The sequence below is a fragment of the Euzebya tangerina genome (genome assembly GCF_003074135.1).
Classification (GTDB): domain Bacteria; phylum Actinomycetota; class Nitriliruptoria; order Euzebyales; family Euzebyaceae; genus Euzebya; species Euzebya tangerina.
Genome location: NZ_PPDK01000001.1, coordinates 2,868,616 through 3,329,988 on the forward strand (window position 1 = coordinate 2,868,616; position 461,373 = coordinate 3,329,988).

Genomic DNA, 461,373 nt, shown 5'->3' on the forward strand with positions numbered 1-461,373 from the left:
CGTGCACGCGGGTGGGCAGTACGAGTGGGACTCAGCCGCGCCGGTGGCCGTCGCCCGAGCGGCGGGACTGCACACCAGCCGGATCGACGGGACGTCGTTGCGATACAACCAGCCGGACCCCTACCTGCCGGACCTGCTGATCTGTCGCCCGGAGTTGGCCGCCACCGCGCTGGCGGCGATCCGCGAGGCTACGGCCTGACCGGGGCGCGGTGGTGTGTCGGCTGCGAGCGCGGGCCGCTCAGAGGTGACACACCCGTGAAGCCACCCCCGAGCAGCACACCCGTGAAGCCACCCCGAGCAGCACACGCGTGAAGCCACGCCCGAGCAGCACACCTCGGCCGAGTTAGGCGAACAGCGAGCGGTACGCCTCCAACGCCTCCGGGTTGGCCATCGCGTCCGCGTTGTCCACGGTGCCGCCATCGATGACCGTCTTGACGGCCTTCTCGACCTTCTTGCCCGAGATCGTGTACGGCACCGCAGGCACCTGCACGATGTGTGCCGGGACGTGCCGTGGGGTTGTCGTGGTCCGGATGTCGGTGCGGATCCGGGTCAGCAACGCCTCGTCCAGCTCCGCGCCCTCCACGAGCACCACGCACAGCACCACCTCGACGTCTCCCTCCACCTGTCGGCCCACGACGATGGAGTCCTCGATCTCGGGGATCTGCTCGATCGCTCGGTAGATCTCCGCAGTGCCAATCCGCACCCCGCCGGGGTTGAGCGTCGTGTCCGACCGTCCGTAGAAGATCACCCCTCCCTCGGGTCGGATCTCGATGTAGTCCCCGTGGGTCCAGACACCGGGGTGCTCCTCGAAGTACGCCGACCGGTACTTCTCATCGTCGGGGTCGTTCCAGAACGAGACCGGCATCGAGGGGAACGGCTGGACGCAGACCAGCTCTCCCTTGGTCCCCACAGGGACCTCCTCGCCGGCGGGATCGACGGCCCGCACGTCCATGCCGAGCGCACGTGCCTGCAGCTCTCCGCGCCGGACCGGCAGTATCGGGACGCCACCGGCGAAGCAGCCGATGAGGTCCGTCCCGCCGCTGACCGAGGCCACCTGGATGTCGGCGGCGACATTCCCGTAGATCCAGTCGAACTGCTCCGGGTTGAGGGGTGCGCCGGTCGACATGAGCGCACGCAGAATCGAGAGGTCGGCAGCCTCACGCGGTACCAGCTCCGCCTGGGCACAGGCGGCGAGGAACTTGGGGCTGGTCCCGAAGTGCGTGACGCCGAGCTCCTCCGCCACCGACCAGAGGCGGGCGAGGTCGGGATGGGAGGGGCTCCCGTCGTACAGCACGATCACCGACCGGCTGGCCAAGGCCGAGACCAGCCAGTTCCACATCATCCACCCGCAGGTGGTGAACCACATGATCACATCGCCCGGCCGCAGATCGCTGTTCAGCTGGTGCTCGACCAGGTGCTTGACCAGCGTGCCGCCGTGGCCGTGGACGATCGACTTGGGGGCCCCCGTGGTGCCGGAGGAGTACATGATGAACAGCGGATGGTCGAAGGGCACCTGCTGGAACGTCGGCTCTGCGGGGGTCCCGGTCAACAACGCCGCATAGGCGTGGACCGCCAGCGACCAGGAGGTTGAATCGAATGCCGCCACCCCGGACCCGACGAAGTCCACGACGATGAGGTGATCCAGGGTCGGGAGCGCGCGGACGATCCCGTCGACCTTGTCGGCCAGGTCGTGAACCCGGCCGTTGTAGCGGTACCCGTCGGCGACGAGCAGCACGGTGGGCTCGACCTGACCGAACCGGTCGACCACTCCAGCGGCGCCGAAGTCCGGAGAGGTGGACGACCAGGTCGCCCCCAAGCCGGTTGCGGCCAACATGACCACGAGCGTCTCGACGGTGTTGGGCATGAACGCGCACACGCGGTCACCAGCCTGGACGCCCATCCCGGAGAGGGCCTGCTGCAGCGCGCCGACCTGGGCTCGTACCTGGCCGCGCGTCAGCCGTCGAGGGTGTTGCCCCTCGCCGGTCGAGATGACGGCCACCTCGTCGGCTGGACCTGCAAGGAGGTTCTCGGCGTAGTTCAGCCGCGCGTCCGGGAAGAAGCGCCTCCCGGGCATGCCCGTCCCGCTGCTGATCCGCTCACCCCTGTGGCCGACGACGCCCAACTCGTCCCAGACGAGAGACCAGAAGCCGTCGATGTCGGCGACCGACCACGCGTGCAACTCGGCGTAGCTCGTCGGCGCACCGGGTGCGGCAGCCATGAAGGCCGCGAGGTTGGTCCGTTGGGCGGCGGTCGGGTCGGGCTCCCAGAGCACGGGGTTGGATGCCATGGCCGAACCCTAGAGGTCGACCACCCTCGTGGTCGACGCGATGGCGAGGCGGTCGGGCGGCTACGACCCCGACCGCATCACCTCGATTCGGACGGTTGCGACACCGTCGTCCTTCATCCGCAGTTCGTCCGCAGCAGCTGAGGAGACGTCCAGGACGCGATCGCCGGAGAAGGGCCCCCGGTCGTTGATCCGGAGGTTCACGACCTCCCCGTTGTCCAGGTTGGTGACCCGGATGAGGCTGTTGAACGGGAGCGTGCGATGTGCTGCGGTGAACTCGGCGGGGTCGAACGTCTCGCCGTTGGCCGTCGGCCGTCCCTCGAAGCCTGGTCCGTACCACGAGGCCACGCCGTGGATCACCTCCACGGGGGAACCGTCCCCGACGTCCGGCTGTGTCGGACCAGGCGGGCTGATCGGGTCCGGGGCGGGGGCGGAGGAGGGGGCCGGCTCCGGCTCCTCCGGCGGGCCAAGCGGCTCTGGGGGAGCGGAGAGCGGCCCGGGCTCGTTCTGCAGGGCCGAGTCGAGTTGGGCGACCACGAAGTCATCGGCAGCGACCGGCCCGCCGACGACCACACCGGAGCTGAGCACGTGGGCGTTGCTGCGCAGGAACGTCTCGCTCGTCGCCGGCAGCTGGTCGGTCGGGGGGACCAGCAGCAGCGGGGCGCCCAGGCTTGCGGCCAGCGATCCGGCCGACAGCGCATCGGGGAAGGCGCGGCCGGAGGCGAACACCGCAGGACGGGGACTGCCGTCGAACCGTCGCAGCGACTCCGCAGCCAGTGCCACCGACGTGTCGTACCGACTGCTCTCGACGATCCGCCGTGTCTGATACCCGAGCCCTCGCAGCTGGTCCTCCACCTGATCTGAGATCGTCTGGGCATTGCCGAGGATGATGACCTCGGATGCGCTGAGCTGGGCCAGGGCACCGACGGTTGCCGACGGTAGGGCGTCCGGCTGGGTGAGCAGGGTCGGGATCCGGTCAGGAGTGGCCGCGAGGGACCCGGAGGCAACGGCATCCGGCCACGCACGGTCGGGGTTTGGGTGTTCACCGAGCGCGAGCACCACCTCACCCGTCCGCGAGGGCCCGGCGGCGACGGCGATGGCCTGAGCGGTCTCGAAGCGACTCGCGCCGGCCAGTCTGTTGATGTCGTAGCCGAGCGTTCGCAGACGCTGCTCGACCGCGTCGGAGACGGCGTTCACGCCCCCGAGGATCCACACCCGATCAGCCTGGAGTCGTGCCAGTTCGGCCTCGACGGCGACCGGGAGGCTGTCGGTGGCGGTCAGCAGCAGAGGAGCGTGCAGCGCGTGCGTGAGCGCGCTGGCGGCCAACGCGTCGGGGAAGCTGAACGCGGTCGCCAGGACCACGTCGGAGGCTTGGGACCGGAACTGCTGGGACGCCTCGACGGCGGTCTGGATGCGATCGTTTCCGGCGGCACGGCTGACGACGGAGTCTGCTGAGGCCAGGGTTGGGCTCAGCGACACGACGAGTACGGCTACCAGGAGTGATGTGGCAGCGCGTTTGAGGGAGAGGGGCATGGAGCGGGGAGGGTGGAGGTCAGGACACCGCTGATCAGCGGGGCAGACTGTCTGGTGTGCGACCGTCTGCGGTGTGTCGAGCCTGGTCAGAGGGGGAATGGCCAGAAGATCGACGTCACCACGTTGCTAGGCAATCTGCCCAGAAGGACGTCTCAGTACAACGGACTGCCGATGTCCAGACGGACACCTATCCGATTTGACTAGTTACGCTCCGGCGCTTGCCTTGACGGCGAGGACTGGACAATCGGCGCCCAGAAGCACATCTTGAGCGTTGGACCCCAGTACGAACTTGCCGACGGGGGACCGACGTCGAACGCCGATGACGATCAGATCGATGTCCTGCTCGCGCGCGTAGGCCACCAGGTCCTTGCCCGGATCGGCTCCTCGGACCAGTGCGTGCACCTCCGACGACACGCCCTCGGTCGCCAGGTCCGAGCTGATCGCTTCCAGCTGCTCCTCGTACCCAGCGATCTGGTCCTCGTCCCGTCCCTCGCCATGGAAGGAGTGAACCAGGAACAGCGTCGCGTCACGCAGCTTGGCCTCAGCCGTTGCGGCGGCCACGGCCGCATGCCCCTCGGGTGTGTCGACGTAGCCGACGAGGATCTTCACAGGGTGCTCCTTGCAGTCGAGATGGGACCATCGAGACGGGCGTCAGCATACGTCGGTCAGGGGCAGCCCGGTGTGCAAGACTGCGGTAGACGCGTTCGATGCCGATGTCGGCGCGCCCCACGCAACAAGACCGCAGGCAACAAGGATGGTTGGATGCACAAGGACTTCACCCTCATTCCGGACGATCACCCTGGTGCGCTCGCCCGCCTCGGTGAGGCGTGCGGGAAGGCCGAGATCAACATCGAGGGGATCAGTGCCTTCACCGGGGGTGGCAAGGGGGTGGTCCACGTCTTGGTCCCCGATGCCGAGCACGCGCTCGAGGTCCTGACCGAGGCGGGGTTGGACGTCCGGGCCGCACGCGACGTGGTGGTCACCGACATCCCTGACCGCCCGGGTGCGATGGGCGAGGTCTGCCGTCAGGTGGCGGATGCCGGCATCAACATCGAGCAGGCGTATCTGGCCACCGGCGGGCGGATGGTGCTGGTGGTCGATGACGTCGAGCAGGCCCGGGCCTTGCTCGGACGCTGAGTAGCGCCGGGGCGGCACGAGCTCGCGTGGCGCGGTCGATCAGCTGAGCGGAGGCGGGAGAGCGATGCACGACGCACTGACGGATCTCGAGGACCACCTGGCCACACGTGTCAGCCCTGAGCGGCTGGACAACGCCACCGCGCTGGCCTGGTCGACCTATCGCCGCCTGGCAGACGACGAACTGGCCACGCTCGACCTCGATGCCGCCGCGGTCACGGTCGATCGTGCCCTGCAGCTGTTCGAGACCGGTCGTCCGGGAACGCCGACGATCCTGATCGAGGACTCGGGCGACTCGAGCATCCTGCTGGTCCACATCGCCGACGGGCCCTTCATGATGTCGACGATCCTCGAGGAGCTCCATCGTCTGGACCTCGAGCCCGTCGACCTGGCCCACCCCGCGGTCGGGGTTCGCCGCGACGCCGATGGTCGACTCGTGGAGATCACCGCCGCTCGCGGGGCATCCCATCGCGAGGCCTACATCTCCCTTGACTTGCAGACCCGCCTGTCGGACGAGCAGAAGCAGGTCGTCGTTGATCGGCTGCACGCCGTCCTGGCCGACGCGCTCAGGGTGGTCGAGGACTTCCGCCCGATGACAACGGCGCTCGAGGCTGTGGTGACAGCCATGGAGGCACACGGGGACAGCGAGGAAGCCGAGTTCCTGCAGTGGCTGCTGGACGATCACTTCGTGTTCCTCGGCTATCGCAGTGGCGCCGACGGTCTTGGCCTGCTGCGGGACGAGAGCAGCGTGTCGCTGGATGAGCTCGACGGCCACGACTGGGCCGACAGTCCGGTGCTCGACGTCACCCGCACCGCGGGCGTCTCGCCGGTGCACCGCCAGGTCCGGATGACCTCGATCGCCGTGCGCCCGCCCCACCGGGATGGCGATCGTGCCGACGAGCACCGGATCCTCGGTCTGTTGGCCCAGAAGGCCTTCGTCCAGCCGTCGTCGACGGTTCCGGTGTTGCGGCGGAAGCTCCGAGCCGTACTGGACGACGTGGACGTGGTCGACCACTCCCAGGATGAACGCGCCATCCGGACGCTGTTCGATGCGCTGCCCAAGCAGGAGCTGTTCGAGCTGACCCATGACGCGCTGCGGGACGCGCTGATCAACCTGGTCGACGTCAGCCGTCGGGGCGGCGTCCGGCTGACGGTCCGTCGCGAACGAAACGGTCGCTCGGTGTCGGTGCTGGTCACGCTGCCACGCGAGCGCTTCTCCGCGGCACTCCGTGAGGAGATCCAGCAGCTGCTGGCCGGGCGGTTGGGGGCCACATCGGTCGACTACCAGCTCTCCTTGACCGAGCGGGACCAACCCCTGCTGCACTTCACGCTGCAGTCGGACGATGGGCTGGACCCAGCCCCGATCGACCTGGATGCCCTGCAACGGGAGATCACCTCGCTGGCGCGGACCTACACCGATGCGTTGGCCGCTGCCCTGGTTCCGCACCGAGGGTCCGATGAGGCCCGGTCGGTCGCCAAGGCGTGGTGTGCCGGGCTGCCGCCCGCCTACACCGAGACGACGCCGATCGCGATGGCCACCATCGACATCGAGGAGCTCGAGCGCCTGGATGGGCCGGATGCGGTCCGGATGCGGCTGGTCGAGCCGGCCGGAACGGGCAGCACGGGTCGGCCGGGTCTGCTGCGCTTCCGGCTGTACAAGTCAGGCCCGGGTGTCGAGCTGTCCGACTTCCTGCCGCTGCTCGAATCGATGGGGCTGACGGTGGTCGAGGAGCAGCCGTACGCCCTGCTGGAGGCGCCCGTCTGGGACGAGGTGCACATCCACGACTACGGGGTCCGCAGCTCGGTGGGGGAGATCGATGTGGCCAGCGACGGCCCGCGGATCGCCGCAGCCGTCGCGTCGATGTGGTCGGGGAGGAGTGAGGTCGACTCGCTCAACCGGCTGGTCATCGCCGCCGACACGGGGATAGACCTGGTGACCGTCCTGCGGGCCTACCGCCGCTACGGACGACAGGTCGGCACCAGCTACACCGAGGCCACCATCAACGACGCGCTGCTCGAGCACCCTCGCGTGGCAGCCGCGCTGCTCGCCTACTTCGAGGCCCGGTTCGACCCGGCACGTCCGGACTCCGAGCGGCAGGCAGCCGAGGAGGCAGCACGAGCGGCCGTAACTGCCTCGCTGGAGGAGGTCGCCAGACTGGACCAGGATCGGATCCTGCGGACCTTCCTGGGACTGATCGACGCCACGCTGCGGACCAACGTGTGGCAGCGCCGCCCGTGGCTGTCGTTCAAGTTCGACAGCGGACGGGTCCCCGAGGTGCCCAAGCCGGTGCCCTACCGGGAGATCTTCGTCTACTCCGCAGCCATGGAGGGCGTTCACCTCCGCGGGGGGCCGATCGCCCGGGGCGGGCTGCGGTGGTCCGACCGGGTCGATGACTTCCGCACGGAAGTGCTCGGTCTGATGAAGGCCCAGATGAGCAAGAACGCGGTGATCGTGCCGACCGGCTCCAAGGGCGGGTTCGTGCTGAAGGCCCGACCGGACGACCGGGATGCCCTGGCTGAGGCGGTCCGTGCCCAGTACCGGGTCTTCATCAGCGGGCTGCTCGACCTCACCGACGACCTCGACGGGGAGACCGTGGTCCCGCCGAACGACGTCGTCCGGCACGACGATGCTGATCCCTACCTCGTCGTCGCGGCCGACAAGGGCACGGCGACCTTCTCGGACCTGGCCAACAGCATCAGCCAGGAGTATGGCTTCTGGCTGGACGATGCGTTCGCCTCCGGCGGATCCCAGGGCTACGACCACAAGGCGATGGGCATCACTGCGCGGGGTGCCTGGGTCGCGGTGCAGCGCCACTTCCGCGAGCTCGGCATCGACGTCCAGGAGGAGCCGATCGACGTCGTCGGCGTCGGTGACATGTCCGGGGATGTCTTCGGCAACGGACTGCTCCGCAGCAAGGCCGTTCGTCTCGTCGCGGCGTTCGACCATCGCGACATCTTCATCGATCCGGCACCGGATCCGGCCACCTCCTACGCCGAGCGACAGCGTCTCTACGAGCTTCCTCGCTCGACCTGGCAGGACTACGACCGGGCGCTCATCAGCTCCGGCGGCGGCGTGTGGTCACGGACCTCGAAGTCGGTTCCGCTCTCGCCAGAGGCCCGCGAACTCCTCCGCATCGATCAGGAGGAGATCAGCCCACCGGAGCTCATCTCCGTCCTCCTCCGCGCCCACGTCGACCTGCTGTGGTTCGGCGGCATCGGCACCTACGTCAAGTCGCCGGACGAGTCGCACACCGAGGTGGGCGACCGGGCCAACGATGCCATTCGGGTCAACGCCAACGAGGTCGGCGCTCGAGTTGTCGGCGAGGGTGGCAACCTGGCGATGACCCAGCGTGGGCGGATCGCCTACAGCCGTCGTGGCGGCCGTTGCAACACCGACGCCATCGACAACGTGGCCGGCGTCAACACCTCCGACCGTGAGGTCAACCTGAAGATCCTCCTGCGCCGCGCCATCGAGGCGGGCACCCTCGACCCGACGAAGCGGGACGACCTGCTCGCCTCCCTCACCGACGAGGTCGGGGACGCGGTGCTCCGGGACAGCTACAAGCAGACCTGGGCGATCAGTCAGGAGGTCAACGCCACACCGGGTGGGATGGGGAGCTACGAGGACCTGATGGCCCGGTTGGAGGAGCAGGGCCGCCTGGACCGCGATGTCGAGGTGCTGCCGGACACTGCGGAGATGATCCGGCGTCGGGCCGACGGTGCCATCCTCACCCGGCCCGAGCTCAGCGTCCTACTGGCCTACAGCAAGATCGACCTGACCGACCAGCTCCTGGCCTCCGACATCATCGACCAGCCGGTCGTGGCCGCGATGGCACGGGAGTACTTCCCCGACACCGTGTCGGAGCGATTCCCCGAGGCGATCGAGTCCCATCAGCTGCGCCGCGAGATCGTTGCCACGGTCGTGGCTGGCGACGTGTGCGATCGGATGGGCATCACCTGGGCCGGACGAGTTGCCGGCGATCTCGGGGTGGACATCCCGACCGTTGTCGGGGCCTACTGGATCGCGCGCGGTGTGATCCAGGCTGACCAGAGCTGGCGTCGTGTCGAGCGCCTCGACGGCCGTGCCGATCCGGTCCTGCAGTTCGAGCTCAAGGGCGCGATCGACTGGCTGGTGGATGCCTTCACCCGCTCCTACATCCGACAGGGGAGGACCAACGACATCGCGGCGGCCATCGATGTCGACCGGCCGGTGCTGGTCGAGTTGTGTGCCGCGGACGCTGCGGCGGATCGTTCGAGCGCGATGCGCCTGACCCGCCAGGCGGCGCAGCGGTGGGTCGACCTCGGCATCGATGAACAGGTCGCAGAGGACATCGCCCTGCTGCCATCACTCAGCCTGGTGCCGGGCATCTCCGCAACGGCGGCACGAAGTGGCCGTTCCGTAGCCGACTGCGGCGAGGTCTATGCGCTGCTGGCCGCTCGACTGCCGATCGAGGGCCTCTCACACCGGCTGCAGCGCTACGAGCCGCACGGTCGCTGGGAGCGCGGGCAACATCGCGGACTGATCGACGATCTGCGGCGGCTGCAGCACGGGCTGGCCCGTCTGGCCATCGACGAAGCCGGGCCCTCGGAGGACCCCGCCGCCATCGTCACCACTGCGCTCGCCCGTCGTTCCGACGCGCTGCAGGCTGCGGAGTCCATCGCCGCCGCGGTGTTGGCCCAACCGGACGTCGATCTCAACGCCGTTGCGGTTGCGGTCAGGTCGTTGGCGGCGCTGTGGACCGACTCAGGTCACTAGCCGATCAACCCCGGCTCTCGATCGGGACGTAGGTCCGCTCTGAGGAGCCTTGGTAGATCTGCCGTGGCCGGCCGATGCGGGTCTCCGGATCCGCCATCATCTCCTTCCACTGGGCGATCCAGCCCGGTAGACGACCGATGGCGAACATGACGGTGAACATCTCCTCGGGCAGCCCCATGGCCCGATAGATCAGGCCGGAGTAGAAGTCGACGTTCGGGTACAGCTTCTTCTCGATGAAGTAGTCGTCCTTGAGCGCGACCTCCTCGAGCTCCTGAGCGATCTCGAAGAGCGGGTCGTTGGGGATCAGCTTGCGCAGGACCCGGTCGGCGGTCTCCTTGATGATGGTCGCCCGCGGGTCGAAGTTCTTGTAAACGCGGTGGCCGAAGCCCATGAGGCGGAACGGGTCGTCCCGGTCCTTCGCCCGGGCGATGAAGGAGGCCGTGTCGCCGTCTGCGTCCCGGATCTCGGTCAGCATCTCCAGCACCGCCTGGTTGGCGCCGCCGTGCAGCGGCCCCCACAGGGCGTTGATACCGGACGCGATTGCGGCGAACATGTTGACCTGGGTCGAGCCGACCAGTCGGACGGCTGAGGCGCTGGCGTTCTGCTCGTGGTCGGCGTGCAGGATGTAGAGCAGGTCCAGCGCTTTCGCGACCTCGGGATCGACCTCGTACGGCTCGGCCTTCACCGCAAACATCATGTGCAGGAAGTTCTCGGGATAGGACAGCTTGTTCCACGGGTAGATGAAGCGCTGCCCGATGGACTTCTTGTACGACCAGGCGGCGATGGTGGGCAGCTTGGCCATGAGCCGGTAGATCGAGACCTCGACGTCGCGTTCGTCCAGGGGGTCGTAGTGGTCCTGGTAGAACGTGGAGAGGCCGGCCACGGCCGCTGACAGGATCGCCATCGGGTGGGCGCTCTTGGGGAAGGCGTCGAAGAACTGCCGCATGTCCTCGTGCAGCAACGTGTGGATCGTGATCTGGTGTTCGAAGTCGTCAAGGGTCGCCTGATCGGGCAGATCGCCGTAGATGAGCAGGTAGGCGGTCTCGAGGAACGAGGAGCTCTCCGCCAACTGCTCGATCGGGTACCCCCGATAGCGCAGGATGCCAGCCTCGCCGTTGAGATAGGTGATCTCGCTCTGACAGGAGGCCGTCGACGCAAAGCCCGGGTCATACGTGGTCAGGCCCGTCGCCCCGCGCAGCCCGGAGGAGTGGATGCCTCGCTCCCCTTCCGTGCCGGTCACGACCGGCGCGTCGAAGCTCTCCCCGTTCAGTGCAATGGTGGCGTGGTCAGTCATCGGGGCAGATCTCCGGTCTGTAGGTGGTCCTGGTGGTCTGGTGCGGTCGTGGCGGTGACGACGTGGGCTGCAGGTACCAACGCTAGCGGACGCACCCAGCGGCAGTATTCCCCGATCCACAAACGACACGCATCGGCAACACGTGGGTGGCACGCTACGCCTCGATGGACGCCGAGGTGTTCGAAGCCGCCGTCAGGGATCACGCTGTGGCCCTGTACGGCGCGGGGGACGCGGAGCGGTTGGTCCGGGGCCTGCAGGCCCTCGCCGACCAGGCCTGGATGTCGACCACGCCACGTGGACTGGACCACGCCGACGTCTGGTTGATCGCCTACGCCGATCACGTCCGGGACGCCGGGGACCCTCCAGCGGAGCGGACGCCCTTGCAGGTCATGGCAGCGCTGCTGGAGGAGGAGTTGGCCGATGTCGTCTCCGGGGTCCACCTGCTGCCCTTCTATCCCTGGACCTCCGACGACGGCTTCGCGGTCATCGACCATCTGGCCGTCGATCCTGGCGTCGGATCGTGGGCGGACCTCTCGGCGATCGGTGCCACCCACCGGCTGATGGTCGATGGTGTGGTCAACCACGTGTCGGCGTCGCACCCCTGGGTCGCGGCATGGCTGGCCGACGGGCGGGACGGGTGGATCCTCGAACCGGACGCCGAGATGGACACCTCGGCAGTCGTCCGGCCTCGCACCGCTCCGCTGCTGACCGCATTCGAGGACGCGGCCGGCCGGACCCGGCAGGCCTGGACCACCTTCGGGCCGGATCAGGTCGACCTGGACTACGGCAACCCCGACCTGCTGCTGGCGATGACAGAGATCCTGCTCACCTACGTGCGGCATGGCGCTTCGGTGATCAGGCTGGACGCCGTGGGGTTCCTGTGGAAGGCCTCGGGCACCACCTGCATCCACCTTCCCCAGACCCATGAGATCGTCCGCCTGTGGCGGACGGTCATGGACCACCTCGCACCCGGGACCATGCTGATCACCGAGACCAACGTGCCCCATGACGAGAACGTGAGCTACTTCGGCGTCGGGAGCGACGAGGCACACCTCGTCTACCAGTTCCCGCTGGCCCCGCTGGTCCTGGCCGCCTACGTGTGGGGCAATGCCCAGGATCTGTCACGCTGGGCCGCAGCCCTGGCTGACCCGCCCGTCGGGTGCACCTACTTCAACTTCCTGGCCTCACACGATGGCATCGGGCTGCGACCAGCCGAGGGACTGCTGTCCGCAACCCAGATCCGGGGGCTGTGCAACCTGGCGAGGTCGACCAGTGGCGGGGTCAGCTACCGCACCGACGTCGATGGCTCGGAGGACCCCTACGAGCTCAACACCACCTACGTCGATGCGCTGTTGGCCGTGGCAGACGATGGGCTGGGTGTGGCGCGGGTCATCGGGGCGCACGCGATCCTCCTGGCGCTGCAGGGCGTTCCTGGCATCTGGTTGGGATCCCTCTTCGGCCAGTCGGGAGATCCTTCGCTGGTGGAGCAGACGGGCCGTCTTCGATCGATCAACCGGGCGCGGCTGTCACTCGAGTCGCTCCGGGCCGCACTCGAGGATTCCCGGACGGTTGAGCAGGGCGTCTTCGAGGGGATCAGTCGTCTGGTCCGACTCCGACGAGCACACCCGGCGCTGGCCCCCGACAGCCCCCAGCACATCCTGCCGACCCCCGGCTGGCTGGTCGGCATCGTCCGCGGTCGCGCCGGTCACCGGGTCTTCGTCATCGTCAGCGTGTCGAACCGGGACCGCTCGGTGATCCCCTCCGACCTCGTCGGACGATCGACCTGGCGTGACGCGCTCGCCGCGCAGGACGGCCGCGACATCGAGGCGGGCGACGTCGTGGTGCTCCCCCCCTACGGCGTCATGTGGCTGGAGGAGATTGGATCCTGACGGCTCGAACACCCTCAGGTCCGTCCGCGGGTCCCTACGGTGTGACTGGTCGCTGTGGAGCGTTGGCCGTCGGTGGGACAATCGCCACCTGCGGTGAACTCGGCTACTGCTGAGACCAAACCCGTCGCGAAGAACCTGCGAGGAGCGCGTCATGAACGACGCAAGACACCAACAATTGATGTTCGCCACCTACGTCGCGTTCGGATTCATCGGAAGTCTGATCATCGCCTGGATCATGCTCGACAGCGCGTTGTCGGCGTTGGGCATTGCAGCAATCGTGGGACTCGGTTGCGGCGTCGGCTACGCGATAGGGCGGCTCGTCATCGACGGGCCGTCAAAGGGGGCCCGAGACGGTTAGGCCGGAGGCTCCAGACGGTTAGATCGGTCTCATGGGGCGGTGGCACGGTACTCAACCATCGGTGGTCGCTCGATGATCTCGATCTGGCCGGCTTCCAGCAGGTTGACGGTGTCGTCGGCGTCGCGCTGGAACTGCCGGTAGGCCGTCGGCAGATCCGGGAACGTTGCCCGACCCGCATCGGGCAGCCGACGGAGTGCGGCCTGGGCAACACCGAACGCCATGCGGGACAGCGCCGTGATGTCCTGGTTCCGATGGATGCGCTGGCCGATGTCCACCTGCGCGATCGCGTCGGCACCGCGGCGGCCCAACGTATCGATCAGCATGCCGATCTCCACGCCGTACCCCGTCGAGAACGGGATGGACTCGAGCAGCTCTCGGCGGCCGGCGTACTCGCCCGAGAGAGGCTGGACCAGCCCGGACAGCTCCGGCCAGAACAGGTTCAGCAGCGGTCGGGCCAGCAGCTCGGTGACCCGCCCGCCACCAGCCGGGTGCAGGGTGCCGTTCAGCTCGATGGGCCGGTCGTAGAAGGCCTTGACCAGCTCGATCTGCGGCGTGGTGATCAGGGGCGCGACCAGTCCGCTGACGAAGATCGGGGACGGGTTGCGGATGTCGGTGTCGACGAAGGTGATGATGTCGCCGCTGGTGACCGACAACGACCGCCACAGCGCATCGCCCTTGCCGAGTGCCGGGCCGAGGTCGGGGAAGGCCCCGATGTCGGTGTGGACGCGGGCGCCTCGGTCAGCCGCCACCTCCGGCGTCGCATCGGTGGACCCGCCGTCCAGCACGACCACCTCGTCCACCAGGACGCCGGCCAACGACATGACGGCATCGATGACGTCGCCGATGGTCGGGGCCTCGTTGTAGGCCGGCAAGACGACGCTGACCGAGAGGCCCTGATCGGCCTTGGCCCACGCAGCGGCCTCCAGGTCCAGGCTGCGGGACTCGAAGGTGCGACGTCGATACCACTCAGCGACGTCGAAGTCGGGGATCTGCATGGCTATCTCAGCGTCAGCAGTGCTCGGTCAGCTGAAGGTGATATCGCCCTCCATGCCGGCGGCGCGGTGACCGGCGATGGAGCAGAAGTAGGTGTAGGTCCCGGGGTCGATCGTGATGGTGGTCACGTCGATCCCGTTGGTGGCCTCGACCAGGACCGAGTCACCCTGGAAGCCCTCGATGACGACGTTGTGGACCTGCCCCGAGGAGTTGTCGATCGCGACGGTCACCTCGCCAGCCGGTGCTTCGGCCGGCGCTGAGGTGTAGACCAGCGAGCTGTCCGCCCCCCAGACCAGTGCCCCCTCCGGGATCTCGGTGACGGCAGCATCACCGCCCTCCTCGCCCTCACCACCGTGCTCCTCGATCTCGCGCACGCCCACGCTGGCAGCTACGCCGCCCGCACCGACCAGTCCGAGCATGGCGATGGTCAGGCCGACGGCCAGAGCTGGTGCGGAGATGTTGCGACTGCGCTCGACGACGAAGGCGACGACCAGTACGTAGGCAGCCGCGACGACGGCCACCAGGACGCTGATGGACTTCGGGACCGCCAGCAGGATGCGAGACAGCGACCACGCGAACAGCAGGATGCCGCCCAGGATCGTCACCGGCATCAGGATCGGCGTGAACACTCGCCGCCGAAAACTCTCGTTCATGGGGTCTTCTCGCCTCGTTGTTCGGTGAGTTCGGGAATCATGTCGGTCCCGGCGTAGTCCCGCCAGTACAGGAAGTCGGGTTCGCCGCGCTTCTCCTCCCGGGACCAGCGGAAGAACATCACGGCGATGATGCTCCACATGAACAGGCCACCGCCGATCTTCATGATCAGTCCGGCGATCTGGAGGTCAACAACCGGTGTGATGGCCTCCCAGATCCGTGGGGCCGACGCGTAGGAGGTGTAGATGGCCGCGGAGGAGAACGTCAGGAACGATGCCGGCACGGTCGGCACGATCGAGTGGCTGAACAGGTAGGCCATGCGGCCGAGGTAGCTGTAGTGCGGCAGCTCCGGCAATGGGGAGAAGACCGGCCACCACATCAGCAGGCCGACCAGCACCCACATGACGTGGGTGAAGAGGTGGAACAGGCCGTTGGTCACGCTCGTGTCCACCCACAGGGGCGTGTGGGCGATCGCCACGAAGGTGTTGACCAGCACGATCGCTGGCAGGGGTTTGGTGGCCGCGCGAACGATGCGCGTCAGACGTGGTGTCAGCAGCGCCCGGAACAGCCACGCCGGTGTCCCGAGCAGCAGCAGCGGCGCGGCGGCCAACTGGAACAGCAGGTGCTGCACCATGTGGACGCTGTAGAGGTAGTCCTCGCCCAGGCTGTGGATCGGCCAGCTGCCGCCGATGAGGAACAGCATGACGCCGCCGTAGAACATGGCCTTCTGCTGCCGCGTGGCAAAGCCGGTGCGGCGCAGATGGGCGGGGGCGTGCGTCGGCCCCAGGGTGCTCAGCAGGTAGGCGTAGCCACCTGCGAGCAGGACGACCAGCAGCAGGATGTCCGGGAAGAACTGGAACCTGACCGCGGTGGAGAACTCGACGGGAGGGGGCATCAGAACCCCTGGGGGTCCAGTCCGTTGCTGCCGAGGAACCAGTCAGCTGCGACGACCGCGAAGATGACGGCTGCCAATGCCAGGCCTCCCACGAACATGCGCCGCAGCGCTGGGTGATCGAAGCGCAGGTGCATGAACCAGGCACCCACCAGAACGAACTTACCGAGGGTGAGGATGATCAGCGAGGGCGTGGTCACGGCCCGGCCCAGTGACTCGCGGAAGACGTAGAGGAGGACCTCGACGGTCGTCATGACGGCCAGGATCCCGGCGATCTGCAGGTAGGCGCCGCGGGATGGGCCGTGGTGCTCCTGCTCGGTGTCGTCGGCGGTTTGTTGAGCCATGGGGTTTGGTCCTGTCCCGCCGCTAGCCGACGGGGATGAGGTAGATGACGGTGAAGATCACGATCCACACGATGTCGACGAAGTGCCAGTACAGGCCAACCAGTTCGACGGTCTCGAGGTGCTTGTCGGCGGTGATGCCGCCCCGCAGGGACAGTGCCCAGAGCGCCACCAGCATCACCACCCCGACGGTGACGTGAACGCCGTGGAAGCCGGTCAGCATGAAGAACGAGACGCTGAAGGGGCTCGTTTCGAGCTTGAAGCCCTCCTCCACGAAGAAGGCGAACTCATACATCTGGCCGGCCAGGAAGACCATGCCCATCAGCGCGGTGGCCAACGTCCAGGTCTGGAAGGCCCGCATGTCCCGGCGCTGCAGCGCGTCCAGCGCCAGCACCATGCCGAGCGAGGACATCAGCAGGATGAACGTCGAGGCCGAGGTGAACGGGATGTCGAAGACGTCGAACGCGGTGAGCCCGTCGTTCGTCCGATTCAGGTAGAGCAGGTAGGTCGCGATCATCGCGCCGAAGAACAGGCACTCCGACCCGATGAAGGTCCACATGCCCAACTTCTCGTTGGACATGCCGAGGTTGGTGGTGTGGCCGTGATCGGCCGCCGCGTGGTCGGCTGCGTCCACGGTGCTCATCAGTGGTGCTCCTCTGCGGAGGGCTCCAACGCCCAGCCGAGCATCGAGCCGAACGTGAGGATGCCACCGACCGCGAAGAAGGCGGTCATCGTCAGACGGTCCTCGAAGAAGACGCCGTAGGCCGCGATCGGCAGACCGAGCGAGAGTAGCAACGGGAACCACGACGGATCCGGCATGTGGATGCCGAGTTCCTTCGCGGTCTTGCCGCTCACCTTGTCGCCGTAGGGGCCACCGGGGTTCTCGTCGTCGGCCCCGCCGGCCGCGACCCGGACGGGTGTGCCGGAGTCGTCGGAGGCGTACTTGCGATACCACAACTCGTCGTTGTCGCTGATCTGGGGGATCTGGTCGAAGTTGTGGACTGGTGGTGGGGAGGAGGTCAGCCACTCCACGCTCCGTGCATCCCACGGGTCCGCGCCGGCGGGCGGGTTGTTGCGCGAGAGGAAGATGTTGGCCACGAAGATCAGGAAGGAAACCCCGATCACGAGGGCCCCGAGTCCGACGACCGCGTTCCACACGTTCCAGCCCATGCCGTCGGCGTAGGTGTAGTAGCGACGGGGCATGCCGTTCAGACCCAGGAAGTGCATCGGGCCGAAGGTCAGGTTGAAGCCGACCAGCATCGACCAGAAGTGGATCTTGCCGATCCGTTCGTTGAGCAGCTTGCCGAAGACCTTGGGGTACCAGAAGTAGATGCCACCGAAGAGTCCGAACAGTGCCCCACCGAAGAGGACGTAGTGGAAGTGGGCGACCACGTAATAGGTGTCGTGCTGCTGGGTGTCGTGGGGGACCAGGGAGTGCGTGACCCCGGAGAGGCCGCCGATGGTGAACATCGACACCAGCCCGATCGCGAACAGCATCGGGGTGGTGAACCGGATCTGCCCACCCCACATCGTGCCCAGCCAGTTGAAGATCTTGATGCCGGTCGGGACCGCGATGAGCATGGTGGCGATGCCGAAGGCGGAGTCAGCGACCGGGCCGAGGCCGGCGGTGAACATGTGGTGGGCCCACACACCCCAGCCGAGGAAGCCGATGGCGATCCCGCTGAACACGATCGCGGAGTAGCCGAACAGCGGCTTGCGGCTGAACACCGGGAGGATCTCGGAGACGATCCCGAACGCCGGCAGGATCATGATGTAGACCTCTGGATGCCCGAAGAGCCAGAACATGTGCTCCCACAGGACGGGGTCGCCACCGTTGAGCGGGTCGAAGAAGGGACCGGCGAAGCGGACCTGGAACATCATCTGCCACAGCGCGATCCCGATGATCGGCATGGCGAACAGCAGCAGGAACGCGACGACGAAGCTCATCCAGGTGAACACCGGCATGCGCATCATCGTCATGCCCGGTGCGCGCATGTTGAGCACCGTCACGATGAAGTTGACGGCACTGGCCAGCGATGCCACACCGGCGATCTGCAGGCCCATCGAGTAGAACAGCGTCCTCGACTGCTGGATCGCCACCGCGTCGGCCGCGAGGTTCCCGGCCGGGTCGGGACCGACCAGCGCCTGGGGGAAGTAGGAGACCCAGGAGCTGTTCGGCGCACCCTCGAACAGGAACGAGCTGTAGACGAAGAGGCCCGCAACGATCCAGATCCACAGACTCACCGCGTTGATCCGCGGGAACGCGACGTCACGCGCCCCGATCTGCAGCGGGAGCAGGTAGTTGATGAAGGCGGCGCCCAGCGGCATCACCACGAAGAAGACCATCGTCAGGCCGTGCATCGTGAAGATCTGGTTGTAGGCATCCGCCGACAGGACCTCACCGTTGGGTGTGGCCAGCTGCGCGCGGATCAGGAGCGCCTCCAGACCTCCGACGACGAAGAAGATCAGCGCCCCAACGCCGTACATGATGCCGATCCGCTTGTGATCGACCGTCGTCAACCACGAGACCACGCCCGTGGTCTTGGTCGGGCGCGGGAAGATGCCGCGACGACGTGGGCGGGTCGCGGTCTCCGGGTTCTCTGCGATGGCGGTCACGCGTTACTCCAAGGTTGCGAGGTAGGCGATGATGGCGTCGAGTTGCTCACCGTTGATCGGCTCGCCGTCGACCTGAGTGGCCGGCATGTGGGAGCCGGGTTTGATCCCCGATGAGTTGCGGATCCACGCACGCAGGTTCTCCATGGCCTCGTCCGGGTTCTCCACCTGGTCCCCGAACGGTGAGTCGAAGATGTAGCCGGCGAAGGCCTCACGGGCGGCGAAGTGCGTCAGGTCCGGCCCGACGCGCGAGGGGTTGTCGGGATCGACGTCAGGGTGCCCCGTGATGTTGTGACAGCCGATGCACGCGCCGGTGACGAACAGCTCCTGCCCCTGGGTGACCAACTCGTCCTCGGCCAGTGGTGCCGGCTCCTGCTGCGAGGCCACCCAGGCCTCGTAGTCCTCGGGAGCGTGCGCGATCACCGTGAAGCGCATGTTGGCGTGCGACAGGCCGCAGAACTCCGCGCAGTTCCCCGGATAGATCCCCGGTTCGTCGGCCTGGATGCGCATCTCGCGGATGGCACCCGGCACGTAGTCGCGCTTCCCGGCGAGCGAGGGCACCCAGAAGGAGTGCAGCACCGGTGCGTGGCCGTACACGTTGGTGTTGCCCGGCTCGGAGCCGTCCAGCCGGATGTAGATGTCGCGTCCGGTCGGGATGTGCAGCTCCGAGGCCGTCCAGATCCCGGCCTCCTCGTAGCGGAACTCCCACCAGTACTGCTTGCCGACCACATCGATCATCAGGGCGTCGGGGTCCGGCTCGCGGGCCAGGTCGAAGATGGTCCTGACGGTGGGCACGGCGATCACGACCAGGATGAGCGCAGGGATGATCGTCCAGACGATCTCCAGGCGGGTGTTGCCGTGCGTCTGGACCGGCAGCTCCTCCTGCCCCTTGTCCCGGAACCGGACGATGATGTAGGCCAGCCCGGCGAAGACGAACACGAACACGCCGATGGCGATCGGATACGCCAGGTCCCACAGGGCGTCCTGGTCGGCGGCGACGGGGCCCAGGGGTTGGAGCGCATCGGCCGGCAGTTCACGCCCGGGGTCTGGGCCCGGGATGTTCGCGGTGGGGCTCCCGTCGAAGTCACGGGAGCACCCGGCCAGCACGCCGGAGAGCAGCCCGACCGCCAGGAGCAGTCGTACCCGCGCGGACGACAGGTGTCCTCCGAGCCGGCTGAGCGAGGCAGGCCTCATGGTGTGGGACGTCTCCTAGAGGGGTTGGCGGGAGCTTTGCGTCGGCTTTGCGGGCCGACCATAGGGGATCTCGACGGTTGGTCAGCAGTTGACCGACGGCATCGAGGCAGATTGTGGCACACGGGCCTGGTCATCGCCCAACGGCACGGACAGCCGCCGTCGCCCAGGATTCCGTTGTGACCGGCGTATCCTCGACGCTGCGATGGACTCCTCCGTTGATGCAGCCCTGGGCAGGGTGGCGCTGGTCCTGCGATCGATCGGTGCCGTGTGGATGGTGCTCCTGGTCGCCGTGTACGGCTGGGCCGGGGATCTCGACGAGCCCGACATCGCGGTGTACGTCACCTCGCTCGGTGTGGCCTGGGCGATCCTGGCCTGGGTGACCGGGTGGATGCGCCATCCGCGCCGCGACCGGGACTGGCTGCTGCTCGCGACCGATCTCGGCGTTGCGGTGACGGTGGTGCTCATCTCCGCCGCCGTGCAGGAGGACGTCGGGTACGTCGGGGGCTACCCCTTCGCCTCACTGGTCGTCGGGCTCGCGGCCGCCGGACGGCGCGGGGTGGTGGCCGCCGCGGCGACACTCAGCGTGGCAACACTCGCTGCGCTGGGGATCGGCGGCGTGAACCTCGGCGCCTTCGTGGTGGGACAGATCCTGCTGTACGTCCTCGGGGCAGCCGCGCTGGTGATGGGGACGGAGGTGCTGCGGTCCAACGAACGACGGGCCCGGCAGGCTGAGGCGGCACTGGTGATCGCTGAGGAGCGAGCGGCGACGGCCGCCCACCTGCACGACTCGGTGCTGCAGACCCTGGCGCTGATGCAACGTCGGGCAGACGCCCCGGCCACCGTCCGGACGCTGGCACGCCGACAGGAGCGCGAGCTCCGGGAGTGGCTCTTCCCGGACGGCGACGTACCGGCCAGCACGCCGACCACCGCAACGCAGACCGCGGAGCCGGACACGGTGGAGCCGACCGAGGCGGCAGCGGAGGGATCCTCCGCTGGGTCGCCGCGGACCGGGGAAGCGGCCGTCAGCCTGCGCACGGCGCTCGAGCAGGCCGCGGAGGACGTCGAGGAGCGCTACGACGTGGCGATCCGAGTGGTCACCCTGGGACGGGTGGGCCACCTGACCGTGGCCACCGACCGTCGCTCGCCGGCCGGTTCGGTGGTGATGGCAGCGCGTGAGGCCATGGTCAACGCGGCCAAGCACGCCGGTATCGCCTCGGTCGACGTCTTCGCCGAGTCCGCCATCATGGCATCGTCGAACGGTTCGGCCCAGGCCGAGACCGCTGAGGAGCTGACCGTGTTCGTCAGAGACCGCGGTGTCGGCTTCGATCCCGAGGCGGTGCCCGAGCATCGGCACGGTGTCCGCGGGTCGATCGTCGATCGGATGAGCCGAGCCGGCGGGTCGGCGACCATCACCTCGGCACCGGGCACCGGCACCGAGGTGGTCCTCCGGCTACCGCTGCGAACCGCGAGCGAACAGGAACCCACGTGAAGGACCGCCTCAAGGTGTACGTCGTGGACGACCACACGATCTTCCGATCGGGGCTGCGGAGCGAGATCGCCTCGCAGGTGTGGATATCGGGCGACGCCGGAACCGTCGACGGGGCGATCGAGGGCATCCTCGCCGACGACCCAGCCGTGGTCCTGCTGGACGTCCACCTGCCCGATGGCGGCGGTGCAGCCGTGATCGAGGGTGTCAGGCGGGCCGGCAACGAGCGTGCGGAGTTCCTGGCCCTCTCGGCCTCGGACTCCGCCGAGGACGTCGTGGCCATCATCCGCGCCGGCGCTCGCGGATACGTCACCAAGACCGTTCCGCCGGATGAGCTGGTGACCGCGATCCGGCGGGTCTCCGGTGGTGACGCGTACTTCTCACCGCAGCTGGCGGGCTACGTGCTGGACGCCTTCGCCCAGATCCCGGTCGTCCAGATCGAAGAGGAACTCGGCCAGCTGACCAACCGTGAGCGCGAGGTCATGCAGCACCTCGCCCGTGGCTACACCTATGCCGAGATCGCCGAGACCCTGGTGATCTCCATCAAGACCGTCGAGACCCACGCCTCGAACGTCCTGCGCAAGCTGCAGCTATCGAACCGACACGAGCTGTCGAAGTGGGCGCACGACCGCAACATCACCTGACGATTCGGCGCGGGTGACCGGACCGACAGGCGGGGAGAGTTGCGGGCATGCCCGAAGGTCACACCATCCATCGCCACGCCCGACTGCAGCGCAAGGTCCTGCAGAGCCAGCGGGTTCACGCCTGGTCGCCGCAGGGACGCTTCGACGACGGCGCGGCCCGCATCGATGGCCAGACCTGCCTGGATATCCAGGCCCACGGGAAGCACCTGCTGTACCACTGGGGCGACGACGGGGGCGACGGAGCGGGGCAGCCCAGCGGCGACGTCCTGCACGTCCACCTCGGCCTCTTCGGCAGGTTCCGCACCTTCCACGACGAGCCACCGCCACCCACCGACGGCACCCGGCTGGCGTTGCGCGTCGATCAGGGTGATGGTCAGGGCTCAACGATCTACCTCGCTGGCGCCACGATCGTGGATCTGGTCACGCCGGAGGAGGTCCCCGACATCATCGACCGGCTCGGTCCGGACCCGCTCGACGCGGACGCCGACCCTACGCGGTTCTACCAGGCGCTCAGCCGCCGGACGGTCCCGATCTGCGAGGCCCTGCTCGACCAGAAGGCGATCGCCGGCATCGGCAACGTCTACCGCGCCGAACTGCTCTTCCGCGCCGCCATCGACCCGAACACGCCGGCCGGTGAGATCACCGAGGCGCAGGCCACGGACCTGTGGGAGGATGCCGTGCACCTCCTGCGGCTGGGCGAGAAGAGTGGTCGGATCGTCACCGTCGAGCCAGACGATGTCGGCAGACGTCGCCGGTCGGACCTGCGGCGCGGCGAGCGCCTGTACGTCTACAAGCGGCATGACCGGCCGTGCCATCGCTGTGGGACGCCGATCGTGCAGTGGGAGCCGCGAAGCCGGACCATCTGGGCCTGCCCGGTGTGCCAGCAGACCCACGGGGGATGACGGCGCGGGCAGCCCGACAGCCCTTGAGCCAGCGGTGCGGCCACATAGACTCCCCCGCGATCGACGACCGCTGTGACAGGACCAGGCGTGGAAGAGCCAGCTGAGCTACGCCGTGATCTGGGGTTCTGGGGAGCCCTGACGATCGGGGCGGGGACCATGATCGGCGCCGGGATCTTCCTCCTGGCCGGCTTGGCACTGGAGCAGGCCGGTCCGGCAGCCGTCCTCAGCTACCTCGTCGCAGGACTGGTCTGCCTGCTGACCGCTGCCAGCGCTGCCGAGCTCGCGACGGGCATGCCGACCTCCGGCGGTGACTACTACTTCGTCTCGCGATCGCTCGGACCGGCGTTCGGCGCGATCTCCGGCGTCGGCATCTGGCTCAGCCTGACCGTCGCGATCGCCTTCTACCTCGTGGGGACCGGTGAGTTCCTCACCCAGGTCTCGCCGCTCGATCCGACCGTCGGCGCCCTCATCGCCACCGCGCTGCTGCTGGTCCTGAACGTGGTGGGGGCGAAGGTGTCGGGCTCAGCACAGGTCGTGATCGTCCTGGCCCTGGTGGGCATCCTCGGAGTGTTCGTCGTCGGTGGGTTGACGGAGGTGGAGACCGCCAACCTGTCGCCCTTCGTGCCCGAGGGTGGCGGCGCCGTCCTCTCGACGACCGCCCTGGTGTTCGTGTCCTTCCTCGGCTTCGTCAAGATCGCCGCGGTCGCCGAGGAGATCAAGGACCCGGCCAAGAACCTGCCGCGGACCCTCATGGGATCCGTGGCGCTGGTGACGCTGCTCTACGTCCTGATCGTGCTGATCATCGCGGGCATCTTCACGCAGGAGACGATCCGGGAGGTGCCGGATCCCCTGACGCGTGCTGCCCGGCTCGTCTACGGCTCGGCGGGTGCGCAGGCGATCATCATCGCCGGCCTGTTCGCCACCCTCTCGAGTGCCAACGCCTCGATCCTGGCCGCGTCGCGGATCAACCTGGCCATGTCACGCGACCGCCTGTTCCCGCGGTCGTTGGCCACGATCAACCAGCGGACCGTCACGCCGGTCCGGGCCATCCTGCTCACGTCGTCCCTGGCGGCCCTGCTGATCGTGTTGCTGCCGAACGTCGAGGAGCTCGCCAAGATCGCGAGCTCGCTGCAGCTGTACTCCTACGCCGCCATCAACGTCGGCGCGGTCGCGCTCCGGGCGGCCGATCCGGAGTGGTACCGACCGACCTTCCGGGTGCCGCTCTCGCCGTACCTGCAGGTGATCGCAGCCCTGGGCTGCCTGTCGATCATCGGCTTCTCCGGGGTTGCGGCCCAGGCAGCCGTGGTCGGCCTGATCCTGCTCAGCCTGTTGTGGTATGCGCTCGTCCGGGCTGGTGGAGAGATCGACATCGAGCATGCGGTTCCGCAACTGCAGGCTCGCTGGGCACAGCTCGGCCTGCGTGCCCTCTTCGCCCCTCCGTCCGCTGCTGACGTCCCCGCCGACGACGCCACCAGCGTCGCACCCATCGAGCGCATCAGCGGTCCCGACGATCCCCGGCACGTCGTCGTGGCGCTCGGCAACCCCCGGACCGAGCGAGCCCTGCTGCGGGCTGGACGGTGGATCGCGACGGGGCGGGACGCCGGAGGAGAGGTCGACGGGGTGCACCTGGAGGTCGTGCCGCGCCAGACCCCGCTCGGGGCCTCGGACCTTCGAGCTGACGAGACCCGGCAGACCCTCCAGCGGCTCGACTCTGTCCTCGAGGAGTTGGACGCGTCGAGCGCCAACGGGAGGCCCGTATCGGACACCGCCCTGCGGACCTCGGTCGATCTGGTCCACGACGTGTCGACGTCGCTGGTCCGCGAGACCACCGGCCGCGGCGGCGACCTGCTGCTGCTGGGGTGGCAGGGCGGCTTCTCCCTCGGTCGAATCGCACGATCTCCCGTCCGGCACGTGATCGCGGAGCTGCCAGCCGACCTCGCCGTCCTCCGCAACCGCGGGCTGTCGGACATCCGACGGATCCTGGTGCCGTGGGGTGGCGGCCGACACGCTCGACTGGGGCTCGAGGTGGCCGTGCGCATCGCCGGCGCGACCGGCGCGCGCATCGATCTGCTGCGGATCGTCACCCCGGACGTCGACGCGGGTCGGGAGCGCGAAGCCGTGCTGCGGCAGGTGGACGACATCGTGGACGACACCGAGGTCGACGTGCTCGTGGAGACCGCAGATGATGTCATCGCCACCATCACCAGCGTCGTCGAGCGGGACGGCCACGAACTCGTGGTCATCGGCGCGAGTGGCGAGACCCGCATCCGGAGTGTGCTCTTCGGCACCATTCCGGATGTCGTCGCCGACAGCGTGGGGTGCTCGGTCATGCTGGTGCGCCGGTACCTGCCGAAGCACTGGGCCTACCGGGCCTCGGATCGCATGAAGCGGTTCAAGGAACGGCTGGGCGTCGGCTCCTCCCCGCCGTCGTCTGCCGACGGTGCCGCCCCGTCGTGAACCATCACAGTCCGGCCATCACGGTCCGGCCATCACGGTGCAGAAGCCCACGCGGTGGCAGCCGTCGCGAGGAAGGCGGTCACCGACAGGGCGGTCCTGACCCGATGCCACGACACCCAGCGGGTCTCGAAGGCGCTCCGAAGCCCAGCCGTCGCGGCGCCGGGCCGGCGACCGGATGTGGCCAGGGCCGTGTTGGCGGGCACGTGCAGCACCGCGGTGAGGGCCAGCTTTGCCAGGCTGGCCATCACGCCGCTCACCAGCAGGCCGGTGGCCGGGCCCCAGCCGCCGCGAAGGGCCAGCGCCACCCCCTGCGACATCGGCCCGCCGATGAAGATGGCGAAGAAGAGCGGATTCTGGATCTGCTCGTTGATGCCGACCATGACATCGACGAAGGCGTCATCGGTCGCACCGCGCAACCCCGGCATGACGGAGTTGGCGAACGCGAGCATGATCCCGGCATCGAGCCCCGTCAACAGCGTGGCAGCGACGAGCGACCCCTCCGACGGGCCGGTCATGCCGCCACCGTCCAGGCGTCAGCGGCGGCCGCCGAGCGCACGAAGTCGCCGAAGTCGCCGCCGTCCCGGCCCAGGACCTCGACGAGGCCCGGTGCGAGCTGGGCATTGCGGCCGTCCATGATCGCCGCGAACAGCTCGGCGTACTGACGTGCCAGCGAGGCGGGCATCCCCGCCTCCACCGCCCCGGCCACCCACGTGTCCATCGGCACCTGGACGGCCTGCAGCGATCGTCCCGTCGCCGTGGCGATCCGCTGGACCATCTCCTCGAGCGTCCACAGGTTCGGTCCCGTCAACTCGTGGGTCTGGCCGGTCAGACGGTCGTCGGTGAGGGACCGGACGATGGCATCCGCGACGTCGTCGGCGTCCACGACGGGCTCACCGACATCGGTTCGGATGGGAAGGGCCACGACGCCCTCAGCGATGGCGCCGGCGAGGAAGTCCTCGGTGAAGTTCTGGGCCAGCCACGCGGCACGGAGCACGGTGAGGCCGATGCCGGTGTTCCGGACCGCCTCCTCCGCCGCCCTGGCCTCGGGTTCGCCACGACCGGAGAGGAGCACCGCGCGGGAGACACCCCGCTCGACGGCCCGGGTGGCGAACGCGCCCACGGTCCCCGCCGCCCCGGGAAACCCCAGGTCGGGGGAGTAGCAGAGGTAGACGACATCGATGTCGGACAGGACGGCATCCCAGGTGTCGCGGTCGGTCCAGTCGAAGCGTGGAGTGGTGGAGCGGGAGACGCCGCGAACGGCGTGGTCGGGGTACCCGCTGCGAAGGCGACGGAGAACACGACGGCCGGTCTTGCCCGTCGCTCCGGTGATCAGGATCTGGTGTGGTGTGTGTGTCATGACCCCATTCAGCCAGCCGGTCACTGGACGTTCTATGGCTGAGCGTCCACATTCCATTCGAGTTCGTCTACAGTTGCCCCATGGACGCCGTCGAAGCGCTGCTGGCTGGCCCGCGGGCCAGAGGTGCCCACCTGCTGCGTGCTCTGATGGCCACACCGTGGGCGATCGGTGTCCGTGATCGGGCTCCGCTGACCGTCGTGGCACTGGTCACCGGAACGGCCTGCGTGCAGGCCGAGGACGGCACGACGTACCCCCTCACGTCGGGCGACGTCGCACTGGTCAGAGGTCCCGAGCCGTACGTCGTGGCGGACAAGCCCGGCCGACTGCCCACGGTGGTCGTGCACCCCGGCAATCGCTGCGAGTCCCTGGACGGGCGGCCGCTGGAGGAGTCGATGCGCCTGGGCGTGCGGACCTGGGGTCACGGGCTCGATGCCTCGACCGAGATGCTCATCGGCACCTACGTCGGTGAGGGTGCAGTCTCCCGGCGGCTGCTGGACTGGCTGCCTCCGGTTGTCGTGCAGACGGCTGACGCGCGCTCGGCAGGGCTTGTGCAGCTGCTCCGACGCGAAACATCCACCGAGGCCCCCGGCCAGGCGACAGTTCTGGACCGGCTGCTGGACGTGCTGGTCATGCAGACGGTCAGGTGGGCCCTGGACGTCGCCGGGCCGCGTGCGCCGGGGTGGTTCACGGGATCCCAGGATCCCGTGGTGGCCGCCGCCCTCCAGGCCATCCACGACCACCCGGAGCAGTCCTGGACCGTCGCCGCGCTGGCCGGTGAGGCAGGCGTGTCGCGCGCATCGCTGGCGAAGCGGTTCAGCGACACGGTCGGCGAGAGCCCGATCCAGTACCTGACCGGCTGGCGCATGGATCTTGCCGCCGATCTGCTGGCCGCTGATCCCGCACTCACGATCGAGGCGGTCGCCAGGCGCGTCGGATACGCCGGTGCCTTCGGGTTCAGCTCCGCGTTCACCCGCACTCGTGGCGTGAGCCCGTCGGCGCATCGGCGGCTCGCCACCGTCTGACCAGCGGATGGCCGTTGAGGGTCTCGGGTAGCATGGCCACGCGCGAGACATCGTGCGGGAGAGCGTCGCAAGCCAACAGGTCGGCGGCCGCCGAAGGAGCAACCGCCCCGGAATCTCTCAGGCACCCGGACCGCACGACCGGTGCGCACGCTGGAGAGCCCTGTCAGGCCAGGACGACAGGCGCCGAAGGAGCAAGTCGCGAGAGGTCGCGACGAATCTCTCAGGCCTCGGACAGCTGGGGTGTTCCATCCACCGACACCGCTCCCCCCGTGCGAGGCCTCGTGACCGCTCACCCCTTCACCACCCGCCACATCGGCATCACCGATGCAGACGCCGCAGCGATGCTCCAGGCGTTGGACCACGACACCGTCGATGCGCTGATCGACGCGACCGTCCCGGACGGCATCCGCCAGGAAGAGCCGCTGGCCCTCACCCGACTGGGCCGTGCGGACGCCGAGCAGGAGGTCCTCGCCGAACTCCGCCGTCTGGCCGACAGCAACGTCTCGGTCACCAGCCTGATCGGCCAGGGGTACTACGGCACCATCACGCCGCCGGTGATCATGCGGAACATGCTGGAGAACCCGGCCTGGTACACCGCGTACACGCCGTACCAGCCCGAGATCTCCCAAGGACGGCTGGAGGCGCTGCTGAACTTCCAGACCATGGTCGCCGACCTGACCGGCATGCCCCTGGCGAACGCGAGCCTGCTGGACGAGGGCACTGCCGCCGCCGAAGCGATGACGATGGCCTCGCGGGCCACCCGCCACGACAGCGACACCTTCCTGGTCGATGCCGACGTGCACCCGCAGACCCTCGCGGTCCTCCAGACGCGCGCCGAGCCGCTGGACATCAAGGTCCAGACCATCGACCCCTGGTCCGAGGTACTCCCGCCGGCCTTCGGGATCCTGCTGCAGTACCCGGGCACCTCAGGTGAGGTCCGAGATCTGCGGCCCGTCATCGACGCCATCCACGAGGACGGCGGACTGGCGGTCGTCGCCGCAGACCTGCTCGCCCTGACGATCCTGGCCGCGCCCGGAGATCTGGGCGCCGACATCGCGGTCGGGACCTCGCAGCGCTTCGGCATCCCGATGTGGTACGGCGGCCCCCACGCCGGCTACCTGGCCACCAGCGAGGCGTACAAGCGGACCCTGCCCGGACGGTTGGTCGGCGTCAGCGTCGATGCTCACGGGGACACCGCCTACCGCCTGGCACTGCAGACCCGGGAGCAGCACATCCGGCGTGAGAAGGCGACCTCGAACATCTGCACGGCCCAGGTGCTGCTGGCCAACGCAGCAAGCATGTACGCGGCCTATCACGGGCCGGATGGCCTGACCGAGATCGCGACCCGGGTGCGGGGCCTGACCGCCGGACTGTTCGACTCGCTGCGCGCCGGCGACGTGACGGTCGTCACGCGGGAGTTCTTCGACACCCTCACAGTCGCCGTCCCCGAGCGTGCCGAGGAGATCGCCCGGGCCGCCCGCCGCGTCGGCTACCTGATCCGGGTCATCGACGCCGATCACATCGGCCTCTCGCTCGATGAGACGTCCACGCCTGAGACGGTGGCCGAGATCTGCGCCGTGTTCGGCGTGGACTGCCTGATCGACTCCACACCGGCCAAGCCCTACCCGTCGATGCCAGCGCTGGCCGGTCATCAGGCCCGGGGCAGTGAGTTCCTGACCCACCCGGTGTTCAACATCCACCGGTCAGAGACCTCGATGATGCGGTACCTCCGCGCCCTGGCCGACAAGGACCTGGCACTCGACCGAACCATGATCCCGCTGGGCTCGTGCACCATGAAGCTGAACGCCGTGGCCGAGATGGAGGCCATCAGTTGGCCCGAGTTCGCCGACGTCCACCCGTTCGCACCGGAGGACACCACGATCGGCAGCCGGCAGCTGGTCACCGACCTCGAGCAGTGGCTGGCCGACATCACCGGCTACGACGCCGTCAGCCTGCAGCCCAACTCGGGCGCCCAGGGGGAGTTGGCCGGGCTGCTCGCGATCCGGGGGTACCACGCCTCGCGTGGGGAGTCCTACCGCGACGTCTGCCTGATCCCGAGTTCGGCACACGGCACCAACGCCGCCAGCGCCGTCATGGCCGGGATGCGCGTCGTGGTCGTGAGCTGCGATGAGGACGGCAACGTCGACGTGGAGGACCTGGGGGCCAAGGCGGACGAGCACAGCGAGGAGCTGGCGGCCCTCATGGTCACCTACCCCTCCACCCACGGGGTGTTCGAGACCGCGATCACCGAGATCTGTCGGATCGTGCACGACCACGGGGGTCAGGTGTACCTGGACGGAGCCAACCTGAACGCGCTGGTCGGGCTGGCCCAGCCGGGCAGGTTCGGCGCCGATGTCAGCCACCTGAACCTCCACAAGACCTTCTGCATCCCGCACGGCGGGGGAGGTCCCGGCGTGGGTCCGATCGGTGTGGGTGCCCACCTCGCGCCCTTCCTGCCCGGCACCGAGAAGGCGGGGCCGGTCACGTCGGCGCCGTACGGGTCAGCGGGCATCCTGGCCATTCCGTGGGCCTACCTCCGCCTCATGGGTGGGGCGGGTCTGACGAAGGCAACCCGTGCCGCGATCCTGTCGGCCAACTACATCGCCGCCCGACTGCGAGGAGCCTACGACGTGCTGTACACCGGCGAGGCGGGCGCGGTGGCACACGAGTGCATCATCGACATCCGGCCGATCACCAAGGCGACGGGTGTCACGGGTGAGGACATCGCCAAGCGGCTGATCGACTACGGCTTCCACGCCCCGACCATGTCCTTCCCGGTGGCGGGGACGCTGATGATCGAGCCGACCGAGTCCGAGCCGAAGGCCGAGTTGGACCGGTTCATCGACGCGATGCTCGCCATCCGGACCGAGATCGCCGAGATCGAGTCCGGCGATGTCCCCTACGAGGACAGCCTGCTCGCGCACGCGCCGTTCACCGCGCTTGCGGTGATGGGGGAGGGGTGGGACCGCCTGTACTCGCGGGAGCGGGCCGCGTTCCCGGCCGGGCGAGCCCAGGCCGCCAGCAAGTTCTGGCCCCCGGTCGGTCGCGTTGACAACGCCTACGGCGACAAGAACTTGATGTGCTCCTGCCCGCCGGTCGCGGAGTACGAGTAGAGCCCGAGACGAGTGAGCTGCGCAACGTCCCCATCGGGCGAGGACCGTTCGGCTCTGCACTGACCCACTCGACCTGTGGACAACGGGGCCGACGGAGCGCACGCTGGTCGCATCGTGCAGCCAATGTCCGTTGCCACCACCACCGACCCACAGACCAGTGTTCGGCCGCTCCGTCGCGAGACCTTCGAGGCGCTGGTCGAGCAGGGCCACTTCGCAGGTGAACGTGTGGAGCTGCTCGAAGGGGTCTTGGTCCAGATGCCGCCCATGTCCGACCGTCACGCCCGCGCGATCACACTGCTCACCAAGTGGCTCGTCCGCGGTCTGGGTGACGACGTGGAGGTCGGTCCGCAGGTGCCCCTCGCCGCATCGGCGTTCTCCGAGCCCGAGCCGGACATCAGCGTGACCCGTGTTCGCACGGTCGGTTCCGGCCATCCGCAGACCGCGGAGCTTGCCATCGAGGTGACCCCGTCGACGCACCCGACTGACCTGGAGATCAAGCCCGTGATCTACGCCGCGGCCGGAATCCCGCAGTACTGGGTGATCGACCTGGCGGCCGACCGCGCCGTGGTCCACTCCGATCCCGGCGACGACGGCTACGCCCAGATCGCGGCAGTCCACGCACCGGCGACCCTCATGTTTCGCGGCGTGTCGATCGACCTGGCTGAACTCCTTCGACGTTGAACCGCGGCAAGCCGCGCTCTGCGCCCCGTCAGCGGAGCAGTGATCGCACCTCGAGGGCGGACCTGGCGGCGCCGGACTCGGCCTCCAGCGCATCGGCCAACTCCGGGTAGGGATTGATGTTGGTCATCGAGCCCCAGTCGGGTGTGGACCAGATCTCGAAGTGCAGGTGGTCCTGTCCGCAGGAGGCGTTCCCCGACGAGCCGTTGTACCCGATCAGGTCGCCGGCCTCGACGCGTGCCCCCTCGAAGGTCCCGTTGAGCGCGTGGTGGCGCAGGAGCGCGGGAGCGTAGGCGTGGCGCAGCCCGCCAAGCCCGTCACAGCCCTGCGGACGACCAGGGGTGTCGTTGTTGAGGTGCACGTAGAAGTAGCCGCGACCGTCGTCGCCGGCGATCGCCAGCGTGTAGCTGCTGCAGGGGATCCCGTCCTGGCACTCCTCCCCGTGGGCCCGGATGACCTCGCCGCCCATGGCGGCTCGGATCGGCGTCATCTGCGGCGCCATGATGTCGGTGCCGACGTGACGTCGTCCACCGCTCCGGGGGAAGCCCCACGAGTCGATCATCTCGGTGATCGGCGTGTCGACCGGGAACAGGATCGGGGGACCGCCAGACTCGGCCGGCGAGTCGGACTGGACCTGCGGTGCGGCAGACACCGACGCGGGCACGACCAGGCAGACCGCCGTGGCGGCGACGATCAGGGCACGACGAAGCGAGAGATGGGTGGGGAAGCGCATGCCGACCACGGTGACGTGCGCCCACCACGCGCATGATCGGCCGGTGGGTCAGCGGTCGTCCGGCCGGTTGCAAACTTCTGCAAGCGCACTACGGCTTCGCCACGAGGAGGCGCAGAGCCAGCGGGGCTCACATCGGGACCGGGAGAACCTCCCCACCACCGGTCTTGTTCAGCATGACGACCTCGTCGGCCTCCTGGAGCTCCATGCCCTCCACGAAGAGGATCGTCTCACCCTCGCGAACGACGGCCAAGACCAGGGTGGACCCATCGCGGCGGTTCACATCGCTCGCTGACACGGTCACCGTGGTCGCCCGCTCATCCACCAGATGCTGGTCCCAGGCCTCGATGTCGGTGCCGTTGCCGAACAGGCGACCCGCGTCCAGGTTCTTCACGATCCTCGCCATCGCCGGACTGGCCGACGACGGCAGCAGCACCTTCGTCTCGGGCATCCCGAAGAGGTCCCGGGCCAGCTGGGCTGCCAGCACATTGACCTCGGCGTTCGGCGTCACGGCCACCAACTCGCGCACGTCTGCGGCACCCGCCAGCCGCAGGACCTCCTCGTCGAGTGCGTCGCCGTTGATGACGCGGAAGCCCTGTCGCTTGGCCCGCCTGCAGCGGTACTGGTTTCCGTCCAACAGCGTCACGGGACCCGGCAGCAGACCGGCGACGAGCCTCCCCGTCGGGCCGGCGCCGATGACGATCGCGCCGCGTCGTCGGCTCGACCCCTTCTCCAGCTCGCCATTGCGACGCAACCACTCCACGCCCCAGGTGAGGAACAGCGGCACGGTCGCCGTGGTCGTGATGGCCATGAAGACGAGGATCGAGAAGATCTCCGTGGTGATGATCCCGGCCTCGAGCCCGATGCCGGCCACGACGATCTCGACCGCGCCACGACCGTTCATGCCCGCCCCGACGGTGATCCCCTCACGCCAGCCCCGGCCACTCGGCAGGTAGAACAGCGCGGTGCCGAGGATCTTGCCGGCGAACGCGACGACCATGACGGTCAGCAACAGCGCCAGGTCGGTGCGGAAGACGTCGAAGGAGACCTCGAAGCCCGCCGTGACGAAGAAGATCGGTGCCAGCAGTCGGATCGAGATGTCCTGCAGCACGGTCTCGGTGTGCCGCATGGGACGCTGGCTGAACGTCGTGTCGGTGATGACCAGGCCCGCGATGAAGGCACCCAGGATGGCGTGGAGCCCCGCCAGTTCGGCCGCCTCGGCGAACACCAGGCCGATCGCCACGACCACCAGGAAGTGCAGCGACTTCGCATCGGCGGCGTAGCGACGGATCACGGTGCCCATCCACGGGATGACCTTCCAGCCGGCCACGGCCGCGAAGGCGAAGAAGATGGCAGCTTCGACGGCAACCAGCCCGATGCCACCAGCGTCGACGGTCCCCAACTCGACGTAGCCCAGGATCCCCGCGAAGATCAGCAGCGTCGCCGTGTCGCTGAGCAGCGCACCCGCCATCAGCACGTGCGCGATCCGGGTGTCCAGCAGGTCAAGGTCGACCAGAATCCGAGACTTGGTGGCCAGGGAGGTGACCCCGACGGCGATGCCGACGAAGAGGCCGGCGATCGGCTCCCCCCCGAACGCGATGACGGCCAGGTACCCCAGGACGAACGGCACGATGAAGCCGCCAGCCGCGGCCAGCAGCCCCGGTGTGGAGGCTCGCCGGAGGTCCGACAGGTCGATCTCAAGGCCGATGTAGAGCATCATCAGCAGCACACCGAGCTCGGCGAGCACGGTCAGCGACTCGTCCGGCTGCAGCAGCCCGAGGGCCGCCGGTCCGGCAACGATGCCGATCAAGAGCTCGCCGAGAATGGCCGGATAGCCCAGACGCGTTGCCACCGCGCCCGCGACCCAAGCGGCGGCAAGGACGGACAACAGGGGCAGCAGATGCAGCTCCATACGCCTCCCACTGTTCCATGGCGGGGGCGATCCCGCGGTGCAATCGGTCGAATCGACCCTAGCTCAGGCGCTGCTCCGCGACGGAACCACCAGCCCGTGCTACGGAACGACCAGCGCGGGCGTGCCTCTATCCGTCCCGGCCACACGAATCTGATCGCGACCACCCTGCTTGGCCTGGTACATCGCGGCGTCGGCTTGTGAGAGCAGCTCGTCGGGGTCATCGGTCAGCTCGGGCAGGAGTGACACGCCGACGGACGCGGTGACGGTGACCGGTTCGTCGATCGCCTGGATCGCTGCGTGGACGCGCGCCGCCAGGTGCAGGGCACCCTCCCGGCCGGTGTCGGGACCGAGGATCACGAACTCCTCACCGCCGATCCGGGCGACGACGTCGGACTCTCGGACCGTCGCACGAAGGGTCTCGCCGACCGCCATCAGCAACCGGTCGCCGACCGGGTGGCCGTGGGTGTCGTTGACCCGCTTGAAGTGGTCCAGGTCGATCAGCACGAGCGCCAACTCCGACCCGTTGCGGCGTGCGAGACTGGTCATGCGGCGCAGTTGCTCGTGGAAGCCACGATGGTTCGCGCACCCGGTCAGGCCGTCCTTGAGCGCGAGGAACTCGAGCTTGGCGGTCAAGGTCACGACGTCGGCGTAGGAGCGCCGGTGATTGGTGCTGACCAGGGCCGACATCGCAGCCACCATGGCCATCACCCCCGTGACGAAGATGATGGATCCCAGGTCATCACCTGATGCGATGCCGACGATGACGGGGGCGAGGATCGCGCCAGCCGAGACGAACAGGACCCCGGCGGGCGGATAGGCCATGGCAGCAAAGATCAGGGCCAGCACCGCCGTCGGCATCATCGGGCTGCGGACGCCGCCATCCAGCCAGGCCAGCCAGCCGAGCAGCGCCAGCACCGAGGCGCTCCAGGCGTAGAAGCCGGCCAACCACGCGCGTGTTGCGATCAGGCGGCGCCACGGGGTGAAGAACACCACGACGGTCAGTGCAGCGCCGAGACCGAGGCCGAGGAGCATCATCAGTCGGTTCGGCTCGTCGGGCGTGGTGGCCAGATAGGCCAGGCCGATGAGGATGACGCCGAGACTCAGCCAGGCCCCGACCCGAACGTGTCGGAGCCAGAACTCCTGGTCGTACTCGATCCGCTCGTTCCCCATCTCTCGGAGGATCATCGGCATCTTGGGATGCAAGTTGAGCCGGAATCAGCGTCCTGCCTGGTCGGCGTCCTCCACCCAGCCCGGATCGTCCAGCGGCACCTGCAGCCACGAGACGATCTGACGGAGTTGCTCGTAGGCCTCGAGGCGGCCCGCGGTGGTGTTGCGCTGCTCGGCCTCGGCCGTTATCGCGGCCATCCGTCGGATGAGCCTGGGGCCGGCGTGCAGGAGCGCCTCGGTGCCCTCACTGCCGTACTTGACCAGGGCGTATCGCATCAGCGCACCGACGGGGATGCCCGTGAGCCGCGAGAGGTTGACGAACATCGGCGTGGGATCCTGCGTGGTGTGCAGGGCGACCTCCTCCTTGAAGTTCGCGTGGGGATCATCGGCCGGCCACGTGTCGCGGTACGCGGGCAGTGTCGGTGGCGGGTCCGGCTGGACTGTCATAGCAGCGCCAGGGTCACCGTGGCGTTGACGGCAGGACGAGGGTCGCCGTCGGCCATCTGGACGACCTGGACGAACGCCATGGACCGGCCGAGGCGGAGCACGCGGGTTTCGGCGATGACGTCGGCATCGGAGACGGGTCGCATCATCTGGACGGAGATGTCGACCGTGGTGCACCGCCGCATCTCGCCGGCCACGGTCCACATCCCGAAGACCGAGGCGGTGTCGGCCAGGGCCATGAACGCCTGCCCGCAGATGATCCCGCCCTCGCGGCACAGGTCGGGGGAGAACGGCATCCGCATGGTCACGGTCGAAGGCGTGATCTCCTCGAACCCGAGGTCGAGCTGTCCGACCCAGGGGCTGAACCCGGTGGCGAGGACCGTCCTGGCCGTGGCGATGTCAAGTGGCATGGCCCGAGAGCGTACGCACATCGGTGAATGAACCATCGGTGGCCAGGAAATCTCGTTGACACACGTTTGAAACTCCGCAAACACTGCCTCCTACCTAGCCCCACACCACGAGGAGATGCCCCATCATGCGCATGCGCTTTGGAACGTTCATGGCCCCGTTCCATCACCCCGAGCACAACCCGACGCTGGCCCTGCAGGACGACCTGGACCTGATCCAGCACATGGACCGACTCGGGTTCGATGAGGCGTGGATCGGTGAGCATCACTCCGCAGGAAGCGAGATCATCGCCAGCCCGGAGATCTTCATCATGGCCGCCGCCGAGCGGACCCGGAACATCAAGCTCGGCACCGGCGTGGTGTCCTTGCCGTACCACAACCCGCTGTGGGTGGCCGAGCGGATCGTCCAGCTGGACCACATGACCAGGGGCCGGGTCATGTTGGGGGTCGGCCCCGGGGCACTGCCGACCGATGCCGCGATGTTGGGGCTGGAACCGCCGCAGATGCGGCCGCTCCTCGAGGAGTACCTGCCGATCGTCATGCACCTGCTCCAGTCGGAGGAGCCGATCAGCTACTCCAGTGACCGGCTGACCCTCAAGGACGCACGGCTGCACCTCCGGCCCTACTCCGACCCGCTGTTCGACACCGCCGTGGCTGCCGTCGCCTCACCCTCCGGTGCGAAGATGGCGGGGAAGCACGGCATGGGTGTGCTGTCCCTCGGCGCGACGGTCGCCGTCGGCATGGACGTCCTGGCCCACCACTGGACCATCCAGGAGGAGGTGGCCGCCGAGCACGGCAAGGTCGCTGACCGCGACAAGTGGCGGTTGGTCGGGCTGATGCATCTGGCGGAGACGGAGGAGCAGGCCCGCGAGGACGTCAAGTACGGCATCACGCAGTGGTTCCGCTACTTCCAGCACGTTGCCGCCTTCCCCCAGATGGCCGTCGAGGGCAACGACATCGACGAGATGATCGACTTCGTCAACAACGGCCTCGGCGTGATCGGGACACCGGAGATGGCGGTCACCCAGATCGAGGAGCTGTGGAAGCAGTCCAACGGCGGCTTCGGGGCCTACATGACGCTGGCGCACAACTGGGCGAACCTCGAGCGCACGAAGAAGAGCTACGAGCTCTTCGCCCGGCACGTCATGCCGCGCTTCCAGGGCCAGGTCCACGGCACCAAGGGTGCCGCCGAGCGGGCCGAGGCGGCCCGTGAGGGCCTGGCGGAGCAGCAGATGCGGGCCGTGGATGAGGCCACGGAGCGGTACGAGGCCGAGAAGGAGGCCAAGTCCACCAGCCTGTAGGAGCCAACTCGCCCGGCGTGTGCACGGCGTGGTCCGGGAGACCCGGATGGGCACACGCCCGGGTGAGGTGCGCCTGATCTAGAGGTACTTGCCCTGCCAGAAGACCAGCGGCTTGACCGGGCCCTCCGCCGACATGCCCAGCGCGTCCACGGCGCCCACAACGATCCAGTGATCGCCGGCCTCATGGACGTCGCTGATCGTGCAGTCGAGCCACGCCAGGGCTTCGGTCAGCACCGGAGCACCCGAGGCGGTGGTGGTCCAGGCGTGGTTGGTGTAGTGCTCTCCGGTCTTGGTGAACAAGTCATCGGCGACGGCGTCGTGGCCGGCCCCCAGCACGCTGACGCCGAAGTGGCCACCGGCCTCGATGTCCGGCCACGTGCTGGAGCCCTTGCCGGGCAGGAACATGACCAGCGGCGGATCGAGTGAGACCGATCCGAACGATCCGATCACCATCGCCGGGGCCTCCCCGTCGCTGTCCGGCACACCGGTCACGATCGTCACACCTGTCGGGTACTGCCCCAGGACCTGCCTGAATTCGTCGCTCATGGGCGTCATCCTGCCAGAGGGTGCGGCTGTTCCGCGGGGCCCTCCCCAAGCCTCGGGGACCGCCGAACCGGAAACGCCAGGTCCTGGCGCCCCGCAGTCAGGCGCCGAGGGCGACGCTGACCCGCCCGAGCACCACCTGTCGCCAGCCACGACGATCCGCAGGGCCGTGGACGGCGGCCTGGGCATAGCAGACCATCCGACCCGGTGGACCTTCGAGGTCGAGCACCAGGGTGTGGTCAGCGGTGGCAACGAGCACCGTGTGCGGCGCCTCGACCAGCAGCGCCGTCGCGGGCTGCTCGATGCCGGGGAGGGTCGCGGTGTCGCCCGTGACGAGGTCGGGCGAGAGTCCGACCGCCTCGAGGGCGACCGCGAATCCGGCCTGCGGGGTGCGATCGCCCAAGGGGACGTAGCGACCCGTCACCAGCCGGCTCGGCCGAGCGGCCTCCGCGGCGGCGAAGGCCAACGAGCGCAGGAACAGGCGCCAGCCACGTTCCAGGTCGCCGAGCCATCCGTCCCACGTGTCCAACCCCTCCGCGGCCGCGTCGTCGACCCCCGGCGTGAACGTCTGGATCAGCCGGACGTGGGTGACGCCGCCGCGCTGGCTGAGGAGGTACTCCTCGGCACCCAGCTCCACGCCGTCGGCCTCATAGGCGATCCGCAGGCGACGACCCTCCTCGACGGCTCGAACCGTTCCCTCGATCGCCTCGTCGGCCCCCCAGTCCACGTGGGAGGCACCACCAACCCGCAGATCGATCTGCGCCCGGGTGCCGAACCACGCCGCGCGGCCGTCCGCGGTCGAGATGAGCCGCCAGACGTCATCGAGGTCGGCGGCCACGGCTTCGTCGAAGACCAGACGGTGCTCACCGCTCACGCCGCCTCCTCTGCGCTGACGACCGGGAGCACCACCGTCGTGACGGACAGGCGCATCGCCCCCGGCGTGTCCGGGCGATCGTGCCGCTCCATCACCTCGCGGAGGTCGTCGGTGAAGGCCTGCAGGGCGACCGGGTTCGGCAGGCGGACGGTGGCATCCACGGTCACGGTGGCGACGCGCTCGCCGGACTTGGTTGCTGCCGCCCAGACGCGACGAACCGACCGCAGGATGCCGACGGCCGCCGCCACCGCAGCTCGCAGGCCCCGTTGATCGATTGCGGTGGCTGGCCCGCCCTCCACCACCATCGGATCGATCAGCACCTCGGGGTGGGCCCGCACGAAGAGCTGCTCGGTCAGGCCACGACGTTGCCGCTGGCCCACCCGTCGCACCATCCCGAGGTCCTCGAGGGCTCGGAGGTGGTAGTTCACCTTCTGCCTGGGCACGTCCAGCGTCCGGCCCAGACCCGAGGCGGAGTCCGGCGTTACCAGGAGCTGCAGCACCTGTCGCCGCAGGGGATGGAGCAGGGCAACCACCCGGTCGGGGTCAGCCTCCAACACGGGCTCGCCGGAGGCGGCCTTCGCCACGGTCGGAGGATCACTCACACGTGCTGGTCGATCAGGATCGGGTTGTTGTCCGGGTCGAGCAGCACGACGTGGGCGGGCCCGCTGGACTCGAGGTCCTCGACCTGCTCGGTCAACTCGAGGCCCGCATCGGTCAGGGTTCGTTGGATCTCCCTGACGTCGGTGAAGTCCTCCAGCTGCTCCATCCGGTTGGTGAACCCGGGATTGAAGGTGATGATGTTGTCCTCGAACATGCCGTGGAAGATGCCGATCATGCTCTCGCCGTTCTTCAGGATCAGATAGTTGTCCTCCAGGCTGCCGCCCGTCACCTCGAAGCCGAGGGTGGCGTAGAAGTCCCGCGAGGCTTCCAGGTCCGCGACGTTGAGGGAGATGGAGAAGGCACCCAGGTCGAGGGTGCCCGGAAGGTCGGATGTGTTCGTCGTGCCGCTCGTGGTCATGTACGGGAGTCTTGTATTGACAACCCAGTTTGTCAATACTGGGTGAGGTCGAGCGGCTCGGGCCGTCCGTACAGGAATACCTGTGCCCGCGTGCAGCCCAGATCCCGGAGCTGCGCAGCCTGGTCGGGTGTCTCCACGCCCTCGGCCACGATCTCGAGCCCCAACGCGTGGCCATGGCCATGACCGCACGGGTGATGCCCTGCCGCTTGGGGTCCATGGTCAGTCCGGCCACGAAGGTCCGGTCGACGGTGCTCCCACCGGACCAGGGCCTCGTGACCGATCACGCGCTCGTCGCGCAGGTCCGCGATCGGCTGGTGGAACAGCCGCAGTTGATCGTGTGCGACCGCCGCCAGCATCGGCGTCCGCAGGCCCAGCTTGAGCAAGAGCACCAAGGATTGCCGGCACGTCTGGCGCGCGCTCAGGTCAGCTGGGCCTCGACGAATGCAGCCAGGGTGGAGACGCCGAACCCGGTCCCGCCGGCCGGTTGATGGCCTCGGGCCCGTTCGCTGGACAGGAAGGCCGGGCCCGCGATGTCGAGGTGAGCCCAGGGTGTGTCGCCGACGAACCGCTGCAGGAACAACCCGGCGGTCAACGAACCGGCTTCGGGACCGGTGCCTCCAAGGTTGCGGACGTCGGCGACCTCGGACTCGAGCCAGCGGTCCAGGTCCGCGGGAAGCGGAAGGTGCCACAGGCTCTCTCCGGCCACCTGTGCCGCCTGGGTCAGGTCCCCGACGACCCGCTGGTCGTTGCCCATCAGCCCGGCCTGGTACGGCCCCAGTGCCACCACGACCGCGCCGGTCAACGTCGCGACGTCGACCATGACGTCGGGGTGCATGCTGGCCCCGTACCCCAACGCGTCAGCCAGGACCAGACGCCCCTCGGCGTCGGTGTGCATGACCTCCACCGTCGTACCGTCGAAGGTCGTCAGGACGTCGCTGGGACGTCCGGCATCGGCGCCGATGGCGTTCTCGGCGAAGGCCAGCAGGCCGGTCACCTTCACCCGTCCGCCCAGCGCACCGACGATCTGCAGCGCGCCCGCCACGGCCGCGGCGCCACCCATGTCCGACTTCATGTCCGGCATCCCGGTTGGTGGCTTGAGGTTGAGCCCCCCGGTGTCGAACGTGATGCCCTTCCCGGCCAGGACGACGTGGGCCACCGGACTCTCGGGTTCGTAGGTCAGCTCCACCAGGCAGGGGTCGCTGTCCGAGCCACGGCCCACCTGCAGCAGCCCACCACAGCCGCGCTCGACCAGCCAGTCCATGCCGTGGACCTGCACGTCGACCGTCGACGGCATCGCGTCGCGGGTCATGTCCGCCAAGGCCTGCGGCCCGGCAAGACCCGGTGGTGTGTTGACCATGTCGCGGGCCAGGGAAACTCCGGTGCAGACGATCCTGCTCCGACCGATGGCAGCGTCGGCTTCCGCCAGCAGGGACGACGGCACGAGCAACTGTGCGGCGGTCGGACCCGAGTCATCGGTCGCCGAGGTGAAGCGGGTGTCGCGATAGCCGCCCAGCACGAGTCCATCGGCCACGGCCTCGATGGAGGCGCGGGTCGGGTTCACCTGCGCCAGCGTGGTCGCAACACGCTGGACCGACGGCAGCGCCCGGAGGGCCTCGCCGGCAGCCAGGCGCAGCGCGGCCGGGCTGATCGCGTCCATGCGACCCAGTCCGACGAGCAGCAGCGACCCGAACGGCTGCCCCGGTGCCGCCAGGCGCAACGTCTGGCCCACGTCACCACGGAAGTCCGGCGTGACGGGGAAGTCGTCCAGATCCAGCGCCGCCAACGCCTCGCTGGCGCCGGGCCCCTCGATTCCGCCCTTGAACACGCCGACGACGAGGGCGTCGGTGTCGAGGTCGGTCAGGTCGGCGGTGGTTGTTGAGATGGTGATCACGGCGCCGCGGAGACTACCCTCGAATCGTGCCCCCCGGACTGCTCATCCTCGGACTTGTGGTGGGACTGGGTCTGCTGGTCTGGTGGGTGCTGTCGCTGCGGCGGCTGGCTCGGACCGCCAGCGCTCAGGCGGTCGAGTGGGACGCGGGTTCGGGGGCTGCGGAGATCTGGACGACCGCCGCGCGCTGTCCGGAGTGCCGAGGCCGCGGAGCAACGCTGCAGCGGACCCCGCAGGGGTTGCTGCACACCTGCATGGCCTGCGGACACCAGCACGAACGACGGACGCTGGGCTGAGCCGGGCTCGTCGCTGTCACCCGTGGTGCCGGGTCGGAACCGGCCCTCCGCATCCGGCCTACTGTGGCGGGTGTGGCCCGACGACTCCCGCTCCTGATCGGCCTGCTGTTCCTGGGCGCGTGTGCGGCACTCGGCGGGGGTGAGGGGGCGGATGCGGGTGCGGTCAATCCGACACTCGTTCCGGCTGCGTCGCCTGGCCAGCCCGAACCAGCCGATCCGACACCCGACCAGCCCGCACCCGACCAGCCCGCACCAGACCAGCCTGCGCCGCCGGCCGAGCCGACCCCTTCGTCAGGACTCACGAGCACCCCCCCGGCGGGACGCACCCCGACCCCGACGGCGGGTGACCCCTCGTCCGCCGACCTCGCGCTCCTCGAGATCGCACGACTTGACCAACCGATCGCGATGGCAGTCCGACCTGGCGACACCGAACGGGTCTACATCGCCGAACGAGCTGGCAGGGTTCGCCCCCTGGGCTTGGACGGCGCGGTGGGGGACCCGCTCGTGGACATCTCCGCGAGCACCACCACCCAGAGCGAACGCGGCCTGCTGGGGCTGGCCTGGTCGCCGAGCGGCGAGCAGCTGTACATCTCCTCGACCGACACCGACGGGGCCACGGTCATCGAGGTGTTCGACGTGGCGGACAACGTCCTCGACACCTCCAGCCGACGCGTGGTCCTGCGTGTGGAGCAGCCGGCCAGCAACCACAACGGCGGTGACATCTCCTTCGGCCCGGACGGGTTCCTCTGGATCGGGCTGGGTGACGGCGGCGCCTCAGACGACCGGTTCGGCAATGGCCAGCGACCTGACACCTTGCTCGGGGCCATGCTGCGGATCGACCCGCTGAGCGGTGAGCCCTACCAGATCCCTGCTGACAACCCGTTCGTGGCCGGAGGTGGGGCACCGGAGGTCTTCGCCTACGGGCTCCGCAACCCGTGGCGCTTCTCCTTCGATGCAGCGACCGGTGAGGTGTGGATCGCCGACGTCGGTCAGAACGCCGTCGAGGAGATCAATCGGGTACCAGCGGACCAGGCCGGGCTGAACTTCGGCTGGCCGCGGTTCGAGGGTGATCGTCCCTTCGACGGGCTGAGCGCCGACGGCCCGGTGGTGGACCCGGTCCACACCTACACCCACAGCCGCGGCTGCTCGATCACCGGTGGGGCCGTCTACCGCGGGACGATGATCCCGGAGCTGACGGGGGCCTACCTCTACTCCGACTTCTGCAACGGCCAGGTCTTCGCGCTGGCCGCCGACGGTGCCGACGTGGACACTGGCGTGGCAGCCGAAGCCGTTGTGTCCTTCGGGCAGGATGCAGCCGGCGAGATGTACGTGCTCTCGCTCGACGGCCCCGTCTACCGCATCGCACCCGCGTGAGCACTGAGCCAGGAGTCCCAATGCGAGCCCAACGCAGTCCCCACCCAACCCGTCGCGCCCTCATGCTGGCCGCCGCGGTGGTCCTGCTCTTCCCGCTGCTCCCGAACCCGATGGTGGCCGCCGGGGAGCCCCAGCGGATCGGAACCGACCAGGACCCCGTCGTCTCGGCCATCGAACTGAACCAAGCGCGGACAGCCGGTCCCGACGGGGAGCAGTTGACCAGCACCATCGTCCTCGGCCGGTCCGACGTGTTCGCCGACAACCTGGCCGCCACCGCCCTCGCTGGGCCCGACGGCGCCGTGCTGTTCACCGATGGGGGGCCCCAGGCGTCCTTGCGCGGAGAGGTCATCCAGGAGATCGAGCGCACGATGCCGCCGTTCGACTGTGCCGACGGCGGGGCAGGCACGATCTTCCTCGCCGGCGGCGTCAACGCGGTCAGTCAGGCCGTCGAGGACGAACTGCGGCAGTTCCCGTACTGCGTCGAGCGACTGGATGGCCCCAGCCGTGTGGAGACCGCGGTGGCGATCGCAGAGCGCATCTCCGATCCCTCGGACACCGTGCTGTTGGCACGATCGGACAACTTCGCCGACGCGGGGTCGATCGGCTCCTTCGCGGCAACGACGCGAAGTCGCATCCTCGTAACACCCACCGACCAGCTGCACCCTGCCGTGGCGGCCGCGCTGCAGGAGATGGCACCCGCGGAGATCGTCCTCCTCGGCGGCGATCAGGCCCTGTCCGACACGGTTCTGCAGCAGGCCGAGGAGTTCGCGCCCACCCGCCGCGTGTCCGGGCCGACGCGTGACACGACAGCGGTGGCCTTCGCACGAGAGCTGTGGGGCACCGACCTCGCTGAGCGCGGATCGGGCGTAGCACTGGCCGACGGGTTCGCCGACGATGACTGGACACGACTCTTCGCCGGAGCTGCCTACGCTGCGCAACGGGGCATGCCGATCCTGTACACCAACGAAGGCGAGATCACGCCCGGGACCGCCGAGTACCTGAGCGCCGAGCAGCCCGACCCCGTCGTCGTCTTCGGCGCCGCCCCCGCCAGCGATGTGGCGCTGAGCGACGTCCGGATCGGCCTCGAGACGGTGGTGTCCGTCAACCAGCCACTCATGGTCAAGCCCCGACCGGGGACCGACGAGCTGTGGATCATCGAGCGGCGTGGGTCCATCCAGGCGCTCGGTCCGGACGGGTTGCGAGAGGTGCTCGACATCTCGAGCACGGTGTCCGCGAACGGCGAACGCGGTCTGCTGGGACTGGCATTCAGCCCGGACGGCGACACGCTGTACACCTCCTCGACCGACAACGCTGGTGACTCGGTCCTGGACGAGTTCCAGATCACCGACGGCGTCGCCGACGTGTCGACCCGGCGCGAGATCATCGAGGTGGACCAGCCCGCCAGCAACCACAACGGCGGCGACCTCGTCTGGGGGCCCGACGACTACCTGTACTGGGCCCTGGGTGACGGGGGTGCCTCCGACGACCGCTTCGGCAACGGCCAGAACACCGGCACCCTCCTCGGGGGCATCGTCCGGCTCGACGTGACCGGTGCGCAGCCCTACACCGTCCCTCCCGACAACCCCTTCGTCGACGGGGGCGGCGCGCCGGAGTTGTGGGCCTACGGGCTCCGCAACCCGTGGCGCATCGCCTTCGACCCGGAGACCGACGACTTCTACATCGGTGACGTCGGACAGGACCGGATCGAGGAGATCGACTTCGTCCCGGCCGGGACCGGCGGCGGCCGCAACTACGGCTGGCCCGTCTTCGAGGGCTCCCGTCCGTTCGCCGGGTCGAGCCTGGCCGACCACACCCCCCCGATCCTCGAGGAGAGCCACGCGCAGGGGAACTGCTCGATCACCGGCGGCGTGGTGTACCGGGGGAACGACATCCCGGAACTCGACGGCGTCTACCTCTACAGCGACATCTGCCGCAGCTCGATCCGCGGCCTCATCGTCGGCGACGACGGCACCGTGATCGACCAGGCAGACCTCGACGTTCGGGTCAGCGGCGGCTCACCCGTGGGCTTCGGCGTCGACCACCGCGGGGAGGTCCTCGTCCTCAGCCTGAGCGGGGACATCGCCAAGATCGTCCCCGCCTGAGCTCACCACGGTCATGACATCCCACCTGCTCATCGACACCTCGAGCCTGATGTTCCGGGCGTTCTTCGCCTTGCCGACGTCCATCACGGACGCGGAGGGCCACGCGGTCAACGCCGTCCGCGGCTATCTGGACATGGTCTCCACCGTCGCCGCGGAGCTCCGGCCGGATCGGATCAGCCACTGCTGGGACGATGCCGAGGTGCCGGAGGGCCGGCTGGCCCACTACCCGCAGTACAAGGCGGAGCGCGCCGAGCCCCCGGATGAGATCATCTGGCAGTTCGGGCTGCTCCGCGGCCTGCTGCCGCTGCTCGGTGAGCAGATCGTCGAGGCGCCCGGCTGGGAGGCCGACGATGCCATCGGCACGCTGGCGGCAGCCGCCGGAGAGTCCGACCGGGTGGTCATCCTCACCGGGGATCGCGACCTTATCCAGCTGGTACGCGACCCGGTGGTCCAGGTGTGGTTCACCGTGTCCGGGGTGACGAAGATGACCCGGTACGACGAGTCGGGCGTCGTCGAGGCCTTCGGGATCCCCGCTGACCGCTACGTCGACTTCGCGATCCTGCGGGGCGACCCGTCCGACGGGCTGCCCGGCGTCAAGGGGGTCGGCGCGAAGACGGCGCAGAAGCTGATCGCGGCCTACCCGAACCTGGGTGCGCTGGTCGACGACGCCGAGGCGCAGACGCCGGCGCTGGCCCGGACGCTCGCGGAGACAGCCGAGTACATCGCCGCGATGCAGCACGTCGTCCCCGTCCAGACCGATGTCCCCCTGCGCACGGTCGGGCCCGACGCCGACGCGTCCGCCGTGGCGGAGGTGGCGGTCCGCCACGCCATCGAGAGCCCCGTCGAGCGCTGGGGCGAGCGCGTATGAGGACGATCTGGCTTGCCGCGGCGCTGGCCGTGCTGGTCGCCGGGTGCGGCGAGCCGCCGGTCGACGTGTCCATCCTGGATCGGTCGGGTTACGTCCAGGATCAGGCCGACGTCCTTGACCAATCCGCTCTTGAATCGCGGCTCGCCGACATCGGCGAGCGGGGACTCGACATCGTCGTGCTGACCTACGAGACCGAGCAGGCGAACTGCGGCGAGGCGTTCCGTGCCGGACTCGAGTTCGTCCAGGCGTGGGAGGCCGATGTCGCGCTCGTGGCCGTCGCCCGGCCGGGCGACTTCACGTCGACAGAAGAGGATCGGGAGCGCTGTCTGGGGGTGCGGCCCGTCGACGACTTCGCGGTCAGCGCCGGCCTTCGGGAGGAGATCGCCGAAGATCTCGTGCCGCCGATCGCGGCCGACAACAACTGGGACGAGGCATTCGAGGTCGCGATCGACCGCCTGGCCGAGGAGTTGCTGGACGAGGAGAGCTCGTGACCATCGATCAGCTCCGCATGCTGGTGGAGGAGGCGGCCAAGGATCTCGTGGCGCGAACCGAGCGGCCCCATCCGGTGACGGTGGTGCTGCCGCTGGAGGAATCCACCAAGGTGGTCGCACTCGAGGGCTTCCCGGATGAGGACGGCGCCCGGAAGGATGCGCTGAGCGTGTTGGCAGCCCGGCAGATGGTCCCGGCCAACGCCGCCTGCTTCGGGTTCCTGGCGGAAGCCGACGGACCGGACGGCCAGGATCTGCTGGTCGTGGTCTACGGGGCACGGCAGCGTGGGGCGTTCCTCACGGCCGCTGTCCTTGACGAGCCGGCCGGCCTGGGGGACTTCGCCGAACCGGAGGAGCTGGAACCCAGCGCGATGCCGTTCCTGCAGCCGCTGCAGCACGCTGCCGACACCGCCGCACCGCCGACCGACGCCGGCCCCGGCCTGCCCATCGTCTCCGGCTGAGTCCTGCTCGGTCAAGCGCCGCTGGCGACCACGGCCACGACGAGGGCCAGGAGGGCGGCGCCCACGGTCACGATCCGCAGGCCGATGCGCCAACTGGCCTCGGAGAAGGCCTCCCGGTGCCGGCGGCCGACCTCGCCATAGGCCTGCTCCCGGGCGGCCGCCTCCCGCAGCTGCTCGACCGTGACCGGTCGGAGGCCGCCAGGTCCCCAGGACGGCGCGTCGGTGCGGCGTGATCCGTTGCCGGCCTCGTGACTGGAGCTGACCTCGCGGCTCCGGGCGCGGTCGTAGGCTGCCCGACGACGCGGGTCCTTCAGCACGGCCCAGGCCTCGTTCACCATGGCAGCCCGGGCAGTCGTGCGCGGTCCGGCGCCGGCGACGTCGGGGTGGACCTGCCGCATCGCCGCTCGGTGGGCGGCCCGGATCTCCTCGAAGTCTGCACTCGGATCGACGCCCAGGGTGGTGTAGTGGTCTGCCATGCGGGGCTCAGAGTAGGTGCCCGGGACAGACCTCGACCGATTGGGTACAACCTCGACCATGGACCCTTCGTCTCCGCTCATCTGTGTTCTCGGCGCAACGGGGTACGTCGGCGGCCGGTTGGTCCCACGCCTGCTCAGCGCAGGGTTCGCCGTCCGCTGTCTGGTGCGCTCGCCGGGCAAGCTGGACCAGCAGCCGTGGAAGGACCAGGTCGAGGTCGTCCGCGGTGACGCGACGGTCCGGGCAGACCTCGATCGGGCGCTCGAGGGCTGTGAGGGCGTCTACCACCTCGTGCACCAGATGGGCTCGGCGAAGGACTTCGCGAGCGCCGACCGCCAGGCCGCGATGGGGGTGACATTCGCTGCCCATGCCGCCGGCGTGAAGCGGATTGTCTACCTCGGTGGACTGGGTGAGGTCGACGACGACAGCTCACGGCATCTGGCCTCACGAGGTGAGGTTGCCGACATCCTGGCCGCCGGGCCCGTCCCCGTCACCACCCTGCGGGCTGCGGTCATCATCGGGTCGGGGAGTGCATCCTTCGAGATGCTCCGACACCTGACGGAGAAGCTCCCGGTCATGACCTGCCCGCAGTGGATCGAGACGCGGGTCCAGCCGATCGCCATCCGGGACGTGCTGCGCTACCTCATCGCCGCCATGGACACCCGCGATGCCGAGGACCATGACATCGACATCGGTGGTCCCGAGGTCATGACGTACCGGCAGATGATGCAGCGCTACGCGGCCGTCGCCGGTCTTCGGCGTCGGATCATCGTCACCGTGCCGGTGCTGACCCCCTCGCTGTCCAGCCACTGGGTCAACCTCATGACCCCGGTCCCGTTCGGCCTGGCCCGGCCGCTGGTCGAGAGCCTCACGGTGGACGTGGTCGTCCGGGACGGACATGAGCAGGGGCGCGACCTCGATCCCACTCCCTGCCTGCCATACGACGAGGCCGTCCGGCTGGCACTCAAGCGCGTCGCCGATCACGAGGTCGAGACGTCCTGGCGCGAAGCCGACCTGGCCGGGCGCTCTCCGGCAGACCCGTTCCCGGGCGACCCGGACTGGGCCGGTGGAGTCCTGTTGAAGGACGTGCGCAGCGCCACGGCACGTGCCGGCGCAGAGGCGACGTTCCGCGCCGTCACCAGGATCGGCGGAGATCGCGGCTGGCCGACGCATCAGTGGGCGTGGACCCTGCGGGGGCTGCTCGACCTGGCGGTCGGCGGGGTCGGGCTGCGGCGCGGTCGGCGGGATCCCAACTCGCTGCGACCGGGTGACGCCCTCGACTTCTGGCGGGTGGAGAGCGTGGTTCCGAATCAACTGGTGCGGTTGCGTGCCGAGATGCGCCTGCCCGGAGATGCCTGGCTCGAGTTCCGCCTGAACCCGACCGAGTCGGGCACCGAGATCGTCCAGCGCGGCCTGCTGAGTCCACGTGGTCTGCTGGGGCGGGTCTACTGGTGGGTGCTGCTGCCCTTCCACGGGCCGATCTTCACCACGATGGTCAATACGCTCGCGGCGGATGCCGAGGCCATCCAGACCAGGCTGGATGACGGCACCGCCGTGATTACCAGTACCGGTGCTCCGACAGCGCCGCCCGAGGTCCCCGACGGGGCTTCGAGGACACCAATCCTCGACCCGCAGCCGATTCCAGAAGCCGGATGACCCGGCCGCGGTGCGGCTTGTACGGGGCCAGCAACTCGGCCATCGCCTCGTCGGTCTCCGTCCGCTCACCCAGCGCCCATCCCACCAGAGCCGGTATGTGGTAGTCGCCGAAGCTGATCGCATCGGCGTCGCCCAGGTACAGCCGCGTCTCCGCCGACGTCCACACCCCACAGCCCTTGACCCGGCGGAGGTGGGTGTTCATCGCGTGCCAGTCCCTGGCGTTCGCGAGCGCCTGGAAGCGGGCCTCATCCACCGTGAAGGCGTGCAACGCGCCCGCTGAGCGCAGTGAGATCCCGCAGCGCCGTAGCTCGTGGGCGGAGGTTGCCCCCAGCGACGACCGGGTGGGGTAGGCCCACACCCCGTGGCCGGTCGGTGTCCCGGTCATGGCGACCATCTGGGCGATCGAGCGGCCGGCTTCGAGGCCCTGGACGAGTTGACCGAGGACGGCACGGCCGAAGGACTCCGCGGCGCGCGGCATGACGCCGATGATGGGCTCGCCGATCTGGCTGGCCACCCGACGGAGGACCGGCGTCCCGGCGATGACGTCCGCGAACCCGCTGAGGTCATCATCGAACCCCGCCCAGGCCTTGCACGCCGCCAGGGCGCGCTCCGCCTCGCCCGTCGGGGTGGCCGCGGGTCCCCAGATCTGCAGGTCGATGTGATCGCCGCTCGGCCGCACCTCCAGCAGGATGGGGCCGACCGAGCCCTGCTCGGCCCGGCGATACCCGCGGTCGGGAAGCCGGGTGACGGTCCGTCCGGCACGACTCCCCATGCCCTGCCACATCGTCCCGGCCAGCCGGCGTCGCGGAAGACGGTCGCTGACCAGCAGGGACGTGGTCGTCGGCGGTCGGGCGGGCACGGGCCCACGCTACTCATGCGCGACCCGGGAACAGCGCCGCAGGGGAACAGCACCGCAGGGGAATAGCGCCTCAGGCGGCCCGCAACTCCTTCTGCAGCCGATTGAGGGCCTGGGTCTCGATCTTCCGGACGCTCTCGCGGGACAGGCCGAGTTCCTTGCCCAGGGCGTCCAGCGTCATCACGGTCCGACCGTCGAGGCCGTACCGGCGCATGATGACGTACCACGACCGGGGGTCCAAGCGGTTCTCGGCCAGCAGCAGCAGCGACCGGTTGAACTCGGCCTCCACGACTTCCTCGGCCGGTTGGTCGTCGGCGATCGCGACGAAGTCGCCCATCTCGCTGGCGTCGGAGTCGTGCCCCACCCGGCGGTCCAGTGACGTCACCGTCTTGTCGGCGTCAAGCGCGCGGCGAACCCGGTGTTCGGTCAGCCGCGTCGCCTCGGCCAGCTCCTCGATGGTGGGCTCCTCGCCGTTCAGGGCCTCCAGGCGCGCCCGGGCCGCACGGACCTTGACCAGCGCATCGTGGAGCGCCACGGGCAGACGGATGGTGCGTTCGCTGGCCGCCACACCCCGCTGGATGGCCTGGCGGATCCACCACGTCGCGTAGGTGGAGAACTTGAAGCCCTTGCGCCAGTCGAACTTCTCGACGGCGCGGATGAGCCCCAGGTTGCCCTCCTGGATCAGCTCGTCGAGGCCGAGCTTCGAGCGGCGGGAGAACTTGGACGCCACCGACACCACCAGCCGCAGGTTCGCGGCGACGAAGTGGTCGAACGCTGCCTCGCCCTCCGTCGCTGTCGCCGTCAGCGCGCGGCGCTCTGCATCCGTCAGGGGCTCGTCCCCGTCAAGACGCTCCTGTGCCTCGACGCCCGCCTCGATCGCCTTGGCCAGGCGGACCTCGTCAGCTGCCGTCAGCAGCGCGACCTTGCCCAACTCACCGAAGTACAGGTCCAGTAGGTCCTCGGGAACGGAGTTGCGGCGCGCGTTGCGCGACGAACGTCGTGATGGCTGGGATGGGAGGGTCACCTGGCGTCCTCTCGTGAATGGCTGACTGCCGTTGTCCCAGTAGACGGCTGAAGCGGCCCATGGGTTTCCACTTGCTGTGCAAACAGTTGGCAAAGGGCCACCTGTTGGATGGCTGGTCGATATCGGTTGCGTGTGACAGCACAACTGATTCGGAGCCGAAACGGGTCCCGGACGCACCAGCTGTAAGGGTTCCGTCACAGGGGAGAGATCGGCATGCCACGCTTGATACATGACAGCCTCCGGCGCGCGGCCGCCGCTCCCGACCAATCCCGTCCTCCAGGAGTTGGGCGGCTACCCGCTGGCAGCCTTCCAGGACATGGCGCGAGCCATGCGGGCGCAGCCGGAGGTGGTCTACGACTTCTCCATCGGTGACCCGGTCGAGCCGACCCCAGCGTTCATCCGCCAGGCGCTGATCGACGCCGTGCCGGCGGTGTCGCAGTACCCGACGGCGGCAGGCCTGCCCGAGCTTCGGGCCGCCATCGCGGGCTGGGTCCACCGTCGGTTCGGCGTGACCGTCGACCCCGACACCGAGGTGCTGCCGTCCGCCGGCTCGAAGGAGGCGATCTTCCACACGCCGCTGGCGTTGCTCGACGCGGCCGGGTCGCGCCGCCACGCGATCTGGGGATCTCCGGGCTACCAGCCCTACGAGCGCGGGGCGCTCTTCGCCGGAGGTGCCTCCGACCGGGTGGACCTGCGGGCTGAGACGGGCTGGCTCCTGGATCTCGCGGAGCTCGACATCGACCGGCTGGACCGTGCGTTCATCGCGTGGCTGAACTATCCGCACAACCCCACCGGAGCGACCGCGACGGCGTCGTATCTGGCCGACCAGGTGGCCGTCGCGCGACGACACGGCGTCGTCCTCGGATCCGACGAGTGCTACATCGACGTGTACCCGCCGCAGGGGCCGCAGCCGCCGTCGGTGTTGGACGTGGCGGACGGACGGCTGGACGGGCTGCTGGTCTACTTCAGCCTGTCCAAGCGCAGCGGGATGACGGGGTACCGGTGTGGGGCGGTGGTCGGCGACCCGACGCTGATCGCGCAGCAGCGCATCATGCGGCCCAACATCGGGACCGGCTCACCGGAGTTCGTCCAGCTGGCGGCCGCCGCGGCCTGGGCCGAGGACGGGCACGCCGCAGATCGTCGGCGGATCTTCCAGGCGAAGCGGGAGGTGATGCTGGACTTCTGTGCCTCCAGAGGCCTGGTGGTCAGCGGCTCCGAGGCCACGTTCTACCTCTGGGCCCAGGTTCCCGGTGGAGACGACCGTGCCTACGCCGAGACCCTGCTGGAGCACCGGATCATCGTCTCGCCCGGCTCGGCGTTCGGTCCGTCCGGCCGGGGCTGGATCCGGCTGGCGTTGGTGCCGGACCTGGAGGGGTGCCGCCGGGCTGCTGCGGTCTGGGGCGCGGCGATCGACGCGGGTGAGCTGCCGACCTGAGTCTGCGGCAGTTATCCTGCGCGGCCATGCAGACCATCGAGGACATCCACGCCGCCACCACGGAGCTGGAAGAGGCGATCCCCGGCTATGTGCGCCCCGCTGCCTGGGGCCTCGGCATGGCCACGGTGGGTCCCTCCGGCGCGGTGCTCGACGTCAGCTATCCAGTGGTCAACGACGGCTCTCCCTTCGCTGCCGCAACCCTGGCCACCGTCCTCGGTCTTGATGGGAGCTCCGCCACCGTCCAGGTGACGGGGGGCCAACTGGCCCGGCTGATCGAGGGGCTTGCGCGGGCCGAAGCGGTTGAGGTCCCGCACCCGAACCTGCAGGCCTGGCGCGTCCTGGCCGACCTGGTCGACCAGCCGGCTGCTGGGGGCACCCGCCGACTCGTGGCCGCCCTCATCGCGGACTACGACGACCCGCCGACCGACCCGATCGACGCCTACCTCCGTCTGCACCTGCTCAGCCACCGGCTGGTGCAGCCGCACGGCCTGAACGTCGCCGGCATCTTCGGCGTCCTGACCAACTGCGTCTGGACCAACCACGGCCCCTTCGAGGTGGACGGGTTCGAGGCCGCCCGGTTGGCAGCCAAGGCCCGAGGACTGAACGTCGAGGTCCGCCTGGTCGACAAGTTCCCGGCGATGCTCGACTACGTCGTCCCCTCCGGCGTCCGGATCGCCGACGGCAACCGGGTCCGACTGGGTGCCCACCTGGCGGCCGGGACCACCGTGATGCACGAGGGATTCTGCAACTTCAATGCCGGCACGCTCGGGGCCTCGATGGTCGAGGGTCGGATATCGGCCGGCGTCGTGGTCGGTGACGGCTCCGACGTGGGCGGCGGCGCCTCGATCATGGGGACCCTCTCCGGCGGCGGGCAGGAGACGATCCGGATCGGGCAGAACTGCCTGCTGGGGGCGAACTCGGGTCTGGGGATCTCCCTCGGGGATGACTGCATCGTCGAGGCGGGGCTCTACCTCACGGCCGGAACCCAGGTCACCATGCCCGACGACTCCGTCGTCAAGGCCCGCGACCTCTCCGGAGCCGACGGGTTGCTCTTCCGGCGCAACTCCGTCACCGGACAGGTCCAGGCCGTCGTCCGCAGCGGAGCCTCGTGGCAGGGGCTGAACGAGGCACTGCACGACAACTGAGTCGCCCGCCTCGGGGTCTCGACCGGCAGACTGGGCCGGTCGGCCATGTCCCGTCCGGACGATTGTGTATCAGGACGCCCATTCCTACCGTCTTGAACTGCATGGAGCCAATCAAGAACTTCCTCGAGCGCCGCAGCACGGGCGAGATGACCATGATCGGGATCCTGGCCGCGATCATCGTCTTCGTCCTGGGTGTCCAATTCGGGGGTGGCCTCGCCCTGATCGAGAGTCTCGCGACCGGCTGACCGGGTTGCTGGCTACGCTGCCGGCAATGAACGAACGCAACGACCTCGCCGAGTTGCTGCTCGAGTTGTGCAGCATGCCGTGTGTGACGGGTGAGGAGGGGCCGATCGCCGACTGGCTGGCCGATCGCTACGCCAGCCGTGGCGACGTGGTCATGCGAGTCGCCAACAGCGTGGTCGCCGCACCGCCGGAGCAGTCCGGTGACACCAGACCGACGGTCCTGCTGGTCAGCCACATCGACGTCGTCCCACCGACTGACCTGGATCGGGAGCCCCGCATCGAGGGTGACCGGGTCGTCGGCCGGGGGACCAGCGACATGAAGGCCGGCATGGCGGTGTCCATGGACGTCTTCGAGGACTCCGAACTGCGAGATGGACCCTACCGACTGGTGCTGATCGGCTACGCCGGCGAGGAGGGCCCGCACGATGGCAACGAGCTGCGGCAGGTGCTCGAGGCAGCCCCTGGCCTGACCGACGCGAGCCTCGCGGTCGTGCTCGAGCCGACCGATCTCGAGGTCCAGCTGGGGTGCATGGGCTCACTGCACGCCGAGGTGACCATCCAGGGCCAAGCCGCCCACAGTGCCCGGCCCTGGCACGGGGACAACGCCGTCACCAAGGCGGGGGAGTGGCTGACCGAGGTGCGGACCTGGGAGCCGGAGGACATCGTCGTCGACGACCTGACCTACCGGGAGGTCGCCGGGCCCACCGGCGCTTGGACGACCAACGCCCGAAACGTGATCCCCGGCGAGTTCACCGTCAGCCTCAACTACCGCTTCGCACCCGACAAGGACGCGCAGACCGCGACCGAGGCCATCCTGGCCCGGATCGGGGACGTCGGCCCCGTCGAGGTCCTCGACATCGCCCCGGCGTGTCCGCCGGAGCGGGAGTCGCCAGCGGTCAAGGCCTTTACTGCCGCGGCCGGCGCGGTCGTCGCGCCGAAGCAGGCGTGGACCGATGTCGCCCGGTTCGCCGAGGTCGGGGTGCCCGCCCTCAACTACGGCCCTGGGCTCACGGCTCAGGCGCACCAGGCGGGGGAGTACGTGCCGATCGCCAACCTGCAGCCGGCTCGCGACGCGCTGGCTCGATTCCTGGGTTGAGGGCGTGAGACGGCCCACGGGGCCGTAGCAAACCTGCTGGGATGTCGGAGGGCGATGTCATCATGGCCTGACCCATGACCGAGTACTCCGCGAAGTCCATCAGCGTCCTCGAAGGCCTCGAAGCCGTCCGCAAACGTCCAGGGATGTACATCGGCTCAACCGACGTCCGCGGCCTGCACCACCTGGTCTGGGAGGTCGTCGACAACGCCGTCGACGAGCACCTGGCCGGCGCCTGCAACCGGATCAGCGTCACGATCCTGCGGGATGGCGGCGTCGAGGTCACCGACGACGGACGTGGCATCCCGGTCGGCCAGCACGCCAAGGAGAAGATGCCCGCGGTCGAGGTCGTGATGACCAAGCTGCACGCGGGCGGCAAGTTCGACCAGCAGGCCTATGCCGTCTCCGGTGGTCTGCACGGGGTCGGCGTCTCGGTCGTCAACGCGCTGTCCATCCGCACCCAGGTCGAGATCAAGCGGGAAGGTCACGTCCACGCGATCCAGTTCAAGCAGGGGAAGCGCACCAAGAAGCTGGAGGTGATCGGCGACACGACCAAGACGGGCAGCCTGATCCGCTTCTGGCCGGACCCCGAGGTCTTCGACACCACCGAGTTCGACCCGGCCACGATCATGACCCGGCTGAAGGAGACGGCGCTGCTGAACCCCGGTCTGCGGATCGACTTCGCCGACCAACGCCCCAAGACCCAGGGCGGCGGCACCACAGAGACCTTCCGCTACGCCGACGGCCTGGCCGACTTCGTGCTGGACCTGCTGGACGGCAAGCCGCCGCTGCTGTCGGCGCCGATCATGGTGTCACGGGCGGAGGAGTTCGAGGGCCGGCCCATGGCCTGCGATGTCGCCGTCACCTGGCTAGAGCAGGGCCACAGCGAGCGGATCCGCTCCTACGTCAACATCATCCGCACGCCCGATGGCGGGGCCCATGAGGAGGGGTTCCGCAAGGCGCTCACCCGGACGCTGAACAGCTGGGGCAGTGATCAGTCCCGCCTGTTCGTCCAGAAGGGTCCGCAGTCCGTCACGGGCGACGACCTGAAGGAGGGCATGGTCGCCGTCGTCAGCGTCAAGATGCCCGACCCCCAGTTCGAGGGCCAGACCAAGGGACGGTTGGGCAGCGCCGTCATGCGGACGTTCGTCGAGCGCTGTGTGAACGATGCGCTGGGGGAGTGGCTGGAGCGCAACTCCGGTGACGGCCGGCGGATCATCACCAAGGCTCTGGTGGCCGCCAAGGCCCGGCAGGCCGCCAAGGCCGCCCGTGACCTGACGCGTCGCAAGGGGATCCTCGACTCCACCTCGGCCGGGTTGCCGGGGAAGTTGGCCGACTGCTCCAGCCGGAACCCCGAGGACTCCGAGCTCTACATCGTCGAGGGCGACTCGGCTGGCGGCTCGTCCAAGCAGGGTCGGGACCGAGACCGGCAGGCGATCCTGCCGCTGCGCGGCAAGGTCCTCAACGTCTACAAGGCCCAACTGCGCCGCATCCTGGCCAACGAGGAGATCACCAACCTCATCAAGGCCATCGGCACCGGTGTCGAGCCGGAGTTCGACATCTCGAACCTCCGGTACCACAAGATCATCCTGATGGCCGACGCCGACGTCGACGGGGGTCACATCACAACGCTCCTGCTGACGTTCTTCTACCGGCTGATGCCGGACCTGATCGACAAGGGCCACGTCTACCTGGCCCAGCCGCCGCTGTATCAACTGCGCTCGAAGAAGCAGGTCGAGTACGCCATGAGTGACCGAGAGCGCGACCAGTTGCTGCGCAAGGTGTTCAAGGTCGACCCGAAGAACGTCGGTGGCGGCGTCCACGTCGACCGCTTCAAGGGGCTCGGGGAGATGAACCCGGAGCACCTGTGGGAGACCACCATGGACCCTGCCCGTCGCACTCTGCTCCGCGTGACCATCGAGGATGCCGCGAACGCCGAGCGGATCTTCGGTCTGCTGATGGGGAACAGTGCGGCTGACCGGCGTGGCTGGATCGAGGAGAATGCCCAGTATGCGGAGAATCTGGATGTCTGAGCTGCGGCGCGTTCGTCGAAGGGCCAGCCATGCCGGGTGAGAGCGATCTGGGGCAGATCCTCACCTCGTTGCAGGTTCGCCGACGGGTTGGCCTGTACGTCTACGCGACCGTCCCGGTGGGCCAGCCGCTGCCGGACCTGCCGATCATGGCGATGGTCTCCGAGATCGAGGGCACCTCGATCGTGGTCAAGCACGAGGAAGCCGTGACGGCGGGCCTGGCGTACGAGTACGAGTCGGTGTGGCTCAGCCTGACGACGCACACCTCGCTGAACGCCGTCGGGGTGACGGCGACCATCGCGACGGCCTTCGCCATGAGCGACATCCCGTGCAACGTCATCGCGGGCTACCACCACGACCACATCCTGGTGCCCGCAGACCGGGTTGAGGATGCCCTGGGCGCGGTGGAGTTGGTCCGCGCGAACGCGGTGTCCTCCACGACCTGACGCTCGACCTGATGGCCGGAGCGGCCATGGCACCATCGGAGGTATGACTCCCCTGGTGCTCGATGGCGGGCGTCGGCAGGTCACCGCCGACCCGCCTGTGGTGCTCGCCCCCATGGCCGGTGTGACCAACGTGCCCTTTCGGACGTTGTGCCGCCGGTACGGCGGCGGCCTGTTCGTCAGCGAGATGGTCGGTGCCCGCGCGCTGATCGACGCTGAGGAGCAGGGTGCCATCGCCGCTGTTCAGGAGGAGGTGGCGGAGGGCAAGTACGACGACCAGCGACCCACAGGCCGCGAGAAGCGCCTCCTGCGCGCAGCGTTCGGTCCGGACGAGGTGCAGCGGTCCATCCAGCTGTACGCCACGGAGCCCGCCCACCTCCGTGAGGGTGTCGCGGTCCTCGACCGCCACGACCTGGTCGACCACATCGACCTCAACTTCGGCTGTCCCGCACCTAAGGTCACCCGGCACGGTGGGGGAGCGGCACTGCCGTGGCGCACCGGCCTGTTCTTCGAGCTGGTGGCAGCGGCGGTTGAAGCCGCTGGTGGTCGTCCGGTGACGGTGAAGGTCCGCAAGGGCATCGATGATGATCACCTGACGTATCGTGACGCCGGCCGCGCGGCTCGTGACGCGGGGGCCGTGGCGATCACCCTCCACGGGCGGACCGCGGAGGAGGCGTACGCCGGCCACGCCGACTGGGACTCGATCGCGACGCTCGTCGAGACGGTCGGCGACGACATGGCGGTCCTGGGCAACGGCGACATCTGGGCGGCTGAGGATGCGCTGCGCATGATCGACCACACCGGCTGTCACGGGGTGGTGGTCGGCCGTGGCTGTCTGGGTCGCCCATGGCTGTTCCGCGACCTGCAAGCGGCGTTGACCGGCCAGCCGGTGCCGCCACCACCCGGCTTGACCGAGGTCTGCGCGATGTTGGCCGAGCACGGTGAGCTCCTGGTCGCCCACATGGGTGAGCTCGCCGGCATGCGGGACATCCGCAAGCACGTCAACTGGTACCTCCAGGGCTTTGCGATCGGCAAGGCTGTCCGATTGCGGCTCCGGCAGGTGGAGCGCCTGGACGAACTCCGCTCGCTGCTCGCGGACCTGGACGAGCCGGCGCCCATGCCTGCGGGTGCCATGCAGATGCGGCGAGGCCACACCCACGGCCCGAAGCCGGTCAAGTTGCCACACGGATGGCTGGCTTCCCGCGACCATCGCGCCCCACTGGCCCGCGAGGCCGCAGCGGTGGTGAGTGGCGGATGAGCCGGCTGGTGCTGGCCTCCGCATCCCCCCGTCGCCGTGATCTGCTTCACGACCGACTGGGTCTGGAGGTGGTCGTGGTCCCAGCCGATGTGGACGAGTCCCCACGGCACGGCGAATCCCCCTCCGCCATGGTCCAACGCCTGGCGCGCCGGAAGGTCTCGGCCGTCGAGGTCGAGCCGGACGATCTGGTCGTGGCAGCCGACACCGTCGTCATCTCCGACGGGGAGGTGCTGGGCAAACCAGCCACGGACGAGCGGGCCACGATGATGCTGCGGGGCCTGTCCGGTCGGGAGCACTCCGTGCTGACCGGGGTCGCGGTCAAGTTGGGTCCGCAAGGGGCGTCTGGGGTCGAGCGGACCAAGGTCCGGTTCCGGCGTCTCAGCCCCTCGGAGATCGAGGGGTACGTCGCGACGGGCGACCCGCTGGACAAGGCCGGCGGCTACGGCATTCAAGGCATCGCGGGCGCGTTCGTCGAGCACATCGAGGGCACCGAGACCGGCGTGATCGGGCTACCGCTCGGCCGTTTGGCGGTCCTCGTCGCCAGCGTCGGGGCGAACCTGATGGACTACCGGCGAGACGCGATCAGCTGAGTTCCATTGCGTAGTATCCCAACCACGCAGTGTGCGATCCGGTACCCTCGTCCGGTATGCCGTCCTCGCTGACCGTCTGGGTTCTGGTCGGTATGTGTGCGGTCGTGTCACTGATTGCGGCGCCGCGGGACGCCCTGATCGGTGCCGCTGTTTCGTTGGCGCTCGGCTCCATCGGTGTCGCCATTGCGCTCTGGCGAGCCCGGACGATGGGCGGCGATGCGGCTCGACCCTGGATCTTCTTCGCACTCGGCGGCGTGTCCAGCATCGCCTACGACACCACCGCCACTGTCTTTCCCCGTTCACCCGATGTCTTGGGGGTCTCGCTGACCCACGTCCTCAGCGTGGCCATCGCCGCGTTCTTCCTGTCCGGGGTCATCTCACTCCTCACGCGTCGTCGCCAGGGCTATGCCGAGGATGTGCTCTTGGCCGCCAGCGTGGCTGCGGCCGTGCCCGTCGTGCTGCTCTGGGAGCTCGCGGGCGCCGCCGCAGTCGAGAACGGGGTTGCAGGTACGACCGTCGGCGTCGAACTGCTGCGGCTGTGGGTCAACGCCACCATGGTCCTCACCGTGGTCGCCCTGCTGCGTGGTCGCCGTCGCAGTGTGACGGTCATGCTCATCGGCGTTGCCGCCGTGTCGTTCACCACCGCCTCGATCCTGACAGCGCTCCACCTCCCTGGCGTGCTGGACCAGCTCCCAGGTGCGCTGATTCCTCCATCGGCCGAGGTGGTGTCGCTGATCGGAGGTGCCGCAGCCGTGGCGGCCGCACTGCATCCCTCCGCCACCGCTCTGGCTGAGCGGGTCAGTGCCGAGCTGCCGCTGGTCAAGCGACGCAACGTCGTACTGCTCTTCGCGGTACTCATGGCCATACCGGCCGGGGCGCTCCTCGGCCCGAAGACCCCATCCGACAGCACGGCGTATGCGATCTTCGGTGTCGCGATCTCGGTGGTCGTCGCCGTGAGAGCGACCGCGCTGCTCACGGATCGCAACGCCCTGCTCCGTCGGTTCGAGGCGATGACGGTGTCGCTCCGAGAGCAGGCGACCACCGACGCCCTCACCGGCCTACCGAACCGGCCCGCCATAACCGCCCACCTCGAGGAGGTGTTGGCCGAGCGACGAGCGGACCTTCGCTCCTGCGCGGCCATCTTCGTCGACCTCGACGACTTCAAGATCATCAACGACTCGCTGGGCCACGACGCCGGCGACGAGTTGCTGCGTCTCGTCGCCGAGCGTCTGCGCAGCACACTGCACGCTGACGAACGGGTCGGACGGTTCGGTGGTGATGAGTTCGTCGTCGTCATCCCGGTGGTCAAGGGCGTGGAGGACGCACGACGACGTGCGGTCACGGTGCTCGAGAGCCTGCACCTGGTCACCGTCGTCAGGGGGCACGAGGTCCAGGTGAAGCCAAGCCTCGGGTTGTGCGTCAGCCGTGGCATGGACGAGACACCGGAATCGATGCTGCGGGACGCCGACGCGGCCATGTACGCCGCGAAGCGGGGCTCCTCGCCGGTCGTGTTCGACGCCGGGTTGTACGACTCAGCGCTCGATCGCCTAGATCTGCAGCAGAGGCTGCGGCGGGCCCTGGATGGCGACGAGATCCACGCAGCGTTCCAGCCAAAGGTCAGGCTCGATCGCGGGACGATCGGCGGGGTGGAGGTGCTGGCCCGGTGGCGCCTCAGCAGCGGAACGATGGTCTCGCCGGACCGGTTCATCCCGATCGCTGAGCAGAGCGGGCTCATCCACCGGCTGGGACGTCGGATGATCGAGTTGGCCTGTCGGGAGATGCTGACGTGGCGGGCGGCCGGCGTGGAGGTTCCGGTGTCGATCAACGTCTCGGCGGCCGAACTGGTCAGGCCGGACTACCCCGCGACGATGCGTTTGATCCTTGCCCGCTTCGACGTCAACCCGACCATGATCACATTGGAGTTGACCGAGCGGGACCTCGGTGACGTCGCGGCCGTGACCACCGCCTTCGACCGACTCCGCGCCGACGGCATCCGCATCTCGATCGACGACTTCGGCACGGGCTTCTTCTCCCTCACCCATCTTCGCCGTCTGCCCGTGGACGAGGTGAAGATCGATCGTGGCTTCGTCGACGGGGTCGACCGGGACGACCGCGACCGGGCGATCGTGCGAGCGGTCATCGAGTTGGCGACCGGTCTGGATCTTGAGGTCGTGGCAGAGGGTGTTGAGACCCGTGAGCAGGCCGTGGTGCTTCGGGATCTGCGCTGTCCGGAGGCGCAGGGGTACCTGTGGGGGGCGCCGATGGACGCAGACGAGGTCGGCCGGAAGCTCATCGAGTTCCTCGCGCCCCACGCGGCAGCCAGGCCAGCGTCAGAGGTGTAGCACCACCTCCATGGCTGCGTCCCGCCGCCTTGTCACACTGGGTCCATGAACGCACAAGGATCCTTGCTCGAGGACGGAACGATCGAAGACGTCGACATCGCCGAGCGCATGGAGCAGTCGTTCCTCGACTACTCGATGTCCGTCATCGTCGGCCGGGCACTGCCTGACGTCCGGGACGGACTGAAGCCGGTGCAGCGGCGGATCCTGCACGCCATGAACGAGGCTGGCCTGCGGGCCGACGCCCAGTACCGCAAGTGCGCCTCGGTCATCGGCGACGTGATGAAGAAGTACCACCCGCACGGGGACTCCTCGATCTACGACGCGCTCGTGCGGATGGCGCAGGAGTTCGCGATCCGGGAACCGCTGGTGGACGGCCGCGGGAACTTCGGCAGCGTGGACGGGGACTCGGCAGCCGCGTTCCGCTACACCGAGTGCAAGCTCTCCCCGCTCGCGATGGAGATGCTCGCCGGGATCAACGAGGAGACCGTCGACTTCGCCCCGAACTACGACGGGTACGAGGTCGAGCCACAGGTCCTCCCCAGCCGGTTCCCGAACCTGCTCGTCAACGGGTCCACCGGCATCGCCGTCGGGATGGCCACCAACATCCCGCCGCACAACCTGGTCGAGACCATCGACGCGGCCCTGCTGCTGATGCGCCAGCCCAGCGCCTCATTGGACCAGATCATGGAGGTCCTGCCGGCCCCCGACTTCCCCACCGGTGCCCAGATCGTCGTCGGCGACGGCATCCGTGACGCCTACGAGACCGGGAAGGGTGCGGTCACCATGCAGGCCGTGGCCGCCACCGAGACCCGGTCGGGGGGCCTTCCTCGCATCGTCATCACCGAGATTCCCTATCAGGTCAACAAGGCCACCCTGCTCACCAAGATCGCCGACCTGGTCAAGGACAAGAAGGTCGACGGGATCCGGGACCTGCGCGACGAGTCGTCGCGTGACGGCATGCGGATCGTCATCGAGCTCAAGCGAGGCGAGAACCCGTCAACGACGCTGGAGCGCCTCTACGACCTGACCGACCTGCGGACGAACTTCAACGTCAACTTCGTGGCGCTGGACGGTGGCCGGCCGAAGACGATGGGCCTGCTGGAGGCCCTTCACGCCTACATCGCGCACCAGCGTGAGGTGTTGACCCGGCGCACCGGCTACCGGCTGCGCAAGGCCGAGGAGCGGTTGCACATCCTGCTCGGCTATCTGATCGCGCTGGACAACCTGGACGCGGTCATCGCGTTGATCCGCGCATCCGACTCCGCGTCCGAGGCCCGGGCCGGGCTGATGCGGGAGTTCGGGATGAGCGAGATCCAGGCGGGGGCTGTCCTCGACATGCAACTGCGCCGACTGGCCAAGCTGGAACGGCAGAAGATCCAGGACGAACACGATGAGCTCCAGACCCTGATCGGAACCCTGCGGGCGATCTTGGAGGATCCGGCCCAGCTCGACCGGCTGCTGGCGGCCGAGCTGAACGAGATCTCCGAAGCCCATGGCAACCCCCGACGCTCCCGCCTGGGTGAGGTGGCGGAGGGTGAGGACGCCGAGGAGGGCGTCCTGCTCGCGGCGCAGAACGTCACCACGTACGTGACGGCCGGTGGCTACCTCAAGCCCGTGGCACGCAAGCGGCTGACCAAGCCCCACAACGCCGCGCACGACCCGGTGGTCGCGGTCCTCAGGGGAGCCGCCGACGATGTGCTGCTGCTCGTCGGGGCAGACGGTGGCGGGTACCGCGTCGATGCCGATGAGCTGCAGGTCTCCTCGATGCGGCAGCGAGGCACCACGGTGGAGTCACTGCTCGACACCGGGCTCACGGCACCGATCGTGGGTGCCGTCGTCCTGGCGCAGGCCGACTTCGTCCTGACCGTGTCGGCACAGGGGATCGTCAAGCGCAGTGAGCGAGCGGAGTACGAGGGCCGCGTCCGCGCCACGGCTGCAGCCGGTGTGAAGTCCGGGGATGAGATCGTGGCGGTGCTGGCCGTGGCGGAATCCGACGAGGTCATGGTCGCGCACAGCGGCGGGCAGGCGATCCGCTTCGCCGTCGCGGACGTCAACGCCATGGGTCGACGCGCGAGTGGCGTGGCCGGTCTGAACGTCCCGAAGGGTGAGCGGGTGGTGGCGGCCTCGGTGGTCGAGGAGGCGGCCGACGTGATCGTGCTCGCGACGGACGGGTCGGCGAAGATCGTGGATGCCAGCGAGTTCCCGACCCAGGGCCGCGGTGGCAAGGGTGTCCTCACCGGTGCGGAGCCGCTGGCCTACGCCGGGGCCTGCCGAGCGCTGCACGTGCCGACCGGGGAGGGGTATGTGATCCTGCGGCCCGAGACGTTGACGCCGATGTCGCGGTCGCGCGGGCCAGCACCAGCGGTCGGGACGGTCACCGGGATCTGCGTCGGGGAGCGGGACGAAGAGGAGTAAAGGGGTGCGAGCTGCAGCTAGCACTTTTTCGTACTGAGGTCTCAATACTCTCTGTGCAACTGCCGAGACAATGGGTAATCGCAGTCAATCCCACGAACACCTCGGGAGCACCCATGATCTCAGCTCGACCCGTCAACCTTCGCAAGATGGCGGCAGCCGCCGCGTCGCTGGCGGCTGTGGCCGCGTTTGCCGTCCCAGCCGCGGCCGACGAGACCACACTGACCTTGACCTTGACCAACAACGGACTGCTCAGCATCAGCGCTCCCGAGTCGGCATCCGCCACCGGCGAGGTCGACCCGTTGGCCTCCTCCGCCGCGTTCGACATCAACGGCGTCGTCATCTCTGACCAGCGCACCCTGCCGGGCGTCTACACCGCGACCGCGCAGGCCACCAACCTGGTCGACGGCGACAACACCATCTCGAACGTCGGGATGATCTGGGCCACCGACTCGATCACCAACTCGCAGAACAACCCGGTCACCGGCCCGGCCGTCGGTGGTGGCGGCTCCCTCGCGGCCCCTGTCCCGATTGCCATTGGGTCCGGGCTGGGGACCCTTGGCGCTGACGCGTGGACCGTTGACGGCACCATCACCGTGGCCATCCCGGCAGGTCAGGCGCCCGGTACCTACACCAGCACGCTGACCACCTCGGTCAGCTAGTCACCGCCCGAGTACTTCGGTGCTGATCCCCGTCACGACTCAGGTCGCGGCGGGGATCTGCCGATAGGAGACAGCGTGACACGCACAGCAACTCCAAAATCCCGCACGACGAACGCTCTCGTCCGGGCACTGCTGGTCGCGTCCCTCGGTCTCCTGCTCCTCCCTGTGCCAGGGTCCGCGCAGGAAGGTAACCCACCTGGTGTCGGCATTCGGCTCCTCGAGGCGCCCGCTGAGCTGGCCGACGACCCACGCGCGCAGAACTACGTCATCGACCACGTTGAAGCCGGGACGACAATTGAGCGGGACTTCGAAATCGGCAACGGGGATCCGGAGGACTTCGAGGTCTCCCTCTACAGCGCCGGGGCGGAGATCACCGACAGCGCATTCATCGCTTTCGATGACGATCAGCAGAACGACCTCGCCTCCTGGATCTCCGTCGCGCCGGATTCGCTGCTGGTCCCTTCCGAGGGACGTGTGCGAAGCACGCTGCGGATCGACGTACCAGAGAACGCTGCTGACGGGGAGCGATACGCCGTCGTCTTCGCCGAGCGCAGCAGTGCTGACCAGGGCGGGTTACAGCTGGTGCAGCGCGTGGGAATCAGGGTCTACCTCTCCGTCGGCGACGGTCCGGCCCCAGTCTCCGACTTCGAGATCACGTCGTTCACAGCCATGCGGGACGAGAGCGGTGAGCCGGGCCTCGAGGCACGAATCGCCAACACGGGCGGCCGCGCACTCGACCTTCAAGGTGAGGTCATGCTGACCGACGGCCCCGGGGGCGTGAGCGCCGGTCCCTTCGACGTTGAGTTGGGCACGACCCTGGCACCCGGTGGCTCCACCGATGTCCAGTTGCTGTTGGACCCCGAGCTGCCAGATGGTCCCTGGCTGGCCACTCTGACGGTGAGCTCAGGGACCTTGGAGAAGCAGGCGCAGGCCACCATCACCTTCCCCCAGGCTGGCAACCTGCCGAACGTCATCGAGGTGGACGCGCCCTCGCGCAGCGGGCTGGACATCGGTGCCGGCGTCATCGGCGGTGGGGCGGTCGGGCTTCCGCTCTGGCTGTTGTGGCGTCGCCGCAAGAAGAAGAAGGACGAGGATGAGGCGTCCACGCCGGCCGACGAGTCAACGCCTGCAGACACGGCCACCTCGGCCGAACGTGAACCGGCCGCCAACCCCGATCCCGTTGCCCCGTCCGACGCCGAAATAGCGGTTCCCGCGACGGCCGAGCCCCGGCAGGGGAGCGAGCAGCCCGAAACTGCGGGGGCGCCACCTCGCCCCGAGGCAGTCGCGGTACCCCCTCCGGCGGGCCGGCCGGGCACTCCTCCGCCACCACCGGGCGCTCCGTCGCGCCGGGCGGTCTCAACGGTGCCCCCGCCGTCGTCCAGCTGAGAACCGGGCGGGGTCCCCTCCTCCTCGGCGCGGGTTGACCGCCGTACCAACTGACTCACCGCACAGATCGACCATCACGCGCGGCCAGCTCCCAACAACTCTGGGTGTGGTCGCAGGTCAGCGGCACAGCGCGGACGACCTGCGCACACATCGACCAGGGGTCCGAGGTCCCCGTCGCTCGAAATCGGTCGATCCGTGACATCCGACGGGACTGGCGGGCTCCGACCTGGCCCCCGGCTCAACCCGGCCGCCGCGCCCACCGGTCCGGGCAGGTGGTCGGTTCGTCACCGGCGGCTCGGGCGGACGGGACAGATCGACCGGATCGAGCCGGCAGAGCGAACCCTCTGCGTCGACTTGGTTGCAGGATCCGGCTCCGACTGTTGAACTCGGACTCCTCTCGACCATCACGCGAAGGAGACCCGATGAGCAGGAACGAGACACCCGCAGCCGGGAGTTCGACCCCCAGCGATTCGACGCTCAACCCCATGCTGACCGACACCGAGCGGTTGGCCGGGCTCGGAACGGATCAGCTGAAGCGCCTGGTCGGGCTGGTGGAGTACGACGTCGACGACGACCCCTTCCCGGTGACGGGGTGGGACGCAGTGGTGTTCGACGTCGGCAACGCCCTCCACACGACCCACTTCTTCGCCACTGCGTTGGGCATGACCGTGGAGGCCTACTCCGGCCCCGAGACCGGTAACCGCGACCACAAGGCCTACGTCCTGCGCAGCGGCGCGATCCGCTTCGTGGTCCGGGGCGCCGTGGAGCCCGACAGCCCGGTGGCTGACCACCATCGCCAGCACGGAGACGGCGTGACGGACATCGCGCTCGAGGTGCCGGACGTCGACACCTGCATCGACCATGCTCGCGCCATGGGCGCCAAGGTGCTGGTCGACCCCCACGACGTCGAGGACGACGACGGTGTCGTCCGTCTCGCAGCCATCGCCACCTACGGAGAGACCCGTCACACCCTGGTCGACCGCTCACGCTACGACGGCATCTACCTGCCGGGCTTCGTCCCTCGACAGTCCACCCTGGTCCGGCCCGAGGGTGCGCCCAAGCGCATCTTCCAGGCCCTCGACCACGTGGTCGGCAACGTCGAGTTGGGTGAGATGGACACCTGGGTGGAGTTCTACAACCGCATCATGGGCTTCACGAACATGGCGGAGTTCATCGGCGACGACATCGCAACCGACTACTCCGCCCTCATGAGCAAGGTCGTGGCCAGCGGCAACCACCGGGTGAAGTTCCCGCTCAACGAGCCCGCCGTGGCCAAGAAGCGCTCACAGATCGATGAGTACCTGGAGTTCTACGGCGGGCCCGGCGTCCAGCACCTGGCGCTTGCCACCGGCGACATCCTGGCGTCCGTCGACGCCATGCGAGCTCAGGGTGTGGAGTTCCTGGCCACCCCCGACTCATACTACACCGACCCCGAACTCCGGGCGCGGATCGGCGAGGTCCGAGTCCCGATCGAGGCGTTGCGGTCCCGCGGGATCCTGGTCGACCGCGACGAGGACGGCTACCTGCTGCAGATCTTCACCAAGCCGATCACCGATCGCCCGACCGTGTTCATCGAGCTGATCGAACGCCACGGGTCGCTCGGCTTCGGGAAGGGGAACTTCAAGGCGCTGTTCGAGGCCATCGAGCGTGAGCAGGAGAGCCGCGGCAACCTCTGACCGCTACAGCGCCTCGTCCACCGTCGCGACGGCCTCCTCGAAGCTCGCGATGAACTTCTCAACGCCCTCCGTCTCGAGCTCCTTCGTCACCTGATCCAGGTCGATGCCGGCGTCTGAGAGGGCGCTCAATGTCCGAACCGCCGCAGGCCCGGTTCCCGAGAGCCGGTCGGTCGGCTCGGCCCCGTGATCCCGCACCGCGTCCAAGGTTGCCTCGGGAACGGTGTTCACGGTGTTGGGCCCGACCAACTCGTCCACGTACAGCGTGTCGGGGTACGACGGGTCCTTGGTCGATGTGCTGGCCCACAGCGGCCGCTGCACGGCGGCGCCTGACGCGGACAGCTCCTTCCAACGCTCGCTCATGCACACCTCCATGAACGCGGTGAACGCAGCTTGGGCGTTGGCGATCGCGACCCGCCCACGGAGGTCGGAATCCTCGGGCAACATCGGATCGACCTTCGCATCGACACGGGACACGAAGAACGAGGCGACGCTGGCGATCGAGGCCAGGTTCCTTCCGGCGTCCCTGGCCTGGGCCAGCCCGTCCATGTAGGCCGACATCACCTGCTGGTAGCGATCGACGCTGAACAGCAGCGTCACGTTGACGTTGACGCCCTCGCCGATCAGCGCGGTGATGGCGGCAAGACCGGGCTCGGTCCCCGGCACCTTGACCATCAGGTTCGGCCGGTCGATCTTATTCCACAGGGCGCGGCCCTGCTCGATCGTGCCGTCGGTGTCGAACGCCTTGCTGGGGTCGACCTCGATCGAGACGTAGCCGTGCAGCCCGTCGGAGGACGCGTACAGGTCCGCGAACTGGTCACACGCGAAGGTGATGTCCGCCTTCATCACCTCCCACAGGATCGCGGCGGCGTCCTTGCCCTCCGCAGCCAACGACGCAACCTGCTCGTCGTACTCGTCCGACCCCGCGACGGCCGAGGCGAAGATGGAGGGGTTCGACGTCAGCCCGTAGATGTCGCCGTCGGAGATCAGCTGATCCAGGTAGTTGCCCTCACCGAGGTAGGACCGTTTGATCGAGTCAAGCCAGATGGCCTGTCCCTGCCGTTCGATCGCGGCCAGTCGTGATGTGCTCATGCCTCGTCGTCCTCCCAGTCGTTGTACAGGTCGCGGGCGGCGTCGGCCACCGATTCGGCGGTGAAGCCGAACTCCTCCATCAGCTCCGGTCCGGGGGCGGAGGCGCCGAAGTCGTCCATTGCGATGTGGTCGTCGGCCCACCGCTGCCACCCGAAGCTGACACCGGCTTCGACCGAGAGGACCGGTACCTCACCATTGCCCAGCAGGTCCTCGGCGTAGTCCTCCCCAGCCTCCTCCAGCAGCTCCATCGAGGGCATCGAGACGACCCGGACCACCAGGTCATCCTCGTCGGCCAGGATCGCCGCCGCCTCCACGCAGTGCTGGACCTCGGAGCCGGTGCCGACCAGGATCAGATCCGGGTCCTCGACGTCCTGCAGCGCGTATGCGCCCATGCCGACGGCGTCCGCATCGCTCCCGCTGAGGACCGGCAGGCCCTGACGGGAGAGCACCAGCGCCGTCGGCCCGTCCGTCCGCATCACCGCTTGGACCCAGGCCCCCACCGTCTCCCGCGCATCAGCCGGTCGGATGACCCGCAGGTTCGGCATGGCCCGCAGGGCCGCGAGGTGTTCCACGGACTGGTGGGTCGGACCGTCCTCACCCAAGCCGATCGAGTCGTGGGTGTACACGTAGATCACCCCCAGGCCGGTCAGGGCAGCCAGACGGACCGAGCCGCGCATGTAATCGCTGAAGGTGAGGAAGGTCCCGACGAACGGGCGGAGGCCGCCATGGAGGATCATGGCGTTGGCCATCCCTGCCATCGCGTGCTCGCGTACCCCGAAGTTGATGTTCCGCGCGGCGAACAGGTCGGCGGACACGGCGGCGGAGTTGTCGATCGTGGTCTTGGTCGAGCCCGCGAGATCCGCCGAGCCACCAACCAGCTCGGGGATCGCGGCGGCCAGCTTCTGGATCACGGCGCCGCTGGCCGCACGGGTGGCCTCGCTGTGGCCGTCCTCGAAGTCGGGGAGCTGGGAGTCCCAGTCCTCAGCCAGCTCACCGGCCATCGCCCGCTCCAGTTCCTCCGCCAGATCAGGGTGGTCGCTCGAGTAGGCGGCGTACAGCTCGTTCCAGGTCTCCTCGGCCGCGGAGCCACGATCGCCTTGACCGGCTGCGTCGTACACGCTGTCGGGGACCTCGAACGGCGCATTCTCCCAGCCGTAGGAGGCCTTGGCTGCCGCCGCCTCCTCCTCACCCAGCGGGGAGCCGTGGGACTTCGACGTCCCAGCCTTGGTCGGCGCGCCGTACCCGATCGTCGTTCGCACCCGGACGAAGGTCGGGCGACCGTCGGACGCCGCGGCTTGGGCGATGCCAGCGTCGACCGCCTCCAGATCGTTCCCGTCGGCGATCTCGAGAGTCCGCCACCCGTACGCCGCGTATCGGGCCACGACGTCCTCGTTGGAGAAGGACCACGACGCGGGCCCGTCCAGCGTGACCTCGTTGTCGTCCCAGAACATGATCAGCTTGCCCAGCTGCAGCTGGCCGGCGAGGGAACACGCCTCGGCGGCGACACCCTCCATCACATCGCCATCGCTGGCGATCACCCAGGTCCGGTGGTCGACGATGTCACCCTCCGGCTGGTTGAAGCGGGCGGCCAGCAGCCGTTCGGCCAGCGCGAACCCGACGCCGTTGGCCACACCCTGCCCCAGCGGTCCGGTGGTGGTCTCGACGCCTGGGGTGGCGAAGCTCTCCGGGTGACCGGGGGTGCGGGATTCGAACTGACGGAAGTCCTTGATGTCCTCGATGGCCAGGTCGTAACCGGTCAGGTGGAGCACCGAGTACAGCAGCATCGAGGCATGGCCGCACGACAGCACGAACCGGTCGCGGTCGATCCACCCCGGGTTGGTGGGGTTGTGCTTCAGGTGCCGCGTGAAGAGCGCGTAGGTCAGCGGCGCCAGGCCCATCGGCGCCCCCGGATGGCCTGAGTTGGCCCGCTCGACCGCGTCGATCGAGAGTGCGCGGATCGCGGCAACGGCCTGGTGGTCAGATTCGGTGTAGGGCTGAGCGGTCACGGCAGGCAGGCTACCGCCGATCACGGCCTCGTGAGCGAGCACGTCGGCCACGGCATGGTGAGAGGCATCTGTTGCCATCCGTCTTGGGTGGCAGGGGATCCGGCGCCTACTCTGGCCGTCATGTCCGACGTCATCTCGTCCGCCGACGCGCGGCCGGTCCGGGCCGGCTTCCGGCGCCTGGCCGTCGCCGCTGCCATCACCTCGCTGGTGGTGATCGCCGTGGGTGGTGCGACGCGCGCGACCGACTCGGGGCTGGCCTGCCCCACCTGGCCCGGGTGCTTCACCGGCGGAGACTTCCTGCCGCCCATCACGGGGGAGTTCGTCGACGGGCTGGGCCGCAACGTCACAGGCATCAACATCTGGCTGGAGCACTCCCACCGACTGGTGGCCGGGCTCCTCGCCGTGCAGGTGGCCGCCTTGCTGGTGTGGGTGCTGCGCCGCTACCGCCACGTCCCGGGCCTGCTGTGGCCGGTCGTCGTGGCTGCCGTGGCGGTCAACGTCCAGGCGCTGCTCGGCGCGCTGGTGGTGTGGAACCTGGTGCAGGCCGAGCTCGTCACGCTCCACCTGGGCCTCGGCACGGCCACGATGGTGCTCCTGATCTTCCTGGCGGCGCGGAGTCATGGAGCGGTCGCAACCGCGGGGTTGCGCCGACCGGCCGAGCCGAACCGGGCACGTCTGTGGCGCCTCTCGGTCATCACCACGGCGATGCTGTGGGGCCAGATCCTCATCGGTGGGCACCTGAGCGGCATCCACGGCGGCCTGGCCTTCAAGAGTCGACCGTTGCTGGGCATCTTCACCATCGGCCCGATCACCATCGAGGAGGAGGCGATCAACGTGGTCCACCGCTACCTCGCGTACGCCGTCGCGGCGCTGGTGATGGTGCTGGCCATCCGCATCAAGCGGTCCGTCGACGCCGCCGGGGGTCCGGCACAGCTGTGGGCCAGGGTGTCCGCAGGACTGGTGGGGCTGCAGATCGTCCTCGGCGTGACCAACCTCTACAGCGATCTGTCCTACGTCTCGGTCATCCCGCACCTCGCCGTCGCGTCGTGGATCCTGGCTGCCCTCACCATGACCACCATCCACCTGTGCGACCGCGATGACCTCGGTTCCGCTGCCAGGACGCCGGCACCGGACAGAATCGGCGCCGGAGTATGAGCCACCTCGAAGCTGCCGCAACCGCTCCGACCGATCCCCGGGGGTCGTCGGTCGGCGATGTGGTGCGGGCCTACGTGGCGGTCACCAAGCCGCGGATCGTCGAGCTGCTCCTGGTCACAACCCTCCCCGCCATGATCGTGGCTGAGCGGGGACTGCCGCCGGCCGGGCTGATCCTCGCGACGTTGCTCGGCGGCACTCTGGGGGCCGGCAGCGCCAACGCGTTCAACTCGATCATCGAGCGCGACAGCGACGCGCTGATGCAGCGCACCAGCCGTCGCCCGCTGCCGAACCACGCGATCTCGACCCGCGCTGCCGTGCTCTTCGCAAGCATCCTGGCCGTGGTCTCGTTCGTGGTGACCACGCTCTGGGTCAACCTGCTCACGGCCGCGCTGATCCTGGCTGCCAACGCGTTCTACGTGCTGGTCTACACGGCGTACCTGAAGCCCCGGACGGTGCAGAACATCGTCATCGGCGGTGCGGCCGGATGTGTCCCCGTCCTGGCCGGGTGGTCCGCCGTCACGGGGGAGCTCTCCCTCACGGCATGGTTGATGTTCGCCGTCGTGTTCCTGTGGACCCCACCACACTTCTGGGCACTGGCGATCCGCTATCGCGAGGACTACGCGGCGGCCTCGATCCCGATGCTGCCGGTGGTGGCGGGGACCCTGGAGACGACCCGCCAGATCATCGGTTACACGGTGCTGATGGTGGTGTTCACCCTGGCGCTCGGGTTGGTCGCGGAGGCGGGCGTCGTCTACCTGGTCGTCGCGCTGCTGCTCGGGGCCCGCTTCGTCCAGCTGGCGCTGCGTCTGCACCGCGCCGGGCTTGCCACGGATGACCCAGGTGATTCGGCACTGCACGCCGAGGCGATGGCCACCTTCCGCTACTCGATCGGTTACCTCGGGCTGGTCCTGTTCGCGTTGGCGGCCGGCGTGGTCTTCTAGGCCTACTACTCCCAGCGGAACAGTCGGGCCGCCACTGCGGGGGCGATGACGGCCCAGCCGAACAGCGAGACCACCGAGGTGGTTGGGATCACAGGCCCACCGAACGCAGCCCGCAACCAGTCCGCGAGTGGCGCCGCGGGGAGGATCCGGGCCGCAGCCTGCATGACCTCGGGTAGCCGGTCGAGGGGGAAGAGGATCCCGCTCGAGAGCAGGAGTACCACGAACACGGCATTGACCAGGGCCAGGGTCGCCAAGGCCCGAAGCCGCCCGGCCATGGCCATGCCGATGCCAGCGAACGCGGCCGTCCCGAGCAGCAGGGCGACCGGCAGCAGGGCCAGCGAGCCCACCGCCGGGCGCCAGCCGAGTGCAACGGCGACGCTGACCACCACGGCGACCTGGACGACCTCGATGGCGAGGATGGAGAGGACCTTCGCACCGATCAGCTCCCCGCGTCGCAGCGGTGTGGCACCGAGGCGCTTGAGCACCAGGTAGAAGCGCTCGAAGCCCGTCTGGATGCCGAGGGAGACCATGGCAGCCCCGATCACGGACAAGGCCAGGATCCCGGGGGCGAGGAACGACACAGCCGACTGCCCCTCCGGTACGGGTAGGACGGAGACGACCGAGAAGAACACGAGCAGTCCGACGGGGATGCCGAAGGTCACGGTCAGGTTCTCTGCGTTGCGCAGCAGCAGACGGAGTTCCATCCCCGTCTGGGCGGTCAGGCGACTCACCTGGTCGGCTCCAGCGGCGTGGCGTCGGGCAGGGCGGCCGGCTCCCCGAACGCCTGGCGGGTGATCTCGAGGTAGGCGGACTCGAGCCCCTGACCACCGGTCGTCACGCCGGAGAGGGTCAGTCCCTGTCGGGCAAACCACTCGGTGACACGGCTCATCATCGCTGCGGTCTCGCTCGGGTCGACATCGACGTGAACCACCCCGGCTCCGTCGGTCCGCACCGGCGCACCAACCGAGGCCGCCAGGACGTCCGGGTCGATCTCGTCGGGGGTGGACACGGTCACGCCTGCTGGCGCGTAGGTGTTGACCAACTCCGCGGTCGTTCCCTCCGCCAGGACCCGTCCCCGGGCCATGACCGCGACGCGGTCGGCGAGGGTCTCTGCCTCGGTCATGTTGTGGGTGGTGAGCAGCAGCGCGGTGCCCGTGTCACGACGCAGCTCGCCCAGCATCGCCCAGGTGGCGGCGCGCACCTCGGGATCCATCCCGGTCGACGGCTCGTCCAGGATCAGCAGCTCGGGCCGGCCGACCAGCGCGAGCGCCAGGTTGAGCCGCTGCTTCTCGCCGCCGCTCAGGGTCCGGACCTTGGCGGTGGCCACCCGGCCCAGGTCCAACCGCTCGATCAGGTCGTCGGGATTCACTGCGGAGGGGTAGAGGCGGGCGTACAGCCGAAGCACCTCCCGGGGCGAGGCCGCCTGCCAGACCCCACCCTCCTGCAGCATGACGCCGACCCGTGACGTCACGGCCGCCCGGTCCTTGGTCGGGTGGAGGCCGAAGATGCGGATCTGTCCGCCGTCCGGCTGACGGAAGCCCTCGATGCACTCCACCGTGGTGGTCTTCCCGGCACCGTTCGGACCCAGCAGTGCCACGGCTTGGCCGGCGTCCACCGTCAGGCTCACGCCGTCGACCACGGTCCGTCGCCCGTAGCGCTTGACGAGATCGGTCACCGCGATCGCTGCGGGTGTCGCTGGTGGTGAAGAGGAGGACATCGGCGACCCGCCAGTATGGGCCGACGCGCCGCGGTGTGCCGTGCAGAGCGGTTGCGTTTGCTCGGTGGGACGGTCAAGCCCCCCGCTGAGAGGGTCCGGCTCGCCGTCATGTGGCAGGGCAGGATCTACTGTTCCGGCGTGACCAACCACAGACCTGACGTGGCCATCACTGGCCTGGGGGCCGTCAGCCCCCACGGCATCGGCGTGCCCGCGCTGTGGGACGGCCTCCGGGCCGGCCGGCCCGCGGCAGCCCCCATCACGGCCTTCGACCCGGCGGAGCACGGCGTGCGGTTTGCCTGCGAGGCGCCGGCCGACCTGACGGCGCACCTGCCCCGACGCCTGCTCCGGCAGACCGACCGCTTCGCACAGATGAGTCTCATCGCCGCAGAGGAGGCACTCACCGCGGCCGGGCTCTTGGCCCCACCGCTCACGGGTGACCAGGTCACGTCCGATCGGCTCGTCGCCCCGCTGGACCCCGCGATCGACCCAACACGAGTCGCGGTGGTGATGGCGTCCGGCATCGGAGGCGTCGCCGAGATCGCCGACCAGCACACGCGGATGATCCAGCGCGGCCCGGATCGGGTCCGCCCCTACTTCACGATCGCGGCGCCGGTCAACATGGCTGGTGGTCAGATCGCGATCCGTCACGGCCTGCAGGGGCCGGTCACCGCAGTCGTGAGCGCCTGCGCGTCCGCTGCCGACGCCATCGGGTCCGGGCTCGACCTGATCCGCTCCGGCCGGGCCGACATCGTCCTCGCCGGTGGCTCCGAGGCCGCCATCACCCCGCTGATGATGGCCGGGTTCCACGCCGCCGGGGCGATGTCGACACGCAACGACGAGCCGGCGACCGCCTCCCGGCCGTTCGACATCGACCGCGACGGGTTCGTCGCAGGAGAGGGGGCGGCTGTCCTGGTGCTGGAACGCGCCGACCTGGCGCTGCGGCGGGATCGGGAGCCAAGCGTCCACCTCTCCGGCTATGGCGCCTCCAACGACGCCCACGATCCCACTCGCCCGGCACCGGAGGGTGCGGGGGCCGTCCGTGCGATACGCACCGCTATGGCCGATGCGGGACTCCGAGGCCAGGACATCGACCACGTCAACGTCCACGGAACCTCCACCCCGCTGAACGACGTTGCCGAGTCGATGGCCCTGAGCACGGTGTTCGGCGCAGGAGAGGTCCCGCCCGTCACCGCGTGCAAGAGCTCGGTCGGGCATCTGCTCGGCGCTGCCGGCGCCATCGAGGCCGTAGCCGCCGTCTTGACCCTCACCGACCAGCAGATCCCGCCAACCGTCAACCTCACCACCCAGGACCCCGCCTGCCCCATCGAGGTCGTCACGGACCTCCGGGAGCAATCCGTCTCCGCCGTCATCTCGAACTCCTTCGGGTTCGGTGGACACAACGCCGTCCTGGCCTTCACCTCCGCGCCCGCCGGCACAGCAACCACGTGACGCACCCCATGCCGCCAATCCTCGAACCCGCTTCCTACCTGGGCACCACCGTCCAGGTCTTTGCCGACCGCCCGGCCTCCCACGATGTGTTGCTGCGGCGCGCGGCCGCGGCCTGGCCCGACCACCCGGCCGTCGAGGCCCCCTCCGCCACACTCTCCTACGCCGAACTCGACGCGCTCGTCGACCGGGCCGCGGCCGCTCTCCACGAGGTGGCCGAGCCGGGCGACCGCATCGCCGTGGCCCTGTCCCACGACGTACCGCTGTTCACGGTGCCGTTCCTGGCCAGCCGCGCGGGCGTGACGGTCCTGCTGCTGAACGCCTCCCTGACGCCGGACCGGTGGGCCGAGCAGCTCGACACCGCCGAGCCGACGGTGGTCCTCACCGACGCAGCTCATCAGGCCTCCGTCGCTGCAGCGGTGCGCGAGAGCCACCGCGTCGTCCCCGCGTCGCAGATCTGGCAGGCCAACCAGGCCCCCGCCGCACCGCGGCCGACTGGCCGGCCCACCGGTGGGCCCGATCAGACCCTCGCGCTGATCGCCACCTCCGGCACCACGGGCGTTCCGAAGATGAGCCGGGTGACCACCGCTGGGCTCATCCACGCTGCGCTGGCCTACATCGACCTCCTCGGACTGGACAGCACCGACCGGGCGTACGTCTGCCTGCCGCTGTACTACATCGGGGCACTCTCCGCCCAGACCACGACCATGGCGCTGGTCGGGGGCACCTGTGTCATCCCCGACGACACGGCCCCGGCCACTGCGGCCAGCCGGATGGAGGCTGCGCGCGCGACCTACCTCGACGCCGTCCCGTCCTGGCTCGGTCTCATGGTCCGCGAGGGCACCGCCACCGTCCCCACCCTGCGGACGGTCATCTACGGCGGAGCACCGATGCCGGCAGAGGTGGCTCAGGCGCTGGCCCGACGCTTCGGCACGGTCGCCTTGTGGGACGTCTGGGGACTCTCCGAGACCCACGGTCCCGCAACCGCGCTGCGGTACGAACTCGATGCCCCGCCCCTGCCCGGAACGGTCGGGCGGCCCCTGGCCGGTGTGGAGGTGCGAGCCGACAGCGAGGACGGCGGTCCCGGTGAGCTCCTCGTCCGCGGCCAGAACGTCACACCGGGCTACGCCGACGACGAGGCACTGACCCGGAAGGTCATCGACCGGGGGTGGCTGCGGACCGGCGACATCGGCACGATCGGTCCGGACGGGACGGTCCGGCTGCTCGACCGGGCCAAGGACGTGATCATGCGAGGCGGCGCCAACGTCTTCAGCGTCGAGGTCGAGCAGGTGCTCGGCCAGCACCCCGATGTGGTCGAGGCCGCCGTCTACGGCGTACCCGACGGATTCGGCCAGGAAGCGGTCACCGCAACGGTGGTGCTGCGTGAGGGCGCAACGATTGATGTGATGGCACTCCGGGCACTGGTTGACTCCGGGATCGGACGGCATGCCGTGCCGCGACGCATCACCACCGCAGACAGCCTGCCCCGCAACCACACCGGCAAGATCGACAAGACGACGCTGCGAGCCCAGGGCGGTTCCCCCACGGGCCGGAGGAGCACGACGCGTGAGTGACCAGCCATCCACCAGCGATCGCATCGCGGCCGTCATCGATGACCTCTTCGGCGTGCCCGCCGATGCCCTGACGTCTGACGTCACCCTGCAGGACGGGCTGCAACTGGACTCGCTGTCCGTTGTCGAGTTGCAGGTCGCCGTCGAAGACGAGTTGGACATCCGCTTCGATGAGGCGTCGACGGCAGAGGTGGCGACGTTCGGCGACCTGGTGGCCGCTGCGCGTGCAATGCTGCAGCGTGCCGGAGCCGAACCAGAGCCGACCTCCGGTTCCGACCGCAAGGCGTCGTAAGTGAGGATTCCTACGTGAACATCGCGATCTGCTTCCCGGGGCAGGGAAGCCAACAACCTGGAATGGCCACGGCCTGGGCCGATGTCCCCGCCGCTTCCCGTTGGTCCGAGGCCGACGAGATCCTCGGCTGGGACGTCTCGCGCCTGGGAACCGACGCGCCGGCGGACGAGCTGACCGAGCCGCTCAACTGTCAGGTGGCGTTGTTCGTCCACCACGTGGTCCTGTTCGAGACCTGGCGGGCCGCCCACCCCGAAATCGACATCGCCATGACGGCCGGCCACTCGCTGGGGGAGTACAACGCCCTCCACGCCGCAGGGGCGATGTCGTTCGAGGACGGCCTCGGGCTGGTGGAGGTCCGGGCGAACGCCACGCAGGCGGCCGCTGATGACATGCCCGGCACGATGATCGCAGCGCTGGGCTTCGAGGTCGAGGAGGTCAGCGCCGCTTGTGCGCAGGCCGGTGCCCACGTGGCCAACGACAACGCCGTGGGGCAGATCACCGTCTCGGGCACGCCGGACCAACTCGCAGCGGTGAAGGACCTCCTGGCCGAGGGTCGGGGCAAGGTGCGGGACATCCCCGTTGGGGCTGCATATCACTCGCCGCACATGGCTGCCGCCGTGGCGCCACTGGGTGAGGCGCTCGACGCCACCGCCTTCGCCGACACCACCGTCCCCGTCATCGCCAACGTGGACGCCAGCCCGCACAGCGAGGGGGCGGTGTGGCCCGATCTGCTGCGCCGGCAGGTGACCAGCCCGGTCCGGTGGCGTGAGAGCGTCCTTGCGATGAAGGAGGCCGGCGTCGAGGAGATCGTGGAGTTGGGTGCCACGGCCGTCATCGGCCCCATGGTCAAGCGGATCGACCGCAGCATCGCACGGACCTCCATCACCGCGCCCGACCAGGTCTGAGCCCCTCAGGCCGGCCGAGCCAACGTTCCGGCGGCGCATCTGGCAGGGTTAGGAAGCCCGTCGACGGAGGAGACGATGTGACATGAGCAACGCGGACACCCGCTGGGCGCTGGTGACCGGCGCCTCGAAGGGCATCGGAGCCGCGACGGCCACGGCGCTGGCCGGCCAGGGCCTGAACGTCCTGGTGGGGTACGGGGGCGACCGTGCCGGTGCGGACGCCACCGCGCAGGCCTGCACCGACGCCGGTGTCAAGGCCCGGACCGTCACAGCCGACCTCGGCGCCGATCTCTCACCGCTGACCGACGCCGTTGATGACGTCGGCGATGTCGCCGTGCTGGTGAACAACGCCGGGATCACGGCCGACGGGCTGCTGATGAGCATGTCGGACGATGCGTTCACGAAGACCCTCCAGGTCAACCTGACCGCGTCGTTCGCGCTCACCCGCGCCGTGCTGCGGAAGATGCTGCGCGCCCGCTACGGCCGCATCGTCAACGTCTCCAGCGTCGTCGGGCTGCACGGCAACCCCGGCCAAGCCAACTACGCCGCGTCCAAGGCCGGGCTGGTCGGACTGACGAAGTCGTTGGCGCGGGAGGTCGGCAAGCGAGGGATCACGGTGAACGCGGTGGCCCCGGGCTTCATCACGACCTCCATGACGGAGGACGTCGAGACCGATGGCTACCTCGACCAGATCCCCGCGGGCCGCCTGGGCGATCCAGACGAGGTGGCGGCCGTCATCGCGTTCCTGTGCAGCGACGCCGCCTCCTACGTCAACGGCGCGGTCTTCCAGGTCGACGGCGGTCTCTTTGCCTGACCTGCCGTGACGACGAGCGGTCGCAACATGCTGCCGATGCGGGTGGCCCACCGGCTGGCGGGACCGCCGGTGCTGTCCTGGTTGCGGTGCGACGTCCGGGGTCGAGAGAACGTCCCGACGCACGGCGGTGTGATCCTGGCTCCGAACCACCGCTCCTTCCTGGATCACTTCACGCTGGCAGCCGCGTCCCCCCGACCGATGCGCTTCCTGGGGAAGGTCGAGCTCGAGTCCGGCCCGTTCGGCTGGTTCAACATGACGATGGGCATGATCCCGGTCCAGCGAGGGAGTGCGGACCTGGGCGCGCTGCAGGTGGTCATCGATGCCCTCACGGCGGGGGCGGTTGTCGGCATCTTCCCGGAGGGGACGCGGTCACCGACGGGAGAGCTCTTCAAGTTCCGGTCGGGGATGGGCCGTGTGGCGGCCGCCGCGGGTGTTCCGATCGTCCCGGTGGGGATGCAGGGGATGCAGTCGGTCTGGCCGAAGGGCCAGACGTTGCCCAGCCCGCGTCGCCCACCCCCGGGCCGGCTGAGCATCACCTTCGGGGCGCCGGTCGAGCTGGCTGATGACTCCTCCCGGAGCCGTCGACAGGCCACGAGTGAGGTGTACGACGAGGTTGCTCGCCTGTGCGGCCAGGACGAGGCCGAGGGCTTCGCCCCGATCAACCAGTAGCGAATCGAACGGGCGGAGGCACTCTGGCCCCATGACGGCTGACATCACCATCCCCGCTGACCTGCTCCCGGCCGACGGCCGATTCGGCTGCGGACCCACGAAGGTCCGCCAGGCCTCCGTCGACGCCCTGGCAGCATCCGGCGGGCGGTACCTCGGGACCTCCCACCGCAAGCCCGAGGTGAAGAGCCTGGTCGCCCGCATCCGCACGGGTCTGCGGGAGTACTTCCGACTCCCCGACGAGTACGAGGTCACCCTCTCCAACGGCGGCGCCACGTTCTTCTGGGATGCCGCCGGCTTCTCCCTCATCGAGCAGCGGTCGGCCCACGCCGTCTTCGGAGAGTTCTCCGCGAAGTTCGCGAAGTCGGCGGCGCTCATGCCGTTCCTGGACGATCCGGTCCTGATCGAGGCGCCCGTCGGCAGCCACCCCCAGGTCGAGCGAGTCGACGGCGTCGACGTCTACGCCCTGACCCACAACGAGACCTCCACGGGGGTGGCGATGCCCATCACCCGGCCGGCGGGCAACGGGCTGGTCCTGGTGGACGCCACCTCGGGCGCCGGGGCCATCGACGTCGACGTGACGGAGTCCGACGTCTACTACTTCAGCCCTCAGAAGGCCTTCGGAGCCGAGGGCGGCCTGTTCGTGGCGTTGCTGTCACCGAGCGCCCAGGCCCGCATCGGGGCAATTCGCGCCAGCGGCCGCCCGATCCCGCCGTCCCTCGACCTGTCCCTGGTCCTGGACAACTCGGCGAAGGACCAGACCTACAACACGCCGGCCGTGAGCTCCCTGTTCCTGCTGGCCGACAACGTGGAGTGGCTGCTCGAGCAGGGTGGGCTGACCGCCGTCGCCGAGGCCAGCACCGCCAAGGCCGGGCTGGTCTACGCGTGGGCTGATGCCAGCGCGTTCGCCACGCCCTTCGTGTCCGACCCGGCGAAGCGCTCACCGGTGGTCTGCACCATCGACATCGACGAGTCCATCGATGCCAGCGACGTCAGCGACGTGCTGCGGGCCAACGGGATCCTGGACACCGACGCCTACCGCAAGCTCGGCCGCAACCAGCTTCGCCTCGGCGTGTTCCCTGCCGTGGACACCGAGGACGTCCATGCGCTGCTCGGCTGCATCGACTACGTCGTCGAGGCCATGTAGCCGAGTCGCTGCGGGAGGGGAGTCGGGGGAGAGTCAGCGGCCGCTCGGCGGCAGCCCATCGGGAGAGCGCCGCGGTGGCTGAGGCGAATTGCCTCCAGCCGCGCCCATCCTGCCTCCGCCATCCTGCCGATAGGTCGGTGGGGTGGGGCGGTGTGGGGCGATCTGCCTCCACGCGATGCTGCATCGGGCCGGTCTGGAGGCAGAACGGTTCATCGGCCTGATCGCGACCGTCAGCTGGCCAACCCTCCCACTTCGTCCCACTCGAGCCCTCACAGCAGGTCCGAAACGCGTGAACGCGGGCCACCAACGGCGTCTGACCGGCCAAAAGACCATGTCATCGGCCTGCAGGCACACTGATTCGGGTCCTGGCGGGGCACTTCTCGAGTACCCGCAAACCCCCGGAAAGCTGGGCTCTGAGTCAACTGTTGTGGCTCGTGTTAAGAAGAAGTGGGTTAAGTTGTTGCCAGAGTGGGTCGATGTGGGGCATAGTGGGGGAACAGGACAACATCGTGGAAGACGGCATCGAACTGGACGACGAGTTCCTCGGCGAGTTCCACCACTCGGTGGACGCCAAGGGCCGACTGGTTCTGCCATCCGACCACCGCTCACTCATCGGGAAGGAGACGATTCACATGACGCTCGGCTTCGACAACATCATGACGATCCACCCTCCCGCCGACTGGGTGAAGATCCGGGCCTCCGTGGGGGAGATGCGACGCGGGGACCGCAGCCAGCGCCGCACCGCGCGTGCCCTGTTCAGCAACGCGAGCAAGCAGACCCTCGACAAGCAGGGCCGGATCACCATCCCGCCGAACCTGCGCGAGAAGTGCGGATTGACCAAGGAAGTCGTGGTCGTCGGCATGGGCGAGTTCATCGAGGTGTGGCCACAGGACCGCTGGGAGTCCGAGCAGGGCGAGGCCAACGACCTCTACGTCAACACCGACGAGACCACCGGGATGGGGAGCCTCTAGATGGCCGCATCGCTGACCGCAGCAGAGTGGCTACCCTCCAGGCCTGAGTGGAGCCGTAGCCGCCGGGGCAACCGCGCACGCATCCACCCCCGAGTCATGGCCACCGCACCCCACGACCCCGTCATGGCCGACCGAGTCGTCGAACTGCTCGCAGTCCGCGACGACAAGCCGGCCGTCATCGTCGACTGCACCCTCGGTGCAGGCGGCCACGCCGCACGCCTGCTCGCCGCCAGCGGCAGCCGGACTCACCTGGTCGGCTTCGACCGCGACGGCGACGCGCTCGAGTTGGCCCGCAACCGTCTGGCCGCCTACGCCGACCGGATCACCCTCATCCACGCCCCCTTCGACGAGTTCACCGAACACGTCGCACCGGTGGTCGACCGGATCGGCCCGCTCATGAGCGTGCTGTACGACCTCGGTGTGTCGTCCATGCAACTCGACACGCCCGGCCGTGGGTTCTCCTTCCGGGGATTCGGGCCGCTGGACATGCGGATGGACCCCGACCAGACGGTCACGGCAGCGGAGATCGTCAACACCGCCAGCGTGGCCGAGTTGGAGCGCTACCTGCGCGACTTCGGCGAGGAGCGCCACGCCGGCCGGATCGCTCGGGCGATCGTCGAGAACCGTCCCCACACGACCACGATCGGCTTGGCCGACCTGATCGCGCAGGCACTGCCGCGTGGTCAGCGTCGAGCAGATCGAGCCAAGGGCATCCACCCGGCGACCCGGGCCTTCCAGGGCATCCGGATCGCCGTCAACAGCGAGTTGGAACGCTTCAGTGCCTCGCTTCCCCAGGCACTGGATCTTGCCGCCGCTTCGGCCGTTCGTCCTGACGGCCGGAGCGGCAGGCTCGCGACCCTCGCGTATCACAGTTTGGAGGACCGCATTGCCAAGCGGTTCTTCTCCGACGCGGCCGACAGCTGCATCTGCCCGCCGGGTCTCCCGGTGTGCGGCTGCGGCCGCGTCCCCAACCTCACCCTGGTCACCAAGGGCGCCGAGACGCCCAGCCAGGATGAAGTCGACGCCAACCCCCGGGCCCGCTCGGCGCGGCTCCGGGTGGCTGAGCGCCTACCAGTGGTCGATCTGACGTGAGCGCGTTGCGTAGTTCAGGTGCCGCCCCAGCGCGAGTGGCACCCGGCCAGCCACGTCCACGCACCGGCGCGCGCCCGCATCTTCGAGCCGTTGATGCCACCGTCCGGCCGCGCCGCCGTCGTCGTCCGAGCGCGCTGGCGCGAGCGCGCTTTCGTGCCCGGCTGTACAGCATCGTGACCGTCGCCGTGATGGTCCTCGGGATCATCGGGGTCGTCGCCTTGAACGCGCTCGCCGCAGAGGCATCCTTCCAAGCCCGCGAGCTCGAGGCGGCGATCAGCGACCTGACACTCGAGCACGACGATCTGGTTGCCGAGGTGGCCAGCCTCGAAGCCCCCGATCGCGTGCGCCTCGTCGCAGGCGCCCAGCTCGGCCTGCTCGAGCCGGAGCAGCCGGGATTCCTCACCCTGCACCCCGAGCAACTCGCTCCCCCGGAGCCGAAGCCCATGGTGGTGCTCTCACCCGAGGGTCACATCCTGGGCATCGATCGGCCTGCCCCAGGGGGCGACGCCACGATCCTGGCGGCCCCGACCACCGCAGGCGACCCGGCCGACGACGCCGAAGCCGGGAACTAGTCGCGCGATGGCCGCCCCTCCGCTGGAACGTCGACGTCGCACGGGACGATCCCAGCGACCGACGCGGCAGCCACCCAAGGACCGACCCAGCCTGACGCGCCTGATCCTGCTCGCGCTGTGGGACTCCCTCTCGCGCGCGCAGCACCGGGCGAAGGCCAGCCGTCGCCTCTTCCTCATCACCGCGGGGTACCTGGTGCTGACGCTGATCATGGGCTGGCGCCTGGCCGCCGTGCAGCTGGTGGATGCAGAGGTCTACGCCGGCTGGGCCGCCCAGCAGACGCAGCGCGAGATCGACCTGCCGGCCAGCCGCGGCGCCGTCACCGATCGCAACGGCGACCCCCTGGCCATGAGCCTGTCCACGTCCACGATCTACGCCAACCCACCCGTGCTGGAGGAGGCGGAGGTCGATCCGTTCATCGTCGCTGGTGAGCTGGCGGAGGTCATCCCCGGCGTTGATGTGCAGTCCCTCGCCGAGTCGCTGTCGAGCGACCGGGCGTTCGTCTACCTGGGTCGACAGCTCCCGCGAGAGGTCGGTGAGTCCGTCACCGATCTGGGCCTGCCGGGCATCGGGGTGCTGGAGGAGCCCAAGCGCGTCTACCCCTCCGACCGTGTGGCCAGCCAGGTCGTGGGCTGGGCGGGGCTGGACAACAACGGTCTCGCCGGGCTCGAACTGCAGATGGACGAGGCGTTGGCGGGCACCGACGGGACGCTGCGGCTGGAGCGCGCCCCCGGAGGCATCGAGATCTCCTCCGCGCCCCGCGAGGTCGTGCCCGCGACCCCCGGCGTGGACGTGCGCCTCACCATCGACCGCGAGGTCCAGTTCAACACCGAACAGATCCTCATCGAGGCGGTGGAGGAGTACAGCGCCCTCGGCGGCTCCGCCGTCGTGATGGAGGTCGAGACGGGTGAGATCCTGGCCATGGCCAGCGTTCCCTCCGTCGCCCCGTCGAACTACGCCGCCTCGACGGAGTACGACCGGCGCAACCGTGCGATCACCGACGTGTTCGAGCCGGGCTCGGTGAACAAGGTCATCACCATCGCCGGGGCGCTCGAGGATGGGGTCGTCCAGCCGGACCAGTACCGCAACGTCCCCTCCGAGATCACGCTCGGACCCGAGACGTACAGCGACTCCGAGCCACACCCCGACGGGTGGTGGACGACCCGCGACATCATGACCCGGTCGTCCAACGTCGGGACGATCCAGATCGCGCGGGAACTGGGGGAGGAGCGCCTGTACGACTACGTCACCGACTTCGGGCTCGGCTCCCCGACGGGCTTGGACTTCCCCGGTGAGTCGCGCGGGCTGCTGGCCGAGGTGGATGACTGGAGCGGAGCCAGCCTGCCGACCATCGCGATCGGACAGGGCGTCGCCGCCACGCTGGTCCAGACCGCGCAGGTCTTCCGGGTGATCGCAAACGATGGCGTGTGGACGCAACCCCAGCTGGTCCAGGGGACGGTGGACCACGAAGGCACATTCCTCCCCACGGAGGCCGGCGAGCCCCGGCGCGTCGTGTCCTCCGCAACCGCGGCCACGGTCGCCGACATGCTGATCGAGGTCGTGGAGTCCCCGAACGGCACCGGCGGCCTGGCCGCGGTACCCGGCTACCGCGTGGGCGGCAAGACCGGAACCGCGCAGAAGCCGCTCGAGGGTGAGCTCGGGTACGCCGAGAACGCCTTCATCGCAACCTTCGCCGGCTTCGCCCCCGTGGAGAACCCGCGCTTCGTCGTGGCCGTCATGCTCGACGAGCCCACCCCGTTCTACGGCGGACTCTCGGCTGCACCGACGTTCTCCCAGATCATGCAGTTCGCCCTGCGGGACCAACGGGTGGCACCGGCCAACCCGCCCGTGCCGATGCCCGTCGGCCAGGACCTCGGTCACTCGATCGCCGCACAGCCGGAGTCTGCAGTGAGCATCCCCGACGGCGACGCTGCTGAGGATGACGCCGTCATCGCGGAACCGCTGGTCGACGAGCCTGGCGACGACCCGGCGCAGTGAGCGTCGTCGATCGCCACACGCATGGTGCTGCCCGAGCGGTCAGTGGTCGCCTGCACGTCCCGGTACCGCCGATCCGACGCCGCTCGCTCGTATCCTTGCGAGCATCTCGGACCCTGCCACCCCGGACACGGCCACCTCGGACATCGCGCCCGACCCTCCGTTCGACCACCGGCAGACGCTCCCAGCCAGCGACTCCACGCGACGTGACCACCACCTCAGTCCCCGACCGGCTTGCCCATGCCCTCTCCGGCACCTGGGTGGACTCGGCGACGCCTGACTCGGACGGATCCATCGGGATCATCCGCGACCTCACGCACGACAGTCGCGACGCCGGTCCGGGTGTCATGTTCGCCGCGCGTCCGGGTGCGCACGTCGATGGTCACGACTTCGCCGCCGCTGCCACTGCAGCCGGCACACCTGCCGTCCTCGTCGAGCGGCCGCTCGACCTCGCGGTCCCACAGCTGGTCGTGCCGTCCGTGGCCGCGGCCATGGGACCGGCGGCCGACCTGATCCACGGACGCCCGACCGATGCGATCACGGTCCTCGGCATCACCGGCACCAACGGCAAGACGACGACGGCGTACCTGCTCGACGCGATCCTGCGGGCCGACGGGAGGACGACCGGCCTGGTCGGCACGGTGGAGACCCGCATCGCCGGCGAGGGCGTGCCGGGGGTCCGGACGACGCCCGAAGCCACCGATCTCCACCGGCTGTTCGCCCGGATGCGCGACGAGGGTGTGTCGGCGGCCGCCATCGAGGTGTCGAGCCACGGCCTGGCCCTCGGCCGTCTGGGCGGCGTGCGCTTCGCGGCGACGCTGTTCACCAACCTCTCCCAGGATCACCTGGACTTCCACCCCGACATGGAGGCGTACTACCAGGCCAAGGCCAGCCTGTTCACGCCGTCCTACACCCCGCTGGGGATCGTGACGATCGACGACGATCACGGGCGTCGGCTGGCTGCGGAGGCCACCTGTTCGGTGTGGACGCTGTCGCTGGGAGGACCGGCGGACCTCACCGCGACGGAGGTGACACGTCGTGCCGACGGCTCCTCCTTCGTCGCCGACGTCCACGGCCGTCAGGTCCCCGTCACCATCAACCTGCCGGGGACGTACAACATCGCCAACGCGCTGGGTGCCATCGGCTTGGCGCACGCCGCCGGCGTCGATCTGGAGGTCGCGGCGCGCGGGCTGCGCAGCCTGCCCGGTGTGCCAGGTCGCATGGAACGTGTGGACGCCGGCCAGGACTTCGAGATCCTGGTGGACTACGCCCACACCCCGGACTCGGTCGCGGGGGTGCTGGCCGCCGCCCGTGCCGTCGCCTCGGGCCGCCTGGTGGTGGTCCTCGGCTGCGGTGGGAACCGCGATCAGGCCAAGCGCCCGATGATGGCTCGAGCCGCGCAGAACGGTGCTGACGTTGCCATCTTCACCAGTGACAACCCGCGGACCGAGGATCCGGAGGCGATCCTCGACGACATGGTTGCGGGACTGTCGACGTCGGACGGCGTGACACGGATCACCGATCGGCGGGCTGCCATCGCCCACGCCGTCGACCTCGCGGCGCCCGGCGACGTGATCGTCATCGCCGGCAAGGGACACGAGCCGTACCAGGAGCTGGCAGACGGCCGTATCGACTTCGACGACCGGCTCGTGGCCCGCGAGTCGCTGGCCGCCCGCTCCGGGGGTGCCACATGATCCCGCTGAGCCCCGAGGCCGTCGCTGACATCGTCGGTGGTGAGTTGATCGGAGCCGGAACCGGCGAGGTCACCGGCATCTCGATCGACTCCCGGACCACCAGGTCAGGCGACTTGTTCGTCCCCCTCGACGGCGAACACACCGACGGGCACCGCTTCATCAGCAGCGCACAGGCCGCTGGCGCCGTCGCCCACCTCTGCGCCGCCGCCCAGGCCCCGTCGGTGGCAGGTCCCGGGGCCATCGTCGTCGACGATCCCTTGGACGCCCTCACCGGTCTGGGTGCCTGGGTTCGCGATGCGGTGGATCCGCTGGTCATCGCCATCACCGGCTCGAACGGCAAGACCACGACCAAGGATCTGACCGCCGCCGCCATCGGCGCCGGCCGCCGGGTGGTCGCCAACCCCGGGTCGTTCAACAACGAGTTGGGGCTCCCGCTGACGCTCTGTCTGCTGCAGCCGGACACCGAGGTGCTGGTCTGTGAGATCGGCGCCCGAGGGATCGGCCACATCGCCCAGGTCATGCCGATGCTGCGCCCCGACGTGGCCATCGTCACGACCATCGCCGAAGCCCACATCGGCGAGTTCGGTTCGATCGAGGCGATCGTCCAGGCCAAGGGTGAATTGGTCGAGGGGTTGGACCCGGGCGGGGTCGCCATCCTCAACGCTGACGTCCCGGCCTGTGCCGGCCTGGCCCAACGCGCGCCAGGGCGGGTGATCACCGTCGGACGAAGCGGCTCCGCGGACCTCTCGCCTGATGCCGTCGAGGCCGACGACCATGCTGTTGTAACCATGACCGTCAAGGGCCAGCGGGTCCGGCTGCCGCTGCCAGGCCAGCACCAGGTCACCAACGGCCTGCTCGCTCTCGCAGCGGCCGAGATCGCTGAGGTGGACCTGGAGACTGCCGCGGAGGGCCTTGCGTCCGCGGCCGTGTCGCGTTGGCGGATGGAGATCAGCACCGTCGGCGGGGTGACGATCGTCAACGACGCCTACAACGCGAACCTCGACTCCATGCGCGCGGCGCTGGCGACGGCGGCCGGCATGCGGGTCGACGGCCGCCGGATCGCCGTCCTCGGCTTCATGGCGGAGCTCGGGGATCGCACGGAGTCGGCACACCGGACCGTGGGCGAGGTGGTGGCCGAGTCGGGCGTCGATCGCCTGATCGTGGTGGAGGAGCGTGCAGTCGCGATCGCCCAGGGCGCCCAGGACGGCGGCTTCGACGGGCCCTTGGACGTGGTGGCGGATGCGGCGGCCGCGGCGACGGCTGTCACCGGAAGCGTCACCGCCGGCGACCTGGTGCTCATCAAGGCAAGCCGGAGCGCCGGGCTCGAGGCCGTGGCGCAGCGCCTGACCGACCACCTGACCGACGGGGAGGCCGGCGCGTGAGGTTCATCCTGTTGGCGGCCGCCATCTCGCTGGCCCTGTCCCTGGTCGGGACACCGTTGGTCATCCGCTTCTTCCGCTCCCGCCAGATGGGCCAGTTGATCCGCGACGACGGCCCCCAGAGCCACCAGACCAAGCGAGGGACGCCCACGATGGGCGGCACCGCCATCATCATCGCGGGGCTCGTCGCCTACATCGTCTCTGCCGCGTTCGCCGGACGGCTGGACTCCGCGGGCGGCGCGCTGGCCATGTCGACGTTCGCCGGGATGGGGCTGGTCGGGTTCCTCGACGATTTCATCAAGCTGCGCCAGAAGCGGAACCTGGGCCTGTCCAAGACCGCGAAGTTCGGTGGCCAGGCGCTGGTGGCCATCGTGTTCGCCTTCGGCGCCCAGTACGTGGCGGAGACCTCCACGCAGCTGTCGTTCATCGGACCGCTGCCGCTGGACTTCGGACCGGTGCTGTTCCCCATCTTCTGCTTCATCATCCTGTCAGGCACGTCCAACGCCGTGAACCTGACCGACGGGCTGGACGGCCTGGCGGCCGGAGTCAGCGCCATGGTCTTCGGGGCCTACATGATCATCGCGTTCTGGATCTTCCGGCACGAGATGGACTACACCCGCGAGGCGTGGATCCATGCCGACACGTTGGCCATCGCCGCGGCCGCTGCCATGGGCGCCACGACCGGATTCCTGTGGTGGAACGCCCATCCCGCCAAGATCTTCATGGGCGACACCGGATCCTTGGCGATCGGCGGGATGCTCGCGTCGCTGGCCGTCCTGACCGAGACCGAGCTCCTGGTCATCATCCTCGGTGGCCTGTTCGTCGCGGAGACCGTCAGCGTGATCCTGCAGATCGCGGTCTTCCGCCTCGGGGGCGGCCGACGGCTGTTCCGCATGGCGCCGTTCCACCACCACTTCGAGCAGCTGGGCTGGCACGAGAACACCGTCATCGTCCGCTTCTGGATCATCGGGGGCCTCTGCACCGCCTTCGGCATCGGCCTGTTCTACGCCGAGTACCTGTCCCGGGCCGGCTCCGGATGAGGGTGCTCGTGGTCGGGATGGGTGCCAGCGGTCGAGCGATGGTCGATGCGCTGCTGGCGGCGGGTGAGACCGTCGTCGCAGTCGAGGAGCGCGAGGACGCCGACGTGTCCGGAATCACCGTCCCGGTGGCCCTCGGACCGCTTGGCGAGCATCTCCTCGACGGGATCGACGTCGTGGCGACCAGTCCCGGTGTTCCGCCGACCAAACCCGTGCTCGCCGCAGCCGAGCGTCGGGGCATCCCCGTCTGGTCCGAGCCGGAGCTTGCGTTCCGGCTGAACGCCGGTCGCACCCGCCTGGTCGGCGTCACCGGCACCAACGGCAAGACGACGACCACACAGATGATCGCGGCGTGCCTGGACGCGCCGGCGGCCGGGAACATCGGACCCACGCTGGTCACGGCACTCACCGTCGATCCGGCGCCGATCGTGGTTGCTGAGCTCTCCAGCTTCCAACTGCACTACGCCCACACGCTGCGCCCCGACGTCGCAGTGCTGCTCAACGTGGCTGACGATCATCTCGACTGGCACGGGGGAGCGGACGGCTATCGGGCCGACAAGGCCAGGATCTGGCGGAATCAGCGGACCCAGGACATCGCCGTTATCAACGCCGATGATCCCGGCGCTGCGAAGACGGCCGCAACGCATCCGCCTCCGGGCACGGTGATCCAGGCCAGCGCGACCCGCGACGGCATGGTCGATCCCGAGGCGATGACTGCTGCCGGCGCGCACAACGTCGCCAACGCCACGCTGGCGGCGCACGCCGCCGTGGCGCTCGGGGTTGACCGTGACCAGGTCCGTCGACGGCTGCACGCCTTCGACGTCGGCGATCACCGCCTGCAACGCGTGGCCACCATCGACGGCGTCGCCTACGTCAACGACTCCAAGGCCACGAACCCGCACGCGGCGCTGGCGTCCTTGCAGTCCTACGACGACATCGTGTGGATCGCCGGAGGGCTGAACAAGGGCCTGTCCTTCGACCTGCTCGGACCCGCAATCGCCGACCAGGTCCGCCATGTCGTGACGATCGGTGCGTGTGGGCCCGAGATCGCCGCGGCGGCGCGTCGGGTCGGCGTCGCAGTCACTGAAGCCGGCAGGCTGGACAAGGCCGTACCGACCGCTCACCGGATCGCCCAGGGATTGGACCGACGCGTGACCGTACTGCTCGCGCCGGCCGCCGCCAGCATGGACCAGTTCACCGACTACGCCGAGCGGGGCAAGACGTTCGCGGCGCTCGTGTCCGACCTGCAGAGGGCAACCGCATGACCGCCATCTCCAAGAGGGCACGACCCATCAGGCTGCCGGCGCGCCACACGCGCGAGTCGCTGTGGCTGATCGGGGTGTCCCTGCTGCTGCTGCTGCTCGGCCTGGTGATGACCTTCAGCGCCTCCTTCGTCCAGTCGACCGCACAGACCGGCGACGCCTTCGGCGTGTTCAACCGGCAGGCGTTCTGGTTTGCCATCGGCGTCCCCATCGCCGTGCTGGCCGCCGTGGTCGACTACCGACGCTGGCGACCTCTGGCCACCGTCGCGCTCATCGGAACGCTGGCCGCCATGGTCCTGGTCCTGTTCATCGGCGAGGAGATCAACGGTGCGCGCCGCTGGTTCTCCTTGGGACCGTTGAACCTGCAACCGTCGGAGATCATCAAGCTGACCCTGCCGATGTACGTGGCAGCGGTGCTGGCCAAGCGCTGGAACCGCGTGCGGCGTGGCGACCTGTTCGCCCTGCTCCTCCCGACCATGCCGGCCATCGCCGCCGCGGCCCTCCTCGTCGTGCTCAGCCCGGACCTTGAGTCGGCTGTCCTCGTGGCCGTGATCGGGTTGACGCCGCTGTTCATCGCCGGCCTCCCCATGCGGCTGCTGGCCGTGTCCGGTGCCGCGCTCGGCGCCGTGGCCTGGTTCGGGATCCAAGGAAGCGCCTACCGCATCGGCCGGATCAACGCCTGGTTGGATCCGACCAACGAGGCGTTCCGGGACGGCTACGGCTACCAGACGACGCAGGGCTTCATCGCGCTCGGCAACGGTGGCATCTGGGGCACCGGCCTGGGGCAGGGGCGCGGCAAGTGGCTCTACGTCCCCAACGCGCACACCGACTTCATCTACGCGATCATCGGTGAGGAGCTCGGCCTCGTCGGCGGCATCGGAGTCCTGATCGCCTTCCTCGTGCTGACGCTGCTCGGCTGTCGGATCGCATCCCGGGCCCCCGATGCCTTCGGCCGTATGCTGGCTGCCGCGATCACGGTCTGGCTGGCCCTGCAGGCGGCGATCAACATCTCCTCCGTCGTCGGCGTCCTGCCGGTGACGGGAGTGACGCTTCCGCTGGTGTCCTTCGGGGGCTCGTCGTTGGTGATCACCATGGCCGGCATCGGGGTCCTGGTCGCCATCGCGCGCCAGGCGGGTGACAACGCCGGTCTGGACGAGTCGCTGGAGCTGGACGGCGAACTCAACGACGCAGCCGCCTCCCCGGGCTCTCCATGAGTCGCACCGTCATGATCGCCGCGGGCGGGACCGGCGGCCACGTCTTCCCCGGTCTTGCGACCGCCGCTGCCCTGGTTGAGGCCCATCCGGACCTGACCATCGAGTTCGTCGGCACCGCAGACCGGTTGGAGGCGACCCTGGTCCCAGACGCGGGATACACCCTCCACACCGTCCCCGCCATGGCCCTCTCGCGGAAGCTGTCCTTGAGCACCTTCAAGCTCCCCGCCGTGCTGCTGCGGGCCGTGCGGCAGGTCAGCGGCATCCTGCGCGCCTCCGACGTGGTGGCCGCCATCGGGTTCGGTGGGTACACCTCCGTCCCCCTGGCGCTGGCCGCGCGTCGTGGCAAGGTGCCGCTGATCGTCCACGAGCAGAACGCGGTCCCGGGCGTGGCCAACAAGCTGGCGGCACGAGCGGCCAAGGCCGTCGCCGTCACCTTCGAGGAGGCGATGGGCGGGTTCGGCTCCACCCCGACCGTCCTGACGGGCAACCCCGTGCGGCCTGGCCTGATCCCGGACGGCGACATCTCGGACAGCGACATCTCGGACGGCGACATCTCGGACAGCGATGAGGACTCCGAGGACTTGCGGACGCGGCTGCGTGCCCTCCGCTCGACGGGACTGGAGCACTTCGGGTTGGAGCCCACCCGCAGCACCCTGCTGGTGTTCGGCGGCAGCCAGGGTGCACAGCGGATCAACCAGGCCCTGACCGGCAGCGTCGGAGGGTGGAACGCCCCCGGCGAACTGCAGATCCTGCACGCGGCGGGCAAGCGCACGATCGACCAGACCCGGCAGGACTGGCAGACCAGCGGCGTGGACCCGGACGGCAGTTGCGGTCCCGATGGTCTGAAGGTCCGCTGCGTCGAGTTCATCGAGCAGATGCACCTGGCCTACGCGGCGGCTGACCTCGTCGTGTGCCGCGCAGGGGCGTCCTCGATCGCCGAGCTGACCGCCCTCGGGCTGCCATCCCTGCTCGTGCCCTACCCCTACGCCACCGCTGATCACCAGACCGTGAACGCCCGCGCCGTGGCTCGTGCCGGTGGGGCCGTCATGATGGCCGACGCCGAGGTGACCTCGGCCAGGATGATCGCCGCCGTCGAGCCGCTGCTGGTCGATGACGACGCCCGTGCCCGGATGGCGCGGGCTGCCGCCGACTTCGGTCGTCCGGACGCCGCAGCCGACGTCGCGGACCTGGTTGCCCGGGCGGCGCAGCTGTCCCCACGGGAGCGGTGAGGGTGGTGGAGCGGTACGCCGACGCGAGCACCGTCCGGGTGTCACCGGAGTCGCGGGTGCACTTCATCGGCATCGGTGGCGCGGGGATGGCGCCGTTGGCGCAGATCTCGGCGGAGCGTGGCATGACCGTCAGCGGCAGCGACGTCCGGGCGGGCGGCGCGGCCGAGCGACTGCGGGATCTCGGTGCCGTCGTCCACGTCGGCCACGACCGGGGCAACATCGGCCCCGCCGACCTGGTCGTCGTCTCCAACGCCGTGCCGGCGGACAACCCCGAGTGGCAGGCGGCCGAGCAGGACGGCGTGCCGATCATCCTGCGGGCGGATTACCTCGAGTTGCTGATGGCGGGCCGGACCCGGGTGCTGATCAGCGGGACCCACGGCAAGACGACCACCACCTCGATGGTCACGGTGGCCTTGCAGGCCGCCGGTCTTGATCCCTCCTACGCCATCGGTGGTTCGTTGGGGGAGGGGCGCCCCGGCGCGCACCACGGCACCGGCGAGGTGTTCGTCGCGGAGGCCGACGAGGCGTTCAGGTCCTTTCTCCGTCTGACGCCCGACATCGCCATCATCACGAACCTGGAGATGGACCATCACGACGTCTACGACGATCTCGTGGCGTACCGGGACGCGTTCGTGGCCTTCCTCGACCGGCGACCGCCGGGAGCACCCGCACTGGTCTGCGCCGACGACCCTGGAACCCGAGATCTGCTGCGCGACGTGCAGGTCCCGGTGCACAGCTACGGGACCAGGGCGGACGCCGGCATCCCGATCCGCGACATCAGGCCCACGCCGGACGGCGGCTCCCGCTTCACCGTGACCGACATCGACGGCACCGTCGTGCCGATGGCCGTTGCCGTTCCCGGGCGGCACAACGTGCTGAACGCGGCCGCGGCCATGGTGGCCGGACGGCTGGCCGGCGGTGACGTGGGCGCCATGACCGACGGTCTGGCCTCCTTCACCGGGGCGCTCCGTCGCTATCAGCGGATCGGAGAGGCGGCTGGGATCAGCATCGTCGACGACTACGGGCACCACCCGACGGAGCTCGCCGCCACGCTCCAGGCCGGTCGACAGGCCAATCCGGACGGCCGCGTCGTCGCGGTCTTCCAGCCCCACCGGTACACCCGGACGCAGGCCATGGGCACGGAGTTGGGGACCGCGCTGGGGGCCGCTGACGTCGTGATCGTCACCGAGATCTACGCCGCCAGCGAGCCGCCGATCCCCGGGGTCGACGCCCACCTCGTGGCCGACGCGGTCCGCGCAGTGGGCACCGATGTGCGGTACGCCACGACCCTCGACCAGGCGCTCACACAGCTCGAGGAGGAGCTGGCGCCCGGGGATCTTCTACTGACCATGGGGGCCGGTGACATCACCACGCTGGGCCCACGCGTGCTGGCGTCGCTGTCAGCTCGTCCCGATGCAGGGCCCGACGCATGAGTGGTCGGCTGTGAGCACCTCCTCGACCGGGACGGACTGGATCGGCCTCCTCGAGACCGCCCTGAACGGGGAGACCACCCGCGCAGCGCCGCTGGCCGACCGGACCACGCTGAAGGTCGGCGGGTCCGCTGCGCTGCTGGCCCGAGCGGAGAGCGTAGATGACCTCCGAGCGATAGCCGACGTCTGCCGCGGCCATGCGGTGCCGTGGCTCATCATCGGCCGCGGTTCCAACATGCTGGTCGCCGACGAGGGCTGGCCCGGTGTGGCCATCGTGCTGGGTCGTGGCCTGCGCGGCGTGGAGGTCCTGACCCCGGGGGCCGCGCCCGACACCCCGGCGACCGTCCAGCTCGGCGGGGCCGAACCCATGCCGGTGCTCGCCGTCGCGCTGGAACGGCTGGGACTGGGCGGCATGGCCTTCGCCGTGGCCATTCCCGGCACGGTCGGCGGTGCAGTCCGGATGAACGCCGGGGCCCACGGCGGACAGATGGCCGATGTGCTGGTCTCCGCGACCGTCCTGTCGATGACGGACGGCACCACCCGCACGATCTCCGCGGAGGAGCTGGCGATGACGTATCGGCACACCGCGCTCCCCGACGACGTCATCGTGCTCGACAGCTTGGTCCGCCTGCCGCTGGTCGAGCCGGAGCCGCTGGCCGCCGACATGGCTGAGATGCGGCAGTGGCGTCGCGACCACCAGCCGATCAACCAGCCCTCCTGCGGCAGTGTGTTCCGCAACCCTCCCGGCGACTCGGCCGGCCGACTGATCGATGCGCTGGGCTTGAAGGGCCATCGGGTCGGCGGGGCCGTGATCAGTCACAAACACGCCAACTTCATCACGACCGAACCGGGTGCACGGGCCGCTGACGTGTACGCGATCATCCGACATGTGCAGCGGGAGGTCCGACGAGAATTCGACATCGTCCTCAACACTGAGGTCGTCCTGATCGGTGATTTCGACCCGGAGGTCTAACCGTGAGCGCTTCTTCCCCAGCGTTTCCTGCCCCCCTGAACCGCACGCTGCTGCTCAGAGCCCTGAGCTTCCTCGGGTTGGTAAACCCCCCAGCCCGCCGGCTCGAGCCGAGGATGCGGCCCCGGCCGGCCACTGCCAGATCGGCCACCACCCCCGTCATCCCCCCGGCGACCCGGCAGCGGTCGCTGCTGTCGATGCGGGCGCTGCGCGTCGCCGGGCTGGTCCAGACGCCGGTCGCCAGGACCGCTCATCCTAGAATCCGGGCACGGGCTGAGGCCGCAGCCCGCGTGCGCCGACGGCGGGAGATGCGCATCACGCTGCTCGTCCTCGGCGTGGCCGTTGCCGGCCTCGTCAGCTACGGCACGACTCGGTCGCCGCTGTTCGACATCCACACCGTCGCGCTGCGGGGTGTGGAGCCGACCCAGGCCGCCGCACTGGCCGGGGTCCTCGAGGGCACCCAGGGCACCAACGCGTTCGACCTCGACCTCGCGGCCGTCACGGCAGCGATCGACAGCCTGCCGTGGACGTCGGGTGTGGTCGTGCGTCGCCACCTGCCCGACACCCTGGAGGTCAGGGTGGCCGTGGCCACACCGGTCGTGTCGGCAGTGGTGGAGGACACCCGGTACCTGGTCGACGAGGCCGGAGTTGTCGTCGAGGCGGTGGCTCCGGACGGACGGCCCGCGTCGATGTCGACCGATGCTGCCGCGTTGCCCACCGTCACGATGGTGCAGGCGCCCGTGGTCGGCGACCAGGTCGCCATGCCGTCCGTCCGCAACGCCGCAGCCATCGCCGCGGCCATGCCGGTCGGGCTCCGGCAGTGGATCGTGTCCTACCACGCCGCAGCCGACACGGCGATGGGAGCGGCCACGCCCGGCCCTCGTGGAGAGGTGGACGTGCTGATGCGCATCCCGACCGCAGGCGGTGAGGCGCTGGAGTTCACGGCCCACCTCGGCCGTGCCACCGACATGGACCGCAAGGCGGCTGCGCTGGGCGCCCTCATCGACGAGGTGCGCGCCCGCGGTCTCACGCCGGCCGGACTTGACGTCCGCATCCCCGACCGTCCCGTCATCCAGACCTGATCTCGGCGCGGCCGGACGTCCTGTTCAGCAGGGCAAGTTGACGACCTCGTCACCGGTCAGTAAGGTCTGTCAAGTAACGAGGTTTACATAACTATAACCCTCTAGTTGAGGGTTAGGGTCTGAAACTAGGAGAAACGTCAGTGGCCGCACCCCAGAACTACCTGGCTGTCATCAAGGTGGTGGGCATCGGCGGTGGCGGTGTCAACGCCGTCAACCGGATGATCGAAGCTGGGCTCAAGGGCGTGGAGTTCATTGCGGTGAACACCGACGCCCAAGCCCTGCTCATGTCCGACGCCGACGTCAAGTTGGACGTCGGACGCGAGCTCACCCGCGGGCTCGGCGCCGGCTCGAACCCCGAGGTGGGGGAGAAGGCAGCAGAAGAGCACCGCGACGAGATCGAGGAGGTCCTCAAGGGCGCCGACATGGTCTTCGTGACCGCCGGGGAAGGGGGTGGGACCGGCACCGGAGGTGCGCCGATCGTGGCCGACATCGCCAAGGGTCTGGGTGCCCTCACCATCGGTGTGGTGACCCGGCCGTTCAGCTTCGAGGGCAAGCGGCGGGCGATGCAGGCCGAGCACGGCGTGGACCGTCTCGCGGCCGCCGTCGACACACTGATCGTCATCCCCAACGACCGTCTGCTCGAGGTCAGCGACACCGAGACCTCGATGCTGGAGGCCTTCCGACTTGCGGATGACGTCCTCCTCCACGGCGTCCAGGGCATCACCGACCTGATCACCACGCCGGGCCTGATCAACACCGACTTCGCCGACGTCTCGACCGTCATGCGTGACGCGGGCTCCGCGACGATGGGCGTCGGCAAGGCCCGTGGTGAGGGTCGTGCCCGTCAGGCGGCGGAGATGGCGATCTCCTCACCCCTCCTCGAAGCCTCGATGGACGGCGCCCGTGGTGTGCTGCTGACCATCGCTGGTGGTTCGGACCTGGGACTGCACGAGGTCAACCAGGCTGCAGCCGCCGTCCAGGATCACGCCGACCCCGAGGGCAACATCATCTTCGGGACCGTCATCGACGACTCGCTGGGTGACGAGGTCAAGGTCACCGTGATCGCGGCCGGCTTCAACGACAGCCCGACCGCGAAGCAGCAGCAGGCTCCCACGCAGATGTCCGGGCAGGCTGCCGCCAGCGTCAGTCACCTCCGCCCGGTGCGCGAGGCTCCCCGCCCCGACTTCGGTCGAACGGTCCGGGTCGAGTCGCCGCCACCGCTGCCGTCGATCCTGGAGGACGACGACGATGAGGACGACGTGTTCCGTGCGCCGGCACCGGCGGCGGAGCCGGCACGGCCAAGCCCGGAGCCGGCCGACGACGACCTCGACATCCCGTCCTTCCTCCGGCGGTAGGCAGCACCACTCCCCACAACCACCACGGCCCAGCCTCTTGGTCTCTTCCCCATGACCACCACACGATCACCGTCTTCCCCCGGTGACACGCTGCCAGCAGCTCCCCTGACCGGGGAGCTGCTGGACGCGGTGGCCTACGCCTTCTCCGACGCGACGACCGGCACCATGTCGGCGTCGGTCGGGGTTGGCGACCACACCGCCAGCCGCGCTCGGCTGGCGCAGGAGGTCGGAGTCGAGGCCCATCACATCGCCTGGATGCGGCAGGTCCACCAGGACACCGTGGTGGAGCCGGGGCCGGTCAGCACCGACCCGGTCGAGCCGCCCACCGCGGACGGGCTGGTCACGGCCCGGCCGGGACGGGCGCTCGGCGTCCTGGTGGCGGACTGCGTACCGGTGCTGCTCGCCTGCGAGGCCGGCGTGGCCGCGGCCCACTCGGGACGGGCGGGGACGGTTGCCGGCATCGCGGCCAGCGTGGTGGGACGGCTCCGCTCCCTGCCGAACGCAGGTACCGCACCCGTCACGGCGATCATCGGTCCCGCCATCGGCGGCTGCTGCTACGAGGTACCGGAATCGCTGGCCGAGGAAGTCGAGGCGGCGGTTCCCGGAACAGCGGGACTGACCACCTGGGGAACCCCGTCGTTGGACCTGGTCGAGGGGGTCACCCGGCAGCTCCGCGACACCGGCGTGACCGACATCCGGCGGGCGGGTGGCTGCACGCGCTGCGACGGCGGTGGCCGCTGGTTCTCCCATCGCGCCAGTGGTGAGGTGGAACGACGGCCGGCGGGCCGACAGGCCGGCGTCATCGTGCGCCGGATCGTGCACGACGCGGCAGGGCAGTCGTGATCACGGACGACATCACCGCCCGGCTGACCGACGTCCGGTCGCGGGTCGCCGCCGCCGCCGAGCGCGCCGGACGTTCCCCCAGCGGGATCACACTGGTGGCGGTCTCCAAGACCTTTCCCGATGACCACATCCGGGCGGCGAAGCAGGCCGGACAGCTGGACTTCGGCGAGAGCCGTCCGCAGGCACTCGACGCCAGACTCGAGGCCGATCCGCCTCTGGGTGTGCGCTGGCACTTCGTGGGTCGCTTGCAGCGCAACAAGGTCGACCTCGTGCGCGGCCGTGCCACCCTGATCCACTCCGTGGACCGCATGTCGCTGGCGACGGCCATCGCCGAACCGAGTGCCGCCGAGGGTCGGGTCCAACGGGTGCTGATCCAGGTCAACATCTCAGACGACCCGGCCAAGGGCGGGTTCAGCCCGGAGGAGACCCATCACGCCGTCGCCGCCGTCCGCGAGATGCCAGGCATCAGCGTGCAGGGCCTGATGACCATCCCCGCGCTGGACGCCGACCCGGATCAGGCCTTCAGTCGGATGCGGTCGCTGCGCGACGACCTCCGACGGAACTTCCCGGAGGTCCTCCACCTCTCCATGGGCATGTCAGCGGACTTCGAGTCCGCGATCCGTAACGGAGCCACGCTGATTCGTGTCGGGACGGCGCTGTTCGGTCCCCGGGAGGAGTAGGCGAGTAGGACATGACACCATTCCAATCCGCTCCAACTATGGTGGCGCGCACTGGTACACCGAAAGGGCAATCTGATGGCCAATGACCTGTTGAAGAAGACACTGCACTTCCTCGGCATCGTCGAGCAGTACGACGACGACTACGGGGATCTGCCTCCGTCGGCCACAGCTCCGCAGACACCCGCTGCGGCTGCCTCACGACCGGAGCCGTCCAACGTCCGCCGGATCCCCACCGCGGATGACGGTGGCGTGCCGGCAGGCCCGGCAGCCACGCCGCCGCCCGCCCAGCCGTCCGGAACCGTCAACGTCATCGGCGCGACGGGCTCGACCGCGGCGGACACACCACGCGAGCCGGAGCCGTCCGGCCCGAGCATCGTCGATCACGTCCACGTGACCAGCCCCACGGCGTTCAACGACGTCGAGGAGGTTGGCGAGCAGTTCCGCCACGGCGTGCCGGTGCTGATGAACCTCCAGGGCGCGAGCGAGGGGGTCGCCAAGCGGCTGCTCGACTTCGCCTCCGGCCTCATCTTCGGGCTTGACGGCGGCATCGAACGTGCTGGTGACCGCGTGTTCCTGCTGATCCCCGCCGACACCGACGTGGCGGTCACGGAGATGGACCGGCTGCGGGAACGCGGCCTGGTGCAGTAGTGCGCGACAGCTGCCGTGACGGGAGCGACCCGCCGTGGAATTGATCTCGGTGATCGTGTGTCCGCTGCTCACGATCTTCCTGATCCTGTTGATCGTCCGCGTGATCTTCAGCTGGATCCCCCGGCCACCGGAGCCTCTCATGCCGGTCGAGAAGTTCTCCCGGACCACCACCGAGTGGGCCGTCGAGCCCCTCAGAAAGGTAATTCCTCCCGTCCGAATGGGAGCGGTTGCATTGGATTTGAGCATTATTGTGTTGTTCTTGGGGGTGAACATCCTGCAGGGCCTCATCTGCAGGTGACACCACACCCAGGAGTACGCCCCCATGAGCCTGTCACCGGAGGATATCGAGCGACAGGAATTTGAGACCGAGTTCCGCGGCTACCACCGTGATGATGTGAACTCGTTCCTCGATCGTGTCGTGGACACCATCGAAGAGCTCAAGCGCGACAACGAGGCACTGCAGCGACGCTTGGAAGATGCGGACCGGCACGCCCGGGATGCCATAACACTCGCCGAGGACCGGGTTGCCGAGGCGCAGCAGCGAATGGCTGCCGCCGAAGCGCATGCATCGACGCGCATCTCACGGGTCGAGTCGGCGGCGGGTGAGGCCCTCGAAGCCGAGAAGCTGCTCAAGCGGACCCTGATCACAGCTCAGCGGACGGCCGACGCGACGGTGCAGGAGGCCAAGGCGGTCGCCGAGCGCGCCCTGGACGAGGCCCGCACGAAGGCCAGGGACATCGAGGCCACGGCCCGAGTCGAAGCCAGCGCCATCACCGACCCCGCGCGCGCGGACGCGCAGAAGTTGCGCACCGACGCACGCCGCGAGGCGACCGCGATGGTCGACAAGGCTCGGGAGGACGCGGAAGCAACCCGGAGCACGGCCGCCGCCACGGCCACCGAGACCGTCGACGCAGCCCGGCGCGAGGCAGAGCGACTGGTCCTGGCGGCGCGGGACGAGGCAGAGCGGACCGTCACGGCCGCGCAAGACGAAGCCGCGCGGACCATGGAGCAGGTCCGGCTGGACGCCGAGCGGTCCGCACGGGAGCAGCAGGACGAGCTGGACCAGCGTCGCCGGGCCGAGGAAGAGATCGCCGGCCAGATCGTCGCCGCCGCACAGACCGAGGCGGCCGACCTCGTCGCGGCCGCGCGTGCGGAGGTCGACCAGATCCGTCAGACCGCCGAGGCCGAGGCGGCGGCCATCGAGAACCACGCATCCGAGCAGGCTGCCGCGATGCTGGCCCGGGCGGGCGAAGAGGTGGACCACGAACGCCAGCTGGTCGCCCAGGAGATGACCAACCTCACCGAGAACGCGCGGGCGGAGGCGCAGCGCACCATCGATGACGCACGATCGGTCGCGGCACAGGCCGTCGAAGACGCCCGGCTTCAGGCGGAGTTCATGGTGGTCGACGCCGAGGAGCAGGTCCGGCGGGCCCGGGCCGAAGCCGACGACTACGTCACCACGGTCACGGTCGAGGCGGACCACTACGCGGCAGAGACCCGCTCGAACGCCGACTCCTATGCGGCCGAGATCACCGGCCCTGCCGACGCCTACGCCAGTGACACGCGCACGGGCGCAGACGAGTACGCCGATCGCGTCCGGACCGAAGCCGATGAGTATGCAACGGTGACCCGTGGCCAGGCTGATGACCACGCGGCGGCGCAGGTCATCGAGGCCGACGAGTACCGCCGGATCACCGAGTCGGCGGCCGACGACTACGCCGCCCGGGTGAGGGCCGAAGCGGAGACACACCGTGACGCGCTCGTCGCCGAAGTCGAGGACGAGACCACCCGGCTTCGCGTCGAGGCGCAGCAGATGTTGCAGGACGCCGCGCACGACGCCCGGCAACGGCTCGAGGTGGCGGACCAACACGCGACCGCGGCCGAGACACAGGCAACTGCGGCGCTCGACGAGGCGTTGGCGGCTGCCCGACAGCTGACCGAGCGGCGCGAGCGGTTCGCCACTGTGCTGCGGGATGCTCTCACTGAGCAGCTCTCCATCCTCAACGCGGCCGCCGCGACCTCCCACCCGCCAGCGGACCTGATGCAGTCGCTGGATTCGGCTGCGTCCATCCGGGCCGGCTTCAGCGGTCGGAACCTGTCCGTGGTCCCCAGTCCCGACGAGGCGGCCGGTTCGGGGACCGGCGATCGGGCTGCCGGCCCCGCATCGCGGGAGACGCCGGAAGACGACGACGAGCCTGCCGGTTCGCCGGCGAATGACATCGACCTGATCGAGCTCCGACACGGAGAGATGTAAGTCACTCCGGCTACGCTCTGGCCACCATGATCATCATCAGCTTGATCTGCGTCGTGGCAGCCGCAATTGCGCTTGGGGTGGGCTACGTCACCGAGGAGACCTCAGTCCTCTACGCCTCGATCGCGGCGGCGTTGCTCGGTGCGCTCTTCCTCATGATCGCGTGGGTGCAGGGACGACGTCGAGGGAAGCCACTGCGCTCCGCCACGGTCGCTGGGGACGAGCCCGGCTCCGCCGCGACCTGGAAGGGTGCTGCCTGGTCGGAGGGCCAAGGTCAGGCTGACGAGGTCCTGCGTCGCGACGACACCGTACCCGCGAGCCAGGCATCCCCGACCAGCACCCGTCCGGCAGAGAGCCCCGCTCCCGCGGCCTCCGCCCCCGCTGCTCAGTCCGCTCAGGAGCAGACGATCGACGAGGCCGTCTTCAAGCCGCCGGCGGCGCCTGCGAAGCCGTCCGAGCGACCGTCGGCGCCGACGCCACCCCCTGCGCCAGCAGCCCCGCCGCCCGCGCCGTCCACGGGGTGGGCACCCCCCGCACCCCCTGCAGCGCCGCCCAAGGCCAAGCCCGCACCAGGGCCACAGGGCGCACCGCCGCCCCCGCCGCCGCCACCGGCGGCCTGAGCCGTCTCACGCCGCGGGGGTCTGGCCCTCTCGTCGGGCGGCGCGCCCCGCGCGTCGGGCCGCTCGCTCCATCGGGTGCCTGGTGTAGCCGTATCGAGCCAGGAGGTAGTAGTACAGCGGCCCCATGAGCGGCCCGAACCGTTCTGCCTGCCGGGTGTGCGCAAGCTCGTGGGCCAGCAGGTGATCAGACGGCGCTGTCGACCGGGTCAACACCACATGGCCCAGGGTGGTGGCGGCGTAGCCACCACGCTTCAGACCGAAGCCGACAGCGCCGCGAACGCCGGCGAAGAGCAGGACGCCGTGCTCGACGCGTGGCCGCACGCCGGACAGCACGCCGAGGATCAGGCCACCGACGGTGGGGGGGAGGGCCCAGATGAGGGCCACGATCCGGCCCACCGGGGTCCGTGGTGGCTGGGGCACCCAACCCGCCAGGTCTCGGACCCAGCGGGGTTCACCGGCAGCCGACACCACATGGGCATCGGGCGAGGCACCGATCGTGCGTCGACGGGGGAGGAGCGGCGAACCACCGCCCGATGTGGAGCCAGGCATGGGCCGCAGCGTACTGTCGGCTGCCGGTATCCGGCATGGCAGACTCGGTGGTTCCACCATGGTTTCCGTCCCCCGAGATGCCCCCAGCCGCAGCTTGATCTACGCCACGACGATCGTGGTGTCGATCGTGTGGGTCGTGCTCGACCAGGCGACAAAGCTGCTGGCGGTCCGGGCCTACAGCGATGGCGCGCCGGACGACCTCGGACCCGTCGTCCTGCGGCTGGTCTACAACACCGGGGCGGCGTTCTCGTTGCCGATCCGGCTGCCGTGGCTGTTCGTGACCGTCACCGTGTTGGTCGTCACACTGGTGGCCCGAGCACTGCCGGACACGCCGTCGGTGCGGCTGGCCGGCGCCTACGGCCTGGTGGTCGGTGGTGCGATCGGCAACGCGCTCGACCGGATCTTTCGCGACGGTGCGGTCGTCGACATGATCGACCTCGACTTCCCGCCGCTGGAGAGCTTCCCGGTCTTCAACGTCGCCGACATCGGCATCACGGTGGGCGCCGGGTTGGTCCTGCTGTTCATGGTGTTGCTGGAGCGGCGAGAGGCGGCAATGCCTGATCCGGCGGTGCTGGCCGAAGGCGAGGAGGCCTTGGCTGAGTCCGACGGGGAAGCCGAGCGTGCGGCCGAGGATTCCGAGAGCAGCTCCACGCCGCTGCTGCCCTCCGACCAGTAGCGGCTGTGGCCGGCGACGAGCCTGTCGTGTGGACGGTCACGGCCGAGGAGGCGGGGGCACGGCTGGACGTCGTGCTCGCCGGTCAGACCGGGATGTCCCGATCGCGTATCCAGCGGCTGATCGCCGAGGGCCGGGTGCTGGTGGACGACGCGCCGGCCCAGAAGTCGCTGTCGGTCGTGGCGGGGAGCGAGGTCGTGCTCTCGCCGCCGGCCCCACCGCAACCGGCGCCTCAGCCGCCACCCAAAGTGGAGATCCGGTTCGCCGACCAGGACATCGCGGTGGTGGCCAAGCCGGCGGATCTGGTGGTGCACGACGGAGCCGGCGTCCGTGGTCCGACCTTGGTGGCTGCGCTCGAGGCTCAGGGGGTGCCGCTGGCCGATGACGGGTCGGGGCGGCCGGGCATCGTCCACCGGTTGGATCGTGGGACCAGTGGCCTGCTGGTGGTTGCCTCCTCGATGGATGCGCTCGAGCGGCTGCGGGAGGTGTTCAAGGCGCACGACGTCCACCGTGAGTACTGGACCCTGGTGGAGGGCTGGCCTGACCCGCCGGCCGCGACGATCGACGCGCCGATCGTTCGATCCACCTCCAACCGGACGGCCTTCACCACCGGCGACGGCGGCCGGGAGTCGCGGACGCACTACGACACCCTGGCGGTGCACCGCGCCACCGGAGGGGTCTCGTCGGACACCGCGGAGTTGCGGGTGACCCTGGACACCGGGCGGACCCATCAGGTGCGCGTCCACCTACGGGCCATCGGCCGACCCGTGGCCGGCGACCTCCTCTACAACGGGTCGCCGTCGCTGGCGGCCGACTTGGGGCTCGAGCGGCAGGCGCTGCACGCCCGACGGCTGGCCTTCGACCATCCGGTCACGGGTGCCCAGGTGGATCTGACCGAGCCGCTCCCACCGGATCTGGCGGCGGCACAGGCGCTGGTGTCCGCCGAGTCCTGAACGGACTCTCGGTCCGCTGAGCTGCTCCCCGGGTCGACAGCGGTCCCCAGTCAGGACGTCGGTGGCCGTGCGGGCGGCTGTGCCCGTCGGGCGGCGCGGAGCATGGCGGTCCGGTGGGCCGGGTTGGTGGTCGCCTCGCGCGCCCGCCGGTCGGCCTCGTCGGCTGCCTGTGCCTCCCCCGCCGTCCGCAACAGTCGGCCTGCGGCGGCGTGGAAGATCGCCATGTCCTCGACCTCCTCCTCCGTCGCCAGGTGCGCCAGCAGGCGGAGCCCGGCGTGCGGTCCGTCCGCCTCTCCCACCGCCACGGCGTGAGCAACCCGGGCGGCGGGGGAGGGAAGACGCGCCACGAGCGCGCCGTGCAGGGCCGCAAGTCGGACCCAGTTGGTCTCCTCCGGCGACGGTGCGGTGCAGTGCTCGGCGGCGATCAGCGCCTCGAGTCGGTAGGACCCGCCCGCCGACAGCGGTGGGACGCTGGCGAGCAGGTCCTGGCCTTCCGCAATGAGCTCGTGATCCCACCGGGTCCGATCCTGGTCCTGCAGCAGCACCGCCGACCCGTCTGCAGCCACCCGAGCTGGGGCGCGCGCAACTGTGAACAGGGTCAGCGCCAGCAGCGCGCGGGTCTCGTCATCGGCCGGGACCACGTGGTGCAGCTCCCGTGCCAGCCAGAGCGCCTCACGCAGCACGCCTAGATCAGTTGCCGTGTCTCCACGGCGAGCGGCGTGTCCGTGCGTCAGCAGCAGGTGGATGACGGACCTCGCGGTGGTCAGCCGCTCCGGGATCTCGGCGGGCTCGGGAACGGCGGGGCGGATGCCGGCCTGCCGTATCTTCCGCTTGGCCCGGACGATCTGCTGGGCCATCGCCGCGGTGGAGACGCCGAAGAGGTGGCCGATGGCCTCGGTGGGTACGTCCAGGACGCTCCGCAGCGTCAGGACGGTGCCGGCCTGGTGGGACAATGCCGGGTGGGCGCACGCCAGCACCAGGACCAGCAGGTCGTCCTCGGCCGAGGAGACATCGACGGTCTCGATGGTCTCCTGCGATCGGTCGATCCCAACTCGCTCCGCCCGTTGCCGGGCAGCGCCCTCGGCCCGCATCCGGTCGATTGCCTTGCGCCACGCCGTCGTGGTCAGCCACCCACGCGGGTCGTCCGGGACGCCGTCCCGACCCCAACTGCGCAGTGCGGCAGCGAAGGCCTCCTGAACGGCATCCTCGGCCAGTTGGAGGTCCCCGGTCCTGCGCAGCACGGCGCCGAGGACAGCCGCGCGGTCGGCGGCGAAGGCGTGTGCCAACTCGCTGCCGACCGCTGCGGTGCCCATCAGAACCCAACCTGGACCATCAGAGCGCAAGATTGCCCGACGCCGGGCTCTGCCGGACTGGACGGATCTCGACGGCGCCGTAGCGGATGTTGGGCATCCGCTCGGCCCACGCGACGGCAGCGTCGAGATCGTCGACGTCGATCAGGTAGTACCCGATCAGCATCTCGGTCGTCTCGGCGAACGGGCCGTCGGTCAGCAGGCGATCCGCGTCCTGACGTCTGACGGTTGTGGCGGTGTCCGATGCGTCCAGCGCATCACCGCCGAGGAGGACTCCCGCGTCGGCCAGCGCCTCAGTCATCTCCACCCAGTCGTCGATGACGTTGTCGGGTTCCACGACGGGCGGGTTGTCCCAGCGACTCGGATCGCCGGTCAGCAACAGCATGTAGTGCATGCCCCTCAGCCTCCCATACGTGGGGTGTCGGAGACCGTCAGCGTCTGGCTGGCCAGACCACGCGCAGCGTCGGAGAGCAGGAACGCCGCGGCGGCGGCCGTCTCCGCGGTGGTCGTCGGACGTCCGGAGGGGCCGGGGGGCATCTGGAACTCCTCCGGCGACAGGCCGAGCAGCCGGGCCTGTCCAGCTGCGGTCGCCTGGATCGTCGTCGTCTCGGGCATGGCATCGCCCCGAAGGCAGTTGATGCGCACGCCAGCTGGCCCGTACTCGCCGGACAGGGACCGCGTGAGCGCCTCGACGGCGCCGCAGACGGCGGAGATGTTGGCCATGAAGCCGAACGCCCCGCCGGAGAGGGTCGCCGAGAGGGTGACGACGGCGCCGCCCCCGTTCTGGGCCATCAGTGAGGCCGCCGTCCGGGACGTCAGGAAGGTCGAGCCGACGATGAGCTCCAGTGGCTTCATGAAGGTGGCCAGATCCGTCTCATGGGCGCGGGCGGGATAGCCGAGCTCGGCCGGCGCCGCCCCGACGGCATTGAACGTCCCATCGAGCCCGTGGTCGTGGGCCACCTCGTCGAAGGCCTGCTGGACCGACTTCTCGTCCGTCGCGTCCAGCACCATCGCGGTGACCTGGGCGTCGTCGGGGAGTTCCGAGAGCAGTCGGTCCAGCTTGTGCTGGTGCCGAGCCATGGCGACGACGTGGGCACCCTGGGCTGCCAGTTCGACCGTCGTCGCCGAGCCGATGGCGCCGGTTGCAGCGACGACGGCGATGGTCTTGCCACGCAGAAGCCCGCTCACGACGCATCCTCCCACAGCGTGAAGGTGACGCCCTGGTCGTCGGTGCACCGAGCGAACCGACCTGCTGGGATGGCGATGGGCTCAGCCGCGGTCCCACCGAGATGTGTGACGCGGGCACGGGCCGCGTCCATGTCCTCCACGGTGAAGAACAGCCGGGGGCTGGTTGAGGCGTCGGCGCCGGCCAAGCCAGCCTGGGTGCCACCGCCGTCGATCATGGCGTACCCGGGCGCGTTGCCGGGGGAGAACGTCCAGCCGAAGAGATCGGCGTAGAACGTCTTGGCCTGCTCGGCGTCGGCCGCGGGGATCTCGAAGTAGCTGATGGTGCCGTGCACCGCGGTGTCGTGTGTCATGGTCTGCTCCTGTCTCGTTGGGTGGTGACGCCCGGAGCGGGCGATCACCAACGAGGACGGAGCCGACGAAGGCCGATCGACAGCGTGCTGCCAGTATTGCTACACAGGCCCGTAGCTGTTGCCCTCCAGGGCTGGCCGCGTGCCGCTCACGGCCAGGCAGCCGGCGCACAGCTTGCCCATGTCCACGTTCTCGTGGTGGACCAGGCTGAGATGCCCGGATCGCCCGCAGTCCGTGGCTCCGTCTGCCCCAGCGCTCTGCATGCCCTCGACGCTGCCGGAGTCGGCGTGGTGTATCTCGGTTCGGTCGTCGTTCAGCCAGACTCGGATCTTGGTAGCCATACCCCGTTCGTACCCGGATTGCCCGACGGCTACTGCTCGACGGCTGCGCTCGCTAGGTCAGCTAGGCCTCCCACAGCAGCGTGTCGGGGTGGAACTGGCTCCAGGCGAACCAGAAGGCCTGGTGGGATGGGACGGCCTCGCCCTCGAACTCGGCGGTCAGGCCCGCCCCATCCGTGGCCAACGTGACCCCGCCCTCGCTCACAGCTTCGCCATCGTCCAGCGCGGTGCGCGCCGCCTCGGCCGGGAAGGCCACGGGAGTTCCGTCCGGCAGGATGATCCCGACCACCTGGTCCTGGACGCCGAGCCGATCGTCGGTCTCACCGATCGGGAAGATCGGACCGTCGTCGTCCCGCCCACGGAGCGGGTCCAGCGGGTAGGTCCGGCCGATCCCACCGTCGGAGGCGACGATGGTCGTGTCGGGGTGCGCCGCACGCCACTCGGCCCAGGTGCTGGTGACGACCGTGGCCTGCTCGAGGACCATCCCCTCGTCCAGGAGTGGTCCGCTGATCGCCTCGCCGGTGAAGGTGTCGAAGACGCTGTCGGTGGTGAGGTCGAACATCACCTTGTTGGAGCGCCGCAGCAGACCCGAGGTGCGCATCACGATGTCCCCGTTGCCGCCGCCCTCGGTGTCCGTGAAGAACACCTGCGCGGCTCCGCAGAGCGTGCAGTACGGCATCGCGATCCGACGTCCACCGATGGTGGCGTTCACCATCTCGTGGACCTCCATGATGTTCCTCGGGAAGGCCACGGTCTCATCGCCGATCTGCACGCCGAACACGATCCCGTCGTCGGGGTACCAGGAGCCTTCCTCCGCGGGGGTGAGCTCGGGTTCGTCGAGGGAGGGGATGCACCCCTCGGGGCAGCCCTGCGGTGACTCGCCGAGTGGTCGGTCATCGATCCGAACGCCGCCCCACGAGGTCAGACGCCAGTCGATGTTGGAATCGTCGTCATCGAAGAAGGGCTCCCATCCGTCCTCGAAGGAGGTGAAGATGGCCCGCTTCACCTCGACGTAGCCGGGGAAGTCAGGCAGGTCCCACGCGATCAGATGATCGGTGAGGGGGCCCCAGCTGAAGTCATCCAGTTCGTCGAGGTCCAGTCCGGACAGTTCCGTGGCGGCGTCGGTGGCGGCGCGGTAGTCGAACTCCTGGAAGGAGAACCGGATCAGGTCGGACAGGACCCACAGCACCCGCGGGTCCTCGCTGCGGCCCAGCGCGGCCACGGCGTCACGGTCGGGTGAGCCGGGGTTGTCCATGATCACCTCGAGCGCCGCCTGCGTGTCGGCGTCGACGGGACCCTCGGGTGTCGGGGGCGCGGGCGGGAAGCTGGTTGAACTGATCTCGGCAGATGGGTCTTCGGTCTGTCCGGTCTCGTCCGGTTCCGTCTCGGCTGGCTCGGTCTGGGCCTCGTCAGTGGCCTCATCCACGTCGCCGCCCTCGGCCTCCGCTGCCACGTCGTCGGCGCCGCCCGCTGCGTCGTCATCGGTGTCAGCAGGGGTGCAGGCCGCCGCGATGACGGCGAGGACGAGGAGCAGGAAGGACACGCGAACGGGCATGCGACCAGTGTGGACACGCCACCCCCGGGTGAGCGGTGAACGTCTGGGAACATCGGTCATCGTGCTCCGACAACGCCGGGGCGGTCCGACGGGTTCCGCCCGCCCTACCGTCGGTCGATCGTCTCCATGCCGGCGACCCCGCCGATCAGCTCCTGGTCGACCGTCGCGTCAGGGCCGTCGCTGTGGAGGACGGAGACATCGCCCGTCGCCTCGAGGATGACGTACCTGACCTGCTCCATGCGTAGGACGTTGGCCTCGCGCAGCTTGGCCATGACGTCTGCCTCGGTGACCCCGCTGCGGCGGAGGTTGTCGCGCAGCAACTCGCCCTCGACCATCAGCATCGTCGGGGTGTTGTCGAAGACCGCACCCGGGGGGCGGTGCCTGAGCTTGGCGATAATGCCCTGGGAGGCGTACACCACGGCGACCGCCAGTGCGCCGGCGGCCAGGCTGGCACTCCCGGTCGCGGTTGCGGCGAAGATCGACCCGATGGCCACCGTCGCCGCGAAGTCGAAGGAGGACATCTTCGCGAAGGACCGCAGGCCCAGCAGTCGGGTTGCGGCGATGATCGCGGCGAACACGCCCACCGTTGCGATGACGACGGCGGCCAGCTGCGACCAGGAGGAGCCGAGGAGTTCAGGGATGGTCATACGGCGCCCCTACCCGGCCCGGCGGTATGTGGACCGTGGATGGGCGGGACGGTTGGGTGGTAGTTTGTATGGCATGATCAAGACGACGGTGTACCTGCCAGATGAGCTGAAGCGTCAGCTCGCGCTGGTGGCTGACCTGGAGGGGCGATCGGAGGCAGAGGTCATCCGAGTCGCGATCAGCAACCACGTGAGCCGACCCCGACGCCGGCCGCCGACGCTGCCGCTGGTCAACGAGCCCCTCGGTGATCCGGACGCCGCCCGCCGTGTGGACGATCTCTTGGAGGAGGGCTTCGGTCGGTGATCCTCGTGGACACCAGCGGCCTGCTGGCCGCGATGTTCACGGATCAACGGGATCACGATGCGTGTCGAGCGGTGCTCGAGGCGGCGGAGCCACCCCTGCTGCTCTCGCCCTTCGTACTGGCCGAGCTGGACTACCTGGTGTCCCGACATGCCGGGGTCGACGCTGAGCTGGCGCTCCTGGAGGACGTGGCCGAAGGGGCATACGAGCTGACGGAGTTCGGAGCGCTTGATGTGGCGGCGGCCGCTGACGTGGCGGCCCAACACCGGGATCTGAACCTGGGCATCGCCGACGCCTCGATCGTGGTCCTGTCCCAGCGGTATCGAACCAACCAGGTGTTGACGCTGGACCAACGCCACTTCCGCACGGTCCCGGCGTTCGACAGCCTTCCGTTTCACATCCTGCCGGCTGATGGCTAGAACTGGAAGTAGATGAAGGGCGCCACGCCGACCGGGCCGAGCGTCTCCACCACGACCAGGAACCCCGCCAGCGCCACACCCTGGAACAGGGCACTGCGGCGGCTGAACAGGGCCATGAACCGCTCGCCGATGTCGCCGGGCGTCAGCTGGGCGATCAGCGGCACGACGATCGCGACCACCAGCCACCAGACCGGTACGCCAGGGTCCAGCGCCGGGGCCGACGTCCAGCCGGTGACCATCCGGCCGAGGAAGGTCCACGCCCGGCCGAACGACTCGGCACGGAAGAAGATCCAGGCGAAGCAGACGACGTGGAAGGTGATCAGCGCCCGGAGTACCCGATCTCGCCGTGTCGGTGGTGCGTAGCCGCCGAACAGCACGCCACGCCGCTCCAGGACCTGCCAGCCGCCGTGGACGGCGCCCCAGAACACGAAGTTCCACGCCGCACCGTGCCACAGGCCGCCCAGGAGCATCGTGATCATCAGGTTCCGCTCGGTCGCGAGCTTCGACCCGTGCGACCCGCCCAACGGGATGTAGAGGTAGTCCCGGAGCCACCGCGACAGCGTCATGTGCCAGCGGCGCCAGAACTCCTGCAGCGTCACGGCAGCGTACGGCCGGTCGAAGTTGTCGGGGAAGGTAAACCCCAGCAGCAGCGCGACGCCGATGGCGATGTCGGTGTAGCCCGAGAAGTCCGCGTAGATCTGGACGGCGTAGCCGTACATGGCCAGCCACAGCTCCACCGCATTGAACCGGTCGGGGTTGGCGAAGACACGGTCCACCAGCTCGGTGGCCAGGAGGTTTGCGATCACCACCTTCTTGAACATCCCGGCGGCGATCAGCCAGAACCCACGTCCGGCGTCGACGTTTCGAGGGTCCTGCGGTCTGCGGAGCTGCGGCACCAGCTCGCGGGCACGAACGATCGGTCCGGCCACCAGTTGGGGGAAGAAGGAGAGGTAGACGGCGGTGTCGAGCAGCGGGACCGCCCGGGTGTCGCCCCGGTGGACGTCCACGACGTAGCTGATGGCCTGGAAGGTGAAGAACGAGACGCCGACCGGCAACACGATCTGCAGGAGTGGCAGGGGTGGCTCGACCCCGATCGAGCGCAGGGCGTTGGTCAGGGAGGAGACGAAGAAGCCGTAGTACTTGAAGTAGGCCAGGATCGACAGGTCCGCGGTGATCGTGGCCGCCAGGACCAGTCGCCGACCGCGACCGGCCCGCATCCGTGAGATCGCCGTCGCCCCGAAGTGGTTGATCAGCGTGACGCCCACCAGGAGCAGGACGTACCGGGCGTTCCACCAGCCGTAGAAGACGTAGGAGGCGGTGAGCATGAACAGCTTCCACCGCAGTCGGCGAGGCATCAAGAACCATGACGTCGTCAGCACGACGACGAAGAAGATCGCGAACTCGATGGTGGGGAACAGCACCTGGAGGCAGGCTAGATCGGTGGTCGCTAGGATCACGCCAACGATGGCCGTCCGACCCCGCGCGCACGCCGATCGCCCCGATCCTGGTGACCCTCCCGGCGATGGGCTGCACCAGTGGATCGCCGCCCTGGACACCGCCTACCCCCCGGCCGACGCGGCTGGCTGGGACGCCGTCGGCCTCCACGTGGGGGAGGCGAGGCGTGACCGCGTCACCGGGGTCCTGGTGACCCTCGACGTGACCGATGCGGTACTGGATGAGGCCGCCCAGCTGGGCGCTGATCTGATCATCGCGCACCACCCGCTGCTCTTCGCTCCGCTGGAGCGGTTGACGGGTGCCACGGCTGCCGGTCGACTGGCCCTCCGAGCGGCGCGACAGGGCTGCGCGGTGCTCGCGGCGCACACCAACGTGGACAGTGCGGGAGATGGAACGTCCCATCCGGTCGCGCGGATCCTCGGCTTGGTCGACACCCGCCCCATCCAGCCACTGCCGGCCGCCGCCGCCGATGCGCCCATGAAGCTGGTCACCTTCGTCCCGGCGGCCGCAACCGATGCGGTGATCGACGCCATGAGCAGTGCCGGTGCCGGTCAGATCGGCGAGTACTCGGGCTGCGCGTTCGTCGCACCCGGCACCGGTCGATTCACACCAGGTGAGGGTGCCTCTCCCGCCATCGGCGAGGTCGGCGAGACCGAGGAGGTGGCCGAGAACCGCATCGAGATGGTCCTGCGAGCCGGCGAGGTCGACGTGGTCGTGCAGGAGCTCATCGATGCGCATCCCTACGAGGAGGTCGCCTACGACGTCGTCCCGCTGCGCACGACCGCCACCTCGTCGCAGGGTCGACTGGACGCCTTCGCTGATGGGGCGAAGGGCCTGGGACGCCGGGGTCGGCTGCCCGAACCGCGAACGTTGGCTGACATCGCCGAGACGTTGCGGACCCAGCTGCCATCGCCACACCTCCGGCTGGCCGCGGCCGACGCGACCACCTGGGTGAGCGAGGTCGCCATCTGCGGGGGCGCCGGAGACAGCATGATCCCCAGCCTGATCGACCCGGCGGGCACCCCAACCGTCGACCTCTTCATCACCGGAGACCTCAAGCACCACGTCACACTCGACGCCCGCACGATGGGGCTTGCGGTCATCGATGCCGGGCACTTCGCCACCGAGAACTCCACCATGGACGTGGTGCTCGAACGGCTTGAATCGATCCGTACGCTGTTGTCGTTGACCGCACCGCTGCATCGCTCGACCGTCAGCACCGACCCGTGGACCGATTGGAGCACCGACGCATGAACGCCTCACCCGAGGATCAGGCCCAACTCCTCGTCCTGGCCGACACCGACCAGCAGATCCGCCGCCTCGAGCACAAGCGCGCCAACCTCCCCGAACAGCAGACCCTCGACCTGCACGTCGAGACCCACAAGAACGTCGGCGTGGATCTGGTGGACGCCACGACCAAGCAGGACCGCCTGGCCAAGGAGGCCCGGAAGCACGAGCAGCGGATCGAGACGGCGAACGAGGCGAGGAAGCACTCCGAGAGCCAGATCTACTCGGGTCAGATCACCAGTGAGCGCGAGCTCCAGGCGCTCCGTGAGCAGATCGCCAGGGCCCACGACACCAAGAACGACATCGAGGACTCACTACTCGAGATCATGCAGCAGTCCGAGGACATCGCCGCCGTCGTCGAGGAGTTGACCGCCCGGAAGCAGGAGTTGGCCGACCAGATCGTCGACCTCACGGACAAGCGGGACGAAGCCTCGCGGGAGCTCGACGCCGAGCTCGCGGAGCTGCACGACCGACGGCAGGCGGAGGCAGACCTGCTGCGGCCCAAGCTGGTCGAGGCGTACGAGTCGCTGCGCACCAAGCGACAGGGACGCCGGGTGGTGGCCCGCCTCGAGAACCGCATGTGCACCGGCTGTCAATTGGACCTGACGGCGATCGAGTTGGAGGAGATCAAGGACACGGCCAAGACCTCCCTGGCGTACTGCCAGCAGTGCGGATCCATCATCGTGCCCGCATGACCGGCGCGCTGGTGCTGATGGGTTCGGGGGAGACGACCCCGACCATGGTGACGACCCACAAGCGGCTGCTCGCGGCCGTTGCCGAACGAACGGGACGAGCGCCGACCGCCCGCCTGCTGAACACGCCATACGGCTTCCAGGAGAACGCCGGGGAGATCACGGCCAAGGCCCAGCAGTACTTCTCCCACAACGTCGAGCAGGACGTCGAGCTCATCGACCTGGCCGATGTGGAGTCCTTGGGCGGCGCCGAGCGCGAGCGGCGCCTCGACGCGATCCGGCAATCGACCTGGCTGTTCGCTGGTCCGGGGAGTCCGACGTACGCGTTGCGCCAGTGGTCGGCGGCACCCGTGCGGGACGCCATGGTCGAGGTGTTCGAGGCTGGCGGCACCGTCGTCCTCGCCTCCGCGGCGGCGGTGACCGGCGGATCCCACGCCATCCCCGTCTACGAGGTGTACAAGGCCGGGCAGGATGCCCACTGGGTCGACGGGCTGGACCTGGTCAACGCGGCGGTGAGCTGGCCGTGTGTGGTCATCCCCCACTTCGACAACGCCGAAGGTGGAACCCACGACACGCGCTTCTGCTACCTCGGGGAGCGGCGACTGAGGATGCTGGAGGGGGAGTTGCCCGAGGGGACCTGGATCCTCGGCGTCGACGAGCACACCGCACTGATCATCGAGGGGGACACGGTGTCGGTCGAGGGGCGCGGTGCCGCCTACGTCCGGTACCGCGGCCAGATCATGCTGACCATCCCGGCCGGGACCTCCGTGCCGGCTGCGGACGTCGCCTCGGCCTGGATGGGCAGCGCACCCGACGACGCTGGCGCGGGCACCGGGGGTGCATCGACGTCCCAGGGTGGAGCGCCAGCCGCGTCACCGGAGCTTGCCGTCGGCGCAGCCTCCTCACCCATGGTGGAGCAGTTGGCGGATCTCCGAACTCGGTTCGACCGGGCGCTCGTGGATCGGGACGCCGACGAGGCGGTCGCGGCGACCCTGGACACCCAGGCGTTGATCCGGGACTGGTCGGGCGACTCGCTGGACTCCGACGAGATGGACCGTGCGGTGGCGCAACTGCGCGGCATGATCACCCGGCTCGGGGTCCTCGCCGCGGAGGGCATGCATGATCACCGCCAGCTGGTCAGCCCGCTGATCGAGACCTTGCTCCACGTCCGCGACGACGCACGGTCCAAGAAGGCCTACGAGGTGGCCGACCACATCCGCGACCACATGGACGCCGACGGGGTGAGCGTGAAGGACACGCGGGAGGGCACCGAGTGGGAGTGGGACGAGCCACCCCTGTGAGCGCTATCCCGGCGGGATCAACCGTGACGTGTAGATCCGTTGGCCGGACTCGAGGAGGATCTCGAGGACTTCGCCGGCGGTGCCCGGCGTGAACAGGGCGGCGGGGATGCGGTTGATGGCGACGTAGGGCTGCCACTGATCGACCTCGCCGATTCGAGAGGTGGCGGCCCGGCGGACCCGTCCGTCGGCAACCTCGTACACGGAGCCGGACTCCGTGCGGTAGATCTCGAGGGTTGCCGTGGCCATGGAATCAGTGTTACCCATGCGGCTGGGCTTGGTGTCACCGGAGGGTAAGAGTTTGTGATCCCTTGACCTGATCCTGGACCTCGGCCTGCGTCATCGCCCGCGGCAGGTTCGGCCCGTGGGTGGTCACGGAGGCGAGTCGGATCGCGTGTCCTGCGTCGTCCTGGAGGATCCCGGTGACCGCCCGGTACGCCGCCATGGGTCCGGCCTCCGTGGGAATCAGGACCGGCTGGTAGTTGCCGTTCTCACTCTGGTCCATCGTGATCTGCTGGCCCTGGGTGAGCCAAGCGATGAACACCTCCGATCGCGCGCCGGCCCAGCGCATCGGCGTTGCCGGCACCGCGCCGTAGCGCGTGAGGTGGCCGGCATAGACGATCACGTGGTTGCGGATCGTCACCGGAGTCAGGTAGACGAGGTCGCCGAGGCTCTTGCGCTGCAGTTGGGCCGGGCAGGCGTTGGAGCCGATCGCCAGCACCGGGGTGCGGCCCATCTTCTGCAGCGGGTCGAGGGGGCGTCGGAGCGGAACGACCTGATCGTGGGTGACCTCCACCGGCCCGCCGGGCCAGCGCCCCGGGTACACCGCCGGGGCGTCCAGCGGCGCAGGACCGAAGTCCGATGAGGTGTCGATCACCCTCGGAGTGTGCCGGACCTGGTGGGGTGTCCGACGACCAGTTGACCAGATCGGTCGGATCGTCCGGGTTGGACTGCGGACCCGCCCGGCGTACAGTGAGCGGTGCTGAGGGGAGTTGGTCGGACGACCGCGGCATCGCCAGACGGTGTCGAGGAAAGTCCGGACTCCTCAGGGTAGGACGCTGGGTAACACCCAGGCGCAGTGATGCGCGGCACGTGCAACAGAGAGCAGACCGCCAGCGGGCCGAAGTCCCTTCGGCAGCGGGTAAGGGTGAAAGGGTGCGGTAAGAGCGCACCGGCATCGGCGGCGACGTCGGTGGCCAGGTAAACCCCGTCCGGAGCAAGGCCGAGCAGATGCGCTTGCAGGTGACCCGCCGAGCATCGGGTAGGCCGCACGAGGCCACCGGCAACGGTGGTCCCAGACAGATGGTCGTCGATTACAGAATCCGGCTTACAGACCGACTCCCCTCAGTTATCCCATCTGACCTGCGGTTTTGTGTTTGGTAGGCCCGCTTGGCTCACACCTGGCTCACACGAGAACGGCCTCGGGGTCGGCTTGAGGACGTGTGGAAGCGGTCGTTGGCGTGCTGACGCGCTCGCCGCCGCAGGGGCGCTGCTGCCCGAGGCGGAACGTGCGAGGGTTGTGGCCCTTGCCGCAGATCAGCGTGCGGCTGGCAAGGTCGATGCCTTCTTGCGTGTCGGCCAGTAGGTCAGCGCCAGTTGATGCGTGGTTCCGCCGCTGCGGCGCCCAGTTCATACCCGATACTTGGCATCGTGGACACAGACCACCTAGCCGAGCGCTTTGTCGTCGTCGACGAGGGAAACCCACCGGTTCTGACACCCGACGGGTTCCTTCACCCATGGGCGCCGCGCGGTGACGGGGTTCTCCCGCTCGTAGACCTCGCGGAGGTTCCGGGTGTCGTCCTGCTCGGCGAGCCAGGGCTTGGCAAGACTGAGGCGCTCAAGATCCTGCGCGATGTCTCGACGCTCACGCGCGCGCACATTGACTTGACCTTCCAAGATCTTGAAGCCATCGATGGTCCTGCCGAGCGACTTCGCGCCGCGGTGAGTGCGGGCGAAGGCGAGGTTCTACTGACGCTCGACGGCCTCGACGGCCTGAGCACGCCTCTTGCGCCTGCCGCCAAGCGGCTAGTCCAGCGTCTTCGCGGTATGGAGGGACGCGTCCGGGTGATCGTGGCTTGCCGAACCGCCGAGTTCGTCCCGGCGTGGCGCGACGCGCTCACGGAGGTCGTCGGGTCCTGCACCGTGGCCCAGCTCCTCCCACTGCGCTACACAGACGCCCACGGAGTCGCTACGCGCGCGGGCTGTTCCGACGACGACGCGGATGCGCTGTTGGCCAGGGCCGGCGCGATCGCAGCCGTCCCGCAGACGCTTGTCATGGCGCTCAGCCGCGGACATAGCGAGGAAGATCTGGATCCGGTTGCTCTGTACTCCGACCACGTCGACCTGCTGCTAATAGAGCCGGACAACTACCGGCCCTTCCCGCTCATCGACTCGGCGCATCGTCGCACGCTTGCCGGGACAGTCGCCGCGGCGCTGACGCTAGGCGATGAAGGATCGCTATCGCTTCGCGACGGTGCTCCGGGCATCCAGTTGTCACAGATCGCAGCACCCGAGGGGCTGGATGCCCAGCAACTGAAGACCGTGACGCACCTTCCCCTTTTTCGCGTCAGCCCCGCTGGCATCGGTGCTTTCACCCATGCCACATACCGTGAACTCTTGACGGCCGAGTGGCTGGCCACCCGGTCCTCGGAGCGTGTGACGCACCTGATCACCAATGATGGAGCACTCGTTCCTCCCGGGTTGAGGGGGGTGTTGCGGTGGCTCGTTGCCTTGCAGCCCGACGTGTATGGCGCCGTGCTGGCGGCGAATCCTCGCGCGGCGGTCCACCAAGAGCTTCCCGTTCCAGCTGACGTCGCACCGAAGGTCGTCGACGGATTGCTCGCCGAGGCGAGCGAAGGGCGACTGCTCAACCTGCAGGATCTGCGCTTCGGCGGGCTGCAGCATCCCGGCCTAGCGGGCCAGCTTCGCCCGGTACTGCAGGACGCGGGCGCGCGCGCGGAGGCGCGTAGGCTCGCAATTCGGATCGCACGCCACTGCCTTGACACCGAGCTTGTCGATGATCTGATCGAGATCGCCGCCGACACCGCCTTGGACCCCGTCGAGAGGCAACAGGCTGCTTATGCGCTGCGGGACCATCCTGGTCCAACCGTTCGCCGGCTACTGCTGGTTCTCCTCGACGACCCGAACGACCCGGACGACGAACTGCGGGGAACCGCACTTAGCGCAACTTGGCCGGACATACTTGATCTACACGGCCTGATCGCCGTCTTACACGAACCGAGGACTCCGAACCTGTTCGGTGCCTACAAAGCGTTCTTGCTCCGCGACCTGCTGGCGGGCGCCCGTCCAGACCACCTACCCGACCTGGTTCGCTGGGCGGCAAACGCGGCCAACAGATGGAGCGACACCTATGACAGCGCGAAGATATTGTCAGATGTCCTGCACCACATTGCAGATCGGCAACCAACATCGGATGTGGTCGCAGCTGTCGCTGATGTCCTAGCGAACCTGCAAAGTGATGCTCGCTGGCAGCTTCACCAGAACGACGATGAACGACCGTTGTTCTGGACCGAGGGCAGCAGTCGACGGACCCTGCTCAGGGCGATCCTCGAGCGGACGGCTGCTGATGAGGACATCTCCGACCGCTTCTTCGGGACGGTGTTCCACTTGCCGGGCCTGCTCCACCCAGATGATCTTGAGTGGTGGTGCCAGGTCCTCCAGGCCGCGCCCGCCCACCAACGAAGCGATCTCGGCGCAGTCGTGCGAAGTGTCTTCGATCCTCGAATCCCCAGGCATCGCGCCGTGGCGCTCTCGTCGGACTACTCGGTAGCTACAGAGGACGTATTCGACTTCTTCCTAGGCTCCTGCAGCCTGGATGACCGTCCGAAGTACATGGCGTCTGAGGCCGCCCGCTCGCAGGAGATTGAGCGGCGCCGGCAGGGCCTCATGGCACGTGTGATCAACGAGGATGAGTCCTGGCCGAACCGGTTCGCAGCGATGCACCAACTCCACCGGGTTCTCCAGCCGTTCGGGACGTCCGTCTCCCCCGCGAAGTGGGGAGGGTGGAAGGACCTGGACCCATCAAGTCAAGGAGAGTTGCTGGATGCGGCGAAGCTGTATGCGTTGGATCCGACGTCACCCGGGACGGAGCTCTCGCACGGGAGTTGGTCGATTAAGAATATGGCGCTCTTCTCCGGCTTGGAAGTCGCCATGGCGGCCGGCGCCAACCTGGTGGAGGGCTTGCCCGACGAGCGACTCGCAGCGCTCTGCCCACTCGTGATCTCTCTTGCAGGCGACATGCACCGGGAGTTAATCGCACTACTCCATCGGCGCGTCCCCGCGGCCGTGCGCGACGCGATTAGGACAGCGATCCATGACCGCGACGGGTACATCGGCCGGACGGTCGCCCTGCTCGAACTTCTGCCTGGCCCGGAAGCCAGCGACACGGTCATCACCATTCTGCCGGAGGTGCGCAACGATCAGGCCTGGGAAGAACTCCTAGACGCCCTGTTCCGCATCGGCTCGCAACGTGCAGCAGACATCGGCGCCGCCGCGGTCGATGATCAGGCGGCAGGTCCGCGCCGATCCATGGCCGCGGCAGCGATGCTGCGCCACGAGACGGCTGCGACATGGCCGCGGCTGGCCCAGGTCTTGCAAGGTGAAAAGGAACTTGGTCGCCAGGTGCTGATCCAACTCGGGGAGCGCTGGCAGCCGCCCTTGACGCTCCCCTTTCCAGTCCTGCACGCGATGGCCCGCTGGGCATGTGCGACCGCGCCCGCCGGTGAGGACCGGTTCGAGAACGACGTGACGTGGAGCGGGCATGACCCCGGTGCGGTCCGACGCGCACTATTGAACCGGCTTCGCGATGAGGACGACCCGCGGGCCCCCGGCGCCCTCCGGGGCCTCGCTCGGGTCGACCCGTCCGGCGACTGGGGCTACCGGCACCTGGCGGAGGAGGCCGAACAGCGCCTGGCGGATACGAACCAGCCTGCGCGGCCATGGGCGAACGTAGTCGCAGCGCTGGCCGAGGACAGTGCGACGATCCTCTCGCAAGCACACCTTTACGAGCGCGTGCTGGAGACGCTGCGTGAGTTCCACCACACAGGACTGCGACGGCACAACCGGGCACGATCCCTGTGGAATGACACGCCGCGACGAACACCGAAGGACGAAGCCGCCCTCTCCGACCTCATCGCTTCATACCTTGAGGATTCTCTAGCCGCGTCAGGAGCGGTCGTTAGCCGTGAGGTCGAAGGACGCCGGCTCGGCAAGGCAGGCGGTGAGGAGATGGACATCCTCGTCAGCTTCAACTCCGACGGAGCCGCGACCTCGAGTCCTTGGGAAGTGGTTATCGAGGTGAAGGCCGTCTGGAATTCTGGGTTACTAACAGCGATGTACAGCCAACTGGGCCGTCGCTACCTCCTAGGCACGGGACGCTCTCACGGGATCTACGTCGTCGGCTGGTTCAATCCACTAGGCTGGGATCCCGGCGACTATCGACGGAGACACGCCAGCAGATGGGTTCCGGCCCGGCTTCAGGACGAACTGGACGATCAGGCCGCCGTCACGTCCAAGCTACTCGACGTCACCATCGACACCGTCGTACTGGACTGCTCGCCGGAAGGCACCGACGGGATCAACCTGGCACCTCCGTCGATCGCAGACCTACGGCACCAACGCTCCAAGATTCTGGACCTCGTCCGCAAACACCAGGGGGAGCGTGCCTGGGTGTTCGGTTCGCTGGCACGGGATGAGGCAGGACCCGCCAGCGACATTGACGTCGTGGTCGAGTTCCAAGAACAGGCCACGCTTTCAAACCAAGGGAGCCTCATGGAGGCGTTGAGCGATCTTCTCGGACGACCGGTGGACGTCGTCGGGCTCGGCGCTCTGGCCGACGACGACCGGATCCGCTCGGAGATGGTGGCTCTGTGACACGTTCCGGGGCTGACATCGCGGCAGATCTCCTGGACGCCATTGAGGTTGTGGAGCGTCTAGTTGCCGGGGGTCGTGATCGTTTCCTTACTGACAGAGTCTCGCAGTATGCGGCCGAGGCTGCCTTAGGCCGCATCGGAGACGCGGCACAGAAACTGATCCAGAAGTACCCCGATCAGCTGCCCGCCGGAGTGCCGTGGAAAGACATCATCGGTCAACGGATCATGGTCGATCACATCTACCACCGGCTCGATTACACCGTTGTCTGGAACACGCTCACCAAGGACGTCCCCGCACTCAAAGCTGCCCTCGACGACTGGGAGCCCCCTGAGGAGTGACGTGGCTCGCGCGTGCCTACCAGCGGGCGATGGGCTTGCTCGTGTCCCCGAGCATCGTCCGGTCTGCGACTGCACGCGAAGGCGCTCTCGAGGTTGTTGCCATCTGGGCCACGGAAGCCTCAATCATCAGGCTCAACGGCCCCGTCTGATGACCGACGGCCGCTACGCTCGGCCTGCATGACGACCCTCGGGCTGTCCGGTTCGTACTGGCGGTTGTGGAGTGCGTCGACGCTGGCCAACCTCGGCGATGGGGTGCGGGAGGCGGCAATGCCCCTCGTGGCTGCCGCGATCACCAGGGATCCGCTGATCGTGGCCGGCGTGATGGTGGCACAGCGGCTGCCGTGGCTGCTGGTCGGCATCCCCGCGGGTGCCCTCCTTGACAGCGCCGACCCACGGAAGGTGTCAGGGGTCGCCAATTGGGTGCGAGCGGGCGCGCTGGGTGCGCTCGCCATGGGTCTGCTGGTCGGGGTCGCGCCGGTGTGGTTGCTGTTGGCCGTGGTGTTCACCGTTGGTGCGGGAGAGATCGTTGCGGACAGCGTGGCCATCGTGGCGATCCCCGAGTTGGTGGACGACCGTCAGTTGCAGCGGGCCAATGGTCTGATGTCCTCGGGGCAGATCGTGACCAACGAGTTCCTGGGGCCGCCGCTGGGCGGGGCACTGTTCGTGGTCGGTGCCGCAGTCCCGGTCATCACTGACGCCGGTCTGCTGGCGATCGCAGGGGCACTGCTACTCACACTGCCGCGGACCCTACGCGGCAGCGAGGACGTCCGACCTGCCGGCGCTACGAGGGAATTGGTGGGCCGCCGGATCGGGGAGGGGATCCGGGTGGTGCGTGCCAACCGGTCGCTGCGTCGACTGGCGCTGGGCACCACGATCCTGGCGGCGGTGGACGCGGCGTGGTTTGCGCTGCTGGTGCTGTTCGTGGGGGATGAGCTGCGGCTCAACGATGCCGCCTTCGGACTGCTGCTCGCGGTGGGTGCGCTTGGCGGTCTTCTTGGCGCCCTGTTGGCGGATCGCCTCACCGACGCCCGGGTCGGGCGGCAGCTTGCGGGTGCGCTGATCGTCACCGCCGCGGCGCAGGTGGCGATCGGGCTCACCGCGTCGGTGATGATCGTGGCGGCGGCCTTGGCGGTGTCCAGCGGCGCGTTTGCGGTGTTCAACATCGCTGCGGTGACCGCACGCCAACGTCTTGCACCCAAGGGCACGCTTGGTCGGGTGACTACGACGATCCGGACCGTGGTGGAGAGCGGCGCGGCGCTGGGTGCACTCGGTGGCGGTCTGCTCGCAACCGCATTCGGGCTTCGAGCACCCATGCTCCTGACGGCACCACTCCTGCTCATCGCGGCTGCACTTGGCCTGCAGGTACGAGTGGCGGGAGGCCGGCCCGCAGCATGATGGGGATTCCCACCCTCACCCAGTACGCGTCTCCTGAGCTGATCGGGGAGATTCTCTACGGTGATCGAGAGAGGACTGAGGACCCCGAGTGGCGCACGACGGGCTGCCCGACGCTGGAGGAGTACGCCCCCTGGAGTGTGCGCTGGTGCGGCATGGCATGTCTCCGAATGGTCCTGCTGGCCCGGGACGGACAGGCGCCATCGCTCTATGACCTTGCGAAGGGTGCCGAGTCCTACGGCGCGTATCGGTCAGAGCCCGACCAGCCAGAAGGCCTGATCTACCGCCCCTTCGTCAGCTACGTCCGCGAACGCTTCGACCTTGACGCCGAGGTCGACACCGATCTTTCCATAGACCGCCTACAACAGGTGCTCGCTTCAGGGAGGCTGGTGATCGCCTCGGTTCACCCCGAGATCCGACGACCAAACAACGCAGCACCTTCTCACAGAGGCGGACACCTGGTGCTCGTCACCGCCGACGTGGACGGCCATGTGTCCTTCCATGACCCATCCGGACACACACCGGCGGCGCTAACGCCGACGATGCCGTGGAGCGTGTTCGAGCAGTACTCCGCTCAGCGGGGAATCTCGCTGCGGCTGTGATCGTGAAAGGCTCTGCTGGCTAGCGAAGTGGAGACCGGAATCCGAGCCCGGACTCGAGTCCTAGAGTGCAAGGCATGGATGCTCTGGCCTTCGACCTCCAGTTGCACTGGGTGAGGCCCTCCAAGCGGCGCTGGGATGACGCTGCGTGATGAGAGCCGCGGGGTCTTGCGCGATGTCGCCGGGGGACCGACGCCCCAGTCGCAACAGCGAGGCGAGGCTTCAGTCCTCGATCACGTCGAGGCCGCGTGCTCGGAGGTTCGCGATGCTGTCCAGCATCGCCTGTACGACCTCAGGGCTGTGCGGTTCCCAGCGCTCGACCTCCTCGATGACGCGCAGTGCGTGGCGGGTGCGGTAGGACTGCGTGGGATTGCCCGGGAACCGCTTGTTGGTCAGGTTCGGGTCGTCCTCGAACGGACCGGTCGGCTCCACCAGGTAGACGTGCGCATCGACCTGATCGTCACCGGCGAACGCGACTGCCAGTTCCGCACCCCAGACCGCAGGCTCGATCAGTGCCGCGAAGTACACGTTGTTTGACGTCCGACCCTGGTGGTAGTTCGACAGGTGCCCCGGGGTGAGCAGGTCTCCGGCGGCGAAGATGTGCCGCGTGCCGTGGAAGAACGGGCCGCGCACGTGGTCGCAGCGGTCATAGGTCACCGGTACAAACGGTGTCTCCTGGCCGCCCTCGATCGAAGATCCGGAGGAGGAGTCGTTCACCATGGTCCCTCACAGTCGCCACTTGCTGATGTGGAGGAATATACTCCGTTTCATGACGACGTCACCCAGGGAGTGGGACGGCCCCCGACGTGCGTGCTGACGCCCGCCGAAACCGGCAACGCCTCATCGTTGCGGCGACGCACCTGATCCTGGAGACCGGCGGTGAACCGCCGCGCGACGCGGTTGCGGCTCGGGCCGGTGTGGGCATCGCCACGCTCTACCGGAACTTCCCCGAGCGCCAGGACCTGCTCCGCGCTGTCGTGTTGGACGTGCTGGACCGGACCATCGCCGCTGGGCACACTGCCCTTGCGGAGGATGGTGATGCCGCGTTGAGTGGCTATCTCCACGCCGCCATCGACAACGGAATGGGGGTGGTGAACATCATCCGGCCTCTGCTGGACCAGACCGAGTGGCCCGAGCGAACCAGAGCGGCTGCGCAGGTCCTGGACCAGTTGCTCCATCGTGCCAAGCAGTCAGGCGCCATCAGTCAGCGCATCACCGGCGAAGACATCACCTACGCGGCCATCAGGTTCAGTCGGCCCCTGGCGATCGGGCTGGACCGACAGGATGAACAGGACATCGCCCACCGCCAACTCGACCACTACCTCGCCGGCCTTGCCGCAGACGTCTGATGCCGCACGCAGGTGATCGTCAGCGCCGCTCGACCCCGCCAGCCGGTACGGCGCCGGCCCTCTCCATCTTGGCTCGACGAGTCAGAGGCTTCTCCAAACGGGCTGACAACCGCTTCGGACGCCTCTGGGTATCCACGGGAATGGCCAACCTCGGGGATGGCCTGCTGCTGGCAGGCCTGCCGGTCGTGGCGTCGACGGTCACGACCTCTCCGGTCTTCATCTCGCTGGTGCACGTGTCGGTCTTCGGGCCGATGTTGCTCGCGGCACTTCCCTCCGGCGTCGCGGCTGATCGGAACGACCGCACCAAGCTGATGACGCGCTCGAACCTCGTCCGGGCGGCGGGACTGGCGGGACTTGCGCTGACCGTGGCCACGGGACAGTGGGTCTTGGCCGCTGTGTATCTGGCCGGGGTCCTGCTCGGCACGCTCGAGACGTTGTCGGACATCGCTGCGCAGTCCGCCGTTCCGATGATCGTTCCGGAAGCGGCGCTGGCCGCGGCCAACTCCCGCATGATCGGCACGCAGCAGGTTGCCAACTCCGCAGTCGGTGCTCCCGTCGGTGGAGCGCTGGCCACCCTTGGAACCGGATGGCTCCTCGGTGTCTCCGCCGTGCTCTACGCGGCGGCAGGTCTGGTGTCGCGAACGCTCGGGGCACTGACGCCGGGTGGCGGCAGGGAGCGGGGCGGGTCGGTTCGACGGGACGTCGGCGAGGGGTTCCGGTTCCTCTGGAGGCACCCTGCGCTCCGCCCGATCGGCCTGACCAACGGCGTGACGAACCTCGGCAACTCCGCCTTCTTCGGTGTGGGCGTCCTGTTCCTGATCGGCCCGTACGGGCTGCCCCGTGGCGCCTACGGTCTGGCCCTGGCCCTGCTCGCTGCAGGTGCCGTCATCGGAACGGTGATGAGTGCGTGGGCCGTCAGGCGCCTTGGACACCGCGCGGTCCTGCTGGTCGGCGTGACCACGAACGGGGCCACCTACGCCCTCGTCGGGCTGCTTCGGTCCCCGGTCATCGCGGGCATCTCCCTCGTGGTCTTGGGCGCGGCTGGGATGCTCTGGAACGTCACCAATCGTGTGCTGCGGCAGACGCTCACGCCTGCGGCGATGCTCGGGCGCGTCAGTTCCGTCATGCGCGTCCTGGCGCTCAGCGCCAGCCCACTGGGCGCGCTCTCGGGTGGTCTGGCAGCCGAGCGGTTCGGACTCTCGTCGGTGACGGCGATCACCACCCTGTGCGCGCTGGCGTCACTCGTCCTCGTTCTCCGCATCCCGGGCCCGATGTTGCGATACAACCTGGACCGAGACCACCTGGGGGAGGACCCATGACCCGAGACGACCCGCACTACGACGAGCGATCCATGCAACAGCCAGGAGCCGGGCTGACCGTGATGAGCCGCACGGCCACGCTGATACTCGGCGCCATCGCCGTCGCGGTCATACTCGGTCTGGTCCTGCTGTCGGCCTTGGATGGCGAGAGCAGCCCCGACCCGAGTCGAACGGAATCAGCATCAGGGCTCGGGGATCGGCCCGCCGCCATCCGGGATCCGGCGACCGGCATCGCGATGAGCCACCGCGGCGTGGAAGCCGTGGGTCTCGGCGAACTCCTTGAACCACCGACCCTCCGGTGAGTGCCGGGTGATCCCATCGAAGAGGGTGGCGATGACCTGGGTGGAGTGCAGCCCCATGTTCTCGTAGGCCTGGTTGATCATCAGCTTCTGCATCGCCAACTGGTTGATGGGGACGCCGGCCATTCGGTCTGCGAGTTCTTCAACGCGGCGCTCGAGGTCCTCGGCAGGAACGGCCTCCGCGACCAGTCCCCACTCTGCCGCCGTCACACCGTCGATGGTGTCGCCGGTGAGCAGCATCCGCTTGGCCTTCTCCGCCCCCAGACGGTAGACCCACATGGCCGTCGTGGGGCACCCCCAGACGCGAGCGGGCGGATAGCCGATCTTCGCGTCCTCGGCCATCACGACCAGGTCGCAGGACAGCGCGATATCGCTCCCGCCTGCGATGGCGTAGCCCTGCACCTGGCAGATCGTGGGCTTCAGCGACCGCCACAGCGAGAAGAAGTCGTCGGTGTTGCGCTTCATCTGCTGGTAGTCCTTGATCGGGTCCCAGACCGGACCCTGAGACCACCGTCCGGACTCGTCCTCGGCGTAGATCTTGAGGTCGTAGCCCGCGCAGAAGGCCCGGCCCTCCCCGCGGACCACGATCACGGTCACGTCCGGATCCTCGTTCGCCCGGTCGACGGCCGCGGCGATCTCGGCCGGCATCGAGTCGTCGATGGCGTTGAGCCGATCGGGTCGGTCGAGCGTTACGTACGCTCGACGGTCAGACACCTCATACCGAACACTGGTCATCGTCAGTCCCTTCTGCTCATGCCTGCTCCGGCATCATCGGCCTTCTGTGTCGAGGATGGCGAGGAGCCGCAACAACTGCGTGAGGTCCTCCTCGCCCAACACCGCGAATCGGGCCGTGATGAACGCTCGGTACTGGGGCATCAGGTGAGCGATGACGGCCCGGCCGTCGTCGGTGAGGTGGACGCGTCGGGTCGTCCCCTCGGCCTCGCGCCGAACGAGGTCGGCCGCTTCGAGCTTGGTGACCAGTTGGGAGATGTTGGCCGGCGTGGTGCCCAGTTCCGCGACAAGGCCGGACTGCGCCGCCGGCCCCGAACGCGAGATGTGGCTGAGGATCAGGAACTGGGCGGCGTTGACCGGACCGTCGAGTTCGGCCTCGCCTGCCCTGCTGATCCGCTGGACGACGGCGACGAGCTTGTGCCACACGGTCGTGGCGTCGACGACGGTGGGCGTCGATGGTCCGTCGCTGGCAGGCTCCACGGTCGCGGTCAGCCCACCTTGCTGGTCCGGCCGAGCAGGGTGTCAGCAAGCTGGTTGACGGCTCGCTGGTTGTCGGCATCGGTGACGAGCGGGTTGGGGTCGAACAGACCATCCCGGCTGGCGAAGCCAGTGAAGGGGAGTTCAGCGTCCAGCAACAGCCTGACGATGTCGGCAGCCGCCTCCTCCGGCGGCCGTGTGGACCAGTGGAAGAAGGGCGCCATCACGGCGCGGACGACTCGCGGCAGCTCGCGTCGTATGTCGGTGTCCACGGAGCCCGGACCATAGCCGATGGCCCTGGTGCCCGACGCAGCCAGGCCGGCGATCCAGATGTCGTTGGCCAGCTGCGCCTGCCCGTGCGCGGACATGCCACCGGTGATATCGGCGGGGTGGTTCGGAACGGTGGCGCGCCGCGGAGGGGGAGCCCCGGACTCACTGGCAGCGATGTTGACCAGTCGTCCCCCCTCGGTGAGCGGCGGCAGTGCCCTGGTGATCGCGACCCGTGCCAGCCAGGAGCTCGCGATGTTGGCGTCGATCCCCTCAGCCGTGACCGATGCGGAGGGCTTGAGCGTCCCGACGGCGTGGACGACCCCACCGATGCCCTCGGGGTGCTGCGCGGCAACCGTCCTCCCGAAGGCTGTGGCGTCGGACATCAGTGAGAGATCCGTGGTGGTCATCCGGACCTCGCCGGGGAGCGGATGGGCTTCGCGTTGCACCGCGGAGGCCTTCTCGCCGCTGCGGCCCACGCCGATGACGTCGATGCCACGACGAGCCAGTGCCATGGTCACGGCCCGGCCGATGCCGCCAGTCGCTCCGGTCACAACAACCGGTCCGTGTACCTCACGGGGTGGGTAGTCCTCCTGTCCCCACCGCCAGGTCGGCCGCGACGCAGCGTCCGCTGCGATGACCCCACCGACGAAGGTGAGCAGGTGGATCAGGTCCAGGACGAGCGGAGCGGCGATTCCTGCGCCCTCGAGGCCCAGGAAGGGGCTCGGGAGGCTCACCACCGTGACGGCCGCGGCCAGCCCGATGAACCAGCGACGACCCCGGCGCGGACCCAACAGCTGTGCCAGCAGCAGGCGTCCGAGAACGGCCGCGATGGCTGCTGCGGACGAGACGGCGATGATCAGAGCCCAGGTCAGCGGCTCGCCGTTCTGGCTCGCCACCACTCCGTCGAAGGCACCGGCGACGTGGCCTGCGGAGAACAGCGCCCCGTTGGCCAGAGCGGTCACCGCAATCACGGCAGCGGTCCGTGCGGTCCTTGACATGACTTCCTCCATTACTTAAGGACTTAAGTTCAGCACTTACATTATCACGCTGCGGTGCAGCTCGCGTCAGCTGCTCAACCCGCCGACAGGGCGTGCCGAGTCGCACGGTCACCGCCGTGATGGGGGGGGCGGCCCGGCCGCCTCAGGCGTGTACTCGCGACCGTGCGGGGAATCGTTGCTCCATGAGCACCGCCGCACCGCAGAGCCCCGCCCCGCCCGCCCGCCAGACCTCGGAACGATCCGCTGAACTCGACGCCCTCGGCGATCCGGTGGGCCCGAAGCGCTGGCCGATCCTTGCCGGCTTCGTTGCCCTCTGCGTGCTCGGCGGCGCGCTCATCGGCGTGGCCTTCGCCGGACAGACCGACGCCTACGAGACGTTCAACCTGCCCACGTGGGCGCCACCGTCGTGGCTGTTCGGTCCGGTCTGGACCGTGCTGTACACCGTCATGGCCATCGGCGCGTGGATGGTGGCGCGCGTGGATCTCCCCCTCCGGACACGTGCGACCGTGGCCTTCGCCGTGCAGCTTGCGGTCAACTTCGCCTGGACGCCGGTCTTCTTCGGGATGAGCGCGCCAGCTGCGGGGTTCGTCGTCATCGTCGCCGTGCTGCTGGCCGCCGGGTGGTGGGCCTTCGAGGCGTCCCGGGTGCGCAGGGTCGCCGGCTGGCTGCAGATCCCCTACCTGGCCTGGGTCTCCTTCGCGACGGTCCTCAACGGCGCGATCGCGTTCGGCTGAGCGCGTCGCTCAACGGCGCTGCGCCACACGGACCGGAAGCGGTTCGACGACTCCGGTCGACGCGGTCGCGATGCCCAGGGTGTGACCCAGTGCGCGGCTGAGCTGCTCGACCCGGTCCGGTTGCAGGGTGTACAGCACGAAGTAGCCGTCCCGACGGCCGTCGACGACGCCGGCTGACTGGAGGATCTTCAGGTGCCGGGACACCGCCGAGTCGGACAGGCGCAAGAGCTCGGCCAACTCCGTGGTCGAGCGGGGCTGCTCGGCCACCATCCGTGCGATCTGCAGTCGGGTCTCCTCACCCAGCGCGCGAAGCCCGTCCGCGACCTCGTGGTCACTCGCCCGAGGTACCTCCGGACGGCGCATGTCCTGCAAGGGCACGAAGATCGCCAGCGGCCACGGCCGACCGGTCTCGATCAAGACCCGAGGCCAGCCGAACGACGTGGGGACGATGGTCAGGCCGCCGCGCTCGCCGACATCGCTGTCGGTTTCCCAGGTCTTCTCCACCGTCATCGCGGAGGCCGCCGGATCCCATGCGGCCTCGGGCAGCAGCTCGGAGATCAGGGCCGGCACGCCGCCGGTCACCAGCGCCCGCGCTCCGGCAGTCACATCCCGCTCGATTCGCGGCAGGATCCGACTCCACTCCTCGGCGAAGGCCAACTCCCAGTAGTGCCGCAACATCGAGGCCAGTCGCTCGGTCACGGCAGCGGGATCCTCGAAGATCTGGCGACCGAGCAACGCTGCGTCCGGACCCGTGGCATCCGCGGAGGCCAACACCTCGGCGCGATAGGAACCGTCTTCGACCAAGTGGGGCCCGTGGTGGCCGTCCTTCGGCCCGCAGCCAAAGCCGCCGAGGCTGAGGGACATCTCGTATGCCACCAACGTGGGATCGACCCGCCGGAGTGCATCAAGCTCGGCCTCGAACGTCGGATCGTCGCCTGCCAGGCCTGCCTCGAAGAAGCCGGGGACGAACCCGTCGAACGTGCCGGCCAGCAGCCGGATCTCGTCCAGCAACTCCGCAGGCAACTCGCGGCAGCGGCGAGCCCACGGCAGGTGCATGGGTGTCCGCTTCGGATACACCACCGCCGGCAGCGAGAGGACGGCCTCGTGCATCGGTGACCAGCCGAAGCCGATGAGATCCACCGCACGATCCGCTGGTAATCGAAACCGAGCGACCATCTGTTCCTGCTTTCCTCGAATCAGTTGATTACAGGATCATAGCAGTCAGAGTGGGGTTCACCCCGACCCCGAGAGGAGCGACACGATGCACCCGATCCTGAGCGAGGCACGAGCCCGCACGATCATGGCCGAACGTCACGAGGAGGCACGTCGGTACCGCATCCCAGGCCGTCGTCCACGGCCGTCGATGACGCTCCGCGCGGGCGCCCTGATGATCACGCTGGGGACGCGACTCGAGCAGAGCGGCCGACGCGTCGTGCGGCGCGCCCAGTTCGGTCCCGCCGCTCGGCAGCCCTGCGGGCCGTGACGTTGGAGCGCTGCCCCCGGGAGGACATGGCCAGCCCGTAGGCTGTGCGGCGTGACGCTGGCGAGACGGGTTCTGAGCAACGACGCCGCCGCGCAGAGTGGGGCGGACGATGCCTTCCAGGCCGTTCGCGATGAGCTGGATGTGCCACGCACCTTCTCGCAGACGGTGATCGACGCGGCCACCAGCGCCGCAGGTGCGGGCCCCCGACTCGATCGCGAGGACCGCACTGACCTGGAACTGGTCACCATCGACCCGCCCGGGTCCCGGGACCTCGATCAGGCCGTCGTCGTCCTCGTCGGTCCGGGCCGGGGCCTGGTGGTCCACTACGCCATCGCGGATGTCGCTGCCTTCGTGGCCCCCGGCGACCCGATCGACGCCGAGGCGTGGGACCGTGGGGTTTCCCGCTACAGCCCCGACCGGGTCACACCCCTTCATCCCCCAGCGCTGAGCGAAGGCGCCGCCAGCTTGATCCCGGGGCAGGATCGGCCGGTGGTGCTGTGGTCCCTCACGCTCGACGCCTCCGGTGAGCTGATCGACACCCACGTCCGACGGGCCATGGTCAGGAGTCGTGCCCAGCTGACGTACGCCGACGCTCAGTCCGCCATCGACCACGGGACGGATCCGATGCTGGCGCGGCTGTCCCGGCTCGGGCGGCTGCGGGCCGAGCGTGAGTGGGTCCGCGGCGGAGTATCCCTGGAACTGCCGGATCAGGAGGTCCATCGCGGCGCGGACGGTCACTACCATCTGCGGTACCGGGCGCCGCTGCCCATCGAGGAGTGGAACGCCCAGGTCTCGCTACTGACGGGGATCGCCGCGGGTCAGCTGATGGTCGAGGCCGGCATCGGCATCCTCCGGACCCTGCCGATCCCCGACGAGCAGACGATTCAGGGTCTACGGGAACGGGCCTGGGCCCTCGGGTTGCCGTGGCCGCCCGAGGTGGCCTACGCCGACTTCGTCCGCACGCTCGATCCGCACGAGCCAGCCAACGCCGCCATGATCTCCGCCGCGGCTGTCGGCCTTCGCGGTGCCGGGTACGTCGCCTTAGACGCGCAGACGCCCCTTCCACGGCATCACCGTCACGAGGCCATTGCGTCGGTCTACGCCCACGTGACGGCGCCGCTTCGCCGGCTGGTCGACCGCTACGCCAGCGAGGTGGCGCTGGCCATCGTCTCCGGTGAGGAAGTGCCGACGTGGGTCACCGAACGGCTGCCGGACTTGCCTCGTGTCATGGCGCAGGCCCGCAGCCGCGCTGCCGCCCTCGACCGAGCCATGACCGATCTGGTCGAGGCGCAGGTGCTCGACCCCTTGGTCGGACAGACCTTCGCCGGGGTGGCGGTCCGCTCCACCAAGGCCGGCACCGACGTCCAGCTCCGGGACCCGGCCGTGATCACCCGGACCGAGGCCGAGGTTCTGCCCGGCACCGAGGTGCTGCTCCGCCTCGTCTCCGTCGACGTCACGGCTCGTCAAGCCGTGTTCGTCCCGGTCTGACAATCAGGCGATCCCAACCAGCTCGGCGGTGGCGATGATGTGGCCCTTGGCCACCTCGCGCAGCTCGTCCCGACTCGCGCCGGGCGTGAGCGACACCAACTCCGTGTCCATCGCGTGCAGCCGGAAGAAGAAGCGGTGGGGCAGCTCGTCCACGTCCTGCGGCCCGGTCCAGCCGGAGATGTCCCACTCGTTCAGTCCCTGGTACAGCTCGTAGCCCTCACCGGTCACCAGCGCCTGATCACCCAGGTCCTCTGGCAGCCCGTCCACCTCACCCGGGATGATCCCGTACACCACCCAGTGGGTGATCACGCCCTCCTCGGAGTCGCGATCCTCACAGATCAGGACCAGCTCCTCGGTCCCCTCCGGCACCCCCTCCCAGGCGAGCGGAGGAGAGACGTCGTCACCAGCCTGTGTGAAGCGGATGGGAAGGTCACCGTCGTCCTCGAAGGCCGTGCTGGTCAGGCGGAATCCTGCATATGTGTTGTGATCGCTACTGCTCACGGGTCCAGTGTTGCATGTTCGGCAACGGGGTGCGGTCGAACGGCCAGTCCGGCCCGCTCGAGTGCCGCACAGGCAGAGAGCACCATCGCGTCACCGCCGCGAGGCCCGATGACCTGCAATCCAACCGGCAATCCTCGGGGCCACGAGCCACTGCCCTGGGTCACGCCCACCGGGACACTGGCCGCCGGCAGGCCACACAGGTTCGCCGGGAAGGTGTAGGCCGTCATGGCGGCGATCAGGTCGGAGTCCAGCACACCTGCCGACAGCTCCTGGTCAGTCGGGCGGGCCGGAGCCGGCACCGCCACCGTGGGCACCACCAGCACGTCGACGTCCGCGAAGACGGCCGCGAAGGAGTCAGCGAGCGCCGCACGCACCTGCTGCGCCCGGACGTAGTCGGCGCCAGTGATGTTGGGTGCCTGGGCCATTGCGGTCACCACGTCGGGGGAGAGCGCGTCCGGCTGCTCGTCCAGCACCTCCCACATGCCGGCGACCAGCTCCGAGATGGCGGTGACGTACCCGGCGACCGGCGCCAGATCGACCCGGTCGAGGGCGACCTCGGTCGGCCGCAACTCGGCAGCCACGGCACGGCACGGCCCATCGACCGCCGGGTCTGGCGTGCCCCACCAGGACCAGTCCACGCCCCAGCGCAGCGGCGCATCACTCACCGGCAGCCGGGTGTCGGCCAGCACCTCCACCATCGTCACCAGATCGGCCGTCGACCGGGCCAGCGGTCCGACGTGGTCCAGGGAGAACCACCCCACGTGCATCGAGCCATCTGTGGGGACCAGGTCCCAGCTGGGTTTGTGGCCGAACACGCCGCAGGTGGCGGCCGGAATCCTGATCGAGCCGCCGCCGTCGCTGCCGACGCCAGCGGTGACCAGGCCTGCCGCCACCGCCGCGCCCGTCCCGCTCGAGGAGCCGCCGGGCAGCCGGGTCAGGTCGTGCGGATTGCGAGGCGTCGGCTGGGCGGTGTTCGTCCCGGTAGGGGACAGGCCCAGCTCGGTGGTGTGGGTCTTGCCCGCGATGATCGCGCCGGCCGCCCGGAGCCGGGTGACCAGTGTCGCCTCCGCCTCACCGTGGACCGACAGCGCCCGCGTCCCCCCGAAGGTCCGATAGCCCCTGACGGCGAAGAAGTCCTTGATCCCGACCAAGACACCATCCAACGGTCCGACCGGCGCCCCGTCCCCCCACCGGGTCGTCGAGGCGGCGGCCTGCGCCATCACGTCGTCGGCATCGACAGCCCGGAAGCTGGCCAGGGTCCCCACCACGGGATCGGCTGCCAGGAACCGTTCGGCCACAGCGGTGGGGGTGGTGACTCCGTCGCGGTAGGCCCGATGCAGATCCGCGACGGTGGTCATCGCCGGGGCGGAGTCGCGGGTGCGTCGAGGCTGCCCGGACCGCGCTCAGGACGTGGGGGGCCGAGATCTGGCTGGACCGGGCCGAGCCGCGCGTCCCGCAGCTCATCCAGGCCGAGCAGAGGACGGCCGACCGCCCGGACGCCAGCCGCCAGGACCGGGACTCCGGCTGCCTTGGCCGACAGCTGCAGCGCTCGGCCGGTCAGCCGCGTGGGTCGCATCAGTAGAGGCCGGCCCGCTTGACGTGTTGCAGGAACGGCTTGGCGGACGTCGGCAGCTTCAGGTAGTCCACCTCCGCCTCCCAGACGCGGAGGAGCTGCTGCCAGGTGACCTCACGAAGCTGGACGGTCTTGGCCGCTGGCTGGTGGGGGAGCTCGTCGGCCAGGTTGGCGCGGAGCTGCTCCATCCGCCTGCTGATCACGTCGGCCGCGGGAGAGCCGGCCCGGTACACCGTGGCCACCGCCAGCGTCTTGGAGAGGTTCCTGGCTTGTTCGAGGCCGGCGTCGACCAACTCGAGCAGCCGGTCACGGCCCTTGGCCCCACGATCAGCCCGGTCCATAGCGGTGTCGACCAGGCAGAGCACGTCGGGCGACTCGATGCGGATCGGCACCTCGATGGGGGCTCGGAACCCCGCGATGTCCTCCTCGCTGGCGCCGGCTGCGAGGGCCCGCTCGCGGACCGTGGCCAGGTACCCGCGGGAGGGTTGCAGCTTGGCTGCGTCGTGAGTCCCGGTCCACAACTGCAGGCGGACGGGCGCGGCGACCCCGGTGCCTCCGAACTGCTGCAGACGGTAGGCCAGCCAGTCCTGATCGAAGTGGGTCTCCAGCGACTGGAAGATGTTCCAGGTCAGCAGGTCCGGGTGGATCGGGTCCCGTCGGGCGGCAGCGAAGCGGTCCGCTCCCAACTGGGCGCGGGCCTGGTCCTCCCAGAACAGCGGCATCGGTTGTGTCGTGATCACCCGGGCATCGTACTGCCTGGTCCCGTCCGGGCCGCCACCTGCCGCTCGACGGGTTCGCTACGCCTCGGGGACGGCGGGGGGTTCCGGGAGGTCGATGTCCGGGTCGTCGGCGTCCGCCCGTTCGATCTCCTCACGGGTCAGGCCCAGCATGAACAGCACCGCGTCGAGGTAGGGGACATTGACCGCCACCTCGGCCTGCTCCTGCACGACCGGCTTGGCGTTGAAGGCGATGCCGAGCCCCGCAGCGGACAGCATGTCCAGATCGTTGGCCCCGTCGCCCACCGCAACGGTCTGGGACAGGGGAACCCCAGCCTCCACCGCGACCGACTCGAGCAGCTTGGCCTTGGCCCGGCGGTCCACGATCGGGCCGACCAGCCGGCCGGTGAGCCGGCCGTCCTCCACCTCCAGGGTGTTGGCGTAGGTGTAGTCCACACCGAGCTCCCGAGCCAACGGATCGGTGATGGCGTCGAACCCTCCAGAGACCATCGCGGTCACGTAGCCGAGCCGGGACAACGTCCGCAGGATCGTTCGGGCCCCGGGCATCAGGCGCAGGTCCCGTCGGACGTCGTCCAACGCCTCCGCCGGGCAGCCCTCCAGCAGGGCGACGCGGGTCCGCAGGGACTCCTCGAAGTCCAGCTCGCCGGCCATGGCTCGAGCGGTCACGGCCTGCACCTCGCCGGCACAGCCGGTGTGCTCCGCCAGCATCTCGATGACCTCGCCGTCCACCAGCGTGGAGTCGACGTCGAAGACGATCAGGCGCTTGGCACGTCGATACAGGCCGGCACGCTGGACCGCCACGTCGACCCGAGCGGCTGCGGCGACCGGTCCGATGACCCGATTGAGCTCCTGGGTGTCAGCGACCCCGCTGACCAGCAGCTCGAACGACAGCACCGGGTACCTGGACAGCCGCTCGATGCGGTCGATGTTGCCCCCCACTGCGGCGATCTGGGCGGTGATGTCAGCGATGGCCTGGGGGCGCAGCGGCTGGCCCAGGATGTTGACGTGGTGCATCTGCTGCGGGTCACGGTGCGATCGGCGATGCCGCGCCACCTGCTCCAGCTCGCAGGTCACGCCCTTCGCCGCACCGATGGCCGCGATCCGGGTGCGGAGCGGCTCGATGTCGGCCGGCGGAACCGCCAGGATGCCCAGGACCAGGCGGTCTTGGATGACGACCTGCTCCATGTCGAGGATCCGTGCCTCGGCGTCTGCGAGCGCCGCACAGAGTTCGGTGGTCAGGCCAGGGCGGTCACGGCCAGTTACGGTGATCAGCAGGGCTGCGGCATTGTCCACGGTCCTCTAGGGTGCCGGTCGGCCCATGGATCGCATCCCCAAACCGGCAGAACTCCTTGCGGCGCGGCCCGCGTGCGTGGAGCTGTTCGAGACCCTGCAGCGCTGGTTCGACGTGCCCGAGACGCTGCCACTCAGCCTGGCCGACATCGACAGCGGCAACCGCGAACTGGTCGACGTCCAGTACGTCATGGGACTGGCGATGCGCAAGCTGCAGGCGTTCCACCTGTTGACGTCCAGCCGCGTGGCGACGACCAGCGACGTGGTGCTGACGATCGCGCAGGACCTGGAACGCGCCCTGCAGCAGGCCCCTCGCGCCCGGCTCCGTCGCGAGGCTGCCAAGACCGACTGGGACGCCGAGCTTGCAGCCTTGGATGGTCTCGCGACCGCGGACGACGACGTGCCTGCGACAACCGGGCCCCTCGACGAGGAGGACGAGACGGGCTCCGTGGAGCTGCTCGACGCGGAGAGCCGGTCCTTCCGCGAGGCGCACAAGCTGATCCGGGCCGCCGCGCAGGCGGTCCTGCGCGCCTCAGACGGCCGGATCAAGCGGCTGGAGTAGCCTCCGCCCGCACCTGAGCCCGCCGCTCGGCGCTGACCAGAGGGACGGCTCACCTCGGTGTCGGAGGTGCGGCGACGTCTGTCAGCTCCCACTCGACACTCCCCTCCGCATCCACCTGTTGGACCTCAATCGTCCCGACTGACCCATCGGTTGCCCGGGCCCGGCAGACGAAGACCGTTCCGGCCTCCGGCTGGACTCCCCGGGGGCACTCCACCGCGCTGATGTCGATCCCCTCGGCCTGCGCCTCCAGACCGGCCTCGATCTCCGACTCGAGCTGCTCGGTGTCCAGCCCGCCGAACGACAGCGACACATCGCCGCAGCCGCCGAGCAGAACACCGACCGCGATGCACGCCAGCCCCCTCGCCAGACCGACCAGTCGTCCCATCGGTCCCCATCCTTCCACGGCGACATACTGGCCCGGAGTGAACATCATCGACCTCGTGCTCGGCGTGCTGCTGCTGGGTGCCGCGATCCGCGGGTGGCGGCAAGGAGCGCTCAGCCAGGTGTTCGCCTTCGGCGGGGCAGCCGTCGGCCTGGTCCTCGGCGGGATGGTCGCGCCGAGCGTCGCCGCCCAGTTCGTCGATCGGCCAGGCGTGGCGTTGTCGCTGGCGACCTTCGCCATCCTGATCGCGGCGATCCTCGCCGGGCAGGCGCTCGGCTTCTACCTGGGCTACCGGCTGCGGACGGCCGCCGAGTCGAAGGGGGTGGGCGTCGCGGACTCGTTGGCCGGGATCGTCGTGGGGCTCTCCACGCTGGTGGTGACCCTGTGGATCGCCGCGTCGGTCCTGGCCAACGGACCCTCGGCGCCGATCGCCCGGGTGATCCAGGGTTCGACGATCCTCGCCCAGATCGACGACACCCTCCCGCCACCGCCGGACATCTTCGGTCGCGTCGCCTCGTTCCTGGACACCCAGGGCTTCCCCCAGGTGTTCGCCGGTCTGGGGGGCTCGACCGCGCCGCCGGTCGACCCACCCGCGGGCGAGCTCGTCGGCGCAGCGGCGGCGGCCGGAACGCCAGCCACCGTGCAGATCGAGGCGCGAGGGTGCGGCGGTGTGTCGGCCGGCAGCGGCGTGGCGGTCCAGCCGGGCTTCATCGTCACCAACGCCCACGTCGTCGCCGGGACCGGTCAGGTGTCGGTCCGCGACGCCGGGGGAACCCACGATGCCATCGCGATCCACGTCGACCCGGCCTTGGACCTGGCGGTCATCAGCTCTCCCACTGCCACGGCCACGCCGTTGCCGTGGGCCACGGTCCCGGCGGACCGGGGGACCAGCGGGGCCAGTCTCGGCTTCCCCGGTGGTAGTCGTGACCTGAACGTGCTGCCGGCAGCGGTCCGGGGCCGAGAGGAGGCGATCGGGCGTGACATCTACGGCGGATCGCTCACCACCCGCGAGGTGTTGACGCTGGAGGCCCCCGTCCGGCCGGGCGACTCCGGAGGGCCGTTCGTCAACGCGGCGGGTGAGATCGCCGGGATCGTCTTCGCCGCCTCCACCACCGACCCAGGCGTCGGGTTCGCCCTGACTGCGGAGCGCGTCCGACCGGACGTGGACGCCGCCATCGCCCGCAACGCACCGGCGTCAACGGGAGCCTGCCGGTTCTAGCCGACCGGCCTACCCGCGCAACATCTCCGCGACCTGGAAGGCCAGCTCCAGCGACTGCTCGTTGTTCAGGCGGGGGTCGCAGGCCGTCTCGTACCGCTGGGGCAGGTCGAGGTCGGCGATGCGCTGGTCACCACCCAGGCACTCGGTCACGTTCTCGCCCGTCAGCTCCATGTGCACGCCACCGGGGACGGTGCCGGCCGCCTTGCTGGCCGCGAAGAAGCCGGAGATCTCGCCGAACACGTCCTCGACCCGACGGGTCTTGTACCCCGACTCCGACGTGATGGTGTTGCCGTGGCAGGGGTCGGTGATCCACACGACGTTGCGCTCGGCGTCCCGAGTCGCCTCCAGCAGCGGCGGCAGGACATCGGCCACCCGGTCGACGCCCATCCGGCTGATCAGGGTCAGCCGTCCCGGGATGTTGCCCGGGTTCAGCACCTCGCACAGCTGCAGCAGCTCGGACGGCGTCATGGTGGGGCCGACCTTGCACCCGATCGGGTTGTGGACACCGGAGAGGAAGTGGACGTGGGCGTGGTCCAGCTGCCGGGTCCGCTCGCCGATCCACAGCATGTGGGCGCTGCAGTCATACCAGTCACCGGTCAGGGAGTCCTGCCGGGTCATCGCCTGCTCGTAGTCCAGCAGCAGCGCCTCGTGGGAGGTGAAGAAGTCAACCGTGTTGAAGGTCGGGTCGGCATCGGTCCGAATGCCGATGGCCTCGAGGAACGCCAGGGCCCGCTCGATCTCCTCGGCCATCTGGTCGTAGCGCTTGCCCTCCGGGGACTCGGCCACGAACTCCTGGTTCCAGGCGTGCACCCGACGGAGGTCGGCGAAGCCCCCACGGGTGAACGCTCGGAGGAGGTTCAGGGTCGAGGCGGAGTGGTGGTACATCCGCTCCAGCCGGTCAGGGTCGGGGACCCGGTTCTCCGGCGTTGCCGCCAGCCCGTTGACGGCATCGCCCTTGTAGGAGGCCATCTCGACGCCGTCAACCGTCTCGGTCGGTTCCGACCGCGGCTTGGCCATCTGCCCGGCGATGCGCCCGACCTTGACGATCGGCATCGAGGCGCCGTAGGTCAGGACGATCGCCATCTGCAGCAGCACCTTCAGCTTGTCCCGCGTGATGTCGGCCCCACCCGCGTCGAACGTCTCCGCGCAGTCGCCGCCCTGGAGGAGGAAGGCCTCGCCGCGGGAGACGCGCGCCAACTGCTCGGTCAGGTCACGGGCCTCGCCGGCGAACACCAGCGGTGGCAGCCCCGAGATCCGGTTGAGCACCCGCTTCAGGTGGTCGGGGTCGGGATACGTCGGCAACTGCTTCGCCGGTAGGTCCTGCCAGGAGGACGGCGTCCAACGCGTGGTGAGGGTGCTCATGGTGGAGGCCATGGTCCCACCTGCCCTCGTGGGCTGCAAAGCAGCGGCGACACGCCCCTGTGTAGGGTGAGCGACATGCAGATCAGCGACGCCGTAGCCATCGTGACCGGAGGGGCTTCCGGTCTGGGCCGCGCGACCGCCCAGATGATCATCGACGCCGGTGGTCGGGTCGTGCTGCTGGACCTGTCCTCCTCCGAGGGCTCGTCCGTGGCAGCGCAGATGGGCGAGCGGGCCACCTTCGTCCCCACCGACGTGACGGACGCCGACGCGGTGGCCGAGGCGGTGGCCACCGCCACCTCGCTCGGACCCCTACGCATCGCCGTCAACTGCGCTGGGATCGGTGGGGCCGCGAAGGTGGTCGGCCGTGAAGGGGCGATGCCACTGGAGCACTTCACCCGCATCGTGACCGTGAACCTGATCGGCACGTTCAACGTGATCCGGCTGGCGGCCGAGGCCATGATCGCTGGCGACGTCGTCGGGGAGGAGCGCGGCGTCATCATCAACACCGCCTCGATCGCGGCCTACGACGGGCAGATCGGCCAGTCCGCCTACGCCGCCTCCAAGGGCGGGATCGTCGGCATGACCCTCCCGCTGGCCAGGGATCTCGCCCGCGAACTCGTGCGCGTGGTGACGATCGCGCCGGGGCTGTTCGAGACGCCCCTGCTGGCCGGGCTGCCAGAGCCCGCGCGGGAGGCCCTGGCCGAGACGATCCCGATGCCCGCCCGGCTGGGCCAACCGGAGGAGTTCGCCAACCTGGCCAGCCAGATCATCGCCAACACGATGCTGAACGGCGAAGTGATCCGCCTGGACGGGGCACTCAGGATGGCGCCGAAGTAGCCGATCAGCCCTGGTGGGGGTAGCGCCAGTCCGTCGGCGGCACGAAGCTCTCCTTGATCGAGCGGGAGCTGACCCAGCGCTGCAGGTTCTGGGGTGCCCCCGCCTTGTCGTTGGTGCCCGAGGCCCGAGCGCCGCCGAACGGCTGCTGCCCGACCACCGCGCCCGTCGGCTTGTCATTGAGGTAGAAGTTGCCGGCCGCATGCCGCAGGCCCGCCTGCGCCACGTCCAGTGCACGCCGGTCGGTGGCGAACACCGCGCCGGTCAGCGCGTAGGGGCTCGTGGTGTCGACCAGGTCGACCACCTCCGCCCAGGTGGTGTCGTCGAACGAGCTGTCGTCGTAGGGGAAGACGGTCAGCACCGGCCCGAACAGCTCGGTGACCATCGTATGGCTGCGCGGGTCGTCGGTCACCAGCACCGTCGGGTCCACGAACCAGCCCTGGGTGCGGTCCGAGTCGCCGCCGACCAGCACCTCAGCACCAGCGTCCCCAGCCTTGGCGATCGCGCCGCTGACCCGCTCGAACGCCACCTCATCGATCACGGCACCGCAGAAGGTCGAGAGGTCACCCACGTCCCCCACGGTGATCTCGCTGGCCATCCCCGCCAGGTCGTCACGGAGACTGGACCACAGCGACGCCGGCACGTAGGCCCGGCTGGCCGCTGAGCACTTCTGGCCCTGGTACTCAAACGCCCCCCGCCCGAGGCCCACCACAACCGCCGCCGGATCCGCGGACGGATGGACCAGCACGAAGTCCTTCCCGCCGGTCTCCCCGACGATCCGGGGGTAGGACCGATAGCTGTCGATCCGGTCGGCCGTCTTGCGCCACAGTTGACGGAACACGGCCGTCGATCCGGTGTAGTGCAGTCCGGCGAAGGCCGGATGGGCCATGGCGACGTCGCTGACCAACGCCCCATCGCCGTGCACCAGATTGATCACGCCGTCCGGCAGGCCAGCGGCCCGCAGCAGGTCCATCGTCATCTGGGCGGCGAACGCCTGCTTCTCCGATGGCTTCCAGATCACGACGTTGCCCATCATCGCCGGGGCCGTCGGCAGGTTCCCCGCGATCGCGGTGAAGTTGAAGGGCGTGAGCGCCAGTACGAACCCCTCGAGCGGGCGGTGGTCCGTCCGGTTCCACACCCCGGGGGAGGAGGTGGGCTGCTCGGCGTGGATCTGCTCGGCGAAGGCGCAGTTGAAGCGGAGGAAGTCGATGAGCTCACAGGCCGCGTCGATCTCGGCCTGGTGGACCGACTTGGATTGCCCCAGGATCGTGGCGGCGTTCACTCGGCTGCGCCAGGGACCGCTGAGCAGGTCGGCAGCCCGCAGGAAGACGGCCAGGCGGTCGTGCAGCGGCGTGGCCGCCCACTCCTCGGCGACACCGAGTGCGGCGTCGATGGCGGCTTCGACGTGCGGCTCGGAGGCGGCGAAGACGGTCGCCAGGTGGAGAGCGTGGTCGTGCGGAGCTCGAACCTCGAAGGTGTCCTGCGAGCGGACATCGTCAGCACCGATGCGCATGGGCGCCTCGATCGGCGCGGCGGCCCGTTGGTCGGCGATCGTCGCCGCCAGGGTCTCACGCTCCGTGCTGCCGGGTGCGTATCCCTGGATGGGCTCATTGACCGGCGTGGGGACGGCGAAGCCGCCGGTGGCGGAGAGCTGACTTGCTGAAGTGGTCATGGCAGCACACTAGTACGTGCTGCCGGCGTGTGACCCCGAGGGATCAGATGGGTTCCATCGCGCACACCTGCACGGCCGCAACGGCCGCGTCGGTGGCGCGCTGGAGCCGGTCGATGAGGACCGCCCGGACGAGGTACTCGACCTGCAGGGAGATGTCGGCGACGCCGCGCTGCTCGGTTCGAGTGAGGATCTGTGCGTGCAGGAACTGCAGCTCCTCGAGGGGCTCCTGGATCGCCTCGGGGGCGTCGGCTACGGCGTTGAGCAGGTCCGACCAGCGGCAGATCGTCTCGAGTTCGACCGACATGCTCGTCTCGTGCCCGCCGATCTTGTTCAACCGGTGCTGGAGGTCGCTGCACGTATCCCGTAGGAACATGATGGACCATGCCGGAACGGTCGCGACGGTGGTCTTGGTGCGCTCGTGGAGTTGCATGGTTCTCTCATTACTCTCGGTGATTTGGCTGTCGTGAGAGTAATCGGCAGCATGGTCGATTTTCTTGACCAAAAAGGTGCGAAGAACTAGACAATGTTGCCCATGCCGGAACTGCCAGAGGTTGAGAGCGTCCGTCGGCAGCTGGCCCCCCGTCTCGTTGGCTGCCGCATCGACGCGGTGTGGGCCGACCCGAAGATGCCGCGCTACATCCGCCCGGCGGAGGCGGCGCAGACCACGGTCCACGACCTCGTCCGGCGCGGCAAGTACCTGATCGCGGATCTCGGTGCGCCGCATCAGGAGGCGGGTCTGCAGTTGATCCTGCACCTGGGCATGACGGGCGTGCTTCGCTGGCGCGGCGAGGACGGCTGGGACGGCGACGACTACGTCCGGGCCACCTTCGCGGTGACGACACGGGAGGGACGCCAGGCCCATCTGGACTTCCGCGACGTCCGCCGCTTCGGCACCCTCGCCGTGGTTCCGGAGGGCGTGTACGACGAGTTGCCGACATTGGCATCACTCGGCCCCGAGCCACTGTCCGACGCCTTCGACCGAGCCGACTTCGCTGCCGCGCTGCACCAGACCGGCCAGCAGGTCAAGCCCTTCCTGCTGTCCCAGCGCCCCGTGGCCGGAGTCGGCAACATCTACGCCGACGAGGCGCTGTGGCGTGCCCGGATCCACCCGACGTCCCGGCGCGTGGGTCGAGCCCGCGCCAACCGACTGCACCAAGCCATCGTCGATGTGCTGGCCGAGTCCGTCGAGCGCGAGGGCACGACCTTCAGCGACTACCAGATGGTCAACGGCGAGTCAGGACGCAACGCCGACTACCTGGTGGCCTACGGTCAGGAGGACCGTCCGTGTCCCCGCTGCGGCACGCCGATGCGAAAGACCGTCGTCGGGGGTCGAGGCACCACGTACTGCCCGCGGTGCCAGCGCTGATCTCTGACAGGCTCAGAGGCCGCCGGTGGTGCGGACCTCATCGATTAGGCCGTACTCCACAGCCTCCTCGGCGCTGAGCCAGAAGTCACGCAGCGTGTCCTTGGCGACCTGCTCCAGTGGCTTTCCGGACCGCTCAGCCAGGATCTCGTTGATGCGTTCCCGCAGGAACGTCATCTGCTGGGCCTGGATCTGGATGTCGGAGGCCTGACCGCGGGCACCGCCCAGCGGCTGGTGGATCATCACCCGCGCGTTGGGGGTTGCTGACCGGGTACCGGTACCCGTGGCCAGCAGGAACGCGCCGGCGGAGGCCGCCATCCCGACGCACACCGTGTTGACCTTCGCCGAGATCAGGTTCATGACGTCATACATCGCGAACATGCCGCTGATCACGCCACCCGGCGAGTTGATGTACATCGTGATGTCGTCGTCGGACTCGGCACCAAGCGCGAGCAGCTGGGCGACGATCTCGTCGGCCTTGGTCTCCTCGATGGCTCCACGGAGGTACAGCACCCGGTTGTCGTAGAGCTTGCGGAACGGGTTCTGCTGCAGTGCCGCCGCAATGGCACCGGCGTCTTCCTGGCCCGGCGTCTCCTCTTCGTCATCGAAGCGGGGCAGTCCGAGGTTGGAGTACCGCTTGGAGTACGTGGTCACGTGGTTGCTCCTGAGGTTGCACGCCGTCGCGTTGGACCCGGCTGTGGCGTGTGGTTATCGTTGCGAGGCGCTCAGGGTAGTGGCCTGCCTGGCGTCCTGCCGGTCGGGCCGAGGGCGCTGCTGACGGCAGCGTGGAGTCCGGGAGGACAACAGATGGAACAGGGGCCGCCAGCGTCGCGGACGCTGGACCGCGGCATCCGAGTCGTGGAAGCCATTGCGGCTGCCGGAGACGGCGCCACGGTTGCGGAGCTGTCCCGTTTCACCGGTCTGGACCGGGCCGTCATCGCGCGCCTGCTCGACACGCTGTCGGACCGTTGCTGGCTGGTCCGCGGGCCGGGGGACCAGCGGTACCGGCTCGGGCCAACGCTCCTCGCGCTGGTCGGGTCCGATCCGACCTGAGCGCCAACCGACGAGGGGACGCTCCTACGGCAGGCCGAGCACGAGGATGGCCACGATGAGTCCGCCCGCGATCCCGACGATGGCCGGGAGCACCCAGGTGGTCAGCGCAGATGGTCCGCCACGGGTGGCATCGATGACCGGGTCCTCACCCTCGACGTAGCCCCCATACTCGTCGTACTCGTCGACGTCGATGGTCCCGCTCTCCGGCTGGGCAAACGCCGGTCCCTCGTCTGAGGTGCCCTCCAGCGTCCCGAGGGCCGCGTACGGATCACCACCCGGCGTCGTCGGCTCCGCGTCGTCGAGTTCGGCGAACGGGTCGTCCTCCTCACCCTCGGCCAGGATGTCGGACAGCCGGAGCTCTGCCGTCGAACCCGGGTCGGGCCGCCAATCGCCAGCATCGTCGTCGGTCTCGGCGAACAGGTCCTCGCTGTCATCTGCCCGTGCATCTGCCGGGGCCTCGGTGAACAGCCCGCGGTCGTCGGCGCCGATCTCATCGCCGAAGCCGGCCGCGACCAGCTCCTCCTCGGTCAGCTCCGTCGTCGCGGCGGGGGCCGTGGCCGCGTCATCGGCGCCGGCATCCGCTGGCCTGAAGGGATCGTCGCCGGTAACGGCGGACGGCTCGGGCGTGGCATCAGCGCCGTGATCGTCCAAGGCCGGAAGCGGGCCCGTGGCACCGAGGGCGTCGAAGGGATCACTGTCCTCCGGGCCGGTCACCGCGGCCGCCTCGGCCGCGAGACTGTCGGCGGCAAGATCCGGGTCGGCCTCGTCGTCGGCTGAGCGGTCATCGGTCAGGAGATCGTCGGCCTCGGCATCGCCCGGTGGTTCGGCGACCGTGGGGTCCTCTGCCGGGTGGCTGGCGCCCTGGGCATCGGCCGCGCCGTCACCGGAGTCCGCGACGACACTCGAGGGCTCGGCGATCTCGGTCACGGGGCCGGCCGGATCAGCCGCCGTCTCGCCGGCCTCGGGGGAGGTGTCCGCACCAGCGACCGCCGGGGGCGCGGTTGCTGGAAGCTGGCCCGGCTGGGAACTGAGGACGGTGACCAGGATGCGCTGCCCCATGTCCGGCGTTGCCGGAAGACCCTCGATGCGCCGTCGGCCGCGGCGCGTGGCCCGCGACTTGGCCGCACAGCCGGGACGCTCCTCGATGGCGGTCGCCACATCGGCGTGCTCACGTGCCGAGGCGACGCCCAGGCACCAATCACCGATCTTGTCCAGATCGTCGCAGCCGTCCTCGTGCAGCGCAGCGCGGTCGCCGGTGGAGTTCTCCGGCCCCGCCAGCGCCATCAGCGCTCGCGTGAGGGCGTCGGCCGACCCGGGCTCCTGTCCGGTCGTCGGCACACCCTTGTCGTGGGCCAGGAGCAGGGCGCGGCGCTCATCCTCGGCCAACTCGGCGATGGCTCGCTCGGCGGCGTCCAGGAAGCGGACGTCGGGGGCGGGCAGGTCGGGCAACAGGCCGGCGGCGGACGGCGAGGCCGGCGCGGTGCCGCTCTCCCGTAGACTCTCCACGCCCATTGCCCAGGTCTGACGGCGGACCCACCCCTCCAGCGGTCCGGAGGTCGGCGGGTCGGTCCACAGGCTGCCGAAGACCTTCAGCAACAGCGCCTCGACGGCGTCCGCTCCGCTCATCAGGCGTCTGGCGACGGCGTGGGCCGCGGGCACGGCGCGGTGGTAGGCCTCCGCCAGGGCGAGGGGGTGCCCAACGGCGAGGGCGTCCAGGATGACGCTTTCGTGGGCGCGCCTGAAGTCAAGAGCATCGGTTGGCTGAGGCATGGCTCCACGCTAGTGCCTGGGCGCGGGAGACTGAGGGATTTTCCCCGTTCAAGCGGGCAGGTGAGCGGGTGTCGTGCCCCTGGTCGCTCGGGCCGAGTCGCCGATCTCCGAGCCGGTGGGATTCTCGATCGGCTGCCCGAGCTACGGCATCGAGCCGGTGAGCCGCACCCGCTGCCGGCGGCCGGCCCAGCCCGGGTCGGGGTCGGGGTAGTCGGTGCGGAAGTGGGACCCGCGTGACTCCTGACGGCGCGCCGCCGCCTCGACGATCGCATTGGCGGCGACCAGCATGTTGGCCACTTCCAGGGCGTCGCGCTGCAGCGGTGGGCGTGGACCACCCCAGGCACTGGTCACCGTCTTGCTGATGTTCTGCAGGGTCTGCCGGGTCGCGGCCAGACCTGCGGCGTCGCGGATCGCGCCCGCGCCGGCGCTCATCGACTTCCGAAGGTCAGAGCGGACCCAACGCAGATAGGGACGCCGGTCGGCGGAGGCGAAGGTCGGCTGGTCCGGGTCGCCGGCGGCATGCTCCTCCGGCAGGGAGCGGGCCATGTCCGTGGCCGCGCGGTGCGCGAACACACACGACTGCGCCAGGCTGTTGCCAGCCATCCGGTTGGCCCCGTGCACCCCCGAGGACGCCACCTCACCGGCGGCGTAGAGCCCCGGCACGGAGGTCCGGCCCCACAGATCCGTGGCCACGCCGCCGATCATGTAGTGCTCGCAGGGCTCGACCGGGACCGGCTCGGCCAACAGGTCGAAGCCGAACCGCTGGGCACCGTCGAGGACCGTCGGGAACTCCTCCTTCATCTGGTGGGGCTCGATCATCCTGGCGTCCAGCCACGCCCCGCCGGGTTGGTCCAGGATGGCCTTGGCCACGACGTGCCGTGGCGCCAGTTCGGCATCTGGGTGCCGGGAGGGCATGAACCGGTTGCCCTCGGCGTCGAGCAGGTGGGCGCCGGCACCGCGAAGTGCCTCCGTCAGCAGGAAGCGCTGGAAGGAGGTCTTGCCGGGCGCCTTGAGCCCCGTCGGGTGGAACTGGACGAACTCGATGTCGTGCAGCGCGGCGCCCACCCGTCCGGCCATGGCGAGCGCGTCGCCGGTGGCACCGTCGCGGTTGGTGGTCGCGGCGTACAGCCCGCCGCACCCGCCGGTTGCCAACATCACGGCCTTGGCCCGAACCAGGATCAGCCCGGGGTCCTGGGCGGGGGTGGCGTGGCCGCCGTCGATGTCATCGAGCAGCATCCAAACCCCGGTGACGGGCGCATCGGGCGCTGAACCCGTCGCCAGCGAGGCGGCCATGCCCTGGAGGCGGATCAGGCGACCCTCCCGCTCGGCGACCTCCACCGCAGCGGTCCGCAGCGACCGGAAGATCTCTGCTCCGGTGGCATCCGCGGCTCGGACCGACCGGCCGACCGTCTGGCCTCCTTCGCGGGCCAGCGCCAGGTCGCCGTCGGACTCGGTGTCGAAGACGGCCCCCCTGGCGCGGAGGTCAGCGACCCGGTCGGGGGTCTCGGCCGCCATGACGGCGACCGACCGTGGGTTGCAGTGGCCGTCGCCGGCCCGTTCGGTGTCCGCCGCGTGGAGGTTGGGCGAGTCGTCGTGGCCGACGGCCGCCGCCAGGCCGCCCTGCGCCAACGGCGTTGACCCGGACTCGCCGACGGCACCCTTGTCGATCAGGACGACCGTGACATCCGGGCGGGCGTCCAGCAGGTCCAGTGCGGTCACCAGTCCGGCGATGCCCGAGCCCACGATCGCCACGTCGACCACCACCTCTGAGCCGCGCCTGATGTGATCGGGGAAGTGGGACGTGCCGGTCTGCGGGGGGCTCATGACGTCCGCGAGCGTATCCGAGGACCTCCAGACGAGGTTCGAAGGCCGCCGCTGGTCAGCAGCACAAGTGGCAAGACCACCGGTTTGCAGCGAGTCTGGGAGGTGTGAACACGTCCTCGCGTAGTCGTCTGCTGACCATCGTCGCGGTCATGGCCCTGCTGTTCATCCTGTTCAGCGGGCTCGGCACGACCAACACGGGTGACGAGCTGACCTACACCCAGTTCCGCGAGGCTGTGACCGATGGGCGTGTCGAGTCGATCGTGTTCACGGGACAGAGCATCACCGGTGAGTACGTCGAGGGGTCGACCGAGGAGGGCGAGGCGAGCACCTTCAGCTCCTTCCTGCCGGTCGAGACCGTCGTCGGGACGGACGGCATCGAGTCCTTCCTCGACGCCAACGACGTGACGATCGAGGCACGCGCCGACGATGGCGGCGTGCTCGGGTTCATCCTGCCCCTGCTGTTCCCGCTGCTGCTGTTCGGCGGGTTCATCTACTTCCTCAACCGGCAGGCTCGCGGCCAGATGGGCGGGCTCGGTCAGATCGGCAAGTCCCAGGCGAAGATCCACAAGACCGACGAGCCGTCGACGACCTTCAACGACATCGCCGGCTACAAGGAGGTCAAGGAGGAGATCAAGGAGGTCGTGCAGTTCCTCCGCGATCCGTCCAAGTTCCGCCAGGCCGGCGCCGAGGTGCCCAAGGGCATGCTGATGGTCGGCCCGCCGGGAACCGGGAAGACGCTGCTGGCGCGGGCCGTGGCCGGTGAAGCGGGTGTTCCGTTCATCTCCGTGACCGGTTCTGACTTCATGGAGATGTTCGTCGGGGTGGGGGCGAGCCGGGTCCGGGACCTGTTCAAGACCGCTCGCGAGAACGCGCCCTCCATCATCTTCATCGACGAGCTGGACTCGATCGGCCGCAAGCGTGGTGCCGGGCTCGGCGGGGGCCACGACGAGCGCGAGCAGACGCTCAACCAGATGCTGGGCGAGATCGACGGGTTCGAGGGCTCGACCGGCGTGGTGATCATGGCGGCCACCAACCGGCCGGACGTGCTCGACAACGCACTGACGCGACCCGGACGGTTCGACCGGCAGATCGTCGTGCCGCTGCCGACGCTGGAGGAGCGCGAGCAGATCCTGCAGATCCACATGCGCGGCAAGCCCATCGCCGCCGATGTCGACCCGCGCACCATGGCCCAGGGGACCCCCGGTATGGCGGGTGCCGACCTGAAGAACCTGGTGAACGAAGCGGCGCTGATCGCCGTGCGCGAAGGCAGTCCCGAGATCCGGATGGACGACTTCGAGCGGGCCCGCGAGCGGCAGACCATCGGTCGTGAGCGCTCCACGCTGGCGCTGTCGGAGGAGGAGAAGGAGTCAGTCGCCTACCACGAAGGTGGACACGCGCTGGCAGCCTTCCTCGAGCCCGAGGCGGACCCCGTCTACAAGGTGACGGTCCTCCCGGTCGGGATGGCGCTCGGGGTCACCACCCAGCTGCCCGTCGACGAGCGGCACATCCACACCCTGTCCTGGCTGGTGGCCAAACTGCGGGTGATGCTGGGCGGACGCGCAGCCGAGCTCGTGGCGCTGGGCCAGCCGACCACCGGCGCCTCCAACGATCTGCTGCAGGCCACCAAGCTGGCACGGGCGATCGTGCGGGACTTCGGCATGACCGACGCGGTCGGACCGGTCGGGTACGGCGACGACCGGCCGGTGTTCCTGGGGGAGGAGCTCGGTCGCGGGGCCGACTACTCCGATGAGTTCGCCCGCAAGATCGATGCCGAGGCCCACCGCATCCTGGCCACCAACCTGGCGGACCTGGTGGAGCGGTTCACCGAGCTGCGTCCGGGGCTGGACCGGATGGCCGAGTTGCTGGTGGCGAAGGAGGCGATCAGCGGCGCCGAGGCGATGGAGGCCGTGCGCGAGGGGCTGCCGCCCCATCTGCAGGAGCAGCTCACCGGCTCGGCCTCCGAGGTCCGGGTGGCCAGCGCCCAGGGCGGGTCGAACGGTCACGCCCCCGTCGGCCTCGGTGTCCCTGCCGGCAGACCGCCGAAGACACCGAGCGGTGACGGCAACGGGCGGGTCGGGCCCGGCGGGCCACCGTCCAACGGACGCGGCGGGTCACCGCGCGGTGGCGGGGCACCTCCGGTGGGCACACCACCTCCGCCGCCGGGCGGCTCGGTCCCCAAACCGCGGTAGTCCGGTAGGCTGCCGTCAGTGATCGGCATCCTCGGAGGGACCGGACCGCAGGGCCAGGGCCTTGCCCTACGACTCACCGTGGCGGGCGAGTCGGTGATGATCGGCTCCCGGACGGCTGCCAAGGCGGAGGCCGTCGCGGCCGAGCTGACGAGCACGCTCGAGGGCGCCGGGACCGTGACCGGCGGCGCGAATCAGACGGTGATGCAGGACTGCCGGACGGTCCTGGTCTGCCTACCGCACGCCGGCGTGGCCGCCACCCTGACCCCGCTGGCCGAGACCGTGAATGGGCACCTGATCATCTCCGTGGTCAATCCCCTCGCCTTCGGGCCTGCAGGCCCACGGCTCGTCGCGGTGGGGGAAGGATCCTCTGCGGCGCAGATCGCCGCGCTGCTGCCGGGTGCGCGCGTCACGACAGGATTCAACAACCTCTCCGCCGTCAACCTGAAGCGCCTGGACCATACCTTCGACGAGGACGTGCTGGTCAGTGGCGACGACAAGGACGCCGTTGCTGAGACGATCCAGCTGGTCGAACGCATCGACGGGATCCGGGGGATCGCCGTGGGGTCCCTCGACCACGCCGCGACCGTGGAGGCCATGACGGCGGTTCTGATCGAGGTCAACCGGCGGTACCGGACCACATCCGGGGTCCGGATCACCGGCCTCTCCTGACCCGGACCAGCGGGGGGAGCGAAGTTCTTACGGAGATCTAACGCCTCCCACGTGTCGGACTCGATGGCCGACCCTGTCAGTTGTGCGTAATCAACACGTCCCCAGATTGTCAGGACTCCCTGCATGAGCGCCGCGACCACCACACCCGAGACCGCCGCCGACCCACCCGAAGACGCTGAGCTGGTTGCCGTCGAGACCCATCCGCGAGCGATTCGCTGGATGCACTGGATCAACTTCCCCATCCTCGCGATCATGATCTGGTCGGGGCTGCGGATCTACTGGGCCTACGACGAGTTCGCGCTGGGGGTCGGGGACACCGAGATCTTCGCCTTCTTCCCGGAGGCCTTCTACGACGCACTCGGCCTGGGCCGGCGGCTGGCCCGCGGCATCGCCTTCCACTTCACCTTCGGGTGGTTCTTCGCCATCAACGGGCTGCTCTACATCCTCTACCTGGCCTTCTCCGGGGAGTGGCGGCACATCGTGCCGGATCGCTACGACTTCGCCGACAGCACCAAGGTCGTGGCTCACGATCTGCACCTGACCGATGAAGCCCCCGTCCAGGGCAAGTACAACGCCGCGCAGAAACTGGCCTACTCCAGCGTGATCCTGATGGGCGCGCTGATCGTGCTGACCGGCTTCGCGATCTACAAGCCGACGCAGCTGAACCTGCTCACCACGCTCTTCGGCGGCTACGAGACGTCCCGCCTGATCCACTTCTGGACCACCATCGGCCTCTTCTCCTTCTTCGTCATCCACCTGCTCCAGGTCCTCCGCGCCGGGGTCGGCAACTTCTGGTCGATGATCTCCGGCTTCGAGTACCGACCGGCCACGGCAGCCGACAGCACCGACGAGGACGGCGTCGCGAGCGACGACGAGGAGGAGTTGGCCCGATGAGCACCGACGAGAACACCCCCTCCCAAGAGCTCCCTGACGATGTCTCAGACGACAACTCGGATGATGTCGAGGTCGAGGGTTTCCTACACGAGGGCACAGTGGCCGAGCGGGCGCGGACGCTCCCGACGGCCTTCCCCCTGCCACAGACCGACCAGGACGACGCGGCCCCCGACTCGAGCCAGACCGCCGAACCGGACCAGGCCGACCCGGAGGCACCGGGGAGCGACGAGCCCATCGACCATCGGGCCGCTCGGGACGCCCGGCTGCTGGCCTCCCGCAACGAGGGCGCAGTCCGCATCACCAAGGCCGAACGCAACCGCACGACCCGTCGGTCCCTCCTCGGTGCCGCCGGGATAGTCGCACTGGCCGGGTTCGGTTGGCGCAGCCTGCTGCGGCAGGAGGAGGTCGGCAACATCCCCGCCTTCCTGAGAAGCGGATTCGAGTGGAACGACGCGGTCTGGTCGACGCTGTTCGACGAGGGAGGCCTGGCACCCGAGTTCGCCCTCTCCCAGGCGACCGAACTGCGCGTCAACGGCACCATCGGGCTCGATCCCGAACTCGACCCGGCCAGCTGGACCCTCTCCGTGGAGGGCGTTGCGGGTGAGCAGCTGGACGAGTTCAGCATCGACGACGTGAGCTTCGACGCAGTCGCTGGCATCCCGACCTTCGACCAGATCACCGAGCACAAGTGCATCGAGGGCTGGGCCAACATCACGCACTGGACCGGCATCCGCTTCGGTGACCTCATCACCAGCCGGTACGAGGAGCAGGCGGCGGACGCGGCGTTCGTCTCACTGGAGACGCCTGACGGGGAGTACATGGTCGGGCTGGACATGACATCGGCCATGCACCCCCAGACACTGCTGGCGTCCGGCTTGGAGGGGGCGGCCCTGCCACCGGAGCACGGCGCACCGCTGCGGCTGGTCACGCCCTTGCACTACGGCATCAAGTCGCTCAAGCGCATCGGCCGCATCCGCTTCGCGAACGAGCGACCCCAGGACTACTGGGCGGAGCGTGGCTACGACTGGCACTCCACGCACTGAGCGTGGCACTGAGAGCGACGGCTGGGACGGGTGGCGGACTCACTCGGGCGGGAGCGTTCCCGTCGCCGTGAAGAAGGCAGCCGCCTTCGCCATGGCCTCGTCCCACTCGCCGTCCGGGTCTGAGTCGGCGACGATCCCGCCGCCCGTCCCGTACCAGGCCTGTCCCGAGTGCATGACGGTGGTGCGGATCGCAACCGAGAGGTCCACCAGGCCCTGTCCGATCACCCCGATCGCCCCGCAGTAGACGCCACGACGCCACGGCTCCAGTCCACGGATCCTCGACACCGCCATGTGCTTCGGCGCGCCCGTCACCGAGCCGCAGGGGAACAGCGCCTCGACGACGCCGCCCAGGTCGATGTCGTCACGGATCGTTCCCTCGACCGTGGAGGTGAGGTGCCACACCGTCGGGTGCGGCTCCAGCACCATCAGCTGCGGCACCGAGACCGTCCCGACACGACTGATCCGGCCCAGGTCGTTGCGCTCGAGATCCACGATCATGACGTGCTCGGCGCTGTCCTTGACGGCACCGGCCAACTGCTCGGCCAGCGCCTGATCGCGAGCCGGGTCGGTCGAGCGCCGCCGCGTGCCCTTGATCGGCCGAACCCTGGCCACACGGCCGTCGATCCGCAGGAAGGTCTCGGGAGAGACCGACGCGACTGTGGCACCGGGGGCGTGGAGGAAGGCGGCGTGCTCGGCATGCGGGTTGGCGCCGAACAGGCTGTAGGCCAGCTGCCGCGGGGTTCCTTCCCACGGGGCGGCCACGTGCAGGGTCAGGTTCACCTGGTAGACGTCCCCGGCCTGGATCCAGTCCTGGATCTGGCGGACGGCAGCCGCGTGGTCCGTCCGGTCGATCGTGGGCCAGGCGTGCAGTGGACGATCCGCCGGACGTGACAGCTCGGTCCGGCGCGGACGGGCCGCCGCCTCCTCGATCATGTCGGCGGCTGCCTGGCAGTCCTGCTCCGTGCGGCCCGCGACCCACCACACCCGGTCGGGCGAGAGCGCAGCCGCGTGGGCGTACTCACCGAACCAGAGGTCGGGAAGCGGCGCCGGGCCGGGCCGGACGTCCACCGGTGGCAAGCCCATCGCCGCGGGCGCGTGATCGTCGGTGATGAAGCCCACCAGGCCGTCGGTGAAGGGCAGTCCGGACGGTCGAGCATCGGGCTCGACGGCCCACCCCAACTGTTCGGCCCGCTCGGCCATCCCATCGGCGGTGACCACCTGGGCGATCGGATCCGCTACCGCGATCTCCCAGCCACGCACCCGAACCAGCGCACCACGGCGGGACGGGTCGGTGGGCACCACGGCCACCGGATGGCGCGGCGCGGGCCCGGTGTGGCGGCGGACGACGGTCATGCCCACCGCACGCTATCCGCAGGCACGTCGGGCGACTAACCTCGGGGCCATGAAGGTCTACACCAAGCGTGGGGACGATGGGACGACCGGCCTGCTGTACGGCGGGCGGGTCGACAAGGACGATCTGCGAACCAGCGCCTACGGAACGGTCGACGAGACCGTGTCCGCACTGGGACTGGCGCGGGCTGAGCTGATCGACACCGAGTGGCACGACCGGGTCCTGCAGGTGCAGCGTGAGCTCTTCGTCGTCGGGGCCCAACTGGCCACGCACGTCGATCACTGGGAGAAGCTGAGCGAAGGCGTGTCACTCGCGACACCGGCCATGATCGATGAGATGGAGGAGCGCATCGACGGCTTGCTCGTGCGCTTCCCCCTGCCCCAGGAGTTCGTGGTCCCCGGCGGCTCGCGCGCTGGTGCGGCCCTGGACCTGGCACGAACGATCTGCCGTCGGGCCGAGCGCTACGTCGTGGCGATGCGGCGCGCCGACCTGCTGCCGGAGGAGAGCCCGCTGCAGTACCTGAACCGGCTGAGCGACTACCTCTTCGTCTTGGCGCGCGCCGTCGAAGGTGGGACCTTCACCCGGACGCGCGAGGAGTAGCCGGCGTGCGGATCGTCTCCCTGGTCCCAAGCCTCACGGATGCCGTCGCCCAGCTGGGTAGCGCAGAGGACCTCGTGGGGGTCACCGAGTGGTGCACCAGTGGCGCACCCGATGGCGCGGTGAGGATCGGGGGTACCAAGAACCCGGCGGTGGCGGACATCGTGGCCCTGCAGCCCGAACTCGTCCTTGCCAACACCGAGGAGAACAAGCCGTCCTCCCTCGACGAACTGCGCGAGGCAGGGCTGGCCGTGGAGGAGTTCTACCCTCGCGCCGTCCGCGACGTCCCGCCCATGCTGAGGCGACTGGGTCAGCTGACAGACGCGGCGGAGCGGGGTGCGCAGCTCGCGCAGGACGTCCAGGACGCGATCGACGAGGCTGCCTGGCCCGCGGACCTGGAGCGGGTCATGGCGCTCACCCTGGTGTGGCGCAAGCCCTGGATGGGGCTGGGGGCGCAGACCTACGCCGACGATCTGCTGTGGCAGGCGGGGTTCGGCAACGTCCTCTCCGGCTTCGATGAGCCCTACCCCCGGCTGGAGGAGGGGTTGGTCTTCGGCCAGGACGTCGTGCTCCTCCCCAGCGAGCCGTATGAGTTCGGCCCCGCGGACCTGGAGGCGGTGGCGGCGCTGGCCGGACCTGGACCGACCGAGTTCGTCGACGGACAGGCCCTGACCTGGCACGGCCCGCGGACGGCCGACGCGCTGCGCACCTTCGGCGAGTTGGCCAGACGCCTGGCCGACCCTGCCTGACCAGCGCCGTTCGCAGCCAGCGGACGGCCAGAGGCCAGGACAGGGTCACGCTTGAGCTTTGGTACGGCCAGGGCTCGATCAGTCGCCTGGAGGTGCTTCGGGCTCAGGGCAGTCCACTCGGGGGTTCCAGTCCGAGTAGATCCCTGACGGGTTGTACTTCCACACCCAGGCGTGATGGATGTACCAGCCGAGCGCCGGGTTGAGGACGTGCATGTCCTCACCCAGAACCGTCGGCGGGTCGAGTGTCGGGTCCGGCGGGACTGGGCCCGGGACGACCCACTCGACGGCCACGAGCCTCAGCTTCCCGTTCGGTCGTTGCTCGTAGAGGAGGCCCTCTGGCTGGAGCGGGTCGACTGCCGGGTCGTCGATGAGGTCAGCCCGGAAGTAGTGATACCCCATGGCTCCGTCCGTCGGATGGGCGATGCAGCCGGTGATGATCCCGTTGTAGCCAAGCTCGTAGCCGTCTGCGATGGCGTTCTCGACCCGGTGATACTGCGCCGTCGCGCCTCGCACAGCGCCGAGTTTTCCACGGGCGTCCGCAGTTGTAGCAACGGTGAGCGTCAACACCACCGTCAGCGCCACTACGAGAGCCAATCTGAGCCACGATCGCCGCATCGTGTTCGCTTGCTTCATGTCTTTCCCCTTTCCCGTGCAGCCTGAGAGGCTGCGCTTCCGTGGTTGCCGCTCGTCGAGCGGCGATGGCAGGGACCATGCCGGGGGCCACTCAAGGAACGCTCAAGGAGCCAAGTACTGCGGCGAACGCCATCCCGTTCGTGACGTAGGCCCCTGGCGTTCGTCGACCTCCATCTGCCAGAGTGGACGGGAGGCACAGAGGGGCAGCATCGTGAGTGTTCACCACATCGCACAGCCAGGTGACATGACTGCACGCACCCAGTTCCGGGTGCTGGGTCCGGTCGAGTACGGGAACGGGTTGTGTGGTTCCTCGCTGGGTGGGCGCTTGCACCGAAGTGTGCTGGCCGTCTTGATCGCCAGAGTGGGTCAGCCTGCATCTCCCGACGCGCTCGTCGAGGCCGTCTGGGGCCACGCGCCTCCGACCCGTCCTCGGGCGTGCATCCAGACCTACGTCTCGAGTCTGCGAGGCATCATCGCCGAGCCGATCGAGTACACGGGTGCTGCCTATCGGCTGGACACTCCCCCCGAGAGTGTCGACATGGTTCGGTTCGAGCGGGCGGTCGAAGCTGCCCGGCTCGCGATGCACCACGATCCAGGCGGTGCGTGTGACCTGCTGGACGCCGCACTTGGCCTGTGGCGTGGCCCTGCCTTCGAGGACGTCGCCGACTCCACCGTCCTGACGCAGGTGGCGCGTCGGCTGGACGAGTTGCGGCTGACCGCGCTCGAAATGCGGATGAGGGCGGGGCTCGAGTCACAGCGTCTCGAAGGCGTAGCGTCGGCGGTCGAGCCATGGTTGGAGACGTGCGCGCTTCGGGAGACCTTCGTCGGCTTGGCTGCGATGGTCCTGGCCGCTGAAGGACGTCAGGCGGAGGCGCTGCTGGTGATCGGTCGCACCCGAAACCGGCTGCGCGAGGAACTCGGCGTGAACCCAGGCCCATCACTCGACGAGGTCCAGAGACGGTTGCTCGACCAGGATCCCACGCTTGTGGGGCAGCAAGCCACGCAGTCCACGCCTCGGGATCACAATCTGCACGGCGACGACACGTCGTTCATCGGTCGGACTGCCGACGTGAACCAGGTCGTCGGCTTGCTGAGCACCAATCGCTTGACGACACTCGTTGGGCCCGGAGGAACGGGCAAGACGCGCCTGGCCACCGAGGTGGGTCTCGAGGTGCACCGGACGTTCGCGCAGGGGGCGTGGTTCGTCGACCTGATTCCAGCCACGTCGGAGACCGGCATCTGGCGGGAACTGGCGGCCACCCTTCCCCTGGTTGAACCTGGGACGAACCGCTCACTTCAAGAAGCGGTGCTCGACCACCTCCAGAGATCGTCACTGGTGCTGATCCTGGACAACTGTGAGCACGTGCTGGAGGACGCGGCGTCCGTCGCCCGTGATGTGATGGCCCGAGCAGCCCACGTACGCACGCTCGCCACCAGTCGAGAGCCGCTGCGGCTCCGAGCCGAGCATCTGTTCCGGGTGGAACCCTTGCCGACTGCCGATCCTTCCTCCTCGGCCCCCAGCCTGGCTGCCCAGTTGTTCATCGACCGAGCGGCGCGAACCGGCCAGGAACCGCTGATGAAGGCGGATCTCTCGGCGATCGAAGCCGTGTGTCGCCGGCTCGATGGCCTGCCGCTGGCGGTCGAGTTGGCAGCAGCGATGACCTCAACAGTGACGGCTGGTCAGATCCTGAACCTGCTCGCCGACAGCCCGAATGCCATAGTCAATCGCAGCCACGATCGCCCTGATCGCCACTCGAGTCTGCGCGACACCGTCGCGTGGTCCTACGGCTTGCTGTCAGCATCGGAGCGGGACACCCTCGTCCGATTCGCGGTCTTCGAGGGAGGCTTCGCCATCGATGATGCTCACGCCGTGTGTGCCGATGCGGGAGACGGGGTCGAGGCGATCACCCACTCGATCATGCGGCTGCACGAGGCATCCTTGCTGGTCATGGTTCGGGGCGGCGATGCCAACCGCTACACCCTGCTCGAGACCGTACGTGCGTTCGCACGTGATCTCTTCGCCGACTCACCCGTCCGGGACGAGCTGGAGCAGCGCCACGCCGAGCACTTCCTCGCCGTCGCCGAAGCTGGATTCGAGGGCGTGTGGGGGACGGATGAGGTCGAGTGGCTCCAGCGCTTGTACGTCAGCCGGCCGAACCTTCGACGGGCCTTGGATTGGTGGCTGCGGCGTGATCCCGGTCGGGCCCAGATGCTGGCCGGCTCGCTGACCTGGTTCTGGCTGCGCCGCCACCTTCAGTCCGAGGCATTCGAGACGCTCCACGTGGCGCTGGAAGCCTCCCCGGTGGCCTCGCCGGGTCGCGTGCGAGCGCTGTTCGGACTCTCGGAGATCGTGAAGGACGAGGATCTGGACCATGCGACCGACCTGTTGGTCGAAGCGTTCGATGGCGCTGAGCGCTTCGAGTTGTGGCCGGATCTGTGGGAGATCAAGTACAACCTCGGCCAAATGGCCATCTACCGGGGTGACCACGCCGCCGCTGTCAGGCACCAGGAGTCGTTGTTCGAACTGGCTGTGCGCAGCGAGGAGCCCTCGCCGATCCAACTGAGTGCCCTCGCGCTCACCGGACTGTGGACGATGCTCTGTGACTTCTCGGCAGCGCACGAGTGGTTGTCGGTCGCTGACGCTGCGGCCGCCCAGTGGGACTCGACCAGGGGCTTTCTGTACTGCGACGAGTTCAGGGGGAGGCTGGCGCTCGCGGAGGGGCGGTTCGATGACGCTCGGAGCGCCTTCACCTCGGCGCTCGAGACCGAGGAGCAGCTGTGGAGTCGACCGGAACTCCCGATCCTCGCTCTCCATCTCGCTGAGGTGGCATTCGCCACTGGTGACCTCACAACGGCGGTCGACCAGACTGCCCGGACTCTGGCGAGGTTCGAACGCTCGCACATGACTCCGGAAGTAGCCGACGTCACGTTCTGCCTACGCATGGCTGCGTGTCTGCACTGGGCAGTGGGCAACCGCCGACGAGCGATCGACCTGAAGGCGACGGCGGCGACTCGACCGGACGGGTGGTTCCGCATGAAGCCGATGGCTACATGGATCGCAGCCATCGACGGCGAACCGCAGGCTCCCGTCTCAGCGATCCCGAGAACCGTCGACGATCTCCGCGACCGGATGGCGCTCCACGACTTGTCAAGGCCCTCCATGCCGACGGGATCGCTCGGGATCCACTGAGCCGCTCCACTTCCACCGCGCCGCAAGGTCAGCTGACCAGCGCCTTTCGCAGCCATCGGACGGCCAGCAGCCACGACAATCCCACGCTGAAGCCCAGGACGGCCAGGTTGATGGCGATGCTGGTCGCATCACCCACGCCGAAGGCAGCGGCGCGGAACAGGTCGACGACGTGGGTCAGCGGGTTGACCGCCGCCGGGTAGCGCAGCCACGCCGGCGCGTCCTCCAGCGGGAAGAAGCTGCCGGCCACGACGAACATCGGGACGACCACCCCGGAGATGACGAAGTCGAACTGGTGGGTGCTGCGCAACTTGCTGGCGAAGGCCGCTCCCAGGCAGGCGAAGCCGAACCCCCCGACGAAGCCGATGACGGGGGCGAAGACGACGGACCAGCGCAGATCCACGCCGAAGACGGCGGCGATGGCCAGGGTGATCACGGCGGCCCCGGCCGTTCGGATGCCAGTCCAGACCGCCTCACCCGTCACGATCTCCGCGACGGTGGTCGGGGTCGACATGACCCCGTCGTAGAGGTGGTTCTCCTTGCGCCGGAAGTAGCCGTTGATGAAGCCCGGGAAGAACCCGGTGAACAACACGGCGATCCCGGCCGACCCGGTGGCCATGAAGTCCAGATAGGGAATGCCACCCACTTCGGCCACCAACGCACCGAAGCCGAACCCGAAGGCCAGCAGGTAGACGACCGGTTCGACCACCGAGCCGAACATCAGCGAGCGCCAGACTCGCTTGAACACCTTCCACTCGCGGATGACGATGGCACCGACGGCGTCGCGCCGGAAGCGCTGCTCCGGGCGAGTCGTCGCCGTGCCGGCGGGTGTGGTTGCCGTCACAACGAGTCTCCGGTCAGGGTCACGAACACGTCCTCGAGATTGGCCGGCCGACGGGTGCGGTGCCGAATGTCGTCGGATGCCACGCCGATGTCGGCCAGGCGCTCCACAGAGTCGGTGAACAGCGCCACGCTGGTGCCGGCGGGCCGGCTTGCGAGCCCGTGCCTGCTCACGAGAGCCGCCACCCGGTCGCGGCGCTCCGCCTCGCCGTGGATCTCCACCACGATCTCGGTGCCGACGTGGCGCTTGATCAGCTCGGCTGGTGAGCCCAGATCGAGCAGCCTGCCCCGATGGATGACCGCCACCTCGTCGCAGAGGCGTTCGGCCTCCTCGATGTAGTGGGTGGTCAGCACGATCGTCGCGCCGCGGGCCCGCACGTCCAGGATGGTCTGCCACAGATCCTGTCTGATCTGCGGATCCAGTCCGACCGTCGGCTCGTCCATCAGGACCAGATCAGGTTGGTGCAGCAGACCGCGGGCGATCAGCAGCCGTCGTCGCATGCCGCCGGAGAGCTCCTCGACGTGGTTGCCCGCCTTCTCGGTGAGGCGGGCGAGCTCCAGGCTCTCGGTGATGGCCTGCCGCCGCTGCGCCCGGGGGACCCCGTAGAGCCGGGCGTACACCTCCAGGTTGTCCCGGCAGGTGATCTCCCCGTCGAGATTGTCGAGTTGGGGCACCAGCCCCGTTCGCCGCCTGGCGGTGCGCGCCGAGGCCGGGACGGGCAGACCAAGGACCTCCACAGTGCCAGCCGTGGCGACGGCAGCGCCGGTCAGCAGCGACATGAGTGTCGACTTCCCGGCACCGTTGGGTCCGAGCAGGCCGAAGCACAAGCCGGGCGCGACCTCGAGGTCCAGGTGGTCCAGGGCGGTCAGGTCGCCGAATCGTTTGACCACGCCCGCAAGCCGAACAGCTGGCGTGGGGGGCATCGCGCCAGGGTAGCGGTGGGGATGGCGCGGGGAACTCTCGCCACCCGAGGCACGACACCTGTGACCGAACGTCAACTCCGCCGGACGACAAGGAGATCCGTCGCCATGACCGCGATCCGAGCCGCAGCCCTGCTGCTGGTGCTCATGATGCTGGCCGCCGCCTGCGCCGCCGATGACGACAGCGGCGAGGACAGCGCCGCCGTCGAACCCACCGAGGAGGCGATGGATGACGAAGCCATGGATGACGAAGCCATGGATGACGAAGCCATGGATGACGAGGCCATGGATGACGAGGCCATGGAAGACATGGACGCCGAGGGCTCTGAGATGGCCATGGACGAGATGGACATGGAGGAGGGGGAGCACGACGGGCACGACATGGAGGGGATGGACATGGGTGACCCGGACGCCACGCCGGCTGACGAACTGACGGACGCCCAACTCTCCAGCGGGGACTTCACGGTGCTCGACAGTGCTCCGGAGGGTTACGACGGCTCCTCCGGCCAGGCGTTCCTGGCCACCAACGAAGACGGCACCACGGCGACCCTGTACGCCTCGGGTCTGCCCGCCGACACCGAGCACGTCGCCCACATCCACGCCCAGTCGTGTGACGACGAGAACGGCGGTCCGCACTTCAAGTTCGACCCGGATGGCTCCGACGTCCCGCCGAACGAAATCCACCTGAACTTCACCAGCGACGCCGATGGTGAGGGCATGATGACGGCCACCAATGAGATGGTGGTCGACGATGGCGCCCGCTCGCTGGTCATCCACCCGGCGGACCTCCCGGACAACCGTGCCCTCTGCGCCGACTTCGGGTAGGGGCATCCGCTGAGCGTCGAATCTCGACGGGGGGCACGACCGGGGCGCGGGTACCGACTCCTCGGTCGTGCCGCGTCGAGTCTCGTCGCTGTAGCCCTGACGGCCGTCGTGTTCGGGGTAGCCACGACCGGTCCGGCCACGGCGCACACCTCCCTCGCCGCGGCGACCCCGGCCATCGGCGGTGAGGTCGACGTGGTCACCGAGATCGTGCTCGAGTACGAAGGGCCGCTGGCCGAGGACGAAACCCACGCGATCCGATTGCTGGCCCCCGATGAGGACACCGTCATCGCCGAGGGGGACGCCGAACTCCGCAGCGACCGGATCATCGCGCTGGCGGTGGACGCCGAACTGCCCGGCAATGGCCAGTACCTGGTGGACTGGGCCATCGTCGCTGGTGACGGCGACGACCAGGCCTCGCGCTACGCCTTCACCTACACCGGCGCCTCCGAGCCCTTCCAGGCCGAGGAGCAGGTCGATGCGAGCGCCGAGTCACAGTCGCAGTGGAGTGATGTGCCCTACGGCGTGTTCGTCCTGGGTAGCGCGGTCGTCGGTCTTCTGCTGGTTCTGGCCGGCCGTCGCGCGGTTCGGTCGTACGTCGACAACCAGCCGTCCGAGCCGCCGGAGAGCCGGACTCGCTAGCTCAGTACTGGTGCTCCGGGCCCGGGTAGGCACCCGAGGACACCTCCGAGGCGAAGGTCTTCGCGGCCGCCACGACCTGCTCCCGCAGATTCGCGTAGGGCTTGACGAAGCGTGGCAGGCGGCCCTTCGTCATCCCCAGGAAGTCCTGGAAGACGAGCACCTGCCCGGTGGTGTCCCCACCGGCGCCGATGCCGATCGTGGGGATCGAAAGGGCTTCGGTGACGTCTTTGCCCACGGCCGAGGGCACGGCCTCCAGCACCAGGCCGAACGCACCGGCGGCCTCCAACGCCTTGGCGTCGGTCACCATCCGGTGTGCCGTCTCCTCGTCGCGTCCCTGCACCTTGTAGCCGCCCAGCTGGTTGACGCTCTGGGGGGTGAGGCCCAGATGCGCCAGGACCGGCACACCCATGTCGACCAGTCGACGCGTCAGCTCGACGCGCGGCCCCTCGAGCTTCACGCCGGTGGCGCCCCCGTCCTTCAGGAACCGGACGGCGTTGGCGACGGCCGTGTCCTGGTCGCCCTGGTAGCTGCCGAACGGCATGTCCCCGATGATGACGGCTCTACCGTTGCCGCGACGGACCGCCTTGGTGTGATGGATCATCTCGTCCATGGTCACGGGGACCGTGGAGTCATAGCCCAGCATCACCATGCCGAGCGAATCCCCGACGAGGATGATCGGGATGTCGGCGTCCTCGAGCATCTGGGCGGAGGTGTAGTCGTACGCCGTCAACATGGCGAACTTCTCCCCCCGGTCGGCGAACCCCTGCAGGTCCTGGATCGAGTACTGGCGCCCCGTGGCGGGGGGTGGTGCATGCACGCTCATCGCGCTTCTCGCTTTCTCCTGCCGGCCGGGCAGTTCCGGTCCAGCGGATAGTCGACTTTGACGGCCTCATCATATGGCCGACGGAGGTGCAAACGCCAGCGGCCTCATGGGCATTCCGGGCGCGTTGACCTCTGGCGCTACGTCTGCTCGAGCAGGCCGTCGACCGAGGGTGGGACCGGTACGCCGTCCGGCAGGTCGGGCGAGTCCTCCGGGGGTCCGAACACGGTGCGCATCGGCACCACCCCGGCCCAGATGGGCAGACCGATGTCCTCGGGCTCGTCCTTGGGAGGCCCCTGCCGGAGCTTGGCGGAGGACTCCGCGAGGGGAAGGCGGGCCACGGCCGTGGCGATCAGTTCACGATCGGTCGGCGGGCGGACCTCCGCCGATCGGCCTGGCAGCACGTGATCGACGGTCGCGTCCAGTGCCCGCAGCTTCTCAGCCGGATCGGTGACCAGAGCGGCATCGCCCAGCACCACCACCGACCGGTAGTTGATGGAGTGATGGAAGCCGGAGCGGGCGACGACGATCCCGTCCAGCAGCGTCACGCTGACCGAGATCGGCCAGGGCGTACCGGCCTCCAGTCCGATGCGGCTCCCGCTGGAGGCGTGCAGGTACAGATCGTCCTCCAGCCGGACCTGCAGCGTGGGGATCACCACCGGGTGGCCGTCGTGGACGTAGGCCAGGTGACAGAACGGCGTGGCGTCCAGGATCGCGTTGATCGTCTCGCGGTCGTAGCGGCCCCGGTAGGTCGTGTCGCGGCGAACCTTCACCCGGTTGCTGGACGGCTCACCCCGCCCGTCGGGCACGGGTCGATGCTGTCGGTCGACGCTGCGTTGGACCATGCCGAACAGTGTGCCGTGCGCCCGCCCGACCACTCCGGCGGCCACTGCTGGTGGTCCATCTCGCAACCAGGCTGGCCCAATGTGGTGCACTCACCGGCTGACAACCCCGCTCGAGGGTGGCCACGCCGGAGCGGACCGCAGCCGTGCCCTACCCTGCCCTCCATGCGCGTCGTCCTGCAGCGGGTCACTCACGCCTCGGTCGTCGTCGACGGCCGTACCACCGGCGCCATCGAGCAGGGCTTGATGGTGCTGGTCGGCGTCGGCCACGACTCGACGGACGCCGATGCCCGCTGGCTGGCCACGAAGGTGGAGGGGCTGCGGGTCTTCAGCGACGAGGCCGGCAAGATGAACCGGTCCGTCGCCGACGTCGGTGGCGGCGTGCTGGCCATCAGCCAGTTCACGCTGTACGGCACCGCGCAGAAGGGTCGGCGACCGTCATTCGTCGACGCCGCACCACCGGCCGAGGGGGAGCGGCTGTACGAGGTCTTCTGCGACGCCCTCACCGTTCCGGTCGGCCGTGGCGTCTTCGGCGCCGACATGCAGATCACCATGACCGCCGACGGTCCGGTCACCCTGACGGTGGAGTCGCACGGACGGCGATGAGGTCTGCGCCCTCGACGGCCCGGGAGGCTTTACATAGGAGAAACAAAGGGGCAACTCGACGGGAATCGCTTACCCATAACTTCCCATCAATCACGAGCCACGAGCCGATTTTGAGGTTCCCGTCTGGGAGGTTATTCCTTTGCGCAAGAAAGTACTGATCGCCAGCACGGCCGCACTTGCCGGTCTGATGCTGTTCGCAAGTCCGGCCGCTGCCGCGGACGCGGCCTTCTTGGAGGTCGAAGACGCCCAGCAGGTCCAGAACAACCTGGATGTCCTGTACTACATGGTCGCGGCGGGCCTGGTCTTCTGGATGCAGGCGGGCTTCTCCATGCTCGAGTCGGGGATGACCGGCTCCAAGAACGCCGCCAACATCATGATGAAGAACATGGCGGATGCCTGCTTCGGCATCCTGGCCTTCTTCCTCATCGGCTTCGGGCTGATGTACGGCAGCAGCGTCGGTGGGTTCATCGGCAGCGACACCTTCGCCCTCTCGGCCGGCTCGTACAGCGACGCAGGCATCAACGGTGACCCGTTCCTCGCGGTCGACTTCCTGTTCCAGGCGGTGTTCGCCGCCACCGCAGCGACGATCGTGTCCGGTGGCATCGCCGGCCGGATGAAGTTCAGCGGCTACATCGTCGTCACCCTGGTGATGACCACGCTCATCTACCCGATCGTCGGACACTGGAAGTGGGGCGGCGGGTGGCTGGACAGCCTGGGCTTCTACGACTTCGCCGGCTCCACGCTGGTGCACATGACCGGTGGTGTCGCCGCGCTGGTGATCGCCGGGATCCTCGGACCCCGCATGGGCAAGTTCAGCGCAGACGGCAAGCCGCGCGCCATCCCCGGACACTCGATGCCGCTGGCCACACTGGGCATGTTCGCCCTCTTCTGGGGCTGGTTCGGGTTCAACGGTGGCTCCGTGCTCGCCGCTGACGGTGCGCTGGTCGCACCGGTGCTGCTGACCACAACCCTTGCCGGCTGCGCCGGCGGCGCGACCGCGATGGTGTTCACCTGGGTCCGCTACGGCAAGCCGGACGCCTCGATGACCATCAACGGGGTCCTCGGCGGTCTGGTCGGGATCACCGCGGGTGCGGACCAGGTCGGCATGCTGGCCGCCATCACGATCGGTGTCATCGCCGGTGTTGTGGTTGCCATCTCTGTCCCCATGGTCGACAAGATGAAGATCGACGACGCCGTCGGTGCCTTCAGCGTGCACGGTGCCGCCGGCGCCTGGGGCACCCTGGCCGTCGGGATCTACGCCAACACCGGTGAGGACGGCCTGACTGGCATCTGGCACGGCGGAGGCGCGGGTCTCCTGGTCGACCAGCTCGTCGGCGTCGTCGCTGTGGCTGCGTTCGTCGGTGTCGCCTCCGCGATCCTCGCCTTCGGTCTCAAGGCAGCCGGTCTGCTGCGGGTCTCCGAGGAGGAGGAGATCGAGGGCCTGGACATCCACGAGCACGGGATGTACGGCTACCCCGAAGCTGCACTGGGCGCTGCGGCCTACCCCCGCGGTCCGGTCACCTCGCCGACCGGTGAGGTGAAGGTGGGGTAACTCTCCCCACGAGGGGACAACGCTCCCCACTGGGAGGACAACCTTCCCCCCGTGAACACACGGGCCCGCGACCACGGCTACACACTGTGTAGCTGGTCGTGGGCCCGTTTACGTTCTCGAAACACGCGGCTAGCACCGGCGTAATGCCGGACCCGCAGACTCCGTTCCAGTCAGTCCAGGAGCCGAAGAGAGCCGAGCTCCGCTGCGTGCAGACCGCTGCGCCAGAGCCACCGCGTCACCGAAGGAGCCCACCATGACGCTCGAAGAGTTGTCCAACTCGACCCTGATCCTATTCATCATGCTGGCCTCGGTGCTGGTCTTCCTGATGCACGGGGGCTTCGCGATGCTCGAGTCGGGACTGTCCCGGCAGAAGAACACCGCGAACATCCTCATGAAGAACATGATGACCCTGTCGCTGGGGTTCCTGACCTACTTCGCCGTCGGCTTCGCACTCATGTACGGCGCGAGCGCCGCCGGCATCGTCGGAACCGACGGCTTCTTCCTGACCGGGTTCAGCGAGTACGAGCCGCTGGCCGACTCGATCGCCATCGACTTCCTCTTCCAGGGGATGTTCGCCGCCACGGCCGCGACCATCGTGTCCGGTGCCGTGGCTGAGCGGATGAAGCTCGAGTCCTACCTCGTCGTGGTCGTGGTCATGACCGCGCTGATCTACCCCATCGTGGGGGCGTGGAAGTGGGGCGGCGGGTGGCTGGACGGCCTGGGCTTCTACGACTTCGCCGGCTCGACCGTGGTGCACATGACCGGTGGCGTCGCCGCCCTGGTGGGAGCTGCGATCCTCGGCCCACGGACCGGCAAGTACCGCCCCGACGGCAGCCCTCGGGCCATCCCGGGTCACTCGATGCCCCTGGTGGTCCTCGGTGTGCTGCTGCTGTTCTTCGGCTGGTTCGGCTTCAACGGCGGATCCGTCCTGGCGCTGGATGGCCCGGTCATCGCTGCGGTCCTGGTCACAACCGCCCTGGCAGGCTCCGCCGGTGGGGTCGCCGCGGGCTTCTACACCAAGCTGCGCTACGGCAAGTTCGATGTCGGCATGACTGGCAACGGGATCCTCGCGGGTCTGGTCGGGATCACCGCCGGTGCCGACGTGGTCAACAACCTCGGTGCGATCCTGGTCGGTCTGATCGCCGGTGTCCTGGTGGCCGTGGCGGTGCCGATCGTCGACAAGAAGGTCGACGACCCCGTCGGTGCGGTCAGCGTCCACGGCGTCTGTGGTGCCCTCGGCACGCTCTGGGTCGGTCTGTTCGACGTCGAGAGCGGGCTGGTCTACGGCGGCGGTCCCGACCTCTTCCTCTCCCAGCTGATCGGCGTCGTATCGGTGACGGCGTTCGTCGGGCTGGCCACAGCCGGTCTGTTCCTGGCCCTGAAGGCCACGATGGGTCTCCGGGTCTCCGAGCAGGAGGAGTACGACGGCCTCGACATCCACGAGCACGGCGTCTACGGCTACCCCGAACTTGCCCTGGGCGCCCAGGCGTTCCCGGCCGGTGTCAGCCATGAGCCGATCGGGGAACAAGCCCACTAGTGCCGGGGACCGGGGCACTGCTGGTGCGGAGGTACGTGCCACCCGTGGTCCCGGATAGGATCTGGGATCATGGACCGCCAGCAGGAGTACGTGCTTCGCACCATCGACGAGCGCAACATCGGCTTCGTCCGCCTCTGGTTCACCGACGTGCTGGGATCCCTCAAGTCGGTCGCCATCACCGAGTCCGAGGTCGAGGGTGCCTTCACCGAGGGGATCGGGTTCGATGGCAGCTCGGTCGACGGGTTCGCTCGGGTCCAGGAGAGCGACATGCTCGCGCGGCCGGACGCCTCCACCTTCCAGGTCCTGCCCTGGAAGGAAGGCGACCCCGGTGTCGCCCGGATGTTTTGCGACATCCACACCCCGCACGGAGAGCCGTTCGCGGCTGACCCGAGGGCCGTCCTCCGCCGCAACCTCGACCGGGCGAGCGAACTCGGCTTCAGCTTCTACGTCCATCCCGAGATGGAGTTCTTCCTCTTCAAGGGTGCTGATGACCCAACGCCGCTCGACCGAGGCGGGTACTTCGACCTGACCCCCAACGAGGTGCAGTCGGACTTCCGCCGTCAGGCCATCACCACCCTCGAAGCCATGGGCGTCAGCGTCGAGTACTCCCACCACGAGGTGGCACCGTCCCAGCACGAGATCGACCTGCGCTACGCCGATGCGCTCAGCATGGCCGACAACCTCATGACCTACCGGCACGTGATCAAGCAGACGGCCATGCGCAACGGCGTCCACGCCAGCTTCATGCCGAAGCCGCTGACGGACGAGTGGGGCAGCTCCATGCACACCCACCTGTCGCTGTTCGACGGCGACGCCAACGCCTTCCACGACGGCGACGACCCCTACCACCTCTCACCGACCGCCCGCCGATTCATGGCGGGCATGCTCGTCCACGCCCGGGAGATCACGGCTGTGACCTGCCAGTGGGTCAACTCCTACAAGCGCCTGGTCCCAGGATTCGAGGCGCCGGTCCACGTGTCCTGGGGTCGCCACAATCGCTCCTCGCTCATTCGGATTCCGCGCTACAAGCCGAACAAGAGCAGCTCGACGCGGATCGAGTACCGGGCCCCCGACCCTGCCTGCAACCCCTACCTGGCGTTCGCGGTCATGCTGGCAGCCGGGCTCAAGGGGATCGAGGAGGGGTACGAGCTACCCCCGGAGGCCGAGGACAACATCTACGAGATGACCGACGCCGAGCGGCGGGCCGCTGACATCGAGAGCCTGCCCACCTCGCTCGACGAGGCCCTCCGGGCGATGGAGGGGTCGGAGTTGGTGGCGGAGGCGCTGGGTGAGCACGTCTTCGACTTCTTCCTGCGCAACAAGTGGCGTGAGTGGAACGAGTACCGCGGACAGGTGACGCCGTTCGAGCTGGAGCGGTACCTCCCCACGCTGTAGGTCCCGTGGAACCGCGGCAGGTGACGCTCGGCGCTGCTGCTGACCGCGACCTGGCCGAGTCCGCGCTGCGACGGTTGGAGCCCGCGGACCTTCCCACCTCGGAGCTCGGCTGCCGGCGGCTGGGTGTGGTGCTCGGGGCCTCGCCGGCCGCGGCCGACCTGGCTGCACGTGACCGCTGGCTGCTCCACGTCCTGGACACCCCCACGCTGCCCGACCCGACCGAGGCTGTGGCCGCGAGCGACGCCGCGGGCCTGCGGCAGGCGCACCGCCGCGGGCTGTTCCTGATCGCGGTTCGCGACCTGATGGGGGAGTTCGACACGCCACGGGCCGCGGAGGCACTCTCGGATCTGGCGGACGCCGTCCTCCAACGCTCTCACCTGCTGGCACGGGCCGAGATGGGCGAGCCTGCCGCCGACCTGGCGGTGATGGCGATGGGCAAGCTCGGCGGACGTGAGCTGAACTACGTCTCTGACGTCGATGTCATCTTCGTCCACCGCGGCGAGCAGCAGGCCGCGGTGAAGCTCGCCCAGCGGGTCCTGGACCTGGCCGGCAGCTGTGTCGAGATGGACGCCAACCTGCGTCCGGAGGGACGGAGCGGCGCCCTGTCACGGACCGTGGAGTCCTACCTGGAGTACCACCAGCGCTGGGGTCGCACCTGGGAGGTCCAGGCCCTGGTGAAGATGCGTCACGCGGCTGGCCCCGCGGAACTCGGCACGCAGCTGCACGCCGCCCTGGAACCCCTGATCTGGCCGGGCAGCCGCGCGCCGGACACCGTCGCCGACGTCCAGCAGATGAAGGGAGAGGTCGAGCGGTCCAGGCCCGTGCGCCGCGACGGCATCCGACAGCTGAAGCTTGCCCCTGGCGGACTGCGGGACATCGAGTTCGCCGTGCAACTGCTGCAGTTGGTCCATGGACCGACCGATGTGAGCCTGCGAGCAGCGGGCACGTTGCCAGCCCTCCAGGCGCTGGCCCGAGGTGGCTACGTCGACGAAGGCGACGCCCAGCTGTTCGGCGACGCCTACCGCTTCCTGCGGACGGTGGAACACCGCCTGCAACTGTGGGGGCTCCGCCGAACCCACACCATCCCCGCGGCCGACGCCGAGCGGCACCGACTCGCCATCGTCCTCGGGTTCCGGGATCTTCCCGCCCGGTCCGCTCTGGAGGAGTTCGACCGAGAACTGGAACGAGTGCGCCGTGGAGTCCGTCGCCTCCACGAGAAGCTCTTCTTCCGCCCGCTGCTCGGCACGGTGGCGGCATGGGCGTCCAGCGATCGCCTCGACGGGGGGCTCGACCGCAGTGCGGCCAAGAAGCGTCTGGAGGCGCTCGGCTTCGTCGCGCCGTCCCGGGCACTGGGCGACGTCGAGGCGCTGGCCAACGGCACCACGCGGACCGCGCGACAGTTGCGGGTGGCGCTCCCTGCGATGCTCGAAGCCCTCGCCACCGGACCGGACCCCGATGCGGGCCTCAGGGCCGTGCGGGATGTGGCCGACGCACTCGCCGGACGGCCGGGGTTCCTGCGCCTGATCAGGGACAACCCGTCACACGCTGCCGTTCTGGCTCGTGTGCTGGCCACCAGCCCGCGACTGGCGCGGTGGTTCGTCCATCAGCCGGAGGCGCTGCGCCTCCTCACCGATCGAGTGGCCCTGCGCGTCGATCCGTCGACCGAGGAGGAGGTGCGAACCGCCATCGCCGTGGTCGGTCGCGGCGGCGGAACCGGTGGTCTGGATGCCCTGCGGCGACACGCGCGGCGAACGCTGCTACGGACGGCCCTGCGGGTGGTCCTTGGGGATGCCGACGTCCATCAGGCCGGCCGGGAGATGTCCGACCTCGGTGAGGGGCTCCTCGCCGGTGCGCTGCACGCCGCCGACAACCGGTTCGGCGACGGGGCGCGACTCGGCATCCTCGCCATGGGTCGATTCGGCGGCCGGGAGCTCGGATTCCCCTCCGATCTGGATGTGGTCTTCGTCCACGAGGGTGACGCAGCCGTGGCCGACCGCAAAGCCGGCGCGGTCATCGAGATGCTCGGCTCCACCGCGCCCGTGGCAGGGACGTTCGACGTCGATGCGGGCCTTCGTCCCGAAGGCCGGGCCGGGCCGCTCACGCGCAGCGTCGCCTCGACGCTGCGCTACTACCAGGAGTGGGCCAAGCCGTGGGAGCTGTTCGCCCTCACCCAGGCACGGCCGGCCGGCGGGGAAACCGAGCTGGTGGCCGAACTCCTGGAGGGTGTCACCGATCAGGTCTACCGGACCGACGCCACACGAGTGCGGGCGGTCCGGCGGATGAAGGCGCGGCTCGAGTCCGAGCGCGTCCGGTCGAGGGAGGATCTGAAGCTCGGCCCTGGCGGCCTGGCGGACATCGAGTGGACGGTCCAGCTGCTGCGGATGGTCCACGGTCGCGATGCCGTGGACCTGCGCAGCCCCGGGACCGCACGCGGCATCTCCCTGCTCCACGAGCACGGCTGGTTGAGTGACACCGAGAGCGAGTGGCTGGCCGATGGTTGGCAGTTGTTCTCCGAGGTCCGAAACGGGGTGTTCCTGTTGGGTGAGCGACGGACCGACCAGTTGCCGGTCGCCCCGGAACGCCGTGCGCAGCTGGCAGCGCTCCTCGGCGTGGACGGCCTGCAGGCCCTCGAGGAGTCGGTCGCTCGAGCGCGACGTCGAGTCCGGCGGGTCATGGAGCAGCGCTTCTACGACTGATCTACGACTGACGCCGCCCGAGCCAGCCGTCCTCACCCAACCTCTTACGGTGATCCGACCAATCCGTTAGCGGCCCGCGTCGGGAGCTACGGTTCCGGCCATGCGGTCGATCGTTCTCACCCTGCTGCTCGCCATCTCGCTGCTCCCCGCCACCGCGACCAGCGCCGCTCCGATCCAGGATGGCGCCGCTCCCGATGATGACGCCTTCCACATCATCAACGGGGTCCCGGCCGACCCGGGGGAGTACCCCGGGATGGCGGCGGTGATCGAGGTCACGCAGGGCTTCGGCCAGTTCTGCGGCGGCACGCTCATCGATCCTGAGTGGGTCATGACAGCGGCCCACTGCTTCTTCGACCCGCGCACGGGGGAACGGGACAGCCAGCCCGAGGACCTTGCCGTGGCACTGGACACCGTGGACTGGCGGCAGGGCGGTGAGCGTCTGGCGATCAGCGAGATCGTCATCCATCCGGCCTACGACGCGATCACGAGCGCCAACGACATCGCCCTGATGCGGCTGGCCACACCGGCTCAGACCCCGCCCAGCGCGATCGTCCAGGCAGGACAGACCGAGCTGTACGAGCCTGGGCGCGCGGCCGTGGTCACCGGGTACGGCGCCACCACACCGTTCGGTGAGAACCCGTCCCCCATCCTGCTGGAGGTCGGCGTCCCGCTGGTGAGCGATGCCGCCTGCCAGCAGGGGTATCCGACCCTGGTGGGTGATCGGATGGTCTGCGCGGGCGACCCCGGGACCGAACAGTCGCCTGGCAACGACAGCTGCCAGGGAGACTCCGGCGGGCCGCTGTGGACCGATCGAGGCGACGGGGTGCTGGCCGTCATCGGTGTGACATCCTTCGGCGGGCTCTGCGGCGTCCAGGACCCCGGCGTGTACACCGAGGTGCTGACCTACGTCGGCTGGTTGGCCGGCATCATCGACGGAACCATCGGCCCTGGCGACCCCGACCCGACGACACCAGCCCCACCGGCCGCTGCCCCCCAGCGGATCACCGTCGACGGCAGCGGCACCAGCGACCCGGTCGGCCAGGCCGTGGCCATCTCCCAGACCAGCTTCCGCGACGGCGAAGGGCAGTACGGCGTCATCGCGACCTCCACCCGCTTCCCCGACGCGCTGGCCGGTTCCACCCTGGCCTTCGGCGTGGCACCGCTGCTGTTCACCGGACCCGACGGCCGGCTGGACGAGGACACCCTGAACGAGCTGCGCCGTGTCGTCCCGGCGGGCGGGACCATCTACGTGCTGGGTGGCGTCGCCGCGATCCCCGCCTCCGCGGACACCCAGTTGACCGACCTCGGCTTCGCGGTCCAGCGGCTCGCGGGATCCGGCCGGGAGGAGACGGCGTCCCTGGTCGCCGACCAGGTGCTCGACCCGGGTGACGGCATCACCCCCGTCATCGGCGGGACCGTTGTGCTGGCCACCGGGTCGAACTGGCCGGACGCGGTCACGGTCGGCGAGTTGGGATCTTTCTGGGGACCGCCGATCCTGCTGACACCGACGGAGTTCCTCAGCCCGTTCACGGCGGAGGCGCTCCGTCGCCTGGCCCCCGAGCGGGTCCTGGTCGCCGGCGGGACCGTGGCGATCGCCGACTCGGTGGTCGCCGAGGTCGAGGCGATCACGGGGGCCGGGAGCACCACCCGCCTGGCCGGGCCGACCCGATTCGAGACCGCTGCACAGGTGTCGCTGTTCAATCGGGGCCTGTACGGCACCCAGCCGCCGGCGGTGGTGGTCGGCGTCAACCTGCGCCGCGAGCGCGACGCCTTCGCCCACGTCCTGGCCGCCTCGATGCTGACCGGCCGTTTCGGCGGGGTGTTCGCCGCGATCGAGGGTGACAGCGGTGAACGGATTCCCCAGGCCGTCCTCGATGCCGTGTGCGGGCTGGACACCCAGGTGCTCATCGCCGGTGACACCGACCTGATCAGCGACGCCGCGGCGTCGGTGCTGGCCGATGCGACCGCCGGGACAGGATGCACGCCAACCGCCCCGCTGGACCCGGGACCCATCCCCGGTCCAGGCGACCCCGGTGGTCCGGGCGATCCGGGCGATCCCGGGCCGTCGGAGCCGGGCGACACCGTCGATCTGGCCCTGGGGGACATCGTGACCGACACCCTGGATGCCACGACCCCGGCCCGGCGGTACCGCTTCCAGGGCACCGCCGGTGAGGCCATCCGGATCCGCCTGTCCGGGCCACAGGGAGACGGGCCACCCCTTGACACGGTCGTCAACCTCCTCACCTCGGACGGGCGACTGATCGCGACCGACGATGACAGCGGCGGGAACTTCAGCTCCCTGTTGCAGGTCACGCTGCCCGCCACCGGGACCTACGTGATCGAGGCGACGACGTTCCGGCAGGACGGCCAAGGTCTGTACTTCCTCAGCGTCGACCCGGCACCGGATGCCGAGGCGCAGAGCGAGATCACGCCAGAGCAGCCGGCGCAGACCGTCGTGATGAGCGGCGCGCCCGGGACTCGGGTCATCGTGGAGATGCGGGCCCTGTCGAACACCACCGACCCGCTGCTGATCGAGGTGGAGAACAACACCGCGGTGGGCGGGGACGATGATGGCGGAGGCTTCCCCCACGCCCGGTTGGACACCACGATCGGCGTCAGCGGTCAGCTCGTCGTCCAGGCGACCGTGGTCGGGGAGGCGTACGGCCCCTTCTCGCTGGCGGTCTTCTCACCCGGCGGCGACATCAGCTTCGGCTGAGTCTTCGATCGCCTCCGGCGGCCTCCCCGCCCGCAGCTCATGCATGACCAGTGCTCGTTCGCGCAACGGCTCCAGGCTCTGCAGGGCCTCACCGAGCAGCTGGGACGCCTGATGCCGCGTGGGCCGGGCGGCCAGGACCACGAGGTTCTCAGCGGCTGAGCAGCGCCAACGACCCACGCTCATGATGCCCTCGTCCGAGCGGACGGTGATGACGGGTGTCGCCGTCACCGGCAATGCATCGACGGCCCAGGTGGCCAGCGTCCCCGGCTTGGCCAGGCTCGTGTAGGCGGGACACGTCCACCGCGGCTGGCTGAACCGGTCGTCATCGAGGCCGGAGATCACGACCGAGTCGGCGCCCAGCAGCCCGCGGAGGCCCTCCGTGGCGCCCTGCATCAGCTCGTCCGGCTCGAGTGGACCGGACAGTGCGATGAGGAAGTGGCGGAGGGCCCGCTCGCGTTCGCTGCTCTGCTCGACTTCGGCCAGCTCCTCCACCTCCTCGGAGGTGGTCTCGAACAGCAGGGTCATGGTCCCGACCAGCAGGAACGACATGGCGGCCAACACGCGGTTGAGGATGACCACCGTCTCGAGTCCGCCCTCGGCGATGGCGTTGTCGTAGCCGGCAGCGAGGTTGGCCAGCAGCGACAGGATGATGGTCGTGATCGTCAGCTGGCGGGAGAGCAGGACGCCTGACACCGCGATCGGGATGTTGTAGATGATCGCCACGACCAATTCCTGCTGGGTGTTGAGGTCGAGCACCAGCCCGCCGAACAGCAGAAGAAGACAGAAGTAGGGGGCCAACCCACGCGGCCATGAGGAGTTCACGGCCTCCTCCTACCCGGCAACGTGGTCCCGTAGCGCGTCGAAGTTCTCGTTGCGGCCGATGACCACGATCCGGTCGCCCTCACGAATCTCGAAGTCCGCCCCAGGCCCGACGATGATGTCATCCGAGCGGTGAACGGCGATCACGTTGACGCCGAAGCGGGAGGGCAACTCGAGGTTCTCCAGCGTGCCGCACAGTCGGTCGCGGGTCTCGACCTCGACGATCGAGTGCTCAGGACCGAGCTCCAGTGCCGCGACCTCGTTCGGGGAGGCCAACTGCCGGGCCAGACGGAACCCCATGTCGTGTTCGGGGCGCACCACCTCGTCGGCGCCGACGCTGGCCAGGATCCGCGCCGTCATGCGGCGGTCAGCCTTGCTGATGACGTATCGCGCGCCGGCCGCCTTGGCCGCGACCGTGGCCAGGATGCTGGCCTCGAGGTTGTCGCCGATGGCCACGATGACGGTGTCGAAGTCACGCAGGCCCAGCTTGGTGAGGGCCTCGTCATCGGTCGCGTCGACCACGGCGGCGTGGGTCACGGAGTGCATGACGGACTCCAGGGCCTCCTCGTCCTGGTCGATGGCGACGACCTCCTGCCCGAAGTCGAACAGGGTGCTCGCGATGGCGCTGCCGAACCGCCCGACGCCGATGACCAGGAACTGCCGACTCACCCGATCACCACTTCCTCCGCCAGGTAGGAGTGCCGGGCCGAGCGCTGTCGTTCGACCAGGGCCAGGGCAAACGTCAGGAAGCCGATCCGTCCCAGGTACATGAGCAGGATGATGACACACTTGCCGGCGCTGCTCAGCTCACCGGTGGCCCCCATGGACAGGCCCACGGTCCCCAGGGCGGAGACCGTCTCGAACATCAGCGGCAGGAACGGGATGTCTGGCTCGATGAAGGCCAGCAGGGTGAGGGCGGCGCCGCCGATCATGACCGCACCGAAGCTGATGGCGCCGGCCCGGACGACGGTTGCCGTCGGCAGTCGCCGGCCGAACACGACCGCATCCCCGCGTCCCCGGATGACGCTCCAGATGCTGACCACGAGCACGTAGAAGGTGATCGTCTTGATCCCACCAGCTGTTGAGCCCGGGTTTCCGCCGATGAACATCAGCAGCATGGTGAGCAGGAGCGTGGCCGGGTTCATCTCGGCATAGTCGAGCGTGTTGAACCCGGCTGTCCTGGCCGTCGTCGACTGGAAGACCGAGGCGAGCAGGCGACTGCCCAGGGACATGTCCGCAAGCGTTGCCGGGTTGCTCCACTCGAAGACCATGATCGCGACGGTCCCGCTGGCCAGCAGGAACACCGTGATGCGCAGCGTCATCTTCGTGTGAAGCGTCAACGTCACCCGCTTGGGACCCCGAATCGAGTGGTCCAGGTTCGCGAACACGATGAAGCCGAGGCCGCCGGCGATGATCAGCCCGATGACGGTGGCGTTGACGATCGGGTCACCGACGTAGCGCACCAGACTGTCCGGGTAGAGGGAGAAGCCGGCGTTGTTGAACGCCGAGATGCTGTGGAAGAGCGAGAACCACGCACCTCGTCCGACCCCTTCGGTCTCGACGAAGCGGGTGTACAGCAGCAGGGCCCCGATCAGCTCGGTGATCAGGACGATCGAGCCGATCGAGCGGATCAGACCCACCAGACCGCCGATCTCCGTCGCGCTGACCTGCTGCTGCAGGCGGAGCCGTTCGCCGTACCCCAGGCGGCGCCCTGTGGCCAGGGCGAGGAAGGTCCCGAAGGTCAGCAGGCCCAGTCCGCCCAACTGGAAGAGGGTGGCGATGACGATCTGGCCGAACCCACTGAACGCCGTGCCCGTGTCGACGACGATCAGGCCCGTCACGCAGACGGCACTGGTGGCCGTGAACGCCGCATCGAGGATGCCGACCCGTTCGGCGCCGTGGGAGATCGGGAGGGCCAGCAGGAGCGTGCCCACGGCGATCAGCCCGGCGAAGGACAGGGCGATGATCTGGGAGGGCGAGAGGTCCGGATCGCCGTCGGACCAAGAGCTCATGGGCGGCGGCTGGTGGTGGGCATCGGCGGAGGAATGCTACAGCCCGAGTGCCGCGGCGATCGCCATCTCGACCTCCGCATCCACGGCTGCCGTCCCGCCGAAGATCAGAGCCCGTTCGATGGTGTCCGCGTTGGTGGTGAGGTAGCCCTCGGCGGCGGATGGCAGCGCGTCGCTCGCCGTCAGGATGATCGGTCCCGGGCCGACGATCGGGCGGCCGACCAGGGCCCCGCCGGAGAGTCCGTCGGGGAAGGCGTCGGCTCGCGCGATCCCGACCGCCGTGGGCGTCTCGAAGAACCGCTCGGCGACGGCGACGGCGGTCTCGAACCGGGTCGGCCCGCTGACCGCCTCGGCGTCGGGGAAGGCCGTCGCGGCAGCTGCACCGATGGCGATCACGGTCGGCGGCGTCACCTGCCGGGCGAGGAAGTCGCGGGTCTCCGGCGGCACCGTGATGTCGCTGGTGAGCAGGATGGCCGCTCCGGCGGACGCGGCTTCCGTCGGTCCGGTCTCTGTCGGTCCGGTCTCTCTCGGTTCGGTCTCGGTCGGTTCGGTGTCCGAGATCGTGTCGATGCCTGCCGAGGCGGCGCCGGCCACGATCGAGTCCGCGAAGTCGCCGCCGTCGGCGACGAGCACGGTCGATGGGCTGCCCAGGCCGTCCTCTGCGATGGTCGTGGCCGTCTCGAATCGGTTCTGGCCGGCGTACCGCACGGTGCCGTACCCGAGGTCGGCCAGGCGCTGCTCGACCTCGGTCGACAGGGCCACCTCGCCGCCCAGCAGGTACACCGTGCCACCGTCGAGGAGCACGCGGCGGATCTCGTCCTCGGTCTCGACGCTCAACGAGTCCGGCTGAGACAGCAGGAGCGGTGCACCGAGTGACACCGCGAGCGGCGTCCCGGCCTGCGCGTCGGGGAAGAGGTCGGAGCGGGTGAGGACCACGGCCGGTGCGTCCCCCGCTCCGCAGGCCGCCAGAGAGCTGGCGATCGCCGTCTGGATCCGATTCAGCCCATCGATCCGGGTGATCCCGTCGCTGATGGTCGGTCCAGCCTGGCTGGTCCCACCGCTGCAGCCGACGCCAGTCTCCTGGACCACCAGCGTGGCGGAGGCGGCGTTGTTCTCCGGGTCGTCGTCACCGGCTCCCGCATCGATGATCGTCGTGGCCGTGTTCGTGTAGGTCGCGGCGGTCGTTGCCCTGACGGCGACGGTGACCATCACGGTTGCATCGACCTCCACCTCACCCAGCGCACACGTGAGTGTCTGACCGGCGGGTGGCTCGCAGGACCCCTGCGTCGCTGTGGCGGCTGTGATGGACAGGCCGTCCGGGACGACGTCGGTCACGACCACAGAGCCCGGGGTGGACGGCGACGGGTTGCTGATCGCGAGGGTGAACGTCGCCGTCTCGCCGACGTTCATGGCGCGCGGCGAGACCGACTTGGCCAGCGCGAGATCGAACGCGCCGATGAGCTCGTAGGCCCCGATGTCGCAGTGGTCTTGCTGGGGTCGCGGCACACCCCGCTGGTCCACGGCGATCGGGTCAGGGCACCGATCGGGATCAGCTGCGTCGATGGCCGGGGACCCCGCTCGTAGGGCGTGTGCTTCCCCACTGCGGTCGCCCGCCGCCCCCTGCGGCACGCCGGAGTCCTCAGCCAACGGCCTGATCATCGGATCGGTGCCGGGGAGGTCGGTCGTCTGGTCGAGGTTGCACTGGTCCGCTGACTCGAGATTGTGGCCCAGCGACTCGAGCTGGCCGGGCTCCGGGGTGAAGCAGTTGGCCGAGCGGCCAGCCGCGATGATCGTGCTCGCGACGCTGATCCGGCTGCCTGCCGTCTGGCTGGCGATCGCCGCAGAACCGCCGTTGTCCACCACCGTGGCGTGCGTCAGCTCCACCAGGGTTGCGGGCTGTCGCACACTCGCCGGCGATCGCGTCAGCTGGTCATCGGCGATATGGATCCCGCCCCCGCCCAGCGACGACTGGTTCCCGCTGATGGTCGTGTTGGTCAGCTGGAGCACCGCTCCGACCCCGCCGACGCTGATGCCGCCACCTCGACCTCCGTCGTCCGCCGTGGCCAGGTTGCGGGCGACCGTGCTCGACCCGACCTGCAACAGGCTGCCGTTGCTCAGGAAGAGCCCGCCGCCGGCAGTGCGTGCCGCATTACCCGCGAGGGTCGTGTTGATGATCTCGGAGACGGTCGGCCCGGCACTGTCGAGGCTGACGGCGCCACCGACGGCCGTGAGGGGACCACCATTGGTGTCGAAGACGGAGTTGGACACGGTCACGGCAGTCCTCGCGTCGACCGCCCCGCCCTGGCCTCCGGGGACGCCATCCTCCTCCACGACGTTCCGGGTGAACGTCGACTGGTCCAGCGTCGCCGGCCCGGTCGCGCCGTCGAGGGAGATCGCCCCGCCGGAGCCGCTCGCCGCCGTCTGCTGACAGCAGGCACGACCGGCGGCGTTGCCCTCGAACACACTGGTCGAGACGTCGAGGGCCTGTGCCGCCGTGGTGGCGATGGCACCGCCGCGGCTGTTCGCGCCATTGCGATCGAACGTCGAGTCCTCCACCGTCAGCTCGCCCCCGTCGACGTGGATCGCCCCGCCGATGCTGGCCCGGTTCGTGCGGAACGTCATCCCACCGAGGGCGAGCGCGGCTCCCTCCCGCACGCGCACGGCACCGCCGCCCGTGGTGCTCTCGCCGTCTCGGAGCAGGAGATCGGTGATCAGCGCCGTCCCGGCCTGCACGTCGAAGACCCGCGCTTCCACGCCACTCATCGCGGCCGGTGTGATCGCGACGGTGTCGCCGTCCGTGGGACCGGCGATCACCACGTCGTCAGTGATGTCCAGGTCGTTCGTGGCCTCGGTCTCCGAGATCGCGTCGACCCGGGCGAGGGCGATGACGCCGGGGCCGTCGAAGGTGATGCGGTCCTGGCCCGGGCTGGTGTTGGCGGCGATCACGGCCTCACGCAGCGAGCAGTCCCCTGGGTCACAGGACCCCGGCGAGGGATCGTCCTCGGCGGCGACGCCCGTCATGTGGGTGCTGTCGACGGTGAAGGTCACCTGACCGACGGCGGCGGGGAGCGGCGTGAGCGTCATGATGACGAGCAGCCCGAGCGCGCCGAGCACTCGGGTTTGCTTCCCGGCAGCAGTTGTCATGGGTGGTCGCTTCGACGCGTCGCGTGCGTCGGGCTCCAGACAACCACGATGGGCGGCCCCTGGGTAGGGACCGCCCATCGATTGCCCTCAAGGGATCTGGGCTACAAGCCCAGGGCTGTCTCGATCGCTGCCTCGACGCTGGCGTCGATCGCGGCGGTTCCGCCGAAGATCAGCGCCCGCTCGATGTCGCTGGCGTTGGCCTGCAAGTAGGTGTCGACGGCACTCGGGAGGCTGTCGGTCTCCACCAGCAGCATCGGACCTGGGCCAACGATCGTCCGCCCGATCAGTGAGGCACCGGTAAGGCCATCGGCGAAGTCATTGGACCGTGCAACGGCAAAGGCGCGTGGTCTGTCGAAGAACCGCTCGGCCACCGCGACGGCGGTCTCGAACCGGGTCGGTCCGCTGACCTCCTCCGCTGCGGGGAAGGCCTGACCGGCGGCCACACCGATGGCGATGAGCGTCGGAGCGGGGCCAACCCGGCTGTCCAGGTAGGCCTGCGTCTCCGGCGGGATGTTGACGTCACTGGTCAGCAGCACCGCTGCCTGGACGGTGTCGGAGGTGGTGTCGACGTTGACCGATGCGGCACCAGCCACGATCGAGTCGGCAAAGTCACCACCGTCGGCGATCAGCAGGTTCGGCGGGTTGTTCAGACCCTGGTCGGCGATGATCGCCGCCGTCTCGAACCGGTTGACGCCGCCGTACCGGACGGTGTTGTAGCCCAGGTCGATCAGACGCTGGTTCACCGCGGCGGACAGGGCCACCTCACCACCCGAGAGGTACACGGTGCCACCGGGCAGCAGCACGCGCTGGATCTCGGTCTCGGTCTCGGCGTCCAGGGTCGCCGGGTTGGACAGCAGCAGCGGCGCGCCGATGTCGATGGCGAAGGGTGCCACCGCCTGGGCGTCGGGGAACAGGTCCGCACGGGTCAGCACCACGGCTGGCGCCTCGCCGTCACCACACGCGGCCTGGGAGGCTGCGATGGCGGTCTGGATCCGGTTCAGTCCCTCGATCCGGTTGATGCCGTCGACGATGATCGGATCACCGTTCTCGTCCTCACCACCGGAGCAGAGCACCTGGTCCTCGACCACGACCAGCGTGGCGTCGGCGGAGTCGTTCTCCGGGTTGTCATCGCCCGCGCCCTCGTTCACGTCGATGGTCGCCGTGTTGGTGTAGGACCCGGGGACGGGACCGGACACGTCGATGGTGATGGTCACGGTGGCGTCGACTGCCACGGTGCCGAGGTCACAGGTGATGGTCTGGCCCGCTGGCGGGTCGCAGGTTCCCTGCGTGGTCATGACGTCGTTGATGATCAGGCCAGCCGGTACCTCGTCGGTGACGACGACGTCGGCGGGCTGGGACGGTGCCGGGTTGGTCACCGTGATGGTGAACGTGGAGTCGGTCTCGGTGTCGACCTCCATGGGCGACACGCTCTTGTCAACCGCGACGTCGGTGTCGCCGGCCTCGTAGGCGCCGACATCACAGGCTGGTCCCTGGGGACGGGTGACCAGTCGCTGGTCGGTGCCGATCGGGTCCGGGCAGAAGTCCGGGTCGGCTGCGTCGATGGCGGGGGAGCCGTCGAGCAGCGCGTGGGTCTGACCGATGCCGGTGGTGTCGACCTGGCCTTGGGTCTGGCCGTTGTTGTCAGCCAGTGGGCCAAGCGTCGGGTCGGTGTCGGTCTGGTCGTTCGCCTGGTCGAAGTTGCACTCGTCCCGGCTCTCCAGGTTGTAGTCGAGCGAGACGAACACACCAGGGTTGGGGGCGGAGCAGTTGGCAGCCACGTTGTCGGCCACGATGGTCGAGCGGGACTCGACAGTCGCGTTCGCGGACTGGCTGACGATGCCGGCCCGGCCTTCGTTCTCCACGAGGGTTACGTGGCCGAGGCGGACGTCGGCGAAGTTGAACTGCCCTTGTGCGACAGCCTGACGTTGCGGGATCTGGTCGGCCTCGATGTGGATGCCGCCACCAAGGACGGCCGTGTTGGCCGAGATGGTGGAGTTGGTGATGTCGAGGTCGCTCTCGGCCCACCCGACGTAGATGGCGCCGCCGGCGCTACCGTCGTCGCCGGTCAGGAAGTTCCGGTCGAAGGTGGACTCGGAGATGGTCAGGTCCACACCGTTGAAGTCGTCGCTCACCATCTGGATGGCACCGCCGTTCTGGATGGCCTGGTTCCGGACGAACGTGGTGTTGTCGATGGTGCTGGCATTCGCCTCCTCGAACTGCGTCATGTAGATGGCGCCCGCCAAGGTGGTGTTCTCCGAGCCGTTGCTGTCGAACACCGTGTTGGTGATCGCCAACGGGGCGTTGGACGAGTAGATCGCGCCAGCAATACCGCCCGGAAAGTTGCCCCCGCCTTCGAACGCGGTCTGGGCGAAGTTGCCCACGAACGTGCTGTCGTTGATGAGGGCCGGCGCCGGTGAGGCGTCGTAGTTGTAGTAGATCGCGCCGCCCTCGCCGGCCGAGCCGGCGGAGGAGCAGCAGTACACACCGGCGGAGTTCGCCTCGAACAGGGTGTTCTCGATCTGGTGCGACTCCGGCTCGAGGACATAGATGGCACCTCCCTGGAAGTTGGCGTTGTTGCCGGCGAACAAGGAGTCCTCGACCAGCAGGTCACCGCCGTTCTGGGCGATCGCGCCGCCGAAGTAGGACTGGTTGTTGCGGAACGTCGAATCGCGCACCGTCAGGTCGCTGCCGAAGTCGGCGCGAATGGCGCCCCCGTCGCCGTTGCCCTCACTGTCGAAGAAGACGATGTTCTCGATCACCACCGTCGAGTCGACGATGTCGAAGACGCGCTCCTCGCTGAAGTTCATGTCCGCGGGGGTGATCGACGTCGAGTCACCCACGCCCAGGATGGTGACGTCGTCGGTGATGTCGAGGTCGTTGGTGGTGTCCGACTCGGCGCCGGTGCGGTCCAGAGAGATCGTCCCCGGACCCTCGAAGGTGATGATGTCCGCGCCAGGGTTGGCATTGGCGTCCAGGACGGCCTCGCGCAGCGAACAGTCTGCCGCGGCGCAGCCGTCCGGAGCCGGGTCATCGACCGTCGAGTCGGCGGTCATGCGGTTCAAGGTGACGGTGTAGGTGGTCTGGGCCTCCGCCGGCGGCGCTACGAGTGCCAGTAGCGCGAAGACAAGCGCGGCGGTCATGACTGCTGCCAATGACCTCCGCGCGCGTTGGACAACGGGTGTGTGCATTGCTGTGCTCCCTCACTCTTTGGGGACACGCCGATTCGGTTCCTCCCGCAAGGTGCGGGTTGGCGTGTTCAGGGCAGTGACGGAGATGGGGGATGGCTTGATACGCCGGCCGTAAGATCTGTAAGGGAATGTCGCTGAGGGTGCTGTTGGTACTGCTGGCAGCGACTCATGCATGCGTAGTCGCAGCGGCCCGTTGATGGCAGCGAGCATCCAACCAGGGCACCACCGGTCAGACTGTCGGCGAAGGCGTGTCCGTCGGCCACCTGCATCGCGTGCACAGTCGACCTACGGTCTCAGCGTGGATCGGGGCCTGACACTTCTTCTGGTCGCCGCGATGCTCCTCGCGGCGTCCTGCACGGCGGAGGGCGAGGTGGCCGACGCGCCCGGGGCCTGTGCTGTGGCCGAGGATGCGCGGTCGATCGAGCGCTCCGAGCCCTCACCTGCGGACGATCTGCTGCAGTGGGCGGGCTTCGAGGCCGTGGAGTCGCTGGACGTGGTGGGATCTGAGGAGCGGTGCGGCCTCGACGCCTATGCAGCTGTGGCGCTGGAAGGCGATCCGGCGGACGTCGATGCTGCCATCGAGGCGGCGGGCTTCACCGCGCAGCCGACGCCCGGCCTGTCGGTCACCCAGGACCCGGTGGACGCCGCGTCCTTGGACGACCTGGCCGGCGTCGTCTCCTCAGATCAGGAGTCCTTCCAGAACAGCGCCGGGGAGACCCTGGTGCGGATGTACGTCCGAGGCGGGCTGCCCGACGGCCGAGAGTTGCTGCACGTCTGGGCCTTCACCACCTAGGAGAGCCCCCGGCAGCGACCCGGCTCACTCAGACGTCGGATTTCCAGGCCGGCAGTCCCGCGATCACGACCGTCGTGCCGGAGTTCCACCACTCACGATTGCGGGTGCCGCGGCACGCGTCCACTCAACGTCAGCATCGCACATCAGGAATGAGTTCGAGATCACGGCGGTCGAGAAGCTGTCGATGAAGTTCGATTCGAGCACGTCGACGGTCACCAAGCGGGCATCACGATGCGACGGCTCCATCCGTGCCGCCTCGAGGCGCCCGCGCCGGTCCGGCGACAAGCCGACGGATGCACCCAGGCACGTCGCCCCCACCGGATCGCACGCCGCACCAGCGGCGGCATCTGCCCGGTCGTGCACCTCGGCTCGCATCCCGAAGTGCGTGGCGTCCAACGGTTCGCTTGCCCACCGAAGCTCGAGCCCCGAGGAGGACACCTCGATACGGGCACGCTCATGCACGCCCGGGAACCAACGCCCGCCGAGGACGGCAGCAAGTCGTGAGTCCGTGTGCCGGATCGGCACGTACACACCGATCTCGGTCCCGCCGGACCCGTCCTCCCACTCGACCGAGATGCGATGCGCTACGGCTCGAAGGCGCTGGCCGAGAGCCACGGGCACGCCGGCGGGTCGGATGCCCTCGATCTCCAACATGCAGCAGCCCACCACCGTGCCCTCGGGGGTCACGTGCGGTCGTACGCCCGCTGGCAGCCGCTCAGCGGCTTCGTCGGGATCGACCAACGCGTTGACGAGCAGCCGGCGCCGGATCGTCCCACGCACGGTTCGCTGCGACTGTGCCGCACGTCCGGTCATGATGACCACGCTATCGTCTACGGTGCCGGCCACCGACGTACAAGCGTCCAGGTCAGCGGCCTTGCCACTCAGATGTCGTAGTACAACTCGAACTCGTGCGGGTGCGGGCGCAGGCGGAGGGCCGTGACCTCCGACTCCATCTTGTAGGCGATGTGGGTGTCGATGAGGTCCTCGGTGAAGACGCCCCCCTCGAGCAGGAACTCGTGGTCGTCGGCTAGAGCGGCGAGCGACTCCTCCAAGCTGGCGGGGACCGAGGGAAGGTCGCCGAGCGCCTCGGGCCCCAACTCGTAGATGTCCTTGTCCACGGGGTCGGGCGGCTCGATCCGATTGCGAATGCCATCGAGCCCGGCCATCAGCATCGCCGAGAACGCGAGGTAGGGGTTGCACGACGGATCCGGCACGCGGAACTCCACCCGCTTGGCCTTCGGTGACTGCGAGATCAACGGGATGCGGCAGGCCGCCGAGCGGTTGCGCTGGCTGTACACCAGGTTGACCGGTGCCTCGTACCCCGGAACCAGTCGCTTGTAGCTGTTCGTCGTCGGGTTGGAGAACGCCAGGATCGACGGGGCGTGGGTGAGCAGCCCACCGATGTAGTGGCGAGCCAACTCGCTGAGACCCGCATACCCGGTCTCGTCGTAGAACAGCGGTTCGTCGTCCTTCCACAGCGACATGTGGGTGTGCATGCCCGAGCCGTTCTCGAAGAAGACCGGCTTCGGCATGAAGGTCGCGCTCCGCCCGTTGCGATGAGCGACGTTCTTCACGATGTACTTGAACAGCATCACCTGATCGGCGCACTGGGCCAGTGGAGCGAAGCGGAAGTCGATCTCGGCCTGCCCGGCCGTGCCGACCTCGTGGTGCTGCAACTCGACCTCGATGCCGGCCCGCTCCAGTTCGACGACCATCTCAGAGCGCAGGTCGGTGAAGTGGTCAGCCGGGGGAGTGGGGAAGTAGCCCTGCTTGTAGCGGATCTTGTGACCCAGGTTGGGCCCCTCGTCCTTGGCGGTGTTCCACGCCGCCTCGACGGAGTCGAGCGCGTACATCGAGCCCTTCGGCTCGGAGATGAAGCGGACGTCGTCGAAGATGAAGAACTCGGCCTCAGGGCCGACGAAGCACGTGTCGGCGATGCCAGTCGACTGTAGGTAGGCCTCCGCCTTCTGCGCGATGTACCGCGGGTCACGCGAGTAGGACTGCCCCGTCAGAGGGTCCTTGACGAAGCAGTTCAGGATCAGCGTGGAGTGCTGCCGGAAGGGGTCCACCACCGCCGTCGAGGCATCCGGGACCAACAGCATGTCCGACTCCTGGATGTCCTGGAAGCCGCGAACGGACGAGCCGTCGAACCCGAGGCCGTCGGTGAACACCTCCTCGGTCAACTGATGACTGGGCAGGGTGTAGTGCTGCATGAGACCAGGCAGATCGACGAAGCGGAAGTCGATGAAGCGGATCTCCTCCGCCTCGATCCGATTGATGACGTCTTCGGCGGTGGTCATGAGGGCTCCTCCGTTGGCTCAGATTCGTGGACCCTACCGTCTTCCTGACCCTGGGGGGATGCCGACGCCGGAATACCTGCTGCCGGGTCTGCGTCGTTCTTCACCCAGATCGTGCGCTGCGGGAACGGGATCTCGATCCCCTCGGCATCGAATGCCTTCTTGATGCGTGCACGGAACTCCCGATTGACCCGCCACTGCTCGGCGGGCAGGACCTTCATGACCAGTCGAAGGACCACCTCGTTGGGTCCGAACTGCTCGATGCCCCAGAGCTCAGGCTCCTCGAGGATGAAGGGATCCCACTCCTCGTCGACGGCCATGCCGTGCGCCACCTCGGCGATCACCTCACCAGCTCGGTCCAGGTCCGTGTCGTAGGCCACCGCGATGTCCAGCAACGACCGGGACCACAGCTGGGACTTGTTGCCGACGCGCACGATCTCACCGTTCGGCACGTGCCAGACCGTGCCCTCGACGTCCCGCAGTCGCGTGACGCGCAGCGTGATGCCCTCCACCACACCCGTGGCCTCGCCGACGTCGACGACGTCGCCCACACCGTACTGATCCTCGAGGATCATGAAGATGCCGGAGAGGAAGTCCTTGACCAGCGACTGCGCGCCGAAGCCGAGGGCAACGCCGACGACACCCGCGCCGGCCACCAGCGGACCGATGTCGATGTTGACCTGCGACAGGGCGATGAACACCGCGATCAGGTAGATCACGAACACGGCGATGCTGCCGAGGACGGTCGCGATGGTCTCGGCGCGCTGCTCCTTCCGTGCGTCCACGGCCACCTGCGCTTCTGAGCTGAGCGCCGAGCCGAAGCCCGGCGCCCGCCGGGTGATCCGCTGCAACGCGCTACGACTCTCCGAGGCCGTCCGGGTGACCGAGCTGTGGATGATCCGCTTGGCGATGCGCGAGACGATCACGGCTCCGACGAAGATCAGCACGATCGTGATCAGGACGGGGAGGATCTGCCCCACGAGGGCCGCCAGCGTCTCGCTTCCGGTGACGTCGAGCACCCAGGAGCAGATCACGTCGTCGGTGCCACAGCCCAAATCGACCTCCGGGACGACGTCGCCGAGGTCTGTGTCGTCAGCGGGCGTCTCCGTGGCGTCCTGTGCAAGCAGCAGCGTCATGGGCTCCGAGGGTGACACGCAGCCACGCCGCTGCCCACGACGACGACTAGCCGTTCCGGGAAGGCCGGCTCAAGATCAGTGGTCGCCGGAGGGCCGGCTCGGGATCACTGGTCGCCGGACGGCCGGCTCGGGATCACTGGTCGCCGGAAGGCCGGCTCCACGCCCCCGCGTTCACCGCTTGCTCCCCCGCCATGAACGAGGAGCGCACCAGTGGGCCGGCCTCCACGTGATCGAAGCCGAGCCGCTCCCCGTACTCCCGGTACCGGTCGTACTCGGCCGGCTCGGCGAAGCGCTGCAGGGCCAGGTGCTTGTGGGTCGGCTGCAGGTACTGCCCGATGGTCAGGATCTGGCACCCCGCCTCAGCCAGGTCGTCCATCGCCTCATAGACCTCGGCCTCGGTCTCACCCATCCCCAAGATCAGGTTCGACTTCCGGGCGATGTGCGGCGCCCACTCCCGGGTACGCGACAACACCTCGAGCGACCGGTCGTAGCGGAACGCCGGCCGGGTGTGGCGGAAGACCCGACGGACGGTCTCGAGGTTGTGGGCCAACACCTCGGGCTCGGCCGACAGGACCTCACGAAGCCCGTCCTCAGACCCGGAGAAGTCCGGGATCAGCAGCTCGACGCCACAGTTCGGGACCAACTCGTGGATCTGCCTGGCCGTCTCGGCGTACAGCCACGCGCCCCCGTCGTCCAGGTCGTCACGCGCGACACCGGTGACGACCGCGAAGTGCAGCCCCATCTGGGCCACCGTCTCCGCCACGCGGCGCGGCTCGTCGGTGTCGTAGGAGGCGGGCTTGCCCGTCGAGATCTGGCAGAACCCACAGCGCCGGGTGCAGTCCTCGCCACCGATCAGGAAGGAGGCCTCGCGCTGTTCCCAGCACTGGTGGATGTTCGGACAGGCCGCCTCCTCACAGACCGTGTGGAGCGCGGCCCCCCGCATCGTCTTCTTCAGCTCGCGGTAGTTCGGCCCGGCCAGGGGGATGTGCCGTTTCATCCACTCCGGCTTGCGTTCGGCGACGGAGGGGACGCCGACGACCGTCAGGCGACGCGCGCCCTCGGGGATCTGGGTGGCGGACGCGGGGCTGGCTTCGATGGTGCTCATGGGGCAGTCCCCATGGTAGTCACCCTGTCGACCCGGAACGCCCCCACGGTCACACCGCCGACAGCCCCAGGTCCTCGACCGTGACGGGTTGGAGGGTGCGCTCCAGCGTCCGGCCGAGTGCGGCGCCGAGCCGGGCTGAAGCACCCTCGATGTCGGCGCGGGCACCCAACTCCGTCAGCGACGTGACCCCGCCGTCGGTGATGCCGCACGGCACGATGCCGTCGAAGTCTCTCATGTCGGGCGAGACGTTCAGTGCCACGCCGTGTTTGGTCACGCCGCGGGTGATCCGAATGCCGATCGCGGCGATCTTCTCCGGTGGGGTCCCGTCGACCCAGACCCCGGGGTATCCGGGTCGACGGTCGCACGTCACACCGAAGCTCGCGACCGTCGTGATGAGCGCTTCCTCCAGCGCCGTGACGTACGCCTTGGCCGCGCCTGTCCGTGGGACGCGCATGATCGGGTAGGCCACGACCTGCCCGGGGCCGTGGTAGGTGAGATCTCCGCCCCGGTCGATCCGGATGACTGGGATGTCGGGGCGGGCTCCCGTCACGCTGGCCTCGACATCGGCATTGCGCCCGGCGGTGTACACGGCCGGATGGGTGAGGAGCAGCAGGACGTCGTCGATCTCGTCCGCCTGTCTTGCCGCCACCAGTCGGTCCTGCCAGCCCAAGGCGACCGCGTAGGGCACCTCGCCCACCGAGACCTTGTACATGAGCCCGGTCGGTGACGCCATGGGACCACTCTGCATCACCCCGCAACACCGGCAACGTGGGTCGAGCTTCACGGCGAGTGAGTTCAGCTGAGCGCCGTCCGCCGACCCTGCGGGAAGGATGGCGATCGGTGGGACGTTGCTGGGGACCATGACCACCATGGGATCCGCCAGCAAGGCCGCCGACACGCGTGTTCCGATTCACCCCCTGCTCGCCGACCGTTGGAGTCCACGGGCCTTCGACGCCGACCACCACCTGGACGATGAGGACCTCGCCGGGCTCTTCGAGGCCGCACGCTGGGCGCCCTCCGGCAACAACAGCCAGCCCTGGCGGTTCGTCGTCGGCCGACGTGATGATGCGGTCCACCGCCAGCTCTTCGATGCGCTCAAGCCCGGCAACCAGACGTGGGCCGGGGCCGCCTCCGTCCTCATCCTGGCCGTGGTCAACACCGAACGTCCGGACGGGTCGACGCTCCGCCACGCCGAGTACGACACCGGCGGGGCCGTCGCGCTGCTGACGGTGGAGGCGACGCACCGGGGTCTGTGGGTGCACCAGATGGCCGGCTTCTCGGTCGAGCGAGCTGCCGAGTCGATCGGGATCGACCACCCCTACCGGCCGCTGACGATGATTGCCGTCGGCCGACGGGTCGCCGCCGATGTGCTGGAGGACGATCTGGCTGCCAAGGAGGTGGCCGAACGCAAACGCCGCCCCCTCTCGGAGACGGCGTTTGGTGCGTGGCAGGTGTCGTTGGGATTGTGACCTGTCGAAAGACTACTGACCGATCCCACAGGTCTCGCCGGCCTCGGTGGCAGCCTCCTGCAACCCGGGTGGCGGGTTCGTGCCGGCGGCCGACAGGTCACCGAGCGTGAAGCCGGCATTGGTCAGCTCGTCGAAGATGCATCCAGCCTGCTCCTCGGTGGCGCCGGTGGCGACGAAGCCCTGGATGAAGGCGGCACGGACGGCCTCAGGGTCCTGGTCCGCTGCGGCGTTGGCGAAGTCGCCCAACTGCTCTGGGGACAGGCACTGGCCGAGGTTGGCCGAGGCGGTCGCAAATGCCTCAGGGTCGGCCGGGGCCTGGCCGCTGCCCACGGCAGCCACATCCTCCATGGAGACCCCCTCGGCGGCGTAGACGTCGATCACGCAGTTGGCGTCCTCCTCGGACAGACCAGCAGCCAGGAACTCCTGCACGGCCTGCTCGCGGACGGGGTCGTCGGCACGGTCCTCCTCCTCGGCGACCAACTCGTCCTCCGGCGTGGTCTCCTCGGCGGTCGGCTCTGCGGTGGTGGGCTCGGCTTCAGGCTCCGGCGTGGTGGCCTCGGCAGCCTCGGTCGGCTCCTCGGTCGCGTCGTCGCTGTCCGCGTCTCCGCCGCACGCAGCCAGGACCAGCGCGAGGACGAGGAGCAGCATCGTGAGGAGTCGTGAAGTTCGGAGTGGCATGGATTCTCACCTTCTGTTGAGGTCGGTGGGGAGTGAACGGGCGTCGGCCGGGTGCGGCGGGCGGCTGGCAGGATGGCTGCCTCATGGACGTCATCCCCCCGCGCACACCACCTGGAACCATGGAATTGCTGCCGTTGCAGCAGGTGGCCTTCCAGCTGATGGTAGCCCGCATCCAAGCCGCCTTCGAACGCTTCGGGTTCCTGCCCATCGAAACTCCGGCGTTCGAGGTCGCTGACGTCCTGCTCAGCAAGTCCGGCGGAGAGACGGAGAAGCAGGTCTACTTCGTCCAGTCGACCGGATCGCTCGAGCAGGGCAACGCACCGGATCTCGCGCTGCGCTTCGACCTGACGGTCCCGACCGCCCGCTATGTCGCTGAGCACGAGCACGACCTCGCGTTCCCCTTCCGCCGCTACCAGATCCAACGGGTCTATCGGGGCGAACGCGCGCAGAAGGGACGGTACCGGGAGTTCCTGCAGTGCGACATCGACGTCATCGGCCGGGGCAGCCTGAGCGTCCAACACGACGCGGAGATCCCAGCGCTGATCCACCAGGTCTTCACCGACCTGGACATCGGTGGGTTCGAGATCAACCTCAACAACCGCAAGGTCCTCAAGGGTCTGTTCACCTCACTCGGCGTGGCGGATGCCGAGGCCCAGACGGCCGCCTTGCGAACCATCGACAAGCTGGACAAGTTGCCGCCCGAGACGGTCCGCTCGGCTCTGACCGACACGGACATCGGGCTGTCGGAGGAGGCCGCGACCTCCCTGCTGACCTTCGCCGACTTCCAGGGGGATGCCGCCGCCACGCTGGCCCACCTCGACGGCCTCGGCATCGAGGACCCGGTGTTCGCCGAGGGCGTCGGTGAGCTGCGCACGGTTGCGGAGGGGCTGACCGCCTACGGCATCCCCGAGTCGCAGTGGCGCATCAACCTGGCCATCGCTCGTGGCCTGGACTACTACACCGGCACGGTCTATGAGACCTTCCTGACCGACCACCGCGGGATCGGGTCGGTGTGCTCGGGCGGACGGTACGACGACCTGGCCTCGCTGTACACGAAGTCGACCTTGCCGGGGGTCGGCATCTCGATCGGTCTGACCCGGCTGTTCTACGCGCTGGATCAGGCCGGCTTGGTCGCCGACGCCTCGACGGTGGACGTGTTGGTCACCCAGATGGACCCGGCGCTCTCCGCTGAGTACGCCGGCATCGGTCGCGACCTGCGCGACGCCGGCCTCAACACCGAGGTCCACCTGCAGCCCGCCAAGCTGGGCAAGCAGTTGGCGTACGCCGACCGGATCGGCGCGCGGTTCGCCGTCATCCTCGGCTCGCGGGAGCTGGAGGAGGGAGTCGTGACCGTCAAGGACCTGACCACCGGCGGACAGGAATCGGTGCCACGCGGCGACCTGGCAGCGGCACTGGCCACTCGATGAGGGGCTGCGGTCCAGGCGACCTCGCCTGATCGGTCACTGGTCCCGCCTCCGGTCCACCACATCATGGAGGGGTGGCTGCCAGGTGGTGCACGTCGCGACGAGTCGCGGCCTTGGCGTGCCAGTTCATCGTCCTGCTCCTGGCGGCGGCCTGCACCAGCAGCGGTGCCGAGCCGGTGCTCGCCATGTACCCGATCGACGGCTCCGTTGCCGCTGCCCCGACGACGGCGATCAGCTTCCGTGGTCCACCCGAAGCGGACCTGGGCGACCTGGTCGTCACCGGCTCGGCGTCGGGCACGATCGAGGGACGGGTGGTCACCCACGCCGACGGTGCCGGTCTGTCCTTCCACCCCGATCACCGGCTCGAGCCCGGCGAGGACATCACGATCGACACCGGTGCCGCCGTCGCCGGTGACGGCGATCTGGGCTTCCGAGTGGCCGTCCCCGCGCAGCCGCCGGAGGAGTTGCCGTCGCGCGGCGAGGTGGAGCTTCCGGCACCCGTGCTCCGTGATCTGGTCACCATGCCCGACGCCGCGGTGCCCGCGGTCACGGTGACCGGCGACGTCGGGCAGGGGGTGCATCTCAGCACGCCCGCTGCGCACGCAGGCAGCGACATGGGCGCTCAGATCACCGACGCCACCGGTGAGCTGGTCTGGTGGCGTCCGTCGCCAGCGGAGGGTGTGACCCTCGGTGCGCTGGAGCAGCACGAGTTGGACGGCCAGCCCGTCCTCGCGTGGTTCGAAGGCACGGCGCCGTTCGGCGTCGGCAACTACCAGGGCGAGTGGATCGTCGTCGATGCGGCCTACCAGGAGGTCGCCCGGCTCCCCGGGGGCAACGGGATCGCGACGGACCTGCACGATCTCGTCATCACGCCGACGGGCACGGCACTGATCATGGCCTACCACCCGATCGTCATGGACCTCTCCGAGCACGGCGGCGACGACACGGCCATCGTCATGGACAATGTCGTCCAAGAGGTCGACATCGCCTCCGGCGACGTGCTGCTCGAGTGGCACAGCGTCGATCACATCCCGCTCACCGACACCATGGAGTCCGACCTCGCGGAGGACGAGATCGTCGACTACGCCCACATCAACGCCGCGGACGTCGATGCAGATGGTCGCGTGGTCCTCTCACTCCGCCACACCTCCCAGATCGTGGAGATCGACCGGGTGACCGGCGAGCGGATCTGGTCTCTCGGGGGTACCTCGCCAACCGCGGACGTCGGGGAGGACCGCGGGGTCAGCTACCCCCATCACGTTCGCTGGGTTGACGAGGACACCATCTCGGTCTTCGACAACGGGGTCGGCATGGACCCGCTCACGTCCCGGGGTGTGGTGTACGAACTGAGCCCGGACCGGCAGGCCGCCGAGGTCGTCGCCGAGTATCACGCCGAGCCGGTCACCTACACCGTCCGGCAAGGGTCCCTCCAACTCGGCCTGTCCGACGGTGGTGCGCTGGCGATGTGGAGTGTCCCCGGGACGGCGACGCGGTTCGATGCCACGGGAGAGCCCAGCGGGTCGGTCGATCTGGGCACGACCTCCTACCGGATCTTCGAGTCCGACGACTGGGTCGGTCAGCCGGCCGAACCGCCCGTCGTCGTCGCGACCGGGCCGGGCGAGCTGGTCGTCAGCTGGAACGGTGCCACCTTGGTGGATCGCTGGGAGGTGCTGGCGGGCAGCACCGCCGTCGCTGTGGCCCCTGCGGAGAGCTTCGAGACCCGGCTGTCACTGCCGGACGACGTCGGAACGCAGGCGGGGTCCGTGACGGTCCGGGCCCTCGGAGCGGACGGCACGGAACTGGAGGGCTCAGCGGTCACGACCTTGGTCCGGTAGCGGTCACCCGACCTCCTGCTCCCAGTTGGTCGTCTCGAGGACCTGCTTCACCTCGGTCACGTAGCGGGCAGCATCGGCCCCGTCGAGCAGCCGGTGATCGTAGGTGAGCGAGAGGTACATCATGTGCCGGACGCCGAAGGACTCCGACCCGTCAGCGGCCTCGACCACGGCGACGCGCTTCTTGATCGCCCCGACGCCGAGGATGGCGACCTCGGGGTAGTTCAGAATGGGCGTGTCGATGAGGACGCCGACGCTGCCGGTGTTGGTGAGCGTGAAGGTGCCGCCCTCGATGTCGGAGAAGTCGATCCGCTTCCCGCCGGTCCCACGCGCCTTCTGGGCCGCTTCGGAGATCGCCCGGGACAGGCCGGCCGTCGTCAGGCCGTCGGCGTTCTTGATGTTGGGGACCAGCAGACCCTTGGGCGTGTCGACGGCGATGCCCAGGTTGACGTAGTCGCGCTTGTAGAGCTTGCCGTTGTCCCAGTCCGCGTAGGCGTTGACCAGCGGGTGGTTCTTGAGGGCCATCAGCGCCGCACGGGCGACCATGGCGAAGGGGGAGAGGGAAGCGCCCTCACGGGACTTGAACTCCTCCTTGTGTGCCGTCCGGGCGGCCATCAAGGCCGTGACGTCCGCCTCCTGGACCGTCGTCAGTTGGGCGGCCTGGCCCTGGGACTCGAGCATCTTCTCGGCGATCCGCTGGCGGATCCGGGAGAGGTCCTCCACGGTCTCGCGCTCGCCCGGCTCGCGTGCCGGCTCGGACTTCTTGGCCTCCGGGGGTGTTGAGGATCCGGCTGACGGCTCGCCGCCAGGCTTGTCGGCGTTCGTGGCCGAGGAGGCGGCCGCCTGCTGCGATGATGCCGGCTGGGCCTCGCCACCCGTGCTCTCTGCCGCCTCCACGTCTTCGCGGGTGATGCGTCCGCCCTGACCGGAGCCCTGCATCGCATCCAGGTCCAGGCCCTTCTCCTTGGCCAGCTTGCGCACGAGCGGCGACGCCAGGGCGTCGGAGCCCGCGACAGAGGGCCCGTCGCCGCTGCGGTCTCCCGCGTCCGGCGTCCCCGACATGTAGCCCGCCTCGGTCCCCGTGCCCTCCGCAGAGTCGGTGGCCCCGTCGGGCTGGTCGGCCGCCGTGGCGTCCGAGGCTTCCTCTGCGGGCTCGGCCCCGTCAGCCGATCCACTGCCCGAGCCACCGATCCGGGCGACGACCGTGCCGACCTCGACGGTCTCGTCGACCTCGACCAAGATCTCCGACACGGTTCCAGTAGCGGGGGAGGGGACCTCGGTGTCGATCTTGTCGCTGGAGAGCTCGAAGAGGGGCTGGTCCTCCTCCACGCTGTCGCCGACCTCCACCAGCCAGGCCGTGATCGTGCCCTCCGTCACCGACTCGCCGAGCTCGGGCAGGACCACATCGACACCGTCCCCACCGCCGGAGTCGCCCCCACCGGAGTCTCCACCGCCGGAGTCGCCCCCCGAGCTGGCGTCAGCCCGGCTGTCCTCCGCGGCCGCGGCCTCGGCTTGGGCCTGCTCGTCGCCGCTGGCCTCCGAGGCTGCGACCGCCTCCTGGCCGCTGTCGGCGCTCTGGTCATCGGCGCTCTGCTCATCGGCGCTCTGGTCGTCGGACCCGCCGTCAGAACCGCCCGCCTCATCCGCATCGCCGATCCGGACGCAGACCGTGCCGACCTCGACGGTCTCGTCGACCTCGACCAGGATCTCGGTCACCGTCCCGGCCACCGGGGAGGGGACTTCGGTGTCGATCTTGTCGCTGGAGAGCTCGAACAGGGGCTGATCCACGTCCACCGTGTCTCCGACCTCCACCAGCCAGGCCGTGATCGTTCCTTCGGTGACGGACTCGCCGAGTTCAGGAAGTTCGACGTCGGTGGCCATGTGCGGTGCCTCTCTTGCGGTGGTGAGTTCGGGGAAGGTCGAGCAACTGGTCGGGTGTGGCGGTTATATCCGTTTTGGACCGGCGACATGTGCCGCACGGCAGGAGCGTCGGCGACGGCTACCGGTACTCGGGATTCTGCGCAGGAGGTGACTCGGGGAAGCCGAAGCGTTGACCGTCGAACCACTTCTCGCGCTGGTTGCCGTAGGCAGGCATCCCGCCGGCGTCGGCCAGCAGCCGCGCGGTGTGGATCAGGTTCCAGGTCATGAAGGTGGTGTTCCGATTGGTGAAGTCGTTGTCGAAGCCGACCGGCGGACCGCCCTCCTCGGGCTCGTCGCCGTAGCTGGCGCCGGGTCCGACCTCACCGATCCAGCCCGCGTCGGCTTGCGGTGGGATCGTGTAGCCGACGTGCTGCATGGCGTAGAGCACGCTCATCGCCACGTGCTTCACGCCGTCCTCGTTCCCTGTCACCAGACACCCTCCGGCACGGCCGTAGAAGACGTACTGGCCCTGGTCGTTGTGCTCGCCCGACCAGGAGTAGAGCCGTTCGATCACCTGGGTGCAGACACTGGAGTGCATGCCGAGCCAGATCGGTGTGCCGATGACGAGGATGTTGGCGGGCAGGATCACGTCGCGCATGAGACCCGGCCAGGCATCGGATTCCACCTGTCCCGCAGCGCCGGATGCCTCGGTCATGTCGGGGTAGATCCCGGTCGCGATCCCAGCCGTGCGGGCGTGGATCGTGGTGACGTCGATGCCGACGTTCTCCATGATCGCGATGGAGCGATCCATCAGCTTCTGGGTGTGCGACGCCGCGGGGTCGGTCTTCAGCGAGCAGTTGATGAAGACGGCCTGCAGGTCGTCGTAGCTGGCTGGTGGGGTCGGCTCTTCAGCAGTGCTCATCAGCCGTGCAGGGCCTTGCCGGCAAGCGCCATGTGCGCCTCACCCACAGCCTCGGACAGGGTCGGGTGCGGGTGGATGAACTCGGCGACGTCGGTCGGCAGCGCCTCCCAGTTGTAGATCATCTGGCCCTCGGCGATGAGGTCGGTGGCGTGTGGACCGACGATGTGGACACCGAGGACCTTGCCGCCGTCCTTGGCTGCCAGGACCTTCACATGCCCCTGGCCGCCCTGCATCATCGCCCTGGCGTTGTGGGAGAAGGGGAACGTCTTCGCGTCGAACTCGATCCCCTCCTCCTTGAGCTCCTGTTCGGTGTAGCCGACCGCCCCGATCTCCGGCGTGCAGTAGTACACCTTCGGGACACCGCGGTAGTCGATCGGGACGACGGGGTTCCCCGCGATCTGCTCGGCCACCATCATCCCCTCCATGAAGCTGGCGTGCGCCAGGCCGAGCGTCGGGATCACATCACCGATCGCGTAGACCACGCCGCCGTCGCCGAACGTCACGCCGGTCTTGCAGTACTCGTCGACCGTGATGAAGCCGCGGTCGAGCTCGACGCCGGTGGAATCCATGCCCATGTTCTCGGTCACCGGGCCACGGCCGATCGCCACCATGAGCAGGTCCCCCTCGACGGTGGTGCCCTTGTCGGTCGTCACGGTGACGGTTCCGTCGCCGGCCTTGACGTCCTCGACCATCTCACCGGTGATGGCCTTGATCCCCGCCTTCTTCAGAGCGCGCGCCAGAGCCTTCTGGGTGTCGATGTCCTCGCGGGGGACGACGGCGTCGAGCGCCTCGACGATCGTCACCTCCTCGGCGCCGTAGCCGTTCCAGACTGTCGCGAACTCCACCCCGACGGCAGAGGCCCCCAGCACGATCGGCTTCTTCGGGACGCTCTCCAGGTACATCGCCTCGTCGGAGGTGATGATCAGCTCGCCGTCGACCTCCGCGATGGGGATGGTCTTGGGCTTGGAGCCGGTGGCCAACACCATGGCCTTGCTGGCCTCGATCTGGCGCTCGCCGTCATCGGTCTCCACCGTGATGGTGTTCGGACCGGTGAGCGTGCCGTGGCCGTGGATCGTCTCGATCCCCTTGGCCTTCATGGTCGCCTGCAGGCCCTTCCAGTTCGCGTCGACGATGCCGTTCTTGTAGTCGAGCACTCGGGGCATGTCGACGCCGTCGAAGCTGGACTGGATCCCAAGGTCCGGGCCCTCCTTGGCGTGTTCGGCCACCTCGGCGGCGTGCAGGAAGGCCTTCGTCGGGATGCAGCCCCAGTGGAGGCAGGTCCCGCCGACCTTGGCCTTCTCGACCAGACCGACCGTCAGGCCCAGCCCGGCGGCGCGGAGCGCGCAGGAGTAGCCGCCGGTGCCCCCACCCAGAACGACGACGTCAAAGGAATCAGCCATGTACGTGCAAACCTCGCTTGGTTGGTTCGGCTGCGGAGGTCGCGGAGGACCGCCGCTGAGCGTGATCCTACCCAGGTCGTCCCAGGCGCTACATTCACACCTCGATGAGCACCGACGACGCCACACCGACGACACCGCTCCGTCACTCGCCGCTCCACGAACGGCACGTCGCGGCCGGCGCGCGGATGGCCGAGTTCGCCGGGTGGGAGATGCCGATCGACTACGGCTCGGTCGTCGCGGAGCACATGGCGGTGCGGTCCGCCGCGGGCATGTTCGACCTGACCCACCTGGGCACCGTGACCGTGACCGGCGAGGGTGCGGAGGCGACGATCCAGCAGTCGTTCACCAATGATGTATCCGGGCTGGCCGAGGGCACCTCGCAGTACTCGCTCTGCCTGGACGAGCAGGCGGGGATCATCGACGACCTCCTGGTCTACCGAGTTGGTCCGGGATTCCTGGTCGTGCCGAATGCGGCGAACACCGCCGTCGTGGCCGGGCGGCTGCTGGACCAGGCCAAGGCCGTCGGGGAGTGTTCGGTGCAGGTGGTCGACCTCGCGTGCGTCGCCGTCCAAGGGCCGGACTCCGTTGGCGCGCTGGGCAGTGGGATGGCGGCGGCGGGTCTCGGGGGTGACCCGGGGGCGCTGGCGTACCTCGCGTGCGTGGATGCCGGGGACGGCGTGATCCTGTCCCGGTCGGGTTACACCGGCGAGGTCGGGTTCGAGGTCTTCCTGCCTGGCGAGCGGGCGGGAGGGCTCTGGGATGCGCTGGCCGAGGGTGGGGTCCAGCCAGCGGGTCTCGGCTGTCGGGACACCCTCCGGCTGGAGATGGGGTATCCGCTGCACGGCAATGACATCTCCACCGACACCACACCGGTGGAGGCCCTGCTCAACTGGGCGGTCAAGCCCGGGACCGGCTTCGTGGGCGAGGAGGCCTACGTCGCGGCCAAGGAGGCGGGGGCCTCGCGGAAGCTGCGGGGCATCAAGGCCGATGGCCGTCGCGCCCCCCGCGCCGGAGACGACGTGCTGGTCGACGGAACGGAGGTCGGGATCGTGACCTCCGGCAGCTTCTCGCCGATCAACGAGGTCGGAATTGGCCTGGCCTACCTGGACGCCGCGGTCGACCTGGGAACGGTCGTGGAGGTCGATGTCCGGGGACGCGGGGTTGCTGCGACGGTGGTGCGGCCCCCGTTCGTGGAGGCGCACACCAAGGACTGAGCGGGACGGTGCGGTGTCGCCGCGCGACCCGGACTGGCGGGTGGCGTACGTGCTAGCGTTGCGCGCCGGCGCGGTCCCACACCGCGCACCACGAGTAGGCCGGAGACCGGGTGAGCCTGGGCAACGTCGTTCTGGTACCACTCGCCAGTCCAACGTCCGCCGACTGGCTTGGGCGGCTGGCGGCCATGATCGCCATGCCCGACCAGGGCGAGGTGGTGGCGGTCACGGTCGTGAGACCGGATGCCAGCCCGATGGTCGTGGAGGAGGCGCAGACGACGGTCGAGCGTGCGGCCCAGGCGGCGCGGGCGTCCGGTGCCCCGGCCTCCGGTCAGATTGTCCGGGATCGGAGCGTGGCCGGAGGGGTGCTCGAGGCGGCTGCCATGCACGAGGCCAGCCTGGTCATGATGGGCTGGCAGGGTCACTCGACGAATCGCAGCGTCTTCGGGGAGCTCATCGACTCCATCATGGGCCGGTCGACGGTACCGCTGGCTGTGGTCCGCTCGGCGACGGAGCCCTTCGACCGGGTGCTCTTGCCGGTCTCGGACGACCACCTCGCCGATGCCGGTCAGCGGGGCGTCTCACTCGCGGTGTCGCTGGCCGAACGCGTGCGGCAGGGGAGCAGTTCCAGTCTCCTGGTGGTGCGCAGCGGAACCGGTCATGACCTGCCCGAGGCCGTTCGCGATCTGGACCGGCCGCTGCTGCGGATGGAGGGTGCGTTCGCCGAGGTGGTCGGCCAGGTGGCTCGTGCGACCGACATCGTCGTGGCCCCCGTCGCGCCGACCGTCGAGGGGCTCCGGAACGCCACGACCCACGTGGCCTGGGCCACACCCGCCAGCTGGCAGCTGGTCGCGATCGACGTGGGGTCCCCGCCACCGCCGAACGTCGTGTCAGCGGTGGAGGACGCCGGGATGGTGGTGGAGCCGAGCCCCGCGCCAGAAACGGACAGTCCCCACGAGGTCGAGGTCCGGGTCGTGATCGACCCCAGCGCTCCCGACCCCTGGGACGACCTCGAACGGGCACTCGCACGTGTTGGCACCGCGACGCGCGGGCATCTCGTCGACGACGAGGACCGTCAGGTGATGGTCGGGACCGTCGAGATCATGGCGGTCACCTCCGCGGCGGCGTTGGCCGCGGTCATGATCGAACTGGACGAGGTCCGTCTGCGCCTCGGCCTGCGTGAACTCACGTATCGACTGACGTCCCCCTGAGTTCGCCTTCAGTCGTGGCTCGACGGCCCCGGTAACGCAAGCATCCGGTCCAGCGCCACCTTCGCCCAGTGCCGGGTGTCGGGGTCGACCCGGATCTCGTTGACCACGCGCCCCTCGACCAGCTCCTCCATCGCCCACACCAGGTGGGGCAGGTCGATGCGGTTCATCGTCGCGCAGAAGCACACGTTGTCGTTGAGGAACATGATGTCCTGCTCGGGGTGCTCCTGTGCCAGTCGGCCGACCAGGTTGAGCTCGGTGCCGATGGCCCAGGCCGTGCCGGGGGGTGCCTCGCGGACGGTCTTGATGATGTAGGAGGTCGACCCGACCTCGTCGGCCTGCTCGACCACCTCGTAGCGGCACTCGGGGTGGACCAGCAGCTTGACGTCGGGGTTCTTCGCGCGTGCCAGCTCGACGTGGGCCGGCGTGAACGTGCCGTGGACGGAGCAGTGCCCCTTCCACAGGACCACCTTCGCCTCTTCCAGCTCCGTCGACGTCAACCCGCCACCGGCCTTGTGCGGGTCGTACAGGACACAGTCGTCCAGGGAGAGCCCCATGTCCCGCACCGCGGTGTTGCGGCCGAGGTGCTCATCGGGCAGGAACAGGATCTGCTCGCCCCGCTCGAAGGCCCACTCCATCGCGGTCGGGGCATTGGAGGAGGTGCACACCACGCCGCCGTTGACGCCGGTGAAGCGCTTGATCGCCGCCGTGGAGTTCATGTAGGTCATCGGGATGGTCTTCTCCGGACCCATCCCGGCCGCCTTCAGGTCCTCCCAGGCGGCTTCGACCTGGGAGATCTCAGCCATGTCGGCCATCGAGCAGCCGGCGGCCAGGTCGGGGAGGATCACCTTGGTCGACTCATCGGTGAGGATGTCGGCGGTCTCGGCCATGAAGTGGACACCGCAGAAGATGATGTGCTCCGCCCCGTTGGCAGCCGCTTCCTGCGCCAACTTGAAGCTGTCTCCCCGAGCGTCGGCGAACTCGATGACCTCGTCGCGTTGGTAGTGATGTCCGAGGATGAAGACGGAGTCCCCCAACGCCTCGCGTGCCGTTCGTGCCCGATCGACCAGATCAGGATCGCTGGCCAGAGGTACCTCCCCCGGGCAGATCGTCCCTCGCTCCGAGGTGGGGTCAGCCCCCCGGCCGAGGATCAGCAACTGCGTGCGATCGGCGGCGTCGGACAGGGTGGAGGTGGACGCGGGGGGCGGCATTGCGAGCTCCTGGATTGCTGCCAGTGGGTCGACCCAGCGTACCCAGGCGGTGGTCTGGTCAGCCTGTTTCACCTGCTCCGGCGATCCGACCGTGCCCGCCCCCGCCATAGCCTGGCGGCGTGCGCGTCATCATCTGCCCGGACAAGTTCGCCGGAACCCTCACGGCAGCTGAAGCGGCAGCGGCGATCGGTACCGGCTGGCGTGCCGTCCGGCCCGACGACGAGCTGGCAGCCGTGCCGCTGGCAGATGGAGGGGAGGGGACGATCCAGGCCACCCTTGCAGCTCGGCCGGATGCCGAGCGACATCAGGTCGAGGTGGCGGACGCCCGGGGGATCGCCACGACCGCGGCGTGGCTGAGCCTGGCGGCCGCGCCTCCCTCGGGCGACCGTCCTTCATCCTCGGGGGCGTTCGCAGATCCGGTTGCGGTTGTGGAAGTGGCCCAGGCCTGCGGCCTGTCTGCGCTGGCCAAGGAGGCCCGGGACCCCCTGCGCACGACCACGTACGGGGTGGGACAGCTGCTCCAGGCGGTCTTCGACCACGGGGCCCGCCAGGTGATCGTGGGGCTGGGTGGCTCGGCGACCGTCGACGGGGGGCTCGGGATGGTCTCGGCGCTGACGGGGCATGCCGTCCGGCGCGCCGACGGGAACGGCGTGAAGGTCGGTGGTCGGTGGGTCGCCGAGGCCGATCACATCCGGTCCCACCCTGATCGGTCCGACCTCAGCCTGATCGTGGCCGGAGATGTCACCAACCCGCTCCTCGGCCCGGACGGGGCCGCCGCGGTCTTCGGGCCGCAGAAGGGTGCGGACGAGGCCGCCGTCCGGGAGTTGGAGGCGGCTCTGGCGACCTGGGCCGACGTGGCCGAGCGCGACCTCCCGGGTGGACCCTGGCGGGATCGACCGGGGGCCGGAGCAGCCGGAGGCCTCGGCTTCGCCTTCATGGCCCTCCTCGGTGCCGAGGTGCGAAACGGCGCGGATGTCATCGGTCACCTGATCGGGCTGGATGTCACGGACGCCGACATCGTCATCACCGGTGAGGGGTCACTGGACCAGCAGTCGCTGGCCGGCAAGGGGCCGGAGCGTATTCGGTCCCGGGCTGCCGCTGCGGGGGTCACGACGGTGGCGCTTGCCGGCGTCATCTCCGATGGTGCTGGTGACCGCTTCGACATCGCCGAGGCGCTGGGCCCGGACGGCTTGAGCGATCCGATCGGCACGTTGACCGCAGCAGCCTCACGGGCGGCGCGACGCCTCTCCGGCTCCTGAGCCCCCCGGGGTTGGGGAGCCACGCTGACTCTCGGTGCACGACCTGGGGGTGCAGGACCGGGTTCGGGAGCCGTGCTGACTCTCGGTACACGACCTGGACCGCCGACGGGGGCGATGAGCTGAGAGTCGTCGTTGACCTGCACCCGCGGAACGCTCGGTACACACACGTGTCGGCGACGGCGCGGGTGGTGTACCGAGGGTGGAAGCGGGTGGTGTACCGAGAGCGGAAACGGGTGGTGTACCGAGCGCGGGCTCGAGCGGTTCGTGCCGGGCCGACCGTGAGAGACTGCTCGTCATGAGCTTCAAGGCCGCCACCCACCGGGTCATCGATGCTGCTGCCGAACTGGGGCTGGAGCTCTCGGTCCAGCGCTTCCCCGAGGGAACCCGGACGGCGCAGGATGCCGCAGACGCGATCGGCTGCGGCGTCGCCGCAATCGCGAAGAGCATCGTCGTCGCCAGCGACCAGGGCGCGGTGTTGGTGCTGACCTCTGGGGCCAACCTCGTGGACTTCCCCCGCGTCGAGGCGGCTGCCGGCGTCACCGGTGTGCGGCGCGCGTCCGCTGAGGAGGCCAGAGCCGCGACGGGATACGCCATCGGCGGGACTGCCCCGTTCGGATTGGCCACGGCCATGCGCATCCTGGCCGACCGTGACCTGATGCTGTTCGACGAGGTCTGGGTGGCAGCCGGCACGCCGGACACGGTGTTCCCGCTCGAGCCGCGCGAGCTGATCACCGGAGCCGGAGCGACCGTTGCCGATGTGGCACAGACGGCTGGTTGAGGCGGTCGCAGATCCATGGTCGCGAGTGGCGCGGACACCTAGACTGGGAGCCATGAGCGACACCACCACCGCCCCGCCCGACTCCGACGTCGTCGCCAGCCCGATCGACCTCACCGACTCCGCTGCTGAGAAGGTCCGCGAGCTCATGGCCCGTGAGGACGACGCTGACGCGATCGCTCTCCGCATCGCGGTCCAACCGGGTGGCTGCGCGGGGATGCGGTACGCGCTCTACTTCGACGATCGCAACCTCGACAACGATCTGAACGTCGACGTCAAGGGTGTCGCCGTGCGGGTTGACAAGATGTCGAGCCCCTACCTGCGTGGCACGACCATCGACTGGGTCGACAGCCTGCAGGGCGCCGGGTTCTCCATCGACAACCCCAACGCCCAGTCCGCCTGCGCCTGCGGCGACAGCTTCAGCTAGGGCTAGACGCGCCGCCGGATCCGGTACCGGGTGTGGTCCTGGGCGGGCTCGACGGCGACCAGTTCCTGACGGCGCATCCGACACCAGGCCGGGACGTCCGTCCGGGATCCCTCGTCGTCGGACAGCAGGAGCACCTCGTCGCCGACCTCGACCGCAGCCATCGCCTTGGCCAGGTCGATGACGGGCAACGGGCACCGGCGACCGCGGGAGTCGACCAGGGTCTCCCGGCCGCTTGCTGATGGTGCAGCGGCACCTGCTGAGGCATCCACAGACCACACAGTAGCCAGCGGTCATGGACCTCTAGAGTGCGATCCATGGACTGGTACCTCGCGCAGCTGAACATCGGGCGGATCGCGGCCCCCCTCGAGTCGCCAGCGATGGCCGCCTTCGTCGACAACCTGGATCTGGTCAACGGCGCCGGTGAGGCTGCGCCGGGGTTCGTCTGGCGACTGACCGATGAGGCCGGCGCAGCGACGTCCTACTCCGTCTTCGGCGACGCGACGCTGATCCCGAACCTGACGGTCTGGACTGACCTCGCTCGTCTTCGGGCCTTCGTGTACGACCAGCTGCACGCGTCCTTCCTGCGGCGACGGCGGGAGTGGTTCGTCCCCGAGGAGGAGGCGGTCACGGTGTGTTGGCACGTACCAGCGGGTCACCGGCCGGATCTGGCCGAGGCGGAGCAGCGTCTGGTCCACCTCCGGCAGCACGGTCCGACGGGCTACGCCTTCCGCCTCAGCGACGCAGAGCTCGCCGCGACCGTCCGCGGCGACCTGCAGTCGGGCGGGCGGCCCCAGCCCTCCAGCGGGTCAGCAGCCTGACGATGCGAGTCGCCACCTGGAACGTCTGGCACCGCTTCGGGGCCGAGTACGAGCTGCGATACCGGGCCATCAAGGCCAGCCTGGACGAGGTCGACCCGGACATCGTCTGTCTGCAGGAGAGTTGGACCGAGGTCGAGAGCGGGCGGTCGCAGGCGCGGGAGATCGGGGACGTGCTCGGCCTGCCCTACGCCGTCGACGGGTTCCGGGTCACCCACGAGGGTGTGACGTTCGGCAACGCCATCGTGTCGGCGTGGCCGATCACGAGGGACCTCGTGCACCCACTCCCGCCCCATCCGGACTACGAGGAGTTCAGGAGTGTCCTCGGCGTCCAACTGGATCATCCACGCGGGCCGGTCCAGATCTTCACCGCGCACCTCAACTTCCTGCCGCACCAGTCCGCCGTACGGCAGGCCCAGGTCCGGGAGATCGCGAGCCTCATGGACCAGTGGCAGTACACCGCGGAGCTGGCCTACCCCCAGGTGCTCACCGGTGACCTCAACGCTGATCCGGCGAGCGACGAGATCCGGATGCTGACCGGTCGGGCTGACCTCGGCGTCCCGCTCACGCTGTTCGACGCGTGGGAGGTCAGGGGAGAGGGGGCGGGCTCGACGTGGTCCAACAAGAACCCGCTGACCAGGGCCTCCTACGAGCCGGACCGACGGATCGACTACGTGCTGGCCCGCTTCCCTGAGAAGTTCGCCGGCCGTGGCGCTGTGGAGTCGGCGTTCGTCTTCGGGGATGAGCCGGTCGAGGGGTCCTGGGGGAGTGACCACCTCGGGGTGGCGGTTGACCTACGGGATTAGGTGACATGTTGCGGGAACCCCTCACCTCGCAGGCTAGGTGCAACATGTCACACCATGCCCGCTCGGGACCGGAGATCGCCGACCGCCCGACCGAAGGCCTCTGCGAACCGGTCCGCCTCCTCGACCGTGAACCGCTCGTCGAAGCTGACCCTGACGTGCCCGTGGGTCAGCGCACCCATGGCCACCAGCACGTGTGAGGGCTCCCCGGACGTCGTGGCGCACGACGAACCGGAGTGGACCTCGAACCCCTCGGCGTCCAACGCCTCGACCAGCGCCTGACCCTCCACGTACAGGGCGCTCACCGCCGCGATGTGCGGTGCGGAGCCCGTGGTGGGACCGTGCACCTCCACGTCGGTCACGGCCTCCGTCAGCCGGTCCCGGAGGTGCCTGCGGACCTGGTCGGCGCGCACCGCCTCTGCTCCGGCCGCACCGCTGGGGCTGCGCGCGCGCAGGGTGGCCAGCGTCTCGGCCATCGCGGCGATGCCGGGCAGGTTCTGGAGGCCCGCTCGACGCCGCCGCTCGCGCTCGTCTCCGGTGAGTTGGGCCTGGAAGCGAGCACGAGGGGAGTGGAGGAGGGCCCCCACCCCTCGCCCGCCCCCGAACTTGGCGGCGCTGAGGGACAGGTAGTCGGCTCCGATGTCCTCGAGCGAGACGGGCACCCGACCGACCGTCTGACAGGCGTCGACGTGGAGGAGGGCGTCGGCCTGCTGGCACAGCCGTGCCACGGTGTCCAACGGCTGGAGGGTCCCGACCTCGTGGTTGGCGTGCTGGACGTTGACGAGGCAGGCGCCTGCCTCCGCCAGTTCGTCGGCCAGCACTCCGGTGTTGACGCGCCCGTCGGCGTCGACGGGAACGATGACGTGTTCGTGGTCGTAGAGAGCGGCTGCGGCCGCCGCCGCTTCCAACACTGCGGAGTGCTCCGCCGCCGAGGACAGGATCCGACGAGGTCTCGTCCGGTTGGCCTGGGCACTGCCTCGCACGGTCAGGTGAATCGCCTCGGTGGCCGAGCCGGTGAAGATGACGCGGTCGGCCGCACCGCCGAGCTCCTCGGCCACGGCGGCTCGTGCCCGCTCCAGCAGATCACTGGCAGACCTGCCGGCGGAGTGGGTGCGGGTCGGGTCGCCGACGAACCCCTCCGCCACCTGTGCGAAGGCCGCCCGTGCCCGCGGATGCCAGGGTGCTGCGGAGGCCACGTCCAGATACATGTGCCGTCCCATCCTGCGGTGTCGCCCCCCGGCATGCGAGTTCGGGCATTCACGGGCTGTTCATCTAGCATGAGGCAGCGACGTCCGTCACTCCGCCGGGCGCACATCTATGCCCCGACGTGGAGGGCCCGCAGGTGACAGACACGACCGCAGCGCCGGAGAAGCCCGTCCAGACGCTGGACACGGTGACCATTCGCTTTGCCGGGGACTCCGGCGACGGGATGCAGCTGACCGGGACGAGGTTCACCTCGGCCACGGCCGACGCCAACAACGACCTGGCGACGTTGCCCGACTTCCCGGCTGAGATCCGCGCCCCCGCCGGCTCGCTGCCCGGTGTCTCGGGCTTCCAGTTGCACTTCGCCGACCACGACATCCTGACACCCGGCGATGCGCCCGATGTGCTGGTCGCCATGAACCCGGCGGCGCTGAAGACCAACATCGACGACCTGGTCAGCGGCGGCACCCTGGTGGTCAACACCGACGCCTTCACGCGTGGGAACCTCAAGAAGGCGGCCTACGAAACCAATCCGCTGGAGGACAACTCGCTCGAGTCCTACCGCGTCTTCAGCGTGCCGATCACGACGCTGACAGTCGGGGCGCTGGAGTCCTTCGAGCTGTCCAAGAAGGAGAAGCAGCGCTCCAAGAACATGTTCGCCCTCGGGCTGATGTCGTTCATGTTCAGCCGGCCCACCCAGGGGACCGAGGAGTGGCTGCGCGCCAAGTTCGCCAAGGCGCCGGAGGTGGCCGAGGCCAACATCGCCGCATTCCGGGCCGGCTGGGCGTTCGGCGAGACGACGGAGATCTTCTCCCACCGCTACGAGGTCCCACCGGCGAAGCTCGCACCGGGCACCTACCGCCAGATCACCGGAAACACGGCCCTGTCGTACGGACTGATCGCGTCCGGCCAGCTGTCCGGGCTGCCGTTCTTCCTGGGCGGGTACCCGATCACCCCGGCCTCCGACGTGCTGCACGAGCTGTCCCGGCACAAGAACTTCAACGTCAAGACCGTGCAGGCGGAGGACGAGATCGCCGGCATCGGTGCCTCGCTCGGCGCGGCCTTCGCCGGGAACCTGGCGGCGACCGTCACCTCCGGGCCTGGGATTGCCCTCAAGGGCGAGACCATCGGACTGGCCCTGTCGGTCGAGCTGCCGCTGGTGATCATCAACGTGCAGCGCGGCGGCCCCTCGACGGGCCTCCCGACCAAGACCGAGCAGTCCGACCTGCTGCAGGCGATGTACGGCCGCAACGGTGACTCCTCGATCCCGATCGTGGCGGCAGCGACACCCGGCGACTGCTTCTTCGCGGCGATCGAAGCCTCACGTCTGGCCCTGAAGTACCGCACCCCGGTGTTCCTGCTGACCGACGGCTACCTGGCCAACGGGGCGGAGCCGTGGAAGGTCCCGGACGTGTCCTCGCTGCCGGACCTGACCGGCGAGGTCAACTTCGCCACCGGGCCGAACGCCGGCGAGGAGTTCCTGCCGTTCCTCCGTGACAGCGGGACCGGAGCCCGTCCCTGGGCCAAGCCCGGCACACCCGGGCTCGAGCACCGCATCGGTGGGCTCGAGAAGAAGGACGGGACAGGGAACATCTCCTACGACCCGGACAACCACCACCACATGACCATGCTCCGCAAGGCCAAGGTGGACGGGATCGCCGCGGACATCCCCCAGCTGACCATCGACGGTGACCCCGACGCCGATGTGGTGGTGGCGGGGTGGGGCTCGACGTACGGACCGATCCGTCAGGCCGTCCGAAAGGTCCGCAAGACCGGCCGGAAGGTCGCGCGGGTGCACTTCCGCCACCTCAACCCGTTCCCGGCCAACACCGAGGAGGTCCTCCAGGGCTTCGAGCGGGTGGTGGTGCCGGAGATGAACACCGGCCAGCTCTCCATGCTGCTCCGGGCCCAGTTCCTGGTGGACGCCCGCGGCTACAACCAGGTGCGCGGCCTGCCGTTCACCACCCAGGAACTGACCGAAGAGATCACCGCCCACATCGACGAGGTGTCCTAAGCGTGTCCGTGACCGAACTCCCCCAGTACTCCAAGAAGGACTTCACCTCCGACCAGGAGGTGCGGTGGTGCCCCGGGTGCGGGGACTACGCGATCCTGGCCAACGTCCAGTCGACGATGCCCGATCTCGGCGCTCGGAAGGAGGACGTGGTGTTCGTGTCCGGGATCGGCTGCTCGAGCCGCTTCCCGTACTACATGGACACCTACGGGTTCCACTCGATCCACGGCCGTGCGCCTGCCATCGCGACCGGTGTCGCCACGGCCAATCCCGACCTCAAGGTGTTCGTCATCACCGGTGATGGCGATGGGCTCTCGATCGGCGGGAACCACCTCATCCACGCGCTGCGCCGCAATGCCAACCTGACGATCATCATGTTCAACAACCAGATCTACGGGTTGACCAAGGGGCAGTACTCGCCCACCTCGGAGGTCGGCAAGATCACCAAGTCGACCCCGTTCGGCTCGCTCGACCACCCCTTCAACCCGGTCTCGGTCGCTCTGGGGGCCGAAGCGACGTTCGTGGCCCGGACCATCGACACCGAGCGGGACCACCTGCGGGAGATGGTCGAGGCCGCGGCCGCGCACGAGGGGGCGGCATTCATCGAGGTCTACCAGAACTGCAACATCTTCAACGACGGTGCCTTCGAGGTGGTGAAGGACTCGCCGGAGGAGAACCAGATCCGCCTGACGCACGGCGAACAGGTCCGCTTCGGCGCCGACGACGAACGCGCCCTCCGCATGAATGCCCGCGGAGAGCTGCAGATCGTCGCCGCTGCGGACTGGCCCGATGAGGAGTTGCTGGTGCACGACGCGACACGCGACGACCCCACGCTGGCCTTCGCCCTCTCACGAGTGGCGGCTGCCCCCACGGCGCCCACCCCGTTCGGGATCTTCCGTCAGGTCTCCAGGCCGGTGTACGACGCGCAGGTCCAGGCCCAGGTCGACGCCGACGTGGCCAAGCGGGGCGCCGGTGACCTGCAGGCGCTGATCGCCGGTCACGAGACCTGGGAGGTCACCGAGTAGGTCTGCGTGTCCGCTGGTCGTGACTGTCCACGGCTGCGCCATGGCATGATCGGTGCCCGATGAACATCCTCCTGGTGGCCGACCACTCCTCGGTGTTGAAGCAGGTCCGCGTGGCCGTCGACGGGTGGGCTGGCTCCGAGATCCTTCACGTCGCAACCCCCGAGCGGGCGCTGGCGATCCTGGACGAGGGGCAGACCTTCGACATCGTCATCGGGGACAACGACACCCACCCGACCGGGGGGCTGGCCCTGTGCCGCGAGGTGAAGGCTCGGGGACAGATGGGCCGGTCGATTCCGCCGGTCGTCCTGCTCATCGCGAGGGAGCAGGATCGGTGGTTGGCCAACTGGGCGCAGGCCGACGCCCACGTCCAGAAGCCGGCAGACCCCTTCGACCTCCGCGAGACGCTGCAGTCCGTCATCGCAGGCGAGGAGGTCAGGGCCCTCCCGGGGATCGGATCGGACCCGAAGCCGAGCCTGCTCGACCCGGCCCCCGAGCGTGAGTTGGCAGAGGTCACCGGTGCTGCCGGGCGGACAGCGGAGGGACCCCCGGACGAGGTGTCCGGCGAGCTCGATGACCGCGTCGCCAGCGGGCCGGGCGTGAATTCGTGACGATCCCAGAGGTGCTCTCCACGCTGCTGGCGGGAGAGGACCTGGACGATTCCAGCACCCACGGCGTGATGGAGGCCATCATGCGCGGTGACGTGACCCCGGCACAGGTCGCCGGCTTCACCATGGGGCTGCGGATGAAGGGGGAGACCGCCGAGGAGATCGCGGGTCTGGTGTCGGCGATGCGGTCGTTCGCGCTGCCGGTGTCGGTGGAGGGTCCACTGGTCGACACCTGTGGGACCGGTGGGGATCGGGCCGGGACGTTCAACGTCTCGACCCTGGCGGCCCTCGTCACGGCCGGAGCGGGCGCGAAGGTGGCCAAGCACGGCAACCGGGCGGCCAGCGGCAAGTGCGGCTCGGCCGACCTGCTGGAGGCGTGGGGAGTGGTCATCGACCTGCCGCCCGACGGGGTCGAGCGGTGCATCGAGGAGGTCGGCATCGGCTTCTGCTTCGCGCCGATGTTCCACCCGGCCATGCGGCACGTCATGCCGGCGCGGCGCGAGCTCGGGGTGCCGACGGTGTTCAACTTCCTCGGTCCGCTGACCAATCCGGCGGGGGCGGGGCACCAGACGATCGGGGTCTCGGACCCGGCGATGGCGCCGAAGATGGCGGGCGTGTTGGCGCGACTGGGTAGTGTCCATGCCTTGGTGTTCCACGGCTCGGACGGGCTGGACGAGCTGACCACGACCGGTCCCTCGACCATCTGGGAGGTCCGTGAGGGGTCGGTGGAGTCCTACGACTTCGACCCGGCGGAGCATGGCGTCGCCCGGGCGACCGTCGAGGATCTCAAGGGTGGGGACCTCGAGGACAACCTGCGGATCGCGGACGCGGTCTTGGAGGGGCAGGCGGGGGCGCCGAGGGACGTCGTGGTCCTGGGTGCCGCTGCGGCGCTGATGGCTGTTGATCGGGCCGGGTCGTGGGAGGAGGCGCTGGGTCTGGCGGCGGAGTCGCTGGACTCGGGGGCGGCTCGGGGGGTTCGGGACTCCTGGGTGACCCTCTCGAAGTCTCTGGCCTGACCGGTCGCGAAGTCGACACGATCGGGGCCTAACCAACACCATTCGGGTTTCTCGCACGATCGTGGTGCGGCGACGGGTGGGCAACTGGCCACGATCGGGGGCTAACCCGCGTATACGAAGGTTCTTGCACGATCGCGGCAAATGCCGAGCCCGGGGCGATTCCGGCTAGCTGTGGATATCGAGCCGGGTGTTCGTCGGCAATCAGTCACTCTTGTCCGATGCATCATCTTCACGGCATCGCGACGAAAGCGGACCTTGCAGAGGCCGGCATCTCGGAGGGGCAGCTCGCGCGCTCTCCGGGCTATGAGCGAGTTGCGGCCGGCCACTACGCGCTGCCCGGCTCTCGCCGGGATTTCTGGTTCAACGCTGCGCTTGCCCAAACGGTGGCTGGGGAGGACTCGCGTCTGACGTCTCACTCCGCACTCCACCTGCTCGGCGTTCTCGACCAGCCCGGTCGTGTCGTGCAGGTGGTGGTTCCGGAAGGTAAGGGAAGCCGCAAGCGCCAAACCTTCAACGTCCGCCGAGCGGTGAACCTGCCGGACGTCGTCACGACGCGGTCAGGGCTTCGTTCTGTTCCGGTGGCCTACGCGATCTGTGACTATGGTCGGGACGCGTCTGACGGCGCGGTGGCCTTTGCAATCAGCAGGGCACTCGGCTTGCGCTTGACCACCCTGGTCGAACTCGCTCAGGTGGTCGCACAACGCGGGAAGTTCCCCGGTTCGGCCAGACTCCGGCGGGTCCTGCGCGACTTCGATGGAGTGGAGTCACACAGCAAACGAGAGCGCCTCCTGCACCGACGCCTTCGTCGCAGGGGCCTCACGAGCGTTGTCGCCCAGCGTGCGGTCAGGGACCTCGACGGGAGGGTTGTCGCCAAGGCTGACCTTGCTGTTCCGGAAATCAAGCTCATCATCGAAGTCGACGGTCCGCACCACTTCTCGCCCGCACAACAGGAGGCCGACCGCCAGCGGGATCGACGGCTGAGAGCCCTCGGATGGACCACGATCAGGATCACCTGCTACGAGCTGGACGAGAACCCCGAGCGGGTTGTTGCGGAGATCCTCCGACTGGTCGCGCAGCTACGGGCCGACTTGGCCGCCTAGCGGGCAAGCGGGCGGTTCTTGGACACGATCGTGCAAGAAGTTCGAATGGCGTGGGTTAGGCCCCGATCGTGACCACTGCGCTCGACGATCCCAGCCACGATCGTGCAGAAAGCGGGAATGGCGTGGGTTAGGCCCCGATCGTGTCGACTCCAAACAGGCTAGAGGCCCTCCGAACCCTCGAAGCCGACACCCCAGAGCCGCTCCAGGTCCTCCGACGCGTAGGTCCGGAAGGCGATCATCGTGTGCGTCCCCGTCACGCCCTCCAACTTGGCGATGTCCTCGGTGACCACCTCGGCGATCTCCTCATGGGTCTTCACGCGCACCATCGCCACCAACTCCCAGTCCCCGGTCACCGAGTAGACCTCCGAGACGCGGTCGACGTTGGCCAGAGCTGTCGCCGTCTCGGGGATCTGCGCCACGTCGACGCTGAGGAGAACGATGGTGGTGATCACGCCTGCACCATACGCCACGGTCAACAGCGGCTTGGATATCCGGTACTAGTCTCGGTACTCTCACGGCCGATAGCGTCCGAGGAAACGGCTGCGGCGCCGCCCAGCAACATTGGGAACCGGCCACCACGGTCGTTTTCGGCTATTGTCAATCCTGGGCTCCTACCGTGATCGTAGGACCAACTCGACCAGAGAAGGAACAGACCATATGACGATCAAGCAACTGCAGCGCCTCTTGGCTCTGCTCATGTTCAGTGTGCTGGTGCTTGCCGGCTGTAGTGGCGGGGACGACGAGGGTGACACCGCCGTCGAGGAAGACGGCCCCACCGAGGAAGACGCGGGCGCCGACGAGGAAGAGCCCGCCGACGAAGAGCCCGCCGACGAGGAGCCGGCCGACGAAGAGCCCGCCGACGAAGAGCCCACAGACGACGAGGGTGGCGACTCCGAAGCCTCCGGTGACGTGATCTCCTCCAACATCGCCCAGCCCGAGTCCCTGACGCCGATCAACAACACCGAGTCCGAGGGTCAGCAGGTCATCGACGCACTCTTCACCGGTCTGGTGGACGTCGACTCCGAGACCAACGAGCTCGTCCTGCAGCACGCCGAGTCCATCGACACCGAGGACAACGTGACGTTCGTCGTCACGCTGAAGGAGGGCTGGACCTTCCACGACGGCACCCCGGTGACCGCCCAGTCCTACGTCGACACCTGGAACTACGGCGCGTTCGGCCCGAACGCCCAGTCCACGTCGGCCCAGTACACACAGATCGCCGGCTTCGACGACGTGCAGTGTGGCACCACCGAAGACGAAGAGGGCAACGACGTCGCCGACTGTGAGGGCTCGCCGCCCGCCGCCGAGACCATGTCCGGTCTGGTCGTCGACTCTGACACCCAGTTCACGATCACCATGTCCGAGCCCGTGCCGTTCCTGACCACCCAGATGAAGGCCTCCGCCTTCCTGCCGCAGCCCGAGGTCTTCTTCGACGACCCCGCCGCCTACGACCGCGCCCCGGTCGGCAACGGTCCGTTCATGATGGACGGCGAGTGGGAGGATGACGTCGCGATCTTCACGACCGCGTTCCCCGACTACCAAGGTGACGACGCGGCGCAGTACGGCGGCCACGAGTTCCGCATCTACGCGGCCATCGAGACCGCCGTGACCGACCTGGTCGCAGGCAACCTCGACATCGTCAACGGTGTTCCGCCGGAGCAGTGGGAAGACACCATCGCCCAGGTCCCGAACAGCGCGTTGAGCCCGGACTCCGGCATCAACTACATCGGGTTCCCCGACTACGCCCCGCCGTTCGATGACCCGAACCTGCGCGCCGCGCTGTCGATGGCCATCGACCGCGAGGCCATCACCCAGGGGATCTTCAACGGTCTTCGTGCTCCGGCCTCGAACTTCTTCAGCCCGGTGATCCCGGGATACGTCGAGCAGATCGACGGGTGCACCAACTGGAGCTTCAACCCCGAAGAGGCTGCGGCTCGCTTCGAGGAGTTCGGTGGCGTCGAGGCCCTCGGCGACTCGCTGGACGTGTGGTTCAACGAAGGCGGCGGTCACGACCTGTGGCTGGACGCCGTCATCACCCAGTGGGAGCAGAACCTGGGCATCCCCGCCGTCGTCCGTCAACTTCCAGCAGCTTCCGTTCGCGGAGTACCTGGAGTTGGCCGACAACCAGGAGCTGACCGGTCCGTTCCGTCTTGGTTGGGGTGCCAGCTACCTGCACCCGCAGTACTACATGGTCCTGGCTCTGCAGCAGACCGCTGACGAGGGCGGCAACAACGCCACCTTCTGGCGCAACGACGAGCTGGACGCCACGATCGACGAGGCGCTGGCGACCACGACGCTGGAAGAGTCCCTGCCGATCTGGCAGGAGGCGATGGCCATCGTCTGCAACAACGCGCCGTTGGCACCGGTGTTCTTCAGCCAGAACACCTTCGCCTGGAACGACGGCATCGAGGGCGTCAACATCGACGCCTTCGGCGTCATCGACTACGAGGCGATCACGACGAGCTGAGGCTCATCTGACGCTCGATAGCGAGCACACGCGACGCCCCGGCGGTCGGTCTTCGGACCCGGCAGCCGGGGCGTCGCCGTTTGGCCATCCAATCGTTTTGTCGTATGTTCAGACAGTTTCAGTCGCGTTAAAGGGCGCCGGAGTTGTCCGTCAGCGCCGCAGGCTATGTAGGCTGCTTCCACCGCACGCTCGCCGACAGAGGAGGAGACATGGGCAGATACATGATCCGCCGCGTGCTCCAGTTCGTTCCGGTCCTGTTCGGAACCACGTTCTTGATCTTCGCCGGGGTGTTCAGCCTGGCGGGAGACCCCATCCGAGCCCTCTCCGGCGATCGGCCCATCGCCGCCAGCGCCGTCGAGCAGCTGCGGGATGAGTACAACCTGGACGACCCGCTCCTCGTGCAGTACGGGAAGTACATGGGTGTCCTGCCCGATGACGACTCCGGCGAGTTCTCGGGCCTGTTGACCGGCGACTTCGGTGTCACCCTGGCGCGCAGTCCCCGGCCGGTGGCGGAGGTGATGGCCGACAAGATCCCCATCTCGGCCCGACTGGCGATCTATGCCTTCATCATCGAGGCGATCATCGGCATCTTCGCCGGCGTGCTGGCGGCGCTACGAAAGGACAGCTTCCTCGACACGTTGGTCCAGGTCAGCACGGTCGTGGTGATCTCGGTCCCGATCTTCGTGCTGGGGTTGGTCGCGCAGTACGCCTTCGGGGTCGAACTCGGACTCCTACCGGTCGCCGGGATCCAGGAGGGCTTCCGCAGCTACATCATGCCCTCGTTCATCCTGGCGGCGACCTCGCTGGCCTACATCGCCCGGCTGACGCGGACCGCGGTGGTTGAGAACAACCGGGCTGATTACGTGCGCACGGCGAAGGCGAAGGGCCTTCCCGCCCGACGGGTCGTCGGCATCCACACGCTGCGGAACTCGCTCATCCCGGTCGTGACCTTCCTCGCAGTGGACCTCGGCGCCCTGATGGGTGGCGCGATCATCACCGAGACCATCTTCAACATCCCTGGCGTCGGCCGCGAGGTCTTCGATGCCGTGACGCGACAGGACGGTGCCCTCGTGGTCGGCATCGTGACGTTCCTCATCGTCGTCTACATGGTCGCCAACCTGTTGGTTGACTTCCTCTACGCCGTTCTCGACCCTCGGATCCGTTATGAGTAGCGATGTCTCGACAGCCGGCAAAGGGGTAGCGGACCCGGAGTTCCCCCGCGTCCCCCTGGAGGACGAGCGCTCCACGGGTGGCGCCGACACCGGGCGTGAGGCGTCGCTGTGGCGTGACGCCGGGCGGCAGTTGCTGCGCAACCCCCGGTTCATCGTGTCGGCTCTTGTGCTGCTGGTCTTCCTGTTCATGGCGCTCTTCCCCACGGTGTTCGCGCCGGAGGGCGTCAATCGCCTCGGCTGCGACGTCGGTCTCGGGGCACAACCGCCCGGCTGGCTCGACGGCACGACGGAAGCCCCGGCCGGCGCCCTCTTCGGACTCGACACGGGCGGTTGCCCGTACTACGAACGCGTGATCTTCGGAGCGATCCCCTCGATGGTGATCGGACCGTCGGTTGCGCTGACCGCGTTCATCATCGCCCTCACGTTCGGGACGCTCGCGGGCTACTACGGCGGCAAGGTCGACACCATCATCAGCCGCTTCACCGACATCATCCTGGCGCTGCCCCTCATCTTGGGAGCGTTGGTGTTCATCACCGCGTTCCGCGGCGTCACCTCCGACGACCCCGAGGCCTCGCCCATCCTGCGCGTCCTGGCACGGGTCTTCGAGTTCATCGATGGCGTGACGGATCAACGCGGGATCGGGCTCGTCGTTTTCGTCCTGGTGTTCTTCTCCTGGTCGACGATGCTCCGGCTGGCACGATCATCGGTGATCTCGAACCGGGATGCCGACTACGTGGAGGCGGCCCGGGCCCTGGGGGCGTCAGACCTGCGGATCATGACCAGGCACATCGTGCCGAACTCGTTGGCACCGATCCTCGTCTTCGCTGCGATCCTCGTCGGTGTGGCCATCGTCGGTGAGGCCGCGCTGTCGTTCCTCGGCGTCGGATTGCAGACCCCGGCCATCTCATGGGGGCTCCAGTTGTCGGTCGCCCGTGGGCGACTGGCTGGCGACCCGTTCCTCATGTTGTTCCCTGCGGTGTTCCTCTCCGTGCTCGTCTTCAGTGTCATCTTGATGGGCGACGCGCTTCGGGACGCGCTCGACCCCAAGCTCCGCTGATCGAAGGGCTGCTCTCGATGACCGACACTGCAACCTCCGCCGATCCGGCCCGCAACCTGGGGGCCCACCCGGACACGCTCCTCGAGGTCGATGGCCTCCGCGTGGAGTTCCGCACCGACAGCGGTGTGGTGAATGCCGTCAACGGCGTGACCTACGACGTCCGCAAGGGCGAGACGGTGGCGATCCTGGGCGAGTCCGGCTCGGGGAAGTCCGTCAGTGCCCAGGCCATCATGGGCATCATCGACTCACCACCGGGGTTCGTCACCGCCGGTGAGCTGCGCTACCGAGGTGAGGACCTGCTGCAGATGAGCGACAAGGCTCGTCAGGAGATCCGGGGCGCGAAGATCTCGATGATCTTCCAGGACGCACTCAGTTCGCTCAACCCGGTGTTCAGCATCGGGTGGCAGCTCAGCGAGATGTACCGGGTCCACGAGGGCATGGCCAAGGACGAGGCCCGCACCCGGTCGATCGACCTGCTGCAGCGGGTGGGGATCCCCTCGCCGGAGCAACGCGTGGACAACTACCCCCACGAGTTCTCCGGTGGTATGCGCCAGCGGGCCATGATCGCGATGGCGATCGCGCTCAACCCCGAGATCGTGATCGCCGATGAGCCCACCACCGCCCTGGACGTGACTGTCCAGGCACAGATCATGGAGCTCCTGGCCGATCTGCAGCAGGACTACGGCATGGCCATGGTCCTCATCACCCACGACCTCGGGGTGGTGGCAGAGGTCGCGGATCGCGTGAACGTCATGTACGCCGGTCGGATCGTCGAGCACGGCTCAGCCCTCGAGGTGTTCGGCCAGCCCGCACACCCCTACACCATCGGTCTGATGGAGTCGATTCCTCGGGCCGACCTGAAGGGGGTCCAACTGACCCCGATCGTGGGTGCACCACCCGACCTGGCCAACCTGCCGAGCGGCTGCTCGTTCCACCCCCGCTGCCGATTCCGGCACACCAACTGCTTCGAGGAGAGACCACCGGTGGTCGATGTGCCAGGCGAGGGTCGATACGCCGAGTGCCTGTACGTCGATGAGGCCATGGAGGCTGAGGTCCGTGTCTGAGACACCACTGCTGCAGGTCAAGGACCTGGTCAAGCACTTCCCCATCAAGCAGGGCATCGTCTTCAAGAAGACCATCGGCCACGTCCAGGCCGTGGACGGGGTCAGCTTCGACCTACGCCAGGGCGAGACGTTGGGCCTGGTCGGGGAGTCCGGCTCGGGCAAGTCGACCGTCGCGCGGACACTGCTGCGACTGCACGAGCCCACCTCCGGGCAGGCCATCTTCAACGGCGAGGACCTCTTCGCGCTGTCCAACTCGGAGATGCGCCGGATGCGCCGGGAGATCCAGATGATCTTCCAGGACCCGTACGCCTCCCTGAACCCCCGCATGACGGTTCGTGACATCATCACGGAGGGCTGGAAGGTCCACAGCGACGTGGTTCCGAAGAAGGATCGCGAGCGACGGGCCACCGAACTGCTCGAACGTGTCGGGCTGAACCCCAACCACATCAACCGCTACCCCCACCAGTTCTCCGGTGGCCAGCGGCAGCGGATCGGTGTGGCCCGCGCGCTGGCGCTCGAGCCGAAGATCATCGTGGCCGACGAGCCGGTGTCAGCACTCGACGTCTCCGTCCAGGCCCAGGTGATCAACCTGCTCGAGGAGATCCAGGACGAGTTCAACCTCTCCTACATCTTCATCGCCCACGACCTCTCCGTCGTGCGGCACATCTCCGACCGCGTGGCGGTGATGTACCTCGGCCGAGTTGTCGAGATCGGAACCGAGAAGGAGATCTACGAACAGTCCACGCACCCCTACACCCAGGCACTGCTGTCGGCGACGCCGATTGCGGACCCCGAGAAGGCGCGCCACCGGCCCGACCGCATCCTGCTCGAGGGTGACCTGCCGTCCCCGTCGGACCCGCCGTCGGGCTGTCGGTTCCGGACGCGCTGCTGGAGGGTTCAGGACGAGTGCTCCGAGACCGACCCGGAGCTGGCCGACCGCGAGAACCATGGCCACCCGTCTGCGTGCCTGTTCCCCGAGGAGCGCGAGGTCCTGGCAACGGTGTCGGGTGATGAGGCCTTCTCAGGGCCCCCGGACGCCTGAGCCAGCTACTGACGGGATAGCTGCTTCCGCTCCAGTCGCCGCCGGCGCGACCGATCTCTCTCGGCGACGGTGATGGCGTGCGTGGAGCTCGCCACCACATGGGCGCCGGTGATGGGCCACGCGAACCCGGCCTCCGACCGCTCGAGCAGCACACCGGGGGCGGCCAGCCAGCGCTGCAGGGCCGCCAGCTCCTCCGGTGGCAACACCCGCGCCTCCGACGGAGCCAGGTCGACTCTGCGGGTCAGTGCGTCGATCTCACCGGACACCTGCTGGGCCGCCACCACCGACGTCCCGACGACCCATCCATGCCGCTGGACCAGTACCTCGCGGCGCGTGTCGTCGGCACCGGATCCGGCGGGTCGGGACGCCGCCAGCACACCGACCCTGATGAGGGCCAGATCGCGTCGGACCCTGGTCGTCCAGTCCAGCAGCACCTTCAGTCGCGTCCGCGTCCGCGCCGCCTCCTCGAATCGCCCGCGGGCACTCTGCTGTTCCATCCGACGGGTCAGTACCGCAACACACGCCGCCGGGTCGCCGGCCAACACCGCAGCGGCCGCGTCGGCGGCCGGTCCGTAGCCCGTCGGGTCGACCTGCCCGACGCAGGGCGCCACACAGCGCCCCATCTCCGCCAGGGCACACGCGTCGAACCGGGTGTCGGCCTTCATCGCGGTGCTGCACCGCCGTATGGGAACCGCGTCGTGGATCGCGTCGGCGATCTCCTCGGCCACCCGACGTGAGGGGAGTGGGCCCATGGCCGGTCGGCCGTGCCGCGGAGGCGTCCTGGCGATTGACAGTCGGGGATAGGCACCGCCCGTCAGCGTCAGCCACACGGGCTTGCGAACGGTCTTGCCGCGCCGGTTGAAGCGTGGGAGGTGTTCTCGAATCAGACGGGCCTCGCGGATCTCGGCCTCGATGGCAGTGGGTGTGACGATGTGCTCGATCCGCTTGGACTCCTTGACCAACTGCGCCATACGCGGCCGGGTGTCCGTACCGAAGTACTGACGCACGCGGGCGCGGAGGTCGGTCGCCTTCCCGACGTACAGCACCTCTCCCGCCGCGGAGATGAACTGATAGGTGCCGGGGCGGCGAGGGAGGTCGTCGGCCATCTTCCGTCGTGAGGAGAAGACCGGCATGTTTCGGACCTTGGAGAACTCGACCAGGTCCTCCAGCGTGACCACGCCGAAGGTTCCCGCGCGCTCGAGCATCGCGTGGAACACATCGACCGTCGCTCGGGCGTCGGCCAGCGCGCGGTGGTTCGGGACGGTCGAGGACCGGAAGAGGTGCGCGAGCGTTCCAAGACGTCGGTTCCGCGTCTCATCACCCACCACCCTGCGGGCGAGCTGTGCTGTGCAGACCACCGGATGATCGAGGCGGGGGTAGTCCAGACGCTGGAGGGCGGCGTTGAGGAAGCCGACGTCGAACCGTGCGTTGTGCGCCACCAGTGCCGCACCTCTGGCGAACTCGAGGAATGACGGCAGCACCGTCTCGATGCCTGGACGGCCTTCGACCAGTTGGTCGGAGATCCCCGTGAGGACGGTGATCTCGGCCGGCACCGATCGTCCCGGGTCCACGAGCGTGGCCAGCTCGCCGATCAACTCGCCGCCCCGGATCTTGACGGCGCCGACCTCGGTGATCCTGTCGTGCTCGGGGGACCCACCGGTGGTCTCGAGATCGACGACCACGAACGTCGTCTCGGACAGCGGCTGCCCGAGTTCGTCAAGGGACGGTTGGAACACCCGCTGGACGGTACACGAACATACGTTCGATCAGCAAGGGGCCGTTGGTGACCTTGCGCGACGGCATCGAGGCCGTCCTAGGGCGCAACGACGTCAGCGACGAAGGTGCGGAGCATGGGCAGGACCAGGTCGGGTGCCTCGTTGAGGGCGGTGTGGCTGGTGTCGGGGATCACCACCGCTTCAGCGCCTGCGATCCCCGCGGCCAGTTCGTGGGTGCAGGCGGGGACGATCTCGTCGTGTTGACCACAGAACACCAGCGTCGGCGCGTCGATCCGAGCGAGGTCAGCCGTCCGGTCCCAGGTGCGGAGGGAACCGACGACCGTGAACTCGTTGGGGCCGTTCATGGCGGGGTAGACCGGGCTGGTCTCGAGGTTGCCCACGCTCTCCAGGAAGTCGTCCGGCCAGGGGTCAGCCCGACACAGGTGACGTTGATAGAACACCTCCATCGCCGCCAGGTAGTCGGGGTGGTCGTACGAGCCGGTCGCGTCGTGCGTGTGGATGGCCTCCCGATGCTCCGGTGGCAGCGCCTGGATCAGAGGCTTGGTCCCCTCGATGAAGGAGGCGATGCTGGCGGAGGTGCTGGCGAGGATCATCCCGGCCACCCGGTCGGGGCGGTGCAGTACGTACTCCAGAGCCAACCAACCGCCCCAGCTGTGGCCCAGCAGGATCATGTCGTCGTAGGGCAGGGCGTCGGCAACGGCGTCCAACTCCCGGACGAAGCGGTCGACCTGCCACAGGCTGTCGTCGTCAGGGATGTCGGATCGGCCACATCCCAACTGGTCGTACAGCACGACCGGCACCAGATCGCTGAGCGTGCCGAGTGGCCGCAGGTAGGCTGCCCCGGCCCCAGGTCCGCCGTGGAGGCCGACCAGCGCCGTCCCACCATCCTGTGCGCCGTAGGTCTCGCAGTACACGCTGCCGCCAGGGACGTCGATCCGGTGTTCGGTGAAGCCCTGCATGGGCTCAACCCTCCGCCGGTGCGAAGAAGTCGGTGTGGACACGCCAGGCACCCGATGAGGTGGACCACACGACCAGGTAGCGGATCGCGGCGCGTTGTCCGCCCTCACCCGCCAGTGTGGCCAGGCCGGTCTCCACGGCCATGTCCCCCTCGTCCGCAAGCGTTGCCGTGGCCAGTTCAGCGGTGTGGAACCCCTGATCGCGCATGGCCTGGAAGAACCCGATGATCGTGTCGGCGTCCGTCGTCGACGGGAGCATGGCGCCGCCGTCGACCCGCGCTCCAGGTGCGTAGAACACCTCCATCAACGCCGGGATGTCGCCACTCCCGTACGCCTCCGCGAACGCGGCGTTGGCCGTGCTCACCCCCTGTGCTGCGGTGATGTCCATCGCTCGTACTCCACTCTGCTGCGGCGGTAGATCGGCTGTGATCCGTCTTGACCTCAGTCCACTGGCCCGTAGCCTTCACCCGACGAACGCCACCGGATTGCACCGGTGTGCGCGCGCGGACGTTCAATGCCATCTCGCGGAAGGACCTGTGTGAGGACCGTGCACGACGCCCTCGGCCGCAGACCGCGGCAACAGGCCTACGTCCGATACCTCCGCAGCAGTCCCTATCGCCATCACATCCGGTCGACGACGTCGTTTCTCGACGGCCGACTCTCGATGACGCGCATGGCTCAGCGAGCAGGTGCCTATCCGGATCCGCCGATCGACTGCGTGAACATCCAGCTGCTCGTCAGAGGCTCGGGGCCGGCAACCGTCGATCTGGGTCACGGGCCGTGGACGGGCACACCGCGGCCCGGTCAGGTGTTCATCGCGGGTCCGAACGTGCGGACCGACTATCGGGTGGGGTTCGACCACACGCTGATCGCCATCGGCGTGGACCTGTCGTTGATGGAGGAGGTGTGCGCTGGCGCCGGCACCCCGATGCCGGGTGGCCTGGTCGGGCCGTGCCAGGGTCCGATCTCACCCGGAGTCGTTGAGGCGCTGGTGCACCTGTTGGGTCACCCGGCCCCCCTGGGCATGGCCAGGTCCGATCGTGCGGTGAACAGCCTGCTGGCGTCGCTCTCCTGGGCTGTGGCGACGACGGAGACTGCAACAGCCACCGCCGACGGCCGGGAGGTGCTCGACGAGGAGCGCTTCATGGCAGCTCGGAAGGTACGTCGACAGTCGCGCGGATCAGCAACCAGCGTTGCCGCCCTCGCCCGAGACCTCGGTGTCGACCGGCATCGACTCGGTCGGGCCACACGGCAGCTGTTCGGGGTATCCCCCTCCGCCCTGCTCCGGCAGTGGCAACTCGAGCACGTGCGGCACTTGCTCGGCGAGTCGCAGCAAACCCTGTCGCAGGTTGCCTCGCTCGCAGGGTTCAGCGACCAAGCACACATGGGCCGTGTTGTCCGGCGTGAACTCGGGATGACCCCCGGTCAGCTCAGGGACGCCCTCGCAGAGGTCTAGAGCCCCTCCGGACGCGCCGGCCGGGCCTCGGCGCCCTTGTACTCGAAGAAGAACTGGGCGGCCGTCTCGCGGATGGCGAGTGACCACGAGGGGTAGGCGTGCACCATCTGCGCCAGACGCCCGGTGATCGTCTTCTGCTTGACCGCCAGGGCCAGCTCGTGGATCAGATCCCCGCCCGTTGGGGACACCACGGTGGCGCCGACCAGGTTCCCACCGGCGAGGCCCCGGACGAGTGTGTGCGGGCCGGCGATCAGCTTGACGAAGCCGTCCGTCTCATCGCTGGTCTTGGCTCGGTCGGTCTCGGCGATCGGCATGAACGCCACGCGCGCGGCGTCGCCGTACTCGTCGTAGGCCTGCGCCTCCGAGAGACCGACCCGGCCGATCTCCGGTTCGGTGAAGGTGGCCCACGGGATCACCCTGGGGTCGAACGACATCTGGATGAGCCCGAGCGCGTTGTTGACGGCCAGGGCACCGTGGTCATAGCCCACGTGGGTGAACTGCAACCCGCCGGTGATGTCCCCGACGGCGTAGACGTCGTCGGCCGTCGTCCGCAGCTTCTCGTCGACCTTGATGAATCCACGATCGGTGATCTGCACGCCCCCCTTCTCGGGCTCGAGGCCGCTGGTGACCGGCCGACGGCCGACCGCCGCCAGGACCTCCTCGGTCTGCACCGTCCGGCCGTCCTCGGTGGTGATCGTCACCGTGTCGCCGGCACGATGGACCCCCGTGACGAAGGAGCCGAGGACGAACTCGACGCCCTCGCGCTCGAGGACCTCCTGGATGACGGCGCTGGCCTCGGGTTCCTCCTTGCTGGCCACGCGGTCGACACCCTCGAAGATCGTGACCTGGGTGCCCAGCCGTTGGAATGCCTGTCCCAGTTCGAGACCGATGGGGCCACCGCCGAGGATGGCCAGGCTCCGCGGCTGCGACGTCTGCTCGAAGATGGTGTCATTGGTCAGGGGGTTCGCCTCGGCCAGTCCGTCGATCGGCGGCAGCAACGCCGTGGATCCGGTCCCGAGAACGATGGCCTTCTTCGCGGACACCGTCGTGCCCTCGACGGAGAGATGGCCGGGCGAGGTGAATGCCGCCTCGCCCAGCAGGACCTCGATCCCCTGGCTGTTCAGGGTCTCGACGCTCTCGTCCTGGCTGACGAACTCGCGGCGCCGGTGGACGGTCCCGATGATCTGCTCCCAGTTCACCTCGCCGTCGAAGCCGATGTCCCGGGCGGCCTTGACCTTGCGGGCCTGGTCGATCAGGGCCTTCGAGGGGACGCAGCCCGTCCAGGTGCAGTCTCCGCCGAGGCGGTGCCGTTCGATCAGGAGGACCGAGTGGCCCTTCCGGGCCGCGGTCCAAGCGGAGGCCAATCCGGCAGCTCCACCCCCGACAACGACGAAGTCGGCGGTTCTGTTGGTGCGGGAGGCGGGCATGCGGTGTCCTGTTGATCGTCGACCTGGTCGGGTACGAATCTAGTGGCGGCACCCAACAGCCGGTCGCCGTCGCTTCATTCCCGTCCCCGACCTGGCCAGGCATCCACGGCCCGGAGGCAGACCATGACCGACCAGTCCGAATCAGACGTCGTCCGACTTGCGCGTGATCGCAATGACGACGGCAAGCCCGAGAACGCGCGGCCGCGGGACCGGTTCGGGGCGCCGCTGCCGCGGGACGCCGAGGACCAGTTGCCCGATCGGGTCGAGCCGGAGGACGTCGTGGACACGGTGGAGGACACCCTGGCGTGCGCGATCGCCCTGTTCGACGAGGAACGCTTCTTCGAGGCCCACGAGTTCTTCGAGTGGGCGTGGAAGGGGCCGATGACGCCGGACGACCAGCGACAGCTGTTCAAGGGGCTGGCCCAGATCTGCGTCGGCTACTGCCACATCCAGCGTGGCAACGCCACAGGTGCGGCCTCGCTTCTGGAGCGCGGCATCGAGCACATCGAGCCGTACGGCGAGAACGCGCAGGGGATCGACCTGGTGGCAGTGGGCGAGGACGCCCAGCGGATGGTCGGCACCCTTCAGCAGTTGGCGGCGCAGGAGGGGGAGGCGCGTGATCCGAAGCTCAGGGAGCTCGTCACCTTCCCGCAGTTCCACACCGCCTCCTGAGGCTGTGGCCCCCGCGCGGGCACCCCGTGCGCCAGGCGTCGCGCATCACAGTCAAGCAGCGGCGCGGTCAGGAGCGAGGCAGGCGCCGCTCAAGCCCTAGGACTTGTGCTCGTCGAACCACGCCAGCGCGCGTTCGCGCGCCTCGCTGTGATCCACGATCGGCTCGGGGTAGTCCTCGCCGATGTGGACCCCGTGCTCCTCCTGCTCGTCAGCTGACAGCGTCCAGGGTTCGTGGATGGCCGGTGCCGGGACGTCCGCCAGCTCGGGGACGTAGCGGCGCACGTACTCGCCGTCCGGGTCGAATCGCTTGCCCTGCGTGACCGGGTTGAAGATCCGGAAGAACGGCTGGGCGTCGGTGCCCGTCCCGGCCGCCCACTGCCAGCCACCGTTGTTGCTGGACACGTCCCCGTCCACCAGGTTGGCCAGGAAGTGGGACTCGCCTCGCCTCCAGTCGATCAGCAGGTCCTTGCAGAGGAAGCTGGCCACGATCATCCGCGCCCGGTTGTGCATCCATCCGGTGGTGGCCAGCTGTCGCATCGCGGCATCCACCACCGGATAACCGGTCTGGCCGGCCGCCCAGACCTCGAACTCGTCCTCGTCGTCCCGCCAGGGGAGCTCGCGGTACTCCTCCCTGAACGCCGACGTGGCAGCCTCCGGCCACTCGTCCATCACGTGCAGGTAGAAGTCCCGCCAGGCGATCTCGGTCGCGAAGGCCTTCTGGCCGGGGTTGCGCCGGTCCAGGCGACCCCAGACCTCGCGGGCAGAGAGGACACCGAAGTGCAGGTCGGGGGAGAGGCGGCTGGTCCCGTCGACCGCCAGGTGGTCACGCCGGTCGTCGTAGGAGTCCACGGCCCCCTCGAGCCAGGTGTCCAGCCGCGCCCGCGCGGCCTGTTCGCCACCGTCCGGCCACGCCTCCTCGGGACCGTCGGCCTGCAGCAGGTCGTGGTCGGAGATCGCCTCGCCGTCGATGTCGTCCGGCGCCGGGGGCAGCTCGGCAGGAGCATCGATGACGTCGCCGTGGTTCTCCTCCTTCCACGACCGGTGGAACGGCGTGAAGACCTTGTAGACGGACCCCGAGCCGGTCAATACCGATCCCGGCGGCGCGATCGCCACGCCGCCATGGCCCACCAACTCCACATCGTCCAGAGCATCGCCAACCGCCTCGTCCCGCCGCGTCGAGAAGGGTGAGTGGTCGACCGAGACGTGGACCCGCTCGGCCCCGACCTGTGCGGCAACGCGCGGCACGACCTCAGCAGGGTCACCGGTCAGGACCACCAGACGATTGTCCCGGTCCTCCAGACTGGCCGACAGATCAGCCAGCGCGTGGCGGAGGTAGATGATCCTGGCCGGGGACATGCGCGATGAGGTCAGTAATCGTTCGTCCAGGACGAACAGACACAGGAGCGTCGCTGCGTCGGCCGCCTGGGAGAGGGCAGGATGGTCGGTGACCCGCAGGTCCCGGCGAAACCACATGATCTCGGTTGACGTCGAGGATTCCCGGTGGGATGACATGCCCCACACCTACCCCGGAACGGACGACGAGCACCCATGACCGCGCAGGAGTCACCCGAGCCCGATGGATCATCAGACGCCGCACCCGCTCACGCCGGCGCTGCCGTTGGCCTCGAGCCGGGCACGCGCTTCAAGTGCGAGGGCTGTGGCAACCTGACCCGCTTCGACGTCGTGGCCACCGAGCGGACGCAGCGGTACTGGCACGTGTCGGTGTCCGGTGTCGGCGAAGTGGAGGAATCCGTGACACAGGAGCAGACGATCCACTCCGTGACGTGCCGCTGGTGTGGCTCGAGCGACCGCATCGTCACCGAACCCGCGCCGGTTGATGCAATAGCCTGACGGGGCATGCACACGCTGGAACTGGTCGGGTACACCGCTGACCTGACGTCGCTGGTCCTGGCCGTCCCCGGCACCGGTGAGCGCTTCCGGGTGGACCTGTCCACCGAGCTCATGAGCACCCTGGTCGAGGTGCTCGAACTGGCCGAGGATCACGAGCGACTGGAGTTGCTGGCAGACCTCGTGCCGCTGGCACAGGTCCCCGCCGCCGGTCAGGCAGCCGTGGTGCCGTTCCGCTCGGAGGGCCGTAACTCCTCCCTCACACCCTCGGAGATCCAACGCATGCTGCGGGCCGGGCGATCGCCCGAGACCGTGGCGGATCAGGCCGGCGTCAGTCGTGAGTGGGTCATGCGCTGGTACCAGCCGATCGCTGCGGAGCAGCGCAAGGTCATCAGCTCGGTCCGCGGGGGCCGACAGGAGCGGCCCGGGTTCGGTCTGTCCGACACCCTGATCGGCGAGGCGGTCCGGATGAACCTGATGGAGCGCGGGGTGGAAGATGAGGACGTCGAGTGGCAGGCCACACGCCCGGAGGGCCGCCCCTACTGGACCGTGACCGTGGTCTTCACAGAGAACAGGCGTCCCCAGAAGGCGACCTGGCGGTACGACATCGGCACCGGACGGGTCACGGCTCGCGACGACCTGGCCATCGACCTGGGCTGGACCATGCCGGTCACCCATCCAACGCCAGGGGTGTTGCACGCGGCCATGCCGGAGGAGGACGAGGAGCAGCCCCGTCCGACCCGGCGGGCGGCACCGCCACCGCCACCGCGGCGTGATCGGACGTCGTGGGCGCCGCCGTCGCCGCCGTCGGGGCCAAGGAGACGATGAACGACGGTGTTGCCGGAGCGTCGGGGAGCGCCGCCCGCGTCGCGAGCATCCCCTCCGGGTGGTATCGGGGGTTGTGGGTGGCGGCCGGCCTGGCCGTCGTGGGGGCGGTAGTCGCAGAGCTGACCCGACCCGTCGCCGACCCGGCCGTGCCCGTCGCACTGGTCGAGTTCCTCGGCGAGGAGCAGGTCGCAGCCGCGGAGACGTATCGGGCTCCGCTGCGGGTCGCATCGCTGGTGTCGAGGGGACTGCGGATCGCCGCGGCCGGTCTGCTGCTGTGGTGGGCTGCTCGGTCGGACGCGGGGAGCCGATGGCTGCAGGTGCGCTCGCGCCGTCGGTCCTGGCAGCGCCTGGTCGGTCTCGGTGCCGTCGCCGCTGCGGCGTGGGCCATCACCGACCTGGTGCGACTGCCCCTGCAGCTCTGGGCCCGGACCCGGTCTGTGGACGTCGGCCTGTCAACCCAGGACCTGACTGGCTGGTTCCGTGATTATGTCGTCACCGTGGGGCCGCAGTGGATCGGGGTGGCGCTCGCCGCCATCGCCGGCGTGGTGCTGCGTGAACGGCTTGGTCGGCAGTGGGTTCCGGTCGCCGCCCTGCTGGCCGGTCTGGTCGGGGCGATCCTCGTGGTCGTGAGCCCGCGGGTGTTCGAGCCGCTGCTCTTCGACTTCACCCCCCTCCCGGCGGGCGAGTTGCGGGACGGCATCACCGAGTTGGCCGACACCGCACCGTTCGACGCCGAGATCTTGGTCGCGGACGCCAGCCGCCGGACGACGGCGGCCAACGCCTACGTCTCGGGGATCGCCGGAACCCGTCGGATCGTGCTGTACGACACCCTCATCGAGGACACGCCGACACCGGTCATCCTGGCGACGGTGGCCCATGAGATCGCCCACACCGAACACCGGGACCTCGAGCGGACGGCGCTCAGCCTGTTCGGCATCGCGGTCGTGATCGTGTGGGTGCTGGACCGGGTGATGGGTGAGACGGCCGTGGGCGCATCCGGACGGGTTCGGGCCAGCGGCGTCGTCCGCGCGGTTGCCGTCCTCGTGGTGGGGGCGGTGCTCATCGCACCGATCGGCCAGTGGTCGTCTCGGCGGACCGAACGAGCAGCCGACCAGCGGGCCTTGGAGATCTTGCAGGACGGTGCGGTGTACCGCGAGATGCTGCTGACGCTGGCCGAACGCAACCTCTCGGATCCCGATCCGCCGGCCTGGATCGTCGGCCTGGCCTTCTCCCACCCGCCCATGCCCGAGCGGGTCGGCCGAGCGGAAGCGGCCACAAGGTGAACGACGGGCGTGGTCGGCCGGGCAGGGAGTCGGAGGAGGCGTGCCCACGGACCCTCTGGGTGACCAACGACTTCCCCCCTCGCTCGGGCGGCATCGAGCAGATGGTGTCCCACCTCGTGGGCACGCTGCCCCCGGATTCGGTCATGGTCCTCGCCTCGCCGTGGCAGGGAGCCACCGAGCACGACCGGGCGTTGCCCTACCCGGTCCGGCGGGTCCACCGACGCCCCCTGCTCCCCACGCCGGCACTTCTGCGCACCGTCCGGGCGGCCGCCAGTGATCACCAGGCCGATGTCGTGGTCTTCGGCTCTGCCTGGCCGCTCGCCGAGCTGGCCGGACGACTTGACCTCCCCACGTTGGGCATCACCCACGGCCGCGAGGCCGGCATGGCCCGCTACGGACTGGCGCCCCTCATGCGTCGACTGGCTCGGGGCTGCACGGCCATGACCGTGCTGAGTGACTACACCGCCGGCCTCTTGGCGCCGGTGCTGGACCGTCTGACCGACCTCCACCGACTGCCGGGTGGGGTCGACACCCAGACGTTCACGCCCGACGGGCCAGACCTGCGCGAGCAGCACGGCCTCGAGCCTGACCAACCCGTCGTGGTCTGCATCAGCCGCCTGGTCCGGCGGAAGGGACAGGACGTCCTGATCGAGCAGTGGCCACGCGTCCGGGCAGCCGTGGCAGATGCCCACCTCCTCATCGTGGGGACCGGTCCGCTGGAGGAGGAGTTGACCGATCGCGTCGCCGAGCTCGGACTGGGCGACGCCGTCACCCTCACCGGTGAGGTCCCCTGGGCCGACCTGCCGGCCTACTACCGAACCGGCGATGCCTTCGCGATGCCGTGCCGGACGAGGTTGCTGGGAACCGACGTCGAGGGTCTGGGCCTGGTGTTCCTCGAGGCCCAGGCATGTGGTGTCCCGGTGGTGGTGGGCGACTCCGGCGGCGCACCGCAGACGGTCGTACAGGGCGAGACCGGCGTCGTGGTCGACGGACACGACCCGGATTCGGTCTACGCGGCTGTGGTGGGGCTGCTCAGCGACCCCGGCCGTCTGCGGACCATGGGGGAGGCCGGCACCGAGTTCGTCCGGCGGCAGTGGGAGTGGTCGGTGATCGGCCAGCGGTTGCTCCGAGCGATCCAGGCGGCAGCGCGTGGCGGAGCATGACTTGCTACGGTCCGGGCTGGCGTCGGCTGACCGGCTGACGTGCGACGCGAGCCGAGGAGCCGGAGCATGGACCGCACACTGACCAGGTTGACCGATGGCGGTCACTTCTACGAGGGTCCGCGGTGGCGCGACGACCGCTGGTACGTGAGTGACTTCTACGCCCACGAGGTCTTCACCATCACGCCTGACGGGCACCGTGAGACGATCATGGAGGTGCCCGGCCAGCCGTCAGGCCTCGGGTGGCTGCCCGACGGCTCGATGCTGGTGGTGAGCATGACGGACCACACGGTGCTGCGACGGGCCCTGGACGGACAGGTCAGCGTGCACGCCGACATCAGCGAGCACTGCGGCGGGAAGGCCAACGACATGGTCGTGGACGCCAGCGGGAGGGCCTTCATCGGGAACTTCGGCTTCGACCTGATGGCCGGCGCCGACCCGGTGACTGCCACGCTGGTCCGGGTGGACCCGGATGGGGCGGTCACGGCGGTCGCCAACGACCTGTACTTCCCCAATGGGAGCGTCATCCTGCCGGACGAGGTCACCTTGGTGGTGGGCGAGTCGATCGGGTGTCGCTACACCGCGTTCACGATCGGCGACGACGGCTCGTTGACGGACCGGCGGGTGTGGGCGCAGCTGGCGCCGACCCCACCGCTGGCCACGTTCGAGGAGACGCTGGCCGCGACTGCCGTCGCGCCGGACGGCTGCACCCTGGACGCGGAGGGACAGATCTGGGCGGCCGACGCCCTGGGTGCCCGGGTGATCCGGGTGGCTGAGGGCGGCGAGATCACCGACCAGATCACCATGCCGGAGGGGCTCGGTGCCTTCGCCTGCCAGCTCGGAGGGCCGGAGGGGACGACGCTGCTGATCTGTTCGGCGCCGGACTTCGCCGAGCAGGCGCGGGAGGCGGCCAGGGAAGCCGTCCTGTTCACGGTCGACGTGGGTGTGATGGCGGCCGGCCGGCCCTAGTGGTCCGTAGTTCAAATCTCTTTGGCATCCGCGGCCCCCGCATCACCGCTGGACTGCGTTGCGCTCGCTTGAATGACCCGCCATGCGGCGGCTTCGCGCGCCTTGCCAGCGGCGCGCGGCTGACCGCGGCTGGCGCAAAGATCTTCTCCTACAGACCACTATCAGCTGGACTGGCCTTCAGAGGATGCGGGCGAGGGTGTCGCCCCCCGCCACCTGAGCTCCCTCCGAGACCAACAGTGACTCGACGGTCCCGGCGTGCGGGGCGGTGACCCGGTGCTCCATCTTCATGGCCTCGAGCACCATGACGAGATCGCCCTCCTCGACCTCATGACCCTCCGCCACCGCCACGCGCAGGACCGTCCCGGGCATCGGTGCGTCCAGGTCCCCCGGTGCCACCTCGGCCGCGGCGCTCGGGAACCGGGGGAGCTGCATCAGCGTGGCGGAACCGAGTGGTGAGTCCACCGCCCACCGCCTCGACTCGTCGCCGTACGAGACGTCGTGACCGTCTGGCAGCTCGCTGACCCGCAGCGTCCACTGTCGCCCGTCGAGTGTCAGCGAGACCGCGTCGCCGTCAACCCGAACATCGCTCACCCGGACCCGCGGGCCATGACCTGGCTCGTCAGCCCCCGCGGCCGTACGGGACACGTCCACGATCAGCTCGTCACCCTCGGGACGGTATGAGACCGTGACCGTCGATCCTGCCGAGCCCTCGAAGGCCACGGCTGTTCCAGCGGTCGGGTTGTTGCGCCAGCCGGTCGGGATCGACTCCTGGACGCGTCGCTGTGCGGAGCGGCGCGCCCGACCCGCCAGGGTTGCCCCGATCAGATGCAGCCGTTGTGCGTCCGCCGACGGCTCCGGGTCCAGCACCGCCGGATCCAGTCGATCGATGAAGCCGGTGTCGAGTGTTCCCGCGACCATCTCCTCATGGGCCAGCATCCCGATCAGGGCGTCGCGGTTGGTCCGGAGACCGTGCAGGCGGGTCTGGGACAGCTCGCGGCCGAGCAGCCGCAGCGCGTCCGCCCGGGAGGACCCGTGCGCGATCACCTTGGCGATCATCGGGTCGAAGTGGGGGCCGATCTCGTCGCCGGTCTCGACACCGGTGTCCCAGCGGGTCCCCGGTCCATTCGCCGGCTCGAGCAGCTCGACGGGGCCGGTGACGGGCAGGAATCCGGTAGCGGGGTCCTCGGCGTACAGCCGGGCCTCCACCGCGTGCCCGGCCAGGCGCAGATCGTCCTGACCGAACGGTAGCGGCCGCCCCTCGGCCACCTCGAGCTGCAGTCGGACCAGGTCGAGCGGGACACCATCGGACCGGGCCCAGGCCAGCTCGGTCACGGGATGCTCGACCTGCAGCCGCGTGTTCATCTCGAGGAAGAAGAACTCCGGCCCGCCCTCGGCCGTCGGCTGGGACGCCACGAACTCGACCGTCCCCGCACCGACGTAGTCGACCGCCCGGGCAGCCGCCACCGCTGCGTGGCCCAGCCGCTCCCGTGTCTCGGGGTCGACGGCCGGCGAGGGTGCCTCCTCGATCACCTTCTGGTGGCGGCGTTGGATCGAACACTCCCGCTCGCCCAGGTGGACGGTGGCGCCGCGGCCATCGGCGAAGACCTGCACCTCGATGTGGCGCGGACGCTCGATGAAGCGCTCGAGGAAGACCCGGTCGTCTCCGAAGGCCGAGGCGGCCTCGCGCCGCGCCGCCTCGACCGCGTCGGCCAACGCCTCGGGCGAGGTGACGATCCGCATCCCCTTGCCGCCACCTCCTGCGGCCGCCTTGACGATGAGCGGGTAGCCGACCTCAGCGGCCGTGTCCGGATCCGTCACGGAGGGGAGGACCGGGACACCTGCCTCCGCCATCAGCTGCTTGGCGGAGATCTTGTCGCCCATGGCCGCGATGGCCTGGGCCGGCGGGCCGACCCAGGTCAGGCCGGCGTCGGCGAACGCCGTGGCGGCGTCGGCTCGCTCGGAGAGGAAGCCGTAGCCGGGGTGGATCGCGTCGGCCTCACTCGTATGGGCCGCCGCGATGATCGCCGGGATGTCCAGGTAGGTCTGCCCGGCGGTGACGCCGTCGAGGCCGACCGATTGGTCGGCCAGGCGGACGTGCCGCGCGTCGGCATCACCCTGCGAGTAGACCGCGACAGCCTCGATGCCCATCGTCCGGCAGGTCCGGATGATGCGGCAGGCGATCTCGCCACGATTGGCGATGAGCAGCCGGCGGATCGGCCCGACGGGTGAGCCAGGCTCAGCAGGCGTGGCGCTCAATGCCGGAACACCCCATAGCTGCCGGTCCCCGCGATGGGGGCGGAGTGTGCGGCAGACAGGGCGATGGCGAGCACCGTGCGCGTGTCACGTGGATCGATGATCCCGTCGTCCCACAGTCGGGCCGTGGCGTACAGGGCCGTTGACTGCCGCTCGATCTCAGCCTCGAACGCTGCGGTCATCTGGTCGGCGGCGTCGGTGTCCACCTCTTGCCCGGACTTCTTCATCCGCGCTTCCATGACGATCCGCATGACCCCGGCCAGCTGCTTTGCACCCATCACGGCGATCTTGTGGTTCGGCCAGGTGAACAGGAATCGTGGGTCGTACGCCCGTCCACACATGCCGTAGTTGCCCGCCCCGAACGAGGCGCCGATCATGACCGTCAGGTGGGGGACCTCGGAGTTGGCCACCGCATTGATCAGCTTCGCACCGTCCTTGATGATCCCGCCCTGCTCGTAGGCCGTGCCGACCATGAAGCCCGTGATGTTCTGGAGGAAGACCAGCGGGGTGTTCGTCGCGTTGCAGAGCTGGATGAACTGCGAGCCCTTCTGCGACTCGGGGCTGAACAGGATGCCGTTGTTGCCGAGGATTCCGACCGGGTACCCGTGCAGGGTGGCCCAGCCGCAGATCAGCTGGGGCCCATACCGGGGTTTGAACTCCTCGAAGCGGGAGCCATCGGTGATCCGCCCGATGACCTCACGGACGTCGAATGGCACTCGGATGTCGGCTGAGCCGATGCCGAGCAGCTCGTCCGGGTCGTGGACGGGCTCCTCGACGTCCGAGGCCGGCGCGGGACCAGCTTTGCGCCAGTTGAGGTGGGCGACGATCTGTCGGCCGATGCGGATGGCGTCGAGTTCGTCGGCTGCCAGGTAGTCGGCGACCCCACTGACCGAGGCGTGCATGGCCGCTCCACCGAGGGACTCCTCCTCCGCGTCCTCGCCGGTCGCCATCTTCACCAGTGGCGGGCCACCGAGGTAGACCCGCGCCTGCTGGTCGACCATGACCGAGTAGTCGCTCATGCCGGGGATGTAGGCGCCGCCGGCGGTGCTCGGGCCGAACACGAGGGAGATGGTCGGGATGCCGGCCTTGGAGAGCTGCGTGAGGTTCTTGAACGAGGCGCCACCCGGGACGAAGATCTCGGCCTGCTTCGGCAGGTCGGCGCCGCCGGACTCCGTGAGGTTGATCAGCGGGAGGCGGTTGGCTGCGGCGATCTCCGCCAGGCGGAGTGACTTCTGGAGGCCGTAGGGGTTGACCGAGCCGCCCTTGACCGTGGGGTCGGAGGCGGAGATGGCGCACTCGACCCCACTCACCACGCCGATGGCCGAGACGCTGGAGCCCCCGACGGTGTACTCGGTCCCGTTGGCTGTGAGCGTGGACAACTCGAGCAGTGCGCTGTCACGGTCGACGAGCAGCTCGATGCGTTCGCGGGGGAGGAGGCGGCCACGCTCCCGGTGTCGCGTGACGTACTTGGGACCGCCGCCGGCGTTGGCCTCTTGGGTCAGGCGGTCCAGTTCGGCCAGCAGGTCGAGCATGCCGGCCCGGTTGGCCTGATACTCGGCGCTGGTCGGGTCGGTCGTCGAGGTCAGGACGTCCATGTGGGTTCGCAGCCTACGAGATGGGAACAGATCCCCCATGGGTTCGTTCGCGCAGCGCATCATCTCCGACGACCGCATCGCTGTTGCGCCAGCCCGAGTCCACGAGGTGCTCAGCACGCCGGAGATGTTGGCTGAGCTGACGCCACTGGTCGCGTCGATCGACGTGCACCTGGCTGGGCCGGACGGTGATCGGTGGACCTGGCAGCTGAGCGGCGTGAACGCGCTCGGGATCCGGGCTGCACCCTCCTTCACGACCCTCATGGACATCGGCGAGCAGGCCATCATCTTCGCGCCCGAGCCGGGTACCGACGAGCGGGCCATGGCGAGCGGGAGGATCGACGTCACGGCCGGGTCGACGATGGAGGAGACGGTCGTCGCGATCGACCTGATCGCGACGGTGGAGCTGCCGCTGCCTCAGTTGGCGCGGCGAGCCGTCAAGTCGGTGATGTTCCAGACCATGAAGGTCGGTGGCACGCGGTTCGCCGAGAACCTCCTGCGCCACCTGGGCGATCCCTGGCATCGCGGCCTGAACGTCCGCGATCCGGGCTGAGCGTCGCTACTCGAGCTTGCGGAACTGGTAGACGCTCAGCGGGATGAAGAGCGCCAGGATCCCGATGGTCCAGATGACCGTCAGCAGCACCGGCTGCGCGACCGGGCCGGTCACGGCAAGACCCCGTGCGGCGTCTGCTGCCGCGGTGATGGGGGAGTTGCGAGCGATGAAGGCCAACCACTCGACGGGGATGCTCTCCGGTGGCACGAAGACGCTGGAGACGAACGACAAGGGGAAGGCGGCCACGAAGGCAGCCGATTGGGCGGACTCCGCACCCGGGACGTTGAGGGCGACGAAGACGAAGACCCAGGACAAGCCGTAGCCCAGGAGCGCCACGATGAGCACGGACCCGATGGCGCCGAGGATGCTGGTGAACCGGAAGCCCACCGCCACGCCGAAGACGGTCATCAGTAGGATCACCGCTGCCGCGCGGACGAGGTCGGCGATGGTGCGGCCGATGAGGACGCCGGCGCGCGACATCGGCAGCGATCGGAACCGGTCGATGACGCCCTTCTCCAGGTCTTCGGCCAGGCCCACCGCCGTCGTGGTCATCCGGAACACCGTCGACTGGATGAAGATGCCCGGCAAGACGAACGAGAGGTAGTTGGGGAACCCGTCCGGGAGTGAGCCGCTGACCGCCCCGTCGAAGATGTAGCCGAACAGCAGGACGAACATGACCGGCTGGATCGTGGAGAAGACCAGCAGGCGCGGCAGCCGCGTGAAGTGCTTGAGGTTCCGCTTGCCGATGGTCCAGCCGTCGGCCAGCGCAGCGATGACGCCGGTGCGGTGACGCTGCTCGATCGCGTCGGTGGACAGCAGTTGCTGGGTCGTGCTCACGCTGCGGTCCCTCCAGAGCGCTCTGACGTGGCGGATGGGGCGCCGTTCTCGTCTCCCGTCAGTTGCAGGAACACCTCGTCCAGGGAGGCCCGACGCAGACCGAGGTCGTTGACCACGATGTTCGCCTCGCGCAGGGCACCGGCGACCTGCTGGACGGTTCGCAGACCGTCGTCGGACGTCGTGGGCACCTCGAGGTCCGCAGTCGGGGCGGTCACGCCGTGTCCCGTCAGGCCGACCTTCTGCAAGGCCTGGCAGGCCGCCGGGATGTCGTCGGAGCTGCCGAGCAGGATCTCGACGGTGATCCCCCCTGCGGCCTCCTTGAGCTCATCGCCGGTGCCGTCGGCGATGATCTTGCCGGCGTCGATGACCACGATGCGGTTGGCGAGCTGGTCGGCCTCCTCCAGGTACTGGGTCGTGAGCAGCAGTGTCGTGCCTTCGCTGACCAGCTCGCGGATCACGTCCCACATCTCGTTGCGGGTGCGGGGGTCGAGGCCGGTCGTGGGCTCGTCGAGGAAGAGGAGCTTCGGCGGCAGGATGACGCTGGAGGCGAGGTCCAGCCGTCGGCGCATGCCGCCGGAGTAGGTGGCGGCACGCCGGTCGGCCGCGTCGCCCAGCGAGAACCGCTCCAGCAGCTCGTCGGCTCGGGCCTGGGCGGACGCCGGCGTCAGCTGGAGCAGCTCGGCGAACATCAGAAGGTTCTCGCGGCCGGTGAGCAGCCCGTCGACGGCAGCGTACTGGCCGGTGAGGGAGATCTGTTCGCGAACCCGATGCGGGTCCGCGGTGACATCGGTGCCGAAGATCCTGGCATAGCCATCGGTGGGGCTGAGCAGGGTGGCGAGGACGCGGACGAGGGTGGTCTTGCCGGCGCCGTTGGGTCCCAGCAGGCCGACGACACCGCCTGGCTTGACCGTCAGGTCGACGCCATCCAGGGCCCGTGTGGTGCCAAAGACCTTGGTGACACCGGCGACTTCGATGGCTGGAACGGTATTCGCTTGTCTGGAGCCGCCCGCATCGTCCGGAGTTGTCTTCACCCGCACGAGCCTACCCACCGCCTCCCAGGGACTGCTCGTTCCCCTGGGTCGGGTTCCGCTGCACCAAGCTGTACTCTCCCGACCCTGATGACGACCGCCTCGGACCCGACGCAAACGGGCCTGGCTGGTGACGGTGACGGGCACCCCTCGGAGACCTCCGGGATAACGGGGATGTGGCCGCTGTTCGTCGGCCTCGGGCTCCTGATGATCGGCAACGGTCTGAACGGCGCGGTCATCGGGGTCCGATCTGCCAGTGAGGGATTTGGCCTCACCATCACCGGTGTGATCATGGCCGGCTTCTTCGCAGGGTTCCTCCTGGCGCCCACGGTCGTATTCAGACTGCTCAGGACGGTGGGCCACGTCCGCGTGTTTGCCGGGCTGGCGTCCACTGCATCCAGCGCGGTCCTGGTGCACGCCATCGCTGTGTTCCCGGCGTCGTGGACGGCGATGCGCTTCATCTTCGGCTTCTGCGTCGCTGGGCTGTACATCGTGATCGAGTCGTGGTTGGCGGAGATGACGACAGCCGCCAATCGCGGCCGGGTCATGGCCATCTACATGATCGTGTGGTTGGCCGGGCTCGGCGCCGGCCAGTACCTCATCGCACTCGGTGACCCGACCACCTTCCGCCTCTTCATCGTCTCCTCGGTCCTCGTCTCGATGTCGCTGGTGCCGATCACCCTCAAGTCGAGCACGGCGCCACCATCCGAGTCGGCTGAGAAGGTGTCCGTTCTCGAGCTCATCCGCATCGTCCCGACAGGTGTGATCGGCTCGTTCATGGGAGGCGCAACGGCTGGCATCCTGCTCGGGTTGGGAGCGGTGTACGCCACGGCGGTCGGTCTGTCGCTCGACCGAACCGGGACGTTCCTCGTGGCTCCGATGATCGGAGCGATGATCTTGCAGTGGCCGATAGGGCGGCTGTCGGACAGGGTCTCGCGCCGCCTCGTCATCTTCTTCGTGGCGCTGATCGGCCTGGCCACCTCGGGCAGCCTTGCCCTGATCCCTTCTCAAAGCGTCCTGGTGCTCGTGCTGATGGCGGCGCTCGGGGGGACGCTGTTCCCGCTGTACTCGCTGATCGTGTCGTACACCATCGACTGGGTGCCGCCCGGTAAGGTGAGCGGAGCTGCGGCGAAGCTGATCGGGATCAACGGATCGGGAGCGTTCCTGGGCCCGCTGGCCGCCGCACCGCTCATGTCGGTCTACGGTCCGAGTTGGTTCTTCTGGTGCATGGCCGTGGCCTTCGGCGTCGTCGTCGCCTACCTGGCGTGGCGTCTGGTGGTCAAAGAGGCGATGCCTCGCGAACTGCAGAAGCAGTTCGTGCCCTTCCCTGCCAGGGCCGGGGCTCTCGCGATGTCGATGACGGTCGAGAGCGTCCGTCAGGCGACCAAGATCGCCGCCGGGAGGGGTATCAGGATCCGTCGACACATGGCCAAGGACACGTCCCCAGCGTCGGACGGCGGCGACATCGGATCCGAGGTGCGGCCGCCACGTCGTTAGGTTCCCGGGACGAACTCCGGCAAGTCGATCTCATCCGCTGGATCGAAGCCCAAGATGCGCCCGTAGAAGGCCAGCCGCGCCTCCAACGAGCGGGCCACGTTCTGGGGCTGGCGGAAGCCGTGCTGCTCACCCTCGAACAGCAGGTAGGCGTGCGCGATGCCGCGCTCCGCCATCGCGTCGACCATCACCTCCGACTGCGACGGCGGGACCACCCTGTCCTCATCGCCCTGCAGGACGATCATCGGCGTCCGCAGGGTGTCGACGTGGGTGATGGGGGAGCGGTCGATGTAGACCTGCTCCTCCTGCGGCCAGCTGCCGACCATGGAGTCGAGGTAGCGGCTCTCGAACTTGTGGGTGTCGGTTGCCAGGGCGCGGAGGTCGGAGACGCCGAACAGGCAGCCGCCCGCCGCGAAGACATCGGTGGTGCAGAGCGCCAGCAGGGTCGTGTACCCACCGGCACTCCCGCCCTCGATGATGAACCGGTCGGGGTCGGCCAGGCCCTGGTCGGCCAGGTGGCGGGCGGCGGCGACGCAGTCGGTCAGGTCGTGCAGCCCCCAGTTGCCGCGGAGCGAGTCTCGGTAGGCCCGGCCGTACCCGACCGACCCGCGATAGTTGACGTCGACGACGGCGAACCCCCGTGATGCCCAGTACTGCGCCGTGGGCTGCAGGGAGGTGCTGGCCATACCTGTCGGCCCGCCATGCGTGAGCACGATCAGCGGAGGCGCCTGATCGTCCGGGCCACGGTGGGAGGCCGACGTCGGCGGGTAGTACAGGACGTGCGCCTCGGCGGTGCCATCCTCGGTCGGGAACGTGATCGGCTCAGGGACCGCCCCGACCCGGGTGGCCGGCGATGTCGGGATCTGGCTGAGGATCTCCGTCGTGCCAGAGGTGGGATCGATGCGCACCACGTTCGTCGTGACGCTCGGTCCGCCGGCGATCGCGATGACCTGGTCGCCCTGCCCGACGGCGTTGCCGATGCTGGCATAGGGACCGGTGTCGACCGGCTCTCCTCGGGTGACCGGTTCCGCCGACGCCGCAGGGATGCGCCGAAGATGCCGAAAGCCGCCCTCGAACGTCGTCGCCAGCAGTTGACCGTCGTCGAGGGCCACCAGCACGGCAGGAACCGCCCAGCGGACGATCCCGCTGTCGAGCGGCTCCTCCTGCAGCCGGGTGACGCCGTCGGTGGCCGTCCAGGCGTAGACGTTCCACCAGCCGTCGGGATCGTCGGAGAACACCAGACGCTCGTCGTCGGTCCAGATGGCATCGCACACGGCGCTGTCCGCGCCATCGCTGCCCGAGCCCGCCCCGCCGGCGATGTGGACCGGCTCGCCCACCCCCGCCGACGTCAGTGGCGCCGTCCACAGCTGCGCGGTGTCCCACGGCATGTCCGGGTGGTTCCACTGCACCCAGGCGATCGCCGTGCCGGACGGGTTGACCCACGGTCCGCCGACGAAATCAGGGCCGGTGACGAGCACCGTCGTCTCGCCCGAGTCGAGGTCGACGCGGACGATCTCGTTGACGGCCTCCTCCGCCCCGTGGATGTTGATGTTGGCCCGGGGTCGATCGGCACCGTGGGTCTCCCGCACGGCCAGGAAGGCGTCGCCGCCGGGCAGCACCTGCATCCCCGCCCAGCGGATGCCGGCCGGCTCGGCTGGCTCGGGCGTCACGGGGAGGGCGGACCCGCCGTCCAACCGGTACACGCGCTGATCGGTGAAGTTGCTGGCCACGATCACACCGTGGCCGGCGCCGAGTGCTCCGCCGCCGTACTCCTGCACCCGCGTGCGGGCGTTGAACTCCGGCGGGGTGTGCACTTCGATCACGCCGTCCCCGCCGCGCGACCGGACGGCGTAGCGGCCGTGGTTGTCCGGGTCGCTCTGCAACCACAGGACCCGGTCCCCGTCCACGCGCACGTCGGCGAACGAGGCAGAGGCCCCCGCCAGATCCGCGGCCGAGAGAGGTGAGGGCCAGGTCCCGTAGGGCGCAACGGCTGAGGTGGTCATGATCCCGACTCTAGTGGTCCGTAGGAGAAGATCTTTGCGCCAGCCGCGGTCAGCCGCGCGCCGCTGGCAAGGCGCGCGAAGCCGCCGCATGGCGGGTCATTCAAGCGAGCGCAACGCAGTCCAGCGGTGATGCGGGGGCCGCGGATGCCAAAGAGATTTGAACTACGGACCACTAGGCTCCTCTCCGACCCGCGGGCCCGATCTCTGAGCCGGACGGCTCAGCGTGCTGCAGTTGCGCGATCGCGCAGTTCTTCGGCCAGGGGCGAGGATCTCCACGATCGCGCCGAATCGAGCGCGAGGGCGACCCGTAGGCTGGCGACCATGCTCATCCTGGACCTGGCCGCCGAGCACGTCCCCGCCACCTTGCTGCGACAGCAACGACTCGCGGCCCTGGTCGGGGACCGGGTCCTGGACGTCGACCTCGACTCCGGTGTCGCCCGCTTCGAGGCCGAGGGAGACGATGCCGATCCGCTCACCTTCGATTTGCAGGTCATCGGCAGCGTCAACGAGGCCGAGCAGTCCTTCACCTGGGGCTGGGCCACCGGCGGCGATCCTCGCCTGGTCACCGGCGTGGCCGCTCTGCGGGACTACGGCGTGGAGCATAACGTGGCCGAGCTCACCGAGGCCATCTGGCACACCGACGACGTCGACCCCTTCCTGCTGGCCGCCATCGCCCGCGGCTGGTGCCAGGCCGACGCGATGTACCGGGCCCCCGCGCCGGGTGGCGCCGTGTACCTGCTCCTCGGCGACGTCGACCTGCCCCCGGCGACCGCGCCCCAGGTGGTCCAGGCACTGACCACGGGGATCGCGCTGACCCCCATGGACCATCGGGCCGCCGCTCTCTCGCTCTTCGGCGACAACGGCTTCTCCGTCACCGGCATGGATGACCTCGTCGTGGCGAGCGTCGACGGTCAACTGGTCAACGTCGTCTACACCGAGGACGGCACGATCGCCGACGTGACGGTCAGCCGCCTCTAGGACCAGACGCGCGTCCCGGCCGCCAGCGCCACGGAAACGGCCCGATCGCTACCCTCGGCGCCATGTCGGAGACCACCCACCTGTACAACCCGAGCGACATCGAGCCCAAGTGGCAGCGGTACTGGGAGGAGGGGCAGACCTTCCGGGCCACCGAGGACCCCGACCGGCCCAAGTACTACGCGATGCCGATGTTCCCCTACCCCTCGGGTAGCGGCCTCCACGTCGGCCACCCGGAGAGCTACACGGCCGTCGACCTCGTCGCCCGGTACAAGCGGATGAGGGGGTTCAGCGTCCTCCACCCGATGGGCTTCGACGCCTTCGGCCTTCCCGCCGAACGCGCCGCCCAGCGGGACGGGATCCACCCGGGGGTCATCACCGACCAGCGGATCGAGTACTTCACCACCCAGATGAAGGCCATCGGGTTCTCCTACGACTGGTCCCGGGAGGTCGTCAGCTCGCACGCCGACTACTACCGCTGGACCCAGTGGATCTTCCTCAAGCTGTACGAGAAGGGCCTGGCCTACCTGGAGGACGTCCCCGTCTGGTGGTGTGCGGCGCAGGGAACCGTGCTCGCCAACGAAGAGGTGGTCGACAACCGCTACGTCGAGACCGGCGATCCGGTCGAGCGGCGCAACATGCGGCAGTGGATGCTGCGCATCACCGACTACGCCCAGGAGCTGCTGGACGATCTGGACAGCGAGGGCTTGCAGTGGCCCGAGGGGGTCCTCGAGATGCAGCGCCAGTGGATCGGTCGGTCCGAGGGGGCGGAGGTGACGTTCCGGGTCGCCGGTCAGGACGATGACGAGGACGATCGGAGCTTCCTGGTCTACACCACGCGGCCGGACACGCTGTTCGGTGCCACGTACTGCGTGCTGGCGCCCGAGCACGAGCTGGTCGCCGAGATCACCACCCAGGCGCAGCGCGAGACCGTTGAGGCCTACGTCGCGCAGGCCACCAGCAAGTCCGAGCTGGACCGGCAGATGGGTGGCGAGCGCAACAAGACCGGTGTCTTCACCGGCGCCTACGCCATCAATCCGGTGAACGACGAGCGGGTGCCGATCTGGGTCGCTGACTACGTCCTGGCCACGTACGGCACCGGCGCGATCATGGCCGTCCCGGCCCACGACGAGCGGGACCACGCCTTCGCCCGCACCTTCGGCCTGCCGATCGTCCCCACCTACACGGTGCCGGACGGCCATGACATCCAGGCCGAGGTGTACGTCTCCACGAGCGAGACGGTGGTCAACTCCGGGCAGTTCGACGGCATGACGACGGCTGAGATGATGCCGGCCATCATCGATTGGCTCGAGGAGCACGGTCACGGCGAGCGGCGGGTCAACTTCAAGCTGCGGGACTGGCTGTTCTCGCGGCAGCGCTACTGGGGTGAGCCCTTTCCGATCCTGCACATCACCGACGAGGACGGGACGCCCACTGGTGAGATCGTGCCAGTCCCGTACGAGGATCTGCCGGTCGAGCTGCCACACGTGGACGAGTACAAGCCCACGACCACGGGCGAGCCACCGCTGGCCCGCGCCACCGAGTGGCTGCACACCACCGCGCCTGATGGTCGCCCGGCGTTGCGGGAGACCAACACGATGCCCCAGTGGGCCGGCTCCTGCTGGTACTACCTGCGCTACACCGACCCTGACAACACCACGGCGCCGTGGAGCCAGGACCGCGTCAACTACTGGGGTGCCGTCGACCTGTACATCGGTGGGGTCGAGCACGCCGTGCTGCACCTGCTGTACGCCCGCTTCTGGCACAAGGTCCTGCACGACCTGGACCTGGTCCCCACGCGCGAGCCGTTCATGCGCCTGGCCAACCAGGGGGACATCCTGGCCAACAGCTACCGCGAGAGCGGCGGCAAATATCACCACCCCGACGACGTCGAGGAGCGCCCCGGCTCGCCGGTCACCATGACGAGCGCCCACGACCAGTCCGAGGTGACGACCACCTTCTACGTCCGAGGAACCGACACGCCGGTCGAGCAGAAGGCCGGGAGGATGGGCAAGAGCCTCAACAACGGCGTGGACCCGATGGATGTCATCGCCCGGTACGGCGCCGACAGCCTGCGCCTGTACGAGATGTTCATGGGCCCGCTGGAGCAGACCAAGGTGTGGAACACCAGCGGGGTCGAGGGTGTCCACCGGTTCCTGTCGCGTGTCTGGCGCCTGTTCATCGACACCGACACCGGGGCGCTGCGGGAGATGGCCGCCGAGACCTCTCGTGAGCAGCTCCGCGCGCTGCACACCGCCATCCGCGAGACCACGACCGGGATCGAGGACCTGAAGGTCAACACGCCGATCGCCAAGATGATGGAGCTGGTGAACACCTGCTCGGGCGAGACCATGGCCAGGCCGGAGATGGAGCAGTTCCTGCTCATCCTCTCGCCCTACGCGCCGCACCTGGCGGAGGAGCTGTGGTCCCGGATGGGCCACGACACCACGCTCGCCTACGAGGCCTGGCCGGAGTGGGACGAGGCGGCCTTGGCCGTGGACTCGATCACCATCGCGATCCAGGTGCAGGGCAAGCTGCGCGGCACCGTCGAGGTACCGAGTGAGGCGTCGAAGGATGACATCCTGGCGGCGGCGAAGGACGAGGTCGCAGACCACCTGGACGGCAAGGAGATCCGCAAGGAGATCGTGGTCCCCGGCCGTCTGGTCAACTTCGTCGTCGGGTAGGTTCCCTCTTCCACGCCAGCGACGAGGCCAGGAAGAGTTGCCATGAGTGAGTTCGTAGCCGCCATCGACCAGGGAACCACCAGCAGCCGGATGATGATCTTCGATCACGGCGGCGCCGCCGTCGCACGTGGTCAACTCGAGTTCGAGCAGATCCTGCCCCAGGCCGGGTGGGTGGAGCACGACCCGGTGGCGATCTGGGACTCGGTGCGGGACGCCATCGGCGCCTGCCTGTCCGGCGACATCTCCGCTGAGCAGTTGGCCGCCGTCGGCGTCACGAACCAGCGCGAGACCACCGTCGTGTGGAACCCCACGACCGGCGAGCCGTACCACAACGCCATCGTGTGGCAGGACACCCGCAACGACCGGCTCGTGAGCCGCCACAAGAACGAGGGGCACGAGGAGATCGTGAAGGCCAAGGCCGGGCTGCCGGTCGCCACCTACTTCGCAGGAGGCAAGATCGAGTGGCTGTTCGAGCACGTCGACGGCCTGCGGGAGGCGGCGCACAACGGCGAGGCGGTCTTCGGGACCACCGACACGTGGGTGCTGTGGAACCTGACCGGCGGGACGGACGGCGGTATCCACGTCACCGACGTCACCAACGCCTCCCGGTCGATGCTGATGGATCTGACGACGCTCGACTGGGACGACGAGCTGTTGGAGCTCTTCGGCATCCCGCGCGAGATGCTGCCGGAGATCAAGGCATCCTCCGAGCCTGACTTCTACGGCGTCACCCGAGCTGACGGACCGTTCGGCCGGGAGCTGCCGCTCTGCGGGATCCTCGGGGACCAGCAGGCCGCCACCGTCGGCCAGGTCTGCTACGACAAGGGTGAGGGGAAGAACACCTACGGCACCGGCAACTTCATGCTGCTCAACACCGGTACCACGCCGGTGCCGAGCGAGAACGGTCTGCTGACGACGCTCGGGTACAAGTTCGGCGACGACGACCCCGTCTACTGCCTCGAGGGGTCAATCGCCGTCACCGGCAGCTCGATCCAGTGGCTCCGTGACCAGCTGGGCATCATCGACGACGCAGCGGAGTCCGAGGCTCTGGCGAACGAGGTCGACGACACCGGCGGCATGGTCTTCGTCCCCGCGTTCAGCGGCCTGTTCGCGCCCTACTGGGACTCGGCGGCTCGTGGCGTGATGGTCGGGATGTCACGCTTCAACACCAAGGCCCACGTGGCCCGCGCGGCGCTCGAGGCGGTCTGCTACCAGTCGAAGGACGTCGCAATCGCCATGCAGCAGGACTCCGGTGTGGAACTCGACGTCATGAAGGTCGACGGCGGCATGACGTCCAATGACACCCTCATGCAGATGCAGGCCGACATCGCCGGCGTCCCGGTCTCCAAGCCCGTCGTGGCCGAGACGACCGCACTGGGCGCCGCCTACGCCGCCGGACTGGCGACCGGCTTCTGGTCGGGGACCGACGAGCTGCGGGACAACTGGCTGGAGGACAAGCGCTGGGAGCCGCAGTGGAGCGACGACCAGCGCGAGGCCGGCTACGACCGCTGGAAGCGAGCCATCGAGCGCACCCGCGACTGGGTGGACGTCGAGGACGCGTAGCCTGGCCGGCTAGCGGGCCAGGCGGTCCATCAGCGCGAGCAGGCCGCCGAAGTCACGGTCGTCGGTCGTCCACGTCTCCTGGAACGGTGTCCGGATGATCTCCAGCTTCCGCTCGCCGATCATCACCTCGTTGTCGCCGTCCAACAGCGCCGTGACGGCGCCGTCACCCAGCCGCGCACCGAGGATCCGGTCCCGCATCGTCGGCGCGCCGCCACGCTGCATGTGTCCGAGGGTCGAGACCCGGTAGTCCAGCTCAGTGGCCTCGCAGATCCGCTGGGCCACCCCGAAGGCTCCACCCTCCCGCTCGCCCTCGGCGACGACCACGATGCAGAACCGCTTGCCCAAGGCGAACGACTCGACCACCTTGCGGCGGATGTTGTCCTCGTCCCAGTCGCTCTCGGGCACCAACACGGCCGTGGCGCCGCCGGACAGGCCCGAGTACAGCGCGATCCAGCCGGCATTGCGGCCCATCACCTCGATGAAGAAGAGTCGGTTGTGGCTGGCGGCTGTGTCACGGATCTTGTCGATCGCCTCGAGGGCCGTGTTCACGGCAGTGTCGAACCCGAGGGTGAAGTCCGTGCCGGAGAGATCGTTGTCGATCGTTCCCGGCACGCCGACGACGTTGAAGCCGTGTTCCTGGCTGAGCAACTCCGCCCCGTGCATCGATCCGTCCCCACCGATCACGACCACCGAGTCAACACCGGCGTTGCGCAGGTTGGTCGCGGCCTTCGCCCGTCCCTCCTCGGTGTAGAACTTCTTGGAGCGGGCCGTCCCGAGGACGGTGCCGCCCAGTTGGATGATTCCGCTGACGTCTCGGGCGTCCAGTGGTCGGATCTGACCCTGGATCATGCCCCGGTAGCCGTCGCTGACCCCGACACAGCCGACACCCGCGGCGTCCGCGGCCCTGGCGACGGCACGGACGGCCGCGTTCATGCCGGGAGAGTCCCCTCCGCTGGTCAGGACGGCGATGCGGCGAATCGAGGTCATGGCGCGGACTTTCACGTTGCTGGGCCGGGTGTGGTCGCTCGTCACGGTAGCCCAAACCACGCGTGACATGTTGCACCAGCCCTGCGGAGAGCAGGCTTCCTGCAACATGTCACGCCATGGGACACAGTAGAGGCGCCCATCGTCCCGCCGACGGCCAGGAGCCTGCTTGTGACCACCACCGACCAACCCCCGATCGTGAGCGAGTTGGATCCGTCGACGCGCCCCCAGGATGACCTCTTCGGTCACGTCAACAACGCCTGGATCAGCACCACGTCCATCCCGGAGGACCGCTCCACCTACGGGTCGTTCGACATCCTCCGCGACCAGGCCGAGATCGATGTGCGGCAGATCATCGAGGAGGCGGCGAAGGCCGACGCCCAGGCTGGCTCCGAGGAGCAGAAGATCGGCGACGCCTTCGCCTCGTTCATGGACACCGAGGCCATCGAGGCCGCCGGCGTCCAACCGCTGGAGCCCCTGCTGGAGCGGGTGCGTGCCGTCGGGAATCGGACGGACCTGATGCTGCTGATGGGAGAGTTCGGTCGTGAGGGGATCGGGGGACTTCTGGCGGCTGGCGTTTGGATCGACCGGGGCAACCCCAAGCGGTATCTGGTCCACATCGGTCAGTCGGGACTCGGGTTGCCCGACGAGTCCTACTACCGCCTCGACGAACACGCGGAGATCAGAGCGGCCTACGTCGGCCACCTCGCTCGGATGATGGTCCTCACCGAGGTGGCGCCCACGGAGTCCCACGGAACGGCGATCGCCGAGCAGGTCATGGCGCTGGAGACCCAGATCGCCGCGGCGCACTGGGATCGCACCGCCATGCGGGACACCGTGAAGACCTACAACCTGACCACCGCGGAGGCGCTGGAGAAGGCACTGCCGGGGGCCGGCACCTGGTTGGGCGCCATGGGTGTCACCGAGGCCGGTCGCGCGGAGGTGGTCGTCGGCCAGCCCGACGTCGTGGCCGCGATGTCGGAGCTCCTCGACAGCGAGCCCCTGGAGGAGTGGAAGACATGGTTGACCTGGCGGGTCATCCGCGGCATGTCCCGGCTGCTGAACGAGGATCTGGTCGAGGAGTCCTTCGACTTCTATGGCCGGACCCTGACCGGTGCGCCGGAGTTGCGACCGCGGTGGAAACGTGGTGTCGCCCTGGTCGAGAGCCTGCTGGGTGAGCTGGTGGGCCGGCTCTACGTCGAGCGTCACTATCCCGAACGGTCACAGGAGCAGATGGCGGTCCTGATCGACCACCTCATTGCGGCCTACGACGAACGGATCACCGGCCTCGAGTGGATGGCGGAGGAGACCCGGGCGCGCGCGATCGAGAAGCTCCGTGCCTTCACGCCGAAGGTCGGCAAGCCCGTGAAGTGGAAGGACTACTCGGCCCTCCAGATCGACCCAAAGGACCTGTTGGGCAACGTCCGTCGGGCCAACGCGATCGAGAGCGATCGCGAGCTGGCCAAGCTCGACGGGCCGGTGGACCGCGATGAGTGGTTCATGACCCCGCAGACCGTGAACGCCTACTACAACCCGACCATGAACGAGATCGTGTTCCCGGCCGCGATCCTCCAACCCCCGTTCTTCGACCCGGACCGGGACCCGGCGTACAACTACGGCGGGATCGGCGCGGTCATCGGTCACGAGATCGGGCACGGCTTCGACGACCAGGGATCGAAGTACGCCGGTGACGGGAGCCTGTCGAACTGGTGGACTGACGAGGACCGCGAGCGCTTCGACGCCAAGGTGCAGGCGCTGATCGAGCAGTACGACGACTACAGCCCCCGTGAGGTCTCGGGCGACCAGACGGTCAACGGTGCACTGACCGTGGGCGAGAACATCGGCGACCTGGGCGGGGTCGCGGTCGCGTTCCACGCCTACCGGCTGTTCGTCGAGCAGGAGCTCGGCGGAGAGGCGCCCGTGATCGACGGCTTGACCGGGGACCAACGGTTCTTCATCGGCTGGTCAGCGGTGTGGCGCGTCGTTTCTCGTGAGCAGGAGGCGCTCCGTCGCCTGACCGTCGACCCGCACTCGCCGCCGGAGTTCCGCGCCAACGTCGTCCGCAACGTCGATGCCTTCCATCAGGCGTTCGAGACGTCCGAGGGTGACGGGCTCTGGCTGGATCCGGCTGACCGGGTCGACATCTGGTAGCCCCCGGCTCCTCGTTTGTCAGCTGCGCTCCGTCGTCCGCTGGAACTGGCGAGACGACAGCGGCACGAAGATCACCAGGATGATCACCGTCCAGATCAGGGTGTAGAGGACGGGGTTCTGCAACGGCCAGTCATCGGGCGGCGCCGCTAACGGGTTGGTGTTGCCGAACAGCTCCCGGGCCGCCTGGGTGACCGCGGACACCGGATTCCACGCCGCCAAGGTCCGCAGCGGCTCCACCAGCGTCTCCAACGGGACGAAGGCGTTGGAGATGAACGTCAGTGGGAAGATCACGACGAACGAGGCGTTGTTCACGACCTCGGGCGAGGGGACCAGCAGACCGACGTAGGCCATCACCCAGCTGAACGCGTAGGCGAACAGCAGCAGCAGCAGGAACCCACCCAGCCCCTCCAGCACGGAGGTCGTGATCCGCCATCCGACCACCAGGCCCGTGAGCGACATGACGATCAGGACCAGGACGTTGTTGACCACGTCACTGGCGGTGCGGCCCGCCAGCACGGCGGACCGGGCCATCGGCAACGAGCGGAACCGGTCGATGATGCCCTTCTGGATGTCCTCTGCGAGTCCGGCCCCCGTCAGCGTTGCGCCGAAGACGACGGTCTGAGCAAAGATGCCGCCGATGAGGAAGGTCCGGTAGCTGCCGCCGTCCGGCACATCGATCGCGCCGCCGAACACGTAGGCGAAGAGCAGCACGAACATGATCGGGCTGATCAAGGTGAAGACCAGCAGGTCGGGGACGCGCTTGATCTTGATGAGGTTGCGCTTGGCGACGACGCCGGCGTCGCGGGCCGTGCGGGCGAGGCTGGTCATGCCGTTGCCTCCTTGGTCGTGTCGGTGCGAGGTTGCTCGCTGCTTGCCTTCTGGCCCGTGAGGGTGAGGAACACGTCGTCCAGCGTCGGTCGCCGCAGCCCGAAGTCGACGACGGCAACGCCCTGCTGATCCAGGTCCGCCATGACATCGCGCAGGGCGCCCATCCCGCCCCCGACCTGTGCGGTCAGCGTCCGCGACTGCGAGCCGATGGCGACGTCGCCGACGGCGACCTTCTGCAGCAGCGACGCGGTCTGCTCGGCCTGTGCGGGGTCCTCGAGGGTGAGCTCGACCCGTTCGCCGCCGATCTGGTCCTTCAGCTCCTCTGCGGTTCCCTGGGCAATCATCCGGCCGTGGTCCATGACGATGATGTTGTCCGCAAGCTGGTCCGCCTCCTCCAGGTACTGCGTGGTCAGCAGGAGGGTGGCACCACGTGACACGAGCTCGCGGATGACCCCCCACAGCTCGTTCCGGGCCCGGGGGTCCAGGCCCGTGGTGGGTTCGTCCATGAACAGGACAGGTGGGCGGGCCACGAGGGCAGCGGCCAGGTCCAGCCGCCGACGCATCCCCCCGGAGTACCCCTTGACCGGGCGGTCACCTGCATCAGCCAAGCTGAACTCCTCGAGGAGTTCACGGGCACGCCGCTTGGCATCCCCCGTCGGCATCCCGTAGAGCTGGCCCACCATCTGCAGGTTCTCCGCGCCCGTCAGGTACTCGTCCACCGCCGCGGACTGGCCCGAGAGGCCGATCTTCTCGCGCACACCCGTGGGATCGGCGAACACATCGACGCCGGCCACCGTCGCCTCGCCCTCGTCGGGCTTGAGCAGGGTCGTCAGGATCCGAACAGCGGTGGTCTTGCCCGCCCCGTTCGGACCGAGAACGCCGAGGACCTGCCCCTCGGGAACGGTCAGGTCGAATCCGTCGAGTGCCGTCACGTCGCCGTAGCGTTTGACCAACCCCCTCGCAGTGATCATCTCTGTCATGTCCGGCAGCGTACGCGGTGCCTGTGACATCGGGTTGAACGTTTGTCCGCGATCAGGTGTCGCGAGGTCCCCACGAACGCCCGGAGTGCTCGTGTCCCTCGGTCGCCGAGCGCCAGGCCACGTAAGGTCCTAGCGGTGAGGACGAACCGGTGACGGCCGACACCGCTGCGGGTGGGATCTTCAGCCCAGCGCTGCGCCGCCAGTCCGTCGCACTGCTGACCACCGTGGGGCTGAGCTCCTTCGAAGCGTTGGCCGCGTCGGCCGCGCTCCCGGCGATCGCTGCCGACCTGGGGGACGTCGCGCTCCTGCCCTGGGTCATCACCGCCTACCTGCTGACCTCCGGGGTCGCGACGGTGGCGGCCGGGGCGTTGGTCGACCGCCACGGCATCGGCCCGGTGTTCCGGTGGTCGATCGTCACCTTCGTCGTCGGGGCAACGCTTGCCGGGCTCGCGCCGTCCATGGCTGGCGTCATCGCGGCCCGCGTGCTGCAGGGCGTCGGATCCGGCGCCGTCACCGCGGTGTCGCTGGCTGCGGTGACGATCGTGTTCCCTGCCCGTCTGGTCAGTCGAGCATTCGCAGCCAACTCGACCGTGTGGGGCGTGATGGGTGTGGCCGGCCCCGCGCTGGCCGCCGGCCTGCTGGCCGTCGCCTCGTGGCGGTGGGTCTTCCTGGTCGCCATCCCGCTCGGGGCGTCAGCCCTGGCACTGGGGTGGCGCAGCCTGCCGGCCACGCCGCCGACGTCGGCTCGCGGCACCGGCGCCCGGCTGAATCCGACCGTCCTGGGCCTGCTCACCGTCGTCAGTGCGAGCCTGCTCTACGCCGTCGATGCGCTGGACTGGACCTCCGCACCGGCCGCGGTGGTGTGTGTCGGTGCCGGCTGGCTGGTCCTTCGTCTTCAGCGTGGGCGTTCCGACGCTCTCGTCGCCCCACGACACGCCATCGACTCGCCGCTCGGTCCCCTGGCGTTCACACCATCGCTGATCCTGGTGGGCGGGATCGGCCTGAGTGCGTTCATGCCCCTGTACCTCGCGGCCGGGCGCGGTATCGCCCAGGCCTCGGCTGCCTGGTCGGTCGTGTTCTTCACCGTCGGTTGGACCCTCGGGGCCAACGTGGCCAGCAGACTGGTGGAGCGCTGGACGCCGCTCGTGGTGACACGCGGCGGCGTCCTGCTGATGCCGCTGGCCCTCAGCGCGTTCGCGGCGGGGGTCCTGCTGGACGGCCCGTTGTGGGTGCTCTTCGCGCTTGCCGTCCTCGGTGGCTCCTCGGCCGGCACGACGACGAACTCAGCGCTGACCATTCTCGGTCGTCTGGCACCCACGGACGAACTCGGACGAGCGACGGCTGCCCATCAGTTCGTCCGAAACACCGGCTTCGCGGTGGGCAACGCGATGGTGGGAGCCGTGATCCTGTTCGTCGTGGCCACCGGCAGCGGTGACGTCGGACTGGTCCAAGAGGTCCTCGCCAGCGCCGGCGAAGGCGCAGAGGGCGCGATGGACGAGGTGGCGGACGCCATCCGGCGGGGGTACGGCGTCGCGGTCGCCATCGGGGCGGCGATCTCGGCCCTCGCCCTCGTCCCCCTCCGACGGGTCGGGCGGGCGCTCCAGACCATCGATGGGCAGGACGGTCAGATGAACACCCAGCGGTCATAGGCCACGAAGGTGCCCAGCGTCCCGATGCCGATGGCCGCGATCTTGGCGAGCACGTACGGCACGCCGAGTGACACGCCGCCGGTGACGATCGCCAGGGTCAGCAGGTAGTTCAGACCCACCACGGTCAAGTACCGCGCGAAGGGCGCTCGCACGGCTGCGACACCGAAGGACCAGGCGCGGTTCAGCGAGAAGTTGTACAGCAGCGCCGTCCAGAACGCGATGGTGGTCGCCACCGGGATGGACACCCCGCCGAGTTCGCGGAGCGACACCAGCAGGCCCAGGTCGATGACGGCGCTCGAGACGCCCACGACCACGAACTTCACCAGCTTGGCCCGCAGGGTCTGCGGGGGCCGCGTCGGCGCCGCCCCCTCCGACGGGGGTGCGTGGGTTGCGGCGGCAGCCGAGGAGACGTTCTGGCTCACGGCCGACCACCGTAGCCACTCCGGCGTCCGGTCAGCGCACGACGTCCAAGCGCACGACGTCCAACCGAACGACGTGGCCGGTCAGGCGGCGACGTCGGGCATGTAGGAGGGGTCGATGGCCTGCAGGTCCCGCGTCGCCTGCTGCAGCAGCTCCTCCTGGACATCACGCAGCGTGCTCGCGTTGGCGCGGTGGTCGTCGCCGTACAGCCACAGCGGCTCGTCGGCCACGCGGACCAACACCGTCCGGCGGCGAAACGGGATCATGCGCGGGAAGCGTCGTGGCCTGGTCCACACCCGCTCGCCACCGACCAGCGCGATCGCCAGGACCGGGACGCCGGAGCCGACGGCCAGACGGCTCACGCCAGTCTTGAAGCGCCCCAGCTGCAGGGGGTTGTCCGGATCCCAGTGCAGGCCCCCTTCGGGCATGATGGCCACGGAGTCGCCGTCCTTCAGCGCCCTGATCGCCGCGTCGAAGGATCCTCGAGGGTCGGTCTTGCGATACACGGGGATCGCATCGATGGCCCTGACCGCCCAGGCGTAGGCCGGCATGCGCCAGAACTCGCTGGCGATCATGACGCGTGCGTACACCCCGTAGTGGCGGAGGGCGACGATCGCGTGGGGGAAGTCGAAGACCGAGCGGTGGTTAGCCGACATGACCCAGTTGTCGTACGCCTGGATCGTGGCGCCGCCGCGGAACTCCCACCTCACGAAGGGGATGGCCATCAGGCGGAAGAGCCCCGCGATCGCGCGGGTGATTGCCAGCGATAGCCAGACGAGGCCACGGTCCTTGGCTGAACGGAAGCGTCCATCAGACGGGTGCACGTCGCCAGGTTACGCGACCGTAGGTTCCCTGCCCGGGTGGCCACCCGGACCGGCGCTCATCCGCCGGTGATCACCTCGATGGACTGCACCACGTCGTCGCTCACGAACGACAGGTCACCGAGGACCACTCGTGAGGGGATCATCGAGATCTGCGAGTCGATGAGGTACTGCTCGGTCTCCGCCGGCAGGCTGTCGGTGCGGACCCCGAGCTGTGGGGCATCGATGGCAGCGGACAGCGGTGCTGCCGCCAACGCCAGCGTCCAGGCGTCGGCCCGGTCGAGGTTGACGAAGACGAAGTCCTCGTCACTGGCTGGGATCTCCGGCCACAGGGACGTGGCGACATCAACAGCCGTGGCCATCCGGTTGACGCCGGCCACCCGCTGCGGGTTGGGCACCGCCGCCTCCACCTCAGTGCCGATCACTCCCGTGCCACCGACCAGCACTGTTCGGTCAGGGTTGGCCTGGGCGATGATGCGCGCGGCCGCGGGATGCAACGACCTGGTGTCGGACAGCACCAGCAGCGCGCCAGCCCGCGCGTGGACCCACGCCCCACCGGTGATGGCATCCGGCCAGTTCAGCCCGTACGCGACGACCACGTCGCGCGGTGGCAGGCCGTCCTGCCCCAACTCGAAGATGGTCTCCTGCGCGATGGCCTCAGCAGTCTCGAAGCGCGTCGGACCGGACAGACGTCGGACCTCGTAGCCCGCGGCCGTCAACTCGTCCTGCACGGGCTGGGACACCGCGTTGACGCCACCCAGGAGGTACACCACCCCGCCGGGGACCAGTGCACGATCGATCTCATCACGCGTCCGGTCGTCGAGCGCCGCCGTCGGACCGCCGGTGGTGAAGAGGATGCACTCGATGAAGGGGAGCTGCGAACCAGCCAGGGCGTCGGCGAAGTCGTCGCTGCGTGCCAGTGCCACCTGTGCGGCCCGCCCGTCATCGACCAGGAAGTTGCAGATCTGGTCAGCCACGTCGACCGCGTCGCCGGCATCCTCGCCGGGAAGACGGCTCGTGCCAGGATCGCCTGGCTCGGGGTCGGTCGGCGTGGGCGTCGGCTCGGGGCCCGGCACCTCCTCCTGCGTGAACCCGGAGTAGCGCGCGTCCGATTGGGAGTAGTTGTAGAAGCCGAACCTTCCGGTCGGATAGGCACCGTCGACATCCATGACGGTCTGACCGTCAAGGACCAGACGGAAGTTGGTGGAGGTGTAGGTCAGCTCGAAGCTGTACTCGGTGTTGTCCTCCCAACCGCCTTCAGGGTCCCACGCCGTGGCGAGCACCTCGGCTCGGGGGTCGTCGTTGATCTGCTCATGGCACCACAGGGTGTCCAGGACGAAGTCGCTGTTCACCCGCTCATCTGGCGTCTCGCTCAGCTGGCCGTCGACACGCGTGAGCGTGAAGCCTGCGGGCGACGTGCACCCACCAAACCCGCCTTGATCAGCCTGCTTCCAGCTGAGCACCACGAAGTCGTAGTCGAACGGATCGGACGCGCCAGGCGCGGTGTAGCCGAACACGAACCCGACGATGTCGTCGTCGCCCGTGGTCTCGACCTCGAAGGTGCCGCGGATGGTCTGGTTGATGACCGTCTCCGGGCTGACGAAGAAGAAGGGCTCACCGTTCTGCTCCTGGACGACCTGACTGCCGTCCGGCGCAACGGTCCACGTCCCCCCCGGCCCGAAGTCCTCCCAGTTGCGGAGGTCGAAGTCGATCGGCTGGCCGCCCGACTGCGCGGTAGCCGGTGGCAGGAGTGCGAGCAGGAGAACCAGGGTGGCGAGGGCCGTCACGAGCAGCCCTCCCCGTGATGCAGCAGTGGAGGTCATGCATCACGTTGTATCAGACACACGCCGGATGGCGCCGTCGGTAACGGTCTGGTGAGATGCGCTACTGCGCGGCCGCGTCCACGCCGTCGCCCATGATCTGCTCGATCCTGGCCATCACGTCATCATCGAGTTGTGCCAGGACGGCCAGCGCCTTCATGTTCTCGGTCACCTGCTCGGGGCGGCTGGCCCCGGTGATGACGGTGGAGACGTTCTCGTTCGCCGCGCACCACGCGATGGAGAGCTGCGCCAAGGTGCACCCCAGCTCGTCGGCCACGTCCTTCAGCCTGGCGACCTTGGCGTTGGCCTCATCGTCGGTGACCATCTTGCGCAGCCAGTCGTAGCCCTCGAGCGTGGCCCGACTGCCCTCTGGAACGCCGTCGATGTACTTGCCGGTCAGCAGGCCGCTGGCGAGCGGTGACCAGGTGGTCAGCCCCAGACCGATGTCCTCGTAGAGACGGGCGTACTCCTGCTCCACCTTCTCGCGGGACACCAGGTTGTACTGCGGCTGCTCCATCACCGGCTTGTGCAGGTGGTGGCGTTCTGCGATCTCGTGGGCGGCACGGATCTCGTCGGCCGACCACTCCGACGTGCCCCAGTAGAGGGCACGGCCGCTTGCGATGATGTCGTGCATCGCCCACACGGTCTCCTCGATCGGCGTGTCGGGGTCGGGTCGGTGGCAGAAGATCAGGTCGAGGTAGTCAAGGCCCAACCGCTCCAGCGAGGGGTCGATGGCCTCCATGAGGTACTTCCGGTTGAGGGTCCAGTGACTGTTGATGGCGTCTGGACCGTCGCCGTGGATGCCCCAGAAGAACTTCGAGGAGATGACGTAGCTGTGCCGCTCCCAGCCGAGCTTGGCGATGACGTCGCCCATGATCTGCTCGGACTGGCCGCCCGAGTAGACCTCGGCGTTGTCGAAGAAGTTGACGCCGTGCTCACGGGCCTCGGTCATGCAGTTGGCGGCCTTGTCGATGTCCAACTGGGGTCCGAAGGAGACCCAGGAGCCGAAGGAGAGCACGCTCACCTTCAAGCCGGAGCGTCCGAGGCGGCGGTAGGTCATCTCAGTCATGAGGGATGTCTCCTGGGAGGCGAAGTGCGTCGTGCATGACGGTTGCCACGCGGGACCGGCAAGAAACGTCTGGGTACCCTGATGGTCATGGACAGTGTGCAGACGATGCGATGGATCCTGGTCAACATGTCCGCGGCAGCGGCGGTCGTGGCGATCGCCTTGGGCTACTGGACCGCCGGGCTGATCCTGCTCCTGGGTGTCGCCGCGCACACCACGCACTGGTACCTGCACAAGAAGCGGCCAGAGGCTGCGGCCGAGTAGAGCTCAGGCCGTCACCAGGTCGGGGAGCAGGTGCCCGACGTCGGAGAAGTGCTCGAGCGCCCACATGTCCGCGGTGGCGATCGGACGGCTGCGCAGCACGGTGATCGAGGCGTGGTTGCAGGGGAACCGCTCCCACTCCCACGGCTGGGGGTCGAGTCCCAGCAGGTGTGAGGTGATCACGGAGTTCGTGCCGGCGTGCGCCACGAGCATCAGGCGTGGGCCATCATCGGGGACGTCCCAGAGGCGTGCGGGGTCGTCGACGTGGCGACGGCCACCGAAGCGACCGAGGAAGTCCTCCAGGCCACTCGTGATCCGGGTGTGGAAGTCGCGAAAGGACTCGCTGCCCGGTGCGCCCTCCCACCACTCGTCCAGCGGACGGGTCTTCAGGCTCTCGAGCACCCGGATGACGTCGTCCTCCGGCTGACCCTCCCAGGCGTCCGGGGGCCCGATCTCCAGGGCCCACGGCTCGGCTGTGGCGGTTGTGCCCAGTGCCTGTTCGATGGGCCGTGCCGTGGCGACGGCTCGGCGGGCAGTCGAAGAGAACAGGCCGTCCACCGGCCGGTCCTCCGCAGCTAGCGCCTTGGCCACGCGGTCGGCCTGCACCTGGCCGAGGGACGTCAACTCGGGGTCGTTGGTCGACGTGCCGTCGGCGGTTCGCCAGGCGGGCTGAGCGTGCCGGATCAGAACCAGTTCCATGACGGCGCACAGTACCGCGACGGGCCTCGGGCTCGAGTCAGGAGACCACCTCGGGTGCTGACTCCTCCAGCTCCAGACCCATCGTCTCGGGCAGGTAGCGATACCCGATCACCGACACAGCCGTCGGCACGCTGACGACCCAGGCCGCCGTAGAGAACGATCCGGTCGCCTCAGCCACCAGCCCGAAGGTGATCAGTCCGGCCACCGCCCCGATGGTGCTGGTCAGCGTCACCCAGCCGGCGGCGGTCCCGCGAATCGACGTGGGGAAGATCTCCGCCGCGGTGGCGGCGACCGCAGGCGCGTAGCTGGAGCCGATGAAGAGGGTCGCGACATACCCGCCGGCTGCCCCCCACGCCCCCGCGGAGTAGGTGAGGACGCCAGCCCCCGCCAACGCGAACTTGGTCCACATCGCCGTCGGGATCCGCCCGATCTCATCGGCCAGCCAGATGCCGAACAGCAACCCGACGCCGCCCAGGACGCCGCCGATGGGCAGGATGATCGTCTGCATGGCGGGGGAGAGACCGACGACCGCCTCGCCGTACAGGAACAGGTAGGTGTTGACCGGGCCGGTCAGGAACGCCAGGACGAAGCCCAGGCCGCAGAGGAGGGCCAGACGGCCGACCAGGGGACGGGGTACCCGCCCCAGCCGCTTGGCGGCGGGCGAGTCGGGATCGATCTCACTGATGACCAACTTCGCTCTCGCGGGCTCGTCCACCAGGCGAGCAACCAAGGGGATCGTCGCCAGCAGCGGGATGGCGACCAGCAGGATGGCCCGGTACCCGATCGCGCCATCGGTCAGCCCGCGCAGCAGGACGGGTGCGCCGGCGCCGATGCCGTAGCCAGCGGTGATCACGGCGAGGGCCTTGGACCGGTCTCGCGTCGCCACCTCCTCCGCCGCAATCACCCCGGCGACGGCGTTGACCGCCGAGGCCAGCGGTCGTGCCACCGCGAGGATGATGATCAGCGGCCAGAAGGAGGGGCTGATCGCGCCGGCCGCGGTGAGGCCCAGGGTCAGCGCCGTCGCCACGAGCAGGACCCGCCGTCGACCCAGTCGGTCCGCCTGTCGGGCCACCGGCAGCGCGGCGACGGATGCCAGCCGGATGATGCCGAGCGCGATGCCGAGCGTCCCGAGGCCCAGGCCGGCCTGCTCGACGATGGAGGCGTCGGATCCGGGGACGCCGATGTCGAACGCCTCGGCGATGTCGGGCAGGGCGGCCGTGGCGGTGAACTGGGCGAACCCCGCGTAGATGCTGAAGGCAGCGGCAGCCAGGACCGACGGGTGCCGCCACGCGTGGACGGTGATCTCGGTGTCGACCGGGGGAGAGGGTGATGCAGACAGGCCTCAAGGGTAGGCCGGGCCGGCCCCCAGGCCAGACCAGGTCCACGATCGCGCTCCGTGCAGGCACCCGTGTGCGAGGCTGGGGCGCACATGGATCCTGTCAGCAGCACCAGCGGCCCCACCCTGCCGGGCGAGCCCTACCCGGTGGGGGTCACCTGGGATGGGCGAGGGGTCAACGTCGCGGTGTTCTCCGAGGCCGCCGACGGCGTCGAGTTCTGCCTCTTCGGCGACGAACCGCAGGACGAGGTGCGGTTCGAGCTCGCCGACTCGACCGGCTTTGTCTGGCACGCCTACATCCCCGGCGTCAGCCCCGGCCAACGCTACGGCTTCCGGGTCCACGGCCCGTGGGATCCCGGACGTGGGCTCCTGACCAATCCGACCAAGGTCCTGATCGACCCCTACGCCAAGTCCATCGAGGGGGACATCCGGTGGGATCCGGCCTGCTTCGGCCACGACCTGAACGACCCGGACCGACCCAATACGACGGACAACGCTCCCTTCGTCCCGAAGTCCGTGGTGATCAACCCGTTCTTCGACTGGCGGGACGACGCACCACTCCGCCGCCCCTTCGCCGAGACCATCACCTACGAGACACATGTGAAGGGCGCCACGGCCAGGCACCCCGACATCCCGGCCGGACTCCGGGGGACCTACGCCGGGTTCGCCTCCGCACCCTTCGTCGAGCACCTGGTCGACCTCGGCGTCACCGCGGTCCAACTGCAGCCGGTCCACCACTTCCTGACCGACCATTTCCTGTGGCAGAAGGGACTGTCGCAGTACTGGGGGTACAACACCATAGGCTTCCTGGCACCACACGCCGGTTACGCCTCCGGCGGGACCTTGGGCCAGCAGGTGTATGAGTTCAAGGGCATGGTCGCCGACCTCCACGCTGCCGGGCTCGAGGTCATCCTCGACGTCGTCTACAACCACACCGGCGAGGCCGACCACCACGGTCCCACCGTCTCGATGCGCGGGCTGGACAACCCCTCCTACTACCGGCTCGACCCGCACAACCCGCGGCGCTACATCGACTTCACCGGCACCGGCAACAGCATGAACGTGCAGAACCCGCACGTGCTGCAGCTGATCATGGACTCCCTGCGGTACTGGATCACCGAGATGCACGTCGACGGGTTCCGCTTCGACCTGGCCGCGACCCTGGCCCGCGAGCTGCACGACGTCGACAAGCTGAGCGGCTTCTTCGACATCATCCAGCAGGACCCGGTCATCAGTCAGGCCAAGCTGATCGCCGAGCCGTGGGACCTCGGCGACGGCGGGTATCAGGTCGGCAACTTCCCCGTGAAGTGGACCGAGCTGAACGGCAAGTACCGCGATGCGATGCGCAGTTGGTGGCTGGGCGCACCCGGTGAGACGGGGGTCGGTGAGGTGGCCAGTCGGCTGGCCGGCTCGAGCGATCTGTACGCCCACAACGGCCGTCGGCCGTACGCCTCGATCAACTTCGTTACCTCTCACGACGGGTTCACCATGCGGGACCTCGTGTCGTACGACCGCAAGCACAACCAGGCCAACCTCGATGGCGGCACCAGCGGCGAGGATCACAACCGATCCAACAACCACGGGACCGAGGGGCCGACGACGGATCCCGACGTCCTCCGCCGCCGCGACCGGTCCGTGCGCAACATGCTGGCGACGCTGCTGCTCAGCCAAGGCGTGCCCATGCTGCTGGGGGGTGATGAGTTCGGACGTACGCAGCAGGGCAACAACAACACCTACTGCCAGGACAACGAGCTCACCCACTATGACTGGGCCTGGACCGACGCTGACCGTGCCATGTACACCTTCACGAAGCGGGTCATCGCCCTGCGACGCGCCCATCCGGTCTTCCGGCGACGCCAGTTCTTCGACGGCGGGGAGGATCTGGTGTGGCTGAATCCCGATGGCACGCCGATGGAGCCACCCGACTGGGACGAACACGACCGTCAGACGCTCGGGTTCTTCCTGAACGGCCAGGCGTTGCCCACACGGGACGAGCGCGGCGAGATGGTCACCGACGACAACTTCCTGGTCCTGCTCAATGCCACAGGGGACGAGGTGGAGCACGTGATACCGGGCGTGGAGTTCGGTGAGCGCTGGCAGGTCGTGCTCGACACCGATCAACCGCGCATCGCGCGTGACGAGCGGTCGATCATCGCGGCCAAGGACCAGGTCCGAGTCAGCGACCACGCGCTGCTGGTCCTGCGCTCGTGTGGGCACGCCGAGAGCCGGACCCGGCGCGTCGAAGACCGCAGCAGCGCCGCACCCGGAGTCGGCCACCGGTCCTCGGTCCTCGGTCCGCCCCGTCCGGCCCAGGAGGCCTCGTGACCAGCGCCGATGTGACCAGCGCCGATGTGACCAGAGCCGATGTGACCAGCGCCGATGCCACCGACGCCGAGGCCTCGCACTCCACGATGCCGCAGGCGACGTACCGACTGCAGCTCACCGCGGACCACCCCTTCGCGGAGGCGGCGGCGCTTGTTCCCTACCTCGCACGTCTCGGCGTCTCCCACCTGTACGTCTCCCCGATCCTCGCGGCCCGCCCCGGGACCCGGCACTTCTACAACGTGGCGGACCACGGCAAGATCGACCCGGTGCTGGGTGGCTACGAGGGCCTGGTCGAGTTGGCCGAGACCGCGCACGCGGCGGGGCTCGGGTTGATCGGGGACATCGTCCCGAACCACATGGGGATCGGCCAGTGGAACTCCCGGTGGGAGACCCTGCTGCGCGAGGGTCAGTCGTCGCAGGACGCCAAGTTCTTCGACATCGACTGGGAGACCCCGCTGCCGGGCGCGGCCGGCAAGGTCATCCTGCCGGTGCTGGAGCGACCGTACGGCGAGGAGCTCGCCGCCGGCAACCTGGGCCTGCAGGAGATCGATGGTGAGCTACGCGTCACCTACGACACGCTGACCTTCCCCCTCAACGCCGAGACCACCCGTGCGGTGGAGCGGTCGGGCAGCGAGCGGCTGGTCGGCACGCCGGGAGAGCCGCGGTCCTGGAGTCGGATGCACTCCCTGCTGGAGCAGCAGCACTACCGGCTGGTGGGCTGGAAGGCCGGCAAGCGGCTGATCAACTACCGGCGCTTCCTCCACATCACCGAGTTGGCCGCACTGCGCGTCGAGGACCCGGTCGTGTTCGAGGCCACCAACGGACTGATGATCAAGCTGGTCACCGATGGTCTCCTCGATGGCCTGCGGGTCGACCACATCGACGGACTCGCCGATCCCACCGAGTACCTCACGCGTCTGCGGAACCGGGTCGGCCCGGACGCGTGGTTGGTCGTCGAGAAGCTGGCCCGCCCGGACGAGCCGCTCGACGTCCGCTGGCCGGTGGACGGCACGACGGGGTATGAGCTGCTCCGGGTTGCCCTCGGTGTGCACCTCGATGCCGACGGCATGGCCGAGCTCCGTCGGCTGGCGGCCCGCCACGGCGCGTTGCCCGGTGAGAACGACCTGATGGTCCTGAAGCAGGTCATGGTCGAGGAGCACCTGGGCCCTGACGTCCGTCGTCTGGCACGCGTCACCTGGAATGCCTGCCAGCAGAGCAACGACGTCCGCGACGTCGACTACCGAACCCTGCTGGAGGCCGTCAGCCGGTTGTTGGTCGCGATGCCCGTCTACCGGACCTACGTCGATGCGGAGACCGGCCAGGCCAGCGGCCGAACGGTGGAGATCATCGAGCGCGCAGTCGCCAGCGCCAAGGCGGCCGACAGCGGCGACACCATCCCGGACGTCCTGTGGCGGTACCTGAGCCGGCTGTTCTCCGGCCAGATGCCCCGCGCCATCGCCGCCTCCGAGGCGATCACCCGGTTCCAGCAGATCTCTGGTCCGGTGATGGCACTCGGCGTCGAGGAGCGCCTCTTCCTGCGCCACAACGCCATGGTCGCCGCGTGTGAGCTGGGATCAGACCCCTTCGAGCCGGCCCTCGACCTCGACGAGGCCTGGGAGGCGATCCAGCTGCTGCCGGATCGGGGCATGCGCACGACGGCGTCCCACGACACCAAGCACGCCGAGGACGTCCGACAGCGCATGGCCGCCCTCAGCGGGATGGCGCAGCGGTTCAGTGCGCTTGCCGACGAGGTCCTCGCAGCCACGGATCCGCCGCTGGCATCCCTCGGCCTGCGACTGCTGCAGGTCGCCGTCGGGGTGTGGCCCATCACGGATGACGGGTCAGGTGACCTGACGGAGATCCTGGACGTTCCTGACCTCCACAGGCGCTTCACCGAGTACGCCCTACGCGTGGCCCGGGGGCAGAACATCCTGACCAGCTACACCGAGAAGGAGCCGGAGGCCGAAGCCGCAGTACGTCAGTGGTGCGACCGGGTGTTCGATCCGGACGGCCCGATCGCCGGACGACTGCGCCCGCTGGCGGTGGCGGCCGCAGAGATCGGCATGGTGGCGTCGCTGTCCCAGATCATGCTGCGCCTGGCCACCGGGGGCACCGCCGACACCTACCAGGGCACCGAGCGGTGGGACGACTCCCTCAGCGACCCGGACAACCGGCGGTCCTTCGACTACACCGACCGGCGGGATGCGGAGGAGCGCTGGAGCCAGTCGACGCCGGACCTCGAAGAGCTCTGGGCCAACCGGCGGAACGGTGAGGTGAAGCAGTGGGTGCTCGGACAGGCGCTGCGGGCTCGGCGGGCGCACTGGTCGGTCTTCGAACCCGGCTCGACGCTGCACCGCTGTGCTGTGACCGGTCGGTGGTCCGACAGCCTGCTGGTCGGTCACCGCAGTGCGGCAGACGATGGCGACCAGTGTCAGGCCGTTGTGATCGCTCCGGTCTCGCTGGGCCGCCTGACCGATGGTGGACGATTCCCTGCGCTGGGCCGCGTCTGGGGTGACACGGCGGCAACGCTGCCCCCGTTGACCGAGGGCCGAGTCTGGCGAGATGCGTTGACAGGAGCCACGCTGGAGGGAGGCGACACCACCCGGATCGCCACCATCCTGACGTCGCTCCCCGTTGCGCTGCTGATCGCAGACCTTCCATGACCACACCTGGCTCGCCACCGCTCCAGACCACCACGACCACCCGCTCGCCCCTGATCCTCCGCGTGGCTCAGGGTATGGCGATGGGCTCAGCCGATGTCGTCCCGGGTGTCTCCGGCGGCACGGTCGCCCTCATCCTCGGCATCTACACGACCCTGGTGGGTGCGATCGAGTCGGTTGCCTCGACCGCCGGCTCCCTGGTGCGGGGCGATCGGGTCTCCGCCGCCAGACACTGGCGAGCGGTGCCGTGGGGCTTCGTCCTCCCCCTCGGGACCGGCATGCTCGTCGCGCTCGCGATCGGCTCGGTGGTGCTCCCGCCGTTGCTCGAGGGCTACCCGGTCCAGACCAGCGCGGCGTTCTTCGGGATGATCGTCGCGTCCCTCGCGGTGCCGTGGCGCAAGGTCGCCCCACGTGGGGTGCGGGAGTACGCCGTGCTCGTGGGGCTGACCCTCGTGGCGTTCGTGATCATGGGGCTGCCAGAGACCACGGTCAGCGGTGAGGTCTCCCTGCTCCGGATCGGCGCGTCGATGGCGGTGGCCATCTGCGCGATGATCCTGCCGGGGGTGAGCGGGGCGTTCCTGCTGGTCGCCCTCGGCGTCTACGAGCCGGTCCTCGAGGCCGTCAGCAGCCTGGACCTCCCGGTCCTCGTCACGGCGGTCGCCGGTGCCGCGTTGGGACTGGGGCTGTTCTCCAAGGTGCTCGGCCACCTGCTGGACCACCACCTGTCGATCACGATGGCCGGTCTCACGGGACTGATGATCGGTGCGCTGCGCGTGCTGTGGCCGTGGGGTGGGCTGGAGGGTCGGCTGGACGCACCGCCGGCCGCTGGTGAGGCCGTCGTGGCGCTGGTGGTCGCCGTCATCGGGTTCGTGCTCATCCGGACACTGGTCGTGGTGGGCGAGAGGACGTCGCCCGCTGACCCGGACTGACGCGCCGGTACACCTCGATCGTGTGGTCGGCGGCTTGCCGCCAGGTGAACGACGTCGCGCGGGCGGGGCCCCGGGCGCGCAACCTGGCTTGAGCCGAGGGATCGCGGAGGAGGGAACGGAGCGCGCCCCGTAGGGCCTCGACGTCGCCGGGCGGGACCAGCACGCCTGCGTTGCCAACCACGCCGGTGAGCCCACCCGTGTCGCTCGCGATGACGGGCACGCCGGCTGCCATGGCTTCGAGGGCGGTCAGGCCGAACGGCTCGTAGAGGGAGGGGATGATGGCGACGGTCGACTGGCCCAAGAGCCGGACCAGGCCCTCACGGCGCTGGTGACCGACGAAGCGGATCCGGAGGGCCGGTCTGGTGCCGCCGCCCCCGATCGGCGCCCGCCGCCGGCCGAGGATCCGTACGGCCTGGTCCTTGAGGGCGGTGGCATGTGTTCCCTCACCGGCGATCGTGACGGTCAGATCGCTGGGGACGTCGAGATCGGCGAGCGCGTCGAGGAGCACGTGGATGCCCTTCTCGTACTCGAGCCGTCCGGCGGCGAGCACCCGCAGGCCCGTCGTCGACGGAGCGTCGCCACCCGACCATGCCGCGATGTCCACGCCGCCCGCGATCACCTCGACCGTCGCGGGGTCCGCGTCGAGCTGCTGGATCAGGTGGTCGCGCATGTGGGACGCACAGACGATCACCCGATCGGACCGCGCGACCAGGTGCCGCTCCTGCGCATCGATCCAGCGGGAGAGGCCAGGTGGCAGGAAGCCCTGATGGCGACCTCGCTCGGTGGCGTGGATCGTGGTGACCAGCGGCACACCCCACGCTGCAGCCAGCACCAGGGCCGCGTGGCCGGCCATCCAGTCGTGGACGTGGATCACCTCGGGACGGTCCTGGTCCGATGCGTCGAGGACCCGGTCGACCATGGCCATCCCGGCGTCGAGGACACCCGCGACCCAGTGATCCGGGTGCAACCCCGGCGCCGTCCGGTTCGCACGGAGCACCGTGGGTCCCGTTGTCGCCGCTTGGTCGTGCGTGCCATTCGCCAGGGCGGGGGTCAGCACGGCCACCTCCAGACCAGCGCCCACCTGTGCTCGGCTCAGCTCCGCGACGTGACGCCCCAACCCGCCGTAGAGGCGTGGCGGGAACTCCCACGACAGGTGCAGCACCTTCACGTCGGTGACGGTACGCCACACGTATCCTCGGTGCCCATGGACGGTGCCGCAGTCTCTGATGCCTACATCGACGATCACCTCATCCGGTTGGGATCGGGCGAGCCGCTGCTGCTCGTCCACGGCCTGGGGCACTGCAAGGAGGGGTGGGACCCGGTGTTGCCCGCTCTGGCTGGGCGCTTCGACGTCTGCGCACTGGACCTCCCCGGGTTCGGCGGCGCCCCACCGCTCCCGCACACGCCCGACGACCGTGCTCTGGCCACCTGGTGTGCGGCGGTCATGGACGTGCTCGGGTGGGACCGGGCCCACATCGTCGGCAACTCACTCGGCGGCCTGATCGGCCTCCACCTGGGCGCGGCCGGACGGGCGCTGTCGGTCACCGCGCTCTCCCCGGGCGGACAGATCGTCGGCTGGGAGGGCACCTACGCCACGCGGATGCTCCGGCTGATCAAGCGCATCGCTCCGACGCTGGGCACCGTGCCCCTCCTGGTCGACACCGACGCCGGGCGACGAGTGCTCTACGGCCTCGTCTTCGGGCACCCCGAGCGGCTGACACCCGGCTATGCGCGACTCTCGGCTGCCGCGCTGACCCGAGCAGACGGGTTCGACGACACCCTGGATGCGGTCACGCTGGTCGTCCAGGATCTCCCACCGCCACAGGTCCCGACGACGATCGCCTGGGGGACCCGCGACCGGCTGCTGTTCCCCCGCCAGGGTCGTCGCTGGCACCAGGCACTGCCCGGCTCCCGGTTGGTTGCACTGCCGGGTCTGGGACACACCCCGATGCCGGATGACCCCGAGATGGTGGTCGAGGTCGTGACCCGGACGGCGGCAGCCGCGACAAAGGTCGACGTGGCGGCCGCATGAGCTCGACCAGGGCGGTGGTGATCGGCGCTGTCGTGATCGGACTGGGCATGGCCGCCGTGGGCTACGTCCTGGCCCTGCTGACCGGCCCCGAGGTCCCCGAGGGCTTCCTAGACGGCGAGTACGTCCGCGTGACCCCCGAGGAGGACCTGGCCGCCATCGTCGCCGCCAATCCGGCAGGCACGACCTACCTCGTCGGTCGTGGCGTCCATCGTGGCCACACGATCGCACCCAAGGACGGCGACACGATCGTCGGGGAACCGGGTGCGGTCCTCAGCGGCGCGGTCGAGCTGACGACCGAGGACTTCTCCGAGACCGACGAGGGATGGGTGAGCGGGGAGCGAACCGAGGAGCCCTTCTTCCACGGCCCCACCTACGACGGGTTCGAACGCCACGCCGCGCAGCACGAGCTGTGGGGCGGCGTCGAGCGGCTCGAGCACGTCGCGACCCGAGCCGAGGTCGACGAGCCCGGCGAGTGGTTCTTCGACTACGACGCCGATGAGATCCTGATGTTCGACCCGCCGAGTCGGTACCTGGGCCTCGAGCTGTCGGTGCTGGACGACGGCATCCGGTCGGAAGCGGCCGATGTGACCATCCGGGACCTGACCGTCACCCGCTACGCCACTCGGGCACAGATCGGTGCCATCCAGGCGGACGGTCCCGGGTGGGACCTGTCGAACCTGACGGTCACCGACAACCACGGCGTCGGCGTGCGGCTGGGTGATGGTGCCCAGCTGCGTGACTCGCTGGTCAGCAACAACGGGCAGATGGGTGTCCGCGGGGAACGTGGCAGCGGCATGCGCGTGGAGAACACCGAGATCGCCTACAACGCGAGCCTGCAGTTCGAGTGGTTCTGGGAGGCGAGCGGCACCAAGTTCCTCTACGTCCGCGACTTCACGTTCATCAACAACTGGGTCCACCACAACGGCGGACCTGGGATCTGGTTCGACATCGACACCTACGACAGCGCGGTCATCGGCAACCTGGCCGAGCACAACGAGGTCATGGGCATGTTCATCGAAGCCTCATTCGGGGCCGAGATCACCTCCAACACGTTCCGCAACAACGGCTTCGGCCCCAATGCGGGACGGCTGGGGGCCGGCCTGTCGGTATCGGCCGTGTCGGATGCGGTGGTGACGGACAACCGCTTCGAGGACAACGCCATCGAGTTCTCCGGGATCCACTACCGCCGCGAGTCGGAGGAGACCGGCGAGACCTACACCATCGAAGGCCTCGTCTTCTCCGACAACCACGTCGAGGCGAACAGCGAGGGAGCCGTCGCGTTCTACGTCGACACGGGCGAGGATGAGCTGTACGACAGCGACCAGATCACCTTCACCGACAACACCTACGTGCTCGGCGACTGCGAGCAGTGCTTCCAGTGGGGTGAGCTGATCGACACGCGGGGCTGGCTGGCGCTCGGCAACGACAGCGAAGCGGCCATCCAGCAGGCGTCGGGCTAGCGCACACCTCCCGGGCAGTGGCCGTCCAAGTGGTCACGCGACGGCGCGGTAGGGTCCGGGTCTGACGACCATCCGACAGATCAGGAGGGCACGAACATGGCAGCAGCATTCGGATCGGTGTTCGCCGGGCGCATGGGCATCACCCACTTCGCGGAGGGTTCGTTCGAGGTACCGGAGCTGATCGACACGGGAGAGCTCACGCTGAGCCCGGCTGCCCACGCACTGCACTACGGCTCGTCGTGCTTCGAGGGCCTGAAGGCCCACAAGGGTGCCGATGGGGTCACCCGGATCTTCCGCCTGGACGCTCACGTCGAGCGGATGCGCCGCAGTGCCGAGCTGCTGATGCTGCCCGTGCCATCCGCCGACCTCCTCAGTGGCCTCATCAGTGACGTGGTCGCGGCCAACCTGGACGACGTGCCGGACGCACCCGGCGCGCTATACCTGCGACCGGTGCTGCTGGGAACCGAACCCAACATCGGGGCGGCTGCGCGGCCGTCATCGACGGCGTTGCTGTACGTGTTGGCCTCGCCGGTGGGGGACTACTTCGACTCCTCCCGAACGCTGACAGTGGCGGTGGAGACGGAGTTGCCACGCACCACGCCCCAGTTCGGCCGCATCAAGACCGGTGCGAACTACGCGATGGCGCTGGGCGTGACCCTGCAGGCCAAGGCCGAGCACGAGGCCGATCAGGTGCTGTTCGCCCCCGGCGGCATCGTGCAGGAGACCGGCGCCGCGAACTTCCTGATGATCGCCGGCGACACGGTGGTCACCCGGGCGCTCGACGCGAGCTTCCTGCACGGTGTCACCCGGGACTCGGTCCTGACGTTGGCCGCGGATCACGGGTTGACCGTGGAGGAGCGGGACCTGAGCGTCGACGAGTTGGCCGGAAAGGCCGGTGCATGTGAGGCGGTGCTCTCGGGCACCGCCGCCGTCCTGGCCCCCATCGGTCACCTGGTCATCGACGGCAAGCGCCTCGAGGTCGGCGACGGCGAGATGGGTCCGCACACCCGGGAGCTGCGTGAGGCGCTGCTAGCCATCCAGCGGGGTCAGGCGGAGGACGCCCACGGCTGGACCAGACCAGTCGGCGCGTAGCCGGGCCGTGGCCCGGCCCACGTGGGTGTGTCGGGTCTGCGTGGTGGGGCGCTCAGAGGTGACACACGTGCCGTGGCTCTACCCGCCGGACGTGGTGCCGGCCTGCCAGGCGCGGTGCAGGCCGGCGTAGAGGCCCCCCGCCGCCACCAGTTCCCCGTGCGGGCCGTCCTCCACGATCCTCCCGCGGTCGAACACCAGCACCCGGTCGGCCTGCTCGGCTGTGGACAGCCGATGGGCGATCGTGACGGTCGTCCGGCCCTCGGTCAGACCCGCGAGGGCCCGCTGCAACCGCATCTCCGCCGCCGGGTCGACGGCCGAGGTTGCCTCGTCCAGCACCAGCAGATCCGGATCGGCCAGGTACGCGCGGGCCAGGGCGACCAGCTGCCGCTCACCGGCCGAGAGAGCGTCACCCCGCTCACCCACAGCGGTCTGCAGTCCCTGGGGAAGCCCCTCGATCCACTCGTCCAGTTGCAACTCGGCGAAGGCCCGCCGCACGTCGTCAGGATCGCCGTCGGCATCCCCCATGAGGACGTTGTCGAGGATCGAGCCGGAGAACAACATGCCGTCCTGCGGCACCATCACGACCCGATCCCGCAACGACGGGAAGCGGACCTCCTGCAGCGGCACGCCCGCCAATCGGATCGTCCCGCCGGTCGGATCCATCAGACGCGTCAGCAGCTTGGCGAACGTGGTCTTGCCGGACCCCGTCTCACCGACCACCGCCACCTTCGATCGAGGCGCGATCCGCACGTCGACGTCGAACAGCACCTGCGGTCCCTGCCCGACGGCACCACCGGCAGCTCGTGGGTAGGCGAAGTCGACGTGGTCGAAGTGCACGTCGAGGGGTCCGGCGGGCAGGTCGTCGCCGTCGTGTCCGGGGTCCGCGACATCGGGGTCGAGATCCAGGATGCCGATGACCCGGCGCCACCCGGCGACCGCGTTCTGGGCCTCGTTGACCGCCTCCCCGAACGCCTGGACGGGCTCGACGAACAGCTGGGCCAGGAACAGGAAGGCGACGACGCGCCCGACCGTGGTGACGTCATTCACGGCGAGGACGGTGCCGACGACAAGAACCCCGGCGATCACCATGGAGCTCATCAGCTCCCCAGCGCCGCTGAACCCGGCGGAGAGCCATCCAGCCCGAACCGCGGAGCTGCGATGGTCGGCGATGGCGTCGTCGAGGCGCTCGCGGGTGCGATCCTCCACGCCGTAGGCACGGATGACCTGGGCGCCGACCACCGTCTCGGCCAGGATGCCCAGCATGCGGCCGACCTTGCGCCGAACGACGAGGTACGCGGTGTCCAACCGCGTCTGGAACAGTCGGATCACCACGGCGATGACCGGCACCGCCGCCACGACCGCGAGCGCCAGCTGCCACTGCAGGACCACCATCACCAGCAGGGCCAGGGTGGCCTGACCGACGTTCACGATGAGCTGCAGGCCGGCCCACTGCATGAATCGCGAGATCTGGTCGATGTCGGTTGTGACTCGGGCGACCAGGACACCGCGCTGCTCGCTGGCCTGGTGCAGCATCGAGAGATCGTGGATGTGCGCGAAGGTCCGACGCCGCAGGTTCGATAGGGCGGTCTCGGCGACCGTGGCCAGCCGGAGGTTCATGACGCCCGTCGCCAACGCCGTCAGCAGGACCGCGGCACCACCCGCGGCGACCAACTGCGTCACCACGCCGAGATCCACGCTGTCGGCATCCACGGTGAACCCACGGTCCAGGATCTGCTGCACCAGGATCGGAACGATCACCCGTCCAGCAGTCGCCACCACGGCCAGGAGACCCGTGACGCCCAGCCCGACCCGCAACTCAGGCGATAGGGCGAGTCCGCGCGTGATGGTGTCCCACGCCGTGGCCTCCTCCGCCTTCGCGGTCGACTCGAGCTCCTCCGGATCGGCGACCAGACTGCGGCTCATCGCCCGGCCCCGGTCGACGCCTCCGGGGCGTCGGTGTCGTAGGCGTCGATGAGGTCGCGGTAGCCCGCGTGGGCGGCGTACAGCTCCTCGTGGGTGCCTCGCCCGACGGCGCGACCCCCCGAGACGAAGATGACCTCGTCGGCCAGGCTGATCGAGGAGCGGCGGTACGCGATGAGCACCACGGTCGTGTCGAGCTCGGCGAGACCGTGGAGGATCTCGGACTCGACGGCTGGGTCGACGGCCGAGGTGGCGTCGTCGAGGACCAGCAGCCGCGGCTGTCTGAGCAGGGCCCGGGCCAGCGCGATCCGCTGTCGCTGTCCGCCGGAGAGGCTGGCGCCGCGCTCGCCGAGTTGGGTCTCGTACCCATCCGGAAGCTCGGCGATGAAGCCATCGGCCCGGGCCGTCCGGGCGGCCCAGTGGATCCGATCGGTGGGGAGGTCGGCGCCGAGCGTCAGGTTGCCCACCACGCTGTCGTCGAACAGGAAGGCCTCCTGGAAGACCAGCACCACGTTGTGTGCGAGCGCGCCACGGTCGAGGTCCTGGAGCGGTCGCCCATCCAGTCGGATCGTGCCATCGTCGGGATCGAAGAGGCGGGCCAGCAGATGGGCGATGGTGGTCTTGCCCGATCCGGTCGGTCCCACCACCGCAACCGTGGTCCCGGCGGTGATGTCCAGATCGAGGCGCTCCAGACCCCGGGTTCCCGTCGGGTCTGGTTGGGCGGCCTGACCCCCGTCGGCGCGTGACGGAACAGGCCGGCCGAGGTCCTGATAGGCCGTGTCCGGGTGGGTGTAGCTGAGGTCGTCGGCGTCAGCCCGCGCGCCACCCGACCCGTCGGTTCGGTCGGTCCCGTACCGGACGTGGCCGGTCTCGGCCAGGACCGAGTCGATGCGCTCCATCCCGACGATGGCGCGTGGCAGCTCCCCGAGCAGCCAGCCGAAGACGCGCATCGGCAGCGCGACGAGACGGAAGAGATAGGCGAACGTGACCAAGTCTCCGACGGTGATGGCACCAGCCGCGACGCGGCGGGCACCGACGAACAGCACCAGCAGGATGCCGATGTTGGGGAGGGCCTCCATGACCGGGTCGAAGACGGCACGCAGGCGACCGACCTCGATCAGCCGGTCGCGGAGGGTGTCGCTGTGGCCGCCGAAGCGGTCGGCCTCGGCACCCTCGCGACCGAGGGTCTTGACCACCAGAGCCGCATCGAAGGACTCGTGGGCGGTCTCCGACACCTGCGCACGCTGCCGCTGGGCCTCCGCAGCCACCACGCGCATCTTCCGCTGATAGACGTAGTTTGCGGCACCCAGCATGGGACCGACGACGAACCCGATGAAGGCCAGGAAGGGATCGCGTGACACCAGCAGCACCGCCGTCACGATCAGCATGACGATCACGCCGACTGCCATGGGGAGTGGGGCGGCGATGAAGGAGGCGGCCTCGACGTCGTCGTTCACGTTGGCCAGCAGTTGGCCCGTCGGGTGTCGGCGGTGCCACTCGATCGGCAGGCTCAGGTAGCGGTCGGTGACCTCGACCCGGTCACGCTGTTGCAGCCGGTACTGCGCACTGTAGGCGCCAGCCCGGCGGAGGCCGATCCCGACCGCGCGGACCATCGACACCCCGATGACCGCGATGGCACCCGTGGCGAGTGCGGCCGTGCCAACCGCCCCCTCGGCGATGGCCGGGAACAGCAGCGTGTCGGTCACCCATCCGATCACCAGTGAGGACACGACGGTTGCGCCGGCGTACAGCGTCGTGCCGACCATGCCCCAGGCGAACTCCTTGGGGGCCCGGCGCAGCTGCCGCATGATCAGACGTAGGCCCGCGCCGAATAGCCCGCCGCTACTGGCGCGCGCCACAACCACCGATTCGCTCGAGCTCATACTGGTCCGCGCACATGGTGCCGGGCGGCTCACGCATTGCCATGCTCAATCGGCAGGGCGGTGCGGTGAGATCATGGCACGAGGACGTACGCGCACGGGTGCACCTCGCGGTTCACCGGTGGCTACGATTCGGGCTCGGCCATGAACACACGGCTTCCAGACAGCAGTTCCCCGGTCGCTCCAACTCGGGATCAGGTTGCTGCCGACCTCATCGAGCGGGTCGAGCGGGCGCTGCGCGGGGAGGCCGGCGTGACCCTGCTGGAGGGACCGGCGGGCATCGGCAAGTCCCACCTGGTGGGGGAGTTGGCCGAGCACCTGTCGGACCGCGGCGTCAGGGTGCTGACCGGTCGCTGCCTGGACCTGGTCGACGTGAGCCTGCCCTTCCTCCCCTTCGTCGAGATGCTGCGGCCGGTCCGGGAGCAGCTTCGACGCGCGGATCTGCTGTCGACCAGCCGCGGTCTCGCGGCTCTGATCGGTGCACCCGAGGAGGCGCCCACAACCGACGCGGTCGCAGCCCTGGGCCACCTCCGTCTGTTCGAGGAGGTGCTTCGGGCCCTCGATGTCGTGAGAGACGATGCGGGTCTGGTCCTCCTCCTCGAGGACGTCCACGCGGCCGACCCGTCGACCATCGATCTCCTGACGTTCCTCGTCGGACCGCTGGAGCCGCTGGCGATCGGCGTCGTCGGCACCATGCGGCCTCCGGGTCCGGCGGACGCAGCCCTCGCCCAGCTCCGAGCGGCGATCACCCGCGCAGATCCTGATGCCATCCGGACCGTGCCGCCGATGGGCGACGACGAGATCGAGGTGATCATCGTCGGCACCGGACCCCAGGAGCTGCCCTACGAGACGGTGGCCGCCATCGCCGCCCGTGCCGAAGGCAATCCGTTGTTCGCCCAAGAGCTGGCGGCAGCAGCTCGCCATGGTGGTGGTGGCCTGCCGGACGGCCTGCGGGCTACGCTGCTCGCCCGCTTCGACCGAACGTCCACCGAGACCCAGCGCATCCTCCGGGTGGCCGCGGCGATCGGGCGCCACGTGCACCCGAGGGTCCTGGCCAAGCTGGTCACCACCGCAGAGGACCAACTCTGGACCGCGCTGCGAGAGGCCGTGGATGCGGGCCTGCTGGTGGTCCAACGCCAGGCGGGGACCTACCGGTTCAGGCACGCGCTGCTGGGTGAGGCCGTCTACGAGACCTTGCTGCCGGGGCAGAAGGAGGCGTTGCACCGTCGGATCGCGGAGGTGCTCGCAGGGCACCAGGCAGACCTCGACCCGCTGGGTGCCGGCGAGCTGGCACGGCACCACCGACTTGCCGGTCTGTGGCAACCGGCCTTCACCGGAGCCCTGGTCGCCGCGGCCGAAGCAGAACGAGTTGGAGCGCTGGGTGATGCCCTCCAGCACATCCGGACGGCCATCGATCTGTGGGATCAGGTCGAGGACCCGATCGCCCTGGCAGGACGTGACCGTGCCAGTCTGCTGGCGCACTCGGCCGAGCTGGCCAACGCCAGCGGTCGTGGCGACGCGGTGGAGCTGGTCACGGAGGCCATCGCGAGCCTGGATCCTGCCTCCGACGGTGTCACGTTGGGTCTGCTCCACGAACGATTGGGGAGCTACAGCCTCGATGTCGGACATCGGGATGCGGGGCGTCGGGCACTGGCTCGTGCGGCTGATCTGGTCGGTGACGCACCCTCGGTCCCCCGTGCCCAGGTCTTGGCGACCACCGCGATCTTCCTGACCCTGTCGTGTCGCTACGGCGAAGCGCTCACGGTGGCGACGCAGACGCTCGAACTCGCCCGGGCCACGGAGGATCCCCGCTCCGCGATCCGCGCGCTCTCGGCCATGGGGATGTGCATGGCCTATCTCGGTAGGCTCGAGGAGGGGATCGAGTGCCTGGAGACGGCAGACCATCTGGCCGCCGAGGCCGGAACGCCGAGTGACGTCACGCGGACGTATCGCATGCGCAGCGACATCCTCCGGCTGGCGGGCCGTCTGGACGACGCGGTCGCGATCGCAGACGACGGCCTGGAGGTGGCAGAGCGGCTCGGTGTCGCGCACTCCGATGGCTTGGTCATTCGCACTCACCGGGCCTGGGCCTGCCTGGGTACGGGGGCCTGGGAGGACGCCCGCACCACCCTGGCTCCCGCGCTCCGCTCGCCCGGGGCGTACTGGGTCGAGCTGCCGTTGCTGGTCAGCGCCGAGTTGGAGCTCCTCGAGGGGAATCCGGACCGAGCCGCTCTCGCCCTGGACGCTGCCGCCCGAGTGGCCCATGAGCCGCGGTGGCAGCCGGCTTGGACCCGGCTGCGCGCGGAGGTGGCCCTGGCTGAGGGCAACCCGGACCTGGCCGTCAACGGTGTGGCCGACGCGCTGCTGGTCCCGTTGGAGCGTGGCAATGCCCCCGAGCAGGTTCGACTGGCGGCGGTCGGCCTGCAGGCCGTCGGGGACCTGCTGCCGCTGCGCCGGGCCAACGGGGAGCCGACCGAGCCGCTGCTGCAGGAGGCCCGGACGTTCCTCGATCGGGCACGTGCCGCCGCGGACGCGGCCACGTCCGTCACGCTGGACGCGGATGCGTGGTCGGCGACGGCGCAGGCCGAGTTCGCCCGAAGTACCGCGGACGTCGACGTCGCGGCCGCGTGGGTTGACGCCGAGGGCTGGTGGAGGACGCTCGAGCGTCCGTATCTCGTTGCCTACTGCGGCTACCGTCATGCGGAGGCGCTGGTGGCGACCGGCATCGGTCGGGCCGAGGCCGGCGCCGTGGCCCGATCCGCCCACGTGGCCGCCACCGACCTCGGCGCCGCCGGCCTGCGTGACGCCATCGAGTTGCTGGCCCGGCGCGCCCGTCTTCGCCTGGTCGGCACCGACGAAGTGACGGCGCCGCCCTCCGCCAGTTCACCACTCACACCGCGTGAGACGGAGGTCCTGGGGCTGGTCGCCCAGGGGCTCAGCAATGGCGAGATCGCCGAGATGCTGGTCATCAGCCCGAAGACGGCGAGCGTGCACGTCTCCAACATCCTGGCCAAGTTGGATGTGCCGGGACGCGTCGAAGCCGCGGCGGTCGGCCAGCAGTTGGGGCTGCTGGACGATCCCGCCGCGGCCGGTGGGGGGTGAGGGCTCAGCGCAGCTTGGCAACCGGCATGAGGAACCAGTGGCCCCCACGCGGACACCACACCCTGGCGTGTTCGATCGGTCCGTCGGTGCTCTCCAGCACCAGGCGCCGCACGATGTGTGCTGGTGCCCGGCAGGCTGGACAGCGTGTTGCATCCGTAGCCCGGACGGCGATTGCCGACCGGGCGGTGTCGGCCTTAGGGAGCACCGTCGAGTGCTGCCTGGATTGCGGCCTCGACCTCACTTGACACGGCCGCCGTCCCACCGAAGATGACAACCCGGTCGATGTCGTCGGCGTTATCCGTCAGCCAGTCCACGACCGGGGTGGGTAGGGTGCTCGTGTCGGTGAGCAGCATCGGGCCAGGACCCAGTTCGGGTCGGCCGACGACGGCTCCGCCGGTGAGGGCGTCGGCGAAGTCGTCAGCTCGGGCGATGCCGACGATGCTCGGATCGGTGAAGTAGCTCTCCGCGACGTCGACGGCCGTGTCGAACCGTGTCGGGCCGCTGATGGCCGGCGCGGCCGGGTAGGCCTGGCCTGCAGCGCCGCCGACGGTGGTCATCGCCGGGCTGTCGGTCCGCGCGGCCAGGTAGGCGGCGGTCTCGGGCGAGACGTCGGCCCCGGATGTCAGCACCACCGCCGCATCGACGTTGCCGAGCGGATCGCGGATGGTCGAAGCTGCTGCCCCGGCCACGACGCTGTCGGCGAAGTCACCGCCGTTGGTGGCCAGCAGCGTGCCGGGATCACCCAGCCCACGCGCAGCGATGATGGCCGCCGTCTCGAAGCGATTGATGCCGCCGTACCGGATCGTGGTGTAGCCGAGGTCCGCCAGGCGCTGCTGCACCTCGTCGGAGAGGGCCACGGTGCCACCCAGGAGGTAGACGGTGCCGCCGACCGGCAGGACGCGCTGGATCTCGACTTCGGTGTCGGGGTCCAGGCTGACCGGGCTGGACAGCAGCAGGGGCGCTCCGAGTTGTACGGCCAGCGGAGTGCCGGCCTGGGCATCCGGGAAGAGGTCGGACCTGGTCAAGACCACCGCCGGTGCCTGGCCGTCACCACAGATGGCCTGGGAGGCGACGATGGCGGTCTGGATCCGGTTCAGTCCCTCGATGCGGGTGATGCCGTCACCGATGACCGGACCAGCGGAGTCGGTCGGTGTGTCCGTTGCGTCGCAGCCGGGACCGCCTGGCGTCGGGGTCTGGTCGCCAAGGACGTCGTCGTTCGGGTCGTTCGGGTCGTCGGGGTTGTCGGGGTCGTCGGGGTTGCCCGGATCGTCGGGGTTGCCGGGGTCGTCGGGGTTGCCGGGGTCGTCGGGGTTGCCCGGATCATCCGGGTCGTCGTGATCTTCCGGCGTGGCCTCCACCGCCCCACGGTCACAGGCCGGACCCTGGGGCCGGGCGACCTGCCGCTGGTCGTCGATGATCGGCCCGCCGCAGATGTTGGGCCCTGAGGAGTCCAGGGCTGGACTGCCTGGCTGCGGGACCCGGCTGATGGTCTGCTGACCGGCAGTCGCTCCTTGCGCGGGGCCGCCGTTCGGGCCCGCCGGACCCAGCACGGGGTCGGTGTCGGACAGATCCGCGGTGTTCACGAAGTTGCAGTCAGACCGGGAGTCGATGTTGTAGTTGCCCGAGATGTGCAGGCCCGGCCCACCACAGTTGCGGTCGTGCTCCGCGACGATCGAGCTGTTCCACACCGTGCCGCGCTCGGCCTCGGCCCACACGCCGGCGCCGGGTCCTGAGTTGCCCGTGACGGTGACGTGCTCCAGGCCCAGTGGCGGGAATGGACCCTCCTGGCCAGCAAATCCCGCTGTTGGTGTGGCCAGGAAGCCGCTCGCCGACGTGGGTGAAGGGAGATCCCGCGGGGGCTCAGGTACCCCGATCTGGATGCCCGACCCGCCCGACGGAGAGGTGTTGCCGTGCACGGTGGTGTTGTTCACCAGTGCGAAGCCGAGATCCACCAGCAGACCACCGCCCGTTCCCTGGATGGTGACGTCGCCGATCGGTGTCGTCGTGACGACGTTGTCGATGAGAGCGGATCGGTTGATTCCGACGTCACCCACGAAGCCCATGCCACCGCCGGCGTACGTCGCCGCGTTGCCGATGGCGGTCGAGTCGGTGACGACGACCGCCGACTCGTAATTGCCCAGGATGGCACCTCCGGCCAGCGTGACGAGACGGCCGTCCCGGGCACCGTTGTCCTCGAACCAGCTGCCAACGACCAGGAGCGGCGTGGCATCGGTGAAGATCGCGCCGCCGAGGCCGCTCTCGTCCTCGCGCAACTCGAACTGCGCGGAGTTGCGTGTGAAGTCGCTGTCGTCGATGCGGGCCGTCCCCTCGGAGGACTGGACCAGCGCGATCGCACCACCGTTGCCGCCGCCGTCGTGCTCGCGGTCGGGCAGGCCGGCGTGGTTGTCGTCGAATCGCGAGTCGTCGACGATCAGCCGCTGGAAGCCCTCCGTGGCGATGGCGCCGCCGTTGAAGAGGACCCGGTTGTTGCTGAACGTGGTGTCCCGGAGGGTGAGGTCACCGCCGCCGGCGATGAAGATCGCACCACCGTTGCAGCGGCAGCGCCCGCCGGTGACGGCCAGGCCTTCGATGGTTGCGACGACACCCTGGACCTCGAAGGCACGAGTCGACGAGCCCGCGCTCGGGAAGCCCTGCAGCACGGTGACGCCCTGACCCTGGATGGTCAGATCGTTGGTGATGTCGAGATCATTGACGGTTGCGTCGTTCTGCTCCAGCCCTGATCGGACGAGTTGGACGGTGCCTGTGGTCTCGAACGTGATGGTGTTCGGTCCTGCGATGGCCGCGTTGGCGGCGATCACGGCTTCGCGGAGCGAGCAGTCATTGGCACCGCAGCCGTCAGGCTTCGGGTCGTCAGACGGGGCGTTGGTGATCCGGTTGGCCGTGACCGTGAAGGTGGCGGCGCTGGCCGGGGGAGCGGCAGCGACCATGAGTGCTGCCACCAGGATCAGGATGGCCGCCAGCGCAGCACCCCTGACCCCGGTTGGTCGGGTTGACGTGTTCATCGGGATTCCCCTCAGATAGACATGTGTGAACACGTCCACCGTCAGCCCTAAGGCACCCCGGCCACATCGGGTCCACCCCCTCAGATGTGCGGCCGGTTGGCCGTCGTCCCTTAGCTCGAGACCTCGAAGAAGCGATCAGTTGTACGGACCGGGAGACCGTCGATGCTCTCCGTGGTCGCGTTCACCTTGGCGAACCACTCGTCTTCGGTCGTCTTCCCGTGGTACTTCACGAGGGTCTGCCGCTCCTCGGCCAGCTCCATGACGGGGACGCCGTACCCGCAGCTGGTCTGGACGCTGTCGACCCTGATGTCGAAGATCTGGCGCGTCCCCGGCAGGATGTCGAAGTGATTGGCCAGGTCGTCCCACTCCTCGTCCTGTGGCAGGACCGGTGTGCCGGAGCCGTAGAGCCGCATGATCCGGGCCGTCCTGCCGAAGTTGTTGAACATGATCGTGATCCGCCCGTCGGCGACGAGGTGGGCGTGGGTCTCGTTGCCGGAGCCGCGGAGGTCCAGGTAGGCCACCCGCGTGGGGCTGATCACCCGGAACGCGTCGTACCCCTTGGGGGAGAGATTGATCCGGCTGTCGGGTGCGGCCGTGGCCACGAAGAACATCGGCTGGGCGGCGATGAATGCGATGTGGTCATCGGTGAGGGCGTCGTAGAAGTCGGCCATGGCCCTCAGGGTAGGGAGTGGCCGGTGTCCAATTCGGGCGCCGATCAGGGCTTCCGGTCCCCTGCGGCCCGCTCCATCACCTCGTCGATGGTCTCCCCGGTGTGCTCCGACTGGGCCTGGGTCAGGACCAACGTGTTGCCGTCGGGGTCGGTCACCGTCAGGTCACGGGCTCCCCAGGGCTGGTCGATCGGTCGCGGAGAGCCGTCTGGACCGGGGTTGCCGGTGGCGAGCCGGTCTGCGATGTCGTCGACGTCGGCCACCGTGAAGGTGGGTATGGCGGGCCGGTGTTGGTGTGGCGCGGACGGGCTGAGAAGGACGTCCTGGTACTTCTGCCTGCGCAGGTGCGTCACCATGGGAACGCCGCCGACGTCCGGGCCGGTGAACATGACGGCGAAGCCCAGCATGTCGACGTAGAAGCGGGTTGCCGCTGCCACGTCCGCACAGGTCACGGAGAGGAAGCTCGGCATCGGGTAGACGTCGAACCCGTCGTGGTTGCCGAGGAGTGGCGGTTCGAGGTTCGGGTCGATCTGCGGTGGTGGTGTGGTGCTCATGGGATCACTGTGACGCCTGACGTCGCGTGAGGGTCAAGGGAGTTCGTCCTCGTCTTCCGCAGATGGCCTGATGGCGTGGTGCTGGTGTGCCTGTCGGCCACGTACAGTCGGGCCGGTGAGGACGCGCGACGGGCATGACGGCGAGGGGCCCACGGCACCCGCGCCCGTCGAACCGGATGTGCCGGTCGAGCTGAGGGTGGCGACGTCGCTCCGAGCCGGAGATGACCTGGACGGCGTGCGGCTTCCCCAGCCCGACCTCGCGGGCGCGGGCCTGGGAGACGTCCGCCTCACCCGGTTCGAACTGGACACCCCGACGCTTGACGGTGCGACTGTCACCGACGCCCTGCTGGCGGATGGCCGAGTCATCGAGATGTCCGGGACCAGCCTTGCCCTGGTCGGCACACGGGTCCGCGACGTTGTCCTCGACGGCGGTCGCGTCGGGGCCCTGGATGCTCACGATGCCCATCTGCTCCGTGTCCATCTCCGGGGGCTCCGGCTCGGCTTCGTCAACCTCCGTGGTTCGCGCGTCGAGGACGTCGTGGCGGAGGACTGCATCATCGACGAGCTCGACCTGGGCTTGGCCGAGGTGGCCCGCATGGCATTCCGGTCATGCCGGATCGACCGCTTCGTCGCCGTGGACGCGAGCCTGGCGGATGTGGATCTGCGGGGCACCGAGCTCGGGGAGGTGGGTTCACCGACCGATCTGCGGGGCTGCACGATCTCGCCAGCTCAGCTCACGCGACTGGCCCCGGCGCTTGCTGCCCATGTCGGCGTGGATGTTCGGGACGGCGGGACCGGCTAGCTCCCCGTTTGCATCGCGGTCAGATTCTCGGCCTGCTGGATGGACGGGAGCTTGGGATCAGGCCTTTGCAGGCGGTACAGGTCGATCTTCGCGTTGGCCAGGCCAGACGGCATGACCCTTCTGGCGTCCCGCGCACCTCAACCCGCCTGACGGGTGGGGTCAGGCGGGGAGGCTGGTGTAGGTGCGGCCGTCGGGGGTGGTGAGGGTGACGGCCCTGGTATGTCGATCCAGGTCGAGCTCGAGCCCGCGGGTGTGGACCCGGCTGTGGCAGTCGCGACAGAGGAGGGTGAGGTTGTCGACGCTGGTGGGTCCGCCCCGGGAGCGGGGGATGATGTGGTGGGCGTCGCAGTGCTGCGGCGGTGCGGTACAGCCGGGCAGGCGGCAGCCACGATCAACGGCGTGCAGGGTGCGGTAGTGCGCCCTGGTGATCGGCGAGGTGGCATCGCCCACGGCGATGGGCCGGCCGGCATCGGTGACCACGATGGTCAGCTGCGGGTCACAGAGGAGCCGATCGACCGTCAGTTGGGTCAGCGGGATCGGGCCGCCATGCCAGCGGGTCAGCGCCCGTCCGGTCGCGGAGGGCAGGTCGCGGTGGTCGATCACGACCGAGATCGAGGGTCGAGGCGGGCGTGTTGCCCGAGAGGGTGCGGTGGGTCTGGGAGTCGGATCAGCGACGAGATCGGCCTGACCGGAGGTGCGTTGAGACCCGCCTGCCGGGTTGGTGTGCGTCGCAGTGCCGTGGGCGTCGGGCTCGCTGGGTGTGGCGGCTGCACCGTCGGTTGGGGCCCTGGTCTGGTCGGCGATGGTCTGGGGCACGACGGTCTGGGCGTGGTCGAGTGCCGGACCACTGGGCATGCCCTCGGGCGGGTCCGGGGGTTCGTGTCTGTCCGATGTCGGGAGTGCACCAGCCAGGTAGATGGCAGCGACCCGACGCAGTCCTTCCGCCAGCTGCGCAGACCGGGCGGTCGATGGGAGCAGCTCAGCCGGCACCGGACTGCCGTCAGCGTCAACCCGAACCGCGTCGGGCTTGGCTGGTGGGTCGGCGGCCGCCTCCGCAGCTTCGGCGATCGCCGTCACCGCATCGAGGCGGTCATAGCCGTGATAGGCCGCGCCACCAAACAGATCAGGCTGGATCCGGAAGCACCGCCGCTCACCCGGATCCTGCTGCTCGACGGTGGTGTCTCCGGCGGTGATGACATCGGCCCACCCAAAGGCTCGTTGGACGACGCGGTCCGGCTCCCCCTGCCCGATCTCGGCTGCCAGTTCGGCATCGAGTTCGGCCATCTGCGCGACCCGCAACCCCTTGACCGCGGTGACGATGCCGCGGACCTGCGACCACGACAGGCGACCCGCAGCGAACGCCTGATCGACCGCGGGCAAGTGGCACAGCACCCGCTCAGCCCGACAGAGGAACCGGACCTCGGTGCCGGTCCGCCCGGTCGCCAGCGAGACGAGCCGCTCCAACGGCAGACCCGACCGGCGCTCGGCCTCACCCGACTGGCGGGCCTGCCGGACCAGCCCGACCGCCTCCGCCATGCCGGCATCCAACGATCCGAGCAGCCCGATCAACCGATCCGCGGCCAACGACCGCGGAATGGCCCCGGTGGAGTCCGCCCCGGCCGGGTGCGGCGCGCCAGGCCAGACCACATCATCAGCCCACACCACATCATCGACCGGCGGAACCCAGCCTGATGGCTGCTCCAACGGCGGGTCGATGACGGTTGCGGACATGACTGTATTGAACCAGGAGGGTGTGACAGTCATCCCTCGATCCCTTCCTGCCTACGAGAGGCGAGACAGGTGCCGAGAGACCGCCGGCTCAGGTCAGTCGTCTTCGAGTCACCGGCAGATCCCGTCGGGCGGTTGTCCGCGCGGTCTTCTCCAGCGAACATCGAGCGGACGTGGCGACGAACCAGGAGAGCGAGACGGCTGACGACCCGCGCATTCTGGTCGGTCCGCTCCTGCGGTACGTCGACGCGACCCGCGCCACCATCTGGCTCGAGACCAGCCGGTCCTGTCGAGTCACCCTCACCACAACTGAACGCCGGCCAGCAACCGCTGGTGCACCGACCAGTCACACGGCGACCACGTGGTCGGTCCACGGGCACCACTACTGCCTCATCGTCGTCGACGGGCTGACACCGGCCTCGGTCAACGGGTACACCGTGGCGCTCGACCAGGCGCAGGTGTGGCCCCTCGCCGGGGACGACTTCCCCGAACCGGTCATCAGGACGGTGCACCCCGATCGACCACACACCCTGGCCTTCGGCAGCTGTCGCAAGACCGGTCCCTTCGATGAGGAGCACCTCGCCAGCCTGGGCCCGGACGCACTCGTGGCCATGGCCCGACGCATGGCAGCCTCCGACCTCGACGAGTGGCCGGACACCCTCCTGATGCTCGGGGACCAGATCTACGCCGACGATCCTCCTTCCGGCCTGGCCAGGCGGGTGGCCGCAGCCAACGACGACATCGGCCTGTTGGCACGGGACGAGGTCCAGGACTTCGAGCAGTACACCCTGCTGTACCAGCAGTCGTGGATGGTGCCGGAGGTCCGGTGGCTCCTGTCGACGGTGCCCAGCTGCATGCTGCTGGATGACCACGATCTACGCGATGACTGGAACACCTCCCACGACTGGCGGGAGCGCGTGACGTCGCAGGACTGGTGGCGCGACCGGGTTGTCGGCGCCTACGGCTCGTACTGGGTCTACCAGCACCTCGGCAACCTCAACCCGGATGAGATCGCCACTGACGAGGTGATGGCCGCAATGCGGTCCCTGGAGAGGGAGGAGGAGCGCAGCGCCGCCCTGGACGACTTCGCCTGGCGCACCGACACGGATCCGTCGACCAGCCGCTTCAGCTTCGTCCGCGATCTCGGTGGTGGTGAGCGTGGGACACGCCTGGTCGCCGTCGACTCCCGAGGGGCGCGGGTCCTCGACCCCGACAACCGTCGGATGGTCGACGAGCCCGAGTGGGACTGGATCCGTTCCAAGGTGCTCGAGCCTGAGCGGCCCGTGGAGCACCTGTTGGTGGCCTCGACGCTCCCGGTGCTGATGCTTCCCGGCGTCCATCACCTGGAGGGCTGGAACGAGTCGGTTTGCCAGAACGGGACGACCGGGGTGGGCCGGCGTCTCGCCGAGGTGGTGCGTCAGGCGGTCGACCTCGAGCACTGGGCGGCCTTCCGGAACTCCATGCACGAGGTGGTCCGCCTGCTCGAGGAGGTGGTCGCCGCCGATGCCCCGCCCTCGTCGGTGCTGCTGCTTGCCGGGGACGTCCACTGCAGCTACACCGCGCCGGCTGAGCTGGTCCAGGCCGACCATCCGAACACCGCCATCCACCAGCTGGTCATGTCCCCGTTCCGCCACGGGATGCCCGGCGCCGTGAAGGCGGTCAACGGTCTGCTGGACCGGCCCCGTTGGTCGTCACTCGTGCACCGCATGGCCCGCCGTGCTGGCGTGGCCGACGTCGCCATCACGTGGCAGATCGAGCATGGGCCGTGGTACGACAACGGCGTGATGACCATCCGGCTGGACGGTGCAGCGGCATCGGTCGAGGTGGCACACGCCGCGATGGAGGAGGAGCGGCAGGTGCTGGTCCCGACGGTGGAGTTGCCGTTGGGTCACGCGGCACCGGCTGAAGACGCGGAGCGGGCCGTCTCGACCGAGTAACGGCCGCGCCGCCGTCCCCGATGGCAGATCCCCGGTCGACAGAGCTCTCAGCTCAGCCAGTCGCCTCCCCTTGGGGACTGCGAAGCCAGACGACACCCAGCGGAGGACAGACCACCTGGGCGCTGTAGCTCAGGTCGTGCCAGGGCTCATCGGTCGCCTCGACCCCGCCCATGTTCCCGATGTTCCCGCCGCCGTAGCGGCTGGCGTCGGTGTTGACGATCTCCTCCCACCGACCGGGCCGCGAGAGGCCGACTCGGTGTGACGTCAGCGGGACGGGGGAGAGGTTGGCCACCACCGCGATGTCAGGGTCGCCACCGCTGCCGAGGCGCAGGAAGGACAGGACGTTCTGGTCGGCGTTGTTGGCCTCGATCCACCGGAACCCCTCCGGCTCGGTATCACGCTTCCACATCGCCGGATTCGCCTTGTAGGCCCGGTTGAGGTCGGCCACCAGCAGCAGCACACCCCGATGTGGGTTGTCGTCGGCCTCGTTGTCGAGCAGGAACCAGTCCAGCTGCCTGCTCTCGGACCACTCGCGGTCCTGCCCGAACTCCTGGCCCATGAACAGCAGCTTCTTCCCGGGGTGGCCCCACATCCAGCCGTACAGCGCCCGCAGGTTGGCGAACTGCTGCCAGCGGTCGCCGGGCATCTTGCCCATCAACGAGCCCTTGCCGTGCACCACCTCGTCGTGCGACAGCGGCAGGACGAAGTTCTCGTTGAAGGCGTACATCAGCCCGAAGGTGAGCTGGTTGTGGTGGTACTTCCGGTAGATCGGCTCCTTGGAGAAGTACTCCAGCGTGTCGTGCATCCACCCCATGTTCCACTTGAAGCCGAAGCCCAGACCACCGAGGTGGGTCGGTCGCGAGACGCCCGGCCACGCCGTCGACTCCTCGGCCACGGTGAACGCCGTCGGGTTGCGCTTGTAGACCGTGGCGTTGGTCTCCTGCAGCAGCTCCACTGCCTTGAGGTTCTCGTTGCCGCCGTACTCGTTGGGGATCCACTGCCCCTCTTCGCGCGAGTAGTCCAGGTACAGCATCGATGCGACGGCATCGACCCGGAGCGCGTCGACGCCGAGGGACTCGAGCCAGTACAGCGCGGAGGCGACGATGAAGTTCCGCACCTCGGTCCGGCCGTAGTTGAAGACCATCGTCCCCCAGTCGGGGTGCTCGCCGAGTCGCGGGTCCTCGTGTTCGTACAGCGCCGTCCCGTCGAAGCGGCGCAGCGCCCACTCATCCTTCGGGAAGTGGGCGGGCACCCAGTCGATGATCACCCCGATGCCGAGGGAGTGGAGGTGGTCGACCAGATACCGGAAATCGTCCGGCGTCCCGAATCGGGCAGTCGGGGCGAACTGGCCGGTGACCTGGTACCCCCACGAGCCGCCGAAGGGGTGCTCGGCCGGGGGCAGCATCTCCACGTGGGTGAAGCCGGTGTCGGTCACGTACTCGCCCAGCTGCTCAGCCAGGTCCCGGTAGCCCAGCGGCTGTCCGTCGCGGTGGCGCCAGCTCTCCAGGTGCAGTTCGTAGATCGCCAGGGGACCGTCGTGGACGGCTGGCGCCTCCCACTCGGTCTGCCACTCGAAGGCCGAGGTGAAGACCCGACTGGCGGTGCCCGGCGGGACCTCGGCCCACTTGGCCCAGGGGTCGGCGCGGGTCACCAGGGCACCATCGGCCGTGACGAGTTCGTACTTGTAGTGGGCGCCGTCGGGGATGTCGGGGACGAAGAGCTCCCAGATGCCACTGGAGCCCAGTGAGCGCATGGGGAGCAGACGACCGTCCCACGTGGTGAACTCGCCGATGACCCTGACGGCCTGGGCGTTGGGTGCCCAGACCGTGAAGGCGACGCCGGTGATCCCTTCGAGCGTCCGGCGGTTGGCCCCCATGACCGTCCAGGCCTCTTCGTGTCGTCCCTCCGACAGCAGGTGCTGGTCGAGCTCGCCCAGTGTGGGCGCGAAGGCGTAGGGATCGACCAGGTCGTAGCTGCTCCCGTCCACGTAGGAGACGCGCCAGCGGTACTGACCGGCCTGCGGTTGCTCGTCGAGCGTGACCTGCCACAGGGCGTCGGCGACGTGCTCGGCGGGGCGCGGCTCGGCGTCGGGGGAGGAGAGATACGCGACCGAGGAGGCACCCGGCCGGAAGGCCCGGGCCACCCAGCCGTCGTCGGTCTGGTGGTAGCCAAGCAGGCTGTGGGGGTCGCGATGGCGACCATCGAACAGCGCCATCATCGAGTCCTCGAGTGCGGCCTGCTCCTGCTCTTGGCTCGGTGTCGCCGCCGCGGCCTCCACCACCGGCTCGGGAACGGCACGGGGTGCGGCCGTCCCTGCGGTCTTCTTGGCAGCTGCCTTCTTCGCGGTGGCCTTCTTCGCGGTGGTCTTTTTCGCGGTGGCCTTCTTGCCTGCCTGCTTCGCCGTCTTCTTGGCCGCTGACTTCTTGGCCGCCGTCTTCTTGGCGGTGGCCTTCTTCGCAGCCTTCTTCTTGGCGGTGGCCTTCTTTGCTGTCGTCTTCTTCGGCGTCTCTGGGGTGTCAGACATGAGGTCGGGTCTTCCGTTTCAGGCGTCAGGCCGGTCGATCAGCGGGTCGGCGTGGATGCCCAGTGCGGCCAGCGGGATGGGCAACCAGTCCGGTCGGTTCGCGGCTTCGTAGCGAACCTCGTACAACAGCTTCTCCAGCTCGTAGACCGCCAGCCACGAGCCCAGTCTGTTTGGACCGTACCCGGACAGGAACGCCGTACGCGCCCGGTCGGCCCATGCGGCTGCGGTCGACGGGTTCGCACCCTCGATGACCGCAGCCCCTCGCGCGTAGTCGAGCGACCGGAGCAGGCCGGCCACATCCTTCGCCGGGTGGGACGGCTGGCGGCGCTCGGCGATGCTGCGGGCAGGCTCCCCCTCGAAGTCCAGGATCCACCAGTTGCCGGCCGGTCCCCGCAGGACCTGCCCCAGGTGGAAGTCGCCGTGGACCCGCTGCAGCACGGGCCCGTCGTCTGGTAGCTCGCCGACCGCGCGGTCGACGAGCCCTCGGATCACTGCTCCGGCCTCGGCGCCGGCCACCTGCCCCGCGAGCACCTCGATCGTCTGCTCGGCTTGGGTGCGCAGCCGGTCCGCCACGCCCACGGTCTCGCCGTCACCAGCGAACGTCCCGAGCATTGCCGCCAACTGCTCGTGCACCTCGGCGGTCAGGGTCCCGAGCGCCGCCATCCCCGCTGCCGTGCCGGTCTCGGCACGGCCTGCCGCTTCGTCAACGGCCAGCCGCCAGGCATCCTCGGCGTCGGGCACGAAGGCAGACGCTACGACCAGGGCCTCAGCGTCCGGGCCGGTCAGCGTGCCGACCAGCGCCGGCACCCCGCTCTGACCCGCCGCGGTGAGCGCACCGGTCAGCTCGATGTCGGGGTTCGGACCCACCTCCAGACGCCGGATCACCTTGACGCTCATCGGTGCGGCACCGGCGCCCGGGGGTGTGACCACCAGGGAGGTGTTGGACTGCTCGACTCCCATCGCCCGCACGGCCGGTCGGCGGTCGCCGTCTGCTGCGACAGCCAGGGCCTGGGACAACGCCGCCGAGCCGGACGCCTCGATCTGCAGACCGCCGCCGATGTCGAGCGACCTGCCCTCTCGCATCGCGTGCAGCAGCGTCAGGACGAGGACGGGATGGTCCGCGATGTCGACCACGGGGATTCCGTCGATGCGGCCAACCGTGAGGTCGGCTGGTCCACCCGGCCCGAGCACCAACAGCCAGCGGTCTGCCGGGCCGACCTGGTAGGACGCTCGGACGACCACGAGGGAGACCGGCTTGCCCTCCGGCCCACCAGCAACCGGGACCACGCGGTCGACCACGGCCGCGGCCAGGGGACGATCCTTGCTGCCGTACCATCGCCTGGCCGTCAGCCAGGCGGACAGGTCACCGAGATCGACTGTGGTCACTCCGCCGTCACTCCGCCCGGTCACTCCGCCCTCACTCGGTCGGCGCCGTGAGCTCGAACCAGTAGAAGCTGCGTGGCCCGAGCGTCAACAGGTAGGGGAGCTCGCCGATGCGTGGGAAGTCGGTGCCGCCGAGCATCTCGACGGGATGCCAGCCGTCGAAGCGGGACAGGTCGAGTTCGACGAACTGCGCCGTCGATGCCAGATTCGCGACGACCAGGATGTGCTCGTCATCCGCGGTCCCGCGCAACTCCGGCGGCGCCTCGCGGAGGAAGGACAGCACCTTGGGGTTGGAGGCGCCGATCGACTCGAACGTGCCCGTTCCGAAGACCGGGTGTTCCTTGCGAAGGCCGAGCAGCGAGCGGACCCACATGAGCAAGGACGTGTGGTGCCGCTGCTGCTGCTCGACGTTGGTTGCCTGGTAGCCGTACACCGGGTCGACGTTGGGCGGCAGCGCCAAGGTGGCGAAGTCCGCCTGGGAGAACCCGCCGTTCCGGTCGGGCGACCACTGCATCGGTGTCCGGACGCCATCCCGGTCACCGAGGTAGATGTTGTCGCCCATGCCGATCTCGTCGCCGTAGTACATGACCGGGCTGCCGGGCAGGCTCAGCAACAGCGCGTGGAAGAGCTCGATCAGCCGGCGGTCGTTGTCCAGGAGTGGGGCCAGGCGCCGCCTGATCCCGACGTTCATGCGCATCCGCGGATCCGCGGCGTACACGGCGTACATGTAGTCCCGCTCCTCGTCGGTCACCATCTCGAGCGTCAGCTCGTCGTGGTTGCGCAGGAAGATGCCCCACTGGGCCGTCTCTGGGATCTCCGGGGTTGAGGCCATGATCTCGACGATGGGGGTGGCGTTCTCCTGCCGTGCGGCCATGAACATGCGGGGCATGACGGGGAAGTGGAACGCCATGTGGCACTCATCGCCCTCACCCTCCCCGAAGTACTCGACCACGTCCTCGGGCCACTGGTTCGCCTCGGCCAGCAGGATCCGACCCTCGTACTCGGTGTCGATGACCCGGCGGACCTCCTTCAGGAACCCGTGGGTCTCGGGCAGGTTCTCGCAGTTGGTGCCGTCCCGCTCGAACAGATAGGGGACGGCATCCAGGCGAAGTCCGTCAAGCCCCATGTTCATCCAGAACCGGACCACGTCCAGCATGGCCGCGCCCACCTCGGGGTTGTCGTAGTTGAGGTCTGGTTGGTGGCTGAAGAAGCGGTGCCAGTAGTACTTGCCGGCCATGGAGTCGTAGGTCCAGTTGGACTTCTCCGTGTCGACGAAGATGATCCGCGCGTCGGGGTACCGCTCGTCGGTCTCTGACCAGACGTACCAGTCGTGTTTGTCCGAGGCCGGATCGCGGGCCTCCTGGAACCAGGCGTGCTGGTCGGAGGTGTGGTTCATGACCATGTCGGTGATGATCCGCAGGCCGCGGCTGTGAGCCGCCTCGATCAGCTCGGCGATGTCCTCGACGGTCCCGTACTCCGGCAGGACCTTGTAGTAGTCGGAGATGTCGTAGCCGCCGTCCCGCAGCGGTGAGTCGTAGTAGGGGAGCAGCCAGAGGCAGTCCACGCCCAACCACTGCAGGTAGTCGAGCTTGCTGATCAGACCGCGGATGTCGCCGGTGCCGTCCGCATTCGAGTCGGCGAAGCCCCGGATCACGACCTCGTAGAAGATCGCATGCTTGTACCAGTTGGCGTCGTCGGAGAGCATCCCCATCACCCGTGCGGCACGCGGATGCGGAACACGTGGACCGGGTCCTCGTGGTGCGGGTCCAGTCGGATCCAGTTGGACGACCCGTGCCAGGTCCACGAGGTGTCCCTGATGAGGTCGTGCACCAGGTAGGGACCCTCGAAGGTGTCCAGACCCAACTGCCACAGATCGAGGTGCACGAAGCCCTGCTGGACGTTGTGGGGGTCGAGGTTCGCTACCACCAGCAGCGCGTCCGTGGGGACGGGGCCGTTCGGCAGCCGCCGGCCACCCGCGGTCTTGGAGTAGACGATCAGTTGCTCGTTGTCGCACCCGTGGAACCAGATATTGGTCAGATCCGACAACATCTCGGGGTTGGACCGTCGGATCTCGTTCAGTCGGGTGATGAATGGCGCGATCGAGTGGTCGACGTCGAAGTTGCGCGGCCGATAGGCGTACTTCTCGGAGTTCAGGTACTCCTCGCTGCCGGGTCGGACCGGCACGTGCTCCAGCAGCTCATAGCCTGAGTACATCCCGTAGTTCGGGCTCATCGTCGCCGCCAGGGTCGCCCGGACCTTGAACGCCGCAGGCGCACCGGACTGCAGGTACTCGTGCAGGATGTCAGGGGTGTTCGGCCAGAAGTTCGGCCGGTAGTAGTTGGCCATCGGGCCGTGCGCCAACTCGGTCAGGTAGGTCTCGAGCTCCCACCTGGTGTTGCGCCACGTGAAGTAGGTGTAGGACTGCGTGAACCCGACCTTGGCCAGTTGCTGCATCATGTGCGGCTTCGTGAACGCCTCGGCTAGGAAGATGACATCGGGGTCGCTCGCGTGGATCTCGGCGATCACCCACTCCCAGAAGGGCACTGCCTTGGTGTGGGGATTGTCGACCCGGAAGATCTTCACGCCACGGGCGATCCAGAACTCGAGGATCCGCTTGAGCTCAGCGATCAGTCCGTCGAGGTCGGGGGTGTCGAAGGAGATCGGGTAGATGTCCTGGTACTTCTTCGGCGGGTTCTCCGCATAGGCGATCGAACCGTCCGGCTTGTGGTCGAACCACTCCGGATGCTCGGTGACCCAGGGGTGGTCGGGGGAGCACTGGATGGCGTAGTCGAGGGCGATCTCCAGGCCGGACGCCTCGGCGGCGGCCAGGAAGTGGTCGAAGTCCTCCAGGGTGCCGAGATCGGGGTGGACTGACATGTGCCCGCCCGCCTCCGAGCCGATCGCCCAGGGAACACCAGGGTCGTCCGGTCCCGGGTTGAGCGTGTTGTTGGGGCCCTTGCGATGGCTGGTGCCGATCGGGTGGATCGGTGGCAGGTAGAGGACGTCGAAGCCCATGGCCGCGACCTCGGGCAGCCGTGCCTCAGCCTGTCTGAACGTGCCGCTGGACGTCCCGTCGGACCCGATCGAGCGGGGGAAGAACTCATACCAGGCGCTGAAGCCCGCCTTCTCGCGATCGACCCACAGCGGCATCGTCATCGACGGGGTCAGGTCGCGCCGGTCCGGGTGGCGGGCGAGGGTGGCCAACAACTCCTCGTCGCGGGCGACGTCCACCCTGGCCGGGGTGGGCAGGCTGCTGTCCCGCAGGCGCTGCGCGGCCTGTTCGAGGAGTTCGGGGGCCGGGGAGGGTACGCCGGCGGGCTTGGCGTGGGATTCGAGCAGGATCGCGCCCTGCTCGAACTCGAGGGCGAGGTCGGCCACACCTGCCCGGTGCTTCTTGACCAGCCCGTCCAGCCATGAGGCGTAGTGGTCGGTCCAACCGATGATCTCATACACCCACGATCCGACGCTGTCGACCTCGAACGATCCGGCGAAGCCGTCCTGCTCGGTGCGCCGCAGCGGTGCCTCGTCCCACTGAGTGGCGTCCTCGCGGCGATAGCGGACACCTGCCGCCACCATGGCGTGTCCCTCGCGGAAAAGGGTGGCTGAGACGTCGACACGCCGTCCCACCGTGGTCTTGACCGGATACCGACCTCCGTCGACGGCGGGGGTGATGCTGGCGATCTGGATGCGGTGCTTCACCCTTCAACTTCTAGAGCATCGGGTCGAACCCTGCATGGTGATTGGCAACACGGCCACGGATAGCCTCACCCCATGGTCAAAGCCGTCCGCACATTTCGTGTCACCCCGTCTCTCCCGCCGCAGCTCGCACCGCTGACGGAGCTCGCCGGCAACTTCCGTTGGGTCTGGGATCCGGGAACCCGTGAGATCTTCGAGTGGGCCGACCGGACGTTGTGGCAGGAGGTCGGCGGCAACCCGACCGCGTTCCTGGGGCGTCTCTCTGCAGCACGACTGGCCGAGCTCTCGACCGATACCGCGTTCCTCAGTCGGGTCGACGCGGTGCGAAAGGACCTGCAGAGCTACCTGACCGGCTCTCGTTGGGCCCAGTCGCAGGACCCGGCGCCGCCCGCCGTGGCCTACTTCTCCGCAGAGTTCGGCATCACCGAGGTGATGCAGGTCTACTCCGGCGGCCTGGGAGTGCTGGCCGGTGACCACCTGAAGGCCGCGAGCGACCTGGGCCTGCCGCTGGTCGGCATCGGGCTGCTGTACCGGCACGGCTACTTCCGCCAGCTCCTCGACGCCGACGGCTGGCAGCGCGAGCAGTACCCGGACCTGAATCCCTATGACCTGCCCCTGACCCGCTTGGAGGACGAAGCCGGCAGCCGGCTTCTGGTGGAGGTCGAGTTGGCCGGCCGGACCGTCGCCGCGCAGATCTGGAAGGCCGATGTCGGGCGCGTCCCCCTGCTGCTGCTGGACACCGACATCGACGTCAACCACCCGGACGACCGACAGGTCACCGACCGGCTCTACGGCGGCGATGCGGAGCACCGCCTGCGCCAGGAGATCGTCCTCGGCATCGGTGGTGTGCGGGCCCTGGAGGTGGCCCGTCAGGCCGGCGCCGTCACGATCGATCCGGTGGTCTTCCACGCGAACGAGGGTCACGCCGGCTTCCTGCAGTTCGAGCGGATCCTGCGACTGATGCGGGACGGGCTGGACTTCGACCAGGCCATCGAGACCGCACGAGCGTCGGTTCTGTTCACCACCCACACGCCGGTTCCTGCTGGCATCGACCGGTTCGACCGCGGTCTCATGGAGGCCTACTTCAGCGGCTTCGCGGAGCAGGCGGGCGTCTCGATCGAGCAGGTGCTGAAGCTCGGTCAGGAGCCTGGCGACGACGGTCTGGGCGTCTACAACATGGCCATGATGGGCCTGCGACTGTCGGCCGGAGCCAACGGGGTGTCGAAGCTGCACGGCCAGGTCTCTCGTGGGATGTTCGCCGACCTGTGGCCCGGCGTCGAGCCGGACGAGGTCCCCATCACCTCGATCACGAATGGCGTCCACGCCTCGACCTGGACGGGGGAGGAGATGACGGCGGTCTACGACCGGGTCCTCTCACCGGACTGGTCGCACAACCCCGAGGCGTGGAAGCTCACCCACAACATCACCGACGACCAGATCTGGCGGGCCCGCGGTCGGGCGCGGGAGCGTCTCGTGACCACAGCCCGCACGTGGGCCCGGCAGCAGGCCGAGCGCCGAGGCGAATCCTCGAGCACGCTGGCGTGGACCGAGTCGATCCTCGACCCCGACGCGCTGACCATCGGGTTCGCCCGTCGGTTCGCCACCTACAAGCGGGCCACGCTGCTGCTCAGCCAGCCGGACCGGCTCCGCGCCATGCTGGCCTCCACCGAGCGGCCCATCCAGTTCATCTTCAGCGGCAAAGCGCACCCGAAGGACGACGGTGGAAAGGGCCTGATCCGGGAGATCATGAAGTTCTCCAACGAGGAGGGCATCCGTGACCGGGTGCTGTTCGTCGAGGACTACGACATGGCCATCGCCCGCACGATGTTGGCCGGGTGTGACGTGTGGCTCAACAATCCCCGGCGGCCGCACGAGGCCAGTGGGACCAGCGGTGAGAAGTCCGTGCTCAACGGCGGGCTGCACGCATCGGTGCTCGACGGCTGGTGGGACGAGATGTACGTGCCGGCTGGCAATCTCACCCCGCCGAACGGCTTCGCGATCGGCAGCCGGACCCACCACCCGGATCCGGACCAGCAGGACGCCGCCGACGCCGCGGCGCTGTTCGACCTGCTGGAGCGAATCATCATCCCGACGTTCTACGACCGGAGTGACGGGCCGTTGCCTCGCCGGTGGTTGGCGTGCGTCCGGGCATCGCTCACGACCAACGGGCCCAAGGTGCTGGCCTCCCGGATGGTCCAGGACTACGCCACCGAGCTGTACACCCCGGTCGCGATCCGAGCTGAGCGCCTGACCGCGGACGGCGGCAAGCGGGCGCTCGAGTTGGCTGCCTGGCGAGGCCACCTGGCCACCCACTGGTCGGACGTGTCCATCGACAAGGTCGAACTGGACCACCGGGCCGGAGCGCTGGGTGACACACGTGAGGTGGCTGTTGATGTGACGCTCGGCTCGGTCGCGCCCGAGGATGTCGAGGTCCAGATCGTCCACGGCCCGCTGAATGCCGACGGCACCATCCAGTCGGCAACGGTGCAGTCCCTGAAGGGTGGCAACGGCCGCTACTCAGGTGTGATGGACCTCGACACCAGCGGTGAGTACGGCTTGACGGCCCGTGTGGTCCCGCGCCACGAAGACCTGCGCAGCTGGGCCGACACCGGCCTGGTCACCTGGGCGCCGTAGCCAACGCGGCCCCCTCCCGGGGCCTGACTCTCGGTACACCGCGGCCTCCCCCGGCGTCCGACTTTCGGTACACAGCTGCGCGCCGACCCACTCTCAGCACACGTGCGTGGTCACATCAGCCCCGCTGGGTGACAGCAACCTCACGCGCTACACCAGCAACAGGAATCCGTGACCTGGTGTACTGACAGTCGAGTTGCAGGGGCTGCTGCGAATCGACCACCGCGTGTACCCAGAGTCGCGCTACGGCGGTTGTTGCAGGAGGCTGACGTGAGGATTCGTTCCACGACGCGAGGACTAGGCTCGGCCGTGTGAGCCTTGCCACGATCGCCGTACCCGGATATCGCCTGGACCGGATCCTCGGTCGTGGCGGGTTCGGGATCGTGTGGCTGGCGACCAGGGAGGCCGACGGACAGACCGTTGCGGTCAAGGTCCTGCACCGCCTGATGGACCCGACATCTGCGGCACGGTTCGACGACGAGATCCAGACGATGGGCACCCTGGCCTGGCATCCCAACATCGTCCAGATCCAGGACGCCGGCAGGGTCCACCCCGCGGGGGAGGACGGGGAGGCCGGACAGGCGTTCATCGCGATGGAGTACCTGCCGGGCGGCTCGCTGGGTGACCGGCTCCGGAGCCACGGTCCCGCCCCCGTGCCCGACGTCATCGCGACCGGCATGCAGGCGGCGACCGGTCTGCAGGTCGCTCACAACGCGGGTGTGCTGCACCGCGACGTCAAGCCGGACAACCTGCTGATTGGGGGATCCGCTGCGGGTGGTGGTGCTGGCGCGGGTGAGATCATCAAGGTGAGCGACTTCGGCATCGCGGTGTCGGCCTCGGGGGCGTCGGGGTCCCGGGGCGCCACGGGAACGCTGGCCTACAGCGCCCCCGAGCTCCTCGGAGGCGGCTCGGCGTCGGTGGCGTCGGACGTCTACGCGCTGGGTGCGACCCTGTACGCCCTGCTGACCGGCGAGGCGGCCTTCCACCGGCAGACCGACGAGTCGCCGGCCGCGCTGATCCTTCGCGCCTACACCCAGCCGGTCCCCGATGTCAGGGACCGTGGCGTCCCGGCCGCGCTGGCCCACGTGATCGAGCGCGCGATGGCCAAGCAGCCGGAGGACCGGCCTGCCTCGGCCGAGGCTCTGGCGTTGGAACTCGCCGGCGCGGCCCGGACCCTCGGCCTCCCGGTCCCCGCCGTGGCACCGGCCGGTCGCCCGACGCCGGCAGCGGCCCCGGCCTTCACCCCGCCTCCGGAGGAGCGAGCCAAGGCGCAACGTCTGACCAGGCTGACCCGCCGCGTGGGCGCCGTCGCCATGGCGCTCATCGCCGTCGCCTTCATCGGCGTGTCCACCTTCACCGGCCAATCGGAGGACGCGGCCGCGCCACCACCGGAGGACGCCTCGGTCGAGGCACCGGCCGCCGATGAGGCCGCGGCCGATGAAGCCGCGGCCGATCCGGCCGAGGGTGCGGACCAGGGCGAGGGTGAGGCCCCGCCTGTCGCCGCAACGCCCCTTCCCGCCGAGCCCGCGCCCCAGCCGAGCAGCAACGCTGACGAGGGCGGTGGCGACGATCAGGCGGAGCAGGATGACCTCCAGGAGGCGGTGCCACCCCCGCCAGCCGCACCCCCTCCGCCGGCTCCTGCGCCCCCGCTGCAAGCGGTGGCCGTGCCGCTGGACCCCGAGGTGCTGGCTGGCGGAGATGGGCAGGTGTACGTCGCCGACGGTCAGGAGATCGTCGTGGTGGACCTGGAGACCGGCGCGGCCGAGGTCCTGGCCTCAGGCGCCGACGTCCTCGACCTCGTGACGCTTGGAGGTCGAGCAGCAGCGCTGCTGACGGACGGTGCGGTGATCGAGATCGCGGCCGACGGCTCGGTCCGCAGCCCCGACCTTGCCGCCACGGCCATCGCGTCGGTGGGACAGTCCCTGTTCGTCGCCACCGACGACGGTCTGGTTCGGGTCGACGCCGACGGCGCTCAGACCAGGGTGGCGGAGGAGCGCTTCGTCTCGCTCGCCGCCGGCCCGCGGACCATCTGGGGTGTCACCGGTGGCGGGGGACTGGTGTCGCTCGACCTGAGGGCCGGCGCCGCAGCGGTCGGAGTCCGGATCGATCCGCTGCTGGGCTCCATTCGCGCCATCGCGGTCGCGTCCGACGGAACGCTGGTCCTCGGCACTGACGAGGGGGTCCAGCAGGTCGATCTCGAGGGCACGGTCACACCGCTGGGCCCTGTCGTGGTGGATGACCTGGTCGTCGGCCCTGACGACACGATCTACGGCCTGTCGGCTGGGGCGGTCGGCGTCCTCGGGCCGGCGGAGACCTTCTCGACCATCGCGGTCGGAGGCCCGGCCACGGCCATCGCGGCAGACGACGACGGGTTGGTGGTCGGCGTCTCCGATCCGCCGAGGGTGGCTCGCCCCGGTGGCTGACGGCGTCGGGGCTGGTGGGTGCTAGCGTCCGGGTCGTGCACCAGATTCCGGGCTACGACGGCCTGCGCCGGATCGGATCCGGCGGGACTGCGACGGTGTACCGCGCCGTCCAGCAGCCCATCGGCCGAGAGGTCGCCCTCAAGGTCATGATGGGCAATGCGGTCGACGCGAGGACGACGAAGCGGTTCAGCCGCGAGGCTCGCGCACTGGGCACCCTGGGGTGGCACCCCAACATCGTGGTGCTCTTCGACGCGGCCGTGACGGACGCGGCCGCGACGGGCACACCCGTTGCCTACATCGCCATGGAGTACGTGGCCGGTGGGTGTCTGGGAAACCGGGGTCAGGTGACACCGGAGGAGGTGACGTCGATCGGGATCCGCATCGCCGGCGCCCTCCACTGCGCCCACCGGGCGGGAGTCGTCCACCGCGACGTCAAGCCGGCCAACATCCTGATCGATGTCCTCGGCCAGGTGAAGCTGGCGGACTTCGGAATCTCCGGCCTCATCGACGCCACGTACACGACCGGTGGCGGTATGACCCTGGGACACGTCCCGCCCGAGGTGGTCGACGGCGGGACCGCTGACGCCCGCAGCGACGTCTACTCGCTGGCTTCGACCCTCTTCGCCCTCCTCGCCGGTCAGGCACCGTTCCAGACCGAGAACCCTGAGGCGATCGGCCTGATGATGCTGGCCATCATGGATCAGCCGCCGCCCGACCTGCGTGCGTCGGGTGTCCCGGACGCACTGGCCATGGCCATCGAGGCCGGCCTGGCGAAGCTTCCGGCTGACCGTCCGCAGACCGCAGCGGCGTTCGGCGAGATGCTCCAGGACGTGGAGCGCGCCCAGGGGTGGCCGCACACCCCCTTGCCGCTGCCCGGCGTCGAGCAGAGCGCGACTCCGCCCGAGGACACGCCACCGGTCTCTCCGCCAGCGGCGTACCCGCCTCCACCGCTGTCGGAGTCTCCTGGACCGACGTCGGAGACCATTCGGATGACGGAGCTGCCGCCCCTGGAGTAGCTACTCGTGGCCCAGCGTCGGGCGTGGCTGGTACGGGGCGCCCAGTGCCTCGAGCTCCTGCTCCTCGAGCACCAGATCCGCGGCAGCCACGGCGTCCTCCAGGTGTGCCAGCTTCGTTGCCCCGACGATCGGTGCGGTGACCGTCGGCTGGTGAAGCAGCCAGGCGAGGGCGACCTGGGCTCGCGAGACCCCATGGGCCTCAGCAACCCTCCCCACCTCGTCCAGGATCGCAGCCTCCTCGTCCGACCCGAAGAGGTGGGGTGTGAACTGGTCGGATCTGCTGCGTGTGGTGGAGGTGTCGGCCGGGGGCCGGGCCAGGACGCCGCGGGCCAGCGGCGACCAGGGCAGCACTCCCACACCCATGTCGGCGCACTGGGGCAGCATCTCCCGCTCCTCCTCCCGGTACAGCAGGTTGTAGTGGTTCTGCATCGTGACGAACGGCGTCCAGCCGTTCATGACCGCGACGTGCTGCGCCTTGGCGAACTGCCACGCCGCCATGGACGAGGCGCCGAGGTACCGGACCTTGCCGGCCCGCACGAGATCGTCGAGCGCCTGCATGGTCTCCTCGATCGGCGTCTCGGGGTCGAACCGGTGGATCTGGTACAGGTCGATGTGATCCAGGTCCAGCCGTCGGAGGGAGGCATCGACCGCATCCATGATGTGGCCCCGCGATAGACCACCGTCGTTGGGTCCCTCACCGAGCGGGAACCGGACCTTCGTCGCGACCACGTACTCCTCGCGGCGGCTGAAGACCTCCTTCAGCAGCCTCCCGGTCACCTCTTCGCTGACCCCGAGGGAGTACATGTCCGCGGTGTCGAAGAAGGTGATGCCAGCCTCGGCAGCGGACTCGATGAACGGCAGGGAGTCCGCCTCGGACAGCACCCAGTCCCGCCAGCCCGGATCGCCGTAGCTCATCATGCCGAGGCAGATCTTCGAGACCTTCAGGCCGGTCGTTCCCAGTCGCACGTAGTCCATGCCAGCACCCTACGTGCTGTCGTGAGGTGTCAGGACCACTCCGAGAGGAACGCCACCGCGGCGGCGTTGACGACGGCCGGGTCCGACGCGCTGAGGAAGTGCTGGCCGTCCTCGACCACCTGCAGCTCAGCCCTGGGGGACCGGGTGAACATGGTGATCTCGTCCTCGGCGTTCGGTACCGAGTAGACCTGATCGGCGGTGCCCTGCAGCCACAGCACCGGACAGGTGACGGTGTCCAGACGCCCGTGCAGACCGTCCCGGTCGCGGAGGTTCACGCTGCACATGTGCAGCCGCTGCCGCCCCGCCTCCCCGGCGTAGTTCCGGCGGTACTCCTCCAACCAGAACTCGGTCTCCTCGGCGGACACGTCCTCCCCCAACCCGGCACCCAGCACCATGTGGACGAACTCGTCGGGGACCACCCAATCGTCGTCGACCGGCTCTGCCAGGTCCTCGATCACCGGGGTGCAGAAGGCCACACCGTCCCAGCAGCCGAGGTCTCGGCTCCGCTGGCTCTCGTCGTCCATCGAGGTCCCCAGCGGCATGATCCCCTGGATGCGATCCGGTGCCAGCATGGCCATCCGCGCCGTGACCCAGCCACCCTGCGACGTCCCCAGCACGAAGGCCCGGTCGATGCCGAGCGCATCCATGACCTGCAGGTTGGCCAACGCCGTGTCCCAGTAGGTGAAGTGCCGACTGGGGCTTCGGGTGCGGCCATGCCCGAACAACTCGATGGCCAGCAGGTTCGCCGTCGAGGTCAGGGCGTCGTCGGCGAACTGCGGCCGGTACAACTCCGCCGACGTGGTGAACGAGTTGACCAGGACCAGAGTGGGCCGCGACTGGTCCAGCGGCCCAGCCAGGCTGTAGGCCATGGTCGTGTCGAGATGGGGGATGGTCACGGTCTCGGTCTGCATGCCAGCACCCTACGTCACCGGGACGGGCAAGAAGGTGGCCACGGTGAGCCGAGCCGATAGCTCACCGTGGCCTGGGGTGATCAACCGGATGGGGTGATCACGACGGGAAAGGTAGGAGCGTCGGATGGCGGGGGAGTGGCCGTCGTGTTTCTCTTTGGTAACAGCGGGCACGACGCATGGTCACACCGGCGCCGATTGCGACGCCCTGGTTCATCGAATTACCGTCCGTAGGTGCGAAGGACGACGAAGGTCGTGGTTCGGACCGTCGTCGGCCAGCGCTTGACCTCGTCAAGTGCTGCATCGAGCGCCGCCGCCGTGGGCGCCTCGAAGCGGGCCAGCAGATCGAAGCTGCCGGAGACGCTCTCGGCCTCCCGGAACTCCGACAGACCGGCCAGTCGCCGAACGTACCGGGCCGTGTCCCGGGTATCGGTCAGGATGCCCACGCGGGCGACGTGGCGGCTGGCGGCCTCAGGCCGGACGACCGCGGCGTGGTAGCCGGCGATGATCCCCTCGCGCTCGAGTCGTCTCACGCGCGCCAGGGTTGCGGTGCGGGAGAGCCCGACCGTCCGACCGAGGGCCGCCATGGGCAGCCGTGCATCTGCTGAGAGGGCCCGGAGGATCTGCTCGTCGACGTCGTCCACTCCGTCAGATCGTAGCGACGATCCGTCGAGGCATGGAGCTGGACTCCACGAATCGACTACCGGAACTGACGGGAGGGCGTACCACACTCACCTCATGGGGAACACCACCAGAATCAGCCAGACCATGCGGCCGGCCGACGTCCACGAGGTGCTGGACGAGCACATCCTGACCGATGGCTACGATCTGGTGCTGGACACGGCCGCCTCTCAGGGGTCGTGGCTGGTCGACGCACGGGACGGCCGGCGCTACCTGGACGTCTTCACCTTCTATGCCTCCTCACCGCTGGGGATGAACCACCCCGGGCTCACCGACGACGAGACCTTCAAGGCGGACCTGCTCGACGCCGCCCTGAACAAGCCGGCCAACTCCGACGTCTACACCGTGCACTTCGCCACCTTCGTGGATGCACTCGCCCGGGTGCTCGGCGACCCAGCGCTGCCCCACTACTTCTTCATCGAGGGCGGAGCGGCCGCGGTGGAGAACGCCCTCAAGGTCGCCTTCGACTGGAAGAGCCGCCACAATGCCGCTCGCGGACGTGCGGCGGCCGGGCACCGCGTGCTGCACCTGAGCGGCGCCTTCCACGGCCGCTCGGGCTACACGATGTCGTTGACCAACACCGACCCGAACAAGGTCGCGCTGTTCCCGAAGTTCGACTGGCCTCGCATCACGGCCCCGCAGGTCACCCATCCCATCGCCGACAACCTGGCGAACATCCAGCAGCAGGAGGGTGAGGCGCTCTGCCAGGCTCGGGCCGCGTTCGACCGGTACCCGCACGAGATCGCCTGTGTGATCGCCGAGCCGATCCAGGCCGAGGGTGGCGACAACCACCTGCGCCCCGAGTTCCTGCACGCGCTGCAGGAGATGGCCCACGCCCACGACGCGCTCTTCGTCCTCGACGAGGTCCAGACCGGCGCCGGCATCACGGGCCACGCCTGGGCGCATCAGGGGATGGGCCTGGAGCCCGACGTGATCGCCTTCGGCAAGAAGCTCCAGGTCTGCGGCGTGATGGCCGGCCGCCGAGTGGACGAGGTACCGGACAACGTCTTCGCCACCTCGAGCCGGATCAACTCCACCTGGGGAGGCAACCTGACCGACATGGTCCGGTCACGACGGATCCTCGAGATCATCGAAGAGCAGGACCTGGTCACCGCCGCCAAGGACAAGGGCGAGCACCTGCTGGCCCGGCTCGACGATCTGGCCGAGCGATACCGCGGTCAGGTGAGCAACGTGCGCGGCCTCGGCCTGCTCTGCGCCCTCGACCTGGTCGACCGCAGCAGCCGCGACCGCGTCATTTCCCGTCTCCGAAAGGAGGAGCAGGTGATGATCCTGGGCTGCGGCGACCGGACCGTGCGCTTCCGCCCCTCGTTGACCGTCACGACCGCTGAGCTCGACCTGGTCGTGGACGCGCTCGCCCGCGTCCTGGCTCGCCCCATCGAGTGACATGGTGCACGAACCCGACCCGGCGCAGGGTGACTGCACCATGGTGCTCAATGCCTCCCACCTGACCACACCGCCCCGAAGGATCTGAGAGACCCATGACCCGCATCATCACCTCGACCATCAACGGCAAGCCGGTCGACCGTCCCGCCTCCGAGACGCTCGCCCTGCGCAACCCGGCCAACCTCACCGACCACGTCGCCGACGTCCACCTGACGGACGCCGACACGCTGGTCCAGGCCGCCACCGCGGCCACGGCCGCACAGCCAGGATGGGCCGACCTGCCGGCCCCGACCCGGGGCCGGACGATCCAGCAGATCGGCCGGATCATCGAGTCCAACAAGGAGGCGCTGGCCAAGCTGGTCACCCGCGAGATCGGCAAGCCCTACGCCGAAGCACTCGGCGAGGTGCAGGAGATGGTCGACACCTGCGACTTCTTCCTCGGGGAGGGACGGCGACTGTACGGCCAGACCGTCCCCAGCGAGATGCCCGACAAGCAGCTGTTCACCTACCGCCGACCCGTCGGCTCGCTCGTCATCGTGACCGCCGGGAACTTCCCGGTCGCCGTGCCCAGCTGGTACCTAGTCCCAGCTCTGCTGTGCGGCAACACCGTCACCTGGAAGCCCGCCGAGTACGCCGCCGCCAGCGCTCAGGCCACCGCTGAGCTGTTCTGGGCAGCCGGCCTTCCCGATGGGGTGCTGAACCTCGTGCTCGCCGATGGCCCGACGACCTTCGAGGGCATCGAGCAGTCCCTCGAGGGGGGTGTGGTCGACAAGATCGGGTTCACCGGCTCGGTCGCCGTCGGCCGGAAGCTGGGCGAACTCGCCGGCCGGCACCTGCAGACCCCGTGCCTGGAACTGGGCGGCAAGAACCCGATGGTCGTCATGCCGGACGCCGACCTCGACCTGGCCGTCGAGGGTGCGCTGTTCGGCGGGTTCGGCACGGGTGGCCAGCGGTGCACCAGCCTGGGCACCGTCATCGTGCACGAGAGCGTTCACGACGCCTTCCTCGCCCGCTTCGACATCGCGACCCGTGCGGCCAAGGTCGGGGATCCGATGAACGCTGAGATCCTCTACGGCCCGATGATCTCGCAGCGCTTCTGCGACACCTTCACCGGCTGGTTGGACGAGATCCAGGACCACCACACCCTGCACGGCTCCACGGGAACGGGTCGGATCACGGCCGACAACCCGCGAGAGGGCTTCGTCGGCGACCCGGAGGCCGGCATCTTCTGCCACCCGACGATCGTGGACGGCATCACACCGGACGACACGCTGTACCAGCAGGAGACGTTCGGACCCGTGGTCGGTGTCGCCACGTTCAGCGAGTTCGACGAGGCGATCGCGTTGGCCAACGGACACGGCTACGGCCTCTCCTCGGCGATCTACACCACGAACCCGACCAGTGCGTTCCGGTTCGCCGAGCGCGTCAGCGCGGGGATGACCTCGGTCAACAACTCCACGTCCGGCGCCGAGGCGCACCTGCCGTTCGGGGGCAACGGCAAGTCCGGCAACGGCTCGCGTCAGTCCGGGATCTGGGTGATCGATCAGTTCACGCGCTGGCAGTCCGTCAACTGGGACTACGCCGGGAAGCTGCAGAAGGCCCAGATGGACATCTCCGACATCGACGCCGATCTGGACTTCCGCCTGACGGAGTAGCCCGCCGACGGGCCCGTGCGTGCCCGAGGGTCGGCTCTAGTGGTCCGTGGGAGAAGATCTTTGCGCTTGCCGTGGTCAGCCGCGCGCCGCTGGCAAGGCGCGCGAAGCCGCCGCATGGCGGGTCATTCAAGCGAGCGCAACGCAGTCCAGCGGTGATGCGGGGGCCGCGGACGCCAAAGAGATTTGAACTACGGACCACTAGGACGAGACGAGGTCGCCCAGCGCGTTCCACACCTCACCCAGGTCGTCGACCACCACGTCGGCGACCAGGCCGTCACCCGGCGCGTAGGTGTTGCGGATCCAGATCGTGCGCATGCCGACGGCTGATGCCCCCTGGATGTCGTCGATCGGACGGTCGCCGACGAAGAGTGCACGCTCAGGCTCGACCTGGAGACGGTCGCAGAGCCGCTGGAACGGCTCGGGGTGCGGCTTGATCCAGTCGATCTCGGAGGTGTAGACGCACTCGTCGATCAGACCACCGAGCCCGTCGCGCTCGAGGAACCGCTCGTGGAACGACCGCGGCCAGTGCGTGTTGGACAGCAGGCCGCACTTCACCTCGGAGCGTTGCAGGTCGGACAGCAGCTCCGCCGCTGCCGGGTGGTGGGTGATCGTCTGGGTCCAGCCGTCCAGGTGCGCCTCTTGCGCGGTCGCGAGGACCGCCTCCGCGACGTCGAGGCCGAGCTCGTCGGACGCCTCCCGCAGCAGGTCCATCAGACGAGAGGACCGCATGGACGAGGTCGTCCGTGCCCACGATCGCCGCTCAACCTCTGCGAGCTGTCGAGTCAGGTTCCGCGCGGACACCAGGTCGTCGGGCACCAGGACGTGGGCAGCCGTGCGCCACATGTCGATCAGCTCGACTTCGGTGTGGACCGCCAGTGTCCCACCCCAGTCGAACAGGACCGCGTCGACATCGGTCACGTGATGCCGGTCACCCGCCCGGTCGTGCGGTCATGCCGCCGAGGTCTTCCGGTACCAGCGACTCTGGTCGGTCGGCGGCTGGGACAGGTCGGCCTTCAGCACCAGGACGGTGGGGTCGGGTGCTGCGACGTGGGCGCGGACGGCGGTGGTCAGCTCCTCCCCGACGGAGGTGACCGTGTCCGCCCGGATCCCGAACGTCCGAGCCGTCGAGGCGAAGTCCGGGCTCGGATGATCGAACAGGTGTGCATCCTGCCCGAGCTCGGTCAGAACGGGCCGCAGCCGTCCGCTGCCACCCTCGTCGACGATGAGGACGGTGAGAGCCGGCTTCTCGCGGGCCATGACGGACAGGGCCCCCAGGCTGGCCATCATCCCATCCCCACCGATCACCGCGAGTAGGGGCTCGTTCTCGCCCGTCATGGCAGCCCCGATCGCCGCCGGCAGCGCAAACCCCACGACGTCCACGGAGGTCGGGGTGAGCAGGGTCCGGGGCAGCGTCCACTCGTGGAAGGCCGCCATCCAGCGTCCCGCGGTGCAGGGGTCGGCCACGACCGTGGTGCGGTCCGGCAGAGCGCCCGCCAGGGACTCGAGGAACACCGCCTCGCTCTCGTCGTCGCTCCGCAGGTCCCGCTTGACCTGCTCCTTGATCTCCTGCAGCCGTGAGCGGACCACCGCCGTGCCGCCGCGGTAGCTGACCGCGTCGGACAGGGCCTTGGTGAGGGTCTTGGCGTCGCCTCGCAGCAGGACCCCGGGGCGGTAGTGCCGCCCCGCGTCGACGGGATCGATGTTGATGGCGATCAGGTTGGCCGGCTCGGGCAGACGCAGACCCTGGGTGCTCTGCTCGTCGAAGTCCGTCCCGACGGCGATGACCAGGTCGGCCTTGTCCCACAGCGCACCCACCGCCGGCAGGTGCGGCGGCAACCCGACCAGGCACGGGTGGCGGGCCGGGAGCAGCCCGGCCGCCTGCTGGGTCAGGATGACCGGCGCGCCCACCTTCTCGGCCAGCTCGGCGATCGCTCCGCCGGCGTGCGCCCGCATGGCACCGCCACCGGCCCAGATCAGCACCGACTGGGAGTCGTCGACCAGGTTGCCGGCCCGGCGGAGCTGGACGTGCTCCACACCAGCCCGCGGCTGGGGCGAGGCCGGCTCCACCGCATCCTCGTCGGGTTCCGGGGCGGCTTCGACCTCGAGGAACCGTTCGGTGACCTGGACGACGACCGGCCGGCGCGGGCTCCGCGTGGCCGTCTCCGCGATCCCGCGCAGCGCCGACACGAGGTTCTCGCCCTCGCGCAGCTTCACGATCGGGACCACCGGTTCGGGGGTCGGGGCGGGAGCTGGCCGGGGGCGGGGTGGCCCCGGCAGGTCGGGCAGTTCCGGGAGGACGTTGAGGAGCACGACCGGGGACTCCGCCGCGCTGGCCTGCGCCAACTCCGGCAGGACCGCTGGGCCCGGCTCACGTCCGCTGAGGACCACACCGATCCGTGACGCACGACGGGCGTACCCGTCGGCGGCCTGCACAGCCAAGCTCGTGCTCGGCATCGTCACGAAGCGGATGCCACTGCGTCGCAGCTCGACCGCCACCGGCAGGTTGACGGCGTCTGCAACCCCGAACACCACAGGGACACCAACCCGTTCCAAGGCGGCGGTCAGGGCTTCAGCTCCAGATGCCATACGCAGAACCTACCGAACAACCGGCTCTGACAGCGTCACGCTGCGCCGGCCGTACCGTCCTGTCCGTCGCCCTGACGGCGGCGATCGAGGGGCTCCACCACATCGTCGCCGTGCTCGTCGTCCTGGTCGCCGGCGGGCTCGGTCCGGGCCTTGAGCTCGGCCCGTTTGGCGTCGGCCGCCTCGGCAGCCCGTGCTTCGATCTCGGTCTCCTTGCGGGCCTCCTCGGCCACGCCGGCGGCCTTGCGCGGGTCCTTCGGGTACTGGATCCGCGGGTGGTAGACCCCTTCGAGCCCCTCGATCAGGGAGTGCTCCACCGCCCGGAGGTCGGCGAAGGTCAGCGGCGAGTTGTCCAGCTGGCCGTCGGCGACCCGGTCGCCGATCAGCCCGGTCACGATCGAGGAGATGGTGTCCCGCGACATCCCGCCATCACGGGACGAGGCTGCGCGCACCGCGCCCTCGCAGCAGTCCGACAGCATCAGCACGGCCTGCTCGCGGCTGAACGGCTTCTTGCCCTTGTAGCGGAAGAACGCCTCGTCGGGCTCGGCCGCCAGGCCGTCCTCCGCCCGGGCCAGCGCCTGCCGGTAGAAGTAGGCCACGACCGTGGTGCCGTGGTGGGTCCGGATGCCGTCCACGATCTCGGGCGGGAGCTTGTGCACCAGCGCCATCTCCACCCCGTCGGTCACGTGGCGCTGGATGATCAGGGCGCTCTGCCGGGGATCGTCCAGCTCGTCGTGGGGGTTGCCGATCGCCACCTGGTTCTCGACGAAGAAGTACGGCTTCGCCACCTTCCCTATGTCGTGATAAAGAGCCATGACCTCGGCCAGCAGCGCATCGGCCTCGATCGCCCGGCAGGCCCGGCTGGCCAGCGTGGCCACCATGACGGAGTGGTTGTAGGTCCCGATGGCCTTGGCCTCGAGCTCGCGCAGCAGTGGATGGTTGCGGTCGGCGAAGTCGAGCAGGCTCGAGGCGGTGATGACCCCGAAGAGGCTCTCCAGGAAGGGGAGGAGGCCGTTGACCATCAGCGCGGTCAGGATCCCGTTGCCGAGACCCGCGATCAAGGCCGGGACCAGCCCCTCGAAGCCCGAGTAGACGACGTTGAACGCCGCCGCCAGGACCATGTAGGCGATCGTCGACTGCCACGCCGTCGCCCGCAGCTGGTTGCGTGCCGTCACCTCCCCGACCAGCGGGATGGACAGCAGACCGGAGACTGCCGCGAACGGCACCAGGCCCGGTGTGCCCGGGATCTGGTAGGCCACCAGCGCCGTCATGGGGATGACCGAGAGCACCCCGACCCGGGCGTCGAAGAGGATGGTCGCCATCATCGCGATGGCGCCGACCGGGATGAGGTAGTGGCGTTCACTGCCCCCGACACCGACGGTGTTGATGACCAGGGCGATGACGGTGAACAGCGTCATCAGGGTCACCAGCAGCAGCAACGAGCGGCCGGTCGCCCAGATGCCCGGCCGGTAGGTCCGCAGGTACACGGCAACGACCAGCGCCAGGACGACGCTGAGCAGCAACGCCTGGGCGAACTCGATCAGCGGGTCGCTGCCGTCCAGGCCCGCCTCCCGCAGTGCCTGGAGTTGGATTGGTGTGACGATCTCACCGGAGCGCACGATCGCCGTGCCCCGACGGAACGGGACCTCGACCGGCTCGACGGCCTCCGCGGCGGCCTCGCGAGCGCTGATCGTCTCCTGCTCGTTGACCGTCCGCGTCGGTCGCAGGGCCTCGCGGAGGATCGGCTCGAGGATCAGGCGACTGACCTCGGGTCCCACCGTCGATCGGGCGAGTTCGGTCTGCAGCTGGTTGTTGGCGTAGTCCTCGACCTCACCCTCGAGGATCTCGGTGGCAGCGGCCGTCCTGGCGATCGACTGGGCTTCACTGCGGGCCGTGGAGAGCGCCGCGTCGGTCAGGTCGACCAGTAGCCGCAGCGCTTCCTCCTCGAGGACGGGAAGCCGTTGGGACAGCCCGTCGATCTGCTGGCTGGCGCTGGGGATGTCGCCGTCCACCCCGGGGGAGCGGACCGACTGGGCCACGGCGAAGGCGTCGACGACGAACTGGATCAGATCCGACTGGGCGGTCAGGTTCTCGGTGACGACCGGCTCGACGGCCTCGGCGGCGCGGCGCCGGGCCAACTCGGTCTCCTCCTCATCGATCACCCGCAACTCCTCCGGCGCGATGACCGTCCGGGGAGACTCCTCGTCGAGCGTGATCGGCGCCTCGGTGAACAGGGCCGCCAGGCCGAGGATGCTCGGGAGTCCGAGGATCGCGAGCAGCAGAGCCGCGATCCGGAGGGGCCACGTGCGTGGGCCCTTCTCGGTCGCCTCCTCCACCTCTGCCACCTCTGCCATCAGCTCACCCGCCGAAGAATTGTGGTGCTGCCACCATAAGGGCACGGAAGGTCAGGCCGAAGTTGACCAGTCCGACGACCGCGAAGGCGGACAGAGGATGCAGGCGCTCCTCGCGACTGAACTTGTGGCCGTAGAAGAGGACGACCCCGGGGAAGATGAACCCGTAGAGGGGGTGGAAGACGTGGTTGAACACGCCGATGCCCGGCAGGCCCCCATCACCCAACCAGGCGCGGAGGAACAGGAAGAGCCCGTACAGCAGCTGGACGCCGAGGATGATCTGAGCGGCGGAGACCAGCTTCCAGAACCACGGGACGTCACCGTTCGGGCGCGCGACGCGCAGGATCAGGGCCACGACCATGACCAGCAGCCAGCTGCCGATGATCGCCCAACCGAAGACATAACCGTGGATCTGTGCGATGCTCACAGTTCCGGCAGCGTACCTGCGGGGCAGGTGCGGTGCCCCCAGCTAGCCTCGGGGCGCTGTGATCACCGTAGCGGGCATTGCCAAGGGGTTCGGCGGACGCACGCTGTTCGCCGACGTGAGCCTGCGCCTGGACGCCGGCACTCGAACGGCCATCGTCGGCCCCAACGGCGCGGGCAAGACCACGCTCGTCCGGATCATCTCCGGCGCCGAGCAGCCCGACGCCGGCGAGGTGGCGGTCGCCAAGGGTGCCGAGATCGGGGTCCTGGAGCAGGACATCGCCCAGTGGGCGAGCGACGAGCAGGGGGCGCAGGACGAGACGTCCACGGGGCCGATGACGCCGGTGCAGCTGGTGTCGGACGGGGTCCCCGTCAAGGAGATCGAGGAGCGGCTGAACGAGCTCGGCATGGCCATGGCCGAGAACCCCGAGGACGCCGACATCCTGGAGGAGTTCGGCCGGCTGCAGGACCGCTACGAACTGCTGGGTGGGTACGACCTCGACGCCCGAGCCAGGCGGGTGCTCGGTGGTCTGGGCTTCGACACCGAGACGATGGATGAGCCGATTCGCTCGCTCTCCGGTGGCTGGATGATGCGGGTTGCCCTGGGCCGTCTGCTGCTCCGCCAACCCGAGGTGCTGCTGCTGGACGAGCCCACCAACCACCTCGACCTCGACAGCGTCGGCTGGTTGCAGCAGTTCATCGCCTCCTATGACGGCGCCGTGATCCTGGTCAGCCACGACCGCGACTTCATCAACGGGTGCGCCAATCGGATCGTGGAGGTGTCGGGCGGCCGCGTCACGACCTACGTCGGCGACTACGAGGCCTACGTCACCCAACGCGCCGAGCGGGCGGAGCTGCTCGCCAACCAGGCCAAGAACCAAGCGAAGAAGGTGGCGGAGGTCGAGCGGTTCGTCGAGCGGTTCCGCTACAAGGCGAGCAAGGCCCGGCAGGTGCAGTCCCGGGTCAAGATGCTCGAGAAGCTGGATCGGATCGAGGCTCCGGACGACCGCCGCAAGACCATGAAGCTGTCCTTCGGCGAGCCGCCCCGATCGGGGCGCACGGTGGTGGAGCTCAAGGGCGCGACGAAGGCATACGGCGACAACGTCGTCTATCGCGGACTGGATCTGGCCCTCGAGCGGGGCCAGAAGGTTGCCCTGGTCGGACCGAACGGGGCCGGCAAGTCCACGCTGCTCAAGATGCTGGTGGGCGAGATCCCCCCCGACGACGGCGAGCGCGTACTCGGGCACAACGTGCACGTGGCCTACTACGCCCAGCACCAGGTCGACGCACTGCACCTGTCGAAGTCGGCCCTGCAGGAGGTGGCGGCCTCGGTCGACACCTCACGCGTCAACCCGCGCGACGTCCTGGGTGCCTTCCTGTTCTCCGGGCAGGAGGTGGACAAGGACATCGCCGTGCTGTCCGGAGGGGAGCGGGCCAGGGTCGCACTCGCCAAGCTGATCGCCGACCCAGCCAACCTGCTGGGCATGGACGAGCCGACCAACCACCTCGACATCGCGAGTCGCGACGTGATCGAGGACGCCCTGGTCGACTATCCCGGCACCGTGGTCCTGATCTCCCACGACCGACATCTCATCCGCAACGTCGCCGACGTGATCATCGCCGTCGGGGACGGCACCGCGACGGTTCACCTGGGCGACTACGCCAGCTACGCGGAGAAGATGGGCCTGGACTACCTCGGTCGCCCGCTGGACCCACGCGACAACGGCGGCGGGTCCCGCAACGGCGGCGGCAGTGGTCCTGAGGGGACGAGGTCGGATGGCACGAGGTCGGAGGGCACGAGGTCAGAGGCCAAGCGGTCCGACGCCGAGCGCCGGAACGCCCGTCACCGCCGGACCAAGGACATCAAGGCCAAGCTGGCCACGGCCGAGGCCGAGGTCATGGCGGCCGAGGGGGAGGTGGCTGACATCCAGGCCGAGATGGCGGCGCCGGGTGCCTACGACGACCCTGGTGCCGCGAAGGTTCTGGGTCAGCGGCACGATGCCGCCAAGGACCGGGCTGCGACGGCCACCGCGCGGTGGGAGCAGCTCGTGGAGGCCCTCGAGAAGGCGGAAGCCGAGTAGCGCTCGGGGAGGCAGGCCGCCGAGCGGCCGAGCATCGTCTACGGTCTCCACGTATGGAACTGCAGCCCGGCGACCACGTCGTCCATCAGGTTCACGGTCCCGGCACCGTGATCGAGGTCACCACTCGCGATATGCCCGGCGGGCCCCGCGAGTACGTCAGCCTGCAGCTTGCGACGATGACGCTGCTCGTCCCCCTCGACGAGGTCGATGACTCAGGGCTCCGGCAACCCATCGATGCCGCGGACGCCCACTCCATCATCGAGTTGCTGGGCAAGGAGAGCCTGGACGATCCCGGGCACCGCGCACGCCGCAGTCGCAACCGGTCCCGCATCGCCTCCGGCGAGGCCGAAGGGCTGGCGAAGGTGGTGCGCAGCCTCAAGGCGCTCCGGCAGGAGTCGGGCAGACCGCTGCGGTACGCGGACAAGAACCACCTCCGGCAGGCGCTCCGTCAGCTGGTCGGCGAGCTGGCGCTGGCCCTCGGCATCGACGAGACCGAGGCGGAGGAGATGGTCCTCGACGCCGTGGCCGACGATGAACCGGAGTCAGCTGACAGCTGACCCACCCCGCACAGCCGGAGTGGTTGCGGGCCGGGGCAAGCTGGGTGCATGTCGTTCTCCACGCGGATGGCGGGCGGCGCACCGATGTCCCCCGGGACCGGTCGCGCCCGTCGCGGCTTCGATGACGACCGGGACGTCTCGCTCCGCTCCGGTCTGATCGGTCGCGTCTGGACCACGTTCGCCAAGCCGTACCGGGGCCGCCTGATCCTGCTCCTGCTGCTGATCGCAGGTGCGGCCGCGCTGACCGTGGTGCCTGCCCGCATCATCGGCTTCATCGTCGACACCCTCGATGCGACGACCGACCAGGTCGCGCCACTCGGTGCGGACGACGCGCGGGGCCGCGTCACCTGGCTCGCGCTCGGGCTCGTCGGTGCGGCCGTCGCCACCGGGGTGCTGTCGGTCGCGCAGCGCTACTACTCCTCATGGATCGGCGAACGCCTGATCCACGACCTGCGAACTGCTCTGTTCGATCACGTGCAGCGGATGCCGCTCTCGTTCTTCACCCGAACCCAGACCGGCGCGCTGATCAGCCGCCTGAACAACGACGTCATCGGCGCCCAGTCCGCACTCACCGGGACGTTCGGCACGCTGGTGAGCAACACCGTCCAGGTGATCGCCGCCGTTGCGGTGATGCTCACCATCAGCTGGCAGCTGACGCTCCTCACCCTCGCCGTGCTGCCCTTCTTCGTGCTCGCTGCGAAGAGCGTCGGGCGACGACTGCAGGGCCTGACGCGCGAGTCCATGGAGCTCAACGCCGACATGAACACCTTCATGACCGAGCGGTTCAACGTCGCCGGCGCGCTCGTCGTCAAGCTCTTCGGCCGTCCGCGGGAGGAGACCGAGACGTTCAGTCGCTCCGCCAGCCGGGTGGCTGACATCGGCGTCCAGACGGCCGTGGTCGGTCGCGTCTTCTTCGTGACCCTTGCGCTCATGGGTGCGCTGGGGACGGCTGCGGTCTACCTGGTCGGTGGCCGCTTGGTGCTCTCAGGCGACTTCAGCGTGGGCGACCTGGTGACCTTCGGCGGCCTGGTGGCGACGGCCTACTCGCCGTTGGCCGCCCTCTCCAATGCACCCGTCGAGGTGCTGACCGCGCTGGTCAGCTTCGACCGGGTGTTCGAGATCCTCGACATCGACCATCCGATCGCCGACTCGTCCGACGCGATGGACCTGCCCAGCGGCGGCGGACGGGTCGTCTTCGATGGGGTCACCTTCGCCTACCCGACGGCGAAGGAGTCCACCGTCAGCTCGCTCGACTCATGGGCGGAGGTGATGGACGACCGGCCGGGCGAGATCGTGCTCCGCGACGTGTCGTTCGTGGCTGAGCCAGGTGAGACGATCGCACTGGTTGGGCCCAGTGGTGCGGGGAAGTCCACGATCCTGTCACTGGTGAGCCGGCTGTACGACCCGGGTCATGGCGTTGTGAGCATCGACGGCCACGACGTGCGGTCCGTCACCTTGGAGTCCCTCAGCGCCGCCATCGGCGTGGTCAGTCAGGACCCGCACCTGTTCCACGACACCATCCGTGCGAACTTGCGATTCGCCAAGCCGACGGCGACCGACGCCGAGATCGTCGCCGCGTGCCGCTCCGCCCAGATCCACGACGTCATCGCGGCGCTGCCTGAGGGGTACGACACCGTGGTGGGGGATCGCGGGTATCGGCTCTCGGGCGGAGAGAAACAGCGACTGGCGATCGCCCGGGTGCTGCTGAAGGATCCGGAGATCATCGTGTTGGACGAGGCCACGAGTCACCTCGACTCCGACAACGAGGAGCGGATCCAGCAGGCGCTGACGGCGGCGCTGGAGAGCCGGACCAGCCTGGTGATCGCTCACCGCCTCTCCACCATCACCGATGCCGATCAGATACTCGTCATCGAGGATGGCCGGATCACCCAGCGGGGCACCCACGCCGAGCTGGTCCGCATCGAGGGCCGGTACGCCCAGCTGTACGAGACCCAGTTCGGGGCCGCGACAGCCTGATCGTCCTCCGTCACGGGGACACGATCGTGCAGGATCGGGCGATGGCGTGGGTCAGCCCCCGATCGTGACCAATCCGGTCACTCGATGACGACGTCCTCAAGGCCCTCCTCCGCCTCGGGCCACTCCATCTCCCACGACTCCATCTCGTGGATCAGGATCCCCGATATCACCAGGTTGCGATACCACTTCCGGTCAGCTGGGACGACGAACCAGGGGGCGTGGTCGGCGTCCGTCCGCCTGATCATCTCGGTGAAGGCGGCCTGGTAGTCAACCCACCGCTTCCGCTCCGCGAGGTCGCCGATCGAGAACTTCCAGTGCTTCTCGGGGTCGTCCAGTCGCTCTTGGAGCCGCTCCGCCTGCTCGCCCTTGGACAGGTGCAGGAAGATCTTGATGATGTGGGTGCCCTCGTCGGCCAGCAGCCGCTCGAAGTCGGCGATGTGGCCGTAGCGTCTGGACCAGCGCGCTTGCGGGACAAGGTCGTGGACACGGACCACCAGCACGTCCTCGTAGTGCGACCGGTTGAAGATGGTGATCTGGCCGTCGGCTGGGACGTGGGCGTGAACCCGCCAGAGGTAGTCGCGGGCCAGTTCGGCCTCCGTCGGCCGCTTGAAGGATGCGACCTTGACGCCCTGCGGGTTGGTGCCGTCGAAGACGTGCCGGATGGTCGAGTCCTTGCCAGCGGTGTCGGTCGCCTGGAGCACGACGAGAAGCCGCCGCTCGCCCTCGGCGTACATCTTCTCCTGCAGTGCCTCGAGCCGCTCGTTCAGACGCCCGACCGCAACCTTCCCCAAGGCCTTGCCGTGGGGCCAGGCTGGTGTGCCACGGGTGTCCAGCTGCTCCAGATCGAGGGCGGCGGGGGCGCGGTGTGCCTGGGCAGCCTCGACGAGGTCGTGCAGCGCCTCCTCGGGGAGATCAGCCGGCGGTTCGGTGGTGGGCGTGCTCATGACGGTTGATCATGGCACGTCGTCGACCCCAGAACGGGCGCTACGGCTCGACGGGAGGGACGGCTCCCGGCAGGGGCGGGGCGGCCGGGTCGACCTGTGGGATGGCCGCCGGGTGCAGGACCTCGCCCGGCTCGGGCGTGCGGAGGCCCAGGCGCACCGAGCAGACCGGCCAGGCAACCCAGCCCTGCAGATCCAGCAGCCGCTCGGCTCGACGGATCTGTTCCAGCGCAGGTGCTTCGTGCGGCAGTCCGGTGCCGCCGACCAGTTCCCAGCTCTCGACCGTGAACTGCAGGCCGCCGTAGAAGCCGTTGCCGCTGTTCATGCCCCAGTTCCCGGAGGCCTCGCACATCGACAGCGCCTGCCAGGTCGCCAAGGTCGGGTCAGTCGGATTGAGTGGCGGCGGTTCGGGCGTGGCCACGATGCCGGTCGGTTCCGGCTGGGCCAGGTCTGCTGGGGTACCGGCGGCGGCCCCCGCGGCCAACCCGGCCCGCAGCGTGGTCTCGGCAGGTGCCGGCTGGTCGACGATCGCCGTCGTGGCCAACCCGTCGCCGGACGTCACGTCAGACCCTGCTGAGTCCAGCATGACGACTCCCGCGGTCACGGTCAGGAGCGCGCCGATCGTCGCGACGACATGTCGTCCACCGACGCGTCCGGCCAAGGCAGCCAGCGTGGCCAGCACCGCCTCGCCGGCTCGCTTCGTCCGCCCCCGGCCACGCCGACGGGGTGTCTGACGAGCGACGGTCTGAGCGGGTCGGGCTGCAGGAGTGGGGGAGAGGAGCCGCTTGTCCGGGGTGCGGTCCGGGAGGGAGACCAGTGGGCCCGCGGGTCGAGGACCCACCGGGGTCAGGTCCTGGGGGGCTCGCACGGGCTCGCGGTCCGGGATGTCGAGGTCGGGGAACAGCTCCTCCTGAGCCGGTGGTCGAGCCGTTGCCACATCACCCGCGACGGCAGGCTCCGCTGGGCCATCGCCGTTTCTGACCGGTGCGGCATCGGCGTCCGGGGGTCGGGTGACGGGCGGCTTCCAGCGCGGGGAGGGATCGTCGGGCGACGGCTGTGGCTGCTGCTGCTCGCGACGCCACGCCGGCATCAGGACGTCGTCGGAGGTGTGACCACCGGCCGGGTTACGACCGGCCTTGTCCGTTCGGGGATGCGCGGTCGTGGTGATGTTGACGGCGGCACGACGTGGTCTCGGCTTGTGCCGATCCCGACGACCGGGACCACCAGCCGGTTTGTCGCTGACTGTCCGATGCGAGGCCGCTTCGGCGCGCCAACGATCGCGCAGGGCCAGCTTGCCGGCGCGCAGTGAGCGCCGGGTCTCCTTGCACTCCCCACAGGTCATCGAGTGATCGACCGCGTCGGCCGAGAACGTCATCAGACCATCCAGCTGGTCCGGGCACGGCGAGCACTCACTGAGCGCGGCGCGAAGGCGTGCACGCGCGACGCCCAGGCGGACCTGGCTGGCCGCCATGTCCAGCTCCTTGGAGATCCGCAGGGCGTCCCAGCCGGCGCCGTCGTGGAGCAGCCCGATCGCCTCGGTCCGGTCCATCTGCCGGAAGACGTCCCGCACGGTCATGTCATCGCCAGATCGACGCACGCGCCCATGACGGGCAAGTGCGTGGGCAACGTCGAGCGTCGTGGACAACTGAGGGAGGCGGATGTGGAGTCAGGGCGTGAGGTTCAACTATGCCTGTCGTGTGTGACATCCCGCTCGCCCATTGGTGCAGGTCAGCGGGCGCTGCCTGTCACGTGCGGTGCACACGCGTCGCGCTTGCCTGCGCCTCCGGGAAGATGAGGATCTCTGCCACTTGGACATGTCGGGGGCGGTCTGCGATCCACACGACTGCTTCGGCGACGTCGTCACCGGTGAGTGGATCCATGCCATCGTAGACGGCCTCGGCGCGCTCGCGATCACCGTGGAAGCGGACGACGGAGAACTCGGTCTCGACCATTCCCGGGTCCACTGTGGACACCTTGACCCCGGTCCCCAGCAGATCGAGGCGGAAGCCCTTGGTGAGCGCGTCCACCGCGTGCTTGGACGCGCAGTAGACGGCCCCACCCGGGTAGACCTCCCGACCGGCGACCGAGCCGATGTTGATGATGTGGCCGCGGCCCCGTTCCACCATGCCGGGCGTGACGGCCCGCGTGACGTTCAACAGCCCCACCACGTTCGTCTGGATCATCGCGTCCCAGTCGGTCACGTCGCCCGCCTGCATCGGCCCCAGACCGCTGGCCAGGCCGGCGTTGTTGACCAGCACGTCCACGTCGCCCACCTCGGCCAGCGCAGCGTTGGTCATGGCCCGGTCCTGGACGTCGAACACCAGGGTTGTGACGGAACCGGGAAGCTCCGCCGCGATCTCGTCCAGTCGGTCTTGTCGACGGCCGGTGATGGTCACGTCGGCGCCCGCGCGGGAGAAGTGCCGGGCGCACGCGGCACCGATGCCGCTGCTCGCGCCGGTGATCAGGACGTGGCGGTCGATGAGCATGGTGTCCTCCAGTGGGGCCTCTCAGGCCAGGCGATCGTGGGGTGATGTGACGGCGGATCGGTGCGGGTCATGGAACTCGGATGAGTCGACGACCACGCACGACGTAGGCCTGCCCACTGCTGTTGGTGTCGAGGGGCGGCCAGTTCCAGAACTGACCGTCGAGCCCCGATAGGACGGTCTCGCTGGTCCGGTTGTTGGGGTTGAGTCGGAGCAGCGCGTCACCGGTCGCCAGCAGGAGGCGGTCCCCGTCACGGCGTAGCTGCCCACCCTGCGCCGAGACACGCACCGGTTCGGCGACGGCCAAGGTGTTCAGGTCGATCGTGGTGAACCAGCCGCGAGAGGTCGTCAGGGCCAGCCGGCCGGCCACGACCTGCAGGCCCAGCACGAACCCGCCGTCCGGGATCACGTTCGGTATGGTCCACTCCCGCTCGCCGCTCACGGCGTCGAAGGCAGCGACGGACGGGGCTCCACCGGATCCACCGACGAAGATCGTCGAACCTCGGGTGGCCAGGCCGCTCAGCGTCTGGCGCCCCAGGGGGTTGACCAGGGTGTCCACGCGCCCTGTCGTCGGATCGATCGTGTTGAGGACCGAGCGATCGACGTCGTCGGTCGTGGTGCAGACCAACGCGTCGAGCTGCGGGAGGTGGACGAGGCTGATGGGTCGAAGCTGGTCACTGTCGAGTTGGGTGAGCCGACGCGGGCTGCTGGCACCCTCACCCCAGAACCAGATCTCACCGAGCGGGTACAGCGCGAAGTACATCCTCGTGCCGACCGAGACCATCGCCTTCGGCTCGCCTGGGACGAACCGCGTCGTTGCCGCGTTGTCCGTCAGACGCCGTCGGGTGAGGGAGAACGAGCCGCCGACGTAGACGTGACGGGAGCCGACCCCGATGGACTGCGCTCGCTCGGGACGGAGCGGTAGGCCGAGCTCCTGCGGGTCCCGGGTGATGGTCGAGTCGCTGGTGCGGCTGTAGGACCACACCGTCCCGTCCGCCGACACACCCAGTGCCGAGCGTCCCATGAGACTGAGATCACGGGTCTCGGACATGGGCACCGGAACATCCAGTCGGAACAGCTGATCGCTGTCGAGGTCGAAGCGGTAGAGGGCTCCGGAGGGTCGGGAGGTGGCGAAGACCGAGCTGCCGTCGAGGGCCACCCGATCAACCAGGGCCTCCCGAGGGAGCCGGGCGATCTGTGCGTTCCGCGGGTTGTTGCGGTCGATGACCGCGATGGCGGGCTCATCGAGCTGCGATCCACCGGTACCGACGATGATGCGCCCGGCCGGCGTCAAGGTGCTGCAGTACACGGTTGCATCCAGCCGCAGCGCGTTCGGGAGCAGATCCCGGGTGGGTCCTCCACCATCGATGTCCCGGTCGAAGAGGAAGGCCTTGCCCCGTCGCGACCCGCCCACGATGACCTTGCCGTCCCGCACGGTGATCGTCCGCGGTCGGTCCCCGGCCTCGACCAGTCCCAGACTGCGCGCGCGGCGGGTTGCCGTGCTGTACTCGAACACCATGGCCGGGCCGCTGGTGACGCCGTAGACCGAGCCGTTGGAGCCGTCGGCCAGCTCCCAGATGTAGTCCACGGACAGGGCCGCCACCCCGGTGGTGCTGGCCCCGTCCAGGCGGAAGAGGTTGGCCCGTCCCTTGGCGCCGAAGGTGCCCACGTAGATGCCATCCGGCCCCACGGTCAGGGCCCAGGCCCCGTCGCCGCCGGGCAACACCCGTTGCCGAACGATGCTCAGGTCACGCGCGTCGACCTCGACCAGACGGGTTCGGTCCAGGTTGCGGGACACGATGAAGATGCGATTGCCATCACGGACTGCGCCGGACGCGGGCCATCCCGGAGCTGCGGTTCCGATCACGGTGGGGTTCATACTGACTCCTGTGCTCGGCGGGCAGCCTATCGGGGTCCAGCAGTGGTGGTCCGTGCCCGTACAGTCGGGCCATGTCGGACCTGCAGCTCTTCATAAGTCCCAAGCACAAGGTCGCCCGCAAGGCCGAGCGGTTCTTCAAGGAGCGGGGTCTGCCGTACCACGCCGTCGATGTGCGGCAGAAGGCCCCCTCACCCGGTGAGCTCCGGAAGTGGGTCCAGCGCTTCGGGGTGGAGGCGGTGCTCGACAAGGACTCCAAGACCTACGTCGAGTCCGGGCTGCAGTACTTCTCGGCGGGTGAGGAGGACTGGATCGAGCGCATGTGCCGGCATCCGGAGGTGCTCAACCTCCCACTGGTCCGGTGCGGCAAGGAGCTGTCCGTCGGCGACGATCCGGCCTCCTGGAAGCGGTTCGTCGCCGTGCTGAAGGGTTCGTAGGCGCTCACGGGTTCCCAGGAGCGCCTGTCACCAGTTCGACGACCTCCGGCAAGCTGTCGGCGACAGCCGTCGCCGTTCCGTCGTCCTGCGGGCCGATGATGCCCCAGGGGCCGCGACGCAGGTGGATGGCCTGGAGCCCGTGGGCGATGGCCGGGACGATGTCGTTGTCGAGTCGGTCGCCGACATAGGTCACGTGGTCGGGCTGCGATACGCCCAGGTGCCGCAGGACGGCGTCGTAGAAGGCCGGGTCGGGCTTGGAGACACCCAACTCCTCGGACATCACCATGACCTCGGGCACCACCCCGATGGCCCGGAGCTCCTCGGTCCGGGAGGCCGGCTGGTTGCCGATGACCGCCACGCCGAGCCCGGCACCGGTCAACGCCGCCAGGCTCGGCAGCACGTCGGCGTACAGGTCGCTCGGCCGGAAGCCCTCGTAGCGCTGGGCGAACTCGTCGAACCGGGCGGACCAGTTGGGATCGAAGCGGCCGAGCGCGGCCGGGTACGACCCGCCTGCGGCCACGGCCGCCCCAAGTGCGGCGTGCAGCACCAGGGGGGTCACCCCGAGGACGTGGGCCCAGGTGGTCCACACGCGGGTCTCGTCGATCAGGGTCTCGCCGATGTCCAGGCAGACCCACCGCCGGGCGCCCCCGGCCGCAGAGGTCACGCGCGCGAGCCGTCCAGGAACAGCGTCGTGCACAGCGCCAGGGAGTCGCCCAGCGGGCGTGCCTGATCCCGCTCGGCCCAGCCCACGATGCTGTCCAACCACAGCGTCGTGATCGCCATCGCCAGCCGCAGTGGTGACATGTCGGAGCGGATCGTTCCGGCGTGCTGGCCGCGCTCGATGATCGGCGTGATGGTGGCCCACAGCGTGGGCCGGTCGCCCAGGACGCGAGTCCAGTCCGTGTAGTTGCCCACCAGTTCCCGGATGGTCCGTCCGATGAGCTGCCGTGACTGGCCGCCCATCGCGCTGGCCAGGTGGTCGCCGAGATCGGCGAGGGCCGCGGGGGCGTCCTCCGGCAACGCCGAGGGGTCGATGCCCTCGACGAGCTGTGCGGCCCACTCGAGCAGGACGTCCTGCTTGCGCTGGAAGTGCACGTAGAAGGTGCCCTTGGCGACATCCGCGGTGGCGGTGATGGCATCAACCGAGGTGCCCTCCACGCCGTGTCGGTCGAACAACTCGAGCGACGCTTGGACCAGCGCCCGCCGCGTGGCACGGCCCCGGGTGGCGCGACTCTGGGTCACCGCCATGGCTGCTCGCCGCCCTCAGCCTGGGGGTCGCCGGGCAGGGGCTGCTCATGCTGGGTCAGCCACTCCCGGTCATCGACCCACTGCTCATGGGGGGTCTGGGGGTGCGGGGTTGTGGCGTACCCCGAGGCCGGCAGCTGCGGCGCCGGAGGCGCTCCCGGATGCGGCGGCGCGGCCGGGTGGCCGTAGGAGCCCGGGTGCCCGTAGGTGCCGGGGAACCCCGGCGGCGGGGGTTGACCGTAGAAGCGGAGATCGACACCGGCCTGCTTCTGCTGCCGAATCCACTGGCGGGTCTGGGGATGGGGCCGACCCGCCCCGAAGTACACCAGGCCTGCGATCGGTCCGAGCAGACCGATCAGCAGCCCCCACATCAGCTTGGAGCCCGACCGGTAGAACACGTCCGCCGGTACGGTCAGCGCATCGACCAGCGCCCAGATCCAGACCGTCAGGCTCCCGAACACCAGCACGAACCAGATCAGGGCGAACAGGAGGGGCAGCAGGAAGAGCACGACGACAGCCTAGTGACCTGAGGCCGGCAGTTGGGCGAGGAGCGGTCTGGCGAGGGCGGCGGCCACGTCCTCGTGGATCCCCCACGACCAGTGGGCACCGTCGGGGTTCAGCTCCTCCAGGCGATCCCTGGTGAGGGCTGCCAGGTCGACCATCGGCACCCGCCGAGCTGCGGCCAGCCGGTCGAACAGCGCATGCACGTCGTCGTGGTGGGTCGTGAGACCGCCGTAGTAGCCCGTCCGGTGGAACGCCGGCAGCACGCCGACCAGCGGCACGTCGTCGCCCGCGAAGAGCCGGATCGCATCGACCGACTTCCCCCAGCAGTGCGCGATCACGGGGTCGGGGGTGAAGCGAAAGCGGCCACCGGTCAGCCGGGTGGCGGCCGGATGGACATGATCGATCTTGCGGCGGACCCACCGTCGAAGCGAGGTCGGCCGCAGGTAGGGCAGCGCCATCATGACCCAGCGGGGCACAGCCACGCTCAGCTGGTCGGCGTTGCCGATGCCGAGCACAACGGCGTCGGCCTCGGTGAGCAGTTGCTGTTGCAGGTGGACGTCCTTTTGCAAGGCCAGCCACAACTCTCGAACACCCTGACCGGCCCGTGCCCACACGTCGACCGACCAGATCCGGCCGGTGGCCTCCGTCAGCTGGCGCCCCAGCAGGTTGGGGTAGAGACGCTCCTCGTGAAGCGGCACGGGGCCGGCTGGGCCGTGAAAGGACAGTGAATCACTGAGAACAACCAGCCGACCGATATGGTCGGAGATCCTTGCGAGTCGAGCCGTGGGCGGGCAAGTTAGCGCATCGACTCGGTGCTGCGCCTCAGAATCCACATCGGAATCCGGAGCGCCCCGCACGTCCGTCCGGAGCCCGTCAGGGCCCAGTTCATCACGACCACCCATCATGGGAGACACTCCACAATGAACAAGTCAGAACTCATCGCATCCGCCGCAGACGCTGCCGGCATGTCCAAGAGCGACATGAACACGGCGCTCGACGCCATCGTCAGCACGATCACGGACGCGGTCGCCTCCGGGGAGAAGGTGTCCGTCACCGACTTCGGGAACTTCGACCACCGTGACAACAAGGCGCGGAAGGGGCGCAACCCCCAGACCGGCGAGGAGATCGACATCGCCGCCTCCAAGACGCCACGCTTCAAGGCTGCCAAGAAGTTCAAGGACGCGGTCAACAGCTAGCCCGCTCGACAGCTCCGACGGGGACCCGGACCGGGTCCCCGTTGTGCGTCTCTCATGCCTGCAGGCCCAGCCGCCGCATGAGCGCCGCCGGCTCCATCGCCAGCCCGGTCACGAACGGGCCGAAGTCGGCGTAGGCCGCACTGGCTTCGTCGAAGCGCATCTCGTGGACGATCTCCTTGAGCGTGGCGGGGTCGTCGGTGAGCAACGTGACCCCCCACTCCCAGTCGTCCAGTCCCGTCGAGCCCGTGATCAGCTGGGTCACGCGCCCCCGGTAGGTGCGGCCCACGGCCGCGTGGCCGGCCATGATCCGCTTCCGCTCCGCGAAGTCGAGCGCATACCAGTTGGCGCCGACCTCCCGTCGCTTGCTCATCGGGTAGAAGCCGATCACCTTGGTCCGGGGGAGGTTGGGGTGCAGGCGGTGTTCGGCGTAGGCCGCCATGCGCTGCTCGAAGGCGCGCACCTGCTCCTCCAGTTCCTCGCTGTCGGGCGCCAGGTCCTCCTCCGCAACCAGACGCTCGCGTTCCTGCTCCGGCGTGGTGGTGTACTCGCTCGTCTCGGTGAGGCTCAGGTAGCTGGCGGCGGGGACGAGCCCCTCGCCGAGCCCACCGTTCACCAACTCGACCGCGAAGCTGTCCAGGACGTCCAGATCCGGTCCGAGCACCATCAATCCCAGATCCGCCTTCTGCCCCAGGACGCTGAAGGTCAGGACCTGATAGTCCTCGCGGCCATCGAGGTCGGAGACACGTCGGATGAACTCCCCGGCAGCGTGGACGGGGTCGGACAGAGCGGCGCGGCGGAAGTGGAAGAAGAGGTGGAGGACGCCCCACCCGGTGCTGGGCACAGTCGGCATGGACGCGATGGTAGGGCAGACTGCACGGAGCATGACCGCGACCACCCCCGCTCACCTGCCCGTCCTCCTGCTGCACGGCTGGACCGGATCGCACCAGGACTTCGGCCCCGTCCGGTCGGCCCTGGAGCACGAGCGGCTCACCTTGGTGCCCGATCTGCCGGGCCACGGCGATCAGAAACCTGCGGAGGATGGGGACTACTCGCTGCCGGCACACGTCCGGTGGCTGCGCGAGTACCTGGACGACCACGGGGTCGGCGACTTCCACCTGGTCGGGCACTCCCACGGTGGTCTGGTCGCCCAGTGGCTGGCCTTCGCGATGCCGCACCGAGTCGCATCGCTGACGCTGATCGGCACAGGACCGGGCGCTCCGTCTGACGACACCACTGACCACATCCGGCTGGTCGCTCGGACGCTGCAGGCTGAGGGCAAGGACGCCGCCTGGGCCCTGTTCGCCGAGCCTGGCGACCGTGCGACCGAGGACGAGCGCGACCGCTTCGTCCGGGAACGCTTCATGGCGATGGACGATGACGCGGTCGTCGGCGTGGCGCGAAACCTGCTGACGGTTGCACCGCTGGGCGCGTTCCTGCGTGGCATCGACTGCCCGGTGCTGGTGTGCCACGGCGAGGGCGACGAGTCGTGGCTTCCGGCGCAGCAGCGGCGACTGGCCCGCTGGATCCCGGGATCACGCTACGCGGTCATCCCCGACGCGGACCATGTACCCAGTGTCGAGAACCCGGCCGGTCTGACGGCGCTGCTCATCCCTTTCCTCCGTGACGGGGACTCGGCGCCACCGAGATCGGAGGCCTGATGGCCCGCCAGTGCCCGCACTGTCCGTTGCTGTTCGACCTGGCACCCATGCTGGCCGACCACATGGCACGGGACCACGACGTCGACGCGGACCAGCTGCACCACCTGCAGCCGCCATCTCGTCGCGTCGGCACGCGGGTCGAGTCCGGGCCGGGCGAATCGAGACAGGCCGAGTCGACGTCGGACCAGCCCGACCGGCCAGGACGGACGGATCAGCGATGAGCGTGCCGACCGGAGCGATCAGGTCTGCACGTCGCCGGGTTCGGCAGGGCATCGAGGCCCTACCGGATGACATCCGCGAGCTGGCGCTGGCCCTGGCGACACGGACGACGTCGGGCCCGACGGTGCTGCCCGGTCCTCCGGACGGTCCGGTCCTGGTCGTGGCACCACACCCGGACGACGAGGTGATCGGCCCCGGCGCAACCCTGGCCCGACACGCCGAGGAGGGGCATGAGGTCCGTGTCCTGGTCTGCACCTCCGGCGGCGCCACCGCCGGAGGCGGCATGGACGTGACGCAGGTCCGAGAGGAGGAGTCCCGTCGTGCCCTGCGCCAGCTCGGCGTGGACCAGCCCCCGAGGTTCGGGCGGTTGACGGACGGCGCCCTCCCGGAGGAGGCTGCGGCGCTCGCACGGCTGATCCAGGAGCACGGACGGGACGTCGCCACCGTGTACGTGCCGTCCCTGTTGGACCACCACCCGGACCACGCAGCGGCTGCCCGGGCGCTGGCCCGCACCGATCTGCCAGATGAGGTGACGGTCATGGGCTACGAGGTCTGGGCGGCGGCGCCGGTCAACGTGCTGCTGGACGTGACCAGGGTCTTCGCCCGCAAGCAGGCCGCCCTGGGGGAGTACCTCGTCGCCCTGGAGACCGTGGACTACGTGCGCTCGGCGTCGGGCCTGGCGGCCTACCGCAGCGCCGAGGGGGCGCTCGGCGGTCGGGGGTTCGCCGAGGGCTTCGTGCAGTCCTCCCTCGCCGAGTACCGCTCTTGGGTCAACCTTTACCCGTGATTTGGCGGCCCCCGGGCCCGCTGCCCGTGCAGTGCATGGCAGGCTCGGGAGTGTGGACCAGCACCCAGTGACCAACCCGCCGGCACCTCCTGCGGTGTGCTACCGGCACCCCGATCGGCCCACACGCTTGTCCTGCACCTCCTGTGGGCGGTCCATCTGCGTCGACTGCACGCGACAGGCGGCCGTCGGCCAGAAGTGCCCGGAGTGTGCCGCACCGGCCGGTCGCAACAAGGTCGTGACGGCGTCTGAGATCCGCAACCGGGGCGCCCTGGACGGCGCGCCCGTCGTCAAGGGGACCCTGATCGTCACGATCGCGATCGCGGTGATGCAGTTCGTGGCCCCGCAGGCATGGAGCGTCCTCGCGTCACTCACGATCGACAACGTGGCCGCCGTCGACGACGGTCAGCTGTGGCGGACGTTCACGGCGGCGCTGCTGCACTCCGGATCGCTGTACCACGTCGGGTTCAACATGTACGCGCTGTACCTCTTCGGGCCGGACCTCGAGCGGCGGTTCGGCTCCGCTCCCTTCCTGATCTTCTACATCGCCACGGCGGCCGGGGGTGGCGCCGCATTCCAGTTGACGACCGAGTCGGGCAGTGCGCTGGGCGCCTCTGGGGCGGTCTTCGGTCTCTTCGGCGCCTACGTCCTGTCGGCCTACCTCTCCCGTCACACCGCAGCAGGTCGGGCCGGCCTGAACCAGCTGTTGCCGCTGCTGGCCATCAACCTGGCCCTGCCGCTGTTCATCCCGCGCATCGCCTGGGAGGCCCATCTCGGTGGGATGCTCTTCGGCGCGCTGATCATGCTGGCCTGGCGTCGGATCGGGCCGACGACCGGCGGGTCTGGCACCGAATCGAGCACCTCGGTGACCCTCCGCCGCTCCGGCGTGGCCGTCGGGGCGCTGGTGCTGGCACTGGTCATCGCAGCGCTGGCCTGACCGGGCCGAACCCCCTTCAGGACCGGCCAGGAGCTGCCGATACCATCAGCGTTGTGCAGCCGATCCACGCGTGGGATGAGGTGTTCATCCGCTGTCGCCGCCAGACCGTGAACGCTCTGGTGGTCGACGTGCGTTCCTGGGGCGCGTGGTGGCCGGATCTGGGCGTCACCACCCTGGGCGATGAGCGGTTCGGACTGACCATCCGTCGGGGTGTGGCCGGGCTGGCCACACAGCAACTGCTGCTGACCCGGGACCGAGTTCGTCCCCGCGACAAGGGTCTTGAGTTCTCCGTCCGCGGCGATGTGGTGGGGACGGGCGAGTGGTATCACCTGGATCACCCGAACGGCGTCGTGGTCCACTACCTCCTGCGCGGCGAGCTGACCGGGGGCAACCCGAGGCGCTGGCTGGGTCATCACCGCGCGTCCGTGCGGTCGGCACTGACCGACCTCAAGCGGCGGCTGGAGCGCGGCCGAGTGCCGGGAGCCGAGCCCCATCCCGACCTGCTCACCCACCAAGCCGAGGAGCTGAGCATCTTCGCCGAGGAGGTGGCGGCCCACGAGCGCAAGATCGCGGCCGCTGCGAGCGGATCCTCGACGGAGGGAGGGTCGCCGTGAGGTGTCCCTCGTGTGGCGCCACCAATCCGGACACCGCCACGTTCTGCGGGCAGTGCTACGAGGTGTTCGCCACGCCCGAGCCTGATCCTGCGCCCCCGCAACTCGAGTCCATAGCCCCCTCCATGGGGTCTGGCGTCACCGAGATCGGACCGCCCGGGGTCGGTGAGGCAGCCCACCCACCGGCGCGGACGGCACGTGCTGGGCGGTTCGTGACCAGCGACGGGCAGACCATGTGGACCTGTGCCGTCTGTGACACCCAGAACTCGCTCGAGCACTTCGTCTGCGACGTCTGTGGTGCGAAGATGGACACCGAGGACGCTGGCACGACCCCTACGCAGGCGGACTGGGCTGCCGCGCAGCGCGCCGAGTGGATGATCCCGGGGCTGGGCCACATCAGGACCGGCCAGGAGGGGATGGGGTACGCCCGGTTGGGCGTGGTGGCGCTGTGGGCCATCGGCGTGGTGGTGCTGCTGGTGATCGGCGGCGGCACGGGGCTGATCGTGTCCCTCCCACTGCTGTTCGGCTTGGTCGCGGTCTGGGGCACCGGGCCTGGGGATGTCCTGGCGACACGGAGCGGGCGCGAGCCGCGCCTGGACGCACGGCGCTTCATGTACGTCGTCATCGGTGTCACCGCCGGCCTGATCGTCATGGGTGGCGTCGCGGCCGTCCTGTAGGGGCGTCACCCTGTGGTCGCCGGCATGGCAAGGTGGCCCGCATGGCATCAGAGACGGTCACCGAGTCGCTGGTCATCGGCGCGCCGCTGGGCGTGGTGTACGACACGGTCGGTGACTTCGACAGCTACCCGGAGTGGCTGGAGGAGTTCAAGGAGGCAACCGTCGTCCACACCCGCGACGACGGCTGGGCGGATCGCGTCGCCTTCGTGGCCAGCTCCCTCGGCATGACGCTGCGGATGACGCTCGCCTACAGCTACGACGACACCCGCGTGTCCTGGGAGCTGGTCGAGGCCAACATGCTCAGCCGCAACGACGGCTTCTACGACATGGTGGACAACGGCGACGGCACCACGACCCTGACCTACGAACTCTCCGTCGACACCATCGTCCCGATTCCAGCCCTGCTCCGCCGGCAGCTGACGCGGCGGACGGTCACGGAGTCCTTGCGGGCGATCAAGGAGCGGTCAGAGCAGTGAGGGTGATGCTGTTCACCGGCAAGGGCGGCGTCGGCAAGACGTCGGTCTCCGCGGCGACGGCGCTCCTCTGCGCGCGCTCGGGCCTGCGGACGCTCGCCATGTCAACTGACCCGGCCCACTCGCTGGCTGACTCCTTCGACGTTCCGCTGGGCGCGGACCCGACCGAGGTGGCCCCCGGCCTGGACGCCGTCCAGCTGAACGCCCAGGCGCGGCTGGAAGACAACTGGCGGGACATCCAGGACTACCTGGTCGCGTTGCTCCGCTGGTCGGGCATCGGTGAGGTGCAGGCCGAAGAGCTCTCGGTTCTGCCCGGCCTCGAGGAGATCTTCAGCCTCATCGACGTGCAGCAGTTCGCATCTCGGGGCACCTACGACTTGATCGTGGTCGACTGCGCACCAACCGCGGAGACGCTGCGACTGCTCAGCCTGCCGGACGCGCTGGGCTGGTACATGGAGCGGATCTTCCCGATCGAGCGGAAGGTCGCCCGGGTGGTACGTCCCGTCCTCGGCCAGATGACCTCGATGCCGCTGCCCGCCGATGCGCTCCACGGGTCCGTGGAACGGCTGTACCGCAACCTGGAGGACGTTCGCGACCTCCTCGCCGACACCGAGACCACCTCGGTGCGCCTGGTCACCAACCCCGAGCGGATGGTGATCGCGGAGGCGCGGCGCACCTACACCTACCTCTCGCTGTTCGGCTACCACGTGGATGCGGTGGTCGTGAACCGACTGATCCCCGACGCGGTGACCGACCCCTGGTTCGACACCTGGAAAGCCCGGCAGGTCGAACATCTCGCCACCATCGCCGAGAGCTTCGGCGAGGTCCCGCTGCTCCGCGCGCCGCTCTTCGACGACGAGATGGTCGGGACGGGTCGGTTGGAGGAGCTCGGCGCCGAGCTCTACGGCAACGCCAAGCCACACGAGATGCTGTACGTGGGCACACCCCTGACGTTCGAGACGACCGACGACGGCTGGGAACTGGGCGTGTCTCTGCCCTTCGTGGCCAAGGGGGAGGTTGACGCCTTCCACCGCGGCGGCGAGCTGTACCTCAAGATCGGGGCGTACACCCGCTCGATCCTCCTGCCAGCCGCGCTCCAGCGCAGTGCGATCACCCGGGCGAGTCTGGACGACGGTGTGCTGTCCATCACCTTCCAGACCGTCCGTGGAAACCAGCGCGACGTCCCTCGGTAGGCTGCGCGGCAGTGAACCAATCGAGCGAGGAGGCGGCGGGCGACGCCGAACAGCCATCCAGCCACGGCTTCGGGGGTAGCCCCGAGTGCCAGCTGTGCCCCATCTGCGTCGTCATGCAGGCCATCGGCGCCTCACGGCCCGACGTCACCGCCCACCTCCTGGCTGCAGCTCGCGAGCTGGCACTGGCCATCAAGTCCGTCGCCGAGGGGCATGTTGAAGCTTCCGACCGCGCACAAGCCGTGATGAACGATAGGTTGACGCGGATCAACATCGACTAGGCGCCTGGAGGGCACCCTATGGAACTGACCGCCAGTGGCATCAAGGACCTGGTCTCGCGACCAACCGGCGAGGTCCCGGTCACCTCGGTCTTCCTCAACACCGACGGGGCCGTGTTCCCGCGATCCGCCGACTACGAGGCCCGACTCGAGGGCCTGCTGCGAGCGGCGGTGAGCAGCGCCGAGGCGGGCCAGGACCGCCAGTCCGCCGAGCGGGACGCCGAGGCCATCCGTCGTTGGGTGAGCGATGACTTCAATCGCGACGGGGTGAAGGGCCTGGCCCTGTGGGCATCGGACGGGGAGATCTTCGACAGCCTGCACACCGCCTCGGCCTTCCGGAACGTCGCCCGGGTGGGCGAGACGCCGTACGTGGTCCCCCTCCAGGCCATGCTCGGCCGCTACATGCACATCGGCTTGGCCGTCATCGAACGCGACTCCGCCCGCCTGTTCCGCTACCGACTGGGGCGGATGGTGGAGTACCACTCGATCGACTCCGACGTCCCGGGTCAGAGCGACGGCGGCGGGTGGTCCCAGGCACGAATCGCGCGCAACGTGGAGAACGCCGTGCTCCACCACTTCAAGGAGGCGGCCGAGGAGTTCCGGGGCGTCCACGCCGAAGACCCCTTCGACGCGCTCGTGTTGGCCGGGACCCACGTCGAGGTCGAGAACTTCCGCAAGCTCCTGCACCCCTACCTGGCGGCGGTCGTCCACGGCACGATGTCCGGGATCTCGGCCAGCTCGACGAAGGAGGAGCTGCTCGAGGCCTTCGCGCAGGTCGAGCAGGAGCGGGTGTCGGCACGCCGCAAGGAACTGCTGGAGCGCCTCGCCGCCGGAGCCGGGCAGGCTGAGACGGTGGCACGGGGCATCGATGACGTCATCAGCGCGTGCAACGAACGGCGAGTGGAGACCCTGTTCGTGGTGGAGGGGTCCGGGTCGCCCGGTTTCCGGTCCGGCACGGGGATGTTGACCAAGGACCGCGCCGCCGCGCAGGCCTTCGGCGGGCCCGTCCAGCCCGTGGACGACCTCATCGACGAGGTCATCGAGCAGTGTGTCCTCTCCCGGGCCCGGATCGAGCTGTTCCGGGACTCCTTCCGTCTAGATGGCGAACCCATCGCCGCCCTCCTCCGCTTCTAGACCGCGACGTCTCGTATGGCCTTCGCAGTTGGTGTCGATGTCGGCGGCACGAAGATCCTGAGCGGCCTCGTGGACCACGACGGTGTGATCCACGCCATCGACCGGCGGCCGACGCCCCACAACGGCGACGCGATCGTGGCCAGCATCGTCAGCGCCGTCACGGATCTGTGCGAGGACGGGGACTGCTCAGCCCTCCCCGTCGGCGTGGGGTATCCCGGTCTGGTGACCCATGATGGCGTGGCGCGGTACGGGCCCAACATCAGGCTGGCGGAGTACCGGCTGCGGGATCACCTCGTCGAGCAGTTGGGGTCGGAGGAGGTGATCGTCACCAACGACGCCAGGGCAGCAACCTGGGCGGAGTTCGTCATCGGGGCCGGGCGTGAGGTCGCCACGACCATGGTGATGATCACGCTTGGCACAGGGATCGGGGGTGGCCTCATCATCGGTGGCGAGCTGCACCGCGGGCACAACGGCTTCGCCGGCGAGGTGGGACACGTGGTGATCGACGTCGGCGGTGAGCCGGGGACCAGTGGCGTGGACGGCGAGATCGAGGCGTACGCCTCGGGCTCCGCGATGGCCCGCATGGCCAGGGAGGCGCACGCCGCAGGCGCCTTCGAGGGAACACCACTGGCTGGCGCCGCACCACCGGGTGGCGAGGCGATCAGCCGTGCGGCCGCCGACGGCATCGAGCCGGCGATCCGGGTCTTGGCGGAAGCCGGCAGGTACCTCGGGATCAGCGCGGCCGGGCTGGTCAACGTCCTGGACCCTGAACTGATCGTCGTCGGCGGTGGGGCGGCCGGCGCGGGCGAGTTCGTGCTCGAGCCGGCCCGCCAGGCGCTGCGCACCCACGTGCTGGGACCGGGCCATCGGCCCGACGTGCCGATCGTCGCGGCAACCCTGGGCCCTGAGGCCGGCATGATCGGCTCGGGCCTGCTGGCCCTCGGATTCGCCGATGCTCGCAGGCTCGGGCACACGAGCGGCGGGGTTGCTCCCGGGTGAACACCACCCTCGTGAGGACCTTCGTGGCCTTCGCCCGGCCACACACGATCATCGGCACGGTGCTCGCGGTCGTGGCGTTGTGGGCGATGGCCGGCTCGACCGTGGGTGATTCGGTTGTGGCGGCCGGTCTTGGCGCGCTGCTCCTGGCGCTGGCGGCCGCGCTGGCCACCAACGTCTACATCGTCGGGATCAACCAGCTGACCGACGTGGCCATCGATCGCATCAACAAGCCGTACCTGCCGCTGGCGGCCGGTTCGATCACCCGGTCGACCGGCCGCGTATGGGTCGTGGTGTCCGGGCTCGTGGCCGTGGGCGCGGCGGCCCTGGCGGGTCCGTGGCTGTTGGCTGCGGTCGTCATCGGTCTCGTCGTGGGGACTGCGTACTCCGTGAAGCCCTTCCGGCTGAAGCAGAACCACCTGGCTGCGGCCGCGGCGATCACCTCGGTGCGGGCGCTGGCGGTCAACCTGCTCGTGTACGCCCACTTCCACGGCCTGGTCGCCGGCGAGGTGGCGATCCCCCGGTACATCTGGGCGCTGACGGGGATGGTCCTGGGGCTGACCATCTCGATCGCCTGGTTCAAGGACATCCCCGATGCCGATGGGGATGCCCGCCATGGGATCGGGACCCTCGTGCTGCGTGTGGGGCTGGCCCGCGTCCTGGCTGTTGGCCTGGCCGTGCTGTCGGCGTGCTACCTCTCACTCATCGTGGCCGGCGTGGTGGGGCTCGCGGGGGTCAACGGCGCTCTGCTGGCCGGGGGGCACGTGGTCCTGCTGGTGGCCCTGGGGATCATCGTCCGCCAGATCGATCCGGACGACCCGGCGACGCTGAAGCGCTTCTACGCGCGGATCTGGTGGCTGTTCTTCGCCGAGTACGTCGCCTTCCCGCTGGCAGTCCTGCTGGCGTGACCGAGTGGGCGTCACGCGACCCGGACGTCGGCGGCCACCAGCAGCGCGACCAGCACCAAGCCCGTGAGCATCGCCAGCCGGTAGGCCAGCTCCCGGGCCCCCCTCACGGCCGCGACACCCAGCGCCGCGAGGAGCACGACACAGACCAAGCCGGCACCCACCCGGAGGGCCGGCGCGAAGCTCGGCGCCCCCGCCAGGATCACGGCCGTTCCCGCCGCCAGGCACCCGATCGTCGCGACCGTCGAGCCCACGGCGCCGACCCGCTGTGGCAGGCCCCGGACGCCAGCCGCCCGGTCGCGATCGAGGTCCGGCAGCACGTTGGCGAAGTGCACGCCCGCCCCGAAGGCGGCCCCCGTCGCGGCGGCCCACAGCGGCGCGAGGGTCCCGACGACGGACGCGGTGACCACCGAGGGGAGCAGACCGAACGACAGCAGGTAGGGAAGCACGCTGGCGGCCGTGGCCTTCAGCCCGAGGTTGTACGCCCAGCCACCCGCGACTGCGAGCAGGTGGATCCCCGCCGCCAGGGGCCCGAGCGCCAACGACAGCAGGACACACGCAGCCAGGGCCACCCCCGCCGCGGTGCCGACCGCGCCAGTCGCCAGGGATCCGTCGGCCAACGGCTTGTCGGGCCGACCGCTGTCGCGACCGGCGCGGTCGTCCAGCCAGTCGTTGGACCACCCGATGGAGAGCTGCCCCGTCCCGACCGCCCCGACGACCAGGAGGGTCTGACCCAGGCTGGCGTCTGCTGAGATGGCAAGCCCGGCGGCGACCACGACCACCACCAGCGACGGTCCCAGATGTGCTGCGGCCGCCAGGTGACGGATCAGGGTGAGGCGTGACACCTCACCGACGGCGTCGGACAACCATCGTCACGATCACGACGACGGCAACGCCGAGGGCGATGCGGATGCCCAGGTCACTCCTGATCGTGGGGGCCAGCGTCACGACCATCAGGGGGACCAGCAGGATCACGAGCACCCAGGAGAGGTTGCGGAAGCGCTCCATCACCAGTGGCGGGCCATCTCGCAGCTCCTCGGGCAACGCGGACTGGTCGTCGTCCTCGTCCTCGCTGCGTCGGCGGAAGCGGGGTGCCTTGACCGATTCAGGACGGGCAGGTTCGGGCCGCAGGGCCGCACTGGCGTCGCGCACCTCGTCCATCCGCTGGGCCAGGGTGCGAAGGGCTGCCTCGCGCTGTCCCTCCTCGACCATCACCTCGACGTCGCCATCGGGGGCTGGATCCGTGGTCCAGGCCCGGATGCCGGCCCGTTCGAGGACGACGACCACGGCCTCGGCCGTATGCTGATCGAACGTGGTGACGGCCGTGCCTGGATGCGACGAGCCTGGGTGTGAGGAGGAGTCCATGAGGGCAGGTCTGTTGGGATTGTTCGGGACGGACTAGACTGCCGGTGCTTGGAGCAGCGAGTGATCTGGAGGACGTGGCTACGTGGCAGCAGATGAGAAGATGCCGCTCCTGTACCGCACGATCCACACGGTACTGCCACCGGTCCTGACTGCGCTGTATCGGCCCACCGTGGAAGGACTCGAACACATCCCCACCGACGGGCCGGCCATCCTGGCGTCCAACCACCTGTCGTTCCTCGACCACTTCTTCCTCCCGGCCTACATCAACCGGCCGATCTTCTTCCTCGGCAAGAGCGACTACTTCCGAGGCTGGCAGCGATACTTCTTCGAGAACGTCGGCGTCAAGCCGATCGATCGGGAGGGCGGCGATGCGGGCGAGCGATCGCTGCGGACCGGCCAGCGCATCCTCGACGAGGGCAAGCTGCTCGGCATCTATCCGGAGGGCACCCGCAGCCCTGACGGCCGGCTGTACCGCGGCAAGACCGGCCCCGTTCGACTGGCACTGCGAGCTGGTGTCCCGATCCTGCCCGTGGCCATGCTCGGCGTGTTCGACATCCTGCCGCCCGGCAGGTCCGTCCCGCGCGTGACCGGCAAGGTCGGCGTCAAGATCGGCAGGCCGCTGGACTTCTCCCGCTACGAGGGGCAGGAGGACAACAAGTTCGCGCTCCGGTCGGCGACCGACGAGCTGATGTATGAGCTGATGCTGCTGTCCGGTCAGGAGTACGTCGACGAGTACGCAGCCCAGGTCAAGGCCGGTGAGGTCGACATCGGCAGCGGTGACCTGGTCGAGCTGGGCCGGATCGTGGATGAGGAGCACCGCGCAGCGTGACCGCGCCGTCAGTCGCGCGAGAATCCCACCGGCTCGTCGCTAGTCCTGCAGTCGGCTGGTGGTGCGGGCGTCCAATAGGTCACGGCCGAAGGCGATCAGCTCATCGGTCTTCTCGGGACCGACCGTGAACGACAGGCTCTGCGGCTGCATCGACAGCGCGTAGCCGATCACGTCCGGATCCTCCAGGCTGATCGGATCTGCGTGTCCGGTCTGGCCTGGTGTGTTGAGCATGACGGCCAGTGAGACGTCCAGTTGCAGGCCGTCCGGATGACTTGCCGTGGAGATCTGCGTTCCCACGATCGTGTCCAGGGGGTGGCACGACATGGTCGTCTCGAACGTCGTGTCCACGCTCTCGGGGCCACGGTCGTAGTGCTCCTCGCTGACGATGACCGACTGCAGTTCGGTGTCGGTCAGCAGCCACATGATGATGTCCAGGTGCACGTGTCCGGCGTCGCACAGGTCGCTGGCCATGCTGAGGAGGTGTGCTCGGATCGGCTCGTTCGGGACGATCCGGATCAGGTGATCCGGCAGCCACCCGAGTGTCGGTCGGTGTGCTGCCAAGGCGCTCGAGAGCTCGAAGTCCCAGGCTTGTTGCATTGCGCTCATGTCTAGCATGTGCCGCCTGCTGCGACGCAAGGGATTGCTCATGCCCACCAAGAACAGCGACCGGTTGCCGCCAGGCCAGTACGAGGCGCGGGGCTGGCCGGTCCTCAACTTCGGTCGAACGCCGTCGGTCGACGAGCAGACCGCAACCGTGCGGGTGTGGGGCGCCGTCGAGCAGGAGCGTCGCTGGACCATCGCCGAGTTCAAGGCCCTGCCGACCGTCACGCGCACCGCCGACTTCCACTGCGTCACGAAGTTCAGCGTGTTCGACAACGAGTGGTTCGGGGTCGCTCCGCGGACCGTCTTCGACGAGGTCGGGCTCCAACCGGACGCCTCACACGTGATGCTGCACGGTGCGGAGGGCTACACCACCAACGTTCCCCTGTCCGCGCTGCTCGACGACGACGTCGTGTTCGCGTGGCGTCGGAACGGCGAGGACATCAGCGTCGAGCACGGCTGGCCCCTGCGGCTGATCCTGCCGAAGCGCTACGCCTGGAAGTCGTGCAAGTGGCTCACCGGTGTCGAAGTGATGACGGCTGACAGGCGTGGCTTCTGGGAGGAGCGGGGATACCACAACGATGCAGATCCCTTCACCGAGCAGCGCTACAGCTATCAGGAGTAGGGGCGGGCGGCGATGAGCAGGCGAACCGTCGTCGTCCTGGGGGACCAGCTCAGCCGGACGGGTGGCGCCTTGGCCGACGTGGGACCGGAGGACGCCAGCGTCCGCATGGTCATCAGCCGGGCCAAGCTGGCGCAGCGTCCCTGGCACCGGGCCAAGCTGCACCTGGTCCTGTCGGCAATGCGGCGCTTCGCCGACGGTCTGGAGGCGGAGGGGTTCCAGGTCGATCTGCGCACGGCGGACACGTTCGCGGACGGGCTGACGGGGACCACCGATCCGGTGGTGATGGCTCCCTCGTCCTGGGATCTGCGGGCGCATCTGGATGACCTCGGCGTCGAGCAGGTGCCCAACGATGCGTTCATCGTCGGCGAGCAGGGCTTCGCAGAGTGGGCCGAGGGCCGCAAGAGCCTGGGCCTCGAGTGGTTCTACCGCGAGGTCCGCAAGGACACCGGCTGGTTGATGACCGACGAGGGGGAGCCGGCGGGCGGGGAGTGGAACTACGACTCGGAGAACCGCGAGACACCCCCACGTCAGGGTGTGGATCCACCGGCCCCCTGGCGCCCCACCGAGGACGACGTCGACACCGCCGTCCGCTCGCAGGTCTCAGCGTTCGAGAACGCGTTGGATCTGGAGCTCTACGGGTCGATGGATCAGCGACTCTTCCCGGTCACCCGCGACGAGGCGCTGGCTGCCCTGGATGACTTCGTCTCGAATCGGCTTGGCGGCTTCGGGCCGCTGGAGGACGCCGTCATCGCGGAGCAACCCATCCTGTGGCACAGCCTGCTCAGCGTGCCGCTCAACTACGGGCTGCTGCATCCCCGCGAGGTGTGTGAGGCCACCGACGCTGCCTGGCGGGATGGTCGCCGGAACCTGCCACTCAACTCCCTGGAGGGCTTCCTGCGGCAGATCTGTGGCTGGCGCGAGTACGTCTGGGGCATCTACTGGCACCGGATGCCGCACTGGCGCAGCGACAATCACCTGGGACAGGACGGCGCGGTCCCCGATGCGTTCTGGACCGGTGAGACGGACATGGCCTGCGTCCGTGGGACCATCGACGACCTGCTGAGCCGTGGCTGGAACCACCACATCCCGCGGCTGATGATCCTGGGTTCCTACGCCCTGATGGTCGGAACGGACCCGCAGGAGCTGACCGAGTGGTTCCACTCGATGTACGTCGACGCCTTCGACTGGGTGATGGTGCCCAACGTGATCGGCATGTCCCAGTGGGCCGACGGTGGGGTGATGGCGACCAAGCCGTACGCCTCCTCGGCGCGCTACGTCAACAAGATGACGACGTACTGCGGCGACTGTGCCTTCGATCACACCACCCGAACCGAACCGGACAGCTGCCCCTTCAACAGCCTGTACTGGGACTTCCTGGCCCGTCACCGTGACACGCTGGCGGAGAACCGGCGCATGTCGATGATCCTCGGCAACCTCGACCGCTTCGATGACGCCGAACGGCGTGCGATCGCCGACCGGGCCGGTCAATTCAGGACCGACTGACCTCGGCTGGTCTCGGTCACCGTCCCGGAACCGGGACGGTCAGTTCGGCTCCGCCCCAACCGTTGGCCTGATCGCGGCCCTGGATGACGACCTCTGACACGTCCTCGGGGATCTCGATGCCGGACTGTGACCGGGTGAACGGCTGCTCGTTCGCGTGATGGTGGGCAAGTGGCCGGATGCCGAGCTCCTCCCGGTCCGGCGAGAGCACGCGCCAGGCATCGGCGTACCGCTCAGGCGTGTCGTAGGGGGACGACAGGGTGACAGCGGCCGTGAAGGTGCCGTCGCCATCCTCGGTCAACTCGGCATCCACCACGTCCGGATGGAGCTGCTCGGCCGACGCCGACACGGAGGCGTCATCTGACGGCAACGCCTCCTCTGACGGCAACACCTCCTCTGACGGCAACGTCTCCTCTGACGGGCCGACCGTCTCGATGCCGCCGGCACTGGCCGTGTCCCCTGTCGCCTGGTCCGGGTCAGCGGCCTGCGCACACCCGATGAGCACCATGGTCAGGGCAGCGGCGAGAACGGCAGGGCGGCGCACCATCACCCATCGACCGTACGGCGAATCCGCTCGGTCGGCCGCGAAACGTGAGCCCGCTCCACGTGCGATGCTGGAGGTGATGTCTGCAGTCTCAGAGGATGAACCGGCCGGGGCGACGGCGTGTCCGCACTGCGATGCCCCGGTCATGGCAGACCAGCGCTTCTGCACCAACTGCGGCGGCTCGCTCACGGCCGCAGCCGAGGTTGCAGCCGACCTGACCGATCAGAAGGCCGCACGGCTGGTCGAGTGCGACGTCTGTGGAGCCGGCAACGCCCAGAGCCGTCCGCTGTGCGCCGTCTGCAGCGCACCGCTGCGCGACGAGATCCCCGGCGGGGACGCGCTGCCGGAGGAGCTGGACACCCCGGTCACGGCGACCTCACCCGACGGCCCGGAACGCCGGGATGTCCCCACGCTCGTCCTCAGCCTGGTCATCCTCGCGGCGCTCGTGACCGCTGGTGTGATGCTCAGTCTGCTGAGCAGCCGGTTCGGACCGCTGGACGATGAGGCGATTCCGACCGGCGTGGCCCTCCAGGCGGCCTCAGCCAGCAGCGCACTCGGGGACCACCCGGCCTCCCTGGCCATCGATGGTGACACGGCGACCGCCTGGACCGAAGCGGCCAGCGGATCGGGTCAGGACCAGTGGTTGGAGGTGACGATGGCGAGCGAGGTCTCCGTCAGCCGGATCCTGCTGTGGAACGGCGACCAGCGCGACGACACCCGCTTCGACGAGAACGGCCGGGCAGCCGCCATCCGCATCGAGGTCACCGACGACGTCGCCGACCGGCAGTTCCGCGTCGTCCTGGAGGACACCAGCGGTCCCCAGCAGGTCGACCTGCCCGAGCCGGTCGTCACCGACCGCGTCCGGGTCGTGGTGGAGGACGCGATCGCGGGAGACCGGTACACCGACCTCGCGATCAGCGAGATCGTGGTCCAGGCCGCCCCGTAGCGCGTCCTGCCGGATGATCAGCGTCGCCCAACTCAGCTTCACCCATCCCGGTGACACCGGTGGGTTCGATGACGTGACGTTCGCCGTACCGCCCGGTGGGCACGCCGCGCTCATCGGCGACAACGGCGTCGGCAAGACCACCCTGCTGCGGATCCTGGCGGGCCAACTGCAGCCCGACGACGGCCAGGCCCAGGTCCAGGGGAGCATGCGGTACATGCCGCAGGAGGTCGGCTTCGAGGGGGACGCGGTGGCGGTGCAGGAGCTGCTGTGCCGCTTTGCGCCAGCGCCGTTGGACCAGATCGGCATCGCCATGTTCGCCGCCGAGCGACGACTGGCCGCGGGTGATGACGAGGCGGGGTTCGAACTCGCCGAGCGCATGAGCGAGTGGGGTGACCTGGGTGGTTACGAGCTGCAGGCCCTCTGGGATGCCGCGAGCCGCACCATCATCGGGACGGGCTTCGACGCGGTCGCCCAGCGCGATGCCACCACGCTGTCGGGTGGGGAGCGCAAGCGCCTGGTCCTCGAGGTGCTGCTGGGCTCACCGATCAAGACGCTGCTGCTGGACGAGCCGGACAACTACCTGGACATCCCGGCCAAGCGACGGCTGGAGCGCCAGCTGGCCGACAGCGACCAGACGATCCTGCTGGTCAGTCACGACCGCGAGCTGCTGTCGACGGCGCCGACTCGGCTCATCACACTCGAGCCGGGCGGCGCGTGGATCCACCACGGCACCTACGCCGACTACGACGAGGCGCGGGAGGCGCGTCAGCAGTCCCTGGGTGATGAGCTGCGGCGCTGGCAGGACGAGGAGCGGCGCCTGTTCCGCTTCTACAAGACGATGAAGCAGCGGGCCGCCATCAGTGACGTCATGGCCTCCAAGGCCGATGCCGCCGAGACGCGGTGGAGGAAGTGGGTCGAGGCGGGGCCACCGCCACCGCCGGCTCCGGACCAGACGGTGTCGATGCAGCTGATGGGGAGCGGTTCCGGCAAGCGCATGCTGCGCCTGACCGGCCTGGCGATCCCCGGGCTGGTCCACCCCTTCTCCGACGAGATACACCATGGCGAACGGGTCGGCCTGATCGGTCCGAACGGAACCGGCAAGACCCATCTCGTCCGGACGGTCGCCGCCGCGCGGCCTGCCGGGGAACTCGCCGCTGACCAGCCCTCGCATCAGGGCGAGGTGGTGCTCGGTGCCCGCGTCCGCGCTGGCTACTTCGCCCAGGTCACCACCAACCCCGCCATGTCGGGCAGCACACCCCTGGCTGTCGTCACCGATGCGACCGGTAACGAGCAGCGGAGCATGGCGGCGCTGGCACGGTATGGACTCACCCGGACCGCACGTCAGATCTACGAGACGCTCTCAGGCGGTCAGAAGGCCCGGCTGGAGATCCTGCTGCTCGAACTGTCCGGCGTGAACCTGCTGATCCTCGACGAGCCGACGGACAACCTGGATCTCGAGTCGTGCCGTGCGCTCGAGACGGCCCTGGACGGATTCGACGGAGCCATCGTGGCGGTCTCGCACGACCGCACCTTCCTTCGTGGCATGAGCCGTCACCTGCACCTCGGTGAGGACGGGCGCGTCTTCGGCGTTGCGGACTTCGAGGCGGCGATGGCGGTTCTGATGGATGGGCTTGCAGCGGCGACCCACGGAGCCGTCGTGCCCCAAGTCGGGTTAGGGCTCGAGCGTCCCGCCGCTCAGTCGTCGTCATCGTCGTCGTCATCATCATCGTCAACAGCAGCTTCGGTGAAGTAGAAGATCTGGACGGTCGAGCCGCGCTGGATCGGCTCCCCGCGCTCGGGGACCGAGCCCTGCACCACGTTCGCCACCGTGACGGTGAACGGACCGAAGGTGCGCTGCTCCTCGGTGATCCGCTCGACCACGAGCCCGAGGGCCTCCAACTCCGCCGTGGCCTCGTCAGGGCTGAGTCCCCGCACGTCGGGTACCTCGATGGTCAACGGTCCCTGGGAGAACACCAGCGAGACCGGGCTGTTCTTGTCGACCTGCACCGCTGGATCCAGCGACTGACTGACCAGGAGCCCAGCTTCGGGGACCTCGTCGGAGAAGGTCGTGGTCACCTCGCCGAGCGTCAGCTGCGCCTCCGCGAGAAGTTGCTCCGATGCCTCCTGGGTCTGGCCGGCCAGGTCCGGCACGGTCACCTGTTCGATGCCGAGAGAGACGACCACGGAGACCGCGGAGCCCTGCTCGACGGGCAGTCCCTCCTCAGGGCTCTGGGAGATGATCTGTCCGGCAGGGACGGCGTCATCGAACGTCTCCGTCGGATCCTCGAGCACGAAGCTGTTGGCCTGGACCTCCGGCCCGATGTCCTCCACCGTCCGGCCTTCGAAGCTGGGCATGTCGACCACCAGTGGCCCGAGGGAGAGGGTGACGGCCACGGTGTTGCCGGCCCGCAGCTCCCCGTCGCTCGGGTCCTGCGCGATCACCGAACCCGCGGGGGCATCCAGGCGGTTCTCCTCGCCCTGCACGCGATAGAGGAGTCCCAGGTCGCTCAGGCGCTGCTGTGCCTCGGTGCTGTCCATGCCCCGCAGGTCCGGCACCGCCGCGACCGGTGCAACCACCTGATCCCAGTACACGTAGCCGCCCCCGGCGCCCAGACCTGCCAGCAGGACCAGCCACAGGAGGACGACCAGCACCCGGCGTCCCGTCCGACGGCGGGGCGGCGGGGTGGTCGGGACAGCCGCGGGGCGGACGGCCGTGGGCCTGGCGGGCGTGCTGATGCGCGTCGCGGTGCCAGGCTCCTCCCGCGGACCGCGTCGCTCCGCCAGATCGCGCTCGGCCCGTTCCTGCTCAGCGAGAGCCGTGGCGGTGATCGCCATCGTCTCGGAGGCCTCCGGCGGCAGGATCAGCGTGTGGATCGATCCGTCGTCCTGGGTGGTGGCCACCTCCTGCGCATCAGCTCCGACGGCGGCCAGCATCGCGGCCGCCATCGCCCGGACGGTCGGGTACCGGCGGGTCGGGTCGTGACGCGTGGCTCGCTCGATGACCGCGTCGAGCGCCGCGGGCACCTCGGGGGCGTAGCGACTGGGCGGCGGCACGGACTCCTTGGCATGGCGCAGGGCGATGGCCATCGGCGTGTCGCCGGTCAACGGCTTGCGGCCCGTCAGCAACTCGAAGGCCATCACGGCCAGCGCATACTGGTCGCTGGCCGGTGTGGCCTCGATGCCGCCGACGAGTTCCGGCGCCATGTAGTGGACGCTGCCGACCAGTGAGCCGGTCGCTGTGTGGCTGGTGGCGGCCATCACGCGGGCGATGCCGAAGTCGGCCAGCTTCGGGATGCCCTCCGGGGTGATCAGGACGTTCTCGGGCTTGATGTCGCGGTGGACCAGCCCGCCGTCGTGTGCTGACTGCAGAGCGTCGGCCAGCGGCGGGATGACCGCCAGCAGTTGCTCCGGCGAGAGTGGGCCGTGACGGCCGAGGACCTGGCGGAGGCTCGGACCGGCCACCATCTCCATCACGATGTAGGGGAGGTCCGACTGGCCTTGGTCGAAGACAGCGACGATGTTGGGGTGGGTCAGGGACGCCGCGTGCCGCGCCTCGGCCTTGAACCGGCTCTGGATCTGTGGATCGCCGGCCAGATGCCGGTGCAGCACCTTGATGGCGACGTCGCGGTCCATCTGCCGATCCCGGGCGCTGACGATGGTGGCCATCCCGCCGGCGCCGATGCGCTTGCCGACCAGGTATCGACCCGCCAGGATCCTCGAGCCGTCCGACGGCGCATCCGAGGCGGCCGGGCGGTCGGTGTCAGAGGTTTCCGGGACGGAGGTGCTCACGCCGCGCCAGTGTAGGTTGGCCCGGTGGCATCTCCTGCTGACCAAGACGACATCGATCCGTTCTGGGAGGAGCTCGCCTCACTGGGATTCCAGCCGGTCCAGGCCGACCGGAAGGGGACGGTCCAGTACGCGCGACGGCCCAATCGCTTCCTGACCGAGTGGATCCACGACGACGGGGCTGAGCTGCTGTTCACCTGGGAGTTCGACCTGGGTGAGTTCTGCGAGAGCGTCGGCTGGCAGATCGGCGCGGCCGAGACGTCCTTCCAGATCCTCTTCCCGCAGTACGACGTGAAGATCGCCAGGGACCTCGAGGCCGTCGCGGTCGAGGTCCAGCGGCTGGAGAACCAGATGCGCGGCCTCGATCTCTCCGATCCGTCGCTCTGACGCGAGGTCGACCGGGGCGCTCACTGCAGCGGCAGCTGGACGTGCATCCGCGCACCGCCCAGCGGTGCATCCTCCACCTCGACGGTTCCGCCGTGCAGGGCGACCAGCTGGGCGACCAGCGACAGGCCGAGGCCGTGCCCCGGCCGGTCGTCGGCGTCTGCGCCGCGGTGGAAGCGGTGGAAGACCGCCGCACGGTCGGCCGGCGGGATGCCCGGCCCGTCGTCGTCCACCAGCAGGTGCACCACCCGATCTCGCTGCTGGACGTGGACATCGATCACCCCGCCGGGGCGCCCGTGCACCGCTGCATTGGTCAGCAGGTTGTCCACGACGCTGCGGAGCCACGGCCCGAGACCGGTCACCACCACCTGATCGGCCGCCCCGGTGTTCACCCGGAGCTCGGGGGGCTCCAGCAGATCCGTCCATCGTTCCCGAGCCGCGGTGGCCGCGTCCTCCACGATCTCGAGGAGGTCCACGGCTTGCGGGGCCTCACCGGCACCGGCATCGATCCGTGCCAGCAGCTGCAGGCTGGCCAGCAGCTCGCTCAGCCGTCGTGTCTCCCCGGCCACCTCGACCAGACCCTCACGTCGGACCTCCTCCGGGGCATCGGGGTTTCGAACCAGCGAGTCAAGGGTCGTCTGCATGGCGGTCAGCGGCGTGCGCAGCTCGTGACCTGCGTCCGCTGCAAACCGCCGGGCGCCGTGCAGGGCGGTGGCCTGCGCCTCCGCCGCCTGCTCGAGGCGTTCGAGCATGGCGTTCAAGCTGTCGGCGACCTCGCGGATCTCGAGCGGAGCAGACTCGGGCGTCACCCGCCGGGACAGGTCCTGGGTGGCGGCGACGGTCTGCGTGGCCTCGACCAGCTGACTCATGGGTCGGGTGGCGCGGCCGACAGCCCACGCCGTGGCAAGGCCGGTTGCCAGCGTGGCGATGCTGCCCAGGACGACCACGAGCCGGCGGAAGCCCTGCACGGTCTCGTTGACGAACGCCTGGACATCGCCTCCCAACTGCACGGCGACCCGTCCGCCCGGCAGTTCGTGCGTGAGGACCCGCCAGCGACGGCCGTCCTCGTCGACGAAGTCCGCAATGGTGCCGTCGCTGCCACCCGGTGGACCACTGGCGGGCTCGTCCCCCAGCGTCGCCAGGATCCGGTCCCGGAACGACAGGGAGAGGAAGAACCCCCGACCGAGGGTCCGGTCCGCGACATCACGCAGCGGCTGAAGACGTTCGTCGTCGATGTCGGGCAGCCCTGCCGGGCCGAGGCCGAATGGTCTCGGACCAGCGGGAGGGCCGCCGTCGAGGTCCGGTCGAGCGGTCGTCCATGCTTCGTCGAGCACGGCCGAGAGTCGGTCCCGCAGTTCGTCGTCGAAGCGCTCACGGGCCTGTCGCGCGGCAGCGCCCTGCAGCGCAGCTCCCGTGAGGAGGAATCCCAGACCGACGACGAGACACGCGACCAGCGCGACCCGACCTCGGAGGCTTCGGGGGGCACCCACGCGCGCTACCTCTCGGCCAACATGAAGCCGACGCCACGTTTGGTGTGGATCAGCCGGGGGCGGCCACCCTCCTCGGTCTTGCGGCGGAGGTACCCGACGAAGACGTCGACGACGTTGCCGTCCGCGGCGAAGTCGTAGCCCCACACCAACTCGAGCAGCTGAGCACGCGAGAGGACCCGGTCCGCGTGGGTCATGAGCGTGTGGAGCAGCTCGAACTCGCGGCGCGTCAGCTCGATCTCGACGCCGTCCCGGCTGACCTCGCGGCGTGCGGGGTCGAGGCGGAGGTCGGCCACCTGGAGCACCTCGGACGCTGAGTCGGCGGTGTGGCCCGCGCGGCGCAGCAGTGCCGACATCCGGGCCAGCAGCTCCTCCAGGGCAAAGGGCTTGACCACGTAGTCGTCCGCACCGGCTTCGAGGCCGGCAACCCGGTCGGTGATCTCGTCGCGGGCCGAGAGGATGCAGATCGGCATGTCGAAGCCGTCGGCCCGAAGCCGTCGCGTCACGGCGACACCGTCGACGTCCGGCATGCCGACGTCCAGGATCACCAGCGCCGGCGGCTGCTGCTTGACCGCTTCGAGCGCTGCAAGGCCGCCGGCGGCCAACCGCGGGTCGTAGCCCTCGAGCCGCAGGGCGCGACTGAGCGAGGAGAGGATCGCCGCGTCGTCGTCCACCACGAGCACGTCGATGACCCCCGCCGGGGACGAGGGCGAGGTCGATGAGGCTGCGGACGATGACACGTGCGCAAGCGTGCCATGCGGGCCTGTGGAATCTCTGAGGAGGCGCCCGATACCGTGGGTCGGTGGATGCGCAGGCAGTGGTCGATGTCACGATCGTCGGCGCTGGCGCCATCGGGCTGACCACAGCGCTGTGGTGCGCCGACGCCGGCCTGACCGTGCGGCTCGTCGATCCCGCGCCGGGACGGGGCGCCTCGTGGGCTGCTGCCGGCATGCTGGCACCGGTTGCGGAGATGCACTACGGCGAGACCGCACTGCTGGCCCTCAACTCAACCTCCTCCCGGCGTTGGCCGGCCTGGGCCGAGCGGCTTGGCGAGCAGGGGATCGATGTGGGCTACCAGCGCTGTGGCTCGCTCCTCGTCGCCCGCGATGCCGACGATGCCGCCGAGCTCCGCCGCCTGTTGCAGACCCACGAGGACCTGGGACTCGAGGTGAGCTGGCTGCGGAGTCGTGCCGCGAGGCGGGCCGAGCCGGCGCTGGCACCGTCCACCCGGGGTGCGATCCGCGTGCCCGGGGACCATCAGGTCGACAACCGGGCCCTGGTGACCGGCTTGCTCGAGCTGGTGGCTGGGCACGGCGCGATCATCATGGATCGTCGGCGCGTCGCCTCGGTCGAGGGGCGGTCCGCGGCCGGGATCTGCACGGTCGGGCTCGATGACGGGACCGACGTGCAGTCGCGATCGGTCGTCCTCGCCTCGGGGGCCGGAACGGCGGCACTGCACACCCCGACGCTGGAGCTGCCGACCATCCGTCCCGTGAAGGGGCAGCTGCTGCACCTGCGCAGTCACGACGGACCGCTCGCCGTTGCCAACATCCGCGGCCTCGACTGCTACATCGTCAACCGTCCTGACGGCCGGATCGTGGTGGGTGCAACCGTGGAGGAGATGGGCCATGACACCACGGTCACGGCCGGCGGTGTGTCCCATCTTCTCCGGGCCGCCTGGGAGCTGATGCCCGGAATCGACGAGTGCGAGTTGGTGGAGACGACGGCGGGCCTGCGGCCCGGCAGCCCGGACAACGCGCCGCTCATCGGTTGGGTGGAGGGAACGACCGGCGTGATCGCCGCCGTCGGTCACTACCGCAACGGCGTACTGCTCAGCCCGATCACTGCCGAGATCGTCACGGGTCTGCTGACGGAGGCGACTCCCGCCGCGGACGTGGAGGTCGGTGCCTTCTCGCCGTCGCGCTTCACCCCCTCGTCTGCGACGACCGCATCTGCGTAGGCTGGGCCGCATGATGGTGCTGGTCAATGGTGAGGAGACGGTGCTGGCCGCCGGATCGACCCTTGCGGATGTCGTGTCGCGACTGGGACACGACCCGTCGCGGCCCGGCGTCGCGGCTGCCGTCGACGGCGTGGTGGTGCCACGTGCGGCCTGGTCGGACACCCCGGTGCTGGATGACCAGCGGGTCGAGGTGCTGACGGCCGTCCAAGGCGGCGCCCGATGAGCGACGGCGTGCCGGTGATGGCCGACGGCGATCCGGATCCCTTCGTCGTCGCAGGTCACGAGATCGGATCCCGGCTGATCATGGGCACCGGCGGAGCGCCGTCGCACGAGGTGCTGGGCGAGGCGCTGACCGCCTCCGGCACCGCCCTGACCACGGTTGCCCTGCGGCGGCTGGACCCGGCCGCGCAGGGCTCGGTGCTCGACGTCATCCGTGCTCGCGACATCGAGGTGCTGCCGAACACCGCCGGCTGCTACACGGCCCACGAGGCGGTGATGGTGGCCCGCATGGCCCGCGAGGCGCTGGACACGACGTGGATCAAGCTCGAGGTCATCGGTGATGACCGGACGCTCTTCCCCGACCCGGTCGAGCTGCTGGAGGCCGCCGAGACGCTGGTGGACGAGGGGTTCATCGTCCTGCCGTACTGCGGTGACGACCCGGTCGTCGCCCACCGGCTGGAGCAGCTGGGCTGCGCCGCAATCATGCCGCTCGGTGGCCCGATCGGATCAGGTGCCGGCATCCGCAACAGCTACAACCTGCGGATCATCATCGAGCAGGCCTCCGTCCCCGTGATCCTCGACGCGGGGATCGGGACGGCCTCTCACGCCACCCAGGCGATGGAGCTGGGCTGCGCCGCCGTGCTGTGCGCGAGCGCCGTCACCCGGGCCAAGGATCCGGTGCTGATGGGTGGCGCGATGGCGGAGGCGGTGTCGGCCGGCCGCAAGGCCTACCTGGCGGGCCGGATCGCCGAGCGGCTGTATGCCGATGCGTCCTCGCCGGACTACGGCCAGATGGGCTTCGACCGCGGACCGGACTCCAGTCGCACGCGTTCCTGAGATCTCCGCGTTACGGTGGCGGCGATGGCGTCCAACCCCGCGGAGTCCGAACCCGACGCCCTGGTCGACTTCACCCAGGTCCCGCGCCGGCTGCAGACAGCGGTGGTCGTCTCGGCTGCGCTGGCGCTGCTCGGCTGCGTCGTCGACGGCGCCATCAACGGGCTCACCTTCGCACTGATGGGCCGCTGGGGCGGCATCTTCGTGCTGGTGGCGTTGTTGTCGGGAGCAGCCGTCACCGCGATCCATGCGCTCGGTGGTGCCGACCGGGCGGGGCAGCGCGGGGAACGACTGGCCGGCCCCGACGTCGGGCTGTCCCCGCGCCGCTTCGAGGGCCGTGGGCTGCTCCACAAGGCGGACGCCGTCAGCGCTGCCGCGGCCACGGGCTCCGCTGCCTCGACCGACGAACCGGAGCTGGACGACACGCAGCGTCTGGACCCGGTCCAGCCTGACCCGGCCGCGGACGAGAGTCAGACGACCAACCCCGATGCACCCCGCTGACCGCGCCGCTCGTCTGGCGGACGCCTACCTGTATCTCTGCACGCCACTGCGGGACGACCTGCCCGAGTTCCTCGATGCCGTCCTCGCGGGGGGCGTGGACATCGTGCAGTTACGGGACAAGAACGCCGAACGGGCGGAGCAGGTGGCTGCCTGTCCCTTGTTCCGCGAGGCCTGCGACCGTCACGAGGCGCTGTTCGTCGTCAACGACGACCCGGACGTGGCGCTCGAGGGTGCTGCTGACGGTGTCCACGTCGGGCAGGACGATCTGCCGCCCCGGGCCGTCCGGGACCTGGTCGGCGAGGCGGTCCTGATCGGCCGCTCGACCCACTCGCAGGATGAGGTGGATCAGGCCCTGACCGAACCCTGCGACTACTTCGCGGTCGGCCCGGTCAGCGCCACGCCCACCAAGCGGGGACGGCCGGGGATCGGGCTCGAGCCGCTGCGCCATGCGGCCACGGTGGCAGACCGGCCGTGGTTCGTGACCGGTGGGATGGCGCCGGACACCGCCCACGCCGTGCTGCAGACCGGCGCCACTCGACTGGTGGTGGTCCGGGCCCTCACCGAGGCGCCCGACCCGCAGACGGTCGCCGCAACCCTCACCGGGATGCTGCGGTAGCTGGGCTACGCCGTCAGGTTCCCGACCAGGTCCCGCAGGATCTCGACCGGCATCGGCCCGTCCAGGCGGTCCACGATCACGCCGTCGGCTCCGATGGTGAACAGCCACGGCTCGGTCGGCAGCCCCCAGTCGGCCACCGCCGGCACGACGGGTACGCCAGCCACGGCCCCGCCGGTCGGCTCCTCCGCGTAGATCTCGGAGTGGATGAAGGCGACGTCGCCCCAGTCCTCCTCCTCGCGGATGGTCTCGAGGGTGGCTACGGACGGCCCACAGACCGCGGTCTGGCAGAACTGGGGTGTGGCGAACATCATCACGACCGGCTGACCCGCCGCCAGCGCCTCGTCGAGGCTCACCTCGTGCATCCCGCACGGTGGATCCTGGGTGCAGAGCGAGAAGACGCCGAGGTCCTCCTCGACGGTTGCCGTCTGGGCGCTCACGGCCATGGCACCTGGGATCAGCGGCTCGCCCTCGTCTGGGCTGCGGACCTGTGAGTTGCTCGGGTCCACGACCTGGATGGCGTTGACCCCGAAACCGGACTCGGTGAGGGCGACGATCTCGAACAGCCCCGGTTCCTCGAGGGCGGTCTGGAGGTAGTAGACACCCTGACCGGTGTCGACAGCGGGGGAGAAGGTCGGCGTCAGCGGGCCGGCGATCACCTCGCCGGTCTCGTCCGGGGTGGTGGCCACGCGCCGGAGGTAGATGTCCACCTCCTGGTCCTCGGCCAGCGGTGACATGTCGCTGTTGGTCAGCCCGAAGGCGAGCCACCGCTCCGGGCCGGTGAGCAACTCCAAGGAGGCCAACTGCACGAAGTAGGCCTGGTCGTCGCTGGAGGGCGGGAGTTCAGCCCTCTCACCGTCCGCGGCACCGCCGCACGCAGTGGCGACGAGGCCCGTGGTGGCGGCGAGAGTGGCGGTTCGAATGAACTGGCGTCGATCCATCCTGCCCGAGCCTAACTCGCGCACTCCACGGTCGTCAGCCATGGGCAACCGACCGGTCCATCGTGTCAGACTTGGGTGACGTGAAGCAGCGAGCGGCGGGTCGTGCCCTGGGTCTCCTCCTGGCCCTGGTCTGCGTGGCCGCGTCCTGTCAGGGCGGCCAGCAGGAGCCGCCCATCCGCATCGGGGCCGGGTCGACGGGTGAGCAGCAGATCCTGGCGGCCCTGACGGCCGAGGTCCTGTCCCGCAAGGACATCGACGCTGAGATCGTCCCGGAGCTGGGGGACAGTCGTGACGTACGGGACGAGGCGCTGGCCGGGCGGGTCGATGTGTACTGGGACTACTCGGGTGCGGCCTGGGCGCTGTCCCTTGGGGCCCTGGCACCCCCGGTCGACCCCCTCGAGTCCTTCGAGGCGGTTGCTGCCGAGGAGGCGGAGAACGGCCTGGAGTGGCTGGGCCCCCCGCAGATCGACGTCCGCCTGGCGTTCTTCGTGCCAGCGGGCGCGGTGCCGCCCGACACCGATCCGACCCTCTCCTGGCTGGCCGGCGCGCTGGCGGATGGCAGTGGCGCGCTGTGCGCCGACCCCGAGTACCTGGCCGCGCCCTCGGGCTACGCCTACCTCGCTGACAGCTACGCGATCTCCGCCCAGTCGGTGACCACCAGCGCCATGGTCGAGGACGCGGCGCTGCGCGGCATCGCCGACGGGACCTGTCAGACGGCCCTGTCCACCCAGGGGTCGGGTCTGGCGCGAACACTCGGCCTGACGGCCCTCCGAGACGACCTCGGCGTCTTCCCGGCCCAGGTGCTCTCACCCGTGCTCGTCGAGGGTGGGCGCGCCGACCAGCCCGGCCCCCGTGATGCCTTGACCGATCTCGGTCGACTGCTGGGAGAGAACGATCTGGCCAACCTCAATGCGGCAGTCGAGTTGGGTGAGGCGCCCGACGCCGTGGCGGTCGCCTTCCTCGACGCGCGAGAATCGGATCAGTAGGAATCGGATCTCCAGGCGGTACGGTCCAAGACGTGGAACGTCTGAGCCTGACCGATCAGGTCGCCGAGGCCATTCGCGGTGAGATCCTGAATGGGGACCTGGCGCCCGGGCATTCGCTCCGCGAGGTTGCGCTGTCCGAACGGCTTGACGTCGGCCGCTCGACGGTCCGCGAGGCGATCCGGATGCTGGTCTCCGAGGGCCTGGTGTCCCAGCAGCACCATCGGGGATCAGAGGTCACCCGGCACACCCCGGCCGACGTCGAGGACCTGATCAACGCACGGGTCATGATCGAGCGCCACGTGGCCACGGTCGGGGTGGGGGACACCGCGGAGGCCGAGCGTGCCCTGGCCGACCTCGAGGTCGCCGTTCGCGGCAAGGACTGGCGAGCTGCAGCCGCCGCGGACGAGGCATTTCACCGCGCACTGGTGATGTCGATCGGCTCCGAGCGGGTGGGCGCCTTCCACGCACAACTCGCCGGAGAGATGCGGCTTCTCCTCACCACGGCCGCGCGCTACTCCCCGGAACCGGACAAGGTCGCAGAACACGCGCGGCTGCTCGAACTCGCGACATCAGGGGACCAGCAGGCCTACCTGGACGCGGCGATCCACCACATCACCCGGTCACGCCCGACGTTGGTCGACGTGGCGACGCGCATGGCCGGGATCGCCGAGACCGCCTGAGCTCATGGACAGGGGCTGGTCTTCACAACCATGGTCTGATAGATTGTCTGACAATCAGACGATTCTTGACGAAGGAAGGTGAAGCCGTGTCCGACCTGACCTGGGGACAGCGCTACGCGATGTGTGCGCCGACGTTCTTCGACGTGGTGTACAGCATCAACCCGTGGATGGGCGGCACGGTCGATCCGGACGTCGCCATGACGCAGTGGGAGACGCTGGCAGCCGCGATCAGGATGGCCGGTGGCGAGGTCGACGTGGTCCAGCCGATGGCTGATCTGCCGGACATGGTGTTCGTGGCCAACGCCGGCGTCGTCAGCGGGCCGGCCTTCATCCCCGGAGCGATGCGCTACCCGGAACGGGCCCCGGAGACCGCCGCGTTCGTCCAGTGGGCCGGGGCGGTCGGCTTCACCGTCGAGCGGCTGCCCGAGGGAGCGGTGTTGGAGGGGACGGGCGACGCCATGCCGCTGGGCGACGTGGTCGTCAGCGGATACGGCGCCCGGACCAATCGAGCCGCTCACGCCGCGCTCACGCGGTTGACGGACGTCGAGGTCGTCCCCGTTCGACTGCAGGATCCACGGTGGTACCACGTCGACCTCACCCTGTGCCCCCTGGACTCACGGCGGGCGATGGTGTACCCCGAGGCGTATGACCGTGCCGGCGCCGCAGCCGTGATCGCCCACATCGCCGAGCCGCTGGTACTGACCGAGGCGGAGGCGGCAACCTTTGCCGCCAACTCCATCGTGGTTGGACGGACTGTCATCATGCCGGCCTGCCCGCCGCGAGTCGGACGACTGCTGGAGGCCTGGGGCTTCGACGTGGTGGTCGTCGACGTCGGGGAGTTCCAGAAGGCCGGCGGGGCGGTGCGGTGCCTGACGTTGCCGCTCGACACCTCGATCGGCCGCGACCGCGTCGCACAGATGGAGGTTGCCTGATGGTGTCGGAGTCCCTGGAACTGGAGCGCCGCCACGGCGCCAACAACTACCACCCGTTGCCGGTCGTCATCAGCACCGCCTCCGGCGCCTACGTCACCGACGAGGACGGGCGGCGCTACCTGGATGCCCTGGCCGCCTACTCCGCCGTGAACTTCGGGCACGGCCACCCACGCCTGATCGAGGCAGCCAGGAGGCAGCTGGATCGGGTCACGCTGACCAGCCGGGCGTTCCACAACGACCAGCTCGGTCACTTCTGCGCCGAGCTCGCCGAGCTCTGCGGGATGGACCGGGTCCTGCCGATGAACACGGGCGCCGAAGCCGTCGAGACGGGCATCAAGACCGCCCGCAAGTGGGGGTACGAGGTGAAGGGCGTCCCGGACGGCCAGGCCGAGATCATCGTCGCCGATGGCAACTTCCACGGCCGCACCACCACGATCATCTCCTTCTCCGATGACCCGTCCGCACGCGACCACTTCGGCCCCTACACCCCAGGCTTCGTCCGCGTGCCCTACGGCAGCGTCGAGGCCATCGCGGCCGCCATCACCCCGAACACCGTGGCCGTGCTGATCGAGCCGATCCAGGGCGAGGCCGGTGTCGTGATCCCCCCGGAGGGCTTCCTGCAGTCCCTCCGGAGGCTGTGCAACCAGGAGAACGTGCTCTTCATCGCCGACGAGATCCAGGCGGGTCTGGGTCGCACGGGTCGCACCTTCGCCTGTGACCACGAGGACGTGCGGCCCGACCTGTACCTGCTCGGCAAGGCACTGGGTGGCGGGATCGTCCCCGTGTCCGCGGTCGTGGGTCGGGACGACGTCATCGGCGTCTTCGGGCCTGGTCAGCACGGCTCCACGTTCGGCGGGAACCCGCTGGCCTGCGCCGTCGGTCGTGAGGTCATCGCCATGCTCGGGGAGGGGACCTATCAAGCCAATGCCGCCGCGCTGGGTGAGCGGATGAAGCAGCGCCTCGACGCCGCCGTTCTGCCGGGTGTCAAGGAGGTCCGCGCTCGCGGCCTCTGGCTCGGCATCGAGAGGACCGACGCGGAGCCACCGGCCCGCCGGTTCTGCGAGGCGCTGCTGACCGCTCAGGCCCCGGGGCCCGCTGGTCCGGCAGGTCTGTTGGCCAAGGACACCCACGAGACCACGATCCGCCTGGCCCCGCCGCTCGTCATCACGGCGGAGGAGGCTGACTGGATCGTCGACCAGCTGGTGGCGGTGCTCGCCGCCTAGACGGCCTGATCGGCTACGCGCGCCTCCAGCTTGTCCAGCGCCATGGTCCAGCCGGCAGCGCCAGGGGAGTCCGCCGGGACACCGACGTGGGTCATCCGCAGGTGCGTGCCGCCGTCGTCGGTTGTGGTCAGCTCGACGATGATCTCGGTGGTCTCGGGGTGGCTGTCAGGCATGCCCATCGCGGCAGGGGAGAGGACGTTGCCCTCGGCGTCCGCCACGCTCTCGGTGTAGACCAGCCGGGTCGGCCGCTCCACCTCGAGGTAGCGGCCGACGAACCACATCTGCATGGGGCCGTCAGGGGTCTGCACCTCCATGCAGATCTTGCGGTCGCCGTCCACGCGAACGTCCATCTCGGCAGTGGGGATGGTGGCGCCCGTGGGGCCGTACCAGGCGGCGAAGTGCTCGGACTCCGCCCACATCGACCAGACCAGGTCGATGTGGGCCGGCAGGGTCCGCTCGAGCACGACAGCGGGTTCGGTCTGGTTGTCGGGTGTGGTTGTGTCGGTCATGGGGTGGTGCCTTCCTGTGGTGTCGGGTTGGGTGCGGTCGGGGGGTCGTCGGTCAGGCGATCCAGATAGGCGGCAAGGCGGTCGAGCCGGTCCTCCCAGATGGGGCGGTACTGCTCGGCCCAGTCCGAGACGGCTTCCAGTGGCGCCGGGTCCAGCACACAGGGCCGGAACTGCGCTCGTTGTCCCTGCACGACCAGGCCGGCGTCCTGCAGGACCCGGATGTGGCGTGACACGGCGGGCAACGACATGTCGAAGGGTTCGGCCAACTCACTCACGCTGGCTTCCCCGTGCGCCAACCGGGCGAGGATGGCCCGGCGTGTGGGGTTGGCCAGCGCGGCGAACGTCTCACTCAGGTGGTCGTCGTCCAGGATCGCGGGCATGACCAGTAGTAAACCATCATGTTAATTAACATGCAAGCTAAATATTGCCCATCCCTTGCAGTCTGAAATCGAACACATGTACGATGCTTGATCCCTGTAACGGGATGAGACGCGAAAGGTGTGGTCGTGACCAAGCGGTATCGAGAGGCGGTGGAGGTGGAGACAGCCGCTGGTCGAGATTCCGACGGGGGAGCGCCGACCAGGTTCACGTGGCGGGAGGGGCGGTATCAGGTGGTCACGGTGCTCGGTCACTGGCGGGAGGACGCCGGGTACTGGGCAGGTGGCGGGGTCGAGGTCCCGCAGCGTGATCTGTGGCGGGTCGAGGCACGTCGCGGCGTGTCCTCGCACGGGATCTATGAGTTGGTCTGTGAGGACCTGACGAGTCCGGTGGACGACGGGGATGCGGGTGTGGGGGTCACCTGGCGGCTCGATCGGGTCTGGGACTGACTGGCCTGATCGGTGGGCACAGCAAGCGGGGCGGCACCGTGTGGTACCGCCCCGCGCTGGATCAGGTGAGGAAGAGAGGGTTAGCCGTCCTCGCCCTCAGCCTCGTCCATGGCTTCCTCGCCCTCTTCCATGGCTTCGTCGCCGGCCTCTTCAGCCTCGTCCATGGCGTCCTCACCAGCCTCTTCGGCCTCGTCCATGGCTTCCTCGCCCTCTTCCATGGCTTCGTCGCCGGCCTCTTCGGCCTCGTCCATGGCGTCCTCACCAGCGTCCTCGACCTCGCCGGTTCCCTCCTCGACGTCCTCCTCGAGGCCATCGGTGGTGTCGTCGCAGGCAACGAGGCCCAGGGCGAGCAGCAGGGTCATGAGCAGAATGGTCACGCGGTTCTTCATTGGATTGATCTCCTCTGAATCGGTTACCACCAGCCCTAGCCGGTTCTGTGCGGGCTGAATCGGCCCGAATGGCCAATACCATCGTCCGGACAGCCAACCCGAGGACCCCCCAAATGGCCGACACCATCACCACCCCGCAGGTCGCTCCTGACATCGATGAGGAGACCCGCGTCGATCAGCACCTGGACCCCGTCGAGCCGGGTGACCACGACCGGTTCGCGCACTACGTGTTCGGGCGCAACCCCAGGGCCAAGGTCACCAAGGCGATGGTCACGGGCACCCCCATCCGGGCGCTGTGCGGCAAGAAGTGGGTGCCCAGCCGGGACGGCTCGAAGTTCCCCGTGTGCCCCGACTGCATCAAGATCAAGAACCGCATGATGCGCGGAGGGGACGACGCGGGGGAGTAGCGGCTACTCGCCGCTGTTCTGCTTCGAGCCGGTCAGCTGCGCAAAGCCCGACCCGTCTTCGAGCGGCTCCCCGACCAGCAGGCAGACGATCTCACGATCGTTCGCGTTGTCCCAGGAGTCCTGGCTCGGCGTCAGCGAGCTGGCCCAGATCGCCGACGACTCGTAATCCGTGCCCACGTAGTTCGCGAACTCATCGCCCTGGCACCGCTGTGACGCGAACTCCGACACCGCGGTCTGGTTGAAGGGGGCGTCCTCCCCATCGGGCATCTGCGGCAGCGCGAAGACCTCGGCGTCGTGCGGCTCCGCGCAGTCAACCGTGTCGTAGTCGGTGATCTCCTCGCCGTCGGGCAGGTTCACGCACTCGCCGATCGTGAACTCCACGACCGAGGGTGTGCAGGCTGCGACGAGCACCGCCAGAGCGGCGATGGTGAGCAGCAGACGGGCGAAGGAATGACGGGGCAGGTGGGCAAGATGGCGCACGACAGGCGGCCTTTCTCGGTGATACGGATGCAGCAGCCCCGCATAGGGTATGACCTAGCCAGACCACCGCCATGGAGGGCCATCCGTTGAGCGACACCCGAGACCCCAGCCGCATCATCACCGACGGGATGCCGACCCAGCTCCCCGACAACGACCCGGACGAGACGCGGGAGTGGATGGACTCGCTCGATGCCGTCATCCGCGAGCACGGTCGTGATCGCGCCCGGTACCTGATGCTGCGGCTGCTCGAGAAGTCCCGAGAGAGTGGCGTCGGGGTCCCGGGCCTGCGCTCGACCGACTACATCAACACCATCCCACCGTCGCGTGAGCCCGACTTCCCGGGCGATGAACACGTCGAACGGCGGATCAGGTCCTACATCCGCTGGAACGCCGCCGTCATGGTCACCCGGGCGCAGCGGCCGGGCGTCGGGGTCGGCGGCCACATCGCCACCTACGCCTCCGCAGCAAGTCTGTACGAGGTCGGCTTCAACCACTTCTTCCGCGGCCGCCAGCACGACGGTGGGGGCGACCAGATCTACATCCAGGGGCACGGCTCTCCCGGCATCTACAGCCGGGCCTACCTCGAGGGGCGGCTGACCCAGGACCAGCTGGATCTGTTCCGCCAGGAGAGCCAGGAGGGAGCGCTGTCCTCCTACCCCCACCCGCGCCTCATGCCGGACTTCTGGGAGTTCCCCACCGTCTCGATGGGCCTCGGGCCGATCAACTCCATCTATCAGGCACGGTTCAACCGCTACCTGCACAACCGGGGGCTGAAGGACACCTCGCAACAGCGGGTCTGGGCGTTCGTCGGTGACGGCGAGATGGACGAGCCCGAGTCACAGGGTGCGCTGACCGTCGCGGGACGCGAGGAGCTCGACAACCTGACCTGGGTCCTCAACTGCAACCTCCAGCGCCTGGACGGCCCGGTCCGGGGGAATGGCAAGGTGATCCAGGAGTTCGAGGCGCTGTTCCGCGGTGCCGGCTGGAACGTCATCAAGGTCGTCTGGGGCCGCAAGTGGGACCAGCTGCTGTCCGTCGACGTCAATGGTGCGCTGGTCGAGCGCATGAACAACACCCCCGATGGGCAGTTCCAGACCTACACCACCAAGGACGGCCAGTACATCCGGGAGCACTTCTTCAACACCCCGGAGCTGACGCGGATCCTGGAGCAGTCCGGTCTGACGGAGGAGGACCTGCCGGTCCTGGATCGTGGTGGCCACGACTACCGGAAGGTGTATGCGGCGTTCAAGGCCGCGGTGGAGCACACCGGCCAGCCGACCGTGATCCTGGCCAAGACAATCAAGGGCTGGACCCTGGGGCCGGACTTCGAGGCCCGCAACGCGACGCACCAGATGAAGAAGCTGACCCAGAAGGCCCTCAAGGGATTCCGGGACCGGCTCTACCTGGACATCCCGGACGCCGACCTCGAGGGTGACCTGCCGCCGTACTACCACCCGGGCGAGGACTCCGAGGAGATCGCCTACATGATGGAGCGGCGGGCCGAGCTCGGTGGCTCGATGCCCTCGCGGAAGTACACCGAGGTGCAGCTGGAGCTGCCGAAGCCCTACGTCTACGACGAGCTCAAGCAGGGGTCGGGCAAGCAGGAGGTCGCCACCACGATGGCCTTCGTGCGGCTGCTGAAAGACCTGTTCAAGGAGGACGGGATCGGCCGTCGGATCGTCCCGATCATCCCCGACGAAGCCCGCACCTTCGGGATGGACTCGCTGTTCCCGACCGAGAAGATCTACTCGCCGCACGGGCAGACCTACGAGGCCGTCGACAAGGCGATGCTGCTGTCCTACAAGGAGTCGACTGACGGGCAGATCCTGCACGAGGGGATCACCGAGGCCGGGTCGATGGCGAGCTTCACCGCAGCGGGGTCGTCGTACGCCACCCACGAGACGCCGGTCCTGCCGATATACATCTTCTACTCGATGTTCGGGTTCCAGCGGACGGCGGACGCCATCTGGGCGGCAGCCGACCAGCGCTGTCGCGGGTTCCTGCTCGGCGCCACGGCCGGTCGGACCACGCTCAACGGAGAGGGGCTGCAGCACCAGGACGGCCACTCGCTGCTGTACGCGCTGACCAACCCCGCTGTGGAGGCTTTCGACCCGGCCTTCGCCTACGAGGTGTCGATGCTGGTCGAGGACGGCATCAACCGGATGATGGGCGAGGATCCGGAAGACGTCATGTACTACATCACCCTGTACAACGAGCCGACGACCCAGCCGGCACTGCCGGAGGGTGTGCAGGCCGAGGACGTGCTGGACGGCATCTACCGCTTCTCGGAGTTCGCCGACGAGCGGACCCATCGCGTCCAGCTGTTGAGCAGCGGCTCGGCCATGCCGGCAACCATCAAGGCCCAGCAGCTGCTGGGTGAGGACTGGGACGTGGCCGCCGACATCTGGTCAGTACCAGGATGGACCCAGCTCCACCGCGACGGCGTGGCCTGCACCACGACCAACCGGGACCACCCGACGGCCGAACCGAAGGTGCCGCTGATCACCCAGAAGCTGAACGAGTCACGTGGTGGACCGTTCGTTGCAGTGACCGACTACCAGAAGGCCGTCCCCGGTCTGGTGGAGCCGTTCGTGCCTGGCTCGTTCGGCATCCTCGGCACCGACGGCTTCGGGCGCTCCGACACCCGGGAGGCGCTCCGGCGGATCTTCCGCATCGACGCCGAGTCGATCGTCGTCGCCGCCCTCTACGAGCTCAGCAAGGTGGGCGAGGTCGAGTCAGACATCGCCGCGAAGGCCATCGAGACCTACGGGATCGACCCTGAACTGCGGGTCTGGGACGAGTTCCACGACCTGTAGTCGTCCGGAGCCGCTCGTCGCAGGACGCGCGGTAGGTCAGAGATCGAATGCGGGCTCGACGGTGATCGTGGTCACCGGGAGGCCTGAACGCCGCTCCAGCGCCGCAGGGAGGTCCTGCTTCAGCCAGCGCGAGATGCCCGGCTCCAGCGTGCAGACGAGGATCTCGGTCACCGGCTCCTCCTGCAGGGCTCGTCCGGCCGCGACGAACGGATCGGGGTCGCCGACCGAGCCGTGAGCCGGGATGCCGAGCGCTCGCAGTTCCGACAACGCCTTGCGAAGACGCCACCTGGCCTGGGCCACCCCGACGTCGTCGCTGCGGACGTCCTGTCCCGGCTCGAGGTGCCCCAGCCCCTCCGAGGCCACGAGGTGGGTCGACGGAGTGGCCGGCACGACCAGGAAGACGGCCAGGTCGCCGTGTTCCCGCTGGCGGGCCTCCAGCACCTCACCCAACGAGCCGGAACCGATCGTCTGGTTCGCCACGATGAGGATCGTGTGCGTGTCCTCCTGATCCGCGGCCGCCCGATACAGCGGCTCGACCTCGTGGACGCCGGGATAGCGGATCTGCTCCAGCATCTCGTGCGGCACGTGATGGTCGTGGTCCATGTGGTCGACCAGCTCTGCCGAGGTCACGAAGCGCAGTGGGCAGCGAGGACAGGTGTGAATGGCCATGATCTACCTCCACAGGAACCATGCTCCTCCGCCCCGGGGTTGGTCAAGGTCGGATGGTGTGGCCGGGCAGGCCGGACGTCCCGGCGAGGCCGCGGTCCGCGTCAGCTGGCCGGCGTCGCGAGGTGCCGCTTAGCCTGGCCCAGCAGGCGTCGACCTGGTCCGACGACGAGAGTCGCGGCGATCAGCAGGCCGATCACGCCGAGCACGGTGAGTGAGGTGTCGAAGTTGGTGCCGTCGCTGGTCGCCGCCAGGATCGTGGGCACGCCGAAGCCGAGGTAGGTGACGGCGTAGAAGGTCGCGACGATCGCGCCGCGGGTGGCGGGATCGGCCAGGATCGTGGCGGCCGTCAGTCCGGCGGCCAGCGTCAGGCCGTAGCCCGCACCGAGGAGCGCAGCGGCGGGGAGCAGCACCAGCGGCTCCTCCAGGCGGCCGCCGAGCACGCCGGTGCCGATCCCGACCGCGCCGAGGGCGGCTCCAAGGGGAGCGGCACGCGTGGGACCCACGCGCTTCTCGACCTGCTGGATGAGGACGCCGGCGGTCATGGTGATCCCACCGACCACACCCGTGATGGCCAGGTCGCGGCCCGGCATGGCGTCCTGCAGGCGCAGCGGGAGGACTGTGAGGGCGGTGGAGGGGAAGGTGAAGACGCACAGTCCGGCGGGGACGGCGAAGGCGAGGAAGGCGGCTCTGGCTCGGGCTGGTACACCCAGGTTGAGCAGCGGGCTGGCGGGATCTCGGTCGAGGTGGGTCTCCCGCACATCCCACAGCAGCAGGAGGCCGATGACGACCAGCAACAGGTGCACCGCGTAGGAGAGGTGGAGGGGCCAGGGTGCGTACTGGCCGAGCAGTCCGGAACTGAGCGGTCCGAGGGCGAAGCCCATCGAGAGGGCCGTCGTGGCCTTGCGAGCGGCCGTGCCGGGGTCGGTGACCAGCTCGCTCATCCACGCACTGCCGACGCTGAAGACCGCGCCGCTGACCATGCCCTGCAGCAGCCGGCCAACGAACAGCAGCGGAACGGAGTCTGCGGCACCCAGGAAGATCGCCGAAGCCAGCCCGGAGACGATCGCGAAGGGGATGACGACGGCCCGCCTGCCATAGCGGTCGGAGGCGGGGCCGGCGATGAACAGGGTCGGGACCAGTCCGACGGCGTAGATCCCGAACAGGACCGTCAGGACCGTGGGGGAGAGATCCAGCTGCGTCCGGTAGAGCAGGAGGAGCGGGGTCGGGACGTTGGTGCCATGGGCGACCGCGAAGAGCGCGAGCGCAAGAGCGGTGGACTGCGTGAGGCGGGACAGGCCGGCAGCGTATCGCGATCACCTCGTGGCGGGGAACCTCACCTCGTGGCGGGGAACTTCACCTCGTGGCGGGGAACCTGACCTCGTGGCGGGGAACTTCACCTCGTGGCGGGGAACCTCACCTCGTGGCGGGGAACCTGACCTCGTGGCGGGGAGCTTCACCTCGTGGCGGGGAACTTCACCTCGTGGCGGGGAACTTCACCTCGTCGCGGTGTCGGCGCGCCGGATCCAAGCTGGGTCAGGTTCCCCTCGGCCGAGCGAGGTTCCCCACGGCTGAGTCAGGTTCCCCACCCGGGGGGTTCAGCGGAGGAGGAACCCCGTCCCCATCGGGTCCCGCGGGTCCAACCTGAAGGTATGCGTGCCCGTGGCGAAGGCCGACCCTGCGACCGTCGTCGTCACCGCCGGATGGTCGCCGACCGTCGTGGTCCCGGTCACCACGCCGGTCATGACCGAGTCGACGATGGAGAGGTTGACCAGCTCCTGCCCCTCCGCCAGCTGACCAGCAGCGTGCAGGACCGCCAGGCGGGCCGAGGTGCCACTCCCCGTCGGTGACCGGTCGACCTCGCCGTCGGCGAACACGGTCACGTTGCGCTGGATGATCGCGTCCGACCCGAGGCCCGGCGGCAGTTGCTCCAGGTCGACCTCAGCCGGATCGACCTCCTCCACCAGGATCACCCCGTAGATGTCCGCAAGCCGCTCGTCATCGGGGTGCACGGGCCCACCCGAGGCGTTGATCTCCTCCTTCATGCCACGGCAGAGCTCGATGATGACCGGGAGGTCGCGCGGTGTGACCGACAGCCCGAAGTCCCCAGCCGTGAACACCGCGTAGAACGCGCCGCCGAACGCCACCGCCCCTGCGGCGTGGCCCCCATCGGTCAGGGGTGCCTGCACGGTCGAGGCGACGAAGGCGGGGACGTTGTCGAACGACACCCGTTCGACGCCCTGGGGACCGAGGGTCACGGTCACCGGGAGTCGGCCGGAGGGGACGTCGATGGCGAACGAGACCTCCGAGGCGCCAGCCGGCGTCGGGACACGCCCGGACTCGACCGCCCAGGTCGCGAGGGCGATCGTGCCGTGGCCGCAGGCCGTGGAGTACCCCTCGTTGTGGAAGAAGACCACGCCGAGTGCGGCACCCTCGTCATCAGGGGGTGTGACGAAGCCGCCGTACATGTCCGCGTGGCCGCGCGGCTCGTTCACCAGCAGCTGCCTGACCTCGTCGAGGTTGTCCCCCGCCCAGAGCCGACGCTCGGCCACGGTCCCGCCGACCAGGTCTGGGACGCCACCCGTCACGATGCGGAAGGGCTCGCCACCGGTGTGGTAGTCCTCGGTCGTGATCGGGCCGAACGGCCAAGCGGCTTCTGGATCGGCGGTCACAACGGCACCTCGCCTGCCGGCGGTCGAGGGCCGGCCTGCAGCACCTCGACGCGACCGATCAGATCCTCGCTGTCGTAGCTGCGGCACACCTCGGGGAAGTCCGCCGTCGGTCCGGACCACTCGAGGTCATCGACCGTGGTGCCCAGATCGGCATCGTCCACCAGCGTGGCGAGCGTGCGGAAGAGCAGCGCCTCAGCCCGCTTCTCAGCGAGGGTCTCGCCCAGACGGGCTGCCCCGCGAATGCCGCCACCCCAGCGCTCGGGGTCGGCCGGAATCTGGTCGATGTGCCCGAAGCGCGTCAGCAGCTTGGCCGCCGTCTTGGCACCGAATCCGGCCAGACCCGGGAAGCCGTCGGCGGAGTCGCCGACCAACGCCAGCCAGTCCGGGATGGATGCCGGCGGCACCCCCGTCTTCTCGAAGACGCCGTCGGCGTCACGCACGGTGCTGCGCATGCGGTCCCACTGGATCACCCGCGTCCCACGGACGCACTGGCCGAGATCCTTGTCCGGGGTGGCGATGATGACCCGCTCCACGCGCTCGTCCGCGTCGGCCTGAGCCGCCGCCGAGGCCAGAGCATCGTCGGCCTCGAGCTCGACCATCGGCCAGACCACCAGGCCGAGGGACCGCAGGGCGTCCTCCAGCGGCTCGAACTGGTTGGTCAGCTCAGCGGGCAGGCCCTCGCCGGACTTGTAGGTCGGCCACAGCGCGTTGCGGAAGCTCTCGATCACGTGGTCGGTCGCCACACCGACGTGGGTCGCGGGGGTGTCGTCGGGGCCGCCCCGTTCGAGCAGCCACACCATGCTGCGCAGGACACCCCGGACGGCGCCGCGCTCGAGGTCGGTGTTGTTCGGGGCGTGGTGGTGACGGAACAGCTCGAAGGTGCCGTCGACCAGGTGCACATCCATTGGCGGCGAGACGCTCGTCATCGGTCGCGGTGTCGTCCGATCAGCCGGTGATGACGCCGTCCCCGCCGATGAGCAGCAGCAGACCGGAGGCGATGACGATGACGGCGACCACGATGGCCCACTGGATCCGCGCTCGCCGGTTCGCGCGCTTCAGCTCCCGGGCCCTCACCTGCCCTCGCCGCGGTGTCGGACGGTCCTTCGGAGGGGTGTAGCCGGGGTCTGCTGCCGTGTCATCGCTCATGCTGCCCGATCTTGACGGCATCCGTGGACCACTTCAACCCGACGGCTGCGAGGGGCCGGGCCCCCAGCCATCGGGATGGACACCTCCGGGGACCACATCGCTGTCGGGGTACGGCGTCCTGGTCAGGACGAAGGAGGCCAGATCCAGGTGTGTCAGCCGTGCCTCGGCATCACGGACCGGTTGCAGGACCTCCCCGGCGTAGTAGGCGTCCTGCCCGACCCAGGGAGCCTGCGGTCCCGACCGGGTGAACCGGGACCCTCGACCGTGCTCGCCCTGCGGGGTGAGGACCAGGGTCTCCTCGGGGGTCCCGGTGATGCGCAGGGTCAGAGGGGTCGGACCCCAGTACCAGGTGCCGGCCAACTCCCGGACGTCGACCGGGATCTCCCGCGGCTGCCAGACGGTCGGCTGCCGTGGGAAGGCCTCCTCGACCATCGACCGGACATCGGCCATGAGCGCGCGGTCCAGGCCGGCCGTGCTGTTGGTCGCCACCGTGACGCACACGTCGGTCTCGGGGTCGGCCTGCACGGCGGCCAGGAAGCCCGGCATCGAGCCGCCGTGGCCGACCCAGTGGGAGCCCGTGTCATGAAAGACCTGGAGCCCGAGGCCGTGGGCGACCGTCCACGCCTGGCCGGGGGTGTCGTTGAGGGCTCCGGGCACCCGCATCTCGGCCAGTGTCTCGGGGCTCAGCACGTCGGCTTCGGTGACCTGACCGGCCAGGAAGGCGCCCCAGCGGAGCATGTCGGGCACGGTGGACCAGAGCTGCCCGGCCGGTGCCATGGCCCTGGCGTCGTGTTCCGGCTCGGCCAGGACGACGTCGGCAAAGGGATGGACGGCCTGTCCCGGGGCGGCTGGCTGGTGCGGTCGGGCGGTGGTCCGCGCCAGGCCCAGGGGTGTGAGGACGTCCCGTCCGATCACCGCATCCCAGGGCATGTCGTGGTGGTGGGAGAGGACGGCTCCGAGGATCGCGAAGCCCACGTTGGAGTAGTGGAACCGGCTGCCGGGGGTGTGCGGGTGGGGTCGGGCGGCGATGTCCGCGGCCAGGTCGGCCTCATCGCTGCCGGCGGTCCGCTCCCACCATGGCCCCTGGGTCTCGGCAGCCAGCCCTGCGGTGTGCATGAGGAGGTGACCGATCCGGATGTGCTCCAGCGTGGTCTTCGCGACGTCCCAGGCAGGACCGAGGTGGTCGGTGATCGGGTCCGTGAGCGTCAGCGTGCCGGCGTCCCGCAGCTGCATGATGGCGACGGCCACGACGGTCTTGGTGATCGAGCCGATCCGGTACTGCGTGTCGGAGGTGGGGGGGTGTCCCTCGACCAGCCCGGCTGCTCCGGTCCACAGCACCTGGTCGGCACGGGCCAACCCGGCCACGACCGACGGCAGGCGATGGCTGGACTGGGCCGTGGCCAGGCGATGGTCGAGGCGGAGCACGAGGTCCTCAGGGAGATCCATGACCACCAAGGGTGCCCGAGATGACACGGCCGGGTCGGTTGAGGCTGTCGACTCTCGGTCCACGACGAGGAGAAATCGTGTGACTGGTGAGCGGTGACGACACCACTGTGACCACGGTCAACACCTGAGGTTGCCCGGGTGGACCGAGAGTTTGAACGGCGTTGACGAGGGTGGTGTCACACCACACACTTACGGTCTATCGAACATACGTTCGACTCCTTGGACCAACTCGTGACCACCCCCTCCTTCACCCATCTGACCGCCCGGACCTGCTACTCGCTGCGGGACGGGGTCATCCGTCCACACGAACTGGCGCAGGCCACCGCCCGAATGGGGATGGCGGCTGTGGGGGTGACCGACCGCGCCGGACTCTACGGCGGGGTGCGGTTCGCGCAGGCGTGCCGCGCCGCCGGCGTCCGGCCCATCTACGGGGCCACCCTGGCGCTGGCGCCTGACGGTGGACGACCGGGCTGGGAGATCACCCGGGGGCCAGGGGTCGGGACACTCATGGGACCGGGGGTCGGGCGTGGCCTGGGAGGCCCATACGACAACGGCCGGTCCGGCATCGGTCGATCTGGTGTCCCGTCCGGCATCGGGTTCTCCGGCATCGGGTTCTCCGGCATCGGGTCAGGACGGGGGCAGGCGAAGGGCCCCGGCAGCGGTCAGGCATGGTTGGCCGACGACGCCGCTCAGGTAGCCCTCATCGCCGCCGACGAGGGTGGGTTCGCGACCCTCAATCGGGTCATCACCGATCACCACCTGGACAACCCGCGAGGGGCGCCACACCTCCGCTGGGACCATGTGGTCCACCGCTTGGGCAGCGCTGATCGGTGTGGTGGGGGTGCGGGCGTGTTCGTGCTGCTGGGGGACAACTCGCCGGTCGGCCGGCTGCTGGCGCAGGGCCGGCATGACGCCGCCCGGCAGGAGACCCGCCGGTGGCTGCACCTGCTCGGGCCAAAGCGACTGCTGATCGGGGTCACCCATCACCAGGCTCCCGGTGACGACGCGCGTGCCCGTGCTGCCTTCGCCCTGGCCGACGATCTGGGGCTGCGGGCGGTGGCCGACCAGCAGGCGCGGTACCTGCGGCAGCAGGACGCCCGGGTCGCCGACGTCATGGATGCCGTCCGGCAGCAGGTGCCGTTGGCGCAGCACCACTCCTCCCGTCGCAACGCCCAGGGGTTCCTGACGTCCCCGGCGCAGATGGCTGCGGTGTTCCGCGAACGCCCCGACGCCCTCCGCAACACCATGTGGGTGGCCGAGCAGTGCCACGTCGACATCGGTTTGGGACGGCTCCGGGTCCCCGACTTCGTCACCGGCCCGAGTGGCACCAATGACCCCGCGTGGGCCTTGGCCGAGCTGCGCCAGCGCTGCGAGCACGGACTGGTCGAGCGGTTCGGGACGGTGGCCGGCCGCTCGCAAGGTGGGTTCGAGGACGTCGGCCGCTCCGGTCACCTCCCCAGCACCCAGCAGCTGGACGACCTGCTGGACCGTGAGCTCGCGATGATCAAGCGCATGGGGCTGGCCGGGTACTTCCTGACCGTCGCCGAGATCATGGACCGGATCCGCAGCAAGGGGATCCTGGCGGCCTGTCGGGGGTCGGCGGCGAGCTCGCTGGTGACCTACGCGTTGCGGATCTCCGACGTCAACCCGATCACCCACGACCTGGCCTTCGAGCGGTTCATGAATCCCTACCGGGACGAACTGCCCGACATCGACATCGATGTCGAGTCCGCCCGGCGGGAGGACATCTACCGCGATCTGCTTGAGACCTACGGCGAAGACCGGGTCGCCTGCGTCGCGATGGTCGAGACCTTCAAGGCCCGCATGGCCATCCGCGAGGTCGGCAAGGCCATCGGGATGCCCGCCGGTGAGATCGACTACATCGCCAAGGCCTTCCCGCACGTGCGCGCCGGGGACGTGCGGCCAGCGCTCGATCATCTGCCCGAGCTCCAGGGGTTGAATCTGGACTCCGGCCACCTCCGCCTCCTCTTCGACGTCGTCGAGCGGCTGGACGGCTTCCCCCGCCACATCGCGCTGCACCCGTGCGGGATCATCCTGGCCGACTCGACCCTGCGCGACCTGGTGCCGATGGAGCGCTCTGCCCCTCGTGGGCCATCTGATGACGGCTTCGCGATGGCCCAGTACGACAAGGACGATGTCGAGGCGCTCGGCCTGTGCAAGCTGGACGTGCTGGCGATCCGGATGCTGTCGAGCATGGCTCACTGCATCGAGGAGGTCCGGGAGACCCGTGGGGCCGACATCGACTTCGACCACGTCGGCTGGGCCGACGGTGATACCTATGAGCTGATCCAGTCCACCCGGACCCTCGGCATGTTCCAGATCGAGTCGCCCGGTCAGCGCGAACTGGTCGGCAAGTTCCAGCCGGAGCACCTTGACGACCTGGTGGTGGACATCTCGCTGTTCCGGCCGGGTCCGGTGAAGGGCGACATGGTCAAGCCGTTCCTCAAGCGGCGTCATGGTGAGGAGGCGTCCGGCGTCCCCCACCCGATCCTCGAGCGGGCCCTCGGCGAGACCTTCGGCGTGATCGTCTACCACGAGCAGGTCATGCGGGCGATCTCGGCGGTGACCGGGTGTGATCTGGCGGAGGCGGATCTGGCCCGACGACGCTTGGGCGACCCGACCCAGTTGGAGCAGTTGGAGCGCTGGATCAAGCGAGGTGCGGCGGAGCGGGGGGTCCCGCCGGAGGTGGCGGAGTGGCTGTGGGTGAGCCTGGCCCAGTTCGCCTCGTTCGGGTTCTGCAAGGCCCATGCGGCGGCGTTCAGCGTGCCGACGTACCGCTCGGCGTGGCTGAAGGCCCACTTCCTGCCAGAGTTCGTCGCCGGCCTGCTGACCCACGACCCGGGGATGTACCCGCGTCGGCTGATCATGGACGACGCCCGCCAGTTCGGCGTGGCGATCCTGCCGCTGGACGTCAACCTCTCGGCCAGCGACTATCGCGTGGAGATCATCCGGGAGGACGAGGCCTACGCCCTGCTCGGCGTGGACCCGGACCGGTTGGCGGAGGCAGACGTGGCTCGCGGGCGGGGAGGGCCGGTCCGCGAACGTGGAACCTCACCTCATGGTGGGGAACCTGACCTCGCAGCGGGGAACCTGACCTTGCAGCGGGGAATCTCACCTCGACCTCAGGATGTGTGGACACCGCGGGGATGGTCCCGGGACGACGATGGGGCACTGCTCCCTCCGGCGGGGTTCGACAAGGGGAAGGCAGAACCGGGGTGGCGCTACGCGATCCGGATGGGCCTCCAGGACGTCGAGCGGATCGACGAGTCGATGATCAACTCCCTGCTGCTCGGCCGCCCCTTCACCTCGGTCGGTGATCTGCGGCTGCGGGCCCGACTGTCCAAGCCGGTGGTCGAGTCCCTCACCCATGCGGGTGCGCTGGACGTCATCGGCGGGATCGGATCTGCCACCGTGCGTGTCCCCTCAGTCCCATCATCCGGACCCAGAGGACACGCACCGGGGTCTGGGACGGAGCAGACGACCAAGACCCGCCGTGATCTGCTGCTGGAGGTGGGGGAGCGCTGGAGTGGGTTGAAGCGCCACGCCGTCTCGCGTCCGGACCAGCCGCAGCAGCTCGGCCTGCTCGAGCCGGAGGAGGCGCTCGGCCTACCCGCGTACCGGCCGAGCGACATCGTGCGGGCCGAACTCGAGGTCACCGGGTTGGACTCGAGCCGGCACGTCATCTCCTTCTACGACACGCTGCTGGACCAGTTGGGGGTCACCCGTGCGGTGGACCTGCTGGAGTGCCGGGAGAACCAGATGGTCCGGATCGCCGGCGTGAAGGTGGCGACCCAGACCCCGCCGGTGAAGTCCGGACAGCGGGTGATCTTCCTGTCGCTGGACGACTCGACGGGGGTGGGGGATGCCACGTTCTTCGAGTCGGTGCACGAGGAGTGTGCGTGGACGGTGTTCCACACCTGGCTGCTCGTGGTGGAGGGGCGGGTGCATCGGAGCGGCCGTCGCGGGGTCAGCTTGACCGCCTCGTCCGTGTGGGACCTGCGGCGGCTGATGCGGGCCTGGCAGCAGGGCTGGCTACCGGAGGCGATGGGGGAGAGCGGACGCCCCGTCCGTGCCGGCCAGCCGGTCCGGGGGCAGGCCGGTGCGGTCGAGCGCAGCCACGACGGTGCACCGTCGGAGGGGATCCGTGGCGCGCCCGGCCGCTCCGGCATCCGGTTCGCCCATCGTCCGGGGGAGCACCTGGTGATGGCGAAGGCGAAGCCGTTCGGTGGCGCCGGCCCGGCGGCCGGTGTGGGGAGCGCCGGTCCCAACGCTGGTCGGCAGGGTCTGGCGGCCAGCGCGACCCCTGATGAGACGTCAACGACGGGCTCCGACAGCCCGCTGATCGGTGGGCTCCGTCCTGGCGACCTGGCGGCTCGGGCTGACGCCACGGCACGGGCGAACACGGTGGGCAGCCCATCCCGGATCGGCCCGAACGGGACGACGTGGGCAGACCCGGCTGGCCGTCATCCGGGTGTGGACAGCCAGGACGTGAAGCGCCTCTCCCCGAACGATCCTCGCCGTCGGGACGATCCGCGAGCAGCGGGGGAGCGGCACGAGGAGGAGCCGCCCCGGAAGCTATGGCACTCCTCACCTGGCTCGGCTGGTCACTGATGTGCGCCGGCACTCCGCCGCACCACTCCCGGCGTCGGGGTCCCCGTCGGTGGCCCAGGGTGCCCGCGACGAGGTCAGGTCCCCGCGACGAGGTCAGATCTGGACGACCTTCGCCGCCAGGAACACGTCGAACGTGGCGCCACCGCCGGGTGTCTCGCTCACCGTGACCCGGCCACCGTGCGCCTCACTGAGGGCCTTCACCACGAACAGGCCGAGGCCCAGCCCACCGCGGTCGAACGGGTCGTTCCCACGGCTGAACTTCTTGAACAGGTCACCGAACTCGCCGGTGTTCAGCCCACCGCCATGATCCGCAACCTGCAGTCGGACACCGTTCTCCGTCCGGTCGATGCTGACCTCGACCGGCGTGCCCTCCGGCGTGTACTTGGCTGCGTTGGACAACAGGTTGTCCAGGATCCGCGCCAACGCATCGGTGTCGACGCCGTAGTGCAGACCCTCGGGCTTGACGAAGGAGATCGGGTGACTGGGCAGCGCACGCTTGAGCCCCTGGACGGACTTGTCGATGAACTGGCCGACGTCCGTCGGCTCGGGCGAGATGCTGACCGCACCCTCGTTGCGCCGGGAGGTCTCCAGCAGGTTCTCGATCAGCCGGTCCAGACGCCAGCCCTGGTTCCTCGCGATCTCGGCGAACTCGGCAACCTTCTCCGGCGGCAGGCTGATTCCGGGGCGGGCCAGCGTGCTCATCAGGCCGATCATCGAGGTCAACGGGGTCCGGAGCTCGTGCGTGACGAGGGTCAGGAACTCGTTCTTGGCGCGGTCCTGCTCCAGCAGGTTGGCGACCTGGCCCAACTGCTCCTCGTAGGCACGGGCATTGCTGATCGCGGCGGCGGCCGCGTCGGCGAAGACGCTGACCCCACGCAGGTCGAACTCGCTGAACGGCTCGCGGACGTCACCGGTGTCCACGCGGATGACGCCCACCAGGGCGCCGCGGATCCGCATCGGGGCGACCAGCACGTCGCCGGTCTGGCGGCGGTTCCGGGGCAGCTCACCCTCACCGGAGTCGATCAGCAGGGCATCGCCGCGGGTGATCGCACCTCCGGCCAGGCCGTCACCGATCGCCTGACGCATGCCGATCTGCACGGCGGCGTCCCCGGTCGTTGCGGCCACGACGAGGACCTCGTCGTCGTCCGGGTCGACCAGCAGGATCGAGACCGATCCGGCGTTCAGCAGCGAGTGGGCCGAGTCCGCGATCTGGGACATGACGGCCTTCAGGTCGAGTGCGGAGTTCATCGCCTGGGTGGCGCGGAGCAGCAGGTTGACCTCGTCGACGCGGTTGACCAGCGACGCGGTCAGGACCCGCTCCTCGACCAACATCGCGGTCAGGCGGCGGAGGGTCACCTCCCGCTCGGCGACGTACCCCAGCACGGTGACCAGCATGGCCAGCATGGCCAGTCGGACGTTCCGGCTCTCGAACACGTCCAGCAGGTCAGCGCTCACCAGGTTGAAGCCCGCGGCGACCATGGCGACGGGGACCACGATGGCCACGAGCAGGGACAAGCCCCACAGCTGGGCACGGCGGCGGTCCACCTGCTCGAGGTTCGGGACGCGCAGGTCCTTCAGGCCCGCCGTCTTGGCAAGCTGACGGCTGTCGGCAGCGAAGGCACTCATGGTCTCAGATCAACCTGGTTCGTTGGAGATGGGTCTGACGATTGGATCGGCAGGACCAGGCCTCCGCATTAGCACGACTTCGACGCATCATTGGCTGCGGTGACACAACCGGTCGACGAGCCGATCCTCCACGTGGACATGGATGCCTTCTACGCATCGGTGGAGGTTCGGGAGCGCCCAGAGCTCCGTGGCCGGCCCGTGCTGGTCGGCGGACTGGGTGGGCGCGGGGTCGTCGCGAGCTGCTCCTATGAGGCCCGCGAGTTCGGCATCCACTCCGCCATGCCCATGGCGCGGGCCATGCGGGTGTGCCCGCAGGCCGTGGTCGTCAGCCCCAACTTCGAGCTCTACGGCGCGGTGTCGACACAGATCCGGGAGATCTTCGACTCAGTCACGCCGTTGGTCGAGCCCTTGTCGCTCGACGAGGCGTTCCTGGACGTCCGGGGCAGCGTGCGCCTCTTCGGTCCGCCGGAGGTCATCGGCGAGCTCATCCGCACGCGAATCCGGGAGGAGCTCTCGCTGGTCGCAAGCGTCGGGGTGGCACCCAACAAGTTCCTGGCCAAGCTGTGCTCGGGGAAGGCCAAGCCGGACGGTCTGCTCCACCTCCGGCAGACCGACGTGGCGTCCTACCTGGCCCCGTTGCCGGTCCGGGACCTGTGGGGTGTCGGGACCAAGACCGCGGAACGCCTGGAGCGCTTCGGCATCCGCACCGTGGGTGAGCTGCAGCGGGTTCCGGTCGACACGATGCGGCGGCTCGTCGGCGAGGCGGGGGCAGCCCAGCTGACCGACCTGGCGCACGGTCGGGACGCACGGACGGTGCAGACCGTCCACGCGGCCAAGGGGATGGGAGCGGAGGAGACGTTCGACGCCGACATCGACGACCCGGACCAGCTGCGGCGTGAGCTCCTGCGCCTCAGCGAGCGGGTTGCCCGGCGTCTGCGAAAGGAGGAGCTGGCGGCCCGGACGGTCACGCTGAAGTTGCGGTACGCCAACTTCTCCACCGTCACCCGAAGTGTGACGCTGCCCAACCCCGTCGACGATGCGACCGAGCTGTACCGACAGGTGGGCATCCTGATGGACAAGCTGCGCCTCCAGCGCGTCCGGGTTCGCCTCGTCGGGGTGCGCGCCACCAACCTGGCCCCGGCCGATGCAGCCCGACAGCTGAGCCTCACCGCGGACGACCGGTGGCAGATGGTGGAGCACGCGGCAGATCGGGCGCGTGAACGCTTCGGCGATGGGGTGGTGACCAGAGGCGCGCTGCTCGAGAACGATGACGAGTGGCGCCGCTCGCAGCTGGAGGAGTAGCACGCAGTCGGTTGAGTCGCCCGCGGTTGGGGGAGCGGCGAGGCGGGAGACTAGGATCGCCGCCATGAGCGATCGAGTGACCTTCGAGATTGGTGAGGACGCCGTCGGTGTGGTCACCCTCAACCGCCCCGACAAGCTGAATGCGATGGATCGTCCGCTCTTCGAGGGGCTCCACGACGCGGCAGCACAGGCCGGTCATGCCATCGAGGAGGGCTCGGTCCGCGCCGTCCTGCTCAGAGCCGAGGGGCGAGCCTTCAGCGCCGGTCTGGACGTGAGTCTGTTCAGCAGTCAGCTGGGCGAGGCCCCCGACGACGAGTGGATCGCCTACCTCCAGCAGGCCATCACCGGCCTCGAGGACCTGCGCGTCCCCGTCGTCGCTGCCATCCAGGGGCCGGCCCTCGGCGGCGGTTGTCAGTTGGCCCTGGGTGCACACCTGCGGCTGGCCGCTCCCGACGCACAGCTTGCACTGCTCGAGGCCGCCTGGGCCATCATCCCGGATCTCGGGGGCCTCACCCGCCTGCCTCGGCTCATCGGTCTGAGCCGCGCCACGGACATGGCGATGACCGCACGGAAGGTCGGCGCGAGCGAGGCCCTGTCGTGGGGACTGGTCGACCGGGTCCTGGACGAGGAGGACTTCGACGCCGCTGCCCGGGCGTTCACGGCCACGCTGGCCGCTGGCCCGACGCTGGCCATCGGAGCCGTCCCCGCTCTCCTGCGCCAGTCGTTCACCACCGAACGCGATCCCATGCTGGCCGCGGAACGGGCCTACCAACAGCAGTGCTTGGCGTCGGTTGACTTCCGGGAGGCTGCGCAAGCGGCATTGCAGCAACGGCAGCCATCCTTCGAGGGCCAGTAACCCCCAAGCACCAGCATCGCCGCGTGGACCGCTCTACACTCAACTTCTCGGTTCCCTGACCGATACCGAACAGACACCCCCGTCCACCGCTTGACCGCCCGCGACCCACGGAGCAGCGAAATGCCACTGTCCGACCGTGAACGGCAGATCCTCAACGAGATCGAGGACGCGCTGGCGACGGAGGATCCCAAGTTCGCGAGCAAGGTGGCCACACTGCCTCGCTCGGCGGAGCAGACCCGGCTTCGCTACGGGATCGCCGGGTTCGTGGTCGGTGTACTCATGCTGCTGGCGATCGTGTTCCACATCCTGTGGGGCTTCGCCGGCTTCGTGTTGATGCTGGTCAGCGCCGTGGTGGTGTTGAACCAGCTGAAGAACCTCGGCAACGATCGAGCCCTTGACCTGGGCGGGCAGATCAAGGGTGGGTTCGCGCGGTACATGGAAGGCCGCCGCAAGGGCACCGACCAAGCCGACTGAGACCTGTCGCGGGACGCTAGTGGTCCGTAGTTCAAATCTCTTTGGCATCCGCGGCCCCCGCATCACCGCTGGACTGCGTTGCGCTCGCTTGAATGACCCGCCATGCGGCGGCTTCGCGCGCCTTGCCAGCGGCGCGCGGCTGACCACGGCTGGCGCAAAGATCTTCTCCTACGGACCACTAGCGGTTCGTCAGGACCCGCAGCCTGACCCACACACGTCGCCATGCCGGCAGGTGATCGGTGAGCTTGCCGACCAGGCTGGCGGCGGCCCGCTCGGCCTGCTCAGCGTCGTGTTCGGTGACCGCCGGCGCGAAGATCGCCCGAGTCGAGGCACGAGCCAGGACGGGCGCGGCGTGATGGCCATCAGAGATCCGCGGGAAGAACTCCTCACCCGTCTCTGCCGGGTGTCGCGGCCGGCCGAGGGCACGCGCGACGTTCTGCACCGCCGCCCCGGCCGCGTCGATCCGCTGCTGCGGTGAGTGGTCCTCCGTGCCGCGTTCGCGGCGACGACGCACGCCCAGCGCAGCCAGGCCAACGAGCGTGACACCCCCCACCACCAGGATCCACGGCACGCCACGCTCCTCCTGGACGAGGCCATCACCCTCGACGTTCGGGGCCGGGAAGGGGTCGGCGAAGTCCTCGGGGGTCGTGGGGATCTGCGGATCAAGACCGCCCGGTCCGAGCGGCGAGCTGGCGAGGCCCGCGTCGCCCTGCTGCTCGGCGAAGGTCTGGCCTGGGACGATGCCGTCGGCACCGGTCACCAACACGTTGCCGTCAGACCGTGGGGTCGGTTCGAAGGGGATCCATCCCAGATCGCCGAAGTCGACCTCCACCCAGGCGTGTGCGTTGCCGTTGGTGACCTCGTACAGCCCGTCCGCTCCGAGCACGCCTGGCGTGTAGCCGACCGCCAGCCGTGCTGGTATGCCCAGCGTGCGCAGCATGACGGCCATGGTCCCGGCGAACTGCTCGCAGTACCCCTCACGTCCGTTGATGAAGCGGGTGAGCGCGGTCGCCCCCAACCCGGGATCGGGCTGTGTCGAGTAGGTCCACGTCCGCAGCTCGTTCTGGATGGCGAGCGCGGTGTCGAACATGGTCTCCGCACCGGCGTCGCCCACGATCTGGCGCGCCAACGTCACGACCTCGTTCGGCACGTTGTCCGGCAGCGTCGTGCCGGCGGAGCCCGGACTTGGCCGCGGAACCGCGCGGAGCTGGTCGGCATCCGGTTGAGGCAGAGCCGCGCGCACGGTGTAGGTGTCGCCGTCCACGAGTGGCGCCGAGCCGGGCACGGTCAGCGTGGCCGAGCGCCGGTCATAGCGCAGCACCTCCGCCTTGGCGCCGGTCACCTCGATCGGTTGGAAGGGCGCTGGTGCCAGCACCGCACCACCCTCGATCTGGGCGGCGACCGTGATGGACACGTCCACCGGCTCGACCGGGATCGGTGGTGGGGTGTCGACCAGCCCCTGGACGGGGTTGCCGCTGATCGTCCCGGTGGTCCACTGCTCCGCCTCGTCGTAGGTGTCCAGGGACGTGGTCCGCAGGTACACCGGGCGAGGTGTCTCGACGCGGACGACCGGCCCCTGGTCGGTGGCGACGAGTCGCTGCCGGATGTCGACGATCGGGTTGGTGGTGATCGTCGTGCCGGTCCCGCCGCGGGCCTGGTAGAGCGGCTCGTCCCTGAACCCTGGGAGGAGCGAGGCGAAGGTGAGTCCGAGCACCACGGCCGCCGCGGTGAGCACCAATCCGCTGGCCGGGATCACCGGTGATCGGCGTGACCGCCCGGACAGGCCCGGAACCGAGACCCGCCGTCCGAACTCACCGGTCGCGTTGGCATTGCCCAGCAGCAGCAGGGTCCCGGCGGCGATCAGGAAGCCGATCGTCGGCGCGGTGATGCTGAGCGACTCCGGTGCGATGGCGAGCGGTGTGGCCCACATCACCAGCGCGGCGATGATCGCCTTCGAGGGCGATCGGAGGACGAAGAGCATCCCGTCGGCGAGGTAGGCGACGACCCACGTCCCCATAACGGCGAGCAGCAGCAGCCCGGCCTCGGCGAACGTCGGCGAGGGGCGCAACTCCACCAGTTCCAGGCCACGGATGAAGAGGTCCCGGACGGCAACGAGTGTGTCGGGGGTGGGCAGGAGTCCTGCGACGGCGGTGGAGGGGAGGAAGGCGATCGTGACGAATGCCAGCAAGCTGGCGGCGCTCATCAGGAGGTGGATGATGGGACCGGCGCCAAGGCGACGCGCACCCCACCCGATCCCCAGGGCCAGGACCACCCCGCCGACGATCGGCCGAACCCACTCCGTCCCGATGAAGACCGACCGGATGGGCACGACCGCGGCCAGCAGGAGCAGCAGTAGGGCGATCGTCATGACGTCGTCGTCGACTGCTGGCCCCTGGCGTCCGGGACGCCGGCCACGGGGTGGTGGGATGGGCTCGGGCGAGGGCAGCGCCACTCTGGAGCGTCGGCTGGAGCGACGATCACGCCCGGACCGGGAGGGCGGGCTGATCGGCGGGGTCAGTGTGCTGCTCATCGGACCATCCCGGCTGCGGTGGCGGGAGGGATCTGAGCCCCCCGACGGCGAGGCGTGCCCGTCACGGCGGCCCAGGCCGGTGCCAGCGGCTCACCCGCGGTGATGGCGGTTGCCGCCCAACCAGCGGCGCTCAGCAGCCCCACCATCCTGTCGGCCCGGGCCGAACCAGCCTCGGCGACGACGATCGCAATGCGCTGGCCGAACCCGCGAAGGCCGAACAGGGCGCGCATGTCCGGGTGGCTGCCGAGGTCGTCGTCGCCAGTGCCAGTTCCCGGAGGGACGCCGAGGATCCCGACGAAGAGCCCCTCACCACCCCGCGCGGCCGACAGCGACGGCGCAAGGCTGGGATTGGAGGTCGCCGGCAGGGTCGCCAGGTACGCCATGGCCGAGTCGGCGAAGTCCGGGCTGGTGCGCCCCGCCGTGTCGTCGGTGACCAGGCGCAACGCGTAGGAGGCCTCGTCGAGGTGATAGACCATCGATGCGGCAACGGACACGGCCCGCTCCAGCGTTCCCGTCGGACCCTCGGAGTGGGCCGCCGCTCTGGAGTCCAGGAAAACCGTGGCATGCGCCTGCCAGGGCTGGTCCATCTGCCGAACCATGAGGGTGTCGCGATGGGCAGTCGATGCCCAGTGCACGTGGCGGAGGTCATCACCCCGGACGTACTCACGAATCGTGAAGAACTCATCGCCGCTGGCCAAGACCCGCCGCGCGTCGGAGCTGCCGGTGCCCATGTGGAGGCCGCGAACGGGTGAGGAGGGCAGCGGCTCGACGCGGGGGTAGACCAGCAACTCGTTTGTGGCCTGATAGTCGCGGCGCCGCTCCGCAACGCCGAAGGGATCCCGAACCAGGAGCGCAACCGGCCCCAACTGGTACTTGCCACGGGTCGTCGCGGTCGCGACGTAGGAGGCTCGGGCGATCTTGCCCGGGGCGACACCGGCCATGACGAAGCGGGCCTCGCCTGCAACGGGGTGGCCGTCGGCGAGGACCGTGGCCGGCAGCGACTCGGTGACGAGCAGGGTCGGGGACGGCAGGAACGAGTCGTTTCGAAGGTCGAGGTCCGCGGTGACGGCCGACCCGGCGACGACCCGCGCGTGGGAGCTGTCCCGGCGCACCGAGATCGACCCCGTGGCGACCCGGACGTAGATGACGCCCAGCAGGACGATGGCAAGACTTGCCACGCTGACCGCGAAGAGCTCCGCGATTCCCAGGGTCCGACCGGCCAGCCACGTCAGCACCGCGGTCAGCACGAACAGGATCCCGCGTTGCGTCAGCATGCCGCGATCGCCCCAGCCCGCAGCCCGATCCTGTCGCGTCGCACTGGCCCTACCGCTCCGGGACGGGCACCGTGCGGAGCACCTCGGAGATCACGGCCTCGGGAGCCGTCCCCGACATCTGGGCGTCAGGGGAGAGGATCAACCGGTGAGCCAGGACGGGAACGGCCAGCGCCTTCACGTCATCGGGGACCACGTACTCCCTACCGACGATCGCCGCGGCAGCCCGGGCAGCACGCAGCAGGGCCAGACCAGCCCGTGGAGAGCAGCCGAGTTCGGTGCCGGGGTGCTCGCGTGTGGCTCGCACCAACTCGACCACGTACCGCTTCAGCGGGTCGGCCGCGTGGAGCGTCTTGATGGTCTCGATCTGCGCCGCGACGTCCTGGGCGCTGGCCACGGGCTGGATCTCGCTGACCCCGGCGCCGGAGCCCTGCGTCTCCAGGACCTGCAGCTCGGCGTCGGCGTCGGGGTACCCGATGGTGACCTTCATCATGAACCGGTCGCGCTGCGCCTCGGGGAGCGGATAGGTCCCCTCCAACTCGACCGGGTTCTGCGTGGCGATCACCATGAACGGGGTCGCCAACTCGTGCGTGGTGCCGTCGACGGTGACCGTCCGCTCCTCCATGGCCTCCAGCAGAGCCGACTGGGTCTTGGGACCCGCACGATTGATCTCGTCACCCAGGACGATGTTGGCGAACACCGCCCCCGGCTTGAACTCCCACTGGTGGTCCTCGGAGTTGTAGACGGTGGTGCCGGTCACGTCGCTCGGCAGCAGGTCAGGCGTGAACTGCACACGTCGAACGGTGCTCGCGACCGACTTCGCGATCGCCTTGGCCAGCAGGGTCTTCCCCACGCCGGGGACGTCTTCGACCAGGACGTGTCCCTCGGCGAGCATGGCCACGACGGACAGGCGCACGACCTCGGGCTTGCCACGCACGACCTGTGCGACGTTGGCCCGGATCCGCTCGTACGTGGCGCTCACTGCACCGGTCGTCGGTGCAACCTGCCCATTCGCCACCTGGTGCCTCGCTTGTCTCGCCGGTCCGGCCAACTCGGGGGCCGTGCTGGGTGCGCGGCCCTCCGACAACCTTGCCACGGTCCCGGCCGCGTCACCGGGGGTCACCGACTCGGCCACGGTGGGCCGCAGATTGCTGGAGGAAACCAACGACAACGGTCGGAGGCGGGACTAGTATCCCGGCGCTAGATGATCCCTACGAGGAGAGGAACTCCCTAATGCGCGCAGAGATGACCAGTATCTCGAAGCTGCGCCTGCTGGCCCTCATCGCGGTGCTCGCCCTGGTGGCGGCGGCCTGCGGAGGCGGCTCGGGCGAGGATGACGACACGGAGGTCGACGACGCCACCGAGTCCACCGACGAGGAGGCCGCCGAGGACGGGGCTGACGAGGGCACCGACGACGAGGCGATGGCTGAGGAGGAGCCCACGGACGAGGAGTCCACCGACGACGAGGGCACCGAGGACGAGGGTGCGTCCGGTGGCGACGAGGTGCTCGTGTTCGGGACCACCGAGATGCCGTCGACCATCGACCCGGCGGACGTCTATGAGAAGTTCGCCTCCGACGTGCTGTTCAACACCACCAACCGGCTGGTCGAGTTCGAGCCGGGGGCCGGCGACATCGGTCCGGGCCTCGCCACCAGCTGGGAGGTCAGCGAAGACGGCCTGACCTACACCTTCGACCTGCGCGAGGGTGTCGTCTTCCAGGACGGCAGCGAGATGACCTCCGAGGACGTCGTCTGGTCGCTCAACCGGTCGCTCAACATCAACCACCCGGACGGCGCATCGTTCCTGATCAGCGGGATCACCTCCATCGAGGCCCCCGACGACCTGACGGTCGTGATCACCATCGAGGAGGCCAACTCGACCTTCCTGTCCCGCCTGAACTACACCGTGGGGACGATCCTGCCGAGCGACTCCGACGTCTATCAGGCCCCCGAGGAGCGCCTCGAGGCTGAGGGTGAGGACGAGGCCGCCGCCGAGACGCTGCTGGAGGAGGCCGAGAGCTTCCTGACGCAGGACGCCATCGTCGGCACGGGGCCCTACGAGATGACCGACTACCAGCCGGGTGTCTCCATGACCCTGGAGCGCTTCGACGACTACTGGGGCGAGGCGCCGCAGATCGGCACCGTCCGGGTCCAGTTCTTCGAGTCCACCACGCAGATGCGGAACGCCTTGGCGGCCGGTGAGATCGACATGGCAGTCAACGACCTCGACCCGACCGAGACCGCGAGCCTCGAGGGGGAGGAGGGCATCCAGATCGCAACCGACGCCGGTGGCCGAACCAGCTACATGGTGGTCGATGTCACCCAGGCACCCTTCGATGACCCGGCCGTGCGTCGCGCCATCGCGACGACCATCGACCGGGAGCGCATCGTCGAGGAGGCCTTCGAGGGTCAGGCCAGCCCGCTGTTCTCCATGATCCCCGAGAACTTCGACGTGAGCATGGACTTCATCTCCGACATCGAGGTCGAGATCGAGCCGGAGTCCCCCATCGAGTTCGAGCTGTGGTATCCGGCCGACCGCTACACCAACCAGGCGGAGGTCGCTGAGATCATCGCCCGGTCGCTCAACGAGTCCGGTCTGTTCAACGTCACCACGAACACCTCGGAGTGGGCGACGGAGTACTCCACCCAGCTGAACACCGGTGCGTACGGCATCTACCTGCTGGGTTGGTACCCGGACTACCTGGACCCCGACGACTACATCGAGCCGTTCTATGACTCGGAGAAGACCTTCATCGGGTTCTACGGCTCGGAGGAGATGGACGCCCTGATCACCGCGGAGCAGCAGGCCGAGGTCGGCTCGGACGAGCGGGCGGAGATCTTCGCCGACATCCAGGAGCTGGCGGCGCAGGACATGCCGTTCATCCCGCTGTACTCCGAAGGTCAGGAGGCCTACTACAACGAACGCGTCACGGGCGTCGAGGAGACCCTCGGTGCCGCACAGCAGACGTGGTTCTACGTACTCGGACTCAACTAGCGTCTAGAGTTCCGGCGGCCGGGTCGATCGACCCGGCCGCCACTCTGTTCGCCGGACGCCCCGTCCGCACACCCAAGGAGGCGGCTGTTGGCAACCACGAAACCGGGCGGCTCGGGCCTGGGGAAGTACGTGCTCGTCCGGCTGGCCCTGGCGCCCGTGTTCCTGCTGCTCCTGCTGACGCTGCTCTTCGTGCTGCTCCGGATCCTGCCGGGCGACATCGTGACCGCCTCCCTCGCGGGTCGGGCCAGCGAGGAGCGCATCGAAGCCGCAAGGGAGGCCGCCGGCATCGACCGCCCGATCGGCGTGCAGTACGTGGAGTACCTCTCCAACATCGTGACCGGCGACTTCGGCGAGCCGCTGACCGACCCTCGACCCGTCGGCGAGTTGGTCGCTGATCTCCTGCCAGCGACCATCGAGTTGACGGTGTTCGCGATGCTGATCGCCATTCCCCTGGGCATCCTGCTCGGTGCCGTGTCGGCGCGGTTTCGAGATACGCCGCTCGATGGTGCCGCCCGGCTGTTCGGCATCGTCAGCTTCTCGATCCCGGTGTTCTGGCTGGGCATCCAGGCGCAGCTGGTCTTCAGCGTGTGGAACGACTGGTTGCCGACGGGCAACCGGATCTCGGCGCGCATCGCGCCGGTCGACGGGCCAACCGGCTTCTACCTGATCGACGGGGTGCTGGCCAGCAATGGGGAGTTCACGCTCACTGCCCTCGAACACCTGATCCTTCCCGGGGCGACGCTCGGCCTGGTGATCTCCGGTGTCTTCGTGCGACTCGTGCGCGTCAACATGCTGCAGACGCTCCGGGCCGACTACGTCGAGTCTGCGCACGCCCGTGGTGTCGGCGAACGACCGGTGCTGTTCCGTCACGCGTTCAAGAACGCACTGGTGCCGGTGATCACCATCATGGGCCTGCAGTTCGCGTTGCTGCTGGGAGGTGCGATCCTGACCGAGACGACGTTCTCGTGGCCGGGCATCGGTCTCAAGCTGGTCGACTTCATCAACGCGCGTGACTACGTGGGTGTGCAGTCGTTGGTCACCGTCATCGCGATCCTGATCGTCTCGGTCAGCGTGGTCATCGACATCATCAACGGCCTGATCGACCCACGGGTGCGGTACTGATGGCCGGGAGCACCGAGGTGTCGACCACGACGACATCGCAGCCGGCCACGGCCGACATCTCCCGGTGGCGCCGAGCCCGCGCGCGCATCGAGCACGGGCTGCGGCCTTGGCGGCGGGCCAACCCCGGTGCCCGGTATCTGGTCATCGCGGGTGCCGCCATCACGCTGCTCTTCGCCTTCCTCGCGGTCTTCGCCGACACCGTCGCCCCGTTCGGGGAGGACCAGTACTGCGCCGATGAGTTCTTCAACCCCGAGAACGGCGCCTGCATCGGGGTCGGCCCCGACGAGCAGGTGCCGAACCGCGCGCCCCCCAGCACGGAGTACCCCTTCGGCACCACCGACACCCGCTTCGACGTCCTCAGCCGCGTCATCCTGGGTGCCCGACTCGCCTTCGCCGTGGTGGCGTTCTCGACGGCCTTCGCCATGCTCATCGGGGTACCACTCGGCCTGTTCAGCGGGTACATCGGCGGCCGCTTCGACCGGGTCATGGTCCTGGTCATGGATGCGATCTACGCCTTCCCCTCGCTGCTGCTCGCGATCATGATCGCCTTCGCCCTCGGGCTCCGCCTGGAGCAACTCGGGATCGATGCACCGTTCGTCCCCGCCGCCGTGTCAGTGGGCACCGTGTACATCCCGCAGTACTTCCGGGTCATCCGCAACCACACCCTCAGCGTCAAGGAGGAGCCCTACGTCGAGGCGGCGAAGTCACTCGGCGCCAGCCGGACCTCCATCGTGTTCCGCTACGTCTTCTTCAACGTCGTGTCGTCCATCCCGGTCCTGTTCACCCTGAACGCCGCCGATGCGGTGCTGACGATGGCGGGCCTGGGGTTCCTGGGCTACGGCGTGCGCTTCCCCACGGCCGAGTGGGGGCTCGACGTCAGCCTGGCGCTGGCCGACTCGGTGGCCGGGTTCTGGTGGACGGCCTTCTGGCCCGGGGTGGCAATCACCCTGCTGGTCACCGGCCTGTCGTTGATGGGGGAGGGGCTGAACGACATCATCAACCCGCTGCTCCGGGTGAAGGGGTACCGCGGGAAGGCCAAGGCGTCGGCTCGTGAGACCATGAAGCTGGCCGGTGACCGCGAGCCGGCTGGTGCCACATCCCGGGCGGAGGCCGGGGCGTGACCGGCAGCGCCGCACCCGTGCTGCAGGTCCGCAACCTGCGGGTGTCCTACGCCACGCCCGCCGGATTCCTGCACGCCGTCGACGACGTCAGCTTCGACCTGGCGGCCGGCGAGTCGCTCGGCGTGGTCGGTGAGTCCGGCTGCGGCAAGTCGACCATGGGCAAGGGCCTGATGCGCCTGCTGCCGCCGGGCGCGCAGCTGTCCGGCTCGGTCCGGCTGCACGGCGAGGAGGTGGTCGGCCTGTCACGGCGGCGGCTGCGCAAGATTCGCGGCGACGAGATGGCCCTGGTGTTCCAGGAGCCCATGACCCGCCTGGACCCGTTGATGAAGGTCAGTGACCACTTCGTCGAGGCCATCCGGGCACACCGGCCCAAGACGTCGAAGTCCGACGCCGTCGCCATGGCCAGCGGTGCGCTGGCGCAGATGGGGATCCCACCGACCCGGGTGCACAACTACCCGCACGAGTTCTCCGGCGGCATGCGCCAACGGATCATGATCGCGCTGTCCGTGGTGATGCAACCAGCGGTCATCGTGGCCGACGAGCCCACCACGGCGCTCGACGTGATCGTGGAGGCGCAGATCCTGGACCTGCTGGACGGCCTGCGTCGCAATGAGGACCTCGGCCTGATCCTGATCACCCACAACCTCGGGATCGTCGCCGAGACGTGTGATCGCGTGGCCGTGATGTACGCGGGGCGGATCGTCGAGGTGGGCCCGGTGGAGGAGGTCTTCACCGACCCCAAGCATCCCTACACCCAGGGCCTGCTGCGCAGCGTCATCTCCACCGACACCACCGAGTTGTCCTCGATCGACGGGTTCCCCCCAAACCTGCTGGACCCGCCACCCGGCTGCCGGTTCGCAGCGCGCTGCGATCAGGTCCTGGAGCACTGCACCACGGTCGATCCGGTCCTGGCACCGCTGACGGAGCAGACCCGCGTCGCGTGCCTGCTGTACCCCCAGTCCCACCCGTCGCAGTCCAACCCGTCGCCGTCAAGCGCAGGGGAGGCGGCGTCAGCATGAGTGACGGCGACGACGCTGTGGCGTTGGCTGGTCCCGGCGAGCCCGGGACGGACACGACCGAGACGGATGGGATCCTGCTGCGGGTGCGCAACCTCCACACCCACTTCGGTGCCAGCGGTGGCTTCCTCGGGCGGGGCTCCGGCGTGGTCAAGGCGGTCAACGACGTCTCCTTCGACCTGCGGGAGGGCGACATCTTCGGATTGGTGGGGGAGAGCGGCTCGGGCAAGACCACCCTCGGCCGAACCGTTCTGGGTCTGGCCCCGGCGACATCCGGCGAGGTGTGGTGGCGTGGCCGGGACCTGGCCCAGCTGAGCGAGCGGAAGATGCGTCCGCTCCGACGGCAGATGGGGATGGTCTTCCAGGACCCGAACGCGTCGCTCAACCCCGCCATGACGATCGTCCAGGGCGTCGGCCATCCGCTGCGGATCCACGGGATCGAGACCAGCCGTCGGGCCATCCGGCAGCGCGTGGCCGAGATGCTGGAGCGCTGTGGTCTGACGCCGGCACAGCGGTACCTGGACACCTACCCGGAGGATGTCTCCGGTGGCCAGAAGCAGCGGGTGGTGATCGCCAGGACGCTCATCACCGAGCCGGAGCTGGTGGTGGCCGACGAGCCGGTGGCTGCCCTGGACATGAGCGTGCGGGCCAAGGTGCTCGAGCTCATGCTCGACCTGAAGGAGCAGTTGGGTCTCACCTACATCTACATCACGCACGATCTGACCAGCGGGCGGTTCGTGTGCGATCAGATCGGGATCATGTACCTCGGTGAGCTGGTGGAGTGGGGGGATGCCAGCCGGGTCTACGACCACCCCCAGCACCCCTACACCGACGCACTGCTGGGTGCGGTGCCGCTGCCGGATCCCTCACGCAAGGGACGCGACAAGAACCTGCCGGCCGGTGAGATCCCCGACGCACTCGACCCGCCGGCCGGGTGCCAGTTCCATCCCCGGTGCCCGCGAGCCTTCGGGCCGTGCGGCTGGGAGGGATCGGACCTCGTGGACTACCTCGAGCGCCGTTGGACCGAGGTGGACGCCGCGACCTTCGAAGAGGAACTGGATGCGACGGGCCCGATCGACTCGATCAAGGTGGACGGCCGCACCGCGCGGTTCCCGGCCGGCAGTCCCGACCGGCTGCTCCCGCTGCTCCAGGATCTGCACGAGCGCGAGGTGGCTCCGATCTTCTCCGGCGTCTCGGACATCTCGAGCGCCGGCGGTGACGTCGTGGTCACCTTCGCGGAGGGACCAGCCCCCACGCTGCTCCCGGTCGCAGGTCGGATGGTCGCCTGCCACCTCCACGAGCGGTAGCCCTCCCCGCCGTGTGGCGAGGATCAGTGGTGCGCCGGCTCGCCCGTGCGGGAGGACCACCACAGCTGGGCGGCCACGAGTGGCGCGCCGACGAGCAGGCCGAGCACCGCCGACGCCGCCGTGTTCGTCAGCCAGGCCAGCGCACCACCGGCAACGCCTGAAACGGCCTCCTCGATGGACTCCTCCCAGCCGTGAACCAGGTCATACGGGCCGGACACACCCAGCTCGTTCAGGCCCACCAGCTCGATGTGACCGCCGACCCAGAGCATCGCCGCGGTGCCGAGCACCGAGATGAACGTCAGGACCTTCGGCATGGCGGCCACCAGCCGCTTGCCCGTCGCAACGGTGCTCGGGGAGTCGCTCTGGGCCATCCGCAGCCCGACGTCGTCGGCCTTCACGATGATGGCGACGATCCCGTAGACGATGACCGTGATCATCACGGCCACCACGGCCAGGATGGCCGCCCGGCTGACGAAGGCCTCGTCCGCAACCTCCTTCAGGGCGATGACCATGATCTCGGCCGACAGGATCAGATCAGTGCGGATGGCCCCGGCGATCAGCTCCTCCTCGGACTCCACCGCCTCGTGCTCGCCGTGATGTCCGTCGCCGGACAGGGCCCCCCAGATCTTGTGGACGGCCTCATAGCACAGATAGGCCCCGCCGAGCATCAGTATCGGCTCGACGATCCACGGCAGGAACTGGCTGAGCAGCAGGACCGCCGGCAGGATGAAGATCAGCTTGTTGCGGAACGAGCCCTTCGCGATCTGGCGGATGATCGGCAGTTCACGCTCGGCCGCGACGCCTTGGATGTACTGGGGGGTCACCGCGGTGTCGTCGATCAGGACACCGGCAGCCTTCGTGGTCGCTCGACCGGCCGCGGCACCGACATCATCGATCGAGGCCGCCGCCAGCTTGGCCAGCGCTGCGACGTCGTCGAGCAGCGCGATCAGTCCTCCAGCCATGCAGTGAACCTACCAGCGCACCCTGCCGTGAGGGTTCCCTGCCGCCGGGAACACCCGCCGGTATCGTCGGGGATCGGTGAGCGCCCTTCTGACTCCACCCCGTGACCCTGTCGAGCAGGGCCCTGCGGATGCCCGGCCGTTCACGTCGAAGGCGCTGGTCCTCAACGCCTCGATGGAGCCGCTGTCGGTAGTGCCCGGACGTCGGGCGCTGGTGCTGGTCCTCACCGGGAAGGCCGACTTGGTCGTCGGCACCGGCGCCACCGTGCACAGCGAACACCTCCAGCTCGACTGCCCATCGGTGGTGCAACTGCGCCGCTACGTGCGGGTGCCGTATCGCCGACGGGCCTCGCTCACCCGTCGCGGCGTCTTCATACGTGACGAGCACCGATGCCAGTACTGCGATGCCGCAGCCGAGAACATCGACCACGTTCACCCCCGAAGCCGCAACGGCAAACACGAGTGGGAGAACGTGGTCGCTGCATGTACCCGCTGCAACTCGCGCAAGGGCAACCGCACACCGGCGGAGGCCGGCATGCGTCTGGCCAGAGCGCCCTTCGCCCCGAAGGCGGCCTTCTGGATGGTCGTGGCCGTGGGGCGGGTCAAGCCCGAGTGGGAGCTCTTCCTGGGCGACGCAGTCGGGGACCGGCCTGCGAGCGTGTCGGGTCGCTCCGATCTGGGGTACCACTAGGGCGTGTCGGGTCGCTCCGATCTGGGGTACCACTAGGGCGATGTCTGCGACTGCCGCCTCTGCCACCACGCCATCTCACTTCAATCTGAACGCCACGCCACAGGGCCAGCTGTCGCCCGAGTACCGCCGCGAGAGCATTCGTCGGCTGGCCGAGGAGGAGTTCGACATCCTGGTGGTCGGCGGTGGCGTCACGGGCACCGGAACCGCCCTTGATGCCGCGTCGCGCGGGCTCCGTGTCGGCCTGGTCGAGGCCCGTGACTTCGCGTCGGGGACGTCCAGCCGGTCCAGCAAGATGTTCCACGGCGGCCTGCGCTACCTGGAGCAGTTCGACTTCGGCCTGGTCTTCGAGGCCCTGCACGAGCGCACGCTGATGATCGAACGGCTGTGCCCGCACCTCGTCAACAAGATCCCGTTCCTCTACCCGCTGACCCACCGGGTGTGGGAGCGCGCCTACGTCGGCGCCGGGATCGGGCTGTACGACGTCATGGCCGGTCTGAAGACCGGGATGCCACGCCACCGGCACCTGTCCCGGAAGAAGACCCTCCAGAAGGCGCCCTCGCTGCGGGCCGACTCGCTGGTCGGCGCGATCCAGTACTACGACGCCCAGGTGGACGACGCCCGCCACACCCTCGCGCTTGCACGGACGGCCGCGAAGTTCGGGGCAGCGGTCGCAAGCTCCGCCCGTGTCGTCGACTTCGCCCAAGAGGGGGAGCGGGTCGTCGGCGCCCGCGTGCGCGACCTCGAGGGCGGCACCGAGTTCACCGTCAACGCCGGGCAGGTGATCAACGCCACCGGCGTGTGGACCGACGACCTCCAGCAGTTCGTCGGCCGAGGCCAGATCAAGGTGCAAGCCTCGAAGGGCGTCCACATCGTGGTGCCGAGCGACCGCATCCACTCCGACTCTGGCTTCATCACCCAGACCGCGACGTCGGTGCTGTTCATCATCCCGTGGATGGCGCCGCCGTACACCCGCCACTGGATCATCGGCACGACCGACACGCCCTGGGAGCTCGACAAGGCCCACCCGGCTGCGTCTGCAGCTGACATCGACTACATCCTCGACGAGGCCAACAAGTGGCTGAACGTCCCGTTGACCAAGGCCGACGTCGAGGGTGTGTACGCAGGGCTTCGTCCGCTGCTCAAGGGTGAGTCCGAGGCAACCTCGCAGCTGTCGCGCGAACACGCCGTCGTCCAGGGTGTCTCCGGCCTCATCACCGTCGCCGGAGGCAAGTACACGACCTACCGCGTCATGGCCAAGGACGCGGTGGACGCCGCGGTGCGGAGCATCAACCGCAAGGTGCCCGAGACCCCGACGGCCGACCTGCCGCTGGTCGGCGCCGAGGGCTATCAGGTCCTGTGGAATCAGCGTGAGCAGCTGGCGCAGCACTCGGGCCTGCACCTCACCCGCATCGAGCACCTGCTCCGGCGCTACGGCGTGGAGACCCGCAAGCTGCTCGCCGAGATCGATGAGCGGCCCGAGTTGGCGACGCCCATCGACGGCGCGGACGAGTATCTGCTGGTGGAGGCGTGGTACGCCGCCGCATGGGAGGGCGCCCTGCACATGGACGACATCCTGACGCGTCGCACCCGCATCTCGATCGAGACCTTCGATCGAGGCGTGGCCGCCGCGAACCAGATCGCCCCCATCGTCGGCGAGGTGCTGGGCTGGTCCGAGGAGGACCGGGCGCGGGAGATCGACCACTACACCAAACGCGTCGAGGCCGAGCGGGAGTCCCAGACCCAAGCCGACGACCTCACGGCGGACGCCGCCCGGCTGGGTGCCCCCGACGTGCGCATTGGTTTCGCCGGCTCCTAGAAACCCCAGGCCAGGGTGTCGTACGCTGGTCCCGACCCCGACCTGGAGAACCGACATGGACCGCACCACCGACCGCCCCGGCACGACCCCGACGCCGACCCCCACGGCTGACGCGCCGGTCACGCCACAGTCGCGGGTCACGGTCGAGCAGTCCACCACGCTGGTCCTCGAGGAACTCCTCGTCGAGGAGGTCTCCATCGACGGGATGTGCGGCGTCTACTGAGCGCTGGCCATCATCCGGTGCCCTTCGACCTCGATTCGGGCTGGCGGCTGCACGAGTCCGTCTCGCTACGTCCCGAGCCCTTCGGTGCGCTGGCCTATCACTTCGGCACCCGGCGCCTGTCGTTCCTGAAGGACCTGACCCTGCTCGAGGTCGTGCGTACCCTGGCCGACCACCCGACGGCGCGTCAGGCCTGCACAGCGGCCGGGGTCGACACGGCACGGCTGCCCGCCTTCACCGCGGCGCTCGGCACCCTCGCCGAGTCGCACATGATCACCGCCACCGACCCCACCACCACCGACCCCACCACCACCGACCCCACCACCTGCGAGCGGACCAGCCGTTGACGACCCTGCAGCCAGCCCCCGTCCCACCGCTCGTCGAGACCTTCGAGCGAGGGCTCGACGCGCCCATCTGCCTGACGTGGGAGCTGACCTACGCCTGCAACCTGCAGTGCTCGCACTGCCTGTCGAGCTCAGGACGGCGTGATCCCCGAGAGCTCTCGACCGAGCAGTGCCGACAGGTCATCGACGAGTTGCAGGCCATGCAGGTCTTCTACGTCAACATCGGCGGCGGCGAGCCCACTGTCCGGCCCGATTTCTGGGAGCTCCTGGACTACGCGGTGGGGCATCAGGTCGGCGTCAAGTTCTCGACCAACGGCGTCGCCCTCGACGCGCCGACAGCACGTCGACTGGCCACGACCGACTACGTCGACGTGCAGATCTCGATCGACGGAGCCACGGCCGAGGTGAACGACGCCATCCGCGGGCCCGGCTCCTTCGACACGGCGACCCGTGCGATGGCCAACCTGGCGGATGCCGGCTTCGGTCCCTTCAAGGTGTCAGTCGTCGCCACGCGTCACAACGTGGGGCAGCTCGACGAGCTCAAGGCGATCGCCGACACCTACGGTGCCCAGCTCCGCCTCACGCGGCTGCGCCCGTCGGGACGAGGCGCCGACACCTGGGACGAGCTGCACGTCACGGCCGCGCAGCAGCGGGTGCTGTACGAGTGGCTGCTCGACCACGGTGAGGATGTCCTGACCGGCGACTCCTTCTTCCACCTCGCGGCATTCGGCCAGTCCCTCCCGGGCTTGAACCTGTGTGGTGCCGGACGCGTGGTCTGCCTCATCGACCCGGTCGGCGACGTCTACGCCTGCCCCTTCGCCATCCATGACGAGTTCCTGGCCGGCAATGTCACCGAGCCGGGCGGGTTCACGTCGGTTTGGCGCACCTCGGAGCTGTTCGAGGCCATGCGCGAGCCCACCACCGGTGGCGCGTGCAGCTCCTGCAGCCACTACGACACCTGTCGAGGTGGCTGCATGGCGGCGAAGTTCTTCACCGGGCTGCCGTTGGACGGCCCCGACCCGGAGTGCGTGCGCGGGCTGGGGGAGGAGGCCCTCGCACGGCAAGCCGGCAACCCTCGACCGGCCCCGTCGGTCGACCACTCCCGCCCGGCCGGCCGCCGCAGCCTGCCGGTCCTTCCGGTGTCAAGCCAAGGGGGCGCTCCCGCGGGCGGTGGCATCCCTGACCGTGCCTGCGCCACGAGCCCGCTGGCGGGGTTCGATCCGGCGACCCGGTGACGGCACGAGGCCGGCCCACCCCCCGGTGAGTGCTCCGGGGACGCCCTGGCCGGCCGGGCTCGGGGTGCGTCTCGACCCGGCCACCACCATCCTCCGAAGCGGGGAGGTCCTGTTCGGGGGCCAGGAGGGCCGCGCGGTCCGCCTGTCCGAGGTCGGCGCCGCAGTTGTGGCTGACCTGTTCAGCCGTGCCTCGTCGTGCGATGGGCGCACGGCGGTCGCCACCGACGACGACCCGCCCGCAGCACGGAGTTTGCTCCGGCGTCTGGTCGTGGCCGGACTCGCACACCCGACCGCGCCGATCATGGATGATGCCGCTGACCGGCTGACGGTCGTCGTCCCGGTGAAGGAGCGCGCGGCGGAGCTCGAGCGGTGCCTCACGGCCTTGCACGGCCACCAGGTCGTGGTCGTCGACGACGGCTCGGATGCGGCTGCCGCGATCGCGGAGGTGTGCCGCCGACACCGCGCACGACTCATCCGGCTGTCCGACAACTATGGCCCTGCCGCGGCCCGGAACGCCGGCCTGGCGGTGGTGCAGACTCCGCTGGTGGCCTTCGTCGACTCCGACGTCGAGGTCGGAGTCGGGTGGAGTGCCCGCCTGGTCGGCCACTTCGAGGATCCAGCGCTGGCCCTGGTCGCCCCTCGCATGGTCGCAGCACTCCCGGAGACCGGTAGCGTGCTGAGCCGCTACTCCGCCGCCCGCTTCGCACTCGACATGGGCACCGAACCGGCGACGGTGACGCCTTACGGCCGTGTGGGCTACCTGCCCAGCGCCACGATGGTGGCTCGGGTGGACGCCCTCGCCGACATCCCAGTCGGACCGGGGGGCGGGCCCTTCGACCCGCTGCTGCGGTGTGGCGAGGACGTCGACCTGGTCTGGCGGCTGCTCGACGCCGGCCACGTCGTGCGCTACGACCCGGCCGTCCGGTGTGAGCACAACGAACCACCCACGTGGAGCGGAATCCTCAGACGCCGTCGGATCTACGGCACGTCCGTGGCGCCGCTGGCGGAACGGCACCCCGAACACGTCGCCCACCTGCGAGCGAGCCCCGTCGCCGCGACAGCCGTTGGTGCGCTGGCCCTGGGTCGACCAGTGGTCGGAGCTGCCGTCGCGCTGATGTCGATCCTGCGGCTGGGACGGCGGCTCCACCCGCTGGGCATCACACGCGGCCAGGCGGCGACCTTGGTGGGTCGCTCCATCGTGGGTGGTGCCGTCGGACTGATGCGCGCCGCCACCATGCTCGGCTGGCCTGCCCTGGCAGCCCTGGCCGGGACGTCGTGGCGCCGCCGGATTGGTGTGGGGCTTGTGGTCCTGGGCCCCCCGCTGCTGGAGTGGGTGGAGCGACGACCAGCCGTGGACCCGATCCGGTGGACGATCGCCTCCCTGGCCGACGACCTGGCCTACGGCAGTGGCGTGGTGAGTTCGTCCTGGCGCCTCAGGACGGCTCGGGCCTTCCTCCCGCGGCTGTCCGGCCGTCGCCGCACCACATCGCGCACCTGACGGGGCAAACTCTCGCCGGCGTCTAGCCCTCGAGAACCGTGTTCTTGCCGATCACGACGATGCCCTCGTCCGTCACGGTGAAGCGCTCTCGGTCGGCCTCGAGATCCACGCCGATCTTCATGCCGGGGGGCACGAGGACGTTCTTGTCGATGATCGCGTTGCGCACGATCGCCTTGCGGCCGATCTCCACGTTGTGCATCAGGATCGAATCGGTGATCTCGCTGAAGGAGTGCACGCGGACCTGGGGAGAGAGGATGCTGTGGGACACCGTCCCGCCCGAGACCACGGCGCCAGGACACACCATCGAGTTCGTGGCCGTGCCCATCCGATCGTCCTCGGCGTGGACGAACTTGGCCGGTGGGAGCGAGGGGGACCACGACATGATGGGCCAGCGGTAGTTGTACAGGTTCAGCGTCGGATCGACGCTGACCAGGTCCAACGAAGCCTCCATGTAGCTCTTGATCGTCCCGACGTCCCGCCAGTAGCCCCGGTCGCGGTCGGTCTGGCCAGGCCACTCGTTGCCAGAGAAGTCGTAGACGGCTGCCTCCCCCCGGTCCACCAGGTACGGGATGATGTCGCCGCCGAGGTCGCTGCCCTGCTCGTCATCTCTGGCGTTGGCCCGGACCGCCTCGACCATCGTCTCGGTCGAGAAGATGTAGTTGCCCATGGAGGCGTAGGCCACCGTGGGATCGTCGTTGGTCGACGGTGGGTCGGCTGGCTTCTCGAGGAACTGGGCGATCCCCTGACCATCTGCCGTCGGTTCGATGACGCCGAACGCCGTCGCTTCCTCCAACGGCACGCGGATGCCGGCCACGGTCACTCCGGCTCCGGATTCGATGTGCTGGTCCAGCATCTGCCGTGGATCCATGCGGTAGATGTGATCAGCGCCGAACACCAGGACGTAGTCGGGTCGCTCGTCATTGATGATGTTGAGGTTCTGGAAGATGGCGTCCGCGGATCCGGCGTACCACCGTTCACCCCGCCGCATCTGCGCAGGTACAGGAGTGACGAAGTCGCCGAGGATCGGCGCCAGTCGCCAGGTCTGGTTCAGGTGGATGTCCAGGCTGTGGCTCTTGTACTGGGTCAGGACGACGATGCGGGTGAAGTCGGCATTGACCAGGTTCGAGAGGACGAAGTCGATCATCCGGTACATCCCGGCGAACGGCACCGCTGGCTTGGCCCGGGACCGCGTGAGGGGGGACAGTCGGGTCCCCTGACCGCCTGCCAGGACCATTGCCAAGACCTTGGAGTTGCGCATGCCCGGACCGTAGCAAACGCCGGAACACGACAGCGGCGCCGCCCCAGATGGGACGGCGCCGCCATTGGACTCAGAGGGTTGCTACCCCTCGAAGTTCTCGTAGCAGGGAGCCTCGCCGAACTCGAACCCTGCTGCCGTGGCGCCTTCGTAGAAGCCATCGGAGGCAGAGGCGAGCCCGCTCGGGAACTCCGTGGTCGGCACACCGATCGAGGTAGCGCGGACGGCCGAACCGTTGGCGTCACCGGCCAGGTTGCCGACGCCCTCCGGGAGCATGCCCTCGTAGTCGATCTCGGTCACGTCGGCCACCGCGGCGACCATGCCCTCACGGGTCAGATCGCCGTTCTCGGCGGCCTGCCGGATGACGGCCTCGAGCGCGTAGGACCAGATCCACCCGGAGGTGTATCCGTCATTGCCCTCCACGTCACCGAGGGCATCGCGCATCGCCTGGTGGCCGGGGGTGTCGGTCTGGAACGGCTCCCACGGACCGGCCACGGTCACCAGGGACTCCACAGCCTGAGCGGCCGGGGAGGCGACCAGACCCGGGTTGTAGGAGGGGCTGTTGAACAGGAACCGACCGGTGAAGCCCTGGGCGGCTGCCTGACCGACGACGGTGCCGGCGTCGGTCGGACCGGTGGTCACGACGACGACATCCGCGCCGCCACCCACGACCTGGCCGATGGCCTCACCCTGGTTGTCGGCACCAGGAGTGGTCGGGACGTCGATGAACTCCGCGCCGTTGGCCTCGGCCCACTGGTTGGCACCAGCAGCGCCGTCCTCGCCGTAGTCACCGGGGTAGTGGACGGCCATGACGGTGCCGATCTCGTCACCGTTCTCCGCCAAGTAGTCGAGGCCGTTCATGGTCTCGATGCAGTAGGTGTTGCCGGACTCGACGATGATGTCGCTGAACAGCCATGCGGACGTCCAGGATGCCGGGGCGGTCACGATGCCCTCTGCCGTCAGGTCCTCGAGGATGGCGAAGGTCGTCGGGGAACCGAGCGACTGGGCCAGGGCGAGGATGTCACCCTTGATCTCCTCGTACTGCTGGGAGTGGACTTCGGGGTTGTACTGGTTGTCGCGGGTGTACTCGGAGGTGTTGATGTCGAATCCGGCGATGCCGCCGTCCTCGTTCACGGTCTGCCAGAACGCGGTCTGTGCGTCGGTGATCGGGACCGCCAGGGCTGCGAACGGACCGACCGTCAGGTCGGAGATGGTGCCGAGGTAGATGCAGCCGTTGTCCGGATTGACCGCGTCGGGGCAGGCCTCCTCGGTCACACCTGGACCGAAGGTGACGTCGCCGCCAGCCGCGTCGTCGGTGGGCTCTTCCTCCACCATCTCGTCGTCAGTGGGCTCTTCCTCCACCATTTCGTCGTCGGTGGGCTCTTCCTCCACCATTTCGTCGTCGGTGGGCTCTTCCTCAGCAGCCTCCTCAGCTGCGTCGTCCTCGCTGGCGGTGTCGCCGCCGCCCTCGTCGCTTCGACACGCCGTCGCAATGAGCGACAGCAACGCCAACATCAAGGCCAACTTGGCCCAGCGTGAGTGCAACCTCATGTTCCGTGCTCCTTTGATCACGCTGCTGCCAGCGTGCTGTGTTACGACGATCCGTGGCGACCGCCTTGTTGGACAACCTACTACCGAAGTAGCAGAAATGTGAGATCAGTAGCTGAAGGGCCAGCCCTTCCAGTAGTTCCTGATGCGGATCCACACGCCGAACAGGCCGCGTGGTTCGAACAGCAGGAACCCGATGATGAGGAGGCCGTACAGGATCGTCGAGACCTGAGCTGTGTTGAGCAGACCACCAGGGCTGCCCGGCGGCGGGATGAAGTCGACGAAGCGGGAGAGCTCCTCAGCCAGGCGGAGGATGACCGTCAGGAAGATCGCGCCTGCGATTGCGCCACTGATCGTTGAGACCCCACCGATCAGGATCATCGCGATGAACTGGACGGACAGCAGCAGGTTGAAGGCCTCCGGGACGACCTGACGGGTGATGGTGTAGAGCAGCGCCCCGGCGATGCCGGCGAATGCTGAGGAGATGACGAAGGCGAGGATCTTGTGCTTGGTCAACTCCACGCCGATGACCTCGGCGGCGATGTCGCGGTCGCGGACGGCCTGGAAGGCCCGGCCGACCGCGGTGCGGGCGATGTTGCGGCCCAGGAGGGCCACGACGATCAGGACGACGAGCGCGAACCAGTACACCTTCTGGGCGCCGTCGAAGCTCGGTCCGTTGTTGACGAGCGAGATGCCGAAGATCTCCGCGTCCACGCCCGGGCGGCCGACGCCGAAGCCGCCGGTGATGAAGTCGGCTTCACGGAAGATGTGCTCGCCGAGGAACACCAGCCCCAGGGTCACGATGGCCAGGTAGAGGCCGCGGAGCCGCGAGGCGATCGGAGCGATCATGGCGCCGACGACCGCAGGGACCAACGCAGCAGCGGGCAACCAGATGATCATCGGCAGGTCGTAGCCCAGGGTGCGGATCTCCGTCGAGCCACTGAGCGTGGCAGCCGTGAACGCGCCCAGGCCGACGAAGAAGGCGTGGCCCAGCGACACCTGGCCGGCGTACCCGGTGATCAGGTTCAGGCCGATCGCCCCGACGGCGAAGGCGAAGGCGCGACCCAGCAGGATGAGGATGTCGTCCTCGAACATGAACGGGAAGAGGGCTGCGATGGCCACGAGTCCGTAGACGCTGACCATCTTGGCCCGCGTGTTGAGCAGTGCCATGTCGGCCGCGTAGCTGGTGTAGAGCTCCGGGCGCCGGTTGACGCCGGAGCCGCCGAGCAGCGACTGCAGCCCCGAGCGGCTGGCAACGCTCGCCGCGGTCGGCGCCTTGAGCGTTGCGTCTTCAATGGTTGAGGTACTCACACTCGCTCGACCTCCGGGGTGCCGAAGAGGCCGTAGGGCTTGATCAGCAGGACGATCAACAACAGGACGTAGGGGGAGACGGGGGCGAAGTTGTCACCCAGCCAGGGGAAGTACTCGGCCTGGTACTGCGCAACGAGGGACTCGACCACCCCGACCGCCAACCCCCCGAGGACGCCGCCACCCACCGAGTCCAGACCACCGATGATGATGGCGGGAAGCGCCTTCAGGGCGATGATCCACGTCTGCTGGCTGATGCCGGACCCGCCGTCGACGAACATGCCGGCGACGGCGGCGAGTGCGCCGGCCAGGCCCCAGGAGACGGCGAAGACACGTCCGACGTTGATGCCCTGCGCCAAGGCGGTCTCCTGGTCGAAGGCCGTGGCGCGCATGCCCAGACCGAACCGGCTGTACTTGAAGAAGGCGAACAGCGCGGCCAGGATGAGCGCCGTTGCGATGATCCTGGCGATGTCCGCCTGCCGGATGATGACGTCGCCGACCGTCAGGGTCTGAATGCCCCAGGGGTCACCGACGAACCGGATGTTGGTGCCGATCAGCCGGTTCTGGATCACCCGCAGGGCGATGTCGACCCCGATGGTGATGATCGCGACCACGAAGACCGGCTGACCGATCATGGGCCGCAGCGCCAGACGCTCGACGATCAGCGCGATGATCGTGGTCCCCACGATGGCCACCCCCAGTGCCGGCCAGAAGCCGATGGGTTCGCTCAGGAAGACCAGGAACATGGACCCGGTGACCATGAGGGCCGGCTGGGCGAAGCTCACGACCAGGGTGGACTTGTAGATGATGACGAAGCCGAGGGCGATCAGCGCGTAGATCGATCCCTGGCCCAGGCCGCGGATGACGGCCTGGATGAAGATGACCAGTTCCTCGCCCATCAGGCCTTCGCCACCAGACCGGTCTGCTGCTCCTCGAACACGTCGGTCCCTCCGGCGTTGACGTAGGTCTTCCCGTCGGCCCCCGCGCCGTGCGGTGGGCCCTGGTACATGCCTTCGACGAGCTCCGAGAAGATGTCGAACAGGGCGGAGCGCTTGACCTTCTGCGTGGCCGTCATCTCACCGTCCTCGTGGTCGAGCTCCTTGGGCAGCATGCGGAACTTCTTGATGCCCTCGACCCTCGCGAACTTGTTGTTGGTCTTCTCGACGAGGTCGGCGATCAGCATCACGACCTCCTCCTTCTCCGAGAGGTCCCGATAGGTCGTGTAGGTCAGCTTGTTCCGCTGGGCCCAGTTGCCGACGGTGTCGAGCTCGATGCCGATCAGTGCGGTCAGGTACTTCCGGCCGTCACCGACCACCACGGCCTCCTTGATGAACTCCGAGGCCTTGAGGGAGTTCTCGATCTCGCTGGGGGAGACGTTCTTGCCACCCGACGTGATGATGATGTCCTTGATCCGATCGACGATCTTGACGTGGGTCCCGTCGACCCAGCGGCCCACGTCACCGGTGTGGAGCCACCCGTCGGCATCCAGGGTCTCCGCGGTTGCCTGGGGTTGGTTCCAGTACCCGGCGAAGTTGGCCGGGTGCCGGGTCATGATCTCCCCGGTCTCCTCGTCGATCTTCAGCTCGATCCCGTCGTGGGGCTCGCCGACGGTGCCGATCTTCATCCGGCCCGGCTTGTTCGACGTGGCGACGGCGGCGTTCTCGCTCATGCCGTAGATCTCATAGATCGGCACGCCGATGCCCCAGAACCACTCGAGGACCTCGGGAGCGATGGGTGCAGCTCCGGTGCCGGCGGTCCGCACCATCCGCATTCCGAGTCGGTCCCGCAGCGCCCGGAACATCAGGACGTAGCCGATGGCATAGACCAGCTTGGTGGCTGTGGTGTCGTTCCCGCCGGCCGCGATCCGTCTGGCACCGACCCAGTTCGCGATCTTGAGGCTCTGCTTCCACGACCACCGCTTGAACCGGCTGGCGGCTGCCATGCGGATCTCGACCGAGGCGAGCATCCGCTCCCAGATGCGGGGTACCGCGAAGAAGACCGTCGGCTGCACCTCCCGGAGGTTCTGCGGGACGGTCTCGATCGACTCCGCGAAGTGGATCTGGACGCCGGCCTCGGCGTTGAGGTAGATCGTCGCCGCGCGCTCGGCGATGTGGCACAGCGGGAGGTAGGACAGCGCGATGTCCTCGGGAGAGGCGGGCGGGTCGTAGAAGCCGCCCTCCTTGACCAGTGTGCTGATGCAGAACTCCACGTTGGCCTGGTTGAGCATGACCCCCTTGGGCGGACCGGTCGTGCCCGAGGTGTAGATCAGGGTCATCACGTCGTCGGGCTCGACCTCGGACATGTGGCGTTCGACCAGGCCCGGGTTGGCGTCCCGGTGCTCCCGGCCGAGGGAGATGAAGTCCTCCCACGACATCAGGCGGTCATCGACGTACCGGTTGGCGATCCCGCGCGGCTCGATGTAGATGATGTGGGCCAGGTTGGGCAGGTCGTCGATGACCTCGAACACCTTGTCGACCTGCTCCTGGTCCTCAGCCACCAGGATCTTGGCGCCGGAGTCCGCGTACATGTAGCCGACCTCGGCCGCCGGGTTGGTCGGGTAGACGCCCACCGTGATGCCGCGGATCGCGGTGCAGCCGATGTCACTGAACAGCCACTCCTGCCGGTTCTCCGAGTGGATGGCCAGACGGTCGCCGGGGCCCATGCCGAGGGCCAGGAAGCCGTGTGCGGCCGCCGTGGCGTTCTCCCAGTAGTCGGCCCAGGTGATCTCCTTCCAGACACCGAAGTCCTTCTCGCGCATGGCCACCGTCTCAGGGTGCATCGCTGCCCAGTCGCGGACGCGGCTGGCCGTCGTCGGCAGTCCCGCCCCAGAGCTCGCTGGCCGGTCCAGGGTCGCTGTCTCGCTCACGAGGTAACTCCTTCGCTCTTGTGTGACTGGGGACCGACGTGGGCCTCTGCCTTGTGCGCCTTGGCATCGGCATCGGCTCTGGTCTCTTCGGAGCCCAGGTAGGCCCGGATCACGTCCGGGTTGTTCTGGACCTCAGCCGGCACCCCGGTGGCAACGTGCTGTCCGAAGTCCACCACCATCACCCGGTCGGCCAGATCCATGACGAGACCCATGTCGTGCTCGACCAGGATCATCGGGATGTCGAGCTCATCTCGGATGTCGAGGATGAACCGCGCCATGTCCTCGGTCTCCTCGACGTTCATGCCGGCGACGGGCTCATCCAGCAGGAGCAGCTTCGGGTCCATGGCGAGCGCCCGGCCCAGCTCGATGCGCTTCTGGATGCCGTAGGGGAGGAGGCCGACCGGCATCTTCCGGTACTCCTGGATCTCCAGGAAGTCGACGATGTCCTCGCAGACAGCGCGGTTCTCCAGCTCCTGCTTACGGGCCTTGCCCATATAGAACATCCCGGCGAGGAAGCCGTAGTTGACGTTGTGGTGGCGGCCCAGCATGAGGTTGTCGAGCACGGTGAGGTTGCCGAACAACTCGATGTTCTGGAACGTCCGCGCCATGCCCATGTTGGCGATGTGGTGCGGTGAGGACCCCACGATGGGCTCGCCCTGGAAGACGACCGTGCCCTGCTGCGGCTGGTAGACACCGGACAGCACGTTGAAGATCGAGGTCTTCCCGGCGCCGTTGGGCCCGATGATCGCGAACAGCTCCTTCTCACCCACCTGGAACGACACGTCGTCGATCGCGTTCACACCCGAGAACGACAGCCGGACGCCGTCGAAGGTCAGAATCGGGTTCTGCGAGGTGTCCTGACTCGAGGTGCCTTGGCCCGAGGTGTCCTGGCTCGACGTGTCCTGGCTCACGACAACCACCGCTTCCGTCGCTTGTAGTGCTTGACGTCTCTGAACGACTTCGCGGAGCCCTCGTCGGCCAGACCGAGGTAGAACTCCTTGACGTCGTCGTCCTGCAGCAGCTCGTCGGCCGGCTTGTCCATCACGACCTTGCCGGTCTCCATGATGTAGCCGTGTTCGGCCACACCGAGCGCCATCGTGGCGTTCTGCTCGACCAGCAGGACCGTGACCCCCTGGCTGTTGATCTCGACGATCAGGTCGCGGATCTGATCCACCAGCTGGGGAGCCAGGCCGAGACTCGGCTCGTCCAGCAGCAGGTACTTGGGGTTGGACATCAGCGCCCGCCCCATCGACAGCATGGTCTGCTCACCGCCGGAGAGATAGCCGGCCGTGGACTTCTTCCGGTCCGCGAGGACCGGGAAGAGGTCGTAGACGCGGTCCATGTTCTCCTTCATGAGGCTGGTGTCGGTGTGTGCGCCGACGCGCAGGTTCTCCTCGACGCTGAACTCCGCGAAGATCCGACGACCCTCCAGTGCCTGCTTGACCCCGGCCTCCACCACCCTCTCGGGGCGGAGCTGATGGATCGGCTCGCCGTCCAGCGTGATCGTGCCGCGGGTGATGTCGCCCTCATGCACGTCGAGCAGGCCGGAGATGGCCCGCAACAGCGTGGTCTTGCCGGCGCCGTTGGCGCCCAGCAGTGCGACGATCTTGCCCTCGGGCACCTGCAGACTGACTCCGCGCAGCACCAGTACGACGTCGTCGTAGACGACCTCAAGGTTCGATACCTCGAGCATCTGCCCTCCAGATGGGTCCGGATAGTTGTGTGTGACTTGGTAATCAGACCGTCACGGGTTCGTGACACTAACCGATGACCATGTGATGACAGCCCAACCAGGTGGGGGTGGGCGCTGCATCAGATCTACTACTCGTGTCATGGGTGACATGACGGTGTCGTGACTCTAGTCACATTTGCGCGAGATGTCGCGCACGTTACCGCCGAACCTGCCGGACCAGCGCCATGACGGCCCGCACGACGAGGTCGACCACGGCGGCGATCAGCGCGACAAGAGCGATGCGATACGAGGCCGTGAACAGCGGGTGGTACTCCCACTGTGACGGTCGGATCATCTGCTCGAAGACGGGCAGGGGCGCGGAGACGATCCCCGCCGTCGCGGTGTAGGCGTAGTAGGGGATGATCGCGAAGAACAGCAGGACCCCACCGGCGGCGGCCAGATAACCCCACCGCAGTCTGACGACGGCCAGCGCGGCGACTGCAAGTGCCATGGTCAGGCCACCACCGGCGATGCCCGCCGCGGCGTGGAGGTAGTCGGTCCGCGTGGGATCGGCGCCCAGCAGGATGGCCGTGTCGTTGATCGTGAACCACAGGCGAAGGGCCAGCTGCGCCGTCGCCAACCCCAGCACGACCACCACGATCGTGCCACTGGCGAGCTTCCAGACCGGCCACCGCGGGCCGACGAGGTAGGCGGGTCGCCGCCGGACCGCGATCGGTTGGGGAACGGCGAGGCGGGGCGGCGGCTTGCGCGTGCGAGGCCGCAGGGGGCTACGGCGACGAGGCTTGGGCGGTCGCTTGCGACGCCGCGCGGCGGGCCCGCGAGACGGACTCCTGAGGACCGGACCCTGGACCGCGTGAGCCGACTGCGGCTCCGCTGCGTCGGTGGCCTCGTCGGAGGGTGCCGCGTCCTCGACGTAGGCGGTCACCTCGCCGGTGCTGATGTCGTCATCGGACGGCGCCTCGGTTGGTGCGTCCGCGGGCCGGATGGGGGCGACGGCGGCGTCGGCTGCCACCGGCGTGCTGGTGGCCCTCTCTGGCGGACCAGCGGGCTCCTCCGGCGGACCATCGGGCTCGCCGAACTCAGCGGCCGCGCGGGCACGCAGTGCAGCCAGGTCACCCCGCAGCTGCTGGAGTCGGTCGTCCTTGACGTTCTTGGGCATGGAACTCGTCGGCGTAGGGGAAGGCCGAGATCGTAGCGGAAGTGCGGCAATACCGACGATACAGCGGGTGGTCTGACAGACTGTTCGTGATGACCCCCTCCACTGTCGGGTCGGTCGCTGGGTTGTGACCGAGGACACCGGTCGCCTGCTGGCCGATCGCTATCGCCTGACCGATGCCATCGGTCGGGGCGGCATGGCGGACGTCTACTCGGCGGAGGACAGCCGCTCCGATCGGATGGTGGCCGTGAAGGTGATGCGCCTGGGCGAGGCTGCTGATCCGGACCGCTTCGCCTCCGAGATGGAGATCCTCGAGCGACTCGAACACCCCGCGATCGTGCGCCTCTTCGACACGGGGCGCACGGAGGATCACAGCCCCTACTTCGTGATGCAGTTGGTCACGGGCGAGTCGCTGTCGACGCGGCTGCGCGAGGAGGGAGCCCTGCCCGAGTCCGACATCACGAAGTGGGCCGCCCGGGTTGCCGGTGCGCTGGCACACGCCCACGAGCGGGGGGTGGTCCACCGGGACATCAAGCCGGCGAACATCCTGATGGACCAGCAGGGGAGGGGGTTCCTCACCGACTTCGGTGTCGCGCGCCTGGTCGACTCGACGTTGGTGACCAAGGCCGGCACCACCATCGGGACGGCCGCCTACCTCGCGCCTGAGCAGCTCCAGGACTCCGCCGTCGGCCCGCCCGCCGACGTGTATGCGTTGGGACTGGTGCTGATCGAGGCCTTCAGCGGTCGTCGGGCCTTCCGGGGCAGCGGGGTGGAGGCGGCGATGGCCCGGCTCGGTCGCGATCCGGCCATTCCCCGGGCCTTGCCGGACAATTGGGTGGGCCTGCTGATTGCCATGACCCGCCGGGATCCTGCCCGGCGCCCCGATGCCGCGTTCGTGGAGGCGGTGCTGCGCGGGCGGCAGCCACCACCACCCCTGGACCCGGTCGAGTTGGCCGCACGATCGAAGGTGTCCATAGACGCCGATGAGGCACCGACGGAGGTCACACCAACCCCCACACCCCGACGTGAGATCGCCACGGGCAGCAGCGAGTGGGGACCACCCAGCACCGAGGACCGTCCTCCGGCCCCGCCGACGCCGGCGGCCGTGACCCCCGAGGAGCCGGCGGTTGCGGAGGGCGGACCCGCCAAGGTGACGCGGGCGCTGATCGCAGGGCTCGTGGCCTTCGTGCTGGCCATGACCGTGCTCGGCATCGGCTCGGTGGCGCTGTATCGGGCCGTCACCGACGGGCCGATCGACCCGATCCAGGGGAACACCGAGGTGGATGAGGCGACACGGGAGGTCGTCGACGTCATCGAGGCCTCAGAGACGCTGTCCGCGATCGACCCCTCCGTCCAGCGGCGCCTGAGGCTGCTCGAAGGGGAGTTGGTGACGGCCATCAACGAGGACCGGCTGGACGGCGCACTGGACGCGGTGGTCGGCATGACGGACGAGGTGGCCCGCGGCATCGAACAGCTGGACATCGACGAGGTGGCCTTCCGGTCGCTACTCGAGTCGTTGCGGGAGTTGACTGCGGCCATCCAAGCCGAGACCACACAGGATCAGACGCCCGGGGAGTAATTGCGTCGGCATCCGGGCGCGTCCAAGGCGCGTTGGTAGCATTCCGCCCGCATCAGTCGATGCCAGTCCCAGTCACAGGAGGAACGCATGGTCCGCGGAGCACGAGTCGCCGATGAGGCGGTACGCGCCTACCTGGAGGCCCTGCAGGATCCGAACACCGCGGTCAACTGGGACGAGGTCGAGGAGTTGGCAACACAGATCGCTGAGGTCACCGATCCCGTCCGCCGGGTCCTGCTGCGATCGGACTGGCGTCGGGCGTCCGACCCCGCGACCTACCTCCCGGACCTGGAGGCCGACTTCATCGCCTTCGCCGCCCAGTGGTCGGAGGCCAATCGTGTGAGCGGTGACGACTTCTTCTACGAAGGCGTGCCGTTGGCGGTGCTGGCGGAGGCCGGGCTCGGCATCTCCGAGGAAGCTCGCGCGTATGCCGACGAGGACGATCTCGCCCTGCTGCCCGACGTGGCCGACGGTGAGGCGGAGGCGGCCGTCGAGGGCGAGTCGGGCGAGCTCTTCGAGCCCGGCAGCGCCATGGCGAACGTCTTCGAGCAGATCGGGGCGGGCCCGTTCACGATCAACGACCTCGTCGACCGGGCCGACGCCAGCCGGTCGACGGTGCGGGCCGTGCTGGACAAGCTGGACGAGGCAGGGCGGCTCAGCGAGCTCGAGCCCCTCGACACCGGCAGTGCCGGCCGCTCGCCGAAGCGCTACGAGCTGACGGACTGACGCAGGCGGTCACGCTGGCCCGGACCCGTCACGCGGCGGCCGCTCGTGGCAGCCGCGCGAAGAGGGCGTCGAAGACGTTCGTCCGATCGAATCGGGTGGCCCACTGCTGGGCGGCTGCGGCTGCTGCGTGGCGCTCCGCCGGGCTGCGGCCGAGCACCTCGTCGTCGAGAGCCTCGGCGATCCCCTTGGGGTGGGCTGGCGGGACCAGGCGAGCGTGCGGACCCACTGCTTCTGGGATGCCGCCGGTGGCACAGGTGATCACCGGCCCACCGCCGGCCAGCAGGTTCTCCGCAAGGGCGATCCCGAAGGTCTCGGTGAACTCCGGGCGTGGCTTGGAGGGCAGCACGTAGGCAGCACATCCGGCCATCAGGTGGGGCTTCTCGGCGTCGTCGACATCGTGGAGGAAGTGGATCCGGTCGGCCAGCGGCGTCGAGGCGGCCAGGGCGTGCAGCGACCCGGCTTCCGGACCGTTGCCGCAGATGACCAGAGCCCGCGTGTCCGACGTGGCGCTCATCACGTAGCCGTTGATGAGGTCGTCGACGCCCTTCGCCTTCGACAGGCGCGACAGGAACAGTACGTAGCCGTCCGCCTCCAGGCCCCGCTCGGCCAGGCGTGCAGCGGTCTCTGCCGGCGCGAGGTCGGTGAAGGCCCGCGCGTCGATGGCGGGGTAGGACACGGCCACGAGCTCCGCGCACCGTGGGGCGAGGGCCGTCCCCCACCGATCATCGATCTGCTGAGCCGCGTGGATGATGATGTCCCGGGTGTAGGCCGACACCGCCACGCACACGTCGTTGTCCAGGTAGGTGGTCAGCACCTGGGCCGCGGCGCCGAACCGTCCCTCGGCCACCGCGGTGTTGACCACGTTGGTCACGTCCGAGCCGACCGCTTCGGCGATGGTGGTCAGTGGCGCACGCAACCCGGTGGCCTGTGCCACGCGGGCGGCGTCGGCCACCACGGTGGCGTGTGGCGTCAGGTACAGCGACATGGCTGTGGTGGGGACGTCCTCGGTGAACAGCTCGACCAGTCGACCGGTCATGCCGGCCAGGTGACGGCCATCCGGGACCTTGTAGTTGCCGACGGGCTCCGGTCGCTCGACGGTGATGCCGGGGGAGTAGGGGAGGACCGCATCGAGCGGCTTCATCGGCAGACCCGCCGCCTCGATCGCAGGGATCGTCCACGTCACGATCCGGACGTCATCGAACCCCCTGGTGAGCGCCACCTCCGCCAGATTCCTCGCCTCGCCGGAGTGACCACAGATCACCGGGTCGGCCCGGACCACGATGACCAGGCGGCGCGACGGATCAGGGGTGGGAGCCGCCGATTCGGGCAGCGGCAGGCCCGGCTCCAGCCGCTCGATGTGGTGCGCGAGGTCGCTCATGCAGCCTTCCTGGTCGACGTGTCAGGTGGGGTGATCGGCATCACGGCGCCGCGCCGTGCGGGGTGAGCGACGGGGGCCGGTGGGCCGCTCCCCAGCCAGCCGGCTCGGGGGAGAGGTCCAGGACCAGGTGGCCACCGGCGGCCACCTCGGCGGTGCTGAGCCAGGCACGCTCCAGCGGCCGCCCGTCCAGGCGTGCTCCGGTCACGTAGCGGGGCAGGCGTCGCCCGGTGGCCTGGTCGACATCGTCTGCGCCGGGCGCGTCGATCACGAACGCGGCCTGCCCATCATCGACGGTGATCTCGACGTGCGGGAAGGCGGGCGGGCCGACCAGCAGCGACTGCTGGCCGGGCTGGGGGAACAGCCCAACACAGGCCCACACGTACCAGGAGCTGAGACCTCCGGAGTCATCGTTGCCCGGGAGCCCCCCGCGTCCGACGTCGAACTGGTTGTCCACGATGTCCCGCACGATGTCAGCGGTGCGGTCGGGCCGCCCCGCGTGGTGGTAGCACCAGGGTGCGTCCATGTCGGGTTCGTTGTTCAGACCCTCGAAGCGATTCAACGCGTACCCGGCGGCGACCTGATCGGGCTTGGGTGCCACACCGAGCTGCTCCACCGGGTCGGCACCCTGTCCGAAGAAGGTGTCGAGGATGGTGACGAAGCGGTCATCGCCCCCGGCCAGTCGGATCCGCTGCGCCATGTCGTGCAGCAGGCGGAAGGAGTAGTTCCAGCGGCCGCCTTCGTAGTACTGGGAGTCGATCACCAGGCCGGTTGTCGGGTCGTAGGCGTTGACCCAGTTGGTGGCCAGGCCCTCCAGCCGCTCGGCGAAGTCGGGGTCGCCGACCCGCCGGGCGATCTGTGCCGTGCAGTGGTAGCCGAGGCCGAGGTCCAGCGTGTGGGTGACCGGGTGGGCCAGGCCCTGCTCGATGTACTCCTCGCCCCACAGTCGGGTCAGGTCCGAGGCCATCAGGCTGACGGCCCAGTTCCAGTCCAGGGCTGCCGGCTTGAGGGCGCAGAGGTCGGCGAGGAAGGTGTGGGCCAGGGCGCTGCCCTGCCGGGTGAAGCGGTCGGCCCCGCGGGCCATGCGGTAGCCGATGGGGAAGTTGCCCTCGAACTCACACACCGTGATCAGGGCCATCGCCAGCTCGGTCGCGCGGCGGGGGAGCAGCGTGGTCAGGAGCGGCAGGTGGGTTCGGTAGAGGTCCCACATCGTCGAGATGTCGAACGCGAAGGGCCCGTCGCCGTCCCAGAAGGGGCTCTCCCCGCCGGCCATGCAGGGCTTGATCAGAGAGTGGTACAGCGCTGTCGCGAAGACCGATCGCCGGGTCGCATCCCCGCCCTCGACGGTGACCAGGTCGAGGTGGTCCTGCCAGGTCGTGGCGGTCATCCCCAGCCGCGTGGCGAACGCCGGCGTGACCTCGCGACCATGGTTGCCGGCGATGCCAGCCCGGTCGGGACGTGTGGTGATGGTGCGCGGGGTGGTCTGGCCGAGGTCGACCGCCAGGTTGGCCGCCGCCTGGTCGATGCCCCGCAGTGAGAGGCCGACCTGGATCTCGACGGTGACCTCGACCCCGGGTGGGCCGACCCAGATCACCCCGAAGCGGCGCAGCGTCGTGGGGCGGATGGCGTCGAAGCGCAGCTGGGCCCCGCCGTACATGAGCCGGCGGTCGTACCACGGCATGAGGCGCCAGTCGGGCGCGTCGCAGGTGGCGTGGAAGCTGACGGGCACACCCTCCATGACGACGGTGCCGGCGGCCGACGCCGGGTCGAGCACCGCGACGTCGCCGCGGAGCGGGACGGTCTCACCCTGGTCGATGGCCAGGCCACCGTGGGCGCAGTCCAGGACCACCCGGGGGCTCTCCGTGGCCGGGAAGGTGTAGCGGTGCACCGCGCTCCGCGGTCCGACCGTCAGATCGCAGATGATGCCGTTGTCGAGGGTGGCCTGGTACCAACCGGGGGAGGCGGCCTCGGCGGTGACCCTCCACCGGGCGCCCAGGTCATCCAGCGGTGCCGTCATGGGGGTGACGCGGAGGTAGTTGTAGTACTTCCGGATCGCGCCGGTGCCCGACTGGTGGAAGTGGGTGAAGCCACTGGTGACCAGGTCGTCGTGCAGACGGGGCGGAACGCCTTCCGTGCTGCGGTCGTAGCGCCCGTAGCCGGTCGGGTAGGCACCGGACGTGGGACAGACCGAGACCATCCCGAATGGATGGGTCGCGCCGGGGTGGGTGTTGCCGATCGGTGGCTTGGGCCACCACCACGTGCCCGCCAGCCCATCGGGGTCGGGCAGGTCGGCCGGCTCGGACCCGATGAACGGATCGACGTCCTCGATCCTCATGGCTCCATGATCCTCATGGTCCAGCGACGGTCGGCTCGCATGAGCCTGAACCATACGAAGCGCGTGTGTACGGAGTGTTTCAGCAGGCGGGTCGGACATCCTCGGAGTAGAGGCCCAGCAACTGGACGATGTGTCTGCTCACTCGGCGTCGGCCGTAGACCCACTCCGCGCCGAGACCGCCTCGGCCATTCGCCGTGCCACCTCAGCGACCGCCTGCTCGAGTTCGGCGCCGCCGACGATGGTGAAGGGCAGGGGGATCCGCGCCAGCCACTCGCTGGCGTACATGGTCGGGTTGTCCGTCGTGCCCATGAGTTCGGTGCGGGTGGCCCCGTCGATCGCGCTCAGGGTTCCCATGGGCCCGATGACGTGGCGAGCGACCTCGCCAGGTGGTGCATCGAACACGACGTGGGTCCGGTAGGTCCAGCCTGAGCCCAGCCGCCGCTCCAGCAGATCGATCGGATCCAGGCCAGCCGGGGGACGGGAGGGCGTCGAGAGTTGCTCGACCCAGGCCATCCGGTCGATGCGGTACGTGCGGACGTCGTCCACGTGCCGGGCATGGCAGAGCAGGTACCACAGACCATGCCGCACCACGACGGCCCACGGGTCGAGCTCGATCTTGAGTGAGGTGCCAGAGCCGGTCGTGTATGCCACGCGGACGCTCCTGCCGTCGGCGAGGGCGTCGACGACGGCGGCGGTGACCGTCGGGCTGGGCCGGGCAGCATCCCTGTCCGGAGCCACCCGTGCATGCTGGCGCATGGCGCGAGCCGGTCCGGCGACGCTGCGGGGCAGTGCCTCGAGCAGCTTCCCCACGGCAGCTCCGACGGGATCGGTGGCATCGTGCGCGGGGTGGTGCCCGTCCAGGACGGCCATGACAAGGCTGAGCGCCTCGCTGGGCGAGAAGACCAGCGGAGGCATCCGAACGCCTCGGCCAAGGCGATAGCCACCGTAGGGCCCAGTCGTCGAGTGGATGTCCACCCCTGCTGCACGAAGGGCGGAGACGTACCGGCGGGCAGCGCGATCGCTCACCCCGAGCCGCTCCGCCAGCTCGATGGCCGTCACCCCGGGCCGGTGGCGCACGATCTCCAACGTGCGCAGTGCTCGCGCCAAGGGAGTCGGAGGAGATCCCACGACGTCAGGCTACTCCGGACGCCGAATGTCCGGAACCATTCGTAGAGTGCCGGGCATGCACACCTCGCTGATCCCGACGATGGGACCCCTCCCATGAGTGCCGTGTACGTGGTTGATGCCGGTGCAGCGGTCGCGCTCGCGCGCCAGTGGCATGACGTCGACGGGGACCGTTTCGAGCTGTTCGCTCCAACCCTGCTCAGGTCCCAGGTGCTGGCGCTTCTTCGCCGCGAGGCGGCCACGCAGGGCGGCGACCCGGCCACGCTGCTGGAACTCGCCCAATCAGCGTGCCGGCTTCCACGGCGTCTGCTGGGCGACGCCGTGCTCCGTCAGACGGCGTGGAATCTCGCCCTCTCCAACGAGTGGGAGTCGACCTACGACGCGGAGTACATCGCATTGACTCAGCTCCACGGCACCGCACTGGTCGCGACCGACCCAGATCTGCGAGCTAGAGCCGAGGGACTCGTCGACGTCTGTTCCGTGGCCGACCTCATCGCGCCATGAGCGGTCTGCCACCGCCATGGCAACCCCCGATGTCGGGGTCTGAGGTCGACCACCTCGTGGCGATGCTCGAGCGCCTTCGCGCCACCTTTCGATGGAAGGCCGATGGCCTTGACACTGACGCCCTCCGTCAGCCCATCGAGTCATCCACACTGACCTTGGGAGGCCTCCTCAAACATCTGGCTGCTGTGGAGGACGATGTCTTCGAGCGGCGAATCGCCGGGCAGCCGTCGACCACGCGCGGCCTCGCATCGAACCTGGCATCGAACGTCGAGGAGTACGACGAGTGGCAGTTCACGCTGGGGGATCATGATGACGCGGACGGGCTGTACGCCATGTGGGACTCCGCAGTGGCTCGATCTCGGGAGCGGCTGTCGCAGATCATCGACACTGGCTCGCTCGACGCCCCGGGCGCGGTCTCGTACGACGGCGAGACGCCGAGCATTCGGCGGCACGTGTGCGATCTCATCGAGGAGTACGGGCGCCACACCGGTCATGCTGACCTTCTTCGCGAGGCGGTCGATGGGCGGGTGGGAGAGGACCCGCCACCCGAGTGGCGGCCCACCACGCCCGAATGACTGCCTGTTGCGGGCCCTCCGCGCTCTGCCGTTGTTTGTTTACATAATCTTTCTTATGCGTGCCATGCATTCCTGAGCCGCCGGATCGCATCCCGCACGCCTTGAGCCAACGCAAGCTTTGCTGGCTGTCAGGTTTCACCGAACCGTGCGGCGTTCAGGCTCGGTGTCGTTCTCTGCGCAAGAGGGAGCGGAGTGTCTCGGCGTTCGCGTAGCCGACGCGCAGGGCGATCTCAGCGGAGGTGAGGTGCGTGGTCGCCGAGAGGTGACGAGCGCGTTCGATGCGAAGCCGTTGGACAAAGCCGAGCGGAGTGAGGTTGAGCGCCGATCGGGTTCGTCGTTCGAGGGTTCGCCGACTGGTGCCGATCGACTGGGCTGCGGACGCGACGTCGAACGGTTCGTCGAGGCGGGCGCGGACGTAGCGCTCGAACTCCACGACGATCGGATCTTCGTGTTGCAGGTGTTCGTAGGCGACGAAGGCAGCCTGCGATGGGCGATGGTCGATCAGGAGCAGCTGGGCGACGTGCTGGGCGAGGTCGGGGCTGATCGATCGCACGAGGGACAGCGCGAGATCGATGTGTGCGAAGGCGGCCCCCGCGGTGACGAGATCTCCGTCGACGACGACCATGGTGTCAAGATCGAGGTCCACGGTCGGGTAGCGCCGCCGGAACCCCGGGCCCAGGAACCAGCTGGTCGTCGCCCGCCGGCGGTGCGCACGTCCGGATTCGGCCACTGCGAACACACCGGTGCATGCAGCAGCGATCCGGGTGGATGCATCATCGAGCCGGCTGAGTGCCTGGATGACCGAACGCGCACCTCGGCTTCGCAGTGCGTCGAAGGTGGCTTCTGCGGTCAGGGTGCCCAGGGCAGGAACGACGATCACGTCGAAGTCACCCATCTCCGACAGCGAATGCCGAACCGGCAGGATCATCGACGTCGACGTCGTCACCCGTCGCTTCGGCCCGACGATGGCGAGCTCGATCGGGCCGGCGCCTGCGTCGACGTCGCCCCGCACTCCGTCCGCCACCTGCACGATGTCGATCATCGATGCAACGGCCGAACCGAAACAGCCGTCGAGGGCGATCATTCCAAGGCGCATGACGCAAACGATAGCAAACCAGTCGCATGCGCCATAGTCTCTCACTGAGGTGTCCGCGTACGTTGGCATCGCACCACAACCGCTCGACACCCCAGGAGACCCCGATGTCCGCCCCTTCACTCCCCTACGCCTTCGTTGCGAAGATCGTCGCGGCCGATGGCCAGCACGACGCGCTCGCCACCCTGCTGGCCAGCGCAGTCGACCTCGCGAACGAGGAGGAGGGGACCATCGTCTGGTTCGCGGTCCGAACCGACCCCAACACCTTCTGGATCTTCGACGCGTTCCGCGATGAGGCCGCTCGCAACGTCCACGCCAACGGCGCGATCGTCGAGGCCCTGACGTCGAACCAGCAGCTCCTCGGCGCAGCCCCGGAGATCCTCCCGGCCGACGTCCTCGCGGTCAAGCTCCCCTAGTCCGACCAGACCCTGCAGAACCGCTCCGCGACCTCCGTCCCGACCCCAGGAGCCGCGGAACGGCTGCCAACCCCGACCCCGAAGGGTCGGCACCAACCATTCGGAGCCCCCATGTCTGACAGTCCGCTCTCTATCCACCACCTCCGCCGGGGCAGTGGCCCGCCCCTCCTCCTGGTGCACGGCCTCGGCTCGTCGATCGAGTCGTGGTCACCCATCATGGACGGCCTCGCCGCCCACCGGACGGTCATCGCGCCGGACCTGCCGGGTCACGGCCGGACCCCGGCGCTGTCGGAGGAGACGGTAGCGGCGACCGCGGACGTGCTGGAGGGATGGATGCGCGAGCAGGGGCTCGAGGACGTCGACATGGCCGGCTCGTCGATGGGCGCCCGGTTGGTGCTCGAGATGGCCAGGCGTGGACTCGGCCGCGATGTCGTGGCGCTGGACCCCGGTGGCTTCTGGACCGACGTGCAGGCCAAGGTATTCCACAGCACGCTGTTCGCGTCGGTCAAGCTGGTCCGGGCCATCCGCGGCGCGCTGCCCATCCTGCTCGGCAACCCGGTGACCCGTACCGCGCTGCTGGGTCAGTTCTCCGCCGCCCCGTGGCGCCTGGACGCCGACTACGCCCTTTCGGAGATGCGCGGGATCGCCGACACCGAGTCGTTCTTCCCCCTGCTCGACGATCTCGCCCACGGACCCCGGCAGCAGGGCATGCCACGTGGCGCAGCCCGTGGGCGCCAGACCCTCGTCTGGGGTCGCCGGGACCTGGTCACCCCCGGCAGCCAGTCAGACACGGCGACCGATCGCTTCCCCGATGCTGACCTGGTGTGGATCGACGGGTGCGGACACTTCCCGCACTGGGACCAACCCGAAACGACCCTCGACCTCCTCCTCTCACGAACCGGGTCGGACGAGCCGGCCGCCTGACCAAGTGGCTGAGGTGGTAGCCGTCTTGGAGCCGCTCACGCAGCGGCTGGCCGAGTTGCTGGGCAACTGATGCGCTCATCGGCCACGTTCGGCGAACGTGCGGCAGCCAATCCCGGTGACGATCTCAGCATCACCTGTCGGAGCCCCCAGACGGGTGCGGACGCAGGAATACGAACCTTTCGTGAGACAACCGGCTGCACCCGCGTCTCAGGGTGAATGCGAAAGCGCTGCTCAGCGACCTACTCGCTTCGAAGATTCAGCGAGACCCGACAACGCCATCGAGATCGACCGTCAGCCCTCGGTCCCCGAGCGCGGTGGCGGTTGCTGGAGACCGGGTCAGACGATCCAGATGCCGCGCAAGTTGGGCCACCGCCGGGGTGCGCAGCCGAGGCCAGGCCAGCGACAGGCCCTCGGACGCGGCTTCACGGTCGCCGCTCACGCAGCACAGACCGGCCACGATGACGAGCAGATCGCCGGCCACCTCCCGCGACAGACCGAGTGGTGAGCGCTCGGCCCACCGGACCGCCTGGTTCAGGTGCTCCCATGCCTGCGTCAGGTTGCCGGCCGTCGCCTCCTCGAGCGCGGCAGCGCCGCTGATGAGGTAGCGCCACAGCGGCCACTGCGGGTCCTCCGAGAGATCCGTCGGTTGGTCGCTGCTCGGCGGCTCGCCCACCACCCATCGCAGGATGTCCTGTTGGGACCGCGCATAGGGATGGCCCGGTGTGGGGTGTGCCGCCCAGGCGCGCAGCCCGACATCGGGCGGTGCCGCGATAGTGACGGCGTTGCACCGTTGGTCGTGCAACAAGGCGATGACGCCGACCGCACTGGAGGGAACCACGGTCAGTCCCTCGTCGACCAGAGGCGGGACCTCCCCGGGTCTGGACACGACCAGCCCTTGCGCGGCGTAGGCGCAGGCCACGGCTCGGGTGACCGGATCGACAGCGATGGCCCGCGCGGCAGCGGCAAAGCGGTGACCGGCGCCGTAGTCGGCCAGCACGCAGGCGTTCATGCCCGAGGCGGTCAGGTACAGGGCGCGCTCGGCGTGGTCGTCCAGGCGGTCGGAGACGTCATCGCGCCCGAGGTAGCGGCGGTTGGGATCCAGGAAGGCACCCTGCCGGAGGACGGTGGGGATGCGGCCCGCCATGCGACCGACGTCGGCCAACCGGCCACAGGCCACCAGGTGGTCCAGGGCGGCGATCAGGTCCTCACGCGTCGACTGGTCCCCGAGGCTGACGCCCCACCACGGCATGTCGGTCATCGCGGTCCCGGCGCCGACGACGCGCCGTAGGTGGTGGTCGGCGTGCCGGTCGCGCAAGCGCTGCACGTCGTCGTCGCAGCGGCGCCGCGCATACGCAGCCACCGTCTCCAACAGCCGGTAGCGACCGATTCCATCCACCTCGCCGTCGCGGAGCACCAGCGACTTGCGGACGAGGGAGGCCAGGCTCTGCACCACCTCGGACTCATCCACATCGGCCACATCCGCCAACGCCACCGCCGTGAAGCCGCCGACGAACGCGCCACAGGCCAGCAGCAGTGCTGCATCCGACCCCTCGAGCAGTTCGAAGCTCCAGTCGAGCGTGGCGAGGAGGGTCTGCTGGCGGGCCACGCTGCGGCGCTGACCGGCCAGCAGCCAGAAGCGCCGGTCCAGGTTGTCCGCGACCTGGGCGAGGGGCATGTGATCAACTCGCGAGGCGGCCAACTCGAGGGCCAGCGGCAGCCCATCCAGGCGTGCACAGATCCGGCCGACCAGCCGGGCGGTGTCGGGGTCGTCTCGCACGGTGACGCCGATTGCTGCCAGTCGGGCGACGAACAGCTGCTGCGCGGCCTCCTCCTCCAGGGGGGCGACGCGGACCAGGTGCTCCCCCGGCACCTGCAGAGGCTCACGGCTGGTCGCCAGGACGCGGAGGCCGGGACAGCGCGCCAGGAGCCGGTCGACCAGGTCGGCCGCCAGGTCGAGCACGTGCTCGCAGTTGTCGACCAGGAGGACCAGCGGCTCGGCCTGGATCCGGGCGATCAGGCCGTCGGGGCCGTCGACCGCTGCCGTCGGTGGAAGGCCCAGCGCGCGGTAGGTCTCGGCCATGACCGTCCGTCCACTGCGAGCCTGCTGCAGCTCCACGAAGGCCCACGGCTGCGCCTGGTGGTGCGTGTGCGCCACCTCCAGGGCCACGCAGGTCTTGCCCACCCCGCCGGGGCCGACCAGCGTCACCACGGCGGCATCGTCCAGCCTTCTGGCGGCCTCATCCACCGTGGCGCTCGCCCTGACCAGCCGGGTGCGGCGCGCGGGCAGCGGCAGGGGGTGCAGCGCGGCTGCGTCCCGGGCCACACCCTCCTGCGGCGGTGGCTCCCCGCGCAGGATCCGGTCGTGCGCCGCGATTATCGCACCGCCCGGGTCCAGACCGGATGACTCGGCCAGCAACTCGCGGTACCGATGGAATGCCCGTGAGGCATCGGCGAGGCGACCGAGGGTGTGGAGCGTCTGGATCAAGAGCAGGTGGGCTGACTCCCGCAGCTCGTGAGCGCGCGCGAACCACTCGACCTCTGGAAGGGCCTCCGCCGCGTGCCCCGCATGGACGAGCGCCTGCAGACGCAACTCCTCGACGGCGCTGCCGAGCTCCGCCAGTCGGGCCGCCTCGGCAGACGCCCACACCAGATCGGCAACTTCAGGGATCGGCGTGCCCCGCAGCAGCGGCCGGATCCGCTCGACCTGCCGCAGTGCAGCGACGGGATCGGTCCGCATGAGCCGGACAGCGTCCTGATGAGCGGCGGCCACCGCCTCGGCGTCCAACTCGTGGCCGCTGAGGTCCAGGCGGTAGTGCGACGGCCCCCCAGTGAGGATCCGAGCGGTCCCACCGACCTGCTCGGGCTCGAGGAGACCCCGCAGGCGGCTGACGCTGGTCCGCAGTGCCTTGATCGGATGCCGGGGCGGAGCGTCGTGCCACACCCGGTCCACCAGACCGTCGGCGCTCAGCGTCTCACCGCGACCCACGATCAGGGCGAGCAGCAGGCGGCGAAGGTTGCCGGGCGGCGGCGTGCGGTCCTCGCCCTGTCCGTCGAGCACCTGCAGGGGCCCCATGACGGCGATGCGCAACTGGCTGCTCACCCTGAGACTCTACTGCCGGGGACGGGCACGACGACAGCGTTTCGTGGCCGTGAAACGGATGAGAAACGTCACCGGACACGGTGGTCTCACACCCATTCCACCGTGAACGGAGTCACGATGACCACCCTCTCCCCTGCCGAGCCCGACCTCGCGGTCCTGGCCGCACTCGCCGACGCCGTCCTCGACGACGTCAAGGGCCACCAGGCCGGGTTCCTGGCCGCACTCGGCGATCACCTGGGCCTGTTCAGCGGCCTTGCTGCCCACGGGCCGGTTGGCAGCGTCGAGCTCTCAGCTGCCCTCCACATGGACGAGCGTTACGTCCGGGAGTGGCTGCACGGCATGACCACGGCCGGGTATGTGAGCGTCGACGCTGCCGGCGACACGTTCTCCCTGACGCCAGAGCAGGCACTGGTGTTCGCCACCGACGACAGCCCCGCGGCGATGGGCGCGATGTTCCACGGGATGCCCGGTATGTGGAACGGCTTCGACGCACTCCTGGAGGCGTTCCGCGCCGGCGGCGGCATCGGGTTGGACCAGGTCCACGAGCACTGGTGGACCTCCATGGAGCGCTTCACCGGCGGCGGCTTCGACCGCGGACTGCTGGACGTTTGGATCCCGGCCGCCGACGGCATCCACGAGGCGCTGCAGGCCGGGGCACACGTGGCCGACGTCGGCTGCGGTCGAGGCAAGGCCCTGATCACGCTGCTGCAGGCCTACCCAGCTGCAACCGCCGTCGGCTATGACCTGTCCTCCTCGCAGGTCGCTGTCGCTCGTCGGCGCGCCTCGGCCTCTGGCGTGGCGGACCGGGTCCGCTTCGTCGTGGCCGATGCCGCCGACGGGTTGGGCGAGCGCTTCGATCTCGTCACGGCATTCGACGTGCTGCACGACCTGGCCGCGGTCGACCGGACCCTGGAGGCCGTGCACACCGCACTCCGCCCCGGAGGCTCACTGCTGGCTCTGGACTTCCGGTCCGCTGCGACGCTCGGGGAACGGGTCGGACGCGAGGCCACGATGCTGTACGGCTGGAGTGTCGCCTACTGCCTCACGACCTCGCTGGCGCAGCAGGGCGATGCCCTGGGGACCTGCGGTCTCCCGGAGCCCGAGATGATCGCCCGACTCGCCCGCGCGGGCTTCGGCGCTGCACGCGCGCTGGACGTCGAGGACCCCTTCCAGGTCCTGTACCAGGCTCGGGCCTGACCCCGGACGGCCACCTGCCGCCCACCGGCAGCTTCGACGACGGCGAGAAGATCGGCGGGTGGGCCACCAACGGACATGCGACACTGGGTGGGTGTTCCCGGCTGGGGCGAAGGCCCACCTCCATGATCATCTGCGTTGGGTGCGCGAGGTGTTGGTCTGGAAGCTCGACGGGCTGTCTGAGTACGACGTCCGACGGCCCCTGACACGCACGGGCACCAATTTGCTGGGACTGGTCAAGCACACAGCCGTCTGGGACTCGCGCTACTTCGGCGAAGTATTCGACCGACCCTTTCCGGGGCCCATGCCCCGCTGGGACGACGAGATGGCAGCGGGCACCGACATGTGGGCAACAGAGCACGAGTCGCGCGAGGAGATCGTCGATCTGTACCGCAGGGTCTGGAGCCATGCGGACGCGACGATCGAGGCCCTGCCCCTCGGGACCTCCGGCTTCGTACCGTGGTGGCAGGCGGAAGTGTCGCTCTTCAACGTGATGCTCCACTGCTTGGCGGAGACGAATCGTCACGCCGGGCACGCAGACATCCTGCGGGAACGTCTGGATGGGGCCGTCGGCGTTGAGCCAGGCACGCCGCGGGGGTTCGGGCGGGACGCGGCGTTCTGGCGGGCACGGCGGCAAGAAGTCGACCGGTCGGCACGAGCTGCAGATCGCCGAGCATCCGACTGACCGATCGTGGCGGCCCTGGCCCGATGATGGGTGTGTGAGTTCTGACAGTTGCCAGCCGGCGATGTCACAGGCGGATGCGAAACTGGGCGGATGAAGCGTTCACTCGACGGTGTGCAGGATCTTGGCGGCGGAGGGGTAGCGAGGACGTCCTCCGGATCATCGCCAGCGGGCGAGGTGCGGGCGGCGGAGGTGGCCGATGAGTTGGTGCAGCTGGCGTCGGACCTCTTCGGCGGCGAGAAGCGGTTCCTGGACCTGGTGGCGGAGTTCGATGCGCTCGGTGGGTGGGCGGATGGCCGGACGCGCTCGTGTGCCCACTGGCTGAACTGGCGGCTGGGTATTGCGATGCCGGCAGCGCGAGAGCGGGTTCGCGTCGCACGGCGACTGCACGAGCTGCCGCTGCTCGCTCGGGTGTTCGGAGAGGGTCGGGTGTCCTACTCCAAGGTGAGGGCGGTCACCCGAGTCGCCACTGCCCAGACCGAGGAGACGTTGGTCAGCTTCGCACTCGCCGCCACGGCGGCCCAGTTGGAACGGATCTGTCGAGTGTGGCGGACCGTCCAGTCTCAGTCCCCGGCCTCGGCGGCTGACGCCGCTCGCCAGCGCCGCGATGTGCGACTCACGACCGACGACACGGGAGATCTGGTCTTGACGGCGCGGCTGCCCGTCGCGGGTGGGGCCGTCCTCGCTCAGGCGATCGCGGCCGCCGCAGAGCGACTGTTCCGCGACCAGGGTCCGGCCGAGGATGTCGGTCAGCGACGTGCGGATGCCCTGGTGGCCGTCTGCGAGTCGTTCCTGGCCTCGGGGCCGACTGACTCCTCGTCAGCGGATCACTGGCAGCTGACGGTTGATGTTGACGTCGACGTGCTCCAAGCCGCCCGTGACGGCCAGGCCACTGACCACGTCCACACAAGCCACCAGCCCACGTCAGATCCGAGCCTGACGGATTCCAGCCCCACCGGTCCACGCCGTATCGGTCCACGCCCTATTGGTAGAGGCTCTGTTGGTCCACGCTCGAAAGGTCCACGCTCGAAAGGTCCACGCTCGAAAAGTCCACCGTCGGGTCCGGAGATCGGTGCCACAGTCGAGCGGTTTCCCAGTGCTCGGGTCCGAACGTCCGGGGCGACTGATCAGGCACGTCTGCCCGGACCGGTGCTCCGACAGATCGCCTGCGACGTAACCCTGCAGTACCGGGTTCTCGGAGCCGGGCAGCCGGTCGGCATTGGTCGTCGCCACCGACAGATCCCCGGCTGGCTCCGTCGACTGCTGTACCGCCGCGACGACGGCTGCCAGTTCCCCGGCTGCCCCAACCAGCTGTGGACCGACGCACACCACATCATCCACTGGGCCGACGACGGTCCCACCGACCTCGACAACCTCATCCGGCTGTGCCGCGGCCACCACAGCACCGTGCACGCCCAGAACCTGGGCATCGGGCAGTCCCGGACCGACCGCACCTGGACGTTCACGACGCCAGACGGAACCACCATTTGTCCGGTGCCCCCACTGCAACGGGCTGGCAACCACCTTCCCCCAGCCAGCGGTCAGGTCGCTCCCGCCAGCGGCGACCCCGCCCGCATGGCCCTCATCATCGATGCGCTGGTCGACGTCCAGCAGAGCGCAGCACCACTCGGCGGCCACCGAGACGTTTCCGCGGAAACGTCCGAGACGAGCGACGGGTCAGGCCTCACATCATGGTCGCCGCCACCAGCGCGGCGACTTCCTGACGGGTGTCGTCCGCTCGCCACGCCACCGCCATGCGAGCAGGGCTGAGACCGTCAACCGGCTTGAACACGACGTCCGGGCGCGGCGAGAGCTCCGCCTGCCCCTCTGCCACCAGAGCGATTCCGAGCCCGTTGGCGACCGCCTCGAATGCCGCAGCCGCCGATGCTGCCTCGGTCCCGATCCGGGCCGGTTGGGTCCTGACGTCGTCTGCCAGCCAGAAGGCGCGCAGTCGTCCGGCCGAGGGTGGCAGGGCCACGAACAGCTCCGCCGCGATGTCTGCGAACACCACCCGGTCTTGATCCGCCGCCGGGTGACCGGTCGGCAGGGCCACCCACCGCTCCTCGGTCACGACCACCTCGTGGTCAAGACCCTCCTCGGGCAGTGGCAACCAGGCGAAGGTGACGTCGACGCTACCGTCTCGCAGACCGGCGGAGTCATCCTCCCACGGCACCTGGACCAAGTCGATCCGCAGGTCGGGATGGGACTCGCGCAGCCGTCGGGTCATGGCCGGCAGCAACCCGCGGCCCACCGGTGTCTGCAGGCCGACGCGCAGTGTTCCCGAGACGGTGGCCGAGATCGCTCGGGCGTCCGCCACAGCGCGGTCGTACACCTCGAGGATCTCTCGGGCTCCGGCGACCAGTGTGTGGGCCGCGTCGGTGAGGGCCACTCCCCTCCCCTGCTGCTCCAGCAGCGGCACACCCACCTCCCGTTCCAGCCGTCGCAGCGTCCGGGACACCGCGGGCTGTGAGACGTACAGGACCTCCTCCGCCGCAGCGGTGATCGACCCGGCATCGGCCACCGCCACCAAGGCGCGCAGCGCGCGGAGGTGGACGTCGCTCATCCCACCGCCACCCAGACCGGACGACTCATAACACAAGCGTATGAGTCCAGGCCTTGGACGTCTGCAGCGTCAACCCCCACGGTGAGATCACACACAACACACCGCACCAAGGAGACCGTGATGACCACCGAACAAACCAGCAACCAGCCCACCCGCCGCCTGGGACGCAACGGCCCCACCGTCGCCCCGATCGGCTTCGGCGCCATGGTCCTGATCGACGGCATGTATGGGCCGGTCGATGCCGACGCCGCGGTCCAGCAGGTCCAGCTGGCCGCCGACCTCGGAGCCATGATCGACACCGCAGACGCGTACGCCGACAACGAGGACGTCATCGGCCGCGCTCTGGCCGACCGGTCCGATTCCTTCGTCGCCACCAAGTTCGGCTACACCACCCCAGACGACCCGAACGCCACGCGTCTGGAGCACAACTGGGCTCATGAGCTGTTCGCCAACGGTCGGCCTGACCGTGTCCGCGAGGCCGCAGAGACCTCACTTCGCCGGCTGGGGCGCGATGTCCTCGACCTCTGGTACCTCCACATCCCCGATCCGGCCGTCCCGATCAGCGAAACCGTCGGCGCGATGGCCGACCTGGTGGATGCCGGTCTCGTCCGCCACCTCGGCGTCTCCAACGTCACCCCGGACCAGTTGGTCGAGGCGGCCGCCGCGGGCCCCGTCGCTGTCCTGCAGACCGAGTGGTCCTTGTGGGCCCGCGACGCCGAGGCCGACCTGATCCCCACCGCCCGCCAGCTGGGCATCGGGATCGTCCCGTGGTCACCGCTGGGAGCCGGCTTCCTGGCCGGAGACGTCTCCGCAGAGACAGCAGGCGCGGACTTCCGGGCCAACAACCCGCGATTCTCCGATGAGAGTCTGACTGCCAACCGCGACCGCTTCGCTCCACTCCGGGCCATCGCAGATCGCGAGGGGCTGCACCCGGCTCAGCTCGCCCTGGCCTGGCTGGTCGCGCAGGGTGAGGACGTGGTGCCTATTCCTGGGACCCGGAGCCCTGACCACCTGCGATCCAACCTGCAGGCTGGCAAGGTCCAACTGTCACCGGACACGGTCGCCGAGATCAACCAGGCCGCCGCTCCCGGGACGGCCCTCGGGGCCACGCTCCTCGGCTAGAAGTACCATTTCAAACCATGACCGTGATGCCTGCGGTGTTCCTCAGCCACGGCGCTCCTCCCCTGGTCGACGACGTCACCTGGACGACCGAGTTGCGGCGCCTGGCTGAGGATCTGCCACGTCCGCGGCAGATCCTGGTCGTCTCCGCCCACTGGGAGGCGGCGCCACTGATGCTGGGTGCCACGCGGACGGTCCCACTCACCTACGACTTCGGTGGGTTCCCCCAACGCTTCTACGAGGTGACCTATCCGGCACCCGGTGCCCCGGATCTTGCCAGGGACGTCGAGGCAATGATGGCCGACACGACCACCGTGCACCGGACGGACCGGGGACTGGACCACGGCGCCTACGTCCCGCTGACGGTCATGTACCCGGATGCCGACATCCCCGTGCTGCAGATGTCACTGCCCACCCTGGAGCCTGACGGACTGCTGGACATCGGCCGCCGACTGGCACCGCTCCGCGAGAACGGGACCCTGATCGTCGGCTCCGGGTTCATGACCCACGGGCTGCCCCACCTGTCGCGCCAGCACTGGGCCGATCCGGCAGCCCCGGCGCCTGGCTGGTCCACGGAGTTCGACCTGTGGGCCGAGGAACGGCTGGAAGACGGGGACATCGACGGCTTGGCTGCCTTCCGGGACCGTGCCCCCGGCATGCCCTACGCCCACCCGACGATCGAGCACTTCTCACCGATGTTCGTCAGCCTTGGCACGGCCGCCGCTCCGGACACCGCCCCCGAGCAGCCGATCGACGGCTACTGGATGGGCCTGGCCAAGCGGTCGTTCGTCGTCACCTGAGCCGGGAACACCTCGATGATCCGTCGCAGGGCCTGGGCCGCACGGCCCAGGTCGTCCAGCAGCACGAACTCGTCGGGGCCATGCGCCTGTGCGGCTGAGCCGGGGCCGCAGACCACACCGGGGATGCCGCCGACCTGGTCCAACAGGCCCAGGTCGCAGCCGTACGGCACGCCCACGACAGCCGCGTCCGGTCGGGCGGCCCTCGCCGCGGCCACGATCGCGTGGTCCGGCGCGGTGTCCCCGCCGACCCACTGCGCACCGATCCACTCCACATCGGGCGGGTGGTCCACCAGCCACGGATCCGCCGCTGCGGCCTCCGCCACCGCGCGCTCCAGCGCCGCCCGAGCGTCGGCCAGCGGCTCGTCAGGCGGGGTGCCGAAGCGTCCCTCCAGCCGCGCCCACGCCGCCTCGTCGCAGCGATAGTCGCCCCCCTCGATGCGGCCGATGCAGATGGGGAAGGGCACGCCGGACGCCACATCAGGCTGCAATGGATGCCTGAGGGCACGAGCCCGCTGAGCCTCCAATTCCCGGAGGGCCTGGTGGACCACGAAGGCCTTCTCGATGGCGGAGACCCCGAGATGGCGCACGCTCCCGTGCGCGGTGCGGCCGGGCACGTGGATGGCGAAGCAGAGCGCTCCTGCGCTGGCCGGGGCGATGTCCAGCCCCGTCGGCTCGATCACCACGGCCGCGTCGGCCGTGACCTCGCCGGCGACGAGCCCGGCCAGCGTGCCCCCGCCGCCGTCCTCCTCCCCCACCACCGGTGTCAGCAGGACCCGGCCCGCGAAGTCCGGGGCCGCAGCCAGGTCAGCCATGACGTGCATCGCAGCCGCCAGCCCGCCGAGTGTGTCAGCGGCCCCACGTCCGACGAGACGGTCCTCCAGCAGTACCGGGGCGAACGGATCAGTGAACCAGTGGCCGGCGTCGGCGGGGACCACGTCGACATGGGCGTTCAGCAGCAGCGTCGGGCCCTCCCTGGCACCGCGGACCTCGGCGATGACGACGGGGACCTCCGACCGGTCGATCTCCGCGGAGTAGTACGGATGCGCCTCCAGGGAGGCTGCCGGGACCTGCTGGCGGCTGACGACCACGTCGTGGGAGGCCAGCCACTCGCAGACCAGGTCCAGCGCCGCCTCCTCCTGCCCGCCGAGTGGTCGGCAGCGCATCAGGCCTGCCGCGGTGCTGGCGATACGCCCGCCGAGGGCCATGACGTCGGTGCCGCTACCGACACGAGCACTCACACGAGGGCCAGTGCCGCATCGAGGTCGGCGATCAGGTCGTCGGCATCCTCGACGCCGACCGAGTAGCGGATCAGGCCCTCGGGGATTCCCGCTGTTGCCCGTTCAGCCTCGGTGAGCTCGACGTGGCTGGTGGTGGCGGGCGGGCCCGCAATGGTCTCGACCTGCCCCAGGTTGGCGGCGAGATAGGCGTAGCGGAGGTTGGCACAGACCGTCTCGACCGCGGCCATGCCACCGACGACCGAGAAGCTCAGGACGCCTCCGAAGCCGTCCATCTGGGCCGCGGCCACCGCATGGCCGGGGTGCGCCGGAAGTCCGGGATAGCGGACCTCCTCAACAGCGGGGTGCGTGGACAGGTGTTGGGCGATCTCCAGCGCGGTGGTGTTCTGCTGCCGCACCCGCAGCGCCAGTGTCTTGAGCGACCTTAGGAACAGGGCGGCCACCTGGGGATCCATACCGGTGCCGATGATCTCCCGCAGACCGTAGATCCGCTGGACCAACGCCGTCGAGCCACAGGCAAGGCCGCCGAGCACGTCGCCGTGCCCACCCAGGAACTTCGACGCCGAGTGCAGGACGACGTCCGCGCCGAGCTCGAGCGGCCTGGTGTTGACCGGCGTGGCGAAGGTGTTGTCGACCACCGTGAGTGCGTCCTGGGCACGGGCAGCGGCCGCCAAGCGACGCAGGTCCAAGACCTTCAGGGTCGGGTTGGTCGGGGTCTCCAGGTAGAGCAGCTCGCAGCCGTCCTCGACGGCCAGCTCCACCGCTCGATCGGTCGTCGGCACGATCCGACACTCCACACCCCACGACGGCAGGATCTGGTCGAACAGCAGGTAGGTTCCGCCGTAGCAGTCGGCCGTGGCGATCACCCGCTGGCCCGGTCGCAGCAGCGCCAGCAGCGTCGTGCTGATCGCGGCCATGCCGGTGCCGAAGCTGGTTGCGGCGTCGGCACCTTCCAACGCAGCCACCTTCCGCTCGAGGCGGTCAGTGGTCGGGTTGGAGTTGCGGGCGTAGATGTGGCCGGGGCGCTCTCCCACCGCAGCGGCCCGCCAGGTCGGCACGTCGGGATAGGCGAAGGCGCTGTTGGCGATGATCGGTGCGGTGACGCTGCCCGTCGCCTGGTCGACCTCCTCGGTCGCGTGGACTGATCGGGTCGAGGCGCCGGGGGTGGGGCCGTCGTCGTGGGACACGGCCCGCACACTACCGGTCCCGGGCGTGAGGCCGGGCGGGCGACCGAACGCCGAGTTAACGGGATCTTCACGGCCCTCCCTCCCACCTTCATGGCATGCACACGGAGGAGGACCGGGCAGCCAGCAACTCTTTCGCCATGACCGATCTTGCGTTCCTCCTGCTCGCGGCCGTGCTCTTCGGCCTCAGCCTGGCCTATGTCCGCTTCCTCGACCGACTGGTGCACCACCCCGACAGCGAGGCGGAGAAGCAGTGAGCGCGGAGGAGATCATCGGGCTGCTCGCCGGCGTGGCCCTGCTCGCGTACCTGATCTATGCGCTGCTGCGCGCGGAGGAAATCTGATGTCGCCGGCTGGATGGGGCGCCCTCCTTGCCTTTGCCTCGGTCGTCATCGCCTCCGCGGTGCCGCTGGGTCGCTACCTCGCACGGGTCTACGGAGACGGCCCGGCACCAGGTGACCGACTGTTCGGCGGGTTCGAGCGTGGTGTCTACCGGCTGGTCGGGGTCAACCCGGCCGCAGAGCAGCGCTGGACCGGCTATGCCACAAGCTTCCTGGCCTTCAGCGTGGTCTCGTTTCTCGCCCTCTACCTGCTGCTGCGCCTCCAGGCGGTTCTGCCCGGCAACCCGACCGGCGTGGGCGCGGTCGACCCTGGGCTTGCCTTCAACACGGCGATGAGCTTTACCTCCAACACCAACTGGCAGAACTACTCCGGTGAGTCGACGCTGTCCCACCTCACCCAGATGCTCGGTCTGACCACCCAGAACTTCGTGTCGGCAGCGGCCGGCATCGCCGTGCTCGTCGCCTTCGTCCGCGGCCTCGCCCGCCAGCGCACCGACCGGATCGGCAACTTCTGGGTGGACCTGGTCCGCACCGTCACCCGTGTCCTCCTGCCGCTGTCGATCGTCGTCGCGGTGGTCCTCGTGACCCAGGGTGTGGTGCAGAACCTGGCGGGCTTCACCGAGGTGGTCACCGTCGAAGGCGGCAGCCAGCAGATCGCCGGCGGGCCCGTCGCGTCCCAGGTGGCGATCAAGCAACTCGGCACGAACGGTGGTGGCTTCTTCGGTACCAACTCCTCGGTCCCGCTCGAGAACTCGACCTGGGTGTCCAATGCCGTCCAGTCCTGGGCGATCGTCGTGATCCCGTTCGCGCTCTGCATCACCTTCGGGGCCATGGTCGGCCGCCCACGTCAAGGCGCCCTTGTCCTCGCGGTGATGGTCCTGCTGTGGGGTGCATCCACGGCGGGGATCATGGCCGCCGAGGCCTCCGGCAACCCGCGACTGACCGACCTCGGGGTCGACCAGTCCATCAGCAGCGCACTGGCTGGCGGCAACATGGAGGGGAAGGAGATGCGGTTCGGGCCGGAGCTGTCCGGCCTGTGGGCCGGCTCGACCACCGGCACGTCGAACGGCTCGGTCAACTCGCTGCACACCTCCTACACCGCGCTGGGTGGTGGCCTGGCCACGCTCAACATGCTGCTCGGGGAGGTCTCCCCCGGCGGCGTCGGCGTCGGACTTGCCGGGATGCTCGTGATGGCGATCCTGGCCGTGTTCATCGCCGGGCTGATGGTCGGCCGGACCCCGGAGTTCCTCGGCAAGACCATCGGGATCGCCGAGATGAAGATCGTCACGCTGTACGTCCTGGCCGTGCCGGCCACCATCCTGGTCCTGACGGCTGCCAGCCTCGCCATCCCCGACGCCGTCGCGGCCTCGGCCAACACGCCCGGCCCGCACGGGCTCACCGAGATCCTGTACGGCATCGCCTCACCGGCCAACAACAACGGCTCGGCGTTCACGGGTCTCAGCTCGAACACGACCTGGTACAACACGGTTCAGGGCGTCGCGTTCGTGGTTGGGCGCTGGCTGCTCATGATCCCGGTGCTCGCGCTGGCCGGGTCGCTGGCCATCAAGCAGCGGGTGCCCACGACGTCCGGCACGTTTCCGACTGACGGCCCGACGTTCGGCGTCCTGCTGATTGCAGTCCTCGCGATCGTCACTGGCCTGACCTACTTCCCCGCCCTCTCACTCGGCCCGGTCGTCGAGTTCCTCCAGTAGGAGCCCTGCCCCATGTCCCCCAACACCATGTCCCCCCACACTGCGCCCAACTCGACCTCGATGTTCGATCGTGCCCTCCTGGCCCGAGCCGCAGTGGATGCGCTCCGCAAGTTCGACCCCCGCACACTTATCGCCAACCCGGTCATGTTCGTGGTGGAGATCGGCTCCGTCCTGGTCACGCTGATCCTGATCCGCGACCTCCTCACCGGTGGGGAGGATCTGATGTTCACGTCGCTGGTGAGCGTCTGGTTGTGGACGACTGTCTGGTTCGCCAACGTGGCCGAGGCCTTGGCCGAGGGGCGAGGCAAGGCCCAGGCTGCCTCTCTCCGCGCCACGCGGTCAGAGACCATGGCCCACCGTCGGCGCGAGGACGGCACCGTGGAGGAGGTTCCCTCGACTCGGCTTCGCGTCGGCGACCTCGTCGTCGTCTCCGCGGGTGACGTGATCCCTGGCGACGGCGACGTGGTCGAGGGCATCGCCAGCGTCGACGAGTCAGCCATCACGGGTGAGTCCGCCCCGGTCATCCGCGAGTCGGGAGGCGACCGCTCAGCGGTCACCGGCGGCACGCGAGTCCTCAGCGACACGATCGTGGTCTCGATCACCGCCGAGCCTGGCTCGACGTTCCTGGACCGCATGATCGCACTGGTCGAGGGCGCCGAGCGGCAGAAGACACCCAACGAGATCGCGCTGTCCATCCTGCTGTCCGGCTTGACGATCATCTTCCTGCTGGTCGTGCTCACCCTCCAGCCCTTCGCGACCTACTCCGGCGCTCCCCAGACCGTCACGGTCCTCGTGGCGCTGCTGGTCACGCTGATCCCCACCACGATCGGCGGGCTGCTGAGCGCTGTCGGCATCGCCGGCATGGACCGCCTGGTCCAGCGCAACGTGCTCGCGACATCCGGGCGGGCGGTCGAGGCCGCCGGGGACGTCACGACGCTGCTGCTCGACAAGACCGGCACGATCACCTACGGCAATCGACGGGCGGACGAGTTCATCCCCATGCCCGGCGTGGAGGAGGCGGAGGTCGCCCGCGTCGCCCGCCTATCGAGCCTGGCGGACGAGACCCCGGAGGGCCGCTCCATCGTCGAACTGGCCGAGTCCCGGCATGGGTTCACCGAGACGGCACCAGCGGACGCCGTGCTGATCCCCTTCACGGCACAGACCCGGATGAGCGGCATCGATACCAACGGGACCCAGATCCGCAAGGGTGCGGGGGATGCCGTCCGTCGTTGGGTGGTCGAGTACCACGGCGATCTCCCCGATGGCCTGGACGACGCGCTCGGCCGCATCGCCGAATCCGGTGGCACGCCCCTGGCCCTGGCCCGTCGGGAGAACGGCTCGACCACCGTCCTCGGCGTCGTCCACCTCAAGGACATCGTCAAGGGCGGGATGCGCCAGCGCTTCGCCGAACTCTGGGAGATGGGCATCCGGACCATCATGATCACCGGCGACAACCCCAAGACTGCAGCGGCGATCGCAGCCGAGGCGGGCGTCGACGACCACCTGAGCGAGGCCACGCCAGAGGACAAGCTGGCGCTCATCGCCCAGGAGCAGGCCGGCGGGAACCTCGTCGCCATGACCGGGGACGGGACCAATGACGCCCCCGCGCTGGCCCAGGCCGATGTCGGCGTGGCCATGAACACGGGGACCCAGGCGTCCAAGGAGGCCGGGAACATGGTGGATCTGGACTCCGACCCCACGAAGCTGATCGAGGTCGTCCGCATCGGCAAGGAGTTGCTGATGACGAGAGGGGCCCTGACCACCTTCTCCATCGCAAACGACGTGGCGAAGTACTTCGCCATCATCCCCGCCATGTTCGTGGTGGCCTACCCGGAACTGGAGGCGCTCAACATCATGCGCCTGGCCTCCCCGGAGTCGGCCATCCTGTCGGCCGTCGTCTTCAACGCGCTGGTCATCATCGCCCTCATCCCGCTCGCGCTCCGCGGTGTGGCGTTCCGTCCGGCCTCGGCCGCGGCGGTCCTGCGACGGAACCTGCTGCTCTACGGCCTCGGCGGCCTGCTCGCGCCGTTCGTCGGCATCAAGCTCATCGACCTGCTCATCACGACCACCGGGATCCTGTGACGATATGCGCCCCCAACTCCTGCCCGCCCTCCGCGCCCTGCTGCTGCTCTCACTGCTGACCGGACTGCTGTACCCCCTGGCGATCACGGGCATCGCCCAGGCCGGCCTCGAGGGCGCCGCCGACGGGTCGCTCGTCACCGACGCCGACGGACAACTCGTCGGGGCCATCTGGGTCGGCCAGGCCTTCACCCGACCGGAGTACTTCACCTCCCGGCCCTCAGCCGTGGACCACGACGGGGCCACCACCGGCGGGTCCAGCCTCGGACCGACCAACGAGGACCTGTTGGCCGACATCCGACAGCGCGTCATCGAGTATCGCCAAGCCAACGATCTCGCGGACGACCAGGCTGTCCCGGTCGATGCCGTGACCGCCTCGGGCTCCGGGTGGGACCCCCACATCTCCCCCGCCAACGCTCGACTGCAGGCCCCACGTGTCGCGGACGTGCGAGGCGAGGATCTGGCGACGATCCTGGCGGTCGTGGAGGAGCACACCGAACGTCCGCCGGCGATCGCTGGGGAAGAGGTCGTCAACGTCCTGGCCTTGAACCTGGCCTTGGACGCCCAGGCCTGATGCGCCCGATCCCATGAGCCGCGGGCGTCTGCGGGTGTACCTGGGGGCCGCTCCCGGCGTCGGCAAGACCGTGGAGATGCTCGAGGAGGGTCACCGGCTGCAACGCACCGGCACCGACGTCGTCATCGGCGTGGTCGAGACCCACGGACGGTCGTTCACCGCCGACGTCGCCGAGGGGCTCGAGGCGATCCCCCTGCAGGAGCGGACCCACCGGGGCACCACGTTCCCGGAACTTGACCTGGCGGCGGTCCTGGACCGTCGGCCAGAGGTGGCCCTGATCGACGAGCTGGCGCACACCAACGTGCCCGGGTCGGCGAACCACAAGCGACATCAGGATGTCGAGGTGCTGCTCGAGGCCGGCATCGATGTGCTGACCACACTGAATGTGCAGCACCTGGAGAGCGTCAACGACGTCGTCCAGGCGATCACCGGTGTTCGACAGCTCGAGACTGTTCCGGACGCCGTGGTCCGCGCCGCGGAGGAGATCGAGCTGGTCGACCTCACCCCCGAGGTCCTCCGCCAGCGACTGGCAGCAGGGTCGGTCTACCCCGCCGAACGGATTGACGCAGCGCTGGGCAACTTCTTCCGCGCCGGGAACCTCGGTGCCCTGCGGGAGATCGCGCTGATGTGGCTCGCGGACCGCGTCGAGGAGGCCGTGGACCGATACCGGGAGCTGCACGGGATCGGCGGCACCTGGGAGACCCGCGAGCGGGTCGTCGTGGCACTGACCGGCGCCGGCGGCGGCGACGTTCTGATCCGCCGCGCCGCTCGGATGGCGGCCCGCGGGCGCGGCGATCTCGTCGGCATCCACGTCAGGACACCCCAGACCCCGGCGAGCAACCCGGCCGCGCTCGACCAGCACCGCGAGCTGCTACAGGCTCTTGGGGGCCAGCTGATCGAGGTAGTGGCCGACGACGTCGCCGACGGGCTCCTCAGCTACGCGCGTGCCGAAGGGGCCACGCAGATCGTCCTCGGTGCGACTCGACGATCACGCTGGGCCGAGTTGGTGAGCGGGTCGGTGATCACCACCGTCCTGCGGGGCTCGGGTCGACAGATCGACGTCCACGTCATCTCGACTGGTCCGGACGATGAGCCCGAGCGGCTGCCACCGCTCCCCCGCTGGTCGGTCATCGGGTCACGCCGGCGCCTGGCCGGACTGGTGTTGAGCCTCGTCGGGCTGCCCCTCATCACCTACGTGTTCGCACCCGAAGCCGGACCGCTCGGCCTGGATGCGGCCGGGACGCCCGTGGCAGAGGACGCGCTGACCACGCCGCTGCTGCTGTACGTCGCGCTGATCGCCGTGGTGGCCGCCGTCGGGGGGATCTGGCCTGCGCTGGTGGCGGCGGCCGGTGGGTTCGTGTACGGCAATGCGGTCTTCACCGAACCGCGCGGCTCCCTGGAGGTCCGAGAGGTCGACGAGGTCGTCGCACTGGTCGTCTTCCTGCTCATCGGCCTGCTGACCTCGGCGCTGGCCGACCTCGTTCGACGCCGAGCCGACACTGCGGCCCGGGCACGGGCCGAGGTGACGATCCTGACCCGTCTGGCCGCCTCGATGCCAACCGTCCCGGACCCGCTGGACCACGTCGTCGCCGAGATCGCACGGACCTTCGACCTTCCCGGCGTCGCCGTCGTGGAGCAGCGAGACGAGGGCTGGACGGTCCTCAGTGCGAGCGGGGCGGCCCCGAGGGAGCCCGCCGCCGCGGACGATGTCCTGCGGGTCGATGAGACCAGACGGCTGCTCCTCGCCGGCAGCGGCGAACTCGAGTCCGGCCGTCGGCTGCTGGCCGCACTTGCCGGTCAGCTCGCCAGCGCGGTGACCCAGGCCTCGCTGAATCGGACCCGCTCGGAACTCGCGGACGTGGCCGCATCCAATGACCTCCGAGTCGCGCTCCTCTCGGCTGTCTCCCACGACCTGCGCACTCCGCTGTCGGGCGTGATCGCCGCAGCGACGAGCTTGCTGGCCACGGACGTCGAGTTGTCCCGTGACCACGCGCGGACGTTCGCGGAGGGGATCCTGACCGACGCGGAGCGCTTGAACCGGCTCATCACCAACTTGCTCGACATGTCGCGCCTCGAGGCGGGCAACACGCGAGCACGGTGCGTCGAGACCGACATCGCGGAGGTCCTCGCCCGCGCCGTCGAACCCTTCACCGCCCAACAGGTCACCCTGTACGTGGGCCCCGATCTGCCGCTGGTGTTCACCGATCCGGCCCTGTGCGAACGGGTGCTGGCCAACATCGTGGAGAACGCCGTCACCGTATCCTCCGCAACGATGGTGGACGTTCACGCAGAGGCGTTCGCCGGCCAGGTGGCCGTGCGGATCGTGGATCGAGGTCCCGGTATCCCTGATGAGGCCGTCGATACCATCTTCCGACCGTTCCAGCGGCTGGGGGATGCCCCGGCCGGGAAGGGCATCGGGTTGGGCTTGGCGATCGCCAAGGGGTTCGCGGATGCCATCGGCGCCTCGTTGGCCGTGGACCCGACGCCGGGCGGTGGGACCACGATGACCCTCTCCCTCCCACAGGTCGACACATGACCGTCAGCGGACCCACCGTCCTCGTCGTCGATGACGACGACCAACTCCGACGGGCTCTCGACATCAACCTCCGGATCCGGGAGTACGAGGTGCTGCTCGCATCCGACGGCGCGGAGGCACTGCGACTGCTGGCCTCCCATCGTCCGGACCTGGTCATCCTCGACCTCGGTCTGCCGGGGATGGACGGCGTAGAGGTCATCGCCGGCGCCCGTGGCTGGAGTTCGGTCCCGATCATGGTCCTCAGCGCCCGCGATCAGGAGGTCGACAAGGTCGCCGCGCTCGATGCCGGCGCTGACGACTACCTCACCAAGCCGTTCGGCATGGACGAGGCCCTGGCACGGGTGCGGGCGTTGCTCCGACGCCGCTGGCATGGCGAGGACGACCCGGTCGTCACGACCAGCTGCGTCGTGATCGACCTTGCGAGACACGAGGTCAGCGCCACACCTGAGGGACAACCGATCCACCTCACACCCACCGAGTGGACGATCCTGGAGATCCTGGCACGCAACGCCGGCCGACTCGTCACCCGCGACGCCCTCGTCGGCGAGTTGTGGGGCGGCAGCCAGGCGATCGACCCGTCGGCGATCCGCGTGCACCTGTCCAACCTGCGGCGAAAGCTCGAGCAGGATCCCACTCGTCCGTGCTGCCTCCGGACGGAGCAGGGCATGGGCTACCGACTGCAGGCGGGCTGATCCGCCACGCGCCTACCGGTCCCGCAGGGTCACCGGTTCCGCAGGTCGGTCACGGACCCGGTGGGAAGACTGGCGTCGCCGAGTACGGACCACACCCCGCGGGCGGCCTGCTCCGGGGAGACCAGCGCACCGTCGGCGTGGAGCTGGCGGAACTTGTCGACCCGGGGGAACTGCTCCGCGTCCATGCGGCGGATCTCGGCCTGCATGGGGGTGTCGACCACCCCGGGTGAGACGGCGAGCACTCGAGCGCCGTCGGCCCCGCGTCGCTGCTGCTCAGCCCCGACCGTGCGGACCCAGTGATCGACGGCCGCTTTGGCCGCGCAGTAGTGCGACCAGCCCTCGTAGACCGATGTGGCCGCCCCGCTGGTGATCATCACGATCTGCGCTGGCAGGCCCGCGTCGGCGGCCGCCGCCAGGAACCCCGTGCCGAGGATCGGCGGCGCTGCGGCGTCCAGGAGGACGGCCGTGCGGTACGCCGCCAGGTCCGTCGAGCCGGCCGGGCCGATGGGTGTGATCGTCCCGGCGTTGTGGATCAGCAGGACCGTCGGATCATCGGTGGTGTCGGCCAGGCTCCCAATGACGTCGGCGAAGTCTGTCTGGGCCCGATCCCAGCCATCGGGTGTGGCCAGGTCCACTGGCACGTGGGTGGTGCCACTGGTCCCGCCGCTGCGGGACAGATCACGGATCCCGGTGACGGCGTCAGGTGCGGTTGCAACCAGAGCGGCTCCGAGTCCGGACGACGCGCCGCTGATCCATGCCTGTGTGATCTCCATGTGGCCAGTCTGCCCAGATGGGTACACCAGGGACATGAGCACCTCACCACCACAGTGGATCCGTCGCGCCCGTGAGCAGTGGAGCAACCGCGGGACGTCGCGTCCGTCGTTCGCCGAAGAGCCGGGTCCAGGACAGGAATCGGTGTGGGACTACCCGCGGCCGCCGGCGCTGGATCCGGATGCTCGTCACATCGAGGTCCGTGACGGCGAGGACGTCCTGGTCGCAGCCAGCGACCGGTCCGTGCGGGTCCTCGAGACCTCCCACCCGCCGGCGTTCTACCTGCCACCCGAGTCGGTCCAGACTGGCATGCTGACGGCCACGTCCGGCCAGAGTCACTGCGAGTGGAAGGGCCGCGCGGAGTACCTGGCGCTGCCCGGCAGCCCGGACCCCGTCGGATGGCGCTACCCCGCGCCGTACGAGGAGTTCGAGCCGTACGCCGGCTGGGTGTCGTTCTACCCGGACCGGGTCCGCTGCACCGTCGATGGCGAGGCCGTTCGACCGCAGGCCGGCGGGTTCTACGGTGGCTGGATCACCGACGACGTCGTGGGCCCGTTCAAGGGTGAGCCCGGGACCCAGGGCTGGTGACCACAGGCCTGGTGACCGCCGGGCTGGTGACCGCGATGCCGGCGGGCCGCCGCCTCAGGCCAGTGTCTCTCCCATCGTGAGGAGCGCGTTGCGCCAGTCGGCGTAGTCCCAGGCCGGGATCTCGTCGCTGAGCTCCTCGGTCTTCTCCAACCACACGGCGAAGGGCTTGAGCGTGTCGGCGTCCTGCAGCATCCGATCGACCAGCTCCTCCATCCGTTCCGGTGAGGCATCACTGCCGACGATCGAGACCGACAGACCCGTCGGTCGATCGAGCAGCAGACCGTGCCCGAGGACCTTCATCAGCGCGATCCGTGCCTCGGGGTTGTCTGGCGCGGAGGAGTCGTCTGGATGGTTCCCCGCCACCAGCAGGACACCGGCGGTCGGTGCGAGAAGCGGCAGGACCGTCGAAGCCGCGTCGAAGCGTCGGAGCAGACCCTCACGCAGGAAGTGGCTGATGACATCAACGGCGTTCCGACCGGCGGTCCCGACCCGGACCGGCAGCTGCACGTAGAGATCCACGGTTCCGGACGAGACATCGAGCGAGTCGAGGTCTGCCGGGTCGGTCGCGGTCACGGTGTCATGACCGCTGGCCGACAGGCGCTCGGCCAGGGTGTCCGCATCTTCCCCGCTGATCACAATCGTCGTCATACCGTCATGATGCCGTACAGCCGGTCAGTTCGGCCGACGGTTGCCGGACCTGACCACTGGACATCATGCCGACATGCCAATTCCAACCGCAGCTGTCAGCGCCGCCGGCCTGATCGGTGGCTACCTGGTCGCTCGGGAGACCGAGATCCGACCACTGGGTGGGGCCGTGCTCGGTGCCGCGGCGGTCGCCAACGCCCGGACCTGGAACCGCGAAGCCGGACCAACCGCCGCGGCCGGTCTGCTGGCCATCTACCTCGGCGGGTTCGGCGCCTCACACCCACTGGCCAAGTCGATCGGCGCGTGGCCCGCGGTACTGGCGGTGACCGCCGTCAACGCGGCAGCCTCCTGGGCTGCGGTTGACCGACCACGACGAAGGGCAGCGCATGACCATTGAGACACAGTTGACCGAGAACTCCGTGAGCGCAACGGGCACGGTGGCCGCAGAGCCGTCGGAGGTGTTCGACTTCCTGCGCCATCCGGTCAACCACGAGACGATCTGTGGGGACGGCAGCGTGCAATCTGCTGCCTCATCGGACCTTCCGTTGGGGCCGGGGGACACCTTTCGGATGAAGATGAAGCAGTACGGTCTGCCGTACTCGATCAACTCGACGGTGAAGGAGTTCGAGCACGACCGGCTCATCGCCTGGGCTCACCTCGGCGGGCACCGCTGGCGCTGGGAGATCGAGCCGGCGCCATCGGGTGGTTCGATCGTCACCGAGACCTTCGACCAGTCAACCGCGATCTCGCCTTGGGTGCTGCGGACGTTCCTGGGGATGCCCAAGGCACACGAGGCCAATGTCCGGCGGTCCATCGAGCGTCTGCAAGGCCACTTCGCCGCCCGCTGACGCTGGTTCGCCCGGAGAGGTCGGGGAACTCCGGTGCCCGGCCGATGAGTTGGTGCTGACATGACCGTCACCCGGTATGTCCTCGCCGTGTTGTTCCTCCTCATGGCCCTGGGCCAGACGCTGACCTTCGGTGACTTCGTCACGGCCCTGGAGAGCTACCGGCTGGGCGGGGTGCCGGACGGGCCACTGGGGGTGCTGGTGATCGTCACCGAGGTGGTCGCGGGGGTCGGCCTGCTGGTGCCGGAGCGCCTGGCCAGCCGCCGGATCGGCGCGACGGCGAGCCTCACGGTGGCGGTGTTCTGGAGTGCCATGGCCGTCCAGGCGTTCGCTCGCGGACTGGTCATCCCGAACTGCGGCTGCTTCGGGCGGTACGCGTCACAGCCGCTGTCGTGGTTCGTCCTGGTCCAGGATGCTTCCCTGCTCGGCAGTGCCATCTGGGTCTACGTGGTGGGGCGAGGGCAGTCCGCGTCGCTCAACCCGACCCCGGCGACGGGCTAGACCCAGCTCGCTGCCAGACGGGCACGGTGTCGGCTCCGGTGTCCGGCCTGCCGGGTGAGGTCGGCGCCTGCGGGCGTGGTGCCGGAGCAGCGGGCTCGGGAGTTCGGATCACGGATGGCACGTCGACCTCGCCGATGATCTCCTCCACCAGTCGCTCCATGGCCTGAGTGTGGACGTCGTCGGCCTCCGTCGCCTCATCGAACCCGGCGCGACGATCGTCGTCATCGTCGTCGACCCACGGTCGCAGGCGGAACCGCAGTTCGGCGGTGTCACACAAGCTGGTCGTGTCGCACACCTCGTAGGTGATCCGGTAGGTCCCGTAGCGGCCGAACAGTGGGGAGACGAAGCCGATGTCACCATCGGGCGTCACCTCTGCGAACCCTTGCCGGGGTCCGTCGAGGATCCGGACCGTGGCGGGATCCAGGTTGCCGTCCGGGTCGCTGTCGTTGCCGAGGACGTCGAACAGGAAGAAGCTCGGAGGGGAGACGAGAACGCCTCCGTCGTCGTCCACCGCCACGGGCGCCTGCCCGGTTGGGAGGGCGTCGACCGTGACCGTGACCAGCGCGGAGTCACACAACCCGGTCGTGTCGCAGATGTCGTAGGTGAACGTGTCGGTGCCCACGAATCCTGGGGTCGAGGTGTACTCGATGCCTCCAGCCGTCACCACCGTGGTGCCTGTCCCTGCCGCTCCGGCCGCCAGGGTCGTCGCGTCGATGTTGCCGTTCGCGTCGCCGTCGTTGGCGAGCACGGGGATCACGGTGGGCACACCCGAGACCGCGGTCGCCGCGTCATCCGCGGCCACCGGTGCTTCGGCATCACTCGTCACGATGAGTGTCAGGTCAGCCCTGTCGCAAAGACCCTCGGGGTCGCACACCTGGTAGGTGATGACGCTGACACCATCGAACGCGATGGGGCTGTCGTAGGTGATGGTGCCGTCGGCTGCGGAGGTGGCGGTGCCGATCTGGGGCGGCGTGACGATGAGGATCCCGAGTTCGGCCCGGTCGTGGTCGACATCGACGTCGTTGGCGAGGACGTCGACCACGGCCAGGACGCCGGCGTTCGTGGTGGCGACGTCGGCCACAGCTACCGGTCCGTCGTTGACCGGTGTGATCTGGACGTCGACGCGACCGGTGTCGCAGAGGCCAGCCGTGTCGCACACGCGGTAGCCGAACGAGTCGGCTCCGCTGACGTCGGGTCGCGGCTGGTAGGTGGTCTGACCGTTCTGCAGTGGCGTCAGCGTCCCACGCAGGGGTGGCTGGCTGATGGCCACGCTGCCGACATCCAGGTCGTCGTCCGGATCAGACGCCAGGACGAGGAGGTCGACCATACCGACCGTGTCCTCCTGGATCCTTAGTGATCCGTCTTCCGCAACCGGCCGTTGCGGTGTCGGCGGCGCCGTTGGCGGTGTGGTGGGCGGTGGCGGGGGCTGGGCGGTCGGCTGTGGCGAGGGCGGTTGTGCCGGCGTCGTCGGCTCAGGGGTCACCGGGGGCGTCGGCGGTGGAGGGGGTGCTGTGGGTGTCGGGGTCTCTGGTGGCCCGGTCGGCTGCGGCGGCTCAGGTGATGACACCGGCGGAGGCTGCGAGACGGGCGTGGGGTTCGGCGTCGGTGGGACCGTCGGCTGCGGCGCCGGCGCACTCGTTGGGGAGTCGGCTTGGGCTGCCGGCGTGGTCGGTGCGGTCGCCGCCGGACTCGGCGCTACCGGTGAGGCGGCGGAGCCCGCTGGGATGACGACGCCGGTGACGGGCGGCGCTTGGATGCTCGTCGGCTCGGGTGCTGGGTCACGTGGCGGCGCGGCGGCGGGCTGTGCCTCCGGCGGGCGACCCGCGAAGGCGGATGGCGGAGGGAGGAACGTCGGTGTGCCGACCGGAGGTTCGGGCTCGACGTCACTCACCGCCGCCGGCTCCACGGGCAAGGTCTGCGCGTCCGCACCGACGGTCAGACCCGGCGCCAGCCCGGTGACCGCGGCGGCCGTCACCACGGCGACGGAACCGGTGGCCATCTGGAGCATGCTGGGCAGCCGTCCGAGTGCCTGCCCCAAGCCGTCGAGCAGCGGCACCTGCAGCAGCCACGAGAAGGGTCCGGTGACCGTCCGGATGTCGCCGATGGAGATGTTGAGGAAGGCCCGGACGATGGCCGGGTCGAAGTGCGTGCCGGAGCTGGCCACCAGCTCTTGGCGGGCCTCCTCGGGCGTCGAGGCCTTCTTGTACGGGCGTGTGGCGGTGATGACCTCGAACGCGTCGGCGACGGCGACGATCCGCCCGGCGTAGCTGATCTCGGTGCCTGCCTTGCCGTGGGGATACCCGGTGCCGTCCCAGCGCTCGTGGTGGTCGCCGATCGCGTCGTACCACTCCCCCAGCCAGTCGGCCAGCGGCTGGCAGATGCGAGCGCCGTGGGCAGGATGGGAGCGCAGCTCCTCCCACTCCTCCTCGGTGGGTGTGTCGGGCTTGTTGAGCGTCTCGGGCGAGACCTCGATCTTGCCGATGTCGTGGACCAATGCGGCCCAGGTCAGGCGGTCGCGGTCGTCACGCGACAGGCCGAGCTCCCGGGCCAACATGGAGGTGAACAGGTGCGTCCGCTCGGAGTGCCCTCGCGTGCGACTGTCGTGCTCGGTCAAGGCGCTGACCAGTACCAGGATCTCCTCCGCGGCCTCGACCGGGGTGCCCTCGATGCCGTTCTGGCGGGCGCGTCGCACCCGCTCGTCCAGGTTCCGGACGCCAGCCGAGCGGCGCGCGACCTTGAATCGCGACGGCGCCTTGTCTGGAAAGGCCATCGTCATGGAGAGCAGGGCTGCCAACGGCAGGACCTTGCGCATCTGATGGTCCACCACGACGAGGACGGCCCACGACGCGGCGACGACGACCACCCAGCGCACGATGATGATGGCGACCGAGGTTCCGAAGGTGGGTAGCAGCCGATCCACGACCAACCCGGTCAGGAAGGACGCCACCAGAGGCACCAGGAAGCTCGCCAGCTTCACCATTGCCGATGCGACAGGGCGACCGCCCCACCGATCCAGATTGCTTGACAACGCTGTCCACGCCTTTCAGCCGTCGGTCTCGGCTGAAGGCATCGACACCACCCCGCGACACCTTAAGGCGTGCGCAGCGTGATTTGCCCGCTGGTTCGGCGTGGAATCAGACCGCTTCGTCGCCGTCGCTCCGGCGGCCCGGCAACTCCCGGTCGAGCATCAGCACCGCCGTCGGATCGCCACCCGTCATGCGGAGTTCTCCCACGATCGTGCGCACGGCTGCTTCCTCGTGGACCTGCTCGTCGAGGAAGCGGGTGAGCAGCGGGATGCTGCGGTAGTCGCCGGCGGCCGTGACCTTGCCGTAGAGATCCCCGATCGCCGCGGTGACCTTCTCCTCGTGCGCCAAGGCCGCCTCGAACGCGGCGACGGCGTCCTCGAAGTTGCTCTGCGGCGCCTCCAGCGGCTGCAACTCGACCTCGCAGTCCCGGTCCAGGACGTAGTGGATGAACAGGTCGGCGTGCTCGTTCTCCTCGGCGGACTGCTCCTGGAACCACTGCGCCATCCCGTTCAGATCACGCGATTCGGCCCATATCGCCAACTGCTGGTAAGCCCTGGCAGAGGCCTGTTCCAGGGCGATCTGGTCGTTGAAGGCGGCGATGAGGGATGCGTCCATGGACGCGAGTCTAGGCTTGATGCCATGCCTGTCTTCACCGGGGTCGGCGTGGCGCTGGTCACGATCTTCGCTGATGATCTGCTGGTCGACATCGACGCAACCTCCGTCCTCGCGGAGCGCCTCGTGGCTGCCGGCATCTCAGCCGTCGTCGTCGGTGGCTCGACCGGGGAGGCCTACGCGCTCACAGGGGCCGAACGCCGCTCCATCATCGAGGTCGTCCGGACAGTCCTGCCGACCGAGATCCCCGTCATCGCCGGCACCGGTGCGCCGTCGGCCCGGCAGGCGGGTCAGCTGACCGAGCAGGCCGTCGATGCGGGGGCCGACGCCGTGCTGGTGCTCTCGCCGCCACGCAGCCCCGACCCGCGGCCCTACTACGACGTCGTCGCGCAGGCGGCTGACAGCACCCCCGTCCTGGCCTACCACTTTCCGAGGGCAAGCTCGCCCGGCATCTCCATGGACCACCTTCGAGACCTCCCTGTCGAGGGCGTCAAGGACTCGACCGGGGACCCAGACCGACTGCTGCAGGAGCTGACGACCTATGAGGGGGACACCTACGTCGGCTCCTCGGCCATCCTGACGCAGGCCGGTGCCCTGGGAACCGCCGGTGCCATCCTGGCGCTGGCCAACAGCCAGCCCGAGGACTGCATTCGGGCCTTCGATGGCGATCCGGACGCGCAGCTGCGGCTGGCTCCCCACCATCACGCGCTCGCCCCCTTCCCCGGCGGGATCAAGGCACAGGTGGCTGACCGCTGGGGCTTCCCACCGCACCGGCGAATGGGCTGAAGCGATGAGCCGACTCCGCGACGAAGTGGCCGCCCGGTTGCCAGACGAGTGCATTCAGCTGGACCCTGACGTGCTCGGCACCTACGGGCAGGACCGCGCGCTGTTCGAACAGCCCGGCCAGGCCGACGTACTGGTCATGCCCCGATCGACGGAGGAGGTCGTGCAGGCCGTCCAGGCAGCCGCGGCCGCGGGGGCGGCGGTCGTGCCGCGTGGCGCGGGGACCGGGCTGACCGGGGCAGCCAACGCCGTCGACGGATGTCTGCAGCTCTCGCTGCACCGAATGGACCAGATCCTGGACATCGACGTCACGAACCGGATGGCCCGGGTGCAGCCCGGCGTCATCAACGCCGACCTGAAGCGGGCCGTCGCCGAGCACGGCCTGTTCTACCCGCCTGACCCGGCCTCCTACGAGATGTCCTCGATCGGTGGAAACGTCGCGACGAACGCCGGTGGGCTGTGCTGCGTCAAGTACGGCGTGACCCGCGATTACGTGGTCGGCCTGGAGGTGGTCCTGGCCTCCGGCGACGTGCTCCACACCGGCCGGTCGACCTTGAAGAACAGCGCGGGCCTGGACCTGACCGGGCTCTTCGTCGGCTCCGAGGGCCTGCTCGGGATCACCACCGAGATCACCGTGAAGCTGGTGGCCGCCCCCCCGCCTCCGGCGACCGCCGTGGCGTTCTTCGACTCGCTACCGAGCGTCGGGTCAACCATCGCCGAGACCTTCCGACAGGGGCACGACCCCTCACTCATGGAGATCATCGACCGCGCCTCGCTGGAGCAGGTCGAGGCCGTGTACCGGATGGGACTGGACACCGGGGCCGCTTGTCTGCTGCTGATCCAGACCGACTTGACGGATGCCGAGGAGCAGATCGACGCGATCGCGACCATCTGCCGCAGCGAGGGCGCGTCCGAGGTGCACGTGGCGCCCGATCCGGAGGAGGGCGAGGCCCTGATCGAGGCTCGACGACGCGTTCACCCAGCCCTGGAGCGGCTGGGCAAGCAGCTGCTCCCGGAGGATGTGGCGGTCCCGCGGGAGCGCATGGTCGACCTGCTGCAGGGGATCGAGGACATCGCCACGCAGTCCGGCGTCGATGTCTTCACCGTGGGCCACGCCGGCGACGGCAACATGCATCCGCTGCTGGTCTTCGACGCCGACGACGAGGAGGAGGTGACGCGGGCCAAGAGGGCCTTCGAGGACATCCTGTCCCTCAGCCTGTCGCTCGGCGGGACGATCGCCGCCGAGCACGGCGTCGGCACCCTGAAGCGGCAGTACCTGGTGGACGAACTCGATCCCGTTCAACTGCACCTGCAACGTCAGCTCAAGGCGACGCTCGATCCCGAGAACCGGATGAATCCCGGCAAGAAGCTCTGAGCGTCCCTGTCCTACCATGGCGCACCAGCGATGGAGGCAGACACCGAGGCGTGGGAGGACCGACCCCGACGACGGGTGAGGGACCTCGGCGTTGTGGCCGTCCTCGTTGTGGTGTTGGTCGTCGCCGCGGTGATCAGCCAGCAGCCCGAGACAGCTCCGACCGGGCAGCTCGAGACCGGTGAGGAGCCGACGGCCGAGGAGGCTCCCCCACCGGTGGCGCAGCGCCCGGACACGGGTGCGTGGGCCCCGATGGCACCGGCACCGTTCCAGCCGACATCGCCGTCACAGGGTGTCTGGACCGGCGAGGAGCTGCTGGTGTGGGACCACAGCCACACCGGCGCGATGTTCGCCTACCTGCCGGACCTCGACAGCTGGGAGCGGTTGGCCGAGGCGCCGATGACTCCGATCGGCGGCCACCGCATGGTCTGGACCGGCGACGAGGCCATCGTGTGGGGTGGACGTGACGACGAGGGCCTCCCCGTGGCGATCGGGCATCGCTTCAGCCGGCAGGCGGGGTGGCAGCGGCTGCCAGCCGGCCCGCTGCGCGCCAGGACAGATGCGGGCATGACCTGGGACGCGGTCCGGGAACGCGTGGTGATCTGGGGAGGCGACAGCGTCGTGACCAGTGGCCCCGACGCCTACTACGACGATGGCGCGACCTTCGACCCGGCGACCGACACGTGGGAGCCGCTGCCGGACAACGGCCTCGAGGGCCGGGCCGCTCCCGACGTCGTCGGTCTGCTCAGCGGTATCGCCGTGATGGGGGGCTCAGCCGGCCCGACCACCTTCACCGACGGCGCCATGCTCGACGGCGACCGGGTCGTGCCCATCCCCCGACCAGCCATCTACGACGGCCCAACGACGTTCCTGACGACATCGATCGGTGGCCTGCTCACCTGGGGCCGGCCCCTCGACTTCGGTGATCCGTCTGGCTACACCTGGGGACCGTTCACCGGCTGGACGCCGCTTCCCCGGCTGCTGAACCAGGAGCGCGCCCGGGCCGAGGTCCTGATCCGGGAGCAGGACGGACAGCTCCCCCTCCTGATCGTCTGGGGCGGGCTGGAGCGGCGTGGCGTCGAGCGTGTGACCGATGGCTTCTGGTTGAACATCGCCACCGGTCGCTGGCGGGCATTCCCACCCGCGCCGATCAGTGCCCGGGCCGATGCCATCGTCGTGGCAACCGCCGATCAGCTGTTGGTCTGGGGTGGACGGTCCGGGGGGACCGTACCGACCGACGGCGCCCGTCTGGGGCTGCCCGTTCCCTCCTGATCCCCCGTCAGTCTGCGCCGACGGTCAGGACCACCTTGCCGGTGGCCTTCCGCTCGTCCAGCAGGGTCAGCGCCTCGGCGGCCCGCTCGAGCGGCAGTGCCGCACCGATCGGTGGTGCCAACGCCCCCTCCCGGATCATCGCGTCGAGTGCGTCACCGATGTCGTGGACGATCGCGGGCTCCTGCATGAGGAAGCCACCCCAGGCGCAGCCGACCAAGGTCGTGTTGGACAGCAGCAGCCGGTTCACCCGGACCTCGGGGATCGACCCGGCCGCGAAGCCCACGACGAGCAGCCGTCCCTCGGGCGCCAGCGCCCGGATCGAGTCCGTGAACCGATCCCCGCCGACGGGATCCATGATCACGTCGACCCCCCGGCCGTCCGTCAGCGCCTTCGCCTCGTCCTTCCACGGCCCGTCGCTGCGAATGACGTCATCGGCTCCCGCCTCTCGGGCGACCGCGGCCTTCTCATCCGTGCTGACCACCGCGATGACCCGCGCACCCAGGGCCTTCGCGACCTGGATCGTCGCCGTGCCGACACCGCCGGCAGCGCCGTGGACCAGGACGGTCTCGCCCGACTGCAGCTGCCCGCGACGGACCAGCGAGAAGTGGGCGGTGTGATAGTTCATCGGGAAGGCCGCGCCCTGCTCGAAGCTGAGCTCGTCCGGCAGTGCGAAGGTGCTGGAGGAGGACACCGCAAGCTGTTCGGCCATCCCGCCCAGCATCCCGAACGCCATCACCCGATCGCCCTCGCTGAAGCCGGAGTCCGACGGCGCGCTGCGGATCACGCCGGCCACCTCGACCCCGGGGACGAACGGCATCTCCGGCTTGAGCTGGTACAGCCCGCGGGTCTGCAGCAGATCGGGGAACGCCACCCCGGCGGCCCGGACGTCGATCAGGACCTGGTCACCGGTCGGCTCCGGAGCCGGGATGTCGACGACGTCCACCGCTGAGGGTCCGTCCAGGGATGTGATGTGAATGGCGCGCATGGACGGCGAGTCAACCACGTTCCGGAATGTGGATACCAGGCGTAGAGTTGGATGGGCATGGCCAACCCACTTGACGCAACCGCACCCGACGCCGTCCTCCAGACCTTCCCGCTGAACGGGCAAGGGCCGTGGCCGACGGTGGACCCGTTCCTCTTCTGCGTCCACCACGACGACGACTATCCCGAGGGCGACGAGGAACTCGGCCCCTGTGCGCCGCTCGTCGGCCGCAACATCGGGATGGACTTCTCGGGTGCCGATGGGTGGTCGATGTACCACGGCTCCCTGGTTCCCGGGTTCCCCCAGCACCCGCACCGCGGGTTCGAGACGATCTCGTTCATGCGCAACGGGTTCATGGACCACTCCGACTCGCTGGGCGCCGCAGCACGGTTCGGCCGTGGTGACGTCCAGTGGATGACAGCCGGATCCGGGATCGTCCACGCCGAGATGTTCCCGCTGCTGAACAGCCAGGAGCGCAACGCGACCGAGCTGTTCCAGATATGGATCAACCTGCCGGCCAGCGACAAGATGGTGCCGCCGCACTTCTCGATGCTGTGGGATCACGAGATCCCCAAGCACACCCTGCTGGACGGGACGGGACGACCGGTCGACATCACCGTCGTGGCCGGTCAGTTGGTCGAGGGGCACGCTCCCGCCACTCCCCCGCCCCACTCCTACGCCTCCCGCGCGGACGCTGACGTCCACATCTGGCACGCCGGGTTCGCCGAGGGGGCATCATGGCAGCCGCCGGTGGCGGCACACCCGGACACGCGGCGGGTCGTCTACGTCTTCGGTGACGGCGTGGTGCGCATCAACGGGCAGGAGCTCACCGGCGGCAACGGTGCTGTGATCCGCTGTGATGTCCCGGTGACGATCACCGACGACACGCCGGGGGCTGCGCTCACCGATGACGGGCATGCAGCTGAGGTGCTCATCCTGGGTGGACGCCCGATCGACGAACCCATCGTCCAGTACGGCCCCTTCGTGATGAACACCAAGGCCGAGATCGCCAAGGCCTACGACGACTACTCCGAGACCGGCTTCGGCGGGTGGCCGTGGGCGGCCGCCGACCCCAACCACGGTCACGAGGTCAAGCGGTTCGCCAAGCACGCCGACGGCCGGGTGGAGGAACTCGCCGCCACCTGATCGCTGGACCGCCGACCGTTTGGTGACCTTGCGGGTGGGTACCGTCCGCCCCATGAGGATCACCATCACCTACTGCGTTCCCTGAGACTACTCATCGCACGCCGTGCGCGTGACCAACGAGTTGCTCAGCAACTACCAGCATGTGATCGATGAGCTGACCCTCATCACGGGGGACCGCGGGGTGTTCGATGTCGCCGTGGGCGGCACCCTCATGTACTCCAAGGGCCAGACCGGCCGCCAGGCGCGTGAGGGCGAGGTCCTCGAGGCCCTTGAAGCGGTGCTACCGGACGGGACGCGGCGCTACGGCTCCTCGTAGTACCCCTAGTGGTCCGTAGGTCCCCAGGTGGTTCGTGGTCCCCCTGGTGGTCCGTAGGTCCCCAGGTGGTTCGTGGTCCCCCTGGTCGTCCACAGTCGGTCCAGGTTTGGCCCACTCAGTCAAGCGGGTGGACTTCCCGCCCGTGCAGCGGGGGAAGTCCACCCACCACGATCAGGCCGCCAGCCGATAGGGCCCATCGGGACGGGACAGCTGCTGGCGTTCCAGGTGGAGTTGGCGCAGCCGCTCCACGCGCTTGGCCGTCGTGGGGTGGGTGCGCAGCCACTCCGCCGGCATCGACCGACGTGGGTGCGCCGCCTCCCAGGCAGCGCCGGCGTGCTGGTCCAGCACGTTCAGGGCCTGTGCCAACCCCTCGGCATCGTTGGTGAGCGCCACAGCATCCGCATCCGCCTGGTACTCACGGGACCGGCTGAGGGCCAGCAGCAGGAGCGTGGCAAGGCTCGGGGCCCACAGCACGGCCAGGATCGTCAGCGTCGAGAACCCTCCACCGATGGCACCCGGCCCGAACAGCAGCAGTCCGATCGTGCCGATCGTCGTCAGGGACTGGGTGCCGCGCGCCAGGACGTGAGCCACCCGCATGATGCGGAGGTCCCCGGCGGCGATGTGACTGATCTCATGCGCCATCACGCCGGCCAGTTGGCGTCGGTCGAGCGCGCGGAGTAGCCCGGGGGAGATCGCCACGACACCGTCGTCGTCACGACCACTGGCCAGGGCATTCAGCATCCGGTCCGGTAGAAGGGCGAGTGCCGGCCTGCCGCGAAGCCCGGCGCGGGAGGCGAGCCCCTGCACGAGCGTGTGCAGATCCGGCGCCTCCCAGTAGCCGAGCGGCCGAGCCCCCAGGGCACGGATGACCGCGCGGCCCGAGGTGTGGCCACCGGACCGGGTCGCCCCCCAGACCGCACCGCCGATCATCAGCAGACCGAGCGGTCCGAACAGGACCACGGCCGTGATGGCAGCCACCAATCCGATGGTGGCCACAACTGCAACGCTGGCCATCAGCGTCGTCGGCCGACGGTGAATCACTGGCTGAAGTCGGGTCACGTTCTCATCTTGAGCGGATGCCTGCCCGGCTACACCCATGACTTGGTCTGGACTTGGTCAAGACCGCCATCGAGCGCGCGATCTCTCCACTCCAAGTCGCCTGCTCCGAGTCGCCTGCTCCGAGTCGTCTACTCCGTGTCGTCGGGGCTGTGGTCGGAGATGCGGGTCACGGTGGAGTCCTCGTCGTACCCCTCGGGGTCGGCGACGGCCACGCCACGGAATCCGCTAGTCGGCGAGACGGCCGTCTCCTGCTCCGAACCAAGCCGGGACAGCAATCCGCGCAGGTCGATGCCGGTCAACGACGACCCGATCGCCAGGCCCTGCTCGACGTTGGTCGCCACGTTGCCAATCAACTTCGACGCCCCGTCCGTCGAGACCACGGTGAGGTCCTTGATGTTGCCCATCGGCTCACTGGCGGCCCGAACCAGTTCGGGGAGGATGCTGGTCAGCAGCTCCATGACCGCGGCTTCGTTGTAGTGCTGGAACGCTTCGGCGTTCTTCTGCCGCGCTTCGGCCTCGGCCTCACCACGTGCCAGGATTGCGGCCGCTTCGGCCGCTCCCTCAGCCTCCACCGCGCTCGCGATGGCCTCGCGACGTGATCGCTCGGCAAACCCTCGCTTCTCACCCTCGATCGCCTCGGCCTCGGCCAGTGCCGACCGTCGGGACTTCTCGGCCTCACCTGACAGGCGGGCGGTCTCGGCCTCGGCCTGCGCCTTGGCGATCTGCGCCTGCTGGCGGGCCTCCGCCTCGCGGATGGCGGCCGACTTGCGACCCTCGGCCTCCTGCTCGACGCGGTAGCGATCGGCGTCGGCGGGCTTGCGGATCTCGGTGTCGAGCTCACGCTCCTTCAGGGCGGCGCGGCGCTCCGCCACCTGCTCCTGGGCGGTCAGGACGTCCTGGTCCTTGGCGGCCTGCGCGATCGGCCCCGCTGCACGGGCGTCAGCCTCGGCGGCGTCGGTCTCCGCCTGGATCTCCGCCTTCTTCAGCGCCAAGGTGCGGTTGGCGATGGCGATCTGCTCTTCGGCCTGCAGGCGCTCCTCCTCCGCGGCCTGCCGCGCGCGGGCCTCGGCGATGGCCGCCTCCTTCTCGACCCGGGCGGCCTCCGGGCGGCCCAGGTCCTTCAGGTACTCCCCCTCCGCTCGGATGTCCTGCAACTGGAAGGTATCGAGGGCCAGCCCCTGGTTCGTGAGCGAGGTCTCGGCCTCCTCGGCGACGGCCGAGGCGAAGGCCGCACGGTCGCGGATGATCGTCTCCACGGTCAGTCGACCCACGATGGCGCGGAGCGATCCGGCGAGCACCTCCTGGGTGAACACCTCGATGCCGTCCTGCTGGTTCAAGAAGCGCTGGGCTGCGGCACGGATGGCGTCTTCGGTGCCACCCACCTTCACGATGGCCACCCCCTCCAGATCGACCTTGATGCCCTGGGCGCTGATGCCACCGTTGATGCCGACCGGGATACGACGGCTGGACAGGTCGAGGGCGTGCAGCTTCTGCACCACCGGGAGGACGAAGGTGCTGGCACCGATGATGACCCGTTGGCCGGACAGGTCGTGCGTCGACTCCCCGGTCTCGGGATTGATCACCGGTCCACGGTTGCCCTTCCGTCCGGTGATGATGAACGCCTGGTTGGGCCCGGCCACGCGGTAGCGGCTGGACACGGCGGCCACCAAGAGGACGAGGAGGACGACGAGGGCGCCGCCACCGGCGAGGAGGGTGTTCACAGTTGACTCCTGACGAGGTTGAGAGAGGGGGTCTGGGACGGGTTACAGGTCGGCCGGCGTCACGATGACCCGGGTCTCGGAGAGCGCCTGCACCACGACCACCTGAGTTCCGGCCGCGATGACCTCGTCGGTGTCGTCGGAGGCCTGAGCAGCCACCTTCCAGGGTTGGCCGTGGCGGCGCATCACGACCTCGCCCATGCCGCCGACGCTGATCGGCGTCACGACCTTGCCGATGGCCCCGACGAAGTCGCTGCGGGTCGGCGTGGCATCGGTGGGCGTCGAGATGAAGAACCGGACCAGCGCCACCGTGACGGCACCCATCCCGACCCCGGCGCCCACGGCGACCGGCACGGTGACAGCGCTGGCGATGCCCGTGGATGTCATCAGGTAGCCGATGATCCCGGCGGAGGTCAGGAATCCGGCGATGGCCTCGCCGGGAATGCCGGCGTCGGTGCCCGGCAGGTCGAGCTCGAACGTATCGGCCACGAACGTCAAGATCAGCAGGGCAAGGCCGATGGCCCCCACCCCGACCCACACGGTTTCCATCACCACAGTTGTACTACGCCGTCGTCGGTGGTGACCACGCCATGGACGGTGACCTGGGGATTCGGTAGACCACTCAGAGCTCGGATCCGAACAGCTCACAGCCAGGATTCTCGCACTGGAAAGACCCATCGGGCCCCGGCTCCTCCGTCGGCAGCGCCGTGACACCGCAGGCGGGGCAGATCGGGGCGCGTTGCTCGCGTCGGCTGCGATCACTGTCCACGGCTCGGACTGTACCCCCCACCGATGGACCGCCGTGTGTGGGCGTCACCGAACCGCCGACGCCCGGACCCCTGAGCTCCGACGGCGCAGCTTCAGGGTCATCTGGGGGTCGTCCCCCATACGAGGGCCGACGCCCCTGGCGACAGTGCAACCCATGCACACAGCCTTCCGCTCAACCGCCTCGACCGCCCCTGGACCATCCACCCGACCGACCCCCCTGCGCACGCGGCTGCTGTGGCTGGACGCCGTCCGCGCCGGCGCGCTCCTGGTCGTGGTCGTGGGCCACATCCTCATGGCCATCGTGACGGTGACGCCGGCCGGTCAGACGTCGTTGACCAACGTGCTCGACGTCGCCGCCTGGTCGCACTGGCTGACCTGGCCGCTGCAGGTCATGCCGGTCTTCTTCGCCGTCGGTGCAGTGGTCACGACGGCCAAGATCACCTCGGCAGATCCCTCGCCGGCCGACAACTGGTCAGCCTGGGCCGGGTGGATGGGTCGGCGCGCCCGCGTGCTCATCGTCCCCGCCACACCGCTGGTGGTCCTGTGGTTGCTGCTGTCGCCGGTGCTGGCAGGCACGTTCGGCGCTGCAGTGGTCTCGGCTGCTGCTGCCGCCGCCCTGGTGCCGCTGTGGTTCCTGGCCGTCTACGTCCTCGTGCAGGCGCTGGTCCCGCTCTGGCTCCGGCTTCTTCGGACCTGGCAGCCCCTCACCCTCGGCGTCGGCCTGGTGGTGCTCGTCGCCGTCGTCGACGCCCTCCACCTCACGGGCACACCTGGCGTCGGCTACGTGAACTTCATGCTCGTGTGGTCGCTGCCGACGCTCGTGGGCGTACTGGTCCACCAGCGTCGGATCTCGACGCGAGGGCTGGCCGGGCTCGCCGTGATCGCCCTCGCGGCTGCCGCTGTCCTGGTCGCGGTCGCCGGCTACGAGTTGCCGGTCGTCGGGGTCACGGACTCCGACCGCTCCAACAACAGCCCACCCTCACTGCTGCTCGCTTGCCACGCACTCGCCTACGCCTCAGCCGTCCTGGCCGGTGGTCCCCGCCTGGAGCGGCTGCTGCGCCGCGGCCATCGTCGGCGTCGGGTGCTGCATCTGGCCTCCACCTGGTCGATGCCGGTCTACCTATGGCACATGACCGGACTCGTGGTCCTGGTGGCGGTCGGCATCGCCGCCGAGGTGCCGTTGCTGGACGGGATCTTGGCGCTGGACCCGCTGTCACCGGCCTGGTGGCTGGCCCGACCCGTCTGGCTGGCGCTGTGCCTGGCTCCGACCGTGCTGCTGATCGGCCTGGTCCGAGGGCCCACCATGGCGTTAGCCGGCTGGTCCGCAGGTCGCCCGGTTGCAGGCCCACCGGGTGTGGTCGTCGGGCTCATCGGATGCTCGGTCGGCATCGGCACGATCGTGGAGAACGGCATCGCACCGACGCCGTGGGCGGCCGTGGGGCTGCTGGCGCTCGGGATTGCGGCACTGCATCCCGTGATTCAGAAGGACCGACGTGGGATAGGGCCCTCGACATGATCATCCTCGGCGTCATCCTCATCGTCCTCGGAGCCGTTCTCGACATCGGCATCCTCTACACGATCGGCGCGATCCTGGCCGTCATCGGCGTGATCCTGGCGATCCTGTCCGCCACCGGTCGCGCCTTCGGCGGTCGGAAGTTCTACTGACGTCGTGATCTGCGATCAGCCGGACGTGGACGAGCGACGCTTCTTCGCCAGCTGCTCCGGCGTCGGCAGGTGGACGTTGTCGGCCAGGCCGATCTGCTCCAAGGTGCGGATGACCCGCCACGAGAGGTCGATCTGACCCGGCAGCAACCCGTGCCGCGCCGAGGTCGGGAAGGCGTGGTGGTTGTTGTGCCACGACTCGCCGAACGACACCACGGACAGGGGCCAGTTGTTCACCGACTCGTCCCGGGTCTCGAAGGGCTGGTCGCCGAAGAAGTGGCAGATCGAGTTGATCGACCAGGTGATGTGGTGCAGCACGAAGATCCGGACCAGGCTGCCCCAGATGAAGGCGCTGAGCGCACCGGCAACGCTCATCGTCACCAGCCCGCCGATGATCGGCGGCGCCACGATCGACCCGACGATGATCCACGGCGCGGCTCGCTCGACCCGGACGAGCGCCGGGTCACGCAGGAGGTCAGGTGCCCAGTGCGTCGGCTCGATCCCGTCGGGGATGAAGAACCAGCCGGCGTGGGCGTGCCATAGTCCCCGGAGCGTCCCGCGGATGCCCGTCTCCTCGACGAGATGGGGTGAGTGCGGGTCACCGTACGTGTCGGCGTAAGCATGGTGCCGGCGATGGGTTGCAACCCAGTGGATGACCGATCCCTCGACGGCCATCGTCCCGGCCACGGCCCACAGCACCCGGAGCGGCCGACCGACCTCGAAGCTGCGGTGGGTGAACAGCCGGTGGAACCCGACGGTGATCCCGAGGCCCGTGAGGACCCAGAAACCGAGGAACAGACCGAAGTCAAGCGGACTGATCCCCCGTCCCCAGAGCATCACCATGGCGGCCGCAACACCCAGCAGCGGCACCACCGTCAGGATCAGTGCCATGCGTCGTTGCAGGCGGAGCTCTGCGACGGTGACAGGGCGGGCACCCTTGACCGCGGGAGGGCCCTCCGCCACCAGCGCCTCCTGCATGATCGCCTCGGCCTCGTTGGTACTGACTGACATGGCTGGTTCTCCACGTTCGGTGCGCTTGGCGGCCCACACCCTACTGGAGGTTGCCGCTACCGTTGTGCGCCGCCATGCCCATCGTCGCCCACACGCAACTCCCGACGTTCGCCAGCCTGCGAGACGCCGGTGAACCGGTCCTCACCACCGCAGAAGCGCTCAGTCAGGACATCCGCGAGATCCACCTGGGTCTGCTCAACATGATGCCGGACGCTGCCCTCCGCGTGACCGAGCAGCAGTTCATGCGGCTGATCGGCGGCTCGAACTCGATCGTCCAGATCTACGTCCACGTGTTCACGCTTCCGGGACCGACGCACAGCGCCGCGACGCAGGACTACATCGACGCCTACTACACCCCCTTCGAGGAGGTCCTCGACCTGGGGCTCGACGCGCTCGTCGTCACGGGTGCCAATCCGGTCGAGGAGCACCTGGAGGACGAGTCGTTCTACGGCCCCCTCGCCGAGGTGATGGAGTGGGCGACGGCCAATGTCACCTCGACCTTGTGCTCGTGCCTGTCGTCGCACGCCATCCTGCAGCACTCCTACGGCATCCATCGTCGCCCGCTGCTGTCCAAGCGCTGGGGGGTGTTCCCACACCGGAACGTGGCCCCGGAGCATCCCCTGCTCAGAGGGATCAACACGCGGTACAACACGCCGCACTCGCGGTGGAACGCCGTCACGCCGGAGCAGCTGCGCTCCGCCGGGCTGCGCGTCCTGGCCGAGACCGACGACGGCGACTTCCACATCGGCACCAGCGCCGACGGGTTCCGGACCGTGTTCTTCCAGGGCCACCCGGAGTACGACGCGGTCAGCCTCCTGAAGGAGTACAAGCGTGAGGTCGACCGCCACCTCGCCGGTGAGATCCCGCTGCCGCCGTTCCCCGAGAACTACCTGACGCCCGACGCCGCCCGCCTAGCGGCCGACCACGTCGATGCTGCGCTGGCCGCGGCCGACCCGTTCGCCGTGCCATTCCCCGAAGACGAGCTGCGCGCCACGCTCGACAACACCTGGACCGACACCGCCAAGGCGATCTTCAACAACTGGCTGGGCCTGGTCTATCGCCTCACGGGCTTCGAGCGAGGTGTGGCGTTCATGGGCGACGTGGACCCGGACGACCCGCTGCAGCTGGGATCGGTGACCGGATGAGCACGCCTCGGTGAGGGTGCGGCCAGCGTGAGCAGCCAGGTTCCGGCCGAGATCGTCTACCCGCCGGAGCTGCCGATCACAGCCAGGCGCGAGGACCTCGTCGACGCCATCCGGTCCCATCAGGTCGTCGTCGTCGCCGGTGAGACCGGGTCCGGCAAGTCGACCCAGCTGCCGAAGCTGTGCCTGGAGGCAGGTCGAGGGACGGACGGCCTGATCGGGCACACGCAGCCCCGTCGGCTGGCCGCGCACGCCGTGGCAGCCCGGGTGGCCGAGGAGCTCGGGGGATCCCTCGGCGGGTTGGTCGGCTACCAGGTGCGGTTCACCGACCGGGTCGGCAAGCACACCCGCATCAAGCTGATGACCGACGGCATCCTCCTGAACGAGCTGCAGCGCGACCGGGACCTGCTCGCCTACGACACCATCATCATCGACGAGGCACACGAGCGGGGTCTGAACATCGACTTCCTCCTGGGCTACCTCGCCCAGCTGCTGCCGCGACGACCGGACCTGCACGTCGTCATCACGTCGGCAACGATCGACACCGCGCGGTTCGCTGCGCACTTCGCCCGCGACGGCGTACCCGCCCCGATCTTCGAGGTCAGCGGTCGGACGTACCCGGTGGAGATCCGCTACGAGCCGCTCGAGGTCACCGATGAGCACGGCAACACGGCTGTGTCCGACCTCACCGACGGCATCGTGGAGGCGGTCGACGGGCTCTGTCAGGAGGGTCCCGGTGACATCCTGGTCTTCGCCAGCGGCGAGCGGGACATCCGCGACGCTGCGGATGCCCTGCGGGGCGCAGCCAAGCGGCGGCGCACCCTGTCCGGCGTCGAGATCCTGCCGCTCTTCTCCCGCCTCTCGGCCACCGAACAGCAACGGGTCTTCGCGGCGCACCGCGGCCGCCGCGTCGTGATCGCCACCAACATCGCCGAGACCTCCCTGACCGTGCCCGGCATACGGTACGTGGTCGACCCGGGGCTGGCCCGGATCAGTCGGTACGGGCGACGCTCCAAGGTCCAACGCCTCCCGATCGAGAAGATCTCCCAGGCGTCGGCCAACCAGCGGTCCGGGCGGTGTGGCCGACTGGGGCCGGGCATCGCGATCCGGCTGTACGCAGAGGAGGACTTCGAGGCCCGACCGGCCTTCACCGAGCCGGAGATAACCCGGACCAACCTCGCCTCGGTCATCCTGCAGATGACCGCCCTGGGGCTTGGCGACATCGACGCCTTCCCCTTCGTCGAACCGCCCGACCGCCGGCAGATCGGTGACGGCGTCGCCCTGCTGGAGCAGCTCGGGGCGTTGACCGGGGAGCCCGACGCCCCCGGTGGTCGGGCGCTGACCGAGACGGGCCGCCGTCTCGCGCGACTGCCGCTGGACCCGCGGCTCGGCCGCATGGTGCTGGAGGCCGAGAGCGAGAACTGCGTGACCGAGGTCATGATCCTGGCTGCCGCCATGTCCATCCAAGACGTCCGTGAGCGGCCGCGCGACAAGCCCGAGACGGCCGCGCAGTACCACGCCCGCTTCGCGGAGCCGGGGTCGGACTTCGTCAGCCTGCTCAACCTGTGGGCCTACCTGCACGAGACCCGCCGCTCGATGTCTGGCAACCAGTTCCGCAAGCGCTGCAAGGCGGAGTTCCTGCACTACCTGCGGGTCCGGGAGTGGCAGGACGTCTACAGCCAGATCCGCCGGGTGACTCGGTCGCTCGGCATCACGGTGCATCCGCCGGCCGACCGGGCCGACCTGGACATCGACGCGGTCCATCGCGCCATGCTCGCGGGGCTGCTCGGCAACGTCGGGATGCGGGAGGGCGACCGACGCCAGTACCGCGGGACCCGCGACACCCGGTTCGTGCTGGGCCGCGAGTCGTCGCTGGCCGATCACCCACCGTCCTGGATCGTCGCCGCGGAATTGGTGGAGACCAGCCGGCTCTTCGCCTCCTCCGCCGCCACGATCCGGCCGCAGTGGATCGAACCGCTGGCCGGAGACCTGGCTGCGTCGACCTACAGCGAGCCCACCTGGAGCAGCACCCGCGGCGCCGCAGTCACCACCGAGCGGGTCACCTTCCTCGGCCTGCCCATCGTCGCCGGCAGGACGGTCAACTACAGCCGGGTCGATGGGCCCGCGGCGCGGCAACTCTTCCTCCAGCACGCGCTGGTCGAGGGTGACTGGCGGCACGACGGCGAGTACGCCTTCCAGACCCACAACGCCGGAGCCGTCGAGCAGGCCCGGGCGCTGGAGGACCGGCTTCGACGAACCAGCGGCCTCGACCCGGAGGACGTGCTGCTCGACCACTACAACCAGACCGTGCCGCAGCACGTGGTGTCCGCCGGCCACTTCGCCCGCTGGTTCCGCACGGCCTCCCGAGACCGGCCGCACCTGTTGAAGGTCCCGGCCGAGCTGCTCACCCCGGAGCCGCCCGAGGTCTACGCAGCCAGCTACCCGGACCGTCTGGCTGTCGCCGGGCAGCCGGTGGACCTGACCTACACCTTCGACCCGGCCCGGCCCGACGCCGACGGCATCACCGTCGACCTGCCCCTGGAGCTGCTGGCAACCGCGCGGGCCGGACACTTCGACTGGCTGGTCCCCGGTGTCCGGCAGGAACTCGTCGTGGCGTTGATCAAGGCGCTGCCCAAGTCGCTGCGCCGTGCCCTGGTGCCGGCTCCCCAGACCGCTGCCCGGGTCGTGGAGCGGGTGGGTCCGGCGGACGGGCCGCTGCTGCCGGTGCTGGCGCGGGAGCTGACCCGCATCGGCGGGGTACCCGTGCCCGTCGAGGCGTGGCAAGGCGCCGACCTGCCGGACCACCTGCGCATTCGCTACCGCGTGGTGGAGGGTGACCGGGTGCTGGCAGCGGGGCGGGACCTGGCGGCGCTCAAGGCCGGCGTGGCCGACCAAATGACCCAGGCGGTCGCCACAGCGGCCCCCGTCCCCACCCACACGGGACTGACCGCCTGGACCATCGGCGACCTGCCCCGGTCGGTGACGGCGGGCGACGGTCCCTACCGCGTCACGAGCTACCCGAGCCTGGTCGACGAGGGAGACACCGTCGGCGTTGCTGCCCTGCCGACCGCGGGAGAGCAGCAGACGGCGATGTGGCAGGGCACCCGACGGCTGCTGCGGCTGGCACTGCCGAGTCCCGTCCGCACGGTCAACACCGCCTTGGGCCAGTCCGCCAAGCTGGCCCTCAGCCGGGCGCCGCACCCCGACGTGACGGCCGTCATGGAGGACGTACAGGCGTGCGTGATCGACGCCGTCGTCGCCGACCGTGGCGGGCCCGCCTGGACTTCCGAGGACTTCGAGGAGCTGCGCGTCGCCGTCCGCGAACGGTCACCACGGCTCTTGGCCATCACCGCCAGGGCGGTCGCGGACATCGTCACCAGGGCGGACGCGGTCAAGGAGCGGATGCGCCGACCCGGACCTGCGGCACTTGATCCAGTCCGGCAGGACATCGCCGGTCAGCTGGGCCGGCTGGTGTACCCGGGGTTCGTCGCGGCGACGGGCGGGCGGTGGTTGGGGCACCTCTCCCGCTATCTCAAGGGGATGGATGTTCGCCTGGAGGCAGCCGGGCGCAATCCGGGCCGGGACGCTGAACTGCTGGCCGTCGTGGCGGATCTGGAGGAGGAGCATCGTCTGCTCCAAGAGCTCCGCCCGGACCAGGCGCCGGCGCTCCAGGAGGTCCGCTGGCAGCTCGAGGAGCTGCGGGTCGGGCTGTTCGCGCAGAGCTTGGGGACAGCGGTGAAGGTGAGCGAGTCACGGCTCCGTGACGCCCTCGCCCAGATCCGGCACGCGCCCCGCACCTGACCCCTCCGCAGGGTGGGGAACCTGACCTTGCGTGGTCAGGTTCCCCAGCACGAGGTCAGGTTCCCGAGCACGAGGTCAGGTTCCCCACCACGAGGTCAGGTTCCCCACCACGAGGTCAGGTTCCCCACCACGAGGTCAGGTCCCCCACCACGAGGTCAGGTCCCCCACCACGAGGTCAGGCCACAGCAGCAAGCGCAGCCAGCGCCACGACCACCTGCCTGGCAGGCTGGTGAGGCTGTGTCCACCTCAACTGCCACCCTCTCCCCCGCCGCGTTCAACGACGCCGTCAGCCGGCGCCGCACCTTTGCGATCATCTCCCACCCCGACGCCGGAAAGACCACCCTGACCGAGAAGTTCCTGCTCTACGCAGGCGCCGTCGGTGAGGCCGGCGCGGTGAAGAGCCGACGCGTCGCCCGCGCCGCCCGGTCGGACTGGATGAAGCTCGAGCAGGAGCGCGG

The 461,373-nt window shown here is 69.0% G+C and carries 406 protein-coding genes, 1 other RNA gene, 1 pseudogene and 1 riboswitch (2 of these 409 cut by a window edge); of the genes and pseudogenes, 231 read left to right on the forward strand and 177 right to left on the reverse strand.

Going from position 1 to position 461,373, the window contains the following annotated elements; all coding sequences use genetic code 11:
* Positions 1–199: the final stretch of a 3'(2'),5'-bisphosphate nucleotidase CysQ gene (locus tag C1746_RS13310; protein WP_116715039.1), read on the forward strand. The gene continues 578 nt to the left of window position 1, outside the view; 199 of the gene's 777 nt are visible here — the last part of the coding sequence; the start codon falls outside the window, past its left edge; the stop codon is at positions 197–199.
* Between the two features lie 144 nt (positions 200–343).
* On the opposite strand, the gene C1746_RS13315 is transcribed toward C1746_RS13310, so the two are convergent.
* The 3 genes from C1746_RS13315 to C1746_RS13325 form a co-directional block, all read right to left on the reverse strand.
* Entirely contained in the window at positions 344–2,287 is a 1,944-nt protein-coding gene (locus C1746_RS13315) for an acetoacetate--CoA ligase (RefSeq protein ID WP_116715040.1), read from the reverse strand.
* Between the two features lie 60 nt (positions 2,288–2,347).
* Positions 2,348–3,817 (reverse strand): septal ring lytic transglycosylase RlpA family protein, encoded by a 1,470-nt coding sequence (locus C1746_RS13320; RefSeq protein ID WP_116715041.1) that lies wholly within the window; start codon positions 3,815–3,817, stop codon positions 2,348–2,350.
* Positions 3,818–4,021: 204 nt separating this feature from the next.
* On the reverse strand, positions 4,022–4,426 hold the full coding sequence (locus C1746_RS13325; RefSeq protein WP_116715042.1) for a universal stress protein: 405 nt from the start codon (positions 4,424–4,426) through the stop codon (positions 4,022–4,024).
* Between the two features lie 153 nt (positions 4,427–4,579).
* Here C1746_RS13325 and C1746_RS13330 point away from each other — a divergent pair, with 153 nt between their 5' ends.
* Both C1746_RS13330 and C1746_RS13335 read left to right on the forward strand, forming a co-directional pair.
* Positions 4,580–4,954, forward strand: a complete 375-nt coding sequence (locus tag C1746_RS13330; protein WP_116715043.1) for an ACT domain-containing protein — start codon at positions 4,580–4,582, stop codon at positions 4,952–4,954.
* Positions 4,955–5,018: 64 nt separating this feature from the next.
* Positions 5,019–9,707, forward strand: a complete 4,689-nt coding sequence (locus C1746_RS13335; protein ID WP_116715044.1) for an NAD-glutamate dehydrogenase — start codon at positions 5,019–5,021, stop codon at positions 9,705–9,707.
* Positions 9,708–9,711: 4 nt separating this feature from the next.
* Here C1746_RS13335 and C1746_RS13340 read toward each other — a convergent pair whose 3' ends face one another.
* Complete coding sequence (locus C1746_RS13340) at positions 9,712–11,001, reverse strand: citrate synthase (RefSeq protein WP_116715045.1); 1,290 nt, start codon at positions 10,999–11,001, stop codon at positions 9,712–9,714.
* A 164-nt stretch (positions 11,002–11,165) separates the two neighbouring features.
* On the opposite strand from C1746_RS13340, the gene C1746_RS13345 reads away from it, so the two are divergent.
* Both C1746_RS13345 and C1746_RS13350 read left to right on the forward strand, forming a co-directional pair.
* Positions 11,166–12,890 carry an alpha-amylase family glycosyl hydrolase gene (locus C1746_RS13345; protein ID WP_162867719.1) on the forward strand — a complete coding sequence of 575 codons (1,725 nt, stop codon included), beginning with the start codon at positions 11,166–11,168 and terminating at the stop codon, positions 12,888–12,890.
* 151 nt (positions 12,891–13,041) lie between these two features.
* Positions 13,042–13,248 carry a hypothetical protein gene (locus C1746_RS13350; RefSeq protein ID WP_162867720.1) on the forward strand — a complete coding sequence of 69 codons (207 nt, stop codon included), beginning with the start codon at positions 13,042–13,044 and terminating at the stop codon, positions 13,246–13,248.
* A 29-nt stretch (positions 13,249–13,277) separates the two neighbouring features.
* Here C1746_RS13350 and C1746_RS13355 read toward each other — a convergent pair whose 3' ends face one another.
* From C1746_RS13355 to coxB, 7 genes are read right to left on the reverse strand one after another with little or no spacing between them, the layout of a single operon-like run.
* Positions 13,278–14,243 carry a glucosyl-3-phosphoglycerate synthase gene (locus C1746_RS13355; protein WP_116715048.1) on the reverse strand — a complete coding sequence of 322 codons (966 nt, stop codon included), beginning with the start codon at positions 14,241–14,243 and terminating at the stop codon, positions 13,278–13,280.
* Positions 14,244–14,270: 27 nt separating this feature from the next.
* Positions 14,271–14,894: a cupredoxin domain-containing protein gene (locus C1746_RS13360; RefSeq protein WP_162867721.1), complete on the reverse strand. Its 624-nt coding sequence runs from the start codon at positions 14,892–14,894 to the stop codon at positions 14,271–14,273.
* Positions 14,891–15,787: a cytochrome c oxidase assembly protein gene (locus C1746_RS13365; RefSeq protein WP_116715050.1), complete on the reverse strand. Its 897-nt coding sequence runs from the start codon at positions 15,785–15,787 to the stop codon at positions 14,891–14,893. Before C1746_RS13365 ends, C1746_RS13360 begins: the two co-directional genes overlap by 4 nt.
* Positions 15,787–16,128: a cytochrome C oxidase subunit IV family protein gene (locus C1746_RS13370; RefSeq protein ID WP_116715051.1), complete on the reverse strand. Its 342-nt coding sequence runs from the start codon at positions 16,126–16,128 to the stop codon at positions 15,787–15,789. The genes C1746_RS13365 and C1746_RS13370 overlap by 1 nt, the downstream gene beginning before the upstream one ends.
* Before the next feature lie 22 nt (positions 16,129–16,150).
* Positions 16,151–16,768, reverse strand: a complete 618-nt coding sequence (locus tag C1746_RS13375; protein WP_116715052.1) for a cytochrome c oxidase subunit 3 — start codon at positions 16,766–16,768, stop codon at positions 16,151–16,153.
* Complete coding sequence (ctaD, locus tag C1746_RS13380; protein WP_205711843.1) at positions 16,768–18,741, reverse strand: cytochrome c oxidase subunit I; 1,974 nt, start codon at positions 18,739–18,741, stop codon at positions 16,768–16,770. The genes C1746_RS13375 and ctaD overlap by 1 nt, the downstream gene beginning before the upstream one ends.
* Positions 18,742–18,744: 3 nt before the next feature.
* Complete coding sequence (coxB, locus tag C1746_RS13385; RefSeq protein ID WP_116715053.1) at positions 18,745–19,932, reverse strand: cytochrome c oxidase subunit II; 1,188 nt, start codon at positions 19,930–19,932, stop codon at positions 18,745–18,747.
* A gap of 202 nt (positions 19,933–20,134) precedes the next feature.
* Between coxB and C1746_RS22535 the strand changes: the two genes are divergently transcribed.
* From C1746_RS22535 to C1746_RS13405, 4 genes are all read left to right on the forward strand, one after another.
* Entirely contained in the window at positions 20,135–21,421 is a 1,287-nt protein-coding gene (locus C1746_RS22535; RefSeq protein WP_116715054.1) for a sensor histidine kinase, read from the forward strand.
* Positions 21,418–22,062: a LuxR C-terminal-related transcriptional regulator gene (locus C1746_RS13395; protein WP_116715055.1), complete on the forward strand. Its 645-nt coding sequence runs from the start codon at positions 21,418–21,420 to the stop codon at positions 22,060–22,062. Before C1746_RS22535 ends, C1746_RS13395 begins: the two co-directional genes overlap by 4 nt.
* A 47-nt stretch (positions 22,063–22,109) precedes the next feature.
* Positions 22,110–22,964: an Fpg/Nei family DNA glycosylase gene (locus C1746_RS13400; RefSeq protein ID WP_116715056.1), complete on the forward strand. Its 855-nt coding sequence runs from the start codon at positions 22,110–22,112 to the stop codon at positions 22,962–22,964.
* 87 nt (positions 22,965–23,051) lie between these two features.
* A complete protein-coding gene (locus C1746_RS13405; RefSeq protein WP_205711844.1) occupies positions 23,052–25,421 on the forward strand; it encodes a universal stress protein in 2,370 nt (789 codons plus the stop codon).
* Positions 25,422–25,453: 32 nt separating this feature from the next.
* Here the strand turns inward: C1746_RS13405 and C1746_RS13410 are convergent, their stop codons facing one another.
* Complete coding sequence (locus C1746_RS13410; protein WP_116715057.1) at positions 25,454–25,936, reverse strand: anthrone oxygenase family protein; 483 nt, start codon at positions 25,934–25,936, stop codon at positions 25,454–25,456.
* Positions 25,933–26,778 carry an SDR family oxidoreductase gene (locus C1746_RS13415; protein ID WP_116715712.1) on the reverse strand — a complete coding sequence of 282 codons (846 nt, stop codon included), beginning with the start codon at positions 26,776–26,778 and terminating at the stop codon, positions 25,933–25,935. Before C1746_RS13415 ends, C1746_RS13410 begins: the two co-directional genes overlap by 4 nt.
* 80 nt (positions 26,779–26,858) lie before the next feature.
* Between C1746_RS13415 and C1746_RS13420 the strand changes: the two genes are divergently transcribed.
* The 3 genes from C1746_RS13420 (at position 26,859) to C1746_RS13430 (ending at position 31,594) form a co-directional block, all read left to right on the forward strand.
* Entirely contained in the window at positions 26,859–27,800 is a 942-nt protein-coding gene (locus C1746_RS13420; protein WP_116715058.1) for an AraC family transcriptional regulator, read from the forward strand.
* Positions 27,801–27,845: 45 nt separating this feature from the next.
* A riboswitch (glycine riboswitch) is annotated at positions 27,846–27,943 on the forward strand.
* A 138-nt stretch (positions 27,944–28,081) separates the two neighbouring features.
* The gene (gcvP, locus tag C1746_RS13425) at positions 28,082–30,913 is read left to right on the forward strand and encodes an aminomethyl-transferring glycine dehydrogenase (protein ID WP_116715059.1); all 2,832 of its coding nucleotides are present in this window, start codon (positions 28,082–28,084) and stop codon (positions 30,911–30,913) included.
* Between the two features lie 123 nt (positions 30,914–31,036).
* A complete protein-coding gene (locus C1746_RS13430; protein ID WP_162867722.1) occupies positions 31,037–31,594 on the forward strand; it encodes a Uma2 family endonuclease in 558 nt (185 codons plus the stop codon).
* A 28-nt stretch (positions 31,595–31,622) separates the two neighbouring features.
* Here the strand turns inward: C1746_RS13430 and C1746_RS13435 are convergent, their stop codons facing one another.
* The 5 genes from C1746_RS13435 to C1746_RS13455 form a co-directional block, all read right to left on the reverse strand.
* Positions 31,623–32,324, reverse strand: a complete 702-nt coding sequence (locus C1746_RS13435) for a M23 family metallopeptidase (RefSeq protein WP_162867723.1) — start codon at positions 32,322–32,324, stop codon at positions 31,623–31,625.
* A gap of 127 nt (positions 32,325–32,451) precedes the next feature.
* Positions 32,452–34,233 carry a cation:proton antiporter gene (locus tag C1746_RS13440; protein ID WP_116715062.1) on the reverse strand — a complete coding sequence of 594 codons (1,782 nt, stop codon included), beginning with the start codon at positions 34,231–34,233 and terminating at the stop codon, positions 32,452–32,454.
* Between the two features lie 99 nt (positions 34,234–34,332).
* Positions 34,333–35,424: a GGDEF domain-containing protein gene (locus C1746_RS13445; RefSeq protein WP_116715063.1), complete on the reverse strand. Its 1,092-nt coding sequence runs from the start codon at positions 35,422–35,424 to the stop codon at positions 34,333–34,335.
* Between the two features lie 24 nt (positions 35,425–35,448).
* Positions 35,449–35,847: a DUF6027 family protein gene (locus C1746_RS13450; protein WP_116715064.1), complete on the reverse strand. Its 399-nt coding sequence runs from the start codon at positions 35,845–35,847 to the stop codon at positions 35,449–35,451.
* Complete coding sequence (locus C1746_RS13455) at positions 35,844–36,254, reverse strand: PaaI family thioesterase (protein ID WP_162867724.1); 411 nt, start codon at positions 36,252–36,254, stop codon at positions 35,844–35,846. The genes C1746_RS13450 and C1746_RS13455 overlap by 4 nt, the downstream gene beginning before the upstream one ends.
* Positions 36,255–36,376: 122 nt before the next feature.
* Here C1746_RS13455 and C1746_RS13460 point away from each other — a divergent pair, with 122 nt between their 5' ends.
* Positions 36,377–37,552, forward strand: coding sequence for an LLM class flavin-dependent oxidoreductase (locus C1746_RS13460; RefSeq protein ID WP_414627961.1), 1,176 nt, complete (start codon positions 36,377–36,379; stop codon positions 37,550–37,552).
* Positions 37,553–37,630: 78 nt separating this feature from the next.
* Here the strand turns inward: C1746_RS13460 and C1746_RS13465 are convergent, their stop codons facing one another.
* The 6 genes from C1746_RS13465 to C1746_RS13490 form a co-directional block, all read right to left on the reverse strand.
* Complete coding sequence (locus C1746_RS13465; protein ID WP_205711845.1) at positions 37,631–38,098, reverse strand: flavin reductase family protein; 468 nt, start codon at positions 38,096–38,098, stop codon at positions 37,631–37,633.
* A gap of 97 nt (positions 38,099–38,195) precedes the next feature.
* Positions 38,196–38,969, reverse strand: a complete 774-nt coding sequence (locus C1746_RS13470) for an SRPBCC family protein (RefSeq protein WP_162867725.1) — start codon at positions 38,967–38,969, stop codon at positions 38,196–38,198.
* On the reverse strand, positions 38,966–39,571 hold the full coding sequence (locus C1746_RS13475) for an ArsR/SmtB family transcription factor (protein WP_116715069.1): 606 nt from the start codon (positions 39,569–39,571) through the stop codon (positions 38,966–38,968). The genes C1746_RS13470 and C1746_RS13475 overlap by 4 nt, the downstream gene beginning before the upstream one ends.
* On the reverse strand, positions 39,568–39,987 hold the full coding sequence (locus C1746_RS13480) for a VOC family protein (RefSeq protein WP_116715070.1): 420 nt from the start codon (positions 39,985–39,987) through the stop codon (positions 39,568–39,570). Before C1746_RS13480 ends, C1746_RS13475 begins: the two co-directional genes overlap by 4 nt.
* A 32-nt stretch (positions 39,988–40,019) precedes the next feature.
* Positions 40,020–40,379, reverse strand: a complete 360-nt coding sequence (locus tag C1746_RS13485) for an EAL domain-containing protein (protein ID WP_205711846.1) — start codon at positions 40,377–40,379, stop codon at positions 40,020–40,022.
* Between the two features lie 26 nt (positions 40,380–40,405).
* Positions 40,406–41,878 (reverse strand): leucyl aminopeptidase, encoded by a 1,473-nt coding sequence (locus tag C1746_RS13490; RefSeq protein ID WP_116715071.1) that lies wholly within the window; start codon positions 41,876–41,878, stop codon positions 40,406–40,408.
* 26 nt (positions 41,879–41,904) lie between these two features.
* Here C1746_RS13490 and C1746_RS13495 point away from each other — a divergent pair, with 26 nt between their 5' ends.
* The 6 genes from C1746_RS13495 (at position 41,905) to C1746_RS13520 (ending at position 47,464) form a co-directional block, all read left to right on the forward strand.
* Complete coding sequence (locus tag C1746_RS13495; RefSeq protein WP_116715072.1) at positions 41,905–42,171, forward strand: hypothetical protein; 267 nt, start codon at positions 41,905–41,907, stop codon at positions 42,169–42,171.
* A gap of 72 nt (positions 42,172–42,243) precedes the next feature.
* Positions 42,244–43,545, forward strand: coding sequence for a PQQ-dependent sugar dehydrogenase (locus C1746_RS13500; protein WP_116715073.1), 1,302 nt, complete (start codon positions 42,244–42,246; stop codon positions 43,543–43,545).
* A gap of 20 nt (positions 43,546–43,565) precedes the next feature.
* Positions 43,566–45,647: a PQQ-dependent sugar dehydrogenase gene (locus C1746_RS13505; protein ID WP_116715074.1), complete on the forward strand. Its 2,082-nt coding sequence runs from the start codon at positions 43,566–43,568 to the stop codon at positions 45,645–45,647.
* Between the two features lie 13 nt (positions 45,648–45,660).
* Positions 45,661–46,515: a 5'-3' exonuclease gene (locus tag C1746_RS13510; protein WP_116715075.1), complete on the forward strand. Its 855-nt coding sequence runs from the start codon at positions 45,661–45,663 to the stop codon at positions 46,513–46,515.
* Positions 46,512–47,006, forward strand: coding sequence for a TPM domain-containing protein (locus C1746_RS13515; RefSeq protein WP_116715076.1), 495 nt, complete (start codon positions 46,512–46,514; stop codon positions 47,004–47,006). Before C1746_RS13510 ends, C1746_RS13515 begins: the two co-directional genes overlap by 4 nt.
* Complete coding sequence (locus C1746_RS13520; RefSeq protein WP_116715077.1) at positions 47,003–47,464, forward strand: hypothetical protein; 462 nt, start codon at positions 47,003–47,005, stop codon at positions 47,462–47,464. The genes C1746_RS13515 and C1746_RS13520 overlap by 4 nt, the downstream gene beginning before the upstream one ends.
* 11 nt (positions 47,465–47,475) lie before the next feature.
* On the opposite strand, the gene C1746_RS13525 is transcribed toward C1746_RS13520, so the two are convergent.
* A complete protein-coding gene (locus tag C1746_RS13525; RefSeq protein ID WP_162867726.1) occupies positions 47,476–47,940 on the reverse strand; it encodes a J domain-containing protein in 465 nt (154 codons plus the stop codon).
* Between the two features lie 58 nt (positions 47,941–47,998).
* Between C1746_RS13525 and C1746_RS13530 the strand changes: the two genes are divergently transcribed.
* Positions 47,999–49,594, forward strand: coding sequence for an SDR family oxidoreductase (locus C1746_RS13530; protein ID WP_116715078.1), 1,596 nt, complete (start codon positions 47,999–48,001; stop codon positions 49,592–49,594).
* Here the strand turns inward: C1746_RS13530 and C1746_RS13535 are convergent.
* Together C1746_RS13535 and C1746_RS13540 are read right to left on the reverse strand one after the other, a co-directional pair.
* Positions 49,497–50,453: a DNA-3-methyladenine glycosylase family protein gene (locus C1746_RS13535; RefSeq protein ID WP_116715079.1), complete on the reverse strand. Its 957-nt coding sequence runs from the start codon at positions 50,451–50,453 to the stop codon at positions 49,497–49,499. The genes C1746_RS13530 and C1746_RS13535 overlap by 98 nt on opposite strands.
* Before the next feature lie 70 nt (positions 50,454–50,523).
* Positions 50,524–51,474 carry a sigma-70 family RNA polymerase sigma factor gene (locus tag C1746_RS13540; protein WP_162867727.1) on the reverse strand — a complete coding sequence of 317 codons (951 nt, stop codon included), beginning with the start codon at positions 51,472–51,474 and terminating at the stop codon, positions 50,524–50,526.
* Positions 51,475–51,703: 229 nt separating this feature from the next.
* On the opposite strand from C1746_RS13540, the gene dapC reads away from it, so the two are divergent.
* From dapC to hppD, 13 genes are all read left to right on the forward strand, one after another.
* On the forward strand, positions 51,704–52,909 hold the full coding sequence (gene dapC, locus C1746_RS13545) for a succinyldiaminopimelate transaminase (RefSeq protein ID WP_116715081.1): 1,206 nt from the start codon (positions 51,704–51,706) through the stop codon (positions 52,907–52,909).
* Between the two features lie 26 nt (positions 52,910–52,935).
* Positions 52,936–54,054 carry a tetrahydrodipicolinate N-succinyltransferase N-terminal domain-containing protein gene (locus C1746_RS13550; protein ID WP_116715082.1) on the forward strand — a complete coding sequence of 373 codons (1,119 nt, stop codon included), beginning with the start codon at positions 52,936–52,938 and terminating at the stop codon, positions 54,052–54,054.
* Positions 54,055–54,155: 101 nt separating this feature from the next.
* Positions 54,156–54,299: a hypothetical protein gene (locus C1746_RS22095; RefSeq protein WP_162867728.1), complete on the forward strand. Its 144-nt coding sequence runs from the start codon at positions 54,156–54,158 to the stop codon at positions 54,297–54,299.
* Between the two features lie 26 nt (positions 54,300–54,325).
* Complete coding sequence (gene dapE, locus C1746_RS13555) at positions 54,326–55,393, forward strand: succinyl-diaminopimelate desuccinylase (RefSeq protein ID WP_116715083.1); 1,068 nt, start codon at positions 54,326–54,328, stop codon at positions 55,391–55,393.
* Positions 55,394–55,467: 74 nt separating this feature from the next.
* Positions 55,468–57,423 carry a DNA gyrase/topoisomerase IV subunit B gene (locus C1746_RS13560; protein WP_116715084.1) on the forward strand — a complete coding sequence of 652 codons (1,956 nt, stop codon included), beginning with the start codon at positions 55,468–55,470 and terminating at the stop codon, positions 57,421–57,423.
* 29 nt (positions 57,424–57,452) lie between these two features.
* Positions 57,453–57,866, forward strand: coding sequence for an ACT domain-containing protein (locus C1746_RS13565; RefSeq protein ID WP_116715085.1), 414 nt, complete (start codon positions 57,453–57,455; stop codon positions 57,864–57,866).
* A gap of 43 nt (positions 57,867–57,909) precedes the next feature.
* On the forward strand, positions 57,910–59,121 hold the full coding sequence (locus tag C1746_RS13570; protein WP_116715086.1) for a tRNA dihydrouridine synthase: 1,212 nt from the start codon (positions 57,910–57,912) through the stop codon (positions 59,119–59,121).
* Positions 59,118–59,711: a Maf family protein gene (locus tag C1746_RS13575; protein ID WP_116715087.1), complete on the forward strand. Its 594-nt coding sequence runs from the start codon at positions 59,118–59,120 to the stop codon at positions 59,709–59,711. Before C1746_RS13570 ends, C1746_RS13575 begins: the two co-directional genes overlap by 4 nt.
* 56 nt (positions 59,712–59,767) lie before the next feature.
* Entirely contained in the window at positions 59,768–62,053 is a 2,286-nt protein-coding gene (locus C1746_RS13580) for a putative bifunctional diguanylate cyclase/phosphodiesterase (protein ID WP_116715088.1), read from the forward strand.
* 45 nt (positions 62,054–62,098) lie between these two features.
* Positions 62,099–64,468, forward strand: coding sequence for a DNA gyrase/topoisomerase IV subunit A (locus C1746_RS13585; protein ID WP_116715089.1), 2,370 nt, complete (start codon positions 62,099–62,101; stop codon positions 64,466–64,468).
* Between the two features lie 113 nt (positions 64,469–64,581).
* A complete protein-coding gene (locus tag C1746_RS13590) occupies positions 64,582–65,127 on the forward strand; it encodes a hypothetical protein (protein ID WP_116715090.1) in 546 nt (181 codons plus the stop codon).
* 75 nt (positions 65,128–65,202) lie between these two features.
* The gene (locus tag C1746_RS13595; RefSeq protein ID WP_162867729.1) at positions 65,203–66,513 is read left to right on the forward strand and encodes a hypothetical protein; all 1,311 of its coding nucleotides are present in this window, start codon (positions 65,203–65,205) and stop codon (positions 66,511–66,513) included.
* A gap of 485 nt (positions 66,514–66,998) precedes the next feature.
* On the forward strand, positions 66,999–68,189 hold the full coding sequence (gene hppD, locus C1746_RS13600; RefSeq protein ID WP_205711925.1) for a 4-hydroxyphenylpyruvate dioxygenase: 1,191 nt from the start codon (positions 66,999–67,001) through the stop codon (positions 68,187–68,189).
* Positions 68,190–68,192: 3 nt separating this feature from the next.
* Here hppD and tal read toward each other — a convergent pair whose 3' ends face one another.
* Both tal and tkt read right to left on the reverse strand, forming a co-directional pair.
* Positions 68,193–69,278 (reverse strand): transaldolase, encoded by a 1,086-nt coding sequence (tal, locus tag C1746_RS13605; protein WP_116715093.1) that lies wholly within the window; start codon positions 69,276–69,278, stop codon positions 68,193–68,195.
* Positions 69,275–71,284, reverse strand: a complete 2,010-nt coding sequence (tkt, locus tag C1746_RS13610) for a transketolase (protein ID WP_240598908.1) — start codon at positions 71,282–71,284, stop codon at positions 69,275–69,277. Before tkt ends, tal begins: the two co-directional genes overlap by 4 nt.
* Before the next feature lie 120 nt (positions 71,285–71,404).
* Between tkt and C1746_RS13615 the strand changes: the two genes are divergently transcribed.
* Complete coding sequence (locus tag C1746_RS13615; protein WP_162867730.1) at positions 71,405–72,439, forward strand: COX15/CtaA family protein; 1,035 nt, start codon at positions 71,405–71,407, stop codon at positions 72,437–72,439.
* Positions 72,436–73,380, forward strand: a complete 945-nt coding sequence (locus C1746_RS13620) for a heme o synthase (protein WP_116715096.1) — start codon at positions 72,436–72,438, stop codon at positions 73,378–73,380. Before C1746_RS13615 ends, C1746_RS13620 begins: the two co-directional genes overlap by 4 nt.
* 5 nt (positions 73,381–73,385) lie before the next feature.
* Here C1746_RS13620 and C1746_RS13625 read toward each other — a convergent pair whose 3' ends face one another.
* Both C1746_RS13625 and C1746_RS13630 read right to left on the reverse strand, forming a co-directional pair.
* On the reverse strand, positions 73,386–74,111 hold the full coding sequence (locus C1746_RS13625; protein ID WP_205711847.1) for an ABC transporter permease: 726 nt from the start codon (positions 74,109–74,111) through the stop codon (positions 73,386–73,388).
* On the reverse strand, positions 74,108–75,097 hold the full coding sequence (locus tag C1746_RS13630; protein ID WP_116715097.1) for an ABC transporter ATP-binding protein: 990 nt from the start codon (positions 75,095–75,097) through the stop codon (positions 74,108–74,110). The genes C1746_RS13625 and C1746_RS13630 overlap by 4 nt, the downstream gene beginning before the upstream one ends.
* A 138-nt stretch (positions 75,098–75,235) precedes the next feature.
* Between C1746_RS13630 and C1746_RS13635 the strand changes: the two genes are divergently transcribed.
* From C1746_RS13635 to C1746_RS22100, 27 genes are all read left to right on the forward strand, one after another.
* Positions 75,236–76,546: a beta-ketoacyl-[acyl-carrier-protein] synthase family protein gene (locus tag C1746_RS13635; RefSeq protein ID WP_205711848.1), complete on the forward strand. Its 1,311-nt coding sequence runs from the start codon at positions 75,236–75,238 to the stop codon at positions 76,544–76,546.
* A gap of 8 nt (positions 76,547–76,554) precedes the next feature.
* Entirely contained in the window at positions 76,555–78,117 is a 1,563-nt protein-coding gene (locus C1746_RS13640) for a class I adenylate-forming enzyme family protein (protein ID WP_116715099.1), read from the forward strand.
* Positions 78,110–78,406, forward strand: coding sequence for an acyl carrier protein (locus C1746_RS13645; RefSeq protein WP_162867731.1), 297 nt, complete (start codon positions 78,110–78,112; stop codon positions 78,404–78,406). Before C1746_RS13640 ends, C1746_RS13645 begins: the two co-directional genes overlap by 8 nt.
* Before the next feature lie 14 nt (positions 78,407–78,420).
* Positions 78,421–79,311, forward strand: coding sequence for an ACP S-malonyltransferase (locus tag C1746_RS13650; protein ID WP_162867732.1), 891 nt, complete (start codon positions 78,421–78,423; stop codon positions 79,309–79,311).
* Between the two features lie 82 nt (positions 79,312–79,393).
* Entirely contained in the window at positions 79,394–80,122 is a 729-nt protein-coding gene (gene fabG / locus C1746_RS13655; RefSeq protein WP_116715102.1) for a 3-oxoacyl-ACP reductase FabG, read from the forward strand.
* Positions 80,123–80,128: 6 nt separating this feature from the next.
* Positions 80,129–80,791 (forward strand): lysophospholipid acyltransferase family protein, encoded by a 663-nt coding sequence (locus C1746_RS13660; RefSeq protein ID WP_116715103.1) that lies wholly within the window; start codon positions 80,129–80,131, stop codon positions 80,789–80,791.
* Between the two features lie 31 nt (positions 80,792–80,822).
* Positions 80,823–81,935 carry a phosphoserine transaminase gene (gene serC, locus C1746_RS13665; protein WP_116715104.1) on the forward strand — a complete coding sequence of 371 codons (1,113 nt, stop codon included), beginning with the start codon at positions 80,823–80,825 and terminating at the stop codon, positions 81,933–81,935.
* A 476-nt stretch (positions 81,936–82,411) separates the two neighbouring features.
* Positions 82,412–82,906 carry a division/cell wall cluster transcriptional repressor MraZ gene (gene mraZ, locus C1746_RS13670; protein WP_116715105.1) on the forward strand — a complete coding sequence of 165 codons (495 nt, stop codon included), beginning with the start codon at positions 82,412–82,414 and terminating at the stop codon, positions 82,904–82,906.
* A gap of 96 nt (positions 82,907–83,002) precedes the next feature.
* A complete protein-coding gene (rsmH, locus tag C1746_RS13675; protein WP_116715106.1) occupies positions 83,003–83,998 on the forward strand; it encodes a 16S rRNA (cytosine(1402)-N(4))-methyltransferase RsmH in 996 nt (331 codons plus the stop codon).
* A gap of 173 nt (positions 83,999–84,171) precedes the next feature.
* Positions 84,172–84,570 carry a hypothetical protein gene (locus C1746_RS13680; protein WP_116715107.1) on the forward strand — a complete coding sequence of 133 codons (399 nt, stop codon included), beginning with the start codon at positions 84,172–84,174 and terminating at the stop codon, positions 84,568–84,570.
* Positions 84,571–84,577: 7 nt separating this feature from the next.
* Positions 84,578–86,566 (forward strand): peptidoglycan D,D-transpeptidase FtsI family protein, encoded by a 1,989-nt coding sequence (locus C1746_RS13685; protein ID WP_116715108.1) that lies wholly within the window; start codon positions 84,578–84,580, stop codon positions 86,564–86,566.
* A gap of 203 nt (positions 86,567–86,769) precedes the next feature.
* The gene (locus tag C1746_RS13690) at positions 86,770–88,257 is read left to right on the forward strand and encodes a UDP-N-acetylmuramoyl-L-alanyl-D-glutamate--2,6-diaminopimelate ligase (RefSeq protein ID WP_205711849.1); all 1,488 of its coding nucleotides are present in this window, start codon (positions 86,770–86,772) and stop codon (positions 88,255–88,257) included.
* Positions 88,254–89,639, forward strand: coding sequence for a UDP-N-acetylmuramoyl-tripeptide--D-alanyl-D-alanine ligase (locus tag C1746_RS13695; RefSeq protein ID WP_116715109.1), 1,386 nt, complete (start codon positions 88,254–88,256; stop codon positions 89,637–89,639). Before C1746_RS13690 ends, C1746_RS13695 begins: the two co-directional genes overlap by 4 nt.
* A complete protein-coding gene (gene mraY, locus C1746_RS13700; RefSeq protein WP_116715110.1) occupies positions 89,636–90,676 on the forward strand; it encodes a phospho-N-acetylmuramoyl-pentapeptide-transferase in 1,041 nt (346 codons plus the stop codon). The genes C1746_RS13695 and mraY overlap by 4 nt, the downstream gene beginning before the upstream one ends.
* Positions 90,673–91,938 carry a UDP-N-acetylmuramoyl-L-alanine--D-glutamate ligase gene (murD, locus tag C1746_RS13705; RefSeq protein ID WP_116715111.1) on the forward strand — a complete coding sequence of 422 codons (1,266 nt, stop codon included), beginning with the start codon at positions 90,673–90,675 and terminating at the stop codon, positions 91,936–91,938. Before mraY ends, murD begins: the two co-directional genes overlap by 4 nt.
* On the forward strand, positions 91,935–93,149 hold the full coding sequence (gene ftsW, locus C1746_RS13710) for a putative lipid II flippase FtsW (protein WP_116715112.1): 1,215 nt from the start codon (positions 91,935–91,937) through the stop codon (positions 93,147–93,149). The genes murD and ftsW overlap by 4 nt, the downstream gene beginning before the upstream one ends.
* Entirely contained in the window at positions 93,146–94,378 is a 1,233-nt protein-coding gene (murG, locus tag C1746_RS13715; RefSeq protein ID WP_116715113.1) for an undecaprenyldiphospho-muramoylpentapeptide beta-N-acetylglucosaminyltransferase, read from the forward strand. Before ftsW ends, murG begins: the two co-directional genes overlap by 4 nt.
* Entirely contained in the window at positions 94,375–95,811 is a 1,437-nt protein-coding gene (gene murC, locus C1746_RS13720; RefSeq protein ID WP_205711850.1) for a UDP-N-acetylmuramate--L-alanine ligase, read from the forward strand. The genes murG and murC overlap by 4 nt, the downstream gene beginning before the upstream one ends.
* Before the next feature lie 10 nt (positions 95,812–95,821).
* Positions 95,822–96,781 (forward strand): UDP-N-acetylmuramate dehydrogenase, encoded by a 960-nt coding sequence (gene murB, locus C1746_RS13725; RefSeq protein WP_162867733.1) that lies wholly within the window; start codon positions 95,822–95,824, stop codon positions 96,779–96,781.
* Positions 96,782–96,894: 113 nt separating this feature from the next.
* Positions 96,895–97,860 (forward strand): cell division protein FtsQ/DivIB, encoded by a 966-nt coding sequence (locus C1746_RS13730; RefSeq protein ID WP_116715115.1) that lies wholly within the window; start codon positions 96,895–96,897, stop codon positions 97,858–97,860.
* A gap of 140 nt (positions 97,861–98,000) precedes the next feature.
* A complete protein-coding gene (ftsZ, locus tag C1746_RS13735) occupies positions 98,001–99,215 on the forward strand; it encodes a cell division protein FtsZ (RefSeq protein ID WP_116715116.1) in 1,215 nt (404 codons plus the stop codon).
* A 51-nt stretch (positions 99,216–99,266) separates the two neighbouring features.
* Complete coding sequence (locus C1746_RS13740) at positions 99,267–100,058, forward strand: purine nucleoside phosphorylase YfiH/LACC1 family protein (protein WP_116715117.1); 792 nt, start codon at positions 99,267–99,269, stop codon at positions 100,056–100,058.
* Positions 100,055–100,738: a YggS family pyridoxal phosphate-dependent enzyme gene (locus C1746_RS13745; protein ID WP_205711851.1), complete on the forward strand. Its 684-nt coding sequence runs from the start codon at positions 100,055–100,057 to the stop codon at positions 100,736–100,738. The genes C1746_RS13740 and C1746_RS13745 overlap by 4 nt, the downstream gene beginning before the upstream one ends.
* 75 nt (positions 100,739–100,813) lie before the next feature.
* Positions 100,814–101,386: a cell division protein SepF gene (locus C1746_RS13750; RefSeq protein ID WP_116715118.1), complete on the forward strand. Its 573-nt coding sequence runs from the start codon at positions 100,814–100,816 to the stop codon at positions 101,384–101,386.
* Between the two features lie 34 nt (positions 101,387–101,420).
* A complete protein-coding gene (locus C1746_RS13755) occupies positions 101,421–101,684 on the forward strand; it encodes a YggT family protein (protein WP_116715119.1) in 264 nt (87 codons plus the stop codon).
* A gap of 24 nt (positions 101,685–101,708) precedes the next feature.
* The gene (locus tag C1746_RS13760; protein ID WP_116715120.1) at positions 101,709–103,640 is read left to right on the forward strand and encodes a DivIVA domain-containing protein; all 1,932 of its coding nucleotides are present in this window, start codon (positions 101,709–101,711) and stop codon (positions 103,638–103,640) included.
* A 26-nt stretch (positions 103,641–103,666) separates the two neighbouring features.
* Positions 103,667–104,257 (forward strand): hypothetical protein, encoded by a 591-nt coding sequence (locus C1746_RS22100; RefSeq protein ID WP_162867734.1) that lies wholly within the window; start codon positions 103,667–103,669, stop codon positions 104,255–104,257.
* A 6-nt stretch (positions 104,258–104,263) separates the two neighbouring features.
* On the opposite strand, the gene C1746_RS13770 is transcribed toward C1746_RS22100, so the two are convergent.
* Positions 104,264–104,806, reverse strand: a complete 543-nt coding sequence (locus tag C1746_RS13770) for an eCIS core domain-containing protein (RefSeq protein WP_162867735.1) — start codon at positions 104,804–104,806, stop codon at positions 104,264–104,266.
* A gap of 58 nt (positions 104,807–104,864) precedes the next feature.
* Here C1746_RS13770 and lspA point away from each other — a divergent pair, with 58 nt between their 5' ends.
* Positions 104,865–105,482: a signal peptidase II gene (gene lspA, locus C1746_RS13775; protein ID WP_162867736.1), complete on the forward strand. Its 618-nt coding sequence runs from the start codon at positions 104,865–104,867 to the stop codon at positions 105,480–105,482.
* Between the two features lie 5 nt (positions 105,483–105,487).
* Positions 105,488–106,432, forward strand: coding sequence for an RluA family pseudouridine synthase (locus C1746_RS13780; protein ID WP_205711852.1), 945 nt, complete (start codon positions 105,488–105,490; stop codon positions 106,430–106,432).
* Positions 106,433–106,482: 50 nt separating this feature from the next.
* On the opposite strand, the gene C1746_RS13785 is transcribed toward C1746_RS13780, so the two are convergent.
* From C1746_RS13785 to C1746_RS13815, 7 genes are all read right to left on the reverse strand, one after another.
* Positions 106,483–107,745, reverse strand: coding sequence for an RNA polymerase sigma factor (locus C1746_RS13785; RefSeq protein ID WP_116715124.1), 1,263 nt, complete (start codon positions 107,743–107,745; stop codon positions 106,483–106,485).
* A gap of 19 nt (positions 107,746–107,764) precedes the next feature.
* Positions 107,765–108,136: a YciI family protein gene (locus C1746_RS13790; RefSeq protein WP_116715125.1), complete on the reverse strand. Its 372-nt coding sequence runs from the start codon at positions 108,134–108,136 to the stop codon at positions 107,765–107,767.
* Positions 108,137–108,141: 5 nt separating this feature from the next.
* A complete protein-coding gene (locus tag C1746_RS13795; protein WP_162867737.1) occupies positions 108,142–108,930 on the reverse strand; it encodes an SDR family NAD(P)-dependent oxidoreductase in 789 nt (262 codons plus the stop codon).
* Positions 108,927–109,280, reverse strand: a complete 354-nt coding sequence (locus C1746_RS13800; protein WP_116715127.1) for a VOC family protein — start codon at positions 109,278–109,280, stop codon at positions 108,927–108,929. Before C1746_RS13800 ends, C1746_RS13795 begins: the two co-directional genes overlap by 4 nt.
* 99 nt (positions 109,281–109,379) lie before the next feature.
* Positions 109,380–109,619, reverse strand: a complete 240-nt coding sequence (locus C1746_RS13805; protein WP_116715128.1) for a hypothetical protein — start codon at positions 109,617–109,619, stop codon at positions 109,380–109,382.
* A gap of 61 nt (positions 109,620–109,680) precedes the next feature.
* Entirely contained in the window at positions 109,681–111,171 is a 1,491-nt protein-coding gene (locus tag C1746_RS13810; RefSeq protein WP_116715129.1) for a DUF3179 domain-containing (seleno)protein, read from the reverse strand.
* A gap of 104 nt (positions 111,172–111,275) precedes the next feature.
* On the reverse strand, positions 111,276–111,818 hold the full coding sequence (locus C1746_RS13815; protein WP_116715130.1) for a DUF421 domain-containing protein: 543 nt from the start codon (positions 111,816–111,818) through the stop codon (positions 111,276–111,278).
* Between the two features lie 73 nt (positions 111,819–111,891).
* Here C1746_RS13815 and C1746_RS23000 point away from each other — a divergent pair, with 73 nt between their 5' ends.
* Together C1746_RS23000 and C1746_RS13825 are read left to right on the forward strand one after the other, a co-directional pair.
* Positions 111,892–112,119, forward strand: a complete 228-nt coding sequence (locus C1746_RS23000) for a ribbon-helix-helix domain-containing protein (RefSeq protein WP_116715131.1) — start codon at positions 111,892–111,894, stop codon at positions 112,117–112,119.
* The gene (locus C1746_RS13825; RefSeq protein WP_116715132.1) at positions 112,116–112,535 is read left to right on the forward strand and encodes a type II toxin-antitoxin system VapC family toxin; all 420 of its coding nucleotides are present in this window, start codon (positions 112,116–112,118) and stop codon (positions 112,533–112,535) included. Before C1746_RS23000 ends, C1746_RS13825 begins: the two co-directional genes overlap by 4 nt.
* On the opposite strand, the gene C1746_RS13830 is transcribed toward C1746_RS13825, so the two are convergent.
* Positions 112,532–113,956 carry an MBOAT family O-acyltransferase gene (locus C1746_RS13830; protein WP_116715720.1) on the reverse strand — a complete coding sequence of 475 codons (1,425 nt, stop codon included), beginning with the start codon at positions 113,954–113,956 and terminating at the stop codon, positions 112,532–112,534. The genes C1746_RS13825 and C1746_RS13830 overlap by 4 nt on opposite strands.
* 43 nt (positions 113,957–113,999) lie before the next feature.
* Here C1746_RS13830 and C1746_RS13835 point away from each other — a divergent pair, with 43 nt between their 5' ends.
* From C1746_RS13835 to C1746_RS13855, 3 genes are read left to right on the forward strand one after another with little or no spacing between them, the layout of a single operon-like run.
* The gene (locus tag C1746_RS13835) at positions 114,000–115,244 is read left to right on the forward strand and encodes a Nif3-like dinuclear metal center hexameric protein (protein ID WP_162867738.1); all 1,245 of its coding nucleotides are present in this window, start codon (positions 114,000–114,002) and stop codon (positions 115,242–115,244) included.
* Complete coding sequence (locus tag C1746_RS13840) at positions 115,241–115,972, forward strand: zinc ribbon domain-containing protein (protein WP_116715133.1); 732 nt, start codon at positions 115,241–115,243, stop codon at positions 115,970–115,972. Before C1746_RS13835 ends, C1746_RS13840 begins: the two co-directional genes overlap by 4 nt.
* The gene (locus C1746_RS13855; RefSeq protein ID WP_162867739.1) at positions 115,969–117,270 is read left to right on the forward strand and encodes a hypothetical protein; all 1,302 of its coding nucleotides are present in this window, start codon (positions 115,969–115,971) and stop codon (positions 117,268–117,270) included. Before C1746_RS13840 ends, C1746_RS13855 begins: the two co-directional genes overlap by 4 nt.
* Positions 117,271–117,273: 3 nt before the next feature.
* Here the strand turns inward: C1746_RS13855 and C1746_RS13860 are convergent, their stop codons facing one another.
* Both C1746_RS13860 and C1746_RS13865 read right to left on the reverse strand, forming a co-directional pair.
* Positions 117,274–117,516 carry a hypothetical protein gene (locus C1746_RS13860; RefSeq protein ID WP_116715137.1) on the reverse strand — a complete coding sequence of 81 codons (243 nt, stop codon included), beginning with the start codon at positions 117,514–117,516 and terminating at the stop codon, positions 117,274–117,276.
* A gap of 34 nt (positions 117,517–117,550) precedes the next feature.
* Positions 117,551–118,144 carry a hypothetical protein gene (locus C1746_RS13865; RefSeq protein WP_116715138.1) on the reverse strand — a complete coding sequence of 198 codons (594 nt, stop codon included), beginning with the start codon at positions 118,142–118,144 and terminating at the stop codon, positions 117,551–117,553.
* A 111-nt stretch (positions 118,145–118,255) separates the two neighbouring features.
* On the opposite strand from C1746_RS13865, the gene rnpB reads away from it, so the two are divergent.
* The 5 genes from rnpB to C1746_RS13895 all read left to right on the forward strand — a co-directional run bounded on the left by rnpB (position 118,256) and on the right by C1746_RS13895 (position 125,491).
* An RNA gene (gene rnpB / locus C1746_RS13870) (RNase P RNA component class A) lies at positions 118,256–118,613 on the forward strand.
* A 304-nt stretch (positions 118,614–118,917) separates the two neighbouring features.
* Positions 118,918–123,159: a nucleotidyltransferase domain-containing protein gene (locus C1746_RS13880; RefSeq protein ID WP_162867740.1), complete on the forward strand. Its 4,242-nt coding sequence runs from the start codon at positions 118,918–118,920 to the stop codon at positions 123,157–123,159.
* On the forward strand, positions 123,156–123,497 hold the full coding sequence (locus tag C1746_RS13885; RefSeq protein ID WP_116715141.1) for a HepT-like ribonuclease domain-containing protein: 342 nt from the start codon (positions 123,156–123,158) through the stop codon (positions 123,495–123,497). Before C1746_RS13880 ends, C1746_RS13885 begins: the two co-directional genes overlap by 4 nt.
* Before the next feature lie 177 nt (positions 123,498–123,674).
* On the forward strand, positions 123,675–124,892 hold the full coding sequence (locus tag C1746_RS13890; protein ID WP_116715142.1) for an MFS transporter: 1,218 nt from the start codon (positions 123,675–123,677) through the stop codon (positions 124,890–124,892).
* Positions 124,892–125,491: a C39 family peptidase gene (locus C1746_RS13895; RefSeq protein WP_276309992.1), complete on the forward strand. Its 600-nt coding sequence runs from the start codon at positions 124,892–124,894 to the stop codon at positions 125,489–125,491. The genes C1746_RS13890 and C1746_RS13895 overlap by 1 nt, the downstream gene beginning before the upstream one ends.
* A gap of 219 nt (positions 125,492–125,710) precedes the next feature.
* On the opposite strand, the gene arr is transcribed toward C1746_RS13895, so the two are convergent.
* Positions 125,711–126,208, reverse strand: coding sequence for an NAD(+)--rifampin ADP-ribosyltransferase (gene arr / locus C1746_RS13900; RefSeq protein WP_116715144.1), 498 nt, complete (start codon positions 126,206–126,208; stop codon positions 125,711–125,713).
* 86 nt (positions 126,209–126,294) lie between these two features.
* On the opposite strand from arr, the gene C1746_RS13905 reads away from it, so the two are divergent.
* Together C1746_RS13905 and C1746_RS13910 are read left to right on the forward strand one after the other, a co-directional pair.
* Complete coding sequence (locus C1746_RS13905; protein WP_116715145.1) at positions 126,295–126,837, forward strand: TetR/AcrR family transcriptional regulator; 543 nt, start codon at positions 126,295–126,297, stop codon at positions 126,835–126,837.
* Complete coding sequence (locus C1746_RS13910) at positions 126,837–128,156, forward strand: MFS transporter (protein WP_116715146.1); 1,320 nt, start codon at positions 126,837–126,839, stop codon at positions 128,154–128,156. The genes C1746_RS13905 and C1746_RS13910 overlap by 1 nt, the downstream gene beginning before the upstream one ends.
* A 182-nt stretch (positions 128,157–128,338) precedes the next feature.
* Here the strand turns inward: C1746_RS13910 and C1746_RS13915 are convergent, their stop codons facing one another.
* The 3 genes from C1746_RS13915 to C1746_RS13925 are packed head-to-tail and all read right to left on the reverse strand — an operon-like array spanning position 128,339 to position 130,932.
* The gene (locus tag C1746_RS13915; protein WP_162867742.1) at positions 128,339–129,190 is read right to left on the reverse strand and encodes a crotonase/enoyl-CoA hydratase family protein; all 852 of its coding nucleotides are present in this window, start codon (positions 129,188–129,190) and stop codon (positions 128,339–128,341) included.
* Positions 129,191–129,223: 33 nt separating this feature from the next.
* The gene (locus C1746_RS13920; protein ID WP_162867743.1) at positions 129,224–129,667 is read right to left on the reverse strand and encodes a MarR family winged helix-turn-helix transcriptional regulator; all 444 of its coding nucleotides are present in this window, start codon (positions 129,665–129,667) and stop codon (positions 129,224–129,226) included.
* A gap of 8 nt (positions 129,668–129,675) precedes the next feature.
* Positions 129,676–130,932 carry an SDR family NAD(P)-dependent oxidoreductase gene (locus tag C1746_RS13925; RefSeq protein WP_162867744.1) on the reverse strand — a complete coding sequence of 419 codons (1,257 nt, stop codon included), beginning with the start codon at positions 130,930–130,932 and terminating at the stop codon, positions 129,676–129,678.
* 182 nt (positions 130,933–131,114) lie between these two features.
* Between C1746_RS13925 and C1746_RS13930 the strand changes: the two genes are divergently transcribed.
* Positions 131,115–131,666 carry a TspO/MBR family protein gene (locus tag C1746_RS13930; RefSeq protein WP_162867745.1) on the forward strand — a complete coding sequence of 184 codons (552 nt, stop codon included), beginning with the start codon at positions 131,115–131,117 and terminating at the stop codon, positions 131,664–131,666.
* Positions 131,667–131,675: 9 nt separating this feature from the next.
* Here the strand turns inward: C1746_RS13930 and C1746_RS13935 are convergent, their stop codons facing one another.
* On the reverse strand, positions 131,676–132,806 hold the full coding sequence (locus C1746_RS13935) for an ArsR/SmtB family transcription factor (RefSeq protein WP_162867746.1): 1,131 nt from the start codon (positions 132,804–132,806) through the stop codon (positions 131,676–131,678).
* Positions 132,807–132,927: 121 nt separating this feature from the next.
* On the opposite strand from C1746_RS13935, the gene C1746_RS13940 reads away from it, so the two are divergent.
* Both C1746_RS13940 and C1746_RS13945 read left to right on the forward strand, forming a co-directional pair.
* Positions 132,928–133,149: a hypothetical protein gene (locus tag C1746_RS13940; protein ID WP_116715152.1), complete on the forward strand. Its 222-nt coding sequence runs from the start codon at positions 132,928–132,930 to the stop codon at positions 133,147–133,149.
* Between the two features lie 51 nt (positions 133,150–133,200).
* Complete coding sequence (locus C1746_RS13945) at positions 133,201–134,637, forward strand: RNB domain-containing ribonuclease (protein WP_205711854.1); 1,437 nt, start codon at positions 133,201–133,203, stop codon at positions 134,635–134,637.
* Positions 134,638–134,640: 3 nt separating this feature from the next.
* Here the strand turns inward: C1746_RS13945 and C1746_RS13950 are convergent, their stop codons facing one another.
* From C1746_RS13950 to serB, 5 genes are read right to left on the reverse strand one after another with little or no spacing between them, the layout of a single operon-like run.
* Positions 134,641–135,138 carry a YbhB/YbcL family Raf kinase inhibitor-like protein gene (locus tag C1746_RS13950; protein ID WP_162867747.1) on the reverse strand — a complete coding sequence of 166 codons (498 nt, stop codon included), beginning with the start codon at positions 135,136–135,138 and terminating at the stop codon, positions 134,641–134,643.
* Positions 135,135–136,496: an amidase gene (locus C1746_RS13955; RefSeq protein WP_116715154.1), complete on the reverse strand. Its 1,362-nt coding sequence runs from the start codon at positions 136,494–136,496 to the stop codon at positions 135,135–135,137. The genes C1746_RS13950 and C1746_RS13955 overlap by 4 nt, the downstream gene beginning before the upstream one ends.
* A complete protein-coding gene (locus tag C1746_RS13960; protein ID WP_116715155.1) occupies positions 136,493–136,714 on the reverse strand; it encodes a hypothetical protein in 222 nt (73 codons plus the stop codon). The genes C1746_RS13955 and C1746_RS13960 overlap by 4 nt, the downstream gene beginning before the upstream one ends.
* A complete protein-coding gene (locus C1746_RS13965; RefSeq protein WP_116715156.1) occupies positions 136,714–137,451 on the reverse strand; it encodes a hypothetical protein in 738 nt (245 codons plus the stop codon). Before C1746_RS13965 ends, C1746_RS13960 begins: the two co-directional genes overlap by 1 nt.
* A 57-nt stretch (positions 137,452–137,508) precedes the next feature.
* Entirely contained in the window at positions 137,509–138,741 is a 1,233-nt protein-coding gene (gene serB, locus C1746_RS13970; RefSeq protein WP_205711855.1) for a phosphoserine phosphatase SerB, read from the reverse strand.
* Between the two features lie 25 nt (positions 138,742–138,766).
* Between serB and C1746_RS13975 the strand changes: the two genes are divergently transcribed.
* Positions 138,767–139,300 (forward strand): hypothetical protein, encoded by a 534-nt coding sequence (locus C1746_RS13975; RefSeq protein ID WP_116715157.1) that lies wholly within the window; start codon positions 138,767–138,769, stop codon positions 139,298–139,300.
* 49 nt (positions 139,301–139,349) lie between these two features.
* Here the strand turns inward: C1746_RS13975 and C1746_RS13980 are convergent, their stop codons facing one another.
* Complete coding sequence (locus C1746_RS13980; RefSeq protein WP_162867748.1) at positions 139,350–139,685, reverse strand: DUF4333 domain-containing protein; 336 nt, start codon at positions 139,683–139,685, stop codon at positions 139,350–139,352.
* Positions 139,686–139,722: 37 nt separating this feature from the next.
* Here C1746_RS13980 and C1746_RS13985 point away from each other — a divergent pair, with 37 nt between their 5' ends.
* The gene (locus C1746_RS13985) at positions 139,723–140,901 is read left to right on the forward strand and encodes a MarP family serine protease (protein ID WP_162867749.1); all 1,179 of its coding nucleotides are present in this window, start codon (positions 139,723–139,725) and stop codon (positions 140,899–140,901) included.
* Positions 140,902–140,910: 9 nt separating this feature from the next.
* Here the strand turns inward: C1746_RS13985 and C1746_RS13990 are convergent, their stop codons facing one another.
* Complete coding sequence (locus C1746_RS13990; protein ID WP_116715725.1) at positions 140,911–142,263, reverse strand: class II 3-deoxy-7-phosphoheptulonate synthase; 1,353 nt, start codon at positions 142,261–142,263, stop codon at positions 140,911–140,913.
* A gap of 75 nt (positions 142,264–142,338) precedes the next feature.
* Between C1746_RS13990 and C1746_RS13995 the strand changes: the two genes are divergently transcribed.
* Complete coding sequence (locus C1746_RS13995) at positions 142,339–143,100, forward strand: SDR family NAD(P)-dependent oxidoreductase (protein WP_116715159.1); 762 nt, start codon at positions 142,339–142,341, stop codon at positions 143,098–143,100.
* 4 nt (positions 143,101–143,104) lie between these two features.
* On the opposite strand, the gene pruA is transcribed toward C1746_RS13995, so the two are convergent.
* Together pruA and C1746_RS14005 are read right to left on the reverse strand one after the other, a co-directional pair.
* Positions 143,105–144,769, reverse strand: a complete 1,665-nt coding sequence (gene pruA, locus C1746_RS14000) for an L-glutamate gamma-semialdehyde dehydrogenase (RefSeq protein ID WP_116715160.1) — start codon at positions 144,767–144,769, stop codon at positions 143,105–143,107.
* Between the two features lie 43 nt (positions 144,770–144,812).
* Positions 144,813–145,199, reverse strand: coding sequence for a hypothetical protein (locus C1746_RS14005; protein WP_116715161.1), 387 nt, complete (start codon positions 145,197–145,199; stop codon positions 144,813–144,815).
* A gap of 102 nt (positions 145,200–145,301) precedes the next feature.
* Between C1746_RS14005 and mutM the strand changes: the two genes are divergently transcribed.
* The gene (gene mutM, locus C1746_RS14010; RefSeq protein WP_116715162.1) at positions 145,302–146,135 is read left to right on the forward strand and encodes a bifunctional DNA-formamidopyrimidine glycosylase/DNA-(apurinic or apyrimidinic site) lyase; all 834 of its coding nucleotides are present in this window, start codon (positions 145,302–145,304) and stop codon (positions 146,133–146,135) included.
* Positions 146,136–146,147: 12 nt separating this feature from the next.
* Here the strand turns inward: mutM and C1746_RS14015 are convergent, their stop codons facing one another.
* On the reverse strand, positions 146,148–146,696 hold the full coding sequence (locus C1746_RS14015; RefSeq protein ID WP_116715726.1) for a ClpP family protease: 549 nt from the start codon (positions 146,694–146,696) through the stop codon (positions 146,148–146,150).
* 243 nt (positions 146,697–146,939) lie between these two features.
* Here C1746_RS14015 and C1746_RS14020 point away from each other — a divergent pair, with 243 nt between their 5' ends.
* Positions 146,940–147,185 (forward strand): helix-turn-helix domain-containing protein, encoded by a 246-nt coding sequence (locus C1746_RS14020; RefSeq protein WP_116715163.1) that lies wholly within the window; start codon positions 146,940–146,942, stop codon positions 147,183–147,185.
* A 24-nt stretch (positions 147,186–147,209) separates the two neighbouring features.
* On the opposite strand, the gene C1746_RS14025 is transcribed toward C1746_RS14020, so the two are convergent.
* Both C1746_RS14025 and C1746_RS14030 read right to left on the reverse strand, forming a co-directional pair.
* The gene (locus C1746_RS14025; RefSeq protein WP_116715164.1) at positions 147,210–148,955 is read right to left on the reverse strand and encodes an RNA polymerase sigma factor; all 1,746 of its coding nucleotides are present in this window, start codon (positions 148,953–148,955) and stop codon (positions 147,210–147,212) included.
* Between the two features lie 141 nt (positions 148,956–149,096).
* On the reverse strand, positions 149,097–150,779 hold the full coding sequence (locus tag C1746_RS14030) for an L-aspartate oxidase (protein ID WP_116715165.1): 1,683 nt from the start codon (positions 150,777–150,779) through the stop codon (positions 149,097–149,099).
* Between the two features lie 104 nt (positions 150,780–150,883).
* On the opposite strand from C1746_RS14030, the gene ftsH reads away from it, so the two are divergent.
* From ftsH to C1746_RS14050, 4 genes are all read left to right on the forward strand, one after another.
* Positions 150,884–152,968, forward strand: coding sequence for an ATP-dependent zinc metalloprotease FtsH (gene ftsH / locus C1746_RS14035; protein WP_205711856.1), 2,085 nt, complete (start codon positions 150,884–150,886; stop codon positions 152,966–152,968).
* Positions 152,969–152,986: 18 nt separating this feature from the next.
* On the forward strand, positions 152,987–153,637 hold the full coding sequence (gene npdG, locus C1746_RS14040; RefSeq protein WP_162867750.1) for an NADPH-dependent F420 reductase: 651 nt from the start codon (positions 152,987–152,989) through the stop codon (positions 153,635–153,637).
* Positions 153,638–153,760: 123 nt separating this feature from the next.
* The gene (locus tag C1746_RS14045) at positions 153,761–154,531 is read left to right on the forward strand and encodes a cytochrome b/b6 domain-containing protein (protein WP_116715168.1); all 771 of its coding nucleotides are present in this window, start codon (positions 153,761–153,763) and stop codon (positions 154,529–154,531) included.
* Entirely contained in the window at positions 154,528–155,574 is a 1,047-nt protein-coding gene (locus tag C1746_RS14050; RefSeq protein ID WP_116715169.1) for a molybdopterin-dependent oxidoreductase, read from the forward strand. Before C1746_RS14045 ends, C1746_RS14050 begins: the two co-directional genes overlap by 4 nt.
* Positions 155,575–155,613: 39 nt before the next feature.
* Here C1746_RS14050 and C1746_RS14055 read toward each other — a convergent pair whose 3' ends face one another.
* Positions 155,614–156,927: an anthranilate synthase component I family protein gene (locus C1746_RS14055; RefSeq protein WP_116715170.1), complete on the reverse strand. Its 1,314-nt coding sequence runs from the start codon at positions 156,925–156,927 to the stop codon at positions 155,614–155,616.
* A gap of 49 nt (positions 156,928–156,976) precedes the next feature.
* On the opposite strand from C1746_RS14055, the gene C1746_RS14060 reads away from it, so the two are divergent.
* Positions 156,977–157,525 carry a cob(I)yrinic acid a,c-diamide adenosyltransferase gene (locus C1746_RS14060; protein ID WP_116715171.1) on the forward strand — a complete coding sequence of 183 codons (549 nt, stop codon included), beginning with the start codon at positions 156,977–156,979 and terminating at the stop codon, positions 157,523–157,525.
* A gap of 5 nt (positions 157,526–157,530) precedes the next feature.
* Positions 157,531–158,271, forward strand: coding sequence for a helical backbone metal receptor (locus tag C1746_RS14065; RefSeq protein ID WP_116715172.1), 741 nt, complete (start codon positions 157,531–157,533; stop codon positions 158,269–158,271).
* Between the two features lie 78 nt (positions 158,272–158,349).
* Here C1746_RS14065 and C1746_RS14070 read toward each other — a convergent pair whose 3' ends face one another.
* The gene (locus C1746_RS14070; protein WP_162867751.1) at positions 158,350–158,904 is read right to left on the reverse strand and encodes a hypothetical protein; all 555 of its coding nucleotides are present in this window, start codon (positions 158,902–158,904) and stop codon (positions 158,350–158,352) included.
* A 244-nt stretch (positions 158,905–159,148) separates the two neighbouring features.
* Here C1746_RS14070 and C1746_RS14075 point away from each other — a divergent pair, with 244 nt between their 5' ends.
* Positions 159,149–162,094 (forward strand): ATP-binding protein, encoded by a 2,946-nt coding sequence (locus C1746_RS14075; protein ID WP_162867752.1) that lies wholly within the window; start codon positions 159,149–159,151, stop codon positions 162,092–162,094.
* A 28-nt stretch (positions 162,095–162,122) separates the two neighbouring features.
* On the opposite strand, the gene C1746_RS14080 is transcribed toward C1746_RS14075, so the two are convergent.
* The gene (locus C1746_RS14080; protein ID WP_162867753.1) at positions 162,123–162,935 is read right to left on the reverse strand and encodes an ABC transporter permease; all 813 of its coding nucleotides are present in this window, start codon (positions 162,933–162,935) and stop codon (positions 162,123–162,125) included.
* Positions 162,932–163,855, reverse strand: a complete 924-nt coding sequence (locus C1746_RS14085) for an ABC transporter ATP-binding protein (protein ID WP_116715176.1) — start codon at positions 163,853–163,855, stop codon at positions 162,932–162,934. The genes C1746_RS14080 and C1746_RS14085 overlap by 4 nt, the downstream gene beginning before the upstream one ends.
* Positions 163,856–163,960: 105 nt before the next feature.
* Here C1746_RS14085 and C1746_RS14090 point away from each other — a divergent pair, with 105 nt between their 5' ends.
* Together C1746_RS14090 and C1746_RS14095 are read left to right on the forward strand one after the other, a co-directional pair.
* A complete protein-coding gene (locus C1746_RS14090; RefSeq protein ID WP_116715177.1) occupies positions 163,961–164,677 on the forward strand; it encodes a superoxide dismutase family protein in 717 nt (238 codons plus the stop codon).
* A gap of 108 nt (positions 164,678–164,785) precedes the next feature.
* Entirely contained in the window at positions 164,786–165,316 is a 531-nt protein-coding gene (locus tag C1746_RS14095; RefSeq protein WP_162867754.1) for a copper resistance CopC family protein, read from the forward strand.
* 1 nt (position 165,317) lies between these two features.
* On the opposite strand, the gene panB is transcribed toward C1746_RS14095, so the two are convergent.
* Both panB and C1746_RS14105 read right to left on the reverse strand, forming a co-directional pair.
* Positions 165,318–166,139: a 3-methyl-2-oxobutanoate hydroxymethyltransferase gene (gene panB / locus C1746_RS14100; RefSeq protein WP_116715179.1), complete on the reverse strand. Its 822-nt coding sequence runs from the start codon at positions 166,137–166,139 to the stop codon at positions 165,318–165,320.
* Positions 166,140–166,276: 137 nt separating this feature from the next.
* Positions 166,277–166,981 carry a pyridoxamine 5'-phosphate oxidase family protein gene (locus tag C1746_RS14105; protein ID WP_116715727.1) on the reverse strand — a complete coding sequence of 235 codons (705 nt, stop codon included), beginning with the start codon at positions 166,979–166,981 and terminating at the stop codon, positions 166,277–166,279.
* A 162-nt stretch (positions 166,982–167,143) separates the two neighbouring features.
* On the opposite strand from C1746_RS14105, the gene dtd reads away from it, so the two are divergent.
* From dtd to C1746_RS14135, 6 genes are all read left to right on the forward strand, one after another.
* Positions 167,144–167,584, forward strand: a complete 441-nt coding sequence (gene dtd, locus C1746_RS14110) for a D-aminoacyl-tRNA deacylase (RefSeq protein WP_116715180.1) — start codon at positions 167,144–167,146, stop codon at positions 167,582–167,584.
* A 139-nt stretch (positions 167,585–167,723) separates the two neighbouring features.
* Positions 167,724–169,136 carry an ammonium transporter gene (locus C1746_RS14115; protein WP_240598910.1) on the forward strand — a complete coding sequence of 471 codons (1,413 nt, stop codon included), beginning with the start codon at positions 167,724–167,726 and terminating at the stop codon, positions 169,134–169,136.
* A gap of 253 nt (positions 169,137–169,389) precedes the next feature.
* Entirely contained in the window at positions 169,390–170,673 is a 1,284-nt protein-coding gene (locus C1746_RS14120; protein WP_116715182.1) for an ammonium transporter, read from the forward strand.
* 69 nt (positions 170,674–170,742) lie between these two features.
* On the forward strand, positions 170,743–172,068 hold the full coding sequence (locus C1746_RS14125; RefSeq protein ID WP_116715183.1) for a glutamine synthetase family protein: 1,326 nt from the start codon (positions 170,743–170,745) through the stop codon (positions 172,066–172,068).
* Positions 172,069–172,073: 5 nt separating this feature from the next.
* Positions 172,074–174,764, forward strand: a complete 2,691-nt coding sequence (locus C1746_RS14130; RefSeq protein WP_162867755.1) for a bifunctional [glutamine synthetase] adenylyltransferase/[glutamine synthetase]-adenylyl-L-tyrosine phosphorylase — start codon at positions 172,074–172,076, stop codon at positions 174,762–174,764.
* Between the two features lie 100 nt (positions 174,765–174,864).
* Positions 174,865–177,480 carry a trypsin-like serine protease gene (locus tag C1746_RS14135; RefSeq protein ID WP_116715185.1) on the forward strand — a complete coding sequence of 872 codons (2,616 nt, stop codon included), beginning with the start codon at positions 174,865–174,867 and terminating at the stop codon, positions 177,478–177,480.
* Here C1746_RS14135 and C1746_RS14140 read toward each other — a convergent pair.
* The 5 genes from C1746_RS14140 to C1746_RS14160 form a co-directional block, all read right to left on the reverse strand.
* A complete protein-coding gene (locus C1746_RS14140; RefSeq protein WP_162867756.1) occupies positions 177,451–178,302 on the reverse strand; it encodes a hypothetical protein in 852 nt (283 codons plus the stop codon). The two genes, C1746_RS14135 and C1746_RS14140, sit on opposite strands and share 30 nt — an antisense overlap.
* A gap of 9 nt (positions 178,303–178,311) precedes the next feature.
* On the reverse strand, positions 178,312–178,968 hold the full coding sequence (locus C1746_RS14145) for a potassium channel family protein (RefSeq protein ID WP_116715187.1): 657 nt from the start codon (positions 178,966–178,968) through the stop codon (positions 178,312–178,314).
* Entirely contained in the window at positions 178,965–180,311 is a 1,347-nt protein-coding gene (locus tag C1746_RS14150) for a TrkH family potassium uptake protein (protein ID WP_116715188.1), read from the reverse strand. The genes C1746_RS14145 and C1746_RS14150 overlap by 4 nt, the downstream gene beginning before the upstream one ends.
* Before the next feature lie 36 nt (positions 180,312–180,347).
* Positions 180,348–183,452 carry a cell wall-binding repeat-containing protein gene (locus C1746_RS14155; RefSeq protein WP_162867757.1) on the reverse strand — a complete coding sequence of 1,035 codons (3,105 nt, stop codon included), beginning with the start codon at positions 183,450–183,452 and terminating at the stop codon, positions 180,348–180,350.
* Between the two features lie 101 nt (positions 183,453–183,553).
* On the reverse strand, positions 183,554–186,592 hold the full coding sequence (locus C1746_RS14160) for a cell wall-binding repeat-containing protein (RefSeq protein ID WP_116715190.1): 3,039 nt from the start codon (positions 186,590–186,592) through the stop codon (positions 183,554–183,556).
* A 346-nt stretch (positions 186,593–186,938) separates the two neighbouring features.
* Between C1746_RS14160 and C1746_RS14165 the strand changes: the two genes are divergently transcribed.
* The gene (locus tag C1746_RS14165; protein WP_116715191.1) at positions 186,939–187,433 is read left to right on the forward strand and encodes a hypothetical protein; all 495 of its coding nucleotides are present in this window, start codon (positions 186,939–186,941) and stop codon (positions 187,431–187,433) included.
* 63 nt (positions 187,434–187,496) lie between these two features.
* On the opposite strand, the gene C1746_RS14170 is transcribed toward C1746_RS14165, so the two are convergent.
* The 5 genes from C1746_RS14170 to lipB all read right to left on the reverse strand — a co-directional run bounded on the left by C1746_RS14170 (position 187,497) and on the right by lipB (position 192,704).
* On the reverse strand, positions 187,497–188,246 hold the full coding sequence (locus tag C1746_RS14170; protein WP_162867758.1) for a DUF2071 domain-containing protein: 750 nt from the start codon (positions 188,244–188,246) through the stop codon (positions 187,497–187,499).
* Positions 188,247–188,314: 68 nt separating this feature from the next.
* Positions 188,315–189,733, reverse strand: a complete 1,419-nt coding sequence (gene glnA, locus C1746_RS14175; RefSeq protein ID WP_116715193.1) for a type I glutamate--ammonia ligase — start codon at positions 189,731–189,733, stop codon at positions 188,315–188,317.
* The gene (locus tag C1746_RS14180; RefSeq protein WP_162867759.1) at positions 189,730–190,866 is read right to left on the reverse strand and encodes a mechanosensitive ion channel family protein; all 1,137 of its coding nucleotides are present in this window, start codon (positions 190,864–190,866) and stop codon (positions 189,730–189,732) included. The genes glnA and C1746_RS14180 overlap by 4 nt, the downstream gene beginning before the upstream one ends.
* A 133-nt stretch (positions 190,867–190,999) precedes the next feature.
* The gene (lipA, locus tag C1746_RS14185) at positions 191,000–191,971 is read right to left on the reverse strand and encodes a lipoyl synthase (RefSeq protein ID WP_116715195.1); all 972 of its coding nucleotides are present in this window, start codon (positions 191,969–191,971) and stop codon (positions 191,000–191,002) included.
* 49 nt (positions 191,972–192,020) lie between these two features.
* Positions 192,021–192,704: a lipoyl(octanoyl) transferase LipB gene (lipB, locus tag C1746_RS14190; RefSeq protein WP_116715728.1), complete on the reverse strand. Its 684-nt coding sequence runs from the start codon at positions 192,702–192,704 to the stop codon at positions 192,021–192,023.
* A gap of 136 nt (positions 192,705–192,840) precedes the next feature.
* Between lipB and C1746_RS14195 the strand changes: the two genes are divergently transcribed.
* Positions 192,841–193,440 carry a nitroreductase family protein gene (locus C1746_RS14195; protein WP_116715729.1) on the forward strand — a complete coding sequence of 200 codons (600 nt, stop codon included), beginning with the start codon at positions 192,841–192,843 and terminating at the stop codon, positions 193,438–193,440.
* Between the two features lie 12 nt (positions 193,441–193,452).
* Here C1746_RS14195 and C1746_RS14200 read toward each other — a convergent pair whose 3' ends face one another.
* On the reverse strand, positions 193,453–194,118 hold the full coding sequence (locus tag C1746_RS14200) for a hypothetical protein (RefSeq protein ID WP_162867760.1): 666 nt from the start codon (positions 194,116–194,118) through the stop codon (positions 193,453–193,455).
* Positions 194,119–194,201: 83 nt separating this feature from the next.
* Between C1746_RS14200 and hisS the strand changes: the two genes are divergently transcribed.
* The gene (gene hisS / locus C1746_RS14205) at positions 194,202–195,545 is read left to right on the forward strand and encodes a histidine--tRNA ligase (RefSeq protein WP_116715730.1); all 1,344 of its coding nucleotides are present in this window, start codon (positions 194,202–194,204) and stop codon (positions 195,543–195,545) included.
* 71 nt (positions 195,546–195,616) lie between these two features.
* Positions 195,617–197,377 carry an arylsulfotransferase family protein gene (locus C1746_RS14210; RefSeq protein WP_162867761.1) on the forward strand — a complete coding sequence of 587 codons (1,761 nt, stop codon included), beginning with the start codon at positions 195,617–195,619 and terminating at the stop codon, positions 197,375–197,377.
* A 3-nt stretch (positions 197,378–197,380) separates the two neighbouring features.
* Here C1746_RS14210 and sucB read toward each other — a convergent pair whose 3' ends face one another.
* From sucB to lpdA, 3 genes are all read right to left on the reverse strand, one after another.
* The gene (sucB, locus tag C1746_RS14215) at positions 197,381–199,255 is read right to left on the reverse strand and encodes a 2-oxoglutarate dehydrogenase, E2 component, dihydrolipoamide succinyltransferase (RefSeq protein ID WP_116715198.1); all 1,875 of its coding nucleotides are present in this window, start codon (positions 199,253–199,255) and stop codon (positions 197,381–197,383) included.
* 118 nt (positions 199,256–199,373) lie between these two features.
* Positions 199,374–200,156, reverse strand: a complete 783-nt coding sequence (locus tag C1746_RS14220; RefSeq protein WP_116715199.1) for a flavodoxin family protein — start codon at positions 200,154–200,156, stop codon at positions 199,374–199,376.
* Positions 200,156–201,556 carry a dihydrolipoyl dehydrogenase gene (gene lpdA, locus C1746_RS14225; RefSeq protein ID WP_116715200.1) on the reverse strand — a complete coding sequence of 467 codons (1,401 nt, stop codon included), beginning with the start codon at positions 201,554–201,556 and terminating at the stop codon, positions 200,156–200,158. The genes C1746_RS14220 and lpdA overlap by 1 nt, the downstream gene beginning before the upstream one ends.
* 104 nt (positions 201,557–201,660) lie before the next feature.
* Between lpdA and gcvT the strand changes: the two genes are divergently transcribed.
* The gene (gene gcvT / locus C1746_RS14230) at positions 201,661–202,770 is read left to right on the forward strand and encodes a glycine cleavage system aminomethyltransferase GcvT (protein WP_116715201.1); all 1,110 of its coding nucleotides are present in this window, start codon (positions 201,661–201,663) and stop codon (positions 202,768–202,770) included.
* Positions 202,771–202,880: 110 nt separating this feature from the next.
* A complete protein-coding gene (locus tag C1746_RS14235) occupies positions 202,881–203,978 on the forward strand; it encodes a universal stress protein (RefSeq protein ID WP_116715202.1) in 1,098 nt (365 codons plus the stop codon).
* An 8-nt stretch (positions 203,979–203,986) separates the two neighbouring features.
* On the opposite strand, the gene nadA is transcribed toward C1746_RS14235, so the two are convergent.
* Entirely contained in the window at positions 203,987–205,186 is a 1,200-nt protein-coding gene (gene nadA, locus C1746_RS14240; protein ID WP_116715731.1) for a quinolinate synthase NadA, read from the reverse strand.
* A 119-nt stretch (positions 205,187–205,305) separates the two neighbouring features.
* Here nadA and C1746_RS14245 point away from each other — a divergent pair, with 119 nt between their 5' ends.
* The 3 genes from C1746_RS14245 to C1746_RS14255 all read left to right on the forward strand — a co-directional run bounded on the left by C1746_RS14245 (position 205,306) and on the right by C1746_RS14255 (position 207,647).
* Positions 205,306–206,445 carry a glycerate kinase gene (locus tag C1746_RS14245; protein WP_116715203.1) on the forward strand — a complete coding sequence of 380 codons (1,140 nt, stop codon included), beginning with the start codon at positions 205,306–205,308 and terminating at the stop codon, positions 206,443–206,445.
* A 295-nt stretch (positions 206,446–206,740) separates the two neighbouring features.
* Entirely contained in the window at positions 206,741–207,223 is a 483-nt protein-coding gene (locus C1746_RS14250; RefSeq protein ID WP_116715204.1) for a YbaK/EbsC family protein, read from the forward strand.
* 52 nt (positions 207,224–207,275) lie between these two features.
* Positions 207,276–207,647 (forward strand): HesB/IscA family protein, encoded by a 372-nt coding sequence (locus tag C1746_RS14255; RefSeq protein ID WP_116715205.1) that lies wholly within the window; start codon positions 207,276–207,278, stop codon positions 207,645–207,647.
* 2 nt (positions 207,648–207,649) lie between these two features.
* On the opposite strand, the gene C1746_RS14260 is transcribed toward C1746_RS14255, so the two are convergent.
* The gene (locus C1746_RS14260) at positions 207,650–207,916 is read right to left on the reverse strand and encodes a sulfurtransferase TusA family protein (RefSeq protein ID WP_205711857.1); all 267 of its coding nucleotides are present in this window, start codon (positions 207,914–207,916) and stop codon (positions 207,650–207,652) included.
* 45 nt (positions 207,917–207,961) lie between these two features.
* On the opposite strand from C1746_RS14260, the gene C1746_RS14265 reads away from it, so the two are divergent.
* Both C1746_RS14265 and C1746_RS14270 read left to right on the forward strand, forming a co-directional pair.
* Positions 207,962–208,465: a DUF3291 domain-containing protein gene (locus C1746_RS14265; RefSeq protein ID WP_116715207.1), complete on the forward strand. Its 504-nt coding sequence runs from the start codon at positions 207,962–207,964 to the stop codon at positions 208,463–208,465.
* A 2-nt stretch (positions 208,466–208,467) separates the two neighbouring features.
* Positions 208,468–209,268 (forward strand): endonuclease/exonuclease/phosphatase family protein, encoded by an 801-nt coding sequence (locus C1746_RS14270; protein ID WP_116715208.1) that lies wholly within the window; start codon positions 208,468–208,470, stop codon positions 209,266–209,268.
* Between the two features lie 47 nt (positions 209,269–209,315).
* On the opposite strand, the gene C1746_RS14275 is transcribed toward C1746_RS14270, so the two are convergent.
* Entirely contained in the window at positions 209,316–210,473 is a 1,158-nt protein-coding gene (locus C1746_RS14275; RefSeq protein ID WP_162867762.1) for a cysteine desulfurase family protein, read from the reverse strand.
* A 119-nt stretch (positions 210,474–210,592) separates the two neighbouring features.
* Here C1746_RS14275 and C1746_RS14280 point away from each other — a divergent pair, with 119 nt between their 5' ends.
* The 5 genes from C1746_RS14280 (at position 210,593) to C1746_RS14300 (ending at position 216,225) form a co-directional block, all read left to right on the forward strand.
* On the forward strand, positions 210,593–212,482 hold the full coding sequence (locus C1746_RS14280) for a 2-oxoacid:acceptor oxidoreductase subunit alpha (RefSeq protein ID WP_116715210.1): 1,890 nt from the start codon (positions 210,593–210,595) through the stop codon (positions 212,480–212,482).
* Positions 212,483–212,490: 8 nt separating this feature from the next.
* The gene (locus C1746_RS14285) at positions 212,491–213,504 is read left to right on the forward strand and encodes a 2-oxoacid:ferredoxin oxidoreductase subunit beta (RefSeq protein WP_240598914.1); all 1,014 of its coding nucleotides are present in this window, start codon (positions 212,491–212,493) and stop codon (positions 213,502–213,504) included.
* Positions 213,505–213,563: 59 nt separating this feature from the next.
* Positions 213,564–214,112: a response regulator gene (locus C1746_RS14290; RefSeq protein WP_116715212.1), complete on the forward strand. Its 549-nt coding sequence runs from the start codon at positions 213,564–213,566 to the stop codon at positions 214,110–214,112.
* On the forward strand, positions 214,109–215,125 hold the full coding sequence (gene trpD, locus C1746_RS14295; protein WP_116715213.1) for an anthranilate phosphoribosyltransferase: 1,017 nt from the start codon (positions 214,109–214,111) through the stop codon (positions 215,123–215,125). The genes C1746_RS14290 and trpD overlap by 4 nt, the downstream gene beginning before the upstream one ends.
* A 218-nt stretch (positions 215,126–215,343) precedes the next feature.
* The gene (locus C1746_RS14300; protein ID WP_116715214.1) at positions 215,344–216,225 is read left to right on the forward strand and encodes a DUF559 domain-containing protein; all 882 of its coding nucleotides are present in this window, start codon (positions 215,344–215,346) and stop codon (positions 216,223–216,225) included.
* Between the two features lie 158 nt (positions 216,226–216,383).
* Here C1746_RS14300 and C1746_RS14305 read toward each other — a convergent pair whose 3' ends face one another.
* Positions 216,384–216,677, reverse strand: a complete 294-nt coding sequence (locus C1746_RS14305) for an Lrp/AsnC family transcriptional regulator (RefSeq protein WP_116715215.1) — start codon at positions 216,675–216,677, stop codon at positions 216,384–216,386.
* A 205-nt stretch (positions 216,678–216,882) separates the two neighbouring features.
* Here C1746_RS14305 and C1746_RS14310 point away from each other — a divergent pair, with 205 nt between their 5' ends.
* From C1746_RS14310 to C1746_RS14335, 6 genes are all read left to right on the forward strand, one after another.
* Positions 216,883–218,442, forward strand: coding sequence for a peptide ABC transporter substrate-binding protein (locus C1746_RS14310; RefSeq protein ID WP_116715216.1), 1,560 nt, complete (start codon positions 216,883–216,885; stop codon positions 218,440–218,442).
* Positions 218,414–218,692 carry a hypothetical protein gene (locus C1746_RS14315; RefSeq protein WP_116715217.1) on the forward strand — a complete coding sequence of 93 codons (279 nt, stop codon included), beginning with the start codon at positions 218,414–218,416 and terminating at the stop codon, positions 218,690–218,692. Before C1746_RS14310 ends, C1746_RS14315 begins: the two co-directional genes overlap by 29 nt.
* A 209-nt stretch (positions 218,693–218,901) precedes the next feature.
* A complete protein-coding gene (locus tag C1746_RS14320; protein ID WP_116715218.1) occupies positions 218,902–219,864 on the forward strand; it encodes an ABC transporter permease in 963 nt (320 codons plus the stop codon).
* Positions 219,857–220,921 (forward strand): ABC transporter permease, encoded by a 1,065-nt coding sequence (locus tag C1746_RS14325; RefSeq protein WP_116715219.1) that lies wholly within the window; start codon positions 219,857–219,859, stop codon positions 220,919–220,921. Before C1746_RS14320 ends, C1746_RS14325 begins: the two co-directional genes overlap by 8 nt.
* Positions 220,922–220,938: 17 nt before the next feature.
* Positions 220,939–221,985 carry an ABC transporter ATP-binding protein gene (locus tag C1746_RS14330; protein ID WP_116715220.1) on the forward strand — a complete coding sequence of 349 codons (1,047 nt, stop codon included), beginning with the start codon at positions 220,939–220,941 and terminating at the stop codon, positions 221,983–221,985.
* Positions 221,954–223,027 (forward strand): ABC transporter ATP-binding protein, encoded by a 1,074-nt coding sequence (locus tag C1746_RS14335; RefSeq protein WP_162867763.1) that lies wholly within the window; start codon positions 221,954–221,956, stop codon positions 223,025–223,027. Before C1746_RS14330 ends, C1746_RS14335 begins: the two co-directional genes overlap by 32 nt.
* A gap of 5 nt (positions 223,028–223,032) precedes the next feature.
* Here the strand turns inward: C1746_RS14335 and C1746_RS14340 are convergent, their stop codons facing one another.
* From C1746_RS14340 to C1746_RS14350, 3 genes are all read right to left on the reverse strand, one after another.
* Positions 223,033–224,763, reverse strand: coding sequence for a DEDD exonuclease domain-containing protein (locus tag C1746_RS14340; protein WP_116715222.1), 1,731 nt, complete (start codon positions 224,761–224,763; stop codon positions 223,033–223,035).
* Between the two features lie 77 nt (positions 224,764–224,840).
* Positions 224,841–225,722 carry a proline iminopeptidase-family hydrolase gene (locus C1746_RS14345; RefSeq protein ID WP_116715223.1) on the reverse strand — a complete coding sequence of 294 codons (882 nt, stop codon included), beginning with the start codon at positions 225,720–225,722 and terminating at the stop codon, positions 224,841–224,843.
* A 4-nt stretch (positions 225,723–225,726) separates the two neighbouring features.
* A complete protein-coding gene (locus tag C1746_RS14350) occupies positions 225,727–226,107 on the reverse strand; it encodes a DUF4440 domain-containing protein (RefSeq protein ID WP_116715224.1) in 381 nt (126 codons plus the stop codon).
* 150 nt (positions 226,108–226,257) lie between these two features.
* Here C1746_RS14350 and C1746_RS14355 point away from each other — a divergent pair, with 150 nt between their 5' ends.
* Positions 226,258–227,175: a helix-turn-helix domain-containing protein gene (locus tag C1746_RS14355; RefSeq protein WP_162867764.1), complete on the forward strand. Its 918-nt coding sequence runs from the start codon at positions 226,258–226,260 to the stop codon at positions 227,173–227,175.
* Here C1746_RS14355 and C1746_RS14360 read toward each other — a convergent pair.
* Positions 227,172–228,602, reverse strand: coding sequence for a dihydrolipoyl dehydrogenase family protein (locus tag C1746_RS14360; RefSeq protein ID WP_116715226.1), 1,431 nt, complete (start codon positions 228,600–228,602; stop codon positions 227,172–227,174). The genes C1746_RS14355 and C1746_RS14360 overlap by 4 nt on opposite strands.
* 123 nt (positions 228,603–228,725) lie before the next feature.
* On the opposite strand from C1746_RS14360, the gene C1746_RS14365 reads away from it, so the two are divergent.
* A complete protein-coding gene (locus tag C1746_RS14365) occupies positions 228,726–229,274 on the forward strand; it encodes a DUF309 domain-containing protein (protein ID WP_116715227.1) in 549 nt (182 codons plus the stop codon).
* A 96-nt stretch (positions 229,275–229,370) separates the two neighbouring features.
* Here the strand turns inward: C1746_RS14365 and C1746_RS14370 are convergent, their stop codons facing one another.
* Entirely contained in the window at positions 229,371–230,786 is a 1,416-nt protein-coding gene (locus C1746_RS14370) for a cryptochrome/photolyase family protein (protein WP_116715228.1), read from the reverse strand.
* A gap of 36 nt (positions 230,787–230,822) precedes the next feature.
* Between C1746_RS14370 and C1746_RS22540 the strand changes: the two genes are divergently transcribed.
* From C1746_RS22540 to C1746_RS14395, 5 genes are all read left to right on the forward strand, one after another.
* Positions 230,823–231,125 (forward strand): hypothetical protein, encoded by a 303-nt coding sequence (locus C1746_RS22540; RefSeq protein ID WP_205711858.1) that lies wholly within the window; start codon positions 230,823–230,825, stop codon positions 231,123–231,125.
* A 6-nt stretch (positions 231,126–231,131) separates the two neighbouring features.
* Positions 231,132–231,950 (forward strand): septation protein SepH, encoded by an 819-nt coding sequence (sepH, locus tag C1746_RS14380; RefSeq protein ID WP_116715229.1) that lies wholly within the window; start codon positions 231,132–231,134, stop codon positions 231,948–231,950.
* On the forward strand, positions 231,908–233,233 hold the full coding sequence (locus C1746_RS14385) for a M48 family metalloprotease (RefSeq protein WP_116715230.1): 1,326 nt from the start codon (positions 231,908–231,910) through the stop codon (positions 233,231–233,233). Before sepH ends, C1746_RS14385 begins: the two co-directional genes overlap by 43 nt.
* A gap of 59 nt (positions 233,234–233,292) precedes the next feature.
* Positions 233,293–234,396, forward strand: coding sequence for a glycosyltransferase family 4 protein (locus C1746_RS14390; protein WP_205711859.1), 1,104 nt, complete (start codon positions 233,293–233,295; stop codon positions 234,394–234,396).
* A gap of 66 nt (positions 234,397–234,462) precedes the next feature.
* Positions 234,463–235,362, forward strand: coding sequence for an SMP-30/gluconolactonase/LRE family protein (locus C1746_RS14395; RefSeq protein WP_116715231.1), 900 nt, complete (start codon positions 234,463–234,465; stop codon positions 235,360–235,362).
* Positions 235,363–235,539: 177 nt separating this feature from the next.
* Here C1746_RS14395 and C1746_RS14400 read toward each other — a convergent pair whose 3' ends face one another.
* Both C1746_RS14400 and C1746_RS14405 read right to left on the reverse strand, forming a co-directional pair.
* A complete protein-coding gene (locus tag C1746_RS14400) occupies positions 235,540–237,618 on the reverse strand; it encodes an ATP-binding protein (protein WP_205711860.1) in 2,079 nt (692 codons plus the stop codon).
* Positions 237,615–239,210 (reverse strand): acyl-CoA carboxylase subunit beta, encoded by a 1,596-nt coding sequence (locus tag C1746_RS14405; protein ID WP_116715232.1) that lies wholly within the window; start codon positions 239,208–239,210, stop codon positions 237,615–237,617. The genes C1746_RS14400 and C1746_RS14405 overlap by 4 nt, the downstream gene beginning before the upstream one ends.
* 37 nt (positions 239,211–239,247) lie before the next feature.
* Between C1746_RS14405 and C1746_RS14410 the strand changes: the two genes are divergently transcribed.
* Positions 239,248–239,760 (forward strand): hypothetical protein, encoded by a 513-nt coding sequence (locus C1746_RS14410; RefSeq protein ID WP_116715233.1) that lies wholly within the window; start codon positions 239,248–239,250, stop codon positions 239,758–239,760.
* A gap of 6 nt (positions 239,761–239,766) precedes the next feature.
* On the opposite strand, the gene C1746_RS14415 is transcribed toward C1746_RS14410, so the two are convergent.
* A complete protein-coding gene (locus tag C1746_RS14415; RefSeq protein WP_162867765.1) occupies positions 239,767–240,597 on the reverse strand; it encodes an ABC transporter permease in 831 nt (276 codons plus the stop codon).
* Positions 240,594–241,628, reverse strand: a complete 1,035-nt coding sequence (locus tag C1746_RS14420; protein WP_116715734.1) for an ATP-binding cassette domain-containing protein — start codon at positions 241,626–241,628, stop codon at positions 240,594–240,596. Before C1746_RS14420 ends, C1746_RS14415 begins: the two co-directional genes overlap by 4 nt.
* Positions 241,629–241,715: 87 nt before the next feature.
* On the opposite strand from C1746_RS14420, the gene C1746_RS14425 reads away from it, so the two are divergent.
* Positions 241,716–243,122 carry an MFS transporter gene (locus tag C1746_RS14425; RefSeq protein WP_116715235.1) on the forward strand — a complete coding sequence of 469 codons (1,407 nt, stop codon included), beginning with the start codon at positions 241,716–241,718 and terminating at the stop codon, positions 243,120–243,122.
* Here C1746_RS14425 and C1746_RS14430 read toward each other — a convergent pair.
* Positions 243,119–245,122, reverse strand: coding sequence for a S9 family peptidase (locus tag C1746_RS14430; RefSeq protein ID WP_116715236.1), 2,004 nt, complete (start codon positions 245,120–245,122; stop codon positions 243,119–243,121). The two genes, C1746_RS14425 and C1746_RS14430, sit on opposite strands and share 4 nt — an antisense overlap.
* Before the next feature lie 321 nt (positions 245,123–245,443).
* On the opposite strand from C1746_RS14430, the gene C1746_RS14435 reads away from it, so the two are divergent.
* The 3 genes from C1746_RS14435 to glpK all read left to right on the forward strand — a co-directional run bounded on the left by C1746_RS14435 (position 245,444) and on the right by glpK (position 250,344).
* A complete protein-coding gene (locus C1746_RS14435; RefSeq protein ID WP_116715237.1) occupies positions 245,444–246,100 on the forward strand; it encodes a DUF6882 domain-containing protein in 657 nt (218 codons plus the stop codon).
* Positions 246,101–246,162: 62 nt separating this feature from the next.
* On the forward strand, positions 246,163–248,781 hold the full coding sequence (gene leuS, locus C1746_RS14440; RefSeq protein WP_116715238.1) for a leucine--tRNA ligase: 2,619 nt from the start codon (positions 246,163–246,165) through the stop codon (positions 248,779–248,781).
* 42 nt (positions 248,782–248,823) lie between these two features.
* On the forward strand, positions 248,824–250,344 hold the full coding sequence (gene glpK / locus C1746_RS14445; RefSeq protein ID WP_116715239.1) for a glycerol kinase GlpK: 1,521 nt from the start codon (positions 248,824–248,826) through the stop codon (positions 250,342–250,344).
* A 9-nt stretch (positions 250,345–250,353) separates the two neighbouring features.
* Here glpK and pfkA read toward each other — a convergent pair whose 3' ends face one another.
* Entirely contained in the window at positions 250,354–251,322 is a 969-nt protein-coding gene (gene pfkA, locus C1746_RS14450; protein ID WP_414627955.1) for a 6-phosphofructokinase, read from the reverse strand.
* A 177-nt stretch (positions 251,323–251,499) separates the two neighbouring features.
* Here pfkA and C1746_RS14455 point away from each other — a divergent pair, with 177 nt between their 5' ends.
* Entirely contained in the window at positions 251,500–253,479 is a 1,980-nt protein-coding gene (locus C1746_RS14455) for a M13 family metallopeptidase (RefSeq protein ID WP_162867766.1), read from the forward strand.
* An 18-nt stretch (positions 253,480–253,497) separates the two neighbouring features.
* Here C1746_RS14455 and C1746_RS14460 read toward each other — a convergent pair whose 3' ends face one another.
* Positions 253,498–254,307, reverse strand: a complete 810-nt coding sequence (locus tag C1746_RS14460; protein ID WP_116715242.1) for an ABC transporter permease — start codon at positions 254,305–254,307, stop codon at positions 253,498–253,500.
* Entirely contained in the window at positions 254,304–255,287 is a 984-nt protein-coding gene (locus C1746_RS14465; RefSeq protein WP_116715735.1) for an ATP-binding cassette domain-containing protein, read from the reverse strand. The genes C1746_RS14460 and C1746_RS14465 overlap by 4 nt, the downstream gene beginning before the upstream one ends.
* 149 nt (positions 255,288–255,436) lie before the next feature.
* On the opposite strand from C1746_RS14465, the gene C1746_RS14470 reads away from it, so the two are divergent.
* Positions 255,437–256,936 carry an MFS transporter gene (locus C1746_RS14470; RefSeq protein ID WP_116715243.1) on the forward strand — a complete coding sequence of 500 codons (1,500 nt, stop codon included), beginning with the start codon at positions 255,437–255,439 and terminating at the stop codon, positions 256,934–256,936.
* Here the strand turns inward: C1746_RS14470 and C1746_RS14475 are convergent.
* From C1746_RS14475 to C1746_RS14490, 4 genes are all read right to left on the reverse strand, one after another.
* Positions 256,912–257,358, reverse strand: a complete 447-nt coding sequence (locus C1746_RS14475) for a GtrA family protein (protein ID WP_116715244.1) — start codon at positions 257,356–257,358, stop codon at positions 256,912–256,914. The genes C1746_RS14470 and C1746_RS14475 overlap by 25 nt on opposite strands.
* Before the next feature lie 81 nt (positions 257,359–257,439).
* Positions 257,440–258,180 (reverse strand): lysophospholipid acyltransferase family protein, encoded by a 741-nt coding sequence (locus C1746_RS14480; RefSeq protein WP_116715245.1) that lies wholly within the window; start codon positions 258,178–258,180, stop codon positions 257,440–257,442.
* A 56-nt stretch (positions 258,181–258,236) separates the two neighbouring features.
* Positions 258,237–260,000, reverse strand: a complete 1,764-nt coding sequence (locus tag C1746_RS14485; RefSeq protein WP_116715246.1) for a cell wall-binding repeat-containing protein — start codon at positions 259,998–260,000, stop codon at positions 258,237–258,239.
* A 61-nt stretch (positions 260,001–260,061) separates the two neighbouring features.
* Positions 260,062–261,057 (reverse strand): potassium channel beta subunit family protein, encoded by a 996-nt coding sequence (locus C1746_RS14490; RefSeq protein WP_116715736.1) that lies wholly within the window; start codon positions 261,055–261,057, stop codon positions 260,062–260,064.
* Between the two features lie 96 nt (positions 261,058–261,153).
* Between C1746_RS14490 and C1746_RS14495 the strand changes: the two genes are divergently transcribed.
* Positions 261,154–261,327, forward strand: coding sequence for a hypothetical protein (locus tag C1746_RS14495; protein WP_162867767.1), 174 nt, complete (start codon positions 261,154–261,156; stop codon positions 261,325–261,327).
* A gap of 3 nt (positions 261,328–261,330) precedes the next feature.
* Here C1746_RS14495 and C1746_RS14500 read toward each other — a convergent pair whose 3' ends face one another.
* Both C1746_RS14500 and C1746_RS14505 read right to left on the reverse strand, forming a co-directional pair.
* Complete coding sequence (locus C1746_RS14500) at positions 261,331–262,023, reverse strand: histidine phosphatase family protein (RefSeq protein WP_116715248.1); 693 nt, start codon at positions 262,021–262,023, stop codon at positions 261,331–261,333.
* Positions 262,024–262,060: 37 nt separating this feature from the next.
* The gene (locus C1746_RS14505; RefSeq protein ID WP_116715249.1) at positions 262,061–263,362 is read right to left on the reverse strand and encodes an MFS transporter; all 1,302 of its coding nucleotides are present in this window, start codon (positions 263,360–263,362) and stop codon (positions 262,061–262,063) included.
* Between the two features lie 90 nt (positions 263,363–263,452).
* On the opposite strand from C1746_RS14505, the gene glgX reads away from it, so the two are divergent.
* From glgX to C1746_RS14520, 3 genes are read left to right on the forward strand one after another with little or no spacing between them, the layout of a single operon-like run.
* The gene (gene glgX / locus C1746_RS14510; protein WP_116715250.1) at positions 263,453–265,684 is read left to right on the forward strand and encodes a glycogen debranching protein GlgX; all 2,232 of its coding nucleotides are present in this window, start codon (positions 263,453–263,455) and stop codon (positions 265,682–265,684) included.
* Positions 265,681–268,347: a malto-oligosyltrehalose synthase gene (gene treY / locus C1746_RS14515; RefSeq protein WP_116715251.1), complete on the forward strand. Its 2,667-nt coding sequence runs from the start codon at positions 265,681–265,683 to the stop codon at positions 268,345–268,347. The genes glgX and treY overlap by 4 nt, the downstream gene beginning before the upstream one ends.
* Positions 268,344–269,273, forward strand: coding sequence for a DUF368 domain-containing protein (locus tag C1746_RS14520; RefSeq protein ID WP_116715252.1), 930 nt, complete (start codon positions 268,344–268,346; stop codon positions 269,271–269,273). Before treY ends, C1746_RS14520 begins: the two co-directional genes overlap by 4 nt.
* On the opposite strand, the gene C1746_RS14525 is transcribed toward C1746_RS14520, so the two are convergent.
* On the reverse strand, positions 269,218–270,441 hold the full coding sequence (locus C1746_RS14525; RefSeq protein ID WP_162867768.1) for a glycosyltransferase family 4 protein: 1,224 nt from the start codon (positions 270,439–270,441) through the stop codon (positions 269,218–269,220). The two genes, C1746_RS14520 and C1746_RS14525, sit on opposite strands and share 56 nt — an antisense overlap.
* A 36-nt stretch (positions 270,442–270,477) precedes the next feature.
* Here C1746_RS14525 and C1746_RS14530 point away from each other — a divergent pair, with 36 nt between their 5' ends.
* The 3 genes from C1746_RS14530 to ilvE all read left to right on the forward strand — a co-directional run bounded on the left by C1746_RS14530 (position 270,478) and on the right by ilvE (position 273,857).
* Positions 270,478–271,305, forward strand: a complete 828-nt coding sequence (locus tag C1746_RS14530) for an alpha/beta fold hydrolase (RefSeq protein WP_116715254.1) — start codon at positions 270,478–270,480, stop codon at positions 271,303–271,305.
* On the forward strand, positions 271,302–272,765 hold the full coding sequence (locus tag C1746_RS14535; RefSeq protein WP_116715255.1) for a right-handed parallel beta-helix repeat-containing protein: 1,464 nt from the start codon (positions 271,302–271,304) through the stop codon (positions 272,763–272,765). Before C1746_RS14530 ends, C1746_RS14535 begins: the two co-directional genes overlap by 4 nt.
* A gap of 96 nt (positions 272,766–272,861) precedes the next feature.
* Positions 272,862–273,857 (forward strand): branched-chain-amino-acid transaminase, encoded by a 996-nt coding sequence (ilvE, locus tag C1746_RS14540; protein ID WP_116715256.1) that lies wholly within the window; start codon positions 272,862–272,864, stop codon positions 273,855–273,857.
* A 78-nt stretch (positions 273,858–273,935) separates the two neighbouring features.
* Here ilvE and C1746_RS14545 read toward each other — a convergent pair whose 3' ends face one another.
* Together C1746_RS14545 and C1746_RS14550 are read right to left on the reverse strand one after the other, a co-directional pair.
* Entirely contained in the window at positions 273,936–275,780 is a 1,845-nt protein-coding gene (locus tag C1746_RS14545) for an ABC transporter ATP-binding protein (protein ID WP_116715257.1), read from the reverse strand.
* Entirely contained in the window at positions 275,777–277,660 is a 1,884-nt protein-coding gene (locus tag C1746_RS14550) for an ABC transporter ATP-binding protein (protein ID WP_116715258.1), read from the reverse strand. Before C1746_RS14550 ends, C1746_RS14545 begins: the two co-directional genes overlap by 4 nt.
* A 141-nt stretch (positions 277,661–277,801) precedes the next feature.
* On the opposite strand from C1746_RS14550, the gene C1746_RS14555 reads away from it, so the two are divergent.
* A complete protein-coding gene (locus C1746_RS14555) occupies positions 277,802–280,759 on the forward strand; it encodes a helix-turn-helix transcriptional regulator (RefSeq protein ID WP_116715259.1) in 2,958 nt (985 codons plus the stop codon).
* A gap of 194 nt (positions 280,760–280,953) precedes the next feature.
* Here C1746_RS14555 and C1746_RS14560 read toward each other — a convergent pair whose 3' ends face one another.
* The 3 genes from C1746_RS14560 to C1746_RS14570 form a co-directional block, all read right to left on the reverse strand.
* Positions 280,954–283,782 (reverse strand): cell wall-binding repeat-containing protein, encoded by a 2,829-nt coding sequence (locus tag C1746_RS14560; RefSeq protein ID WP_116715260.1) that lies wholly within the window; start codon positions 283,780–283,782, stop codon positions 280,954–280,956.
* Between the two features lie 110 nt (positions 283,783–283,892).
* Positions 283,893–284,453: a pyridoxamine 5'-phosphate oxidase family protein gene (locus tag C1746_RS14565; RefSeq protein WP_116715261.1), complete on the reverse strand. Its 561-nt coding sequence runs from the start codon at positions 284,451–284,453 to the stop codon at positions 283,893–283,895.
* A gap of 44 nt (positions 284,454–284,497) precedes the next feature.
* Complete coding sequence (locus C1746_RS14570) at positions 284,498–285,004, reverse strand: VOC family protein (RefSeq protein WP_116715262.1); 507 nt, start codon at positions 285,002–285,004, stop codon at positions 284,498–284,500.
* A 115-nt stretch (positions 285,005–285,119) separates the two neighbouring features.
* Between C1746_RS14570 and C1746_RS14575 the strand changes: the two genes are divergently transcribed.
* On the forward strand, positions 285,120–285,806 hold the full coding sequence (locus tag C1746_RS14575) for a pentapeptide repeat-containing protein (protein ID WP_116715263.1): 687 nt from the start codon (positions 285,120–285,122) through the stop codon (positions 285,804–285,806).
* 159 nt (positions 285,807–285,965) lie between these two features.
* Here C1746_RS14575 and C1746_RS14580 read toward each other — a convergent pair whose 3' ends face one another.
* Positions 285,966–287,537, reverse strand: a complete 1,572-nt coding sequence (locus C1746_RS14580) for an HNH endonuclease signature motif containing protein (RefSeq protein WP_162867769.1) — start codon at positions 287,535–287,537, stop codon at positions 285,966–285,968.
* A 170-nt stretch (positions 287,538–287,707) separates the two neighbouring features.
* Here C1746_RS14580 and C1746_RS14585 point away from each other — a divergent pair, with 170 nt between their 5' ends.
* The gene (locus C1746_RS14585; protein ID WP_116715265.1) at positions 287,708–289,471 is read left to right on the forward strand and encodes a DUF7800 domain-containing protein; all 1,764 of its coding nucleotides are present in this window, start codon (positions 287,708–287,710) and stop codon (positions 289,469–289,471) included.
* 52 nt (positions 289,472–289,523) lie between these two features.
* Here the strand turns inward: C1746_RS14585 and glgB are convergent, their stop codons facing one another.
* From glgB to C1746_RS14605, 4 genes are read right to left on the reverse strand one after another with little or no spacing between them, the layout of a single operon-like run.
* On the reverse strand, positions 289,524–291,995 hold the full coding sequence (gene glgB, locus C1746_RS14590) for a 1,4-alpha-glucan branching protein GlgB (RefSeq protein ID WP_116715266.1): 2,472 nt from the start codon (positions 291,993–291,995) through the stop codon (positions 289,524–289,526).
* Between the two features lie 18 nt (positions 291,996–292,013).
* Positions 292,014–293,381: a phosphotransferase gene (locus tag C1746_RS14595; RefSeq protein WP_116715267.1), complete on the reverse strand. Its 1,368-nt coding sequence runs from the start codon at positions 293,379–293,381 to the stop codon at positions 292,014–292,016.
* A gap of 31 nt (positions 293,382–293,412) precedes the next feature.
* The gene (gene treS, locus C1746_RS14600; protein WP_116715268.1) at positions 293,413–295,089 is read right to left on the reverse strand and encodes a maltose alpha-D-glucosyltransferase; all 1,677 of its coding nucleotides are present in this window, start codon (positions 295,087–295,089) and stop codon (positions 293,413–293,415) included.
* Positions 295,089–297,077, reverse strand: coding sequence for an alpha-1,4-glucan--maltose-1-phosphate maltosyltransferase (locus C1746_RS14605; RefSeq protein ID WP_116715269.1), 1,989 nt, complete (start codon positions 297,075–297,077; stop codon positions 295,089–295,091). The genes treS and C1746_RS14605 overlap by 1 nt, the downstream gene beginning before the upstream one ends.
* A 72-nt stretch (positions 297,078–297,149) precedes the next feature.
* Here C1746_RS14605 and glgP point away from each other — a divergent pair, with 72 nt between their 5' ends.
* From glgP to C1746_RS14620, 3 genes are all read left to right on the forward strand, one after another.
* Positions 297,150–299,708: an alpha-glucan family phosphorylase gene (glgP, locus tag C1746_RS14610; RefSeq protein WP_116715270.1), complete on the forward strand. Its 2,559-nt coding sequence runs from the start codon at positions 297,150–297,152 to the stop codon at positions 299,706–299,708.
* A gap of 308 nt (positions 299,709–300,016) precedes the next feature.
* A complete protein-coding gene (locus tag C1746_RS14615) occupies positions 300,017–302,128 on the forward strand; it encodes a serine/threonine-protein kinase (protein WP_116715271.1) in 2,112 nt (703 codons plus the stop codon).
* 35 nt (positions 302,129–302,163) lie between these two features.
* Positions 302,164–303,144 (forward strand): serine/threonine-protein kinase, encoded by a 981-nt coding sequence (locus tag C1746_RS14620; RefSeq protein ID WP_162867770.1) that lies wholly within the window; start codon positions 302,164–302,166, stop codon positions 303,142–303,144.
* On the opposite strand, the gene C1746_RS14625 is transcribed toward C1746_RS14620, so the two are convergent.
* The 3 genes from C1746_RS14625 to C1746_RS14635 form a co-directional block, all read right to left on the reverse strand.
* Positions 303,145–304,119: an aldo/keto reductase gene (locus tag C1746_RS14625; RefSeq protein ID WP_116715273.1), complete on the reverse strand. Its 975-nt coding sequence runs from the start codon at positions 304,117–304,119 to the stop codon at positions 303,145–303,147.
* A 29-nt stretch (positions 304,120–304,148) separates the two neighbouring features.
* A complete protein-coding gene (locus C1746_RS14630) occupies positions 304,149–305,030 on the reverse strand; it encodes an alpha/beta fold hydrolase (protein ID WP_116715274.1) in 882 nt (293 codons plus the stop codon).
* 218 nt (positions 305,031–305,248) lie between these two features.
* Positions 305,249–305,671: an Lrp/AsnC family transcriptional regulator gene (locus C1746_RS14635; protein WP_162867771.1), complete on the reverse strand. Its 423-nt coding sequence runs from the start codon at positions 305,669–305,671 to the stop codon at positions 305,249–305,251.
* Between the two features lie 94 nt (positions 305,672–305,765).
* On the opposite strand from C1746_RS14635, the gene lat reads away from it, so the two are divergent.
* Positions 305,766–307,112 (forward strand): L-lysine 6-transaminase, encoded by a 1,347-nt coding sequence (gene lat, locus C1746_RS14640; protein WP_116715276.1) that lies wholly within the window; start codon positions 305,766–305,768, stop codon positions 307,110–307,112.
* A 95-nt stretch (positions 307,113–307,207) separates the two neighbouring features.
* Positions 307,208–308,767: an aldehyde dehydrogenase family protein gene (locus C1746_RS14645; RefSeq protein ID WP_116715277.1), complete on the forward strand. Its 1,560-nt coding sequence runs from the start codon at positions 307,208–307,210 to the stop codon at positions 308,765–308,767.
* A 198-nt stretch (positions 308,768–308,965) separates the two neighbouring features.
* On the opposite strand, the gene C1746_RS14650 is transcribed toward C1746_RS14645, so the two are convergent.
* The 4 genes from C1746_RS14650 to C1746_RS14665 are packed head-to-tail and all read right to left on the reverse strand — an operon-like array spanning position 308,966 to position 314,128.
* On the reverse strand, positions 308,966–309,685 hold the full coding sequence (locus tag C1746_RS14650; protein ID WP_116715278.1) for an HAD family hydrolase: 720 nt from the start codon (positions 309,683–309,685) through the stop codon (positions 308,966–308,968).
* A gap of 30 nt (positions 309,686–309,715) precedes the next feature.
* Positions 309,716–311,353, reverse strand: a complete 1,638-nt coding sequence (locus tag C1746_RS14655) for a thiamine pyrophosphate-binding protein (protein WP_116715279.1) — start codon at positions 311,351–311,353, stop codon at positions 309,716–309,718.
* 35 nt (positions 311,354–311,388) lie between these two features.
* Positions 311,389–313,704, reverse strand: coding sequence for an HD family phosphohydrolase (locus C1746_RS14660; protein ID WP_116715280.1), 2,316 nt, complete (start codon positions 313,702–313,704; stop codon positions 311,389–311,391).
* Positions 313,705–313,708: 4 nt separating this feature from the next.
* A complete protein-coding gene (locus C1746_RS14665; protein ID WP_116715281.1) occupies positions 313,709–314,128 on the reverse strand; it encodes a hypothetical protein in 420 nt (139 codons plus the stop codon).
* 58 nt (positions 314,129–314,186) lie between these two features.
* On the opposite strand from C1746_RS14665, the gene C1746_RS14670 reads away from it, so the two are divergent.
* Genes C1746_RS14670 through C1746_RS14680 form a run of 3 tightly spaced genes read left to right on the forward strand, consistent with a single transcriptional unit; the run spans position 314,187 to position 318,739 of the window.
* Positions 314,187–316,205 carry an ABC-F family ATP-binding cassette domain-containing protein gene (locus C1746_RS14670; RefSeq protein ID WP_116715282.1) on the forward strand — a complete coding sequence of 673 codons (2,019 nt, stop codon included), beginning with the start codon at positions 314,187–314,189 and terminating at the stop codon, positions 316,203–316,205.
* Positions 316,206–316,258: 53 nt separating this feature from the next.
* Positions 316,259–316,762: a CarD family transcriptional regulator gene (locus C1746_RS14675; protein WP_116715283.1), complete on the forward strand. Its 504-nt coding sequence runs from the start codon at positions 316,259–316,261 to the stop codon at positions 316,760–316,762.
* A 48-nt stretch (positions 316,763–316,810) separates the two neighbouring features.
* On the forward strand, positions 316,811–318,739 hold the full coding sequence (locus C1746_RS14680) for an ABC transporter ATP-binding protein (RefSeq protein ID WP_205711863.1): 1,929 nt from the start codon (positions 316,811–316,813) through the stop codon (positions 318,737–318,739).
* A gap of 77 nt (positions 318,740–318,816) precedes the next feature.
* Here C1746_RS14680 and C1746_RS14685 read toward each other — a convergent pair whose 3' ends face one another.
* The 4 genes from C1746_RS14685 to C1746_RS22105 all read right to left on the reverse strand — a co-directional run bounded on the left by C1746_RS14685 (position 318,817) and on the right by C1746_RS22105 (position 324,042).
* Positions 318,817–319,683, reverse strand: a complete 867-nt coding sequence (locus C1746_RS14685; RefSeq protein WP_116715284.1) for a PPK2 family polyphosphate kinase — start codon at positions 319,681–319,683, stop codon at positions 318,817–318,819.
* Between the two features lie 40 nt (positions 319,684–319,723).
* Positions 319,724–321,256, reverse strand: coding sequence for a transglycosylase family protein (locus tag C1746_RS22545; RefSeq protein ID WP_205711864.1), 1,533 nt, complete (start codon positions 321,254–321,256; stop codon positions 319,724–319,726).
* Positions 321,257–321,425: 169 nt separating this feature from the next.
* Complete coding sequence (locus tag C1746_RS14695; RefSeq protein ID WP_116715285.1) at positions 321,426–322,166, reverse strand: SDR family NAD(P)-dependent oxidoreductase; 741 nt, start codon at positions 322,164–322,166, stop codon at positions 321,426–321,428.
* Between the two features lie 67 nt (positions 322,167–322,233).
* Entirely contained in the window at positions 322,234–324,042 is a 1,809-nt protein-coding gene (locus C1746_RS22105; protein WP_162867772.1) for a ligand-binding sensor domain-containing protein, read from the reverse strand.
* Between the two features lie 71 nt (positions 324,043–324,113).
* Between C1746_RS22105 and C1746_RS14705 the strand changes: the two genes are divergently transcribed.
* Complete coding sequence (locus tag C1746_RS14705; RefSeq protein WP_116715286.1) at positions 324,114–324,476, forward strand: arsenate reductase family protein; 363 nt, start codon at positions 324,114–324,116, stop codon at positions 324,474–324,476.
* 4 nt (positions 324,477–324,480) lie between these two features.
* On the opposite strand, the gene C1746_RS22110 is transcribed toward C1746_RS14705, so the two are convergent.
* The 4 genes from C1746_RS22110 to C1746_RS14725 are packed head-to-tail and all read right to left on the reverse strand — an operon-like array spanning position 324,481 to position 326,923.
* Positions 324,481–325,140, reverse strand: a complete 660-nt coding sequence (locus tag C1746_RS22110; protein ID WP_162867773.1) for an HAD family hydrolase — start codon at positions 325,138–325,140, stop codon at positions 324,481–324,483.
* A complete protein-coding gene (locus C1746_RS14715; RefSeq protein WP_116715287.1) occupies positions 325,137–325,724 on the reverse strand; it encodes a TetR/AcrR family transcriptional regulator in 588 nt (195 codons plus the stop codon). Before C1746_RS14715 ends, C1746_RS22110 begins: the two co-directional genes overlap by 4 nt.
* Positions 325,715–326,230, reverse strand: coding sequence for a hypothetical protein (locus C1746_RS14720; protein WP_116715288.1), 516 nt, complete (start codon positions 326,228–326,230; stop codon positions 325,715–325,717). The genes C1746_RS14715 and C1746_RS14720 overlap by 10 nt, the downstream gene beginning before the upstream one ends.
* A 9-nt stretch (positions 326,231–326,239) precedes the next feature.
* Positions 326,240–326,923, reverse strand: coding sequence for a hypothetical protein (locus C1746_RS14725; RefSeq protein WP_116715289.1), 684 nt, complete (start codon positions 326,921–326,923; stop codon positions 326,240–326,242).
* A gap of 222 nt (positions 326,924–327,145) precedes the next feature.
* Here C1746_RS14725 and C1746_RS14730 point away from each other — a divergent pair, with 222 nt between their 5' ends.
* On the forward strand, positions 327,146–327,421 hold the full coding sequence (locus C1746_RS14730; RefSeq protein ID WP_116715290.1) for an HU family DNA-binding protein: 276 nt from the start codon (positions 327,146–327,148) through the stop codon (positions 327,419–327,421).
* Positions 327,422–327,473: 52 nt separating this feature from the next.
* Here C1746_RS14730 and C1746_RS14735 read toward each other — a convergent pair whose 3' ends face one another.
* Positions 327,474–328,271: a chlorite dismutase family protein gene (locus tag C1746_RS14735; protein WP_116715291.1), complete on the reverse strand. Its 798-nt coding sequence runs from the start codon at positions 328,269–328,271 to the stop codon at positions 327,474–327,476.
* Positions 328,272–328,302: 31 nt separating this feature from the next.
* On the opposite strand from C1746_RS14735, the gene C1746_RS14740 reads away from it, so the two are divergent.
* From C1746_RS14740 to C1746_RS14795, 12 genes are read left to right on the forward strand one after another with little or no spacing between them, the layout of a single operon-like run.
* Positions 328,303–329,079 (forward strand): alpha/beta fold hydrolase, encoded by a 777-nt coding sequence (locus tag C1746_RS14740; protein WP_162867774.1) that lies wholly within the window; start codon positions 328,303–328,305, stop codon positions 329,077–329,079.
* Entirely contained in the window at positions 329,079–329,300 is a 222-nt protein-coding gene (locus C1746_RS14745) for a hypothetical protein (RefSeq protein ID WP_162867775.1), read from the forward strand. Before C1746_RS14740 ends, C1746_RS14745 begins: the two co-directional genes overlap by 1 nt.
* Positions 329,297–330,085, forward strand: a complete 789-nt coding sequence (locus C1746_RS22550; protein ID WP_205711865.1) for a PIG-L deacetylase family protein — start codon at positions 329,297–329,299, stop codon at positions 330,083–330,085. Before C1746_RS14745 ends, C1746_RS22550 begins: the two co-directional genes overlap by 4 nt.
* A gap of 52 nt (positions 330,086–330,137) precedes the next feature.
* Entirely contained in the window at positions 330,138–331,019 is an 882-nt protein-coding gene (locus C1746_RS14760) for a rhomboid family intramembrane serine protease (protein ID WP_162867776.1), read from the forward strand.
* A 53-nt stretch (positions 331,020–331,072) separates the two neighbouring features.
* A complete protein-coding gene (locus tag C1746_RS22115; protein WP_162867777.1) occupies positions 331,073–331,633 on the forward strand; it encodes an SRPBCC family protein in 561 nt (186 codons plus the stop codon).
* The gene (locus C1746_RS14765; protein ID WP_162867778.1) at positions 331,630–332,307 is read left to right on the forward strand and encodes a DUF7577 domain-containing protein; all 678 of its coding nucleotides are present in this window, start codon (positions 331,630–331,632) and stop codon (positions 332,305–332,307) included. The genes C1746_RS22115 and C1746_RS14765 overlap by 4 nt, the downstream gene beginning before the upstream one ends.
* 41 nt (positions 332,308–332,348) lie before the next feature.
* Positions 332,349–332,783 (forward strand): SRPBCC family protein, encoded by a 435-nt coding sequence (locus tag C1746_RS14770; RefSeq protein WP_116715295.1) that lies wholly within the window; start codon positions 332,349–332,351, stop codon positions 332,781–332,783.
* Between the two features lie 5 nt (positions 332,784–332,788).
* Complete coding sequence (locus C1746_RS14775) at positions 332,789–333,973, forward strand: ArsA family ATPase (RefSeq protein WP_240598987.1); 1,185 nt, start codon at positions 332,789–332,791, stop codon at positions 333,971–333,973.
* Between the two features lie 11 nt (positions 333,974–333,984).
* Positions 333,985–334,251 (forward strand): hypothetical protein, encoded by a 267-nt coding sequence (locus C1746_RS14780; RefSeq protein WP_116715297.1) that lies wholly within the window; start codon positions 333,985–333,987, stop codon positions 334,249–334,251.
* A gap of 18 nt (positions 334,252–334,269) precedes the next feature.
* Positions 334,270–335,382, forward strand: a complete 1,113-nt coding sequence (locus C1746_RS14785) for a baeRF10 domain-containing protein (protein WP_116715298.1) — start codon at positions 334,270–334,272, stop codon at positions 335,380–335,382.
* A 15-nt stretch (positions 335,383–335,397) separates the two neighbouring features.
* The gene (locus C1746_RS14790) at positions 335,398–336,381 is read left to right on the forward strand and encodes an ROK family protein (protein ID WP_116715299.1); all 984 of its coding nucleotides are present in this window, start codon (positions 335,398–335,400) and stop codon (positions 336,379–336,381) included.
* Positions 336,378–337,286, forward strand: coding sequence for a homogentisate phytyltransferase (locus C1746_RS14795; RefSeq protein WP_162867780.1), 909 nt, complete (start codon positions 336,378–336,380; stop codon positions 337,284–337,286). Before C1746_RS14790 ends, C1746_RS14795 begins: the two co-directional genes overlap by 4 nt.
* A gap of 11 nt (positions 337,287–337,297) precedes the next feature.
* Here the strand turns inward: C1746_RS14795 and C1746_RS14800 are convergent, their stop codons facing one another.
* Together C1746_RS14800 and C1746_RS14805 are read right to left on the reverse strand one after the other, a co-directional pair.
* A complete protein-coding gene (locus tag C1746_RS14800) occupies positions 337,298–338,149 on the reverse strand; it encodes a UbiA family prenyltransferase (protein WP_116715301.1) in 852 nt (283 codons plus the stop codon).
* Positions 338,130–338,648: a hypothetical protein gene (locus tag C1746_RS14805; RefSeq protein ID WP_116715302.1), complete on the reverse strand. Its 519-nt coding sequence runs from the start codon at positions 338,646–338,648 to the stop codon at positions 338,130–338,132. The genes C1746_RS14800 and C1746_RS14805 overlap by 20 nt, the downstream gene beginning before the upstream one ends.
* Positions 338,649–338,730: 82 nt before the next feature.
* Here C1746_RS14805 and C1746_RS14810 point away from each other — a divergent pair, with 82 nt between their 5' ends.
* Positions 338,731–339,477: a lysophospholipid acyltransferase family protein gene (locus C1746_RS14810; protein WP_240598918.1), complete on the forward strand. Its 747-nt coding sequence runs from the start codon at positions 338,731–338,733 to the stop codon at positions 339,475–339,477.
* Positions 339,478–339,516: 39 nt separating this feature from the next.
* Here the strand turns inward: C1746_RS14810 and C1746_RS14815 are convergent, their stop codons facing one another.
* A complete protein-coding gene (locus tag C1746_RS14815) occupies positions 339,517–340,083 on the reverse strand; it encodes a hypothetical protein (RefSeq protein WP_162867781.1) in 567 nt (188 codons plus the stop codon).
* 40 nt (positions 340,084–340,123) lie between these two features.
* Between C1746_RS14815 and C1746_RS14820 the strand changes: the two genes are divergently transcribed.
* Positions 340,124–340,702, forward strand: coding sequence for a molybdopterin-dependent oxidoreductase (locus C1746_RS14820; RefSeq protein WP_116715742.1), 579 nt, complete (start codon positions 340,124–340,126; stop codon positions 340,700–340,702).
* Between the two features lie 12 nt (positions 340,703–340,714).
* Positions 340,715–342,205, forward strand: a complete 1,491-nt coding sequence (locus tag C1746_RS14825; protein ID WP_116715304.1) for a cryptochrome/photolyase family protein — start codon at positions 340,715–340,717, stop codon at positions 342,203–342,205.
* A 16-nt stretch (positions 342,206–342,221) separates the two neighbouring features.
* Here C1746_RS14825 and C1746_RS14830 read toward each other — a convergent pair whose 3' ends face one another.
* The gene (locus C1746_RS14830) at positions 342,222–342,749 is read right to left on the reverse strand and encodes a hypothetical protein (RefSeq protein ID WP_162867782.1); all 528 of its coding nucleotides are present in this window, start codon (positions 342,747–342,749) and stop codon (positions 342,222–342,224) included.
* Positions 342,750–342,825: 76 nt separating this feature from the next.
* On the opposite strand from C1746_RS14830, the gene C1746_RS14835 reads away from it, so the two are divergent.
* Together C1746_RS14835 and C1746_RS14840 are read left to right on the forward strand one after the other, a co-directional pair.
* The gene (locus tag C1746_RS14835) at positions 342,826–343,692 is read left to right on the forward strand and encodes an NADase-type glycan-binding domain-containing protein (RefSeq protein WP_162867783.1); all 867 of its coding nucleotides are present in this window, start codon (positions 342,826–342,828) and stop codon (positions 343,690–343,692) included.
* A 13-nt stretch (positions 343,693–343,705) separates the two neighbouring features.
* Positions 343,706–345,445, forward strand: a complete 1,740-nt coding sequence (locus C1746_RS14840; RefSeq protein WP_116715307.1) for an ABC-F family ATP-binding cassette domain-containing protein — start codon at positions 343,706–343,708, stop codon at positions 345,443–345,445.
* On the opposite strand, the gene pknB is transcribed toward C1746_RS14840, so the two are convergent.
* Positions 345,388–347,481, reverse strand: a complete 2,094-nt coding sequence (gene pknB / locus C1746_RS14845) for a Stk1 family PASTA domain-containing Ser/Thr kinase (protein ID WP_162867784.1) — start codon at positions 347,479–347,481, stop codon at positions 345,388–345,390. The genes C1746_RS14840 and pknB overlap by 58 nt on opposite strands.
* Before the next feature lie 24 nt (positions 347,482–347,505).
* On the opposite strand from pknB, the gene C1746_RS22120 reads away from it, so the two are divergent.
* Positions 347,506–347,865 (forward strand): hypothetical protein, encoded by a 360-nt coding sequence (locus C1746_RS22120; protein ID WP_162867785.1) that lies wholly within the window; start codon positions 347,506–347,508, stop codon positions 347,863–347,865.
* A 20-nt stretch (positions 347,866–347,885) separates the two neighbouring features.
* Here the strand turns inward: C1746_RS22120 and C1746_RS14855 are convergent, their stop codons facing one another.
* Both C1746_RS14855 and C1746_RS14860 read right to left on the reverse strand, forming a co-directional pair.
* Positions 347,886–349,352, reverse strand: coding sequence for a sensor histidine kinase (locus C1746_RS14855; RefSeq protein WP_116715310.1), 1,467 nt, complete (start codon positions 349,350–349,352; stop codon positions 347,886–347,888).
* A gap of 5 nt (positions 349,353–349,357) precedes the next feature.
* The gene (locus tag C1746_RS14860) at positions 349,358–350,089 is read right to left on the reverse strand and encodes a response regulator transcription factor (RefSeq protein ID WP_276309983.1); all 732 of its coding nucleotides are present in this window, start codon (positions 350,087–350,089) and stop codon (positions 349,358–349,360) included.
* 62 nt (positions 350,090–350,151) lie between these two features.
* Here C1746_RS14860 and thiO point away from each other — a divergent pair, with 62 nt between their 5' ends.
* The 5 genes from thiO to thiE are packed head-to-tail and all read left to right on the forward strand — an operon-like array spanning position 350,152 to position 353,479.
* Complete coding sequence (thiO, locus tag C1746_RS14865; RefSeq protein ID WP_116715312.1) at positions 350,152–351,309, forward strand: glycine oxidase ThiO; 1,158 nt, start codon at positions 350,152–350,154, stop codon at positions 351,307–351,309.
* A 10-nt stretch (positions 351,310–351,319) separates the two neighbouring features.
* Positions 351,320–351,532: a sulfur carrier protein ThiS gene (gene thiS, locus C1746_RS14870; RefSeq protein ID WP_116715313.1), complete on the forward strand. Its 213-nt coding sequence runs from the start codon at positions 351,320–351,322 to the stop codon at positions 351,530–351,532.
* Positions 351,529–352,365 (forward strand): thiazole synthase, encoded by an 837-nt coding sequence (locus C1746_RS14875; RefSeq protein ID WP_276309984.1) that lies wholly within the window; start codon positions 351,529–351,531, stop codon positions 352,363–352,365. Before thiS ends, C1746_RS14875 begins: the two co-directional genes overlap by 4 nt.
* A gap of 24 nt (positions 352,366–352,389) precedes the next feature.
* Positions 352,390–352,863 carry a hypothetical protein gene (locus C1746_RS14880; protein ID WP_116715314.1) on the forward strand — a complete coding sequence of 158 codons (474 nt, stop codon included), beginning with the start codon at positions 352,390–352,392 and terminating at the stop codon, positions 352,861–352,863.
* Positions 352,850–353,479: a thiamine phosphate synthase gene (gene thiE, locus C1746_RS14885; RefSeq protein ID WP_116715315.1), complete on the forward strand. Its 630-nt coding sequence runs from the start codon at positions 352,850–352,852 to the stop codon at positions 353,477–353,479. Before C1746_RS14880 ends, thiE begins: the two co-directional genes overlap by 14 nt.
* A gap of 5 nt (positions 353,480–353,484) precedes the next feature.
* Here the strand turns inward: thiE and C1746_RS14890 are convergent, their stop codons facing one another.
* Positions 353,485–354,417, reverse strand: coding sequence for a hypothetical protein (locus C1746_RS14890; protein ID WP_116715316.1), 933 nt, complete (start codon positions 354,415–354,417; stop codon positions 353,485–353,487).
* An 80-nt stretch (positions 354,418–354,497) separates the two neighbouring features.
* On the opposite strand from C1746_RS14890, the gene C1746_RS14895 reads away from it, so the two are divergent.
* The 4 genes from C1746_RS14895 to rocD all read left to right on the forward strand — a co-directional run bounded on the left by C1746_RS14895 (position 354,498) and on the right by rocD (position 358,238).
* A complete protein-coding gene (locus C1746_RS14895) occupies positions 354,498–355,403 on the forward strand; it encodes a glycine betaine ABC transporter substrate-binding protein (protein ID WP_162867786.1) in 906 nt (301 codons plus the stop codon).
* A 32-nt stretch (positions 355,404–355,435) separates the two neighbouring features.
* Positions 355,436–356,083 (forward strand): GntR family transcriptional regulator, encoded by a 648-nt coding sequence (locus tag C1746_RS14900; RefSeq protein ID WP_116715318.1) that lies wholly within the window; start codon positions 355,436–355,438, stop codon positions 356,081–356,083.
* An 86-nt stretch (positions 356,084–356,169) separates the two neighbouring features.
* Positions 356,170–357,015 (forward strand): dimethylarginine dimethylaminohydrolase family protein, encoded by an 846-nt coding sequence (locus C1746_RS14905; protein ID WP_116715319.1) that lies wholly within the window; start codon positions 356,170–356,172, stop codon positions 357,013–357,015.
* Positions 357,015–358,238: an ornithine--oxo-acid transaminase gene (gene rocD / locus C1746_RS14910; RefSeq protein WP_116715320.1), complete on the forward strand. Its 1,224-nt coding sequence runs from the start codon at positions 357,015–357,017 to the stop codon at positions 358,236–358,238. Before C1746_RS14905 ends, rocD begins: the two co-directional genes overlap by 1 nt.
* Here rocD and C1746_RS14915 read toward each other — a convergent pair.
* Both C1746_RS14915 and C1746_RS14920 read right to left on the reverse strand, forming a co-directional pair.
* A complete protein-coding gene (locus tag C1746_RS14915) occupies positions 358,235–358,747 on the reverse strand; it encodes an SRPBCC family protein (RefSeq protein WP_116715321.1) in 513 nt (170 codons plus the stop codon). The genes rocD and C1746_RS14915 overlap by 4 nt on opposite strands.
* Entirely contained in the window at positions 358,744–359,127 is a 384-nt protein-coding gene (locus C1746_RS14920; protein WP_205711866.1) for an ArsR/SmtB family transcription factor, read from the reverse strand. Before C1746_RS14920 ends, C1746_RS14915 begins: the two co-directional genes overlap by 4 nt.
* 126 nt (positions 359,128–359,253) lie before the next feature.
* Here C1746_RS14920 and C1746_RS14925 point away from each other — a divergent pair, with 126 nt between their 5' ends.
* Positions 359,254–359,574 carry a DUF6504 family protein gene (locus tag C1746_RS14925; RefSeq protein WP_162867787.1) on the forward strand — a complete coding sequence of 107 codons (321 nt, stop codon included), beginning with the start codon at positions 359,254–359,256 and terminating at the stop codon, positions 359,572–359,574.
* Positions 359,575–359,654: 80 nt separating this feature from the next.
* Here C1746_RS14925 and C1746_RS14930 read toward each other — a convergent pair whose 3' ends face one another.
* A complete protein-coding gene (locus C1746_RS14930; protein ID WP_162867788.1) occupies positions 359,655–359,951 on the reverse strand; it encodes a hypothetical protein in 297 nt (98 codons plus the stop codon).
* Between the two features lie 125 nt (positions 359,952–360,076).
* On the opposite strand from C1746_RS14930, the gene C1746_RS14935 reads away from it, so the two are divergent.
* A complete protein-coding gene (locus tag C1746_RS14935) occupies positions 360,077–360,370 on the forward strand; it encodes a DUF3039 domain-containing protein (protein ID WP_116715324.1) in 294 nt (97 codons plus the stop codon).
* 3 nt (positions 360,371–360,373) lie between these two features.
* Here the strand turns inward: C1746_RS14935 and C1746_RS14940 are convergent, their stop codons facing one another.
* Complete coding sequence (locus tag C1746_RS14940) at positions 360,374–360,850, reverse strand: septum formation family protein (RefSeq protein WP_162867789.1); 477 nt, start codon at positions 360,848–360,850, stop codon at positions 360,374–360,376.
* A 71-nt stretch (positions 360,851–360,921) separates the two neighbouring features.
* Between C1746_RS14940 and aceE the strand changes: the two genes are divergently transcribed.
* Complete coding sequence (gene aceE, locus C1746_RS14945; RefSeq protein WP_116715326.1) at positions 360,922–363,666, forward strand: pyruvate dehydrogenase (acetyl-transferring), homodimeric type; 2,745 nt, start codon at positions 360,922–360,924, stop codon at positions 363,664–363,666.
* A gap of 36 nt (positions 363,667–363,702) precedes the next feature.
* On the opposite strand, the gene C1746_RS14950 is transcribed toward aceE, so the two are convergent.
* The 6 genes from C1746_RS14950 to C1746_RS14975 form a co-directional block, all read right to left on the reverse strand.
* Positions 363,703–364,335, reverse strand: a complete 633-nt coding sequence (locus tag C1746_RS14950; protein WP_116715327.1) for a hypothetical protein — start codon at positions 364,333–364,335, stop codon at positions 363,703–363,705.
* Between the two features lie 101 nt (positions 364,336–364,436).
* Positions 364,437–365,630: an MFS transporter gene (locus tag C1746_RS14955; protein WP_116715328.1), complete on the reverse strand. Its 1,194-nt coding sequence runs from the start codon at positions 365,628–365,630 to the stop codon at positions 364,437–364,439.
* A 300-nt stretch (positions 365,631–365,930) separates the two neighbouring features.
* On the reverse strand, positions 365,931–367,004 hold the full coding sequence (locus C1746_RS14960) for a proline racemase family protein (protein ID WP_116715329.1): 1,074 nt from the start codon (positions 367,002–367,004) through the stop codon (positions 365,931–365,933).
* Positions 367,001–367,909, reverse strand: a complete 909-nt coding sequence (locus C1746_RS14965) for a 5'-3' exonuclease (protein WP_116715330.1) — start codon at positions 367,907–367,909, stop codon at positions 367,001–367,003. The genes C1746_RS14960 and C1746_RS14965 overlap by 4 nt, the downstream gene beginning before the upstream one ends.
* Before the next feature lie 40 nt (positions 367,910–367,949).
* On the reverse strand, positions 367,950–368,150 hold the full coding sequence (locus C1746_RS14970; RefSeq protein WP_116715331.1) for a hypothetical protein: 201 nt from the start codon (positions 368,148–368,150) through the stop codon (positions 367,950–367,952).
* Positions 368,151–368,183: 33 nt separating this feature from the next.
* On the reverse strand, positions 368,184–369,596 hold the full coding sequence (locus C1746_RS14975) for a serine hydrolase domain-containing protein (RefSeq protein ID WP_116715745.1): 1,413 nt from the start codon (positions 369,594–369,596) through the stop codon (positions 368,184–368,186).
* A 231-nt stretch (positions 369,597–369,827) separates the two neighbouring features.
* Here C1746_RS14975 and C1746_RS14980 point away from each other — a divergent pair, with 231 nt between their 5' ends.
* A complete protein-coding gene (locus C1746_RS14980) occupies positions 369,828–374,228 on the forward strand; it encodes a DNA polymerase III subunit alpha (RefSeq protein WP_162867790.1) in 4,401 nt (1,466 codons plus the stop codon).
* A 93-nt stretch (positions 374,229–374,321) separates the two neighbouring features.
* Here the strand turns inward: C1746_RS14980 and C1746_RS14985 are convergent, their stop codons facing one another.
* Positions 374,322–375,854, reverse strand: coding sequence for a sensor histidine kinase (locus tag C1746_RS14985; protein WP_116715333.1), 1,533 nt, complete (start codon positions 375,852–375,854; stop codon positions 374,322–374,324).
* Positions 375,855–375,953: 99 nt separating this feature from the next.
* Between C1746_RS14985 and C1746_RS14990 the strand changes: the two genes are divergently transcribed.
* The 3 genes from C1746_RS14990 (at position 375,954) to C1746_RS15000 (ending at position 378,486) form a co-directional block, all read left to right on the forward strand.
* Positions 375,954–377,156: a DNA polymerase IV gene (locus C1746_RS14990; RefSeq protein WP_205711868.1), complete on the forward strand. Its 1,203-nt coding sequence runs from the start codon at positions 375,954–375,956 to the stop codon at positions 377,154–377,156.
* Between the two features lie 64 nt (positions 377,157–377,220).
* The gene (locus tag C1746_RS14995) at positions 377,221–378,012 is read left to right on the forward strand and encodes an enoyl-CoA hydratase/isomerase family protein (protein WP_162867791.1); all 792 of its coding nucleotides are present in this window, start codon (positions 377,221–377,223) and stop codon (positions 378,010–378,012) included.
* A 120-nt stretch (positions 378,013–378,132) separates the two neighbouring features.
* Positions 378,133–378,486, forward strand: a complete 354-nt coding sequence (locus C1746_RS15000) for a DUF3040 domain-containing protein (RefSeq protein ID WP_116715335.1) — start codon at positions 378,133–378,135, stop codon at positions 378,484–378,486.
* 178 nt (positions 378,487–378,664) lie between these two features.
* Here the strand turns inward: C1746_RS15000 and C1746_RS15005 are convergent, their stop codons facing one another.
* From C1746_RS15005 to C1746_RS15015, 3 genes are read right to left on the reverse strand one after another with little or no spacing between them, the layout of a single operon-like run.
* Complete coding sequence (locus C1746_RS15005) at positions 378,665–381,016, reverse strand: transglutaminase TgpA family protein (RefSeq protein WP_116715336.1); 2,352 nt, start codon at positions 381,014–381,016, stop codon at positions 378,665–378,667.
* A complete protein-coding gene (locus tag C1746_RS15010; RefSeq protein WP_116715337.1) occupies positions 381,013–382,290 on the reverse strand; it encodes a DUF58 domain-containing protein in 1,278 nt (425 codons plus the stop codon). The genes C1746_RS15005 and C1746_RS15010 overlap by 4 nt, the downstream gene beginning before the upstream one ends.
* Before the next feature lie 49 nt (positions 382,291–382,339).
* A complete protein-coding gene (locus C1746_RS15015; protein ID WP_240598921.1) occupies positions 382,340–383,269 on the reverse strand; it encodes an AAA family ATPase in 930 nt (309 codons plus the stop codon).
* Between the two features lie 263 nt (positions 383,270–383,532).
* Here C1746_RS15015 and C1746_RS15025 point away from each other — a divergent pair, with 263 nt between their 5' ends.
* The 5 genes from C1746_RS15025 (at position 383,533) to C1746_RS15045 (ending at position 389,847) form a co-directional block, all read left to right on the forward strand.
* Positions 383,533–385,281: an ABC transporter substrate-binding protein gene (locus tag C1746_RS15025; protein WP_162867792.1), complete on the forward strand. Its 1,749-nt coding sequence runs from the start codon at positions 383,533–383,535 to the stop codon at positions 385,279–385,281.
* 87 nt (positions 385,282–385,368) lie between these two features.
* Positions 385,369–386,403: an ABC transporter permease gene (locus tag C1746_RS15030; RefSeq protein WP_205711869.1), complete on the forward strand. Its 1,035-nt coding sequence runs from the start codon at positions 385,369–385,371 to the stop codon at positions 386,401–386,403.
* The gene (locus tag C1746_RS15035; RefSeq protein WP_116715340.1) at positions 386,403–387,524 is read left to right on the forward strand and encodes an ABC transporter permease; all 1,122 of its coding nucleotides are present in this window, start codon (positions 386,403–386,405) and stop codon (positions 387,522–387,524) included. Before C1746_RS15030 ends, C1746_RS15035 begins: the two co-directional genes overlap by 1 nt.
* Positions 387,521–388,543 (forward strand): ABC transporter ATP-binding protein, encoded by a 1,023-nt coding sequence (locus C1746_RS15040; protein WP_205711870.1) that lies wholly within the window; start codon positions 387,521–387,523, stop codon positions 388,541–388,543. Before C1746_RS15035 ends, C1746_RS15040 begins: the two co-directional genes overlap by 4 nt.
* Entirely contained in the window at positions 388,540–389,847 is a 1,308-nt protein-coding gene (locus C1746_RS15045) for an ABC transporter ATP-binding protein (protein ID WP_116715342.1), read from the forward strand. The genes C1746_RS15040 and C1746_RS15045 overlap by 4 nt, the downstream gene beginning before the upstream one ends.
* Before the next feature lie 23 nt (positions 389,848–389,870).
* Here the strand turns inward: C1746_RS15045 and C1746_RS15050 are convergent, their stop codons facing one another.
* Positions 389,871–390,809 (reverse strand): DUF808 domain-containing protein, encoded by a 939-nt coding sequence (locus C1746_RS15050; protein ID WP_116715343.1) that lies wholly within the window; start codon positions 390,807–390,809, stop codon positions 389,871–389,873.
* Positions 390,810–390,885: 76 nt separating this feature from the next.
* Here C1746_RS15050 and C1746_RS15055 point away from each other — a divergent pair, with 76 nt between their 5' ends.
* The 6 genes from C1746_RS15055 to mftF are packed head-to-tail and all read left to right on the forward strand — an operon-like array spanning position 390,886 to position 396,610.
* The gene (locus C1746_RS15055; protein ID WP_240598923.1) at positions 390,886–391,497 is read left to right on the forward strand and encodes an HNH endonuclease; all 612 of its coding nucleotides are present in this window, start codon (positions 390,886–390,888) and stop codon (positions 391,495–391,497) included.
* Positions 391,498–391,537: 40 nt separating this feature from the next.
* Positions 391,538–393,313 (forward strand): glycerol-3-phosphate dehydrogenase/oxidase, encoded by a 1,776-nt coding sequence (locus tag C1746_RS15060; protein ID WP_116715344.1) that lies wholly within the window; start codon positions 391,538–391,540, stop codon positions 393,311–393,313.
* Between the two features lie 55 nt (positions 393,314–393,368).
* A complete protein-coding gene (mftA, locus tag C1746_RS22555; RefSeq protein WP_116715345.1) occupies positions 393,369–393,536 on the forward strand; it encodes a mycofactocin precursor MftA in 168 nt (55 codons plus the stop codon).
* A complete protein-coding gene (gene mftB / locus C1746_RS15070) occupies positions 393,521–393,880 on the forward strand; it encodes a mycofactocin biosynthesis chaperone MftB (RefSeq protein ID WP_420810993.1) in 360 nt (119 codons plus the stop codon). Before mftA ends, mftB begins: the two co-directional genes overlap by 16 nt.
* Positions 393,877–395,112 (forward strand): mycofactocin radical SAM maturase, encoded by a 1,236-nt coding sequence (mftC, locus tag C1746_RS15075; protein WP_205711871.1) that lies wholly within the window; start codon positions 393,877–393,879, stop codon positions 395,110–395,112. The genes mftB and mftC overlap by 4 nt, the downstream gene beginning before the upstream one ends.
* Before the next feature lie 25 nt (positions 395,113–395,137).
* On the forward strand, positions 395,138–396,610 hold the full coding sequence (gene mftF, locus C1746_RS15080) for a mycofactocin biosynthesis glycosyltransferase MftF (RefSeq protein WP_162867793.1): 1,473 nt from the start codon (positions 395,138–395,140) through the stop codon (positions 396,608–396,610).
* A gap of 22 nt (positions 396,611–396,632) precedes the next feature.
* On the opposite strand, the gene glgC is transcribed toward mftF, so the two are convergent.
* The 8 genes from glgC to C1746_RS22125 form a co-directional block, all read right to left on the reverse strand.
* On the reverse strand, positions 396,633–397,868 hold the full coding sequence (gene glgC / locus C1746_RS15085; RefSeq protein ID WP_116715348.1) for a glucose-1-phosphate adenylyltransferase: 1,236 nt from the start codon (positions 397,866–397,868) through the stop codon (positions 396,633–396,635).
* 81 nt (positions 397,869–397,949) lie between these two features.
* Positions 397,950–399,416 carry an ABC transporter substrate-binding protein gene (locus C1746_RS15090; protein WP_116715349.1) on the reverse strand — a complete coding sequence of 489 codons (1,467 nt, stop codon included), beginning with the start codon at positions 399,414–399,416 and terminating at the stop codon, positions 397,950–397,952.
* Between the two features lie 105 nt (positions 399,417–399,521).
* The gene (locus C1746_RS15095; RefSeq protein ID WP_205711872.1) at positions 399,522–400,724 is read right to left on the reverse strand and encodes a branched-chain amino acid ABC transporter permease; all 1,203 of its coding nucleotides are present in this window, start codon (positions 400,722–400,724) and stop codon (positions 399,522–399,524) included.
* Positions 400,721–401,620 (reverse strand): branched-chain amino acid ABC transporter permease, encoded by a 900-nt coding sequence (locus C1746_RS15100; protein WP_205711873.1) that lies wholly within the window; start codon positions 401,618–401,620, stop codon positions 400,721–400,723. The genes C1746_RS15095 and C1746_RS15100 overlap by 4 nt, the downstream gene beginning before the upstream one ends.
* A complete protein-coding gene (locus C1746_RS15105; protein ID WP_205711874.1) occupies positions 401,620–403,587 on the reverse strand; it encodes an AMP-dependent synthetase/ligase in 1,968 nt (655 codons plus the stop codon). The genes C1746_RS15100 and C1746_RS15105 overlap by 1 nt, the downstream gene beginning before the upstream one ends.
* Complete coding sequence (locus C1746_RS15110) at positions 403,584–404,426, reverse strand: ABC transporter ATP-binding protein (protein WP_116715754.1); 843 nt, start codon at positions 404,424–404,426, stop codon at positions 403,584–403,586. Before C1746_RS15110 ends, C1746_RS15105 begins: the two co-directional genes overlap by 4 nt.
* A gap of 68 nt (positions 404,427–404,494) precedes the next feature.
* Positions 404,495–405,280 (reverse strand): ABC transporter ATP-binding protein, encoded by a 786-nt coding sequence (locus tag C1746_RS15115; protein WP_116715350.1) that lies wholly within the window; start codon positions 405,278–405,280, stop codon positions 404,495–404,497.
* Between the two features lie 196 nt (positions 405,281–405,476).
* Positions 405,477–406,439, reverse strand: a complete 963-nt coding sequence (locus C1746_RS22125) for a hypothetical protein (RefSeq protein WP_162867794.1) — start codon at positions 406,437–406,439, stop codon at positions 405,477–405,479.
* Between the two features lie 124 nt (positions 406,440–406,563).
* Between C1746_RS22125 and C1746_RS15125 the strand changes: the two genes are divergently transcribed.
* On the forward strand, positions 406,564–408,015 hold the full coding sequence (locus tag C1746_RS15125; RefSeq protein WP_116715352.1) for a serine/threonine-protein kinase: 1,452 nt from the start codon (positions 406,564–406,566) through the stop codon (positions 408,013–408,015).
* A gap of 87 nt (positions 408,016–408,102) precedes the next feature.
* Positions 408,103–408,738: a hypothetical protein gene (locus C1746_RS15130; protein WP_116715353.1), complete on the forward strand. Its 636-nt coding sequence runs from the start codon at positions 408,103–408,105 to the stop codon at positions 408,736–408,738.
* Positions 408,739–408,766: 28 nt separating this feature from the next.
* Here the strand turns inward: C1746_RS15130 and C1746_RS15135 are convergent, their stop codons facing one another.
* From C1746_RS15135 to C1746_RS15145, 3 genes are all read right to left on the reverse strand, one after another.
* On the reverse strand, positions 408,767–410,116 hold the full coding sequence (locus tag C1746_RS15135; protein ID WP_116715354.1) for a glycosyltransferase: 1,350 nt from the start codon (positions 410,114–410,116) through the stop codon (positions 408,767–408,769).
* A 40-nt stretch (positions 410,117–410,156) separates the two neighbouring features.
* A complete protein-coding gene (locus tag C1746_RS15140; protein WP_116715355.1) occupies positions 410,157–412,448 on the reverse strand; it encodes a glycoside hydrolase domain-containing protein in 2,292 nt (763 codons plus the stop codon).
* A gap of 138 nt (positions 412,449–412,586) precedes the next feature.
* Positions 412,587–413,576, reverse strand: a complete 990-nt coding sequence (locus C1746_RS15145; protein WP_116715356.1) for a helix-turn-helix transcriptional regulator — start codon at positions 413,574–413,576, stop codon at positions 412,587–412,589.
* Between the two features lie 93 nt (positions 413,577–413,669).
* On the opposite strand from C1746_RS15145, the gene C1746_RS15150 reads away from it, so the two are divergent.
* Positions 413,670–414,077: a type II toxin-antitoxin system VapC family toxin gene (locus C1746_RS15150; RefSeq protein WP_116715357.1), complete on the forward strand. Its 408-nt coding sequence runs from the start codon at positions 413,670–413,672 to the stop codon at positions 414,075–414,077.
* Entirely contained in the window at positions 414,074–414,652 is a 579-nt protein-coding gene (locus C1746_RS15155) for a mycothiol transferase (RefSeq protein ID WP_116715358.1), read from the forward strand. The genes C1746_RS15150 and C1746_RS15155 overlap by 4 nt, the downstream gene beginning before the upstream one ends.
* Positions 414,653–414,806: 154 nt before the next feature.
* Here C1746_RS15155 and C1746_RS15160 read toward each other — a convergent pair whose 3' ends face one another.
* Positions 414,807–415,748, reverse strand: a complete 942-nt coding sequence (locus C1746_RS15160) for a GlxA family transcriptional regulator (RefSeq protein ID WP_116715359.1) — start codon at positions 415,746–415,748, stop codon at positions 414,807–414,809.
* Between the two features lie 104 nt (positions 415,749–415,852).
* On the opposite strand from C1746_RS15160, the gene C1746_RS15165 reads away from it, so the two are divergent.
* Positions 415,853–416,161, forward strand: a complete 309-nt coding sequence (locus C1746_RS15165) for a putative quinol monooxygenase (RefSeq protein ID WP_116715360.1) — start codon at positions 415,853–415,855, stop codon at positions 416,159–416,161.
* A 111-nt stretch (positions 416,162–416,272) separates the two neighbouring features.
* Entirely contained in the window at positions 416,273–417,085 is an 813-nt protein-coding gene (locus C1746_RS15170) for an alpha/beta fold hydrolase (protein WP_116715361.1), read from the forward strand.
* Between the two features lie 256 nt (positions 417,086–417,341).
* Here the strand turns inward: C1746_RS15170 and C1746_RS22130 are convergent, their stop codons facing one another.
* Entirely contained in the window at positions 417,342–420,185 is a 2,844-nt protein-coding gene (locus tag C1746_RS22130) for an AfsR/SARP family transcriptional regulator (RefSeq protein ID WP_162867795.1), read from the reverse strand.
* 117 nt (positions 420,186–420,302) lie between these two features.
* Between C1746_RS22130 and C1746_RS22135 the strand changes: the two genes are divergently transcribed.
* From C1746_RS22135 to C1746_RS15200, 3 genes are all read left to right on the forward strand, one after another.
* Positions 420,303–421,382, forward strand: coding sequence for an SAM-dependent methyltransferase (locus tag C1746_RS22135; protein ID WP_162867796.1), 1,080 nt, complete (start codon positions 420,303–420,305; stop codon positions 421,380–421,382).
* 91 nt (positions 421,383–421,473) lie between these two features.
* Positions 421,474–422,064 (forward strand): DinB family protein, encoded by a 591-nt coding sequence (locus tag C1746_RS15195; RefSeq protein ID WP_116715365.1) that lies wholly within the window; start codon positions 421,474–421,476, stop codon positions 422,062–422,064.
* A 90-nt stretch (positions 422,065–422,154) separates the two neighbouring features.
* Positions 422,155–423,831 carry an HNH endonuclease signature motif containing protein gene (locus tag C1746_RS15200; RefSeq protein WP_116715366.1) on the forward strand — a complete coding sequence of 559 codons (1,677 nt, stop codon included), beginning with the start codon at positions 422,155–422,157 and terminating at the stop codon, positions 423,829–423,831.
* Here C1746_RS15200 and C1746_RS15205 read toward each other — a convergent pair.
* Positions 423,746–424,624, reverse strand: coding sequence for a LysR family transcriptional regulator (locus C1746_RS15205; protein WP_116715367.1), 879 nt, complete (start codon positions 424,622–424,624; stop codon positions 423,746–423,748). The genes C1746_RS15200 and C1746_RS15205 overlap by 86 nt on opposite strands.
* Positions 424,625–424,744: 120 nt before the next feature.
* On the opposite strand from C1746_RS15205, the gene C1746_RS15210 reads away from it, so the two are divergent.
* Both C1746_RS15210 and C1746_RS15215 read left to right on the forward strand, forming a co-directional pair.
* Entirely contained in the window at positions 424,745–425,746 is a 1,002-nt protein-coding gene (locus tag C1746_RS15210; protein WP_116715368.1) for an aldo/keto reductase, read from the forward strand.
* Between the two features lie 26 nt (positions 425,747–425,772).
* Positions 425,773–426,543 (forward strand): dioxygenase family protein, encoded by a 771-nt coding sequence (locus tag C1746_RS15215; protein WP_116715755.1) that lies wholly within the window; start codon positions 425,773–425,775, stop codon positions 426,541–426,543.
* Here the strand turns inward: C1746_RS15215 and C1746_RS15220 are convergent.
* The gene (locus C1746_RS15220) at positions 426,501–427,781 is read right to left on the reverse strand and encodes a M20/M25/M40 family metallo-hydrolase (protein WP_116715369.1); all 1,281 of its coding nucleotides are present in this window, start codon (positions 427,779–427,781) and stop codon (positions 426,501–426,503) included. The genes C1746_RS15215 and C1746_RS15220 overlap by 43 nt on opposite strands.
* Positions 427,778–428,965 carry an aminotransferase class I/II-fold pyridoxal phosphate-dependent enzyme gene (locus C1746_RS15225; RefSeq protein WP_116715756.1) on the reverse strand — a complete coding sequence of 396 codons (1,188 nt, stop codon included), beginning with the start codon at positions 428,963–428,965 and terminating at the stop codon, positions 427,778–427,780. The genes C1746_RS15220 and C1746_RS15225 overlap by 4 nt, the downstream gene beginning before the upstream one ends.
* Before the next feature lie 250 nt (positions 428,966–429,215).
* On the opposite strand from C1746_RS15225, the gene kdpF reads away from it, so the two are divergent.
* The 6 genes from kdpF to C1746_RS15255 are packed head-to-tail and all read left to right on the forward strand — an operon-like array spanning position 429,216 to position 436,895.
* Positions 429,216–429,305 carry a K(+)-transporting ATPase subunit F gene (kdpF, locus tag C1746_RS22140; RefSeq protein WP_162867798.1) on the forward strand — a complete coding sequence of 30 codons (90 nt, stop codon included), beginning with the start codon at positions 429,216–429,218 and terminating at the stop codon, positions 429,303–429,305.
* Positions 429,305–431,014: a potassium-transporting ATPase subunit KdpA gene (kdpA, locus tag C1746_RS15235; protein ID WP_116715370.1), complete on the forward strand. Its 1,710-nt coding sequence runs from the start codon at positions 429,305–429,307 to the stop codon at positions 431,012–431,014. Before kdpF ends, kdpA begins: the two co-directional genes overlap by 1 nt.
* A gap of 12 nt (positions 431,015–431,026) precedes the next feature.
* The gene (gene kdpB, locus C1746_RS15240) at positions 431,027–433,096 is read left to right on the forward strand and encodes a potassium-transporting ATPase subunit KdpB (RefSeq protein WP_116715371.1); all 2,070 of its coding nucleotides are present in this window, start codon (positions 431,027–431,029) and stop codon (positions 433,094–433,096) included.
* Positions 433,097–433,100: 4 nt separating this feature from the next.
* Positions 433,101–433,667 (forward strand): potassium-transporting ATPase subunit KdpC, encoded by a 567-nt coding sequence (gene kdpC / locus C1746_RS15245; protein ID WP_116715372.1) that lies wholly within the window; start codon positions 433,101–433,103, stop codon positions 433,665–433,667.
* A 13-nt stretch (positions 433,668–433,680) separates the two neighbouring features.
* Positions 433,681–436,203 (forward strand): ATP-binding protein, encoded by a 2,523-nt coding sequence (locus tag C1746_RS15250; protein ID WP_116715373.1) that lies wholly within the window; start codon positions 433,681–433,683, stop codon positions 436,201–436,203.
* A complete protein-coding gene (locus tag C1746_RS15255) occupies positions 436,200–436,895 on the forward strand; it encodes a response regulator transcription factor (protein WP_116715374.1) in 696 nt (231 codons plus the stop codon). The genes C1746_RS15250 and C1746_RS15255 overlap by 4 nt, the downstream gene beginning before the upstream one ends.
* Positions 436,896–436,924: 29 nt before the next feature.
* Here the strand turns inward: C1746_RS15255 and C1746_RS15260 are convergent, their stop codons facing one another.
* A complete protein-coding gene (locus tag C1746_RS15260) occupies positions 436,925–437,668 on the reverse strand; it encodes an SDR family oxidoreductase (RefSeq protein ID WP_162867799.1) in 744 nt (247 codons plus the stop codon).
* 34 nt (positions 437,669–437,702) lie between these two features.
* Here C1746_RS15260 and C1746_RS15265 point away from each other — a divergent pair, with 34 nt between their 5' ends.
* On the forward strand, positions 437,703–438,254 hold the full coding sequence (locus C1746_RS15265; protein ID WP_116715376.1) for a DUF427 domain-containing protein: 552 nt from the start codon (positions 437,703–437,705) through the stop codon (positions 438,252–438,254).
* A 54-nt stretch (positions 438,255–438,308) separates the two neighbouring features.
* Here the strand turns inward: C1746_RS15265 and C1746_RS15270 are convergent, their stop codons facing one another.
* Positions 438,309–438,902, reverse strand: a complete 594-nt coding sequence (locus C1746_RS15270; protein ID WP_116715377.1) for a hypothetical protein — start codon at positions 438,900–438,902, stop codon at positions 438,309–438,311.
* A gap of 73 nt (positions 438,903–438,975) precedes the next feature.
* On the opposite strand from C1746_RS15270, the gene C1746_RS15275 reads away from it, so the two are divergent.
* From C1746_RS15275 to C1746_RS15285, 3 genes are read left to right on the forward strand one after another with little or no spacing between them, the layout of a single operon-like run.
* Positions 438,976–439,296 carry a hypothetical protein gene (locus C1746_RS15275; protein WP_116715378.1) on the forward strand — a complete coding sequence of 107 codons (321 nt, stop codon included), beginning with the start codon at positions 438,976–438,978 and terminating at the stop codon, positions 439,294–439,296.
* Positions 439,286–439,747 carry an SRPBCC family protein gene (locus tag C1746_RS15280; RefSeq protein WP_116715379.1) on the forward strand — a complete coding sequence of 154 codons (462 nt, stop codon included), beginning with the start codon at positions 439,286–439,288 and terminating at the stop codon, positions 439,745–439,747. The genes C1746_RS15275 and C1746_RS15280 overlap by 11 nt, the downstream gene beginning before the upstream one ends.
* A 60-nt stretch (positions 439,748–439,807) precedes the next feature.
* Positions 439,808–440,245, forward strand: a complete 438-nt coding sequence (locus C1746_RS15285) for a MauE/DoxX family redox-associated membrane protein (protein ID WP_116715380.1) — start codon at positions 439,808–439,810, stop codon at positions 440,243–440,245.
* On the opposite strand, the gene C1746_RS15290 is transcribed toward C1746_RS15285, so the two are convergent.
* Positions 440,220–443,225 (reverse strand): Ig-like domain-containing protein, encoded by a 3,006-nt coding sequence (locus C1746_RS15290; protein WP_116715381.1) that lies wholly within the window; start codon positions 443,223–443,225, stop codon positions 440,220–440,222. The genes C1746_RS15285 and C1746_RS15290 overlap by 26 nt on opposite strands.
* 154 nt (positions 443,226–443,379) lie before the next feature.
* Entirely contained in the window at positions 443,380–443,886 is a 507-nt protein-coding gene (locus C1746_RS15295) for a ferritin (protein WP_116715382.1), read from the reverse strand.
* A gap of 24 nt (positions 443,887–443,910) precedes the next feature.
* Between C1746_RS15295 and C1746_RS15300 the strand changes: the two genes are divergently transcribed.
* From C1746_RS15300 to C1746_RS15310, 3 genes are read left to right on the forward strand one after another with little or no spacing between them, the layout of a single operon-like run.
* Positions 443,911–444,669, forward strand: coding sequence for a dihydrodipicolinate synthase family protein (locus C1746_RS15300; protein WP_116715383.1), 759 nt, complete (start codon positions 443,911–443,913; stop codon positions 444,667–444,669).
* A gap of 4 nt (positions 444,670–444,673) precedes the next feature.
* Positions 444,674–446,041, forward strand: coding sequence for an FAD-binding oxidoreductase (locus tag C1746_RS15305; RefSeq protein ID WP_116715384.1), 1,368 nt, complete (start codon positions 444,674–444,676; stop codon positions 446,039–446,041).
* A 30-nt stretch (positions 446,042–446,071) separates the two neighbouring features.
* Positions 446,072–447,310 (forward strand): Kelch repeat-containing protein, encoded by a 1,239-nt coding sequence (locus C1746_RS15310; RefSeq protein WP_116715385.1) that lies wholly within the window; start codon positions 446,072–446,074, stop codon positions 447,308–447,310.
* Between the two features lie 7 nt (positions 447,311–447,317).
* Here C1746_RS15310 and C1746_RS15315 read toward each other — a convergent pair whose 3' ends face one another.
* The gene (locus C1746_RS15315; protein WP_116715386.1) at positions 447,318–448,295 is read right to left on the reverse strand and encodes an NADPH:quinone oxidoreductase family protein; all 978 of its coding nucleotides are present in this window, start codon (positions 448,293–448,295) and stop codon (positions 447,318–447,320) included.
* A gap of 57 nt (positions 448,296–448,352) precedes the next feature.
* Here C1746_RS15315 and C1746_RS15320 point away from each other — a divergent pair, with 57 nt between their 5' ends.
* A complete protein-coding gene (locus C1746_RS15320) occupies positions 448,353–449,438 on the forward strand; it encodes a pirin family protein (protein WP_116715758.1) in 1,086 nt (361 codons plus the stop codon).
* 100 nt (positions 449,439–449,538) lie between these two features.
* Positions 449,539–449,754 (forward strand): annotated as a pseudogene (locus tag C1746_RS15325) (Rdx family protein); the annotation flags it as partial.
* A 171-nt stretch (positions 449,755–449,925) separates the two neighbouring features.
* On the opposite strand, the gene C1746_RS15330 reads toward C1746_RS15325, so the two are convergent.
* The 3 genes from C1746_RS15330 to C1746_RS15340 form a co-directional block, all read right to left on the reverse strand.
* Positions 449,926–450,750 (reverse strand): M48 family metalloprotease, encoded by an 825-nt coding sequence (locus tag C1746_RS15330; protein WP_205711876.1) that lies wholly within the window; start codon positions 450,748–450,750, stop codon positions 449,926–449,928.
* Between the two features lie 191 nt (positions 450,751–450,941).
* On the reverse strand, positions 450,942–452,534 hold the full coding sequence (locus tag C1746_RS15335; RefSeq protein ID WP_116715389.1) for a flotillin family protein: 1,593 nt from the start codon (positions 452,532–452,534) through the stop codon (positions 450,942–450,944).
* Between the two features lie 42 nt (positions 452,535–452,576).
* Complete coding sequence (locus C1746_RS15340) at positions 452,577–453,080, reverse strand: NfeD family protein (protein WP_116715390.1); 504 nt, start codon at positions 453,078–453,080, stop codon at positions 452,577–452,579.
* Between the two features lie 373 nt (positions 453,081–453,453).
* Here C1746_RS15340 and C1746_RS15345 point away from each other — a divergent pair, with 373 nt between their 5' ends.
* Complete coding sequence (locus C1746_RS15345; protein ID WP_116715391.1) at positions 453,454–454,815, forward strand: acyltransferase family protein; 1,362 nt, start codon at positions 453,454–453,456, stop codon at positions 454,813–454,815.
* Positions 454,812–454,964 (forward strand): hypothetical protein, encoded by a 153-nt coding sequence (locus tag C1746_RS22145; protein WP_162867801.1) that lies wholly within the window; start codon positions 454,812–454,814, stop codon positions 454,962–454,964. Before C1746_RS15345 ends, C1746_RS22145 begins: the two co-directional genes overlap by 4 nt.
* Positions 454,965–454,979: 15 nt before the next feature.
* On the opposite strand, the gene C1746_RS15350 is transcribed toward C1746_RS22145, so the two are convergent.
* Entirely contained in the window at positions 454,980–455,972 is a 993-nt protein-coding gene (locus tag C1746_RS15350) for an acyl-CoA desaturase (protein WP_170124917.1), read from the reverse strand.
* Positions 455,973–456,046: 74 nt separating this feature from the next.
* Here C1746_RS15350 and metA point away from each other — a divergent pair, with 74 nt between their 5' ends.
* The 3 genes from metA to C1746_RS15365 all read left to right on the forward strand — a co-directional run.
* Entirely contained in the window at positions 456,047–457,117 is a 1,071-nt protein-coding gene (gene metA / locus C1746_RS15355; RefSeq protein ID WP_116715392.1) for a homoserine O-succinyltransferase MetA, read from the forward strand.
* Positions 457,118–457,144: 27 nt separating this feature from the next.
* The gene (gene hrpA / locus C1746_RS15360) at positions 457,145–460,915 is read left to right on the forward strand and encodes an ATP-dependent RNA helicase HrpA (protein ID WP_116715393.1); all 3,771 of its coding nucleotides are present in this window, start codon (positions 457,145–457,147) and stop codon (positions 460,913–460,915) included.
* 237 nt (positions 460,916–461,152) lie between these two features.
* Positions 461,153–461,373 carry the 5' end (the start) of a peptide chain release factor 3 gene (locus tag C1746_RS15365; protein ID WP_116715394.1) on the forward strand. 1,411 nt of this gene lie beyond the right edge of the window, so the window shows 221 of its 1,632 coding nt (coding positions 1–221); the start codon lies at positions 461,153–461,155; its stop codon lies off the right edge, out of view.

Excerpts from the sequence above, each read along its gene's own strand:
- C1746_RS13315 (WP_116715040.1), bottom strand. The coding sequence starts at position 2,287 with ATGGCATCCAACCCCGTGCTCTGGGAGCCCGACCCGACCGCCGCCCAA.
- C1746_RS13320 (WP_116715041.1), bottom strand. The coding sequence starts at position 3,817 with ATGCCCCTCTCCCTCAAACGCGCTGCCACATCACTCCTGGTAGCCGTA.
- C1746_RS13330 (WP_116715043.1), top strand. The coding sequence starts at position 4,580 with ATGCACAAGGACTTCACCCTCATTCCGGACGATCACCCTGGTGCGCTC.
- C1746_RS13335 (WP_116715044.1), top strand. The coding sequence starts at position 5,019 with ATGCACGACGCACTGACGGATCTCGAGGACCACCTGGCCACACGTGTC.
- C1746_RS13340 (WP_116715045.1), bottom strand. The coding sequence starts at position 11,001 with ATGACTGACCACGCCACCATTGCACTGAACGGGGAGAGCTTCGACGCG.
- C1746_RS13345 (WP_162867719.1), top strand. The coding sequence starts at position 11,166 with ATGGACGCCGAGGTGTTCGAAGCCGCCGTCAGGGATCACGCTGTGGCC.
- C1746_RS13350 (WP_162867720.1), top strand. The coding sequence starts at position 13,042 with ATGAACGACGCAAGACACCAACAATTGATGTTCGCCACCTACGTCGCG.
- C1746_RS13355 (WP_116715048.1), bottom strand. The coding sequence starts at position 14,243 with ATGCAGATCCCCGACTTCGACGTCGCTGAGTGGTATCGACGTCGCACC.
- C1746_RS13360 (WP_162867721.1), bottom strand. The coding sequence starts at position 14,894 with ATGAACGAGAGTTTTCGGCGGCGAGTGTTCACGCCGATCCTGATGCCG.
- C1746_RS13365 (WP_116715050.1), bottom strand. The coding sequence starts at position 15,787 with ATGCCCCCTCCCGTCGAGTTCTCCACCGCGGTCAGGTTCCAGTTCTTC.
- C1746_RS13370 (WP_116715051.1), bottom strand. The coding sequence starts at position 16,128 with ATGGCTCAACAAACCGCCGACGACACCGAGCAGGAGCACCACGGCCCA.
- C1746_RS13375 (WP_116715052.1), bottom strand. The coding sequence starts at position 16,768 with ATGAGCACCGTGGACGCAGCCGACCACGCGGCGGCCGATCACGGCCAC.
- coxB (WP_116715053.1), bottom strand. The coding sequence starts at position 19,932 with ATGAGGCCTGCCTCGCTCAGCCGGCTCGGAGGACACCTGTCGTCCGCG.
- C1746_RS22535 (WP_116715054.1), top strand. The coding sequence starts at position 20,135 with ATGGACTCCTCCGTTGATGCAGCCCTGGGCAGGGTGGCGCTGGTCCTG.
- C1746_RS13400 (WP_116715056.1), top strand. The coding sequence starts at position 22,110 with ATGCCCGAAGGTCACACCATCCATCGCCACGCCCGACTGCAGCGCAAG.
- C1746_RS13410 (WP_116715057.1), bottom strand. The coding sequence starts at position 25,936 with ATGACCGGCCCGTCGGAGGGGTCGCTCGTCGCTGCCACGCTGTTGACG.
- C1746_RS13415 (WP_116715712.1), bottom strand. The coding sequence starts at position 26,778 with ATGACACACACACCACACCAGATCCTGATCACCGGAGCGACGGGCAAG.
- C1746_RS13420 (WP_116715058.1), top strand. The coding sequence starts at position 26,859 with ATGGACGCCGTCGAAGCGCTGCTGGCTGGCCCGCGGGCCAGAGGTGCC.
- C1746_RS13430 (WP_162867722.1), top strand. The coding sequence starts at position 31,037 with ATGTCCGTTGCCACCACCACCGACCCACAGACCAGTGTTCGGCCGCTC.
- C1746_RS13435 (WP_162867723.1), bottom strand. The coding sequence starts at position 32,324 with ATGCGCTTCCCCACCCATCTCTCGCTTCGTCGTGCCCTGATCGTCGCC.
- C1746_RS13440 (WP_116715062.1), bottom strand. The coding sequence starts at position 34,233 with ATGGAGCTGCATCTGCTGCCCCTGTTGTCCGTCCTTGCCGCCGCTTGG.
- C1746_RS13445 (WP_116715063.1), bottom strand. The coding sequence starts at position 35,424 with ATGCCGATGATCCTCCGAGAGATGGGGAACGAGCGGATCGAGTACGAC.
- C1746_RS13450 (WP_116715064.1), bottom strand. The coding sequence starts at position 35,847 with ATGACAGTCCAGCCGGACCCGCCACCGACACTGCCCGCGTACCGCGAC.
- C1746_RS13455 (WP_162867724.1), bottom strand. The coding sequence starts at position 36,254 with ATGCCACTTGACATCGCCACGGCCAGGACGGTCCTCGCCACCGGGTTC.
- C1746_RS13465 (WP_205711845.1), bottom strand. The coding sequence starts at position 38,098 with ATGAGCGACGAATTCAGGCAGGTCCTGGGGCAGTACCCGACAGGTGTG.
- C1746_RS13480 (WP_116715070.1), bottom strand. The coding sequence starts at position 39,987 with ATGACCACGAGCGGCACGACGAACACATCCGACCTTCCGGGCACCCTC.
- C1746_RS13505 (WP_116715074.1), top strand. The coding sequence starts at position 43,566 with ATGCGAGCCCAACGCAGTCCCCACCCAACCCGTCGCGCCCTCATGCTG.
- C1746_RS13510 (WP_116715075.1), top strand. The coding sequence starts at position 45,661 with ATGACATCCCACCTGCTCATCGACACCTCGAGCCTGATGTTCCGGGCG.
- C1746_RS13515 (WP_116715076.1), top strand. The coding sequence starts at position 46,512 with ATGAGGACGATCTGGCTTGCCGCGGCGCTGGCCGTGCTGGTCGCCGGG.
- C1746_RS13525 (WP_162867726.1), bottom strand. The coding sequence starts at position 47,940 with ATGGCAGACCACTACACCACCCTGGGCGTCGATCCGAGTGCAGACTTC.
- C1746_RS13530 (WP_116715078.1), top strand. The coding sequence starts at position 47,999 with ATGGACCCTTCGTCTCCGCTCATCTGTGTTCTCGGCGCAACGGGGTAC.
- dapC (WP_116715081.1), top strand. The coding sequence starts at position 51,704 with ATGACAGCCTCCGGCGCGCGGCCGCCGCTCCCGACCAATCCCGTCCTC.
- C1746_RS13550 (WP_116715082.1), top strand. The coding sequence starts at position 52,936 with ATGCAGACCATCGAGGACATCCACGCCGCCACCACGGAGCTGGAAGAG.
- C1746_RS22095 (WP_162867728.1), top strand. The coding sequence starts at position 54,156 with ATGGAGCCAATCAAGAACTTCCTCGAGCGCCGCAGCACGGGCGAGATG.
- dapE (WP_116715083.1), top strand. The coding sequence starts at position 54,326 with ATGAACGAACGCAACGACCTCGCCGAGTTGCTGCTCGAGTTGTGCAGC.
- C1746_RS13560 (WP_116715084.1), top strand. The coding sequence starts at position 55,468 with ATGACCGAGTACTCCGCGAAGTCCATCAGCGTCCTCGAAGGCCTCGAA.
- C1746_RS13565 (WP_116715085.1), top strand. The coding sequence starts at position 57,453 with ATGCCGGGTGAGAGCGATCTGGGGCAGATCCTCACCTCGTTGCAGGTT.
- C1746_RS13570 (WP_116715086.1), top strand. The coding sequence starts at position 57,910 with ATGACTCCCCTGGTGCTCGATGGCGGGCGTCGGCAGGTCACCGCCGAC.
- C1746_RS13575 (WP_116715087.1), top strand. The coding sequence starts at position 59,118 with ATGAGCCGGCTGGTGCTGGCCTCCGCATCCCCCCGTCGCCGTGATCTG.
- C1746_RS13580 (WP_116715088.1), top strand. The coding sequence starts at position 59,768 with ATGCCGTCCTCGCTGACCGTCTGGGTTCTGGTCGGTATGTGTGCGGTC.
- C1746_RS13585 (WP_116715089.1), top strand. The coding sequence starts at position 62,099 with ATGAACGCACAAGGATCCTTGCTCGAGGACGGAACGATCGAAGACGTC.
- C1746_RS13590 (WP_116715090.1), top strand. The coding sequence starts at position 64,582 with ATGATCTCAGCTCGACCCGTCAACCTTCGCAAGATGGCGGCAGCCGCC.
- hppD (WP_205711925.1), top strand. The coding sequence starts at position 66,999 with ATGCTGACCGACACCGAGCGGTTGGCCGGGCTCGGAACGGATCAGCTG.
- tal (WP_116715093.1), bottom strand. The coding sequence starts at position 69,278 with ATGAGCACATCACGACTGGCCGCGATCGAACGGCAGGGACAGGCCATC.
- C1746_RS13615 (WP_162867730.1), top strand. The coding sequence starts at position 71,405 with ATGTCCGACGTCATCTCGTCCGCCGACGCGCGGCCGGTCCGGGCCGGC.
- C1746_RS13620 (WP_116715096.1), top strand. The coding sequence starts at position 72,436 with ATGAGCCACCTCGAAGCTGCCGCAACCGCTCCGACCGATCCCCGGGGG.
- C1746_RS13630 (WP_116715097.1), bottom strand. The coding sequence starts at position 75,097 with ATGTCCTCCTCTTCACCACCAGCGACACCCGCAGCGATCGCGGTGACC.
- C1746_RS13640 (WP_116715099.1), top strand. The coding sequence starts at position 76,555 with ATGCCGCCAATCCTCGAACCCGCTTCCTACCTGGGCACCACCGTCCAG.
- fabG (WP_116715102.1), top strand. The coding sequence starts at position 79,394 with ATGAGCAACGCGGACACCCGCTGGGCGCTGGTGACCGGCGCCTCGAAG.
- serC (WP_116715104.1), top strand. The coding sequence starts at position 80,823 with ATGACGGCTGACATCACCATCCCCGCTGACCTGCTCCCGGCCGACGGC.
- mraZ (WP_116715105.1), top strand. The coding sequence starts at position 82,412 with ATGTGGGGCATAGTGGGGGAACAGGACAACATCGTGGAAGACGGCATC.
- rsmH (WP_116715106.1), top strand. The coding sequence starts at position 83,003 with ATGGCCACCGCACCCCACGACCCCGTCATGGCCGACCGAGTCGTCGAA.
- C1746_RS13685 (WP_116715108.1), top strand. The coding sequence starts at position 84,578 with ATGGCCGCCCCTCCGCTGGAACGTCGACGTCGCACGGGACGATCCCAG.
- C1746_RS13695 (WP_116715109.1), top strand. The coding sequence starts at position 88,254 with ATGATCCCGCTGAGCCCCGAGGCCGTCGCTGACATCGTCGGTGGTGAG.
- murD (WP_116715111.1), top strand. The coding sequence starts at position 90,673 with ATGAGGGTGCTCGTGGTCGGGATGGGTGCCAGCGGTCGAGCGATGGTC.
- ftsW (WP_116715112.1), top strand. The coding sequence starts at position 91,935 with ATGACCGCCATCTCCAAGAGGGCACGACCCATCAGGCTGCCGGCGCGC.
- murG (WP_116715113.1), top strand. The coding sequence starts at position 93,146 with ATGAGTCGCACCGTCATGATCGCCGCGGGCGGGACCGGCGGCCACGTC.
- C1746_RS13730 (WP_116715115.1), top strand. The coding sequence starts at position 96,895 with ATGCGGCCCCGGCCGGCCACTGCCAGATCGGCCACCACCCCCGTCATC.
- C1746_RS13740 (WP_116715117.1), top strand. The coding sequence starts at position 99,267 with ATGACCACCACACGATCACCGTCTTCCCCCGGTGACACGCTGCCAGCA.
- C1746_RS13750 (WP_116715118.1), top strand. The coding sequence starts at position 100,814 with ATGGCCAATGACCTGTTGAAGAAGACACTGCACTTCCTCGGCATCGTC.
- C1746_RS13760 (WP_116715120.1), top strand. The coding sequence starts at position 101,709 with ATGAGCCTGTCACCGGAGGATATCGAGCGACAGGAATTTGAGACCGAG.
- C1746_RS22100 (WP_162867734.1), top strand. The coding sequence starts at position 103,667 with ATGATCATCATCAGCTTGATCTGCGTCGTGGCAGCCGCAATTGCGCTT.
- C1746_RS13770 (WP_162867735.1), bottom strand. The coding sequence starts at position 104,806 with ATGCCTGGCTCCACATCGGGCGGTGGTTCGCCGCTCCTCCCCCGTCGA.
- lspA (WP_162867736.1), top strand. The coding sequence starts at position 104,865 with ATGGTTTCCGTCCCCCGAGATGCCCCCAGCCGCAGCTTGATCTACGCC.
- C1746_RS13785 (WP_116715124.1), bottom strand. The coding sequence starts at position 107,745 with ATGGGCACCGCAGCGGTCGGCAGCGAGTTGGCACACGCCTTCGCCGCC.
- C1746_RS13790 (WP_116715125.1), bottom strand. The coding sequence starts at position 108,136 with ATGCACTACATGCTGTTGCTGACCGGCGATCCGAGTCGCTGGGACAAC.
- C1746_RS13800 (WP_116715127.1), bottom strand. The coding sequence starts at position 109,280 with ATGACACACGACACCGCGGTGCACGGCACCATCAGCTACTTCGAGATC.
- C1746_RS13805 (WP_116715128.1), bottom strand. The coding sequence starts at position 109,619 with ATGGCTACCAAGATCCGAGTCTGGCTGAACGACGACCGAACCGAGATA.
- C1746_RS13810 (WP_116715129.1), bottom strand. The coding sequence starts at position 111,171 with ATGCCCGTTCGCGTGTCCTTCCTGCTCCTCGTCCTCGCCGTCATCGCG.
- C1746_RS13815 (WP_116715130.1), bottom strand. The coding sequence starts at position 111,818 with ATGACCATCCCTGAACTCCTCGGCTCCTCCTGGTCGCAGCTGGCCGCC.
- C1746_RS23000 (WP_116715131.1), top strand. The coding sequence starts at position 111,892 with ATGATCAAGACGACGGTGTACCTGCCAGATGAGCTGAAGCGTCAGCTC.
- C1746_RS13835 (WP_162867738.1), top strand. The coding sequence starts at position 114,000 with ATGGCCGTCCGACCCCGCGCGCACGCCGATCGCCCCGATCCTGGTGAC.
- C1746_RS13840 (WP_116715133.1), top strand. The coding sequence starts at position 115,241 with ATGAACGCCTCACCCGAGGATCAGGCCCAACTCCTCGTCCTGGCCGAC.
- C1746_RS13855 (WP_162867739.1), top strand. The coding sequence starts at position 115,969 with ATGACCGGCGCGCTGGTGCTGATGGGTTCGGGGGAGACGACCCCGACC.
- C1746_RS13860 (WP_116715137.1), bottom strand. The coding sequence starts at position 117,516 with ATGGCCACGGCAACCCTCGAGATCTACCGCACGGAGTCCGGCTCCGTG.
- C1746_RS13890 (WP_116715142.1), top strand. The coding sequence starts at position 123,675 with ATGACGACCCTCGGGCTGTCCGGTTCGTACTGGCGGTTGTGGAGTGCG.
- C1746_RS13895 (WP_276309992.1), top strand. The coding sequence starts at position 124,892 with ATGGGGATTCCCACCCTCACCCAGTACGCGTCTCCTGAGCTGATCGGG.
- arr (WP_116715144.1), bottom strand. The coding sequence starts at position 126,208 with ATGGTGAACGACTCCTCCTCCGGATCTTCGATCGAGGGCGGCCAGGAG.
- C1746_RS13910 (WP_116715146.1), top strand. The coding sequence starts at position 126,837 with ATGCCGCACGCAGGTGATCGTCAGCGCCGCTCGACCCCGCCAGCCGGT.
- C1746_RS13915 (WP_162867742.1), bottom strand. The coding sequence starts at position 129,190 with ATGACCAGTGTTCGGTATGAGGTGTCTGACCGTCGAGCGTACGTAACG.
- C1746_RS13925 (WP_162867744.1), bottom strand. The coding sequence starts at position 130,932 with ATGTCAAGGACCGCACGGACCGCTGCCGTGATTGCGGTGACCGCTCTG.
- C1746_RS13930 (WP_162867745.1), top strand. The coding sequence starts at position 131,115 with ATGAGCACCGCCGCACCGCAGAGCCCCGCCCCGCCCGCCCGCCAGACC.
- C1746_RS13940 (WP_116715152.1), top strand. The coding sequence starts at position 132,928 with ATGCACCCGATCCTGAGCGAGGCACGAGCCCGCACGATCATGGCCGAA.
- C1746_RS13955 (WP_116715154.1), bottom strand. The coding sequence starts at position 136,496 with ATGACCACCGTCGCGGATCTGCATCGGGCCTACCGCGACGGAGTCACC.
- C1746_RS13960 (WP_116715155.1), bottom strand. The coding sequence starts at position 136,714 with ATGCGACCCACGCGGCTGACCGGCCGAGCGCTGCAGCTGTCGGCCAAG.
- C1746_RS13975 (WP_116715157.1), top strand. The coding sequence starts at position 138,767 with ATGGATCGCATCCCCAAACCGGCAGAACTCCTTGCGGCGCGGCCCGCG.
- C1746_RS13980 (WP_162867748.1), bottom strand. The coding sequence starts at position 139,685 with ATGGGACGACTGGTCGGTCTGGCGAGGGGGCTGGCGTGCATCGCGGTC.
- C1746_RS13990 (WP_116715725.1), bottom strand. The coding sequence starts at position 142,263 with ATGAGCACCCTCACCACGCGTTGGACGCCGTCCTCCTGGCAGGACCTA.
- C1746_RS13995 (WP_116715159.1), top strand. The coding sequence starts at position 142,339 with ATGCAGATCAGCGACGCCGTAGCCATCGTGACCGGAGGGGCTTCCGGT.
- pruA (WP_116715160.1), bottom strand. The coding sequence starts at position 144,769 with ATGACCACTTCAGCAAGTCAGCTCTCCGCCACCGGCGGCTTCGCCGTC.
- C1746_RS14005 (WP_116715161.1), bottom strand. The coding sequence starts at position 145,199 with ATGCAACTCCACGAGCGCACCAAGACCACCGTCGCGACCGTTCCGGCA.
- mutM (WP_116715162.1), top strand. The coding sequence starts at position 145,302 with ATGCCGGAACTGCCAGAGGTTGAGAGCGTCCGTCGGCAGCTGGCCCCC.
- C1746_RS14020 (WP_116715163.1), top strand. The coding sequence starts at position 146,940 with ATGGAACAGGGGCCGCCAGCGTCGCGGACGCTGGACCGCGGCATCCGA.
- C1746_RS14025 (WP_116715164.1), bottom strand. The coding sequence starts at position 148,955 with ATGCCTCAGCCAACCGATGCTCTTGACTTCAGGCGCGCCCACGAAAGC.
- C1746_RS14030 (WP_116715165.1), bottom strand. The coding sequence starts at position 150,779 with ATGAGCCCCCCGCAGACCGGCACGTCCCACTTCCCCGATCACATCAGG.
- C1746_RS14045 (WP_116715168.1), top strand. The coding sequence starts at position 153,761 with ATGAGCGCCGCGACCACCACACCCGAGACCGCCGCCGACCCACCCGAA.
- C1746_RS14050 (WP_116715169.1), top strand. The coding sequence starts at position 154,528 with ATGAGCACCGACGAGAACACCCCCTCCCAAGAGCTCCCTGACGATGTC.
- C1746_RS14055 (WP_116715170.1), bottom strand. The coding sequence starts at position 156,927 with ATGACCGTCGTCCGCCGCCACACCGGGCCCGCGCCGCGCCATCCGGTG.
- C1746_RS14060 (WP_116715171.1), top strand. The coding sequence starts at position 156,977 with ATGAAGGTCTACACCAAGCGTGGGGACGATGGGACGACCGGCCTGCTG.
- C1746_RS14070 (WP_162867751.1), bottom strand. The coding sequence starts at position 158,904 with ATGAAGCAAGCGAACACGATGCGGCGATCGTGGCTCAGATTGGCTCTC.
- C1746_RS14075 (WP_162867752.1), top strand. The coding sequence starts at position 159,149 with ATGACTGCACGCACCCAGTTCCGGGTGCTGGGTCCGGTCGAGTACGGG.
- C1746_RS14085 (WP_116715176.1), bottom strand. The coding sequence starts at position 163,855 with ATGCCCCCCACGCCAGCTGTTCGGCTTGCGGGCGTGGTCAAACGATTC.
- C1746_RS14090 (WP_116715177.1), top strand. The coding sequence starts at position 163,961 with ATGACCGCGATCCGAGCCGCAGCCCTGCTGCTGGTGCTCATGATGCTG.
- panB (WP_116715179.1), bottom strand. The coding sequence starts at position 166,139 with ATGAGCGTGCATGCACCACCCCCCGCCACGGGGCGCCAGTACTCGATC.
- C1746_RS14105 (WP_116715727.1), bottom strand. The coding sequence starts at position 166,981 with ATGGTCCAACGCAGCGTCGACCGACAGCATCGACCCGTGCCCGACGGG.
- dtd (WP_116715180.1), top strand. The coding sequence starts at position 167,144 with ATGCGCGTCGTCCTGCAGCGGGTCACTCACGCCTCGGTCGTCGTCGAC.
- C1746_RS14120 (WP_116715182.1), top strand. The coding sequence starts at position 169,390 with ATGACGCTCGAAGAGTTGTCCAACTCGACCCTGATCCTATTCATCATG.
- C1746_RS14125 (WP_116715183.1), top strand. The coding sequence starts at position 170,743 with ATGGACCGCCAGCAGGAGTACGTGCTTCGCACCATCGACGAGCGCAAC.
- C1746_RS14135 (WP_116715185.1), top strand. The coding sequence starts at position 174,865 with ATGCGGTCGATCGTTCTCACCCTGCTGCTCGCCATCTCGCTGCTCCCC.
- C1746_RS14150 (WP_116715188.1), bottom strand. The coding sequence starts at position 180,311 with ATGAGCTCTTGGTCCGACGGCGATCCGGACCTCTCGCCCTCCCAGATC.
- C1746_RS14155 (WP_162867757.1), bottom strand. The coding sequence starts at position 183,452 with ATGACAACTGCTGCCGGGAAGCAAACCCGAGTGCTCGGCGCGCTCGGG.
- C1746_RS14160 (WP_116715190.1), bottom strand. The coding sequence starts at position 186,592 with ATGACCGCCGCGCTTGTCTTCGCGCTACTGGCACTCGTAGCGCCGCCG.
- C1746_RS14170 (WP_162867758.1), bottom strand. The coding sequence starts at position 188,246 with ATGACCGGACGTGCGGCACAGTCGCAGCGAACCGTGCGTGGGACGATC.
- glnA (WP_116715193.1), bottom strand. The coding sequence starts at position 189,733 with ATGACCACCGCCGAAGACGTCATCAATCGGATCGAGGCGGAGGAGATC.
- C1746_RS14180 (WP_162867759.1), bottom strand. The coding sequence starts at position 190,866 with ATGACGCTGCTGCTTGCACAGGACGCCACGGAGACGCCCGCTGACGAC.
- lipA (WP_116715195.1), bottom strand. The coding sequence starts at position 191,971 with ATGAGCACCATCGAAGCCAGCCCCGCGTCCGCCACCCAGATCCCCGAG.
- lipB (WP_116715728.1), bottom strand. The coding sequence starts at position 192,704 with ATGGCGTCACCGACCGGGCTCATGTACAAGGTCTCGGTGGGCGAGGTG.
- C1746_RS14195 (WP_116715729.1), top strand. The coding sequence starts at position 192,841 with ATGGGATCCGCCAGCAAGGCCGCCGACACGCGTGTTCCGATTCACCCC.
- C1746_RS14200 (WP_162867760.1), bottom strand. The coding sequence starts at position 194,118 with ATGCCACTCCGAACTTCACGACTCCTCACGATGCTGCTCCTCGTCCTC.
- hisS (WP_116715730.1), top strand. The coding sequence starts at position 194,202 with ATGGACGTCATCCCCCCGCGCACACCACCTGGAACCATGGAATTGCTG.
- sucB (WP_116715198.1), bottom strand. The coding sequence starts at position 199,255 with ATGGCCACCGACGTCGAACTTCCTGAACTCGGCGAGTCCGTCACCGAA.
- C1746_RS14220 (WP_116715199.1), bottom strand. The coding sequence starts at position 200,156 with ATGAGCACTGCTGAAGAGCCGACCCCACCAGCCAGCTACGACGACCTG.
- lpdA (WP_116715200.1), bottom strand. The coding sequence starts at position 201,556 with ATGGCTGATTCCTTTGACGTCGTCGTTCTGGGTGGGGGCACCGGCGGC.
- gcvT (WP_116715201.1), top strand. The coding sequence starts at position 201,661 with ATGAGCACCGACGACGCCACACCGACGACACCGCTCCGTCACTCGCCG.
- nadA (WP_116715731.1), bottom strand. The coding sequence starts at position 205,186 with ATGCCGCCCCCCGCGTCCACCTCCACCCTGTCCGACGCCGCCGATCGC.
- C1746_RS14250 (WP_116715204.1), top strand. The coding sequence starts at position 206,741 with ATGAGCTTCAAGGCCGCCACCCACCGGGTCATCGATGCTGCTGCCGAA.
- C1746_RS14255 (WP_116715205.1), top strand. The coding sequence starts at position 207,276 with ATGAGCGACACCACCACCGCCCCGCCCGACTCCGACGTCGTCGCCAGC.
- C1746_RS14265 (WP_116715207.1), top strand. The coding sequence starts at position 207,962 with ATGGACTGGTACCTCGCGCAGCTGAACATCGGGCGGATCGCGGCCCCC.
- C1746_RS14270 (WP_116715208.1), top strand. The coding sequence starts at position 208,468 with ATGCGAGTCGCCACCTGGAACGTCTGGCACCGCTTCGGGGCCGAGTAC.
- C1746_RS14275 (WP_162867762.1), bottom strand. The coding sequence starts at position 210,473 with ATGTATCTGGACGTGGCCTCCGCAGCACCCTGGCATCCGCGGGCACGG.
- C1746_RS14290 (WP_116715212.1), top strand. The coding sequence starts at position 213,564 with ATGAACATCCTCCTGGTGGCCGACCACTCCTCGGTGTTGAAGCAGGTC.
- C1746_RS14300 (WP_116715214.1), top strand. The coding sequence starts at position 215,344 with ATGCATCATCTTCACGGCATCGCGACGAAAGCGGACCTTGCAGAGGCC.
- C1746_RS14310 (WP_116715216.1), top strand. The coding sequence starts at position 216,883 with ATGACGATCAAGCAACTGCAGCGCCTCTTGGCTCTGCTCATGTTCAGT.
- C1746_RS14315 (WP_116715217.1), top strand. The coding sequence starts at position 218,414 with ATGGTCCTGGCTCTGCAGCAGACCGCTGACGAGGGCGGCAACAACGCC.
- C1746_RS14320 (WP_116715218.1), top strand. The coding sequence starts at position 218,902 with ATGGGCAGATACATGATCCGCCGCGTGCTCCAGTTCGTTCCGGTCCTG.
- C1746_RS14325 (WP_116715219.1), top strand. The coding sequence starts at position 219,857 with ATGAGTAGCGATGTCTCGACAGCCGGCAAAGGGGTAGCGGACCCGGAG.
- C1746_RS14330 (WP_116715220.1), top strand. The coding sequence starts at position 220,939 with ATGACCGACACTGCAACCTCCGCCGATCCGGCCCGCAACCTGGGGGCC.
- C1746_RS14335 (WP_162867763.1), top strand. The coding sequence starts at position 221,954 with ATGAGGCCATGGAGGCTGAGGTCCGTGTCTGAGACACCACTGCTGCAG.
- C1746_RS14345 (WP_116715223.1), bottom strand. The coding sequence starts at position 225,722 with ATGCAGGGCTTCACCGAACACCGGATCGACGTCCCTGGCGGCAGCGTG.
- C1746_RS14350 (WP_116715224.1), bottom strand. The coding sequence starts at position 226,107 with ATGGACATCACCGCAGCACAGGGGGTGAGCACGGCCAACGCCGCGTTC.
- C1746_RS14360 (WP_116715226.1), bottom strand. The coding sequence starts at position 228,602 with ATGCCCGCCTCCCGCACCAACAGAACCGCCGACTTCGTCGTTGTCGGG.
- C1746_RS14365 (WP_116715227.1), top strand. The coding sequence starts at position 228,726 with ATGACCGACCAGTCCGAATCAGACGTCGTCCGACTTGCGCGTGATCGC.
- C1746_RS14370 (WP_116715228.1), bottom strand. The coding sequence starts at position 230,786 with ATGTCATCCCACCGGGAATCCTCGACGTCAACCGAGATCATGTGGTTT.
- C1746_RS22540 (WP_205711858.1), top strand. The coding sequence starts at position 230,823 with ATGACCGCGCAGGAGTCACCCGAGCCCGATGGATCATCAGACGCCGCA.
- sepH (WP_116715229.1), top strand. The coding sequence starts at position 231,132 with ATGCACACGCTGGAACTGGTCGGGTACACCGCTGACCTGACGTCGCTG.
- C1746_RS14395 (WP_116715231.1), top strand. The coding sequence starts at position 234,463 with ATGGACCGCACACTGACCAGGTTGACCGATGGCGGTCACTTCTACGAG.
- C1746_RS14405 (WP_116715232.1), bottom strand. The coding sequence starts at position 239,210 with ATGGACGTCCTGACCTCGACGACCGACCCGACCAGCGCCGAGTATCAG.
- C1746_RS14410 (WP_116715233.1), top strand. The coding sequence starts at position 239,248 with ATGGGTTCGTTCGCGCAGCGCATCATCTCCGACGACCGCATCGCTGTT.
- C1746_RS14425 (WP_116715235.1), top strand. The coding sequence starts at position 241,716 with ATGACGACCGCCTCGGACCCGACGCAAACGGGCCTGGCTGGTGACGGT.
- C1746_RS14430 (WP_116715236.1), bottom strand. The coding sequence starts at position 245,122 with ATGACCACCTCAGCCGTTGCGCCCTACGGGACCTGGCCCTCACCTCTC.
- C1746_RS14435 (WP_116715237.1), top strand. The coding sequence starts at position 245,444 with ATGCTCATCCTGGACCTGGCCGCCGAGCACGTCCCCGCCACCTTGCTG.
- leuS (WP_116715238.1), top strand. The coding sequence starts at position 246,163 with ATGTCGGAGACCACCCACCTGTACAACCCGAGCGACATCGAGCCCAAG.
- glpK (WP_116715239.1), top strand. The coding sequence starts at position 248,824 with ATGAGTGAGTTCGTAGCCGCCATCGACCAGGGAACCACCAGCAGCCGG.
- C1746_RS14460 (WP_116715242.1), bottom strand. The coding sequence starts at position 254,307 with ATGACCAGCCTCGCCCGCACGGCCCGCGACGCCGGCGTCGTCGCCAAG.
- C1746_RS14465 (WP_116715735.1), bottom strand. The coding sequence starts at position 255,287 with ATGACAGAGATGATCACTGCGAGGGGGTTGGTCAAACGCTACGGCGAC.
- C1746_RS14485 (WP_116715246.1), bottom strand. The coding sequence starts at position 260,000 with ATGACCTCCACTGCTGCATCACGGGGAGGGCTGCTCGTGACGGCCCTC.
- C1746_RS14490 (WP_116715736.1), bottom strand. The coding sequence starts at position 261,057 with ATGACCTACCGCCGCCTCGGACGCTCCGGCTTGAAGGTGAGCGTGCTC.
- C1746_RS14495 (WP_162867767.1), top strand. The coding sequence starts at position 261,154 with ATGGACAGTGTGCAGACGATGCGATGGATCCTGGTCAACATGTCCGCG.
- C1746_RS14500 (WP_116715248.1), bottom strand. The coding sequence starts at position 262,023 with ATGGAACTGGTTCTGATCCGGCACGCTCAGCCCGCCTGGCGAACCGCC.
- glgX (WP_116715250.1), top strand. The coding sequence starts at position 263,453 with ATGGATCCTGTCAGCAGCACCAGCGGCCCCACCCTGCCGGGCGAGCCC.
- C1746_RS14520 (WP_116715252.1), top strand. The coding sequence starts at position 268,344 with ATGACCACACCTGGCTCGCCACCGCTCCAGACCACCACGACCACCCGC.
- C1746_RS14530 (WP_116715254.1), top strand. The coding sequence starts at position 270,478 with ATGGACGGTGCCGCAGTCTCTGATGCCTACATCGACGATCACCTCATC.
- C1746_RS14535 (WP_116715255.1), top strand. The coding sequence starts at position 271,302 with ATGAGCTCGACCAGGGCGGTGGTGATCGGCGCTGTCGTGATCGGACTG.
- ilvE (WP_116715256.1), top strand. The coding sequence starts at position 272,862 with ATGGCAGCAGCATTCGGATCGGTGTTCGCCGGGCGCATGGGCATCACC.
- C1746_RS14545 (WP_116715257.1), bottom strand. The coding sequence starts at position 275,780 with ATGAGCCGCAGTCTGGTCGCCGATCCGGAGGAGCTCGAGTCGACCGCG.
- C1746_RS14550 (WP_116715258.1), bottom strand. The coding sequence starts at position 277,660 with ATGAGCTCGAGCGAATCGGTGGTTGTGGCGCGCGCCAGTAGCGGCGGG.
- C1746_RS14555 (WP_116715259.1), top strand. The coding sequence starts at position 277,802 with ATGAACACACGGCTTCCAGACAGCAGTTCCCCGGTCGCTCCAACTCGG.
- C1746_RS14560 (WP_116715260.1), bottom strand. The coding sequence starts at position 283,782 with ATGAACACGTCAACCCGACCAACCGGGGTCAGGGGTGCTGCGCTGGCG.
- C1746_RS14565 (WP_116715261.1), bottom strand. The coding sequence starts at position 284,453 with ATGGCCGACTTCTACGACGCCCTCACCGATGACCACATCGCATTCATC.
- C1746_RS14570 (WP_116715262.1), bottom strand. The coding sequence starts at position 285,004 with ATGAGCACCACACCACCACCGCAGATCGACCCGAACCTCGAACCGCCA.
- C1746_RS14580 (WP_162867769.1), bottom strand. The coding sequence starts at position 287,537 with ATGTCCGCAACCGTCATCGACCCGCCGTTGGAGCAGCCATCAGGCTGG.
- glgB (WP_116715266.1), bottom strand. The coding sequence starts at position 291,995 with ATGTCTGACACCCCAGAGACGCCGAAGAAGACGACAGCAAAGAAGGCC.
- treS (WP_116715268.1), bottom strand. The coding sequence starts at position 295,089 with ATGGGGATGCTCTCCGACGACGCCAACTGGTACAAGCATGCGATCTTC.
- glgP (WP_116715270.1), top strand. The coding sequence starts at position 297,150 with ATGGTCAAAGCCGTCCGCACATTTCGTGTCACCCCGTCTCTCCCGCCG.
- C1746_RS14625 (WP_116715273.1), bottom strand. The coding sequence starts at position 304,119 with ATGGACTACGTGCGACTGGGAACGACCGGCCTGAAGGTCTCGAAGATC.
- C1746_RS14630 (WP_116715274.1), bottom strand. The coding sequence starts at position 305,030 with ATGCAGACCGAGACCGTGACCATCCCCCATCTCGACACGACCATGGCC.
- lat (WP_116715276.1), top strand. The coding sequence starts at position 305,766 with ATGGGGAACACCACCAGAATCAGCCAGACCATGCGGCCGGCCGACGTC.
- C1746_RS14645 (WP_116715277.1), top strand. The coding sequence starts at position 307,208 with ATGACCCGCATCATCACCTCGACCATCAACGGCAAGCCGGTCGACCGT.
- C1746_RS14655 (WP_116715279.1), bottom strand. The coding sequence starts at position 311,353 with ATGGCATCTGGAGCTGAAGCCCTGACCGCCGCCTTGGAACGGGTTGGT.
- C1746_RS14660 (WP_116715280.1), bottom strand. The coding sequence starts at position 313,704 with ATGGCAGAGGTGGCAGAGGTGGAGGAGGCGACCGAGAAGGGCCCACGC.
- C1746_RS14675 (WP_116715283.1), top strand. The coding sequence starts at position 316,259 with ATGGAACTGCAGCCCGGCGACCACGTCGTCCATCAGGTTCACGGTCCC.
- C1746_RS14680 (WP_205711863.1), top strand. The coding sequence starts at position 316,811 with ATGTCGTTCTCCACGCGGATGGCGGGCGGCGCACCGATGTCCCCCGGG.
- C1746_RS14685 (WP_116715284.1), bottom strand. The coding sequence starts at position 319,683 with ATGAGCACGCCCACCACCGAACCGCCGGCTGATCTCCCCGAGGAGGCG.
- C1746_RS22545 (WP_205711864.1), bottom strand. The coding sequence starts at position 321,256 with ATGACCGTGCGGGACGTCTTCCGGCAGATGGACCGGACCGAGGCGATC.
- C1746_RS14695 (WP_116715285.1), bottom strand. The coding sequence starts at position 322,166 with ATGCTCATCGACCGCCACGTCCTGATCACCGGCGCGAGCAGCGGCATC.
- C1746_RS22105 (WP_162867772.1), bottom strand. The coding sequence starts at position 324,042 with ATGAACCCCACCGTGATCGGAACCGCAGCTCCGGGATGGCCCGCGTCC.
- C1746_RS14705 (WP_116715286.1), top strand. The coding sequence starts at position 324,114 with ATGTCGGACCTGCAGCTCTTCATAAGTCCCAAGCACAAGGTCGCCCGC.
- C1746_RS14715 (WP_116715287.1), bottom strand. The coding sequence starts at position 325,724 with ATGGCGGTGACCCAGAGTCGCGCCACCCGGGGCCGTGCCACGCGGCGG.
- C1746_RS14730 (WP_116715290.1), top strand. The coding sequence starts at position 327,146 with ATGAACAAGTCAGAACTCATCGCATCCGCCGCAGACGCTGCCGGCATG.
- C1746_RS14735 (WP_116715291.1), bottom strand. The coding sequence starts at position 328,271 with ATGCCGACTGTGCCCAGCACCGGGTGGGGCGTCCTCCACCTCTTCTTC.
- C1746_RS14740 (WP_162867774.1), top strand. The coding sequence starts at position 328,303 with ATGACCGCGACCACCCCCGCTCACCTGCCCGTCCTCCTGCTGCACGGC.
- C1746_RS14745 (WP_162867775.1), top strand. The coding sequence starts at position 329,079 with ATGGCCCGCCAGTGCCCGCACTGTCCGTTGCTGTTCGACCTGGCACCC.
- C1746_RS22550 (WP_205711865.1), top strand. The coding sequence starts at position 329,297 with ATGAGCGTGCCGACCGGAGCGATCAGGTCTGCACGTCGCCGGGTTCGG.
- C1746_RS14770 (WP_116715295.1), top strand. The coding sequence starts at position 332,349 with ATGGCATCAGAGACGGTCACCGAGTCGCTGGTCATCGGCGCGCCGCTG.
- C1746_RS14775 (WP_240598987.1), top strand. The coding sequence starts at position 332,789 with ATGCTGTTCACCGGCAAGGGCGGCGTCGGCAAGACGTCGGTCTCCGCG.
- C1746_RS14785 (WP_116715298.1), top strand. The coding sequence starts at position 334,270 with ATGGAACTGACCGCCAGTGGCATCAAGGACCTGGTCTCGCGACCAACC.
- C1746_RS14790 (WP_116715299.1), top strand. The coding sequence starts at position 335,398 with ATGGCCTTCGCAGTTGGTGTCGATGTCGGCGGCACGAAGATCCTGAGC.
- C1746_RS14805 (WP_116715302.1), bottom strand. The coding sequence starts at position 338,648 with ATGGACTCCTCCTCACACCCAGGCTCGTCGCATCCAGGCACGGCCGTC.
- C1746_RS14815 (WP_162867781.1), bottom strand. The coding sequence starts at position 340,083 with ATGAGCGCAATGCAACAAGCCTGGGACTTCGAGCTCTCGAGCGCCTTG.
- C1746_RS14820 (WP_116715742.1), top strand. The coding sequence starts at position 340,124 with ATGCCCACCAAGAACAGCGACCGGTTGCCGCCAGGCCAGTACGAGGCG.
- C1746_RS14825 (WP_116715304.1), top strand. The coding sequence starts at position 340,715 with ATGAGCAGGCGAACCGTCGTCGTCCTGGGGGACCAGCTCAGCCGGACG.
- C1746_RS14830 (WP_162867782.1), bottom strand. The coding sequence starts at position 342,749 with ATGGTGCGCCGCCCTGCCGTTCTCGCCGCTGCCCTGACCATGGTGCTC.
- C1746_RS14835 (WP_162867783.1), top strand. The coding sequence starts at position 342,826 with ATGTCTGCAGTCTCAGAGGATGAACCGGCCGGGGCGACGGCGTGTCCG.
- C1746_RS14840 (WP_116715307.1), top strand. The coding sequence starts at position 343,706 with ATGATCAGCGTCGCCCAACTCAGCTTCACCCATCCCGGTGACACCGGT.
- thiS (WP_116715313.1), top strand. The coding sequence starts at position 351,320 with ATGATGGTGCTGGTCAATGGTGAGGAGACGGTGCTGGCCGCCGGATCG.
- C1746_RS14875 (WP_276309984.1), top strand. The coding sequence starts at position 351,529 with ATGAGCGACGGCGTGCCGGTGATGGCCGACGGCGATCCGGATCCCTTC.
- C1746_RS14880 (WP_116715314.1), top strand. The coding sequence starts at position 352,390 with ATGGCGTCCAACCCCGCGGAGTCCGAACCCGACGCCCTGGTCGACTTC.
- thiE (WP_116715315.1), top strand. The coding sequence starts at position 352,850 with ATGCACCCCGCTGACCGCGCCGCTCGTCTGGCGGACGCCTACCTGTAT.
- C1746_RS14890 (WP_116715316.1), bottom strand. The coding sequence starts at position 354,417 with ATGGATCGACGCCAGTTCATTCGAACCGCCACTCTCGCCGCCACCACG.
- rocD (WP_116715320.1), top strand. The coding sequence starts at position 357,015 with ATGGTGTCGGAGTCCCTGGAACTGGAGCGCCGCCACGGCGCCAACAAC.
- C1746_RS14915 (WP_116715321.1), bottom strand. The coding sequence starts at position 358,747 with ATGACCGACACAACCACACCCGACAACCAGACCGAACCCGCTGTCGTG.
- C1746_RS14920 (WP_205711866.1), bottom strand. The coding sequence starts at position 359,127 with ATGCCCGCGATCCTGGACGACGACCACCTGAGTGAGACGTTCGCCGCG.
- C1746_RS14935 (WP_116715324.1), top strand. The coding sequence starts at position 360,077 with ATGGCCGACACCATCACCACCCCGCAGGTCGCTCCTGACATCGATGAG.
- aceE (WP_116715326.1), top strand. The coding sequence starts at position 360,922 with ATGGAGGGCCATCCGTTGAGCGACACCCGAGACCCCAGCCGCATCATC.
- C1746_RS14950 (WP_116715327.1), bottom strand. The coding sequence starts at position 364,335 with ATGGCCATTCACACCTGTCCTCGCTGCCCACTGCGCTTCGTGACCTCG.
- C1746_RS14965 (WP_116715330.1), bottom strand. The coding sequence starts at position 367,909 with ATGGATGTGCACCTGGTCGACGGCACCTTCGAGCTGTTCCGTCACCAC.
- C1746_RS14970 (WP_116715331.1), bottom strand. The coding sequence starts at position 368,150 with ATGAGCGATGACACGGCAGCAGACCCCGGCTACACCCCTCCGAAGGAC.
- C1746_RS14975 (WP_116715745.1), bottom strand. The coding sequence starts at position 369,596 with ATGGATCTCCCTGAGGACCTCGTGCTCCGCCTCGACCATCGCCTGGCC.
- C1746_RS14985 (WP_116715333.1), bottom strand. The coding sequence starts at position 375,854 with ATGAGTGCCTTCGCTGCCGACAGCCGTCAGCTTGCCAAGACGGCGGGC.
- C1746_RS14995 (WP_162867791.1), top strand. The coding sequence starts at position 377,221 with ATGAGCGATCGAGTGACCTTCGAGATTGGTGAGGACGCCGTCGGTGTG.
- C1746_RS15000 (WP_116715335.1), top strand. The coding sequence starts at position 378,133 with ATGCCACTGTCCGACCGTGAACGGCAGATCCTCAACGAGATCGAGGAC.
- C1746_RS15005 (WP_116715336.1), bottom strand. The coding sequence starts at position 381,016 with ATGAGCAGCACACTGACCCCGCCGATCAGCCCGCCCTCCCGGTCCGGG.
- C1746_RS15010 (WP_116715337.1), bottom strand. The coding sequence starts at position 382,290 with ATGCTGACGCAACGCGGGATCCTGTTCGTGCTGACCGCGGTGCTGACG.
- C1746_RS15025 (WP_162867792.1), top strand. The coding sequence starts at position 383,533 with ATGACCAGTATCTCGAAGCTGCGCCTGCTGGCCCTCATCGCGGTGCTC.
- C1746_RS15035 (WP_116715340.1), top strand. The coding sequence starts at position 386,403 with ATGGCCGGGAGCACCGAGGTGTCGACCACGACGACATCGCAGCCGGCC.
- C1746_RS15045 (WP_116715342.1), top strand. The coding sequence starts at position 388,540 with ATGAGTGACGGCGACGACGCTGTGGCGTTGGCTGGTCCCGGCGAGCCC.
- C1746_RS15050 (WP_116715343.1), bottom strand. The coding sequence starts at position 390,809 with ATGGCTGGAGGACTGATCGCGCTGCTCGACGACGTCGCAGCGCTGGCC.
- C1746_RS15060 (WP_116715344.1), top strand. The coding sequence starts at position 391,538 with ATGTCTGCGACTGCCGCCTCTGCCACCACGCCATCTCACTTCAATCTG.
- mftA (WP_116715345.1), top strand. The coding sequence starts at position 393,369 with ATGGACCGCACCACCGACCGCCCCGGCACGACCCCGACGCCGACCCCC.
- glgC (WP_116715348.1), bottom strand. The coding sequence starts at position 397,868 with ATGCGCAACTCCAAGGTCTTGGCAATGGTCCTGGCAGGCGGTCAGGGG.
- C1746_RS15090 (WP_116715349.1), bottom strand. The coding sequence starts at position 399,416 with ATGAGGTTGCACTCACGCTGGGCCAAGTTGGCCTTGATGTTGGCGTTG.
- C1746_RS15100 (WP_205711873.1), bottom strand. The coding sequence starts at position 401,620 with ATGGGCGAGGAACTGGTCATCTTCATCCAGGCCGTCATCCGCGGCCTG.
- C1746_RS15115 (WP_116715350.1), bottom strand. The coding sequence starts at position 405,280 with ATGCTCGAGGTATCGAACCTTGAGGTCGTCTACGACGACGTCGTACTG.
- C1746_RS22125 (WP_162867794.1), bottom strand. The coding sequence starts at position 406,439 with ATGCCCAAGAACGTCAAGGACGACCGACTCCAGCAGCTGCGGGGTGAC.
- C1746_RS15130 (WP_116715353.1), top strand. The coding sequence starts at position 408,103 with ATGGTCCGCGGAGCACGAGTCGCCGATGAGGCGGTACGCGCCTACCTG.
- C1746_RS15135 (WP_116715354.1), bottom strand. The coding sequence starts at position 410,116 with ATGAGCGACCTCGCGCACCACATCGAGCGGCTGGAGCCGGGCCTGCCG.
- C1746_RS15140 (WP_116715355.1), bottom strand. The coding sequence starts at position 412,448 with ATGAGGATCGAGGACGTCGATCCGTTCATCGGGTCCGAGCCGGCCGAC.
- C1746_RS15150 (WP_116715357.1), top strand. The coding sequence starts at position 413,670 with ATGAGTGCCGTGTACGTGGTTGATGCCGGTGCAGCGGTCGCGCTCGCG.
- C1746_RS15155 (WP_116715358.1), top strand. The coding sequence starts at position 414,074 with ATGAGCGGTCTGCCACCGCCATGGCAACCCCCGATGTCGGGGTCTGAG.
- C1746_RS15160 (WP_116715359.1), bottom strand. The coding sequence starts at position 415,748 with ATGCGCCTTGGAATGATCGCCCTCGACGGCTGTTTCGGTTCGGCCGTT.
- C1746_RS15165 (WP_116715360.1), top strand. The coding sequence starts at position 415,853 with ATGTCCGCCCCTTCACTCCCCTACGCCTTCGTTGCGAAGATCGTCGCG.
- C1746_RS15170 (WP_116715361.1), top strand. The coding sequence starts at position 416,273 with ATGTCTGACAGTCCGCTCTCTATCCACCACCTCCGCCGGGGCAGTGGC.
- C1746_RS22135 (WP_162867796.1), top strand. The coding sequence starts at position 420,303 with ATGACCACCCTCTCCCCTGCCGAGCCCGACCTCGCGGTCCTGGCCGCA.
- C1746_RS15200 (WP_116715366.1), top strand. The coding sequence starts at position 422,155 with ATGAAGCGTTCACTCGACGGTGTGCAGGATCTTGGCGGCGGAGGGGTA.
- C1746_RS15205 (WP_116715367.1), bottom strand. The coding sequence starts at position 424,624 with ATGAGCGACGTCCACCTCCGCGCGCTGCGCGCCTTGGTGGCGGTGGCC.
- C1746_RS15210 (WP_116715368.1), top strand. The coding sequence starts at position 424,745 with ATGACCACCGAACAAACCAGCAACCAGCCCACCCGCCGCCTGGGACGC.
- C1746_RS15215 (WP_116715755.1), top strand. The coding sequence starts at position 425,773 with ATGCCTGCGGTGTTCCTCAGCCACGGCGCTCCTCCCCTGGTCGACGAC.
- kdpA (WP_116715370.1), top strand. The coding sequence starts at position 429,305 with ATGTCGCCGGCTGGATGGGGCGCCCTCCTTGCCTTTGCCTCGGTCGTC.
- kdpB (WP_116715371.1), top strand. The coding sequence starts at position 431,027 with ATGTCCCCCAACACCATGTCCCCCCACACTGCGCCCAACTCGACCTCG.
- kdpC (WP_116715372.1), top strand. The coding sequence starts at position 433,101 with ATGCGCCCCCAACTCCTGCCCGCCCTCCGCGCCCTGCTGCTGCTCTCA.
- C1746_RS15250 (WP_116715373.1), top strand. The coding sequence starts at position 433,681 with ATGAGCCGCGGGCGTCTGCGGGTGTACCTGGGGGCCGCTCCCGGCGTC.
- C1746_RS15255 (WP_116715374.1), top strand. The coding sequence starts at position 436,200 with ATGACCGTCAGCGGACCCACCGTCCTCGTCGTCGATGACGACGACCAA.
- C1746_RS15260 (WP_162867799.1), bottom strand. The coding sequence starts at position 437,668 with ATGGAGATCACACAGGCATGGATCAGCGGCGCGTCGTCCGGACTCGGA.
- C1746_RS15265 (WP_116715376.1), top strand. The coding sequence starts at position 437,703 with ATGAGCACCTCACCACCACAGTGGATCCGTCGCGCCCGTGAGCAGTGG.
- C1746_RS15270 (WP_116715377.1), bottom strand. The coding sequence starts at position 438,902 with ATGACGACGATTGTGATCAGCGGGGAAGATGCGGACACCCTGGCCGAG.
- C1746_RS15275 (WP_116715378.1), top strand. The coding sequence starts at position 438,976 with ATGCCAATTCCAACCGCAGCTGTCAGCGCCGCCGGCCTGATCGGTGGC.
- C1746_RS15280 (WP_116715379.1), top strand. The coding sequence starts at position 439,286 with ATGACCATTGAGACACAGTTGACCGAGAACTCCGTGAGCGCAACGGGC.
- C1746_RS15285 (WP_116715380.1), top strand. The coding sequence starts at position 439,808 with ATGACCGTCACCCGGTATGTCCTCGCCGTGTTGTTCCTCCTCATGGCC.
- C1746_RS15290 (WP_116715381.1), bottom strand. The coding sequence starts at position 443,225 with ATGGTGAAGCTGGCGAGCTTCCTGGTGCCTCTGGTGGCGTCCTTCCTG.
- C1746_RS15295 (WP_116715382.1), bottom strand. The coding sequence starts at position 443,886 with ATGGACGCATCCCTCATCGCCGCCTTCAACGACCAGATCGCCCTGGAA.
- C1746_RS15300 (WP_116715383.1), top strand. The coding sequence starts at position 443,911 with ATGCCTGTCTTCACCGGGGTCGGCGTGGCGCTGGTCACGATCTTCGCT.
- C1746_RS15305 (WP_116715384.1), top strand. The coding sequence starts at position 444,674 with ATGAGCCGACTCCGCGACGAAGTGGCCGCCCGGTTGCCAGACGAGTGC.
- C1746_RS15310 (WP_116715385.1), top strand. The coding sequence starts at position 446,072 with ATGGAGGCAGACACCGAGGCGTGGGAGGACCGACCCCGACGACGGGTG.
- C1746_RS15315 (WP_116715386.1), bottom strand. The coding sequence starts at position 448,295 with ATGCGCGCCATTCACATCACATCCCTGGACGGACCCTCAGCGGTGGAC.
- C1746_RS15320 (WP_116715758.1), top strand. The coding sequence starts at position 448,353 with ATGGCCAACCCACTTGACGCAACCGCACCCGACGCCGTCCTCCAGACC.
- C1746_RS15340 (WP_116715390.1), bottom strand. The coding sequence starts at position 453,080 with ATGGAAACCGTGTGGGTCGGGGTGGGGGCCATCGGCCTTGCCCTGCTG.
- C1746_RS15345 (WP_116715391.1), top strand. The coding sequence starts at position 453,454 with ATGCACACAGCCTTCCGCTCAACCGCCTCGACCGCCCCTGGACCATCC.
- C1746_RS22145 (WP_162867801.1), top strand. The coding sequence starts at position 454,812 with ATGATCATCCTCGGCGTCATCCTCATCGTCCTCGGAGCCGTTCTCGAC.
- C1746_RS15350 (WP_170124917.1), bottom strand. The coding sequence starts at position 455,972 with ATGTCAGTCAGTACCAACGAGGCCGAGGCGATCATGCAGGAGGCGCTG.
- metA (WP_116715392.1), top strand. The coding sequence starts at position 456,047 with ATGCCCATCGTCGCCCACACGCAACTCCCGACGTTCGCCAGCCTGCGA.